Annotated in this window: 402 protein-coding genes, 3 tRNA genes, 3 rRNA genes, 14 pseudogenes and 1 riboswitch (2 of these 423 running past the window's edge); of the genes and pseudogenes, 212 read left to right on the forward strand and 210 right to left on the reverse strand. The window is 59.1% G+C overall.

Translation table 11 applies throughout. From position 1 onward, the window contains the following. The 7 genes from ACYZUD_RS25370 to ACYZUD_RS25400 all read left to right on the forward strand — a co-directional run. A protein-coding gene (locus tag ACYZUD_RS25370; RefSeq protein WP_462020666.1) for a glutamine synthetase family protein crosses the window boundary here: on the forward strand, positions 1-450 show its final stretch. The gene continues 909 nt to the left of window position 1, outside the view; only the last 450 of its 1,359 coding nucleotides appear in the window; its start codon lies off the left edge, out of view; its stop codon occupies positions 448-450. Positions 451-508: 58 nt separating this feature from the next. Further along, positions 509-1,873: an aspartate aminotransferase family protein gene (locus ACYZUD_RS25375; protein ID WP_462020667.1), complete on the forward strand. Its 1,365-nt coding sequence runs from the start codon at positions 509-511 to the stop codon at positions 1,871-1,873. A 182-nt stretch (positions 1,874-2,055) separates the two neighbouring features. Then, positions 2,056-3,153, forward strand: coding sequence for a polyamine ABC transporter substrate-binding protein (locus tag ACYZUD_RS25380; RefSeq protein WP_462025113.1), 1,098 nt, complete (start codon positions 2,056-2,058; stop codon positions 3,151-3,153). A gap of 188 nt (positions 3,154-3,341) precedes the next feature. Beyond that, positions 3,342-4,439: a polyamine ABC transporter substrate-binding protein gene (locus ACYZUD_RS25385; protein WP_462020668.1), complete on the forward strand. Its 1,098-nt coding sequence runs from the start codon at positions 3,342-3,344 to the stop codon at positions 4,437-4,439. A 70-nt stretch (positions 4,440-4,509) separates the two neighbouring features. Then, entirely contained in the window at positions 4,510-5,652 is a 1,143-nt protein-coding gene (locus ACYZUD_RS25390) for an ABC transporter ATP-binding protein (protein WP_462020669.1), read from the forward strand. A 35-nt stretch (positions 5,653-5,687) separates the two neighbouring features. Beyond that, positions 5,688-6,569, forward strand: a complete 882-nt coding sequence (locus ACYZUD_RS25395) for an ABC transporter permease subunit (protein ID WP_462025114.1) — start codon at positions 5,688-5,690, stop codon at positions 6,567-6,569. After that, positions 6,566-7,456 carry an ABC transporter permease subunit gene (locus ACYZUD_RS25400; RefSeq protein ID WP_462020670.1) on the forward strand — a complete coding sequence of 297 codons (891 nt, stop codon included), beginning with the start codon at positions 6,566-6,568 and terminating at the stop codon, positions 7,454-7,456. Before ACYZUD_RS25395 ends, ACYZUD_RS25400 begins: the two co-directional genes overlap by 4 nt. A gap of 141 nt (positions 7,457-7,597) precedes the next feature. Here ACYZUD_RS25400 and ACYZUD_RS25405 read toward each other — a convergent pair whose 3' ends face one another. Next, positions 7,598-8,239, reverse strand: coding sequence for an HD domain-containing protein (locus tag ACYZUD_RS25405; protein ID WP_462020671.1), 642 nt, complete (start codon positions 8,237-8,239; stop codon positions 7,598-7,600). A gap of 270 nt (positions 8,240-8,509) precedes the next feature. Here ACYZUD_RS25405 and ACYZUD_RS25410 point away from each other — a divergent pair, with 270 nt between their 5' ends. Further along, positions 8,510-9,475: a GlxA family transcriptional regulator gene (locus ACYZUD_RS25410; protein ID WP_462020672.1), complete on the forward strand. Its 966-nt coding sequence runs from the start codon at positions 8,510-8,512 to the stop codon at positions 9,473-9,475. 135 nt (positions 9,476-9,610) lie between these two features. On the opposite strand, the gene ACYZUD_RS25415 is transcribed toward ACYZUD_RS25410, so the two are convergent. Then, positions 9,611-12,022: a penicillin acylase family protein gene (locus tag ACYZUD_RS25415; RefSeq protein ID WP_462020673.1), complete on the reverse strand. Its 2,412-nt coding sequence runs from the start codon at positions 12,020-12,022 to the stop codon at positions 9,611-9,613. A gap of 111 nt (positions 12,023-12,133) precedes the next feature. Then, positions 12,134-12,715: a DUF6436 domain-containing protein gene (locus tag ACYZUD_RS25420; RefSeq protein WP_462020674.1), complete on the reverse strand. Its 582-nt coding sequence runs from the start codon at positions 12,713-12,715 to the stop codon at positions 12,134-12,136. Between the two features lie 97 nt (positions 12,716-12,812). Between ACYZUD_RS25420 and bipL the strand changes: the two genes are divergently transcribed. Continuing rightward, positions 12,813-13,760: a phospholipase BipL gene (gene bipL, locus ACYZUD_RS25425; RefSeq protein WP_462020675.1), complete on the forward strand. Its 948-nt coding sequence runs from the start codon at positions 12,813-12,815 to the stop codon at positions 13,758-13,760. 110 nt (positions 13,761-13,870) lie between these two features. Here bipL and ACYZUD_RS25430 read toward each other — a convergent pair whose 3' ends face one another. Beyond that, positions 13,871-14,623 (reverse strand): DUF2059 domain-containing protein, encoded by a 753-nt coding sequence (locus ACYZUD_RS25430; RefSeq protein WP_462020676.1) that lies wholly within the window; start codon positions 14,621-14,623, stop codon positions 13,871-13,873. Between the two features lie 108 nt (positions 14,624-14,731). On the opposite strand from ACYZUD_RS25430, the gene ACYZUD_RS25435 reads away from it, so the two are divergent. Together ACYZUD_RS25435 and ACYZUD_RS25440 are read left to right on the forward strand one after the other, a co-directional pair. After that, the gene (locus ACYZUD_RS25435; protein WP_462020677.1) at positions 14,732-15,364 is read left to right on the forward strand and encodes a 2OG-Fe(II) oxygenase; all 633 of its coding nucleotides are present in this window, start codon (positions 14,732-14,734) and stop codon (positions 15,362-15,364) included. A 2-nt stretch (positions 15,365-15,366) separates the two neighbouring features. Next, positions 15,367-15,852 carry a 2-thiouracil desulfurase family protein gene (locus ACYZUD_RS25440; RefSeq protein ID WP_462020678.1) on the forward strand — a complete coding sequence of 162 codons (486 nt, stop codon included), beginning with the start codon at positions 15,367-15,369 and terminating at the stop codon, positions 15,850-15,852. A 135-nt stretch (positions 15,853-15,987) separates the two neighbouring features. Here ACYZUD_RS25440 and ACYZUD_RS25445 read toward each other — a convergent pair whose 3' ends face one another. Further along, positions 15,988-16,575 (reverse strand): transporter substrate-binding domain-containing protein, encoded by a 588-nt coding sequence (locus ACYZUD_RS25445; protein ID WP_462020679.1) that lies wholly within the window; start codon positions 16,573-16,575, stop codon positions 15,988-15,990. 135 nt (positions 16,576-16,710) lie between these two features. On the opposite strand from ACYZUD_RS25445, the gene ACYZUD_RS25450 reads away from it, so the two are divergent. Continuing rightward, complete coding sequence (locus tag ACYZUD_RS25450) at positions 16,711-17,136, forward strand: DUF4399 domain-containing protein (protein ID WP_462020680.1); 426 nt, start codon at positions 16,711-16,713, stop codon at positions 17,134-17,136. 62 nt (positions 17,137-17,198) lie between these two features. On the opposite strand, the gene serA is transcribed toward ACYZUD_RS25450, so the two are convergent. After that, positions 17,199-18,428, reverse strand: coding sequence for a phosphoglycerate dehydrogenase (gene serA, locus ACYZUD_RS25455; RefSeq protein ID WP_462020681.1), 1,230 nt, complete (start codon positions 18,426-18,428; stop codon positions 17,199-17,201). A 203-nt stretch (positions 18,429-18,631) separates the two neighbouring features. Here serA and ACYZUD_RS25460 point away from each other — a divergent pair, with 203 nt between their 5' ends. The 4 genes from ACYZUD_RS25460 to ACYZUD_RS25475 all read left to right on the forward strand — a co-directional run bounded on the left by ACYZUD_RS25460 (position 18,632) and on the right by ACYZUD_RS25475 (position 22,896). Continuing rightward, a complete protein-coding gene (locus ACYZUD_RS25460; RefSeq protein WP_462020682.1) occupies positions 18,632-20,026 on the forward strand; it encodes an FAD-binding oxidoreductase in 1,395 nt (464 codons plus the stop codon). A gap of 23 nt (positions 20,027-20,049) precedes the next feature. Then, on the forward strand, positions 20,050-20,715 hold the full coding sequence (locus ACYZUD_RS25465) for a fumarylacetoacetate hydrolase family protein (protein ID WP_462020683.1): 666 nt from the start codon (positions 20,050-20,052) through the stop codon (positions 20,713-20,715). A 216-nt stretch (positions 20,716-20,931) separates the two neighbouring features. Then, positions 20,932-21,861, forward strand: coding sequence for an SdiA-regulated domain-containing protein (locus ACYZUD_RS25470; protein WP_462020684.1), 930 nt, complete (start codon positions 20,932-20,934; stop codon positions 21,859-21,861). A 117-nt stretch (positions 21,862-21,978) separates the two neighbouring features. Continuing rightward, entirely contained in the window at positions 21,979-22,896 is a 918-nt protein-coding gene (locus ACYZUD_RS25475) for an SdiA-regulated domain-containing protein (RefSeq protein WP_462020685.1), read from the forward strand. Between the two features lie 128 nt (positions 22,897-23,024). On the opposite strand, the gene rpiA is transcribed toward ACYZUD_RS25475, so the two are convergent. Then, a complete protein-coding gene (gene rpiA, locus ACYZUD_RS25480) occupies positions 23,025-23,699 on the reverse strand; it encodes a ribose-5-phosphate isomerase RpiA (protein ID WP_046053732.1) in 675 nt (224 codons plus the stop codon). A 302-nt stretch (positions 23,700-24,001) separates the two neighbouring features. On the opposite strand from rpiA, the gene ilvA reads away from it, so the two are divergent. Beyond that, positions 24,002-25,516, forward strand: coding sequence for a threonine ammonia-lyase, biosynthetic (ilvA, locus tag ACYZUD_RS25485; protein ID WP_462020686.1), 1,515 nt, complete (start codon positions 24,002-24,004; stop codon positions 25,514-25,516). Positions 25,517-25,555: 39 nt separating this feature from the next. Further along, on the forward strand, positions 25,556-25,981 hold the full coding sequence (locus tag ACYZUD_RS25490) for a DUF2269 domain-containing protein (protein WP_462020687.1): 426 nt from the start codon (positions 25,556-25,558) through the stop codon (positions 25,979-25,981). Between the two features lie 120 nt (positions 25,982-26,101). On the opposite strand, the gene ACYZUD_RS25495 is transcribed toward ACYZUD_RS25490, so the two are convergent. Then, entirely contained in the window at positions 26,102-26,758 is a 657-nt protein-coding gene (locus ACYZUD_RS25495; protein ID WP_462020688.1) for a histidinol-phosphatase, read from the reverse strand. Positions 26,759-26,901: 143 nt separating this feature from the next. On the opposite strand from ACYZUD_RS25495, the gene ACYZUD_RS25500 reads away from it, so the two are divergent. Next, a complete protein-coding gene (locus ACYZUD_RS25500; protein ID WP_007897732.1) occupies positions 26,902-27,381 on the forward strand; it encodes an RNA pyrophosphohydrolase in 480 nt (159 codons plus the stop codon). 22 nt (positions 27,382-27,403) lie between these two features. After that, positions 27,404-29,683, forward strand: a complete 2,280-nt coding sequence (ptsP, locus tag ACYZUD_RS25505; protein WP_462020689.1) for a phosphoenolpyruvate--protein phosphotransferase — start codon at positions 27,404-27,406, stop codon at positions 29,681-29,683. A gap of 114 nt (positions 29,684-29,797) precedes the next feature. Here the strand turns inward: ptsP and ACYZUD_RS25510 are convergent, their stop codons facing one another. Further along, positions 29,798-30,544 carry an NRDE family protein gene (locus tag ACYZUD_RS25510; RefSeq protein WP_462020690.1) on the reverse strand — a complete coding sequence of 249 codons (747 nt, stop codon included), beginning with the start codon at positions 30,542-30,544 and terminating at the stop codon, positions 29,798-29,800. 134 nt (positions 30,545-30,678) lie between these two features. Between ACYZUD_RS25510 and ACYZUD_RS25515 the strand changes: the two genes are divergently transcribed. The 3 genes from ACYZUD_RS25515 (at position 30,679) to ACYZUD_RS25525 (ending at position 33,380) form a co-directional block, all read left to right on the forward strand. Then, positions 30,679-31,461 (forward strand): sulfite exporter TauE/SafE family protein, encoded by a 783-nt coding sequence (locus tag ACYZUD_RS25515; protein WP_462020691.1) that lies wholly within the window; start codon positions 30,679-30,681, stop codon positions 31,459-31,461. 83 nt (positions 31,462-31,544) lie between these two features. Beyond that, entirely contained in the window at positions 31,545-32,360 is an 816-nt protein-coding gene (gene lgt / locus ACYZUD_RS25520) for a prolipoprotein diacylglyceryl transferase (RefSeq protein ID WP_462020692.1), read from the forward strand. 48 nt (positions 32,361-32,408) lie between these two features. Continuing rightward, positions 32,409-33,380 carry a thymidylate synthase gene (locus tag ACYZUD_RS25525; protein WP_462020693.1) on the forward strand — a complete coding sequence of 324 codons (972 nt, stop codon included), beginning with the start codon at positions 32,409-32,411 and terminating at the stop codon, positions 33,378-33,380. Between the two features lie 124 nt (positions 33,381-33,504). Here the strand turns inward: ACYZUD_RS25525 and cadR are convergent, their stop codons facing one another. Then, complete coding sequence (cadR, locus tag ACYZUD_RS25530; protein ID WP_462020694.1) at positions 33,505-33,954, reverse strand: Cd(II)/Pb(II)-responsive transcriptional regulator; 450 nt, start codon at positions 33,952-33,954, stop codon at positions 33,505-33,507. 85 nt (positions 33,955-34,039) lie between these two features. Between cadR and ACYZUD_RS25535 the strand changes: the two genes are divergently transcribed. Together ACYZUD_RS25535 and ACYZUD_RS25540 are read left to right on the forward strand one after the other, a co-directional pair. Next, positions 34,040-36,301, forward strand: coding sequence for a heavy metal translocating P-type ATPase (locus ACYZUD_RS25535; RefSeq protein ID WP_462020695.1), 2,262 nt, complete (start codon positions 34,040-34,042; stop codon positions 36,299-36,301). A 48-nt stretch (positions 36,302-36,349) separates the two neighbouring features. Next, positions 36,350-36,514: pseudogene (locus tag ACYZUD_RS25540) on the forward strand (phosphohydrolase); the annotation flags it as partial. Between the two features lie 131 nt (positions 36,515-36,645). On the opposite strand, the gene ACYZUD_RS25545 reads toward ACYZUD_RS25540, so the two are convergent. Further along, positions 36,646-38,022, reverse strand: a complete 1,377-nt coding sequence (locus ACYZUD_RS25545) for a GTPase/DUF3482 domain-containing protein (RefSeq protein ID WP_462020696.1) — start codon at positions 38,020-38,022, stop codon at positions 36,646-36,648. Continuing rightward, on the reverse strand, positions 38,015-39,385 hold the full coding sequence (locus tag ACYZUD_RS25550) for a DUF2868 domain-containing protein (RefSeq protein ID WP_462020697.1): 1,371 nt from the start codon (positions 39,383-39,385) through the stop codon (positions 38,015-38,017). The genes ACYZUD_RS25545 and ACYZUD_RS25550 overlap by 8 nt, the downstream gene beginning before the upstream one ends. 85 nt (positions 39,386-39,470) lie before the next feature. On the opposite strand from ACYZUD_RS25550, the gene ACYZUD_RS25555 reads away from it, so the two are divergent. Then, positions 39,471-39,983, forward strand: a complete 513-nt coding sequence (locus ACYZUD_RS25555) for a dihydrofolate reductase (protein WP_462020698.1) — start codon at positions 39,471-39,473, stop codon at positions 39,981-39,983. A gap of 112 nt (positions 39,984-40,095) precedes the next feature. Here the strand turns inward: ACYZUD_RS25555 and ACYZUD_RS25560 are convergent, their stop codons facing one another. After that, positions 40,096-41,487 (reverse strand): L-cystine transporter, encoded by a 1,392-nt coding sequence (locus tag ACYZUD_RS25560; RefSeq protein WP_462020699.1) that lies wholly within the window; start codon positions 41,485-41,487, stop codon positions 40,096-40,098. A 254-nt stretch (positions 41,488-41,741) separates the two neighbouring features. Here ACYZUD_RS25560 and ACYZUD_RS25565 point away from each other — a divergent pair, with 254 nt between their 5' ends. Further along, positions 41,742-42,809, forward strand: coding sequence for an HAD family hydrolase (locus tag ACYZUD_RS25565; RefSeq protein WP_462020700.1), 1,068 nt, complete (start codon positions 41,742-41,744; stop codon positions 42,807-42,809). Positions 42,810-42,998: 189 nt separating this feature from the next. Here the strand turns inward: ACYZUD_RS25565 and ilvD are convergent, their stop codons facing one another. Both ilvD and ACYZUD_RS25575 read right to left on the reverse strand, forming a co-directional pair. After that, entirely contained in the window at positions 42,999-44,840 is a 1,842-nt protein-coding gene (ilvD, locus tag ACYZUD_RS25570; protein ID WP_462020701.1) for a dihydroxy-acid dehydratase, read from the reverse strand. Between the two features lie 316 nt (positions 44,841-45,156). Beyond that, complete coding sequence (locus ACYZUD_RS25575; RefSeq protein ID WP_462020702.1) at positions 45,157-46,353, reverse strand: class I SAM-dependent rRNA methyltransferase; 1,197 nt, start codon at positions 46,351-46,353, stop codon at positions 45,157-45,159. Between the two features lie 327 nt (positions 46,354-46,680). Here ACYZUD_RS25575 and ACYZUD_RS25580 point away from each other — a divergent pair, with 327 nt between their 5' ends. From ACYZUD_RS25580 to ACYZUD_RS25590, 3 genes are read left to right on the forward strand one after another with little or no spacing between them, the layout of a single operon-like run. Continuing rightward, positions 46,681-47,496, forward strand: coding sequence for an HDOD domain-containing protein (locus tag ACYZUD_RS25580; RefSeq protein ID WP_462025115.1), 816 nt, complete (start codon positions 46,681-46,683; stop codon positions 47,494-47,496). Positions 47,497-47,524: 28 nt separating this feature from the next. Next, entirely contained in the window at positions 47,525-48,337 is an 813-nt protein-coding gene (mutM, locus tag ACYZUD_RS25585) for a bifunctional DNA-formamidopyrimidine glycosylase/DNA-(apurinic or apyrimidinic site) lyase (RefSeq protein ID WP_462020703.1), read from the forward strand. A gap of 51 nt (positions 48,338-48,388) precedes the next feature. Continuing rightward, complete coding sequence (locus ACYZUD_RS25590; protein WP_462020704.1) at positions 48,389-48,712, forward strand: multidrug transporter; 324 nt, start codon at positions 48,389-48,391, stop codon at positions 48,710-48,712. Positions 48,713-48,843: 131 nt separating this feature from the next. Here ACYZUD_RS25590 and ACYZUD_RS25595 read toward each other — a convergent pair whose 3' ends face one another. The 5 genes from ACYZUD_RS25595 to ACYZUD_RS25615 all read right to left on the reverse strand — a co-directional run bounded on the left by ACYZUD_RS25595 (position 48,844) and on the right by ACYZUD_RS25615 (position 53,598). Beyond that, entirely contained in the window at positions 48,844-49,095 is a 252-nt protein-coding gene (locus ACYZUD_RS25595; RefSeq protein ID WP_010466792.1) for a YfhL family 4Fe-4S dicluster ferredoxin, read from the reverse strand. Between the two features lie 179 nt (positions 49,096-49,274). After that, positions 49,275-49,754 carry a pantetheine-phosphate adenylyltransferase gene (gene coaD, locus ACYZUD_RS25600; protein WP_007945531.1) on the reverse strand — a complete coding sequence of 160 codons (480 nt, stop codon included), beginning with the start codon at positions 49,752-49,754 and terminating at the stop codon, positions 49,275-49,277. A 115-nt stretch (positions 49,755-49,869) separates the two neighbouring features. Then, on the reverse strand, positions 49,870-51,465 hold the full coding sequence (locus ACYZUD_RS25605) for a GMC family oxidoreductase (RefSeq protein ID WP_462020705.1): 1,596 nt from the start codon (positions 51,463-51,465) through the stop codon (positions 49,870-49,872). Positions 51,466-51,593: 128 nt separating this feature from the next. Further along, on the reverse strand, positions 51,594-52,139 hold the full coding sequence (locus tag ACYZUD_RS25610; RefSeq protein WP_462020706.1) for a twin-arginine translocation pathway signal protein: 546 nt from the start codon (positions 52,137-52,139) through the stop codon (positions 51,594-51,596). A 28-nt stretch (positions 52,140-52,167) separates the two neighbouring features. Further along, positions 52,168-53,598 carry a coniferyl aldehyde dehydrogenase gene (locus tag ACYZUD_RS25615; RefSeq protein ID WP_462020707.1) on the reverse strand — a complete coding sequence of 477 codons (1,431 nt, stop codon included), beginning with the start codon at positions 53,596-53,598 and terminating at the stop codon, positions 52,168-52,170. A gap of 146 nt (positions 53,599-53,744) precedes the next feature. Between ACYZUD_RS25615 and ACYZUD_RS25620 the strand changes: the two genes are divergently transcribed. Both ACYZUD_RS25620 and ACYZUD_RS25625 read left to right on the forward strand, forming a co-directional pair. Then, entirely contained in the window at positions 53,745-54,416 is a 672-nt protein-coding gene (locus tag ACYZUD_RS25620) for a TetR/AcrR family transcriptional regulator (protein WP_462020708.1), read from the forward strand. A 33-nt stretch (positions 54,417-54,449) separates the two neighbouring features. Next, positions 54,450-55,304 carry a sulfurtransferase gene (locus ACYZUD_RS25625; RefSeq protein WP_462020709.1) on the forward strand — a complete coding sequence of 285 codons (855 nt, stop codon included), beginning with the start codon at positions 54,450-54,452 and terminating at the stop codon, positions 55,302-55,304. A gap of 123 nt (positions 55,305-55,427) precedes the next feature. Here the strand turns inward: ACYZUD_RS25625 and ACYZUD_RS25630 are convergent, their stop codons facing one another. From ACYZUD_RS25630 to ACYZUD_RS25650, 5 genes are read right to left on the reverse strand one after another with little or no spacing between them, the layout of a single operon-like run. Next, positions 55,428-56,267, reverse strand: a complete 840-nt coding sequence (locus ACYZUD_RS25630; protein ID WP_462020710.1) for an AraC family transcriptional regulator — start codon at positions 56,265-56,267, stop codon at positions 55,428-55,430. Positions 56,268-56,271: 4 nt separating this feature from the next. Further along, entirely contained in the window at positions 56,272-57,270 is a 999-nt protein-coding gene (locus ACYZUD_RS25635; RefSeq protein ID WP_462020711.1) for a hydrolase, read from the reverse strand. A 55-nt stretch (positions 57,271-57,325) separates the two neighbouring features. Next, the gene (rsmD, locus tag ACYZUD_RS25640; protein ID WP_462020712.1) at positions 57,326-57,937 is read right to left on the reverse strand and encodes a 16S rRNA (guanine(966)-N(2))-methyltransferase RsmD; all 612 of its coding nucleotides are present in this window, start codon (positions 57,935-57,937) and stop codon (positions 57,326-57,328) included. Next, positions 57,937-59,427: a M16 family metallopeptidase gene (locus ACYZUD_RS25645; RefSeq protein ID WP_462020713.1), complete on the reverse strand. Its 1,491-nt coding sequence runs from the start codon at positions 59,425-59,427 to the stop codon at positions 57,937-57,939. Before ACYZUD_RS25645 ends, rsmD begins: the two co-directional genes overlap by 1 nt. Then, entirely contained in the window at positions 59,420-60,775 is a 1,356-nt protein-coding gene (locus tag ACYZUD_RS25650) for a M16 family metallopeptidase (RefSeq protein ID WP_462020714.1), read from the reverse strand. The genes ACYZUD_RS25645 and ACYZUD_RS25650 overlap by 8 nt, the downstream gene beginning before the upstream one ends. Positions 60,776-61,119: 344 nt before the next feature. On the opposite strand from ACYZUD_RS25650, the gene ftsY reads away from it, so the two are divergent. The 4 genes from ftsY to rpoH all read left to right on the forward strand — a co-directional run bounded on the left by ftsY (position 61,120) and on the right by rpoH (position 65,276). Continuing rightward, positions 61,120-62,622 carry a signal recognition particle-docking protein FtsY gene (gene ftsY / locus ACYZUD_RS25655; protein WP_462020715.1) on the forward strand — a complete coding sequence of 501 codons (1,503 nt, stop codon included), beginning with the start codon at positions 61,120-61,122 and terminating at the stop codon, positions 62,620-62,622. Beyond that, the gene (gene ftsE, locus ACYZUD_RS25660) at positions 62,619-63,290 is read left to right on the forward strand and encodes a cell division ATP-binding protein FtsE (RefSeq protein ID WP_283182044.1); all 672 of its coding nucleotides are present in this window, start codon (positions 62,619-62,621) and stop codon (positions 63,288-63,290) included. The genes ftsY and ftsE overlap by 4 nt, the downstream gene beginning before the upstream one ends. Continuing rightward, on the forward strand, positions 63,287-64,309 hold the full coding sequence (gene ftsX / locus ACYZUD_RS25665) for a permease-like cell division protein FtsX (protein WP_462020716.1): 1,023 nt from the start codon (positions 63,287-63,289) through the stop codon (positions 64,307-64,309). The genes ftsE and ftsX overlap by 4 nt, the downstream gene beginning before the upstream one ends. A gap of 112 nt (positions 64,310-64,421) precedes the next feature. After that, positions 64,422-65,276 (forward strand): RNA polymerase sigma factor RpoH, encoded by an 855-nt coding sequence (rpoH, locus tag ACYZUD_RS25670; protein WP_462020717.1) that lies wholly within the window; start codon positions 64,422-64,424, stop codon positions 65,274-65,276. A gap of 179 nt (positions 65,277-65,455) precedes the next feature. Here the strand turns inward: rpoH and mtgA are convergent, their stop codons facing one another. Next, entirely contained in the window at positions 65,456-66,178 is a 723-nt protein-coding gene (gene mtgA / locus ACYZUD_RS25675; RefSeq protein WP_462020718.1) for a monofunctional biosynthetic peptidoglycan transglycosylase, read from the reverse strand. Between the two features lie 74 nt (positions 66,179-66,252). Here mtgA and ACYZUD_RS25680 point away from each other — a divergent pair, with 74 nt between their 5' ends. The 4 genes from ACYZUD_RS25680 to trmB all read left to right on the forward strand — a co-directional run bounded on the left by ACYZUD_RS25680 (position 66,253) and on the right by trmB (position 68,508). Then, positions 66,253-66,624, forward strand: a complete 372-nt coding sequence (locus tag ACYZUD_RS25680; RefSeq protein ID WP_462020719.1) for a DUF423 domain-containing protein — start codon at positions 66,253-66,255, stop codon at positions 66,622-66,624. Between the two features lie 90 nt (positions 66,625-66,714). Next, complete coding sequence (gene thiS / locus ACYZUD_RS25685; protein ID WP_462020720.1) at positions 66,715-66,915, forward strand: sulfur carrier protein ThiS; 201 nt, start codon at positions 66,715-66,717, stop codon at positions 66,913-66,915. Between the two features lie 63 nt (positions 66,916-66,978). Next, complete coding sequence (locus tag ACYZUD_RS25690; protein ID WP_462020721.1) at positions 66,979-67,773, forward strand: thiazole synthase; 795 nt, start codon at positions 66,979-66,981, stop codon at positions 67,771-67,773. Between the two features lie 9 nt (positions 67,774-67,782). Then, the gene (trmB, locus tag ACYZUD_RS25695; protein ID WP_128873531.1) at positions 67,783-68,508 is read left to right on the forward strand and encodes a tRNA (guanosine(46)-N7)-methyltransferase TrmB; all 726 of its coding nucleotides are present in this window, start codon (positions 67,783-67,785) and stop codon (positions 68,506-68,508) included. Positions 68,509-68,637: 129 nt separating this feature from the next. On the opposite strand, the gene ACYZUD_RS25700 is transcribed toward trmB, so the two are convergent. From ACYZUD_RS25700 to ACYZUD_RS25745, 10 genes are all read right to left on the reverse strand, one after another. Further along, entirely contained in the window at positions 68,638-68,961 is a 324-nt protein-coding gene (locus tag ACYZUD_RS25700; protein WP_462020722.1) for a DUF3392 domain-containing protein, read from the reverse strand. Positions 68,962-68,983: 22 nt separating this feature from the next. Next, positions 68,984-70,189, reverse strand: coding sequence for a radical SAM family heme chaperone HemW (hemW, locus tag ACYZUD_RS25705; RefSeq protein ID WP_462020723.1), 1,206 nt, complete (start codon positions 70,187-70,189; stop codon positions 68,984-68,986). Then, positions 70,186-70,782: an RdgB/HAM1 family non-canonical purine NTP pyrophosphatase gene (gene rdgB / locus ACYZUD_RS25710; RefSeq protein ID WP_462020724.1), complete on the reverse strand. Its 597-nt coding sequence runs from the start codon at positions 70,780-70,782 to the stop codon at positions 70,186-70,188. The genes hemW and rdgB overlap by 4 nt, the downstream gene beginning before the upstream one ends. Continuing rightward, positions 70,779-71,213 carry a DUF4426 domain-containing protein gene (locus ACYZUD_RS25715; RefSeq protein WP_462020725.1) on the reverse strand — a complete coding sequence of 145 codons (435 nt, stop codon included), beginning with the start codon at positions 71,211-71,213 and terminating at the stop codon, positions 70,779-70,781. Before ACYZUD_RS25715 ends, rdgB begins: the two co-directional genes overlap by 4 nt. Positions 71,214-71,239: 26 nt before the next feature. After that, on the reverse strand, positions 71,240-71,860 hold the full coding sequence (metW, locus tag ACYZUD_RS25720; RefSeq protein WP_027926558.1) for a methionine biosynthesis protein MetW: 621 nt from the start codon (positions 71,858-71,860) through the stop codon (positions 71,240-71,242). A 7-nt stretch (positions 71,861-71,867) separates the two neighbouring features. After that, positions 71,868-73,007 carry a homoserine O-succinyltransferase MetX gene (metX, locus tag ACYZUD_RS25725; RefSeq protein WP_462020726.1) on the reverse strand — a complete coding sequence of 380 codons (1,140 nt, stop codon included), beginning with the start codon at positions 73,005-73,007 and terminating at the stop codon, positions 71,868-71,870. Between the two features lie 181 nt (positions 73,008-73,188). After that, positions 73,189-73,485: a DUF167 domain-containing protein gene (locus ACYZUD_RS25730; protein WP_462020727.1), complete on the reverse strand. Its 297-nt coding sequence runs from the start codon at positions 73,483-73,485 to the stop codon at positions 73,189-73,191. A gap of 4 nt (positions 73,486-73,489) precedes the next feature. Continuing rightward, positions 73,490-74,077 carry a YggT family protein gene (locus ACYZUD_RS25735; RefSeq protein ID WP_462020728.1) on the reverse strand — a complete coding sequence of 196 codons (588 nt, stop codon included), beginning with the start codon at positions 74,075-74,077 and terminating at the stop codon, positions 73,490-73,492. Between the two features lie 24 nt (positions 74,078-74,101). Continuing rightward, positions 74,102-74,920, reverse strand: coding sequence for a pyrroline-5-carboxylate reductase (gene proC / locus ACYZUD_RS25740; RefSeq protein ID WP_462020729.1), 819 nt, complete (start codon positions 74,918-74,920; stop codon positions 74,102-74,104). Between the two features lie 33 nt (positions 74,921-74,953). Continuing rightward, positions 74,954-75,640 (reverse strand): YggS family pyridoxal phosphate-dependent enzyme, encoded by a 687-nt coding sequence (locus tag ACYZUD_RS25745; RefSeq protein ID WP_462020730.1) that lies wholly within the window; start codon positions 75,638-75,640, stop codon positions 74,954-74,956. 57 nt (positions 75,641-75,697) lie between these two features. Here ACYZUD_RS25745 and ACYZUD_RS25750 point away from each other — a divergent pair, with 57 nt between their 5' ends. Next, positions 75,698-76,732, forward strand: a complete 1,035-nt coding sequence (locus ACYZUD_RS25750; protein ID WP_462020731.1) for a type IV pilus twitching motility protein PilT — start codon at positions 75,698-75,700, stop codon at positions 76,730-76,732. Between the two features lie 103 nt (positions 76,733-76,835). Here ACYZUD_RS25750 and ACYZUD_RS25755 read toward each other — a convergent pair whose 3' ends face one another. Then, the gene (locus tag ACYZUD_RS25755) at positions 76,836-77,453 is read right to left on the reverse strand and encodes a C40 family peptidase (RefSeq protein WP_462020732.1); all 618 of its coding nucleotides are present in this window, start codon (positions 77,451-77,453) and stop codon (positions 76,836-76,838) included. Between the two features lie 250 nt (positions 77,454-77,703). On the opposite strand from ACYZUD_RS25755, the gene ACYZUD_RS25760 reads away from it, so the two are divergent. Continuing rightward, a complete protein-coding gene (locus tag ACYZUD_RS25760; protein WP_462020733.1) occupies positions 77,704-78,135 on the forward strand; it encodes an NINE protein in 432 nt (143 codons plus the stop codon). 112 nt (positions 78,136-78,247) lie between these two features. On the opposite strand, the gene ACYZUD_RS25765 is transcribed toward ACYZUD_RS25760, so the two are convergent. From ACYZUD_RS25765 to gshB, 7 genes are all read right to left on the reverse strand, one after another. Next, complete coding sequence (locus tag ACYZUD_RS25765) at positions 78,248-79,519, reverse strand: dihydroorotase (protein WP_462020734.1); 1,272 nt, start codon at positions 79,517-79,519, stop codon at positions 78,248-78,250. Further along, positions 79,516-80,520 (reverse strand): aspartate carbamoyltransferase catalytic subunit, encoded by a 1,005-nt coding sequence (locus ACYZUD_RS25770; protein ID WP_007939362.1) that lies wholly within the window; start codon positions 80,518-80,520, stop codon positions 79,516-79,518. Before ACYZUD_RS25770 ends, ACYZUD_RS25765 begins: the two co-directional genes overlap by 4 nt. A 27-nt stretch (positions 80,521-80,547) precedes the next feature. Then, positions 80,548-81,051, reverse strand: a complete 504-nt coding sequence (gene pyrR / locus ACYZUD_RS25775; protein WP_462020735.1) for a bifunctional pyr operon transcriptional regulator/uracil phosphoribosyltransferase PyrR — start codon at positions 81,049-81,051, stop codon at positions 80,548-80,550. A gap of 82 nt (positions 81,052-81,133) precedes the next feature. Then, a complete protein-coding gene (ruvX, locus tag ACYZUD_RS25780; protein WP_133102430.1) occupies positions 81,134-81,571 on the reverse strand; it encodes a Holliday junction resolvase RuvX in 438 nt (145 codons plus the stop codon). After that, positions 81,571-82,143, reverse strand: a complete 573-nt coding sequence (locus tag ACYZUD_RS25785; RefSeq protein ID WP_462020736.1) for a YqgE/AlgH family protein — start codon at positions 82,141-82,143, stop codon at positions 81,571-81,573. Before ACYZUD_RS25785 ends, ruvX begins: the two co-directional genes overlap by 1 nt. A gap of 134 nt (positions 82,144-82,277) precedes the next feature. After that, the gene (locus ACYZUD_RS25790; protein WP_462020737.1) at positions 82,278-83,177 is read right to left on the reverse strand and encodes an energy transducer TonB; all 900 of its coding nucleotides are present in this window, start codon (positions 83,175-83,177) and stop codon (positions 82,278-82,280) included. Between the two features lie 77 nt (positions 83,178-83,254). Continuing rightward, positions 83,255-84,208, reverse strand: coding sequence for a glutathione synthase (gene gshB, locus ACYZUD_RS25795; protein ID WP_449645788.1), 954 nt, complete (start codon positions 84,206-84,208; stop codon positions 83,255-83,257). Positions 84,209-84,443: 235 nt separating this feature from the next. On the opposite strand from gshB, the gene pilG reads away from it, so the two are divergent. The 15 genes from pilG to madM all read left to right on the forward strand — a co-directional run bounded on the left by pilG (position 84,444) and on the right by madM (position 101,880). Beyond that, on the forward strand, positions 84,444-84,848 hold the full coding sequence (pilG, locus tag ACYZUD_RS25800) for a twitching motility response regulator PilG (RefSeq protein ID WP_008152601.1): 405 nt from the start codon (positions 84,444-84,446) through the stop codon (positions 84,846-84,848). A gap of 57 nt (positions 84,849-84,905) precedes the next feature. After that, positions 84,906-85,271: a twitching motility response regulator PilH gene (gene pilH / locus ACYZUD_RS25805; protein WP_008068134.1), complete on the forward strand. Its 366-nt coding sequence runs from the start codon at positions 84,906-84,908 to the stop codon at positions 85,269-85,271. A gap of 10 nt (positions 85,272-85,281) precedes the next feature. Next, positions 85,282-85,836 (forward strand): chemotaxis protein CheW, encoded by a 555-nt coding sequence (locus ACYZUD_RS25810; RefSeq protein ID WP_462020738.1) that lies wholly within the window; start codon positions 85,282-85,284, stop codon positions 85,834-85,836. A 139-nt stretch (positions 85,837-85,975) separates the two neighbouring features. Next, the gene (locus ACYZUD_RS25815) at positions 85,976-88,033 is read left to right on the forward strand and encodes a methyl-accepting chemotaxis protein (RefSeq protein WP_462020739.1); all 2,058 of its coding nucleotides are present in this window, start codon (positions 85,976-85,978) and stop codon (positions 88,031-88,033) included. A 51-nt stretch (positions 88,034-88,084) separates the two neighbouring features. Continuing rightward, entirely contained in the window at positions 88,085-93,985 is a 5,901-nt protein-coding gene (locus tag ACYZUD_RS25820; RefSeq protein WP_462020740.1) for an Hpt domain-containing protein, read from the forward strand. Then, positions 93,978-94,433, forward strand: a complete 456-nt coding sequence (locus tag ACYZUD_RS25825) for a chemotaxis protein CheW (RefSeq protein ID WP_462020741.1) — start codon at positions 93,978-93,980, stop codon at positions 94,431-94,433. The genes ACYZUD_RS25820 and ACYZUD_RS25825 overlap by 8 nt, the downstream gene beginning before the upstream one ends. A 198-nt stretch (positions 94,434-94,631) precedes the next feature. After that, the gene (gene mdcA / locus ACYZUD_RS25830; RefSeq protein WP_462020742.1) at positions 94,632-96,302 is read left to right on the forward strand and encodes a malonate decarboxylase subunit alpha; all 1,671 of its coding nucleotides are present in this window, start codon (positions 94,632-94,634) and stop codon (positions 96,300-96,302) included. Continuing rightward, positions 96,302-97,177 carry a triphosphoribosyl-dephospho-CoA synthase gene (locus tag ACYZUD_RS25835; protein ID WP_462020743.1) on the forward strand — a complete coding sequence of 292 codons (876 nt, stop codon included), beginning with the start codon at positions 96,302-96,304 and terminating at the stop codon, positions 97,175-97,177. The genes mdcA and ACYZUD_RS25835 overlap by 1 nt, the downstream gene beginning before the upstream one ends. After that, positions 97,177-97,476, forward strand: a complete 300-nt coding sequence (locus ACYZUD_RS25840; protein ID WP_392892224.1) for a malonate decarboxylase subunit delta — start codon at positions 97,177-97,179, stop codon at positions 97,474-97,476. Before ACYZUD_RS25835 ends, ACYZUD_RS25840 begins: the two co-directional genes overlap by 1 nt. Next, positions 97,469-98,320, forward strand: coding sequence for a biotin-independent malonate decarboxylase subunit beta (locus ACYZUD_RS25845; protein WP_462020744.1), 852 nt, complete (start codon positions 97,469-97,471; stop codon positions 98,318-98,320). The genes ACYZUD_RS25840 and ACYZUD_RS25845 overlap by 8 nt, the downstream gene beginning before the upstream one ends. Further along, positions 98,317-99,120: a biotin-independent malonate decarboxylase subunit gamma gene (gene mdcE, locus ACYZUD_RS25850; protein WP_462020745.1), complete on the forward strand. Its 804-nt coding sequence runs from the start codon at positions 98,317-98,319 to the stop codon at positions 99,118-99,120. The genes ACYZUD_RS25845 and mdcE overlap by 4 nt, the downstream gene beginning before the upstream one ends. Beyond that, on the forward strand, positions 99,114-99,725 hold the full coding sequence (locus tag ACYZUD_RS25855; protein ID WP_462020746.1) for a malonate decarboxylase holo-ACP synthase: 612 nt from the start codon (positions 99,114-99,116) through the stop codon (positions 99,723-99,725). Before mdcE ends, ACYZUD_RS25855 begins: the two co-directional genes overlap by 7 nt. Continuing rightward, positions 99,722-100,633 (forward strand): malonate decarboxylase subunit epsilon, encoded by a 912-nt coding sequence (gene mdcH, locus ACYZUD_RS25860; RefSeq protein WP_462020747.1) that lies wholly within the window; start codon positions 99,722-99,724, stop codon positions 100,631-100,633. The genes ACYZUD_RS25855 and mdcH overlap by 4 nt, the downstream gene beginning before the upstream one ends. A gap of 64 nt (positions 100,634-100,697) precedes the next feature. Continuing rightward, positions 100,698-101,114 (forward strand): malonate transporter subunit MadL, encoded by a 417-nt coding sequence (gene madL, locus ACYZUD_RS25865; protein ID WP_462020748.1) that lies wholly within the window; start codon positions 100,698-100,700, stop codon positions 101,112-101,114. Position 101,115: 1 nt separating this feature from the next. Continuing rightward, complete coding sequence (gene madM / locus ACYZUD_RS25870; protein ID WP_462020749.1) at positions 101,116-101,880, forward strand: malonate transporter subunit MadM; 765 nt, start codon at positions 101,116-101,118, stop codon at positions 101,878-101,880. A 111-nt stretch (positions 101,881-101,991) separates the two neighbouring features. Here madM and ACYZUD_RS25875 read toward each other — a convergent pair whose 3' ends face one another. Beyond that, positions 101,992-102,906, reverse strand: coding sequence for a LysR family transcriptional regulator (locus ACYZUD_RS25875; RefSeq protein ID WP_462020750.1), 915 nt, complete (start codon positions 102,904-102,906; stop codon positions 101,992-101,994). Positions 102,907-103,037: 131 nt separating this feature from the next. Between ACYZUD_RS25875 and trhA the strand changes: the two genes are divergently transcribed. Beyond that, complete coding sequence (gene trhA, locus ACYZUD_RS25880) at positions 103,038-103,655, forward strand: PAQR family membrane homeostasis protein TrhA (RefSeq protein WP_462020751.1); 618 nt, start codon at positions 103,038-103,040, stop codon at positions 103,653-103,655. A 93-nt stretch (positions 103,656-103,748) separates the two neighbouring features. Here trhA and ACYZUD_RS25885 read toward each other — a convergent pair whose 3' ends face one another. Further along, positions 103,749-104,468: a 16S rRNA (uracil(1498)-N(3))-methyltransferase gene (locus ACYZUD_RS25885; protein WP_462020752.1), complete on the reverse strand. Its 720-nt coding sequence runs from the start codon at positions 104,466-104,468 to the stop codon at positions 103,749-103,751. Between the two features lie 83 nt (positions 104,469-104,551). Next, entirely contained in the window at positions 104,552-105,958 is a 1,407-nt protein-coding gene (locus ACYZUD_RS25890) for an adenosylmethionine--8-amino-7-oxononanoate transaminase (protein ID WP_462020753.1), read from the reverse strand. A gap of 220 nt (positions 105,959-106,178) precedes the next feature. On the opposite strand from ACYZUD_RS25890, the gene ACYZUD_RS25895 reads away from it, so the two are divergent. The 3 genes from ACYZUD_RS25895 (at position 106,179) to ACYZUD_RS25905 (ending at position 109,469) form a co-directional block, all read left to right on the forward strand. Next, a complete protein-coding gene (locus tag ACYZUD_RS25895) occupies positions 106,179-107,942 on the forward strand; it encodes a flavin monoamine oxidase family protein (protein WP_462020754.1) in 1,764 nt (587 codons plus the stop codon). Positions 107,943-108,291: 349 nt separating this feature from the next. Continuing rightward, complete coding sequence (locus tag ACYZUD_RS25900) at positions 108,292-108,843, forward strand: cytochrome b (protein ID WP_462020755.1); 552 nt, start codon at positions 108,292-108,294, stop codon at positions 108,841-108,843. A gap of 32 nt (positions 108,844-108,875) precedes the next feature. After that, positions 108,876-109,469 carry a YceI family protein gene (locus ACYZUD_RS25905; protein WP_133835621.1) on the forward strand — a complete coding sequence of 198 codons (594 nt, stop codon included), beginning with the start codon at positions 108,876-108,878 and terminating at the stop codon, positions 109,467-109,469. 147 nt (positions 109,470-109,616) lie between these two features. Here ACYZUD_RS25905 and ACYZUD_RS25910 read toward each other — a convergent pair whose 3' ends face one another. Both ACYZUD_RS25910 and ACYZUD_RS25915 read right to left on the reverse strand, forming a co-directional pair. Beyond that, positions 109,617-111,497 (reverse strand): DEAD/DEAH box helicase, encoded by a 1,881-nt coding sequence (locus tag ACYZUD_RS25910; protein WP_462020756.1) that lies wholly within the window; start codon positions 111,495-111,497, stop codon positions 109,617-109,619. Positions 111,498-111,720: 223 nt separating this feature from the next. Then, positions 111,721-112,536, reverse strand: a complete 816-nt coding sequence (locus ACYZUD_RS25915) for a substrate-binding periplasmic protein (protein WP_462020757.1) — start codon at positions 112,534-112,536, stop codon at positions 111,721-111,723. A 240-nt stretch (positions 112,537-112,776) separates the two neighbouring features. Here ACYZUD_RS25915 and ACYZUD_RS25920 point away from each other — a divergent pair, with 240 nt between their 5' ends. Then, complete coding sequence (locus tag ACYZUD_RS25920) at positions 112,777-113,367, forward strand: hypothetical protein (RefSeq protein ID WP_462020758.1); 591 nt, start codon at positions 112,777-112,779, stop codon at positions 113,365-113,367. Positions 113,368-113,409: 42 nt separating this feature from the next. Here the strand turns inward: ACYZUD_RS25920 and ACYZUD_RS25925 are convergent, their stop codons facing one another. From ACYZUD_RS25925 to ltrA, 4 genes are all read right to left on the reverse strand, one after another. Next, positions 113,410-114,774, reverse strand: a complete 1,365-nt coding sequence (locus ACYZUD_RS25925; protein WP_462020759.1) for a pesticin C-terminus-like muramidase — start codon at positions 114,772-114,774, stop codon at positions 113,410-113,412. Positions 114,775-115,270: 496 nt separating this feature from the next. Beyond that, positions 115,271-116,116: a methylenetetrahydrofolate reductase [NAD(P)H] gene (gene metF, locus ACYZUD_RS25930; protein WP_207284866.1), complete on the reverse strand. Its 846-nt coding sequence runs from the start codon at positions 116,114-116,116 to the stop codon at positions 115,271-115,273. A 161-nt stretch (positions 116,117-116,277) separates the two neighbouring features. After that, the gene (gene ahcY, locus ACYZUD_RS25935; RefSeq protein ID WP_462020760.1) at positions 116,278-117,687 is read right to left on the reverse strand and encodes an adenosylhomocysteinase; all 1,410 of its coding nucleotides are present in this window, start codon (positions 117,685-117,687) and stop codon (positions 116,278-116,280) included. Positions 117,688-117,710: 23 nt separating this feature from the next. After that, a riboswitch (S-adenosyl-L-homocysteine riboswitch) is annotated at positions 117,711-117,813 on the reverse strand. Positions 117,814-117,943: 130 nt separating this feature from the next. After that, positions 117,944-119,632: a group II intron reverse transcriptase/maturase gene (ltrA, locus tag ACYZUD_RS25940; protein WP_462019414.1), complete on the reverse strand. Its 1,689-nt coding sequence runs from the start codon at positions 119,630-119,632 to the stop codon at positions 117,944-117,946. Positions 119,633-120,870: 1,238 nt separating this feature from the next. On the opposite strand from ltrA, the gene ACYZUD_RS25945 reads away from it, so the two are divergent. Beyond that, positions 120,871-121,275 (forward strand): acyl-CoA thioesterase, encoded by a 405-nt coding sequence (locus tag ACYZUD_RS25945; protein WP_462020761.1) that lies wholly within the window; start codon positions 120,871-120,873, stop codon positions 121,273-121,275. A gap of 72 nt (positions 121,276-121,347) precedes the next feature. Continuing rightward, positions 121,348-122,235, forward strand: coding sequence for a formate/nitrite transporter family protein (locus ACYZUD_RS25950; protein WP_462020762.1), 888 nt, complete (start codon positions 121,348-121,350; stop codon positions 122,233-122,235). 16 nt (positions 122,236-122,251) lie between these two features. Here the strand turns inward: ACYZUD_RS25950 and ACYZUD_RS25955 are convergent, their stop codons facing one another. Further along, positions 122,252-123,421, reverse strand: a complete 1,170-nt coding sequence (locus ACYZUD_RS25955; RefSeq protein ID WP_462020763.1) for an MFS transporter — start codon at positions 123,419-123,421, stop codon at positions 122,252-122,254. 298 nt (positions 123,422-123,719) lie between these two features. Here ACYZUD_RS25955 and ACYZUD_RS25960 point away from each other — a divergent pair, with 298 nt between their 5' ends. Both ACYZUD_RS25960 and ACYZUD_RS25965 read left to right on the forward strand, forming a co-directional pair. Then, entirely contained in the window at positions 123,720-124,553 is an 834-nt protein-coding gene (locus ACYZUD_RS25960) for an EamA family transporter (protein ID WP_462020765.1), read from the forward strand. A 51-nt stretch (positions 124,554-124,604) separates the two neighbouring features. After that, positions 124,605-124,991, forward strand: coding sequence for an MAPEG family protein (locus ACYZUD_RS25965; RefSeq protein ID WP_462020766.1), 387 nt, complete (start codon positions 124,605-124,607; stop codon positions 124,989-124,991). Between the two features lie 118 nt (positions 124,992-125,109). Here the strand turns inward: ACYZUD_RS25965 and mltA are convergent, their stop codons facing one another. Then, positions 125,110-126,282, reverse strand: coding sequence for a murein transglycosylase A (gene mltA / locus ACYZUD_RS25970; protein ID WP_462020767.1), 1,173 nt, complete (start codon positions 126,280-126,282; stop codon positions 125,110-125,112). A gap of 128 nt (positions 126,283-126,410) precedes the next feature. Between mltA and ACYZUD_RS25975 the strand changes: the two genes are divergently transcribed. Beyond that, a complete protein-coding gene (locus tag ACYZUD_RS25975; RefSeq protein WP_462020768.1) occupies positions 126,411-126,860 on the forward strand; it encodes a c-type cytochrome in 450 nt (149 codons plus the stop codon). Between the two features lie 112 nt (positions 126,861-126,972). Here ACYZUD_RS25975 and ACYZUD_RS25980 read toward each other — a convergent pair whose 3' ends face one another. The 4 genes from ACYZUD_RS25980 to ACYZUD_RS25995 all read right to left on the reverse strand — a co-directional run bounded on the left by ACYZUD_RS25980 (position 126,973) and on the right by ACYZUD_RS25995 (position 131,607). Further along, positions 126,973-127,368: a DUF1090 domain-containing protein gene (locus ACYZUD_RS25980; protein ID WP_462020769.1), complete on the reverse strand. Its 396-nt coding sequence runs from the start codon at positions 127,366-127,368 to the stop codon at positions 126,973-126,975. A 99-nt stretch (positions 127,369-127,467) separates the two neighbouring features. Beyond that, positions 127,468-129,147, reverse strand: coding sequence for an NAD-dependent DNA ligase LigB (gene ligB / locus ACYZUD_RS25985; protein ID WP_462020770.1), 1,680 nt, complete (start codon positions 129,145-129,147; stop codon positions 127,468-127,470). A gap of 255 nt (positions 129,148-129,402) precedes the next feature. Next, positions 129,403-130,593: a methionine adenosyltransferase gene (metK, locus tag ACYZUD_RS25990; RefSeq protein ID WP_462020771.1), complete on the reverse strand. Its 1,191-nt coding sequence runs from the start codon at positions 130,591-130,593 to the stop codon at positions 129,403-129,405. 18 nt (positions 130,594-130,611) lie between these two features. Next, the gene (locus tag ACYZUD_RS25995) at positions 130,612-131,607 is read right to left on the reverse strand and encodes an ArsR/SmtB family transcription factor (RefSeq protein ID WP_462020772.1); all 996 of its coding nucleotides are present in this window, start codon (positions 131,605-131,607) and stop codon (positions 130,612-130,614) included. 273 nt (positions 131,608-131,880) lie between these two features. Here ACYZUD_RS25995 and tkt point away from each other — a divergent pair, with 273 nt between their 5' ends. From tkt to fba, 6 genes are all read left to right on the forward strand, one after another. Beyond that, positions 131,881-133,878 (forward strand): transketolase, encoded by a 1,998-nt coding sequence (tkt, locus tag ACYZUD_RS26000; RefSeq protein WP_462020773.1) that lies wholly within the window; start codon positions 131,881-131,883, stop codon positions 133,876-133,878. A gap of 185 nt (positions 133,879-134,063) precedes the next feature. Further along, on the forward strand, positions 134,064-135,122 hold the full coding sequence (epd, locus tag ACYZUD_RS26005) for an erythrose-4-phosphate dehydrogenase (protein ID WP_462020774.1): 1,059 nt from the start codon (positions 134,064-134,066) through the stop codon (positions 135,120-135,122). Positions 135,123-135,148: 26 nt separating this feature from the next. Then, entirely contained in the window at positions 135,149-136,312 is a 1,164-nt protein-coding gene (locus tag ACYZUD_RS26010; protein ID WP_462020775.1) for a phosphoglycerate kinase, read from the forward strand. A 34-nt stretch (positions 136,313-136,346) separates the two neighbouring features. Continuing rightward, positions 136,347-136,568 (forward strand): hypothetical protein, encoded by a 222-nt coding sequence (locus ACYZUD_RS26015; RefSeq protein ID WP_462020776.1) that lies wholly within the window; start codon positions 136,347-136,349, stop codon positions 136,566-136,568. Positions 136,569-136,624: 56 nt separating this feature from the next. Then, the gene (locus tag ACYZUD_RS26020; protein ID WP_462020777.1) at positions 136,625-136,957 is read left to right on the forward strand and encodes an MliC family protein; all 333 of its coding nucleotides are present in this window, start codon (positions 136,625-136,627) and stop codon (positions 136,955-136,957) included. 249 nt (positions 136,958-137,206) lie between these two features. Then, a complete protein-coding gene (gene fba / locus ACYZUD_RS26025) occupies positions 137,207-138,271 on the forward strand; it encodes a class II fructose-bisphosphate aldolase (RefSeq protein WP_054044249.1) in 1,065 nt (354 codons plus the stop codon). Between the two features lie 154 nt (positions 138,272-138,425). Here fba and ACYZUD_RS26030 read toward each other — a convergent pair whose 3' ends face one another. After that, entirely contained in the window at positions 138,426-139,094 is a 669-nt protein-coding gene (locus ACYZUD_RS26030) for a polysaccharide lyase family 7 protein (RefSeq protein ID WP_462020778.1), read from the reverse strand. A 322-nt stretch (positions 139,095-139,416) separates the two neighbouring features. On the opposite strand from ACYZUD_RS26030, the gene ACYZUD_RS26035 reads away from it, so the two are divergent. From ACYZUD_RS26035 to ACYZUD_RS26045, 3 genes are all read left to right on the forward strand, one after another. Next, positions 139,417-141,540, forward strand: coding sequence for a putative bifunctional diguanylate cyclase/phosphodiesterase (locus ACYZUD_RS26035; RefSeq protein WP_462020779.1), 2,124 nt, complete (start codon positions 139,417-139,419; stop codon positions 141,538-141,540). Between the two features lie 45 nt (positions 141,541-141,585). After that, a complete protein-coding gene (locus ACYZUD_RS26040) occupies positions 141,586-142,074 on the forward strand; it encodes a M48 metallopeptidase family protein (protein WP_462020780.1) in 489 nt (162 codons plus the stop codon). Positions 142,075-142,175: 101 nt separating this feature from the next. Beyond that, on the forward strand, positions 142,176-142,472 hold the full coding sequence (locus ACYZUD_RS26045) for a winged helix-turn-helix domain-containing protein (protein WP_462020781.1): 297 nt from the start codon (positions 142,176-142,178) through the stop codon (positions 142,470-142,472). 107 nt (positions 142,473-142,579) lie between these two features. On the opposite strand, the gene ACYZUD_RS26050 is transcribed toward ACYZUD_RS26045, so the two are convergent. After that, positions 142,580-143,032 (reverse strand): GNAT family N-acetyltransferase, encoded by a 453-nt coding sequence (locus ACYZUD_RS26050; RefSeq protein WP_462020782.1) that lies wholly within the window; start codon positions 143,030-143,032, stop codon positions 142,580-142,582. Positions 143,033-143,288: 256 nt separating this feature from the next. On the opposite strand from ACYZUD_RS26050, the gene ACYZUD_RS26055 reads away from it, so the two are divergent. Then, a complete protein-coding gene (locus tag ACYZUD_RS26055) occupies positions 143,289-144,026 on the forward strand; it encodes a substrate-binding periplasmic protein (RefSeq protein WP_462020783.1) in 738 nt (245 codons plus the stop codon). A 136-nt stretch (positions 144,027-144,162) separates the two neighbouring features. On the opposite strand, the gene yccS is transcribed toward ACYZUD_RS26055, so the two are convergent. From yccS to betI, 13 genes are all read right to left on the reverse strand, one after another. Beyond that, positions 144,163-146,346 carry a YccS family putative transporter gene (gene yccS, locus ACYZUD_RS26060; protein ID WP_462020784.1) on the reverse strand — a complete coding sequence of 728 codons (2,184 nt, stop codon included), beginning with the start codon at positions 146,344-146,346 and terminating at the stop codon, positions 144,163-144,165. A 242-nt stretch (positions 146,347-146,588) separates the two neighbouring features. Further along, positions 146,589-147,767 carry a BaiN/RdsA family NAD(P)/FAD-dependent oxidoreductase gene (locus ACYZUD_RS26065; RefSeq protein ID WP_462020785.1) on the reverse strand — a complete coding sequence of 393 codons (1,179 nt, stop codon included), beginning with the start codon at positions 147,765-147,767 and terminating at the stop codon, positions 146,589-146,591. Between the two features lie 143 nt (positions 147,768-147,910). Further along, positions 147,911-149,248 (reverse strand): ATP-dependent RNA helicase DbpA, encoded by a 1,338-nt coding sequence (gene dbpA / locus ACYZUD_RS26070; RefSeq protein WP_462025116.1) that lies wholly within the window; start codon positions 149,246-149,248, stop codon positions 147,911-147,913. A gap of 230 nt (positions 149,249-149,478) precedes the next feature. Further along, positions 149,479-150,906 (reverse strand): multidrug transporter subunit MdtD, encoded by a 1,428-nt coding sequence (gene mdtD / locus ACYZUD_RS26075; protein WP_462020786.1) that lies wholly within the window; start codon positions 150,904-150,906, stop codon positions 149,479-149,481. A gap of 111 nt (positions 150,907-151,017) precedes the next feature. Beyond that, complete coding sequence (locus ACYZUD_RS26080; protein ID WP_462020787.1) at positions 151,018-152,355, reverse strand: TldD/PmbA family protein; 1,338 nt, start codon at positions 152,353-152,355, stop codon at positions 151,018-151,020. Continuing rightward, positions 152,355-153,797, reverse strand: coding sequence for a TldD/PmbA family protein (locus ACYZUD_RS26085; RefSeq protein WP_462020788.1), 1,443 nt, complete (start codon positions 153,795-153,797; stop codon positions 152,355-152,357). Before ACYZUD_RS26085 ends, ACYZUD_RS26080 begins: the two co-directional genes overlap by 1 nt. A 230-nt stretch (positions 153,798-154,027) precedes the next feature. Next, a complete protein-coding gene (locus ACYZUD_RS26090; RefSeq protein ID WP_462020789.1) occupies positions 154,028-154,372 on the reverse strand; it encodes an AzlD domain-containing protein in 345 nt (114 codons plus the stop codon). After that, complete coding sequence (locus tag ACYZUD_RS26095; protein WP_462025117.1) at positions 154,369-155,094, reverse strand: AzlC family ABC transporter permease; 726 nt, start codon at positions 155,092-155,094, stop codon at positions 154,369-154,371. Before ACYZUD_RS26095 ends, ACYZUD_RS26090 begins: the two co-directional genes overlap by 4 nt. Beyond that, positions 155,094-156,086 (reverse strand): hypothetical protein, encoded by a 993-nt coding sequence (locus ACYZUD_RS26100; RefSeq protein WP_462020790.1) that lies wholly within the window; start codon positions 156,084-156,086, stop codon positions 155,094-155,096. The genes ACYZUD_RS26095 and ACYZUD_RS26100 overlap by 1 nt, the downstream gene beginning before the upstream one ends. Before the next feature lie 239 nt (positions 156,087-156,325). Then, positions 156,326-157,585, reverse strand: a complete 1,260-nt coding sequence (locus tag ACYZUD_RS26105) for an IS256-like element ISPsy17 family transposase (protein ID WP_462020791.1) — start codon at positions 157,583-157,585, stop codon at positions 156,326-156,328. Between the two features lie 115 nt (positions 157,586-157,700). Further along, positions 157,701-159,404, reverse strand: coding sequence for a choline dehydrogenase (gene betA / locus ACYZUD_RS26110; RefSeq protein ID WP_462020792.1), 1,704 nt, complete (start codon positions 159,402-159,404; stop codon positions 157,701-157,703). A gap of 62 nt (positions 159,405-159,466) precedes the next feature. Next, the gene (gene betB / locus ACYZUD_RS26115; RefSeq protein WP_462020793.1) at positions 159,467-160,939 is read right to left on the reverse strand and encodes a betaine-aldehyde dehydrogenase; all 1,473 of its coding nucleotides are present in this window, start codon (positions 160,937-160,939) and stop codon (positions 159,467-159,469) included. A gap of 110 nt (positions 160,940-161,049) precedes the next feature. Next, positions 161,050-161,643 carry a transcriptional regulator BetI gene (betI, locus tag ACYZUD_RS26120; protein WP_462020794.1) on the reverse strand — a complete coding sequence of 198 codons (594 nt, stop codon included), beginning with the start codon at positions 161,641-161,643 and terminating at the stop codon, positions 161,050-161,052. A gap of 379 nt (positions 161,644-162,022) precedes the next feature. On the opposite strand from betI, the gene ACYZUD_RS26125 reads away from it, so the two are divergent. Further along, positions 162,023-163,972 (forward strand): BCCT family transporter, encoded by a 1,950-nt coding sequence (locus ACYZUD_RS26125; protein ID WP_462025118.1) that lies wholly within the window; start codon positions 162,023-162,025, stop codon positions 163,970-163,972. A gap of 198 nt (positions 163,973-164,170) precedes the next feature. Here the strand turns inward: ACYZUD_RS26125 and choV are convergent, their stop codons facing one another. The 3 genes from choV to ACYZUD_RS26140 form a co-directional block, all read right to left on the reverse strand. After that, the gene (gene choV, locus ACYZUD_RS26130) at positions 164,171-165,349 is read right to left on the reverse strand and encodes a choline ABC transporter ATP-binding protein (protein ID WP_462020795.1); all 1,179 of its coding nucleotides are present in this window, start codon (positions 165,347-165,349) and stop codon (positions 164,171-164,173) included. Then, positions 165,346-166,191, reverse strand: coding sequence for a choline ABC transporter permease subunit (gene choW, locus ACYZUD_RS26135; protein WP_462020796.1), 846 nt, complete (start codon positions 166,189-166,191; stop codon positions 165,346-165,348). Before choW ends, choV begins: the two co-directional genes overlap by 4 nt. Positions 166,192-166,268: 77 nt before the next feature. Beyond that, the gene (locus tag ACYZUD_RS26140; protein ID WP_462020797.1) at positions 166,269-167,219 is read right to left on the reverse strand and encodes a choline ABC transporter substrate-binding protein; all 951 of its coding nucleotides are present in this window, start codon (positions 167,217-167,219) and stop codon (positions 166,269-166,271) included. 435 nt (positions 167,220-167,654) lie between these two features. Here ACYZUD_RS26140 and ACYZUD_RS26145 point away from each other — a divergent pair, with 435 nt between their 5' ends. Then, entirely contained in the window at positions 167,655-169,031 is a 1,377-nt protein-coding gene (locus tag ACYZUD_RS26145; protein ID WP_462020798.1) for an L-serine ammonia-lyase, read from the forward strand. Positions 169,032-169,556: 525 nt separating this feature from the next. After that, complete coding sequence (gbdR, locus tag ACYZUD_RS26150; RefSeq protein ID WP_123368585.1) at positions 169,557-170,660, forward strand: choline metabolism transcriptional regulator GbdR; 1,104 nt, start codon at positions 169,557-169,559, stop codon at positions 170,658-170,660. 112 nt (positions 170,661-170,772) lie between these two features. Here gbdR and ACYZUD_RS26155 read toward each other — a convergent pair whose 3' ends face one another. From ACYZUD_RS26155 to ACYZUD_RS26180, 6 genes are all read right to left on the reverse strand, one after another. After that, positions 170,773-171,036, reverse strand: coding sequence for a hypothetical protein (locus ACYZUD_RS26155; protein WP_462020799.1), 264 nt, complete (start codon positions 171,034-171,036; stop codon positions 170,773-170,775). A 380-nt stretch (positions 171,037-171,416) separates the two neighbouring features. Continuing rightward, on the reverse strand, positions 171,417-172,580 hold the full coding sequence (locus ACYZUD_RS26160; RefSeq protein WP_462020800.1) for a gamma-butyrobetaine dioxygenase: 1,164 nt from the start codon (positions 172,578-172,580) through the stop codon (positions 171,417-171,419). Between the two features lie 24 nt (positions 172,581-172,604). Then, a complete protein-coding gene (locus tag ACYZUD_RS26165; RefSeq protein WP_462020801.1) occupies positions 172,605-173,081 on the reverse strand; it encodes a thioesterase family protein in 477 nt (158 codons plus the stop codon). Positions 173,082-173,223: 142 nt separating this feature from the next. Then, positions 173,224-174,189: an L-carnitine dehydrogenase gene (locus ACYZUD_RS26170; protein WP_429511716.1), complete on the reverse strand. Its 966-nt coding sequence runs from the start codon at positions 174,187-174,189 to the stop codon at positions 173,224-173,226. A gap of 141 nt (positions 174,190-174,330) precedes the next feature. After that, the gene (locus ACYZUD_RS26175) at positions 174,331-175,218 is read right to left on the reverse strand and encodes a 3-dehydrocarnitine:acetyl-CoA trimethylamine transferase CdhC (RefSeq protein ID WP_017341199.1); all 888 of its coding nucleotides are present in this window, start codon (positions 175,216-175,218) and stop codon (positions 174,331-174,333) included. Between the two features lie 73 nt (positions 175,219-175,291). Further along, the gene (locus ACYZUD_RS26180) at positions 175,292-176,236 is read right to left on the reverse strand and encodes a choline ABC transporter substrate-binding protein (RefSeq protein ID WP_462020802.1); all 945 of its coding nucleotides are present in this window, start codon (positions 176,234-176,236) and stop codon (positions 175,292-175,294) included. Positions 176,237-176,430: 194 nt separating this feature from the next. Between ACYZUD_RS26180 and ACYZUD_RS26185 the strand changes: the two genes are divergently transcribed. Next, on the forward strand, positions 176,431-177,375 hold the full coding sequence (locus ACYZUD_RS26185; protein ID WP_462025119.1) for a GlxA family transcriptional regulator: 945 nt from the start codon (positions 176,431-176,433) through the stop codon (positions 177,373-177,375). A gap of 161 nt (positions 177,376-177,536) precedes the next feature. On the opposite strand, the gene ACYZUD_RS26190 is transcribed toward ACYZUD_RS26185, so the two are convergent. Next, positions 177,537-177,953: a DUF3010 family protein gene (locus ACYZUD_RS26190; RefSeq protein ID WP_462020803.1), complete on the reverse strand. Its 417-nt coding sequence runs from the start codon at positions 177,951-177,953 to the stop codon at positions 177,537-177,539. 18 nt (positions 177,954-177,971) lie between these two features. After that, positions 177,972-178,133 (reverse strand): annotated as a pseudogene (locus ACYZUD_RS26195) (helix-turn-helix domain-containing protein); the annotation flags it as partial. Between the two features lie 588 nt (positions 178,134-178,721). Here ACYZUD_RS26195 and ACYZUD_RS26200 point away from each other — a divergent pair. The 8 genes from ACYZUD_RS26200 to ACYZUD_RS26235 all read left to right on the forward strand — a co-directional run bounded on the left by ACYZUD_RS26200 (position 178,722) and on the right by ACYZUD_RS26235 (position 188,974). Further along, positions 178,722-180,125: an ATP-grasp domain-containing protein gene (locus ACYZUD_RS26200; protein WP_462020804.1), complete on the forward strand. Its 1,404-nt coding sequence runs from the start codon at positions 178,722-178,724 to the stop codon at positions 180,123-180,125. Next, the gene (locus tag ACYZUD_RS26205; RefSeq protein ID WP_462020805.1) at positions 180,126-181,688 is read left to right on the forward strand and encodes an asparagine synthetase B family protein; all 1,563 of its coding nucleotides are present in this window, start codon (positions 180,126-180,128) and stop codon (positions 181,686-181,688) included. It abuts the gene before it with no gap. Positions 181,689-181,693: 5 nt separating this feature from the next. Next, entirely contained in the window at positions 181,694-182,806 is a 1,113-nt protein-coding gene (blsG, locus tag ACYZUD_RS26210; RefSeq protein WP_051414796.1) for an arginine 2,3-aminomutase, read from the forward strand. Positions 182,807-182,881: 75 nt separating this feature from the next. Continuing rightward, a complete protein-coding gene (locus tag ACYZUD_RS26215) occupies positions 182,882-183,721 on the forward strand; it encodes a hypothetical protein (protein ID WP_462020806.1) in 840 nt (279 codons plus the stop codon). Positions 183,722-183,839: 118 nt separating this feature from the next. Further along, positions 183,840-185,099 carry an MATE family efflux transporter gene (locus tag ACYZUD_RS26220; RefSeq protein WP_462020807.1) on the forward strand — a complete coding sequence of 420 codons (1,260 nt, stop codon included), beginning with the start codon at positions 183,840-183,842 and terminating at the stop codon, positions 185,097-185,099. Between the two features lie 128 nt (positions 185,100-185,227). Further along, positions 185,228-186,316, forward strand: a complete 1,089-nt coding sequence (locus ACYZUD_RS26225; RefSeq protein ID WP_462020808.1) for an aspartyl/asparaginyl beta-hydroxylase domain-containing protein — start codon at positions 185,228-185,230, stop codon at positions 186,314-186,316. Positions 186,317-186,334: 18 nt separating this feature from the next. Next, positions 186,335-187,462 carry a pyridoxal phosphate-dependent aminotransferase gene (locus tag ACYZUD_RS26230; RefSeq protein WP_462020809.1) on the forward strand — a complete coding sequence of 376 codons (1,128 nt, stop codon included), beginning with the start codon at positions 186,335-186,337 and terminating at the stop codon, positions 187,460-187,462. Positions 187,463-187,624: 162 nt separating this feature from the next. Beyond that, positions 187,625-188,974, forward strand: coding sequence for a KamA family radical SAM protein (locus ACYZUD_RS26235; RefSeq protein ID WP_462020810.1), 1,350 nt, complete (start codon positions 187,625-187,627; stop codon positions 188,972-188,974). Positions 188,975-189,415: 441 nt separating this feature from the next. Here the strand turns inward: ACYZUD_RS26235 and ACYZUD_RS26240 are convergent, their stop codons facing one another. Then, on the reverse strand, positions 189,416-190,444 hold the full coding sequence (locus ACYZUD_RS26240; RefSeq protein ID WP_448111180.1) for an IS110 family RNA-guided transposase: 1,029 nt from the start codon (positions 190,442-190,444) through the stop codon (positions 189,416-189,418). A gap of 230 nt (positions 190,445-190,674) precedes the next feature. On the opposite strand from ACYZUD_RS26240, the pseudogene ACYZUD_RS26245 reads away from it, so the two are divergent. Both ACYZUD_RS26245 and ACYZUD_RS26250 read left to right on the forward strand, forming a co-directional pair. After that, a pseudogene (locus ACYZUD_RS26245) lies at positions 190,675-190,791 on the forward strand (hypothetical protein); the annotation flags it as partial. A 27-nt stretch (positions 190,792-190,818) separates the two neighbouring features. Continuing rightward, positions 190,819-191,001 (forward strand): annotated as a pseudogene (locus ACYZUD_RS26250) (helix-turn-helix domain-containing protein); the annotation flags it as partial. A gap of 110 nt (positions 191,002-191,111) precedes the next feature. Here the strand turns inward: ACYZUD_RS26250 and ACYZUD_RS26255 are convergent. From ACYZUD_RS26255 to ACYZUD_RS26270, 4 genes and pseudogenes are all read right to left on the reverse strand, one after another. Then, a complete protein-coding gene (locus tag ACYZUD_RS26255; protein WP_462020811.1) occupies positions 191,112-191,528 on the reverse strand; it encodes a DUF3010 family protein in 417 nt (138 codons plus the stop codon). Positions 191,529-191,559: 31 nt separating this feature from the next. After that, on the reverse strand, positions 191,560-191,883 hold the full coding sequence (locus ACYZUD_RS26260) for a helix-turn-helix domain-containing protein (protein WP_462020812.1): 324 nt from the start codon (positions 191,881-191,883) through the stop codon (positions 191,560-191,562). Further along, positions 191,867-192,120 (reverse strand): annotated as a pseudogene (locus ACYZUD_RS26265) (type II toxin-antitoxin system RelE family toxin). The gene ACYZUD_RS26260 and the pseudogene ACYZUD_RS26265 overlap by 17 nt, the downstream one beginning before the upstream one ends. 210 nt (positions 192,121-192,330) lie before the next feature. Further along, entirely contained in the window at positions 192,331-192,732 is a 402-nt protein-coding gene (locus ACYZUD_RS26270) for a lysozyme inhibitor LprI family protein (RefSeq protein ID WP_462020813.1), read from the reverse strand. 220 nt (positions 192,733-192,952) lie between these two features. On the opposite strand from ACYZUD_RS26270, the gene ACYZUD_RS26275 reads away from it, so the two are divergent. The 8 genes from ACYZUD_RS26275 (at position 192,953) to ACYZUD_RS26310 (ending at position 202,024) form a co-directional block, all read left to right on the forward strand. Continuing rightward, the gene (locus ACYZUD_RS26275) at positions 192,953-193,930 is read left to right on the forward strand and encodes a dipeptidase (protein ID WP_008033250.1); all 978 of its coding nucleotides are present in this window, start codon (positions 192,953-192,955) and stop codon (positions 193,928-193,930) included. A gap of 78 nt (positions 193,931-194,008) precedes the next feature. Further along, positions 194,009-194,539, forward strand: a complete 531-nt coding sequence (locus ACYZUD_RS26280) for a DUF5943 domain-containing protein (protein ID WP_007947752.1) — start codon at positions 194,009-194,011, stop codon at positions 194,537-194,539. Positions 194,540-194,554: 15 nt separating this feature from the next. Beyond that, entirely contained in the window at positions 194,555-196,615 is a 2,061-nt protein-coding gene (gene dgcA / locus ACYZUD_RS26285; protein ID WP_462020814.1) for a dimethylglycine demethylation protein DgcA, read from the forward strand. 148 nt (positions 196,616-196,763) lie between these two features. Then, entirely contained in the window at positions 196,764-198,713 is a 1,950-nt protein-coding gene (gene dgcB / locus ACYZUD_RS26290) for a dimethylglycine demethylation protein DgcB (protein ID WP_462020815.1), read from the forward strand. After that, a complete protein-coding gene (gene etfA / locus ACYZUD_RS26295) occupies positions 198,713-199,933 on the forward strand; it encodes an electron transfer flavoprotein subunit alpha (RefSeq protein ID WP_462020816.1) in 1,221 nt (406 codons plus the stop codon). Before dgcB ends, etfA begins: the two co-directional genes overlap by 1 nt. A 15-nt stretch (positions 199,934-199,948) precedes the next feature. Further along, on the forward strand, positions 199,949-200,719 hold the full coding sequence (etfB, locus tag ACYZUD_RS26300; protein WP_462020817.1) for an electron transfer flavoprotein subunit beta: 771 nt from the start codon (positions 199,949-199,951) through the stop codon (positions 200,717-200,719). Positions 200,720-200,840: 121 nt separating this feature from the next. Continuing rightward, positions 200,841-201,407, forward strand: a complete 567-nt coding sequence (locus ACYZUD_RS26305; protein ID WP_462020818.1) for a GNAT family N-acetyltransferase — start codon at positions 200,841-200,843, stop codon at positions 201,405-201,407. Between the two features lie 164 nt (positions 201,408-201,571). Then, the gene (locus tag ACYZUD_RS26310; RefSeq protein WP_462020819.1) at positions 201,572-202,024 is read left to right on the forward strand and encodes a hypothetical protein; all 453 of its coding nucleotides are present in this window, start codon (positions 201,572-201,574) and stop codon (positions 202,022-202,024) included. Positions 202,025-202,857: 833 nt separating this feature from the next. Here the strand turns inward: ACYZUD_RS26310 and gbcA are convergent. Then, positions 202,858-204,153 (reverse strand): glycine-betaine demethylase subunit GbcA, encoded by a 1,296-nt coding sequence (gbcA, locus tag ACYZUD_RS26315; protein ID WP_462020820.1) that lies wholly within the window; start codon positions 204,151-204,153, stop codon positions 202,858-202,860. A gap of 286 nt (positions 204,154-204,439) precedes the next feature. On the opposite strand from gbcA, the gene gbcB reads away from it, so the two are divergent. Further along, positions 204,440-205,540 (forward strand): glycine-betaine demethylase subunit GbcB, encoded by a 1,101-nt coding sequence (gene gbcB / locus ACYZUD_RS26320; RefSeq protein WP_253433009.1) that lies wholly within the window; start codon positions 204,440-204,442, stop codon positions 205,538-205,540. A 177-nt stretch (positions 205,541-205,717) separates the two neighbouring features. Here gbcB and ACYZUD_RS26325 read toward each other — a convergent pair whose 3' ends face one another. The 3 genes from ACYZUD_RS26325 to ACYZUD_RS26335 all read right to left on the reverse strand — a co-directional run bounded on the left by ACYZUD_RS26325 (position 205,718) and on the right by ACYZUD_RS26335 (position 208,559). Then, a complete protein-coding gene (locus ACYZUD_RS26325) occupies positions 205,718-206,542 on the reverse strand; it encodes an SDR family oxidoreductase (RefSeq protein WP_462020821.1) in 825 nt (274 codons plus the stop codon). Positions 206,543-206,734: 192 nt separating this feature from the next. Next, complete coding sequence (locus ACYZUD_RS26330; protein ID WP_462020822.1) at positions 206,735-207,268, reverse strand: REP-associated tyrosine transposase; 534 nt, start codon at positions 207,266-207,268, stop codon at positions 206,735-206,737. 250 nt (positions 207,269-207,518) lie between these two features. Continuing rightward, positions 207,519-208,559, reverse strand: a complete 1,041-nt coding sequence (locus ACYZUD_RS26335) for a threonine aldolase family protein (protein WP_462020823.1) — start codon at positions 208,557-208,559, stop codon at positions 207,519-207,521. Between the two features lie 131 nt (positions 208,560-208,690). Between ACYZUD_RS26335 and ACYZUD_RS26340 the strand changes: the two genes are divergently transcribed. From ACYZUD_RS26340 to ACYZUD_RS26380, 9 genes are all read left to right on the forward strand, one after another. After that, positions 208,691-209,416 (forward strand): TraX family protein, encoded by a 726-nt coding sequence (locus tag ACYZUD_RS26340; RefSeq protein ID WP_462020824.1) that lies wholly within the window; start codon positions 208,691-208,693, stop codon positions 209,414-209,416. A gap of 248 nt (positions 209,417-209,664) precedes the next feature. Continuing rightward, positions 209,665-210,918 carry a serine hydroxymethyltransferase gene (glyA, locus tag ACYZUD_RS26345; protein WP_462020825.1) on the forward strand — a complete coding sequence of 418 codons (1,254 nt, stop codon included), beginning with the start codon at positions 209,665-209,667 and terminating at the stop codon, positions 210,916-210,918. Between the two features lie 23 nt (positions 210,919-210,941). After that, positions 210,942-212,192, forward strand: a complete 1,251-nt coding sequence (locus ACYZUD_RS26350; protein WP_007947735.1) for a sarcosine oxidase subunit beta — start codon at positions 210,942-210,944, stop codon at positions 212,190-212,192. 14 nt (positions 212,193-212,206) lie between these two features. Further along, positions 212,207-212,536 (forward strand): sarcosine oxidase subunit delta, encoded by a 330-nt coding sequence (locus tag ACYZUD_RS26355; protein ID WP_034147448.1) that lies wholly within the window; start codon positions 212,207-212,209, stop codon positions 212,534-212,536. After that, positions 212,533-215,550: a sarcosine oxidase subunit alpha gene (locus tag ACYZUD_RS26360; RefSeq protein ID WP_462020826.1), complete on the forward strand. Its 3,018-nt coding sequence runs from the start codon at positions 212,533-212,535 to the stop codon at positions 215,548-215,550. Before ACYZUD_RS26355 ends, ACYZUD_RS26360 begins: the two co-directional genes overlap by 4 nt. A 148-nt stretch (positions 215,551-215,698) precedes the next feature. Then, complete coding sequence (locus ACYZUD_RS26365; RefSeq protein ID WP_462020827.1) at positions 215,699-216,331, forward strand: sarcosine oxidase subunit gamma; 633 nt, start codon at positions 215,699-215,701, stop codon at positions 216,329-216,331. Positions 216,332-216,478: 147 nt separating this feature from the next. Beyond that, on the forward strand, positions 216,479-217,336 hold the full coding sequence (gene purU / locus ACYZUD_RS26370) for a formyltetrahydrofolate deformylase (RefSeq protein ID WP_462020828.1): 858 nt from the start codon (positions 216,479-216,481) through the stop codon (positions 217,334-217,336). Between the two features lie 167 nt (positions 217,337-217,503). Beyond that, the gene (gene fdhA / locus ACYZUD_RS26375) at positions 217,504-218,703 is read left to right on the forward strand and encodes a formaldehyde dehydrogenase, glutathione-independent (RefSeq protein ID WP_007947729.1); all 1,200 of its coding nucleotides are present in this window, start codon (positions 217,504-217,506) and stop codon (positions 218,701-218,703) included. A gap of 320 nt (positions 218,704-219,023) precedes the next feature. Beyond that, positions 219,024-219,572, forward strand: coding sequence for a DUF2780 domain-containing protein (locus tag ACYZUD_RS26380; protein ID WP_462020829.1), 549 nt, complete (start codon positions 219,024-219,026; stop codon positions 219,570-219,572). Between the two features lie 15 nt (positions 219,573-219,587). On the opposite strand, the gene ACYZUD_RS26385 is transcribed toward ACYZUD_RS26380, so the two are convergent. Beyond that, complete coding sequence (locus ACYZUD_RS26385; protein ID WP_462020830.1) at positions 219,588-220,475, reverse strand: acyltransferase; 888 nt, start codon at positions 220,473-220,475, stop codon at positions 219,588-219,590. Between the two features lie 259 nt (positions 220,476-220,734). Between ACYZUD_RS26385 and rloA2 the strand changes: the two genes are divergently transcribed. The 5 genes from rloA2 (at position 220,735) to ACYZUD_RS26410 (ending at position 227,887) form a co-directional block, all read left to right on the forward strand. Continuing rightward, entirely contained in the window at positions 220,735-221,241 is a 507-nt protein-coding gene (rloA2, locus tag ACYZUD_RS26390) for a retropepsin-like aspartic peptidase RloA2 (protein WP_460144318.1), read from the forward strand. A gap of 59 nt (positions 221,242-221,300) precedes the next feature. Next, a complete protein-coding gene (creB, locus tag ACYZUD_RS26395) occupies positions 221,301-221,981 on the forward strand; it encodes a two-component system response regulator CreB (protein ID WP_462020831.1) in 681 nt (226 codons plus the stop codon). Next, entirely contained in the window at positions 221,981-223,408 is a 1,428-nt protein-coding gene (creC, locus tag ACYZUD_RS26400) for a two-component system sensor histidine kinase CreC (protein WP_462020832.1), read from the forward strand. The genes creB and creC overlap by 1 nt, the downstream gene beginning before the upstream one ends. Positions 223,409-223,569: 161 nt before the next feature. Next, the gene (gene creD / locus ACYZUD_RS26405; protein ID WP_462020833.1) at positions 223,570-224,940 is read left to right on the forward strand and encodes a cell envelope integrity protein CreD; all 1,371 of its coding nucleotides are present in this window, start codon (positions 223,570-223,572) and stop codon (positions 224,938-224,940) included. 136 nt (positions 224,941-225,076) lie between these two features. Next, complete coding sequence (locus ACYZUD_RS26410; RefSeq protein ID WP_462020834.1) at positions 225,077-227,887, forward strand: RHS repeat domain-containing protein; 2,811 nt, start codon at positions 225,077-225,079, stop codon at positions 227,885-227,887. Between the two features lie 88 nt (positions 227,888-227,975). On the opposite strand, the gene ACYZUD_RS26415 is transcribed toward ACYZUD_RS26410, so the two are convergent. From ACYZUD_RS26415 to ACYZUD_RS26450, 8 genes are all read right to left on the reverse strand, one after another. Continuing rightward, positions 227,976-228,605, reverse strand: coding sequence for a glutathione S-transferase (locus ACYZUD_RS26415; protein ID WP_462020835.1), 630 nt, complete (start codon positions 228,603-228,605; stop codon positions 227,976-227,978). 183 nt (positions 228,606-228,788) lie between these two features. After that, on the reverse strand, positions 228,789-228,968 hold the full coding sequence (locus ACYZUD_RS26420; RefSeq protein ID WP_462020836.1) for a hypothetical protein: 180 nt from the start codon (positions 228,966-228,968) through the stop codon (positions 228,789-228,791). Further along, a complete protein-coding gene (locus tag ACYZUD_RS26425; protein ID WP_462020837.1) occupies positions 228,965-230,095 on the reverse strand; it encodes a PepSY-associated TM helix domain-containing protein in 1,131 nt (376 codons plus the stop codon). The genes ACYZUD_RS26420 and ACYZUD_RS26425 overlap by 4 nt, the downstream gene beginning before the upstream one ends. Positions 230,096-230,164: 69 nt before the next feature. Beyond that, complete coding sequence (locus ACYZUD_RS26430; protein WP_462020838.1) at positions 230,165-232,573, reverse strand: TonB-dependent siderophore receptor; 2,409 nt, start codon at positions 232,571-232,573, stop codon at positions 230,165-230,167. A gap of 231 nt (positions 232,574-232,804) precedes the next feature. Beyond that, positions 232,805-233,779 (reverse strand): FecR domain-containing protein, encoded by a 975-nt coding sequence (locus tag ACYZUD_RS26435; RefSeq protein WP_462020839.1) that lies wholly within the window; start codon positions 233,777-233,779, stop codon positions 232,805-232,807. Then, positions 233,776-234,294 (reverse strand): RNA polymerase sigma factor, encoded by a 519-nt coding sequence (locus ACYZUD_RS26440; protein ID WP_462020840.1) that lies wholly within the window; start codon positions 234,292-234,294, stop codon positions 233,776-233,778. Before ACYZUD_RS26440 ends, ACYZUD_RS26435 begins: the two co-directional genes overlap by 4 nt. A 206-nt stretch (positions 234,295-234,500) precedes the next feature. Further along, positions 234,501-235,208 carry a 3'-5' exonuclease gene (locus tag ACYZUD_RS26445; protein WP_462020841.1) on the reverse strand — a complete coding sequence of 236 codons (708 nt, stop codon included), beginning with the start codon at positions 235,206-235,208 and terminating at the stop codon, positions 234,501-234,503. Further along, positions 235,205-237,145: a putative nucleotidyltransferase substrate binding domain-containing protein gene (locus tag ACYZUD_RS26450; RefSeq protein WP_462025120.1), complete on the reverse strand. Its 1,941-nt coding sequence runs from the start codon at positions 237,143-237,145 to the stop codon at positions 235,205-235,207. Before ACYZUD_RS26450 ends, ACYZUD_RS26445 begins: the two co-directional genes overlap by 4 nt. A gap of 253 nt (positions 237,146-237,398) precedes the next feature. Here ACYZUD_RS26450 and ACYZUD_RS26455 point away from each other — a divergent pair, with 253 nt between their 5' ends. After that, the gene (locus tag ACYZUD_RS26455; protein WP_462020842.1) at positions 237,399-237,845 is read left to right on the forward strand and encodes a response regulator; all 447 of its coding nucleotides are present in this window, start codon (positions 237,399-237,401) and stop codon (positions 237,843-237,845) included. Positions 237,846-237,915: 70 nt separating this feature from the next. On the opposite strand, the gene ACYZUD_RS26460 is transcribed toward ACYZUD_RS26455, so the two are convergent. Continuing rightward, the gene (locus tag ACYZUD_RS26460; RefSeq protein ID WP_462020843.1) at positions 237,916-240,093 is read right to left on the reverse strand and encodes a malate synthase G; all 2,178 of its coding nucleotides are present in this window, start codon (positions 240,091-240,093) and stop codon (positions 237,916-237,918) included. 548 nt (positions 240,094-240,641) lie between these two features. Here ACYZUD_RS26460 and ACYZUD_RS26465 point away from each other — a divergent pair. After that, positions 240,642-241,160 (forward strand): glycine cleavage system transcriptional repressor, encoded by a 519-nt coding sequence (locus tag ACYZUD_RS26465; protein ID WP_007947710.1) that lies wholly within the window; start codon positions 240,642-240,644, stop codon positions 241,158-241,160. Between the two features lie 215 nt (positions 241,161-241,375). On the opposite strand, the gene rarD is transcribed toward ACYZUD_RS26465, so the two are convergent. The 5 genes from rarD to ACYZUD_RS26490 all read right to left on the reverse strand — a co-directional run bounded on the left by rarD (position 241,376) and on the right by ACYZUD_RS26490 (position 247,267). Beyond that, positions 241,376-242,263, reverse strand: coding sequence for an EamA family transporter RarD (rarD, locus tag ACYZUD_RS26470; RefSeq protein WP_462020844.1), 888 nt, complete (start codon positions 242,261-242,263; stop codon positions 241,376-241,378). 163 nt (positions 242,264-242,426) lie between these two features. Continuing rightward, entirely contained in the window at positions 242,427-243,401 is a 975-nt protein-coding gene (locus tag ACYZUD_RS26475) for a serine/threonine protein kinase (RefSeq protein ID WP_462020845.1), read from the reverse strand. A 207-nt stretch (positions 243,402-243,608) separates the two neighbouring features. After that, on the reverse strand, positions 243,609-245,510 hold the full coding sequence (locus tag ACYZUD_RS26480; RefSeq protein WP_462020846.1) for a PhoX family protein: 1,902 nt from the start codon (positions 245,508-245,510) through the stop codon (positions 243,609-243,611). Positions 245,511-245,578: 68 nt separating this feature from the next. Then, entirely contained in the window at positions 245,579-246,343 is a 765-nt protein-coding gene (locus ACYZUD_RS26485; RefSeq protein ID WP_462020847.1) for a TOBE domain-containing protein, read from the reverse strand. A 183-nt stretch (positions 246,344-246,526) separates the two neighbouring features. Beyond that, positions 246,527-247,267: a phosphoribosyltransferase family protein gene (locus ACYZUD_RS26490; protein WP_462020848.1), complete on the reverse strand. Its 741-nt coding sequence runs from the start codon at positions 247,265-247,267 to the stop codon at positions 246,527-246,529. A gap of 91 nt (positions 247,268-247,358) precedes the next feature. On the opposite strand from ACYZUD_RS26490, the gene bioB reads away from it, so the two are divergent. From bioB to ACYZUD_RS26545, 11 genes are all read left to right on the forward strand, one after another. Beyond that, complete coding sequence (bioB, locus tag ACYZUD_RS26495) at positions 247,359-248,414, forward strand: biotin synthase BioB (RefSeq protein WP_462020849.1); 1,056 nt, start codon at positions 247,359-247,361, stop codon at positions 248,412-248,414. 172 nt (positions 248,415-248,586) lie between these two features. Next, positions 248,587-249,765, forward strand: a complete 1,179-nt coding sequence (gene bioF, locus ACYZUD_RS26500) for an 8-amino-7-oxononanoate synthase (protein ID WP_462020850.1) — start codon at positions 248,587-248,589, stop codon at positions 249,763-249,765. Further along, entirely contained in the window at positions 249,758-250,489 is a 732-nt protein-coding gene (locus ACYZUD_RS26505; protein ID WP_462020851.1) for an alpha/beta fold hydrolase, read from the forward strand. The genes bioF and ACYZUD_RS26505 overlap by 8 nt, the downstream gene beginning before the upstream one ends. Further along, positions 250,482-251,294 carry a malonyl-ACP O-methyltransferase BioC gene (gene bioC, locus ACYZUD_RS26510; protein ID WP_462020852.1) on the forward strand — a complete coding sequence of 271 codons (813 nt, stop codon included), beginning with the start codon at positions 250,482-250,484 and terminating at the stop codon, positions 251,292-251,294. The genes ACYZUD_RS26505 and bioC overlap by 8 nt, the downstream gene beginning before the upstream one ends. Next, positions 251,291-251,971, forward strand: a complete 681-nt coding sequence (gene bioD, locus ACYZUD_RS26515) for a dethiobiotin synthase (RefSeq protein ID WP_462020853.1) — start codon at positions 251,291-251,293, stop codon at positions 251,969-251,971. Before bioC ends, bioD begins: the two co-directional genes overlap by 4 nt. Before the next feature lie 122 nt (positions 251,972-252,093). Further along, complete coding sequence (locus ACYZUD_RS26520) at positions 252,094-252,390, forward strand: pyrroloquinoline quinone biosynthesis protein PqqE (RefSeq protein ID WP_462020854.1); 297 nt, start codon at positions 252,094-252,096, stop codon at positions 252,388-252,390. 277 nt (positions 252,391-252,667) lie between these two features. After that, positions 252,668-254,473 carry a phenylacyl-CoA dehydrogenase gene (locus ACYZUD_RS26525; protein ID WP_462020855.1) on the forward strand — a complete coding sequence of 602 codons (1,806 nt, stop codon included), beginning with the start codon at positions 252,668-252,670 and terminating at the stop codon, positions 254,471-254,473. Positions 254,474-254,966: 493 nt separating this feature from the next. Continuing rightward, positions 254,967-257,108, forward strand: coding sequence for a cytochrome-c peroxidase (locus ACYZUD_RS26530; protein WP_462020857.1), 2,142 nt, complete (start codon positions 254,967-254,969; stop codon positions 257,106-257,108). 154 nt (positions 257,109-257,262) lie between these two features. Next, complete coding sequence (locus tag ACYZUD_RS26535; protein WP_462020859.1) at positions 257,263-258,549, forward strand: GGDEF domain-containing protein; 1,287 nt, start codon at positions 257,263-257,265, stop codon at positions 258,547-258,549. Between the two features lie 90 nt (positions 258,550-258,639). Then, positions 258,640-260,436, forward strand: coding sequence for an acyl-CoA dehydrogenase C-terminal domain-containing protein (locus ACYZUD_RS26540; protein WP_462020860.1), 1,797 nt, complete (start codon positions 258,640-258,642; stop codon positions 260,434-260,436). A 175-nt stretch (positions 260,437-260,611) separates the two neighbouring features. Beyond that, a complete protein-coding gene (locus ACYZUD_RS26545) occupies positions 260,612-262,396 on the forward strand; it encodes an acyl-CoA dehydrogenase C-terminal domain-containing protein (protein ID WP_462020861.1) in 1,785 nt (594 codons plus the stop codon). Positions 262,397-262,622: 226 nt separating this feature from the next. Here ACYZUD_RS26545 and ACYZUD_RS26550 read toward each other — a convergent pair whose 3' ends face one another. Continuing rightward, positions 262,623-263,552: a LysR family transcriptional regulator gene (locus ACYZUD_RS26550; protein ID WP_462020862.1), complete on the reverse strand. Its 930-nt coding sequence runs from the start codon at positions 263,550-263,552 to the stop codon at positions 262,623-262,625. Positions 263,553-263,721: 169 nt separating this feature from the next. Here ACYZUD_RS26550 and ACYZUD_RS26555 point away from each other — a divergent pair, with 169 nt between their 5' ends. Both ACYZUD_RS26555 and ACYZUD_RS26560 read left to right on the forward strand, forming a co-directional pair. Further along, positions 263,722-265,005, forward strand: coding sequence for an aspartate aminotransferase family protein (locus ACYZUD_RS26555; RefSeq protein WP_462020863.1), 1,284 nt, complete (start codon positions 263,722-263,724; stop codon positions 265,003-265,005). Positions 265,006-265,210: 205 nt separating this feature from the next. Next, positions 265,211-265,369, forward strand: a complete 159-nt coding sequence (locus tag ACYZUD_RS26560; RefSeq protein ID WP_007904205.1) for a YqaE/Pmp3 family membrane protein — start codon at positions 265,211-265,213, stop codon at positions 265,367-265,369. A gap of 141 nt (positions 265,370-265,510) precedes the next feature. Here ACYZUD_RS26560 and ACYZUD_RS26565 read toward each other — a convergent pair whose 3' ends face one another. From ACYZUD_RS26565 to ptaA, 11 genes are all read right to left on the reverse strand, one after another. Continuing rightward, positions 265,511-267,334 (reverse strand): S9 family peptidase, encoded by a 1,824-nt coding sequence (locus ACYZUD_RS26565; RefSeq protein WP_462020864.1) that lies wholly within the window; start codon positions 267,332-267,334, stop codon positions 265,511-265,513. Continuing rightward, a complete protein-coding gene (gene pqqE / locus ACYZUD_RS26570) occupies positions 267,300-268,454 on the reverse strand; it encodes a pyrroloquinoline quinone biosynthesis protein PqqE (protein ID WP_462020865.1) in 1,155 nt (384 codons plus the stop codon). The genes ACYZUD_RS26565 and pqqE overlap by 35 nt, the downstream gene beginning before the upstream one ends. After that, the gene (gene pqqD, locus ACYZUD_RS26575) at positions 268,447-268,722 is read right to left on the reverse strand and encodes a pyrroloquinoline quinone biosynthesis peptide chaperone PqqD (RefSeq protein ID WP_462020866.1); all 276 of its coding nucleotides are present in this window, start codon (positions 268,720-268,722) and stop codon (positions 268,447-268,449) included. Before pqqD ends, pqqE begins: the two co-directional genes overlap by 8 nt. Further along, positions 268,719-269,471 carry a pyrroloquinoline-quinone synthase PqqC gene (pqqC, locus tag ACYZUD_RS26580; protein ID WP_462020867.1) on the reverse strand — a complete coding sequence of 251 codons (753 nt, stop codon included), beginning with the start codon at positions 269,469-269,471 and terminating at the stop codon, positions 268,719-268,721. Before pqqC ends, pqqD begins: the two co-directional genes overlap by 4 nt. Before the next feature lie 147 nt (positions 269,472-269,618). Further along, complete coding sequence (gene pqqB, locus ACYZUD_RS26585) at positions 269,619-270,530, reverse strand: pyrroloquinoline quinone biosynthesis protein PqqB (RefSeq protein ID WP_462020868.1); 912 nt, start codon at positions 270,528-270,530, stop codon at positions 269,619-269,621. 87 nt (positions 270,531-270,617) lie between these two features. After that, positions 270,618-270,692 (reverse strand): pyrroloquinoline quinone precursor peptide PqqA, encoded by a 75-nt coding sequence (pqqA, locus tag ACYZUD_RS26590; RefSeq protein ID WP_009045898.1) that lies wholly within the window; start codon positions 270,690-270,692, stop codon positions 270,618-270,620. Between the two features lie 155 nt (positions 270,693-270,847). Further along, positions 270,848-273,274 carry a pyrroloquinoline quinone biosynthesis protein PqqF gene (gene pqqF / locus ACYZUD_RS26595; protein ID WP_462020869.1) on the reverse strand — a complete coding sequence of 809 codons (2,427 nt, stop codon included), beginning with the start codon at positions 273,272-273,274 and terminating at the stop codon, positions 270,848-270,850. Between the two features lie 48 nt (positions 273,275-273,322). After that, positions 273,323-274,117 (reverse strand): carbon-nitrogen hydrolase family protein, encoded by a 795-nt coding sequence (locus tag ACYZUD_RS26600; RefSeq protein WP_462020870.1) that lies wholly within the window; start codon positions 274,115-274,117, stop codon positions 273,323-273,325. A gap of 12 nt (positions 274,118-274,129) precedes the next feature. Continuing rightward, a complete protein-coding gene (locus ACYZUD_RS26605; RefSeq protein ID WP_462020871.1) occupies positions 274,130-275,812 on the reverse strand; it encodes a flavin monoamine oxidase family protein in 1,683 nt (560 codons plus the stop codon). 222 nt (positions 275,813-276,034) lie between these two features. Continuing rightward, positions 276,035-276,496 carry an Lrp/AsnC family transcriptional regulator gene (locus ACYZUD_RS26610; RefSeq protein ID WP_046029956.1) on the reverse strand — a complete coding sequence of 154 codons (462 nt, stop codon included), beginning with the start codon at positions 276,494-276,496 and terminating at the stop codon, positions 276,035-276,037. A 161-nt stretch (positions 276,497-276,657) separates the two neighbouring features. Further along, positions 276,658-277,755, reverse strand: coding sequence for a pyoverdine biosynthesis transaminase PtaA (gene ptaA / locus ACYZUD_RS26615; RefSeq protein ID WP_462020872.1), 1,098 nt, complete (start codon positions 277,753-277,755; stop codon positions 276,658-276,660). A gap of 169 nt (positions 277,756-277,924) precedes the next feature. On the opposite strand from ptaA, the gene ACYZUD_RS26620 reads away from it, so the two are divergent. Next, positions 277,925-278,596 (forward strand): peptidase M41, encoded by a 672-nt coding sequence (locus ACYZUD_RS26620; RefSeq protein WP_462025121.1) that lies wholly within the window; start codon positions 277,925-277,927, stop codon positions 278,594-278,596. A gap of 61 nt (positions 278,597-278,657) precedes the next feature. Here ACYZUD_RS26620 and ACYZUD_RS26625 read toward each other — a convergent pair. After that, positions 278,658-278,953: pseudogene (locus ACYZUD_RS26625) on the reverse strand (DUF3077 domain-containing protein). A 494-nt stretch (positions 278,954-279,447) separates the two neighbouring features. Here ACYZUD_RS26625 and ACYZUD_RS26630 point away from each other — a divergent pair. Next, a complete protein-coding gene (locus ACYZUD_RS26630) occupies positions 279,448-279,813 on the forward strand; it encodes a type II toxin-antitoxin system RelE/ParE family toxin (RefSeq protein WP_462020873.1) in 366 nt (121 codons plus the stop codon). Continuing rightward, complete coding sequence (locus ACYZUD_RS26635; protein ID WP_462020874.1) at positions 279,806-280,111, forward strand: helix-turn-helix domain-containing protein; 306 nt, start codon at positions 279,806-279,808, stop codon at positions 280,109-280,111. The genes ACYZUD_RS26630 and ACYZUD_RS26635 overlap by 8 nt, the downstream gene beginning before the upstream one ends. 82 nt (positions 280,112-280,193) lie before the next feature. On the opposite strand, the gene ACYZUD_RS26640 is transcribed toward ACYZUD_RS26635, so the two are convergent. From ACYZUD_RS26640 to rpsU, 5 genes are all read right to left on the reverse strand, one after another. Further along, positions 280,194-280,270: transfer RNA gene (locus tag ACYZUD_RS26640), tRNA-Ile, on the reverse strand. A gap of 15 nt (positions 280,271-280,285) precedes the next feature. After that, entirely contained in the window at positions 280,286-284,032 is a 3,747-nt protein-coding gene (locus ACYZUD_RS26645) for a bifunctional diguanylate cyclase/phosphodiesterase (RefSeq protein WP_462020875.1), read from the reverse strand. 123 nt (positions 284,033-284,155) lie between these two features. Then, positions 284,156-286,006 (reverse strand): RNA polymerase sigma factor RpoD, encoded by a 1,851-nt coding sequence (rpoD, locus tag ACYZUD_RS26650; RefSeq protein WP_462020876.1) that lies wholly within the window; start codon positions 286,004-286,006, stop codon positions 284,156-284,158. Between the two features lie 67 nt (positions 286,007-286,073). After that, positions 286,074-288,041, reverse strand: coding sequence for a DNA primase (gene dnaG / locus ACYZUD_RS26655; protein WP_462020877.1), 1,968 nt, complete (start codon positions 288,039-288,041; stop codon positions 286,074-286,076). 482 nt (positions 288,042-288,523) lie between these two features. Then, positions 288,524-288,739 (reverse strand): 30S ribosomal protein S21, encoded by a 216-nt coding sequence (gene rpsU / locus ACYZUD_RS26660; protein WP_002551877.1) that lies wholly within the window; start codon positions 288,737-288,739, stop codon positions 288,524-288,526. Between the two features lie 199 nt (positions 288,740-288,938). Between rpsU and tsaD the strand changes: the two genes are divergently transcribed. Further along, positions 288,939-289,964, forward strand: a complete 1,026-nt coding sequence (tsaD, locus tag ACYZUD_RS26665) for a tRNA (adenosine(37)-N6)-threonylcarbamoyltransferase complex transferase subunit TsaD (RefSeq protein ID WP_462020878.1) — start codon at positions 288,939-288,941, stop codon at positions 289,962-289,964. 23 nt (positions 289,965-289,987) lie between these two features. Here the strand turns inward: tsaD and plsY are convergent, their stop codons facing one another. Further along, positions 289,988-290,557: a glycerol-3-phosphate 1-O-acyltransferase PlsY gene (plsY, locus tag ACYZUD_RS26670; RefSeq protein ID WP_462020879.1), complete on the reverse strand. Its 570-nt coding sequence runs from the start codon at positions 290,555-290,557 to the stop codon at positions 289,988-289,990. A gap of 74 nt (positions 290,558-290,631) precedes the next feature. On the opposite strand from plsY, the gene folB reads away from it, so the two are divergent. After that, positions 290,632-290,988 (forward strand): dihydroneopterin aldolase, encoded by a 357-nt coding sequence (folB, locus tag ACYZUD_RS26675; protein WP_462020880.1) that lies wholly within the window; start codon positions 290,632-290,634, stop codon positions 290,986-290,988. Next, positions 290,979-291,497, forward strand: coding sequence for a 2-amino-4-hydroxy-6-hydroxymethyldihydropteridine diphosphokinase (folK, locus tag ACYZUD_RS26680; protein ID WP_462020881.1), 519 nt, complete (start codon positions 290,979-290,981; stop codon positions 291,495-291,497). The genes folB and folK overlap by 10 nt, the downstream gene beginning before the upstream one ends. A gap of 82 nt (positions 291,498-291,579) precedes the next feature. On the opposite strand, the gene ACYZUD_RS26685 is transcribed toward folK, so the two are convergent. The 11 genes from ACYZUD_RS26685 to ACYZUD_RS26735 all read right to left on the reverse strand — a co-directional run bounded on the left by ACYZUD_RS26685 (position 291,580) and on the right by ACYZUD_RS26735 (position 305,771). Further along, positions 291,580-292,809: a multifunctional CCA addition/repair protein gene (locus ACYZUD_RS26685; RefSeq protein ID WP_462020882.1), complete on the reverse strand. Its 1,230-nt coding sequence runs from the start codon at positions 292,807-292,809 to the stop codon at positions 291,580-291,582. A gap of 63 nt (positions 292,810-292,872) precedes the next feature. Continuing rightward, positions 292,873-294,435, reverse strand: a complete 1,563-nt coding sequence (locus ACYZUD_RS26690; RefSeq protein ID WP_462020883.1) for a SpoVR family protein — start codon at positions 294,433-294,435, stop codon at positions 292,873-292,875. Next, positions 294,432-295,703, reverse strand: a complete 1,272-nt coding sequence (locus tag ACYZUD_RS26695; protein ID WP_010467159.1) for a YeaH/YhbH family protein — start codon at positions 295,701-295,703, stop codon at positions 294,432-294,434. The genes ACYZUD_RS26690 and ACYZUD_RS26695 overlap by 4 nt, the downstream gene beginning before the upstream one ends. Positions 295,704-295,907: 204 nt before the next feature. Continuing rightward, a complete protein-coding gene (locus tag ACYZUD_RS26700; protein ID WP_462020884.1) occupies positions 295,908-297,830 on the reverse strand; it encodes a PrkA family serine protein kinase in 1,923 nt (640 codons plus the stop codon). A 296-nt stretch (positions 297,831-298,126) separates the two neighbouring features. Next, on the reverse strand, positions 298,127-298,456 hold the full coding sequence (glpE, locus tag ACYZUD_RS26705) for a thiosulfate sulfurtransferase GlpE (RefSeq protein ID WP_462020885.1): 330 nt from the start codon (positions 298,454-298,456) through the stop codon (positions 298,127-298,129). A 33-nt stretch (positions 298,457-298,489) separates the two neighbouring features. Then, positions 298,490-299,371: a symmetrical bis(5'-nucleosyl)-tetraphosphatase gene (locus ACYZUD_RS26710; protein WP_462020886.1), complete on the reverse strand. Its 882-nt coding sequence runs from the start codon at positions 299,369-299,371 to the stop codon at positions 298,490-298,492. After that, on the reverse strand, positions 299,371-299,751 hold the full coding sequence (apaG, locus tag ACYZUD_RS26715; RefSeq protein WP_462020887.1) for a Co2+/Mg2+ efflux protein ApaG: 381 nt from the start codon (positions 299,749-299,751) through the stop codon (positions 299,371-299,373). The genes ACYZUD_RS26710 and apaG overlap by 1 nt, the downstream gene beginning before the upstream one ends. Before the next feature lie 123 nt (positions 299,752-299,874). Further along, a complete protein-coding gene (gene rsmA / locus ACYZUD_RS26720) occupies positions 299,875-300,693 on the reverse strand; it encodes a 16S rRNA (adenine(1518)-N(6)/adenine(1519)-N(6))-dimethyltransferase RsmA (RefSeq protein WP_462020888.1) in 819 nt (272 codons plus the stop codon). Next, entirely contained in the window at positions 300,690-301,679 is a 990-nt protein-coding gene (gene pdxA, locus ACYZUD_RS26725; RefSeq protein ID WP_462020889.1) for a 4-hydroxythreonine-4-phosphate dehydrogenase PdxA, read from the reverse strand. The genes rsmA and pdxA overlap by 4 nt, the downstream gene beginning before the upstream one ends. Continuing rightward, the gene (gene surA / locus ACYZUD_RS26730; RefSeq protein ID WP_462020890.1) at positions 301,676-302,992 is read right to left on the reverse strand and encodes a peptidylprolyl isomerase SurA; all 1,317 of its coding nucleotides are present in this window, start codon (positions 302,990-302,992) and stop codon (positions 301,676-301,678) included. The genes pdxA and surA overlap by 4 nt, the downstream gene beginning before the upstream one ends. Continuing rightward, positions 302,973-305,771: an LPS-assembly protein LptD gene (locus tag ACYZUD_RS26735; RefSeq protein WP_462020891.1), complete on the reverse strand. Its 2,799-nt coding sequence runs from the start codon at positions 305,769-305,771 to the stop codon at positions 302,973-302,975. Before ACYZUD_RS26735 ends, surA begins: the two co-directional genes overlap by 20 nt. 130 nt (positions 305,772-305,901) lie before the next feature. Here ACYZUD_RS26735 and ACYZUD_RS26740 point away from each other — a divergent pair, with 130 nt between their 5' ends. From ACYZUD_RS26740 to ACYZUD_RS26750, 3 genes are read left to right on the forward strand one after another with little or no spacing between them, the layout of a single operon-like run. Then, a complete protein-coding gene (locus tag ACYZUD_RS26740) occupies positions 305,902-306,921 on the forward strand; it encodes an aminoglycoside phosphotransferase family protein (protein WP_462020892.1) in 1,020 nt (339 codons plus the stop codon). Further along, a complete protein-coding gene (gene murU / locus ACYZUD_RS26745; protein WP_462020893.1) occupies positions 306,918-307,589 on the forward strand; it encodes an N-acetylmuramate alpha-1-phosphate uridylyltransferase MurU in 672 nt (223 codons plus the stop codon). The genes ACYZUD_RS26740 and murU overlap by 4 nt, the downstream gene beginning before the upstream one ends. 1 nt (position 307,590) lies before the next feature. Then, entirely contained in the window at positions 307,591-308,358 is a 768-nt protein-coding gene (locus ACYZUD_RS26750; RefSeq protein WP_462020894.1) for a TerB family tellurite resistance protein, read from the forward strand. 113 nt (positions 308,359-308,471) lie between these two features. On the opposite strand, the gene ACYZUD_RS26755 is transcribed toward ACYZUD_RS26750, so the two are convergent. Beyond that, complete coding sequence (locus tag ACYZUD_RS26755; RefSeq protein ID WP_462020895.1) at positions 308,472-309,464, reverse strand: alpha/beta hydrolase family protein; 993 nt, start codon at positions 309,462-309,464, stop codon at positions 308,472-308,474. A gap of 73 nt (positions 309,465-309,537) precedes the next feature. On the opposite strand from ACYZUD_RS26755, the gene ACYZUD_RS26760 reads away from it, so the two are divergent. The 14 genes from ACYZUD_RS26760 to ACYZUD_RS26825 all read left to right on the forward strand — a co-directional run bounded on the left by ACYZUD_RS26760 (position 309,538) and on the right by ACYZUD_RS26825 (position 325,429). After that, positions 309,538-311,934: a PAS domain-containing sensor histidine kinase gene (locus ACYZUD_RS26760; protein WP_462020896.1), complete on the forward strand. Its 2,397-nt coding sequence runs from the start codon at positions 309,538-309,540 to the stop codon at positions 311,932-311,934. Between the two features lie 126 nt (positions 311,935-312,060). Further along, positions 312,061-312,690, forward strand: a complete 630-nt coding sequence (locus ACYZUD_RS26765) for a response regulator (protein ID WP_003210977.1) — start codon at positions 312,061-312,063, stop codon at positions 312,688-312,690. A 350-nt stretch (positions 312,691-313,040) separates the two neighbouring features. Then, a complete protein-coding gene (locus ACYZUD_RS26770; protein WP_462020897.1) occupies positions 313,041-314,165 on the forward strand; it encodes an ABC transporter ATP-binding protein in 1,125 nt (374 codons plus the stop codon). Positions 314,166-314,214: 49 nt separating this feature from the next. After that, positions 314,215-315,258, forward strand: coding sequence for an ABC transporter substrate-binding protein (locus tag ACYZUD_RS26775; protein ID WP_462020898.1), 1,044 nt, complete (start codon positions 314,215-314,217; stop codon positions 315,256-315,258). Positions 315,259-315,429: 171 nt separating this feature from the next. After that, on the forward strand, positions 315,430-316,677 hold the full coding sequence (locus ACYZUD_RS26780) for an ABC transporter permease (RefSeq protein ID WP_462020899.1): 1,248 nt from the start codon (positions 315,430-315,432) through the stop codon (positions 316,675-316,677). Positions 316,678-316,689: 12 nt separating this feature from the next. Then, the gene (locus ACYZUD_RS26785; protein WP_462020900.1) at positions 316,690-317,514 is read left to right on the forward strand and encodes an ABC transporter permease; all 825 of its coding nucleotides are present in this window, start codon (positions 316,690-316,692) and stop codon (positions 317,512-317,514) included. 202 nt (positions 317,515-317,716) lie between these two features. Then, the gene (locus tag ACYZUD_RS26790; protein WP_462020901.1) at positions 317,717-318,865 is read left to right on the forward strand and encodes an iron-containing alcohol dehydrogenase; all 1,149 of its coding nucleotides are present in this window, start codon (positions 317,717-317,719) and stop codon (positions 318,863-318,865) included. Between the two features lie 80 nt (positions 318,866-318,945). Further along, positions 318,946-319,620, forward strand: coding sequence for a ribulose-phosphate 3-epimerase (gene rpe / locus ACYZUD_RS26795; protein ID WP_462020902.1), 675 nt, complete (start codon positions 318,946-318,948; stop codon positions 319,618-319,620). Further along, a complete protein-coding gene (locus ACYZUD_RS26800) occupies positions 319,617-320,435 on the forward strand; it encodes a phosphoglycolate phosphatase (RefSeq protein ID WP_462020903.1) in 819 nt (272 codons plus the stop codon). The genes rpe and ACYZUD_RS26800 overlap by 4 nt, the downstream gene beginning before the upstream one ends. A 70-nt stretch (positions 320,436-320,505) precedes the next feature. Then, positions 320,506-321,987: an anthranilate synthase component I gene (trpE, locus tag ACYZUD_RS26805; RefSeq protein ID WP_462020904.1), complete on the forward strand. Its 1,482-nt coding sequence runs from the start codon at positions 320,506-320,508 to the stop codon at positions 321,985-321,987. A gap of 114 nt (positions 321,988-322,101) precedes the next feature. Beyond that, the gene (locus ACYZUD_RS26810) at positions 322,102-322,695 is read left to right on the forward strand and encodes an aminodeoxychorismate/anthranilate synthase component II (RefSeq protein ID WP_462020905.1); all 594 of its coding nucleotides are present in this window, start codon (positions 322,102-322,104) and stop codon (positions 322,693-322,695) included. Positions 322,696-322,704: 9 nt separating this feature from the next. Then, on the forward strand, positions 322,705-323,754 hold the full coding sequence (gene trpD, locus ACYZUD_RS26815) for an anthranilate phosphoribosyltransferase (RefSeq protein ID WP_462020906.1): 1,050 nt from the start codon (positions 322,705-322,707) through the stop codon (positions 323,752-323,754). Further along, on the forward strand, positions 323,751-324,587 hold the full coding sequence (trpC, locus tag ACYZUD_RS26820) for an indole-3-glycerol phosphate synthase TrpC (protein ID WP_462020907.1): 837 nt from the start codon (positions 323,751-323,753) through the stop codon (positions 324,585-324,587). Before trpD ends, trpC begins: the two co-directional genes overlap by 4 nt. Positions 324,588-324,730: 143 nt before the next feature. Beyond that, on the forward strand, positions 324,731-325,429 hold the full coding sequence (locus ACYZUD_RS26825) for a lipoate--protein ligase family protein (protein WP_462020908.1): 699 nt from the start codon (positions 324,731-324,733) through the stop codon (positions 325,427-325,429). Positions 325,430-325,439: 10 nt separating this feature from the next. Here ACYZUD_RS26825 and crp read toward each other — a convergent pair whose 3' ends face one another. Next, positions 325,440-326,084, reverse strand: a complete 645-nt coding sequence (crp, locus tag ACYZUD_RS26830) for a cAMP-activated global transcriptional regulator CRP (protein ID WP_462020909.1) — start codon at positions 326,082-326,084, stop codon at positions 325,440-325,442. Between the two features lie 230 nt (positions 326,085-326,314). On the opposite strand from crp, the gene ACYZUD_RS26835 reads away from it, so the two are divergent. Together ACYZUD_RS26835 and speD are read left to right on the forward strand one after the other, a co-directional pair. Then, positions 326,315-326,737 carry an OsmC family protein gene (locus ACYZUD_RS26835; protein WP_462020910.1) on the forward strand — a complete coding sequence of 141 codons (423 nt, stop codon included), beginning with the start codon at positions 326,315-326,317 and terminating at the stop codon, positions 326,735-326,737. Positions 326,738-326,977: 240 nt separating this feature from the next. Then, on the forward strand, positions 326,978-327,772 hold the full coding sequence (gene speD, locus ACYZUD_RS26840) for an adenosylmethionine decarboxylase (RefSeq protein WP_462020911.1): 795 nt from the start codon (positions 326,978-326,980) through the stop codon (positions 327,770-327,772). A 117-nt stretch (positions 327,773-327,889) separates the two neighbouring features. Here the strand turns inward: speD and coq7 are convergent, their stop codons facing one another. The 6 genes from coq7 to hemJ all read right to left on the reverse strand — a co-directional run bounded on the left by coq7 (position 327,890) and on the right by hemJ (position 332,460). Beyond that, a complete protein-coding gene (gene coq7, locus ACYZUD_RS26845) occupies positions 327,890-328,537 on the reverse strand; it encodes a 2-polyprenyl-3-methyl-6-methoxy-1,4-benzoquinone monooxygenase (RefSeq protein ID WP_462020912.1) in 648 nt (215 codons plus the stop codon). A gap of 158 nt (positions 328,538-328,695) precedes the next feature. Then, positions 328,696-329,034, reverse strand: a complete 339-nt coding sequence (locus ACYZUD_RS26850; protein ID WP_462020913.1) for a histidine triad nucleotide-binding protein — start codon at positions 329,032-329,034, stop codon at positions 328,696-328,698. Between the two features lie 81 nt (positions 329,035-329,115). After that, the gene (locus tag ACYZUD_RS26855; protein ID WP_462020914.1) at positions 329,116-329,904 is read right to left on the reverse strand and encodes an SDR family NAD(P)-dependent oxidoreductase; all 789 of its coding nucleotides are present in this window, start codon (positions 329,902-329,904) and stop codon (positions 329,116-329,118) included. 62 nt (positions 329,905-329,966) lie between these two features. Further along, the gene (locus tag ACYZUD_RS26860; RefSeq protein ID WP_462020915.1) at positions 329,967-330,941 is read right to left on the reverse strand and encodes a DUF805 domain-containing protein; all 975 of its coding nucleotides are present in this window, start codon (positions 330,939-330,941) and stop codon (positions 329,967-329,969) included. Between the two features lie 88 nt (positions 330,942-331,029). Then, positions 331,030-331,998, reverse strand: coding sequence for an NAD(P)H-dependent flavin oxidoreductase (locus tag ACYZUD_RS26865; protein ID WP_462020916.1), 969 nt, complete (start codon positions 331,996-331,998; stop codon positions 331,030-331,032). A gap of 33 nt (positions 331,999-332,031) precedes the next feature. Then, on the reverse strand, positions 332,032-332,460 hold the full coding sequence (gene hemJ / locus ACYZUD_RS26870) for a protoporphyrinogen oxidase HemJ (RefSeq protein WP_462020917.1): 429 nt from the start codon (positions 332,458-332,460) through the stop codon (positions 332,032-332,034). A gap of 135 nt (positions 332,461-332,595) precedes the next feature. On the opposite strand from hemJ, the gene argC reads away from it, so the two are divergent. Further along, on the forward strand, positions 332,596-333,630 hold the full coding sequence (argC, locus tag ACYZUD_RS26875; protein ID WP_017341086.1) for an N-acetyl-gamma-glutamyl-phosphate reductase: 1,035 nt from the start codon (positions 332,596-332,598) through the stop codon (positions 333,628-333,630). A gap of 171 nt (positions 333,631-333,801) precedes the next feature. Then, the gene (gene erpA / locus ACYZUD_RS26880; protein WP_007906865.1) at positions 333,802-334,152 is read left to right on the forward strand and encodes an iron-sulfur cluster insertion protein ErpA; all 351 of its coding nucleotides are present in this window, start codon (positions 333,802-333,804) and stop codon (positions 334,150-334,152) included. Between the two features lie 76 nt (positions 334,153-334,228). Here erpA and ACYZUD_RS26885 read toward each other — a convergent pair whose 3' ends face one another. Both ACYZUD_RS26885 and ACYZUD_RS26890 read right to left on the reverse strand, forming a co-directional pair. After that, on the reverse strand, positions 334,229-335,320 hold the full coding sequence (locus ACYZUD_RS26885; protein WP_462020918.1) for an anhydro-N-acetylmuramic acid kinase: 1,092 nt from the start codon (positions 335,318-335,320) through the stop codon (positions 334,229-334,231). A gap of 3 nt (positions 335,321-335,323) precedes the next feature. Continuing rightward, complete coding sequence (locus tag ACYZUD_RS26890; protein ID WP_462020919.1) at positions 335,324-336,742, reverse strand: peptidoglycan DD-metalloendopeptidase family protein; 1,419 nt, start codon at positions 336,740-336,742, stop codon at positions 335,324-335,326. Between the two features lie 211 nt (positions 336,743-336,953). On the opposite strand from ACYZUD_RS26890, the gene tyrS reads away from it, so the two are divergent. The 10 genes and pseudogenes from tyrS to ACYZUD_RS26940 all read left to right on the forward strand — a co-directional run. Beyond that, complete coding sequence (tyrS, locus tag ACYZUD_RS26895; protein WP_462020920.1) at positions 336,954-338,153, forward strand: tyrosine--tRNA ligase; 1,200 nt, start codon at positions 336,954-336,956, stop codon at positions 338,151-338,153. 552 nt (positions 338,154-338,705) lie between these two features. Then, positions 338,706-340,244 (forward strand): 16S ribosomal RNA (locus ACYZUD_RS26900). Positions 340,245-340,326: 82 nt separating this feature from the next. Further along, a tRNA-Ile gene (locus ACYZUD_RS26905) sits at positions 340,327-340,403 on the forward strand. Between the two features lie 28 nt (positions 340,404-340,431). After that, positions 340,432-340,507, forward strand: a tRNA-Ala gene (locus ACYZUD_RS26910). Positions 340,508-340,742: 235 nt separating this feature from the next. Beyond that, a 23S ribosomal RNA gene (locus ACYZUD_RS26915) occupies positions 340,743-343,634 on the forward strand. Positions 343,635-343,789: 155 nt separating this feature from the next. Beyond that, positions 343,790-343,905, forward strand: a 5S ribosomal RNA gene (rrf, locus tag ACYZUD_RS26920). Together the 16S, 23S and 5S rRNA genes with 2 tRNA genes alongside form the textbook arrangement of a ribosomal RNA operon. A gap of 156 nt (positions 343,906-344,061) precedes the next feature. Continuing rightward, complete coding sequence (recC, locus tag ACYZUD_RS26925) at positions 344,062-347,514, forward strand: exodeoxyribonuclease V subunit gamma (RefSeq protein ID WP_462020921.1); 3,453 nt, start codon at positions 344,062-344,064, stop codon at positions 347,512-347,514. Continuing rightward, positions 347,511-351,200, forward strand: a complete 3,690-nt coding sequence (recB, locus tag ACYZUD_RS26930; protein ID WP_462020922.1) for an exodeoxyribonuclease V subunit beta — start codon at positions 347,511-347,513, stop codon at positions 351,198-351,200. The genes recC and recB overlap by 4 nt, the downstream gene beginning before the upstream one ends. Next, the gene (recD, locus tag ACYZUD_RS26935) at positions 351,197-353,305 is read left to right on the forward strand and encodes an exodeoxyribonuclease V subunit alpha (RefSeq protein ID WP_462020923.1); all 2,109 of its coding nucleotides are present in this window, start codon (positions 351,197-351,199) and stop codon (positions 353,303-353,305) included. Before recB ends, recD begins: the two co-directional genes overlap by 4 nt. 6 nt (positions 353,306-353,311) lie before the next feature. Then, positions 353,312-353,428: pseudogene (locus ACYZUD_RS26940) on the forward strand (OmpA family protein); the annotation flags it as partial. Here ACYZUD_RS26940 and ACYZUD_RS26945 read toward each other — a convergent pair. Next, complete coding sequence (locus tag ACYZUD_RS26945; protein ID WP_462020924.1) at positions 353,425-354,372, reverse strand: LysR family transcriptional regulator; 948 nt, start codon at positions 354,370-354,372, stop codon at positions 353,425-353,427. The pseudogene ACYZUD_RS26940 and the gene ACYZUD_RS26945 sit on opposite strands and share 4 nt — an antisense overlap. Positions 354,373-354,535: 163 nt before the next feature. On the opposite strand from ACYZUD_RS26945, the gene ACYZUD_RS26950 reads away from it, so the two are divergent. Together ACYZUD_RS26950 and mmsB are read left to right on the forward strand one after the other, a co-directional pair. Next, a complete protein-coding gene (locus ACYZUD_RS26950; protein WP_462020925.1) occupies positions 354,536-356,062 on the forward strand; it encodes a CoA-acylating methylmalonate-semialdehyde dehydrogenase in 1,527 nt (508 codons plus the stop codon). Positions 356,063-356,072: 10 nt separating this feature from the next. Beyond that, on the forward strand, positions 356,073-356,960 hold the full coding sequence (gene mmsB, locus ACYZUD_RS26955; RefSeq protein ID WP_123365150.1) for a 3-hydroxyisobutyrate dehydrogenase: 888 nt from the start codon (positions 356,073-356,075) through the stop codon (positions 356,958-356,960). Between the two features lie 205 nt (positions 356,961-357,165). On the opposite strand, the gene ACYZUD_RS26960 is transcribed toward mmsB, so the two are convergent. From ACYZUD_RS26960 to ACYZUD_RS26975, 4 genes are all read right to left on the reverse strand, one after another. Then, positions 357,166-357,510: a cupin domain-containing protein gene (locus tag ACYZUD_RS26960; protein WP_007946320.1), complete on the reverse strand. Its 345-nt coding sequence runs from the start codon at positions 357,508-357,510 to the stop codon at positions 357,166-357,168. A gap of 108 nt (positions 357,511-357,618) precedes the next feature. Further along, the gene (locus ACYZUD_RS26965; protein WP_462020926.1) at positions 357,619-357,990 is read right to left on the reverse strand and encodes a MerR family transcriptional regulator; all 372 of its coding nucleotides are present in this window, start codon (positions 357,988-357,990) and stop codon (positions 357,619-357,621) included. Positions 357,991-358,039: 49 nt separating this feature from the next. After that, the gene (locus ACYZUD_RS26970; protein WP_462020927.1) at positions 358,040-358,615 is read right to left on the reverse strand and encodes an NAD(P)H-dependent oxidoreductase; all 576 of its coding nucleotides are present in this window, start codon (positions 358,613-358,615) and stop codon (positions 358,040-358,042) included. Between the two features lie 45 nt (positions 358,616-358,660). Beyond that, complete coding sequence (locus tag ACYZUD_RS26975) at positions 358,661-359,545, reverse strand: LysR substrate-binding domain-containing protein (RefSeq protein ID WP_462020928.1); 885 nt, start codon at positions 359,543-359,545, stop codon at positions 358,661-358,663. Between the two features lie 232 nt (positions 359,546-359,777). Here ACYZUD_RS26975 and ACYZUD_RS26980 point away from each other — a divergent pair, with 232 nt between their 5' ends. Continuing rightward, complete coding sequence (locus ACYZUD_RS26980; protein WP_462020929.1) at positions 359,778-360,542, forward strand: sulfite exporter TauE/SafE family protein; 765 nt, start codon at positions 359,778-359,780, stop codon at positions 360,540-360,542. Here the strand turns inward: ACYZUD_RS26980 and ACYZUD_RS26985 are convergent. Continuing rightward, positions 360,532-360,846: a putative quinol monooxygenase gene (locus ACYZUD_RS26985; protein ID WP_462020930.1), complete on the reverse strand. Its 315-nt coding sequence runs from the start codon at positions 360,844-360,846 to the stop codon at positions 360,532-360,534. The two genes, ACYZUD_RS26980 and ACYZUD_RS26985, sit on opposite strands and share 11 nt — an antisense overlap. Positions 360,847-361,007: 161 nt before the next feature. Between ACYZUD_RS26985 and ACYZUD_RS26990 the strand changes: the two genes are divergently transcribed. The 8 genes from ACYZUD_RS26990 to ACYZUD_RS27025 all read left to right on the forward strand — a co-directional run bounded on the left by ACYZUD_RS26990 (position 361,008) and on the right by ACYZUD_RS27025 (position 369,775). Beyond that, positions 361,008-361,598: an NAD(P)H-dependent oxidoreductase gene (locus tag ACYZUD_RS26990; RefSeq protein WP_462020931.1), complete on the forward strand. Its 591-nt coding sequence runs from the start codon at positions 361,008-361,010 to the stop codon at positions 361,596-361,598. 145 nt (positions 361,599-361,743) lie between these two features. Next, complete coding sequence (locus ACYZUD_RS26995) at positions 361,744-362,655, forward strand: LysR family transcriptional regulator (protein WP_462020932.1); 912 nt, start codon at positions 361,744-361,746, stop codon at positions 362,653-362,655. A 103-nt stretch (positions 362,656-362,758) separates the two neighbouring features. Further along, on the forward strand, positions 362,759-363,652 hold the full coding sequence (locus ACYZUD_RS27000; protein WP_462020933.1) for an NAD-dependent epimerase/dehydratase family protein: 894 nt from the start codon (positions 362,759-362,761) through the stop codon (positions 363,650-363,652). Positions 363,653-363,875: 223 nt separating this feature from the next. Beyond that, complete coding sequence (locus tag ACYZUD_RS27005; RefSeq protein WP_462020934.1) at positions 363,876-365,321, forward strand: SulP family inorganic anion transporter; 1,446 nt, start codon at positions 363,876-363,878, stop codon at positions 365,319-365,321. 280 nt (positions 365,322-365,601) lie between these two features. After that, positions 365,602-366,951 (forward strand): GntT/GntP/DsdX family permease, encoded by a 1,350-nt coding sequence (locus ACYZUD_RS27010; RefSeq protein WP_462020935.1) that lies wholly within the window; start codon positions 365,602-365,604, stop codon positions 366,949-366,951. Positions 366,952-366,966: 15 nt separating this feature from the next. Continuing rightward, a complete protein-coding gene (locus ACYZUD_RS27015; RefSeq protein WP_462020936.1) occupies positions 366,967-367,827 on the forward strand; it encodes a MurR/RpiR family transcriptional regulator in 861 nt (286 codons plus the stop codon). 1 nt (position 367,828) lies between these two features. Beyond that, complete coding sequence (locus ACYZUD_RS27020) at positions 367,829-369,286, forward strand: N-acyl-D-amino-acid deacylase family protein (RefSeq protein WP_462020937.1); 1,458 nt, start codon at positions 367,829-367,831, stop codon at positions 369,284-369,286. 120 nt (positions 369,287-369,406) lie between these two features. Further along, positions 369,407-369,775, forward strand: a complete 369-nt coding sequence (locus ACYZUD_RS27025) for a glyoxalase superfamily protein (RefSeq protein WP_462020938.1) — start codon at positions 369,407-369,409, stop codon at positions 369,773-369,775. A gap of 233 nt (positions 369,776-370,008) precedes the next feature. On the opposite strand, the gene ACYZUD_RS27030 is transcribed toward ACYZUD_RS27025, so the two are convergent. Together ACYZUD_RS27030 and ACYZUD_RS27035 are read right to left on the reverse strand one after the other, a co-directional pair. Continuing rightward, entirely contained in the window at positions 370,009-370,872 is an 864-nt protein-coding gene (locus ACYZUD_RS27030) for a methyl-accepting chemotaxis protein (protein WP_462025122.1), read from the reverse strand. A 42-nt stretch (positions 370,873-370,914) separates the two neighbouring features. Further along, positions 370,915-371,928, reverse strand: a pseudogene (locus tag ACYZUD_RS27035) (methyl-accepting chemotaxis protein); the annotation flags it as partial. 258 nt (positions 371,929-372,186) lie between these two features. Between ACYZUD_RS27035 and pmrG the strand changes: the two are divergent. Continuing rightward, positions 372,187-372,858, forward strand: a complete 672-nt coding sequence (gene pmrG, locus ACYZUD_RS27040) for a lipopolysaccharide core heptose(II)-phosphate phosphatase PmrG (RefSeq protein ID WP_462020939.1) — start codon at positions 372,187-372,189, stop codon at positions 372,856-372,858. A 26-nt stretch (positions 372,859-372,884) separates the two neighbouring features. After that, positions 372,885-373,665: pseudogene (locus tag ACYZUD_RS27045) on the forward strand (phosphatase PAP2 family protein); the annotation flags it as partial. A 117-nt stretch (positions 373,666-373,782) separates the two neighbouring features. Here ACYZUD_RS27045 and ACYZUD_RS27050 read toward each other — a convergent pair. The 4 genes from ACYZUD_RS27050 to ACYZUD_RS27065 all read right to left on the reverse strand — a co-directional run bounded on the left by ACYZUD_RS27050 (position 373,783) and on the right by ACYZUD_RS27065 (position 377,331). After that, positions 373,783-374,049, reverse strand: coding sequence for a DUF6124 family protein (locus ACYZUD_RS27050; protein ID WP_462020940.1), 267 nt, complete (start codon positions 374,047-374,049; stop codon positions 373,783-373,785). A gap of 357 nt (positions 374,050-374,406) precedes the next feature. Then, the gene (locus ACYZUD_RS27055) at positions 374,407-375,429 is read right to left on the reverse strand and encodes a sensor histidine kinase (RefSeq protein WP_462020941.1); all 1,023 of its coding nucleotides are present in this window, start codon (positions 375,427-375,429) and stop codon (positions 374,407-374,409) included. Positions 375,430-375,439: 10 nt separating this feature from the next. Continuing rightward, entirely contained in the window at positions 375,440-376,900 is a 1,461-nt protein-coding gene (locus ACYZUD_RS27060; RefSeq protein WP_462020942.1) for an ATPase domain-containing protein, read from the reverse strand. Continuing rightward, positions 376,897-377,331, reverse strand: a complete 435-nt coding sequence (locus tag ACYZUD_RS27065) for a hypothetical protein (RefSeq protein ID WP_462020943.1) — start codon at positions 377,329-377,331, stop codon at positions 376,897-376,899. The genes ACYZUD_RS27060 and ACYZUD_RS27065 overlap by 4 nt, the downstream gene beginning before the upstream one ends. Before the next feature lie 496 nt (positions 377,332-377,827). Between ACYZUD_RS27065 and ACYZUD_RS27070 the strand changes: the two genes are divergently transcribed. Continuing rightward, on the forward strand, positions 377,828-378,250 hold the full coding sequence (locus ACYZUD_RS27070) for an organic hydroperoxide resistance protein (RefSeq protein ID WP_462020944.1): 423 nt from the start codon (positions 377,828-377,830) through the stop codon (positions 378,248-378,250). Positions 378,251-378,401: 151 nt separating this feature from the next. On the opposite strand, the gene ACYZUD_RS27075 is transcribed toward ACYZUD_RS27070, so the two are convergent. The 8 genes from ACYZUD_RS27075 to ACYZUD_RS27110 form a co-directional block, all read right to left on the reverse strand. Further along, entirely contained in the window at positions 378,402-378,638 is a 237-nt protein-coding gene (locus ACYZUD_RS27075) for a hypothetical protein (RefSeq protein ID WP_462020945.1), read from the reverse strand. A 204-nt stretch (positions 378,639-378,842) separates the two neighbouring features. Beyond that, complete coding sequence (locus ACYZUD_RS27080; RefSeq protein ID WP_462020946.1) at positions 378,843-379,136, reverse strand: hypothetical protein; 294 nt, start codon at positions 379,134-379,136, stop codon at positions 378,843-378,845. A gap of 228 nt (positions 379,137-379,364) precedes the next feature. Then, the gene (locus ACYZUD_RS27085) at positions 379,365-379,553 is read right to left on the reverse strand and encodes a hypothetical protein (protein ID WP_462020947.1); all 189 of its coding nucleotides are present in this window, start codon (positions 379,551-379,553) and stop codon (positions 379,365-379,367) included. A 158-nt stretch (positions 379,554-379,711) separates the two neighbouring features. Next, positions 379,712-379,921: a hypothetical protein gene (locus ACYZUD_RS27090; RefSeq protein WP_462020948.1), complete on the reverse strand. Its 210-nt coding sequence runs from the start codon at positions 379,919-379,921 to the stop codon at positions 379,712-379,714. A gap of 721 nt (positions 379,922-380,642) precedes the next feature. Continuing rightward, a complete protein-coding gene (locus ACYZUD_RS27095) occupies positions 380,643-382,175 on the reverse strand; it encodes an ABC transporter substrate-binding protein (protein WP_462020949.1) in 1,533 nt (510 codons plus the stop codon). Next, positions 382,168-383,997: an ABC transporter ATP-binding protein gene (locus ACYZUD_RS27100; RefSeq protein WP_462020950.1), complete on the reverse strand. Its 1,830-nt coding sequence runs from the start codon at positions 383,995-383,997 to the stop codon at positions 382,168-382,170. The genes ACYZUD_RS27095 and ACYZUD_RS27100 overlap by 8 nt, the downstream gene beginning before the upstream one ends. Beyond that, positions 383,994-384,845: an ABC transporter permease gene (locus tag ACYZUD_RS27105; RefSeq protein ID WP_462020951.1), complete on the reverse strand. Its 852-nt coding sequence runs from the start codon at positions 384,843-384,845 to the stop codon at positions 383,994-383,996. Before ACYZUD_RS27105 ends, ACYZUD_RS27100 begins: the two co-directional genes overlap by 4 nt. Further along, positions 384,842-385,879, reverse strand: coding sequence for an ABC transporter permease (locus ACYZUD_RS27110; protein WP_462020952.1), 1,038 nt, complete (start codon positions 385,877-385,879; stop codon positions 384,842-384,844). The genes ACYZUD_RS27105 and ACYZUD_RS27110 overlap by 4 nt, the downstream gene beginning before the upstream one ends. Positions 385,880-386,222: 343 nt before the next feature. Here ACYZUD_RS27110 and ACYZUD_RS27115 point away from each other — a divergent pair, with 343 nt between their 5' ends. From ACYZUD_RS27115 to ACYZUD_RS27140, 6 genes are all read left to right on the forward strand, one after another. Further along, positions 386,223-387,002: an outer membrane protein OmpK gene (locus ACYZUD_RS27115; RefSeq protein ID WP_462020953.1), complete on the forward strand. Its 780-nt coding sequence runs from the start codon at positions 386,223-386,225 to the stop codon at positions 387,000-387,002. Positions 387,003-387,098: 96 nt separating this feature from the next. Then, positions 387,099-388,313: an MFS transporter gene (locus tag ACYZUD_RS27120; RefSeq protein ID WP_462020954.1), complete on the forward strand. Its 1,215-nt coding sequence runs from the start codon at positions 387,099-387,101 to the stop codon at positions 388,311-388,313. 37 nt (positions 388,314-388,350) lie between these two features. Then, the gene (locus ACYZUD_RS27125; protein WP_462020955.1) at positions 388,351-389,409 is read left to right on the forward strand and encodes an LLM class flavin-dependent oxidoreductase; all 1,059 of its coding nucleotides are present in this window, start codon (positions 388,351-388,353) and stop codon (positions 389,407-389,409) included. Further along, positions 389,406-390,047 (forward strand): cysteine hydrolase family protein, encoded by a 642-nt coding sequence (locus tag ACYZUD_RS27130; RefSeq protein ID WP_462020956.1) that lies wholly within the window; start codon positions 389,406-389,408, stop codon positions 390,045-390,047. Before ACYZUD_RS27125 ends, ACYZUD_RS27130 begins: the two co-directional genes overlap by 4 nt. Then, positions 390,040-391,389 (forward strand): zinc-binding metallopeptidase family protein, encoded by a 1,350-nt coding sequence (locus ACYZUD_RS27135; RefSeq protein ID WP_065836108.1) that lies wholly within the window; start codon positions 390,040-390,042, stop codon positions 391,387-391,389. Before ACYZUD_RS27130 ends, ACYZUD_RS27135 begins: the two co-directional genes overlap by 8 nt. After that, the gene (locus ACYZUD_RS27140) at positions 391,389-391,907 is read left to right on the forward strand and encodes a flavin reductase family protein (protein WP_462020957.1); all 519 of its coding nucleotides are present in this window, start codon (positions 391,389-391,391) and stop codon (positions 391,905-391,907) included. Before ACYZUD_RS27135 ends, ACYZUD_RS27140 begins: the two co-directional genes overlap by 1 nt. A gap of 39 nt (positions 391,908-391,946) precedes the next feature. Here ACYZUD_RS27140 and ACYZUD_RS27145 read toward each other — a convergent pair whose 3' ends face one another. Continuing rightward, complete coding sequence (locus ACYZUD_RS27145; RefSeq protein WP_065836107.1) at positions 391,947-392,906, reverse strand: AraC family transcriptional regulator; 960 nt, start codon at positions 392,904-392,906, stop codon at positions 391,947-391,949. 363 nt (positions 392,907-393,269) lie between these two features. On the opposite strand from ACYZUD_RS27145, the gene ACYZUD_RS27150 reads away from it, so the two are divergent. The 3 genes from ACYZUD_RS27150 (at position 393,270) to ACYZUD_RS27160 (ending at position 395,136) form a co-directional block, all read left to right on the forward strand. After that, complete coding sequence (locus tag ACYZUD_RS27150) at positions 393,270-393,512, forward strand: hypothetical protein (RefSeq protein ID WP_462020958.1); 243 nt, start codon at positions 393,270-393,272, stop codon at positions 393,510-393,512. Positions 393,513-393,531: 19 nt separating this feature from the next. Beyond that, entirely contained in the window at positions 393,532-393,879 is a 348-nt protein-coding gene (locus tag ACYZUD_RS27155; protein WP_462020959.1) for a LasR-specific antiactivator QslA, read from the forward strand. Between the two features lie 1,038 nt (positions 393,880-394,917). Next, entirely contained in the window at positions 394,918-395,136 is a 219-nt protein-coding gene (locus ACYZUD_RS27160; protein ID WP_462020960.1) for a hypothetical protein, read from the forward strand. A 301-nt stretch (positions 395,137-395,437) separates the two neighbouring features. On the opposite strand, the gene ACYZUD_RS27165 is transcribed toward ACYZUD_RS27160, so the two are convergent. Both ACYZUD_RS27165 and ACYZUD_RS27170 read right to left on the reverse strand, forming a co-directional pair. Then, positions 395,438-396,394, reverse strand: coding sequence for an OmpA/MotB family protein (locus tag ACYZUD_RS27165; RefSeq protein ID WP_462020961.1), 957 nt, complete (start codon positions 396,392-396,394; stop codon positions 395,438-395,440). Beyond that, positions 396,391-397,215 carry a motility protein A gene (locus ACYZUD_RS27170; RefSeq protein ID WP_462020962.1) on the reverse strand — a complete coding sequence of 275 codons (825 nt, stop codon included), beginning with the start codon at positions 397,213-397,215 and terminating at the stop codon, positions 396,391-396,393. The genes ACYZUD_RS27165 and ACYZUD_RS27170 overlap by 4 nt, the downstream gene beginning before the upstream one ends. Before the next feature lie 322 nt (positions 397,216-397,537). On the opposite strand from ACYZUD_RS27170, the gene ACYZUD_RS27175 reads away from it, so the two are divergent. Next, positions 397,538-398,590, forward strand: coding sequence for a FliC/FljB family flagellin (locus ACYZUD_RS27175; RefSeq protein ID WP_462020963.1), 1,053 nt, complete (start codon positions 397,538-397,540; stop codon positions 398,588-398,590). A 183-nt stretch (positions 398,591-398,773) separates the two neighbouring features. Further along, positions 398,774-402,208 carry an O-linked N-acetylglucosamine transferase, SPINDLY family protein gene (locus tag ACYZUD_RS27180; protein ID WP_462020964.1) on the forward strand — a complete coding sequence of 1,145 codons (3,435 nt, stop codon included), beginning with the start codon at positions 398,774-398,776 and terminating at the stop codon, positions 402,206-402,208. 56 nt (positions 402,209-402,264) lie between these two features. Here ACYZUD_RS27180 and ACYZUD_RS27185 read toward each other — a convergent pair whose 3' ends face one another. The 14 genes from ACYZUD_RS27185 to fliE form a co-directional block, all read right to left on the reverse strand. Beyond that, a complete protein-coding gene (locus ACYZUD_RS27185) occupies positions 402,265-403,587 on the reverse strand; it encodes a UDP-glucose dehydrogenase family protein (RefSeq protein WP_462020965.1) in 1,323 nt (440 codons plus the stop codon). A gap of 6 nt (positions 403,588-403,593) precedes the next feature. Further along, complete coding sequence (locus ACYZUD_RS27190; RefSeq protein ID WP_462020966.1) at positions 403,594-404,286, reverse strand: RNA polymerase sigma factor FliA; 693 nt, start codon at positions 404,284-404,286, stop codon at positions 403,594-403,596. A 176-nt stretch (positions 404,287-404,462) separates the two neighbouring features. Then, positions 404,463-404,975 carry a hypothetical protein gene (locus ACYZUD_RS27195; RefSeq protein WP_462020967.1) on the reverse strand — a complete coding sequence of 171 codons (513 nt, stop codon included), beginning with the start codon at positions 404,973-404,975 and terminating at the stop codon, positions 404,463-404,465. Continuing rightward, positions 404,972-407,269 (reverse strand): flagellar biosynthesis protein FlhF, encoded by a 2,298-nt coding sequence (gene flhF / locus ACYZUD_RS27200; RefSeq protein ID WP_462020968.1) that lies wholly within the window; start codon positions 407,267-407,269, stop codon positions 404,972-404,974. The genes ACYZUD_RS27195 and flhF overlap by 4 nt, the downstream gene beginning before the upstream one ends. Beyond that, positions 407,266-409,359, reverse strand: a complete 2,094-nt coding sequence (flhA, locus tag ACYZUD_RS27205; RefSeq protein ID WP_462020969.1) for a flagellar biosynthesis protein FlhA — start codon at positions 409,357-409,359, stop codon at positions 407,266-407,268. The genes flhF and flhA overlap by 4 nt, the downstream gene beginning before the upstream one ends. After that, on the reverse strand, positions 409,356-410,525 hold the full coding sequence (flhB, locus tag ACYZUD_RS27210; RefSeq protein ID WP_462020970.1) for a flagellar biosynthesis protein FlhB: 1,170 nt from the start codon (positions 410,523-410,525) through the stop codon (positions 409,356-409,358). Before flhB ends, flhA begins: the two co-directional genes overlap by 4 nt. Positions 410,526-410,629: 104 nt before the next feature. Then, positions 410,630-411,532: a flagellar motor protein MotB gene (gene motB / locus ACYZUD_RS27215; RefSeq protein WP_462020971.1), complete on the reverse strand. Its 903-nt coding sequence runs from the start codon at positions 411,530-411,532 to the stop codon at positions 410,630-410,632. Positions 411,533-411,534: 2 nt separating this feature from the next. Beyond that, positions 411,535-412,407 carry a flagellar motor stator protein MotA gene (gene motA, locus ACYZUD_RS27220; protein WP_462020972.1) on the reverse strand — a complete coding sequence of 291 codons (873 nt, stop codon included), beginning with the start codon at positions 412,405-412,407 and terminating at the stop codon, positions 411,535-411,537. Positions 412,408-412,598: 191 nt separating this feature from the next. After that, positions 412,599-413,165, reverse strand: a complete 567-nt coding sequence (gene flhC / locus ACYZUD_RS27225; RefSeq protein WP_462020973.1) for a flagellar transcriptional regulator FlhC — start codon at positions 413,163-413,165, stop codon at positions 412,599-412,601. 3 nt (positions 413,166-413,168) lie between these two features. Continuing rightward, positions 413,169-413,504, reverse strand: a complete 336-nt coding sequence (gene flhD / locus ACYZUD_RS27230; protein WP_462020974.1) for a flagellar transcriptional regulator FlhD — start codon at positions 413,502-413,504, stop codon at positions 413,169-413,171. 332 nt (positions 413,505-413,836) lie between these two features. Continuing rightward, positions 413,837-414,208 (reverse strand): flagellar protein FliT, encoded by a 372-nt coding sequence (locus tag ACYZUD_RS27235; protein ID WP_462020975.1) that lies wholly within the window; start codon positions 414,206-414,208, stop codon positions 413,837-413,839. A gap of 2 nt (positions 414,209-414,210) precedes the next feature. Then, positions 414,211-414,612, reverse strand: coding sequence for a flagellar export chaperone FliS (fliS, locus tag ACYZUD_RS27240; protein WP_462020976.1), 402 nt, complete (start codon positions 414,610-414,612; stop codon positions 414,211-414,213). 24 nt (positions 414,613-414,636) lie between these two features. After that, positions 414,637-416,043 (reverse strand): flagellar filament capping protein FliD, encoded by a 1,407-nt coding sequence (gene fliD / locus ACYZUD_RS27245; protein WP_462020977.1) that lies wholly within the window; start codon positions 416,041-416,043, stop codon positions 414,637-414,639. 192 nt (positions 416,044-416,235) lie between these two features. Next, the gene (fliE, locus tag ACYZUD_RS27250) at positions 416,236-416,556 is read right to left on the reverse strand and encodes a flagellar hook-basal body complex protein FliE (protein WP_462020978.1); all 321 of its coding nucleotides are present in this window, start codon (positions 416,554-416,556) and stop codon (positions 416,236-416,238) included. A gap of 260 nt (positions 416,557-416,816) precedes the next feature. Between fliE and fliF the strand changes: the two genes are divergently transcribed. The 13 genes from fliF (at position 416,817) to fliR (ending at position 427,961) form a co-directional block, all read left to right on the forward strand. Then, positions 416,817-418,556, forward strand: coding sequence for a flagellar basal-body MS-ring/collar protein FliF (gene fliF, locus ACYZUD_RS27255; RefSeq protein ID WP_462020979.1), 1,740 nt, complete (start codon positions 416,817-416,819; stop codon positions 418,554-418,556). Next, positions 418,549-419,547, forward strand: coding sequence for a flagellar motor switch protein FliG (fliG, locus tag ACYZUD_RS27260; protein WP_462020980.1), 999 nt, complete (start codon positions 418,549-418,551; stop codon positions 419,545-419,547). The genes fliF and fliG overlap by 8 nt, the downstream gene beginning before the upstream one ends. Beyond that, entirely contained in the window at positions 419,540-420,262 is a 723-nt protein-coding gene (locus ACYZUD_RS27265) for a flagellar assembly protein FliH (RefSeq protein ID WP_462020981.1), read from the forward strand. Before fliG ends, ACYZUD_RS27265 begins: the two co-directional genes overlap by 8 nt. Continuing rightward, entirely contained in the window at positions 420,259-421,650 is a 1,392-nt protein-coding gene (fliI, locus tag ACYZUD_RS27270) for a flagellar protein export ATPase FliI (protein ID WP_462020982.1), read from the forward strand. Before ACYZUD_RS27265 ends, fliI begins: the two co-directional genes overlap by 4 nt. 31 nt (positions 421,651-421,681) lie before the next feature. Continuing rightward, entirely contained in the window at positions 421,682-422,152 is a 471-nt protein-coding gene (fliJ, locus tag ACYZUD_RS27275) for a flagellar export protein FliJ (protein ID WP_462020983.1), read from the forward strand. An 8-nt stretch (positions 422,153-422,160) separates the two neighbouring features. After that, positions 422,161-423,564: a flagellar hook-length control protein FliK gene (locus ACYZUD_RS27280; RefSeq protein WP_462020984.1), complete on the forward strand. Its 1,404-nt coding sequence runs from the start codon at positions 422,161-422,163 to the stop codon at positions 423,562-423,564. A 123-nt stretch (positions 423,565-423,687) separates the two neighbouring features. Continuing rightward, entirely contained in the window at positions 423,688-424,161 is a 474-nt protein-coding gene (gene fliL / locus ACYZUD_RS27285) for a flagellar basal body-associated protein FliL (protein ID WP_462020985.1), read from the forward strand. Positions 424,162-424,164: 3 nt separating this feature from the next. Then, complete coding sequence (fliM, locus tag ACYZUD_RS27290; RefSeq protein WP_462020986.1) at positions 424,165-425,220, forward strand: flagellar motor switch protein FliM; 1,056 nt, start codon at positions 424,165-424,167, stop codon at positions 425,218-425,220. Next, positions 425,213-425,683: a flagellar motor switch protein FliN gene (gene fliN, locus ACYZUD_RS27295; RefSeq protein ID WP_462020987.1), complete on the forward strand. Its 471-nt coding sequence runs from the start codon at positions 425,213-425,215 to the stop codon at positions 425,681-425,683. The genes fliM and fliN overlap by 8 nt, the downstream gene beginning before the upstream one ends. Next, the gene (fliO, locus tag ACYZUD_RS27300; protein ID WP_462020988.1) at positions 425,680-426,105 is read left to right on the forward strand and encodes a flagellar biosynthetic protein FliO; all 426 of its coding nucleotides are present in this window, start codon (positions 425,680-425,682) and stop codon (positions 426,103-426,105) included. The genes fliN and fliO overlap by 4 nt, the downstream gene beginning before the upstream one ends. Positions 426,106-426,173: 68 nt before the next feature. Continuing rightward, positions 426,174-426,872, forward strand: a complete 699-nt coding sequence (gene fliP, locus ACYZUD_RS27305) for a flagellar type III secretion system pore protein FliP (RefSeq protein ID WP_462025123.1) — start codon at positions 426,174-426,176, stop codon at positions 426,870-426,872. Positions 426,873-426,897: 25 nt separating this feature from the next. Then, positions 426,898-427,167, forward strand: a complete 270-nt coding sequence (gene fliQ, locus ACYZUD_RS27310) for a flagellar biosynthesis protein FliQ (protein WP_462020989.1) — start codon at positions 426,898-426,900, stop codon at positions 427,165-427,167. 5 nt (positions 427,168-427,172) lie between these two features. Next, positions 427,173-427,961 carry a flagellar biosynthetic protein FliR gene (gene fliR / locus ACYZUD_RS27315; RefSeq protein ID WP_462020990.1) on the forward strand — a complete coding sequence of 263 codons (789 nt, stop codon included), beginning with the start codon at positions 427,173-427,175 and terminating at the stop codon, positions 427,959-427,961. 51 nt (positions 427,962-428,012) lie between these two features. On the opposite strand, the gene flgL is transcribed toward fliR, so the two are convergent. The 11 genes from flgL to flgB form a co-directional block, all read right to left on the reverse strand. Further along, entirely contained in the window at positions 428,013-429,209 is a 1,197-nt protein-coding gene (flgL, locus tag ACYZUD_RS27320; protein ID WP_462020991.1) for a flagellar hook-associated protein FlgL, read from the reverse strand. Between the two features lie 26 nt (positions 429,210-429,235). Next, positions 429,236-430,846, reverse strand: coding sequence for a flagellar hook-associated protein FlgK (gene flgK / locus ACYZUD_RS27325; RefSeq protein ID WP_462020992.1), 1,611 nt, complete (start codon positions 430,844-430,846; stop codon positions 429,236-429,238). 141 nt (positions 430,847-430,987) lie between these two features. Next, entirely contained in the window at positions 430,988-431,950 is a 963-nt protein-coding gene (flgJ, locus tag ACYZUD_RS27330; protein WP_462020993.1) for a flagellar assembly peptidoglycan hydrolase FlgJ, read from the reverse strand. Beyond that, the gene (locus ACYZUD_RS27335) at positions 431,950-433,104 is read right to left on the reverse strand and encodes a flagellar basal body P-ring protein FlgI (RefSeq protein WP_462020994.1); all 1,155 of its coding nucleotides are present in this window, start codon (positions 433,102-433,104) and stop codon (positions 431,950-431,952) included. Before ACYZUD_RS27335 ends, flgJ begins: the two co-directional genes overlap by 1 nt. 11 nt (positions 433,105-433,115) lie before the next feature. Continuing rightward, positions 433,116-433,766, reverse strand: a complete 651-nt coding sequence (locus ACYZUD_RS27340) for a flagellar basal body L-ring protein FlgH (RefSeq protein WP_462020995.1) — start codon at positions 433,764-433,766, stop codon at positions 433,116-433,118. 53 nt (positions 433,767-433,819) lie between these two features. Next, a complete protein-coding gene (gene flgG / locus ACYZUD_RS27345; RefSeq protein ID WP_462020996.1) occupies positions 433,820-434,602 on the reverse strand; it encodes a flagellar basal-body rod protein FlgG in 783 nt (260 codons plus the stop codon). 31 nt (positions 434,603-434,633) lie between these two features. Beyond that, positions 434,634-435,389 carry a flagellar basal body rod protein FlgF gene (locus ACYZUD_RS27350; RefSeq protein ID WP_462020997.1) on the reverse strand — a complete coding sequence of 252 codons (756 nt, stop codon included), beginning with the start codon at positions 435,387-435,389 and terminating at the stop codon, positions 434,634-434,636. Positions 435,390-435,392: 3 nt separating this feature from the next. Further along, positions 435,393-436,541, reverse strand: a complete 1,149-nt coding sequence (gene flgE, locus ACYZUD_RS27355; protein ID WP_462020998.1) for a flagellar hook protein FlgE — start codon at positions 436,539-436,541, stop codon at positions 435,393-435,395. An 87-nt stretch (positions 436,542-436,628) separates the two neighbouring features. Further along, a complete protein-coding gene (locus tag ACYZUD_RS27360; RefSeq protein ID WP_462020999.1) occupies positions 436,629-437,306 on the reverse strand; it encodes a flagellar hook assembly protein FlgD in 678 nt (225 codons plus the stop codon). A 3-nt stretch (positions 437,307-437,309) separates the two neighbouring features. Beyond that, the gene (gene flgC, locus ACYZUD_RS27365; protein WP_462021000.1) at positions 437,310-437,717 is read right to left on the reverse strand and encodes a flagellar basal body rod protein FlgC; all 408 of its coding nucleotides are present in this window, start codon (positions 437,715-437,717) and stop codon (positions 437,310-437,312) included. Positions 437,718-437,733: 16 nt separating this feature from the next. Continuing rightward, a complete protein-coding gene (flgB, locus tag ACYZUD_RS27370; protein ID WP_462021001.1) occupies positions 437,734-438,147 on the reverse strand; it encodes a flagellar basal body rod protein FlgB in 414 nt (137 codons plus the stop codon). A gap of 162 nt (positions 438,148-438,309) precedes the next feature. On the opposite strand from flgB, the gene flgA reads away from it, so the two are divergent. The 3 genes from flgA to ACYZUD_RS27385 are packed head-to-tail and all read left to right on the forward strand — an operon-like array spanning position 438,310 to position 439,859. Continuing rightward, complete coding sequence (flgA, locus tag ACYZUD_RS27375; protein WP_462021002.1) at positions 438,310-439,005, forward strand: flagellar basal body P-ring formation chaperone FlgA; 696 nt, start codon at positions 438,310-438,312, stop codon at positions 439,003-439,005. 5 nt (positions 439,006-439,010) lie between these two features. Next, positions 439,011-439,388, forward strand: a complete 378-nt coding sequence (locus ACYZUD_RS27380; RefSeq protein WP_462021003.1) for a flagellar biosynthesis anti-sigma factor FlgM — start codon at positions 439,011-439,013, stop codon at positions 439,386-439,388. Positions 439,389-439,427: 39 nt separating this feature from the next. After that, on the forward strand, positions 439,428-439,859 hold the full coding sequence (locus ACYZUD_RS27385; protein WP_462021004.1) for a flagella synthesis protein FlgN: 432 nt from the start codon (positions 439,428-439,430) through the stop codon (positions 439,857-439,859). 19 nt (positions 439,860-439,878) lie between these two features. Here the strand turns inward: ACYZUD_RS27385 and ACYZUD_RS27390 are convergent, their stop codons facing one another. Next, complete coding sequence (locus tag ACYZUD_RS27390) at positions 439,879-440,313, reverse strand: hypothetical protein (protein ID WP_462021005.1); 435 nt, start codon at positions 440,311-440,313, stop codon at positions 439,879-439,881. 335 nt (positions 440,314-440,648) lie between these two features. Between ACYZUD_RS27390 and ACYZUD_RS27395 the strand changes: the two are divergent. Next, positions 440,649-441,632 (forward strand): annotated as a pseudogene (locus ACYZUD_RS27395) (methyl-accepting chemotaxis protein); the annotation flags it as partial. Between the two features lie 201 nt (positions 441,633-441,833). Then, positions 441,834-442,416: pseudogene (locus tag ACYZUD_RS27400) on the forward strand (methyl-accepting chemotaxis protein); the annotation flags it as partial. 695 nt (positions 442,417-443,111) lie between these two features. Here the strand turns inward: ACYZUD_RS27400 and ACYZUD_RS27405 are convergent. The 8 genes and pseudogenes from ACYZUD_RS27405 to ACYZUD_RS27440 form a co-directional block, all read right to left on the reverse strand. Further along, positions 443,112-444,368 (reverse strand): annotated as a pseudogene (locus tag ACYZUD_RS27405) (integrase domain-containing protein). Positions 444,369-444,853: 485 nt separating this feature from the next. Continuing rightward, a complete protein-coding gene (locus tag ACYZUD_RS27410) occupies positions 444,854-446,008 on the reverse strand; it encodes a M20 family metallopeptidase (RefSeq protein ID WP_462021006.1) in 1,155 nt (384 codons plus the stop codon). Continuing rightward, positions 446,005-447,429, reverse strand: coding sequence for a M20 family metallopeptidase (locus tag ACYZUD_RS27415; protein ID WP_462021007.1), 1,425 nt, complete (start codon positions 447,427-447,429; stop codon positions 446,005-446,007). Before ACYZUD_RS27415 ends, ACYZUD_RS27410 begins: the two co-directional genes overlap by 4 nt. Beyond that, complete coding sequence (locus tag ACYZUD_RS27420) at positions 447,426-448,415, reverse strand: ABC transporter ATP-binding protein (protein WP_462021008.1); 990 nt, start codon at positions 448,413-448,415, stop codon at positions 447,426-447,428. The genes ACYZUD_RS27415 and ACYZUD_RS27420 overlap by 4 nt, the downstream gene beginning before the upstream one ends. Then, on the reverse strand, positions 448,412-449,428 hold the full coding sequence (locus tag ACYZUD_RS27425) for an ABC transporter ATP-binding protein (protein WP_462021009.1): 1,017 nt from the start codon (positions 449,426-449,428) through the stop codon (positions 448,412-448,414). The genes ACYZUD_RS27420 and ACYZUD_RS27425 overlap by 4 nt, the downstream gene beginning before the upstream one ends. A 16-nt stretch (positions 449,429-449,444) precedes the next feature. Further along, positions 449,445-450,347 carry an ABC transporter permease gene (locus ACYZUD_RS27430; RefSeq protein ID WP_462021010.1) on the reverse strand — a complete coding sequence of 301 codons (903 nt, stop codon included), beginning with the start codon at positions 450,345-450,347 and terminating at the stop codon, positions 449,445-449,447. Positions 450,348-450,356: 9 nt separating this feature from the next. Further along, positions 450,357-451,274 (reverse strand): ABC transporter permease, encoded by a 918-nt coding sequence (locus ACYZUD_RS27435; RefSeq protein ID WP_462021011.1) that lies wholly within the window; start codon positions 451,272-451,274, stop codon positions 450,357-450,359. A gap of 85 nt (positions 451,275-451,359) precedes the next feature. Beyond that, on the reverse strand, positions 451,360-452,880 hold the full coding sequence (locus ACYZUD_RS27440) for an ABC transporter substrate-binding protein (RefSeq protein ID WP_462021012.1): 1,521 nt from the start codon (positions 452,878-452,880) through the stop codon (positions 451,360-451,362). A 186-nt stretch (positions 452,881-453,066) separates the two neighbouring features. On the opposite strand from ACYZUD_RS27440, the gene ACYZUD_RS27445 reads away from it, so the two are divergent. Together ACYZUD_RS27445 and ACYZUD_RS27450 are read left to right on the forward strand one after the other, a co-directional pair. Continuing rightward, positions 453,067-453,984 carry a LysR substrate-binding domain-containing protein gene (locus ACYZUD_RS27445; protein WP_462025124.1) on the forward strand — a complete coding sequence of 306 codons (918 nt, stop codon included), beginning with the start codon at positions 453,067-453,069 and terminating at the stop codon, positions 453,982-453,984. Positions 453,985-454,508: 524 nt separating this feature from the next. Next, positions 454,509-454,688: pseudogene (locus ACYZUD_RS27450) on the forward strand (chromate efflux transporter); the annotation flags it as partial. A gap of 109 nt (positions 454,689-454,797) precedes the next feature. On the opposite strand, the gene ACYZUD_RS27455 reads toward ACYZUD_RS27450, so the two are convergent. Further along, the gene (locus tag ACYZUD_RS27455; protein ID WP_462021013.1) at positions 454,798-454,950 is read right to left on the reverse strand and encodes a YHYH domain-containing protein; all 153 of its coding nucleotides are present in this window, start codon (positions 454,948-454,950) and stop codon (positions 454,798-454,800) included. Between the two features lie 264 nt (positions 454,951-455,214). On the opposite strand from ACYZUD_RS27455, the pseudogene ACYZUD_RS27460 reads away from it, so the two are divergent. Then, positions 455,215-456,531, forward strand: a pseudogene (locus ACYZUD_RS27460) (MFS transporter). A 34-nt stretch (positions 456,532-456,565) separates the two neighbouring features. Here ACYZUD_RS27460 and ACYZUD_RS27465 read toward each other — a convergent pair. The 3 genes in view from ACYZUD_RS27465 to ACYZUD_RS27475 are tightly spaced (at most 12 nt apart) and all read right to left on the reverse strand, a layout consistent with a single transcriptional unit that may run on beyond the window. Further along, positions 456,566-457,309 (reverse strand): TraX family protein, encoded by a 744-nt coding sequence (locus tag ACYZUD_RS27465; protein WP_462021014.1) that lies wholly within the window; start codon positions 457,307-457,309, stop codon positions 456,566-456,568. Beyond that, positions 457,306-457,743: a YqaA family protein gene (locus ACYZUD_RS27470; RefSeq protein ID WP_462021015.1), complete on the reverse strand. Its 438-nt coding sequence runs from the start codon at positions 457,741-457,743 to the stop codon at positions 457,306-457,308. The genes ACYZUD_RS27465 and ACYZUD_RS27470 overlap by 4 nt, the downstream gene beginning before the upstream one ends. 12 nt (positions 457,744-457,755) lie before the next feature. After that, positions 457,756-458,447: the 3' portion of a nickel/cobalt efflux protein RcnA gene (locus tag ACYZUD_RS27475; protein ID WP_462021016.1), read on the reverse strand. The gene runs 445 nt beyond the window's last position; the window shows 692 of its 1,137 coding nt (coding positions 446-1,137); its start codon lies beyond the right edge, outside the window; its stop codon occupies positions 457,756-457,758.

A 458,447-nucleotide genomic window follows, 5' to 3' on the forward strand; every position in this document is an offset into this window, starting at 1 on the left:
CTGTTCGCGCCGAACGTGAACTCGTTCCGCCGCTTCCTGCCGGACACCTCGGCACCGGTGAACGTGGAGTGGGGCGAGGAGAACCGCACCGTGGGCCTGCGGGTTCCGGATGCCGGGCCGCAAAACCGTCGGGTGGAAAACCGCCTGCCGGGCGCCGACGCCAACCCGTACCTGGCGATTGCAGCGAGCCTGCTCTGCGGTTACATCGGCATGGTCGAAGGCCTGAACCCGAGTGCGCCGGTGGTGGGTCGTGGCTATGAGCGCCGCAACCTGCGCCTGCCACTGACCATCGAAGACGCGCTGGAACGCATGGAAAACAGCGCGACCATCGAGAAATACCTGGGCAAAAAATTCATCACTGGCTACGTCGCGGTCAAGCGGGCCGAGCATGAAAACTTCAAGCGCGTGATCAGTTCGTGGGAGCGGGAATTCCTGCTCTTCGCCGTCTGATACGCCGGGCGCGACTGCACTTGGTCGCGCCCTTCACCGAAATCTTAGGAGAATTCGCATGACCAGCAACAACCCGCAAACCCGTGAATGGCAAGCCCTGAGCAGCGATCACCACCTGGCCCCTTTTAGCGACTTCAAGCAGTTGAAAGAGAAAGGCCCGCGGATCATCACCAACGCCAAGGGCGTGTACCTGTGGGACAGCGAAGGCAACAAGATCCTCGACGGCATGGCCGGCCTGTGGTGTGTAGCGATCGGCTACGGTCGCGATGAACTGGCCGATGCCGCCAGCAAACAAATGCGCGAACTGCCTTACTACAACCTGTTCTTCCAGACGGCTCACCCGCCGGTGCTTGAGTTGGCCAAGGCCATCGCCGACATCGCGCCGGAAGGCATGAACCACGTGTTCTTCACCGGGTCCGGCTCCGAAGGCAACGACACCATGCTGCGTATGGTTCGTCACTACTGGGCGATCAAGGGGCAGCCGAAGAAGAAAGTCATCATCAGCCGCAAGAACGGTTATCACGGTTCCACCGTGGCCGGCGCGAGCCTGGGTGGCATGACGTACATGCACGAACAAGGCGACTTGCCGATCCCGGGCATCGTCCACATCGCCCAGCCTTACTGGTTCGGTGAAGGCGGTGACATGACGCCGGAAGAGTTCGGTATCTGGGCGGCCAATCAGCTGGAAGAGAAGATTCTGGAAGTCGGCGTCGACAACGTCGGTGCCTTTATTGCCGAGCCGATCCAGGGTGCCGGTGGCGTGATCATTCCGCCAGACACCTACTGGCCGCGCATCAAGGAAATCCTCGCCAAGTACGACATCTTGTTCGTGGCTGACGAAGTGATCTGTGGTTTCGGCCGTACCGGTGAGTGGTTCGGTACCGATTTCTACGGCCTCAAGCCCGACATGATGACCATCGCCAAAGGCCTGACCTCCGGCTACATCCCTATGGGTGGCCTGATCGTGCGTGACGAAGTGGTGGCGGTGCTCAACGAAGGTGGTGATTTCAACCACGGTTTCACCTACTCCGGGCACCCGGTGGCCGCTGCGGTGGCGCTGGAAAACATCCGCATCCTGCGCGAAGAAAAAATTATCGAGCGCGTTCATGCAGAAACGGCACCCTATTTGCAAAAGCGTCTGCGGGAACTGAACGATCACCCGTTGGTGGGGGAAGTGCGTGGGGTGGGTCTGTTGGGGGCCATCGAACTGGTTCAGGACAAGGCCACGCGCAAACGTTACGAAGGCAAGGGCGTCGGCATGATCTGCCGCACCTTCTGCTTCGAAAACGGCCTGATCATGCGCGCCGTAGGCGACACCATGATCATTGCTCCGCCACTGGTGATTACACCGGCTGAAATCGATGAGTTGGTAACAAAGGCACGCAAGTGTCTGGACCTGACTCTGAGTGCGTTGCGGGGCTAAGTGCTAGGCTCTGAGCGGGGTGTGTAGTTTGCATTTCGCTCAGCGCAAACAAAGGATGGGTCTTTCCTTGAAAGCCTGCCTTGGATCTTGCCAGACTACCGGTTGTTCGGAGTGCCCGGGAAAGGCCGCTGAGCACGTGGTTAAAAAGAAAAATTGGAGCATTACCCATGAAGGCATTAGGTATGAAGATAGCTGGCAAGACCCTCCTCGCCATGTCCCTGATGGGCGTGATGGCGGGCGCAGTTCAGGCGGATGACAAGGTTCTTCACGTGTACAACTGGTCCGATTACATCGCACCGGATACCGTCAAGAAGTTCGAAGCCGAGTCGGGGATCAAAGTCGTCTACGACGTATTCGACAGCAACGAAACCCTGGAAGCCAAGTTGTTGGCAGGCAAGTCTGGCTACGACATCGTCGTGCCATCGAACAACTTCCTGGCCAAGCAGATCAAGGCTGGCGTTTACCAGAAGCTCGACAAGTCCAAGCTGCCTAACTGGAAGAACCTGAACCCTGACCTGCTTAAAGCAGTATCGGTAAGTGACCCGGGCAACGAACACGCCTTCCCTTACATGTGGGGTTCGATCGGTATCGGCTTCAACGCCGAGAAGGTCAAGGCTGCACTGGGTGCCGACGCGCCAACCAATTCCTGGGACCTGCTGTTCAAACCTGAAAACGCCGCCAAGTTGAAGTCGTGCGGTATCAGTTTCCTGGATTCGCCAACTGAGATGATTCCGGTGGCGTTGCACTACCTGGGCTATCCAACCGACAGCCAGGATAAAAAACAATTGGCCGAAGCCGAAGCATTGTTCCTGAAGATTCGTCCTTCGGTGGGCTACTTCCACTCGTCCAAGTACATCTCTGACCTGGCCAACGGCAACATCTGCGTAGCCGTCGGTTACTCGGGTGACATCTACCAGGCCAAGTCCCGCGCAGCTGAAGCCGGTGACAAGGTGAAAGTCAGCTACAACATTCCGAAAGAAGGTGCCGGCACCTTCTACGACATGGTCGCCATCCCTAAAGATGCCGAAAACGTCGAAGGCGCCTACAAGTTCATGACCTTCCTGCAGAAGCCGGAAATCATGGCTGAAATCACCAACGCCGTGCGCTTCCCGAACGGTAACGCGGCCGCCACCGCATTGGTCGAAAAAGAAATCACCGACGATCCAGGCATCTACCCGCCAGCGGACGTGCTGGCCAAGCTGTACGCGATTGCCGACTTGCCGGCCGCGACCCAGCGGATCCTGACTCGCAGCTGGACCAAGATCAAATCCGGTAAGTAAGCCGGTTTGAGGCAACAACCTGTTGTCGTCGCCTGCGCGGTGACGGCAACAGGAATAATTAAATGACAGAAAGTTTTGCTGGAACGGTTTTTCGAGGGTAAGTTGCGCGCCGGTTTTGTTGCCAGGCAGCCATGGCTGTCATGTCACGCGGGGCAACTTGGGCCCAACTAATTTTAGAGGACCTCCACGTGCCTATTTTTTCTTTATTGCGCAATGCACTGCTGGTCGGTGCCGGACTGACGCTCGCCGTCAGTGTTCAGGCGGCCGGCACCGTGCATATTTATAACTGGTCGGACTACATTGGCTCGACCACCCTGGCAGACTTCCAGAAAGCGTCTGGTATCAAGCCGATTTATGACGTGTTCGACTCCAACGAAACCCTGGAAGGCAAGTTGCTGGCCGGGCGTACCGGTTATGACGTGGTCGTGCCGTCCAACCACTTTCTCGGCAAGCAGATCAAGGCCGGTGCTTTCCAGAAACTCGACAAGAAGCAACTGACCAACTATTCCAATCTCGACCCGGTGCTGCTCAAGCGCCTGGAACAGAACGATCCGGGTAACCAGTACGCCGTGCCGTATCTGTGGGGCACCAACGGCATCGGTTACAACGTCGACAAGGTCAAGGCTGTATTGGGCCTCGACAAGATTGATTCCTGGGATGTGGTGTTCGAGCCGGAGAACATCAAGAAGCTTCACAGTTGCGGCGTAGCGTTCCTCGATTCTGCCGATGAAATGATGCCCACCGTGCTCAATTACATGGGCCTCAATGCCAACAGCACCAACCCCGAAGACTACAAAAAGGCCGAAGCCAAGTTGCTGGCGGTGCGGCCTTACGTGACCTATTTCCACTCTTCCAAATACATCGCGGACCTGGCCAACGGCGACATCTGCGTCGCGATTGGCTTTTCCGGCGACATGTTCCAGGCCAAGGCCCGCGCGGCTGAAGCCGGCAAAGGGATGAACATCGCCTACTCGATTCCGAAAGAAGGTGGCGCGCTCTGGTTCGACATGCTGGCAATCCCCAAGGATGCGGCCAACGTCAAGGAAGCCCACGCCTTCATCAACTATTTGCTGAAACCTGAGGTGATCGCCCAGGTCAGTGATTACGTCGGCTACGCCAACCCTAACCCCGGGTCGGACAAACTGATGGAACAGTCCATTCGTACCGACGAGTCGGTTTATCCACCGCAAGCAGTCCTCGACAAGACGTACGTGTCCATCGAGTTACCACCAAACATTCAACGTTTGATGACCCGCAGCTGGACCAAGGTCAAGTCGGGTAAATAGCGACAAGGCTCAAACTATCCAAGGTTCGCTCGCCTCGGGCGAACTGCAAATTTTGTTGGGAGTTTCGTAAATGGCAGTTGCCTCCGGCGCCTATAAGAAAGCCCTCGAGGGCGACCAGTCACCTAAACAGGTGTTGGTCAAAATCGACCGGGTCACGAAGAAGTTCGACGAGACGATTGCCGTGGACGATGTGTCCCTGGAGATCAAGAAAGGCGAAATCTTCGCCCTGCTCGGCGGTTCGGGATCGGGCAAATCCACCTTGCTGCGCATGCTCGCAGGGTTCGAACGGCCCACGGAGGGGCGCATTTTCCTCGATGGAGTAGACATCACCGACATGCCGCCGTACGAGCGGCCGATCAACATGATGTTCCAGTCGTACGCCTTGTTCCCGCACATGACCGTGGCGCAGAACATCGCCTTCGGCCTCAAGCAGGACAAAATCCCCGCAGCAGAAGTCGATGCCCGTGTCGCGGACATGCTCAAGCTGGTTCAGATGACGCAATACGCCAAGCGCAAGCCGCATCAGTTGTCCGGTGGCCAGCGTCAGCGTGTGGCCCTGGCGCGTTCCCTGGCCAAGCGGCCGAAGCTGTTGCTGCTCGACGAACCGATGGGTGCTCTGGACAAGAAGCTGCGTTCGCAAATGCAACTGGAGTTGGTCGAGATCATCGAGCGCGTCGGCGTGACTTGCGTCATGGTGACCCATGACCAGGAAGAGGCCATGACCATGGCCGAGCGCATCGCGATCATGCACCTGGGCTGGATCGCCCAGATCGGCAGCCCGATCGACATCTACGAAACCCCGACCAGCCGTCTGGTCTGCGAATTCATCGGCAACGTCAACATCTTCGACGGTGAAGTGATCGACGACGCCGAAGGCCACGCGACCATCACCTGCAAGGACCTGGACCGCCAGATTTACGTGGGCCACGGCATCAGCACGTCGGTGCAGGACAAATCCGTAACCTACGCGATCCGTCCGGAAAAACTGCTGGTGACACCGACCATGCCGACCTGTGAATACAACTGGTCCAGCGGCAAGGTGCATGATATTGCCTATCTTGGCGGCCACTCGGTGTTCTACGTCGAACTGCCGAGCGGCAAGATCGTCCAGTCGTTCGTCGCCAACGCCGAGCGCCGCGGCCAGCGCCCAACCTGGGGCGACCAGGTTTACGTGTGGTGGGAAGACGACAGCGGCGTGGTACTTCGCTCATGAACATGCGCAAATTCAAACGCCGCCTTAATCGAATAATTCCCGGTGGCCGTCAGTTGGTCATCGGGGTTCCCTTCATCTGGCTGTTCCTGTTCTTCATGCTGCCGTTCTTCATCGTCCTGAAGATCAGCTTCGCCGAAGCCGACGTAGCCATTCCGCCGTACACCGAGATCTACAATTTCGTCGACCAGAAGCTGCAGGTGCTGCTCAACCTCGGCAACTACGCGATGCTCGCCGGTGACGAGTTGTACATCGCCGCTTACCTCGGTTCGTTGAAGATGGCGCTGATCAGCACCGTCCTCTGTTTGCTGATTGGCTACCCGATGGCCTACGCCATTGCCAGCGCCCGTAAAGAGATGCAAACGGTGCTGGTGTTGCTGATCATGATGCCGACCTGGACCGCGATCCTGATCCGCGTGTACGCGTGGATGGGCATCCTCAGCAACAATGGCCTGCTCAACGGTTTCCTGATGACCATGGGCTGGATCGACGAACCGCTGCAGATCCTCAATACCAACCTCGCCGTGTATATCGGTGTGGTGTATTCGTACCTGCCCTTCATGATTCTGCCGCTCTACGCCAACCTGGTGAAGCACGACAACAGTCTGCTGGAAGCCGCGTCCGACCTCGGTTCGAGCACCTTCAACAGCTTCTGGAAGATCACCATTCCGCTGTCCAAGAACGGCATCGTCGCCGGCTGCATGCTGGTGTTCATCCCGGTCGTGGGTGAGTTCGTGATCCCGGAACTGCTCGGCGGCCCGGAAACCCTGATGATCGGTAAAGTGCTCTGGCAGGAGTTCTTCAACAACCGTGACTGGCCGGTGGCATCTGCCCTGGCAGTGGTGATGCTGCTGATCCTGATTGTGCCGATCATCCTGTTCAACCGTAGTCAGGCCAAAGAAATGGAGGGCAAGGAATGAAACGCTTCCGTTTCTCAAGTTTCATGCTGGTAGCGGGTTTGCTGTTCATCTACGCGCCGATGCTGATCCTGGTGATCTACTCGTTCAACGCCTCCAAACTGGTAACGGTATGGGGCGGCTGGTCGATCAAGTGGTACATCGGTTTGATGGACAACACTCAACTGATGGGCTCGGTGGTGCGCTCGCTGGAAATTGCCTGCTACACGGCGGTTGCTGCGGTGGCGCTGGGTACGTTGGCAGCATTCGTGCTGACCCGTATCACCCATTTCAAGGGACGCACGCTGTTTGGTGGCCTGGTCACCGCGCCGTTGGTGATGCCTGAAGTGATCACCGGTCTGTCGCTGTTGCTGCTGTTCGTGGCCATGGCGCAGATGATCGGATGGCCGCAGGAGCGCGGCATCGTCACCATCTGGATCGCGCACACGACGTTCTGTGCGGCGTATGTGGCGGTGGTGGTCTCGGCGCGGCTGCGTGAGCTGGACCTGTCCATCGAAGAAGCGGCCATGGACCTGGGGGCGAAGCCTTGGAAGGTGTTCTTCCTGATCACCATTCCGATGATCGCGCCATCGCTGGGGGCGGGCGGCATGATGTCCTTCGCCCTGTCGCTGGACGACCTGGTGTTGGCCAGCTTCGTGTCGGGGCCGGGTTCGACCACCTTGCCGATGGAAGTGTTCTCGGCGGTGCGTCTGGGGGTGAAACCCGAGATCAACGCCGTGGCCAGTCTGATTCTGCTGGCGGTATCGCTGATGACGTTCCTGGTCTGGTTCTTCAGCCGCCGTGCCGAAGAAGCGCGCAAGCGTGCGATCCAGCAAGCGATCGAAGAAAGCGCTGCCGACTCCTGGAAACAACCGGACGTGCGTCGCGCGCAGGCGCCGGAAGCGGCTTGAGCCTGATGTCGGGTTGACCACAACAATGTGGTCAACCCAAATCCCATGTGGGAGCGAGCCTGCTCGCGAAGGGGGAGTGTCAGTTGACATCAATGTTGCCTGGCACACCGCTTTCGCGAGCAGGCTCGCTCCCACAGGTTTTTAGGAAACCCAGGGCGATTTGCGGATGATCTCGACGAAGTTCATCGGCTTGAACCCCGGCTCGCTGTCCACCAGCACATCCGCGTTCACGGTGCCAAACGTGGTCTCCGGCCGATGTTTGAAACCATTGGCGAACGCACACAGGATGCATTCCTTGAACCCTTCACCGCGTGGATGCGCATGCACCACCGCTTCGCGCTGCACGGTGGGAAACGCCGCGTAGTCGATACCCAACACATCCATTTCAACACCGGCGGTGACCAGCGCCACATTGGGCCGCAGGTGTTGCGGCACGCCCGGCGTGGTGTGCAGGGCAATCGACAACCACACCTGCTCGATATCGTCATCCGACAAACCGTAAGGCTTGAGGAACGCCTTGGCGGCGTTGGCGCTGTCGACTTCGAAACGTTCATCGTCAGTGCGATGTCCTTCCACCAGACCCAGGTCATGGAACATGGCGCCGACGTACAACAGCTCGGGATTGTAGGCCAGTTGCTTGCGTTCACCGCTCAAGGCACCGAACAGAAACACCCGGCGTGAGTGGTGGTAAAGCAGGTCTGATTCGACGTCGCGAATGTATTCCGTGGTGGCTTTGGCCAATGCGCTGTCGGGGATTTTGATACCGGCGATGGTGCTGCTCATGGTGCTGTCCTCGTGGGGAACGCCGTGGCGGCGCTGATGGAACAAGTCTGTTCCGGCCCCCCAAACCGGACAATCGATCCATGGCTGCGATCCTTGCCAATGAACATGCATATCGTGCCAACCTCGCTTGTTGGGCTTGGATTGGCTAGGGTTGGTGGTGGGCAGGCCGAAAAGATCGCAGCCTTCGGCAGCTCCTACAGAGGAACGCGATCCAATGTAGGAGCTGCCGAAGGCTGCGATCTTTTCCATATTCAAGGCGGAATTTGAACCATGCAAAAAACCGTTGCCATCGTGGTCTTCGCCGGCGTCCAGTCCCTGGATGTCACCGGTCCCATGGATGTGTTTTCCGAAGCCAATCGCTTTCTGGCACCGGAAGATCACTATCGGCTGGAGGTGATTGGTGTCGAGCGTGGAGTGATGGCGTGTTCCAACGGATTGTCACTCAATGCCCATCGGCATTTCAGCGAGGCGCTGGAGGCTTATGATTTGCTGCTGGTGGCCGGTGGGCCACAGTTGCCGTTCATGAATTTCGGCGCGGCATTCGATGCCTGGCTGCGCGATGCCAGTGCGTTGGCGCAGCGTTTTGGCTCGATCTGCAACGGCGCGTTCATGCTCGCCCGGGCCGGATTGCTCGAAGGGCGAACAGTGACCACCCACTGGGGCGATGCGGCGGCGCTGGCGGCGTTGAGCCCGTCCACTCGGGTCGAGGCTGATCGCCTGTACGTGCAGGACGGCGAGTTGTACACCTCGGCCGGGGTTACGGCGGGGATCGATTTATCGTTGTACCTACTGGGTCGGGACCACGGACCAGAAGTGGCCCTGAGCGTGGCCAAGCGGTTGGTGGTGTTCACGCAGCGCTCGGGCGGGCAATCGCAGTTCAGCCCGTTCCTCACGCCCCACGCCGAACCGACCTCGGCGGTGGCGATGGTCCAGCACTACGTGTTGGCCAACCTCACCGGCGACCTGACGATTGCCGACCTGGCCAATGCCGCCAACATGAGCGCCCGCAACTTTTCCCGGGTGTTTGCCAAAGAAGCAAAAATCACCCCGGCGGAATTTGTCGAGCGGGCGAGGGTGGACGCGGCGCGGGTGCTGCTTGAGAGCACACCGTCACCGCTCAAGACCGTGGCGTATCAGTGCGGGTTTCGGGATGCCCAGCACATGCGCAGCGTATTCAATCGACGGCTGGGGGTGACACCGCAGCAGTTCAGGTTGAATTTTGCGGCGGTGGTTTGAGCCAGCATTCTTGTTGCCTGTGAGGGCCTCTTCGCGAGCAGGCTCGCTCCCACCGTTAACCGAGTTGTTCAGACAGACACGGTCTAGTGTGGGAGCGAGCCTGCTCGCGATAGCGTCAGCCCGGCCAACAAAAATCTATTGCGCAGCCCGCGCCGGCAACAGCTTCAACGTACTGCGAGTGTTGGCCGTCACCTCTTCGTCGTTGAGGTGCGCCTGGTAGTAGACCCCTTCGATATAGGCCTCAGCCTGGTCGTCATAGTGGCTGTCGAACAGCACGCCACTCTGGCCGACCGGGTTGACGGTCAGGCTGTGGGCCGGGTCGGCGAAGTCGATCAGACGCCGGGTCGAGGGGCCATAAGTCACCGGCCACGGCGCCGGGCCGATCTTGGCCGAGAGGTTGTTCGGCACCTCGTGAGTGCCGGGCGCCGCGAACGGGCCGACGTTGAAAAGCCGGTCCAGCGGCTTTTGCTGGCCCAATGGATGGCCATGGGTCAGTGTGTGCGCCTTGCCCCACTGCCATTGCGCGAAATCCGCACCCAGCGTGGTCTTGAGGTGAGCGATGCTCGCTTGCCACGCCACCTTGACCGTGTCGGCCCGGGTTTCCTTGCCGAGGGTGTTGCGGTTGTCCCACCACGGCGAGTCGGCGGTCGTGGCCAGGCGCGGCAGCGCGGCGTCGATCACCCGGGTCGAGAGCAGCGTTTCGAAGAAGTCATTGCCCAGTTCATCGTGCATCGTCGCGTCAGCCAGGTTGAACAGGAACTGGTTGAACAGCGTCGCGCTCGTGGACTCCAGCGGATAGTCGCCTTTCCACTGGGCCAGTTGCTCCACCAGTTTGAGTTCGGCGGGATCGCTCACCACTTCACGCAGAACCGGTAACAATGGCGCCAGGAGTCGCGGACCATAGGCGGTGGTGGTGCCCAGTTGCAGCTTCTGACTGGCGTCCAGATCCCACTTGATGGTTTTGTCGCTGAGCTGGCGATTGAGCTGCTGACCGCGATCGGCCAGGTTGTAGTAACCGGGAATCTCCATACCGGTCGACGACACCGGCTGGAAATTGGCCGAGACGATGTAGCCCCGTGCCGGGTTCTCTTCCTGCGGGTTGGCGCTGAACGGGTAGAAGCCGTCCTTATCCGCCTCGGCGGTGCTGCCGTCGAGGATGAACCACGGCTTCACACCCGCCGGACGTTTCGGTAATTGCGCCGCCGCCCACCAGCCGATGTCACCCTTGGCATTGGCCCATACGATGTTCAGGCCAGGCGCCTGGACTTTTGCGGCAGCACTGCGCGCCTTGGCCAGGGTATCGGCGCGATTGAGCTGGTAGAAGCCTTCAAGGATCGGGTTCTGGCTTTCGAGAAAACCCCACCACATGGCGATCGGCGTTTTTCCGACGCCGGTGCCCAGCGCATCGTTGACGATCGGCCCGTGGGGCGACTGGCGCAGCAGCAACTTCACCGGTGGCTGGCCCTTGACCGCGATCTGTTGTTCGCTGGTCACCATGTCCACCCACTTGCCGCGATACCAGACCTGATTGGGGTTGTCCGGGTTGACCTTTTCGGCGATCAGATCCAGGTCGTCGTTCTGGAACATGGTGATGCTCCAGCCGAAGTCGCGGTTCATCCCCAGGGAGGCGAACGGCATCAAGGCCTGGTAGTGGCCGTAGAGTTCAAAACCCGGCGCCGAGAGCTGCGCTTCGTACCACACCGACGGCGCAGAAAAGCGGATATGCGGATCACCGGCCAACAGCGGCTTGCCACTTTTGGTGCGACTGCCGGCAACGACCCAGGCGTTACTGCCTTCGAACTGCGGCAAACCATTGTCGGCCAGTGCCTGTTCGCTCAGGCGGGCGAGGGCGTTGAGGTCTTTCCAGTCGGCGCTGGCGAGGGACGGCACGGCACCTCCGGGATTCTTCGCCAGCACGCCTTTGGGCTGCCAGTCGAGATCGAAGACGTTGAGGTAGTTGGTGCCCAACTGATCGCGCACGTAAGTCAGCAAGGGTTCGGTGCGAAACGCCGCGGCAAAACTGTAGGCCATGTAACCGGCAATGCTGATGGTGTCCTGGGCAGTGAACGGGCGTTTGGGAATCCCCAGTACATCGAACTCCACGGGTTTTGCATGGCTGTCCTGATACTGGTTGATGCCGTCCAGATAGGCTTGCATGGCGATAAAGGCCGGCGACTGTTTGCCCATATTCGCCAGGTAGGTTTCGGCACGTTCGCGAATGCGCAGGCTGCGCATCAGCTTGTCGGTATCAAGCAGTTTCGGGCCGAGCACTTCGGCCAGTTCACCGCGTGCGAGTCGGCGCAGGACTTCCATCTGAAACAGCCGATCCTGGGCGTGCACATAGCCAAGGGTGCGGTAAAGGTCGGTTTCGTTTTCAGCGCGGATGTGCGGGATGCCGCGCTCGTCATAGCGCACGGTCACCGAACCTTGCAGGTGTTGCAGCTCAACCAGGCCCTGGCGTGTCGGCTGCTTGCTGTAGACGTACCAGCCGGCGCCCGCAGCGAGTGCGACTATCAGCAGGGCGAGAACGGTCAGGCTACGTTTCATGGTGACTCCTTGTTGTTATGGGTGGCAGCAGTTCCCTGGCGCCACTGTTTAACACGGCTTGCCGCATTGGCCCATCGCCCTTAGGAGGGATTCGTATTGCCGGGTTTTTCCCTACTTCGTTGTATCGACAGGCCACGGGCAGTAACACCCCACCGCCAGTGTGTGCGTGGCATTCACCGCACGGCCTTCGTTTAACGCTTGCAGGATCGGCTCGATAAAACTGTTACTCGAATTGCAGGTCAGGCCTTCGCTGTAGGGGCCGAAGTACGCCAGTTTGCCGCTGCTATCCCAGATGGCCACAGCCGGGCTGGCCGGGATTTGTTCCGAACCAGGGAGGACGGTGATGGTTTTCAGGTTGCTCAACGTGCTCGGCAACTGGCCGTGGCTGCCGGGTTTTTGTACCGCATAAAACTCGACGCCCTGCGGTACATACTGCTCAACCAGTTCGGTCAGGTGTTGTTGATTACCGACGTTGCACGGGCAGGCCGGGTCCCAGAAATGCACGAGGCGGATGGCGCCGGGGCCGGCAAGGTCGTCGGGCAGGCGCAGCGGGTCGCCGGAAAACACTGCGGTGTGTGAGCTGAAAGCTCGCAAGTAACGTCCTTGAAACCAGTCGTAAGCGGCCCAAAGCACACCGGCACACACAAGGGCGAGCAAGCTGGCAAGCAGTGTGGTGCGGTAGGGCGAACGCATGGGTTTCAATCCTCGAAGGTCGCCCAGCTTGCCATGCTTGCCGCGACAGATGAATATCGCAGGCCCATAAAGTCCGTTTCGTGTTCTGGAATAACCCATGTCTGCCACTTTCGACCCCGATCATTTGCGTGCCAGCCTGCGGCCACTGGCCGAGTGGCAGCGGCTGTCGGTGCAAGCGCTGGCGTACCAGCGGTTCTACGGGCTGGATTTTCCGGGGCGTAACCTGCGCAGTGGCCTTGGGCGTTTCGAGGTCGATGGTTATGACGTGGTCAGTCAGGTCTGGTGGCCCGAGCGGGCGAAGGCGACGCTGTTTTTGTTCCATGGCTTTTACGATCACACCGGGCTCTACCGGCATGTGATCGAGTGGGCGCTGGACCAGGGTTTTGCGGTGATTGCCTGCGACTTGCCGGGGCATGGACTGTCCAGCGGTGAGCGCGCGAGCATCAAGGACTTCGACGAGTATCAGGACACGCTGCAAGGCTTGTTCACTGAGGCGAGATCCCTGGATTTGCCGCAGCCGTGGCACCTGTGCGGGCAAAGCACGGGCGGTGCGATCGTGATCGATCATGTGCTCAACGCAGGTGCGGGCAGTCCGGCCCAGGGGCAGGTGATCCTGCTGTCGCCGTTGGTTCGGCCACGGGCCTGGGGCTGGTCGCAGCTCAGTTATTACCTGCTCAAGCCTTTCGTCAAAGCCATCGCCCGACGTTTCAGCGAGAACTCCAACGACCCGGACTTTTTGCCGTTCCTGCAAGCCGACCCGTTACAGCCGCTACGTTTGCCGACGGCCTGGGTCGGTGCGCTTGCGCGGTGGATCAAGCGTATCGAAGCTGCGCCGGGCAGTCCGCGACGGCCACTGATTGTGCAGGGGCAGGCAGACATGACCGTGGATTGGGAGCACAACCTTGAGGTGCTGAAGGCCAAGTTCGATCGGCCTCAGGTCTTGATGTTGCCGCAGGCGCGGCATCATCTGGCGAATGAGACGCTGGCGTTGCGGCAGGAGTATTTCGGGTTTTTGACCAAGCGGATTAGCCGTCAGAATCGGTAGAGCAAGATCAAAAGATCGCAGCCTTCGGCAGCTCCTACATTGATCATGTGTACGACGATGCCTCTGTAGGAGCTGCCGAAGGCTGCGATCTTTTATGGCGCGACACTATTTCATTGACTCAGGTTCGAGGTACTTTGCCCCACCGCCAACCCCGCGCGAATCGCTGCCAGCGCCGCCTGATAGTAAGCCTTGCCCTCGGCCGACTCGGCAAACGTGGCGAACTCTTCCAGTTCGTTATCCGACAAGTCGCGATAGACATACAGCAACGTGTTGTTCAGGTCGCTGCCGATCTGGTCCATCAAGCGCTGACGCTGACCGTTCAACATACCTTGAGCCTGGCCCGAGCCGAGCAGGCCGGGGATCATCGAGCTCAGGCTGTCGGCCGCGACGCCGGCAATCGCCAGGCTGACTTCCGCACCGGCCTCGCGAGCGGGCAAGGCCTGGGCGAGGTGGCCGATGATCAGCATGCGGCTGTCACTGGCTTCCATCTTGGGCAGACCTTTGGCGTTCTTCGCCAACTGATCGCGACGGGTCGCCAGCAACTCGGCTGCAACGATCTTCTTGCCCAGAGGCGATTGGAAGAATGTCAGTGCAGGTTTCGGATCGGTGAGGGTTTTGCGTAATTGTGCTTCGGCGCGCTGGTCTACGGCTTGCGGGGCAAAGCGCTGATTACTGTTGTTCACCAGCGCCTGAAACACCGCTGGCGGCAAGCTGTTCTGGTAACGCTGTTGAGCGGCTGAAAGGGCATCGCTGAAATGCGCGCGTTGTTCTGGCCAGCCGGCGACCTTGTACAACTGGTCGTGGCCGTCTGCCCAGGCGGGCATAACGCAGAACATCAGCAGTGAGAAAAGCAAACGGCGCATAGGGACTCCTGTCAGCAGGCGACTATTCTCCGTGCGGCATACGGACTTGTCGAGAATTCGTATCAAGCCGCTGCACGGCTCTGTCGGATTTTCGGGCACAGGAATACTATGCCCGGCATGCAAATACCCTCTGATCACCCATTGCTGCTACGTATCGTCGACGAACTGGCTGAACGCGGCTGGTCGCAGCAGAATATTTTCCTGCCTCTGGGTCTGACCCGGGAACTGGCGGCTGAGTGCCATAAACGTGCAACCGAGGGTGAATTGGCCCCGGCCGCCGTGGGGCGCGGGCCGTCATCGGAAATTCGCGAGGGGATTCGCGGCGACCGTATCCAGTGGATCGAGCCGGGTCAGGCGTTGGCTTGCGACAGTTATCTGGAACTGATGGACTGCTTGCGCGAGGCGATGAATCGCGGTCTGTACCTGGGCCTGGAAGATTTCGAAAGCCATTTCGCCCTGTACCCGCCCGGTGCTTTCTACCTCAAGCATGTCGACCGCTTCCGCGATGATGACCGGCGCACGGTGTCGGCGGTGGTCTATCTCAATGACGCCTGGCTGCCCGAGCATGGCGGTCAGTTGCGCATGTACCTGGACGAAGGTGTCGAACACGATGTGGTGCCCACCGGCGGCTGCCTGGTGGTGTTCCTGTCGGGTGAAGTCCCCCACGAAGTCTTGCCCGCGACCCGGGATCGCCTGTCGTTGACCGGCTGGTTTCGGCGTCGTGGTAACGAGCCGTTCTGATCATGCAGAAAATTCTGGTAAGCCGCTGCCTGCTGGGCCACCGCGTGCGTTACGACGGCGGGGCCAGTGGGCCGTTCGATCAGCTCCAGTGGTGGCTCGACGAAGGTCGCGTGGTGCCGCTGTGTCCGGAGGTTGCCGGTGGGTTGCCGACGCCCAGGGCGGCGGCGGAAATTCCGGGCGGGCAGGGTGGTGAAGTGCTTGATGGCCAGGCTTCGGTGATCACCACCGAAGGGAAGGATGTCAGTGCGGAGTTTCTGAGCGGTGCGTACCAGGCGTTGGAACGGGTGCAAAAGCACGGCATCCGGATAGCCGTGCTCAAGGCCAACAGCCCGTCCTGCGGGAATCTGTTGACCTATGACGGGACGTTCAGCGGAGTGAAGGTCAGCGGTGAAGGCGTCACCGCTGCGTTGCTCAAACGCCATGGCGTTCAAGTGTTCAGTGAGCTGGAGTTGCCGCAAGCGGCTACGGCCCTGGCAACACTCGACTAACCATCAACACAAAACCACTGTGGGAGCGAGCCTGCTCGCGATTGAGGGCATCACATTCAACATCTTCGTTGACTGTCAGACCGCTATCGCCGGCAAGCCGGTCTCGCTCCCACAGGGTTACTCATTTACTTGAGATCAGGGTTTCGGCGCCACACTCGTATCCGCCCCAAACCACTTCTGCTCCAGCGCTTCCAGCCGCCCATCGGCCTTGATCCGCTGCAACGCGTTTTCCAGGCTGGCATGAAACGCCGGGTTACCTTTCTGAAACGGAATTGCCAGGCTCACAGCCGGGGCGTCTTTCGGCTTTTCTTCCGTCAGCGACTGCACCAACAGGATTGAGCGCGGTTGCTCGTCTTTCTGCGCGATCAAATGCGCATCGGTATGAATGTAAGGTTCGCTGAAGTCGAAACGATCTTTGAGATCCGGGGTCACTGCTATGTGGTTGATGGCGACGTCGTACTTGCCGCTTTCAACGCCGGTCAACAGGTCGCCGGAGTCGGTGATGACGAAGTCGGCCCGCACATCCAGTTCATTGGCCAGCAGTTGGCCGAGCTCGACTTCGAAGCCCGTTAGTTTGTCGTCGTCCTTGAAATTGAAGGGCGGTGTATTAGCCTCAAGGGCAATGCGCAATTCGCCACGGTCGTTTACATCGTCAATCAGTTCGGCATGAGCCAAAGGGCTCAAAAGGGGTAGCAGGCAGATCAGGCCAGGCAAAAAACGCATGGTCACTCCTTTGAATTCATTATCGCGACGCTCTGGTTCAGGCTCGCTTTGCTATGGTTGTCGAGTGCCTTCGACAACGAATGGCCGTGAAGTTGTCATGGCCGCGCGGATTTTACGAAAAAACTGGAGAAGAGAATGAAAACCTTTATGTCACGAGCTGCATTGGCTGGCCTGTTGATGGGGGCTTCGGTGCTGGCATCTGCTGCGACTCCGGCGCCCAAAGGCGCAGAAGCGTTCATTGTTTCCCCGGAAGACGGTGCTACGGTGCCACAGGAGTTCAAGGTTAAATTCGGCGTCAAGGACATCTCATTGGCCCCGGCAGGCGATGTCACCAAGAACACCGGTCACCACCATTTGCTGATCGACGTCAAAGAACTCCCCGCAGCAGGTGCACCGATTCCGACGGATGCCAACCACATGCATTTTGGTAAGGCGCAAACTGAGGCCACCATCAAACTGCCGCCAGGCAAGCACACTTTGCAGCTCGAACTGGGCGACAGCGGTCACATCCCGTTCGATCCGCCAATCGTTTCGAAGAAGATTACCGTCAACGTTAAATAGCGTTTCGCAGGCATGAAAAAAGGAGACCCGAAGGTCTCCTTTTTTTGTCGCTCAAGTCGCGATCAGAACAACACGCGGCTACGGATGGTGCCGTTGACGTGTTGCAGCTTCTCTTGCGCCAGTTCCGAGTATTCGGCGTCTACGTCGATAACCACGTAGCCGACTTTCTCGTTGGTCTGCAGGAACTGACCGGAAATGTTGATGCCGTTTTCGGCGAAGACCTTGTTGATCTCGCTCATCACACCCGGAATGTTCTCGTGGATGTGCAACAGGCGGTGCTTGCCAGGGTGAGCCGGCAAGGCCACTTCCGGGAAGTTCACGGACGATACCGACGTACCGTTGTCGCTGTACTTGACCAGCTTTTCCGCCACTTCCAGACCGATGTTGGCCTGTGCTTCAGCGGTGGAACCACCGATGTGCGGGGTCAGGATCACGTTGTCCAGGCCACGCAGCGGGCTTTCGAACTCTTCGTCGTTGGAGCGAGGCTCCACCGGGAATACGTCGATGGCCGCGCCGATCAGGTGCTTGTCCTTGATCGCGTCCGCCAGGGCGTCCAGCTCGACCACGGTGCCGCGAGCGGCGTTGATCAGGATGCCGCCCTTCTTGATGGCGCGGATTTCCTTCTCGCCGATCATCCACTGGGTCGCAGCGGTTTCCGGAACGTGCAGGGTAACGATGTCGGACATGCCCAGCAGTTCGGTCAGGCTGGCAACTTGCGTTGCGTTGCCCAATGGCAGCTTGGTCACGGTGTCGTAGAAGTACACCTGCATGCCCAGGCCTTCAGCCAGGACCGACAGTTGAGTACCGATCGAACCGTAACCGACGATGCCCAGCTTCTTGCCGCGGATTTCGAAGGAGTTGGCCGCGCTCTTGATCCAGCCGCCACGGTGGCAGGAAGCGTTCTTCTCCGGGATACCGCGCAGCAACAGGATCGCTTCGGCCAGTACCAGCTCGGCGACGGAGCGCGTGTTGGAGTACGGTGCGTTGAACACCGCGATGCCGCGTTCGCGAGCCGCGCTCAGGTCGACCTGGTTGGTGCCGATGCAGAAACAGCCAACAGCCACCAGTTTCTTCGCGTGATCGAAGATCTCTTCGGTCAGTTGAGTGCGGGAGCGAATGCCGATGAAGTGAGCATCAGCGATCTTTTCCTTCAGCTGGGCTTCCGGCAGAGAACCTGTGAGGTACTCGATGCTGGTGTAGCCCGCCGACTTGAGGACGTCGACAGCCGATTGGTGGACGCCTTCGAGAAGAAGGAACTTGATCTTGCTCTTATCGAGAGAAGTCTTGCTCATCTGCGTAAACCTGTATCCCGGAGAAAAATGGCAGGAAATAGCCAGCAGACGCTGACCCGGACGGCAAGAATGCCGTCACCGCAGAATGGCCGTTGGGCACTATGCTGCGGGGTCGGTATGCTAGCATATGCACCCCGCTAACACTCATTCCTGCGACGTGAAGCGTTCTCAGGATGACCATGAATTGTTCGAGAGTTCTGTCGATGACCAATCCTGCCCTGATTGATGAGCTGAAGACCCTGGTTGAGCCTGGCAAGGTGCTGACCGATGCCGACTCCCTGAATGCTTACGGCAAGGATTGGACCAAGCATTTTGCCCCCGCCCCGACGGCCATTGTGTTTCCCAAGACCACCGAGCAGGTCCAGGCCATTGTCCGTTGGGCCAATGAACACAAAGTGGCGCTGGTGCCGTCCGGCGGTCGCACCGGGCTGTCCGCCGCTGCCGTGGCAGCCAATGGCGAAGTGGTCGTGTCGTTCGACTACATGAACCAGATCCTCGATGTGAACATGACCGACCGCACTGCCGTTTGTCAGCCGGGCGTGGTCACCGAGCATCTGCAGAACGTTGCCGAAGAAAAAGGCCTGTACTACCCGGTGGACTTCGCCTCGGCAGGTTCCAGCCAGATTGGCGGCAACATCGGCACCAATGCCGGCGGGATCAAGGTCATTCGCTACGGTATGACCCGCAACTGGGTCGCCGGGATGAAAGTCGTCACCGGCAAGGGCGATCTGCTGGAGCTGAACAAGGACCTGATCAAGAACGCCACGGGCTACGACCTGCGCCAGCTGTTCATCGGCGCCGAAGGCACCCTCGGTTTTGTGGTTGAAGCGACCATGCGTCTGGATCGCGCACCGAAAAACCTCACCGCGATGGTCCTTGGTACTGCCGATTTCGACTCGATCATGCCGGTATTGCACGCGTTCCAGAGCAAACTTGATCTGACGGCGTTCGAATTTTTCTCCGACAAAGCGCTGGCCAAGGTCATGGCACGCGGTGACGTGCCGGCGCCGTTCGAGTCCGATTACCCGTTCTACGCGCTACTGGAATTCGAAGCGACCACCGAAGAAGTGGCTAACCACGCCCTGGAAACCTTCGAGCACTGCGTCGAGCAGGGCTGGGTGCTGGACGGTGTCATGAGCCAAAGCGAAACCCAGTTGCAGAACCTCTGGAAGCTGCGCGAATACATCTCCGAAACCATCTCCCACTGGACGCCGTACAAGAACGACATCTCCGTCACTGTCTCGAAAGTGCCGGCGTTCCTGAAGGAAATCGACGCGATCGTCGGCGAACACTACCCGGACTTCGAAATCGTCTGGTTCGGCCACATCGGCGACGGCAACCTGCACTTGAACATCCTCAAGCCGGATAACCTGAGCAAGGACGAGTTCTTCGCCAAGTGCGCGACGGTCAACAAGTGGGTGTTCGAAACGGTCGAGAAGTACAACGGTTCGATTTCCGCCGAACACGGCGTGGGCATGACCAAGCGGGACTACTTGACCTACAGCCGTTCCCCGGTTGAGATCGAGTACATGAAAGCCGTCAAAGCGGTGTTCGACCCGAACGGCATCATGAACCCGGGCAAGATTTTCGCTGTTTGAATCAACGAACCAGGAGTCGGTCAATGAGCTATCAGCACCAGTATGTCGACGGTACGCGTATTCACTTCCCGCTCGGGAAAGTGGTGTGCATCGGCCGCAATTACGCCGAACACGCCAAGGAACTGGACAACCCGGTGCCTACAGAACCCCTGCTGTTCATCAAGCCGGGCAGTTGCGTAGTGCCGCTGGAAGGCGGCTTCAGCATTCCGACCGAGCGCGGCTCGGTGCATTACGAAGCGGAAATCGCCGTGTTGATCGGCAAGCCTTTGTCGACCAAGCCGAGCCGTGAAGAAGTGCTCGACGCGATCTCCGGTTTCGCTCCGGCCCTGGACCTGACCCTGCGCGACAAGCAGGCCGAGCTGAAATCCAAGGGCTTGCCGTGGGAAATCGCCAAGTCTTTCGACGGTGCGGCGGTGATTGCTCCGTTCGTGGCCGGCAGCACTTTCGCCGACCTGACTGACATCGGCATCCGCCTGACCATCAACGGCGAAGTTCGTCAGGATGGCAACAGCAGCGCAATGCTCAACCCGATCGTGCCGATGATTCAGCACATGGCTGGCTGCTTCTCGCTGCAGGCCGGCGACGTGATCCTCACCGGCACGCCGGTTGGCGTCGGTCCGCTGAATGTGGGCGACGAATTGGTGCTTGAATTGCCGGGCACCAGCAGCTTCACCAGCAGCGTCCGCTAAAAAGGCAAAAGATCGCAGCCTTCGGCAGCTCCTACACCGATCTCTGTAGGAGCTGCCGAAGGCTGCGATCTTTTGATCTTGGCTCCCCACGCACGGTAATCCCGCCATTTGCCGTTTTTTTCACATATTGTCTGGATAATTCCGCGGAATCCGGCGTCTGAGCCGGTCCCAATTGTGCTATTACCCTTAGCCTGAATTTCTGGAACGCATCCCTCGATGGCCACCCAACCGCTGCCCAAGCTTGAAACTGCCCGCCGCTCGCGCTTTGTCATGCGCTGGTATTCCTGGCTTTTGCTGATGGCAGCCGCGGCGTATGGCCTTGCGTTTGCGATGCATTGGGATGATCGCGGTGTGCTCTGGGTGCTGGAGCGCTTCGAAAGCCCGGCCGAACGCCAGGAGAGTGTCTGGCTGCCGGATTACCGGGCCGTGATCGACGCCAAGTTGCTGCCGGGCATGGAAAAGGACGAATCGTCCGACCTGGCCTACGATCCACAAACCAAAACCCTGTTCTCGGTGATGGGCAAAAACCCGTTCCTGGTCGAGCTGTCATTGCAGGGCGACGTGCTGCGCAAAATACCGCTGGTGGGCTGGAGCAACCCGGAAGGGTTGACCGCGATGGGCAATGGTCTGCTGGCCATCGTCGATGAACGCGAGCACATGCTCTCCATCGTCAAGGTCGATGCCGATACCCGCGAGCTGAACATCGCCCATTTCCCGAAATACGATCTCGGTCCTTCGGCAGACCAGAATAAGGCGTTCGAATCCATTGCCTGGGATCCGCGTAATCGGCAACTGCTGCTGGGTGAAGAACGTCCTCCTGCGCTGTTCACGTGGAAAAGCGACGGCAGCCAGACCCTCACTGGTGAAAAGAAGAAACTGGCCAGTGATGAACTGGACATCCGCAACCTGTCGGCCCTGGCCATCGACCCGCGCACCGGCCACACACTGGCGTTGTCCGCCGATTCCCACCTGTTGCTGGAGCTGGACGAGAAGGGCGAGCAGGTCAGCTTCATGACCTTGCTGGGCGGTTTCAACGGTCTGAAGAAGACCATTCCTCGCGCCGAAGGTGTGACCATGGACGACGCTGGCACGCTGTACATGGTGAGCGAGCCGAACCTGTTCTACCGCTTCGAAAAGCAGCTCTAAGCCTTGGGTTCGTAGGAATTGCGGCGCTCAGTTGTAGGACTGGGCTAGTGGCCATTAAGCTTCAATTCAGACTGCCGTGGTATTTCATCCGCCTGTCCTGAATCCGAGCCCGCCCGAATGCGTCGACTTGCCCGTCCCAAACCCCTGATTCTGATCCTGTCAGTGATTGCCCTGAGCCTGCTGATTGCGGCCGGTCAGTACCTGCGTCTGTTCGAGCGTGCCTGGTTCAATCTGCATACGCTCTGGCAGCCGACGAACGCTCAGTCCATCGGCCTGGACCAGTACCAGGTCGTGCTGGAAGCGAGCGTCATTGAAGGCCTGGATGACGATGTCTCGGCGCTGACGTTCGATCCTGTGCGCAAAAGCCTGTTCACCGTCACCAACAAAAACGCCGAGCTGATCGAGTTATCCCTGGATGGCCGGATTGTTCGACGCGTCTCGCTGGTCGGTTTCGGCGATCCGGAAGCGGTGGAATTCATCAGCGCCGACACTTACGTGATCACGGACGAACGCGAGCAGCGGCTGATCAAAATTCATCTGGAGAAGGGCACGACGTTCCTCGACGCGGCGGATGCCGAGCAGATCACCCTCGGCGTGCACATGAGTGGCAACAAGGGTTTTGAAGGGTTGGCCTACGATTCAGTGGGCAAGCGGCTGTTTGTCGCCAAGGAGCGCGACCCGATGCTGATCTACGAAGTGCAGGGTTTTCCGCATTACAACCCGGAAAAATCCTACGCGGTGCATGTGGTCAACAACCCTAAGCGTGATGCCGGGATGTTCGTGCGAGACCTGTCGAGCCTGCAATACGACGAGCGCAGCGGCCACTTGCTGGCGCTGTCCGATGAGTCGCGATTGATTCTGGAGCTGGATGTGGATGGGCGGCCGCTGAGCACCATGTCCCTGAGCAAGGGCCGTCAGGGATTGCAGAAGACCGTGCCGCAAGCAGAAGGGATCGCCATGGATGACGACGGCACGATGTACCTGGTGAGCGAGCCGAACCTGTTCTACGTCTTCAAAAAACCAACACAAAACTAACAAACACCCCAAAACCAATGTGGGAGCGAGCCTGCTCGCGATGAGGCCGTGTCAGTCGATAGAGATGTTGACTGAAAGACCGCTATCGCGAGCAGGCTCGCTCCCACAGGTTTATCGGCGTGCCGGATTTACTCGGCGCGCAGGGTTTTCACGCCTTCGCTGGTGCCCAGCAACAGCAGGTCCGCCGGACGCGCCGCGAACAACCCATTGGTCACCACGCCGACGATCGCATTGATCTGCGTTTCCAGCTCCACCGGGTTGGTGATCTGCATGTTGAACACGTCGAGGATGATGTTGCCGTTGTCGGTCAGCACGCCTTCACGGTAAACCGGGTCGCCACCGAGCTTCACCAGTTCGCGGGCCACGTGGCTGCGGGCCATCGGGATCACTTCCACCGGCAGCGGGAACTCGCCGAGGACCGGCACCAGTTTGCTGGCGTCGGCGATGCAGATGAAGGTCTTGGCCACGGCCGCGACGATCTTCTCGCGGGTCAGGGCTGCGCCGCCGCCCTTGATCAGGTTCAGGTGCTCGTCGCTTTCGTCGGCGCCGTCGACGTAGAACTCCAGGTCGCTGACGGTGTTCAGCTCATACACCGGAATGCCATGGCCCTTGAGGCGGGCGGCGGTGGCTTCGGAGCTGGCAACCGCGCCGTCGAACGCACCTTTATGCTTGGCCAGGGCGTCGATGAAGCAATTGGCGGTGGAGCCGGTGCCGACCCCGACGATGCTCTTGTCGTCGAGTTTCGGGAGGATGAAGTCGACGGCGGCCTGGGCCACTGCCTGTTTGAGTTGATCCTGGGTCATGCGGGCTCCGAAGTGCCGAAGTAGGGAACGAAAGGCCGGCATTATAGGCTCCGCGATGGGACAGGGGGAAACACTCCTGTGGCGAGGGGGCTTGCCCCCGTTGGAGTGCGAAGCGCTCCCCTGCATTCCTTCAGTTACATCGCGTGCACTGGTTTTACGACTGCTTCGCAGCCGAACGGGGGCAAGCCCCCTCGCCACAGGTATTGCATGAGGGTGTAAAACCACCTGTTTAGTGTGGTCGCTCAGGCAAAAGCCGGGTTAGACTCCTTGGCCCTGCCCAACCCGCTCAGTGATGCTTTCCGATGCTCGAACAGTACGTCAAAAAGATCCTCACCTCGCGCGTTTATGACGTTGCCGTAGAAACCCCATTGCAGACGGCCCGCCAGCTCTCCGAGCGGCTGGGCAACAACATTTGGCTCAAGCGCGAAGACTTGCAGCCCGTGTTCTCGTTCAAGATTCGCGGCGCCTACAACAAGCTCACGCAGTTGTCCGATGAAGAGCGCGCTCGCGGTGTGGTCACCGCTTCGGCGGGTAACCACGCGCAAGGCCTGGCCCTGGCAGCCAAGGTGTTGGGCGTGAAAGCCACCATCGTGATGCCCAAGACCACCCCGGAGATCAAAGTCGAAGGCGTGCGTTCACGTGGCGGCAAAGTGGTGCTGCACGGCGATTCGTTCCCGGAAGCCCTGGCTTACTCGCTGAAACTGGTCGACGAAAAAGGCTACGTCTACATTCACCCGTACGACGATCCCCACACCATTGCCGGGCAGGGTACGGTGGCGATGGAGATTCTGCGCCAGCACCCTGGGCGTCTGGATGCGATTTTCGTTCCGGTGGGCGGCGGCGGGCTGATCGCCGGCATTGCGGCGTACGTGAAATACCTGCGCCCGGAAATCAAAATCATCGGCGTCGAACCGGACGATTCCAACTGCCTGCAAGCCGCCATGGCGGCGGGTGAGCGCGTGATTCTGCCGACCGTGGGCATCTTCGCCGACGGCGTCGCCGTGGCGCAGATCGGCCAGCACACCTTCGACATCTGCAAAGACTATGTCGATGAAGTGATCACCGTCAGCACCGACGAGATCTGCGCGGCGATCAAGGATATCTACGACGATACCCGCTCGATCACTGAACCTGCCGGCGCCCTGGGCGTGGCCGGGATCAAGAAGTACGTCGAGCAACGCGGCGTCACCGGGCATACCTTTGTGGCCATCGACTCCGGCGCCAACGTCAACTTCGACCGCCTGCGTCACGTTGCCGAGCGCGCCGAACTGGGCGAGGGCCGCGAGGCCATCATCGCCGTGACCATCCCCGAGAAGCCGGGCAGCTTCAAGGCGTTCTGCGAAGCCATCGGCAAGCGCCAGATCACCGAATTCAACTACCGCTACAACACCGGCAGCGAAGCGCACATCTTCGTTGGCGTGCAGACGCACCCGGATACCGACCCACGCAGTGCGCTGATCGCCAGCCTCAGCGATCAGGGCTTCCCGGTGATCGACCTGACCGACAACGAACTGGCCAAGTTGCACATCCGCCACATGGTGGGTGGCCGTGCGGCTCATGTGGTCGACGAAGTGATTCTGCGCTTCGAATTCCCGGAGCGCCCGGGTGCGCTGTTCAACTTCCTCAACAAGCTCGGTGGGCGCTGGAACATTTCGATGTTCCACTACCGCAACCACGGCGCGGCGGATGGCCGCGTGGTCGCCGGGCTGCAGGTGCCTCACGAAGAACGTCATCTGGTGCCTGCGGCACTGGAAGAAATCGGCTACCCGTACTGGGACGAAAGCGACAACCCGGCCTATCAGCTGTTTCTTGGCTGAACGGCTACGCTGATGGGCAGGCCATAAGGAAATCGAACAATGGAAACGTTAACCGCCCTGAAAGTGGCGCATATCGTGGCAACGGTGCTGCTGTTGATCAGCGCACTGGGACTGGTGATCTGGGTCTGGCGCACGCGGCGTAATGGTGATGCGACGGCTCACACCCGCACGTTGCAGCGGCCACAGGTGTTTATCTGGCTGGTGATGGGCCTGGCGCTGCTGAGCATGCCGTTTACCGGTTGGTGGATGGTGCATCTGGTGGGCTGGCCGTTGGGGCAGACCTGGTTGCTGGCTTCCAGCGTGCTTTACACGGTGGCGGCGTTGGGCTGGTTCTGGTTGCTGGTGCGGCTCAACAAGCTGCGCACTGCGCCGGGAGGCAACGGCAAGTTCACCTTTGCCCTCGCACTGTTCAGCTTTGTCTGTTTTATCGCGATTGCGGGGTTGATGGGCGCGAAGCCGGTTTAAGGCTTGGGACCGAGCTGGCCCCTTCGCGAGCAGGCTCGCTCCCACAGGGATTTGTGCAAGACGACAATTGTGTGACCAGCGCAAACCCTTGTGGGAGCGAGCCTGTTCGCGAAGGCGATATCAGTCGCGCAGCGTAATCACCGGCCAACCGCGCTTCTCGGCTTCGCTACGCAAATTCGCATCAGGATCGACTGCCACCGGATTCGACACCTGCTCCAGCAGCGGCAAATCATTCATCGAGTCGCTGTAGAAGTAACTGTCTTCCAGCGAATGCCCGGTCTCTTCCAACCATCGATTCAACCGTGTCACCTTGCCTTCCCGGAAGCACGGAACGTCGGTGCTGCGCCCGGTGTAGCGGCCGTCCTGCATTTCGCATTCGGTGGCGATCAGGGTTTCGACGCCCAGGCGCTGGGCAATCGGCCCGGTAACAAAACGGTTGGTGGCGGTGATGATCACCAGTTTGTCACCAGCCTCACGGTGTTTGGCCAGCAGTTCGATCGCCTTGGGCAGCACGATCGGTTCGATGCAGTCGCGCATGTAATCCAGGTGCCATTGATCCAGCGTGGCCATTTCGGTACGGCCGAGCACTTCCAGGCAAAAGTTCAGGTAGGCGTCGTTATCCAGCTTGCCGGCCAGGTAATCCTGATAGAACTCGTCGTTGCGTGCCTTGTAGGCGACGGCGTCGAGGAAGCCGCGTTCGCACAGGTAATCGCCCCAGGCGTGGTCACTGTCACCGCCCAGAAGCGTGTTGTCCAAGTCGAATAAAGCCAGCCGCATTGCAGTTACTCGCTGAAAAGTCTGTAGAAAGGCGTCCAGAATACGGACTTTTCACAAGAGTGCACATAAGGTAGGCCGGCTCGTTGCTGCTTTCACAACCTTTGTGGAACAATGCGGCGACATGCGTTTGCGAGGTTGTTGCCGTGATCGACCCCGATGGTTTCCGCCCTAATGTCGGGATCATTCTCACGAATGATGCCGGCCAGGTGCTATGGGCTCGCCGTATCAATCAAGATGCCTGGCAGTTTCCACAGGGAGGGATCAACCCCCAGGAGACGCCGGAAGACGCCTTGTACCGCGAGTTGAACGAAGAAGTGGGCCTGGAGCGCGAAGATGTTGAAATTCTCGCCTGCACCCGGGGCTGGTTGCGCTATCGTTTGCCGCAACGTCTGGTCAGGACCCACAGCCAACCGCTGTGCATTGGCCAGAAACAGAAATGGTTTCTCCTGCGCCTGATCTCCAACGAGCAGCGGGTGCGGATGGATTTGACCGGTAAACCGGAATTCGATGGCTGGCGCTGGGTCAGTTATTGGTATCCGTTGGGCCAGGTGGTGACATTCAAGCGCGAGGTTTATCGACGCGCTCTCAAAGAGCTTGCCCCGCGCCTTTTAGCGCGCGACTGACGACGGAGTTCGACCCCGAGCCATGCTCAATACGCTGCGCAAGATCGTCCAGGAAGTTAACTCCGCCAAGGATCTCAAGGCGGCGTTGGGGATTATTGTGTTGCGCGTCAAAGAGGCCATGGGCAGCCAGGTCTGCTCGGTCTACCTGCTTGACCCCGAGACCAACCGCTTCGTGCTGATGGCGACCGAGGGCTTGAACAAGCGCTCGATCGGCAAAGTCAGCATGGCACCCAACGAAGGTCTGGTCGGCCTGGTCGGCACGCGTGAAGAACCCCTGAACCTCGAAAACGCCGCGGATCACCCGCGCTACCGCTACTTCGCCGAGACCGGTGAAGAGCGCTATGCCTCATTCCTCGGGGCGCCGATCATTCACCACCGCCGCGTTGTCGGCGTGTTGGTCATTCAGCAAAAGGAACGCCGCCAGTTCGACGAAGGTGAAGAAGCCTTCCTCGTGACCATGAGCGCACAGCTTGCCGGCGTTATCGCCCACGCCGAGGCCACCGGTTCGATCCGTGGCCTGGGCCGTCAGGGCAAGGGCATTCAGGAAGCCAAGTTCGTCGGCGTACCGGGCTCTCCGGGTGCGGCGGTCGGTACCGCGGTGGTCATGCTGCCGCCGGCCGATCTGGACGTGGTGCCCGACAAGACCATCACCGACATCGACGCGGAGCTTGGGCTGTTCAAGACCGCCATCGAAGGCGTGCGCGCCGACATGCGCGCCTTGTCCGCCAAGCTGGCGAACCAGTTGCGCCCGGAAGAGCGCGCGCTGTTCGATGTTTACCTGATGATGCTCGACGATGCCTCGCTCGGCAGCGAAATCACCACCGTGATCAAGACCGGCCAGTGGGCCCAGGGCGCGCTGCGTCAGGTGGTCACCGAACACGTCAACCGTTTCGAATTGATGGACGACGCCTACCTGCGTGAGCGCGCCTCGGACGTCAAAGACCTTGGCCGGCGCTTGCTGGCTTACTTGCAGGAGGAGCGTCAGCAAACCCTGGTCTACCCCGACAACACCATCCTGATCAGCGAAGAACTGACGCCGGCAATGCTCGGCGAAGTGCCGGAAGGCAAGCTGGTGGGTCTGGTGTCGGTACTCGGTTCCGGCAACTCCCACGTGGCGATCCTGGCACGCGCCATGGGCATCCCGACGGTGATGGGCCTGGTCGACTTGCCGTATTCGAAAGTCGACGGCATCCAGATGATCGTCGACGGCTACCACGGCGAGGTCTACACCAACCCTAGCGAAGTGTTGCGCAAGCAGTTCGCCGAAGTGGTCGAGGAAGAGAAGCAACTGGCCCTCGGGCTGGATGCATTGCGGGACTTGCCGTGCGTGACCCTCGACGGCCACCGCATGCCGCTGTGGGTCAACACCGGCCTGCTGGCGGATGTGGCGCGGGCGCAGAAGCGCGGCGCTGAAGGTGTCGGTCTGTACCGCACCGAAGTGCCGTTCATGATCAACCAGCGCTTCCCGAGCGAAAAAGAGCAACTGGCGATCTATCGCGAGCAACTCGCCGCATTCCATCCGCAACCGGTGACCATGCGCAGCCTGGACATCGGCGGCGACAAGTCGCTGTCGTACTTCCCGATCAAGGAAGACAACCCGTTCCTTGGCTGGCGCGGCATTCGCGTGACCCTCGACCACCCGGAAATCTTCCTGGTGCAGACCCGCGCGATGCTCAAGGCCAGCGAAGGCCTGAACAATCTGCGGATTCTGTTGCCGATGATCTCCGGCACCCATGAACTGGAAGAAGCCCTGCACCTGATTCACCGGGCCTGGGGCGAAGTGCGCGATGAAGGCACCGACGTGCCGATGCCGCCGATTGGCGTGATGATCGAGATTCCGGCGGCGGTTTATCAGACCAAGGAACTGGCGCGGCAAGTGGACTTCCTGTCGGTCGGCTCCAACGACCTGACCCAGTACCTGCTGGCCGTGGACCGGAACAACCCACGGGTGGCCGATCTCTACGACTACTTGCACCCGGCGGTGCTTCAGGCCTTGCAGAACGTGGTGCGTGACGCCCATGCCGAAGGCAAGCCCGTGAGCATCTGCGGTGAAATGGCCGGTGACCCGGCGGCGGCGGTGTTGTTGATGGCGATGGGCTTCGACAGCCTGTCGATGAACGCCACCAACCTGCCGAAAGTGAAGTGGATGCTGCGTCAGATCAACCTGAGCAAGGCCAAGGAGTTGCTCGCGGAACTGATGACCATCGACAACCCGCAAGTTATCCACAGCTCGCTGCAACTGGCGCTGAAGAACCTTGGGTTGGCGCGGATGATCAATCCGGCTTCGGTCAAGACGCTCTAAAATGCTGATGGCCTCATCGCGAGCAGGCTCGCTCCCACAGGGGATTTGTGTCGATCGCAAATTCAATGTGGGAGCGAGCCTGCTCGCGATGAGGCCAGTCCAGACAACAACGATCTAAACCCTGATCTCCACCTCGCCCAAATGCCCCCCATACGGCCCGAAACTCCTTTCGAGCATATGCCGCGTCCCGTCCGCCTGAACAATCAGCGCCGTGCTCGCCCGCGTTCCATAAGTCGGGCTGGCAATAAACACACTCGACAATAACGTCTCGGTGGCCAGCCCCACTCCGGTATCCGGCAACTCGGCAAACGGCGCCGTCTGCGGATCATTCAGCAGCGCCAATAGCGCCTGAGGCTGCGGATCGTCCAGCACTTCCTCCAAGGCCGCCCGAGCCTTGAGCAGCTTCGGCCACGGCGTATCCAGCCCCGCGTTCGACAACCCATAAACCCCCGACGCCAACATCATCGCCTCAGTCTTTCGAGCATTGAAGTGCCACAGCTCGTTGGCATTGCCGACTAGCAGGTTGAATCCGGCATATTCGACCGAACGTCCGACAACGTCGCTCAAATAGTCATCAATCGGCATATCCCCGCTGAGAAACCGCGCCACCAGTTCACCTCGCGATTTTCGCGCGGGCGGTTGATGGGGATCGCGGATATTGGTCAGCGCGGCGAAGCGTCCATTGGCGCCGACCCCGAGCCAGGTGCCGCCGGCCTCCAGGTCGCGACCGGCATAGACTTGCGGCGTTTCGGGCCATTGCGCCAGGGGCAGGCTGGGGCGGGCATAGAATTCGTCGCGGTTGGCCGCTACGATCAGCGGCTGGGCGTGACCCGGTCGCCAGGCGAAAACAATCAGGCACATAAGGTGGTCCTTGTGTGTTTTTTGCCCACTCTACGCAGTCATCGCCTGTCGATCTATCGCCATCCGCAGTGGAGCCCAAGGCCGTGCATCCGTTACCATGCCGCTCCGGTTTTGGGTGAAGAGTGGGATGATCCATGGAATTTCTGCTCTATCTGGCGCTCGGCGCCTGCGCAGGCGTGCTGGCCGGGCTGTTCGGGGTCGGTGGCGGGATCATTATTGTCCCGGTGCTGGTGTTCAGTTTCACCTTGCAGGGCTTTGATGCGTCGATCCTGACCCACCTGGCGGTCGGCACGTCCCTGGCAACGATCATCTTTACCTCGGTCAACGCGGTGCGCGAGCATCACCGTCGCGGCGCCGTGCGTTGGCCGATTTTTGCCTGGATGACCCTCGGCATTCTGATCGGTGCCGGTTTCGGTGCGCTGACGGCTGAAGCGATCTCCGGGCCAAACCTGCAGAAAATCATCGGTGTATTCGCCCTGGTCATCGCCGCGCAACTGGCGCTGGACGTCAAACCCAAGGCCAGTCGAACGGTGCCGGGTAAAGTCGGTCTGACCGTGGCCGGTAGCGTAATTGGCTGGGCCTCGGCGATTTTCGGGATTGGCGGCGGTTCGCTGACCGTGCCGTTCCTGACCTGGCGCAGCGTGCCGATGCAGCAAGCGGTAGCGACGTCGTCTGCCTGTGGGCTGCCGATCGCACTGGCCAGTGCATTAAGTTTCATGATTCTGGGCTGGCACGATCCGTTGCTGCCGGCCCATAGTCTCGGTTTTATTTATTTGCCGGCGTTGCTGGGGATCGCCCTGACCAGCATGGTCTTCGCCCGCCTCGGTGCACGACTGGCCCACAGGCTATCGCCGAGGTTGCTGAAAAGACTGTTTGCCGCTTTGCTGTTCTGCGTGGGCCTGAATTTCCTGCTCTGACCCACAGCGCAATCCTGGCTTAATCCTGAGGTGGCAGCGTCGCCCGGGAATTTTGAAGGTTTCAACTCTAACGAGGAGTCGCAATGCTGCCTTACCCGCAGATCGACCCGGTGGCCCTGGCCATCGGTCCGCTGAAAATCCACTGGTACGGCCTGATGTACCTGATCGGCATCGGCGGTGCGTGGTGGCTGGCTTCGCGCCGGCTCAACCGCTTCGACCCGACCTGGACCAAGGAGAAGCTCTCCGACATGGTGTTCTGGATGTCGATGGGGGTGATCGTCGGCGGCCGCCTGGGTTATGTGTTGTTCTACGATCTGCACGCTTACCTCGCCAACCCGACGCTGATCTTCGAAGTGTGGAAGGGCGGCATGTCATTCCATGGCGGCTTCATCGGTGTGATGCTGGCGGCGTTGTGGTTTGGCAAAAAGAACGGCAAGTCGTTCTTCCAACTGATGGACTTCGTCGCACCGATGGTGCCGATCGGTCTGGGCGCCGGGCGTATCGGCAACTTCATCAACGCCGAGTTGTGGGGCAAGGCGACCGACGTCCCTTGGGCAATGATCTTCCCGCCGTTCAGCGATCCGGCGCAGCTGCCGCGTCACCCGTCGCAGCTGTATCAGTTCGCGCTGGAAGGCGTGGCGTTGTTCTTGATCCTCTGGTTGTTCTCGCGCAAGCCGCGGCCGACCATGGCGGTGTCCGGGATGTTCGCGCTGTTCTATGGCATCTTCCGTTTCATTGTGGAATTCGTCCGCGTGCCGGACGCGCAACTGGGCTATCTGGCCTGGAACTGGCTGACCATGGGTCAGGTGCTGTGCGTCCCGATGATCGTCGGCGGTCTGTTCCTGATCTGGCTGGCGTACCACCGCGCCCCGGCCGCTCCAGCTAACGCCGCGCTATAAATTCGAACCCCGGGGCGACGGTCCCGGGTTCAAGGACACAGGTAACTCATGAAGCAATATCTCGAACTGGTCGCCCACGTCATCAAGAACGGCACCAAGCAAGCCAACCGCACCGGCGTGAACACCATCAGTTTTCCAGGCGCGATGTTGCGTTATGACCTGAAGGAAGGTTTCCCGGCGATCACCACCCGCAAAATGGCGTTCAAATCGGCCATCGGCGAGATGTGTGGTTTCCTGCGCGGGGTGAACAACGCCGCCGAGTTTCGTGCTCTGGGCTGCAAGGTCTGGGACCAGAACGCCAACGAAAACGCCCAATGGCTGGCCAACCCGTTCCGTCAGGGCGAAGACGACCTCGGCGAGATCTACGGCGTGCAATGGCGCAAATGGCCGGCGTACAAGCAGATCCCGCTCAGCAATCAGGCGGCCATCGAGCAGACCCTGAAGCAAGGCTATCGCCAGATCGCTGAAGGCGAAGAAGACGGTCAGGCTTACGTGGTGCTGTACAAGGCGATCGACCAGATTCGTCAGTGCGTGGACACCATCATCAAGGATCCGGGCAGCCGTCGCATTCTGTTCCACGGCTGGAACGTCGCCCAGCTTGATGAGATGGCCCTGCCGCCGTGCCACTTGCTGTACCAGTTCCACCCGAATGTCGAGACCCAAGAGATTTCGTTGACCCTCTACATCCGGTCCAACGATTTGGGCCTGGGCACGCCGTTCAACCTCACCGAAGGCGCCGCGCTGTTGAGCCTGATCGGTCGCCTGACCGGCTACACGCCGCGCTGGTTCACCTATTTCATCGGTGACGCCCACGTCTACGAAAACCACCTGGACATGCTCAACGAACAGCTCAAGCGCGAGCCGTTCCCGATGCCGAAACTGGTGATTTCCGACCGTGTGCCGGAGTTTGCCAAGACGGGTGTGTACCAGCCGGAATGGCTGGAGCTGATCGAACCGAGCGATTTTTCGCTGGAAGGCTATGAGCACCATGCGCCGATGACCGCGCCGATGGCGGTCTAAGCTTTAGCGCACAACCCTGTGGGAGCGAGCCTGCTCGCGATGAGGCCGTCACATTCAGCATAAATGTTGACGGTCAGACCGCCATCGCGAGCAGGCTCGCTCCCACAGTTGATTTGTGGTGTTCTTAGTGGCCGTGGCTACGGCCAACATGGGAATGCTCAACCTCCGTTGCCACAACCCCGCCACTCACCTCCAGCCTCTGCAAAATCCCGCACTGATCGATATCCGGTCCTTCGCCACAGCGTTGGCGCAGGTCGATGAGTTGTGCCTGCAAGGCCAGCAAACCGTCGATCCGCGCCTTGACGTGATGGATGTGTTCATCGATCAGCGCATTCACGCTTTCACATTGATCCTGCGGGCTATCACGCAAGGCCAGCAGGCTGCGGATTTCCTCAAGCGTCATGTCGAGGGTGCGGCAGTTGCGGATGAAGGTCAGGCGCTCGGCGTGGGCCTGGGTGTAGACGCGGTAGTTGCCATCGCTGCGGGCCGGCTCCGGCAGCAGGCTTTCGCGTTCGTAGTAGCGGATGGTTTCCACGGCGCAGTCGGTGAGTTTCGCCAGTTCTCCGATCTTCATGACGGCAATCTCCAAAAGGGTGCTTGACCCTATAGTGGCTACAGGGTCTTTACTTGGCAACAGGCACTCTTACTGGACGCAACCGATGAGCGATTCCCTGCACACCCACAAACCCGACGCCGCAGACGATTGCTGCAGCAAACTGACGCCTGTGCCGCAGCATGTACATGGCGGTCCTGGTGATTCCTGCTGTTCGTCGAAAGCAGCAGCGCCTGCCCTGATCCAGTTGAGTGAGGCGCCGAGTGCCGATGCGCGGTTGAGCAGTTTCCGCATCGATGCCATGGACTGCCCGACCGAGCAGACGCTGATCCAGAACAAACTCGGCAAGCTCGCGGGCGTTCAGCAACTGGAATTCAATTTGATCAACCGGGTGCTCGGCGTTACCCATAACTTGGCAAGCACCTCGCCAATCATCGACGCCATCAAGTCCCTCGGCATGCAGGCCGAGCCAATGGAGCAGGGCGTTGAAGCGCCTGCTCCAGCGCCCGAGAAAAAGCCCTGGTGGCCGTTGGCGCTGTCCGGCGTTGGCGCGCTGGCCGCTGAAGTGATCCACTTCACCGACGCCGCGCCCAACTGGGTCGTGGCCATCATCGCGCTGATCTCGATCCTCAGCGGTGGCCTCGGCACTTATAAAAAGGGCTGGATTGCCCTGAAAAACCTCAACCTGAACATCAACGCACTGATGAGTATCGCGGTCACCGGCGCGATCCTGATCGGTCAATGGCCGGAAGCGGCGATGGTGATGTTCCTGTTTACCGTGGCCGAGTTGATCGAAGCCAAGTCGCTGGACCGGGCGCGCAACGCCATCGGCGGTCTGATGCAGATGACCCCGGAGCAGGCCACGGTGCAGCAGGCCGATGGCCGTTGGATTGCGCAGGACGTCAAAACCATCGAGTTGGGTACGCGGGTACGGGTGCGTCCCGGCGAGCGAATCGGCCTGGACGGCGAAGTGGTTTCGGGCAGTTCGACCATCGATCAAGCGCCTATTACCGGCGAAAGCCTGCCGGTTGAGAAGACTGTCGGCGACAAGGTGTTTGCGGGGACTATCAACCAGGCCGGTTCCCTGGAATACACCGTGACCGCTGCGGCCAACAATTCGACCCTGGCGCGAATCATCCATGCCGTCGAACAGGCCCAGGGGGCGCGGGCGCCGACCCAGCGTTTCGTCGACAGTTTCTCGAAAATCTACACGCCGGCCGTGTTCATCTTTGCCCTTGCTGTAGCGGTGATCCCGCCGCTGTTCATGGACGCGCTGTGGTTCGACTGGATCTACCGGGCGCTGGTGTTGCTGGTGGTCGCATGCCCCTGTGCATTGGTGATTTCTACGCCAGTGACCATCGTCAGCGGCCTCGCGGCAGCGGCGCGCAAAGGGATTCTGGTCAAGGGCGGTGTCTATCTGGAGGGCGGTTACAAGCTCGACTACTTGGCGTTGGACAAGACCGGCACGATCACTCACGGCAAACCGGTGCAGACGGATTATCTGTCCCTCGAGCCAACGGCTGGTGCCTTAGCGCCGTCTATAGCGGCAGCGCTGGCCGGTCGCTCGGATCACCCGGTGTCGCTGGCCATCGCCAATGCGGCGGTGGATAAACAATTGGCGCCGCTCGTTGTGGATAACTTCGAAGCGCTGGCCGGGCGCGGCGTACGCGGTGACATCAACGGTAAGACTTACCACTTGGGCAACCATCGTCTGGTGGAAGAGCTGAACCTGTGCTCGCCTGCGCTGGAGGAAACGCTGTTTGCGCTGGAGAAACAGGGCAAGTCGGTGGTGCTGCTGCTCGACCAGTCGGGTCCGCTGGCGCTGTTTGCCGTGGCCGACACCGTGAAAGAGTCCAGCCGCGAGGCCATCCAGCAACTGCACGAGCTGGGCATCAAAACCCTGATGCTCACCGGCGACAACGTCCACACCGCCCAGGCAATTGCCGCTCAAGTCGGTATCGATCAGGCGCAAGGCGATTTGCTGCCGACCGACAAGCTGCAAGCCATCGAAGCGCTTTATGCACAGGGGCATAACGTCGGCATGGTCGGCGACGGCATCAATGATGCTCCGGCACTGGCGCGGGCAGAAATCGGTTTCGCCATGGCCGCCGCTGGCACCGATACTGCCATCGAGACCGCGGATGTCGCCCTGATGGACGACGATCTGCGCAAAATCCCGACCTTCATCCGGCTGTCGCGGCAGACCTCAAGCATCCTCAAACAGAACATCGCGCTGGCATTGGTCATCAAGGCGATCTTTCTTGGGGTAACCTTCGCCGGGATCGCCACCATGTGGATGGCGGTGTTCGCCGACATGGGCGTGAGCCTGTTGGTGGTGTTCAACGGTTTGCGCCTGTTGCGCAAATAGACGATGAGGGACGGGTGTGCTGAGTGCCGAGCTGAAGGCGTTTTACATGGTGGGGTAATGTCCGCCGAAGAGGCTGAAGCCTTCGAGCAGGACCCGTTGTGTGCGGTGAGTCTGCGGATGCGTCAGTGGGATGAGCAGGCCAAGGAGATGTGGGTGCCGGTGATGGATCTGGCTGTCTTGAAGAAAAAGCCATTGCGCCTATTGGCTGCGTAAAGCCTCGTGTCCGAGTGGCTGCCATCGCGAGCAGGCTCGCTCCCACATTGGATCTGTGATCAATGCAAATCCCCCTGTGGGAGCGAGCCTGCTCGCGATGGGGCCGGCCCGAACACCACAATTACCAAGGTTCACAATTGCTGCGCCAACACCTCAACCTGCTCCTGCCGCTCTGCCTGATTCAACTTCGGATGCGGATTGAGCGACGACCACTGCGGATGCGCCCGGGCCTTGTTCAACACCTCGGGCAGTTTGCCTTCGCGCCAGGTTTTGTCCTGTGGCGTGGCGACCTGAATACTGTCCATCGCCGCGTGCCCACGCGCATTCAGCGCCTGCAGCAGTTGTCGCTGGCGCAACGCCAATAACCGCAGCACGCTGTCGTCGACGGTCAATTCCCGCTGGCCTTTGATTTTGCCCAGCAAACGACTGCCATAACTGCGCGCCGTTTGCAGGGCGCCGCCGGCAATTGCGCCGGCCAGTGCCGCTGCGCCGAGTGTCAGGCCACCCACCAGCAAGTCGACCCCGGCTCCCGCCGCTGCGCCGGCCGCGATGCCGCCACCGACCCGCACGCCCAACTGCTTGAGGGTTTCCGGGTTGAACAGGTCATCACCCCAACGGCCATCGAGTAGCGGCAGATCAGTGGCCGCCGCATCCTGCGGGCGGAAGGCGTAGAGCTTGAGCAAGGCTTCAACGCAGCGCTGTTCGCGCTGGCGAACGGCTTTGCGTAACTCGCTGATCGCCTGCTGTTCCTGATCGGCCTCGCTGACCACGCTGCGTCGGCACGCGGCACAGTCGATCAACAATTCGGCAATCAACTGTGTCGCGCTTTGTTGACGCGCCAGCCGCTGGGCCTGTTGATCGGCGATCAAGCGCTCCAGTTGTTCGCGGGAGTTTTCCAGCAGCAGTGCGAGGCTTTCATAGAGTCGACGTTCGCCATCCTCCGGCGGGGCGACGCTGTCGAAGCGCACCAAGGCATGCAAGCCCAGACGCGCCAACGCTTCACGCCAATCCGGCTCGCGATGGTTGGCGCTGCTGACGAAGTTCAGCACCGGCAGCAGCGGTTTGCCGCAGCTGGCCAACACTTCCAGTTCGTCGCGGTACTTGGCCAGCACTGGTTCGCGGGCGTCGATCACATACAGGCCCGCGTCGCAGGTCAGCAGTTGCCGCAGCACCTTGGCTTCCTGTTCGAAACGCTGCCGCGCTTCGCTGCCTTCCAGAAAACGTGCCAGTCGCGCCGGACCGTCGAGGCGTTCGCCGGGGCGCTCCAGACGTTCGAGGTAGTCGAGCAGGGCGATGGCATCTTCCAGGCCAGGGGTGTCGAACAGGTCGAGCAAGGGCTCGCCGTCCACCGAAAGCCGCGCCCCTTCGACGTGTCGCGTGGTGCTGGGGCGATGGGAGACTTCGCCGAAACCGACGTCCCGCGTCAGGGTGCGCAGCAACGAGGTTTTACCGACGTTGGTGTGGCCGACCACCGCGAGTTTCAACGGCAGTTTCCAAGGGTTAGTCATGACCGGTCTCCAGCCAGTTCAATGGCGCGCAATCGGCGAACGGCAGATTCAGTTGTTGCAATGCTACGTGCCAGTCGCCAAGGCGTTCGGCATCCAGCGCTTCGCCGGGCGGCGCTTGCAGCAGCCAGACGCGGGTGGCGCTGGCGCTACGGGCCAGTTCGGCGATCAGCGCCAGGCTGCCGCGATCCGGCGAGCGCCGTGGATCGCAAGCGATGGCCAAACGGGTCGGGGGGAAACGGCTCAGCTGTTCGAGGAGTTTGTTTCGCGATTCGCGGCTGTCGAGGATGCCGGCGTTGCTCACGGTTTTTGGCAGTTGCGGCGGCCATGGGCGTTGATCGTCCAGCTCGATGGCCACCAGCAACGCGCCATTGCTTTGCTGTTCAGTGACGCCGCTTTCCACACGATGAAGCTGCGCCGGTGCCGCATCGCTGATGCCCAGGCGTTCGCTGGTGGGCATCAGCCGTTCGCGCAGTTGAGCGTAGCCGGGCAGGTTCAAATCCAGACGCAATGTGGCCCGGCCGGTTTTCCAGCGCCACAGGCAGAACAGCGTCAGCAACAAGCGCGGTAAAACACCGTAGATCAGCAGCACACCCACCAGCCACGCCGCCCAGGCCTGGCGGGCGCTTTCGATGTTCAGCGCGGCATCGCCACTGGCGCGGATCATGTCCACGCTGGGCACGCTGAAACCAAGCAATGCCGGCAAGGCGCCGAGGGCTTGGGTCATGGCGACGAAGGTGTCGCCGCTGAGGAGGGTGGTTTCCCAGACGAAGCCATAACGCCGGGTCGCCATCAGCATCAGTACGATCACCAGCGCGCTGAGCAATGCCAGCAACCACAAGCCGTTGACCAGCACGCCGAGCGCCCAGCGATTGAGTTTCTGTCGTTGCAGCAACAACAGCAGGGCCGGAGGCAGTTGCGCGGCTTTGGTATCGCGGGCGAGTTTTTCGCTGAGCCACAACCATAAGCGTCCCAGTGTTGCGCCGTGTTCGCCGGCAAACACCAGGCCCAGCGCCCAGCTCAGCAACAGAATCAGGTTCAGCCCCAGCAGACTGCCCAAGGCCCAGAACACATTCACCGGCACTTGTCCGTCACCCAACGCGGCAAACGCCAGGCCGGCGCCGCTGACCACGGCCAGCACCGCCATGACGATCAGCGCCAGTTGCGCCCCTTGCAGCCAATGTTTGAGGGCCTCGGTCAAACCGTCGCGCTCGGCGAGCCAGAGGGCGCGGCGTTGAATGCGCGTCGGCAAATCACCGCCCGCGCTGCGGGCCAGTCGGTTGGCTTCCAGATCATCCAGGGGGCCGGCATGTTCTTCACGCAGGCGGATGGCTTCTGTCAGCCAGAGATTATTCAGTTCAGTCACGCGGCATCCCGTCGCTCAATTGAGTCGTGAGCATAACCGCTGTGGCGCTTATCGGGGTACGGGAGGCTCTGGTATCCTCGCCGACATGACTAAATCACTCCCCCTAAGCCTGATCGCAGCCCTCGGTGAAAACCGTGTGATCGGCGTCGACAACAGCATGCCCTGGCACTTGCCGGGGGACTTCAAATACTTCAAGGCCACCACCCTGGGCAAGCCGATCATCATGGGTCGCAAGACCTGGGATTCCCTCGGCCGCCCGCTACCGGGGCGATTGAACATCGTGGTCAGCCGCCAGGCGGATCTGCAGCTGGACGGCGCGCAGGTTTATCCGTCGCTGGAGGCGGCGGTGGTTCGCGCGCAGGAATGGGCGAACGAGCAGGGCGTCGATGAAGTGATGCTGATTGGCGGGGCGCAGTTGTACGCGCAGGGGTTGGCTCAGGCGGACAGGTTGTATTTGACGCGTGTGGCGTTGAGCCCGGAAGGGGATGCGTGGTTCCCAGAGTTTGATTTGAACCGGTGGAAACTGGTGTCGAATGTGCCGAATCCTGCCGAAGGGGATAAGCCGGCGTACAGCTTTGAGGTGTGGGAAAAGGCTTAAAAGCATCGCGAGCAGGCTCGCTCCCACATTGGTCCTGTGGTGAAACACACAACACCGATCCCTTGTGGGAGCGAGCCTGCTCGCGAAGAGGCCCGCTCAGTCGCTGAAGGACTTAAGCGTGAGCCAACTCCGAATGCTCATCCGCCTCCAGCAACGCTTTATCCGTCTGCTGCATGATCTGGCTGGTAATCGCGCCCGCCGTGATCGAACCACTGACGTTCAACGCGGTACGGCCCATGTCGATCAGCGGCTCCACCGAAATCAGCAACGCCACCAGTGACACCGGCAAACCCATGGCCGGCAAAACGATCAGCGCGGCAAACGTCGCGCCGCCGCCCACGCCCGCCACACCGACCGAACTCAGCGTCACAATCGCTACCAACGTCGCAATCCACAACGGGTCCAGCGGATTGATGCCCACGGTCGGCGCCACCATTACCGCCAACATCGCCGGGTACAGGCCGGCACAGCCATTCTGGCCAATGGTTGCGCCGAACGAGGCAGCGAAACTGGCGATCGACTGTGGAATACCCAAACGGCTGGTCTGCGCTTCGATGCTCAGCGGAATCGTTGCGGCGCTGGAGCGGCTGGTGAAGGCAAATGTCAGCACCGGCCAGATCTTGCGGAAGAACCGCAGCGGGTTGATCCCGGCTGCCGAGACCAGCACGCCATGCACCATAAACATCAGGCCCAGGCCGATGTAGGAAACCACCACGAAGCTGCCGAGCTTGATGATGTCCTGCAGGTTGGAGCCGGCGACCACTTTAGTCATCAGCGCCAATACGCCGTACGGGGTCAGCTTCATCACCAGACGCACCAGGCGCATCACCCAGGCTTGCAGGGTGTCGATGGCGTTGATCACTTTCTGACCTTTCTCGACGTCATCCTTCAGCAGTTGCAGCGCAGCAATACCGAGGAAAGCCGCGAAGATCACCACGCTGATGATCGAGGTCGGCTTCGCTCGCGCCAGGTCGGCGAACGGGTTTTGCGGAATGAACGACAGCAACAGCTGCGGCACATTCAGGTCCGCGACCTTGCCGGCGTAGTCGGTCTGGATGGTTTGCAGACGCGCCATTTCCTGAGTGCCCGCGACCAGCCCTTCAGCCGTCAGGCCGAACAGGTTGGTCAAACCGATACCGATCAGCGCCGCGATGGCGGTGGTGAACAGCAGCGTGCCAATGGTCAGGAAGCTGATCTTGCCCAGCGACGAAGCGTTATGCAGACGGGCCACGGCGCTCAGAATCGAAGCGAACACCAGCGGGATCACGATCATTTGCAGCAACTGCACGTAACCGTTGCCCACCAGATCGAACCAGCCGATCGAGGCTTTCAGCACTGGGTTGCCGGCACCGTAAATCGTGTGCAGCGCGACACCAAACACCACGCCCAGCACCAGCGCGAGCAGGACTTTTTTCGCCAGGCTCCAAGTGGTGTGACGGGTTTGTGCCAAGCCAAAAAGTAACGCGAGGAACACCAGCAGATTGAGAATCAGCGGCAGATTCATGAGGACTCCAAAAAAGACTTGTGCCAGCCACCTTCCGGGGCAGCTGCGAACCGGCAAGCCTAACAGTTTGATATCTAATGAATTAATATCAAAAAAGTCTGATTGCTGTCGTTTTTGGAATAAGCGGGTGTCGCTGTCGGGGATGCAGCTGACGCGAAAGGGACGTGAGCGGTCGCTGGCAGACGAGGACCGTCACACTAATTTGTTAGCGTCGATATCTTTGAATCAGGTCTTTCAATAAGGGAAGCATGCCGATGAAACTCGCACCGAAATTTCTGGCTGTTGCACTGGGATTGAGCTTGGGCCTTGGCCTCGCCGGCCAGGTATTCGCCACCGATCTGAAACACTGGCCAGCCGATCAGGCCAAGGCACTGGACGCAATGATTGCGGCCAATGCCAACAAAGGTAACTACGCGGTGTTCGACATGGACAACACCAGTTACCGCTACGACCTTGAAGAGTCGCTGCTGCCTTTCATGGAAAACAAAGGCCTGATCACCCGCGAGAAACTCGACCCCTCCCTGAAACTGATTCCGTTCAAGGACACCGCCGACCACAAGGAAAGCCTGTTCAGTTACTACTACCGCCTCTGCGAACTCGACGACATGGTGTGCTATCCATGGGTCGCCCAGGTGTTCTCCGGTTTCACGCTTAAAGAGCTCAAGGGTTATGTCGACGAGCTGATGGCCTCTGGCAAACCAGTACCGGCCACTTACTACGAAGGCGATGTGGTCAAGAACCTCGACGTCAATCCGCCGAAGATCTTCACCGGTCAGAAAGAGCTCTACAACAAGCTGATGGAGAACGGCATCGAGGTCTATGTAATGACCGCCGCCTCTGAAGAGCTGGTGCGCATGGTCGCTTCCGATCCGAAGTACGGCTACAACGTCAAACCGCAAAACGTCATCGGTGTGAGCCTGCTGCTCAAGGACACCCAGTCCGGCGAGCTGACCACGGCCCGCAAGCAAATCACCGCCGGCAAGTATGACGAGAAGGCCAACCTCGGCCTCGAATTGACCCCTTACCTGTGGACCCCGGCGACCTGGATGGCCGGCAAGCAGGCGGCGATCCTGACGTACATCGATGAGTGGAAAAAACCGGTTCTTGTTGGCGGCGATACACCGACCAGCGATGGTTTCATGCTGTTCCACAGCGTCGATGTGGCCAAGGGCGGCATCCACTTGTGGGTCAACCGCAAAGACAAATACATGACCCAGATTAACGGCATGATGGCCAAGCACGCTGCGGCTCAGGCCAAGGAAGGGTTGCCGGTGACGGCGGACAAGAACTGGGTGATTGTGACGCCGGCAGAGATTCAGTAAGACCGGGGCGCTGCTATCGCGAGCAGGCTCGCTCCCACAGGGGATTTATGAACGACGCAAATCCAGTGTGGGAGCGAGCCTGCTCGCGATGGGGCCAAAGTAGTCACCCATCAATTGATTGATAATCCGGCTTCGTGAGCAAAAAAATGCCCCGCACTTGGCGGGGCATTTTTTGTTCAACGGTAACGCTTACAGCCCGTCGAGCATCGCCTTGTTACGCACGGCACCCTTATCGGCGCTGGTCGCCAGCAGGGCATAGGCTTTCAGCGCGGTGGTCACTTTGCGTGGACGCTTTTCTACTGGCTTCCAGCCTTTCTGATCCTGTTCGGCACGGCGCCCGGCCATTTCTTCGTCGCTGATCAACAGGTTGATCGAGCGGTTCGGAATGTCGATCAACACCTTGTCGCCGTCCTGTACCAGGCCGATCGCACCGCCGGCAGCGGCTTCAGGCGAAGCGTGACCGATGGACAGGCCCGAGGTGCCGCCGGAGAAACGGCCGTCGGTGAGCAGGGCGCAGGCTTTGCCCAGGCCTTTGGACTTCAGGTACGACGTCGGGTACAGCATTTCCTGCATGCCCGGGCCGCCTTTCGGGCCTTCGTAACGAATGATCACGATGTCGCCAGCCTTCACCTCGTCGGCGAGGATGCCGCGTACGGCGCTGTCCTGGCTTTCGAAGATCTTCGCGTTGCCTTCGAAGACGTGGATCGACTCGTCGACGCCAGCGGTTTTCACCACGCAGCCATCCAGAGCAATGTTGCCGTACAGAACAGCCAGGCCGCCTTCTTTCGAGTAGGCGTGCTCGACACTGCGGATGCAGCCGTTTTCACGGTCGTCGTCCAGGGTTTCCCAACGGGTCGACTGGCTGAACGCGGTTTGCGTCGGGATACCCGCCGGGCCGGCCTTGAAGAAGTGATGCACGGCTTCGTCGTTGGTCTGGGTGATGTCCCACTTGGCGATACCTTCGGCCATGGTCTTGCTGTGCACGGTTGGCAGGTCGGTGTGCAGCAGGCCGCCACGGGCCAGCGAGCCGAGGATGCTGAAGATCCCGCCAGCACGGTGCACGTCTTCCATGTGGTACTTCTGGATGTTCGGCGCGACTTTGCACAGTTGTGGTACGTGGCGGGAGAGACGGTCGATGTCGCGCAGGTCGAAATCGATCTCGGCTTCCTGGGCCGCGGCCAGCAAGTGCAGGATGGTGTTGGTGGAACCGCCCATGGCGATGTCCAGGGTCATCGCGTTTTCGAATGCCTTGAAGTTGGCGATGTTGCGCGGCAACACCGACTCATCGTTCTCGCCGTAGTAACGCTTGCACAGTTCGACGATGGTGCGGCCGGCCTGCAGGAACAGCTGTTCGCGGTCGCTGTGGGTGGCCAGGGTCGAACCGTTACCCGGCAATGCCAGGCCGAGGGCTTCAACCAGGCAGTTCATCGAGTTGGCGGTGAACATGCCGGAACACGAACCGCATGTCGGGCAGGCGCTGCGCTCGTACTCAGCGACTTTCTCGTCAGAAGCGCTGGAGTCGGCGGCGATGACCATGGCGTCGACGAGGTCGAGACCGTGGCTGGCCAGTTTGGTCTTGCCGGCTTCCATCGGGCCGCCGGAAACGAAGATCACCGGGATATTCAGGCGCAGGGCGGCCATCAGCATGCCAGGGGTGATCTTGTCGCAGTTGGAAATGCAGACGATGGCGTCGGCGCAGTGGGCGTTGACCATGTACTCGACGGAGTCGGCGATGATCTCGCGGCTCGGCAGCGAATACAGCATGCCGTCGTGGCCCATGGCGATGCCGTCATCCACGGCGATGGTGTTGAATTCTTTGGCGACACCGCCAGCGCGTTCGATTTCGCGGGCGACCAGTTGGCCCAGGTCCTTGAGATGGACGTGGCCCGGTACGAACTGGGTGAACGAGTTGGCAATGGCGATGATCGGCTTTTTGAAGTCGTCATCTTTCATCCCCGTGGCGCGCCACAGTGCGCGGGCACCGGCCATGTTGCGGCCGTGGGTGGATGTTTTCGAGCGGTAATCAGGCATGAAGCACTCCGGGCGGCTAATCAGGTATCAAAAGGGAAGTGAGCTTCTATTGACGTCTGGAACACTCAGAAATGGCCGTGTGTCCGGAAGTTGCCGATAACTTTGCGGGATCGCCGCGCGCTTCAGCTTGAGCTCATAAACCCGCCGGGGGATGACTGGCGATGAATGTCGCGATTCTACACGGCTGGCGGCTGGAGGGAATGCCTGTAGGAGCGAGCTTGCTCGCGAAACCCCTGAGAGCGCAGCGGGGTGTCAGGCATCCAGCGTTATCGTTGGAGACCATCGCGAGCAAGCTCGCTCCTACAGTGTTTTGCGATTAGCTGTTTGGCAGCAACCGGCAAGTGATGCTCTTGATATAGCGCGTTTCAGCAATCGCCGGGTGAACCGGGTGATCCGGACCCTGACTGCCACGTTCCAGCATCTGGATGTTGCGGTCCAGGTGACGGGCACTGGTCAGCAGGATGTTCTGCAGGTCATCTTCCGGCAGGTGCATCGAGCACGAAGCGCTGATCAGAATGCCGTCCTTGCTGAGCAGGCGCATGGCTTGCTCGTTCAGGCGACGGTAAGCGCCTTCACCGTTTTTCATGTCTTTCTTGCGTTTGATGAACGCCGGCGGGTCGGCCACGATCACGTCGAAGCGTTCTTCGCTGGCTTTCAGCTCTTTCAGGGCTTCGAACACGTCGCCTTCAATGCAGGTCATTTTTTCAGCGAAACCATTCAGTGCGGCGTTGCGCTCGACGCCGTCGAGGGCGAAGGCCGAAGCATCAACGCAGAACACTTCACTGGCGCCGAACGCGGCCGCTTGCACGCCCCAGCCGCCAATGTAGCTGTACAGGTCCAGTACGCGTTTGCCTTTGGCATAAGGGGCCAGGCGTGCGCGGTTCATGCGGTGGTCGTAGAACCAGCCTGTTTTCTGGCCCTGGATGACCGGCGCTTCGAATTTCACGCCGTTCTCTTCCAGCGCAACCCACTCCGGCACCAGGCCGAACACGGTTTCGACGTAACGGTTGAGGCCTTCGGCATCACGGGCAGCGGAATCGTTCTTGAACAGAATGCCGCTTGGCTTGAGCACTTGGGTCAGCGCCGCGATCACGTCATCTTTATGGGCTTCCATGGTCGCCGAAGCGATCTGCACCACCAGGATGTCGCCAAAACGGTCGACCACCAAGCCTGGCAGCAGGTCGGAGTCGCCGTAGACCAGGCGATAGAACGGCTTGTCGAACAGGCGATCACGCAGGGACAGGGCCACGTTCAGGCGATGCACTAGCAGCGACTTGTCCAGCGGCAACTTGATGTCGCGCGACAGCAGGCGGGCGCAGATCAGGTTGTTCGGGCTCATGGCGACGATGCCCAGCGGCTTGCCGCCGGCGGCTTCGAGGATCGCCTGGTCGCCGGCCTTGAAGCCGTGCAACGGAGTGGCGGCTACATCGATTTCGTTGCTGTAGACCCACAGGTGGCCGTTTCGCAGGCGACGGTCGGCGTTGGCTTTGAGGCGCAGGCTAGGCAGGGACATGACGTCGCTCCGGAAAAAAGAGCGGGAGTATAGCGTGTTGAGTGTGGCGGAGGGCTGGGTGGGCGATGAAACGCTGATGGCCCCTTCGTCGGAACGCCGCCCGGAGCCGGCTCGTTCCCACATTTGAAATGCATTCCCTTGTGGGAGCGAGCCTGCTCGCGAAGGCGATTTCGAATGCTACGCCGACATGAAACTTTGGCCGATATGCCGGCCAAGGTGTCGGATCCAACTTTATAAAGGTTAGAATTGCCGCCTGACCCAGAGTGCCTACTTATGTCCCAAGAGCTGACTTCCGAACAGATTCAACAGTCCCTGCAAGGCATCAGCGTGCCGGCCCAGCCGCAGATCATGGTGGATTTGCAGATGGAGCAGTACATGCCCGATCCGGATCTGGAAGTGATCGCCAAGTTGATCTCCCAAGACCCGGGCCTCTCTGGCTCCTTGCTGAAAATCGTCAATTCTCCGTATTACGGCTTGAGTAACAAGATCGCCTCGATCCAGCGTGCGGTGAACCTCTTGGGCAGCCGTTCTATCATCAACCTGATCAACGCGCAGTCGATCAAGGGTGAGATGAACGACGACACCATCGTCACGTTGAACCGTTTCTGGGATACGGCTCAGGACGTGGCGATGACCTGCCTGACCCTGGCCAAGCGCATCGGTGTCCAGGCCGGCGATGAAGCGTACGCCCTCGGTCTGTTCCACGATTGCGGCGTGCCGCTGATGCTTCAGCGCTTCCCCGACTACATGACGACGCTGGAAGAGGCCTATGCCAGCGCCAGTGCCGAATGCCGGGTGGTGGACACCGAGAATCGGGTGTTCAATACCAACCACGCGGTGGTCGGTTATTACACGGCCAAATCCTGGCGCCTGCCGGAGCACGTGAGCACCGCGATCGCCAATCACCACAATGCGTTGGTGATCTTCAGCGATGAGTCGTCGCGCAACAGCCAGCTGAAAAACCTGCTGGCGATCCTGAAGATGGCCGAGCACATTTGTGCGTCCTTCCGGGTGCTGGGCAACCAGCACGAGGACCACGAGTGGAACAGCATCGCGCCGCTGGTGCTCGATTACGTCGGCCTCTCGGACTACGACTTCGAGACCCTCAAACAAACGATTCGCGACCTCGGCACTCATCGCTGAGTGTCGGACAGCCTGATTCGAGAGCACCATGCCTGAACTGCCAGAAGTCGAAACCACCCGCCGCGGGATTGCGCCGCACCTGGAAGGCCAGCGTGTCAGCCGGGTCATTGTGCGTGATCGTCGTCTGCGCTGGCCGATCCCTGAAGACCTGGATGTGCGGCTGTCCGGCCAGCGCATCGTGCTGGTGGAGCGGCGCGCCAAATACCTGTTGATCAATGCCGAAGTCGGCACGCTGATCAGCCATTTGGGCATGTCGGGGAATCTGCGCCTGGTGGAAGTCGGCCTGCCTGCCGCCAAGCATGAGCATGTGGACATCGAGCTGGAATCCGGCCTGGCCCTGCGTTACACCGACCCGCGACGGTTTGGCGCGATGCTCTGGAGCCTCGATCCGCTGAACCACGAGCTGCTGATTCGCCTGGGGCCGGAGCCGTTGACCGACCTGTTTGACGGCGACCGATTGTTTCAGCAGTCCCGCGGACGATCCATGGCGGTCAAGCCGTTCATCATGGACAACGCCGTGGTGGTTGGCGTCGGCAACATCTACGCAACCGAAGCGCTGTTTGCGGCGGGTATCGATCCGCGCCGGGAAGCCAAGAGCATTTCCCGGGCGCGTTATTTGAAGTTGGCCATCGAGATCAAGCGCATTCTGGCCGCTGCCATCGAACGCGGCGGTACCACGCTGCGCGACTTTATCGGTGGTGACGGACAGCCGGGTTATTTCCAGCAGGAATTGTTTGTTTACGGCCGCGGCAGCGAGCCGTGCAAGGTCTGCGGGACGGAGTTGCGGGACGTGAAACTCGGGCAACGCGCCAGCGTCTTTTGCCCACGCTGTCAGAGCTGATAGCCCTACGGTCTATAGTCAGTGCTCACTGCCTGTCTGAAGGACCGTGTCATGAAGCTGTTTCGAACCCTTGTCGTCGTGTTGTTGCTGAGCGTCGGCGCGCCCGCGCTGGCGGCCAACACCGGCAGCGGCGACCCGCGTTACACCATCCAGAATCCCCCGGCGTACGCCATGCTCGGCGATTTGCTGATCGCCCGACCCTTGCTGGTCGTGGCGACGGTGATCGGTGCGGGGGCGTTTGTGGTGTCGTTGCCGTTTACCGCGTTGGGCGGCGGCGTTGGCGATGCGGGGCAGGCGCTGGTGGTCGACCCGGCGAAAGCGGCGTTCGTGCGGTGTCTGGGGTGTGTCGGGGAGGGGTTTGAGCAGCGGGAGTGAGGTCAGTTACATCTTCGGCGTGGCTGATGGCCTCATCGCGAGCAGGCTCGCTCCCACAGGGGGACACACACCGAAGATCTACTGTGGGAGCGAGCCTGCTCGCGATGGCGTCTTAACAGTCGCCAACTGAATCAAGCCTTGCCGGTAATGATCCGGTACTTCGCCATCAACTGTTCTTCGGTCTCCGGATGCGCCTCATCCAGCGGAATGCAATCCACCGGGCAAACCTGCTGGCACTGAGGTTCGTCGTAGTGGCCGACACACTGTGTGCACAGGTTAGGGTCGATCACGTAGATCTCTTCGCCTTGGGAAATGGCGGCGTTCGGGCACTCGGGTTCGCAGACGTCGCAGTTGATGCAATCGTCGGTGATGATCAGGGACATGCTAACTCCAGCCGGGGCGGAAGGCCCGGGCGTAATAAACCAATGCGCACAATTGTGCCGCATTGGCGCTGTAGGAGCCAGCTTGCTGGCGATGGACGGGAGAGCGCCGGGTTCATCCAGGCAGCCCTCGTCATCGTTAACGTCTATCGCGAGCAAGCTCGCTCCTACAGTTGCGGGGCTTACTTCTTGAAGCGTTCGGTGAGGGCGTCCGCCACCGCAGGGTGGACGAACTTGGTGATATCGCCGCCCAGGGCTGCGATTTCACGGACCAGCGTCGAGGAAATGAACGAGTAACGCTCGGACGGTGTAAGAAACAGACTCTCCACATCCGGGGCCAGTTGGCGGTTCATGTTGGCCAGCTGGAATTCGTATTCGAAGTCCGACACCGCGCGCAATCCACGCAGGAACACGTTCGCATTTTTCTCTTTGGCGAAATGCGCCAGCAACGTCGAGAAGCCGACGACTTCAACGTTCGGCAGATGTTTAGTGACCTCGCGGGCCAGCTCCACACGCTGTTCCAGGGGAAACAACGGGTTTTTCTTCGGGCTGGCGGCGACGGCAATGATCACATGATCGAACAGGCGCGCGGCGCGTTCGACCAGATCGCCATGGCCCTTGGTAATAGGGTCGAAGGTACCTGGGTACAACACTCGGTTCATCGCGTCGTCCTGGCGGGAGTCCGTTGGGGAGTCGGATGGTATCGCAGCCTTCCCGGTCGGCCAAGTCGCCTTTTGGGTAAGAAAGCACTATAGACGATGGGAATATTCTCCATTTTCATGGGTTTTTCAAACGTTCGGCCAAAGAAGTTGCCAGTTGCGCCGTCAGCCCATAGACCGACAATTGCGGGTTTGCGCCAATGCTGGTGGGGAACAGCGAGCCATCGTGAATCGACAGATTACTGAGTTGGTGATGCCGGCCGAGGCTGTCGGTCACGGCGTTTTTCGGATCCTCTCCCATGGCACAACCGCCCATCACATGAGCACTGCCCAGGCGCGTGCGATACAGCTCAAGGCTCAAGCTGTCGATCAGCGTGCGCGCTTCGGCCAGGGTTTTCACATAGCGAGCGTCCGCATGCATCGGCATGACCGCGTTGGCGCCGCCAGCGAACTGAATCTCGGCCATGCTGTGGAACGCCCGGCGCAAACCGTCCCAGGCGTAGGGTGAAACCTGATAGTCGAGCACCGGCGTGTTGTCACCGCGCAGCTCGACGCTGCCGCCGGGGCTGTCCGGGTGAAAGCCATCCCGCAGCAAAGCCAGCATGGCGTGGGTATGGGGCAGGTTCTCCATGTGCCGGGCGTTTTCCTGGCCAAAGCCGCCGAGCAGGGTGACGGCCAGCGCCGGGTGCAGCGGCGGGACTTCCAGTTTGTAGGACATCTTGCCGGTGGTGCCGTCCTGCCATTGGAAATGGTCGGAATAGATCGACTGCGGTGCGCCGTAGAACGGATTGATCACCTCGTCGAACAGCCCGGCGGACATGTTCACCAGATGCAGGAACGTCCGTTTGCCGAGGCGTTTGTGTGGATCAGGCGTGTCGGAACGCAACAACAGCGCCGGGCTGTTGATCCCACCACCCGCCAGCACGTAGTGCCGCGCCTTGACCGTAATGGTCTTTCCCGTGGGGGCCACGCAGCGGTCGTCCATCGCTACGCATTGCAGCCCTGTGACCTTGTCGCCGCTGAACGACAGTTTTTCGGCGCGGGCCAGATAGAGCAACTCGCCACCTTTTTCCAGGGTCGCCGGAATGGTCGTGACCAGCATCGATTGCTTGGCGTTGGTCGGACAGCCCATGCCGCAATAGCCCAGGTTCCAGCAGCCGCGCACGTTGCGCGGGATCACGTGCCAGGTGTAGCCGAGCTTTTCGCAGCCTTTGCGGATCACGTCGTTGTTGGCGTTGGGCGGGACCCTCCAAGGGGCAACACCCAGGCGCTGTTCCATTTTCTCGAACCACGGCGCCATTTCGGCGGGCGTGTGGCCTTTGACGTCGTGTTCCCTGGCCCAGTGTTCGAGGGTCGGGTCCGGGGTGCGAAAGCTCGATGTCCAGTTGATCAGCGTGGTGCCGCCCACTGCGCGGCCCTGGAGGATGGTGATCGCACCGTCCTTGCTCATGCGGCCGATGCCTTCCTGATAGAGGCTGGTGTAGGCCTGGTCTTCGAGCAACTTGAAGTCGCTGCTGGTCTTGAGCGGGCCTTCTTCGATCAGCAGCACCTTGTAACCGGCGGCGCTGAGGATTTCGGCGGTGGTTCCGCCGCCAGCACCACTGCCGATGATCGCCACCTCCGCTTCGAGGGTCAGGTCCTGGGTCAGTTGTGAGCCGTTGAAGGTTTTCCAGCCACGGGCCAGGCCTTCGCGGAACGGATCGGGTACGGGCATCTTTGGGTTCTCTTATTATTTTGGGTTCGGTGGTGACGCGGCTGACGTCATCGCGAGCAGGCTCGCTCCCACATGGATCGCGAAACCCCTGTGGGAGCGAGCCTGCTCGCGATGGGGTCGCCTCGGTCTCAAACCGTAGGCGGCCCGGGATACCCACAATGCGCCCACGATTCCGCGCGGCTGTACCAAGCCATCATCACCAATTGCAGTAACGAGCTGTGCCCCATACGCAGCAGACTCAACGAGCTGTTTTCCCAGCGCTCGAGAAAGTGCCGGATGTCGTCGGCACTGGCGTTTTCCCAACTGCCCCAAATCCCGGTCAGCGGTCCGCGAGTCACAGCCATTCCCAGCACATCGAACAACTGTTGGGTCAGCTTGAGCATTTCCGGCGACAGGTGATCGAGGCCGTTATCCAGGCAATGCAGGGTCTGATCGACCGATGCCGGCATTTTCTCCATGGCCACGGCACCGTCGAGCATCACCGGAATCACAGCCCGCAGAAACAGCAAATCGCCGCTGCGCAGAATCGCAAAACCGCTGGCCGGGGTGCTCGACGAGCAGCCGCTGAGGCTCGCACCCAATCCGGCCGTGGCCAGAAACGCACTCGCGCCGAGGCTGAATTTAAGCAGGCCGCGCCGTGACAGCGCGGGTGTATCGGACAGGCTTGGGCTCATTATTGTTATTACCCGGCGGTGACGATCGTTAGCGGATAAACAGCTTCTGGATCAGTTTCTGAATGGCTTTGCCATACGGCGGGTAGATCAGTTTCGCCGCGTTGAACCGCTGTTTGATCAGCACGCCTTTGGCCTTGCTGAAGGTCAGGAAACCTTCGTGACCGTGGTAATGCCCCATACCCGAGGCGCCGATGCCGCCAAACGGCATGTCGTCCTGAGCGACGTGCAGCAGGGTGTCGTTCAGGCAGACGCCACCGGAATGGGTTTCGTTGAGTACGCGGTTTTGTTCACGCTTGTCGTAGCCGAAGTAATACAGCGCCAGCGGACGAGGTCGCTGGTTGATGTAGGCAAACGCTTCATCCAGATCCTTGTACGGAACGATCGGCAGCAACGGGCCGAAGATTTCGTCCTGCATGACCATCATGTCGTCAGTGACATTGAGCAGCAGGCTGTGACTCATGCGACGCCCCTGACCCTGGTCGAACAACGGAATCAGCAGCGCACCCTTGCTGGTGGCGTCACTGAGGTAGCCGTTGAGTCGGGCCAGTTGTCGGTCATTGATGATCGCGGTGTAGTCCGGGTTGTCCGCCAGGGTCGGATAAAACCCGCGAACGGCCTGGCGATAGGCTTCAACGAAAGCACCGACGCGGTCATCCGGCACCAGCACGTAGTCCGGGGCGACACAGGTTTGCCCAGCGTTGAGCGTCTTGCCGAACGCGATGCGTTCGGCGGCGTCCTTGAGCGGCACGTCGCGGGAGACGATGGCCGGGGACTTGCCGCCCAGTTCGAGGGTCACCGGCGTCAGGTTCTCGGCGGCCGCGCGCATCACGTGTTTACCGATGCTGGTGGCACCGGTGAACAACAAGTGATCGAAACGCAGTCTGGAAAACGCCACGCCGATATCGGCTTCGCCCAGCACCACGCCGACCAGATCCTGGGGAAATATCCGGCCCAGCAGTTCCTTGAGCAGCAAGCCGGTGGCGGGGGTCGATTCGCTGAGTTTGAGCATCACCCGATTACCCGCCGACAACGCGCCCACCAACGGCCCGATGGCCAGATACAGTGGGTAATTCCACGGCACGATCACCCCGACCACGCCCAAGGGTTGATAAACGACTTTGGCCGAGGCGGGTTGAAAGGCGACGCCAACCTTGCGCCGTGAGGGTTTCATCCAGCCATTGAGGTGCTGGCTGGCGTAGTGGATGCCGTGCAGGCTGGGCATCAGTTCGGCGAGCAGGGTTTCATCGGCGCTGCGGTGGCTGAAGTCCTGGCTGATGGCGTTGATCAGGGCCTGACGTTCATTGCTCAACAGATCGCGCAGGGCTTTGAGCCATTGATGGCGCTGAGCGGCAGGCGGCATCGGGTTGGCGGCATAGGCTGCACGTTGGGCGTCGAACAGGGTTTGGAGTTCTTCCAGCGGCTGCTGTAGGTTCTGCAGGTAGGCGATGTCAGCAGTCATGGTCGGCTCCGGATTTATTGTAATGAGGAGCTTTTTAGAGTCTAAGCTCTAAAAAGTCAAATGACTTCCTGGTGCACCTTAGTTTTATCCACTCCCGGATAGGTCGTAAGATGCCCGTCACCGCACTCTGAATTAAAGCTCAAGCCATGGCCCCACGGATCAAAACCAGCGAGCGCATCGTGCAGAACAGCCTGGAGCTGTTCAATCAGCAGGGCGAGCGCAGCATCAGCACCAACCACATTGCTGCCCACATGGAAATTTCCCCGGGCAACCTGTACTACCACTTCCCCAACAAGCAGGCGATCATCGCCGTGCTGTTCAGTGAGTACGAAAGCCTGGTGGACAGCTTCCTGCGCCCACCCCAGGGGCGCGCCGCGACGGTCGAAGACAAGCGCTTCTATCTTCAGGAGCTGCTGGCGGCGATGTGGCGCTACCGGTTTCTGCATCGTGACCTCGAACACTTGCTCGACAGCGATGCCGAGTTGGCCGACCGTTATCGTCGCTTTTCCCAGCGCTGCCTGATTCAAGGAACGGCCATTTACGAAGGGTTCGTCGAGGCCGGCATTCTGAAGATGGACCGGGTGCAGATCGAATCCCTGACGCTCAATGCCTGGATCATTCTTACGTCCTGGGTGCGTTTTCTGTGCACTACGCGGGAAAACTCCAATCACCTGAGCGAGCAGGCGATTAAACGTGGGGTGTATCAGGTGTTGGTGCTGGAGGCCGGGTTCGTCACGGATCAGTCCCGCGACGCGGTCAACGCGTTGTTCGAGGAGTTTTACGTGCCGCTGGCCCAGGCCCTTGAAGAAGTGCAGTAGGATTCAAAACCGACAACATCAGAGGAGCCCGTTATGCCCATTGCGCAACTGATCAGCCCGCAAGCACTGGACCTGAAAAAGGAGCAGCCGGGGCTGGTGATTCTGGATTGTCGTTTTGCCCTCGAAGACCCGGATTACGGGCAGCGCAGCTATGCCGAAGGGCATATTGCCGGGTCGAGCTTTGCCGATCTTGAGCGTGATTTGAGCGGGACTGTGGTCAAGGGGGTGACCGGGCGTCATCCGTTGCCTGAACCTGAAGACTTGATCGAGCGTCTGCAAGCCTGGGGTATCAACGCCGACAGCGAGGTGGTTTTGTACGACGACGGTCCGGGTGCCTACGCGGCGCGGGCCTGGTGGTTGCTGGCGTGGCTGGGCAAGCGTGACGGTGTGTTCATCCTCGACGGCGGGCTCAAGGCCTGGCACGCGGCGGGTTTGCCGCTGAGTCTCGATGCGCCCCACATCCAGCGTGGCACCTTTACCGGGACACCGGACAACGCGCTGATCCTGAGCGCCGAACAGCTTCAGCAACGTCTCGGCCAGCCAGCGCTGACCTTGCTCGATGCCCGCGCGTTGCCGCGCTTCAAGGGCGAAGTGGAACCGATCGATCCGATTGCCGGGCACATCCCCGGCGCGCAATGTGCGGCGTTCACCGACAACCTGGGCAGCGACGGGCGTTTCCTGTCGGCGGATCAGCTCAAACAGCGGTTTGCCGCGAAACTCGGTGATCGTTCGCCGACCGATCTGGTGGCGTATTGCGGTTCTGGCGTGACGGCTTGCCATAACCTGTTTGCCCTGTGCCTGGCGGGTTATCCGTTGGGGGCGTTGTATGCCGGGTCGTGGAGTGAGTGGATCAACGATCCTGCGCACGGAATCGCCATCGGCGAATAAACCCAAAATCAAAAAGGTGGGAGCGAGCCTGCTCGCGATAGCGGTGGATCAGTCAGCAGAGATGTTGAATGTGAAACCCTCATCGCGAGCAGGCTCGCTCCCACATTTGTATCTTCATCGTCATCAAGATCCCGGCACCTGTCGCGCACTGCGATACGCGCCCGGCCCAACCCCGTAAACCTGCTTGAACTGCCGACTCAGATGGCTCTGGTCGGCAAAACCCAATTGCGTGGCCACTTCCAGCGGCAAGCAACCACCCTGTAACAACGCCCGCGCCCGAGCGATGCGCTGCTGCATCAGCCAGGTGTGAGGCGGCATGCCGGTGGCGCGGCGGAACACTCGAGCGAAGTGAAAAGGTGAGAGGTTGACCGCTGCCGCGAGTTCTTCCAGCGAGGGTGGCGCCGCCAACTGCGCGTGCAGCAGGTCCTTGGCCAGGGTGACCGCCCGGTGTTCCTTGCCGGGTTTGCCGGCATCCGGAACGGCGGCGTGACGTTGCAGCAACGACAGCATCATTTCCCGCCAGGCTGTCTGCTGTTGCAGGGCCGTGGACGGACTTTCGAGCAGACGATGCAGTTGGCAGAACCCCTTCACCAGATCCGGATCGCGATACAGCGTGGCGCCAAACGCTGGCAGGTTGTCGGTCGGCAGTTCCAGTTCATCGAGCAGCGACAGGATTTGCCCACTGTCGGGATAAAACGCCCGGTACAGCCACCCGTCTTCCGTGCCTTTGTGGCCGGTGTGCAATTCGTCCGGATTGATCAGCACGAGCGTGCCGCTACCCGCCAGATGCTCGGCGCCGCGATAACGGTAACGCTGAGCACCGGCCATGATCATGCCGATCACGTAACCGTCATGCACGTGGGGCGCGAAACGGTGCTCGATGTAGCGCGCGGACAACAGCTCGACCCCGGCCAACGGCGCCGTTTGCCAAAAGCGTATCGACTCGCCCTGATCGGTATCCATCGGTTTACTCGCGACCCACGTTGGCCAGCCACTGCGGGATGCGCCGTTCCAGGTAGTAGCCCGGTTGCCGGAACGAGCCATCGACGAAGCCGACATGCCCGCCCTTGGCCTGCAGTTCGAATTGAGTGCTGGCGGACAGTTCCTCTGCTTGCGGCAGGCTGTGAGGAAATACAAAGGGATCGTCAGCCGCCTGAATGACCAGCGTCGGCGTGCGAATCTCCCCAAGGAAATAGCGGCTCGATGCGCGGCGATAGTAATCCTGCGCATCGGTGAAACCGTGCAGCGGCGCAGTCACCCGGCCATCGAAATCCCAAAACGTGCGCATGTTCTCCAACGAGCCAAGGGCCGCCAGTGCCGCCACGCCATCCTCGCGCCCGTCATGCTGGAACTGCCGCTGCTTGTTCTTGATGTAGGCGACCATTTCGCGCATGAAGTGCGCCTGATAGACCTTTGAGAAACCCTGGCCGATGCGATCGGCGCATTGATCCAGGCGAAATGGCACTGACACCGCCACTGCACCGAGCACGCCGCTGTCACTGCCGGTCTCGCCCAGGTGCTTGAGCAACACATTGCCGCCCAGGGAATAACCGACTGCATACAGCGGGGCGAGAGGCCGTTTGGCCCGCAGGTGCTTGATGGTTTCGGCTAGGTCCTCACTGGCGCCGGAGTGGTAGCTGCGCGGCAACAGATTGGGTTCGCCAGAACAGCCACGCCAGTTCAGCGCGACGCTGGCCCAACCCTGGGCACCCAGGGCCTTTTGCACCCCGGCCACATAAGGCGAGTTCGACGAGCCGGTCAGGCCGTGCAACACCAGCACCAACGGCGCATCGGCGCTGTGCGGGCCGTGCCAGTCCAGGTCGAGGAAATCACCATCTTCGAGCCACAAACGTTCGCGTTCGCGCTCGATGTGTGTGGTTTTGCGCCAAAGCGGTCCCCACAAGGTCTGCAAGTGCGGGTTGCCGAGGCCGAAGGCGGGAGTGAAGCGTTCTGACGGAAAGGACACGATTGTTCTCGATGCAGCGGTGCGCAACCTGTGCGCACCTTTTCAGGCCGGTCGATTAACCGGCGATCTCTGCCATACGTTGCCACAACGAGTAGTACACCCGCCCGGATTTCTGCTCGCGGTGCAGGCGCCAGTTGCCTGGCAAACCGAGCGTGGACGGTGCGGTTTCGCTTTCGGTGTACACCCAGGCATCGTCGGCCAGCCATTGGCGCTCTTCGAGCAGGGTGCAAACGGCGGGCAACAGGTTCTGGTTGAACGGCGGATCAAGGAACACCAGGTCGTAAGCCACCGCAGGCTGGGTTTCCAGATAACGCAGGGCATCGGCCGTCTGAATCTGGCCGGTGGTGCAGCGCAGGGTGCCCAGATGTTCCTTGATGCTTGCGACCGCGATGTTGCTGGCGTCCAGCGCCTGGCCTATCGCCGCGCCACGGGACAGCGCCTCAAGGAACAACGCGCCGCTGCCGGCGAACGGGTCAAACACCTTGGCCCCGGCCACATACGGCGCGAGCCAGTTAAACAAGGTTTCACGCACTCGGTCTGGCGTCGGGCGCAGGCCCGGTGCATCGGGGAAGCTCAGCTTACGGCTGCCCCATTCACCGCCGATAATGCGCAGTTGGTTCACGCCGTTGTGCACGTTGTGAACAGGTTTTTTTGGACGAGTGGCCATTAATGCTCCGGAACCCCGAGCGGCTGCTCGGCAGGTTTATCAGTAGGGGCCGGTAACGGCTTTTGCGGCACGGTCGGGCCAGCGCTGACGATGACCATTTTATCCGTGCTCAGGTGTTTGTTCAGTGCGGTTTTGACTTGCTCGACAGTCAGGCTCTGGGACTGCTGCATGAAGTCCTCCAGGTAGCTCAACGGCAGGTTGTAGAAACCCATGGCGCCGAGCTGGCCCACGATGTCGGCGTTGCTGGCGGTGGACAGCGGGAAGCTGCCGGCCAGTTCACGTTTGGCGTCGTCGAGTTCTTTTTCGGTCGGGCCGGTTTTAAGGTAGTCGGCGAGCACGTCCTGCACCAGTTTCAGCGTGCCTTCGCTCATCTCGGCACGGGTTTGCAGGTTGATCATGAACGGGCCGCGCGCCTGCATCGGGCTGAAACCCGAATACACGCCGTAGGCCAGGCCACGCTTCTCGCGCACTTCGCTCATCAGCCGCGTACCAAAACCACCGCCACCGAGTATTTGGTTGCCCATGGACAACGCTGCGTAGTCCGGATCGTCGCGGTCGATGCCCAGTTGCGCGAGCATCAGATTGGTCTGCTTGGACGGAAACTCGATGTGACCGATGCTAGCCTTCGGTTCGGCCGGTTGCTCGATTTTTGCCAGGGCAGGGCCTTTTGGCAGTGCAGTCGAAATCTGCGCGGCAATCGCCTCGGCTTCGGCGCGGGACAGGTCGCCCACCAGCGCAATCACCACGTTGCCGGCGGCGTAGGCTTTCTCATGGAAGGCTCGCAGCTGCGCCAGGGTAATGGCTGGAACGGTCTTCGCCGAGCCATCACTGGAATGCGCATACGGGTGATCGCCGTACAAGCGGTTCATCAGCTCCAGGCTGGCGAGTTTGCCCGGGTTCTGCTTCTGGTATTCGAACCCGGCGAGCATCTGGTTCTTGATGCGTGCGAAGGAATCGGCAGGGAAGGTCGGTTTGCCGATGACTTCGGAGAACAGCTTCAGGGCCGGCTCGCGTTTGTCCGAGGCGCTGAGGCTGCGCAGGGAGGCCAGTGCCATGTCTTTGAACGCGCCGTTACCGAAGTCTGCGCCCAGGCCTTCGAAGCCCTGAGCGATGGCGCCGACATCTTTGCCGGCCACACCTTCGTTGAGCATTGCGTTGGTCAGCAGGGCCAGACCCGGCGCATCGCCGTCCTGGCTGCTGCCGGCGGCGAAGATCAGACGCATATCGAACATCGGCAGCTCACGGGCTTCGACGAACAACACCTTGGCGCCTTCGGCGGTGTTCCAGGTCTGTACGTCGAGCGTGCGGTGGCTGGGTGCCTTGCCGTCGAGTTCGGCCAGCGATTGCAGCTTTTGGCTGGCCTTGGCTTTGTCGAGGGCTTCGCTGGCGCTGGATTCATCGGTCTTCGAAAAATAGAAGGCAGCAGACCCGATCAGTGCGACTGCGATCAGGCCAATCAGGGCCAGGCGTGGTTTTTTACGCTCACTCATGAGTCGTCTCCAGTGGCAGTACATGGGCGACGCTGAGACGTTCGCGGGTGAAATACAGCTTGGCGGCTTTCTGGATATCTTCCGGGGTCACGCTTTCGAGTTCGGCGAGTTCGGTGTCCATCAGTTTCCAGGACAGGCCGACGGTTTCCAGTTGACCGATGGCGGTGGCCTGGCTGGTGATCGAGTCACGCTCGTAGACCAGGCCGGCAATCACCTGAGCCCGCACGCGTTCCAGCTCTTCGTTGGACGGCGCGGTGGTTTTCAGCTGTTCGAGCAGCTTCCACAGACCGGCTTCGGCCTGGGCCATGGTTTTCTTTTTCTGCGTGTTAGGTGTGGCCGACAAGGTGAACAGGCTGTCGCCGCGGGTGTAGGCGTCGTAGCTCGACGAGCCGCCGGACACCAGCTCTTCGCCGCGTTCCAGTTGCGTCGGGATGCGCCCGCTGTAGCCGCCGTCGAGCAGGGCCGAGATCAGGCGCAAGGCGTTCACCGAGCGTTTGTCTTCAGCAGTGGCGATGCTCGGTACGTTGAAGCCCAGCATCAGGCTCGGCAATTGGGTTTGCACATGCAGCGTAATCTGCCGCTCGCCGGGTTCGGCCAGTTCCATCGGGACTTTCGCCGGTGGCACATCACGTTTGGCGATCGGGCCAAAGTAGCGCTGGGCCAAGGTTTTGACTTCGTCCGGGGTGACGTCGCCGACCACCACCAGCGTGGCGTTGTTCGGCACGTACCAGGATTGGTACCAATGGCGCAGTTCTTCGACTTTCATCCGCTCGAGGTCAGCCATCCAGCCGATGGTCGGCGTGTGGTAACCGCTGGCCGGGTAGGCCATGGCCTTGAAGCGTTCGTAGGCCTTGGACATTGGCTTGTCGTCGGTGCGCAGGCGGCGTTCTTCTTTAATGACCTCTATCTCGCGGGCGAACTCGTCGGCCGGCAGGCGCAGGCTGGCCATGCGGTCGGCTTCGAGCTCGAAGGCCACGCCCAGGCGGTCGCGGGCCAGCACTTGGTAATACGCGGTGAAGTCATCGCTGGTGAACGCGTTCTCTTCGGCGCCAAGATCGCGCAGGATCAGCGAGGCTTCGCCGGGGCCGACTTTCTCGCTGCCTTTGAACATCATGTGTTCCAGGGCGTGGGACAAACCGGTCTGACCCGGGGTTTCATAGCTGGAGCCGACCTTGTACCAAACCTGGGAAACCACCACCGGCGCACGATGGTCTTCGCGCACGACGACCTTCAGGCCGTTATCGAGGGTGAATTCGTGGGTGGGTTGTGGGTCGGCAGCCAGGGCTGAAAAGGGCAGGCAAACTGTGCTGAGCAGCAGGCCTGCAGCGCGGCGGGCTAGAGCATTCATTCGTTTTTTAAACCTTTGGGGCTGCCCGCTTGTTCTTAGCGTCAGCGGGCGAGAGGGTGCTAGGATACTGATCCGTTTTACTGGCGGCCACGCCTATCAAGCCTTGGTGTTTGATCAGGTTGTATGGGTTTGCGGCAGAAGGCCGAGATTTATCAACTAAACTCTGCTTTTTCGCCGATTTTGCCGCTTCAGTCCTTCGTGAAATCGTTTCTGTGAGGTGCCGTTTGCACCTCGACAAAATGTTGCGCGTGAACAAGCTGGGTCAACCGCAGTCTGTTCTGCATCGAATATTTATTTGCCGAGGCGCCCTTTGGCGCGTCGCTACCGTGAGATAGCCGTCCTCCATGTTTGGTTCCAACGACGACAAGAAGACCCCAGCTGCGGCTGGCGAGAAGAAAAGCCTGTTCGGATGGCTGCGCAAAAAGCCGCAGGAACCCGTCGTCGAACAGCCACAGCCCATTCCTGAGCCAACGCCTGCGCCGGTCATAGAAGAAGAGCCGGCGCCGATTGTCTTGCCGATCGCCGAGCCGGTGCTGCAACCGATGGCCGAGCCGGAGCCTGATGTTGTAGCCGAAGTCGTGGCCCAAGTGCCGCTGACACCCGTGACCGAGCCCTGGCTGACGTTGCCGGTGGCGGAAGAACCGGTGGCCTTGGTCGAAGATGAGTTGGCGCCACACGTTACGCCGCCGATTCCAGCCCCGGCGGCGTTTGCTCCTGAGCCGGTTCAGGTTCCGGTGGTTGAGCCGGTTGTCGCGCCAGCCGTGGTGACCGAGCCTGCTCCGGTTGTTCCGGAGCCAGCATTCGTCGAACCAGTTGTTCAAGCGTCAGAGCCTGCACCCGTCAACGCGTCGGTTGTCGCCGCGCCTGTCGCGCCCATCGAAACCCCGGCCGAGCCTGCGCGTACCGAAGAAACCAAAGCCGGTTTCTTCGCCCGCCTCAAGCACGGCCTGTCCAAAACCAGCGCCAGCATTGGCGAAGGCATGGCCAGCCTGTTTCTGGGCAAGAAAATCATCGATGACGAGCTGCTTGAAGACATCGAAACCCGCCTGCTGACCGCCGATGTAGGCGTCGAAGCGACGTCGGTCATCATTCAGCGTCTGACTCAAAAAGTCGCACGCAAAGAACTGGCCGATGCCGACGCGCTGTATAAATCCCTGCAAGCGGAACTGGCGGCGATGCTCAAGCCCGTCGAGCAACCGCTGAAAATCACCTCGCAGAACAAGCCGTTCGTGATTCTGGTCGTTGGCGTCAATGGCGCCGGCAAGACCACTACCATTGGCAAGCTGGCGAAGAAGCTGCAACTCGAAGGCAAGAAAGTCATGCTCGCGGCCGGTGATACCTTCCGTGCGGCGGCGGTCGAGCAGTTGCAGGTCTGGGGTGAGCGCAACAAGATCCCGGTGATCGCCCAGCACACTGGCGCCGACTCGGCTTCGGTGATCTTCGATGCCGTACAGGCTGCCAAGGCCCGAGGCATCGATGTGTTGATTGCCGACACCGCCGGTCGCCTGCACACCAAAGACAATTTGATGGAAGAGTTGAAGAAGGTTCGCCGGGTCATCAGCAAGCTCGATGCCGATGCGCCGCACGAAGTGCTGCTGGTGCTCGACGCCGGTACCGGTCAGAACGCCATCAGCCAGGCCAAGCAATTCAACCAGACTGTCGAACTGACCGGCCTGGCGCTGACCAAGCTCGACGGCACTGCCAAGGGTGGGGTGATTTTCGCCCTGGCCAAGCAGTTTGGCTTGCCGATTCGCTACATCGGCGTCGGTGAAGGCATCGATGATTTGCGTACTTTTGAAGCAGAACCCTTTGTCCAGGCACTGTTTGCCGAGCGGGAGCGTTCATGATTCGTTTCGAACAGGTCGGTAAACGCTACCCGAACGGTCACGTCGGCTTGCATGAGCTGAGCTTTCGAGTCCGTCGGGGCGAGTTCTTGTTTGTCACCGGCCATTCCGGTGCCGGTAAGAGCACCTTGTTGCGCCTGCTGCTGGCCATGGAGCGTCCGACCACCGGCAAATTGCTGCTGGCCGGGCAAGACCTGGGCACGATCAGCAATGCGCAGATTCCTTACCTGCGCCGGCAGATCGGTGTGGTGTTCCAGAATCACCAGCTGCTGTTCGATCGCACGGTGTTCAACAACATCGCACTGCCGTTGCAGATTCTTGGCCTGTCCAAGGCCGAGATCGCCAAACGTGTGGACTCGGCCCTTGAACGCGTGGCGCTCTCGGACAAAACCGATCTGTACCCGGGCGACCTGTCCACCGGTCAGCAGCAGCGCGTCGGCATCGCCCGCGCCATCGTTCACCGCCCGGCCTTGCTGCTGGCGGACGAACCCACCGGTAACCTTGACCCGCGCCTGGCCGCCGAAATCATGGGTGTGTTCGAAGACATCAACCGCTTGGGCACCAGTGTGCTGATCGCCAGTCACGACCTGGCACTGATCGCCCGCATGCGTCACCGCATGCTGACCCTGCAACGCGGCCGATTGATCGGCGACGGGGAGGCTGGCGTATGAGTGCGACACGCAGCCCCAAGGTTTCCGAGCGCGTGGCCCCGAAGGCCGCCGATCCGCAGCCGCAGAAGAAAAAACGCGACGATGACGATGGTCCGGATTTCGCCACGCTGTTTCGTGCCTGGGTCGAAAGCCATCGCGCCAGCCTGCTGGACAGCCTGCGTCGCTTGGGCAAACAGCCCATCGGTAGCTTCTTCACCTGCATGGTGATGGCGGTTGCCCTGAGCTTGCCCATGGGCCTGTCACTTTTGCTAAGTAACGTCGAACGTCTCGGCGGTTCCTGGCAGCGCGCGGCGCAGATTTCCCTGTACCTGCAACTTGAAGCCAGCCCGACCGAAGGCGAGGCGTTGCGCGAGCAGATCAAAGGTATGCCCGGCGTAGCGGACGCTGAATATGTCGGCCGGGATCAGGCGCTGGAAGAGTTCCAGCAACAGTCCGGTCTGGGCGAGGCGCTTAAGGAACTGCCGGAAAACCCGCTTCCGGGCGTGGTTCTGGTGACCCCGAACGAAGTCGACAAGCCTGCGCTTGAAGCATTACGACAAAAACTTTCCGAGTTGCCGAAGGTACAACAGGCGCAACTTGATCTAGTCTGGGTCGAGCGTTTGGCGGCCATCCTGAAGCTGGGCGACCGTTTTGTCTTCGGTCTGACCGTACTTTTGGTTTCTGCATTACTTTTGGTGATAGGCAATACCATTCGTCTTCATATTGAAAACCGCCGCACAGAGATAGAAGTGATTAAACTCGTGGGCGGCACTGACAGCTATGTGCGTAGGCCCTTTCTTTATATGGGCGCGCTTTATGGCTTCGGTGCGGGGATTCTTTCCTGGGGCGTATTGGCGTTTGGCCTGGACTGGCTGAACGATGCGGTAGTCGGGCTGGCCGGTTTGTATGGCAGTGATTTCGCGCTGGCCGGCGTGCCGGTTGCCGACGGTCTGTCACTCTTGCTTGGCGCGGTGCTGTTGGGGTATATCGGTGCATGGATTGCAGTCGCACGCCACCTGCGGGAGCTTGCGCCAAAGTAATATCATTTTGCTCGTATTGACCTTTCAGCGTTTATGGGAACTTGTCCTACGGTTTCCGGTCAATTTTCGCAGTGCTGAACTGCACGAGTTTGTAAGACGGAGGTTTTTTCGTATGACCAATTCTTTGCAACCTGCATATTCTCTGGTCCCAGGCGCGAACCTGGAGGCTTATGTGCACACGGTGAACAGCATTCCATTGCTGACGCCGGAGCAGGAGCGTGAACTGGCCGAGAGTCTCTATTATGAGCAGGATTTGGGGGCGGCTCGGCAGATGGTGCTCGCCCACCTGCGTTTTGTCGTACATATCGCCCGTAGCTATTCCGGCTACGGTCTGGCTCAGGCTGACCTGATCCAGGAAGGTAACGTCGGCCTGATGAAGGCTGTGAAGCGTTTCAATCCGGAAATGGGTGTGCGCCTGGTTTCGTTCGCTGTGCACTGGATCAAGGCGGAAATCCACGAGTTCATCCTGCGCAACTGGCGCATTGTGAAAGTCGCGACCACCAAGGCCCAGCGCAAGCTGTTCTTCAACCTGCGCAGCCAGAAGAAACGTCTGGCCTGGCTGAACAACGAGGAAGTCCACCGTGTGGCGGAAAGCCTCGGCGTAGAGCCGCGGGAAGTGCGCGAGATGGAAAGTCGCCTGACCGGCCATGACATGGCCTTCGACCCGGCCGCAGAAGCGGACGACGACAGTGCTTTCCAGTCGCCGGCCAACTATCTGGAAGACCACCGGTACGATCCGGCCCGTCAACTGGAAGATGCCGACTGGAGCGACAACTCGAACCACAACCTGCACGAAGCACTGGAAGTGCTGGACGACCGCAGCCGTGACATCCTCTACCAGCGCTGGCTGGCAGAAGAAAAAGCCACGCTGCACGACCTGGCGCAGAAGTACAACGTGTCGGCCGAGCGTATTCGTCAGCTCGAGAAGAGCGCGATGAACAAGCTCAAGTTGTCGATCGCGGCTTAACCGCAGCGTCGGCAATAAAAAACGCCCCGATCATTGATCGGGGCGTTTTTGTTGGTGCCCATTTTACCGCCTGGCACTGGCCCCTGTGGGAGCGCGCCTGCTCGCGATAGCGTCAGGTCAGTCGCCATGAATATTGAATGATCAACCGCTATCGCGAGCAGGCTCGCTCCCACAGGGGATTACTGAGCCCAAGGCGCCCGGCGCGAATCATTGAGCCCCGCCAAATAGCTGTCACCACCCAACTGACTCATCTGCTGCCGAATCCAGCCAGCCCGCCGTGCGACATAGCTAGTCGGATGGCTCGCACTCCACACCCGCGGGTTAGGCAGCACCGCCGCCAGTAAACTGGCCTGCTGCCGGGACAGTGACCGGGCACCAACGCCAAAGTGATGCCGGGCTGCCGCTTCGGCGCCAAACACCCCTTCATCCCACTCGACGCTGTTCAGATAAACCTCAAGAATCCGCTGCTTGGGCCAGAACACTTCGATCAACCCGGTAAACCACGCCTCCAGGCCTTTACGCAGCCAGCTACGACCAGACCACAGAAACAGGTTTTTCGAAACCTGTTGACTCAGGGTGCTGGCGCCGCGAATCGAGCCGCCGCGCTCGTTATGGGCAAACGCCGCTTGAATCGCGCCGATATCAAAGCCCCAGTGCTCGGAGAATTTCTGGTCCTCGCCGGCAATCACCGCGACTTTCAGGTCGTCGGAGATTTCATCCCAGGGTTTCCAGGTGCGTTGCAGGTCGATGGGTTCGCCGTCGAACCAGGATTCGACCTTGCGTTCGACCATTAAGGCCGTCCCCGGTGGCGGCACTACGCGAAACACCAACACCAGCAATACGCTGCCAACTGCGAACCACAGCAGGGCTTTCGTGAATCGTCGCAAAAATAAACGCAGCATAGAGATGGCTTGGCCGAACCCGTCGAGCGGGCCATTATACAGACCCTGTGGATCGAGACTGACTGGAGTTCTTCATGCTGCGTGGCTTTCTGATGCTGGCCGCTTTCTTCGGCTTCACCGGTGTCGCCCTGGGTGCCTTTGCCGCCCATGGCTTGAAAAACCGTCTGACGCCCGAGTATTTGGCAATCTTCCATACCGGCGTCACCTACCAACTGGTGCACACCCTGGCGTTGTTGGGCATAGCGCTGCTGGTCACGCAGATTCCGGGTCGCTTGATCACCTGGGCCGGCGCCTCGTTTGCCATCGGCATCCTGCTGTTTTCCGGCAGCCTGTACCTGCTGACGATGACCGGTGTCAGCAAGCTCGGGATCATCACCCCCTTCGGCGGCCTGGCATTCCTGGTCGGCTGGTTCTGCCTGGGGCTTGCCGCCTGGCGGTTGAGCTGACCGGACGGTCCATTTCATGACGAATGGCTTGGGTCGCCAAGACTGATCGGGCTAGAATGCCAGCCCCTAAAAATGATGGCGGCATTCGGTATGCGCATTCAGTTGAACGGCGAATCCCTTGAACTGCCCGACGGCGAAACCGTTGCGGCCCTGCTGACCCGTCTGGAACTGACCGGACGCCGGATAGCGGTCGAACTCAATCTGGATATCGTCCCGCGCAGCCAGCACGCCGAAACCACGCTGAACGACGGCGATTCGGTCGAAGTGGTGCACGCCATCGGCGGCGGCTAGCCGTCTGGCCCGAGCGGCCACAGAATTATTCTGCAAGAACCTCACCCCAACAGAGGATTTCCCATGAGCATCGTTCGTAGCGACAAGCCCTTCGTCCTGGCCGGTCGTACTTACCAGTCGCGTTTGCTGGTAGGCACCGGCAAGTACCGCGACATGGAAGAAACCCGCCTGGCCATCGAAGCGTCGGGTGCCGAGATCGTCACCTTCGCCGTGCGCCGGACCAACCTCGGCCAGAACCCGGGCGAACCGAACCTGCTCGAAGTCCTGTCGCCGGACCGCTACACCTTCCTGCCGAACACCGCCGGCTGCTACGACGCCATCGAAGCCGTGCGCACCTGTCGCCTGGCCCGTGAGCTGCTCGATGGCCACAACCTGGTGAAGCTGGAAGTGCTGGCGGATCAGAAAACCCTGTTCCCCAATGTGATCGAAACCCTCAAGGCCGCCGAAGTGCTGGTCAAGGAAGGCTTCGACGTGATGGTTTACACCAGCGATGACCCGATCATCGCCCGTCAATTGGCGGAAATCGGCTGTATTGCAGTGATGCCGCTGGCCGGTCTGATCGGCACGGGCCTGGGGATCTGCAACCCGTACAACCTGCAGATCATCCTCGAAGAAGCCAAGATCCCTGTGCTGGTGGACGCCGGTGTCGGTACCGCCTCCGACGCCACCATCGCCATGGAACTGGGTTGTGAAGCGGTGCTGATGAACTCGGCCATCGCCCATGCCCAGCAGCCGGTCATGATGGCTGAAGCCATGAAGCACGCCATCGTGGCAGGTCGCCTGGCCTACCTCGCGGGCCGCATGCCGAAAAAACTCTATGCCAGCGCCTCCTCGCCGCTGGATGGTCTGATCAAGTAAGAGCCATTGATGACTGAATCAAACGACACGCCTATCCAGACGGAAGAAGGCGACGAGCGCCAACACCGCCGTATCAAGAGTTTCGTGATGCGCGCCGGGCGCATGACCGAAGGCCAGCAACGCGGTCTGGACCAGGGCACGCCACTGTTCGTGCTGCCATTGGCCGATGCGCCGGTGGACTTCGACCAGGTGTTCGGCCGTTCGGCGCCGCGCTCCCTGGAAATCGGTTTCGGCATGGGGCATTCGCTGCTGGAAATGGCAGCGGCCTCGCCGGAACAGGATTTCATTGGCGTGGAAGTGCACCGCCCGGGTGTTGGTGCGCTGCTCAATGGCGTGCTGACTCAGGGTCTGACCAACTTGCGGGTTTACGATTGCGACGCGATCGAAGTGCTCAACCGTTGCGTGGCCGACAACAGCCTCGATCGCCTGATGCTGTTTTTCCCGGACCCGTGGCACAAGAGCCGTCACCATAAGCGCCGTATCGTTCAGGCGTCGTTCGCTGAACTGGTGCGCAGCAAGCTAAAGGTCGGCGGTGTGCTGCACATGGCCACCGACTGGGAACCGTATGCCGAGTACATGCTGGAAGTGATGAACGTTGCGCCGGGTTATCGCAACCTGGCCGAAGACGGCAAGTGCGTGCCGCGCCCAACCGAGCGCCCGATCACCAAGTTCGAACGCCGCGGCGAACGTCTTGGGCATGGCGTGTGGGACCTGAAGTTCGAAAAGCAGTCCTAAGCCCTACGCAATACCAACTGTGGGAGCGAGCCTGCTCGCGAAGCGGTCGATCATTCAACATTGATGTTGGCTGACACGACCCCTTCGCGAGCAGGCTCGCTCCCACATTGTTTTGTGTGTTATTCGGGATCAGCGGCGGTCTGCGACGACGCCGATCAACACCAGCACCACCAACAACACCGGCGCCAGGCTGTAGTTGTTGAACTGGCTCAAGCCGCGAATGATCCACGGCGTGGCGTAGATCAGCGCCACGCCGCTGCCGATCATGCACAGCAGGGCCATCAGCGGGATGCGCAAGGCGCCGGCGATGCTGCCCAGGCGTTGGTCGACCCAGCCTTTGATATCCGCGCCGAACAGCACCAGCAGGCAGCCCACCAGCGCCAGGGAGATTTCCGACAGGTTGCTGCGGCTCCAGCGGGACACGGTGGCGAGCAGGTCGAGTATCAAATCCATTCGTTTTCCCTTAAGGCTGAAATCAGCTCAGAAATTGTTGCAGCAAGTCATTGAGAAACAGTTGTCCGCGCTCAGTGGCCGCCAGACGTGACGGTTCGACCTGCAACAAACCACTTTGTTCGGCTTCGCGGCGGCCTTCGGCGAGGCTGTCCAGCGGCAGCCCGGTGCGTTCCGGATAGAGTCGCGATTCGACCCCTGCGGTCAGGCGCAAGGCGTTCATCAGAAACTCGAACGGCAGCTCTTCATTGGTCAGGGCTTTCTCGCCGGCCTGGAAGCTTTTGGCCGGGTTGAGGTAATCCTTCGGCAGACGCGTCTTCCAGGTGCGCACGATGCGCCCGTCCGGGTGACTGAGCTTGCCATGGGCCCCGGCGCCAATGCCAATGAAGTCACCGAAACTCCAGTAATTGAGGTTATGCCGCGCCGGACGACTAGGCTGGGCATAAGCCGAAACTTCGTATTGCGCGTAACCGTGTTCGGCCAGCAGCGCCTGACCGGCTTCCTGAATGTCCCACAATGTATCGTCTTCCGGCAGCGTCGGCGGCTGGTTCCAGAACACCGTGTTCGGCTCCAGGGTCAGCTGATACCAGGACAAGTGGGTCGGCTTCAGGGCGATGGCCTGGCGCAGGTCGCTCAGGGCGTCGTCCAGGGATTGATCGGGCAAGCCGTGCATCAGGTCCAGGTTGAAGTTGTCGAACCCGGCTTCACGGGCCATGCCGGCGGCACGAACCGCTTCATCGCCGTTATGAATCCGCCCGAGGGCTTTGAGTTTCTCTTCCTGAAAGCTCTGGATGCCGATCGACAGGCGATTGATGCCCAACGCCCGGTAGGCGACGAACTTCTCTTGCTCGAACGTCCCCGGATTGGCTTCCAGGGTGATTTCGATGTCGCTGGCAAACGGGATGCGTTGCTCGACACCTTTGAGCAAGCGGCCCAGCGCCTCGGCACTGAACAGGCTCGGCGTGCCGCCACCAAAGAAGATCGAACTCAGCTCGCGGCCGTAAACCGCATGCAGGTCCTGATCGAGATCGGCCAGCAAGGCGTCCACATACTCTTCTTCCGGCAGCACGGGGCTGGCGGTGTGGGAGTTGAAGTCGCAATAAGGGCATTTGCGCACACACCACGGGATGTGGATGTACAACGCCAGGGGCGGCAACACTGGCAGGGCCGCCCGAGGCGATTGCGCGGCGCCGCCGAAGATCAACGGCGACGCGGATGATTCATGGGTCATTTCAAGCCCAGACGCTGGCGCAGCAGATCCATTGCACGGGCGCGGTGGCTGATGAGGTTCTTTTCGCTCGGGCTCAGCTCGGCGCTGGAGCAATTGCGCTCAGGCACCCAGAACAGCGGATCGTAACCAAAGCCGTACTCACCGCTGGCTTGGGTGAGGATGCGCCCGTACCACAGGCCTTCGCAGAGAATCGGCAACGGATCGTCGGCATGACGCACCAGCGCCAGCACGCACACGAACTGCGCGCCGCGCTCGGCTTCAGGCACGTCTTTCAAGGCGTCGAGCAGTTTGGCGTTATTCGCCGCATCGCCTAGACCGTCGGCGTAACGAGCCGAGTAGATGCCAGGCGCACCGCCAAGGAAGTCCACCGCCAGCCCGGAATCGTCGGCCAATGCTGGCAAACCGGAGATGCGCGCCGCATTGCGAGCCTTGAGGATGGCGTTTTCGACGAACGACAGGCCGGTTTCTTCAGGCTCGACGCTGCTGAACTCGCCGATCGAGCGCAGTTGCACCGATTCGCCGAGCATGGCCTGGAGTTCCTTGAGTTTGCCGGCGTTATGGCTGGCCAGTACGAGTTGCGTGAAATTGATCATTCGCCGGGGAAAAGCTCTTGGTTGAAATTGATGGTGTTGATTTTGTCGCCAGTCTGCACCTTGATTTCAAAGGTGCGGATTTCCTGCTGCGGCACCGGATACTGGGCGATGTAGTAGACCGCGCCTGTTTCGGTGATCTGTCTGAACTCCAGTGGAACGCTTTGGCTGGTCAGGTCCTTGACCGTTCCGCTGACCTGAGCCGTTTGCGGTTTGCCATCCTTGATCACCGAGACGTTGATGACGCCCTGTTTCTTGCTGCGGGTCAGCTCGGCCGCTTTGGCGATGTCCGGCGTCAGGAACGTGGAGTTGAAGGTGTTGTAGTGCACCGTCACGTCGCCAAAGGTTTCCTGGCGCTCGCCTTTGATGACGTCGGCAGCCATGGCGGTGACGCTCAGGCAGGCAGTAAGTACGAACAGCGCTAGACGACCCATGATCGTTCTCCTCGAAGTGTCGTGTTTCAGACCGCGACCTTGTGGTCTTGCAGCCCTGGGCTGCTGACGCGGTAAATACCGATTTCACCTAACAGATTAGGCCATAGCTTACTGGCCCACCCGTGCCGATGCTGTTGATCCACGGCAAGCCGATCAATGACCTTCGCTTCACGTTCGCGACACAACGCTTCAAAGTCTTCGAAGGTACAGAAGTGGATGTTTGGTGTGTTGTACCAGGTGTACGGCAGAAACTCGGACACCGGCATCCGCCCCTTGCTCGCCAGGTACCAGCGGCAGCGCCAGTGACCGAAGTTGGGGAAGGTGATGATGCACTGGCGCCCGACGCGCAGCATTTCGTCGAGGATCTTGTCCGGGTAGTGCACCGCTTGCAGCGCCTGGGTCATGACCACGATGTCGAAGCTGTTGCTGGCAAAGTTGCCCAGGCCCTTGTCCAGGTCCTGCTCGATGACGTTGATGCCCTTGGCCACGCACTCGGCGATGTTGTCCGGGTCGTTTTCCAGGCCATAGCCGGTGACTTGCTTGTTGTCCCGCAGCCAGGTCAGCAACTCGCCGTCACCGCAGCCAAGGTCGAGTACGCGGCTGCCGGCGGGGATCCATTCCTGGATGATTTCCAGATCGGCTCTCATGTCTTCCTCAAAGCGAAATACGGTTCATGTAGTTGCTGAATGCCTGCAAGTAACGCGGGATCGGAATCAGGAAGGCGTCGTGGCCTTGCGGAGCGTCGATCTCCAGGTAGCAGACGTCTTTCTTGGCCGCCATCAGCGCGTCCACCAGTTCCCGCGAGCGGGCAGGGGAGAAGCGCCAGTCGGTGGTGAAGGACATCACGCAGAACTTGGCGGTGGCGCCGGCGAATGTTTTCGCCAGGTCATCGTCGAAGTTCGCCGCCGGGTCGAAGTAGTCCAGCGCCTTGGTCATCAGCAGATAGGTGTTGGCGTCGAAACGCCCGGAGAACTCTTCGCCCTGATAACGCAGGTAGCTTTCGACCTGGAACTCGACGCTGTGGAAGTCGTAGTTGAGCTTTTCGCTCTTCAGGCCGCGGCCGAATTTCTCGCCCATGGAGTCGTCGGACAGGTAGGTGATGTGCCCGACCATCCGCGCCAGCATCAACCCGCGCTTGGGGATCACGCCTGCTTCCTGGAACGAACCGCCGTGGAACTCGGGGTCGGTGAGGATCGCCTGACGGGCCACTTCGTTGAACGCGATGTTCTGCGCCGACAGCTTGGGTGCCGAGGCGATGGCCAGGCAGTGCCGCACGCGGTCCGGGTAAGTGATGGTCCACTGCAAGGCCTGCATGCCGCCGAGGCTGCCGCCAATCACGGCAGCCCATTGGCTGACGCCGAGCAAGTCAGACAGACGCGCCTGACTGTGCACCCAGTCTTCCACGGTCAGCACCGGGAAGTCGGCCCCGAACGGTTTGCCGGTCTCCGGGTTGACGCTGCTCGGGCCGGTGGAGCCGTTGCAACCGCCGAGGTTGTTCAAGCTGACCACGAAGAACTTGTTGGTGTCGATTGGCTTGCCGGGGCCGATGCAGCTGTCCCACCAACCGGGTTTGCGGTCGTCGGGGCTGTGGAAGCCGGCAGCGTGATGGTGACCGGACAAGGCGTGGCAGATCAGCACGGCGTTGCTCGCCGTGGCGTTCAGCGTGCCGTAGGTCTCGTAAATCAGGTCATACGCTGGGAGCGAACGGCCGCAGGCCAAGGCCAGGGGTTCGCTGAAGTGCGCCACTTGCGGCGTCACCAGACCAACAGAATCGGGGGGAAAGGCAGTTGGCATTGACCCTGCTCTCGTTGAAATGAGGCGTAAGTCTAAAGACCGGTGGGGTTAGCGGCAAGCAAAGGGCGGGCCTGATTTTATTCAGTGGGACCGAGGTGCAGCATTCGCGAGCAGGCTCGCTCCCACATTGGAATGCATTCACCTGTGGGAGCGAGCCTGCTCGCGAAGAACGATGACGCGGTTAGCCTGCTGGGCGCACCAGATTCGGCAAATCCGGCAGCTTCTTCGGCGAACAAATGCGCACCCGCTTCTGCCGATTCAACTCGCCGCTGATCAAGCTCACCTGGCTCTTGGAAACCCCGAACGCCTTGGCCAAAAACGCTATCAGGTACGCATTGGCCTTGCCTTCAACCGGCGGCGCTGTCAGGCGAATTTTCAGCCGATCACCGTGCAGCCCGCAGAAGTCATCGCTGCGGGCCGCCGGTTGCAGGTGACATTCCAGAATCAGGTCTTCACCGTCCCAGCGAAAGTAGCTCACCGGGTCAGATCAGCCCGAGCAGCCCGTTGGGCATGAGGGCGTAGTACGCAAGTCGCGGGATCAGCCAGCTTTGCAGCAACTGGATCACGATAAACGCGAAGATCGGCGAGATGTCCAGGCCGCCCAGGTTCGGAATGATCCGGCGGAACGGGGCGAGTACCGGTTCAGTAATCTGCGCGACCAGTTCGGCGCCCGGATTGTGGCTACCCGGTGCGACCCAGGACAGGATCACGCTGATGATCATCGCCCAGAAAATAATATTCAAGAACAGCGAGAAGAGCGCGATCAGTGCCCACGGCACCAAAAACAGCCAGTCGACCATGAAGCCTTTAAGCAGCAGGATGACCGCTATCAACAGCATCTGAATGATCAGCGCCAGTACCAGCGATGACATGTCTAGCCCGAACATGCTCGGGATCACCCGGCGCAGAGGCTTGAGCAGCGGTTGAGTGGCTTTGACAATGAACTGGCAGAGCGGGTTGTAGAAATTCGCCCTGACCAGTTGCAGGATGAACCGCATCAGCACGATCAGCAGGTACAGGCTGCCCAGGGTTTTAATTACAAAAATGGCAGCGTCATTGAGTCCAAGCATCATTGATTCCTTTGTAAGGGCTGATTAGCGGCCAAGTTGCTCAGCCATCTCGGCCGAGCGGTGCGCAGCGGCGCCGAGTGCTTTTTCTACCAGGGCTTCGAAACCACCGGCCTGGAACGATTTGATTGCAGCTTCAGTGGTGCCTGCAGGCGACGTCACGCGGCGACGCAGTTCGGCGGCGTCGACATCACTGGCGACTGCCATGTGCGCGGCACCCAGCGCGGTTTGCAGGGTCAGTTGTGCGGCGACATCTGCTGGCAGACCGAGCTTCACGCCAGCAGCGGTCATCGCTTCGATCAGCAAAAAGAAGTACGCCGGGCCGCTGCCGGAAACGGCGGTGACCGCGTCCAGTTGTTGTTCTTCGTTCAACCACAACGCGATGCCAACGGCTGACAGCAGTTCTTCAGCTTGCTGACGTTGCGCCGTGGTGACTTCGGCAGTGGCGAACAAACCGCTCACGCCCTGACGCAGCAGCGCCGGGGTGTTGGGCATGCAGCGCACGATCGGCTGGGCGCCGAGCCAGTTGTTCATGCTGGCGCACGTGATGCCGGCCGCGATCGATACCACCAGTTGATCGGGCTTGAGGCTCGGGCGAATCGCTTCGCAGACGGCTTTCATCGCCTGGGGTTTGACCGCCAGTACGACCACGTCGGCGCCTTGAATGGCGTCGGCGTTATCAGCAAACACTTCGATGCCGTGTTCAGCGTTCACACGGGCCCGGGTCTCAGCGCCCGGATCGCTGGCGCGGATTTGCGCGGCGTCCAGACCTTTGGCGCGCAGGCCACCGATCAGGCTGGCGGCCATGTTGCCGGCACCGATAAAGGCAATACGAGTCTTGCTCATGTCAGGTCCTTATAAAGAGAGAAGTCAGCCACGTTATGGCTGACCGTAGTCGCGAGCGCCGAACAGGGCCGTACCGATGCGGACCCAGGTGGCGCCCTGGGCGATGGCCGACTCGATGTCGTGGCTCATGCCCATGGAAAGTGTGTCGAGCGGCAGGTTCAGGCTGGCTTGCAGGTTCTGCACGGCAGCGAAAGCGGCATCCTGGGCGGCGCGATCTTCAGTCGGCTCGGGGATTGCCATCAACCCGCGCAGCTTGATGCGCGGCAGTTCGCTGATGGCGTTGGCCAGGGCCGGCAGGTCGGCCGGGGCGCAGCCGGATTTGCTGGCTTCACCGCTGACGTTGACCTGGATGCAGATATTCAGTGGCGGCAAATCGGCAGGACGTTGTTCCGACAGGCGTTGTGCGATTTTCAAACGATCCACGGAGTGCACCCAGGCGAAGTGCTCGGCGATAGCACGAGTCTTGTTCGATTGAATGGGGCCGATGAAGTGCCAGATCAAGGGCAGGTCGGCCAATTCGAGCTGTTTGCCCAACGCCTCCTGCAGGTAGTTCTCGCCAAAGTCACGGATCCCGGCGGCGTAGGCTTCGCGCAGGGCCTCGGCGGGCTTGGTCTTGCTGACGGCCAGCAGTTGGACACTGTGCTCGTCGCGTTTTGCGGCGACGGCAGCGGCATGGATGCGTGAACTAACCTGAGCAATGTTGTCTGCTATCGTGGACATTCAATGTGCGCCGGCGGGTCTGAGGTTGGCGGCATTCTACTGGAATTGAGGAGCGCTATGGATATCACTGAGCTGCTGTCCTTCAGCGCTAAACAGGGCGCGTCCGACCTGCACCTGTCTGCCGGCCTGCCGCCGATGATTCGCGTGGACGGCGATGTGCGGCGCATCAACCTGCCGGCCCTGGACCACAAGCAGGTTCAGGAGCTGATCTACGACATCATGAACGACACCCAACGGGTGGATTTCGAAAAACACCTGGAAACCGACTTCTCCTTTGAAGTGCCCGGTGTGGCGCGCTTTCGGGTCAACGCGTTCAACCAGAATCGCGGTGCGGGCGCGGTTTTCCGGACCATTCCGTCCAAGGTTCTGAGCATGGATGACCTGGATATGGGGGAAGTGTTTCGCAAGATTACCGAATCCCCTCGCGGGCTGGTGCTGGTGACCGGGCCGACCGGTTCTGGCAAGTCCACCACCCTGGCGGCGATGATCGACCACCTGAACAACCATCGTCATCACCACATTCTCACCATCGAAGACCCGATCGAGTTCGTCCACGAATCGCGCAAATGCCTGATCAACCAGCGCGAAGTCCACCGTGATACCCGCAGCTTCGCCACGGCCCTGCGCTCGGCGCTGCGTGAAGATCCGGATGTGATTCTGGTGGGGGAGATGCGCGATCTGGAGACCATCCGCCTGGCGCTGACCGCCGCCGAGACCGGACACCTGGTGTTCGGCACGCTGCACACCACATCGGCGGCGAAAACCATCGACCGGGTAGTGGACGTATTTCCGGGGGACGAGAAGTCGATGGTGCGCTCGATGCTTTCCGAGTCGTTGCTGGCGGTGGTTTCCCAGACGCTGGTGAAGAAGATCGGCGGCGGGCGGATGGCTGCCCACGAAATCATGCTGGGGACGTCGGCGATCCGAAACCTGATCCGCGAAGACAAGGTGGCGCAGATGTACTCGTCGATTCAGACCGGGGGGAACCTGGGGATGCAGACGCTGGATATGTGCTTGAAGGAGTTGGTGACCAAGGGCTTGATCAGTCGCGATCATGCGCGTGAAAAGGCGCGTTCGCCGGATAATTTTTGAGGTTCAAAAGCAAGAGATCGCAGCCTTCGGCAGCTCCTACAGGGAAATGCATAATCCCGCGTAGGAGCTGCCGAAGGCTGCGATCTCTTGATCTTGCTTCAAATCAGCGTTGAACAACCTGTATGGCGTTCTTCTCTTTGGGCAGAACCCGCTTGGCAACCACGTAGTGGCTTTCCCAGTACGGTTTCTTCAGAGTGTCGATGGTCACCGACTTGCCACGGCGTGGTGCGTGGATGAAGCGGTCGTTGCCCAGGTAGATGGCAACGTGATTGACGCGACGGCTCTTGATGTTGAAGAAAATCAGGTCGCCTGGCTTAAGATCCTTGCGATCGACTTTTTCGCCATGACCGCTGGCCATGGCGTTCGAGGTGCGCGGGAGGTCAAACGTGGCGTCGTTGAACGCGTATTTCACCAGGCCGCTGCAATCGAAGCCTTTGCTTGGGCTGCTGCCGCCCCAACGGTACGGAGTACCAAGGACATTCACGGCGCGGCTCAGCACGTTGCTGCTTTCCTTGGTCGCCATCGGCGGAACCAGGCCGCTTTTGCTGACCAGTTGAGGCGCACGGTTGGCAGATTTCTTGTTTTTGCTCGAAGGAGCAGAAACATGGGATTTTGGGGTGTAACCATTAACGTTAGGAAGACGTTGCTCACGATTGGTGGCGTGGGCGGCCAGTGGCATCAAAAGGCAAATGGTTAGCCATGTCTTGAAAAATGGACGCATTAGGCAAGGCTCATATGGGTTAGCGCGCAACTTTATAACAGCTTTTTTGGCTCTTCCGAGGCCGTTGGTCGATTCAACCTTGGGGTCAACGGAACCAAATACGCGGCAAATGGACGCAATTGTCGGACAGAAGTCAGGTGCTATAAGGGTTTGACGGGAGACACGGTAGCATTTGCCATACGTCGGCCACCTGTAAAAAAGTCACAAAGAATTCAAGAATATTTATCTATCGTGTGATTCGAGGTCTTTCATGAACACCTATCAACAGTCTGTTTCGCACCAGGATACGCACAGCAAAGTGATCGGTTACCTGCTGTGGATTTTCGGTTTTACCGGGGCTCACCGCTTCTATTACGGCAAGCCGGTGACCGGGACGATCTGGTTCTTCACCTTTGGCTTGTTGGGCATTGGCTGGCTGATCGATGTGTTTCTGATCCCGGCCATGGACCGTGAAGCGGACCTGCGGTTTACCGCCGGGCCTATCGAATACAACGTCGCGTGGATTCTGCTGACGTTTCTCGGGGTACTCGGCGTGCACCGGATGTATCAGGGGAAGTGGATCAGCGGATTGCTGTACCTGGTGACGGGTGGGTTGTTCTTTCTGGGGGTGCTGTATGACTTCTGGACGTTGAATGACCAGGTGTCGATTCGTAATGCGCAGAACAGAGGCGCCTTCCAGTAAGTCATCGCGAGCAGGCTCGCTCCCACAGGGTATTTGTGGTGAATCACAAACCCCTGCAAGACACTGAACTACTGTGGGAGCGAGCCTGCTCGCGAATGCAGGCGACGCAGTCTTAAGCCTGGTGGCTGATCCGCCCATCCACCAAGGTATAGCGCACCACGCCCGGCAGGCTGTGGCCAATGAACGGGCAGTTCTCACCTTTGGACAGCCAGTTTTCACCGGCCACGGTGGAGGCCGCCGGGTCGAACAGCACGATGTCCGCCGCACCACCCACCGCCAGTTTCCCCGCCGGCAAACGCAGCGCGTCCGCAGGCCCGGTACTCAGGCGTGCGAGCAGCGTTGGCAGGTCCAGCAAACCGTCTTCCACCAGCGTCATCGCCAGCGGCAGCAGCAGTTCAACGCTGCTGATGCCCGGTTCCGTCGCACCGAATGGCGCCAGTTTCGCATCCCGCTCGTGTGGCTGGTGATGGCTGGAGATAGCCGACACAACACCCGACTTCACCGCCTCACGCAGGCCCTCGCGGTCAGCGCGGGTGCGCAGCGGCGGCTGGACGTGATAGAGGCTGCTGAAGTCGATAAGCGCTTCGTCGGTCAGGATCAGCTGATACAACGCCACATCGGCGGTCACCGGCAATCCGCGTGCCTGGGCGTGAGCGATCAGGGCCACGCCGCGAGCACTGGTGAGCTGGCTGAAGTGCGCGCGTACGCCGCTTTGTTCGACCAGCAGCAGATCCCGGGCCAGGGCCACGGTCTCGGCGGTTTCCGGAATCCCCGGCAAGCCGAGGAAACTGGCGGTCGGGCCTTCATGCGCCAGGCCGCCTTCGGCCAGGTCATGGTCCTGGGAGTTGAAAATCACCGTCAGGTCGAATGTCGCCGCGTACTCCAGCGCCCGGCACAGGGTGCGGGTGTTGCGGAAGCTTTCCAGGCCATTGCCGAAAGCCACGCAGCCGGCATCGCGCAGGGCAACGAGCTCTGCAAGCTGTTCGCCGTCCAGGCCTTTGCTCAGGGCGCCGACCGGGAAGACTTTGGTGTTACCGGCTTCGCGGGCGCGGTCGAGGATCAGTTCGGCCACGGCCGAGGTGTCCAGCACCGGTTTGGTTTTTGGCGGGCAGCACAGGCTGGTGACACCGCCGGCCGCAGCAGCGCGGGTTTCGCTGACGATCGAGCCTTTACGGCTGTAACCCGGCTCGCGCAGGGCGACGTTCAGGTCAACCAGCCCAGGAGCGGCCACCAGGCCTTGGGCGTCGATCGTCTCGACAGCGACAAAACCGGCCGGCGCGGCGCCAAGGGCGACGATCTTGCAGGCTTCAACGTGGATATCAGTCACTTGATCCAGGCCACTGCTTGGATCGATAACACGGGCGCCGAGAATGCTGAGCTTCACTGGGCGTTCTCCTGCTCGAATTGGCGCTGGGCAGTTTGCCCGCTCATGGCCATGGACAACACAGCCATACGAATCGCGATGCCGTAGGTCACCTGGTTGAGAATCACCGAGTGCGGGCCGTCGGCCACCGCCGACTCAATTTCCACCCCACGGTTGATCGGTCCCGGGTGCATGACGATGGCATCCGGTTTGGCGCCGGCCAGGCGCGCGGTAGTCAGGCCGAACAGGCGGTAGAACTCGCCCTCGCTCGGCAGCAGGCCGCCGGTCATGCGCTCACGTTGCAGGCGCAGCATGATCACCACGTCGACGTCTTTGAGGCCTTCGGTCATGTCGGTGTAGACCTTCACGCCGTATTGCTCGATGCCGATCGGCAGCAGCGTCTTCGGCGCGATCACGCGGATGTCCGGGCAGCCGAGGGTTTTCAGCGCCAACATGTTCGAGCGCGCGACCCGCGAGTGCAGGATGTCGCCGACGATGGCTACGGAAAGATTTTCGAAGCCGCCCTTGTGTCGACGGATCGTCAGCATGTCGAGCATGCCTTGGGTCGGGTGCGCGTGACGGCCGTCGCCACCGTTGATGATCGCCACCTGTGGGCAAACATGTTCGGCAATGAAGTGCGCGGCACCGGAATCACCGTGGCGCACGACGAACATATCGGCGGCCATGGCTTCCAGGTTGCGCAGGGTGTCGAGCAGGGTTTCGCCCTTGCTCGCCGACGACGTGGAGACGTTCAGGGTGATCACGTCCGCCGACAGCCGCTGGGCCGCCAGTTCGAAGGTGGTGCGGGTGCGGGTGGAGTTCTCGAAGAACACGTTGCACACGGTCTTGCCGCGCAGCAGCGGGACTTTCTTCACCGCCCGGGCGCCGACTTCGAGGAACGAGTCGGCGGTGTCGAGGATTTCCGTCAGCAACTCGCGGCGCAAACCGTCGAGCGAGAGGAAGTGGCGCAGCTGGCCCTGATCATTGAGCTGCAGCGGGCGCTTGGTTTCTAGAGGCGTCATCGCGAGGGGGACTCTCAATAGGGCGAATTAAAGGGCGAGGTCTTGCAGTTCGAGCTTGAGTTCCGGGCCGGACAGTTTCACGCGCTCATGGGCTGCCAGCGACAGGGTCGCGCCAACCACATTCGGGCGGATCGGCAGCTCGCCGGCGTCCAGGTCCAGCAGGCACACCAGCGTCACGCTGGCCGGGCGACCGTAGTCGAAGAGTTCGTTGAGGGCGGCGCGGATGGTGCGGCCGCTCATCAGCACGTCGTCGATCAGTACCAGGTGCTGGCCTTCGATCTCGAACGGCAGCGCTGAAGGGCGCACTTGCGGGTGCAGGCCGTTCTGGCTGAAGTCGTCGCGGTAGAAGGAAACGTCCAGGGTGCCCAGGGGCGAGTCGCTGCCCAGCTCATCGAGCAACGCCTGGGCGACCCAGACGCCGCCGGTCCGAATGCCGATGTAACGCGGTTCGCTGATGCCACGGTGTTCCAGGTGGTCCTTGAGACGGATTGCCATCTGGCTGATCAGTTCGGCGGGATTGGGCAGGCTCATGGTTGCTCCTTCTTGGGCCCGAACCGGATGCGGCTTGAGTGTTGGCTCGGGTTGTAGCTAAGAGAGACGTTTTAACGGCTCATCAGGATTCGAACAGTGCGGTGTTTTCGTCGAGCCAGCCTTGCAGCAGCAGGGCGGCGGCGATGGCGTCGACCGGGTTGTCGCGGTAACTGCCTTTCTGGCCGCCACGGGCCAGGCGTTCGCCCTTGGCCTCGAACGTGGTCAATCGTTCATCGTGGGTATAGAAGGGTAGGTTGTAGCGGCCGTTCAGTCGGCGGGCGAATTTCTCGGCTCGCAGGCACATGTCGCTCGGGGTGCCGTCCATGTTCAGCGGCAGGCCGACCACCACGGCGTCGGGTTTCCACTCTTTGATCAGGGCTTCGACCTGATTCCAGTCGGGAATGCCGTTTTGTGCCTTCAAGGTGCACAGCTCGCGGGCCTGGCCGGTAATCACTTGGCCGACCGCAACGCCGATCTGTTTGGTGCCGTAGTCGAAACCCAAAATCAGGCGCAGGGCCATCAGGCGTGCCCCGCCTGGCTGGTGAGCAGGCTGAGATTGACCCCGAGGTGTTTGGCCGCTGCTTCCAGACGCAGTTCGCTGCTGGTGTTGAACAGAATATCGGCGTCGTAAGGGCAGGTCAGCCAGGCATTTTGCGCCAGTTCGGCTTCCAGTTGCCCGGCTTCCCAACCGGCGTAGCCGAGGGTGATCACACTTTTTGCCGGACCGACGCCGTCGGCGATGGCGAACAGCACGTCCTGGGAGGTCGACAAGGACAGCTCGCCTTCCAGATCAACGGTTGCCTGGAAAGTCTTCCCCGACGGGTGCAGGACAAAACCGCGATCGGTCTGCACCGGGCCGCCGATGAAGATCGGCACATGCTGGCAGAGCACCGGCGGTTCGATATCGGGGCGCAATTGCTCGAGGATATCGGCCAGGTTCAGGTCTTGCGGACGGTTGACCACCAGCCCCATGGCACCATTGGCCGTGTGCTCGACGATGTAGGTCAAGGTGTGCGCAAAGTTCGGGTCGGCCATGTGAGGCATGGCGATCAGGAAGTGATGCTTGAGGTAGCTGGGGCTGACGTTTTTCATGAGCGCTAGTGTGGCGTTGGAGGGGCGAACTGACAAGCTGAGCAAGTCAAAAGATCGCAGCCTTCGGCAGCTACTACATTGGAATGTGTACACCTGTAGGAGCTGCCGAAGGCTGCGATCTTTTGATCTTCCTGCTAATTACTGGACAACCGATCCCCACGGGCAAACTTCCACGTGCGAATAATTTCCAGGCGGTCGATATCCGACAAATCCCCGGTAAACGGTGAAAACGGCGCGGCCAGCCGCACGATGCGCTGGGCCGCTTGATCCAGCAGCGGTTGCCCGGAGGACTCCAGCACCAACACTTCAAACAGCGAACCGTCGCGGTTGATCGAAACCATCAGTCGCAAATTGCCGTAAATCTGCTTGCGCCGCGCTTCATCCGGGTAATTCAGGTTGCCGATCCGCTCGACTTTCTTGCGCCATTCGTCTTTGTACCAGGCGCCCTTGTCGCGCATGGTCGACGCGGCACTCAGGCGGTGGATGCGTGGACGCTTGGCGTACAGCTGTTGTTCATTGGCCAGCTCCGCTTCGAGGCTGGCGATGTCGCTGGACAGCTGTTCGCTGTCGAACGTCGGCGCGGCTACGGCGGGTTTGGTGACCGGCTTGGGTTCTTCGGTCTTGGCCGCGGCTTTTTTCGGCTTCGGCGCGACGGTCGTCACGGCTGCCTTGGGCGGGGCTTCCTGCACTTCAGGCTTGGCGGCCGGCGGTGGTGTGACTTTCTGCACCTTGTTGTCCTGGAACGGCGCGACCTCGGTGGTCTTGGGGATCGCCTTTTTATCCAGGGTGCCGCTGCCTTCCTGATTTTCCTGGGCGAGGAAATCGGCTTTTTCGGGCTTTTTTTCGCTTTTGAAGGTGGCGAGGGTGATTTCCAGGGTTTTGCTGATCTGCTTGGGTTCCACAACGGTGAACCCTATACCCAGCAGCAAGGCCAGGTGAACCAACGCTGCGAGAAACAGGGTAAATCCGAGGCGATCGGCCGGGCGCACGCCACGATGGGCGAGTTCAGCGGGCAGATCGGACGGAAGCGTCATGACAAGAAAACCAACATCGCGTTTTTCACAGGCCGCGCATGATAACGCAATGTTGGTTTCATCTTGGGTGTTCTATATCAACGAGCCTTGAGCTTCTGATCGATGGCATCCATCAGCAGGCCACCGATGTCAGTGCCGAACGCATTATCAATCTCGCGAATGCAGGTCGGGCTGGTGACGTTGATTTCCGTCAGATGCTCGCCAATCACGTCCAGACCGACAAACAACAGGCCTTTTTCACGCAGGGTCGGGCCGACTTGCGCGGCAATCCAGCGGTCTTTCTCGGTCAGCGGACGGGCTTCGCCACGGCCACCGGCGGCGAGGTTGCCACGGGTTTCACCGGCGGCAGGAATCCGCGCCAGGCAGTAATCCACCGGCTCACCGTCGATCATCAGGATGCGCTTGTCGCCATCGACGATCGCCGGCAGATAACCCTGGATCATGATCTGCTGTTTGCCATGCAGGGTCAGGGTTTCGAGGATCACCGACAGGTTCGGGTGGCCGGCGGTGTGGCGGAAGATCGATGAACCGCCCATGCCATCCAGCGGCTTGAGGATCACGTCGCCGTGGTGGTCGGCGAATTCACGCAGCACGTCCGGGCGACGGCTGACGATGGTCGGCGGCGTGCACTGCGGGAACAGCGTGGCAAAGAGCTTCTCGTTGCAGTCACGCAGGCTTTGCGGCTTGTTGACCACCAGCACGCCAGCGCGCTCGGCTTGCTCCAGCAGGTAGGTGGAGTACACGAACTCCATGTCGAACGGCGGATCCTTGCGCATCAGGATCACGTCCAGATCGCTCAGCAGCGCGTCGGTTTCGGCTTCCAGTTCGAACCATTTTTGCGGGTTGGCGAACACTTTCAGCGGCCGCATCCGCGCTCGCGCTTCACCTTCAGCCTGGTACAAATCGCTCTGTTCCATATAGAACAGTTCCCAGCCGCGCTTCTGTGCGGCCAGCAGCATGGCCAGCGAGCTATCCTTTTTATAGGAGATGCTGGCAATAGGATCCATGACAATCCCGACGCGAACGCTCATGGGTGTTTCCTCGAAATTTGGGTGGCCGGTACGGCGCGAAAAAGTGGCGTCAGATTGGCGCCCAGTGTGTTCCCGGTCAAGGAAAAACCACCACACCGGTCGGCCGATAGATTGGAGTTGGAGACTGTGCTAAAAAGGCTGCCATGTCGTGCTGGCCCTTGAGCATCAAGGGTTCCGAGCCACCGATTACCCGCAAACGGACAATTTGATTCGCAAAGGCGACGGTAGAGCATTTATGGAACAGCATTCCAGCGCCTTGAAGGTCATGGTGATCGACGATTCGAAGACGATTCGCCGCACCGCCGAAACGCTGTTGAAGAACGTGGGTTGTGAAGTCATTACGGCCATCGATGGTTTCGATGCCCTGGCCAAGATTGCCGATAATCACCCCGGCATCATCTTTGTCGACATCATGATGCCGCGCCTGGATGGCTATCAGACCTGCGCTTTAATCAAGAACAACAGTGCGTTCAAGTCCACGCCAGTGATTATGCTGTCGTCCAAGGACGGGCTGTTCGACAAGGCCAAGGGGCGCATCGTCGGCTCCGACCAGTTTTTGACCAAGCCTTTCAGCAAGGAAGAACTGCTGAACGCGATCCAGGCCCATGTACCGGGCTTCGCCGCTGTTTTGCCGCAGTAGGACACGCACAGTGACGCTCGGCCAGCGGGCCCGGCGTCGACAAGAATGGGGAAGACCATGGCACGTATTCTGATCGTCGATGATTCGCCGACTGAAATGTACAAACTGACCGGCATGCTGGAAAAGCACGGTCATGAAGTGTTGAAAGCCGAAAACGGCGCCGACGGCGTGGCGCTGGCCCGTCAGGAAAAACCCGACGCGGTGCTGATGGACATCGTCATGCCTGGCCTCAACGGTTTCCAGGCGACCCGTCAGCTGACCAAAGACCCGGAAACCGGGCACATTCCGGTGATCATCATCACCACCAAGGATCAGGAAACCGACAAGGTCTGGGGCACACGCCAGGGCGCCAAGGACTACCTGACCAAACCCGTCGACGAAGAGACCCTGATCAAGACCCTGAACAACGTGCTGGCCGGTTGATCGTCCGGCCATGACCGAGTCGCTGACTGCCTTCGAACTGCTGCTGCAGATCGACCAGCGCTGTCGTCTGCTGGCAGCGGACTTGCCGTCCCAGCCGACCCGACAGGACAGTTGGAGCGGCATCGGTTTTCGTCTTGGCGAGCACTGGTACGTCGCGCCCATGGGCGAAGTCAGCGAAGTGTTGCATGAGCCGCGGTTCACCCAACTGCCGGGAGTCAAACCCTGGGTCAAGGGGGTCGCCAACCTGCGCGGACGCTTGCTGCCGATCATGGATTTGTGCGGTTTCTTTTCAGGTAATGAGCCTGGTCATGAACTGTCGGCCCTGCGCAAGCAGCGGCGGGTGTTGGTGGTGGAGCATAACGATTTGTTTGCCGGGTTGATGGTCGATGAAGTCTTCGGCCTCCAGCACTTTGCCCAGGACAGCCTCGAACCGGTGCCGGCAGATGATTTGCACGGGTCGATTTCGACCTTCGTCAAAGGCCGGTTTCAGCGCGAGCAGACCTGGCAAGTGTTCAGCCCATTTGCGTTGGTGCAGTCACAAGGATTCATGAACGTCGCGCTGTAATCCATGTGGGAGCGAGCCTGCTCGCGATTGAACGATAACGCGGTGTTTCCTGATACACCACGGCGCCTGAATCGCGAGCAGGCTCGCTCCCACAGGTGTTCGGCAAGGTTCACAGGTGTTGGTTAACAGGCGAGGACCGATGATAAAAGCAAAAACAGGCAAGCCAGAAGGGTCGCGCAGCCGATCGCAGATCATCGCGCTGTTTATCGCGCTGATTGTCTTCATCATGCTGCTGTTCGCCAACTTCGCTTACCTCAACACCCAGACCACGTACGACAAACAGTACATCAGCCACGCCGGTGAGCTGCGCGTGCTGTCCCAGCGCATCGCCAAGAACGCCACTGAAGCCGCCGCCGGCAAGGCTGCGGCGTTCAAGTTGCTCAGCGATGCGCGCAACGATTTCGCCCAGCGTTGGGGCTACCTGAAAAAAGGCGACCCCTCCACCGGCCTGCCACCGGCACCGCCCGCTGTTCGCCCGGAAATGCGCGCCGTGCAGCTGGATTGGGAACGCCTGCTGAAAAACACCGACGCGATTCTTTCCAGCGAACAGACCGTGTTGTCCTTGCATCAGGTCGCCGCCACCTTGGCCGAGACGGTGCCGCAGTTGCAGGTCGAGTACGAAAAAGTCGTCGAGATCCTCCTGCAACGCGGTGCGCCGGCTGCCCAGGTGGCGATGGCCCAGCGTCAGACGCTGTTGGCCGAACGTATCCTCGGCGCGGTGAACACGGTGTTGTCCGGTGACGAAAGTTCGCAACAGGCTGCCGACGCATTTGGTCGCGACGCGGCGCGATTCGGCCAGGTGCTCACCGGCATGCTCCAGGGCAATCCGGCACTGAAAGTCAGCCAGGTCGAGGATCGCGATGCCCGCGCCCGATTGACCGAAATTTCCGAGCTGTTTGAATTCGTCTCCGGCTCGGTGGATGAGATCCTCGAAACGTCGCCAGAACTGTTCAAGGTTCGCGAATCGGCCACCAACATTTTCACCTTGTCACAAACCCTGCTGGACGAAGCCTCGCACCTGGCCGGCGGTTTCGAAAACCTCGCCGGCGGGCGTAACACCGACGAAATCGGTGGCTACGTGCTGGGCTTGCTGGCGCTGATGTCGATCATCCTCATCGGTCTGGTAATGGTTCGCGAAACCAACCGTCAGCTACGGGAAACCGCCGAGAAGAACGAGCGCAATCAGAACGCGATCATGCGACTGCTCGACGAGATCGAAGACCTGGCCGACGGCGACCTGACCGTGACGGCTTCGGTGACCGAAGATTTCACCGGGACCATCGCCGATTCGATCAACTATTCCGTGGACCAGCTGCGCGATCTGGTGGCAACCATCAACCTCACCGCCGGCCAGGTCGCTGCCGCCGTGCAGGAAACCCAAGCCACCGCCATGCACCTGGCCCAGGCCTCGGAGCATCAGGCCCAGCAGATTTCCGAAGCCTCCACCGCGATCAACGAGATGGCCCAGTCCATCGACCAGGTCTCGGCCAACGCTGCCGAATCCTCGGCGGTGGCGGAGCGTTCGGTGGAAATCGCCAACAAGGGCAACGAGGTGGTGCACAACACCATCCACGGCATGGACAATATTCGCGAGCAGATCCAGGACACCGCCAAGCGTATCAAGCGACTGGGCGAGTCTTCTCAGGAAATCGGCGACATTGTCAGCCTGATCGATGACATTGCCGATCAGACCAACATCCTCGCCCTCAACGCAGCGATCCAGGCCTCCATGGCCGGTGATGCCGGGCGCGGTTTTGCGGTGGTGGCCGACGAGGTGCAACGGCTGGCCGAGCGCTCGTCCGCCGCGACCCGGCAGATCGAAACCCTGGTGCGAGCGATCCAGGCCGACACCAATGAAGCCGTGATTTCCATGGAGCAGACCACCACTGAAGTGGTGCGCGGCGCGCGTCTGGCGCAGGATGCCGGGGTGGCCCTGGAAGAAATCGAAGGCGTGTCGAAGACCCTCGCGGCGCTGATCCAGAGCATTTCCAATGCCGCGCAGCAACAGACATCTTCGGCCGGCCAGATTTCCTTGACGATGAACGTGATCCAGCAGATCACCACGCAGACTTCCTCCGGCTCCACCGCCACTGCCGAGAGCATTGGCAACCTGGCGAAAATGGCCAGCCAGTTGCGGCGTTCGGTGTCCGGGTTCACCTTGCCGGCCGCCAAGGCGCAGACTGTGGATAAAGTGTGAAGCGCCTGCAGGCGTACGCTTTTTTTGACTGGAGCAGTGAACGGAGTGGTTATGGGTGATCGGCACGACTATGTGGCCCTCGAATGGGTCAAAGGCGAGATTGCCGAAACGCTGAAAGTGGCTCATCAGGCGATAGAAACCCTGCTTGATGATCCGCAGGCGACGCACGCCCTCAGTGAATGCCTGGCGTGCATCCATCAGGTTCACGGCAGTTTGCAGATGGTCGAATTCTACGGTGCGGCCCTGCTCGCCGAAGAGATGGAACAGCTGGCCAGCGCCTTGCTGCAGAACCGCGTCAACCATCGCGATGAGGCGATTCATCTGTTGATGCAGGCCCTCGGGCAGCTGCCGATTTACCTCGACCGGGTGCAAGGCGCCCGTCGTGACTTGCCGCTGGTGGTGTTGCCGCTGATCAACGATCTGCGCAGCGCCCGTGGCGACAACCTGTTGTCGGAAACCAGTCTGTTCAGCCCGCAATTGCCGGAGCTTGAGCCGTTGGATGAAGAGTCGCTGGCGCTGCTGGAACCGGCGGATTTACCGAACGTGCTGCGCAAGTTGCGGCAGATGTTGCAGATGGCCCTGGTCGGATTGCTGCGTGAGCAGGATGGCGACACCAACCTCGGTTACCTGACCAAGGTGTTTTCACGCCTCGAAGCGCTGTGCGGTAACGCGCCCCTGAGCCCGTTGTGGCAAGTCGCTTCGGCGCTGGTCGAAGGCATGCGCGGCGGTTCGATCGCCAACAGTCCGGCCTTGCGCAGCCTGTTCAAGGACGCTGACAAAGAACTCAAGCGCCTGCTCGAACAGGGCATGCCCGCCATCAATCAGCCGGCGCCGCCGGAGTTGCTCAAGAGTTTGCTGTTCTACATTGCCAAGGCCGAAAACCCCACCGGGCAGATGCTGACCATGAAAGATCGCTACGGACTGGACGATGCGCTGCCCGACAGTGCAATGGTTGATGAAGAACGCGCACGGTTGGCCGGCCCCGACCGCGACGCCATGCGCTCGGTGCTGGCGGCGCTGTGCGAAGAACTGGTGCGGGTCAAGGAACGCCTGGACCTGTTCGTGCGCAGCGACCGTCAGCACACCTCGGACCTCGAAAGCCTGTTGGCGCCCCTGCGGCAGATCGCCGATACCCTGGCGGTGCTCGGTTTCGGTCAGCCGCGCAAGGTCATCATCGATCAACTGGCGGTGGTGCTGAGCCTCGCCCAGGGCCAGCGTGAACCCAACGATGCGATCCTGATGGACGTCGCCGGGGCCTTGCTCTACGTCGAAGCGACGCTGGCCGGCATGGTCGGCACTGTCGAGCCGGAAAGCCAGGAAGAAAGCCGCTTGCCGACCACCGACCTGACGCAGATCCACCAGATTGTCATCAAGGAAGCGCGCATCTGTCTGCAACAGGCCAAGGACATGATCGTCGATTACATCGATGCCGATTGGGATCGCCAGCATTTGCAGGCATTGCCGGCCTTGCTGACCCAGGTCCGTGGTGCGCTGGCGATGATTCCGTTGAGCCGCGCGGCGAGCCTGATCGAAGCCTGCAACCACTTCATCCGCGAACATCTGCTGCTGGATCCGGGCCAACCCGGCTGGCAGGAACTCGACAGCCTGGCTGACGTTGTCACGAGCATCGAATATTACCTTGAGCGCCTCAGCGACGACCCCGAAGCCCCCGGCGAACAATTGCTCGACGTGGCTGAAAAGAGTCTGGCTTCACTTGGCTTTTTCCCCAGTGAACACAATGTGCCGGTGCTTGAGGATGTGCTCAGCCCCAGTGAGGCGCAGGTCATGCAGGATCTTCAGGCACTGGACGATCCCGAAGTCGTCCAGACCCTGGCCGATGTGCTGGCCAGTCCCGTGTCTGCCGTGAACCCGCCCGCCCTGACCATCCCCGGCAGCCTGTTGCCACCGCCGGCGGGTGAAGAACCGGTGGACGATGAGCTGCGGGAAGTCTTCCTCGAAGAAACCGACGAGGTCCTGGAAATCCTCCGGGAATACCTGCCGCGCTGGTCGGCCAATCCCGAGAGCGAATCGACCCTGAGCGAACTGCGCCGGGCGTTCCACACGCTCAAGGGCAGTGGCCGGATGGTGCGTGCGCTGGTGTTGGGCGAGTTGGCGTGGGCGGTGGAAAACCTGCTCAACCGCGTGCTGGAACACAGCGTTGCACCGGGCCCCTTGGTGCAGCAACTGTTGGGCGACGTGTTGAAGCTGCTACCGGAACTGGTGGCCGAATTCGCCGCCAATGCCCAGCGCCAGCGCAACGATGTCGACCAATTGGCTGCCCGTGCCCATGCCTTGGCCAAGGGCGATGAACCGGTGTCGGACGAGGATGCCCAAGATGTTGCGGCCCTCGACCCGTTGTTGCTGGAGATCTTTCGCAACGAAGCCGAAACCCATCTGGGCAGTCTCAACCGTTTCCTCGACCAGGCCGCCGAGCATGTGCCCTTGCAGGCCAGCGACGAGTTGCAGCGCGCCTTGCACACCCTCAAGGGCAGCGCCTCGATGGCCGGCGTTTTGCCGATTGCCGAGCTGGCGATGCCGCTGGATCAACTGGCGCGGGAGTACAAGGCGCACCTGATCGCCCTGGACCTGGACGAAGTCGAACTGTTGCTGGAGGCCGAAGGGTTGTTCCGCCTCGGGTTGCGGCAGCTCAAGACCGACCCGTTGGCCGACATTCCCGGGGCTCGCTCGTTGATCGAACGAACCCAGGCGTTGTTGTCCGGGCGTCTCGAAGCGCTCTTGAACGCACCGAACACCCGGCTTCGCACCAAGCGCGATCCGCAGCTGATCAACAACTTCCTCGCCCAGGGCATGGACATCCTGCTGGACGCCGAAAGTCTGTTGCAGCGTTGGCAGCAACACCCCGGCGAACGTCAGGAACTCAGTGCGCTGCTGGACGAATTGACCACCCTCGGCGAGGGCGCGCACCTGGCCGATCTGCACCCGGTGGATGAGCTCTGCGAAGCTTTGCTCGATCTCTACGGCGCGGTGGAAGAAAGCAGCCTGGCGGTCAGCGAGGCGTTTTTCCATGAGGCGCAAAGTGCTCACGAAGCACTGATCAACATGCTTGACGAACTGGCGGCGGGCCAGGAAGTCAGCCCGCAACCGGACCGCATTCGGGCATTGCGCGGCTTGCTCGATGAGAGTCTCGACCCGACGGCCATGGGCCTGATCCGCAGTGACGGCAGCCGCACCCTGAGCATTCGGGAGTTGGGCAGTGCGACTGCGGAGCTTGCACAAACCGCGACCCAGGTTGAACTGGACGATGAAATCGTTTCGATCTTCCTCGAAGAAGCGGTGGATATCCTCGAAAGCGCTGGCCAGGCTTTGCAGCGCTGGCTGAGCGACCCGGACAACGCCGCGCCGCTGTTGTCGTTGCAGCGTGATTTGCACACCCTCAAGGGCGGCGCGCGGATGGCTGAAGTCGAGCCGGTCGGTGACTTGGCCCATGAGCTGGAAAGCCTTTACGAAGGGTTTGTCGATCGTCGGTACAGCCACAGCGAATCGTTGGCGCAACTGCTGCAACAGAGCCATGACCGACTGGCCCAGCTGCTTGACCAGTTGCAGAACCAGAAGCCGCTGGGTGATCCGGGCGAGCTGATCGAGGCCATCCGCGAATTCCGCCAGGGCAATGCCAATGTGCCTGAAACCGTCGAGCCTCCACGGGCCGAGGATTCGCCGGGCCATGATCCGGAGTTGCTGGACATCTTCCTCGAAGAAGGTTTCGACATCATCGAAAACTCCGGTGCGGCGCTGGTGCGCTGGCAGGCCGAACCGTCGAGTCGTCAGGAAGTGGAAACCCTGCTGCGCGACCTGCACACCCTCAAGGGGGGCGCGCGGATGGTGGAAATCACCCCGATCGGCGACCTGGCCCATGAGCTGGAGTTTCTCTACGAAGGCTTGTCCGCGGGCGTGTTGAAGCCGACTGCCGCGTTGTTCGGGCTGTTGCAGAGCAGCCATGACCGACTGGCGCAGATGCTGGACGCGACCCGCGCGGGTCAACCTTTGCCACCGGCTGATCGACTGATCGACGCGATCAGGAATTTCAGCCATCCGGCAGTGCCCGAAGCACCGGTCGTGGTGCCCGCCGCGCCCAAAGTCGAGACGCCTGCACCGCAACCCGATGCCGGCGCCGACATGGTCAAGGTCTCGGCAGAACTGCTCGATGACCTGGTCAATCTGGCCGGCGAAACGTCGATCTTCCGTGGCCGGATCGAACAACAGGTCAACGATGCACGCGTGGCCCTGAGCGAAATGGAAACCACCATCGAGCGCATGCGCGACCAGTTGCGCCGCCTCGATACCGAAACCCAGGGGCGGATTCTCAGTCGTCAGCAGGTCGAAGCCGAACGCCTGGGCTACGAAGAATTCGATCCGCTGGAGATGGACCGTCACTCGCAGTTGCAGCAGTTGTCGCGGGCGTTGTTCGAATCCGCCTCCGACTTGCTCGACCTCAAGGAAACCCTCGACCGGCGCAATCAGGACGCGGAAAACCTGCTGCAACAGCAAGGTCGCATCAATACCGAATTGCAGGAAGGCCTGATGCGCACGCGCATGGTGCCGTTCGAGCGGATGTTGCCGCGCTTGAAGCGGATTGTCCGTCAGGTCTCCAGCGAGCTGGGCAAGGACGTGGAATTCATCGTCGGCAACGCCGAAGGCGAGATGGACCGCAACGTTCTCGAGCGTATGGCCGCACCGTTGGAGCACATGCTGCGCAACGCCGTCGACCATGGTCTGGAATCCGCAGAGGTGCGCATTGCGGCGGGTAAACCGGCTCAGGGGCGGATTACCCTCGACCTGTCCCGCGAGGGCGGCGACATCATTTTCGACATCCGCGACGACGGTGCCGGCGTGCCGCTGGATGCGGTGCGGAGCAAGGCAATCAAGCGCGGATTGCTGGCCCCGGACAGCGACATCAGCGATCGCGACGTGCAGCAATTCATCCTGCAACCGGGGTTCTCCACCGCCGAGAAAATCACCCAGATCTCCGGGCGCGGCGTCGGCATGGACGTGGTTCATGAAGAAGTCCGGCAGTTGGGCGGCACCATGAGCATCGACTCTGTGCCAGGGCAGGGTGTGCATTTCCGGATTCGCCTGCCATTCACCGTGTCGGTGAATCGGGCGCTGATGGTGCAGTGTGGGGAGGACCAATACGCGATCCCGCTGAACACCATCGACGGTATCGTTCGCGTGTTGCCCAACGAGCTCGAAGGGCATTACCGACTCGATCCGCCCACCTACAAATACGCCGGGCAACACTATGAGCTGTGCTACCTCGGCGAGCTGCTGAAAACCAGCACTCGTCCGAAACTGCTGGGCCAGAGCCTGCCGCTGCCGGTATTGCTGGTGCAATGCAACGAGCGGCACATCGCCGTGCAGGTTGACGCCATGGCTGGCACCCGGGAGATCGTGGTGAAAAGCCTCGGCCCGCAGTTTGCGGCGGTGCAGGGTTTGTCCGGGGCGACGATTCTCGGCGATGGCCGGGTGGTGCTGATTCTCGATTTGCTGGCACCGATCCGCGCCATGCAGGCGAAAATGCCGCAACGAACACAGGCTCACGATGCAGAGCCCGAACCGCACAAACCGCTGTTGGTGATGGTGGTCGACGATTCGGTCACCGTGCGTAAGGTCACCAGCCGGTTGCTCGAACGTCACGGCATGAACGTGCTGACCGCCAAGGACGGTGTCGACGCCATGCTGCTGCTCGAAGAACACAGGCCGGACCTGATGCTGCTGGACATCGAAATGCCGCGCATGGACGGCTTCGAAGTGGCGACTCAGGTGCGTGCCGACGAGCGCTTGCAGCACCTGCCGATCATCATGATCACCTCGCGCACCGGCCAGAAACACCGCGACCGCGCCATGGCCATCGGCGTCAACGATTACCTCGGCAAGCCGTACCAGGAATCGGTGCTGCTCGAAAGCATCGCCCTGTGGAGCAAACCCCATGCTTGAGCACCGCACCAGCAACCTCACCGGCCTGTTGCTGCCTCTGGCGGACCGCAACCTGATCCTGCCCAACGTCGCTGTCGCGGAGCTGATCGACTATCAGCCAGGCGCCTTCGACCTCGATACGCCGCCGTGGTACCTGGGGCGGGTGACGTGGCGCAACCGGCAGATTCCGTTGCTGAGTTTCGAGTCGGCGTGTGGCAACAAAATTGTCATCGGTGAGCGGGCACGGATCGTCATCCTCAATGCCCTTGGCGGGCGGCCTGAACTGAAATTCATCGCGTTGCTGGTGCAGGGGATTCCGCGGTCTTACAAGCTCGACAGTCAGTTGAGCTATGTGGATGTGCCGTTGTGTCCGCTGGAGCAGGCGGCGGTGCAGGTGGGTGATCAGGTGGCCAAGGTGCCGGATTTGTTGGCGTTGGAGGCGTTGCTTGTGAATACCGGGTTGATTTGACAGGCCCCATCGCGAGCAGACTCGCTCCCACAGGGTTTTGTATACGCCGCAAATCCATTGTGGGAGCGAGCCTGCTCGCGATGGCCGTCCGCTAGTCAACCATTACCCTGACCGTAACGATCCGTCTCTCTGCTTGATTGATGCCCCCACCCAACACTCCTAAGGTGACTCCCACGACAGCGAACCCGTGGAGTGGTCATGACAACAACAATATCCCCCGACTCGCGATGGACGCGGCGGCGCAGCGAAAAGCAGCGGCGTCTCGAGCTTGTGCGAGGTCTCGCCGACGGTGTGGTGCTGCCCACCGATAAAATCGTTGCGGCGCTGGAGGCTTTGATCCTGCCGGGCGATCGTGTGGTGCTGGAGGGCAACAACCAGAAGCAGGCGGATTTCCTCTCTCGCTCCCTGGCCAAGGCCGACCCTGGCAAGCTCCACGACCTGCACATGATCATGCCCAGCGTCGGTCGCTCCGAGCACCTGGACCTGTTCGAACGCGGTATTGCCCGCAAGCTCGACTTCTCCTTCGCAGGCACCCAGAGCCTGCGCATCAGCCAGTTGCTGGAAGACGGCCTGCTGGAAATCGGCGCGATCCACACCTACATCGAGCTCTATGCGCGACTGGTGGTCGACCTGATCCCCAACGTCGTGCTCTCGGCCGGTTTCATGGCCGACCGCGCCGGCAATATCTACACCGGTCCGAGCACCGAAGACACACCCGCATTGATCGAACCGGCTGCCTTCAGCGACGGCATCGTCATCGTCCAGGTCAATCAGTTGGTGGACGATGTCAGCGAACTGCCTCGCGTCGATATCCCCGCGTCCTGGGTCGATTTCGTGGTGGTGGCCGACAAACCGTTCTACATCGAACCGCTGTTCACTCGCGACCCACGGCACATCAAGCCTGTGCACGTGTTGATGGCGATGATGGCGATCCGTGGGATCTACGAAAAACACAACGTCCAGTCCCTGAACCACGGCATCGGCTTCAACACCGCCGCCATCGAACTGATCCTGCCGACCTACGGCGAATCCCTCGGCCTGAAGGGCAAGATCTGCCGCAACTGGACCCTCAATCCTCACCCCACCCTGATCCCGGCCATCGAAAGCGGTTGGGTCGAAAGCGTGCATTGCTTCGGCACTGAACTGGGGATGGAAAACTACATCGCGGCGCGGCCGGACGTGTTCTTCACCGGCCGTGACGGCTCCCTGCGCTCCAACCGGATGTTCTGCCAACTCGCCGGGCAATACGCGGTGGACTTGTTCATCGGCGCGACTCTGCAAGTCGATGGTGACGGTCATTCCTCCACCGTGACTCGCGGCCGCCTGGCCGGTTTCGGTGGTGCGCCGAACATGGGCCATGACCCTCGCGGTCGTCGCCACGGCACGCCAGCCTGGCTCGATATGCGCCACGACGATGCGCCGGAAGCCTTGCTCGAACGCGGCAAAAAACTCGTGGTGCAAATGGTCGAGACCTTCCAGGAGGGCGGCAAACCGACCTTCGTCGAAACCCTCGACGCGGTGGACGTGGCGAAGAAAAGCGGCATGCCGCTGGCGCCGATCATGATCTACGGCGACGACGTCACCCACCTGCTGACTGAAGAAGGCATCGCCTATCTGTACAAGGCCCGTTCCCTCGAAGAACGCCAGGCAATGATCGCCGCCGTAGCCGGGGTGACCGCCATCGGCCTGCGCCACAACCCGAAAGACACCGCGCGCATGCGCCGCGAAGGGTTGATTGCCTTGCCCGAAGACCTCGGCATTCGCCGCACCGACGCCACCCGCGAATTGCTCGCGGCCAAAAGCGTGGCCGATCTGGTGGAGTGGTCCGGTGGCCTCTATAACCCGCCCGCCAAGTTCAGGAGCTGGTAATGCACGCATTCAACCTGCAACTCAAACCTTTATCGCTGGCCGAGCGGCTGGCGGATATGGCCGTGGACGCGCTGATCGATGAAGCGGATCTGTCGCCGAAACCGGCGCTGGTGGACCGTCGCGGCAATGGCGCTCACACCGATTTGCACCTCGGATTGATGCACGCCTCGGCGCTGTCCCTGTGGCCGGCGTTCAAGGAAATGGCGGAAGCGGCCATCGCGATTGGTGAAATCGGTTTACCGCTGCGAGAAGCCATTGGCCTGATCGGTCGTGAAGGCGAGCAAGCGATGCTCGCCACCACCCATGGCGTGAACACCCATCGTGGGGCGATCTGGGCTTTGGGACTGTTGGTTACTGCTGCCGCGCTGGAACCTAAATCCAGTGCCGCAAGCTCGGTCACTTTGCGTGCTGCACGCCTGGCTTTGCTCGATGACCGCTACGCGCCACGTCCTTTGAGCCACGGCGCCCAAGTCGCCCAGCGTTACGGCGCACGCGGTGCCCGTGAAGAAGCGCAACTCGGTTTCCCTGCCGTCATTCAACGCGCGTTACCGCAACTCAAGCGCAGCCGCGCCTTGGGCCATGGTGAGCAGAACGCCCGGCTCGATGCCTTGCTGGCGATCATGACGGCGCTTGCCGACACCTGTGTGCTCTACCGCGCCGGCGAACAAGGCCTGCAAACCATGCAACTCGGCGCCCAAGCGGTACTCGACGCCGGCGGTAGCGCCAGCCTCGCCGGTCGCCGTCGGTTGCATGAGTTGGATGAGCAATTAATCGCATTGAATGCCTCGCCCGGCGGCGCTGCGGACTTGCTCGCCGCCAGCCTGTTCATCGACCGCATCGACTCGGGCGACGCCGTTATCCAGGGAGCTTTCTGATGGAAACCTTATCTTTTGAATTTCCCGCCGGGCAGCCGCCACGCGGTCGCACCCTGGTGGGCTGCGTCGGTTCGGGCGATCTGGAAGTGCTGATCGAACCGGGTCAGGCCGGCACGTTGACGATCAAGGTGCAGACCTCGGTCAACGGCAGCGAACAACGCTGGCAGCATCTGTTTGCGCGGATGTTCGACGGCCAGACACCGCCCGCGATGGCCATCGATATCCACGATTTCGGCGCCACGCCCGGTGTGGTGCGCTTGCGTCTGGAACAGGGCTTTGAGGAGATCGGCCATGACTGACAGCGCAGCGTTGCTCCACAAACACAGCTTCGTCGAACTCGGTGCCCGGCAACGGGCGAAAGCCTTGCTCGACGCCGGCACCTTCCGCGAATTGCTCGACCCGTTCCAACGCGTCATGTCGCCATGGCTGTCGCGCCAGGGCGTGGTGCCGCAAGCCGATGACGGCGTGGTGATCGCCAAGGGCAGCATCGGCGGATTGCCGGTGGTGATCGCCGCCATCGAAGGTGCATTCCAGGGTGGCAGCCTCGGTGAAGTCGGCGGGGCGAAGATTGCCGGCGCGCTGGAACTGGCCGCCGAAGACAACCGCAACGGCATTGCGACCCGTGCCGTGTTGCTGCTGGAAACCGGTGGCGTGCGTTTACAGGAAGCCAACCTTGGCCTGGCAGCGATTGCCGATATCCATGCGGCCATTGTCGACCTGCGCCAGTACCAACCCGTGGTCGGCGTGGTGGCCGGCAGCGTTGGCTGCTTTGGCGGGATGTCGATTGCTGCGGGGTTGTGCAGTTATTTGCTGGTGACCCAGGAAGCACGGCTCGGTCTGAACGGTCCGCAAGTGATCGAGCAGGAAGCCGGACTTGAGGAATACGACTCTCGCGACCGTCCTTTCATCTGGAGCCTGACCGGTGGTGAGCAACGTTTCGCCAGTGGTTTGGTGGACCGTTATGTCGCCGATGATGTGGCGCAGATTCAGCAGCAGGTCAGCGAATTGCTGCAACAGGGTTTGCCAGCGAAACAACGCAGCCGTCAGGCCGAGCTGTTCCTGCAGCGGCTGGCCCGCCTGGACGCCGAACCGCAAATCGAGCCGGCGACGGTTCGCGATCTGTATCAAGGAGAGCGCTCATGAGTTCGTATTCCCTGAGAGGCTTGAACTGGTTCAACGCCTTGAGTGCTGGCGCGAAAGCGGTTGAGGGTTTGCCTGCATCGTTGAAGGTTGCCGATGGTGTGCTGGGCGACCAACCGGTTCGGTTTATCGCTGTGGTGGCCGATCCCGACAACCGCTTCGTCCGCGCCCGCAATGGCGAGGTCGGTCTGCTGGAAGGTTGGGGGCTGGCCAAGGCTGTGGATGAAGTCATTACGGCGGACATCGATAAACCGCGGAAGCGCGCCTTGATCGCCATCGTCGATGTGCCCAGCCAGGCTTATGGTCGGCGCGAAGAGGCGCTCGGTATTCATCAGGCATTGGCCGGTGCGGCGGACAGTTATGCCCGCGCTCGCCTGGCCGGCCATGCAGTGATCGGTTTGCTGGTGGGCAAGGCCATGTCCGGGGCGTTTCTGGCCCATGGGTATCAGGCCAATCGACTGATCGCCCTGCGCGATCCGGGTGTGATGGTTCATGCGATGGGCAAGGCTTCGGCGGCGCGGGTGACCTTGCGCAGCGTCGAGGAACTCGAAGCCCTGGCCGCCAGCGTGCCGCCAATGGCCTATGACATCGACAGCTATGCCAGCCTCGGGCTGCTCTGGGAAACCTTGTCGGTGGAACAGATCGAGCAGCCGACGGCGACGGATCTGACACGGGTGACTGAATGCCTGAGTCTGGCAATGGGCGATGTCGCCGCCAAAGGTCGTGATCTGAGCAGCCGCCTGGGCGCGAGCAACCGTGCGGCATCGAGCCAGGTTCGCCAACTGCTGAGAGCGCAGTGGTGAAGACGTTTCTGGCCCACGATCTGCTTTGGGGGATGACCCCGGCGCAGTTGCCTGCGGACGCACCTTCGTGGGTCATCGAGTCGATCAGTGCGGGTCAGCCGGTGGTGGTTCGGCGTGCGTTGAGTGCGCCGGATCACATCGCGGTCGGGGTGCGTGGGCGTTTGCGTGAGCAGCGTTATGCGACGGTGATGTCGGTTGATGCGATTCAGCGTTGCGTAAGGCCGGAAGACCTGTGTCATGTCTCGATTGACCGGGATTTGCCGGCAGTGCACGCCCTCAATCAACTGCGGCCGATGCTCGATGGCTGCGGTTTTGTGTGGGGTGTCAGCGGTAGCGCCGGGTTTGAATTGGCCAGCGGTTTTCAGGCATTGCACGAAGGCAGTGATCTCGATCTGATTCTGCGCGCACCACAACCGCTGGATTGTTTGAAGGCGCAGGAACTGGTGAGAATTCTGGATGCCGCTGCATGCCTGGTGGACATGCAGTTGCAAACGCCTTTCGGCGCCGTTGCACTGCGGGAATGGGCGGGTCCTGCCCGCCGGGTATTGCTGAAAAACGCCAGCGAAGCTTGTCTGGTCATTGACCCATGGGAGCAAGCAGCGTGAGCAGTTTGCTGGTATTCCCGGGGCAAGGCGCGCAACAGCCGGGCATGCTCCAGCGTTTGCCCCGCGAGACGCTGATCGAGGCCAGTGAGGTGCTCGGCGAAGACGCGTTGCTGCTCGATTCTGCCGAAGCGCTCAAGTCGACGAGAGCTGTTCAGCTTTGCCTGTTGATTGCCGGTGTTGCGGCTGCACGCCAATTATCAATGACACCGGATTATGTCGCGGGGTTGTCCATCGGTGCCTATCCAGCGGCAGTGGTGGCAGGTGCTTTGAGCTTCGACGATGCGCTGCATCTGGTCAGCCTGCGCGGTGAGCTGATGCAACAGGCTTATCCACAGGGCTATGGCATGACCGCGATCATCGGTCTTGATTTATCCACAGTGGAAAACGTGCTGGCGCAGGTCCACGGCGTCGATATGCCGGTGTACCTGACCAACATCAACGCCGATAACCAAGTGGTCATCGCCGGTAGCGATGCTGCAATGAAAGCCGTCGCCGGGCTGGCGAAAGATCGTGGCGCCGGTTTGGCCAAACGTCTTGCAGTCAGCGTCCCGTCCCATTGCCCGCTGCTGGAGGCACCGGCGAAAATCCTGGCCGAAGCGTTCGCCAAGGTGCAACTGAAAGCGCCGACCCTGGGCTACCTGAGCGGCAGTCGTGCCCGCCCTGTCACCCGGATCGAGGCGTTGCGTGACGACCTGGCTTTCAACATGTGCCGTGTGGTGGATTGGCGCGGCACGGTACAAAGCGCCTACGAGCGCGGCGTCCGTCTACAGATCGAACTGCCGCCCGGTGCGGTGCTGACCGGGCTGGCGCGCCGGGTGTTCGAGCAGGGCACCGTGATTGCCTTCGACGGTGCACGGCTCGATACCTTGCAGGCGCTGTTGCGTGAGGAGGGAAGCCGCCAACCCTAGATCACCGACTCAGGCTTCGAACAACAAAAACAACATTCGACGATGCACTTTGAGGACTACAACAATGATTATTTACGGTGTGGCGCTGTTGGCGATCTGTACGCTGGCAGGGGTGATCATGGGTGACATGCTTGGCGTGTTGCTGGGCGTGAAATCAAATGTTGGCGGTGTCGGGATCGCGATGATCCTGCTGATTTGCGCGCGGTTGTGGATGCACAAACGCGGCGGCATGACCAAGGATTGCGAGATGGGCGTCGGCTTCTGGGGCGCCATGTACATTCCGGTGGTGGTCGCGATGGCCGCGCAACAGAACGTCGTGACGGCCCTTCACGGCGGTCCGGTGGCGGTGCTCGCGGCGATCGGTTCGGTAGTGCTTTGCGGCTGCACCATTGCCCTGATCAGCCGGACCCACAAAGGCGAACCGTTGCCCGATGAACCGGAAGACATAACGCCGGTTGGCGCACCGGCAGGAGGTCGCTGATATGTGGGATCTCATCGAGAAAGGTCTGGAACATAACGGTCTGGTCACGGCGTTCGCGTTCGTTGGCGTGATCATGTGGGTGTCGGTGGTGTTGTCCAAGCGCCTGACGTTCGGGCGGATTCACGGCTCGGCGATTGCCATTGTCATCGGGCTGGTGTTGGCGTGGGTCGGCGGCACCATGACCGGCGGGCAAAAAGGCCTGGCGGACCTGACGCTGTTTTCCGGCATCGGGTTGATGGGCGGTGCGATGTTGCGGGACTTCGCCATCGTTGCCACGGCGTTCGAAGTGCAGGCCACCGAAGCGAAAAAGGCCGGGCTGATCGGCGTCATCGCGCTGCTGCTGGGCACGATCCTGCCGTTCATTGTCGGCGCCAGCATCGCCTGGGCGTTCGGCTATCGCGATGCGGTGAGCATGACCACCATCGGCGCGGGCGCGGTGACGTACATCGTCGGGCCGGTGACTGGCGCAGCGATTGGCGCGAGTTCGGATGTGGTGGCGCTGTCGATTGCCACCGGGTTGATCAAGGCGATTCTGGTGATGGTCGGCACGCCGATGGCGGCGCGCTGGATGGGGCTGGATAACCCGCGCTCGGCCATGGTGTTTGGCGGGTTGGCGGGCACCGTGAGCGGAGTGACGGCCGGGCTGGCGGCGACGGATCGGCGGTTGGTGCCTTATGGCGCGCTGACGGCGACGTTCCACACCGGGCTGGGGTGCTTGCTTGGGCCTTCGTTGCTGTACTTCATTGTTCGCGGGATTGTCGGCTAAGCCTTCAGATCGTCTTTGACTGTATCGACGTCATCGCGAGCAGGCTCGCTCCCACATTGGAATGCATTCCAATGTGGGAGCGAGCCTGCTCGCGATGGGCGCGACGCGGTCTCAAGCCTGCCGATTGGCATACATCCGACACTCGGCCAGCAACGCCAGCAGATTCGGATCGCGCTCCTTGGCCTTCAAAAACACCACCCCGATGTGCTGCTGCAGTCGATACTTTTCCTGCAACGGAATCAGCTTCACCCGGTTTTCATACACCGCCGCAATCCGCCCCGGCAGCAACGCATAACCCACCCCGGAACTGACCATGCTCAGCAGGGTGAAGATGTCGTTGACCTGCATCGCCACCTTCGGCTCAAACCCCGCCTGCTGGAATACCCGTTTCCCGTCCTGATGCGTGGCGAAGCCTTGGGTCAGGGTAATGAAGGTTTCATCGCGGACCTCTGCGAGATCAACTTCGGTACGCAGGGCAAATTTCGAATCCGCCGGGGTAGCCAGAAAGATGTCATCGGAAAACAGCGGAATCTGTTCGCAGTCCGGGTCGTTGACACTGTCGTCCAGGGACACCAGGATCGCATCGACTTCCATGTTCTTGAGCTTGTACAACAGGTCGAAGTTCGAGCCGAGGATCAGGTCGATGTTGAGCTCGCTGCGGCGAATTTTCAGGCCCATGATCAGTTGCGGCACGGTCTTCACCGTCAGCGAATACAGCGAGCCCAGTTTGAAGCGTTCAGCGGAAAACCCGGCGGCCTCGCGGGTCAGGCGCACGGTTTCGAGCACGTCCTGAATCAGCTTCTGCGCCCGTTCTTCCAGCACAAAAGCGCTCTCCAGCGGCGTCAGGTTACGGCCTTCATGCTTGAACAGCGGGCAGCGCAGGGCGCTTTCCAGGGAGTGGATCGCCCGGTGCACGCTGACGTTGCTGGTCTGCAGTTCGGCGGCGGCCCGTGCCAGATTGCCGGTGCGCATGAAGGCCAGGAACACCTCGAGTTTTTTCAGGGTCAACTCTTCATCGATCAGCATGGGCCGGACTCTTTTTGGAATGACCTGATTGTGCACGCATGCGGGGGCGATTGTGTTCTGAAACATTGCGCTTTTACGCTTGAGGCCTGAGCCTTACGCGATGTTGCAACGAATTTTGAGGTGAGCAACACATGTATCACGGGGAAAGACTGAACGCCTGGACGCATCTGGTCGGGGCGGTGGCGGCGTGTGTCGGGGTGGTGTGGATGCTGGTGATCGCCGGCATGGACGGCAGCCCGTGGAAAATCGTCAGCGTCGCGATCTACGGGTTCACCTTGCTGGTGCTTTACTGCGCATCGACCGTTTACCACAGCGTGCGCGGGCGCAAGAAAGCGATCATGCAGAAGGTCGATCACTTTTCGATCTACCTGCTGATTGCCGGCAGTTACACGCCGTTTTGCCTGGTGACCCTGCGCGGGCCGTGGGGCTGGGCGTTGTTCGGGATTGTCTGGGGGCTGGCGCTGATCGGGATCCTGCAAGAGATCAAGCCGCGTTCGGAAGCGCGGATTCTGTCGATTGTGATCTATGCGGTGATGGGCTGGATTGTGCTGGTGGCGGTCAAACCGTTACTCGCGGCGCTGGGCAGTACCGGGTTTGCCTGGCTGGCGTCGGGCGGGGTGTTGTACACCGTGGGGATTGTCTTTTTTGCCCTTGATCATCGCCTGCGCCATGCGCATGGGATCTGGCATCTGTTCGTGATTGCCGGGAGTCTGCTGCATTTTGTGGCGATTATGTTTTATGTCTTGTGAAGCAGAAGATCAAAAGATTGCAGCCTGCGGCAGCTCCTACAGATGAAATGCGATCCCCTGTAGGAGCTGCCGCAGGCTGCGATCTTTCAAGATTTAGAAGTCACCCCAAAGCTGTTGGGCCACCGCCAATGCCACCACCGGTGCGGTCTCGGTCCGCAACACCCGCGGTCCAAGTCTCGCGGCGTGATAACCAGCAGACTGAGCCTGATCAACCTCAGCATCCGACAACCCACCCTCAGGCCCGATCAAGAACGCCAATGTCGCCGGTTTCGCATGACTCACCAACGGCTCGGCCACCGGATGCAGCACCAGCTTCAACTCCGCCTCGGTCTGCTTCAGCCAGTCCGTCAACAGCAGCGGCGGATGAATCACCGGCACTCGCGAACGCCCGCATTGCTCGCACGCGCTGATCGCCACCTGACGCCAGTGCATCAGGCGTTTGTCGGCGCGTTCGTCCTTGAGGCGGACTTCGCAGCGGTCGCTGAAAATCGGGGTGATTTGCGTGACGCCCAATTCGGTGGCTTTCTGAATCGCCCAGTCCATCCGCTCGCCACGGGACAGGCCCTGGCCGAGATGGATCTGCAGCGGCGACTCGACCTGCCCGGCGAAGCTTTCATCGATCTGCACCACGACGCGTTTCTTGCCGACCTCCACTAGCGTGGCGCGAAACTCATGGCCCGAGCCGTCGAACAGTTGCAACGCATCGCCCTCGGCCATGCGCAGCACGCGGCTGATGTAATGGGCCTGGGCTTCGGGCAACTCGTGTTCGCCAGTGCTCAAGGGGGCGTCGATAAAGAAGCGGGACAGTCTCATGCTGGGTCTCTAAAAAATTGGATCGGAGTCGCTTTATGTGGCGAGGGAGCAAGCTCCCTCGCCACAGGGTTTCCCAGTGACTTTTAGCCCGGATCGCGGAAGCCGGGATGGAAGTCTTTCGGCACCGACACGCTGACACCATCACGTGTCGCGATGTCGATCCCTTCGCTGGCCACTTCGGCCAGAAAGTCGATCTGCTCCGGGGTGATCACGTAAGGCGGCAGGAAATACACCACGCTGCCCAACGGACGAAGTAAAGCACCACGCTCCAACGCATGCTGGAACACCTTTAAACCTCGACGTTCCTGCCACGGGTAGGCTTCCTTGGTGGCCTTGTCCTTGACCATCTCGATGGCCAGCACCATGCCGGTCTGACGTACTTCGGAAACGTTCGGGTGATCGGCCAGGTGCGCGGTGGCGGAGGCCATGCGCCGGGCGAGCGCCTTGTTATTCTCGATGACGTTGTCTTCTTCGAAGATATCCAGCGTCGCCAATGCCGCCGCGCAGGCCAGGGGATTGCCCGTGTAGCTGTGGGAGTGCAGGAAGGCGCGCAGGGTCGGGTAGTCGTCGTAGAAGGCGCTGTAGACGTCTTCGGTGGTGACGCAGGCCGCCAGCGGCAGATAACCGCCGGTCAGGGCCTTGGACAAACAGAGAAAGTCCGGGCGGATGCCGGCCTGTTCGCAGGCGAACATCGTCCCGGTGCGGCCGAAGCCGACGGCGATTTCGTCGTGGATCAGGTGCACGCCGTAGCGGTCGCAGGCTTCACGCAGCAGTTTCAGGTACACCGGGTGGTACATGCGCATGCCGCCGGCGCCCTGGATCAGCGGTTCGACAATCACGGCGGCGACGGTGTCATGGTTCTCGGCCAGGGTCTGTTCCATGGCGGCAAACAGGTTGCGCGAGTGTTCTTCCCAGCTCATGCCCTCGGGGCGCAGATAGCAATCGGGGCTCGGCACCTTGATGGTGTCCAGCAGCAGCGCCTTGTAGGTTTCGGTGAACAGCGGCACGTCGCCCACCGACATCGCCGCCATGGTTTCGCCGTGGTAGCTGTTGGTCAGGGTGACGAAGCGCTTCTTGGCAGGCGCGCCGCGGTTGAGCCAGTAGTGAAAGCTCATTTTCAGCGCGACTTCGATGCAGGACGACCCGTTATCGGCGTAGAAACACCGGGTCAGGCCTTCCGGCGTCATCTTCACCAGGCGCTCGGACAACTCGATCACGGGTTGATGGCTGAAGCCGGCGAGGATCACGTGTTCCAGCTGATCGACCTGATCCTTGATGCGCTGGTTGATGCGCGGGTTGGCGTGGCCAAACACGTTGACCCACCAGGAGCTGACAGCGTCGAGGTAGCGTTTGCCTTCGAAGTCTTCAAGCCACACGCCTTCGCCGCGTTTGATCGGGATCAGCGGCAGCTGTTCGTGGTCTTTCATCTGGGTGCAGGGATGCCACAGCACCGCGAGATCGCGTTGCATCCACTGATTATTCAGGCCCATGTTCAGTCTCCTCGAGGCGGTCCGTGACAGGCACGGACATACAATCCGCAAGCCTATGCAATGCGTGGCATCGGGACAACCCATTGTGTCGAATGAGCTACTTTGTATAGGGCGATAGACGTCGCTGGCGGCCATTTGATGGCTGACGTATTCTTCGCGGTTCTTTGGGTCGCCTGACCCGTAAAACCGCTATTTCTCGTGTATTTCCGGAGTTCGCTGAATGTCTGCTGGTTGGCTGCGCGCCTGTGCGCTGGTGATGTTGGGGCTGTTCAGCGTGTCTACGCTGGCCAAGGATAAAACCGCGATCGTGATCGGCGGCGGGCTGTCGGGCCTCACCGCTGCTTATGAACTGCAGAACAAAGGCTGGCAGGTCACCCTGCTGGAAGCCAAGCCGAGCCTGGGCGGCCGTTCCGGGATGGCCACCAGCGAGTGGATCGGCAACGACAAGACCCAACCGGTTTTGAACAAGTACGTCTCGACCTTCAAGCTGAGCACCACACCGGCCCCTGAATTCGTTCGTACCCCGAGCTATCTGATCGACGGCGTGTATTACACCGCTGCCGATCTGGTCACCAAGGACCCGGCCACGGCTGAAGCGCTCAAGCGCTTCGAAAAGACTCTGGACGACTTGGCGCGCTCCATCGAAGATCCGCAGAACCCGGCAGCGAACAGCACGCTGCATGCCCTGGACCAGATCAACGTATCCAACTGGCTCGACCGTTTGACGCTGCCAGCCACGGCCCGTCAGTTGGTGAATCAGCAGATTCGTACCCGTTATGACGAACCTTCGCGCCTGTCGCTGCTGTACTTCGCACAACAGAGCCGGGTTTACCTTGGGGTTTCCGACCGTGACCTGCGCGCTTCACGTCTGCTCGGCGGCAGTCCGGTACTGGCCCAGGCCTTCGTCAAGCAACTGAAAACCATCAAGACCAGCTCACCGGTCTCGTCCATCACACAGGAAAAGGACGGCGTGACCGTCAAAGTCGGCAGCGTCGGTTATCAGGCTGATTACGTCGTCGTGGCTGTGCCGTTGCGCGCACTGAACAAGATCCAGATGATCCCGGCGCTGGATGCCCAGCACCTGGGCGCCATCAAAGGCACCAACTACGGTTGGCGCGACCAGATCATGCTGAAGTTCAAGACACCCGTGTGGGAAAGCAAGGCGCGCATGTCTGGCGAGATCTACAGCAACACCGGTCTTGGCATGTTGTGGGTTGAGCCGGCGCTGAAGGGGGGCGCCAATGTGGTGATCAACCTGTCCGGCGATAATGCGCGGGTGATGCAGGCCTTCGGCGACAAGCAGATGGTCGATCAGGTGCTGATTCGTCTGCACGCGTTTTATCCACAGGCGCGCGGTTCGTTCACCGGTTATGAAATTCGCCGCTACAGCACCGACCCGTCCATGGGCGGCGCTTACCTGGCCTTCGGTCCGGGCCAGATCAGCAAGTACTGGCGCCTGTGGGAACGTCCGATCCAGCGTGTAGCCTTTGCTGGCGAACACACCGACACCTTGTACCCGGGCACGCTGGAAGGCGCACTGCGCACCGGTCAGCGGGCGGCCAGCCAGGTGGAAGATCTGGCAGCGGGCAAGTCGTTTGAACCGGCGAAGGTAGTTCCGGCAGCGACCGCTGTAGCAGCCGGCGCGGTGGCGGCGAAGAAAGGTAACTTCTTCAGCAACCTGTTCGGTGGTTCTGACGACAAGCCGGAACCGGCCAAGGCGCCAGAGCCAGTGGCACCGGTGGCCCCGACACCGGCTCCAGCGCCAGCGCTAGCACCGGCCCCTGCGCCCGCGGCAGTTGAAGCACCGAAACCTGCTGCACCGGTGAAAGCCGAGCCGGCCAAAAAAGCTCCGGCCAAGGCACCGGTGAAAAAGCCTGCGGCGAAAACCGAGGCTAAAAAAGCTCCGGCAAAAGCCCCGGCGAAGAAGCCAGCCACCAAGCCTGCTGCGACGCCGCCGGCAGTGACGGTGACCAAGGCGCAGTAAGCCTTTGGCGTGAACTGAAGCGCGGCTCAAGGGCCGCGCTTTTTTTTTGCCTGATCGAACGCAATCGCGAGTAGGCTCGCTCCCACAGGGTTTTAAGGTTGGCCCCATGTATTGTGTTCAACACCGCTCCACGGTGGGAGCGAGCCTGCTCGCGATAGGGCCCGCACAGGCGTCCGCTTAAACTCCCGCCAGCCACTAACATTGCGCCACACTTTCTCCTTTAATCTTTCCTTAACTCATCCATTTCAGACTCTTGATCGTATTTCTCGATAGTTCAAAGCGAAATTTTCCGCTTTAAATCGATAGATAACTCGATAGTCTTGGTCGCAGTTCTCACAGGATTTGGGCAATGCAGCTACGTAACTCTTCTTCCCGCTACGGTTGGGTCAGCATCTTTATGCACTGGGGTGTGGCACTGGCAGTCTTCGGTTTGTTTGCGTTGGGCTTGTGGATGGTCGGTCTCGACTACTACAGCAGCTGGCGCAAAGACGCGCCGGACCTGCACAAGAGCATTGGTCTGGTCCTGCTGGCCATCATGGTTCTACGGGTTCTGTGGCGCTTTATCAGCCCACCGCCGCCAGTACTGGAAAGCTATAGCCGCATGACGCGCATTGGCGCCAAGTTCGGCCATTCGTTCCTGTATCTCAGTCTGTTCGCTGTGATGATTGCCGGTTACCTGATTTCCACCGCAGACGGTGTCGGGATTCCGGTGTTTGGCCTGTTTGAAATTCCTGCACTGATCTCCGGACTACCGGATCAGGCAGACACCGCGGGTGTGATTCATCTGTACCTGGCGTGGGCGCTGGTAATTTTTTCCGGTCTCCATGCGTTGGCAGCACTGAAGCACCACTTTATCGATCGTGATGCGACCCTGACTCGAATGCTGGGACGCAAAGCCTGATGTTCAACCTCGACTCCAAAGGAATAGAAAGCATGTTGAAAAAGACGCTCGCCGCTCTGGCAATCGGTTCTGCACTGCTGTCCGCTAATGTGATGGCCGCTGACTATGTTGTCGACAAGGAAGGCCAGCACGCCTTCGTTGACTTCAAGATCAGCCACCTGGGCTACAGCTTCATCACCGGTACCTTCAAGGATATCGACGGCAAGTTCAGCTTCGACGCTGCCAAGCCTGAAGCCAGCAAGATCGAGTTCAACGTGAATACCGCCAGCGTGTTCACCAACCATGCCGAGCGCGACAAGCACATCGCCAGCGGTGACTTCCTGAATGCGAGCAAATTCGCCAAAGCGACGTTTGTGTCCACCAGCGTCAAATCCACCGGCAAAAATGCCGCGGGCAAAGACACTGCTGACGTGACTGGCGACCTGACTCTGCTGGGCGTGACCAAGCCAGTCGTGGTCAAGGCCACTTTCCTGGGTGAAGGCAAGGACCCATGGGGCGGCTACCGTGCCGGCTTCGAAGGCACCACCAGCATCAAGCGTTCCGACTTCGGCAAGCAGAAAGACCTGGGCCCACAGTCCGATGCGGTCGAGCTGTACGTTTCGTTTGAAGGTGTGAAAGCGAAGTAATGCTGAGTCGTAGGAGCTGCCGCAGGCTGCGATCTTTTAAGATCAAAAGATCGCAGGCTTCGCCAGCTCCTACAAAAAGCAGCTTGTGATACACAAAAAAATGCCCCGGATCTCGCGATCCGGGGCATTTTTTATTGCAGCGATAAATCAGCGATTGCGGGTCAGCAACGCAGGTTTCTCACCACGCGGACGGCCTGGCAGTTGATCAAGTTGTTCAGGTGTCGGGAAACGATCGGTTTTCGACTCCTTGTGAATGATCTTCGGAGCCGGGCCGCGCGGGTTCTGCACGGCCGGTTCCGAACGCGGCTGATCGTCGCTGCGGGCTGGACGACGGTTGCGGGACTCTTCGCGACGGGCCTGGCCGTCACGTGGAGCGCCGTTACGTGGACCGCTGCGCTTGGCCGGTGGAGTGCCGGTGGTGGCGCCATCGCTGCTGCGCGGACCGCTCTGGCGACCTTGCGGCTTGCCGCCGCGCGGAGCACCAGCACCAGCACCGGCTGCTGTGCCTTGTGCCGGAGCACCCGGACGGCGGCCACGGCCTTGAGCAGGTTTGGCTTGAGGAACGTAGTCGACGCGGTTACCGAAGTTATCGATGTCGTCGTCCAGAAACTCGTCCGGAGCACGATCAGCGGCGGCGCGAGGTGCCGGGCGCTGCTGTTCGCGAGCTGGAGTGCCTTCGCGTGGTTTGTGTTCACGCGCCGGGCGATCACCACGGCCAGTGGCTGCAGGTTTTTCCTTGCCGCCCTTGTCCTTGCCTTTGTCTTTACGACCGCCGCCACCGCCGGTGCCGTTCGGACCATCGCCGCGCGGGCCACGTGGGTTGCGCGGGTTACGCACATCCGGACGCTCGCGGACTTCAGGCTTCTCGGCTTCAACGGCGCTGGAATCGAAGCCCATCAGGTCGCCGTCGGCGATTTTCTGCTTGGTCATGCGTTCGATGCTTTTCAGCAGTTTTTCTTCGTCCGGGGCCACCAGCGAGATCGCCTCGCCTGAACGACCGGCACGGCCGGTACGACCGATACGGTGCACGTAATCTTCGTCGACGTTCGGCAGTTCGAAGTTGACCACGTGTGGCAACTGGTCGATGTCGAGGCCGCGAGCGGCGATGTCGGTGGCAACCAGGATGCGCACTTCTCCGGCCTTGAAATCGGCCAGGGCTTTGGTGCGGGCGTTCTGGCTCTTGTTACCGTGGATCGCGACGGCGCTCAGGCCGTGTTTGTCCAGGTACTCGGCCAGGCGGTTGGCGCCGTGCTTGGTGCGGGTGAACACCAGAACCTGTTCCCAGGCGCCGGCGGTGATCAGGTGTGCCAGCAGCGAGCGCTTGTGGCTGGCGGCCAGGCGGAACACGCGTTGCTCGATACGCTCGACCGTGGTGTTCGGTGGCGTGACTTCGATGCGTTCCGGGTTGTGCAGCAGCTTGCCGGCGAGGTCGGTGATGTCTTTGGAGAAGGTCGCCGAGAACAGCAGGTTCTGACGTTTGCTCGGCAGACGAGCCAGGACCTTTTTCACGTCATGGACAAAGCCCATGTCGAGCATGCGGTCGGCTTCGTCCAGCACGAGGATTTCCACGTGTGACAAGTCGACGCTGCCTTGACCGGCGAGGTCGAGCAAGCGGCCAGGGCAGGCCACCAGCACGTCAACACCGCGGGACATGGCCTGAACCTGTGGGTTCATGCCGACGCCGCCGAAGATGCAGGCGCTGACGAACTTCAGGTCACGGGCATAGACCTTGAAGCTCTCGTGTACTTGAGCCGCGAGTTCGCGGGTAGGGGTCAGGACCAGTACGCGCGGTTGGCGCGGGCCGTGACGCTGGGATTTGTCCGGGTGACCGCCAGGGAACAACCGCTCCAGGATCGGAAGGGCGAAGCCGCCGGTTTTACCTGTACCTGTCTGTGCCGCGACCATCAGGTCGCGACCTTGCAACACGGCGGGAATAGCCCGCTGTTGCACCGGAGTAGGCTCGGTATAGCCCGCTGCCTCGATGGCGCGGACTAAAGCCTCGGAGAGACCGAGGGAAGCAAAGGACATGAGTAATCCTGTTTTAGTTAGGGCTTGGCCCAATGGGAGTCTTGCCTGGCGCGAATGGCGTTTAAGAAGAACGCAATCCCGTCCGGTCCTGCTGGGCCTCGAAGGCTCGTCTGGAGCGCTCGCGCGGGCTGAAAAGCTGCGCTGTAGCGGTATCGAGATGCCTTGAACGAGTCCGAGCGTCCGGGCGTGAGCCTGGCGGGAAGGCCGGAGTATAACAGAGCAATCACTGCGCGCCGCTTTCCTGCTGCTCAACGGTTTTTTCGGTCACCGCCGTGGCCCTTGCGGCCTTCACACCGGACGCCGGGTTGGCGCCATAACGGGCGCTCAGTTCAGCGTAGGCGGGCTCGCGCTTGAAGCGTTTGAGCTCGGCGCCGAAGCGCTGCACCAGCAAGTCCATGCCTGCATTGCGGCGTACCGCCAGGAATTGGCTTTGCTGGCTGATGACGGTCGGGTTTTCGGTGATCTTGTCGCGGATGTTCAATTCGTCGAGCAAATGCTGACCGACCCGGCGGTCGGTGATCAGCAGGTCGATCCGCCCGCGCACCAGTTTGCCGAAGTTGGCTTCATGGCTCGGTGCCGGTTCACGAAGGAACAGGGTCGATTCGCTGAAGTCCTTGCTGTACAGATAGCCCGGCGAGGTGCCGATGGTCAGGCCGTGCAACTCTTCCAGGGTGCGAAACGGATGAGGTCGCTCATTGGCGTAGAACATCACGAACTCGACTTCCGAGAGTGGTTCGCTGGGGTAGAGCAGGGTGGCGTCGCGTTCATCGCTGTGGAAAATATCCAGGGCGCCATCCGCCTGGCCCGTTTCGAGCATCGACAGGCAGCGTTTCCATGGCAGGAACTGCCACTCCACTTCGATGCCCAGGCGCTTGAAGACAATGGCCGTGGTTTCGTAGTCCAGCCCCAGGGATTTGCCATTTTCTTCATACACATACGGCGCCCACGGTTCGGTGACAATGCGCAGCTTCTCGCCCCGAGCGGCGAAGCTCAGGCAAGAGAAAAGAAACACGGTAAGTAGCTGTGCGATCAAAGGCATGGCTTGGAGATTACGACGAGAAACGCGAAAGAGCCAGAAACGGGATCGGGAAGCTCTATCTCAGGGTGCGGATGCACAATAAAGGGGCGCTGGACAGCAACGGATCGCAGCCTGCGGCAGGTCCTGCAGCTGTAGGGGATTTCTATTTTTTCTGTGGCAGTTTTCGTATCGGCAAAAATAAATCTAATCAAACACGACCAAGTTATGGATGAGTGCCTTGAATCCGCGCAATGATGCCAGATGCGATTTACTGAATTTGTCGTCGGCATAGACCATTTCTGTAAAAAGTCTTTAAATTATTGGATATTAAGAACGTTCAGGAAGGGTAGCAAAAAAGTTGGGCAAGGTGCTGTTGCAGTGAGCCATTATCGACAGGGAGTAAATATGGAAAATGTAACGAGGCTGCTGATCATTGGAGCGTTGGTGAGTATCAGCTTTGTGTCTGTGGCCGATAGCGCAGAGCCCGACAATGAGGATGCACTGGCCCTGAGTATTTTGAAAAATCTCGAAGTGAATACCTTTAGCAATTCGTTCAGGCCTGCGCATTATCCGGACGGTACTACGATTAGTCAGACCCCTTATCATGTTTACGATGAAGTTGCGGGCAGGAAGGGTGTTTACAGTGCAACGGATAAGGAAAGGAGTTGGATTTATAGTGTGAGAGTGATGAAGAAAAGCAATAAAGATGTCGCAATCTGTTTTATAGATCATAGCTTGCAGGGCAGCTATTTAACCGCATCCCCCTTGTTGGTCAGGGAAAATAGGGTAGGCCATTATGCGGTAATAAAAGAGTTATCAGCTACTCCTTTGTGCGGAATAACCAAGACTTGACACTTGCGCCATAATGTAAATTATGGCGCAGGCTTTTTATATTTACTTGAATAGGTCCCTGTCAATATCACCTTGAATCAGTTTTGCTTCTGATTTTCTACGAGTTGGATAAGCATCGCCAAAGTTATTTAACTCTTGAATCACTCCGCTCCAATCGCCACTGACAATCTTTCCCCAGGTTATTGGCGCTCTTGCCGCCAGATTGTCACCATATTGGAACGAAAGATCGATAATGGCGGTTCGGGTATTAAAAGGGATATTTCGAAATTTTCCAGCACCTGCAGTATTGTTGAAGCGTGTTTCTACAGCTGAAGAAATTACCCCAAAGTAAATGTTGGTCAACTCTTTTGCTTGGGCTTCAGAAATAGACAGCGGTTTTTGTTGCAGTTTATTCAGTGCTTGCTGGCCGCGAAGTCCACTGTATTCGCCCAAAATCGAAACCAGGCTTTGTGAGATACCATCATTGAGCAGTGAAGCGGGTGTTTTGCTGCCAAGGTCGACACCTGCTCCCAAGGTCGCGCCGGATTGGTCCGCCGGCACGCCATGATCCATCGGTACATAAGCGGTAGTTTGCACACCACCTTCTTTATCACTGAGATAAGCCATGTCAAACAAGGGTTGCTCGGCAAGGTTCTGTGCCTGTTGCTGAGCGTCAAGTTGTGCCATTTTCTTGGCTTGCTCGATTGCCTGCAGCAGGCTACGGCTATCCACCAAGTTGGCGTTTTCAACTACCAGTGCATCACGAATTGCCATGTTATTGGCTGCTTCGCAGGCGTCTTTAAAAGCCTGAAGCTCTTTATCAATTGCGGGTGGGGCGTCGTATTCGTTGATCTTTTTTAGGTCGGCGATGATTTCGCTAATAGTTCGTGAGAGGTAATCCTTGGCGGGGTAATGCATGATCTTGGCGATACTGGTCGCCAAAGTGTTCTCCCACTGAGAAAGTTTTTGCTGCACGTATTTAAGAGATTGATTAATAATATTGATACTGTTGTAGGATACGCCGGCCGCATCCAGCTCGGATTTTAGTGTGCTGAGTTGTTTATTTCGTACGTCGTCCATTTTACCCGCCATTTCCTGGCGTATCTCGAAAAGCTGAAGGGGGATGGTATCCCAAAAGTCCATACCCAAATCAGTATATGAGTCATAAGGTAGCCAGCCATTGCCTTCGCCAAGCGACTCTTCTAGTGCGGTTTGCATTAAGTAAAATGGAATTTGTGCTATCGCGTAGCCGCCACTGGTTGGAGCGCCGTTAATTAGCGTGGTTGTTGTCAAGCCTACGCTAGATCCCCAAGACATACCGGTAGCGGAGCTGAAATTTTTCCAGCCTGTACCAAAGTGTAAAAAGTTGGCAGGGGTACTGGTACCTGGCGGGATGCCACGGTTGACCAGGATGTTTTTTTCAGCCATGAAATCTATTCCTTGATTACATTGTTAAAAGATAAGTAAAAGCAGGCAAGATATTTCAGTAGTAATCATCGTTCCTGACCTAAATTATCAAGTCGATAAATTATTTGAAATTTAGTTGTTAACTTTCTTAACTGATAGGTTGTTTGTTTTTATTTGCGTTCGACAGAAAGAACAACCATGTCACCTGCGTCATAGAAGGCCATTGGAGGCGTCTACACTGTACAAATAAACAGTCGTGCATGCAGGCATAAATATGCGTTTACGCATAATTCGTGTGGTGGCGGTACGGGAAAGGTGCTGGGATAGATGTGCCGATTTAATAAGGCCGGGACGTTCTGGTGGGCGAACCTGCTTATTTCCAAGGAGGAAGTGCAGGGGCAGGTCGTTGAGGGTTTGCGCGATGATCAGCCGAGAACTATCGCTCCTGATGGAGCGATAGTCGAGTTGCAAGGAGTCGCCGAAGGCCGCGACCTCTTGATCTTGCTTTAACGGCTTTTTAGCGCGGCAACTTCAGGTTGTTCCACACCGCCAGGCTCGCTTCAGCCTGGTTCAGTGTGTAGAAGTGCAGCCCTGGAGCGCCACCTTGCAGCAGGCGTTCGCACATTTCGGTGATGACTTGCTCACCAAAGCCTTGAATGCTCTGGGTGTCGTCGCCGTAAGCTTCCAGCTGCTTGCGGATCCAGCGCGGGATTTCCGCACCGCAGGCATCGGAGAAGCGCGCGAGCTTGCTGTAGTTGGTGATCGGCATGATCCCCGGCACGATCGGGATGTTCACGCCCATCGCCCGTACCCGCTCGACGAAGTAGAAGTAGCTGTCGGCGTTGAAGAAGTACTGGGTGATCGCACTGTCGGCGCCAGCGTTGGCCTTGCGTACGAAGTTGGTCAGATCGTCTTCGAAATTGCGCGCTTGCGGATGCATCTCCGGATAAGCAGCGACTTCGATATGGAAATGATCGCCGGTCTCTTCACGAATGAATTCAACCAGATCGTTGGCGTGGCGCATCTCGCCGCTGGCCATGCCCATGCCGGACGGCAGGTCACCGCGCAGGGCAACAATACGCTTGATGCCGGCAGCCTTGTATTGAGCCAGCAGGCCGCGCAGGTCGTCCTTGCTGTCGCCAACGCAGGACAGATGCGGTGCGGCAGGGACTTTGACTTCACTTTCGAGCTGCAACACGGTGTTGAGGGTTCGATCACGGGTCGAACCGCCAGCCCCGTAGGTGCAGGAGAAGAAGTCGGGGTTGTAGGTGGCCAACTGACGAGCAGTGGCGAGCAGCTTTTCATGCCCAGCGTCGGTCTTCGTAGGGAAGAACTCGAAGCTGTAGCGACGGTCTTGGGACATGGTCATATCCTTGGAAACTCAAGAGCCTGCGTGGCTGTACTCGCCCATGTGGGAGCGAGCCTGCTCGCGAAAGCGGCGTAACAGCCAACGTAGATGTTGAACGTTATGGCCTCTTCGCGAGCAGGCTCGCTCCCACAGGGAGAGCGGACAATCCGCGCCTGTTAGTAGCGGTAAGCGTGCGGCTTGAACGGGCCTTCGACGGTCACGCCGATGTAGTCGGCCTGAGTCTTGGTCAGTTGAGTCACAACGCCACCGAAGCCACGAACCATTTCCAGGGCCACTTCTTCGTCGAGTTTCTTCGGCAGTACTTCAACGGTCAGGCGCTCGGCTTTCTGGGCTGGCGACAGGTCGGCGTACTTCTGGCCGAACAGGAAGATCTGCGCCAGAACCTGGTTGGCAAACGAACCGTCCATGATGCGGCTTGGGTGACCAGTAGCGTTACCCAGGTTAACCAGACGGCCTTCGGCCAGCAGGATCAGGTAGTCGTCGTTCTGGGCGTCGAACGCGCCAGGACCGGTACGGTGAATCTTGTGAACCTGTGGCTTCACTTCTTCCCATGCCCAGTTCTTGCGCATGAAAGCCGTGTCGATTTCGTTGTCGAAGTGGCCGATGTTGCAGACAACAGCGCGCTTCTTCAGGGCTTTGAGCATGTTCGCGTCGCAAACATTGACGTTGCCGGTGGTGGTCACGATCAGGTCGATCTTGCCCAGCAGGGCTTTGTCGATGCTGGCTTCGGTGCCGGTGTTGATACCGTCGATGAACGGCGAAACCAGTTCGTAACCGTCCATGCACGCTTGCATGGCGCAGATCGGGTCGACTTCGGAGACTTTAACGATCATGCCTTCCTGACGCAGGGACTGGGCCGAGCCCTTGCCCACGTCACCGTAACCGATGACCAGCGCTTGTTTGCCGGACAGCAGGTGGTCGGTGCCGCGCTTGATCGCGTCGTTCAGGCTGTGACGGCAGCCGTACTTGTTGTCGTTCTTGCTCTTGGTCACCGAGTCGTTGACGTTGATGGCCGGGATTTTCAGCTCGCCCTTGGCCAGCATGTCCAGCAGGCGGTGAACGCCAGTGGTGGTTTCTTCGGTCACGCCGTGGACGCGGTCCAGGATGGCCGGGTATTTCTTGTGCAGCAGCTCGGTCAGGTCGCCGCCGTCGTCGAGGATCATGTTGGCATCCCAAGGCGCGCCATCCTTGAGGATGGTTTGCTCCAGGCACCACTCGTACTCTTCTTCAGTCTCGCCTTTCCAGGCGAAAACCGGGATGCCGGCAGCAGCGATAGCGGCAGCGGCCTGGTCCTGAGTCGAGAAAATGTTGCAGGACGACCAGCGTACTTCGGCACCCAGGGCAACCAGGGTTTCGATCAGCACGGCAGTCTGAATGGTCATGTGGATGCAGCCGAGGATTTTCGCGCCTTTGAGCGGTTGCTCGGCGGAGTACTTGCGGCGCAGACCCATCAGGGCCGGCATTTCGGATTCGGCGATGATGGTTTCGCGACGGCCCCAGGCAGCCAGGGACATGTCGGCAACTTTGTAATCGTTAAAATCTGCAGGCGTGATAACAGCGCTCATGATGAGCCTCCATTCGTAATGTATGCGAATGGGCGCCGTTGTGCGTTTAGTGTCTGGCCGGTAACGGCCAAGCAACGCCCCATCCGAGCCTGACAGGTCGAACCTGCTGCAGCGCCCCTCGGACAGGTGGCGGGAAAACGGTATCAAGTAGACGTTACCGTTTTGAGTTGGGTAGCCCCATTCCATTGCTGGAATGAGGCCCCCCAAGAACCGTACGTGCGCCTTTCAGCGCATACGGCTCAAGTCTTGCAAAACCTCAATTAGAGGCCGGTTTGTTCACTGTCAAACCCAGCGCGTGGAGCCGCTGGTGACAAACAGGGTGCAATAGTACCCGATTGCCCAAAGAGTCGTCACCACCCTGAATGCGGTAGATGACGTGATGGTCGTGCCATCCAGTCTCTTTGGTTATCGATTGCCCACATAACGCACACTTTCCATTCTGGCTTCGGAACAAGCTGACAATCTGCTTCCGGTACTTCATCTTTTTCAGCATCCGGTCCATACGCAGTTTCTCGCTCATCCCCTCCATCGCAGGATCGAAGGGGTTGTATCCTCCGCTGACTTTTCGGTGTCGCTCAATGGGGGTCTCGGCTAACGAGTACAGCTTTAGGGTCACACGTTCTCCCTTTCCGTTTATCACCGACTCGGCGAATACCCAACATTTCTGCTCCTGTGCGGGAAAGTACTTCTCCTTTATCCAGACCGCATTCTTGTTGGGGTGTCGCCGTTTAGCCCAGCGCCAAAGCGCATAGTTAATCAAATGGTCCATGCGGCTGTACGTCTGCTTGGCGACCACTGGCTGGTGGTAGATCGCCCAACCTCGGAGTACGGGGTTCAGCAGTCGGATCAAGTCTTCCTGCCTAGCCGTTTTATTGGTACTGATGACTTCCTTTACCTTGCGATAGAACGCTTGCACGTTTTTCTTGCTCGGTTTGATCAGGAGCTTCCCTTTGTACTTGCGGAAATTCCATCCCAAAAAGTCGAAGCCTTCATCCATGTGGACGACATGGGTTTTCTCCGGTGAAAGCTGCAGTCCCCGTATTGAAAGGAACTGCTCCACCCAAGGTTTGATCTCGTTTTCCAGTATCTCTTTCGAGCTACCAGTGATCACAAAATCATCCGCATATCGCACCACATTGATCTTCAGCTTCTTGGCCCTTGTCACGCCCAGATGTTGCTTGAGCTGTGTTTCCAGACCATCCAGCACCATGTTTGCCAAGGTGGGCGAGATAATCCCGCCCTGCGGCGTACCGGCATTCGTTGCCTGTAGCTGGCCTTTGTGAATCACACCAGCTTTCAACCACTTCCGAAGGATCGTTTTGTCCGTAGGGACGTTGGCGATCAGCCAGTCGTGGTTGATATGGTCGAAGCAACCTTTGATGTCCGCCTCCAGTACCCATTGGGCCGAAACCTTTTGAGAAAGAGAGATGAACAGCTGCCCCATCGCATCCGCCGTCGAACGTTCAATCCTGAAGCCGTAGCTGTTCGGATCACCGGTGGTTTCTGCAATGGGCGCCAGCGCCAGCAGGTATAAAGCCTGCATGGCCCTATCAGTCATAGTCGGAATGCCCAAAGGACGTTCTTTCCCATTCGACTTCGGAATGAACACACGCCGTAAAGGCCGTGGTTGATATCCGTGGCGCTTCAACCCGTTTGCCGCTTTCCATTTCGCGTCGGGTGTATCCCAGAGCACGCGGTCGACTCCCGCCGTGCGCTTACCCTGGTTTTCAGTGACTCGCCGTACGGCCAAATACCTGGCCGTTCGAGAGTGGGTCAGCATCCGTTGCAAGGCTTTCACCCTGCGCCATTGGCCTTCCCGACAAGCCTTCGCAATCCGTACCTGCATTGCCCGAACATTCCGCTGAACACGACGCCAATCGATGTCGTGCCACTGCTGCGGAACGCCGGAGGGCGCAGACACGGCCTTTAGGCTGTGTTCTATCATGCTGCCTTCCTCTCAAGTTTCCCCGGACAGAAGACGTACGCATCCCCTGACGGGGATGGACGTTCCCGTCAGGGTTGGATTAATTGGAGACCACTGTTGCTGGCCTCTAAGATCATTGAGACAGGTTCAGTCAGAGTTCATGCGACGAAAGACCACGCAGAAGTCTGCCCGGTTTCCCGTGGAGTAATGTCTCAACCCCTATCCGAACCATTACAGCCCGGCGTTCGCTTTCTCTGCGATCCCATACCCGCACAGCCAACAGATCCCCTTGCGGTTCACCTGCCCGAAGGCAGCCATACGGGCTTACCACGTTCCCTGCCTGTCACACGACTGGGTTAGGGTCTGCCTTTCCACCGGTGGTCATACGGCGACGTATCTCTATCCGCTACAGCGATATCCGACCACATACCTTTTGGTTCGAGCCTGTCAGCAGTTTGGGCTCGTCAATCGTTACGGTGTTTATCAGCAGTTCACATGGGTTACCCATGCCAGCCAGCCTAGCGCCTCAACCCGGTACTGCTCCGAGCATCTGCGTCCTGCCTCGCGGCGAGGTCGCACCCGTTAGGGGGCACATTGTCAGAAAAACTTCACACCCCACCGTTACCAGTGACGCATGTCTTCGTAGGCTATCGTTGGTCGCACAACGAGTCCGCTGCCACCTTGCAGGCAAGGCAGATGGACAATGACAAACAGAGCTTGCGCTCATGTCTCCGAGAAATGACGAAAATGACAAAAGCAGGAACTGCCTAGTTAGGCGGCATGCTTGAAAGAAGTATTGCCTCTTATTTCTGAGGCAGGAGATAACCCCTACGGGGATTATTTCCCGCAGGGTTGTGCCCTGAGATAGGGCTGAGATGAGTGAGCACTCTCGAACCGGAAACTCCGGTTCTTAGGTCGATATATAGAGTGCGAATCGACCTGGCATTGCCATCCGCCGTAGCGGCAAGTCCTTGAAGGCATAGGACTTTGGAAAGGATTTTGGTTCTCAGGATTGGGTGCCTGAGCTTCGGTTCTACTGAGAAAGAACCCTTCAAGATGACCTTACACCTCGAAGTCGGAGACACGATCTACGTGTCGTACAACGGTGGCGATTATAGCGGGCTATGCTGATCTTCCAAAGCCTTTCTGCAGGTCAATGTCCGAACGGTAATCGAGACCATAGTCGATGCTTAATAGAGCTCTAGTCCGGGCTCTGCCATGATGGCCGGCATCAATCGGCAAGACGGTCAGGAGTGAATATGAATTTCCACACCCGCAAATGGGTAAAACCCGAAGACCTCAACCCCAACGGCACGCTGTTTGGCGGCAGTCTGTTGCGCTGGCTCGACGAAGAAGCGGCGATTTACGCTATCGTCCAGCTGGGCAATCAGCGTGTGGTCACCAAGTACATTTCGGAAATCAACTTCGTCAGCGCCTCGCGCCAGGGCGATATCATCGAACTGGGTATCACTGCCACCGAGTTTGGTCGCACCTCGATCACGCTCAAGTGCGAAGTACGGAACAAGATCACCCGCAAAAGCATCCTGACGGTGGACAAGATTGTCTTCGTCAATCTGGGTGAAGACGGCTTGCCCGCACCGCACGGCCGCACCGAGATCACGTATGTCAAAGACCAGTTCAAGGATGACATCGCTAGCGAGTAATGCGAGCCCTACAGAACGGACCCAGACCCCGCGTGTCGTACCTACATGACACGCCACCGGTTCCGGAGCTTTATGGACACGCAAAAAGACGGTAAGACCCCGAACCTTTCGCCTGAAGAACAACACGACGTCGACAAGAGCCAGCCGCCGCGTGCGGCCGTGCTGCACGAAATCATTCGAACCCAGGGCGATCAGGAGCTCGAGCGCAGCATCGCTGCCTTGTGGTGGTCGGCGCTGGCTGCCGGCCTGACCATGGGGCTGTCGCTGATGGCCATGGGGTTGCTCAATTCCCGTCTGCCGGATGGCGAAGGTTTCAAGGTAATTGCCAGTTTTGGTTACTGCGCGGGTTTTCTGGCGGTGATTCTTGCCCGTCAGCAATTGTTCACCGAGAACACCCTGACGGCTGTGTTGCCGGTCATGACCAAACCCACACTGAACAATTTCGGTCGTTTGCTACGCCTGTGGTCCGTGGTGCTCGTGGGCAACCTTTGCGGCACGTTGCTGGTGGCGTATGTGATGCTGCACCTGCCGATTTTCGACAGCAAGACCGACCTGGCCTTCCTCGATATCGGGCGCAAGATCATGGAGAACGACGCCAGCAAGATGTTCGCCAAAGGCATCGTGTCGGGCTGGATGATCGCGACCATGGTCTGGATGATTCCGTCCATGGAGAGCGCCAAGATGTGGATCATCATCCTAATCACCTACCTCATGGCGCTGGGGGATTTCACCCACATCGTGGTCGGGTCGGCCGAGGTCTCTTATCTGGTGTTTGCCGGTGAGTTGCCGTGGAAGGATTTCTGGCTGGTGTTCGCCGGGCCGACACTGGCGGGCAATATCATCGGCGGCAGCTTCATCTTCGCGCTGATCAGTCATGCGCAGATTCGCAGTGAAAGCGGCCCGCCGAAGAAGTCTGCGGATCAACGCCAGGAGCCCGATCCGCAGAAAACCAAGAAGTAATCGGTGATGCCGTTATTCAGCCGGACACATTGACCACAGCCGCACTGCGACGTTGCCGGTAAATGAAGAAAAGCGCCGCCAGTACCGTCAAGCCACTGACCAGCGCGCCGGTCCATGGCAAGTCCGCCAGATCCGCGCCGCTGGCCACCACCAATCCGCCAATCCACGCCCCGGCCGCATTGCCGAGATTGAAGGCGCTCTGGTTCAGCGTCGAACCCAGGTTCGGTGCTTCATGGGCCTGATCGATGATCAGCAGTTGCAGAATCGGGCACAGGGCAAACGCGAAGATCCCCCACAACACCAACGTAATCGCCGCCGGGATCATCGACTGGCTGGTCTGCGTGAACGCGGCCAGCACCACCACCACGGCCAGCGCCATGCCCACCAGTGAAGGCAGCAAACGACTGTCCGCCAGCCGGCCACCGAGCATGCTGCCCGCCGTCAAACCCACGCCGAACAACAGCAGCATGATGGTCACGCCGTGGGGGCTGACACCGGTGATGTCCTGCAGGATCGGCGCGATGTAAGTGAACACGCTGAACAAACTGGTCGACGCCAGTACGCTCATGCCCAGTGCGAGCAACACGTTGACCTTGCCCAGTACTTTGAGCTCACTGGCGAGGTTGGCCTTGTCCATGGGGATCTCTTTCGGCAACCAGACCCACTGCGCGATGGCGGCAATCACACCAATCACCGACACCGCCCAGAACGTCGAGCGCCAGCCAGCGTATTGTCCGAGCGCAGTACCCAACGGCACGCCGAGCACGTTGGCCAGTGTCAGGCCGGTAAACATCATGGCAATGGCCTGGGCCCGTTTGTTCGGTGCGACCAGTCCGGCGGCAACCACCGAGCCAATGCCGAAAAACGCCCCGTGGCACAGCGCCGTAATCACTCGCGCCGCCATCAGCGTGGCGTAGTTCGGCGCCAGGGCGCAGAGGATGTTGCCGAGGATGAACATCAGCGTCATGCCCAGCAGCGTGGCTTTGCGCGGCATGTTGGCGGTGCCGACTGCGAGGATCGGTGCGCCGAACACCACACCCAGGGCGTAGCCGGTGATCAGCAGGCCGGCGTGGGGAATGCTCACGGCGAGATCGCGGGCGACGTCGGGCAGCAGGCCCATGATGACGAATTCAGTGGTGCCGATGCCGAACGCGGCAACAGCGAGGGCAAGCAAGGCGAGTGGCATGCGCAAGGTCTCTGTCGGTAGTCTTGACGCTCTGATCAGGCATACGCAGGCCGATGACCGTTCTCGACGAGAGCGGGCAGGGGCAGAAATTATTGGAATTAGTCTGTGCGCAACTGAGTGCGGCGTGGTCGCTTGCAGTATAAACAGCTGCCGACATATGGCGAATCAATTCTCCACCCGGTCTCTGTAGGAGCCGCCGCAGGCTGCGATCTTTTGACGTTGATTTTTTAAGATCAAAAGATCGCAGCCTGCGGCAGCTCCTACTTGGGGAGGGTGGGGCAAAAACAAGGAGTGTGCCGTGCTTGCGACGGCTTTGGTGCTGGTGGCTGCGCTTTTGCACGCGGCGTGGAATACCCTGATCAAATTCAGCGCCGAACGGCTGCTGGTGGTGGCCTGCATGGACAGCGTGGCGATGCTCTTTGTCGCCCTGATGCTGTCGTTCGTGGCGTTGCCGCCGATTGAAATCTGGCCGTGGATTCTGGCGTCTGCAGCGTTCGAGTTGCTTTACCGCTATCTGTTGATTCAGGCGTACCGGGTTGGCGACCTTGGCCTGGTTTATCCGCTGATGCGTGGCTTGTCGCCTCTGGTAGTGCTGGCGCTGACGCTGATCTTTGCCGGGGAAGTGCTGACCCACCAGCAGATCTTCGGGATTCTGCTGATCCCGTTCGGCATGCTGTGCCTGCTCTGGCAGGGCGGTGGCGGGGCGCGTCTGCCGTGGTCGATGCTGCCGGTGGTGGCGTTGATCGGCCTGTGCATCGGTTGCTACACCTTCATCGATGGCCAGGCTTTACGGCGCTGGTCCCATCCGCTGGATTACCTGGTCTGGGTCACGTTGCTCAGTGCCTGGCCGTTCCCGTTGTTGGCGTTGGTGCGCAAGCGGATGGCATTCATGTTGTTCTGGAGAGAGCAGTGGCGGCTGGGGTTGACCGTCGGGTTTTGCGTGTTGTTCAGCTACGCTCTGGTGCTATGGGCGATGCAGCTGGGGTCGATTGCCGAAGCGGCGGCATTGCGTGAGATCAGCGTGATTTTGGTGGTGCTATTCGGCATGTGTTACTTGAAAGAACCTTTCGGCAGACCACGGCTCTTAGCCTGTGGGCTGGTGTTGATCGGCATGCTGGTGATGAAGTTTTGACCACCCCTTGATGGACCTCGACTCTCTACAACTTGAAGAAGGGACTGCTTTATGACGGTTGCTCTGTGGTGCATTTTGATCGCGATCTGCCTGCCGTACCTGTGCACGGGCGTCGCCAAATTCAGCAATGGCAAGTTCGGGTTGAAACAGAATCATGATCCGCGAGCGTTTCTGGATTCACTCGAAGGGGTGGCCAGGCGTGCTAATGCCGCCCAATTGAACGGCTTCGAAGTGACACCTGCGTTTGCGGCAGCGGTGATTGTTGCGCACCTCGCCGGCAACGCCGAGTTGGTGACGATCAATGTGCTGTCGGTGTTGTTCATCACCAGTCGGCTGCTGTACATCATTTGCTATCTGGCGGATTGGGCGGTTTTGCGGTCGGTGATGTGGGCGATTGGTATGGGGTTGATTGCTGCGTTCTTTTTTGTGTCGGTCTGAGATCAAGATCAAAAGATCGCAGGCTTCGCCAGCTCCTACATTGACCTGTGTCCGCCGCAATATCGCAGGTGAACATTGATCCCTGTAGGAGCTGGCGAAGCCTGCGATCTTTTGCTTTTTAAAGCGTGTCGGCCACCTGCGGCACTTGCGGCAGTGCCGCGCCTTTAGGCCAGAGCATCCAGATTTGCCCTTGCTGTTTCATGTCGCCGGCCAGTTGCCCTGCGGCCTCACCGGTGCCCCAGAACAGATCCGCCCGAACTTCGCCGGCAATCGCGCCGCCGGTGTCCTGAGCGGCCACCGGGCGAACCAGTGCCGTGCCGTCGGGCTTAGTGGTGGATAACCACAACAAGCTGCCCAACGGAATCACTTTACGGTCCACTGCGGCGCTATAGCCGGCGGTCAGCGGTACGTTCAACGAGCCGCGAGGTCCTTCGTTGCTGTCCGGATTACGGGTGAAAAATACATAGCTGGGGTTGCTGCCGAGCAGTTCCGGAATGCGCGACGGATTGGCCTTGGCCCAGGTGCTGATGGCGCCCATGGTCACGTCCTCCTTTTTCAGCTCGCCTTGCTCCACCAGCCAGCGGCCGATCGGTCGGTACGGGTGGCCGTTCTGGTCGGCGTAGGCAATACGCAACTGGCGGCCACTGTCGAGCTGGATGCGCCCCGAACCCTGGATTTGCAGGAATTGCAGGTTCATCGGATCGGTCAGCCAGGCCACCACCGGTGCCTTGACCCCTTTGGTCTCGATCGTTGCGGCATCGTCGTAAGGCTTGAGCACGCGACCTTCCAGGCGTCCGCGCAGGCGTTTGCCTTTGAGTTCCGGGTAGATGCTGTCCAGTGAGACGATGATCATGTCTTCCGGAACGCCGTACACCGGGATGTTTGCCGCTTCTGTCTGGGTCAGGCTGCCGGGGTAGACGGGTTCGTAATAGCCGGTGATCAGGCCGTTGGGGTTGTCATTGGCTGCGCGCAGGCCGTAGACATCAAGATTCTGTTTGAGGAAGCCGCGAATGTCGTTGGCGGTTTGCGGTACGTTGGCGGCAGCTGCGCATGTTGCGCCCCAGACCGGATCGGCCTTGAGTCGGGTACAGGCGCTGCGCCACGAGCCGAAGCCGGCGACGAGGTCGTTGTCGGACACGGTCGGAAGTGCTTCCCACGTGGCGCTGGAGTAGGTCGCCAGCGCATGGGTTTTCGGTTTGCTGGTCTCGCCGCCGGTGCAGCCCGCAAGCACGGCCACCATCGGAAGGGTCCAGGCCAGGCTGTGACGCCATGCCTTGAAACGGCTGTTCATGGAGTAATTCCTTTGCCGGTTGCCTGAGTGCTCCATGCGCTCATACAACCCGTATTGATAATAGGGGTATTGGTCTTTGCCGGTGACGCGAGGATACTGGCCGCCGTTTCCAGTGACCTGAAGCCACCATGACTCTTAAAAGACTTTCCGTTGTATTACTGGCCTGTCTGGCCGTGTCCGCCTGCGGAGGTGTCGACCCCAACTCGCCGTTGGGCCAGCGCAAGGCGATCTTCAAGCAGATGCTCAAGACCGGCGAAGACCTGGGCGGCATGTTGCGTGGCCGCATTCCGTTCGACGGTCCGAAATTCGCTGACGACGCAGTGAAGCTCGATGCGCTGTCCCGTGAGCCGTGGAAACATTTCCCGCAGGCACGCGAAGACGATCACACCAGCGCCAGGGACGATGTCTGGCAGAAGCAGGCACGCTTTCAGGAAATGGCCCGCACCCTTGAAGCCGCTACCGGTGACCTGGTAATTGCCAGCAAGGTTCAACCCTACAAGGCCAGCAACCTGGGGCCGGCAGTGCAGAAAGTCGAGGATGCTTGCAGTGCTTGCCATAAAGAATTTCGGGATCACTGATTTTTAAAGGATCGCAGCCTTCGGCAGCTCCTACATGTCATGCGTACTCCTTGTAGGAGCTGCCGAAGGTTCGGGCCGCGTTCGGACGATCTTTTGATTCTTAAATTAACGCTTACTTATCCAACTCATCGAGTGCGTCCTGCAATTCCTTGCGGGACTCGGCGAGTTTGTCTTTGCGCTTGTTGATCTTCTCGGCGTCGCCTTTTTTCATCGCCTTGTCGAGGTCGGCCTGACGCTTGCTGACGTCATGCTTGGCATCGAGCACCTTGTTTTCCCGTTCTTTCTTCAGGGAGGCGTCGGTGCAATGGGCGGTGACTTCGCTCAGTGCCGTTTCCAGACCAGCCTGCTGATCGGCATTGCCGTGGGCCTTGGCCAGTTCGATCTGATTGATGATGCCCTGCTTCTTGGCTGCGCAGCCGGTCAGACCAGGAGCTTCTTCGGCGGCCATCAGGGGAGCGGCCATCGCGCTGCAAAGGGTCAACAGGGCGAGTGGTGCAAGAAATTTCATAAAAGCTCCATGTGAAAAGGCAGTCGGGTCGATGTCGCGATGGACTTTTTGAGCCCGTCGGTAGCATTGGGTTCCCGGTTTGGCGGGCATCATCGACCGTTAAAAACCGTCAATCCCCGCCATTCGTAATGTTTCGCTCAAGGCCAGGACCTGCGGGTCGCGGAAAAATGCGCTCAATTGCGCCGCGCGTCCCGGGCCGATACCTGCTTCGGCCTGCCATTGTTCGGTATTTCGTTGCGCCAGTTCCTGCCATGAATCGGCGAGGCGTGCCTGGCCGGTCGGCGGTAAACCCAGGGCTTTGAGCCAATGAGCGAAGGGGCGTTGCCGGGCGATGCTGAAACTGTTCAAAAGACGAGCACTGCTGCGTTCGCCGAGGCCATCAATGTTAGCAAGCTCTTGCGCATCGAGGGTTAACCAATCCAGCAGGCCGTTCAGGTGGCCTGTTGCGAGAAGTTTCTCCCAAGTGCCGGGGCCGACATGGGGCAAGGCCAGCCCCTGCTTGCCACTGAGCCAGGTCAGGCGGCCCAGAAATTGACTTTCGCATCCCGGTGTCGGTTGCCAACAGCTCAAGTGATGAAAGTCCGCTGCCAGCGGCACCTTCAACTCGGATCGTTCGGTACTGCGCGACACGACGCCGTCGAGCCTGGGAATGGTCAGCCCCGCCAGGCTGATGGCCACCTGATCGCCGGGTCGGATGTCCAGCGCTTCCCAGCGTTGTAGGGAGTTGACACTGACGCGCTTGATCTGCCGGTCATCGAGCATCACCGGCGTCAGTTCCAGCACCGGGGTGATCCGCCCAGTCCGCCCAATCTTGAAGTGGACCTTGCGCACCTCAGCCAATGCCTGGGCAAAAGGATACTTCCAGGCGACGCTCCAATAAGGTGGTTTGGCCTGCCAGCGTTCGGAGGATGGGCGTTGATCCTGACGCAGGACGATGCCATCGCTGACAAAGGGCAGAGGGGAGCGATACCAGTGCTCGCGCCAGCGTTCAGCGTCGACGAACGCCTTGATCGGCTGGCTGTACGGCGCGGTGCCGGGAAAACCCAACTCATCCAGAACCGCCACGCGGGTGGACAAACTGGCCGGGCCTAGGGGCCAGTCCCAGACAAACAGGCCAATCCCGGCGGCTTGTTCGGTGTTCAATGCCTTGCGGGCCATCAAGCCGGCCACTGTGGCGCGAGCATTGAGGCTACCGGCCTGGGCTTGTACGTGGTCGGTCACGCGCCAATAGAGTTCACCTTGCAGCAGCAACTCCAGTGGTTGTGGCAGTTGTTGGGGGATGGCAGGGATCTGGCGTGCCGAAGCGGTCCAGTCCTGGCCGTTTACGCCGTCCCCGCGACTGATTGCCTGAGTCAGCAGGCCTTTGCGGTAGATCAGCGTCACCGCCACGCCATCGACCTTGGGCTGAACCCAGACATCGCTCCGGCCCTTTAACCAGGCTTCGACGGCCCGACCTTCGTGGAGCTTTTCCAGGCCAGTATGGGCGATGGGGTGGGGGATCGTGCCGCCTACGGTGCGCAAGGGGTCTGCGGACGGGCCTGAGTCGAAGCAGTTGCGCCATTCGGTCAGTCGGGCGCGGGACTGATCGTAGAGTTCATCGGCGACCAATGAGCGGCCTTGGCGATGATAGCTGTCGTCCCAGAGATCAATTTGATTTTGCAGTGCGGTGATTTCGTTCAGGGCACGCGTGGCTGGCCACTCGGGACACTCGCCAGCGTTGGCGGTCAGGCAAGCAAAGATCAGCAGGAAACCGAAAAACAGGCGCAGGTTGGGGAGCATCGTGAGCGTCCTTGCTCAGGGAGATACTTCAAGGCTAGTCAGTTTTCGGACATTGCGACCTTGGTTGTTTTTCTGCGTATTTCGAGGCGGGAAGATCAAAAGATCTTCCGAACGCGCCCCGAACCTTCGGCAGCTCCTACATAGGCTCGGCGCACACCAGTAGGAGCTGCCGAAGGCTGCGATCTTTTGATCTTGCCCCATGAAAAAGCCCCGCACGGCGAACCGTGCGGGGCTTTTGGTACCGCCGGGGAAGTCTTACAGGCCGGCAGCCGAACGCAGGTCGTCGGCGCGGTCGGTTTTTTCCCAGGTGAAGGTGGTGAAAGTATCGTCGCCCACAGTCTTGGTTGCCGGAGTGCGACCGAAGTGGCCGTACGCAGCGGTCTCCTGGTACATAGGGTGCAGCAGGTCGAGCATGGTGGTGATTGCGTATGGACGCAGGTCAAATATTTCGCGGACCAGTTTGACGATTTTGTCGTCGCTGATCTTGCCGGTGCCGAAGGTGTTCAGCGAGATCGACGTAGGCTGAGCAACACCAATGGCGTAGGAAACCTGGATCTCGCAACGCTCGGCCAGGCCGGCAGCCACGATGTTCTTGGCGACGTAACGACCGGCGTAGGCGGCCGAACGGTCAACCTTCGATGGATCTTTACCGGAGAACGCGCCGCCGCCGTGACGGGCCATGCCGCCATAGCTGTCGACGATGATCTTGCGACCGGTCAGGCCGCAGTCGCCCACCGGGCCGCCGATGATGAACTGGCCGGTCGGGTTGATGTGGAACTGGGTGTCCTTGGACAGCAGCTCGGCAGGCAATACATGCTTGACGATCAGTTCCATCACGCCTTCGCGCAGGTCTTTGTAGGACACGTCAGGGTTGTGCTGGGTCGACAGTACAACGGCGTCGATACCGACCACCTTGCCGCCTTCGTAACGGCAAGTCACTTGCGACTTGGCGTCTGGGCGCAGCCAAGGCAGCAGGCCGGATTTACGGGCTTCGGCCTGGCGTTGAACCAGTTGGTGCGAGAAGGTGATCGGTGCTGGCATCAGCACGTCGGTTTCGTTGCTGGCGTAGCCGAACATCAGGCCCTGGTCGCCGGCGCCCTGGTCTTCAGGTTTTGCACGGTCAACGCCCTGGTTGATGTCAGGGGACTGCTTGCCGATGATGTTCATCACGCCGCAAGTGGCACCGTCGAAGCCGACATCGGAGCTGTTGTAGCCGATGTCCAGAATGACGTTACGCACGATCTCTTCCAGGTCGACCCAGGCCGACGTGGTGACTTCACCCGCGATGATTGCCACGCCGGTTTTTACCAGCGTTTCGCACGCCACACGGGCGAACTTGTCTTCAGCAATGATGGCGTCCAGCACCGCATCGGAAATCTGGTCGGCGATTTTGTCCGGATGCCCTTCGGACACGGACTCGGAGGTGAAGAGGGAGTATTCGCTCATCTCGATTTTTTCCTGAATTTACCGATGGTGAGTGTCGCCAGCCGGTCGCTGAAAATGGCGGACCTGAATCTGGAAACCATTACGTAAGCCTACATAGAGGCTTTCCCCGGGCGCGAGTCCCGCAGCGGTGGCCCAACGGGCCAGATCATCCTGTTCAAACCCCAGCCAGAGATCACCGCAGGCCTCCCTGGCCCAACTCTGGTTGTGGCTACATAACTCTGTCACGAGCAGGCTACCGCCCGGTTGCAGCAAGTCGGCCATGTGCTTGAGCGCTTCGGCCGGCGCGGCAAAATGGTGCAGCACCATGTTCAGTACAACGCAATCGGCCTGAAGGCTTACACCATTCAATGCATCGGCCAGTTGCAGGCTGACGTTAGCCAGCGTTTCACGTTCGCAGACCTGGCGCGCCAGTTCGAGCATCGCCGGGCTGTTGTCCAGTGCCGTGACCTGGGTGAAGCGGCGCGCCAGTTCCGGGAGAAATTCACCGTCCCCGGGGCCGACTTCGATGGCTGTGGCGCCTTCGCTGAAACTCAGCTTGTCGAGCAGCGCGACGACGCTTTCGCGGTATTGCGGCAGGCCGGCGATCAAATCTTGCTGGGCGCGAAACTTCTCCGCGACCCGTGAGAAAAAGTCCTGACTGGCCGCCGCCCGTTGCCCATGGACTTGGCCGATCCGCGACTGCACGTCGGCAGGCAGAGTCAGGTTGTCCACTTCTTCCAGCAGCGCGGCATGCAACTTGCCGCCCGGCAGGTCGGTGTGGGGCAGGGCGCGACGGTAAAAAATCGCGTTGCCCTCACGGCGGGTCGCCACCAGATCGGCCTGGGCCAATACCTTGAGGTGATGACTCATGCCTGACTGGCCGATGCCGAAGATCTGCGCCAGTTCCAGCACGCCAAACGAATCGTTGGCCAGCGCGCGCAATACATTCAGACGCAGAGAATCGCCAGCGGCCTTGCAAAGGGCCGACAGCTCGTCGCAGTCGTCAGGTTGAATGGAAGGCGCACGTAAATTCATAAGGCCAGCAGTCTAGTGACGCTCAGAATGCATCGCAAGAGCAATATCAAAAAGTTTTGATATTGGTCGATAGATGGCACTTCTCGGCGTTAGGTTTAGTCAACAAACGAACAGCGGAAAGGTTTCATCAGTCGAATACGCTGTTATCCATTGGAAAAACTGCCTCAGATGACTATCTGTCATTGCCCCGAGGCGGGTGGGTGAGGGAAAATGCTCGCCTTTTTTCCGTTTCGTTTTATTCACTCTCGATTCAATATCCGCAGGAGAACAGCGATGCCCAGCCGTCGTGAGCGTGCCAACGCCATTCGTGCCCTCAGCATGGATGCCGTGCAAAAAGCCAACAGCGGCCATCCCGGTGCCCCTATGGGTATGGCGGATATCGCCGAAGTACTTTGGCGTGACTACCTGAAGCACAACCCGAGCAATCCATCGTTCGCCGACCGTGACCGCTTCGTGCTGTCCAACGGTCACGGCTCGATGCTGATCTACTCGCTGCTGCACCTGACCGGCTACGACCTGTCGATCGATGACCTGAAAAACTTCCGCCAGCTGCACAGCCGTACTCCCGGTCACCCGGAATTCGGCTACACCCCTGGCGTTGAAACCACCACCGGACCCCTGGGCCAGGGCCTGGCCAACGCCGTGGGCTTTGCCCTGGCAGAAAAAGTCCTGGCGGCGCAGTTCAACCGTCCCGGCCACAACGTGGTCGATCACCACACCTACGTGTTCCTCGGTGATGGCTGCATGATGGAAGGCATTTCCCACGAGGTCGGCTCCCTGGCCGGTACCTTGGGCTTGGGCAAACTGATCGCCTTCTACGATGACAACGGCATCTCCATCGACGGCGAAGTCGAAGGCTGGTTCACCGATGACACGCCGAAGCGTTTCGAAGCCTACAACTGGCAGGTGATCCGCAACGTCGATGGGCATGACCCGGAAGAGATCAAGATCGCGATCGAGACCGCGCGCAAAAGCGAGCAACCGACGCTGATCTGCTGCAAGACCACCATCGGCTTCGGTTCGCCGAACAAGCAAGGCAAGGAAGACTGCCACGGCGCCCCGCTGGGTGACGCGGAAATCGCCCTGACCCGCGCTGCGCTGAAATGGAACCACGGCCCGTTCGAAATCCCGGCCGACATCTATGCCGAGTGGGACGCCAAGGAAACCGGGCGCGCCACCGAAGCTGAATGGGATCAGCGTTTCGCGGCCTACTCCGCAGCCTTCCCGGAGCTGGCCAACGAGCTGATTCGTCGTCTGAGCGGCGAGCTGCCGGAAGACTTCGCGGAAAAAGCCTCGGCTTATATCGCGGAAGTGGCGGCCAGGGGCGAAACCATCGCCAGCCGTAAAGCCAGCCAGAACGCGCTGAACGCCTACGGCCCGTTGTTGCCGGAACTACTGGGCGGCTCCGCTGACCTGGCCGGTTCCAACCTGACCCTGTGGAAAGGTTGCAAAGGTGTCACCGCCGAAGACGCCAGCGGCAACTACATGTACTACGGCGTTCGCGAGTTCGGCATGAGCGCGATCATGAACGGCGTGGCGTTGCATGGCGGTCTGGTGCCGTACGGCGCGACCTTCCTGATGTTCATGGAGTACGCGCGCAACGCCGTGCGCATGGCGTCGCTGATGAAGCAGCGCGTGCTGTTCGTCTACACCCACGACTCCATCGGTCTGGGCGAAGACGGCCCGACGCACCAGCCGATCGAGCAACTGACCAGCCTGCGCAGCACGCCGAACCTCGACACCTGGCGTCCGGCTGATGCTGTTGAGTCGGCCGTGGCCTGGAAGTTCGCCCTGGAGCGTAACGACGGTCCTTCGGCCTTGATCTTCTCGCGACAGAACCTGCAGCACCAAACCCGCAACGCGATTCAGATCGAAGAGATCGCGCGTGGCGGTTACGTGCTGAAGGACTGCGCCGGCGAGCCGGAGCTGATCCTGATCTCCACCGGTTCCGAAGTCGGCCTGGCGGTTCAGGCCTACGACAAGCTGACCGAACAGGGTCGCAAGGTGCGTGTGGTGTCGATGCCTTGCACCAGCGTGTTCGATGCCCAGGATGCCGACTACAAACAAGCGGTTCTGCCGTTGCAGGTCAGCGCCCGGATCGCCATCGAAGCCGCTCACGCGGACTACTGGTACAAGTACGTGGGCCTGGAAGGCCGCGTCATCGGCATGACCACCTATGGCGAGTCGGCGCCTGCGCCAGCCTTGTTCGAAGAGTTCGGCTTCACCCTGGAAAACATCCTGGGTCAGGCTGAAGAGTTGCTGGAAGACTAAAGCACAACGCGGCGGCCCCCGGCTGCCGCGGTCCTTTGTAGGAGCTGTCGAGTGAAACGAGGCTGCGATCTTTTGATTTTTTAAGATCAAGATCAAAAGATCGCAGCCTCGTTTCACTCGACAGCTCCTACAGGGGAAGTGTGTTGTTAACGAGAATTCGTCTGCCTGCGTCTATCGAGAACCCCATGCCTCAACCGCGTCCCTACAAAGTTGCACTCAACGGCTACGGCCGGATTGGTCGTTGCGTCTTGCGTGCTTTGTTCGAGCGAGGGGCGAAGGCCGGGTTTGAAATTGTTGCGATCAACGATCTGGCTGACATGGCCAGCATCGAATACCTGACACGCTTTGACTCCACTCACGGGCGCTTTCCTGGCGAAGTGAGGGTCGATGGCGATTGTCTGCATATTAATGGCGACTGCGTGAAGGTCCTGCGCAGTGCCACCCCCGAAGGCATCGATTGGGCGTCGCTGGACGTCGATCTGGTGCTGGAGTGCTCCGGCGCTTATCACACCCGTGAAGACGGTCAGCGTTTCCTCGACGCCGGCGCACCACGGGTGCTGTTTTCCCAGCCGATGGCCAGCGAGGCGGATGTCGACGCCACTATCGTCTACGGCGTGAACCAGGATTGCCTGACCGGCGACGAGTTGCTGGTGTCCAACGCCTCCTGCACCACCAACTGCGGCGTGCCGCTGTTGCGCCTGCTGGATCAGGCCATTGGTCTGGAATACGTGTCGATTACCACCATTCACTCGGCGATGAACGACCAGCCGGTGATCGACGCCTATCACCACGAAGACCTGCGCCGCACCCGTTCGGCGTTCCAGTCGGTAATTCCGGTGTCCACTGGTCTGGCGCGAGGTATTGAACGCCTGTTGCCGGAACTTGCCGGTCGAATTCAGGCCAAAGCCGTGCGGGTGCCGACGGTTAACGTGTCTTGCCTCGACATTACGATGCAGACCGTGAGCGACACCGACGCCACCGAGGTCAATCGGATACTGCGCGAGGCCGCCACCACTGGCCCGCTCAAAGGCCTGCTGGCCTACACCGAGTTGCCTCACGCCAGTTGTGATTTCAACCATGACCCACATTCGGCCATCGTCGATGCCAGTCAGACTCGAGTTTCCGGCCCACGGCTGGTGAACATCCTGGCCTGGTTCGACAACGAATGGGGTTTTGCCAACCGAATGCTGGATGTTGCAGAACACTATCTGCAAACAGCGACTCCAACAAAACCTGCTCTCTAAGAACATCTATTCAGGAAATGCGACCCATGACCGTGTTGAAGATGACCGACCTCGATCTGCAAGGTAAGCGCGTACTGATCCGCGAAGACCTCAATGTCCCAGTCAAGGACGGTGTAGTCACCAGCGATGCGCGAATCCTGGCTTCGCTGCCGACCATCAAGCTGGCCCTGGAAAAAGGCGCGGCCGTGATGGTCTGCTCGCACCTTGGCCGTCCGACCGAAGGCGAGTTCTCGGCCGAGAACAGCCTCAAACCGGTCGCTGACTACCTGAGCAAGGCTCTGGGCCGAGAAGTGCCGCTGGTGTCCGATTACCTGAATGGCGTCGACGTGAAAGCCGGCGACATCGTGCTGTTCGAAAACGTGCGCTTCAACAAGGGCGAGAAAAAGAACGCTGACGAACTGGCCCAGCAATACGCCGCCCTGTGCGACGTGTTCGTGATGGACGCCTTCGGCACCGCTCACCGCGCCGAGGGTTCGACCCACGGCGTGGCCAAGTTCGCCAAAGTCGCTGCCGCAGGCCCGCTGCTGGCCGCCGAACTGGACGCACTGGGCAAGGCCCTCGGCGCCCCGGCTCAGCCAATGGCTGCCATCGTTGCCGGCTCCAAGGTTTCCACCAAACTCGACGTACTGAACAGCCTGAGCCAGATCTGCAACCAGCTGATCGTCGGCGGCGGCATTGCCAACACCTTCCTTGCAGCTGCCGGTCACCCGGTCGGCAAGTCCCTGTACGAACCGGACCTGCTGGACACCGCTCGCGAAATCGCCGCCAAGGTCAGCGTGCCGTTGCCGGTCGACGTTGTCGTTGCCAAGGAATTCGCTGAAAGCGCGACCGCCACCGTCAAGCTGATCGCCGATGTGGCGGCAGACGACATGATTCTGGACATCGGCCCGCAGACCGCGGCGAATTTCGCCGAGCTGCTGAAGTCGTCCAAGACCATTTTGTGGAACGGCCCGGTGGGCGTGTTCGAATTCGACCAGTTCGGTAACGGCACCAAAGTCCTGGCCCAGGCCATCGCGGAAAGCTCGGCGTTCTCCATCGCGGGCGGCGGCGACACCCTGGCGGCCATCGATAAATATGGCGTTGCTGATCAGATCTCCTACATTTCTACCGGCGGCGGCGCGTTCCTTGAATTCGTCGAAGGCAAGGTATTGCCGGCCGTTGAAGTCCTGGAAAGCCGGGCCAAGGCCTGAGGTCGCTGATTTGACCAGGCAAAGGAGTGTTCATATGGTCAGGACGCTAGCGTTGTTGATCGTTGCGAGTTCGCTGGCGGCTTGCGGGAGTAACCCGAAGGCCACGCCGGAGCCCGCGCCGCAATCGGTGGAAAAAGGCTGCTACCAGGCCGACTGGCAAGCCGAAACCAACCCGGTGATCAACAAGCGTTCCGGGCCTGATGGCCTGGACAAATACGAGACACAGACACCCGCCAAGGAACATGGCTGCCCTTGACGGGTCTGACTCTTTACTCAGGGCTGGCGGCGTGCGCTGTCAGTCGAGGAACACGGATGAAAGGTTTTATCGCCATTACGGCGCTGGCACTGCTGGCAGGTTGCTCGAATTTCAACCTGTTCAAGCCAGCCGAATCGACGGACAGTTGGACCACCTGGACCTGCGACAGCCAGGCCAAAGTGCTCTGGCGCTACATCGACGACAGCCGCAAGGAAGTCGACGTTCGCCTGGGCGGTGCCGATCAGGTCTATCGTTTAAAGCTTGAGCCAGGCGCTGAAGGTTCGCTGTACAGCAACGACATGCTGGCGTTTCACGTAAAAGGTGAGGAAGGCCTGGTGTACTGGGTCGCCACCAATGATTTGATCGGCCGCGGTTGTAAAGCGCAGTAATTGACACACCACGGACCTAATGTGGGAGCGAGCCTGCTCGCGAAAGCGGTCTGACAGTCACCGCACTGTTGACTGCAAAACCGCTTTCGCGAGCAGGCTCGCTCCCACAGGGACTGTGTAGTTCTTAAGATTTTTGTAAGACCGAATTCGCAGCCGGGACCAACCCCCGATCTGCAATAACTTGAATAGCCGCCGCCGCTACGGCAGGCTGGCACGATTAACGACCCTCAACCGGGAGAGACACACACAATGGCACTTATCAGCATGCGCCAGATGCTGGACCACGCAGCCGAGTTCGGCTACGGCGTTCCAGCCTTCAACGTCAACAACCTTGAGCAGATGCGCGCCATCATGGAAGCCGCTGACAAGACTGACTCCCCGGTGATCGTCCAGGCTTCGGCCGGTGCTCGCAAATACGCCGGCGCGCCGTTCCTGCGTCACCTTATCCTGGCGGCGATCGAAGAATTCCCGCACATCCCGGTGTGCATGCACCAGGACCACGGCACCAGCCCTGACGTCTGCCAGCGCTCCATTCAACTGGGCTTCAGCTCGGTGATGATGGACGGTTCCCTGGGCGAAGACGGCAAGACCCCGACCGACTATGACTACAACATCCGCGTAACCCAACAAACCGTGGCCATGGCTCACGCCTGCGGCGTATCGGTAGAAGGCGAGCTGGGCTGCCTGGGTTCGCTGGAAACCGGCATGGCCGGTGAAGAAGACGGCATCGGCGCCGAAGGCGTTCTGGATCACAGCCAAATGCTGACCGACCCGGAAGAAGCCGCTGACTTCGTCAAGCGCACTCAGGTCGACGCCCTGGCCATCGCCATCGGCACCAGCCACGGCGCGTACAAGTTCACCAAGCCGCCAACCGGCGACGTGCTGGCCATCGACCGCATCAAAGAGATCCACAAACGCATCCCGAACACTCACCTGGTGATGCACGGTTCGTCTTCGGTTCCACAAGACTGGCTGGCGATCATCAACCAGTACGGCGGCGACATCAAAGAAACCTACGGCGTACCGGTTGAGGAAATCGTCGAAGGCATCAAGCACGGCGTGCGCAAGGTCAACATCGACACCGACCTGCGCCTGGCATCCACCGGTGCGATGCGTCGCCTGATGGCCACCAACCCGAGCGAGTTTGATCCGCGTAAGTTCTTCGGCGCGACCGTGACTGCGATGCGTGACGTGTGTATCGCTCGTTACGAAGCCTTCGGTACTGCCGGCAACGCTTCGAAGATCAAGCCGATTTCGTTGGAAGCGATGTATCAGCGTTACCTGAAAGGTGAGTTGAACGCCAAGGTCAACTAAGCCTTCCGCGTTTGAGTTGCATAAAAAGACCCGCCGAGAGGCGGGTTTTTTGTGGATCAAAAGATCGCAGCCTTCGGCAGCTCCTACAGATGTACGCGATCCAATGTAGGAGCTGCCGCAGGCTGCGATCTTTTCTGCGGTTGACACGATTTGGTTACTTATCGTGATCAATATCCAGCTTGGTAAACGTCACTTTCCCGCCTTCGCTGGTGTACCCGGTGTGGTCCTGCACATACACCCCGGCCTTGAAGTACAACGGCTTGTCGCGCCAGGTCTTGCTGATGTCGGTATCCCACTGGTAACCGGCAGCGCTGATGCCCAACGCTCCGCCCGGGCTCAGGTGGATGAGGTAGGAAAACTCCCGGTCTAGCTTTACCCCGGTGGCGATGGTGATGACCCGGCCTTCGCCGTCATCGGGGCGCATGCGGACTTTGGCAACGATGTTGCCCGATTGCGTCGAGGTCTTGTATTGATACTCGAGCTTCACCATGGGCTTCTGGCTTTCATAGGCGTGGATCTGCCCGATGACGATCTTGCCCGAGCTCGGTACCTGGTTCACGGCCAGGGTGGCACGCAAGGAGTTGTCGGCATCCGGGTAGAGCCAGTTTTTCAACGTGCCGTTGCTGTAGGTTTCCCGCAGTTCGGTGCGGGGATATTTCGCGTTTTCAGTGCGGGTACCGGTCACGGGGGACCAGAAAAACAAGGTGCCGGTGTCGGAGTGGAAGTATTGATCCTTGAAGCCTTTCACCAGTTTTGGAGTGTCAACGGTGTACGGCGGATTGCCGACAGGAACACTGAGGTTCCAGGTTGCTAGATCGATCATAGGCAAAAGCTTCCACGGATTTTTGCAGCACGGACGTACCAGAAGCTCTAGCACGCGCCTTGTAGGGCAGTCTTTATAAGCGTAGAAGGCAACTTTGTTAACGTCTGTCTGACAGATGGATGACGTCAAAATCCTGTTAAAAGGCCATCTCTCCCGTTTTTAGCGGGCTGTAGAGGCGACCGTTAGTCGGCAAATGAACTCTTTGGTTAAATGATGGCGTACTGACACCTTCTGCTTTCACGGATCCAGGTCTAGAGTGAGGGCTTAGTATTTGTCCGGTTTTCACAAGAAACCGGCCTGACGCCCCGACAAGAGAAGCAGCATGGAATGCGCGCACCCCACGCCAGCCGAAGGCAGCTCGATCCTTTTAATCGTCGATGATTACCCTGAAAACCTGATCAGCATGCGCGCATTGTTGCAGCGCCAGGATTGGCAGGTCATGACCGCCGCCTCGGGCTTCGAGGCTCTGAGCCTGTTACTTGAGCATGATGTCGACCTGGTGCTGCTGGATGTGCAGATGCCGGGCATGGACGGTTTTGAAGTGGCGCGCCTGATGCGCGGCAGTCAGCGAACCCGCCTTACGCCCATTATTTTCCTCACCGCCAACGAGCAGTCCCAGGACGCCGTGATCAAAGGCTACGCCAGTGGTGCGGTGGATTACCTGTTCAAACCGTTCGACCCGCAAATCCTCAAACCCAAAGTCCAGGCACTGCTTGAACATCAGCGTAATCGCCGTGCGTTGCAGCGCCTGAGCCACGATCTGGAGGTTGCTCGCGCGTTCAACGCCTCGGTGCTGGACAACGCTGCCGAAGGCATCCTGGTGGTCAGTGAGGACGGTCTGATCCGCTTTGCCAACCCGGCGATGTCGCGACTGCTCAATGCCACGGTGCAGGACCTGCAAGGCAAAGAGTTTCTGGACTTCCTGCAAAAGCCGCATATCCCGATCTGGGCCGATTCCGAACTGCTGGCCGGTTACAAACGCGGCGAAACCCTGCGCCTGCACGATGCGTTGCTGCGCACGGCGCCCGGTCAGCAGGTGCCCGTGGCGCTGTCTTGCGCGCCTTTGCCCGCCGAGCAACATGCCATGGTGGTGACGGTGCTGGACATGTCGGTGGTGCGTCATCTGCATCAGCAATTGGAGTTTCAGGCGGTCACTGACCCGTTGACCGGGCTGCTCAACCGTCGCGGCTTCTACCAGACGGTGGAAAACCTGCTGCTGCGTGGCGAACGGTCCGACAGTGCCTGGGTGTTGTTGTACCTCGATCTCGACGGCTTCAAGCGGGTCAACGACTCCCTGGGCCATGATGCCGGCGACCGGGTGCTGCGGTGGGTGTCCGAGCAGTTGAAGGCCTGTCTGCGGCCGTTCGACATTCTGGCGCGCATGGGCGGCGACGAGTTCACAGCATTGCTGGACCTGGAATTTCCTGAGCAAGCGGCGAAAATTGCCGAGAAGTTGATTGAACGGGTGTCGATCTGTCAGCAAATCGACGGTCTGGATATCGCATTGGGCGCCAGCATCGGCATCGCCACATTCCCGGATTGCGGCTCCAATCTCGACGGTTTGCTGCGGGCGTCCGACATCGCCATGTACGAAGCCAAGCGCGCCGGCCGTCAGCAATATCGCTTCTACGATCACGAAATGAACGGCCGGGCACGCTCGCGGTTGATGCTCGAAGAAAGCGTGCGCGCCGCCATCGAGAACCGTGATTTCAATTTGGTGTATCAGCCTCAGGTGGCCATTGCCGGCGGGCAGATTCGCGGGTTCGAAGCGCTGTTGCGCTGGCAGCACCCGAGTGTCGGCGACGTACCGCCAGGGCTGTTTCTGCCATTGCTGGAAGAGGCACGGTTGATCAGTCGTCTGGGCAGCTGGATCTATCAACGCGGCGCGGGCCAGCGCAAAGCCTGGGAAACGTTGTTTGCCGATGACCTGGTGCTGGGCGTCAGTTTGAGCAGTACGCAGTTCGGGATGCCCAACCTGGTCACCGAGTTGCGCCAGGTGTTGGAGCGCCATGGCTTGCACGCACGTCATCTGGAGGTCGAGGTCACTGAAGAGGCCTTGATGCATAACCCCGAGGAAACCCGTAAACAGCTCCGCCTGCTACGCAATCTGGGGGTGCGGGTGGCCCTGGATGACTTCGGTTCCGGGCCGTGTTCGCTGTCTCATCTGCGGGATCTGGGGCTGGACACGCTGAAACTCGACCGGCATTTGATCGCCCGGTTGCCGGAGTCCGCACGGGATGCGGCGCTGGTGCGCAATGTGATCGACCTGTGCAAGCAGTACGGGATGCTGGTGATTGCCGAAGGGGTGGAAACCATTGCGCAATACGAGTGGCTGCAAGCCAATGGCTGCGAGTACGTGCAAGGTTTTCTGGTCGCAAGGCCGATGATGGCCGAGGACACCGGCCACTTTGTGCAGCCGTTCGACTGGAGCGCGCTGACCCGCTGAATTCGCTACACTGGCGACCTTTTCGTGACGTGTGTTGCCGCCCCGATGACGTTGAAATTCCTCCAGGCTTACCCCGCTGCGTTGCAGGACCAGGTGCGCTTGCTGATCACCGAAGGTCGGCTGGGCGAATACCTGAGCCAGCGTTACCCGCAAAAGCACGACGTGCAGAGTGACAAGGCGCTGTACGCCTACGCGCTGGACCTCAAGCAGGAATACCTGCGCAACGCCCCGGCCATCGACAAGGTCTTGTTCGATAACCGTCTGGACCTGACCCACCGCGCCCTCGGTCTGCACACCACGATCTCCCGGGTGCAGGGCGGCAAGTTCAAGGCCAAGAAAGAAATTCGTGTGGCGTCGTTGTTCAAGGACGCACCCTCCGAGTTTCTGAAAATGATCGTGGTGCATGAGCTGGCGCACTTCAAAGAGTCCGATCACAACAAAGCGTTCTACAAGCTGTGCGAACACATGTTGCCGGGGTATCACCAGGTGGAGTTCGATTTGCGGGTGTACCTGACGTGGCGGGATATGCACTGAAAGATCGCAGCCTTCGGCAGCTCCACATTGGAAGGTGCACTCCCTGTAGGAGCTGCCGAAGGCTGCGATCTTTTGATCTTCTAATTAATCGGAACACGTAGATGGACGTAAGCAAAACCAAGAGCAGCTTCTATCGCCGATTATACGTGGCCTACCTGATCGACAGCGGGATCGCCAGCAGCGTCCCGGCGCTGACCGAAGTGACCGGCATGCCTCGGCGCACAGCGCAGGACACCATCGCGGCGTTGGCGGATCTGGATATTGTTTGCGAGTTCGAGCAGGAAGAGGGCGCGCGAAATCATGCCGGGCGCTATCGGATTCGCGAGTGGGGGGCGATTGATCGGGGGTGGATCGAGCGCAATCTTCGGCAGATAAAAGCGGTGTTGGAATATCCCTGATTCCTGCGCTGACTGAGCTGACGCTATCGCGAGCAGGCTCGCTTCCACATTGATCGCAGGTGCGATGAAGATCCACTGTGGGAGCGAGCCTGCTCGCGATGGGGCCCTTAAGGACGCCGCATCCCGATATGCGGAATGTCATCCTCCAGATACTCCTCGCCCGCCACGACAAACCCGTACCGCCCGTAATACCCCTGCAAATGCGCCTGCGCCGAGAGATAGATCGGTACTTCAGGCCAGCGTTTTTCAGCCTGCTTCAGCGCCTGACTGATCAACTCATGACCCAGCCCCTTGCCGCGGGCCTCTGGTGCGGTAATCACCCGCCCAATGACCACATCGCCACCCTGTAGCTCCGGGTCGAGCAACCGCAGGTACGCCACCAGCCGATCCCCGTCCCAGGCCATCAAATGGCAGGTATCACCTTCCAGATCCTGGCCATCAACGTCCTGATAAACGCATTTCTGCTCGACAACGAACACCTCTGCGCGCAGCTGCAAAATAGCGTACAGCTGCTCTTTGCCCAGATCACTATGGTGTTTGCAGACCCAATCGATTGTCATCTTCACATTCCTTGAACAACGTCTGTCCGATACTAAGCGCCCTTGCGAAAGATGTCTTGATGGCAGAGAAAACTGTGACAAAGGCCAAAATGCCATCATTCATTTCGCGCGGCGTTGCCTTCTTTGTGTAATCTTCGATGACGCGCTATGCAGTGGCTTCAATGAGCTAAGGTTAGACCGGAGTTATGCCGGTACAAAGGGCCTTGAGTTTTGGCTGAAAACACGTCGGGCAGCCCGCCCGCTAAGGATTTCTGGCATGCCGCGATTGCATCGAGCCTTTGCCTTGATTGGATTGCTGTTGCTGACTCAGAGTGCGGCAGCGGAAAAGCTGCGGCTGGTCGCCGATGCCTGGCCTCCCTTTACCGACGCCACGCTGACTAATGGCGGGTTGGCCACGGACATCGTCAGCACCGCGCTGGCCCGGGCCGGTTATGCCAGCGATTTTGAACAGGTGCCCTGGGCGCGCGCCTTGATGGGAGTGGGCGAGGGGCGTTACGACGTGCTGGTGAACGCCTGGTACACCGACGAACGCACGAAACTCGGCCAGTTTTCCGGCGAGTACTTGCTCAACCGCGTGCGCTTTCTCAAGCGCAAGGACGCGCCGATCGAATTCAATAACCTGCAGCAATTGCACACTTACCCGATTGCGGTGGTGCGCGGTTATGCCTATTCGCCAGCGTTCGATGACGACGTATCGCTGCAGAAAGTCCCGGTGCACAGCTTCGCCATGGCCGTGCGCATGGTCGCCGCCGACCGGGTCAAGCTGACCCTGGAAGATGAATACGTCGCTCGCTACTACCTGGCCCGGGAATCCGCCAAGGTGCGCAATGCCGTGGAGTTCCTGCCCAAGCCGCTGAGCGAGAACAGCCTGCACATTCTGGTCAGCCTGAAAAATCCGCAGCATGAACAGATCGTGGCCAATTTCGACCGTGAGATTGCAGAGATGAAGGCTGACGGGAGTTATGAGCGGTTGATGAAGCAGCACGGGATGTAAGGCTGATCCTGAATCTTCAGGGGGGCTGACGTCCCCTTCGCGAGCAGGCTCGCTCCCACAGTGGATCTTCATCGCGCCTGCGATCAATGTGGGAGCGAGCCTGCTCGCGAAGAGGCCCGTCCAGCCACCACCGATCTCAGGTTTCGCTGGTGTCTTTGATCAGATGCGCCGCCAACGTGCGCAACGGCCCAAGCTGCCGGCAGATCAACGCCAACTGCGTCTGCACCAACCGCTGCCCTTCATCGATTTCATCGGGCATTTGCTCAAGCGTATTGGCCAGCGCCTCTTCCTCATCACTCTGAATCGCAATCGGCAGTTTGCTCGCCAGCCCCTGGGCGATTTCGTCGATGCTGGCGGCCAGTTTCACCCCGGCACCGTCGATCAAATGCTCGCGCACATCCGGTGGCAGCTGGGTTTCCCTATGCGCGCCCAGCCCTGACAAGTAACTGAGCAGCGTGTGCGACAGCACCAGGAACCGGAACCCGACATCCGCTTCCTTACGGAAATGCCCCGGTTCCATCAGCATGTTGGCCAGGGTTGTCGACAGCGCGGCATCGGCGTTGTGCGCATTGCGTCGGGCCAGGCGATACGCCAGGTCATCGCTTTTGCCGGCGGCGTATTGCTGCATGATCTGGCGCAGGTAAATGCTGTTGCAGGTCAGTGTGTTCGCCAGCACTTTGTTCAGGCGTCGGCCCTGCCAGTCCGGCAGGAAGAGGAACACCGCCAGCCCGGCGATCAGGCTGCCGAGCAAGGTATCGAACAACCGTGGCAGGAACAGCCCGTAACCATCGCCCACCTGGTTGAAGCAGAACAGCACCATCAGGGTGATCGCGGCGGTTGCCAGGGTGTAGCGAGTGGTGCGGTTGATAAAGAACACCACCCCGGCAGCGATCGCGAAGCACGACTGGACCAACGGGTTCGGAAACAGATCGAACAGCGCCCAGGCCACCGTCAGGCCGATCGCGGTGCCGATGATCCGCTGCCCGAGCTTGCGCCGTGTGGCGCCGTAGTTTGGCTGACAGACAAACAGCGTGGTGAGGATGATCCAGTAACCCTGAGACGGGTGGATCAAATGCACCATCCCGTAGCCGATGCTCAAGGCCAGGGGCAAACGCAGCGCGTGGCGGAACAGCAGCGAAGTCGGCGTCAGCTGCGTGCGCAAGCGTATCCACACATCCTTCAGGCTGCGTGGCGAACGGTCGAGCAGGCTGCTGTCGGTGGCGTCGGCCAGGGCGTCGGGGTTGCTGGCGTCGCTGAGCAAGCGGTCGAGGGTGCCGAGGTTGGCCGCCAGCGCTCGCAACGATCGCAACAGGCCGCGCCAGGCCGGGTTGCTCTGGATGCGCAGGTGCTCAAGGGAGGCATGCAGGTCGCTGAGGGCTTCGGCGAAACTCGCGTCATAGATGAACGGCTGGCGCATCTGGATCGATTCGGCCAGTGCCCGGCAGGCTTTACCTTGCTGGCGCAGCAGGCGCTGACAGCGGAACAGCACGTCGCTGTGGAAGAACGCGTCGGCCAGGGCGTTGTAAGGGTAGTGCGAGGAACTGGCGCGCTCGTGGATGTCCTGAGCGAGGAAGTACAACTTGAGATAGCGGCTGACCTTCGAACCGGGTCGACCGTTGCCGACCCGGTGCAGAATGATTTCCTTGGCCGCGTTCAGCGCCGCGACAACCCGACCATTCTGTTGGGCCAGTTCCAGGCGACGCGCTTCCACGTCCATTTGCCGGATCGGCTCGAACAGCGATGATTTCAGCTTCAGGTAAAAGCCCAGTTCACGAAACAACCGCGCCAGGCTCTGCTGCACCGGCTGGTTGGAAAACATCGCCTGCCACAACACCGAGAGCAAGCCGTACCAGGCTGCACCGGCCACCAGCAGCACCGGCTCGTGCCAGAAATCAGTCACCGCGCCGCCGCGCTGGTCTACCCCAATCATGGTGTAGACCGACAAAATCAACGTCGCCGAGGCAATTGCGCCATAGCGTTCGCCGAGGGCGCCGAGCATGGTCAGGCCGAAACTGGCCAGCGCCAGCGCGATGACAAAGAGGATAGGGTAGGGGAACAGCAGTTCGACAGAGAGGGCGGCGATACTGAAACACACCAGCGTCACGGCCAGTGAATTGAGGCGGCCCTGCCAACTGTCGTCGGTCTCGGCCAGGGCGCTGGCGATGATCCCGAGGAACAACGGGATCAGCAGCCCCATTTCATCCTGATACCAACACAGCGCCATGCTGCCGGTCAGGGCGATAAACACCCGCACGCTGTAGCTGAATTTATCCAGCGCCCAGAGGCGACGCAGAGACTGACTAAACGGGGTCGATGGCATGAAGTGCGAAGGCCTTCCGAGGCAATGACGCTAAATTGAGCCAGTAATGACGTCGACGCAATGGCGCCGATCACATCTGACAGCAAAATCTGTTCCTTCCCTGTGCAAACCACCCACTTTGAAATTCGATTCCTGTAGGCGCTGTCGAGTGAAACGAGGCTGCGATCTTTTGACTTTGCTTTTTAAGATCAAAAGATCGCAGCCTCGTTTCACTCGACAGCTCCTACAGGGGCGCGATGGGGTCAGACGTACTGCGCGGCGGCGTAGCCGGAGGCCCAGGCCCACTGGAAGTTGAAGCCGCCCAGATGCCCGGTCACGTCGAGTACTTCTCCGATGAAATACAGGCCAGGGCTTTTCAGCGATTCCATGGTCTTGGACGAAACCTCACGGGTATCAACACCGCCGAGGGTCACTTCAGCAGTGCGGTAGCCTTCGGTCCCGGCCGGCACGACGTTCCAGCTCGCCAGTTTTTCGGCGATCTCTGCAATTTCTGCGTGGGTATACTGCTTCATCGGTTTGGAAACAAACCAGTTGTCCGCCAGCAGGTTGGCCATCTTCTTGGTGAAGATCTCGCCAAGCAGGGTCTTCAGCTCGCTGTTCGGGCGTTCGACCTGCTGCTGTTGCAGCCAGCTCGGCACGTCGTGGTCCGGTAGCAGGTTGATCTCTACCGTATCGCCGGACTCCCAGAACGAGGAAATCTGCAAGATTGCCGGGCCGCTGAGGCCGCGGTGGGTGAACAGGATGTTCTCGCGGAAACTCTGATCGTTGCAGCTCACCAGGCAATCCACCGACGTACCGGACAGCTCGGTGCAAAGCTCCTTGAGCTGATCGGTGATGGTGAATGGCACTAAACCTGCGCGGGTCGGCAGTAAATCGTGACCGAACTGTCTGGCGACCTGATAGCCGAAACCGGTGGCGCCCAAAGTCGGAATCGACAGACCGCCCGTGGCGATCACCAACGATTCGCAGGTGATCTGGCCCAGCGTGGTGTCCAGCAGGTAACCGCTTTCGAGCTTCTCGATGGTCTGGATCGAGGTGTCCAGGTGCAGGCTGACGCCGACCTGATCGCATTCGTTAAGCAGCATCTCAAGGATGTCGCTGGATTTGTTATCGCAGAACAACTGGCCGAGTTTTTTCTCGTGGTACGGCACGCCATGTTTGGCGACCATGCCGATGAAGTCCCACTGGGTATAGCGTGCCAGTGCAGATTTGCAAAAGTGCTCGTTCTGCGAGAGGAAATTGCCTGGTTCGGTGTACATGTTGGTGAAATTGCAGCGGCCACCGCCCGACATCAGGATTTTCTTGCCGGCCTTGTTCGCATGGTCGAGCAACATCACCTTGCGCCCGCGCCCGGCGGCGGTCAGCGCACACATCAACCCTGCGGCGCCAGCGCCAATGATCACGACTTCGGTAGAGCGCAAAACGGTGTCCTCTTGATGTGTCACCACAAAACTAACTGTGGGAGCGAGCCTGCTCGCGATGAGGCCTGCACATTCAACATAGATGTTGTTTGACAGTCCGCCATCGCGAGCAGGCTCGCTCCCACAGGGGAAGTGCGTTGTTCTTACAGAATACGAACGCGCAACGAACGGCCTTTGATTTTGCCGTCGTTCAGGCGCTGCAAGGCTTGTTTGGCGATCCCGCGTTCTACAGCCACGTAAGCCTGGAAATCGAAGATCGCGATCTTGCCGACCTGGGCACCCGGAATGCCGGCATCGCCCGTCAGTGCGCCCAGAATGTCACCTGGACGAACCTTGTCTTTACGGCCGGCGCCGATGCACAGCGTGCTCATGACCGGCAGCAGCGGTGCGCCGCCCTGGGACTTGAGGTTGTCCAGCTGATCCCAGCTCAATGGCGACTTCTGCAGTTGCTCGATGGCTTGGGCGCGGTGCGCTTCAGACGGGGCGACCAGGCTGATCGCAATGCCTTTTTCACCGGCGCGCCCGGTACGGCCAACGCGGTGAATGTGGATTTCCGAATCACGGGCCAGCTCGACGTTGATCACCATGTCCAGCGCATCGATGTCCAGACCGCGAGCGGCGACGTCGGTGGCGACCAGTACCGAGGTACTGCGGTTGGCGAACATGGCCAAAACCTGGTCACGGTCGCGCTGTTCCAGATCGCCCTGCAGGCCGACGGCGGAGATGCCTTTGGAGGTCAGGTGGTCAACGGTTTCCTGAACCTGCTGTTTGGTGAAACAGAAGGCAACGCAGGACGCTGGACGGAAGTGCGCGAGGACTTTAACCACGGCGTCCATGCGCTCTTCCGGAGATATTTCGTAGAAGCGCTGCTCGATCTGCGTATCGTCGTGGAACGCCTCGGCCTTCACGATCTGAGGGGTGCGCATGAATTTCGACGCCAGTTGCTTGATGCCCACCGGATACGTGGCGGAGAACAGCAGGGTCTGGCGGCGCTCCGGGGTCTGGGCGATGATTTCTTCGATGGAATCATAGAAGCCCATGTCGAGCATGCGGTCGGCTTCGTCGAGGATCAGCGTATTCAGGCCGTGGAGCACCAGCGAACCCTTGCGCAGGTGCTGCTGGATGCGACCCGGGGTGCCGACGATGATGTGCGCGCCGTGCTCCAGCGAAGCGATCTGCGGGCCGAACGACACGCCGCCGCACAGGGTCAGGACCTTGATGTTGTCTTCGGAACGGGCCAGGCGACGGATTTCCTTGGCGACTTGGTCAGCCAACTCGCGAGTCGGGCAAATGACCAGCGCCTGGCAACCGAAGAAGCGCGGATTGATCGGGTTCAGCAGGCCGATACCGAAGGCGGCAGTCTTGCCGCTGCCGGTCTTGGCCTGCGCGATCAGGTCCATCCCCTTGAGGATCACCGGCAAGCTTTGCGCCTGGATCGGCGTCATCTGGGCATAACCGAGGGATTCGAGGTTAGCCAGCATGGCGGCGGACAGCGGCAAAGTATTAAAAGCGGTGGCGATGGTGGTCACGGGACTGGCCTGCAAAACAAAATGTCGCGCAGTGTATCAGTCCCGCGCGCTCTACCTGCAAATTCTGGACGAATAGCCGTAGCAGCTGCCGAGGCACGAGGCTGCGTTGCGTGTCCGCAGGACTGCCCGTGAGGGCCGCTTCGCAGCCCGACGCAGCCTCGTGCCTTGGCAGCTGCTACAGATCAGTGCTCTATATCGTGCTCGCGGCTGACCGTCCGTCGGCCATCGTTTGGTGAAAGCTGCGAGAAGATCGTTGCAGCGAGCATCGCCATGATTCCGACGGTCACAAAGGTCAGCTGGAACGCGCCCAGAACCGTGTCCACGCCGTCGTTGCCGACCTCTGCGGTGAAGCCGCCGAGCAATGCGCCGGCGCAGGCAACACCGAGGCTGAGCGACAATTGCGCAACCACTGACAACAGGCTGTTGCCGCTGCTGGCGCTGGCGTCGTCGAGGTCGATCAGGGTCACGGTGTTCATCGCGGTGAACTGCAAGGAGTTGATCGCACCGAGGATCGCCAGCATCCCCAGCAGCAGCCAGTACGGCGTCTGCTCGCTGACCAGCCCCATGCTCGCCAGCATCAGCCCCAGCGCCAACGTATTACCGGTGAGTACGATGCGATAGCCCAAACGTTCGATCAGCGGCCGCGCCACCGACTTGGCAACCATCGCGGCAGCGGCCAGCGGCAGCATGCTCATCCCGGCCTGGGAGGGCGAATAACCCAGCGCCACTTGCAGCAGCAACGGTACGAGGAACGGCAGGGCGCCGCTGCCCAGACGGGCGAACAGGTTGCCGAGGATGCCCACGGCGAACGTCCGGGTCTTGAACAGCGACGGTGCGAACAGCGGATTATCGATGTGCCCGGCCCGCAACCAGTACGCCGCCAGACACGCCATGCCGCCGAACAGCAGCAACATCACCCGCAAGTGCGGCAGATGCAGTTCACCCAGACCCTCCATGGCGATGGTGATCAGCACCATCGCGGCGCCAAACAGCAGAAAGCCCAGGCTGTCGAAACGCGTGCGTTCGCTGCCGCGCAGGTCGGGAATGAATTTCCACACGGCGTAGCAGCCGACGACGCCGACCGGCAGGTTGATCAGGAAGATCCAGTGCCAGGTCAGGTATTCCACCATCCAGCCGCCCATGGTCGGGCCGATCAACGGGCCGAGCAGGCCGGGAATGGTGATGAAGCCCATGATTCGCACCAGCTCCGAGCGCGGGTAGGCCCGCAGCACCACGAGTCGCCCGACCGGCAGCATCAACGCACCGCCCAGGCCCTGGATCACCCGGGCGCCGATCAGCATGCTCAGGCTGCTCGACAGGGCGCAGAGCAAAGAGCCGAAGCTGAACAGCAAGATCGCGCCGAAGAAGATTTTCTTGGTGCCGAAGCGGTCGGCAATCCAGCCCGAGGCGGGGATCAGCAAGGCGACGGTGAGCATGTAGGCGATGATGACGCCCTGCATGCGCAGCGGATCTTCTGCGAGGTCTCGGGCCATGGCCGGCAGGGCGGTGTTGAGGATTGTCCCGTCGAGGGACTGCATGAAGAAAGCAATGGCGACCACCCACGGCAACCAGCGGGCGGTGACAGCGTCGAGAGGTTGGCGGTTGGGCATGGGGCCTCTTGTCAGTGTGAATCAGGTAGTCCGTGGTGACTTCATCGCGAGCAGGCTCGCTCCCACAAGGGAAACGCCGAACCTGTGGGAGCGAGCCTGCTCGCGATGCTTTTACAGCGTCAACGTAAGTCGGCTGATCAGCGCGCCAGGCAACAATGCCGAAGCCGTCGCCCGCTGACTGTAGGTGCTGGCCGACAGCAGCAATTCCCGCTCCTCGGTCAGCGCTTCCAGCTGTGAGCCGAGCAAACTGTAAGCGCTGTCATCAAACCGCATGGTGCTCACTGGCGCCTGAATCTCGCCGTTTTCGACCCAGAAGGTCGCAAACCGCGTCATGCCGGTCAGCCGTGCCGCCGGTTGGTCCGAGTAGTTCAGGTACCACAGGTTGCTGATGTACAAACCCGTGCCCAGTTGCTTGAGAATCTCTGCATCAGGCAACGCACCCGCCGCCATGTTCAGCGCAGTCGGCGATTCACCGCCGCTGGCGCCGTTGGCAGTCAGGCCGTATTCGGCAGCGCTACGTGAGCCGACCAGTTGCGCACCGGCCTTACCCTCGACAATCAGCCCCAGGTCACTGCGCGGATAACCTTCGCCGGAAAACGCCGGGCTCAACGAACCACTGACTTTTTCATCCAGCGAGACCAGCGGGCTGAATGAGCTATCGCCCCCGTAAAGCTTCTGCAGCGGGCTGCTTTTACTGGCAATCGACTGCGCCGAAAAACCGCCCCAGCACAGCATGCCGATGATTTCTTCCAGGGCCGCAGGTGCCAGGTAAGCGCGGTATTGACCCGGCGCCAGCGTGCGCAGCGGCCGACCGAGAAACTCCAGTTGCTCACGAGCCTGCTGGAAGCGCCTGGCAAACCCTTCGCTGTTCCAGTCGTGCCCGGCGTAACTGGCCTTCACCGCCTGACCGTTTTCATGGAACAGGCTGAAATCAAAGTTGAAGCTGTTGGCCTGATGCCAGCCGAATGCGCCCGAGGAGCTGGCGAAACCGCGACTGATCGGGCCGGTGGCGTAGAAACCCACCAGATCCAGCCCTTCGGCGGCCTGGGTGATTTCGGCAACCACCTGTTCGGTGTCCGGTAGCGGATGGTCCTGCACGTTCTTGCTCTGCCAGCCATTGTGGTTAAGCAGCAGGTACGGGTCCTTAGGCAGCAACGGCAGCGTTTCGCGCAACTGTTGCAGACCTTCGGCCAGGCGCTGAACATCGGTTTCAGCATCGCCGGAAAGGGTAATGTTCAGGTCGGCATGGCGACCCTCGTTGATCAGTTTGAGCCCGACGCTTGCCTGCTGCACCTGCCCGGCCTGACGGACTTTGGCGTGATTGAAACGCACGAAGGCTGACGACTCGGCGGCGTAGCTGAGGGTGAATTGCTCCGGTTCGCTGATCGCCTCGCGCAACCCGTTGACCAATGCCTTGAACGACTCGACCTGACTTTTTGAAGTGCTCATCAGGCATCTCCCCCAAACACATCAACGTTGCTGAACACACAGGCCGGCGACGCATGGCCGACGCGGATCACCTGGTTCGGTTCGCCCTTGCCGCAGTTCGGCGTGCCCAGGACTTTGAACGTGTTGGCGTCGCCGACGGCGCTGAGGCTTTTCCAGAACTGTGCGGAAATCGCCCGGTAGTTGGGGTTTTTCACCACGCCTTTGAGCTCACCGTTTTCGATCAACTGAGCCCATTCGCAGCCGAACTGGAATTTATTGCGCGCATCGTCGATGGACCAGGAACGGTTGGTGCTCATCAAAATGCCGTGTTCGATGTTGCCGATCAGTTGCTCCAGCGGCTGATCGCCGGGCTCGATGTTCAGGTTGGCCATGCGGTCGATTGGCGGACGGTTCCAGCCGCAGGCGCGGCTGTTGGCCACGCCATCCATGCCGGCGCGAAATTGCGACAGCGCGCCGCCCAATGGGCGCAGCAACAAGCCTTCTTTGATCAGGAACTGTTTACTGGCGGCCGTGCCGTCGTCGTCATGGCCGTAGCTGGCGAGCTGCTCGGGGATGTCCGGATCGAAGGTCACGTTGAGCAGGTTTGAGCCGTATTGCAGGCTGCCGAAGTCTTTTGCCTTGACGAAACTGGTGCCGGCGTAATTGCGTTCGTCGCCGAGGATGCGGTCCAGTTCCAGCGGGTGACCGATGGATTCATGGATTTGCAGCATCATCTGGTCCGGCATCAGCAGCAGGTCGCGCGGGCCTTGCGGGGTATTCGGTGCCAGTAGCAATTGCAGCGCCTGATCAGCGATTTTCGGGCCGGCGCCCACCAGGCCGCAGCGGCTGATCACATCAAAACCACCCTGTTGGCCGAAGTTCTCGCGGCCCAGGGTGCGGGTCTGGCTGTCGCTGCCGTCATACGCGGTGACTTCCAGGCTTGGGTAGACAAAACGCTGGGCCTGACGCAGTTCGGCACCGGCGCTGCTGAGGTAGATTTGCTCGACGTTGGTGATGCCGATGCTGACCTGCCAGTTCACCAGTCGCTCGTCCTTGGGCACGGACGCGGATTCGGCACCGAGCAGTTGGTAACAGTCGCTCAGGGACGGGAAGGGCTGGTCCAGGGTCGGCGAAAAGTAATCGGCGCGATCGCTGGAGACGGTTTGTTCGCGCAGGTCGAGCAGGGCGTGGGGCTTGAGTCGGCGGGCCTGTTGTTCGGCGCGGTCGAGGGCGGTTTGCAAGCCTTGTTGCGACAGGTCGTTCGTCGCGGCGTACGCTTCCACGCCGTTGACGCGAACGGTCAGCATCGCGCCTTCGTCACGGCTCAGGCTCGGAGGTTCGGCGACGTTTTTGCGCACCGACAGGTACTGACCGGACTCGCGCACATAACGCAGGGAAAAGAATTCAGCGCCCGTGCGCAAGGCAGCGAAGCGCTGCTTGAGCTGGGGGTGGAAATCGAACATTCGTGAACCTCCTTGGTATGGAGTGGCGGTGTAGCGGTACTGCGAGGGGGGGTGAAACGGTTGCGCGGCACTAGATTAGGCCTGGGTGGGGGGGAGTTCAAGGATGGATCGGTATGTGGGGAGTTGCTAAATGTAGAGATCGCGTGACGGGTTGGCTGATGATTGATGTTCGCGAACATTCCATTGCGGCTTGCTCGCGATCAATCCCACTGTCCGTCAATGGATTGCTTTCAACCGCTTAGGTAGAAGAACGCAGCCACATAAATGAAGAGGCTTGCAAAGAAAGAAGGCAGGATCTTTTTTGTTTTGGCGACCGCGATGAAGGTGCCCACAAGCAAGAATAGCTTCAGTGCGTCCAGCGTTTGAAATTGCTTTATCAATGTCAGCGCATCCATCTTGTTGAACGCGGTATCGTAAATGATGACCCCCAACATGGCTTGCGCGCTGTAGCTGATAAATCGATAAAAGGAACCCTGTGTTTGTGTCAGTGCAGTGCTGTTTTTGAAGGCAAAAGGCAGGGCACGAAATGCAAAAGCGGTGAGGGCGGAAAATGTGATTAGAAGCCAGATTGTCATGAAGCTGCGCCGCCTCGTTTTTTATAATTGTTTTCAATCAGCACGATCAATCCGCCAATTATGAAAGGTGTGCAGAGCAAGCTGTAATCCTTGAATAAATAAACCAGTAGAGGCGCCCCGAGAAAACCCAGCCAGTAACCCGACACTTCCGCGTAATGAGGCCAGTGCTTGCCCGCCAAGGCGGTAAACTGTAGTGGTAACAGGAGTGTCATGGCTGCATAGATAACCGGTGAGGTCAGTTCTGCACCCGCGATGAAACCGATGTAGGTGCAGATGATCGATACGCCAAAAATGGGTAGACCAAGACCGATCAAGTAATGGAAGGGATGGTCGGTTCGTTGTTTGAATCGAGTGATGCACCCAGTGAATATTGATGGCGTGATCAAAATCAACGAAGCCATGATTGTCGGGGTTGAGGTACTTCTTATATAAGGCGCAAGCGTGGCAGAGAGTAGTACGAAGCGAGCGTTTAGTGCCATGATGATTGGCAGCAATATCCATCCCTCATTGTGACTTTGTATAAGCAAAAACTGCAGTGGAGTAGAAAATATAAAAGCCGTCGTTGCAAGAGCCTGGCTTAAAGATAAAGATTGCGTGGCGCTTAAAATACCAATAGATAAGTAAAGAAAGATGAAGGCGACGCCAAACGTGATTGCGTCGCGTGCACCTTCCATAAATATGCTGGCGCCCGAAGCTCGAGCGGGCGCGCCCGCGATACCCATCAACTGGCCGCTCGTGTATAAGTTGTTTCATTCATTGAAAAGTATTGCTTTCTAGGACCCTTGCTTCGGAACAATAGTCGAGGCGTTGTATTGAGCGTCGAGTGATGCGCTTGGTCGTGAGCTTTGTTGGTATCGATATTCAGCATCGGGCGTGCATGCAATATCTTGTGGTTCGCTATGATCAGGAACGTTCCGGTTTCAGCTGTTGAAACATGATTTTTTGCGTTGGGAAGGCCCGCCCGGATTTTGTCCAGCACGTGTTGACCTCCATTTGTCGCACGCATCCGTTCACCGCTTTGCAAATCAACGCGAAAATCTAGCGAAAATTGATAGCCGTAAATGTCGGAATACTCAACGACTGGACGAGCCCGTTTTTTTAAACCGCTGACATTTTTTCCTGAAATGAACGCGGCTTGCATCGTGAGCAATTCGCCTAACTCTTGGTCGTCCAATTCGATTAGTAAGTCGTTTGGGAAATAATAGGCGGTGGGGGTGTTTGTGATGTCGCGGCAAACGGTCAGGGCCAAGTAATCAACATTCAGGCTTTCGTATAAATCATCGGAGTGTGGTGTGATGCTGCCATGTCCGTTACCCCATTCCCGATATTGTTCAGCTGAAGGTTTTAGATACAATGCTTTGTGTTCTTCGTACTCGTATTTTATATCGGTAAGGTGAAACAGGTCGGCCAAAGCCTCGTGCGCTGTTAAGGCAAGTTTTGGTGAGTCCAGGCTAAAGATATTTTTTATACAGATGGCGGCGTAGCCATTTGCCAAGCCTACTTTGTCAAAGTGAGAGGTATCTTCGTCGCGCAGGTAAGTTAGGAAAAGATTGATCAGTTGTATTTTTAATATATGTGTATCTTGGTTGTTGTTCTTTTTCCACCAGGAGTCAATGGCGCCAGATAGATAGCTGAAGTCGAGAGTAGTTGTTTTTTCTTTTGATATTTTTTCTCTAAAAAAACTAACATCCTTGGTTGGGTCGATGTTATGCATGTCCTTGGTTTCCATGAAATTTGTTGGCGTTGGGCCGAGGCGGGGCGCGGATATTAATGGAGGTTTCTAGTTGTGTGTAAATACAAGTGTTACCAGTTTTGTTTGAGTTTAAATTAAGTTTTTGGTTACTTGGTGTGATGATTGTTGTTTGTGATGATGAGCTTGTGCTAGACGAAAAGGGAGTATCAGTTTTTTTGTGTTCGGGCTGGTTAGGGCCTGCCGCCAGGCAGGCCGTTGGTTTACCAGCTCGGTCTGGTAAATCGGTCTCCGTACAGGATCGCAAATTGATTCATTGCCACTTTCCAGTCGTGTGCCGCATGGCCCCAGTTGGCTGTGATGTTGCGCAACCCAAGCCATATCAGTTTCGTCGCGGCCTCATCGGTCGGGAAGTGCCCTCGAGTCTTGATGATCTTGCGTAACTGGGCATTGATGCTTTCGATGGCATTGGTTGTGTAGACCACTTTTCGGATACCCGCCGGGAAGACAAAAAAAGGTATAACCCGATCCCAGGCGCGACGCCATGCAGCAACTACAGTCGGATACTGCTTACCCCAAGGCCCCGCTTCAAAGGCGTTAAGCTCTTGCTCGGCCACATCGGCATTGATTGCCTGGTAGATCGGCTTGAGCGCTTTGGCCAGTGCCCGACGCTTATCCCAAGCGGCATAGTCCAAGCTGTTGCGGATCAGATGCACGATGCAGGTTTGCAGCGTCGTGGCAGGAAAAACCGCTCCCAAAGCCTCCGGTATTCCTTTGAGGCCATCTGTGACGGCGATCAAAACATCTTCTACCCCACGGGTTTTGAGGTCGTTGAAGACCTTCATCCAAAACTTGGCGCCCTCGGTGCTCTCGATCCAAATCCCCAGAATGTCGCGCGTGCCATCGGGTAATACGCCCAGCGCCAGATAAATAGCCTTGTTGCGCACTAACCCCTCGTCCCGGATTTTGACCCGTAGCGCATCAAAGAAGATGACCGGGTACATAGGCTCCAAGGGACGCTGCTGCCAAGAGCCTACTTCTTCCATGACTGCATCGGTGACTGAGCTGATGAAGTCATGGGACACGTCGGTTCCATACTGCTCAGACAGAAAAGCGCGGATCTCACGCACCGTCATGCCCCGGGCGTACATGGCAATTATCTTGTCGTCGAAGCCTGTAAAACGGCGTTCGTGCTTGGGGATCAGGATCGGGGCGAAGCTACCATCGCGGTCTCTGGGGATATCCAGACGAAGCGGGCCGTCGTCGGTCAGAACCGTTTTGCCACTCTTGCCATTGCGCTGATTGGTCGACTCCTCAGGGCGCTCCGCGCCCTGAGCATAACCAAGGTGGTGACCAAGCTCGGCGCCTAGCGCACGTTCGATCAGCGCCTTCTTGAACGCCATGGAGGCGTCTTGAATGGCTTCGGCGCTCATCGGGCCTTTAACAAACTGCTCGATCAGTTCTTGGGGGATCGAGGGTAACTCCCTCGCTGCTGCATTGGCGGGCTTCTTTTTTGTCGGCATACATGCACCTCTAGCTACATGTTATGCCCGAACACAAAATTTCTGACAGTCTCGACGAAAAAAAACCGCCAATCCATTGAGGTTGACGGTTTTGGTTGAAGCGAGTGCGCTTACATTACTGAGCAGTCAGGCTCACATCCCGCAACGGCTTGCCACGCACCGGTGCATCGCCCGCCACGTAGTAATCGGCGGTGCTGCGCGGCAATGGCTTGCGACCACGAATCTTGTCGGCGATTTTCTCGGCGATCATGATCGTTGGCGCGTTCAGGTTGCCGGTGGTGATGATCGGCATGATCGAGGCATCGACCACACGCAGGGCTTGCATGCCATGCACGCGACCTTCGGCATCAACCACGGCCATCTCGTCGGTGCCCATCTTGCAGGAGCAGGACGGGTGGAACGCGGTTTCGGCGTGTTCACGGATGAACTGGTCGAGCTGCTCGTCGGTTTGCACGTCGATGCCCGGGCTGATTTCGCGGCCACGGAAAGCGTCCAGTGCAGGTTGCTGCATGATTTCCCGGGTCAGGCGGATGCCGTCGCGGAATTCCTGCCAGTCCTGCTCGGTGGCCATGTAGTTGAACAGGATGCTCGGGTACTCGCGCGGGTCCTTGGACTTGGCCTGGATGCGACCGCGGCTTGGCGAACGCATGGAACCCATGTGCGCCTGGAAGCCGTGCTCTTTCACCCCGTTGCTGCCGTTGTAGTTAATCGCGACCGGCAGGAAGTGGTACTGGATGTTCGGCCAATCGAATTCCGGACGGGTACGGATGAAACCGCCGGCTTCGAACTGGTTGCTGGCGCCGATGCCGGTGCCGTTGAACAGCCACTCGGCACCAATGGCCGGCTGGTTGTACCAGAGCAGCGACGGGTACAGCGAGACCGGTTGAGTGCAGGCGTATTGCAGGTACAGCTCAAGGTGATCCTGCAGGTTTTCGCCAACGCCCGGCAGGTCGTGGACCACCGGAATGTCGAGCTTGTTCAGCAGTTCGGCCGGGCCGACACCGGAGCGTTGCAGGATCTGCGGTGAAGCGATGGCGCCGGAGCACAGCAGCACTTCTTTGCGGGCACGGACTTCAACGCGCTCTTCAGCGGCGCCGATCAGGTAACGCACGCCGACCGCACGCTTGCCTTCGAACAGGATCTTGTCGGTCAGGGCGTGGGTGACGATGGTCAGGGTCGAGCGCTTCTTGGCGACGTCCAGGTAACCGCGAGCGGTACTGGCGCGACGGCCATTCGGCGTCACATTACGGTCCATCGGGCCGAAGCCTTCTTGCTGGTAACCGTTGAGGTCTTCGGTACGTGGGTAGCCGGCTTGCACGCCTGCTTCAACCATCGCGTGGAACAGCGGGTTGTTGCCGGCTTTCGGCGTGGTCACGCTGACCGGACCGTCGCCACCGTGGTAGTCGTTCGGGCCGATGTCACGGGTTTCAGCCTTGCGGAAATACGGTAGGCAATCGAGATACGTCCAGTCTTCCAGACCCGGCAGTTTCGACCAGTTGTCGTAGTCCATGGCGTTGCCGCGGATGTAGCACATGCCGTTGATCAGCGAAGAACCACCCAGGCCCTTGCCGCGACCGCATTCCATTCGGCGACCGTCCATGTGGGGTTCCGGATCGGTTTCGTAGGCCCAGTTGTAGCGACGGCCTTGCAGCGGGAACGCCAGGGCTGCCGGCATTTGCGTGCGGAAATCGAGACGGTAATCCGGGCCGCCGGCTTCGAGCAGCAGGACGGTGACGCCTTCGTCTTCAGTCAGACGGGTCGCCAGGGTGTTACCGGCGGAGCCGGCACCGATGATGATGTAATCGAATTCTTGGGACATTGAATGCACCCTCTTTGAAGTTGGTCAGGTCAGGCGAGTGCGCAGGCGAAGCAAAATCCGCCTTAGAAAACCGAGGCGTAATCGCCCAGTTCGACCTGTACCGATTTGATGCGTGTGAAGTTGTTCAGCGAGCTGATGCCGTTCTCACGGCCCACGCCCGACTGCTTGTAGCCGCCGACCGGCATCTTGGCGTCGGACTCGCCCCAGGCGTTGATCCAGCAGATACCGGCTTCCAGTTGATGAATCACGCGGTGAGCGCGGTTCAGGTCCTTGGTCACGACGCCAGCGGCCAGGCCGAAGTCGGTGTCGTTGGCGCGACGGATCACTTCTTCTTCGGTTTCGTAGCTGAGGATGCTCATCACCGGGCCGAAGATTTCTTCGCGAACGATGGTCATCTCGTCGGTGCAGTCTGTGAACACGGTCGGTGCCACGAACGCGCCTTTGGCGAATTCGCCGTCGGTCAGACGACCGCCGCCGCACAGCAGGCGAGCGCCTTCTTCCTTGCCCTTGGCGATGTAACCCAGCACGCTTTCCATGTGGGCGAAGCTGACCAGCGGGCCGAAGTTGGTGTTTTCGTCTTCCGGGTTGCCAACGCGGATGCGCGCAACGCGTTCAACGATCTTGGCTTCGAATGCAGCTTTCAGGTGGCTCGGTACGAACACGCGAGTGCCGTTGGTGCAGACCTGGCCGGAGCTGTAGAAGTTGGCCATCATCGCGGTGTCGGCGGCGCGATCGAGGTCGGCGTCGTCGAAAATGATCAGCGGGGATTTGCCGCCCAGTTCCATGGTCACGTCTTTGAGCGAAGAGCCCGAAGCGCTGGCCATGACCTTCTTGCCGGTGTCGGTGCCGCCGGTGAAGGAGATTTTTTCAATGCGCGGGTGCTCGGTCAACCAGGTGCCGACTTCACGGCCGCTGCCGGTCAGGACGTTGAACACGCCTGCCGGAACGCCAGCTTCGGTGTAGATCTCGGCCAGTTTCAGCGTGGTCAGAGAGGTGACTTCGCTTGGCTTGAAGATCATCGCGTTACCGGCTGCCAGGGCAGGGGCGGACTTCCAGAGGGCGATCTGGATCGGGTAGTTCCACGCGCCGATACCGGCCACGACGCCCAGCGGCTCGCGACGGGTGTAGACAAACGATGTGGTGCGCAGCGGGATCTGCTCGCCTTCAATGGCCGGGACCAGACCTGCGTAGTATTCCAGCACGTCAGCGCCGGTGACGATGTCGACGTAGCGGGTTTCGGAGTACGACTTGCCGGTGTCCAGGGTTTCCAGGGCGGCCAGTTCATCGTTGCGCTCGCGCAGGATGTCCACGGCACGACGCAGGATGCGCGAACGCTCCATGGCCGTCATCGCGGCCCAGATTTTCTGGCCCTTTTCGGCGCTGACCACAGCACGCTCGACGTCTTCCTTGGTCGCCCGCTGTACTTTTGCGAGGACTTCACCGTTAGCCGGGTTGATGGCTTCGAAGGTGGCGTCGCTGCTGGCGTCACTGAAGCCGCCATCGATGTAGAGTTTTTGCAGTTCGAAACGGGCCATAAAGTCCTCGCAAGTGCATAAGTTGGTTGGCGTTAACCACTGGGGCGTGCCGTGTAGCGTTGGCGGCGCTGGTCAGTGGCGGTTCAGGGGCTGAGCGTTTTCTGTGTGCTCTAACTCACCTGCTTGGCCAGTTGGAAATCCATGTATTCGTAAGCGATCCGGTGCGCCTGCGCGGTGTCGAAAGCATCTCCCGACAGCGCGCCGCGCAACCACAAACCGTCAATGAGGGCTGCCAGGCCGCGGGCTGCACTGCGCGCGTCATCGAGCGGCAATACACGGCGGAACTGGCAGCACAGGTTGGAATACAGACGGTGATCGTTGATCCGCTGCAACCTGTGCAAAGACGGGTGGTGCATGCTGGTGGCCCAGAAGGCCAGCCAGGTTTTCATTGCCGGGCCATTGACCTGGCTGGCGTCGAAGTTGCCTTCGATAATCACCTGAAGGTGGGCCCGTGGGCTGTTGTCCTCCAGCGCCTGACGGCGCGCGGTGACGTTCTCGCTGAGGACACTCATCAGGTACTGCGCCGTGGCAGCGATCAGGCCGTTCTTGTCCTGAAAGTAATGACTGATGATGCCATTCGAGACACCGGCCAAACGGGCGATCAGCGCAATGCTGGCGTCCCCCATCCCGACCTGATCGACAGCCTGCAATGTGGCTTCGATCAATTGCTGGCGGCGGATGGGTTGCATACCGACCTTGGGCATCTTGCATATCTCCTTAGGCCTTCCGGCGGACGTAAAACGTCTATCGGATTGAAGGCCAGTCTATTTTGTTTTGATTGAACGTTCAATCAACAAAGAATAAGATCTGCGACAAATCGTCGCTGCTTACAGATTTTTCCTACGTGTAAATGGCGATAAAGCGACATCCAAAACTGCTCGAAACCTATACGCACTGGCGTTCCTGGGGATCGGGCTTTTTTTGGGGTGTCTTTATATCACCCGCCGGTCGGCTGCCAACTAACCGATTGGTCGGGTACCGCGTTGCCTTGTGTTCTTCTCTCGCACTGCCTGGAGCATCTGTGCCATGAGTTCTGCCTCTCTTATAAAGACCCCACCCAAGAAGGTGACGGTCAACGGTTGGGTGTTCTACACCTCTACCGCGCTGATTCTGTTGTTGACCACCATTCTGATCATCGCCCCTCAAGAGGCCGGCAGAATGCTCGGAGTGGCTCAGGCCTGGTTGTCCCGCAGCTTTGGTTGGTACTACATGGTGGTGATCGCCGCTTACCTCGTTTTCGTGGTCGGCCTGGCGTTTTCGTCCTACGGCAAACTCAAACTGGGCAGCAAGGACGATACCCCGGACTTCAGCTACGGCGCCTGGGCGGGGATGCTGTTCTCGTCGGGTATCGGCATCTCGCTGTTGTACTTCGGTGCTTCCGAGCCGCTGGACCATTACTTCAATCCGCCGGAAGGCGTGGCCGGCAGCAATCTCGCTGCACGTCAGGCGGTTCAGCTGACGTTCCTGCACTGGGGGTTGCATGGCTGGGCGATTTACGCGCTGGTCGGTTTGGCCGTTGCCTACTTTGCTTACCGGCATAACCAGCCGCTGGCGTTGCGTTCGGCGTTGTATCCGCTGGTCGGCGAGCGTTGGGTCAAAGGCGCGGCCGGTCATGCGGTGGACGGCTTTGGCATGTTCGTGACCCTGCTGGGTCTGGTGACGAACCTGGGGATTGGTTCGCTGCAAGTGTCGTCCGGGCTGGAAAACCTGTTCGGCATGGAACACAGCAACACTAACCTGTTGATCGTGATCATCGTGATGAGCACCGTGGCGACCATCGCTGCCGTGTCCGGCGTGGAAAACGGCATTCGTCGCCTGTCCAACCTGAACATTGTGCTGTTCAGCGGCTTGCTGATTTTCGTTCTGCTGTTCGGCCCGACGTTGCACCTGCTCAACGGCTTCGTGCAGAACATCGGTGACTACCTGAACGGCGTGGTGCTGAAGACGTTCGATCTCTACGTTTACGAAGGCGACACTGAGAAGTCCGACCGCTGGTTGGGCCTGTGGACCCTGTTCTACTGGGCCTGGTGGATTTCTTGGGCCCCATTCGTGGGCATGTTCATCGCGCGTATTTCCCGTGGTCGCACGGTGCGTGAACTGGTGGCCGGCGTGCTGCTGATTCCGCTGGGCTTTACCCTGGCGTGGCTGTCGATTTTCGGTAACTCGGCCCTGGACCTGGTGATGAACCATGGGGCGGTGGAACTCGGGAAGACGGCGCTGGAACAGCCGTCGATGGCAATCTACCAGTTGCTGGAGCATTACCCGGCGTCGAAGGTGGTGATCGGTGTGTCGATCTTCGTCGGTTTCGTGCTGTTCCTGACCCCGGCGGATTCCGGCGCGGTGATGATGGCCAACCTTTCGTGCAAGGGTGGCAACGTTGACGAAGATGCCCCGCACTGGCTGCGGATCTTCTGGTCGGTGGTGATCACGCTGGTGACCATCGGCCTGCTGTTCGCCGGTAACTTCGAAGCCATGCAAACCATGGTGGTGCTGGCCGGTCTGCCGTTCTCGGTGGTGCTGGTGTTCTTCATGTTCGGCTTGCACAAGGCCATGCGCCAGGACGTGCAGATCGAACAGGAGCAAGCGGAACTCGCAGCGCGCGGTCGTCGTGGTTTCAGCGAGCGTTTGACTCAGTTGGACCTGCAACCGAACCAGTCGATCGTTCAGCGCTTCATGGACAAGCAAGTCAGCCCGGCGCTGGAAGAGGCCGTGGTTCAGTTGCGTGGTAAAGGGCTGGACGTGCAAACGCTGCTGGGCAAGGCCAAGCGCTGCATGGGCCTGCGGATCGAGATGGAAGAAGGCAACCCTTTTGTCTACGAAGTGAGCCTGGATGGTTATCTGGCGGCGGCGAGCGACACGGTGTCTGCTGAGAGTGCTGATGAACCGCGCGCACGTTACTACCGCGCCGAGGTGTACCTGCACAACGGCAGCCAGGACTACGACCTGATGGGCTTCACTCAGGATCAGATCACCCGTGACGTGCTCGATCAGTTTGAAAGCCATCGGCAGCTCCTTGGCCGTGTCTATAGCTGAGTGTTGAACAAGCGTGGTGTTTCTGACTGAAGCACCGCGTCGCCTTCTTCGCGAGCAGGCTCGCTCCCACATTGGAATGCATACCCCTGTGGGAGCGAGCCTGCTCGCGAAGGGGCCATCAGCCGCAATACTGTTTGACCCGATATCCCGTAAACAAAAACGCCGCGATCCTCTCGCGGCGTTTTTGTGTCTGCTGCCTTAGCCCAGGTTCTTGCCGAGCAGCGCGTGATACAGCTCGCTGTCGCCGAGAATCCCGACCACTTTGTTGTTGTCGTGCAGCACCAGCTTGTTGCCGGTCTGATAACGAATCTGCAGCGCATCGCGCATGCCGATGTTGGAGTCCACCAGTGTCGGCCGCCGGCCCAGGCCTTCAACCGCCTGCCCGGGGATCCAGTTTTGCAGGTCCAGGCTTGCGCCGTTCTGGCGTGCGCCCTTGATGGTGTTGCCTTCTGCCAGGTCCAGCCACGAATCGCCGCCCGGATCGAGGCATACCGAACCGTTGATGCGTTTGCAGTTGTCCAGGGTGCGCATCAGGCTGCGACCGCACAGAACGTTCAGCGGGTTGGTATGCGCGACGAAGGTCCGCACGTAATCGTCCGCCGGGTTCAACACGATTTCTTCGGGTTTGCTGTACTGAATGATCCGACCGTCTTTCATGATCGCGATACGGCTGCCGAGCTTCAGGGCTTCATCGAGGTCGTGGCTCACGAAAACGATGGTTTTGCTGAGCTTGCGTTGCAGTTCCAGCAGTTCGTCCTGCAGGCCTTGGCGGATCAGCGGGTCGAGGGCCGAGAACGGTTCGTCCATCAGCAGAATGTCGGCGTCCATCGCCAGGGCGCGGGCCAGGCCCACGCGTTGTTGCATACCACCGGAGAGCTCGTCGGGCTTCTTGTTGCGCCACTGGGTCAGGCCCACCAGCTCAAGCTTTTCGTCCACCAGTTTGCGGCGTTCTTTCTCGGGTCGGCCCTGCATTTCCAGGCCGAAGCTGATGTTCTCGCGCACCGTCAGCCAAGGCATCAGGGCGAACTTCTGGAACACCATCGCGATGCGCTTGGTGCGCATCATTTTCAGTTCCGCCGGGGTACAGGAAGCGATGTCGATCTGCTTGCCGTCGTGCTCGACGAACAACTTGCCGCGGCTGACGGTGTTGAGGCCGTTGATGCAGCGCAGCAGGCTGGATTTACCGGAGCCGGACAGGCCCATCAGTACGCAGATTTCACCTTTTTCAACGTCCAGGCTGGCTTTTTCAACGCCGACAATTTGCCCGGTCTTTTTCAGGATCTGGTCGCGGGTCATGCCCTGGTCGAGAAGCTTGAGCGCCTCGCGCGGGTCTTTTGAAAAGATTACGTCGACGTCTTCGAACCGAATAATGCTCATGCGTCACCCCCTACTTTGGCGTCGGGTTGTTTGCAGATACGGTCGAGCATGATCGCCAGCAGTACGATCGCCAGGCCGGCTTCGAAGCCCAGGGCGATATCAGCAGTGTTCAGTGCGTTGACCACGGGTTTGCCCAGGCCGTCGGCGCCCACCAGTGCCGCGATCACCACCATCGACAACGACAGCATGATGCACTGGGTGATACCGGCCGCGATGCTTGGCATGGCGTGGGGCAATTCAATCCGTGAAAGCAGTTGACGACGCGAGCAGCCGAAGGCTTTGCCGGCGTCCATCAGTTCCTGGGGAACATCGCGAATGCCCAGGTAGGTCAGGCGGATAGGCGCGGCAATCGCGAACACTACCGTGGAGATCAGACCCGGGACCACACCCAGACCGAAGAGGGTCAGGGTAGGAATGAGGTAAACGAAGGTCGGTACGGTCTGCATCAGATCGAGCACCGGACGCATCAGTGTGTAGAACATCGGTTTGTGCGCGGCAACGATGCCGAGCGGCACGCCGATGACCACGCAGACCAGGGTAGCGAATAGCACCTGGGCGAGGGTTTCCATGGTTTCCTGCCAGTACCCCAGGTTGAGGATCAGCAGGAAGGAGGCAATGACGAAAACGGTCAGGCCCCATTTGCGTTGAATGAAGTGTGCCAGTAGCGCGATGAGGCCGATCAATGCCAGCGGGTTGAACCAGGTCAGCGCAAAAGTCACGCCGTGGATCATCGTTTCCAGTGACACGGCGATTGCGTCGAACGTGTTGGCGCCGTGTTGCGTCAACCATTCAACGAAGCCCGCGATGTACTGGCCTAAAGGGATTTTCTGATCAATCAGCATGGTAGTGAACGTCCGCATGCAAGGAAATAAACAGCCCGGGCGAGCTGGCTCGCCCGGCGTAAGCGATGCTTCCTAATTCAAGGCTGCGCGAGCTTGGCTTTCACGGCCTCCAGGCCTGGTTTACCGTCAATGGTGGTCACGCCAGCGAGCCAGGTATCGAGCACCTGTGGATTCTTTTTCAGCCAGGCCTTGGCGGCCGCGTCAGGCTTCATTTTGTCGTCCAGGACGTTGCCCATCAGCGTGCTTTCCATGTCGAGGGTGAACACCAGGTTTTTCAGCAACTGTCCTACGTTGCTGCATTCCTGTGCGTAGCCCTTGCGGGTGTTGGTGTAGATGGTCGCCTGGCCGAAGTTCGGGCCGAAATACTCGTCGCCGCCGGTCAGGTACTTCATCTTGAAACGCGTGTTCATCGGGTGTGGTTCCCAGCCCAGGAACACCACGGCGGTGTTGCGGCGCTGGGCGCGATCGACTTGCGAGAGCATGCCTGCCTCGCTGGACTCGACTACCTTGAAGCCGGCTGCTTTCAAGCCGAAGGCGTCCTTGTCGATCATGCTCTGGATCAGACGGTTGCCGTCGTTACCCGGTTCGATGCCGTAGATCTTGCCGTCGAGTTCTTTCTTGAACTTGGCGATGTCGGCGAAATCCTTCAGACCCTTGTTATACAACTCTTCGGGGACGGCGAGTGTGTATTTTGCGTTTTCCAGGTTGGCGCGCAGGGTGTCCACGGTGCCGGCTTCGCGGTAGGCCTTGATGTCGTTTTCCATGGTCGGCATCCAGTTACCCAGGAATACGTCCATGTTCTTGCCGTCGGCCAGGGATTTGTAGGTCACTGGAACGGAAATCATCGTGGTCTTGGTTTTGTAGCCCAGGGCATCGAGGACGACACTGGTGGTGGCGGTGGTGACGGTAATGTCAGTCCAGCCGACATCGGAGAAGTTTACGGTGCTGCATTGAGCCGGTTCTGCGGCTTGCGCCAGAACCGGCAGACTTAGCATGGCGGCCAACAACAACGACGGGGAACCTTTCATGGATGGACTCCTTGGTGTTTTTTTTGGCAGTGTTCCGACTGGACCACCGCACTTATAGGTTGCGGTTGGATGGCGTTCTGGAGACAGCTTTACCACGGCGCCTTGCAATCGAGTCGATACGATCATGTACCAGTGAAAATCTGACGCCTACAGGGTGCGTCGTAACCAGTACAGGGATGGTCGCATCCAGTGTCGGTGACGTCGTTTACAGCTTTTTTCAGGCCCGTTTACTCCTCTGAACCGCAAAAAAACGGCGAAAACGCAGCGTCAAAGGCTCGCGGCGTTGGTGGGCATGAGTGCGTCGGTGTGAGACGTCGAACGACACGGTAAAAGCCTGATGATGCGGCCATCCCGACGGATTGCAGCTTGAGCGTAGCAGCTCCGTCACTGGGCGCTTTTGCGTCTGGAGTTGGCACATCCAGGAGTTCGGCAGTAATGGCTATCAGCGTTTTCGACCTGTTCAAAATCGGCATTGGCCCTTCCAGTTCACACACCGTGGGGCCCATGCGCGCCGCGGTGCTGTTCGTGCAAGGTTTGCGTGAGCAGGGTCTTTTGGAGCAAGTACGACGCGTCGAAGTTCAGCTTTATGGTTCTCTGTCGGCCACCGGCATCGGTCACGGCAGTGATAACGCCGTGATCATGGGCCTGATGGGCGAGTGGCCGGACGCGATCGATCCGTCGCAAATCGGCATCCGTATCAACACCTTGCGCGAAACCCACACGCTGTTGCTCGACGGTCGTTTGTCGGTCCCGTTCATCTGGGCCCGGGACATGCGCCTGATCGACGAGAACCTGCCGTTCCATCCCAACGCCATGACGCTGATCGCCGAGGGCGATGACGCTGAGCTGCATCGCGATACTTACTATTCCATCGGCGGCGGTTTTGTCGTCGATGAAGCACAAGCCTCCAGCGGCGTGGTGGATCTGGATCGCACGGTGTTGCCGTATGACTTCTCCAGCGCCGTCGAACTGCTCAGCCTGTGCCAGACGCACAACCTGCGCGTGGCCGAATTGATGATGGCCAACGAGAAGGTCTGGCGCAGCGAAGAGGAAATCCGTGCCGGCCTGATGAAACTCTGGCGCGCCATGCAAGATTGCGTCGAACAAGGCCTCAAGCATGAAGGCATCCTGCCCGGTGGCCTGAACGTACGCCGTCGAGCAGCCAGGTTGCATCGCAGCCTGCAAGAGCTGAACAAGCCCAACGTGATCGGCTCGACGCTGAGCGCGATGGAATGGGTCAACCTGTTCGCGCTGGCGGTCAACGAAGAAAACGCCGCGGGCGGGCGCATGGTCACGGCGCCGACCAATGGCGCGGCGGGGATCATTCCGGCGGTGCTGCACTACTTCATGAAGTTCAGCGAATCGGTAACCGACGCTAACGTCGTCGACTATTTCCTCAGCGCGGCAGCGGTGGGGATTCTGTGCAAGAAAAACGCTTCGATCTCCGGCGCGGAAGTCGGTTGTCAGGGTGAAGTCGGTTCGGCCTGTGCGATGGCGGCGGCCGGGTTGGCGGAAATCCTCGGCGCCACGCCGGAGCAGTTGTGCAATGCGGCGGAAATAGGCCTGGAACACAACCTGGGCCTGACCTGCGACCCGGTGGGCGGGCTGGTTCAGGTGCCGTGCATCGAGCGCAATGCGATTGCCGCAGTGAAAGCGATCAACGCGGCGCAGATGGCGCTGCGGGGCGATGGCCAGCACTTTATCTCGCTGGATCGGGTGATCCGCACCATGCGTGATACCGGTGCCGATATGCATGACAAATATAAAGAAACATCGCGGGGTGGGTTGGCGGTTAGTGCAGTTGAGTGCTGAGACCGGGTTGACCCCTTTCGCGAGCAGGCTCGCTCCCACATTGGATTTGTGATCGACGCGGATCAAGTGTGGGAGCGAGCCTGCTCGCGATAGCGCCAGACCAGTCAAAACTGCGCGCTAAATGAACACCCGATTCAAGACGCGCCACGTTTTGGCGCGTCGCTTACAGATAAGCCGCAGACCCGAGGGAAAGGATCCAAACCAGCCCCGACCGTCCATCACCTGTGCTTGCGGTGACACTCTCCCTCAGTCCGCCGCAGCCCTGTTCCCACAAGTGCTACCGATTTGCTCACACGCAACGGGGCAGAGCGCTTGCTGCCATTGATGGCACTTAAATCCCACACTCTGCGCGTGTCATATCTAGACACATCACGACGTCGTTTTCAGGAGTTATTGAACGCGCATTCAATTTTAGGCATGGCAATTGCTCTGTCATTACAAAGCCCGTCTCCCACGCGAGAACGATGGCAATAACAAGAGCCTCCGCCTGAGGCCATCACCCGCTTTGTGTGAGGAGATACCGCGATGACGACGTTCAACTCCGGGGCTCAACCCCAGAACCGTGCGCCTCAATCCATCGGCTTTTTGCTGCTGGACAATTTCACGCTTATTTCTCTGGCCTCCGCAGTGGAACCCCTGCGCATGGCCAACCAATTGTCCGGCCGCGAGCTGTATCGCTGGACCACGCTCACCGTCGATGGCGGTCAGGTCTGGGCCAGTGATGGCCTGCAGATCACCCCCGACGCCTCCATGCACAAAGCGCCCCCGATGGACACCATCATTGTCTGCGGCGGTATCGGCATCCAGCGCACCGTCACCCGTGAGCACGTGTCATGGCTGCAAAGCCAGGCGCGTCAGTCCAAGCGCCTCGGCGCAGTCTGCACCGGCAGTTGGGCCCTGGCCTGCGCCGGTCTGCTGGATGGGTTCGACTGCAGCGTGCATTGGGAATGCCTGGCCGCGATGCAGGAAGCCTTCCCGCGTGTGGCCATGAGCACCCGCTTGTTCACCCTCGACCGTAACCGTTTCACCAGCTCCGGCGGCACCGCGCCACTGGACATGATGCTGCACCTGATCAGTCGCGATCACGGTCGCGAATTGTCGGCCGCAATCTCGGAAATGTTTGTCTACGAGCGCATCCGCAACGAGCAGGATCACCAGCGCGTGCCGCTCAAGCACATGCTTGGCACCAACCAGCCGAAATTGCAGGAAATCGTGGCGCTGATGGAAGCCAACCTGGAAGAGCCGATCGACCTCGATGAACTGGCGGTGTATGTCGCTGTGTCGCGTCGTCAGCTGGAGCGGTTGTTCCAGAAGTACCTGCACTGCTCGCCGTCGCGTTACTACCTGAAACTGCGCTTGATCCGCGCCCGGCAGTTGCTCAAGCAAACGCCGATGTCGATCATCGAAGTGGCGTCGGTGTGTGGCTTCGTATCCACGCCGCACTTCTCCAAATGCTACCGCGAATACTTCGGCATTCCGCCGCGTGACGAGCGCGTAGGCTCCAACACCACGCAGCAAGTGGCGATGATGCCGCTGCCGCAAGCACTGGTGCTGTCGCCGTTGTCCGGGCCGTTGTCGGCGCTGAGTCAGGCGCGCAATGAATCGACTTTCGCCAGCGTAAGGCTTTAAACCGAGGCGCCTTCATCGCGAGCAGGCTCGCTCCCACAGGTTCTGTGTCAATGCACCAATTGTGTAAACGCAAAACCACTGTGGGAGCGAGCCTGCTCGCGAAGGGGACCTATCAGGCGCTACGGCTCTGGATGAATGGCACCAGCGCCGGCAACAATTGCTGGTCGATCGCCTTGCGCACATCCGGAAGAATGGTCGCACTGCTGGTGTACATCTGCTCGACCATACCCTTCAGGGCCTTGGCCCTTTCCTGACTCAAACCGCGCACCGCGCATTCACAGGCCTGCTCGGGCGTGGCGCCGCTGGCCACCTCAAAACCCAGGGCCCGCAACTGGTTCAGCAGGTCTTCCTGGTCAATCAAATCGGCGTGCATCATGACGCAATCCTTCTTCAGGGAACGGTGTCGTGGCTCGATTCTGGTAGGGGCGGGAGGTGGCGGCAAGGGCGATTTGTCGCAATGGCCGCAATACCTATGAACAGGTCGTTTTCGGCTAACTTGCCTACGGGCGGAGTGGGCACACTGGATTCAGCTGGCTTCACGAAGGTTTGGTCACCCTCGCGCAACGGCTCCTCAACAGTACCCACCTCTGCCCCGATCCTGTCACGGCTTGATCGGGTTTTTTTTGCCTGTGAATCCGGGAAATGTGTGTTGCTTGGGCGGACGCATTCGCGAGCAGGCTCGCTCCCACATTTGATCTGCATCGTGCACAAATCCACTGTGGGAGCGAGCCTGCTCGCGAAGAACGATGACGCGGTTTAACGTTGCAACACGAGGATCCGCGACAGCAATTCATCACGGTCGACATAGCAACCCTGGAAATGCCGGGCGCCAGTGGCCGGATCAAACGCATTGCGCGCGTGGAGGGTGCGGCGGTTATCGAAGCACCACAACTCGCCGGGATTGAGCCTTTGCATCAGCCTGAACCGCGCCTCGCGGGTCATCGCAATAAAGCGGCGGTAAGCGCGATACAGCTTGGGCATTTGTTCCACCGACGCATCGAACGGCCCCCGCAGAAAGTTCGCCATGCGAATCTCCGACACCTGCCCCAACGCATCCAGGGCGATGATCGGCGCGAGGCAGCGGTAGTCGCTGTGACGGTCTTTATTGCGAAACTCCACGGGGATTTCGCAGAGGCTTTTGAATGACTCGGGATCTTCCTGACGCAAGGCTTCGGCAATGGCAAAGCCATCAACGAAAATACTCTCGCCCCCGTCCGCGTCATTGACCAGGCAATGCAGGAATTGCAGCCCCGGTTGCAGCTCCCGGGTCGGCAGGTCGCTGTGCAACGGCAGATTGAAGGCGGTGTAGGCATTGCTGTCGGCATCGGCCTTGGATTGCACGTTGAACAGCACACCGAAATTGCTCTCGCGGATGAAGGAAATCCGCTGGGCGATCAGCTTCAGCGAACCGGGTTCGGTGGGCACGCCACGCACCTGGGTCAGGCCGATATCCCGTACAGCTAAAAGCCACTGCAACAACGCGTCGTTGTCGTTCATCAACGCCTGGTATTCGAACACCGGCAACGACAAGTCGCTGCTCCAGAGCCTGGATTTTGGCTTGCCGGCCCTGCGTTCGGCGCGGGACTCGTCGTCGTAGGCGTGGGCCCGTAACCAGCCCGGGTCGAAGCGGCTGAAGTGACCGTCCTGCCACTGAACGCAGAGACAACCTTCAACATCGACGCTTGTCTCTGCGGGCATCAGGTTTTCTGCAACATCGACGATTTCCAGCACTTGCTCGCGGGTCACCGTGTAGACGCACAGCGGGCACGGGCAGTTGTCCCGCAGCCACTGATGATGGAAGGGACTGACACGGTCATCGGCCCACTCCACCAGAACACGATCCGCCAAGGCCTGCACGCCCATCAGCGCGCTGATCAATGGATACGTACGGAAGTCGGCAAAAGCAGCGGCGGTGTTCATAGCGATCTCCTTATTCTGGGGTGACTACTTTGCTGGGGGTAAAGCGATCACGCGACCAATGTAGGCGGGGGCGGGCAGATCGGCTTGTTCGGTGACGATGGCTTGCAGTTTGCTCAAGGTGTCTTCGCTGAACGGTGCCGACCGCGGGCCGGCGAGGTCGACGTGGAGCAGCATTTGCTCATTGCCCGCCAGCTCTTTGTCATCGCCCGCCAGATGCAGGCTGTGATACAGGTGCAGGCGTTTACTGTCGTGGTCGATGACCTGGGTATGCACTTCAACTTCGGCGTCCAGCTTCACTTCGTGCAGGTAATTGAGGTGCAGTTCGAGGGTGAACAGCGAGTTGCCGCTGGCTTCGCGGTTGTTGCTGTCCATCCCCAGGCGATCCATCAATGCGTCGGTGGCGTAGCTGAAAATCAGCAGGTAGAAGGCGTCGCGCAGGTGGCCGTTGTAGTCGACCCAGTCGGGGATGATTCTGGTTTGGTAGGTGGTTAGAGCGGGCATGATGAAGGATCCAGAATGTGTGGTGACTGGACTGCCGCTATCGCGAGCAGGCTCGCTCCCACAGGTGACCGGGTTGTATCAGACACCTGCAATCAAATGTGGGAGCGAGCCTGCTCGCGATGGGGCCGGTCCTGTTGGTGCATTACTCGCTGAAGGCCATCCCATGCTTCTCTTTGGTGGTTTTCACCGCTTCCAGCACCGCCAGCAGGCAATCATCACGATAGCGCTCCAGCGCCGAAATGCTGTGCTTGCCCAACTGATCACTGGTGCCATCCACCACGTCATCGATCAACTTGTCGGTCAGCTCCGGCGCCGGCAGGTACGTCCACGGCAACTGCAGCGCCGGACCGAATTGCGCCATGAAGTGACGCATGCCCGCATCGCCACCCGCCAGGGTGTAGGTCAGGAAGGTGCCCATGAACGACCAGCGCAGACCCGCGCCAAAGCGAATCGCATCGTCGATTTCACCGGTCGTCGCCACACCGTCGTTCACCAGGTGCAGCGCCTCACGCCACAGCGCTTCGAGCAAACGGTCGGCGATAAAGCCTGGCACTTCCTTGCGCACGTGCAGCGGACGCATGCCCAGGGATTCGTAGACTTTCATAGCGGCTTGAACGGCTTCCGGAGCGGTGTTCTTGCCGCCGACCACTTCCACTAATGGCAGCAGGTAAACCGGGTTGAACGGGTGCCCGACCACGCAGCGTTCCGGGTGCGTCGAGCTCTCGTAAAATTCGCTCGGCAACAACCCCGAAGTGCTGGAACCGATCAATGCATTGGGTTTGGCCGCCGCACTGATTTTGCTGTGCAGTTCCAGTTTGAGATCGAGGCGTTCCGGGGCGCTTTCCTGAATGAAATCCGCATCGCGAACACATTCTTCAATCGTCGCGACAAAGCGCAACCGATCCTGCGAGGCGCCGGGTGCCAGACCTTGTTTCTCCAGTGCGCCCCAGGCATTGGCGACGCGTTTGCGCAAGGCCGCTTCGGCGCCGGGCGCCGGGTCCCAGGCCACTACATCGAGGCCATGGGCGAGGGCGCGGGACACCCAGCCGCTGCCGATGACACCGCTGCCCAGGGCGGCGAAGGTTTTGATTTCGGTGATAAAGCTCATGGCGACTTCCTGAATTAGGCTCAAAAAAACGGTGGGAGCGAGCTTGCTCGCGATGACGCCGGGACATCCATGCATCATCTGCGGCAGGAAAACCGCCATCGCGAGCAGGCTCGCTCCCACAAGGGGAAAGGGTGATTCGGTTTAGCCGCGCTTGGTCAGGCCCATTTTTGCCCGGCCTTCCGCCGGCGTCAGGACGCGAGCGCCAAGGCGGCTGAGGATTTCCGAGGCGCGTTCGACCAATTGGCCGTTGGTCGCCAGTACGCCTTTGTCCAGCCAGATGTTGTCTTCCAGACCGACTCGCACGTTGCCGCCGAGCAGCACTGCCTGCGCGGCCATCGGCATCTGCATGCGCCCGATGCCGAACCCGGCCCAGACCGCATTGGCGGGCAGGTTGTCGACCATGGCTTTCATGGTGGTGGTGTCGGCCGGCGCGCCCCATGGGATGCCCAGGCAGAGCTGGAACAGCGGGTCGTCAAGCAGGCCTTCCTTGATCAACTGTTTGGCGAACCACAGGTGACCAGTGTCGAAAATTTCCAGCTCGGCTTTCACGCCCAGCTCTTGAATGCGTTTGGCACCAGCACGCAGCTGGGCCGGGGTGGACACGTAAATGGTGTCGCCGTCGCCGAAGTTCAGGGTGCCGCAATCGAGGGTGCAGATTTCCGGCAAGAGTTCTTCGACGTGGGCCAGGCGGGTCAGCGGGCCGACCAGATCGGTGTTCGGGCCGAACTCCATCGGGTTCTCGCCAGCGCCGATTTCCAGGTCGCCGCCCATGCCGGCGGTGAGGTTGACGATGATGTCGACGTCGGCCTCGCGGATGCGCTCCATCACTTCGCGGTACAGCGCCACGTCACGGCTGAACTTGCCGGTTTCCGGGTTGCGAACGTGGCAGTGGACCACGGTGGCGCCTGCCTTGGCGGCTTCCACGGCGGCTGCGGCGATTTGTTTCGGGGTGACCGGCACGTGTGGGCTCTTGCTGGTCGTGTCGCCAGCACCGGTGAGTGCGCAGGTGATGATGACGTCGTGGTTCATGAGGCGGTTCCTTACAGGCGTGATGATTCCGTTCGCAGCCCGGTCGGGCTGCGAGTCGGTGGTTCAATCGGGTTTATTTACTGGTTAGTTGCAGGTTTTCAGCGGCCGGTTTGCCGTCGAAGGTGGTCACCCCTTCAAGCCAGCGTTGCTGGTCTTGCGGGTGATCCTTGAGCCATTGCTTGGCCGATTCGAAGGCGTCCTTGTGATCCAGCAGCGGCTGCATCATCCGGCTCTCGTCTTCGGCGGTGTAGGTGAGGTTGCTCAGCAAACGACCGATGTTCGGGCATTGTTGCGCGTAGTTCGGCGAGGTGACGGTCCAGACCGTGGCCATGCCTTCATTCGGGCCCAGGGCGTCTTCGCTGCCGGTGAGGTAGGTCATCTTCACGTTGACGTTCATCGGGTGCGGAGCCCAGCCGAAGAACACAATGGCTTCATTGCGTTTGGTGGCGCGGGTCACCGCCGAGAGCATCCCGGCTTCACTGGACTCGACCAACTGGAACTTGCCGAGACCAAACTGGTTCTTGGCGATCATTTCCTTGATCTGGGTATTGGCGCCCGAGCCTGGCTCGATGCCGTAGATCTTGCCGCCCAGTTCTTTCTCGAACTTGGCGATGTCGGCGAAGGTTTTCAGGCCCTTGTCGGCGAGGTAAGTCGGTACGGCGAGTGTGGCGCGGGCGTCCTTGAGGCTTGGCGCTTCAAGCACTTTGACCTGCTTGGCATCGACGAACGGGGTGATGGTCTGGGTCATCAGCGGGTTCCAGTAGCCCAGGAACACGTCCAGGCGCTGGTCGCGGATCCCGGCGAAGATGATTTGCTGGGAAGCGCTGGTTTGTTTGGTGTTGTAGCCGAGGCCGTCGAGCAGTACCTGGGTCATGGCGCTGGTGGCGATTACGTCGGTCCAGTTCACTACGCCCATGCGCACGTTCTGGCACGACGCGGGTTCGGCGGCCATGACACTGGCGCTCAAGAAAGCGGTACCGCTGAGTGCAAGAACACAGCTGCTGATCAGTCGTTTCATGTCGGGTTCCTCGGCAGGTCATTATTGTGGGGCCCGGCATCTTCGTGCGCCGGTGATGCCAAGTTACGCAGCTAAGCCCCCGTGAAAGCGCACAGCGGCGACCAGCTCTTGCACTGCAGCGACCTGACCTCTTGAATGCTATCGACAACTGGCGTATCAACGTCTCCACGCTACCCGCCAACCGAGTGCGCTCCATGTCCCAGGATTTCTACTTCTTGTTGATGCCGGGTTTCTCGGCCATCGGTTTCATCTCGGCAATCGAGCCGCTGCGGGTCGCCAATCGCTTTCGCGGCGAACTGTATCGCTGGCATGTGTTGAGTGCCGATGGCGGCGCGGTCTTGGCCAGCAACGGCATGTCGGTCAACGCCGACGCGGCGCTGGAACCGCTGAAAAAAGGCGCGACGTTGTTGGTGGTCGCCGGATTCGAACCGCTGAAATTTGCAACCCCGGCACTCGAACATTGGCTGCGCCGGCTGGACAACGAAGGCGTCACCCTCGGCGCCATCGACACCGGCAGCTTCGTCCTCGCCGAAGCCGGCCTGCTCGACGGCCATCGCCTGACCCTGCACTGGGAAGCCATCGACGCCTTCAAGGAGTCCTATCCACAGCTCAGCGTCACTCAAGAGCTGTTCGAGATCGACCGGCGGCGCATCACTTCTGCGGGCGGCACCGCGTCCATCGACCTGATGCTCGACCTCATCAGCCAGGCCCACGGCCCGGAACTGGCGATCCAGGTCAGCGAACAATTTGTACTCGGCCGCATCCGCCCGCGCAAAGACCACCAGCGCATGGAAGTCGCCACGCGGTATGGCATCAGCAACAAGAAGCTCGTTCATGTGATCGGGGAGATGGAGCAGCACAGTGAGCCGCCGTTGAGCACGCTGGAACTGGCGGAATCGATCAAAGTGACGCGACGGCAGCTAGAGCGACTATTTCGCCTGCACCTGAACGACACGCCGAGCAATTTCTACCTTCGGTTAAGGCTGGAGAAGGCGCGGCAATTGTTGCGTCAGACGGACATGAGTGTGCTGGAAGTGAGCATCGCCTGCGGCTTTGAATCGCCGTCGTATTTCACCCGCAGTTATCGGGCACGGTTTGCGCGGTGTCCGCGGGAGGATCGGCGTACCGTCCAGGCATGATCGAGAGCTTGCCTGAATACAGATTCGACAACGCCGAGTAACCCTGTGGGAGCGGGCTTGCCCGCGATGGGGCCCTGTCAGTCAAACCTGCATTGCCTGACCCACCGCTATCGCGGGCAAGCCCGCTCCCACATTGTTTCTTCGTCGTCTGTAATGATGGGTTACTTCTTCAGTAGAGCTGAACAGGCAGCCTTGTAAGCCTCATGCTGATACTTGTTCAGCGTCGTCGGCAGTTCAAAATCAAACTTCTTGTTCTGTGCATTGATGGTCTGCGGCGACAGCAGCATCACCTCGCAATTCTCCAGCAACTGAAAAACTCCTTCGATCTTGAACGTGGTCGGCCCACCAGCGAATTCGCCTTTCTTGCTGCGCTTTTTGATCGCGATCCGGTCAATGGAGTTCTCGCGCACAAACGACGCCACCTGAGCGGCAAAGACTTTGACGTTCGCAGCTTCCTCATCATCGTCGAGGGCAATTTTCTTGGTGGTTAGCGCAACGTGATTCAACGCCTGACCGTCGAGGGCGGCCACGGCGATGATCGCTTCGCTGCCTTTGATTTCGATGCCGCAGAATTTCATGTCGATCCCTTTCACAGCCTAAAGCTCAAGTTGATTAGCGGTAATACCAAACGCCGCTGCTATTTTTTCGCGAGTGGCCTTCCGAGGCTTTGAGACGGTCTCTTGCTGGGCAAATGCCGGCTGAGAGACACCCATCCGTTTGGCCACTTCATCCTGTGTAAGGTTCAAGTGCTTGCGCCATGGAGCGCTGTCCGAGGGAAGATCAACGGACTGTGAAAGCTTGATTGAAATTGTCTTGCGCCTTATCGAGCAGAAATTTCTGTAGGATTTTTAGTGTCCATTACTACGAAGTTTCCTTTTCCTTCCTGTGACTGTGAATTCGGCGGTACGAATTACTTAGTTTGTGCCGCATCATTCATGGATACCCCTTCACAGTTAAGGAGTCTGTAAATGAATGCTCCCCTCTCCCCTTTGTACACCAATGAAGCCTCCCCTGATTTTCTTCGCAGCCAAGAAGATTACCTTTTCTCGCAGTAACTTGAAGGTGCGAACAAAGACGTCTTGAGGGTTATTGAGCAACAACAGGCTTACGCCAACGCTCATCCGCCCACAGCTATCTACCGTGTGGCAACTGCGGGCAGCCAGCCTCGTAATGGCAGGAGGATTCAGCGTGCAACTTCGTCGTGGGAGTTTACATAGGATAACGGCCAACAATTACGTGGTGCGCAGAAAGTTATGCCATTCCCAAAAGATCTCCACTGATCATGCGTGTGTGACAAACAGTGCATACAATGCTCGCTATCTCATTTTACAACAACGAAAATGATCATGGACCTATATATGAAGCCGGAAATATTAATTTTCATAGATAACGACTATCTATCAACCTCACTATATTTGTATAGAAAATTGCACTTTCAAGCCGCAGCAAAAGAAGGTATCAGATGCTTAACAATAATCGCAAAAGATAGCAAAAATATTAGGGAGGCTAGCGATGAAAGTGATGAAGTTGTCTTGGTAGATAGTATTGAAACTGGCGAAGTACTCTGCGCAGTAGAACGTTTAAGCCGAACATATAGTGTGAAAGGACTGTTTTGCTACCCAGCGCATGTCACACCGCGTGGGGACGCTAACCATGTAGTTGAAGATATCGCTAGGCAATGCGGGCTTAAATATTACAGCGCCGAGCCGCTAGAGAATTGTAACAATAAGTACTTAATGCGTTCGCAACTTAGCAATATAAAGGGTGTTAGGTCGGTAAATTTCAGGCTCTTCAATGGAGATTTCGAAACTATAAATGATCTTATATTTCCCGTAGTGATGAAGCCGGTATACGGGGGCGGCTCGGCGTTTGTCTCGATATGTGATGACCGAAAGAGTCTTGAAAAAGCATATAATCACTTCAGACAAAGATTTCCTGACGTGCCTGGAGCCTATTCTTTCTCGGGAGCTGAAAAATGGCTTAGTTCTCCAGAAGCAGGCCCTGTGCTATATACGCCGGGCGTTTCCGTGTTAATTGAAGAATTCATTGAGGGGCCTGAAGGTTCTTTAGAATGCTTGGTTATCGACGGGAGCATTCACCCGATGTTGATATTTGAAAAGATGATAACAAGCAACACCTCCAGTACGGTTTTAGAAAAGGTCATAGTTACTCCACCGCAAAGCTTTTCTAACGACCAGATATCGGTGATCGTATCAACTATTAGCAATTCTATAAAAGCACTGAAGGTAAAGAACGGATTTTTACACGTTGAGTTCAAATTATCCAAAAACGGCCCCCAAGTGATTGAGGTAAACCCGAGGCTGGGCGGGTTCTTCGTGGACGAAGCACTTAAGGATCTGTGCTCATGTGATGCGTATGCCTTAAACGTCAATTTCATAACAAATAAGCCAGTAACCATAGGGCACCATTTGGCGGATGACCTTCCGATATTGCCGGAGGACGCCGTCTACGCGATGCTTCTATTCTATCCAACTCGCTCAGGCTACATCAAAGCTATAAAGCTTCCAGAAATTGATTCTGCGTGTGAGATTTTATCGCAGGTACTGCCTACTACTAACGGCCACAAAGATGGATTCTTCGATGTAGAGAACGAAGAAGCTTATATCGCAAAAATGTGGGTGAGGGCAACGTCTATAGACGAGATACTTCACGTCCATAAAGAGTATGAGAGAAACATTAAAGTCGAAACATCTGAATATCGCGAAGACAAAATACTGGAGCAGTGCTAGATGTGCGGGATAGCTGCGATATTTGAGACTTCTACCCGCTCTAATGAAAAGCGCGACTTTGAGGCTACTTTATTAAAAATGTTGGGGAGAATCTCCCATAGAGGCGCTGCTGAAAGCTTTGGAGAGCGTTTTATATTTTCTCATGCTGCTATTGGTACCAATCGCTTGCCTATCGTGGAGAGAGAAGACAACAATCAGCCGTTCATAGATAACATTTCTGGTCGCGCAATTATATTTAATGGTGAAATTTACAACTTGAATGAGTTGCAATTAATTTTATTATCACACGGAGTAAAGTTTTTAGGCTGTTCAGATACCGAGCTAGTTCTTAGGGCATATGCTCACTGGGGGGAATCTTGTCTGACCCGACTCAATGGTATATTCGCGTTTATTATCTACTCACCGGGAGACAACACTGTTTTCGCTGCGAGGGATCGGCTGGGCGTAAAGCCTCTATACTTGACTCAAGAAGGAACTGTCCTCTATTTCGCATCGGAACTGAAAGCACTAATTGGGTTGACCAACAAGACACAAGAAATCCTCCCTGGACATTATTGGGTGGACGGTCGACAGAACGCATATTATTTAATTAGCGAAAGCATAGGGCCGCGACTAGATTACAAGTCTACGGTAAATAAATGCAATGAGCTACTGCACCTCTCGGTAAAGCGTCAAGTCAATACTGATCTTCCGATAGGCGTAGTTTTCTCTGGCGGGCTAGATAGCGCAATAATTCTTTATCTTGCTAACCTATACCATAAGAACGTCACCGCCTACACGGTCGGAGTGACTGGCTCAGCTGACGTAGTATTCGCGCAGAGATTATGCAAAGAACTTGGCATTAAGATAGTTATTTCTGATGTTGATCGTGTAGATCTGATGCAGTCTATTAGAACCAGCATATATGTATCTGAACAATTTGAACCCGTAGATATAACTGATGCATTAACTATACATTCTGCTTTCTCCCGAATGAAAGAAGACGGGATTCGTATAGCTCTATCTGGAGATGGAAGTGATGAGCTATTCGCTGGTTACGACTTTTTTCAAGGGGCAAGTGACCGTCGTGCGCTTCAGCTACATAAAGTTAAGAACTTGTATCGAACTGATCTACAGCGTGTGGATAGAATGAGCATGTTCAATACAGTGGAATGCCGTGTACCGTTTCTCGACAAAGATCTTTTCGATTTTATAATATCGGCACCGATGGAGTTCCATGTAAGAGATGATTTTACAAAAGTTCTACTGAGGGACGCTTTTTCCCTCGAATTACCAGATTATATCACTTGGCGACCAAAAATGAGGATGTCTGAAGGGTCAGGTATAGGCGGACTGATCTTTGACGTACTTCAATCAATAAATGAGAGCCTGGATAGCAAGCCTTTTCCATTAGAAGATAATGCAATTAATAATGCTGCTTTGATATTCCAAGAGTTCGGCTTTGAGCTTCCAGACAATCGATATAAGGTACAAGGTCTCGACTATCATAGCGGCGGATGGACGACCTCGACAACTAAAGACATTGATAAAAACCTCGTCAGTTCCCCTACCAGCGAAGGATAATAAAAATGATTATTGCAAAGGATACTTTGAGTAAACAGGATTTACTGTCTTCCGACCAATGGGGCGACCACAAATTTCAAATGAAGAATGCCATTCGCACCAAGGCTCAGCTGGAAGCCTGGGTAACTCTCAGTGATACAGAATTGAAGGGCATTGAGCAAACAGAGAGCCAGTATAAGTGGATGATTACTCCATATTATGCATCACTGATGGACGAGACCAATGAGAATTGTCCGATTCGGCTGCAAAGCATACCCCACCCAAAAGAAGTTGATGAGAGTAATCAGCAGGAGGATGTAGACCCGGTGGGTGATATGGTTTATATGAAAACCAGACGCGTCGTACATAAGTATCCAAACCGAGTCATATTCCTAGTGTCGGATACTTGCCCAGTTTATTGCAGACACTGCACTAGAAAGTTTCACACAACTGATAAGTCAGGCAGTTATTACAACAAAGAGCTTCCCGACTCATATGATCAAGACATAGAGTACATCGCAAACAACAAAAACATCAGCGACGTATTACTTACTGGAGGCGACCCGCTAATTCTTTCCGATAAGCTTTTGCATAGCATTATCTCTAGGCTCAATGCGATCCCCCACGTAGATTTTGTACGCATTGGCTCACGGTACCCGGTTTTTCTTCCGCAGCGGATAACAGATGATTTTTGTAAGATGTTGTCCGAATTCAAATCAATCTGGTTTAGCACCCATTTCAATCATCCCGTGGAAGTGACTCCTGAGGCCTTAAGCGCGATAGATAAACTTCTTTCCCACGGTATACCGGTGCAAAACCAGACAGTGCTGTTGCGTGGTGTGAACGACGACGTCGAAACACTTAGAACGTTGAACCGGATGCTGGTGAAAGGCAGGGTAAGGCCTTATTACCTATACCACGCGGACAATGTTCAAGGCGTGTCGCACTTTAGGACGTCGATAGAAAAGGGCCTTGAGATTATGGAGCAGCTGCACGGTTATGAAACTGGTTTCAGCGTCCCACAGTATGTTTACACCACTAAACTTGGGAAGATCCCTTTGAATAACCAGTACTTCTATAAACTTGGCTCTAAGAATTTTGTGCTTGGCTATGATCATAAAACGCTTGAAATCCCTTGAGGTCAACTGACTCGCGAGTGGGTCACTACCTGGTGGCTTTGAAACTAAATAATTTACCATTTCTTCGGTACAGATATGATATTTACTAAATTAGACTACTCAATGTTAAGCCCGGAATCTATTGTCGCTCAATTTAAAGAGGACTTTAGTTTTTCATCTGACGTCACAATATTAGACCTTCCTAAAGCCAATCAACAGCGACCGACGCCGAAACATTGGAGAGACGACTGCCATTCAAACTACGATGATTTATTTCTTCAGCTTTCAAGGCATGTTGGTGATGTCTTCGGTTATAGCGACCTGCAGAACGGTAAGCTTGTTCAAGAAATATTCCCAATCTTCCAAGATAGAAATAAGCAGTTGGGAAGTGGTTCTGTGCATTTAGAACTGCATACTGAAGACCCCGCTTTACCTTATAGGGCAGATGTACTAGGTTTTTTATGCGTAAGAAACGACGATAAAGTCCCCAACTTGCTGTCTTGCCCAGATTTTTCAGCTGTTGATGCAACACTCAAGCACAGGTTAACTGAGAGCCGTTATACCATTCTTTCCGACCGACCTTCTACGATCGAATATAAGCCAACAGCTCTAGAGACGGCGGTGTTGCAAGAATCACCTACCGAGGGCTACAGCTTCATTTATGATCCTGTCTACGTTGACTACAGCAAAATGTCTCACTACGAAGAACTAGATTTTAAGGATTTTATCAAGCTGGTTGAGTCAGCAACCTTTGACTTATCAATGAACGAAGCACAGGTTTTGTTTATCAACAACTATAAGTGCGCTCATGGCAGGCCACAATTTACGCCAAAGTACGATGGAACGGATCGATGGCTGAAAAGAGTACAGATTTCCAAGGATGTGTCTAAGCACCTAGACCGGGAGTACAGTCTTGACATCATCACTTATATATAACCGTGTCGCGAGGCTTTCCCGTAGATATACATCCGAGATGCGCGAGAGTTCCCGGCTCTCGCTAGCCTTTGTATCTGGCAATATCGCGCATGTGATTATTGCGACTACGGACGTAATAATGGCTGGATGGATTAGTACCGAGGCGTTAGCTGCGTCGACTTTGGCACAGGGCCTCTACTATCTTCTGTTTTTATTATTTTCCGGGCTACTCATCTCTACCATCCCGTTTATTACTGATGCATTGGGATCTAAGGCAAAAGAAGAACAATATGCATCTGTATCGACCAGCTGCATTCAGCTCATAGTAGCTGCGTTTTTAATATGCTTAGCAATGCTCTATTTTACGAAAGAAATATTAGTTTTTTTTGGCCAGGATCCGCTTTTGTCTCTCGAAGCTCAGAGATACATGAATAGCCTGATGTGGAGCATCGGCCCAGCGATTTTATTTGTACACCTCAGAAATGTTTTATCAATAATGGGATCAGCGCGATATACAGTTATCGCAATTATTATAGCAGCGATCTTTAACTTCGTTGCTAACCTGATTCTAATATTTGGCTTTTTGTGGATACCCCCCTTGGGTTTGTTCGGTGCAGGTATCGCCACGACGCTAACAAACATTTTGCTTTGTATATTGCTGGTCATATTAGGTTTAATGAATCCGCAGTTCGGGGAGCGGCAGCACTGTATAAAATTGACAGTAGTGAGAGGGTGGTTGATGCTGCCTATTTTAAGAAACGGTATTCCGGTCTCTTTAACGCAGGCAAATGACACTCTATTTTTCTTCATCCTCACAATCATAGTGGGTAAGTTTGGAATCGTTGCGTTGGCTGCTCATGGTATCGCAATGCAAGTTCTTCAAGTCGTATTTACAATACCTAATGGCATTTCTCAAGCTTCTACTACGAGAATAAGCCTCTGCTCTCCTTTGGGTGTGTATTCGCGGCGGACGAGTGACGCCGGATGGAGTGCTTTATGGCTCGGCTGGATAGTACTCACTGTAATATCTTCTATCCTGATTATTTTTCCCCATGATATTGTTCAGCTATTTGTTGCTCGCGGTGAAGGTGGAGATGACGAGCTTATCAAGCTATCTAGCCTTTTTGTCTGCATTTTAGGAATCTTCCATTTCTTTGATGGAAGTCAAATGGTACTGCTCGGTATATTTAGGGGCTTGAAACAGACCGTCTTTCCGATGTTGCTTTCGATTATTTGTTTTTGGCTAGTGGGACTACCGCTCGCTCTCTTCTTGGCATTTTATACTGACCTAGGAGCGGCGGGTGTATGGTGTGGCGTAGGGCTTGGACTTATAGCGCTGTTCTCCCTACTTCTATTTAGATGGATCCGATACAAGGCTCCGGCGCAGGTTGCGGCATGAGAAATCTATACGGCATTCGAGGTATAAATTACATACTGAAACACAGTATATTCGTGATAGCTTACTTAGTATTACTATCTATATTACTTATTCTGGCGGTACCGAAGGGTTTTTTGTCGATATATTCAGTGTCTTACTACTGCTTGTTATTTTTTCTTCTCTATTCCATCAGCGCTTGGCCGATTATTCGCTCCCAATTTGATATGCTCAATATCGTCGTACCTTATTCCACCGTGCGACGTTTTAGTAGCTACACCTGTTGGCTCGTTCCGCTCTCCATTTTTACGTTGGTGGCGGGACTCTACAGCAGAACTGAATTAGTCGGATTTGGACTTTTACTATCAAGCCAGTTATTACTACTTTGCCTCCTAATCTGGTTATATGCGACGGTTGTGATTACCTGCAGGTCTGCTCTAAAGTGGCGGGAACCTGTGCTCACATTATGGTACGAGGCATTAGATGAGCTTGGCGATATTGATGATAAAACTCGCGAGTGTATCCTCGATCTAATTGAGTCGGAATTTCATGGAAGAAAGTTATCACGCCCTAGCCGCCTATCCAACGGTTTGCTTAAGCCTGTCATGCCTATACCTTATGCTACGAATATAAATATCAACGGATTTAAGTCGTCATTCGGACTCAGAAAGCCTCTTTGGTCTAAAGACGATTTCTGCTTCCTCTCAGGCATTGATACGCTTCTTGCCGAGATGACGCAGGAACTAATCCAGCTCTATGAAAAACACAAGAACACCCAGGAAAAATATCCCTTTCATGGCGATCCTTTGTGGAAATCAGTTCCACTTTATAAAGGAGGTCAAAAAGTTGCTGTATACGCTGACCTTGTTCCAAATACGATTCGCTTTGTCGAGGATGTTGTGCCAGGCGCTACTATCAGAGAGGTTGTGCTTTCAAGTCTAGAACCGGGCGGTCACATCGAGCCGCATTTGGATTATGTTTATCCTATGCTGACGTTACATCTTCCTATCCTTTGCGCTGACGATGGGTTATCTGGACTGAGAATCGGGGAAGAGATCGTTAGTTGGAGAACGGGTGAAATAGCAATCATTGACACGACTTTTCAGCATGAGTCTTGGAACCATAGTGAATGTACTCGTGTAAATCTGATGTTTGATTTCTGGCCCGGGGACCTGAGCCCGTCGGCGAAAGCTTTTTTCACTGAAGTTTACTCGCGGCAGATGCTGCGACACTTAAAATAATTACAGTTGGTGAAAATCATGTCAAACCCGAGCCAGCAGTTATCGAAGGTCTTGAGTGAAGGTCCTAAAATACGTGACTTAATTCAGATGCACGACGGTGAGCTCAACCTTGAAGTCCCGCAGGAAGTTTCTCGCGCGACGATTGACGCCTTAATAAATGGGCATACTGGCTATTGTAATCTTACTGGCATAGATGTTTTAAAAAACGCGTTGATCGAGAGATGCTTTCAACAACATAGTAAGTTGTGCGACCCAGCCGAAATTTTAGTTTCTAATGGTTCAAGCCAAGCTTTGTTCATGTTGATGAAATGCATATTATCCAACGCGGACGAGGTTCTGATTCCGAATCCATGCTGGCCCGCCTATAGATCTTACATAGAACTTAACGGGGGTATTGCTGTCGATTACGAAATGGGAAATAAGGGTCTCGACATAGTTGAAATTCGCAAGTTGGTGACTCTCAAAACCAAGGCGTTGATTATTAACTCACCTCACAACCCCACTGGCTTGATTCTCAGTCGACAAGATATTCTAGTATTGGTGGCGTTATCTCAAGAGTATGGCTTTCTACTCATTTCCGATGAAGCCTACGAAGGCATCATTTTCGGTAGCGGTGAATATGTTAGCCCTCTGGATCTTATGGTGGACTCTAGCCTGCTGGTGGTTACACGTACGTTCTCAAAACTGTTCTCTATGTCTGGTTTTAGAATAGGCTATATGTACGCGGATAGAAAAATCATCGACCGATGCTCCACGCTTCAGGGCGTCATGACGGACAATGCGTGTACATTTGCGCAGCACGGTGCCTTGGCAGCTATAGCGTTGCCTAAGAGCATTCTTAAAAAACGTGTTGATGAGTTGCAACACCGAGCCTATTACTGCCATCAATTATTAAGCACTACGTTTGACATTGTACGGCCGCAGGGTGGTTTCTTTCTATTTCCTGACATTTCCCGAGTATTGGGTGCTACTTGGAATTCGGATACCCAATTTGTAGACGATCTCCTCAATGTAAAATCCGTTTCGACCACGCCAGGGTCTTCTTACGGTATGAAGGACCATATCCGCATCTCTATTGCTTCCGTAAATGAAGCTGAAATTAAAGAAGCATGCGGGAGAATTATTGATCTTGTCCACCATCGCTGATTTTCATACGACAGGTGTTACTAGTGTGGAAACCGTTGTCGCTTGGAGGCTCCATGGTTTCATCAGATATTATTGTTGGTCCCGACATTTATTTTAGGTCAAGACAGCTCCATGTTTTATAGTCAGCAATGTTCTGCCCTAAAATTTTATTGGTCACTAATTATGCATACTATTGAAAATATAGCGGTAAGTGTTGAAAGCCTCACAGAAAAATTCGAGGTTGAACGTTTCAAGGTTTATACCTTGAATCAAATTGACCAGATTCCTCAGCTTGCTAAATTAGACCGCCGGACTATTTGGGCGATGAAGGTGGTGGCAAGCGTTCTTCCATTTCGAGTCAATGAATATGTTATCAAAGAATTGATCGACTGGAGCAATATTCCCAACGATCCTATATACCAGCTTACCTTTCCCCAGAAAGATATGCTGGATAACGAGTCTTTTGATCTAATAGCATCTTTATTTTTAAGGAATTCCGACCGCTCATCCTGTGAGGTCGCGATAAAAGCGGTTAGAGCTAGACTCAATCCCCATCCAGCAGGACAGCTGGAGCGTAATATTCCTTCACTGTCTGGCGTGACAGTAACGGGTGTCCAGCACAAATATCGTGAGACTGTGCTGTTTTTTCCAAGCGCTGGTCAGATTTGCCATAGCTACTGTACTTTTTGTTTCCGTTGGGCCCAATTCACGGGTGACCAATCTCTCAAGATTGCTGCTAAGGAAAACGCCCAGCTATTGGATTACCTTCGGGCCAACCCTAAAGTGACTGATGTTTTAATTACTGGCGGAGATCCGCTAGTTATGAAGACAAGCAATCTACGTGCTTACCTAGAACCTCTTTTGACGCCTGAATTCGAGCACATCCACACTATCCGAATTGGTACAAAGGCGCTTTCTTTCTGGCCTCAGCGGTTTGTGACTGACAGCGACGCAGGTGAACTTCTTGATCTATTTAGGAAGATCATCAACAGCGGTAAACACTTAGCGTTAATGGCTCATTATAATCATTGGGCGGAACTTGAGCCTGCCATTGCTCGAGAGGCTATTCTTCGTGTTCGACAAACAGGCGCTCAAATACGTAGCCAGGGCCCGTTGCTGGCTCATATCAATGACTCTGCTGACGTCTGGGTGCGACTCTGGCAGACGCAAATTCAACTAGGCATTATTCCTTACTATATGTTTATCGAGCGTGATACCGGGGCCCGCCGATATTTTGAAGTCCCTCTTGTATGTGCGTGGGAAATTTACCGGGACGCGGTCAAACAAGTTTCAGGTATTGCCAGGACTGCCCGAGGACCTTCGATGAGCGCAGATCCGGGGAAAGTTGAGGTCTGCGGTGTAGCTGAAATTCGAGGAGAAAAGGTGTTTGTTTTACGTTTTATCCAAGCACGAAACCCGGATTGGGTGCAGAGGCCATTCTTCGCACGATTTGATCCCGATGCTACGTGGTTCGATCAACTAAAACCGGCTTTTGGGGAGACTGCGTTCTTTTTCGAGAGGGAAGTTTCTTAACCCGTTTTTGCCAGCGTTGCCGCTGATGATCAAACTGCCAGCCTGGGACAATGTGCTCCCACTCAATACTCTGTGCGCGGTTTTCATGGATCCGCGTTTCATAACCGCAGGACGCGAGATCAACTGGTCGCGGTAGGAATGGCAGCCACCTGCCACCCCCGCACATACATGGACGCCCCCGGGTTGCCAAGCTTTCAATCTGTGACGGCTCAATGGTAGAGATTGCACTCATACATCCGGACTTTCGGTGCGGCGTTGCCGCTGTCCCTGATGGAATCCGCTGGCCGAGTTCTCAATAGATCCGTGTGCTCATGGCACGCTGTGCGGGTCAGATTTTCTTGGCCACGGTCTTACCAGTTTTGCCATCAATTCATGATCACCTGAGCAATCAATAGAGTTGGTCCGCTACGGGGTTAAGTTGACGTCTTCAAGCCGCTTCGATTACGCGACGACGGTCATGTAATCGGAGCGGAACTCGCGGTCACCGGCCAACAAGGCCCATATAATTCGGGCGTTTTTATTAGCCAGTGCAACGGCTGCCACATTGGCGTTACGCCGCTTAAGTAGCCGGCCAAGCCAGCTGTCAGAGATCTCTTTTCGCTGTGCTGCGTAGATCATCGACCGTGCACCCTGGATCAGTAGCGTCCGTAAATAGGAGTCCCCACGCTTACTCATCCCCAACAACACCGTCTTACCGCCAGTGGAGTTCTGCTTCGGCACCAGCCCAAGCCAAGCACTCACCTGTCGGCCATTCTTGAAACTCTTGGCATCGCCAAGAGAGGCTACCATCGCACTGGCCGTGATCGGCCCGATGCCTGGCATTTTGGCCAGCTTGCGGCTGTTTTCGTTCGCGCGATGCCAAGCGACAATTTGATTCTCGATCTCATGAACCTGATGATCGAACCCCTTCAATTGTTCCAGTAGACGCTGCACAAGCATACGAAACGAGCCCGGCAACTCGTTGCGCTCATCCTCAATAAACTCCGGTACGCGCTTGGCGATATGTGCGATGCCCTGTGGGATTACAAGACCAAATTCGGCTAGCAGCCCACGGATCTGATTAGCTTGCGCTGTCCGCGCCTTCACGAATCCTTGACGAACCCGATGCAGCGACAGCACGGCCTGTTGCTCAATGTCCTTGATCGGCACAAAACGCATGTTTGGCCGACCCACCGCTTCGCAGATCGCCTCAGCATCAGCTACATCGTTTTTGTTCGTTTTCACGTATGGCTTTACGAATTGCGGGGCCATCAGCCTCACATCGTGACCCAAACTGCGCAACTTGCGAGCCCAATGGTGGGCGCTTCCACAGGCCTCCATACCGATCAGACATTGCGGCATGATGGCAAAAAAGGTGGCGACCTGGTCGCGCTTGAGTTGCTTCCTCAGAACGGTCTTGCCATGTTCATTAACACCGTGCACCTGAAATACATTTTTCGCCAAGTCGATACCAACGGTCATAATTTTCATACCGGACGCTCCTCTTGGTTTGTGGTTTCTGAAGTCTTTCCACTATGGCATGTTGAGACCTCTGGTTTGTGGATGGGGGCGTCCATACCAATAGATCCGTACGTGCGGAATTACCGCATACGGCTCCTGCCTTGGGTTTTGAGTAAGCGCTCCACACCCCACCGACTTCAATGTGAGCAGCCCGCTCAACTATTCGCGCGTTCTTTGACACCATCGATCACGAGTGGATGATGTGCTTTCTGCAACACCGAATCGCGGATCGACGGGTGTTAGCGTTTATAGTCCGATGGCTGCGTACAGTTGTTCTTGAAAACGGAAAGCGAACTCCTGCGAAGCAGGGCACACCACAAGGTGCGCCTATTTCACCGCTTTTAGCCAATATCTATCTGCGCTTGCGGCTGGAAAAAGCGCGGCAGTTGCTGCGACAGACGGACATGAGTGTGCTGGAGGTCAGCATCGCGTGCGGGTTTGAATCACCGTCGTATTTCACCCGCAGTTATCGGGCACGGTTTGAGTGTTGTCCCCGGGAAGACCGCCGACAAACCCAGAAAGCTTGACGCTGATTCCAGTAGGAGCCGGCTTGCCGGCGATGGGCGCGACGCGGTGTTCCTGCCAAACCGAGTTGCCCCCATCGCCGGCAAGCCGGCTCCTACAGGATGTGTGTCAGTTATTTCTTCACTAATGCCGAGCACGCAGCTTTGTAAGCCTCATGCTGATACTTGTTCAACGTCGCCGGCAGCGCAAAATCAAACTTCTTGTTCTGCGCATTGATCGTCTGCGGCGACAGCAGCGTCACCTCGCAACTCTCCAGCAACTGAAAAACCCCCTCGATCTTGAACGTAGTCGGCCCGCCGGCAAATTCGCCTTTCTTGCTGCGCTTCTTGATCGCGATCCGGTCAATGGAATTCTCCCGCACAAACGAAGCCACATGAGCAGCAAAGATTTTAACGTTGGCGGCCTCGTCGTCATCGTCGAGGGCAATCTTCTTGGTGGCCAGCGCCACGTGGCTCAACACCTGACCATCGAGGGACGCCACGGCGATGATCGCTTCGCTGCCTTTGATTTCGATACCGCAGATTTTCATTTCGATCCCTTTCACAATGGTTGTGTGCAGCCTACAGTTCAAGCTGATTGGCCGTGATACCAAACGCCGTGGCAATTTTCTCGCGAGTTGCCCTGCGCGGCTTCGCGACGGTCTCTTGCTGGGCAAAAGCCGGTTGAGAGATGCCCATGCGTTTGGCCACTTCATCCTGTGTAAGGTTCAAGTGTTCGCGCCAGGCGCGGATCGGCGTTGCGCCATCAACGATTCGACTGACCACCTCATGAGGGATCAGGTCGGGCTCAGTTTTTTGTGCCACGTATTGCGCGTAAGGAATGACCACGAACGCGGGGTTTCCGTCTGCGTCATTGATGATTTGAACGTCAGTAGGTGCGTTCATCGCGTTTTTTGACCTCTTGAATACTGACCACTTTGATTGCGCCATCCCAGTCGAAAATGACTCGATAGTTACCCACACGAAGTCGATAGGCGTAGTCATGACCGACCAGTGCTTTGACATTGCCTATATCAGGCATGCTGGCCAGCGTCGAAACGGCATCACGAACCTGACTCTGGTGAGCGGTATGCAATTTCAGAAGCTGTTTAACGGCCTTCGAGTCCAGTGAATGCTGTTTATGGAGGATATAAGTCTTTTATAAGATTTGCGAATCTTTACTTATATTTTTATGTCGGCCAATTAACGAAGCATGTCGGGATGTTGCTCGACCAACAGGGTCTGCTCGGGGAGTAGGGAGCGCTGTAGGCCAGGTCAGCCAAGTCTGTGGGAAAGGTCATTTTTGGTTGTCGAAAGCTGGCACCCTTGCCAGCGATCAACACACGAATAACTTCACTCCTGCCCAATCGACTCCAAAAACTCCGACCGCTCATCACTCATCCGTGCCACGCAATCATTTTGCGCAATGGTGAACGCCTTGCTGCCGCTGGTCGCCGGGAACGCTTCCACCGCGCAATCCGCATCCCGGGTCTTCAGCCACTGCTGCTGAGCGGCCTTGAGCTTGGCGGTGATGTCAGCCAGTTGCGTCGGGTTCTTGCCGTAGGCCGTTTGCAAGCGTTCGGTCAGACCCTGGTAGTTATCTTTGAGCAGGTCTTCAGCGGTGGTTTTGCTGTAGACCGAGCATTCCAGGGTCTGGACGTCGTTTTCGACCGCATCGCAGGGGTTGTTGTCGGACTCTTCTGCCGCCTGTACGCCGGTCGCTATCAGTGCCAAAGCCAGGAAGATCGATTTCATTGCGTCGCCCTAAATCCATTGATGCGGCGAATTCTGGCCCAAGCGGACGGCGTTGAACAGGTAGGTGATGAGGCCTGTTGACGACCCTTTGTCGCGGATTGACGCTTTCGGCAAACCCCCTGTCGTTTTTGCACCCGGCTGCCCCGTCCCTCAGGCATATGCTGGCCCCAAAGCGCCGGCACACGATTCGGCGCATGAATCGCTAATAGGGGACAGCCTGATGAGCCCAGCCGAATTGCACGCCGACAGCATCGTTATCGACGGGCTGATTATTGCCAAGTGGAACCGCGAGCTGTTTGAAGACATGCGCAAGGGCGGTCTGACCGCGGCCAACTGCACCGTGTCGGTGTGGGAGGGCTTCCAGGCCACCGTCAACAATATCGCCGCCAGCCAGAAGCTGATTCGCGAGAACAGCGACCTGGTGATTCCGGTGCGCACCACCGCCGACATCCGCAAGGCCAAGGAGCAGGGCAAGACCGGCATCCTCTTCGGCTTCCAGAATGCCCACGCCTTTGAAGACCAGATCGGTTACGTCGAGGTGTTCAAGCAGTTGGGCGTCGGTATCGTGCAGATGTGCTACAACACCCAGAACCTGGTCGGTACCGGCTGCTACGAGCGCGATGGCGGCCTGTCGGGTTTCGGTCGTGAAATCGTCGCCGAGATGAACCGTGTCGGTGTCATGTGCGACCTGTCCCACGTGGGTTCGAAAACCTCCGAAGAAGTCATCCTCGAATCGAAGAAGCCGGTGTGCTACTCGCACTGCCTGCCGTCGGGTCTGAAAATTCACCCGCGCAACAAGTCCGATGAAGAACTGAAATTCATTGCCGACCACGGCGGTTTCGTCGGTGTGACCATGTTCGCGCCGTTCCTGGCCAAGGGCATCGATTCGACCATCGACGATTACGCCGAAGCGATCGAATACACCATGAACATCGTTGGCGAAGACGCCATCGGCATCGGCACCGACTTCACCCAGGGCCATGGCCAGGACTTCTTCGAGTACCTGACCCATGACAAGGGCTACGCCCGCCGCCTGACCAGCTTCGGCAAGATCATCAACCCGCTGGGCATCCGCACCGTCGGCGAGTTCCCGAACCTGACCGAAACCCTGCTCAAGCGCGGCCATTCCGAGCGCGTGGTCCGCAAGATCATGGGCGAGAACTGGGTCAACGTCCTCAAGGACGTCTGGGGCGAATAAGCCACCGCACCTCTGAATCCTTTCCCCCGACCGTCCGTGCCGGGGGCAACACCACGAATTTTCTGGAGTTAAGTTTCCATGGCCAAGATCGCCCCGCAATTGCCAATCGAAGTCGACAGCGAAACCGGTGTCTGGACCTCCGACGCCCTGCCGATGCTGTACGTGCCGCGTCACTTCTTCGTCAACAACCACATGGGCATCGAGGAAGTGCTGGGCGCCGAAGCCTACGCCGAGATCCTCTACAAGGCCGGCTACAAATCCGCCTGGCACTGGTGTGAAAAAGAAGCCGAATGCCACGGCCTGGAAGGCGTCGCGGTGTTCGAGCACTACATGAAGCGCCTGTCGCAACGCGGCTGGGGCCTGTTCAAGATCCAGGACATTGACCTCGACAAAGGCACTGCCAGCGTCAAGCTTGAACACTCGGCGTTCGTCTACGTGTACGGCAAGGTCGGGCGCAAGGTCGACTACATGTTCACGGGCTGGTTCGCCGGTGCCATGGACCAGATTCTGCAAGCCCGCGGCAGCAAGATTCGCACCGTTGCCGAACAAGTCTACGGTGGCTCCGAAGAAGGCCACGACGACGGTTTGTTCACCGTCAAGCCGTTGTAAGTCGAGGACCCCGCCATGGCTTTCGAAGCAATGTTCCAGCCGATCCAGATCGGCAAGCTGACCATCCGTAACCGCGTGCTCAGCACCGCGCACGCCGAGGTCTATGCCACCGACGGCGGCATGACCACCGACCGGTACGTCAAGTATTACGAAGAGAAAGCCAAGGGCGGGATCGGCCTGGCGATTTGCGGCGGTTCCTCCAGTGTGGCCATCGACAGCCCGCAAGGCTGGTGGAAGTCGGTCAACCTGGCTGACGACCGGATCATTCCGCACTTCCAGAACCTGGCCGACGCCATGCACAAGCATGGCGCCAAGATCATGATCCAGATTACCCACATGGGACGACGTTCGCGTTGGGACGGCGAGCATTGGCCAACCCTGCTGTCGCCATCGGGTATCCGTGAACCGGTGCACCGCGCGACCTGCAAAACCATCGAGCCGGAAGAAATCTGGCGGGTGATCGGCAACTACGCCAGCGCTGCCGCGCGCGCCAAGGCTGGTGGCCTCGATGGCGTCGAATTGTCTGCTGTGCACCAGCACATGATCGACCAGTTCTGGAGCCCGCGGGTCAACAAACGTACCGACGAATGGGGTGGCAGCTTCGAAAACCGCATGCGTTTCGGCCTGGAAGTGCTGAAGGCTGTGCGGGCTGAAGTCGGCCCGGATTTCTGCGTCGGCATTCGCCTGTGCGGTGACGAATTCCACCCGGACGGCTTGTCCCACGAGGACATGAAGCAGATCGCCAAGTACTACGACGACACCGGCATGATCGACTTCATCGGCGTCGTGGGTTCGGGTTGCGACACCCACAACACCCTGGCCAACGTTATTCCGAACATGAGTTATCCACCGGAGCCGTTCCTGCACCTGGCGGCCGGTATCAAGGAAGTGGTCAAGGCCCCAGTGCTGCACGCGCAGAACATCAAGGACCCGAACCAGGCGACCCGTATTCTGGAAGGTGGCTACGTGGACATGGTCGGCATGACCCGCGCCCACATCGCCGACCCGCACCTGATCGCCAAGATCAAGATGGGCCAGGTCGACCAGATCAAACAATGCGTCGGCGCCAACTACTGCATCGACCGTCAGTACCAGGGTCTGGACGTCTTGTGCATCCAGAACGCCGCCACCTCCCGTGAGTACATGGGCGTGCCGCACATCATCGAGAAGTCGACCGGTGTGAAGCGCAAAGTCGTGGTGGTCGGTGCCGGTCCTGCCGGGATGGAAGCGGCTCGCGTATCGGCTGAACGTGGCCACGACGTGACCCTGTTCGAGAAGAAAGAATTCATCGGCGGGCAGATCACCACCGCCTCGAAAGCCCCCCAACGGGACCAGATTGCCGGTATCACGCGCTGGTTCCAGTTAGAGCTGGCGCGTCTGAAAGTTGACCTGCGCCTGGGCGTGGCGGCTGATGCCGCAACCATTCTCGACCTGCGCCCGGACGTGGTGGTGCTCGCCGTCGGCGGCCATCCATTCCTGGAGCAGAACGAACACTGGGGCGCGGCTGAAGGCCTGGTGGTCAGCAGCTGGGACATCCTCGACGGCAAGGTCGCGCCGGGCAAGAACGTGCTGGTCTACGACACCATCTGCGAGTTCACCGGGATGTCGACCGCCGACTTCCTTGCCGACAAGGGTAGCCAGGTCGAGATCGTCACCGACGACATCAAGCCGGGCGTGGCGATTGGCGGTACGTCGTTCCCGACGTACTACCGCAGCATGTACCCGAAAGAAGTGATCATGACCGGCGACATGATGCTGGAGAAGGTCTACCGCGAAGGCGACAAGCTGGTGGCGGTACTGGAGAACGAATACACCGGCGCCAAAGAGGAGCGGGTGGTGGACCAGGTGGTCGTCGAAAACGGTGTCCGTCCGGACGAAGAAATCTACTACGCCCTGAAGGAAGGCTCGCGCAACAAAGGCCAGATGGACATCGAAGCTTTGTTCGCGATCAAGCCACAACCTTCGCTGAGCCAGGCGGGCGACGGTTACTTGCTGTTCCGCATCGGCGACTGCGTGGCCCAGCGCAACACCCACGCGGCGATCTACGACGCGCTGCGGTTGTGCAAGGATTTCTAAGTCGCTGACGCACCCCCTGTAGGAGCTGCCGAAGGCTGCGATCTTTTGATCTTTGTATGTCGCGCCTCATGAAGATCAAAAGATCGCAGCCTGCGGTAGCTCCTACGCCGACCGCGTTTCTCCAAGATGTACTGGTGGGAGCTTCACCATGTTGAACACCCTTCTTCCAATCCTGTTGTTCGCTGCCCTGGGCCTTGCGGTTCTGGGCGCGTTGCGGCGGGTGGCTATGTGGCGCCGGGGTCGAGCCTCCAAGGTCGATTTGATCGGCGGCCTGTTCGCCATGCCCAAGCGCTACATGGTCGATTTGCACCATGTTGTCGCGCGTGACAAATACATCGCCAACACCCACGTCGCCACGGCCGGTGGTGCGGTGGCGTCCATTGTGCTGGCGATTCTGGTGCACGGTTTTGGCCTGCATAACCGCATCCTCGGCTATGCACTGCTGTTGATGACGGTGGTGATGTTCGTCGGCGCGATCTTCGTTTACCTGCGTCGGCGCAACCCGCCGGCCCGCCTGTCCAAAGGGCCGTGGATGCGCTTGCCGAAAAGCCTGCTGGCGTTCTCTGCGAGCTTCTTCCTGTTGACCCTGCCGGTCGCCGGCATCCTTCCGCAAGACTTCGGTGGCTGGGTGGTGGCAGCGATCCTCGGCGTCGGTGTGCTGTGGGGTGTCAGCGAGCTGTTCTTCGGCATGACCTGGGGCGGGCCGATGAAGCACGCCTTCGCCGGTGCCCTGCACCTGGCCTGGCACCGTCGCGCCGAACGTTTTGGTGGCGGTCGTTCCACCGGTTTGAAACCGCTGGACCTCAACGATCCCACCGCGCCGCTGGGCGTGGAAAAACCCAAGGATTTCACCTGGAACCAACTGCTGGGCTTCGACGCCTGCGTGCAGTGCGGTAAATGCGAAGCCGCGTGCCCGGCGTTCGCCGCCGGCCAACCGCTGAACCCGAAAAAACTGATTCAGGACATGGTCGTCGGCCTTGCCGGTGGCACCGATGCCAAATTCGCTGGCAGCCCGTATCCGGGCAAGGCGATCGGCGAGCACGCCGGTAACCCGCATCAACCGATCGTCAACGGTCTGGTGGACGCCGAAACCCTGTGGTCCTGCACCACGTGCAGGGCCTGCGTCGAGGAATGCCCGATGATGATCGAGCACGTCGATGCCATCGTCGACATGCGCCGCCATCTGACCCTGGAAAAAGGCGCGACCCCGAACAAGGGTGCCGAAGTCCTGGAAAACCTGATCGCCACCGACAACCCTGGCGGCTTCGCCCCGGGCGGGCGGATGAACTGGGCGGCGGATTTGAACCTCAATCTGATGAGCGAGAAGAAGTCTGTCGACGTGCTGTTCTGGGTCGGCGACGGTGCCTTCGACATGCGCAACCAGCGCACTCTGCGCGCCTTCGTTAAAGTGCTGAAAGCGGCCAAGGTCGACTTCGCGGTGCTGGGCCTGGAAGAACGCGACAGTGGTGACGTGGCCCGGCGTCTGGGGGACGAAGCGACCTTCCAGCTGTTGGCCAAACGCAACATCCAGACCCTGGCCAAGTACAGCTTCAACCGCATCGTCACCTGCGACCCGCATAGCTTCCACGTGCTGAAAAACGAGTATGGCGCCTTCGACGGCAACTATCTCGTGCAGCACCACAGCACCTACATGGCGGAAATCATCGGCGCTGGCGCGTTGAACCTCGGCCAGCACAAAGGCACCAGCGTGACGTATCACGACCCGTGCTACCTCGGCCGCTACAACGGCGAATACGAGGCGCCGCGGGAAGTGCTGCGTGCCCTGGGCATCGAGATCAAGGAAATGCAACGCTCCGGTTTCCGTTCTCGCTGCTGTGGCGGCGGTGGCGGCGCGCCGATCACTGACATTCCGGGCAAACAACGGATCCCCGACATGCGCATGGAAGACATCCGCGAAACCGGCGCAGAACTGGTGGCCGTGGGTTGTCCACAATGCACCGCGATGCTCGAAGGCGTGGTCGAACCGCGGCCGCTGATCAAGGACATCGCCGAACTGGTGGCGGACGCGTTGCTCGAAGACGCTGCGCCGAGTAAGCCGACCACACCGGCCCAACGTGAACCTGCGGAGGCCCACTGATGAGCGACATTATCCGCCGCGACCCACGCGCCGAATGGATTGCCCGCAACCGTCTGCACCCGCTGCACGCGGCCATGCAACCGGCGCAGCACAGCTGGATGGGCCCGAACGGCGTCATCCGCAAGAATCTGCATGGCATCGGTTTTATCGGCCCCAACGGCATCAAACGGATCGACCGCAGCGGCGCTCAACAGGGCGGGGCGACCAAACGCTCGGCCGTGGTTGAAGTGCTGTTGCCGCTGCATCAAGTGCCTGCACCTGCGTTTTACATCAGCGTCGTGCCGGACATGGTCGGTGGCCGCTTGAGCAGCCACGACCGCGATTTGTTGGGCCTGGCGCATCAATTGGCCGGCAAGGACGGCGCGGTGTTGGCCGTCGTTTTCGGTGAACACAAGGAAAACGCCTTCGCCACCGCTGGCGTCGATCGCTTGCTGGTACTGGAAGGCGACGAATTCAGCGGTTATGCACCGGAGCAACGGGTTCAGGGCCTGCGGGCTGTGGATAACCAGTTCAGCCCTCGCCATTGGTTGCTGCCTGACAGCCGCAGCGGTGGCGGCGAACTCGGCCGGCGCTTTGCTGCTGCGCTGGGCGAACGCCCGGCCACGCGGGTCTGGCAGGTCAAGGATCAGGAGTGTATCGGCCGCGCCGGCGCTGGGTTACAGGACCTTGCGCGTCCAGTCGCACGCTTGATTCTGGCCGCTGCCGAATGCGCCGAACCGGTCAGCGAAACCCGTCACGAAGCGTTGCCGGTGGAGTTATCCACAGCCGTGGCTCGCAGTCTGTCGCGCATCGAAGATTTGGGCGCGGTGGCTGTGGACCCGGCGGCGATCCCTATGGCCGAAGCCGAGTTCATTTTCTCCGGCGGCAACGGGGTCAAGGACTGGGGACTTTTCCACAGGACCGCCGAAGCCCTGGGCGCGACCGAAGGTGCGTCCCGCGTGGCAGTGGACGACGGGTTCATGGCGCGCGATCGTCAGGTCGGTGCGTCCGGCACCTGGGTCACTGCGCGGGTCTATGTGGCCGTGGGGATTTCCGGGGCGATCCAGCACCTGCAAGGCATTGGTGCCTGCGACAAGGTGGTGGCGATCAACCTCGATCCGGGTTGCGACATGATCAAACGGGCCGACCTGTCGGTGATCGGCGAGAGTGCCGAGATTCTTCAAGCCTTGATCGATGCGGTAGAGGCTTACCGCAACGAAGCCAAGCGCGATGCGGCTTAAGGAAAGGAAAGGGTTATGAGCACGAAAATCATCAGCCTGGTGTCCATCGGCGCCCACCCGACCTCCGGCCGGCCACGTCGTGCGGAGCAGGATGCGCGGGCGGTGGAGTTGGGCCTGCAACTGGCTGGGGATAACCTGCAAGTGCTGCATGCCGGAGACGTCGCAGAACCGGCGTTGCGCGCGTATCTGGGCATGGGCCTGGAACAGCTGCACGTGCTGGAACAACCGAAAGGCGCCGATGCGCTACCGGCGCTGACCGCGTATTTGCGCGACGCCGGGGCGCAGGTCGTACTGACCGGCAGCCAGGCGGAAACGGGTGAAGGCTCGGGCATGCTGCCATTCCTGCTCGCGGAAAGCCTCGGCTGGCCGCTGGTGGTGGGGTTGGCTCAGGTCGAGTCCATCGACGGCAGTTCGGCGTTGGTGCTGCAAGCCTTGCCACGCGGTCAGCGCCGCCGTTTGAAAGTGCGTCTGCCGTTTCTCGCGACGGTGGATAACGCTGCGCCAAAACCCCGGCAGAGCGCCTACGGCCCGGCCCGGCGCGGGGTGTTGCAGGCGGATGAAGTCGAAGTGATCGACGATGAACTGTTGGCAGTTGCCACGCTGCAACCGGCCAAGCCACGGCCTAAACGCTTGAAAGTGATCAAGGCCAAGAGCGGCGCGGACCGGATGAAAGCGGCGACGGCCAAGGCCAGCGGTGGCGGCGGGCAGGTGCTCAAAGGCGTGACGGCGCAAGCGGGTGCCGAGGCGATTCTCAAGTTGCTGATCGAAGAAGGCGTAGTTCGCTAACCGATAGTCAGCGCACATCCAATGTGGGAGCGAGCCTGCTCGCGAATGCAGCCTGTCAGTCACATTGATGTTGGATATAACGACTTCTTCGCGAGCAGGCTCGCTCCCACAGGGAAAAATAATGGCAGTTGAGTTTCGTTCGGCGGTGCGAGCGGATGCGCGGGATATTGCTCGTTTGTTTCAGATTTCATCAGAGGGCGCTTCGGATTACATCTGGAGCCAACTGGCGCAGCCCGGCCAGGATCTGTTGGATGTAGGCGCCAGTCGTTATGCCCGTGATGACGTGGATTTTTCCTGGCAGAACTGCCTGATTGCAGAGTCGGGCGGCCAAGTCATCGGGATGATGCACAGTTACGTGATGCGTCACGATCCGCAGGCGGAGTCGACAACCGATCCCGTGCTGGCGCCGTACGCCACGCTGGAAATCCCCGACACCCTCTATATTTCCAGCCTGGCGTTGCACGAGGGCTGGCGAAATCAGGGCCTGGGCAAGCAATTCCTCGCCTACGCCTATGACCGTGCCAATCAGCTCGGGCTCAACGGCTTGAGCCTGATCGACTACGCCGCGAACACCGGCGCTCGGCGGTTTTACGAACGACACGGCTTTCGTATCGTCGACACCTGCCAGATCACGCCCCACCCGATGATTCGGGTCACGGGTGAAGCCTATCTGATGTATCGACCGTAGGGCCGGATCCTGCCCCAAGGGGCTGTCCAGGACGGTCCCTGTTCCCCTCGAATCACCTGTTCGCCCCACGCCATACAGCCCGGTGAGCTACAGTTTTTCTATGCGCTGTTAAAAGGGTGTAATGCGAAAGGGTGTTGGACGCCAGGAAGAATCTGAGTTGTTCAGTGTCCGTTTTTACCCGAATGCTGGAAGACAAAGCCGCAAACCAGCTTCCCGACTACTATTTGGCAATCAAGCGGCGCCACGCCCAGGCAATAGAGAACAGTCCGGAACTCAAGGTGATGTTTTCCATGTTCGGCAGCGAATCACTGTCGATCCTGCGAACGACCGCCGATTTTTCTGTGAAAAGAACCAAGCGCCACGAAGTGCTCACGCTTCATCCTTACGCCAACGACTTTCATGGTGCTGAACAGGTACTCCCACTGGTAACCCCCCCGTTAGCGCCGTCGATGGGCAGCGCTATCAAACCTTTAAAGGTGTGTTGGGGTTGCCCGGCCAATCCATGGCGATCAGCTACAAGTACTACCCGGCTTATACGATTCCTCCTTCTTGGCTGGCCGGGCGCTATGTGCCTTCGATATTGCTCGGGTGGCGGGCATTCAATGACTTTGAATTGAGTCTGGATGTCGAGTCAGGTCGGTCGTGCCTCAACACAATCTGATTTACCCACAATCCCTGTTGGCGATTCTGTGGATAACATGTTCGCCCCTCGCTACATCCCATGAAAATCAAGCCCTCCAAGCCTTCGTACAAAAAACAACCAGCCTAACTCATGGTTTTTACACGCTTTTTACGGTGGATAAAGTTTTGCGCAATCCAATACTTGCCCCCAATCTCTGTTGGCGCTTCTGTGGATAAGATGTTCGCTGTCCGCTACAGGCCATACAAACAGGGCCTATCAGAGATCTGGTTAAAAAACGATCAAGTCAACGGTTTACACCCATAAGTCCCGCGCAAACCTTGAATATTCGCGGCTTTCAACGGTTTTCCACAGATCCAGAGAAGTTGCCCCCAAAGTCTGTTGGCGCTTCTGTGGATAAGGTGTTCGCCATCCTCTGCAAGCCACGTATAACGTGCCTTTCCGGCTTTCGGTCAAAAAACAACCAATCGCTACCGAAAACCCTCCTTCTGGATAAGTCACGGATTTTCTTCAGTTTCTGTGGAGAAAGTTTTCTGTAAATCCACACTTGTCCCCATTAGCTGTGGGTGGAGGTGTGGATAACTTGTTCGCTAAAGGCTGGGAGCCACGGTACGTATAGGTCTGAACGAAGTAGATCATATTTCGTACAGTTCTAAGATGAGAAAGGTGTTTTGCGGGAAAAGATGCAGTGAGTGGGAGGGGGCCATCGCGAGCAGGCTCGCTCCCACATTGATTGATATTTGTCCGCAAAATTTGTGAACACCACCAATCCCATTGTGGGAGCGAGCCTGCTCGCGATGCTTTTTGCTATCAACCCTGGACCGGAACCCCTTTGAGGTAAGCCGCTGGCTCGGCACCGAGGTTGTTCAGCAGACGCTCGCTGTACCAATCCACAAAGTTCACCACGCCAAACTCATAGGTCTTGGAGTAAGGCCCTGGCTGATACGCCGTGGAGTTGATGCCGCGCTGGTTCTCTTCGGCCAGGCGACGGTCCTGGTCGTTGGTGGCGTCCCAGACCTGGCGCATGCGCTCCACGTCGTAGTCCACGCCTTCGACCGCGTCCTTGTGGACGATCCACTTGGTGGTGACCATGGTTTCCTGAGCGCTGATCGGCCACACGGTGAACACGATAATGTGGTCGCCCATGCAGTGGTTCCAGGAGTGCGGCAGGTGCAGGATGCGCATCGAGCCCAGGTCCGGGTTCTTGATGCGACCCATGAGTTTGGCGCAGCCCTGTTTGCCGTCCAGGGTCATCGACACGGTGCCCTTGAGCAGCGGCATGCGCACGATGCGGTTACGCAGGCCGAAGCTGGCGTGGGCGTAAGGAATCTTCTCGGCTTCCCAGGCGGCGGCGGAGGCGGCGACATGGTCCTTGAAGGCCTGGTCGGCCCGCGGGTCGGTGACGTCGTCCCATTCCAGCAGGGTTTTCAGCAATTCCGGGTGCGACGCGTTGCAGTGGTAGCACTCGCGGTTGTTTTCCAGCACCAGTTTCCAGTTGGCTTTTTCCATCAAGGTGGTTTGCACCGCCACCTTGGTGTTCTCCATGTCGTACGGTTCCATGTAATGGGTGAGCGTCGACAGGAAGTCATCAATGGCCGGCGGGTTCTCCGACAGGCTGATGAAGATGTAGCCGCCGGCGGTCTTCACGTTCACTGGTTTGAGGCCGTACTGCTTCATGTCGAAGTCGGCGCCCATTTCGGTGCCGGCGAACAGCAGGCGACCGTCCAGTTCGTACGTCCACTGGTGGTAGTGGCAAACCAGCTTGGCGACCTTGCCCTTGTCACTGGTGCACAGGCGCGAACCGCGGTGACGGCAGACGTTGTGGAACGCATGCACCACGCCTTCGGCGCCGCGAATCACGATGATCGGGTTTTTGCCGACCTGCAGGGTCAGGTAGTTGCCCTTGGTCGGGATCTCGCAAGTCATGCCGGCGATCAACCACTCTTTCTGGAAGATTTCCTGCATGTCGATATCAAACAACCGCTCGTCAGAGTAAAACGGCTGCGGCAGCGAGAAAGTGCGCTCGCGTTCTTGCAGCATCTGCGCGGTGGCCTTGCGTGCGGGTTCCAGCGGATCGCCCAGGCTGATTTTTGCGGTGACGTCCATCGATTTGATCCTCATGGCCATTCTGTGTGGCCGGCGAAATAGTGGCTGATACGGTTTGCTACGCAAGGGTGTAAAGAATGTGTCTTGGTATGGGGCGAGTGTGGGGCCGGCGCTGGCCAGAACCTTATCCATGGGCGACATGGCCCAATCTGTTCCCGACGCGCAACCCCCGGTAGATGCGGGCTGGTCGCGATAAGTATGTGAATGTCGCAGATAGGTAAATGGGTGGTCTGCGCTATACGCAGAATCGCCAACATAAGGCCGACCATCGGCGGTGGAGAACAGCATGTCCAACAGCTTCCTGAATCCGGTAACTACCCAGACCTGGGCCAATGGTCGACACATCGTCCGTTGCGTCAAAGTCATCCAGGAAACCTGGGACGTGCGCACCTTCTGCTTTATGGCTGACCAGCCGATCCTGTTCTTCTTTAAGCCGGGCCAGTTCGTCACCCTGGAGCTGGAAATCGAAGGCGTGCCGATCATGCGCTCCTACACCATTTCCAGCTCGCCATCGGTGCCGTACAGCTTTTCGGTGACCATCAAGCGTGTGCCGGGCGGCAAGGTGTCCAACTGGCTGCACGACACCCTGCACGAAGGCCAGGAGCTGGCGGTGCATGGCCCGGTCGGGCTGTTCAACGCCATGGACTTCACCGCGCCGAAGGTGCTGTACCTCAGCGGTGGCGTCGGCATCACGCCGGTCATGTCCATGACGCGTTGGTTCTACGACACCAACGGCAACGTCGACATGGTGTTTATCCACAGCGCCCGTTCGCCCAAAGACATCATTTATCACCGCGAGCTGGAACACATGGCCTCGCGGATCGATAACTTCAGCCTGCACCTGATCTGCGAGAAGCATGGTCTGGGCGAGCCGTGGGCCGGTTATCGCGGTTACCTGAACCACAAGATGCTCGAACTGATGGCGCCGGACTTCCTTGAGCGTGAGGTTTTCTGCTGTGGCCCGACGCCGTACATGAATGCGGTGAAACGCATGCTCGAGACCGCCGGTTTCGACATGTCGCGTTATCACGAGGAGTCCTTCGGTGCTACGCCTCCGGAAGCCCGTGCCGATGCGGTGGAGCAAGCCGAGATAGCAGCAGACGCACCGGACATTGACGTCGCGGATCTGCACCAGGTTGAATTCACCGCGTCCGGCAAGAGCATTCGTGTTGCGCCGGGGGAGACCGTCCACGCAGCAGCAGCCAAGTTGGGGCTGTTGATTCCAAAGGCTTGCGGGATGGGGATCTGCGGAACGTGCAAGGTGATGAAACTGGGTGGCGAGGTCGAAATGGACCACAACGGTGGGATCACCGAGGAAGACGAAGCCGAAGGGTTCATCCTGTCGTGCTGCAGCGTGCCGAAGGGTGACGTTCGTATCGAGTTTTGATGGTTACACAGTAACCCTGTGATCACCCTGTAGGAGCTGTCGAGTGAAACGAGGCTGCGATCTTTTGATCTTGTTTTTAAAAATCAAAATCAAAAGATCGCAGCCTCGTTTCACTCGACAGCTCCTACACAGCTCCTACACAGCTCCTACACAGCTCCTACAAGGGTTGTGGATATCTCAATCGATAAACAGATCCGGCATCAGCTTGTCGCGGGTGCCGGGGGCGAACCGATAGTGTTCGAACTCGGTTATGCCGCTCTCCCGAAGTATTTCCTCATCAATCAGCAAACGACCGGTAATGCTGCGACCACGGCTGTCCAGGATGACGTGGGCGGCATCCGCCATGATCGCGGGCGTACGCGCATGCTTGAAAGACTCGCGTGATCCGAGCTGAAACTCGATGGCGGCGGTGGCGATCATCGTCTGCGGCCACAACGAGTTGACGCTGATACCGTAGTTTTTGAATTCCTCGCTCATGCCCAGGGTCAGCATGCTCATGCCGTATTTGGTCACGGTGTAGGGGCCGTACTGGGCGAACCATTTGGTTGCCAGGTTCAGCGGCGGTGACAGGTTGAGGATGTGACCGCTGGTTTTTTTCAGGTAGGGCAGGGCGGCCTGGCTGCACAGCAGCACGGCGCGGGTGTTGATCTGGTGCATCAGGTCGAAGCGCTTGAGTTCGACGTGTTGAACGCCGGTGAGCTTGATCGCTCCGGCATTGTTGACCAGCGCATCGATGCCGCCGAAATGCTCGTTGGCCTGGGCCAACGCTTCGCGCACTGCGACCTCATCGCGCACGTCCACCTGCAACGCCAACGCTTTACCGCCAGCCGCTTCGACTTCCTTCGCCACGCTGAAAATCGTGCCGGGCAACTTGGGGTGTGGTTCGGCGCTTTTCGCGGCAATCACGATGTTGGCCCCATCCCGCGCAGCCCGCAGCGCGATCTCACGACCAATCCCGCGGCTGGCGCCGGTAATGAACAGGGTCTTGCCTTGTAGTGACATGCGTACGCTCCTGATTGTTATTGTCTGAGCGGATCAAAGCGGCTCGCCAGTCAATGTAGACCAAGTCGCCGCACCTGATCGTTCCCACGCTCTGCGTGGGAATGCCTCTCGGGACGCTCCGCGTTCCAGCTTCAGCGCCTGCGTGGAGACGAACACCGTTGTGACGCAGAGCGTGGGAACGATCAGGAGGTCTTAATACCACCGTTGAATCTCGATCAACCCCTCCATCCCCGCATAGTTCCTCGCACTGGAATAGCGCCAGTGCTCCGGCAAATCCACGTACCCACGTTTAACCGGGTTGTAATGAATGTAATCCAGCTTCTGGCGCATCACCGTCTCGCTGTACACCATTTCCGAGTGCGAACCTTCCTGCCACAGCTGATAAACCCGGTCCTGCTTGTGTGCGCGTTTACTGAAGCGCAGGCGCCGCAGCGCGCGATCGGCGCCTTTGCTTTGTAGGTCGTCGATGATTTGTCGGGCAGTGAAGGATTTGAACTGGCTGAGGCATTTGCTCAGGTCTGGAGCCTCGGCAACGAAGTGGAGATGGTTCTCCAGGACCACATAGCCGTACAGCTTTAGATCACGATGGGTTTGCTGATAGCGCCAGCAATTGAGCAGGTGATCGACGATGTAGGGACGGATGAACAGCGGGAGCCATTCCATGAGTGTGCAGGTGAGGAAATGCGGTTTGTCGGGTTCAGTGATGGTGTAACGGCTTCGGCCCATGGGTGCATTCCTTTGCGAGGGAATGACTAGGGTGAGCGGGGTTACGAGGTAGTGCTAGCGGACAGCGACGCGGAGCGAGTGGGAAATTGCGACACGCCCGTAATGATCGTTCCCACGCTCTGCGTGGGAATGCATCCAGGGACGCTCCGCGTTCCAGCTTCAGCGCCTATGCAGCGGCGGACACCGTTGTGACGCAGAGCGTCACGGGCTGCATTCCCACGCGGAGCGTGGGAACGATCAGTGGCAGGGCTTAGCGGGACATGACTTCCCGAATGTCCGCCGCCAGTTCCCGCACGCGTTCTTTTTCGGTATCCCACGAGCACATGAACCGTGCGCCGCCGTTGCCGATGAAGGTGTAGAAGCGCCAGCCCTTGGCGGTCAGTGCGGCGATGGCCGGCTCCGAGAGTTGCAGGAACACGCCGTTGGCCTGCACCGGGAACATCAGGTCCACGCCAGGAATATCGCTCACCAATTCCGCCAGCAGCTGTGCGCAGTGGTTGGCATGGCGGGCGTATTTGAGCCAGGCGTCGTTTTCCAGAATCCCGACCCATGGGGCCGAGAGGAAGCGCATCTTGGAGGCCAGCTGCCCGGCCTGTTTGCAGCGGTAGTCGAAGTCTTCGGCCAGTTTGTGGTTGAAGAACAGAATCGCCTCACCCACCGCCATGCCGTTTTTCGTACCGCCGAAGCACAACACGTCGACGCCGGCTTTCCAGGTCAGGTCCGCTGGTGAGCAACCGAGGAAGGCGCAGGCATTGGAGAAGCGTGCGCCGTCCATGTGCAGGTTCAGGCCCAGTTCTTTGCAGGTGGCGCTGATGGCGCGGATTTCTTCGGGGGTGTAGATGCTGCCGACTTCGGTGGCCTGGGTCAGGGTCACGACGCGCGGTTTCGGATAGTGGATATCCTGGCGCTTGAGGGCGATTTCGCGGATTGATTCCGGGGTCAGCTTGCCGTTTTCAGTACGGGCGATGAGTAGCTTGGAACCGTTGGAGAAGAACTCCGGGGCGCCGCATTCGTCGGTTTCGACGTGGGCGGTTTCCGAGCAGATCACGCTGTGGTAACTCTGGCACAGCGACGACAGGGCCAGGGAGTTGGCGGCGGTGCCGTTGAAGGCGAAGAACACTTCGCAGTCGGTTTCGAACAGTTTGCGGAATTGATCGGACGCGCGTGCGGTCCACTCATCGTCGCCATAGGCGCGTTGGTGGCCGTGGTTGGCCTGTTCCATGGCGGCCCAGGCTTCAGGGCAGATACCGGAATAGTTGTCGCTGGCGAATTGTTGGCTCTTGTCGGTCATGGCCGGCTTCCGTGGTCGAGGCTCTTATGGTGAAGGGCTTCGTGGTCAATGATGGTGCGCACTTTACCGAAGATCGTCCGGGGAGCACACGGGATGTCACTGTCAGAACATTACAAGGACACCGGGCAATTATGCACATGACTCAACGCGACGGTGCACTCGATCTGCTCAAGTGGCTGGCGCTATTGAGCATGGTGCTCGATCACCTGCGATATGTCGGTTATTCCGTCGATATTCTGTATGTACCGGGGAGGTTGGCGTTCCCGTGGTTCTGCCTGGCGATCGCGGCCAATCTGTCGCGCACCGGTGCAGCGACGACCGATGGCCAGTGGCGTTATCTGGGTTGGTTGCTGCTGTTCAGCGCCATCAGTGAAATTCCCTACCGGATGTACATTCCTGATCCCGACACCCTGAACGTGTTGCCCACGCTGGCGCTCGGGATGTTGGCAGCGCGCGGCTGGCGGCACGAAACGCTGCACTCGCGACTGCTCGCGGTGGGTGCTCTAACCCTGGCAGCACTGTTCCCGGAACGACTGATGTTCGGTTTCTTCGGTGTCCTGCTGCCGCTGACCATGTTGCTGGTGATCAAGCGGCCCTGGTGCTTCAGCCTGTTGCCCGGACTGGTCTGCCTGGCCGCCAATCAATGGGAGGTGCTGTATTACTCCGCCCGCTTCGGCAACAGTGCAGCCATCCTCGGCATTGCCACTTGTCTGATTGCGCCATTGCTGGGGCTGCTCTTGTTGCGACATGCCCGACGCTTCAAACCACCACCGATGCGGCGTTGGGCGTATGCGCTCTATCCCGCGCATTTCCTCGTGCTTCTTGTGTTACGTCAAGTTGTCGCAGCAACCCTGTAGGAGCTGCCGCAGGCTGCGATCTATTGATCTTCCAAACAGCAAAATCAAAAGATCGCAGCCTGCGGCAGCTCCTACATGAGCGTGCCAAACGGTGTGAAAGCGGTCTATGTCGTAAACGCACCTTTGCGTGGCGTCCGTAGGCATTTGACCTGTCTGCGCCGGTCATACCATCGCATCCAAAGGGCACTGCCGAAAGGTACGTGCCTCACCGAGACGAATGGCGCACCGCCGCCGCTGGGAGAGACGCGATGTTCAGCAAGCAAGACCAGATCCAGGGTTACGACGATGCACTGCTGGCGGCGATGAATGCCGAGGAGCAACGTCAGGAAGATCACATCGAGCTGATCGCGTCAGAGAACTACACCAGCAAGCGCGTCATGGAAGCGCAAGGCAGCGGCCTGACCAACAAATACGCCGAAGGCTATCCGGGCAAGCGCTACTACGGTGGCTGCGAGCACGTCGACAAGGTTGAAGTCCTGGCCATCGAGCGCGCCAAGCAACTGTTCGGTGCCGACTACGCCAACGTGCAGCCGCACTCCGGCTCCTCGGCCAACAGCGCCGTTTACTTGGCCCTGCTGCAAGCCGGCGACACCATTCTCGGCATGAGCCTGGCCCATGGCGGCCACCTGACGCACGGCGCCAAGGTGTCGTCCTCGGGCAAGCTGTACAACGCCGTGCAGTACGGCATCGACACCAAAACCGGGTTGATCGACTACGACGAAGTCGAGCGTCTGGCCGTCGAATGCAAGCCGAAGATGATCGTTGCCGGCTTCTCGGCCTATTCCAAGACCCTCGACTTCCCACGCTTCCGTCAGATCGCCGACAAGGTCGGTGCGCTGCTGTTCGTCGACATGGCTCACGTCGCCGGTCTGGTCGCTGCCGGCCTGTATCCGAACCCGCTGCCGTACGCTGACGTGGTGACTACCACCACCCACAAGACCCTGCGCGGTCCGCGTGGCGGCCTGATCCTGGCCAAGGCCAACGAAGAAATCGAGAAGAAGCTCAACGCGGCAGTTTTCCCGGGTGCCCAGGGCGGCCCGCTGATGCACGTGATCGCTGGTAAAGCGGTGTGCTTCAAGGAAGCGCTGGAGCCTGGCTTCAAGGTTTACCAACAACAAGTGATCGACAACGCCCAGGCCATGGCCGGCGTGTTTATCAAACGCGGTTACGATGTAGTGTCCGGCGGCACCGATAACCACCTGTTCCTGGTCAGCCTGATCCGTCAGGGCCTCACCGGCAAAGAGGCGGATGCAGCACTCGGTCGTGCCCATATCACCGTGAACAAGAACGCTGTCCCGAACGATCCACAGTCGCCGTTCGTGACCTCCGGCCTGCGTATCGGCACCCCGGCGGTGACCACTCGCGGCTTCAAGGTTACCCAGTGCGTCACGTTGGCCGGCTGGATCTGCGACATCCTCGACAACCTCGGCGACGCCGATGTCGAGGCCAATGTCGCCCAGCAAGTTTCGGCACTGTGCGCGGACTTCCCGGTTTATCGCTGAGCGCGGTTTTGGAGTAAATGACTATGCAACGCTACTCGGGCTTCGGCCTCTTCAAACACTCCCTCAGCCATCACGAAAACTGGCAGAAAATGTGGCGCACGCCGACCCCTAAAAAGGTCTATGACGTGGTCATCGTCGGCGGTGGCGGGCATGGTCTGGCGACCGCCTACTACCTGGCCAAGGAACACGGCATCACCAACGTGGCCGTGGTCGAGAAAGGCTGGCTGGGCGGCGGTAACACCGCGCGCAACACCACCATCGTTCGCTCCAACTACCTGTGGGACGAGTCGGCGCACCTGTACGAACACGCGATGAAACTGTGGGAAGGCCTGTCCCAGGACTTGAACTACAACGTGATGTTCTCCCAGCGCGGCGTCTACAACCTGTGCCACACCCTGCAGGACATTCGTGATTCCGAGCGTCGGGTCAGCGCCAACCGCCTCAACGGCGTGGACGGCGAACTGCTCGATGCCAAGCAAGTGGCCGACGAGATCCCGTACCTCGACTGCTCGAAGAACACGCGCTACCCGGTGATGGGCGCTACCGTCCAGCGTCGCGGCGGCGTGGCCCGTCACGATGCCGTGGCCTGGGGCTTTGCCCGCGCCGCCGACGCCTTGGGCGTGGATTTGATCCAGCAGACCGAAGTGATCGGTTTCCGCAAGGAAAACGGCGTGTGCATCGGCGTTGAAACTAACAAGGGCTTCATCGGCGCCAAGCGCGTCGGTGTGGTCACCGCCGGTAACTCCGGGCACATGGCCAAGCTCGCCGGTTTCCGTCTGCCGATCGAATCCCACCCGCTGCAAGCGCTGGTGTCCGAGCCGATCAAACCGATTATCGACAGCGTGATCATGTCCAACGCCGTGCACGGTTACATCAGCCAGTCCGACAAGGGCGACCTGGTGATCGGCGCCGGTATCGACGGCTACAACGGCTACGGCCAGCGTGGTTCGTACCCGGTGATCGAGCACACCATCCAGGCCATCGTCGAGATGTTCCCGGTGCTATCCCGCGTACGCATGAACCGTCAGTGGGGCGGCATCGTCGACACCACGCCGGATGCCTGCCCGATCATCTCCAAAACTCCGGTCCCGAACATGTTCTTCAACTGCGGTTGGGGCACCGGCGGCTTCAAGGCAACTCCTGGCTCGGGTAACGTGTTTGCCGCGAGTCTGGCCAAGGGTGAAATGCACCCATTGGCTGCACCTTTCTCCATCGACCGTTTCCACAACGGTGCGTTGATCGACGAACACGGCGCTGCTGCGGTTGCCCACTAACAGGAGAAATCCCCATGTTGCATATCTTCTGTCCTCACTGCGGCGAGCTGCGCTCCGAAGAGGAATTCCACGCATCCGGCCAGGCGCACATCCCGCGTCCACTGGATCCGAACAGCTGCACCGACGAGGAGTGGGGCGACTACATGTTCTTCCGCGATAACCCTCGCGGTCTGCACCACGAGCTGTGGATTCACGCCGCCGGTTGCCGTCAGTACTTCAACGCCACCCGCGACACCGTGACCTACGAGATTCTCGAAACCTACAAGATCGGCACCAAGCCACAATTCACCGACAAGACCGATAGCCCGAAAGCGGCCACCACGGCTCTGGGAGAGAAGGTATGAGCCAGATCAATCGCCTGTCCAACGGCGGACGGATCGACCGCAACAAAGTGCTGAGCTTTACCTTCAACGGCCAGAGCTACAAAGGCTTTGAAGGCGACTCCCTGGCCGCTGCCCTGCTGGCCAACGGCGTCGACATCATCGGTCGCAGCTTCAAATACTCCCGCCCGCGCGGCATCTTTGCCGCCGGTGCCGAAGAGCCGAACGCCGTGCTGCAGATCGGCGCGACCGAAGCCACGCAAATCCCCAACGTACGTGCCACGCAACAAGCGCTGTACCAAGGCCTGGTCGCCACCAGCACCAACGGCTGGCCGAGCGTGAACAACGACATGATGGGGATTCTCGGCAAGGTCGGCGGCAAGCTGATGCCGCCGGGTTTCTACTACAAAACGTTCATGTACCCGCAATCGTTCTGGATGACTTACGAGAAGTACATCCGTAAGGCTGCCGGTCTTGGCCGCTCGCCGACCGAGAACGATCCGGACACCTACGACTACATGAACCAGCACTGCGACGTGCTGATCGTCGGCGGCGGCCCCGCTGGCCTGGCCGCTGCACTGGCGGCTGCGCGCAGCGGTGCCCGAGTGATCCTCGCCGATGAGCAGGAAGAGTTCGGCGGCAGCCTGCTCGACTCCCGTGAAAGCCTCGACGGCAAGCCTGCCACCGAGTGGGTCGCCAGTGTCATCGCCGAACTGAAAGACACCCCTGACGTGCTGCTGTTGCCGCGCGCCACGGTCAACGGTTACCACGACCATAACTTCCTGACCATTCACGAGCGCCTGACCGATCACCTCGGCGACCGCGCCCCGATTGGCCAGGTCCGTCAGCGCATCCACCGTGTTCGCGCCAAGCGTGTCGTGCTGGCGACCGGTGCTCACGAGCGTCCACTGGTTTACGGCAACAACGACGTGCCGGGCAACATGCTCGCCGGCGCTGTCTCGACTTACGTTCGTCGTTACGGCGTGGCACCGGGTAAAAAACTGGTGCTGTCGACCAACAACGATCATGCCTACCGCGTTGCTCTGGATTGGCTCGACGCCAGCCTGCAAGTGGTGGCCATCGCCGATGCCCGCAGCAACCCGCGTGGTGCGCTGGTGGAAGAAGCGCGCGCCAAAGGCATCCGCATCCTGACCGGCAGCGCCGTGATCGAGGCCCGTGGCAGCAAGCACGTTACGGCTGCTCGCGTTGCCGCAATCGATGTCAAAGCGCACGCCGTGACCAGTCCTGGCGAATGGCTTGAATGCGATCTGGTCGCCAGTTCCGGCGGTTACAGCCCGGTGGTTCACCTGGCTTCGCACCTGGGCGGCAAGCCGATCTGGCGTGAAGACATCCTCGGTTTCGTACCGGGCGAAGCACCGCAGAAACGCGTGTGCGTGGGTGGCATCAACGGCGTCTACGGCCTCGGCGATTCCCTGGCCGATGGTTTTGAAGGCGGCGCCCGCGCGGCCAGCGAAGCCGGTTTCAGCGTGGTCGAAGGGACCTTGCCGAAAGCCCTGAGTCGTCTGGAAGAGCCGACGCTGGCGCTGTTCCAGGTGCCGCACGAAAAAGCCACCGCACGTGCGCCGAAGCAATTCGTCGACCTGCAAAACGACGTCACCGCTGCCGCCATCGAACTGGCGACCCGCGAAGGCTTCGAGTCGGTCGAGCACGTCAAGCGCTACACCGCACTGGGCTTCGGCACCGACCAGGGCAAGCTCGGTAACGTCAACGGTCTGGCCATTGCCGCCCGTTCGCTGAATGTGACCATCCCGCAGATGGGCACCACCATGTTCCGCCCGAACTACACGCCGGTGACGTTCGGCGCCGTGGCCGGTCGTCACTGTGGGCACATCTTCGAGCCAGTGCGTTTCACCGCGCTGCATCACTGGCACGTGAAGAACGGCGCCGAGTTCGAAGACGTCGGTCAGTGGAAACGTCCTTGGTACTTCCCGAAAAACGGTGAAGACCTGCACGCCGCCGTGAAGCGCGAATGCAAAGCCGTGCGCGACAGCGTCGGCCTGCTGGACGCTTCGACCCTGGGCAAGATCGACATCCAGGGCCCGGATGCCCGTGAGTTCCTGAACCGCATCTACACCAACGCCTGGACCAAGCTCGACGTGGGCAAGGCGCGCTACGGTCTGATGTGCAAAGAAGACGGCATGGTCTTCGACGACGGCGTAACCGCCTGCCTCGCCGACAACCACTTCGTGATGACCACCACCACCGGCGGCGCTGCACGCGTGCTGCAATGGCTGGAAATCTACCAACAGACTGAATGGCCAGACCTGAAGGTGTACTTCACGTCCGTGACGGATCACTGGGCAACCATGACCCTGTCCGGGCCGAACAGCCGCAAGCTGCTCAGTGAAGTCACCGATATCGACCTGAGCAACGAAGCCTTCCCATTCATGACCTGGAAAGAAGGCCTGGTCGGCGGTGTGCCGGCGCGGGTATTCCGGATTTCGTTTACCGGTGAGTTGTCGTACGAAGTCAACGTTCAAGCCGACTACGCCATGGGTGTGCTCGAGAAGATCGTCGACGCCGGGAAGAAGTACAACCTGACCCCGTACGGCACCGAAACCATGCACGTGCTGCGGGCCGAGAAGGGCTTCATCATCGTTGGGCAGGACACTGACGGGTCGATGACTCCGGATGACCTGAACATGGGCTGGTGTGTCGGTCGCACCAAACCGTTCTCGTGGATCGGCTGGCGTGGCATGAACCGCGAAGATTGCGTACGTGATCAACGTAAACAGTTGGTGGGCCTGAAGCCGATCGATCCAACCAAATGGTTGCCGGAAGGTGCGCAACTGGTGTTCAACACCAAGCAAGCGATCCCGATGACCATGGTCGGCCACGTGACTTCCAGCTACGCCCACAACTCCCTCGGCTATTCGTTTGCCATGGGCGTGGTCAAGGGCGGTTTGAATCGCATGGGTGAGCGTGTGTTCGCCCCGCTGGCCGACGGCAGCGTGATCGAGGCGGAAATCGTTTCTTCGGTGTTCTTCGATCCGAAAGGTGATCGCCAGAACATTTAATGGCCTCGGGTCCTGTGGGGTGCCTGCTACCGCTTTCGCGAGCAGGCCCGCTCCCACAGGGGAACGCGGTCAAATGTGGGAGCGAGCCTGCTCGCGAAGGCGGCAGAACAGCCTCCACAGGACCAACAGAATTCAGGAAAGGTGCTTTATGACCGCAGCCAATGTTTACCAACAACGCCCAACCACCGGGGCCAAGGCCGAGTCGTCGCTGCATCACGCCGACCTCGCCAGCCTGGTGGGCAAGGGTCGCAAAAACGCCGGCGTGATCGTGCGTGAGAAAAAACTCCTCGGCCACCTGACCCTCCGTGGCGACGGCCACGATGCGGCGTTCAGCGCTGGCGTGCACAAGGCTCTTGGCATCGAATTGCCAGGCGCGCTGACCGTCATCGTCAAGGGTGAAACCAGCCTGCAATGGATGGGGCCGGATGAATGGTTGCTGATCGTCCCGACCGGTGAAGAGTTCGCCGCCGAGCAAAAGCTGCGTGAAGCGCTGGGCGACCTGCACATCCAGATCGTCAACGTCAGCGGTGGCCAGCAGATCCTCGAACTGAGCGGCCCGAACGTGCGTCAGGTGCTGATGAAATCCACCAGCTACGACGTGCACCCCAACAGCTTCCCGGTGGGCAAGGCTGTGGGCACCGTGTTCGCCAAGTCGCAACTGGTGATCCGCCACACCGCCGAAGACACCTGGGAACTGCTGATTCGTCGCAGCTTCTCGGATTACTGGTGGTTGTGGTTGCAGGATGCCGCCGCTGAGTACGGACTTAGCGTTCAGGCCTGATTAACTGTAGGAGCGAGCTTGCTCGCGAAGGACTTGAGGGCGACGCGTTAATCCAGAAAGTACGCGTTATCGTTGACGTCCATCGCGAGCAGGCTCGCTCCCACAGGAGGCAGCTTCGTCTACCGATCTCTAAGGAGTCACCGCACTATGAGCCGCGCCCCAGACACATGGATTCTGACCGCCGACTGCCCAAGCGTTCTCGGCACCGTGGACGCGGTGACCCGCTTTCTGTTCGAGCAGGGCTGCTACGTCACCGAGCACCATTCTTTTGATGACCGGCTCTCGGGCCGTTTCTTCATTCGCGTGGAGTTCCGCCAGCCCGACGGTTTTGACGAACAAGTGTTTCGCGCAGGCCTTGAAGAACGTGGTCAAGCCTTCGGCATGATCTTCGAGCTGACCGCGCCGAACTACCGGCCGAAAGTGGTGATCATGGTTTCCAAGGCCGATCATTGCCTCAACGACTTGCTCTACCGCCAGCGCATCGGCCAATTGTCCATGGACGTGGCCGCCGTGGTGTCCAACCACCCGGACCTCAAGCCCCTGGCGGACTGGCATCAGATTCCGTACTACCACTTCCCGCTGGACCCGAACGACAAGCCGTCGCAAGAGCGTCAGGTCTGGCAGGTGATCGAAGAGTCAGGTGCCGAACTGGTGATCCTTGCCCGTTACATGCAGGTTCTGTCGCCGGAGCTGTGCCGCAAACTCGACGGCAAGGCGATCAACATCCATCACTCCCTGCTGCCGGGTTTCAAGGGTGCCAAGCCGTATCACCAAGCCTACAACAAGGGCGTGAAACTGGTCGGTGCCACGGCGCACTACATTAACAACGACCTGGACGAAGGCCCGATCATCGCCCAGGGCGTCGAGGCCGTGGACCACAGTCATTACCCGGAAGATCTGATCGCCAAGGGGCGGGATATTGAAGGGCTGACATTGGCGCGGGCGGTTGGGTATCACATTGAAAGACGAGTTTTTTTGAACGCGAACAGAACGGTGGTTTTGTAGCGTTCTGAAGACCGCTAAAAGATCGCAGCCTTCGGCAGCTCCTACAGGGGGATGCGGTCAATGTAGGAGCTGCCGAAGGCTGCGATCTTTTGATTTACCGAGCAATCAACGCGCCGCCGCTATCTGGCGACGCGACCGCTACATAAAAACAACAGCGAGGTGAAAGCATGTCTGGCAATCGTGGTGTGGTGTATCTCGGCAATGGCAAGGTCGAAATACAGAAAATCGACTATCCGAAAATGCAGGACCCGCGCGGCAGGAAGATTAATCACGCTGTCATCCTGCGCGTAGTCTCCACCAACATCTGTGGTTCCGATCAGCACATGGTGCGCGGCCGTACCACCGCTCAAACCGGCCTGGTACTGGGTCACGAAATCACCGGTGAAGTGATCGAGAAGGGCAGCGACGTCGAAAACCTGCAAATCGGCGATCTAGTGTCCGTCCCGTTCAACGTCGCTTGTGGGCGCTGCCGTTCCTGCAAGGAAATGCACACCGGCGTTTGCCTGAGCGTTAACCCGGCCCGTCCGGGCGGTGCTTACGGTTACGTCGACATGGGCGATTGGACCGGTGGCCAGGCTGAATACGCGATGGTGCCGTACGCTGACTTCAACCTGCTGAAACTGCCTGATCGCGATCGTGCGATGGAAAAAATCCGCGACCTGACCTGCCTCTCCGACATCCTGCCGACCGGTTACCACGGCGCAGTGACGGCCGGTGTGGGCCCTGGCAGCACCGTGTACATCGCGGGTGCCGGCCCGGTCGGTCTGGCGGCTGCCGCTTCCGCTCGCCTGCTGGGCGCGGCCGTGGTGATTATCGGTGACGTCAACACTGTCCGTCTGGCGCACGCCAAGGCTCAGGGTTTCGAAATCGCCGACCTGTCCCTGGACACGCCGCTGCACGAGCAGATCGCTGCGCTGCTGGGCGAGCCGGAAGTGGATTGTGCGGTCGACGCCGTAGGCTTCGAAGCGCGCGGCCATGGCCATGACGGCGTGAAACACGAAGCGCCGGCCACCGTGCTCAACTCGTTGATGGGCGTGGTGCGTGTGGCTGGCAAGATCGGTATCCCTGGCCTCTACGTGACTGAAGATCCAGGTGCGGTGGATGCCGCCGCGAAAATGGGCAGCCTGAGCATTCGTTTCGGTCTGGGCTGGGCGAAATCCCACAGCTTCCACACCGGTCAGACGCCAGTGATGAAGTACAACCGCCAGCTGATGCAGGCGATCATGTGGGACCGCATCCATATTGCTGACATCGTCGGTGTCGAGGTCATCAGCCTGGATGATGCACCACGTGGTTATGGCGAGTTCGACGCGGGCGTACCGAAGAAGTTTGTGATCGACCCGCACAAGCTGTTCAGCGCGGCGTAAGGCTTCACGCAACGCAAAACGGCGACCCTCGGGTCGCCGTTTTTTTGGATCAAAAGATCGTCCGAACACGGCCCGAACCTTCGGCAGCTCCTACGCCGAGCACATATCCCTGTAGGAGCTGCCGGAGGCTGCGATCTTTTGATTTTATGCTTTCAAAGGGCGGCCAATGCCCCTTGATACAACACCGGCCCTGACCCACCGCTATCGCAAGCTGTCCCGCTCCCACAGGGCTCAGGAACAATCCCCCGGACTGCCAGTCCAACGGACAGTTTTTCGCCGCCCATTGCCGGGCGGTGTTCATGGCACAAGAGGATGTCTGGATGAAGTTTTCACGCGGTTTTGCACTGGCATCGCTCATGACCCTGGCGGCCAGCCCGGCCTTTGCTCAATTCAGTCTGAGCGATGCGGCCAATGCCATCTCTGGCATGAAGGGCGAAAACACCGCTGCGGCTGCGGCGCCGACTTCGGAGACGGCCGGCCTGCTGAGTGCGCTCAGCCAGTTGAACGTGACGCCGCAACAGGCCGTTGGCGGTACCGGGGCGATGCTCGGGCTGGCCAAGAATCAATTGAGTTCCACCGACTACTCGGAATTGGCCAAAAGCGTGCCTGGAATCGACATGCTGTCGGGCGGCGGGGAACTGGGCGCCCTCAGCGGCTTGCTCGGTTCGTCCGGCAAGGCGGCAGGTCTGGATAACGCCTTGGGCAACGTCAAGGACACCAATGACCTGAACAGTGCGTTCAGTGCCTTGGGCATGGACAGCGGCATGATCGGCCAGTTTGCCCCGGTGATCCTGCAATACCTCGGTCAGCAGGGCGTAGGCGGTTCGCTGCTGCAAAGCCTGGGCGGGATCTGGGGCGCAGGCAGCTGACCGAGCGCCGGCTGATTAACGGCGTTCGGCGCGCAACGCGTCGATACGCTGATCCTTATCGATCCAGAGCTGGTTGACCCAGTTCTGGATGGTTTCGCGAAACTGCGGATCGTTCTCGTAATCGCCCTGCCACAGCGCAGGGTCGAGCTCGCGGGTCTTGATGTCGATGATGACCCTCGGCACGTTGCCGCTGATCAAGTCCCAGAACCCCGGAATCTTTGGCTGCGGATACACCACCGTCACGTCGAGAACGGCGTCGAGCTGTTCGCCCATCGCCGCCAGCACAAAGGCCACACCGCCGGCCTTGGGTTTGAGCAGGTGTGTGAACGGTGACTGCTGCTGTGCGCTTTTCGCCGTAGTGAACCGTGTGCCTTCGAGGTAGTTGACCACGGTCACCGGCTGGCGCTTGTACAGCTCGCACGCGGCTTTGGTGATCTCCAGATCCTTGCCGGCCAGCTGCGGGTTCTTCGCGAGAAACGCCTTGGTGTAGCGCTTCATGAACGGATAATCCAGCGCCCACCACGCCAGGCCCAGGAATGGCACCCAGATCAGCTCTTTCTTGAGGAAGAACTTGAAGAATGGCGTACGTCGGTTGAGTGTCTGGATCAGTGCCGGGATATCGACCCAGGATTGATGGTTGCTGATCACCAGATACGACGTATCGACTCGCAGGTCACTGCCACCACGGATGTCCCATTGGGTCGGGATGCACAGGCGGAAGATCAGCTTGTCGATTTCGGCCCAGGTCTCCGCAATCCACATCACCGCCCATGAGGCGTAGTCGCGAAAGCGGCCGGGCAGAACCAGTTTGAACAAGGCAAACACCATCAGCGGGCCGAACAGGACCAGGGTGTTGAGCAACAGCAGCAGGGTAACGAAACAGCCGGTGAGCAGGCGGCGCATAAGTAACTCTTGAAAGCGTTTGGGCGCGCCATGATAAGCAGCTTGGAGCGGCAGGCCAAATCGGTGACGACGAATGTTTCACCTTTGCAGCGGTATGCTGGGCCTGTGGTGATCATTGCGGCCCCTTCGCGAGCAGGCTCGTTCCCACAAGTTCTACACGGTACCTGTGGGAGCGAGCCTGCTCGCGAAAGATCTCACGAACGAATTGCTCAGCGACGGTCTAAAATTCCGCTGCCCACTTTCCAAGGAAGCCCATTACGTGAAATCCCTCCTTGCACTGCTTTCCCTCGTGGCCCTGCCGGTCCTGGCCGCTGAGCCGACCCTGTACGGGCGCTACGAATACATCGCGCTGCCGGAAATCGGCGGCGAAGTCCTCAAGGCCAAAATGGACACCGGCGCCCTGACCGCGTCGCTGTCGGCCAAGGACATCGAAACCTTTACCCGCGACGGCGACGAGTGGGTGCGGTTCCGCCTCGCCACCAAAGGCGCGAGCAACAAGGTCTACGAACACAAGGTCGCGCGGATCAGCAAGATCAAGACCCGATCCGAAGAAGACGAGGATGACAAGGAAGCGATCGAACCCACCAAGCGCCCGGTGGTCGATCTGGAGCTGTGCCTGGGCAACGTCAAGCGCACGGTCGAGGTCAACCTCACCGACCGCAGCAGCTTCAATTACCCGCTGCTGATCGGCGCCAAAGCCCTGCGTGAGTTCGGTGCGGCCGTGAACCCGGCGCGGCGCTTCACCGCCGACAAACCCGACTGCTGATTGACGGCGAATCAGCCTTGGGGCACCGTTCGACCACTTAATTGCCGGGCTCGGACGCCATGCCTCATATCCTGATTGTCGAAGACGAAGCGGCGATTGCCGACACCCTGATTTTCGCCTTGCAGGGCGAAGGGTTCACCACCACCTGGCTGAGCCTCGGCGCGGCGGCGCTTGAACATCAACGCCAGACGCCGGCCGACCTGATCATTCTCGACATCGGCCTGCCGGATATCAGCGGTTTTGAAACCTGCAAACAACTGCGGCGTTTCAGCGACGTTCCGGTGATCTTCCTCAGTGCCCGGGATGCCGAAATCGACCGGGTGGTGGGGCTGGAGATTGGTGCCGACGATTACGTGGTCAAACCCTTCAGCCCCCGTGAAGTGGCGGCGCGGGTCCGGGCGATTCTCAAACGCATGGCGCCGCGAGCGGTGGCCGAGGGGTCATCGACACTGTTCCGCATCGACAGCGAACGGGTGCAGATCAGCTATCGCAATCAGCCCTTGAGCCTGACCCGCCACGAGTTCCGCCTGCTGCAATGCCTGCTGGAACAACCCGAACGCGTCTTCAGTCGCGAGCAATTACTCGATGCGCTGGGCGTGGCCGCGGATGCCGGGTACGAGCGCAGCATCGACAGCCACATCAAGAGCGTGCGCGCCAAATTGCGTCTGGTGAAGGCCGATGCGGAGCCGATCCAGACCCATCGCGGCCTCGGCTACAGCTACAGCCCGGGGCACAGCTGATGCCGCTGGGGATCCGGATTTTCCTGGTCTACGTGCTGTTCATCGGCCTGACCGGCTACTTCGTGCTCAACACCGTGATGGAAGAAATCCGTCCCGGCGTGCGCCAGTCCACTGAAGAAACCCTGGTCGACACCGCCAACCTGATGGCCGAAATCCTGCGCGATGACTTCAAGGCCGGCACCCTCAACCAGAACCGCTGGCCCGAACTGCTCAGGGCCTACGGCGAGCGACAACCGAAGGCGAACATCTGGGGATTGCCAAAGAACCAGGTCAATCACCGTATCTACGTCACCGATGCCAAGGGCATCGTGGTGCTGGATTCCAGCGGCGCTGCGGTGGGCGAGGATTACTCACGGTGGAACGACGTCTACCTGACCCTGCGTGGGGAATACGGCGCCCGCTCCAGTCGCAGCGATCCGAACGATGCGAACTCTTCGGTGATGCACGTTGGCGCACCCATCCGCGACAACGGCCAGATCATTGGTGTGGTCACCGTGGCCAAGCCCAACAGTTCGTTGCAGCCTTACGTGGATCGCACTGAACGTCGATTGCTGACCTATGGCGCCGGGCTGATCGGTCTCGGTCTGCTGTTTGGCGCGTTGTTGTCGTGGTGGCTGAGCGCGGCGCTGCGGCGGTTGACCGCTTATGCACAGGCGGTCAGTGAAGGCCGACGGGTCGAGGTTCCGCATTATCGCGGCGGCGAACTGGAGCAACTGGCGACGGCGGTGGAACAGATGCGCACCCAGCTCGAAGGCAAAGCCTACGTCGAGCGTTACGTGCACACCTTGACGCATGAATTGAAGAGCCCGCTGGCGGCGATTCGTGGTGCGGCGGAATTACTGCAAGGCGAGATGCCGTTGGCCCAGCAGCAGCGTTTCGTCAGCAATATCGACAGCGAAAGCGTGCGGATGCAACAGTTGATCGAACGTCTGCTGAACCTGGCACAGGTCGAGCAACGACAAGGGCTGGAGGAGCGGGTAGCGGTGCCATTGGCCGGGCTGGTGGATGAATTGCTGAATGCTCAGGCTGCACGAATCGAAGGCAAAAAGTTGTGCGTGGAACAGACGATTCCAGAGAATCTGACGGTGACCGGTGAGCCGTTCCTGTTGCGTCAGGCGCTGGGCAATTTGCTGGAGAATGCGTTGGATTTCACCCCTGCAACGGGCGTGCTGCGATTCAGCGCCGAGCAGGTTGGCGAGCAGATTGAGTTCCGGCTATTCAACCAGGCCGAAGCGATTCCCGACTATGCGTTGCCGAGATTGAGCGAGCGCTTCTACTCGCTTCCGCGTCCGGACAGTGGGCGAAAAAGCACGGGCTTGGGGCTTAACTTCGTTGAAGAAGTGGTCAAGCTGCATGGCGGTACGATGAGTATCGGTAATGTCGGTGGAGGCGTTCAAGTGAGTTTGCATTTGCCTTCAGACCGTTAAAGATCGCAGCCTTCGGCAGCTCCTATAGGTGTACGCCGATCTATGTAGGAGCTGCCGAAGGCTGCGATCTTTTTCTCAACTCCACAGATTCTCCATATTTCCCCCATAAATCTCCCACACACCGATCCCAGACTCTCCCCCATCCAAACAGGGAGAGTCCCATGAACCGTAGCCTGACCTTGAAACTCGGGGCAATTGCCCTTCTGATCCTCTTGTTGCTGATCCCGTTATTGATGATCAACGGCGTCATCCAGGACCGCCAGCAACTGCGCGACGGTGTGCTCGAAGACATCGCCCGCAGTTCCAGCTACAGCCAGCGACTGAGCGGGCCGCTGATGGTGGTGCCGTATCGCAAGGTCGTGCGCACCTGGAAAGTCAATGAAAAAACCAACGAGCGCTACCAGGAAATCGGTGAAGAACGCGGTCGCCTGTACTTCCTGCCGGAGCGTTTCGAACTCGACGGCCAGGTTCAGACCGAACTGCGTTCCCGTGGCATCTACGAAGCGCGGCTGTTCCACGCCGACAACCGCATCAGCGGGCACTTCTCGGTCCCGGCGCAACTGGGCATCAAGGAAGACTTCGTCGATTACCAGTTCGACCAGCCGTTTCTCGCGGTCGGGATCAGCGACATTCGCGGCATCGAAAACGCGCTGAAACTCGAATTCAATGGCCAGAGCCTGGACTTTATCCCCGGCAGTCAGGTGGGCTGGTTGGGCGAGGGTGTACATGTCACGCTACCGGCGCTGGACGCAAAACAGGCCACGGAACTGGCCTTCGGTTTCGACCTGCGTCTGCAAGGCACCGGCCAGTTGCAGATCCTGCCGGTGGGCAAGACCAGCAAGGTGTCGCTGGCCGCCAACTGGCCGCATCCAAGCTTCATCGGCAACTACCTGCCGACCCAGCGCGAAGTGACCGATCAAGGCTTCACCGCCAATTGGCAAACCACATTTTTCTCCACCAACCTGCAAGAAGCGTTGAGCAGTTGCGTGTCCGGTGGTGACTGTGAAGCGTTCAGTGGCCGCAGCTTCGGTGTGAGTTTCATCGACCCCGTGGATCAGTACCTGAAAAGCGATCGGGCGATCAAATACGCACTGCTGTTCATCGTCCTGACCTTCGCCGGTTTCTTCCTCTTCGAAGTCCTGAAAAGCCTGGCGGTGCACCCGGTGCAATACGCTCTGGTGGGCGTGGCCCTGGCGTTCTTCTATCTGTTGCTGCTGTCACTGTCCGAGCACATCGGTTTTGCCCTGGCGTATCTGTTATCGGCGGGCGGTTGTGTGTTGTTGATCGGTTTTTATGTCTGCCACGTACTGCGCAGCGTGCGGCACGGTTTGAGTTTCTCGGCGGGGTTGGCGGCGTTGTATGGCTTGCTCTATGGCTTGTTGAGTGCCGAGGATTACGCACTGTTGATGGGCTCGTTGCTGCTGTTCGGATTGTTGGGTGTGTTCATGGTGTTGACCCGCAAACTGGACTGGTACGGGATCGGGCAGAAAACGGCCAAGCCGTTGGAATTCGATATTGGAGCTGTGGAATGAGCCGGTCGTTGGGGTTACGCGAGGATCAGCGGGTAGGGGCCGACTTGGCAGCGCGAATTGCAGGATTGTTCCAGGCGTCAGGCGAGCTGCGGGAGGTTGGTCTAACCTTGAATGATTGCGCATTGAGAGTCTGGACATGGAATCCGTCCACGCCTTGCATCGAAATACACCAAAGCTGGCAGTGGTCGACCCTCGCGGGTTGGCCATCGCCGCCGTTGAGTACTATCGCAAGTCCAGCGCAGAGGTGCAGCCCGAGCCGCGAGTGACGTGTGAGACGTTCGATGTGGCGGGGCGATCGGTGGCGAATTGGGATCCTCGTTTGGGATCGGGCAATACGCCGATCCCGTCGCTCACCATCATTCCCGGTTTGTCCGGCATGTCGTTGTTGACTGTCAGTGTCGACGCAGGTTGGCGGCTGGCCTTGCAGGACGAAGCCGGACAGGTCCGCCAGAACTGGGATGGCATAGGCAACACAACGTACTTTGACTACGACTTGCTGGGCAGGCCGTCGAGCGTCGAGCAAGCGTCTGCCAATGCTGCCCCGCAGTGCGTGGAACGCTTGTACTACGCCGGGGCAATCGCAGAGGTCGGTCTTCGAAATCAGTGTGGACGGTTGATACGTCATGCCGATACCGCCGGCGTGCGTGAGCTCCCTGACTACAGCCTGCAAGGGACGCCGTTGACGGAGTCGAGGCGCTTTCTGACGGAACTTGATCATCCGGGCTGGCCGGTTGCCCAGAGCCAACAAAATGCTTTGCTCGAACAGGGCGAAGATAAAACCTACCGCACCCATTGGCACTACGACGCATCGGGCGCAATGCTTGGGCAGATCGACGCGGCCGGGCATACCCGGCGGTTTGCCTACACCGTCCATGGGCAGTTGCAGAGCACTTGGCTGACGGTTGTGGGCAAGTCGGAACAGTTATTGGCCTGCGACATTACCCGCAATGCCTTCGGGCAGGTTGAACGCGAAAGGGCGGGCAATGGTGTCATCAGTTCCAGCGTTTATGATCCCGTTGATGGCCGACTGCGGCAGTTGCTCGCGATCAAAGGTGGTCGCTGTCTGCAGGATTTACGCTATGACTATGACCCGGTGGGCAACATCCTCTGTATGACGGATGAATCGCGACCTGTCAGTTGGTTTGCCAATCAGCGTGTCGACCTGACCAGCTGTTATGGCTATGACACGCTGTATCAACTGATCAGCGCCACGGGGCGCGAAATAGCGTCATCCAACAATGGCCCGGCGCTGCCAGAACTGATCTCACCGCCAGATCCTTCTCGACTGCAGAGCTACAGTCAGAGTTGGTGTTACGACGCCGGTGGCAATCTGCTTGAACAGCGTCACCGCGATAAGCCAACCCATTTCATGGACATCGACACCGTCAGCAATCGAGGACTGAAGCGAGTGCCAGGGCAGGTCCCCGACTTTGATGCGAATTTCGATCGCAACGGCAATCTCAGGTTTTTGGCGCCGGGACAGCCGCTGCACTGGACGGTTCGCAATCAACTTGACGAAGCGGTGTTGGTGACGCGGGCCGATGGTCGAAACGACATCGAGCGCTATGTCTACGACGCCACAGGGATGCGTGTGCGAAAAGTGAGAGTTGCGCAAGCTTTAAGCACTGTTCGCAGCGCTGAGGTTCGCTACTTACCGGGGCTGGAGATTCGCACCGAAGGGGCGGACAGCTCTGACGAAGTCTTGCACGTGGTGAACGTGCAAGCGGGACGCAGCATTGTCCGGCTTTTGCATTGGGTGCTCGGCCAGCCGGATGAAATCGAAGAAGATCAGTTGCGTTACAGCCTTGATGATTATTTGGGGAGTGGGACGATCGAATTGGATCACGATGGCAATCTTATCAGTTACGAGGGTTACTTTGCTTATGGCGGCACGGCTTGGTGGATGGGCCGTTCTCAGATTGAGGCCAAGTACAAGTTCGTGCGTTATTCCGGTAAAGAGTGCAATGCAGTCGGGCTGTATTGCTACGGTGTCAGGTATTACGCGTCCTGGTTATTACGCTGGATAAATCCGGACCCGGCCGGCATCGTTGACGGGTTTAACTTGTTTTGTTTCGTGAAGGGCAATCCGATTGTCTATCTGGATAAGTTTGGGTTGTACGCCGGCAAAGGGGATGAAGTAGAAAAACAGACTGAACAAAAATTTGAAATTGTTATGCGTGGTAGGTCGGAAGCGGAGGAGCATCATTTGGAAATACTTGATCGTGTAATTAAAGCTTCCGGAGAAGTATTAGATGCGGTACTGATTGCTTTGACTTATGAAGATCAGAGCGGTCGTAGTCACAGGATATTACGTAATGTGTATAAGGGTTTGCCGGTTCATGTAGATGAGCTTGTAGGTAAGTTTAAGGTAATGAGTGATGCTGTTGCCCTTTATTCAAAGAGTGGTTCGCGGAGCGATCAAATCGTTTTCGTAAATCCTAAGGATGAAAAAAATCGTGCGATAGCTCGCGTAGTAATAGGTGATCCGGAAAAAAGAATTTTCATGACTCCAATGTTTTTCCAGGGAAATTTAACACAGATGGTTAAAGCATTTATTCATGAGGTTTCACATTTGGAGCTTGAGGCTGTAGATTTTTTTTATTACCACAGCTCTCTTGGTACTTCGGATTTTTTATCAGGTAGCTATAACGCGAGGCAATTCAATAAAGAGGTAGCAGAGAAAATAGCTGTTTTTCCTGGGGAGGATGTTTTCCTCGATATCGCTGACGAGGTGGATGCGGGAATGTTTGGGGCTGGCTCACTAAAAACTATTTTTGGCACAAGTAATCGGTGGGCGATAGGTAAGAACATTGAAGCCGGTGGTGAGTACAGAGGAAATATTCTTTCAGGAAACGCAGATACATTGGCGTTGAGCGCCATTTTTATAGGTCAGCATGCTTTGCACAAACACTTTACGCCGAAGAGGGCTAGCGGTTCGAGTAATTGATTCCACACAGTCGCCTCATGGTTCGTGCTTTTGCTTGAAGTCATGAGGCGTCAATGAAGTTATGACAAATATCTCGAGATTTAATGTTTCAAGCCTTCGGCATCGTCGCCACCATAGAAGCCCGCTGACTCACCTCAAAATACCACGCCGCCAACTGCGGATTCACCTCGCGCCATTCCAGATCCGGATGGCGCAAATCCAGGTAACCCAACGCACACGCCACACTGATCGCCGCCACATCGAAATGACTGGTCAGCTCGGCAATCGCGTCCGCTTCGAGCACCGCAAGACCCCGGCGAATCTTGTCGCGCTGACCATCGAGCCACTCGTCCCAGTGTTTTTCCGGGGCGCGCAGGGCGACTTCATAACGAATCAGCACCGCAGCGTCCATGATGCCGTCGGCCAGGGAGGCCAGGGTCAGTCGACGCCAGCGGGCCGAGCCGTCGCGGGGGATCAGCGGGTTGCCGACGTGTTGGTGGTCGAGGTAATCGAGGATCACCCGGCTGTCATGGATGACGTTGCCATCGGCCAGGCGCAGGGCCGGGATTTTACCCAGCGGGTTGTCTTCGTTGAGGATCAGGTCCGGGCTGACCGGTGTGAGCACGCTGGCTTGCAGCGCCACACGGTCCTGTTGACCGGTTTCATGCAGCAGCACCATGACTTTGCGAACGAAGGGCGACAGAGGGTTGTGGAACAGGGTCATGCTCGGGGTGGACATGGTAGCGACTCGGTCTGTGGCGGTGTCCGGCAGCATAGCGCGTTGGTGCACGAGCTCAAACGCAAGTTGAGGGCAGAGCACCGATCCAGTGTGGGAGCGAGCCTGCTCGCGATAGCGGTGTATCAGTTGGCATTGATGTCGCCTGACACTCCGCTATCGCGAGCAGGCTCGCTCCCACAAGGGTCAGCGGCGTTGCAGGAGCCCGCGCAGCGCGAGGACCGCGGGAACGCCCAGCCCCAGCCAGCTCAAGGCATCCCCCACGCCATCCCCCAGCAATGCGGCAAACAACCCCGCCGCACTCAGCAGGGCGATGACGCCAGGCGTAGCGAAGACCTTCCAGAAGTTCGACTGCCTCGGCTTCATGCTTGCGCCTCGGTTTGTTCAAGCACCGGTTTGGCTGCCTTGCGCCGTACCACCCACAGGTACACCCCGCTACCGAGCACGATGATGGTCAGCACATCCAGGGTCGCCCAGAGGATTTTCATCGGCATGCCGCCGTAATCACCGAAGTGCAACGGCTGCGACATGCCCATGGCGTCCATGTACCACGGTCGCTCCGCCACCGCCGTCACTTTGAGGGTGCTGGCGTCGATCAGCACCGGTGTCAGCAGGTGGGAGGTCAGGTGCGTGCTGCCTTTCATGAACACCGCGTAGTGGTGTTCGCTGGAGAAACGCGTGCCGGGGAAGGCAATGAAGTCCGGCTTCATACCCGGGGCGACTTCCCTGGCGATGTCGAGCAAACGGGTGGCGGGCGCCAGTTGCGTCAGCGGCGGCGCGTCGCGGTACGGCGCGATCATCGCGCTCAGGCTGTCGTTGCGCCACGCCGCGATCAGCAGATCGGCACAGGCACTGATGACGCCAGTGACGCCGACCACCAGCGCCCAGGTCAACGTCACCACACCGATCAGGTTATGCAGGTCGAGCCAGCGCAGGCGAGTGGATTTGTCCTGGCGCACGGTGGCGAATTTCAATCGACGCATGAACGGCAGATAAAGCACCGTTCCAGACACGATCGCCACCACAAACAGAATCCCCATGAACGCCAGCAGCAACTTGCCCGGCAGGCCGGCAAACATGTCCACGTGCAGGCGCAGCATGACCATCATGAAGCCACCGTTGGCCGACGGCATCTCCAGGGCTTCGCCGGTGCGGGCGTCGAGCATGAAGGTATGAGATTCGTTGGGTCCGGTGCCGGCGGTCGGCGCCATGATCGCGATCGCACCGTTGGGGTCTTCCTCGTCGTAGCCAAAATACTGCACGACTTCGCCGGGACGGTGTTTTTCAGCCGCCTGCACCAACCGCTGCAAATTCAGCTGCGGGGTGTCCGCCGGCATTTGCTTCAGCTCGGCGGCATTGCCCAGGAGGTGATCGATCTCGTGGTGGAAGATCAACGGCAGGCCGGTGAGCGCCAGCATCAGCAGGAATACTGTGCAGATCAGGCTGGTCCAGGTGTGGACGAAGGACCAGCGGCGGATGGTTTTGCTTTTCATGATTCATCCAAATGCAAAAGGGTCACGGCTGCACCGTGACCCTTATGTGGCTGCAATCCGCTCAGCGGTTTACCACTTGTAGTTCACCGCCGCCACGACATTGCGTTCGTCGCCGTAGTAGCACCAGGTGCCATCGCAGGTCGACAGGTAGTCCTTGTTGAAAAGGTTCTTCGCGGTCACGTCAACGGAGATGCCGGCCAGCGCAGGGTTCATGCGGCTCAGGTCGTAATGCACGGCGGCGTCGTACACGGTGTACGAACCCACGTGACCGTTGTCGGTGTTGGAGGTGTTGCCGTAGGTGTCGCCGACGTAACGCACGCCCGCACCCATGCCAAAACCGTCGAGCACACCCGCGTGCCAAGTGTAGTCGGACCACAGCGAAGCCTGGTTGCGCGGAACCAGTTTCATCCGGTTGCCCTTGTCGACGCCCTTGAGGATCTCGGTATCGGTGTAGGTGTAGGAACCCACCAGTTTCAGGTTGTCGGTGACTTCGGACGTGGCTTCGAGCTCAATGCCGCGCACTTTCAGTTCACCGATCTGGCTAGTGACGTTGTTCTGCGATACCGACACGTTTTGCTGACGAAGATCGAACGCAGCGGCGGTCAACAAGGTGCGGCTGCCCGGTGGCTGGTACTTCACGCCGACTTCGGTCTGCTTGCCTTCGGTTGGCTTGAACGACTGTGTGGAGCTGGCGTCGGCGCCCATCGAAGGCTGGAACGACTCGGTGTAGGAGATGTACGGCGTAATACCGGAGTCGAACACGTAGCTCAGCCCGGCGTTACCGCTGAAGGCCTTGTCGCGCTGGGTGTTGGTGGCATCGGCCAGGTTGTGGAACTGCGTCGAGGTGTGAATCCAGTCTTCACGACCACCCAAGGTCAGGCGCCACTTGTCCAGGGAGATCTGGTCCTGGGCATAGAGACCGGTCTGGTTGGTCTTCTGGTTGTAGTCGTAGAAGGTGTTGTACGCGACGTTGGAGAAATCCACACCGCGGATCGGATTGATCACGTTGCTGTCCGGCGCGTTGCCTTCCAGCCATTTGTAGTTGGTGTTGGTGCGCTGGTGATCCAGGCCCAGCAACACAACATGGTTCAGTGCACCGGTCTGGAAGTCGGCCTGGAAGTTGTTGTCCACGGCGAATTGGCTGATGTCTTCGTCGACCTGATCGACCAGGCGGCGAAGGGTGCCATCCGGCGCGACGACATCGCCAAAGGACGCGTAAGCCTGCTGGAACGACAGATCGCTTTTGGTGTAACGCAGGTTTTGCTTGAACTGCCAGACATCGTTCAGGCGATGGTCGAAGGCGTAGCCCAGCGCGTAATAGGTGCGGTCGTAGAAATCGGAATCCGGATCGCCAAGGTTCTTGTGGTGGGAAATCTTCGCCCCTGCCGGCGAGGCCAGTTTGGTGCCTTGCAGTGGCAGGAACTGACCGCTGACCCCGGTATCGTCGCGGGTGAACTGCGAGAGGAAGGTCAGGTGGGTATCGTCGTCGATGTTCCAGGTCAGGCTCGGCGCGAGGTTGTAGCGCTTGTCGTCGGTGTGATCGATCGGCATGCCGCTGTCACGCACCACACCGTCGACGCGGTACAGGAACTGACCTTCATCGTCGATTTTACCGGTGCTGTCGAAGCTGATCTGCTTGCGATTGTTGCTGCCGACTTCGGCGCGTACTTCGTGGCTGGCAATGGCATTGGGACGGCGGCTGACCATGTCGAGCATGCCGCCCGGTGGCGTCTGGCCGTACACCGACGAGGCCGGGCCGCGCAGGAGCGTGATGCGTTCCAGGTTCCAGGTTTCAGCCTTCGGGTTGGCGTAGGAGCCTTTTGGCAGCGGCAGGCCATCGAGGAACTGGGTCGGCTCGAAGCCGCGGACGCGCAGCCAGTCGGCACGAGAGTCGCTGCCATAGCTGCTGGCGATCACGCCGGGCATGTAACGCACGGCGTCATCGAGGTTTTGTACGCCGCGATCTTCCATTTGAGCACGGGTGATCACCGACATCGAGCGTGGCGCTTCGACGATCGGCGTATCGGTCTTGGTGCCTGCAGCGGTGCGGGTGGCAACGTAACCGTCAACCGGGCCCCAGGCGCTTTCAGCGTTTTCCATGCCGATCACGCTGGTTGTCGGCAGCGCCATCGCGCCCTCGGGTACAGCCACGAGGCTGAAGGTGCCCGCGCTGCTCTGTTCCAGTTGCAGACCGGTGCCGCGCAAGGCTTCGCGCAGGGCGCCGGCAGCGTCGAACTGACCTTTGACCGGTGCCGACGTCTTGCCCGCCGCCAGCGAAGGATTCAGCGACAGCGCCAGGCCAGCCTGGCTGGCGATCTGGTTCAAGGTGCTGGCCAACGGCGCGGCCGGCAAGTTGTAGGCGCGAACGCTGGACGCCTGCTCAGCGGCGATCAGCTGACTGCTGGCCAGAGGGGCACAAAGGGCAATGGCGACCGCCAGCAAACTGGGGCGCAACAAGGTGTCTAGCGAACGGGACATACAGCGGCTCCTAAAGGGGAATACTTCTCAATTGCCTAGGTGCCGAACGAAAATTCAAAAGTGATAGGGCTGGATGAAAATAATTTCTATTCAGTTAACAAGTGGTAGCGAATAACCGGATTTTGGTGAAGCTGATGGCCCCTTCGCGAGCAGGCTCGCTCCCACATTTGACCGCGATCCCCTGTGGGAGCGAGCCTGCTCGCGAAGGCGATCAACCTGTCAAAACAAAACTCAGGGCTTGGCTTCGGTTTTCGCTGCCACTGTCACCCACCATTGCGTGTGCTGTTCGATCTGCACCGGCAGGGTCGGGAGCAGGGCGTTCAGGGCCAGGTTGGTGTCGTGCAACGGGAAGCTGCCGGTGATTCTCAGGTCGGCGATCTCGGGTGCCACGCCAAGGTGTCCGCGGCGATAGCGGCCGAGTTCTTGGACCAGGTCTTCCAGACGGGTGTTGTCCACCACCAACATGCCGCGGGTCCAGGCATCGGCACCGAGGTTGAGCGCGACGATTGGCCCCAGGCCGTTGCTGCGCATCAGCACTTGCTGGCCTTCGCGCAGAATCTGTTCCTCAGGGCTCGACTCGGGATGGGCAGCCACCGCTGACTGCAAAACGCTCAGGCGCGTGCCTTCTTCTTCGCGCTTGACCAGGAACCGGGTGCCCAGTGCGCGCATGCTGCCTTCGCGGGTTTCGACGATAAATGGCCGGGCATCGCCATGACCGGTTTCGACGAGGATTTCCCCTTCCTGAAGAATGATCCGACGCTGCTTCTCATCGAAACGCACATCCACGGCACTGTGGGTGTTGAGGTTGATCAGTGTGCCGTCGCTCAGGCGCAAGGTGCGTTGCTCGCCGGTCGCCGTGCGCTGATCGGCCAGCCAATAGTCGACCGGCAGATACCGCTCACCGGCGAACAGCGCCAGGCCGATCACCGCCACGATGCTCGCCACGCCGCTGCCCAGTTTGCGCACCCGCCGGCGAATGCTTTCCCGCGATTGCAGCAATGCGGTGCGAGCGGGGCCATTCGCCACGCGGAAACGTTGATCGAGCATGCCCAACTGGCGCCAGGCGCGGGCGTGTTCTTCGTGGGCGGCGTGCCATTTGGCGAACTCTTCGCGCTCCACCGGATTGCCGGAATCCAGGGACAATTGCCAGGCAATGGCGGCATCCAGCACTTGCGCCGAGACCGGTTTGGAGCTGACCGGGCTCATACCGGCTCACCGTACAACGCGATGTAGCACTGCCGAATGCCTTGAGACAGGTACTGACGCACCCGCGGCACCGACACCCCCAGGCGCTGGGCGATTTCCGCATGGCCGAGGCCGTCGAGGCGGTTATAGAGAAACGCCGCCCGGGCCTTGCTCGATAGCTTGCCGAGCAGGCGGTCGATGTTTTTCAGGTCTTCGAGGATCAGTTGCTGTTCTTCCACCGAGGGTTGTTCACCCTCGGGGATCAGCATCAATTCGGTGAGGTAGGCCTGTTCCAGCGCGGCACGGCGGAAGTAGTCGAACAGCAAGCCCTTGGCGATCGCCACCAGAAACGCCCGCGGCTCGCGAGGTTCCTTCAGTTCATCACGGCCCAGCAACCGCACAAAGGTGTCCTGACTCAGGTCTTCAGCCCGTTGCGGGCAAGCCACGTTGCGCCGAAGCCAGGCCAATAGCCAACCGCGATGGTCGCGATATAACGCACCGACAAGCTCACTTTGAGGGCTTTGGACTGACGACACGCAGCATCACCGATTGGGAAGTGTTAACTAACGAGAATTGTTCGCGATTGTGGCAGAGGAGGGGGAGGTAAGCAATTGGCGCTGGTCGGGTGGGTAGTTGGCGCAGAACCCTGTAGGAGCTGCCGAAGGCTGCGATCTTTTGACTTTGATTTTTTAAGATCAAAAGATCGCAGCCTTCGGCAGCTCCTACAAGGGGGTGATGGATGTCAGAAAGAAGGCGCCTGCTGCCGCCGTTTCCACTGATTCAGCCGCTGTTGCAGATTCAACGGGCTATGAATCTGCTGCTGCCGGGCCCGGCTGAACAGAATCAGCGCCAGTTCGGCAGTGGCCAGCGCATCGGCACTGGCATTGTGGCGCTCGAAGACTTCGAGCTTGAACCAGTCGATCCACTCATCCAGCCCCGCCTCGCGAATGTGCGCCTGCGGACACAGCAGTGGCGCGATGTCCGCCACATCGAGGAATGGGTGCTGCAACTTGTAGCCCAGATGATCTTTCAACGCGCGCCCGAGCATGTGCTGATCGAACGGCGCATGAAAGGCCAGTACGGGACTGTCGCCAACAAACTCCATGAAATCGAGCAAGGCCAGAGCGGGGTCGCTGCCAGCGGCGATGGCGCTCGGGCCCAGACCGTGAATCAGCACGCTGGGGCCGAGTTTGAGTTCGGAGCATTGCAAGGTGCGTTCGAACTGCTGACTGAAGTCGATCGCCCCGTCCTCGATCACCACCGCACCGATGGACAGCACCCGATCCTTGTTCAGGTTCAGCCCGGTGGTTTCCAGGTCGAGCACCACCCAACGTTGTTCACGCAGGCTGCATTCGCTCAGCGCGATAGCTGTCGGCAGCCGTTGCAGGCGCAATTGCAGTTCGCCGGAGAGGCTCGGACCTGCCGGGCGCAGCCATGAAAACAGACTCATAGCTGATACCGCAGGGTCAGGCTGCTTTGCAGGCGTTGCGCCTGACGCAGGGATTCACGCAGGATCCGTCGGTCCAGATGATTAAGGCTGTCCGGATCGACCCGGTTGGAGTAGGGCAAATTCTCCCGGGTCTGTAGCTGATGTTGCTGCATGCGGGTTTGCTGGATGAAGTGATACGCCTCTTCGTACGCCGCCCCGTCCAGCCGTTCGATGACTTCTTTGTCCACCAGTTGGCGAAAGCGCTCCAGGGTATTGTTCGCCTCGATCCCGTGGGCCAACGCCAACAATCGGGCACCGTCGACAAACGGGGTCAGGCCTTGGACTTTCAGGTCCAGGGTGGCTTTTTCACCATTCTTGCGCGCCAGCACGAACTCACGGAAACGTCCTACGGGCGGACGATTGCGCAGGGCATTTTCAGCCATCATTCGCTGGAACAGCCGGTTGTCATTCACTTGATCGAGAATTCCCTGACGCAGCTGCTCGCAGCCTTGCTCGTCGCCCCAAACCACGCGCAAGTCGAAATAAATGCTCGAACCCAGCAGGTTCTCCGGCGTCGCTTCGCGGATAAATGCCGCAAAACGCCGCGCCCATTCGGCCCTGGACAAACACAGCTCGGGGTTGCCCGCCATGATGTTGCCCTTGCACAGGGTGAAGCCGCAGAGCGCCAGGCTCTGGTTGATCTGCTGGGCGATGGGCAGCAACTTGCCGCGAATCTCGGCGGCATGGGCCGCGTCCCGGGCCTCGAACAGAATGCCGTTGTCCTGATCAGTGTGCAGTGTTTGTTCGCGGCGGCCTTCGCTGCCAAAACACAGCCAACTGAATGGAATGCCGGGGTCACCTTTCTCGGCCAGGGTCAGTTCGATCACCCGACACACAGTGTGGTCGTTGAGCAGGGTGATGATGTGCGTGATCTGTGTCGAAGACGCACCGTGGGCCAGCATGCGCTCCACCAGTTGGCCGATCTCGCCGCGCATCGCCACCAGGTTTTCCACGCGCTGGGCGCTGCGGATGGTTCGTGCCAGATGCACCAGGTCCACCCGCTGCAGGGAAAACAGGTCACGTTCGGAAACCACACCGCACAGGCGATGGTCCTTGACCAGGCAGACGTGGGCGATATGCCGCTCGGTCATGGCAATCGCCGCATCGAAGGCGCTGTGGTCCGGCGTTAGAAAAAACGGCGCGTGGGTCATGTGCCGTTCGATGGCTTCGTTGAAGTCATTGGTGCCGTCGGCCACCACATGGCGCAGGTCCCGCAGGGTGAAAATCCCCAGCGGTGCTTTATGGTCATCGACCACCACAATGCTGCCAACCTGCTGCTCGTGCATCAGGGTCACGGCTTCGCGCAAAGGCGTTGCGGGGCCGCACGTCACTGGATGGCGCATGGCCAACTCACCCAGCCGGGTATTGAGCGAGTACTGGGTGCCGAGGGTTTCCACGGCTTTTTGCTGGACTTGCTGGTTGACCTGATCCAGCAGGCTGCTGACACCGCGTAGGGAAAAATCGCGAAACGCGTTGGACAGTGCGAACAGTTTGATGAATGCCAGCTTGTTCAGCTGTAGGCAAAAGGTGTCTTCGGCTGCCAGGTGTTCGGTGCGGGTCGCACGTTCCCCCAGCAGCGCAGCGAGGGGGAAACACTCGCCGGTGGTGATTTCGAACGTGGTTTCGGTACCACCTTTGGCCGTGTGGGGACGTTCACCCACAACCCGGCCTTGTTTGACGATATAGAAATGCTCGACCGGCCCGTCGGCGGGTTTGATGATGCTCTCGCCAGGGGCGTAAAAACGCAGCTGACATTGTTCCACCAGGTACGCCAGGTGAGCGTGTTCCATTTGATTGAAGGGCGGGAAGCGCTGGAGGAATTGCAAGGTGCCCTGAATATTCTGCAACACCGCGGTTTTCCCTGCCTGTGTGAAGGCGTCCGCTTTACTCATAACCATTACCGCAGTCTTTTTTGATTTGTTGTTGTCGGATGACTCAGCCATGGTCGGCCCCTGCGCGCAGGGTGCCCATTGGACGTAAGTCTAGGTAGGCAGTTCAGGTGTCGGAAGTTAGGAAATGTCTGACGCAAATGCGAGAAAAACCTCCTACATTGGCTATAGGAAAACTTTCCGACGAAGTGCACATTGAAGGTCTACTTAGCGATGTCTGACGAAGGTGCTAGGGGATTGAATTGAAAACGTAGAGTAAGCCATGTCCGACCACGATATTTTGAGTGATGCCGAGCGCGAGGCGCTGAGTGCCGTCATGCTGGAACCCGATTTGCCGCCGCAGCGGGTGCTGATCGTTGATGACGATAAAGATTCGCGTGAGCTGCTGTCGGAGATTCTTGGTCTGGACGGTATTCGCTGCATGACCGCAGCCAGCGGTGAAACTGCACTCAAGATGCTGGACGAGAAGCCATCGATCGGCTTGGTGATTACCGATCTGCGGATGCGCAATGTCGATGGCCTGGACATGATTCGTCAGGTGCGTGAGTCGGTACGGGCGGCAATGCCGATCATCATCGTTTCCGGTGACGCCGACGTGCAAGATGCGATCACCGCCATGCATTTGAGCGTGGTCGACTTCCTGCTCAAGCCTGTCGATACCGGCAAGCTGTTGGCGCTGGTCAAGCATGAGTTGGGAATGGATGTGTAGTCCTCGAATTGAAATAAAAAAGCCCTGATCTTTCGATCAGGGCTTTTTTATGTCCGGCGTCAGCGCTTAGTTACAGGCCATTGGCAGCCTTGAACTCGCGACGACGACGGTGCAGGACCGGCTCGGTGTAGCCGTTCGGCTGCTTGGTGCCTTCGACCACCAGTTCGACCGCCGCCTGGAAGGCGATGTTGCTGTCGAAGTTTGGCGCCAATGGACGGTACAACGCGTCATTGGCGTTCTGACGGTCAACCACCGGCGCCATGCGCTTGAGGCTTTCCATGACCTGATCTTCGGTGACGATGCCATGACGCAGCCAGTTGGCGATGTGCTGGCTGGAAATACGCAGCGTCGCACGGTCTTCCATCAGGCCGACGTCGTTGATGTCCGGCACCTTCGAGCAACCTACGCCCTGGTCGATCCAGCGCACCACGTAACCGAGAATGCCCTGGGCGTTGTTGTCCAGTTCGTTCTTGATCTGCTCCGCGGTCCAGCTCGGGTTGACGGCCAGCGGGATGGTCAGGATGTCATCCACCGAAGCGCGCGCACGTTTGGCCAGCTCGGCCTGACGGGCGAACACGTCGACCTTGTGGTAATGCAGCGCGTGCAGCGCAGCGGCGGTCGGCGATGGAACCCAAGCCGTGTTGGCGCCGGCCATCGGGTGAGCGATTTTCTGCTCCAGCATCGCCGCCATCAGGTCGGGCATGGCCCACATGCCTTTACCGATCTGGGCGCGACCTTGCAGGCCGGTGCTCAAGCCGATATCGACGTTCCAGTTTTCGTAGGCGCTGATCCACTTCTCAGCCTTCATGTCCGCCTTGCGCACCATGGCGCCTGCTTCCATGGAGGTATGGATTTCGTCGCCCGTGCGGTCGAGGAAACCGGTGTTGATGAACACCACGCGCTCGCTGGCAGCCTTGATGCAGGCCTTGAGGTTGACCGTGGTACGGCGCTCCTCGTCCATGATCCCGACTTTGAGCGTGTTGCGCGGCAGGCCCAGCACGTCTTCGACACGGCCGAACAGCTCGTTGGTGAACGCGGCTTCTTCCGGGCCGTGCATCTTCGGCTTCACGATGTAGACCGAGCCGGTACGGCTGTTCTTGCGCGAGTTGTTGCCGTTGAGGCTGTGGATCGCTGCCAGGCTGGTCAGCAGGCCATCGAGGATGCCTTCCGGCACTTCGTTGCCGTCTTTATCGAGGATCGCGTCGATGGTCATCAGGTGACCGACGTTACGCACGAACAACAGTGAACGACCGTGCAGGCTCAGTTCCTTGCCGTCGACGCCGGTGTAGGTGCGATCGGCGTTCATGGTGCGGGTAAAGGTCTGACCGCCCTTGGAGACTTCTTCCGACAGGTCGCCCTTCATCAGGCCGAGCCAGTTGCGGTAGATCACCACTTTGTCATCGGCATCGACGGCGGCGACGGAGTCTTCGCAGTCCATGATGGTGGTCAGCGCGGCTTCCATCAGGATGTCTTTGACGCCGGCAGCGTCGGTCTGGCCGACCGGGGTGCTGGCGTCGATCTGGATTTCGAAATGCAGACCGTTGTTTTTCAGCAGGATCGCGGTCGGTGCCGCTGCATCGCCATGGAAGCCGATCAGTTGGGCATCGTTGCGCAGACCGGTGTTGCTGCCGCCTTTGAGGGCGACCACCAATTTGCCGTCAACAATCTTGTAGCCGGTGGAGTCGACGTGGGAGCCAGCGGCCAATGGCGCGCCTTCGTCGAGGAACGCGCGGGCGAAGGCGATGACCTTGTCGCCACGAACCTTGTTGTAGCCTTTGCCTTTTTCCGCGCCGTCAGCGTCGCTGATGGCGTCGGTGCCGTAGAGCGCGTCATACAGCGAACCCCAACGGGCGTTCGAGGCATTGAGCGCGAAACGGGCATTCATCACCGGCACCACGAGCTGTGGACCAGCCATGCGGGCGATTTCGTCATCGACGTTTTGAGTCGTTGCCTGGAAATCGGCCGCTTCTGGCAGCAGATAACCGATGTCTTGCAAGAAGGCTTTATAAGCCACGGCGTCGTGCGCCTGACCGGCACGGGATTGGTGCCAGCCATCGATACGAGCCTGGAAATCATCGCGTTTGGCGAGTAGGGCTTTGTTCTTCGGTGCCAGGTCATGAATGACCTTGTCGGCACCGGCCCAGAACTTATCGGCGGTGAGGCCGGTTCCGGGAATGGCTTCGTTGTTCACGAAGTCGAACAGGACTTTGGCGACCTGCAGGCCACCGACTTGAACGTGTTCAGTCATTGCTTGCCTCACTCTGCTCAGCTATTTCGCTTTTCAGCTCTTCAATTTGACAATGAAGCCTCTGGCTATTTAAACCACAAACCCCTGCTACCAGTACATGCCATTTCGGGCGGCTGGGATGGAACCGATCAACGGCGTTGAGGCCTTGCTGATAGGGCTTTCAGGGCTGCGACTGCGCCTGCGGCAGACATCGATCCAACGTTATGTAGTGCGCGCTGCGGCATACTACATGATGAATTGCGGTTGTGAAAATTAGACTAATTACGTCGTTCTGCGACCCCATGACGCATTGCAGTCATGTCGGGGTACAGGATGTTCTCAAAAAACTATTGGATTGTTCCAGTTAAATATAAAAATTTGTACACGATTTGTTTTCGTCAGGTTCATCGGCGGTGACGCCATCGCGAGCAGGCTCTCTCCCACAAAGGCCTGCGCGATCCTTTGTGGGAGCGAGCCTGCTCGCGATGGCGTCAGACGAATCAGCGCCGGCCTCGCCCTTGCCTATACTTGGTTTTCTATAACAAAAGTCATGACTAGAGGGCTGCGCCATGGACCACCTCGTACTCACTGTTTTCGCTCCGGACAAGCCTGGGCAGGTCGAGCGCATCGCCCAGTGCATTGCCGAGCACGGCGGCAACTGGCTTGAGAGCCGCATGTCGCGCATGGCCGGGCAGTTTGCCGGGATTCTTCGTGTGGGCGTGCCGGCTGAAGCCTACGATGAGTTGGTCGATGCCCTACAGGCGTTGTCCGCTCACGGGATTCGTGTGTTGATCGCCGAAAGCGGCATCGAGCAATCCTGCACCTGGAAACCGATTGCGATGGAATTGGTGGGCAATGACCGCCCTGGCATCGTCCGCGACATCACCCGTCTGCTGAGTGAGCAGGGGGTGAATCTGGAACGGCTGGTGACTGAAGTGCGTCCGGCGCCGATGAGCAGCGAGCCGTTGTTCCACGCTGAAGCGATTCTCGCTGTGCCACTGACGCTGTCCCTGGACGTGCTGCAATCCCGACTGGAAACCCTGGCCGACGACTTGATGGTCGAATTAGTGCTGCGCAGTGAGCCTTGAAAAGGTTATCCAAGTTATACGTGCACCTGCCTGTGGATAACCTGTAGAGACCGCCCGCCAGGCCACGTCGGCCGGGGCTTTTCAGGATCTGATCAAAAAACCAGCAGTTTCAGGGACTTGCGCACAAACGCCGGGGATCACGCTGTGGATAACCTTGGGAAGGAACGATGCAGGCCACGGGAGACGTGGCCTGCAGAGATTTGTGTGTTTTTTGATCAGTTGCGGCGGCGCAAACTTATCCACGCATCGACGCTGTAAACCGCCAGACCGGCCCAGATGAAGATGAAGGCTAGCAACGTGCTGGACGACAGATGTTCATCAAACAGCAGGACGGCTTGCAGCAGCACCAACGTCGGCGCCAGGTACTGGAGAAAACCCAACGTGGTGTAGGGCAAATGCCGTGCAGCGGCGTTGAAACACACCAGCGGCACCAGCGTTACCGGACCGGCAGCCACCAGCCACCAGGCTTCGGAGGTGGTCCAGAATTCGGCCTGGGCGCTGCTCGCGCCCGGATTGAACAGCAACCAGGCAACGGCAATCGGCACCAACATCCAGGTTTCCACCACCAATCCTGGCAGCGCCTTGACGGGCGCCTGCTTGCGGATCAGCCCGTAGAAACCGAACGTCAGGGCCAGCACCAGCGACACCCATGGCAGACTGCCGACTTGCCACACCTGTTGCGCCACGCCGACTGCCGCCAGACCCACCGCGATCCATTGCATGCGCCGCAGCCGCTCGCCGAGGATCAGCATGCCCAGCAGCACGTTCACCAACGGGTTGATGTAGTAACCGAGGCTGGCTTCAAGCATGCGTCCGTTGTTCACCGACCAGACGTAAGTCAGCCAGTTAGCCGCGATCAGCGTGCCACTCAGCGCCAGGATCGCCAGCCGTTTCGGGTTGTCACGCAATTCACGCCACCAACCCGGATGCTTCCATACCATCAGCAACAGGGCGCCGAACAGCGCGGACCAGAGCACGCGATGGATGATGATCTCTACGGCGGGCACGCTGGCGATGGCTTTGAAGTAGAGCGGGAAAAGTCCCCAGATGATGTAGGCACTCAGGCCCAGGATGTACCCGCGACGCGGGTTGGCGGCTTGCATGCAGAATCCTTGCTTAGGCAGCTAACAAAGTGGGGATTGTAGGGCGGTTGTACCGATGTGTCGCTTCTGAAAAGCAAAAGATCGCAGCCTTCGGCAGCTCCTACAGGGGGTACGCGATTCCTCTGTAGGAGCTGCCGAAGGCTGCGATCTTGTGATCTTGAATTTAAAAAAGCTTCAGTGGTTCTTCATTGAGCGCAGCTAGTTGTTCACGCAACGCCAACACCTGATCCCCCCAATACCGCTCGGTACCGAACCACGGAAAACTGTGCGGGAAGGCCGGGTCGTCCCAGCGACGGGCGAGCCAGGCACTGTAGTGCATCAACCGCAATGCACGCAGTGGTTCGATCAGTGCCAATTCCCTCGGGTCGAAGTCGTGAAACTCGTTGTAGCCGTCCATCAATTCCGACAACTGACCGAGACATTCCTGACGATCACCCGCCAGCATCATCCAGATGTCCTGCACCGCCGGGCCCATGCGGCAGTCGTCGAGGTCGACGATGTGGAACATCTCGTCGCGGCACATCATGTTGCCGGGGTGGCAATCGCCGTGCATGCGGATGTTCTGGTGCGGCGTGGCCTTGTAGACCTCTTCCACCCGCTTGAGCAGGTCACGGGCAACGGACTCGTAGGCCGGCAGCAAACTCTTGGGTACGAAATTGCCTTCGAGTAGCGTCGTCAGCGAGTCATGACCGAAGTTCTTCACGCCCAGCGCTTCGCGGTGTTCGAACGGTTTTGTCGCGCCGACCGCGTGCAGACGACCGAGCAGTTGCCCCAGGCGATACAGCTGATCGAGATTGCCCGGCTCCGGCGCACGGCCGCCACGGCGGGGGAACAGGGTGAAACGGAAGCCGTTGTGTTCGTGCAGGCTGGCACCGTTGTGAATCATCGGTGCGACCACCGGTACGTCGCACTCGGCAAGTTCGAAGGTGAACTGGTGCTCTTCGAGAATCGCTTCGTTGGTCCAGCGCTGCGGGCGGTAGAACTTGGCGATCAGCGGCTCGGAGTCTTCGATACCGACCTGATAGACACGGTTCTCGTAGCTGTTGAGCGCCAGAATGCGTGCGTCGCTGAGAAAGCCGATGCTTTCGACGGCATCGAGCACGAGGTCTGGGGTGAGCGTTGCAAACGGGTGGGCCATGCTGACTCCTGCGCGCAGCAGGCTGCCGCGTCCGGCCAAGCATGGTAGCGCAGACGGGCCGTCTTGAGTGTTAAGGCTTGAGATGAGTGTTGCCTGGGCTGACGCTATCGCGAGCAGGCTCGCTCCCACGGTGATCTCTAGTGTGTGACAAATGGTGTGCACACCGTGGAACCCTGTGGGAGCGAGCCTGCTCGCGATGGGGACCGATCAGGCGCCGACAACCTCGCCATCTTCACGCGTGATAGCCATCACCGACGACCGCGGCTTGCCATTGGGCAGGTGCTCGGGGAACGTCGACCCACCGTTCTCCCCCGGATGCTGAATCCCGACAAACAAGGTCTTCTGATCCGGTGAGAAACTGATCCCCGTGACCTCGCAGCCCACCGGCCCGACCATGAACCGACGGATCTCCCCGGTCACCGGGTCGGCACACAGCATCTGGTTGTTACCCATGCCTGCGAAGTCACCGGCGTTACTCGAATCGCCATCGGTGAGAATCCACAACCGCCCAGCCTTGTCGAAGCCCAGGCCATCGGGGCTGTTGAACATGTTCTGCGGTGTGATGTTTGACGAGCCACCCTTCGGCGTGCCGGCGTGGATGCCCGGGTTGCCGGCGACCACAAACAGATCCCAGGCAAAGCTTTTCGAACCGTGATCGTCCCGGTCGGTGCGCCAGCGCAGGATCTGCCCGTAGACGTTTTTCTCACGCGGATTCGGTCCGCCCACCGGTTGACCGTCTTCGCCGCGTTTGGCGTTGTTGGTCAGCGTGCAATAGACCTGGCCATCCTTGGGGCTGACGACGATCCACTCCGGGCGGTCCATGCGCGTGGCCTTCACCACGCTGGCCGCGAGGCGCGCGTGAATCAACACTTCGGCCTGATCGGCAAAACCGCTGCTGGCATCGATGCCGTTTTTGCCGTGGGTCAGTTCGATCCACTCGCCCTGGCCTTTGGGGTGATCGGCATTGCCGTCTCCCGCGTCGAAACGCGCCACGTACAAGGTGCCGTGGTCCAGCAGGTCGCGGTTGGCCTTGGGATTTTTGTGGTTGATCTTGTCGCGGCTGACGAACTTGTAAATGAATTCGCCGCGTTCGTCGTCGCCCATGTACACCACGGCGTGGCCGTCACTGGTTTCGGCCAGGGCGGCGTTTTCATGTTTGAAGCGGCCCAGGGCCGTGCGCTTGACCGGGGTCGACTGTGGATCGAACGGGTCGATTTCCACCACCCAGCCGTGACGGTTGAGCTCATTGGGATTCTTTGCCACGTCGAAACGCTCGTCGTGTTGATGCCAGTTGATCTCTTTACTGGCGGCCACCACGCCGTAGCGTTTCTGCGCGGCGTCGAATTTCAGCTCGGCATTGTTGCTGCCGAAGCAGTCGGTGAAGTTCTCCTCGCAGGTCAGGTACGTGCCCCAGGGCGTCTTGCCATTGGCGCAGTTCTGGAAGGTGCCGAGGACGGTCTTGCCGTGCGGGTCGGCGCTGGTTTTCACCAGTTCGTGGCCGGCGGCGGGGCCGCTCAGGCTGATCGGCGCGTTACCGTGAATGCGCCGGTTGTAGCGCGAGCCCTGGACGAATTGCCACTGGCCGTTCTTGCGCTGCACTTCGATCACCGACACGCCTTCGCAGGCCAGTGCCTTGTGCACGTCGTCGGCCGACTGCGGCATGCCGCCGTGGGGGTAGAGGTAGCGATAGTTGGTGTACTCGTTGTTGATCGCCATCAACGCCCGATCTTTTTCGCCGGGAAACTCGAACAGGCTCATGCCGTCGTTGTTGTCACCGAACTGGACTTCCTGTTGTGCAGCTGTGCCGTTGCCGCTCGGGTCGAATGCCGGACCGTCCTTTTGCAACGGCTGGCCCCAGCTGATCAACACCGACGATTTGTAGCCTGGCGGCAGGGTGATGGCGTCGCTGGTGGCGGCGGGAATGCTGTCAAAACCCAGCAGTTTGCTGGTGCCTGCGCTGACGCTGGCGGCCAGCACGCTGCGGCTCAGCAGGTTGCCGCCGAGGAACATCGCTGCACCGCACAGGGCGCCGGCGCTGATGAAGGCACGACGGCTGAGGCCGACCATCTTCTCGAGGTCGGTGGATTGGTTGTCTTCTAATAGGCTCACATCAGGCTCCCTGCGGGTTTTTGCAGTCACCTTAATGATGGTCGATGAAGGTTTTGTTGCAGCCGGGTTTAAAGCGGTGTGCCCAGCAGGATATTGGACGGGGCGAACTGCACCCGTACCGGTTTGTCAGTGGTCAGTCCCAGGGTTCTCAAGTGCAGCTGTTCGGCCAACGCGCACAGTGTCTGGCCATTGGGCAGGCTGATGCGCACTTCACTGGGGCCGTCTTCGGCGTCGAGAATTTCTTCGACGATGCCCTTCAGGCAATTGTTGCCGGGGGCCGCTACTTGCTCGATGCCCAGTAACTCCAGCCATCCAGCCTTGATCAGGGCGACCACTTCGGTGCCGGTTTCCAGCTCCAGACGCAGGGTGCTGTCGTGGGTGATCTGGGCATCGATGGTCAGGCCTTCGGCCAGTTCAAGACGGATTCGGTCGTTGCGTCCCTGAGCGTCGATGGCCACGACCTTGCCGTGCAACTGATTGCGCGCGCTGGTCCTGAGCATGAGGCGGCCGAGCAGGTCCAGGTCGCTGGCGTCTTCGGCGGCTTCCAGTACCTGAGCCTGCAACGCTTGCAGTTTTTGATACAGGCGCAATACGCGTTCGCCTTCGCTGGACAGTGTGGCGCCACCGCCGCCCTTGCCGCCGACGCTGCGTTCCACCAGCGGTTTCTGCGCGAGGTTGTTCAGCTCGTCGATGGCGTCCCACGCCGCTTTGTAACTCAGGCCCGCACTTTTCGCGGCGCGGGTGATCGAGCCCTGTTCGGCGATGTGTTGCAGCAAGGCGATGCGCTGCGGGCGACGGACAATGTGCTGGGACAACAACGTAGGCAAGGACATGGCAAGGCGCTTTGGGCTGTGACGATGATGAGGACGTTGGCGGCTTGGGGGCCGGGAGTCAAGTCAGGTCATATCCTTGTGGGAGCGAGCCTGCTCGCGATGACGTTGCACAAGTCGCATCGATGTTGAGTTTGATGTCCTCTTCGCGAGCAGGCTCACTCCCACAGGGTTTGTGTTCTTAGGTCAAACCGCATCACCGGGTTTGGGCGTGCGGGCCAGGCAGTAGACGTCGACCCGTGCAGCGCCGGCCTCCATCAACAAGCGAGCCAGGGCCTGGGCCGTGGCGCCGGTGGTCAGCACGTCGTCCACCAGTGCCACGTGACGTCCCTTGACGGACGCTTCGGGCGCAAGGGTGAAAGCGTTGCGCAGATTCTTTTTCCGGGCTTCGGCGTTCAGATCCTGTTGCGCGCTGGTGTCCTGGGTTCTCAGCAACAACCTTTCATCGCACGGAATGTCGAGGCTGGCGCTGAGCCAGCGGGCAAGCATCGCGGCCTGGTTGAAGCCCCGTTGGCGCAGCCGTTTGGCAGCCAGCGGCACCGGGACCAATGCATCAGGCCTTTCCAGGTTTTCATCAAAGCGATGTTGCAGGGATTGAGCGAGAAGTTCGGCAAGCAGGCGGCCAAACGGCCACTTCGCACTGTGCTTGAAACGGGTAATCAGGCTGTCGATCGGAAAGCTGTAGAGCCAGGGCGCGGCGACCCGTTCAAAGGCCGGTGGTTGCATCAGGCATTGGCCGCAGGTCAGGCCCGACTCGGACAAGGGCAGGGCGCAGGTCTGGCAGTGATCGCCCAGCCAGGGCAACTCGCTTTCGCAGGCCGTGCAGATTGGCGTGGTGCCGTCGGCGGGCTCTGCGCAGAGTAAACAGGTCTGCTTGTTTTTTAACCAGATGTAAACCTGGCCTTTGTGTTGTGGTTGACAGCGCATCGCTCTTCCTTAAATATGCCGAACATCCGTGTCGCGTCTGTGGGTATTCCATTCCCCAGTCGCTTGCCAAGCATAAATCAAGGAAACGCCCATGAGCGCCAGCACCACTGCAACCCTGCGTCATGACTGGTCTTTGGCCGAAGTCAAAGCACTCTTCGTTCAGCCATTCAATGACCTGTTGTTCCAGGCGCAGACGGTGCACCGCGCGCATTTCGACGCCAACCGCGTCCAGGTTTCCACACTGTTGTCGATCAAGACCGGCGCCTGCCCGGAAGATTGCAAATATTGTCCGCAGTCCGGTCACTACAACACCGGCCTGGAAAAAGAAAAACTGATGGAAGTGCAGAAGGTCCTCGAAGAGGCCGCTCGCGCCAAGGCCATCGGTTCGACCCGTTTCTGCATGGGTGCGGCGTGGAAACACCCGTCGGCTAAAGACATGCCTTACGTGCTGGAAATGGTCAAAGGCGTGAAAGCCATGGGCCTGGAAACCTGCATGACCCTGGGTCGCCTGGATCAGGATCAGACCGAAGCGCTGGCTCAGGCCGGTCTCGATTACTACAACCACAACCTCGATACCTCTCCGGAGTTCTACGGCAGCATCATCACCACCCGTACTTACAGCGAGCGCCTGCAAACCCTGGCCTACGTGCGTGATTCGGGGATGAAAATCTGCTCCGGCGGCATCCTCGGCATGGGCGAGTCCCTCGACGACCGTGCCAATCTGTTGATCCAGCTGGCCAACCTGCCTGAGCATCCAGAGTCGGTGCCGATCAACATGCTGGTGAAAGTCGCCGGTACGCCGCTGGAAAATGCCGACGATATCGACCCGTTTGACTTCATCCGCATGCTTGCCGTTGCACGTATCCTGATGCCGCAATCCCACGTGCGCCTGTCCGCCGGCCGCGAAGCCATGAACGAGCAGATGCAGGCCCTGGCCTTCTTCGCCGGTGCCAACTCGATTTTCTACGGCGACAAACTGCTGACCACCGCCAACCCGCAGGCCGACAAGGACATGCAACTGTTCTCGCGCCTGGGCATCCTGCCGGAAGCACGCGAAGAGCACGCCGACGAAGTGCATCAGGCGGCTATCGAGCAGGCGCTGGTTGAGCAGAAAAGCAGCGAGCAGTTCTATAACGCCGCTGTTTAACGCTCCACTGATCCTTCTGAAGGAATGCAAAACCCTGTGGGAGCGAGCCTGCTCGCGAAAGCAATTTAACAGTCGACATTTATGTTGAATGTGAAGGCCTCTTCGTCGGAACGCCGCCCGGAGCAGGCTCGCTCCCACAGTGGTCATGTGTCATTTGATAGTCGAGGCCTGCATGTCTTTCGATCTCGCCGCACGCCTTGCTGCCCGTCGTGCCGAAAACCTTTATCGCCAGCGCCCATTGCTCGAAAGCCCACAGGGCCCGGAAGTGGTGGTTGATGGTCAGCCGTTGCTGGCGTTCTGCAACAACGACTACCTGGGCCTGGCCAATCACCCGCAAGTGATCGAAGCCTGGCGTGCCGGAGCGACCCGTTGGGGCGTCGGTGGCGGCGCTTCGCATTTGGTCATTGGCCACAGCAGTCCGCATCACGCACTGGAAGAGGCTCTGGCCGATCTGACCGGGCGCCCGCGTGCGTTGCTGTTCACCACCGGTTACATGGCCAACCTTGGTGCGGTCACTGCGTTGGTGGGGCAGGGCGATACGGTGCTTGAGGACCGCCTCAACCACGCGTCACTGCTGGATGCCGGTTTGTTGTCCGGTGCGCGCTTCAATCGCTATCTGCACAACGACGCGGCGAGCCTGGCCAGTCGCCTGGAAAAGGCCATTGGCAGCACGTTGGTGGTCACCGACGGCGTGTTCAGCATGGACGGCGACATCGCCGATCTGCCGGCACTGGCCCGGGAAGCCAAAGCCAAAGGCGCGTGGCTGATGGTCGATGACGCTCACGGTTTTGGTCCGCTGGGCGCCAATGGCGGCGGGATCGTCGAGCATTTCGGCCTGAGCCAGGAAGACGTGCCGGTACTGGTCGGCACCCTCGGCAAGGCGTTCGGTACGGCTGGTGCGTTTGTGGCCGGCAGCGAAGAGCTGATCGAGAGCCTGATCCAGTTCGCTCGTCCCTACATCTACACCACCAGCCAACCGCCGGCCCTGGCCTGCGCAACGCTCAAAAGCCTCGAGTTGCTGCGCAGCGAACACTGGCGGCGTGAACATCTGAAGACGCTGATCCGCCAGTTCCGCCAAGGCGCCGAGCAGATCGGCCTGGCGTTGATGGACAGCTTCACGCCGATTCAGCCGATCATGATCGGCGACGCCGGGCGTGCGGTTCGCTTGTCGATGATGCTGCGCGAGCGCGGGCTGATGGTGACCGCGATCCGTCCGCCGACCGTGCCTGCCGGCAGTGCTCGTCTGCGCGTGACCCTGACCGCCGCCCACAGCGAGGCACAGGTGCAGCTATTGTTAGATGGACTGGCCGACTGTGTTCAACAACTGGGACCGGAGCCAAGCCATGCGTAATCGTCTGATTCTGCTGCCCGGCTGGGGCCTCGGGATTTCACCGCTGGAGCCATTGGCGGCTGCCTTGCAGGGGCTGGATGAACACCTGCGGGTCGAGGTCGAGCCGTTGCCTGAACTCGAATCGAGCGATCTGGAAGAATGGCTCGACGAACTCGATACCACGTTGCCTCAGGACGCCTGGCTCGGTGGTTGGTCGCTCGGCGGCATGCTCGCCTCCGAGTTGGCCGCCCGACGTGGCGATCGCTGCTGCGGTTTGCTGACCCTGGCGAGCAATCCTTCTTTTGTCGCCCATGAGCAATGGCCGAGCGCGATGCCCGGCGAGACTTTCGATGCGTTTCTGGCTGGATGCAACGCTGATCCACGCATGACGCTCAAACGCTTTTCGCTGCTGTGTGCTCAAGGTTCGCAAGACCCGCGCGGGTTGTCGCGGCTGTTGCTCGGTGGCGCCCCGAATGCATCGGCAGCGGTGCTGATGAGCGGGTTGGGACTGCTTGCGCAACTCGATACCCGTCAGGCTTTGCAAGCCTTCCGCGGGCCTCAATTACATTTGTTCGCCGGCCTCGACGGGCTGGTTCCAGCCGAGGCGGCGGGCGATCTGCTGGCGTTGCTGCCGGATGTCGAAATCGGCCTGATCGAGCAGGCCAGTCACGCGTTTCTTCTGGAGGATCCCCACGGTGTGGCGGGGGCGATCCAGGCCTTTTTGCATGAGTTCGGCGATGACTGATTTATCCCTCCCCAACCTGCCCGGCGTCTTGCCTGACAAACGCCAGGTGGCGGCATCTTTTTCACGCGCGGCGGCGAGCTACGACAGCGTGGCCGAATTGCAGCGTGACGTTGGTAGCCAATTATTGAGTCGTTTGCCGGATGATTTTGTACCCGGTCGCTGGCTGGATCTGGGCTGCGGCACCGGGCATTTCAGTCGTGTGCTGGGTGAGCGTTTTCCTTCCGGGCATGGCGTGGCACTGGACATCGCCGAAGGCATGCTTAATCACGCGCGACCATTGGGTGGCGCCACGGATTTTATCGCCGGTGATGCGGAGCGGCTGCCATTACAGGATTCGACCTGCGATTTGATCTTCTCCAGCCTGGCGGTGCAGTGGTGCGCGGATTTCGCCTCGGTGCTCGGCGAGGCTCATCGGGTACTGAAACCCGGCGGCATTTTTGCGTTTGCTAGTCTGTGCGTGGGCACATTGGTTGAACTGCGTGACAGCTGGCGTCAGGTGGACGGCATGGTGCACGTCAATCGCTTCCGCGAGTTCGGGACTTATCAGCACCTGTGCGCGGCCAGCGGTTTGAAGGTCGCGAGTTTGCAAACCTGTCCTCATGTGTTGCATTACCCGGATGTGCGCAGCCTGACCCATGAACTCAAGGCGCTGGGTGCGCACAACTTGAACCCCGGTCGGCCGGACGGTTTGACCGGCAGGGCGCGGATCCTCGGCTTGATCGAGGCTTATGAGCAGTTTCGTCAGGCCCAAGGCCTGCCGGCGACTTATCAAGTGGTGTACGCCGTTTTGGAGAAACCCTTATGAGCGCAGCCTATTTCATCACCGGTACGGACACTGATGTTGGCAAGACCACGGTGGCCGCAGGTTTGCTGCATGCCGCGCGGTCGGCGGGATTGAGCACGGCGGCGGGCAAACCGGTCGCCTCCGGTTGCGATGTGACACCCAAGGGCTTGCGCAACGCCGATGCGCTGGCGTTGTTGGCAGAGTGCTCGGTGCCGCTGACGTATGCACAGGTCAACCCGGTGGCATGCGAACCCGCGATCGCACCGCATCTGGCCGCGCGGGAAGCCGGCATGGCATTGACCGTGCAATCACTGCTGGCACCGATGCGGCAGATACTCGATATGCAGGCGGATTTCACCTTGATCGAAGGTGCCGGTGGCTGGCGTGTGCCGTTGGCGGATCAGGACAACCTGTCGGACCTCGCGATGGCGCTGGATCTGCCGGTGATTCTGGTCGTAGGCGTGCGTCTGGGGTGTATCAATCATGCGCTGCTGACTGCCGAGGCGATTGCTCAGGATGGTTTGCAACTGGCGGGTTGGGTGGCCAACATCATTGATCCGAAGACTTCGCGCCTGGAGGAGAACCTCGCGACGCTGGCCGAGCGGATCCCCGCACCCTGCCTGGGGCGAGTGCCTAAACTGAAGTCAGTCACCGCCGAGGCGGTGGCGGAACACCTTCAACTGGATCTGCTGGACTGACGTTTTCAGGCTATGGTTTTAACTATGACAAGGCACTGTGCCATTAGTGTTTTTGTCGGGCCTTTTGTCGGCGGGTCTGGTTCAATGGCCGCTGTTGATCCTTTGTAAGGACGAGTTCTCCCATGGAAATCTCAGGAAACACCGCTTTTTATGCCGGTCTGAGCACTATTCAGACAGGGCAGAACCGTGTCGATCAAGCCTCCGGCCAGATCGCCAACAATACGATCGAGCGTTCGGTGACCAGCCAGTCTTCCGAGGTTCAGGTTGATCGTCTGCGTTCGGTCGATCGCAGTCAGCAGTCGGACCTGGCCAGCAGCGTGGTCGAGCTGGCGCAGGGCAAGTTTCAGGTGGAGGCCGGCGTCAAAGTCGCCAAGGCATCCGATGAAGTGCTCGGTACGTTGATTGATACCTTCGCCTGATTCCTCGCTCGATCCGCTATTCCAACGCCGCGACTTTTCGCGGCGTTTTTCTGCGTAAGTCCTTCTCCCTCAACTAATCTTTCCTGCATGACGTGTTGCTCGGTCAACGGCGTTGCGTCGCTGTGTGTCCGGCATTTGCGTGGCCTGATGACGAACGGCAAAAGATCGGCGCTTGACAAGATTTGGGCGTAAACGTATGTTTCAAACAACTGTTTGACCGTCACAACAAATCAACACGGTCGTTCATTCCCGGTTACATCAGCAGAGGTTTATCGCTATGCCTGACTACAAGGCCCCCTTGCGTGATATTCGCTTCGTTCGTGACGAACTGCTCGGCTACGAAGTGCACTATCAGAGCCTTCCGGCTTGCGCAGACGCAACTCCGGACATGGTTGACGCCATTCTCGAAGAAGGCGCCAAGTTTTGTGAGCAGGTGCTGGCTCCGCTGAACCGCGTGGGTGACACCGAAGGCTGCACCTGGAGCGAGTCCGGCGTTAAGACCCCGACTGGCTTCAAAGAAGCCTACAAGCAATTCGTTGAAGGCGGCTGGCCAAGCCTGGCTCACGACGTGGAGCATGGCGGCCAAGGCCTGCCGGAGTCTTTGGGTCTGGCGGTCAGCGAAATGGTTGGCGAGGCCAACTGGTCGTGGGGCATGTACCCAGGCCTGTCCCATGGCGCGATGAACACCATCTCCGAGCACGGCACGCCTGAGCAGCAAGAGGCTTACCTGACCAAACTGGTTTCCGGCGAATGGACCGGCACCATGTGCCTGACCGAACCGCACTGCGGCACCGACCTGGGCATGCTGCGCACCAAGGCTGAACCTCAAGCCGATGGTTCCTACAAGGTATCCGGCACCAAGATCTTCATCTCGGCCGGTGAACACGACATGGCCGACAACATCGTCCACATCGTGCTGGCACGTCTGCCGGATGCACCGGCCGGCACCAAGGGCATCTCCCTGTTTATCGTTCCGAAATTCATGCCGAACGCTGATGGCTCGATCGGCGCTCGCAACGCCGTGACCTGTGGTTCCCTGGAACACAAGATGGGCATCCACGGTAACGCCACCTGCGTAATGAACTTCGACGCGGCCACCGGTTTCCTGATCGGCCCGGCGAACAAAGGCCTGAACTGCATGTTCACCTTTATGAACACCGCACGTCTGGGTACCGCGCTGCAAGGTCTGGCTCACGCCGAGATCGGCTTCCAGGGCGGCCTGAAATACGCTCGCGATCGTCTGCAAATGCGCTCCCTGACTGGCCCGAAAGCGCCGGAAAAAGCCGCTGACCCGATCATCGTGCACCCGGACGTACGTCGCATGCTGTTGACCATGAAGGCGTTCGCCGAAGGCAACCGCGCGATGGTTTACTTCACGGCCAAGCAAGTCGACATCGTCAAGTACGGCGTGGACGAAGAAGAGAAGAAGAAAGCTGACGCACTGCTGGCGTTCATGACGCCGATCGCCAAGGCCTTTATGACTGAAGTCGGTTTCGAGTCCGCCAACCACGGCGTGCAAATCTATGGCGGCCACGGCTTCATCGCCGAGTGGGGCATGGAGCAGAACGTTCGCGACAGCCGCATTTCGATGCTGTACGAAGGCACCACCGGTATCCAGGCCCTCGACCTGCTGGGCCGTAAAGTGCTGATGACTCAAGGCGAGGCTCTGAAAGGCTTCACCAAGATCGTCCACAAGTTCTGCCAGACCAACGAAGGCAACGAAGCCGTCAAAGAGTTCGTCGAGCCATTGGCTGCGCTGAACAAAGAGTGGGGCGAGCTGACTATGAAGGTCGGTATGGCTGCCATGAAGGACCGCGAAGAAGTCGGCGCGGCGTCGGTGGACTACCTGATGTATTCCGGTTATGCGTGCCTGGCCTACTTCTGGGCTGACATGGCGCGTCTGGCTGCCGAGAAACTGGCTGCCGGTACCTCGGAAGAGGCGTTCTACACCGCCAAGCTGCAGACTGCGCGCTTCTACTTCCAGCGCATTCTGCCGCGTACCCGCACTCACGTTGTAACCATGCTGTCGGGTGCCAACAACCTGATGGACATGAAAGAAGAGAACTTCGCGCTGGGTTACTAAGCCTTAACGCAGGCCTTCAAAAAAACCGCTGCTCCTTCGGGAGTGGCGGTTTTTTTTTGCGTTTTAGAAATATAAAGCGATCGCCCACAAGTTAACTATGAACACTGCGCAGAGTGAACTAATGATTGGGTATTATTTTGATGGTTGACTCTATATAAAATCGGGTAACAACTTGTTTGCAATTACGGCGCCACATCGACGGATGTGTTGTAAGTGCTTGGCTTGCTGATGTTTGACGCGAGTGTGGCCCCGCTGAGGCTGGGGAATTGCGCCCGATAGTGGGGGATTCACACCGAAGTTGAGGGGTGTATAGCGGTATAAAATTTATTTGTATTTCTGCTGTTGAAATCTTTTGTTACGACTACAGTTCAATCAAGTGCCTGTCACGGCGCGAACCAATAGCGTTTCAACTTATCCCCAAACAAAGCGAATGCTTTGCCAGTTGAACTACGCCCCATGCCCGGCAACTCCATTCTGATTCAGGAGTGTCATCATGTTGAACTTGAGCATCCTTATTCGAGCTCTCCGCTTGGCCTGTGCGGTCGCGGGTGGCGTGGTAGCAATCAGTCTGCCGTTCAACAGTGCGCTCGCCGCGACGGCGCCAGAGGTTGATGTACCCGCGCCGGAAGTGCCCGCGCTGCAATCACTGCGTGGCATGACACCGCCCGACCCCTCGGGAACCGAAGGCGGACGCAAAGTCGATCTGATGACCGACTACGTACTCAATCGCAGCGCGGCAATCCTTCTGGGCAAAGCCCTTTTCTGGGACATGGAAGTCGGCAGCGATAGCGCCACCGCCTGCGCGTCTTGCCACTTTCACGCCGGCGTCGATCACCGGATCACCAATCAGATCAACCCCGGCCAGGCGCACACCAATGCCAACGTCGCGTCGATCTTCAACAAGCCTTTTGCAGCCTCCGATATCCCCGGCGACGTGGCCTCCTACGCGACCCTGTCCGCAGGCAAGGGCGGCCCGAACTACATGCTCAAGAAAACCGACTTCCCGACCCACGTGCTGGTTGATTCGCTTGATCGCAATTCGCCGATCCGTTATTCGACCGACGATGTGATCGGCTCACAAGGCGTGTTCGACGCCAATTTCGTCAAGCCCAATCAACCGCGTTTCGACAAGTGCACGCAGCAGCCGGACGGTATCTTCCAGGTCGGTGGCATCAACGTTCGTCGCAGTACCGGGCGTAACGCACCGTCGGTGATCAATGCTGCCTTCAACGTGCGCAATTTCTGGGATGGGCGGGCGAACAACGTCTTCAATGGTTTCTCGCCGTTCGGTAACCGCGATCCCGATGCCGGGATTTTCGTGACCAGCGATCGCAGCGGGGTGGCGACGAAAATATGGCTGGCACTCAACGATGCTTCCGCCGCCTCGCAAGCCGTGGGGCCACCGGGCAGCGCGGTTGAAATGTCTTGCGGCGGGCGCACCTTCGCCGATATCGGTCGACGCATGCTCGATACGCTGATGCTCAAACAGCAGCGGATTTCATCGAACGATTCGGTATTGGGCCCCGTTTCCGGTGCCCGCCGCCCCACCTATCGTGAACTGATCAAGGCCGCCTTCCAACCTCGGCTGTGGAACGCGACGCAGCAGGTTTCGCTGGGCGGCGCGCCGTATACCCAGATGGAGGCCAACTTCCCGCTGTTCTTCGGGCTTGCGATCCAGATGTATGAATCGACCCTGATTTCGGACCAGGCGCCGCTGGACGCCTACTTGCAGGGTGATCATCAGGCATTGAATGCCCAGCAAGTCGAGGGGATGAATCTTTTCCTCGGCAAGGGCAAGTGCGTCAGTTGCCATGGCGGGGCGGAATTGACCAACGCGGGCAGCCGCTTGCTGTTCCATCCTCGTGAGCGCATTGAACGTATGGTGATGGCGGACAACCTGACCACACTGTACGACAACGGTTTCTACAACACCGGTGTGCGCCCGACGTCGGAAGACCTTGGGCTCGGTGGGTCGGACGCATGGGGCAACCCGCTGGCGTTCACTCGTGAGTACAACACGCAGATCCAGGGCGGCAAGGTGCCTGACCCGCTGGACGTCGATGTGTGCACCTTTGAAGCGCCATTGAGCGCGGCATTACCCTGCGACGCTACGCTCAAACCCAATGTCGGTTTCCGCGATGCGGTCGATGGTGCTTTCAAGACGCCGACGCTCCGTAACATCGCGTTGACCGGGCCGTATTTCCACAACGGCAGCCGGGCGACGCTCAAACAGGTCATGGAGTTCTACAACCGAGGCGGCGACCGTCGTGGCTCGGAGGCGAACAACACCAGCGGCTTCGATCATTCCAGTGTGAACCAGCACAACACATCAAACCTCGATCCGGACATGACGTCCCTGAACCTGACCTCCGATGAAGTGGATGCCATGGTCAAGTTCATGGAGGTCGGGTTGACCGATCCGCGAGTCGCGTGGGAGCAGGCCCCGTTCGATCATCCGTCGTTGGTCATTCCACAAGGCCACGTGGGTGACGAAAACGCCGTGACGGTTCGGCCAGTCAGTCCAAAGGTTACGACACGGCAGGCGTTGGACGCGCTGGTGACGCTCAAACCCGTTGGGGCAGAAGGTCGAAAAATCGAAGAGGGGCCTTTGCAACCGTTCTACAACGATCTTTGAAGAGGTTAATCCGTGGGTTACTGGCTGCCCTGATTGCAGCCAGTCATGCGGCTTCAAAAAAACCTTAGTAAATCGCTCAGAAAGTCAGGGTTTCTGCCGTTAAAGTGGGTGGGCACAATGCCATCTGCTGATATGACGGGTCGGAGCTTTACCCTTGCAACGTTCTTCCGCTGTACGTTTCAGTCATTTCCTACCGTCACTTCTGCTTTTGATTGCGGGGCTAGCGGCTGCCTACGTCAAGGATCTGAACGTCTTCTTCACGTCGCTGTTCAACGTGCTGCCTACCTTGGTGCTGTTGCTCGGCGGCGCGTACTGCGCGGTTTACCGACGTCAGCGTGAACTGTTTCTGATGGTCACGGTGTACATCGCCTACTACCTGCTCGACACCCAGACCGACTATTACCGCGACAACGGCAAGGTGCGTGAAGACGCCGCCGTGGTCTTTCATTTGTGCTGTCTGTTGCTGCCACTGTTGTTTGGCGTGTTCGCTGCGTGGCAGGAGCGCACCCATCTGTTTCAAGACATGGTGGCGCGTTTCGCCGTGTTACTGGCCGTTGGCAGCGTGGCGTTGGGGCTGGAGCAAAGTTACCCACAGGCGCTGTTGATGTGGCTATCGGAAATTCGCTGGCCAGCCCTGCATGGCGCGTGGATGAGCCTGATCCAGCTGTCTTACCCCGTGTTTATCGCCTCGTTCCTGCTGCTGAGCTGGCAATACTGGCGTAACCCGAGACCCTTGCACGCCGCACAACTGGTGGGTTTGCTCGGGTTGTTCTGGGCGTTGCCGAAGACCTTCATCCTGCCGTTCACCCTGAACATCATGTGCAGCCAGGTGATGTTGATGATTGCGGCGGCGGTTGCCCATGAAGCCTATCAAATGGCCTTCCGCGACGAACTCACCGGTCTGCCCGGCCGCCGCGCCTTGAATGAGCGCATGCAGCGTCTGGGGCGCAATTACGTGCTGGCCATGAGCGACGTCGACCACTTCAAGAAATTCAACGACACCCACGGCCACGACGTCGGCGATCAGGTGCTGCGACTGGTCGCCAGCAAGCTGTCGAAAATCGGCGGTGGCGGTAGGGCGTATCGCTACGGCGGTGAGGAATTTGCACTGGTGTTCGCGGGCAAGACGCTTGAAGAGTGCATGCCGCACCTGGAAGTCATCCGCGAATCCATCGCGACCTACAACATTCAGTTGCGTAACCCGGACAGCCGTCCTCAGGACGACCAGCAAGGTCGTCAGCGTCGCGCCGGATCAGGGGCCACGAGTGTTTCGGTCACCGTCAGCATCGGCGTCGCCGAGCGCGTCGAGCAACGCAACCCCGAACAAGTGCTCAAGTCCGCGGACGAGGCGCTCTACGCCGCCAAAGGTGCCGGGCGAAACTGCGTGGTGGCCTACGGTCAGAACCGTCGTGGTGCGGTGCGCGCGGCCGCTGCGGGTTGAGTGATGATGGCGCATTCAGCGTCTGGACTGTGATTGTGAGGCGTGGCCGGCGGCAGTAGGTTTGAGGGATCTGCTGCCGGAGAAATGACCATGCCCGAGTACAAAGCTCCCCTGCGCGACATGCGCTTTCTGATCGATCACGTCTTCGACTTTCACAGCAACTACGCCGCGCTGGGCGCCACGGATGCCAGCCCGGACATGGTCAACGCGATCCTCGAAGAAGGCGCAAAATTCTGTGAGAACGTTCTCGCACCGCTCAATCGCAGCGGCGACGAAGAAGGCTGCCATTTCGACAACGGCGTGGTGACAACGCCTACAGGTTTCAAGCAGGCATTCGCACAATACGTCGAAGGTGGCTGGCACGGTCTGGCAGCCGATCCGGCTTACGGCGGCCAGGGTTTGCCGAGTTCTCTGGGCCTGGTCATCAGCGAGATGGTCGGCTCCAGCAACACGTCCTGGGGCATGTACCCCGGCTTGACCCACGGTGCGATGTCGGCCATCCACGCCCACGGCACCGACGCGCAAAAGCAGACCTATCTGAGCAAACTCACCGCGGGCCAATGGACCGGCACCATGTGCCTGACCGAAGCCCATTGCGGCACCGACCTGGGCATCATCAAGACCCGCGCCGTGCCACAGGCCGATGGCAGTTACGCGATTTCCGGCAGCAAGATTTTCATCTCCGCCGGCGAGCACGACATGAGCGACAACATCATTCACCTGGTGTTGGCGAAACTGCCGGACGCTCCTGCAGGAACCAAGGGCATTTCGCTGTTCATCGTTCCAAAATTCCTACCCAATGCCGAAGGCGAAGCGGGTGAGCGCAATGGCGTTTCCTGCGGTTCCATCGAACACAAAATGGGCATCAAGGCGTCGGCTACTTGCGTGCTGAACTTCGACGAGGCCAAGGGCTTCCTGATCGGTGAGCCGAACAAGGGCCTGAACTGCATGTTCACCATGATGAACCATGCCCGCCTCGGCACCGGGATGCAGGGGCTGTGCCTGGGGGAGGCCAGTTTTCAGGGCGCGATCAAATACGCCAACGACCGTTTGCAGATGCGCTCGCTGACCGGCCCGAAAGCGCCGGAAAAAGCCGCCGACCCGATCATCGTTCATCCCGACGTGCGCCGGATGTTGCTGACCATGAAGGCCTTCAACGAAGGTAACCGGGCGCTGACCTATTTCACTGCGCAATTGCTGGACGTCGCCCATATGAGCGCGGATGAGACGGCGCGTCAGGACGCTGAAGACCTGCTGGCGTTCCTCACGCCGATCTGCAAAGCCTTCATGACCGATACCGGGCTGGAAGTGACCAACCATGGTATGCAGGTGTTTGGTGGTCACGGTTTCATCCGTGAGTGGGGCATGGAGCAGTTGGTTCGCGATTGCCGGATCGCGCCGATCTATGAAGGCACCAACGGCATTCAGGCGCTGGATTTGCTCGGGCGTAAAGTGCTCGGCAGCCAGGGCAAACTGCTGCGAGGCTTTACTAAAATCGTCCATAAGTTCTGTGCCGCCAACGCCGAGCATCCGCAACTTGCCAGCTATGTGGCGCAGCTCGACGGGCTGAATCAGCAATGGGGCGAGTTGACCACCAGGGTCGGCATGGCGGCGATGAAGAATCTGGATGAAGTGGGGGCCGCGTCGGTCGACTATCTGATGTACAGCGGTTACATCATCCTTGGTTATTTGTGGCTGCGCATGGCGCTGGTCGCTCAGGCGCAACTCGATGCGGGCAGTGGCGATGCCGATTACTGCAGAGGCAAACTGGTCACCAGCGAGTTTTACTTCAAGCGATTGTTGCCGCGCACCGCCGCTCATCGCGCGGCCATCGAGGCGGGCAGTGATTGTCTGATGAAGCTACCAGCGGAGTTGTTCACGCTTTAGTCTTTCAGCCCAGCAACTTAAGAGCCCGCCTTGCGCGGGCCTTTTTGTTAATGACTAAAAATTACAAAATGGTCACTAGCTGACCCTATGTGTCGCAAAAGTTGTTGGGTTACACTCGAACCCAACGAAAGCACTATTCCTACGAATCACCTGTATAGATCTTGCGAGGTTTGCCATGGCTGACTACAAAGCGCCCCTGCGCGATATGCGCTTCGTCCTCAATGAAGTATTCGAGGTCGCCAAACTCTGGGCCGAATTGCCTGCGCTGGCCGATACCGTTGATGCGGAAACGGTCGAAGCCATTCTCGAGGAAGCCGGCAAGGTCACCAGCAAAAGCATCGCGCCCCTGAGCCGTGCGGCTGACGAAGAAGGTTGCCATTGGGCGGACGGTGCCGTCACCACGCCGGCAGGTTTCCCACAGGCTTATCAGACTTATGCTGAAGGTGGTTGGGTCGGTGTCGGTGGCGATCCGGCCTACGGCGGCATGGGCATGCCCAAAGCCGTTTCGGCGCAAGTCGAAGAAATGGTCAACTCCGCCAGCCTGTCGTTCGGCCTGTACCCGATGCTGACCGCCGGTGCCTGCCTGTCGATCAACGCCCACGCCAGCGAAGAACTGAAAGCCGCCTACCTGCCGAACATGTACGCCGGTGTCTGGGCCGGTTCCATGTGCCTGACCGAGCCGCATGCCGGTACAGACCTGGGGATCATCCGCACCAAGGTGGAACCTCAGGCCGACGGTTCCTACAAAGTCAGCGGCACCAAGATCTTCATCACCGGTGGCGAACACGACCTGACCGAAAACATCATCCATCTGGTACTGGCCAAACTGCCGGATGCGCCGGCCGGTCCGAAAGGCATTTCGTTGTTCCTCGTGCCCAAGTTCATGGTCAATGCCGATGGCAGCCTCGGTGCGCGTAACCCGGCAAACTGCGGTTCGATCGAACACAAGATGGGCATCCAGGCGTCCGCGACCTGCGTGATGAACTTCGACGAAGCCGTGGGTTACCTGGTTGGTGAGCCGAACAAGGGCCTGGCGGCGATGTTCACCATGATGAACTACGAACGCCTGGGTGTCGGTATTCAGGGCCTGGCCACGGGCGAGCGCTCGTACCAGAACGCCGTTGAATACGCCCGCGACCGTCTGCAAAGCCGTTCGCCGACGGGGGCGCAGAACAAGGACAAAGTGGCTGACCCGATCATCGTCCACCCGGACGTGCGTCGCATGTTGCTGACCATGAAAGCCTCGAACGAAGGGGGTCGTGCGTTCTCGACCTACGTGGCCATGCAACTGGACACCGCCAAGTTCAGCGAAGACGCCACCACCCGCAAACGCGCGGAAGACCTTGTGGCCTTGCTGACCCCGGTGGCCAAGGCGTTCCTCACCGACCTCGGGCTGGAAACCACGGTTCACGGCCAGCAGGTTTTCGGCGGTCACGGTTACATCCGTGAGTGGGGCCAGGAACAACTGGTACGCGACGTGCGCATCACCCAGATCTACGAAGGCACCAACGGGATTCAGGCCCTGGACCTTGTAGGACGCAAGATCGTCGGCAGCGGCGGGGCGTTCTACAACCTGTTTGCTGACGAGATCCGTCACTTCACCGCGACCGCGACCGCCAGCGCTGATCTGGCAGAGTTCACCAAGCCGCTGAACGATGCCGTGACCACCCTCGACGAGCTGACCGCGTGGTTGCTCGACCGTGCGAAAAATAACCCGAATGAAATCGGCGCCGCGTCGGTTGAGTATCTGCAAACCTTTGGTTACGTCGCTTACGCCTACATGTGGGCACTGATGGCCAAGGCAGCCTTCGGAAAAGAAGCGCAGGACGATTTCTACGCGAGCAAGTTAGGTACGGCGCGGTTCTATTTCGCACGCCTGCTGCCGCGAATTCATTCGTTGAGCGCGTCGGTGAAGGCCGGTAGCGAGTCGCTGTTCCTGCTGGACGCAGCCCAGTTCTGACCCTGTCACGTCATGTAAGCATTCTCTTACATGACGTGCTGCTCTTCTCCCATAGATGCAGATTGGATCCACAGCTAATCTACTTACATGGACGTCGCGCAGGAAGCGCAAAGCAACAACACGGACACGTAGGATTCTGCCAGGATGGTGGAGTGAAATGGATGTCAGGGAAACAGTCTGCAAAGCCCCGCTTCGGCGGGGTTTTCTTTTGTCCGCAGAAAAGCATTCAGCTCAGCCCATCGAGGGTTGTCGGGCTGTTCAGGCGGTCATCCGGTCCGTTCATCACTTCTTCCAGCAAGGTCCGCAACAAGGCCAGCGAGGCCTGTTGCCGTTGCACATCCCGACACACCAGTCCGACTTTCAGCGGCACCCGCGGCTCGGTCAGCGGTTTCCACAGCAGCTCGTTATTGTCGAGCGCCTTTTGCGACCGCCCGGGCAGGACAGTCGCCAGCCGGGTGTGGGGCAGGCTGTCGAGAATCCCCACCATATTGTTCAGTTCGGCCTGCACCTGCGGGCGTCGCCCCAGGCTCGCCAGTTGTGTCTGCCAGATCTGCCGCACCTGAAACTCCTCACCCAGCAGCAACATCGGCAGCTCGGCGGCCTGACTCATTGAGACTTTCTTGAAGTCCCGCAACGGATGGTCCGCCGGGATGACCAGTGTAAGTTCATCTTCGTACAGCATCACGCCGTGAAGTCCCGGCTGGCGGGGCGGCAAGTAACTGATGCCGATATCCAGCGAACCGTTGAGCAACCGCCGCTCGATCTCCAGGCCCGTCAGTTCATAGATCTGCACCACCAGATGCGGCTGCGCCTTGCGCACGCGCTCGAGCATCTGCGGCACCAGGCTGGTGTGGACAGTCTGCAAGACACCAATGGCCAGAGTGCGCAGCGCCTGTCCCTTGAAATTGCCCAAGGCTTCGCGCGCCCGTTGCAGGCCATCGAGCAAGGGCAGGGCGTGGTTGTACAGCGTGTGGGCGGCCAGGGTGGGCAACAGACGTTTACTGCTGCGTTCGAACAGGCTCACATCGAGGTTTTGTTCGAGGTGACGAATCTGCTGGGACAGCGCCGGTTGGGAGATTGAAAGTCGTTCGGCAGCCCGGCCCACATGGCCTTCTTCGTAGACCGCGACGAAATAACGCAGTTGCTTGAAATCCATAAGTAATACTTATCGAAAATGCTGTGAAATCGAAATGGCTCAACGCCGTGCCTGAGCCTAGTCTAACCGCATTCACAAGGCTTACAGGGCCATAGAACACGATGAATACCGTTTATGCCGATGGTGTTTGCATAGGTAAGGCAAAAAACCTCAAACGAGGTTTTATCAGATGAACTTGTTCAACTTGCGACGCAATCCACCGACCCTTGATGACCTGGTCGTGGACAATTTCCTTTCCTCTAAAGGCGATAACCTTTCCAGTGAGTGCCTGATGCCCAGTGTCGAACGGCCGAAACAGATTTTCGTGCGCGGCCAAGGCTCCTGGTTATGGGACAGTGATGACCGCGCTTATCTGGATTTCTCACAAGGTGGCGGGGCCAACAGCCTTGGACACAGCCCTTCGGTACTGGTGAATGCCATCGCGGCGCAGGCCCAGTCGCTGATCAACCCCGGTTTCGGCCTGCATAACCGCGGCATGCTCAACCTCGCCGAGCGACTGTGTGCCAGCACCGGCAGTGACCAGGCATACCTGCTCAACAGCGGCAGCGAAGCCTGCGAAGCGGCGATCAAACTGGCGCGCAAATGGGGTCAGCGGCATCGCGGCGGTGCTTCGCGGATCATCGTCGCCAACAAGGGGTGCCATGGTCGTAGTCTCGGGACGATTTCGGCGTCGGACAGTTCGAACCTGATCAACCGCTTCGAGCCGCAGCTACCCGGCTTCAGCCACGTCCCGTTCAATGACCTTCCGGCGTTGCATGCCGCCGTGGATGCACAGACCGTGGCGATCATGCTCGAACCGATCCAGAGCGAAGCCGGGGTGATTCCGGCCACCGAGCATTACCTCAAGGGTGTCGAGCGCCTGTGCCGTGAGCTTGGCATCCTGTTGATATTCGACGAAGTGCAGACTGGTCTCGGTCGCTGCGGCACCCTGCTTGCGGAACAGTCCTACGGTGTACGGGCAGATATCGTCGTCCTCGGCAAAGGACTGGGGGGTGGCGTGCCATTGGCGGCATTGCTGGCGCGGGAGAAGGCCTGCTGTTTCGACGTCGGCGAGCTGTCCGGTACCCATCATGGCAATGCGCTGATGACCGCTGCCGGCCTTGCGGTACTCGATAGCGTGCAGGACAAGGGGTTTCTCGACCATGTCAGGGAAACCGGTCAGTACCTGCGCGAAGGCCTGGAGCGTTTGTCCCATCGCTACGGTCACGGCGAGTTGCGCGGGCAAGGGCTGCTCTGGGGTCTTACCCTGTCTGATGATTCGGCTGACGCAGTCGTCAAAGCGGCGTTGTACGAAGGCTTGCTGCTCAACGCCCCGCAACCTGATTGCCTGCGTTTCACTCCGGCGCTCACCGTCAGCAAGGCCAATATCGACAAAATGCTCCTGCGCCTGGCGCGTGCCTTTTCCCGTGTGCGCACCGCACAACTGCAATGCCGCAAAGGGATTGCCGTCTGATCAGACCCGCCCTACACGAATTCCCGAACCGTCTCGCGGTATAACGCATCGCCCCACGTTTGATTCTTTTGACGTGGGGCGTTTTTTTGCGTGGGAATTCATTTGGGTACCAGCATTCGGCCAAGACTCGCACTGAACCCTGACGAACACCGCAGGTCGATTAGCTGTAGGCTCACAGAGCCAACTTTAATCAGGAGCTGACCCCATGGACTTTATTCGAATCATCATTGCCATTCTGTTGCCGCCACTGGGTGTGTTTCTGCAAGTCGGTTTTGCCGGCGCGTTCTGGCTGAATATTCTGCTGACGTTGTGCGGTTACATCCCGGGGATCGTGCATGCGGTTTACATCATCGCCAAGCGCTGAGTTTGGCCGCGTCGGGTAGATCGCTTTCGCGAGCAGGCTCGCTCCCACATTTGACCGAGCGCTCTCAGAGAAACTCGATTGAATGTGGGAGCGAGCCTGCTCGCGAATGAGGCGCCGCAACTTTTGATCCGAGCGCAAACTTCAGTCCGCGAGTTCCATCACCCTTCGATAAAACAACCACTCCTGCTCCAGCGCATGGGCTTGATTGCCGGCCTTTCGAAAGCCGTGACGTTCGTCCGCGTAATAATGCGCTTCAACCAGAATGCCGTTTTTCTGCAGCGCCTCGACCATGTCGCGAGTTTGTTGCGGCACCACCACGGCATCCAGTTCGCCCTGAAAGAAAATCACCGGAACACTGATATTGCTCGCATGCAGCAGCGGCGTCCGCGCGGCGTAGCGCTCAGCATCCTGTAGCGGATCACCGATCAGCCAATCCAGATAATCACCTTCGAACTTGTGGGTCGCACGACCCAACGCTACAGGGTCGCTGACGCCATACAGGCTGGCGCCGGCGCGGAAGACGTTGTGGAAGGCTAACGCGCAAAGGGTGGTGTAGCCGCCGGCACTGCCACCGCGAATAAACGCCTTGTCGCCGTCGATCAATCCGCGTTCGGCGAGATGAGCGACGACCGCGCAGGCATCCTCCACATCCACTTCCCCCCAGCTCAAATGCAATGCCTGGCGATAATCCCGGCCATAGCCGCTGCTGCCGCGGTAGTTGAGGTCGGCCACGGCAAAACCGCGTTGCGCCCAGTACTGGATACGTGGGTCGAGCATCGGGTAGCAGGCCGAAGTCGGGCCGCCGTGGATGAACACCACCAGCGGCGGTTTCGCGTCCCCGGTCATCGCCGGATAAAAGAAACCATGGGCCTCTCCCGAACCGCTGGGGTAGCGCAGGGTTTGTGGGACGCTGATCTGTTCGGCAGGCAGCGGCGCCACACCACCGGCCAGCACCTTGACCTGCCGGGTGTTGCGGTCGATGGCAATCACCGCCGGAGGACTGACCGGCGATGCGGCGATGCAGTAAATGAACTGCTCATCCAGTGCGAGATGACGGAAACGGCTGTAGCCGCCGGTGAAGTCTTCACTGGCGCCACCGCCAAGACCCAAGCGGCCAAAGCCGCCTTCGGTCCAGCTTGCCAGGTAAGTGTCTTCGTTCAGGGGTAACCAGGTGCATCCGCCCAACTGCCACGGCGCCGGTCCATGGTCGGCGGCGGTACTTGGCAGAGGGCGCAGGCCGTCTGCCGATTCCACCCATGGCTGCCAATAACCACCACGATCTGTCAGGCAAAGCAGACGATCGCCGTCATCGAACCGAGGTTGTTGCAACGACTCCTGAACGTCATTACCGGCCACGCAACGCGCCTGGCCATAACTGCCATTGCCCTGGCGTTCGGCAACCATCAGGCGGGTGGCTGTCCATGGCTGATCTGGCCGGCTCCATTCGATCCAGGCCAGGCGACGGGCATCCGGGCTCAGTGTCGGCGCCGCGTAAAAGTCCGCCCCCTCGGCCAGCAGATGGCGCGCGCCATCAACCAGATCAATCGCCACAAGACGATGTCGATCACGGTTCTCTTCAACCGCCAAAACCTGCCCATTGGCGTACTGCAGATCGCCGTAACGGCACTCACTTGAAGTCAGCACCTCGGGCTCGCCAGTGAGCGGCTGCCGATACAGCTGTTGGTCCGCTTCGTTGACGAAAACAATCCCGTCATCCGTCAGACAGAACGCGCCACCGCCATATTCGTACACCCGACTACGCACACTGAAACCCGCTGGCGTCAGACAATGGGCCTGGCCGTCGCGCCAATGCCAGATCCGGCAGGCGGCATCCTCGGGGCGGTACTCGTTCCAGAACAAGCCATGCCGGCCGACCTGCAGTTCGGCGAAGTCGACACCGGCAGCGACGGCTTTGGCGGCGCTGAAGGGTTCAGCTTTTAGCGATGAGGCGTGAATTTCGTTCATTGCGAAAGGCCAGTTGTTCGATGGTCTGGGTCGCGTGTTCGGCTTCTTCGCGGGCCTTGAGAATCACGCCGTGATGTTCCGACTTACTGCACACCGGGTCGGCATTGCTCGCGTCACCCGTGAGCATGAACGCCTGGCAACGGCAGCCGCCGAAGTCTTTTTCTTTCTCGTCGCAGGAGCGGCACGGCTCGGGCATCCAGTCGTAACCGCGAAAGCGGTTGAAGCCGAACGAGTCGTACCAGATGTGTTGCATGCTGTGGTCGCGTACGTTGGGAAACTGCACCGGCATCTGTCGGGCACCGTGACAGGGGAGCGCGGTACCGTCCGGCGTGACCGTCAGAAAAATACTGCCCCAGCCATTCATGCAGGCTTTCGGGCGTTCTTCGTAATAGTCCGGCGTGACGAAAATCAGCTTGCACGGATGCCCTTCGGCTTCCAGTTTGGCGCGGTACTCGTTGGTGATGCGTTCGGCGCGAACCAGTTGTTCCTTGGTCGGCAACAGACCGACCCGATTGAGCTGTGCCCAACCGTAAAACTGGCAGGTGGCGAGCTCGACGAAGTCTGCTTCAAGGGCGATGCACAGTTCGATGATCCGGTCGATCTTGTCGATGTTGTGCCGATGGGTCACGAAGTTCAGCACCATCGGATAGCCGTGGGCCTTCACCGCACGGGCCATTTCCAGCTTCTGCGCGAAGGCCTTTTTCGAGCCGGCCAGCAAGTTGTTCACCTGCTCGTCGCTGGCCTGAAAGCTGATCTGGATATGGTCGAGGCCGGCCTTCTTGAAGTCGCTGATTTTCTGCTCGGTCAGGCCGATGCCCGAGGTGATCAGGTTGGTGTAGAAGCCCAGTTTGCGCGCCTCAAAAATCAGCTCGGCAAGGTCCTGGCGCACCAGCGGTTCACCGCCGGAAAAACCCAACTGCGCCGCGCCCATCTCCCGCGCTTCGCGGAACACCTTGATCCACTGTTCGGTGCTCAGCTCTTTGCCTTGTTCGGCGAAATCCAGTGGATTGGAGCAGTACGGGCATTGCAGCGGGCAACGATAGGTCAACTCGGCCAGCAGCCAAAGCGGCAGGCCGATTTCAGGTTTGGGCGGTAACTTGTCTGACGCGGAATCAGGCAAGTTCGATCCAGTGCTGAGCACGGGCGACCTCCATGAATTGCTCGATATCGTCACCGAGCTCGGGCACGCCGGGGAACTGCGCGTCCAGTTCGGCAATGATCGCCTTAACGTCGCGTTCGCCGTCGATCAAACCGCCGATCAGCGCGGCGCTTTCGTTGAGTTTGATCATGCCTTCCGGGTAGAGCAACACATGGCCTTTCTGCGCCGGTTCGTACTGGAAGCGGTAGCCGGGACGCCAGGTGGGGGTCTTGCTGCGATCGAAACTCATAAGGTGATTCCTTTATGCCAGACCCGTTGTTCGGTCACGCTGTGATACGGCGGGCGATTCAGTTCGTAGGCCATGCTCATGGCATCGAGCATGCTCCAAAGAATGTCCAGTTTGAACTGGAGAATTTCCAGCATGCGCTCCTGGCCTTCCCGCGTCGTGTAGTGCTGCAAGGTGATCGCCAGACCATGCTCGACATCCCGTCGCGCCTGGCCCAGGCGTGTGCGGAAATATTCGTAGCCGGTCGGGTCGATCCACGGGTAATGCTGCGGCCAACTGTCCAGACGCGACTGGTGGATCTGCGGTGCGAACAGTTCGGTCAGCGAGCTGCTGGCGGCTTCCTGCCAACGGGCTCGACGGGCGAAGTTGACGTAGGCATCTACGGCAAAACGTACGCCGGGAAGCACCAGTTCCTGGGAACGCAGCTGATCCGGGTCGAGGCCGACGGCCTGGCCCAGGCGTAACCAGGCTTCGATGCCGCCGTCTTCGCCGGGGGCGCCGTCATGGTCCAGCAAACGCTGAATCCATTCGCGCCGGATCTCGCGGTCCGGGCAGTTGGCGAGGATCGCGGCGTCCTTGAGCGGGATGTTCACCTGATAGTAGAAGCGGTTGGCGACCCAGCCCTGGATCTGCTCGCGGGTTGCCCGGCCTTCATACATCGCCACGTGATAGGGGTGGTAGATGTGGTAGTAAGCGCCTTTGGCGCGCAGGGCGGCTTCGAATTCGGCGGGGGACATTGGGGTGTCAGTCATTTCGGTTCTCCGGGAACAACCGTAGATGTGTAGTGCTTGTACCGGCCTCATCGCGAGCAGGCTCGCTCCCACATTGGATTGGGTTATCACGCAGAACCCTGTGGGAGCGAGCCTGCTCGCGATAGACCGCGCAGCGGTCTCGGCTTCTTACAACACGATACTCATGCCGTCATAAGCCACTTCAACATTGCGCCGAGCCAGCTCCGCACGCTCCGGCGACTCCTCATCGAGAATCGGGTTGGTGTTGTTGATGTGGATTAGCACCTTGCGCTGTTTGGGCAGTTGCTCCAGCACTTCGAGCATGCCGCCGGGGCCGTTCTGCGCCAGGTGGCCCATTTCCCGGCCGGTGCGAGTGCCGACGCCACGGCGCTGCATTTCGTCGTCGTCCCACATCGTGCCGTCCACCAGCAGGCAGTCGCTGCCGGCCATGATTTCCAGCAGCGGCGCATCGACCTTACCCAGGCCCGGCGCGTAGAACAGTTTGCCGCCGGTGTTCAGGTCTTCGACGATCAGCCCGATGTTGTCGCCCGGGTGCGGGTCGAAGCGGTGCGGCGAATAGGGGGGCGCAGCGCTGCGCAGCGGCAGCGGAGTGAAGCGCAAACTCGGGCAGGCCGGGATGGTGAAGCTGCGCTCGAGATCGATACGGTTCCAGATCAGCCCGCCGTTCCAGTGGGTCAGCATGGTGAACAGCGGGAAACCGGTGCTCAGGTCTTCGTGGACCATGTCGGTGCACCAGACCTGATGCGGGCAACCTTCGCGCAGGCTGAGCAAGCCGGTGGTGTGGTCGATTTGGCTGTCCATCAGGATGATCGCGCTGATACCGGTATCGCGCAGGGCGCGGCCCGGTTGCATCGGGGTAAAGCTCTGGAGCTGGGCGCGGATGTCCGGCGAGGCGTTGCACAGCACCCAGTTCACGCCGTCATCGGATACCGCGATGGACGACTGGGTCCGCGCCTTGGCCCGCAGGCTGCCGTTGCGAAAGCCTGCGCAGTTCACGCAGTTGCAGTTCCACTGGGGGAAACCGCCGCCGGCGGCGGAACCTAGAATCTGGACAAACATGGGCGCTCCATCATTTCAACGCTGAAAATAAAAACGCCCCGGTAAACCGAGGCGTTGCACATCGCTTTCTATCTACAACGGCAGACCTTAGCGGCTTGCGAAGTACATGGTGACTTCAAAGCCGATACGCAGGTCGGTGTAAGCAGGTTTGGACCAGGACATGGGAGCGCTCCTTCAGGTGATGGGACGGTTGAGATCTATACATATAGTCCACCTCCAGCCGGAGATGTTCAGATAGTTAGGTGGCTATGTTACTCAAAATTACAGAGTGGTTGCCCGGCATTCTCGGAAAAAGCTAATTGCAGTATCGGCAATGATCATTTTGCCACTTGCCAAGGTGCCCCCGGACAAGCATCGCTGGCCAGGCAACGCCAGCCACCTTCCGCCCGATTCAGGCGTTGCACCGCGGCGACAAGCACCTCGCGATCAATCATCAGAATCGCCTGGGGCAGTTGCACCAGATAATCCGACGACCGGCCAGCCAGTTTGCCCTGCCAGAGCAGTTCGGTGGCCTGGACATTGAGCAGTGCGGTGCTGTCGAACTGATCGGCCAGGGCCTGGCGCTGGGCGATGAAGTTTGGCTCATCGATGTCATCGATCAGGCTTGGCAATCCGCTCAGGAACGTCTCGATGTGTTCCAGCAGGACCAGAGGCGCGACGCTCGGCGACTGCACGCCGAACAGCAGCCCGGTCTGGCCATGAATCTGGCGCAGGGCACTGAACACGGCGTAACCCAGTTGCAACTCCACCCGCAGGCGCTGGTAGAACGGCGTCTGGCACACGTGTGCGAGCAGGCGCCAGGCGGCTTCGTCGGCGATGTCCTGTGTTGCGGTCGGGCAGAAAAGCAGCAGCGCATGTTCGCTGGAGTCGGTGTCGACGGTGCTCCAGAGATGTTGCGAGCGGATCGATGGAGGCGGCGTCAGTTGAGGGTCCGCAGTGCCGGGCACACGACTCAAGCCGAGGCCCATCGCCGCTTGTGTCCGGGTGGACAGGCCCACTGCCAGACCATCCCAGCGTGCACTCGACCTGAGTGGCTGCAAGTCGTCCGAGTCGGCGGTGCGCTCCAGGCAGCGTTCGGGCAGGGCCTTGAGCAGCTGTCGAATCGGAATCAGTGGGGCGCTTGTCGGTTCTGCTTGTGAGAAACCGACATCAGGATTTGTCAGCTCTTTCAGCGCATGTTCGAGGACGGTCGGCATCGGCTCCTGCAGTCCGGTCATTTTCAGCAGCCATTCGTTTCCTGATGCGCTGAAGGAAAAGTCGACACCCGCCTGACGGGCATCTTCACGCAGGGGTTGCAGGCGGTTTTCCAGACTCTGCTGAAGGCGGGTATGAGGTTTGGACTCGAGACGCCAGCGCAGATAAATCGCACCTTCATCGGTGTTATCCGGTAATGCCTGACTGAACTGCATCGGGGAATTTTCGCGACGGTTGCGCGAACGGTCCTGGGCAAACGTTCGCAGGCCGCGGTGTTTGCTGGTTTGCCCGCGAATCAGTCCGGCACTTTGCGGGGGCGCCTCGGCGCGCAAGAACGGATTGGGTGCCGGCAGTTGCCATTTGCCGCTGAAGTTATCCACAGCACCGAGTTGCTTCAGCATGTGTTTAAGCGCCAAAACGCCTTGTTCAGATAACTCGGTTTCAAGCTGCTCGCTGTCCCGTCGGGCCAGTTCCAAGGCGCCGCTGACTTGCTGCTGACGCTGAAGCAGGGCGGCGTACTCGTCGCGCAGGTCGGTCCAATCCTGATGCGAGGCAAAAAAGCCCAGCCAATCCAATAGCCTTTCGCGGATCGGGGCTCCTGGTTGAGCACCGGTGAATTCGATGTGCAGCAAGGCTTGCCCGGCGAACTGATACAGCGGCGCGGCTTTCAGGCTGTCCGCCATCCCGGTCTCCCGCAACACGGCCAGCAGACCACCGGGTTTTGCGGCATTCAGCCAGTGACACAGAAACGCCAGTGCATCGGGCGATGAGTCAGGCAACGCTTCGAAGGCAAACAACAAGTTTAGCCGACGCTCGCCAGCCTGTTGATAACTCGTTTCCAAAGCATCCATCAGCGGCACAGGTGCTTGTTGCGGGATTTTTCCGCCTGCGGGAATAGCCGCGCCAAAGCTCTGCGCCAACACTTTCAACTCTTCGAGACTCTGCGGACCGGTCAGGCTCAATGTCATCTGCCCAGTCTGATAAAACCGCTGATAAAAACCCTTCAAGGCTTGCTGGAACTCAGTCTGCGGCAGCGGCAGGCTGTAGCGGTTTCCGGCATGAAACGCCCGTAGGGGATGTGCCGCAGAAAGCCCATCGAACAGCGCAAATTGCTGCTGGGCCGTTGCATCACGGGACCAGGCAACGAATTCCGCATGCAGCACTTCCCGTTCCCGCCGCTGATCCTCCAGATTCATACACGGATGAGCGAGCATGTCTGACAGACGCTCTAGCCCACCAGCAAAAGCCTGAAGCGGCAATTCGAAAAAGAAATCCGTGGTGCGCTCACTGGTCCGCGCATTCACCTGCCCGCCGTGACTCTGGACGTAGGCCATGAGCCCGTGTCCCGCAGGAAAACGCTCGGTACCGAGAAACAGCAGATGCTCAAGAAAATGCGCCAGCCCGGGCCATGTCAGCGGTACATCATGACTGCCCGCAGCGACCCGCAACGCAGCCGCACAGCGCTTCAAATTCGGGGCATGACGCAGCGTCACCCGCAGGCCGTTGGCCAGGGTTTCAGTGTGGGGGCGAGGGTGATTCAGCGCAGGCATGAGCACTTCCAGAACAGAGAAGCGCTAATGCTAGCGGATAACGATGGATCAGCGCTTGTTCAGCTCGCCGTAAAGCTCCGGGCGGCGATCGAGGAAGTAGCGATTGGCGGCGCGGGAATCGACCATCAACTGGCGATCCAGCTCACCGACAATCAGCGCTTCATCGAGGCCAGCCTGGGCGATGCGGCTGCCATCCGGCGCGGCGATGCTGCTCTGGCCGCAATACTGGATGTCGCCTTCGTGCCCGCAGTAGTTGGCGTAAGCCACATAACACTGGTTTTCGAAGGCCCGGGCTCGGACGGTGACGTCGGCGATGAAGTCGTAGGGCATCATGTTCGCCGTCGGCACCAGGATCAGTTCGGCGCCGGCCAGGGCCAGGCGCCGCGCATTTTCCGGGAACTCCATGTCGTAGCAGATCAGGAAACCGAGTTTCCAGCCATTGAGCTCCACGAGCGGAAAATCATCCCCGCCGGCGCTGAACATCGAGTGATCGAGGTCGCCGAACAGGTGAGTCTTGCGGTAGTTGCACAACCGCTCGCCATTGGCATCGATCAACTGCACAGCGTTGTAGATCTGCCCGTCTTCGGTGCGCTCGGGGTAGCCATACAAAATGGCGATCCCTGTCGTTTTGGCAATGCGCGCAATTTGCTGTGCCGATTCACCGTTGTACACCTCCGCCAGCACGCTGACCGCATCGAGGCCAATGTTGTAGCCGGTCAGGAACATCTCCGGCAGCACCAACAGGTCGGCGCCCTTGGCCTCCAGCGCGAGTTGATGCAGACGTTGCAGATTGCCAGCAACGTCCAGGGGCAGCGGTGGGCATTGGTAAAGGGCTACGCGCATTTCGGATTCCTCTTACTCGGGCAGGGCGATCGGACCGATCTCGTTGAACACATCACCTGGACCCGGGTTCTCGGCGTGAGTTTCACCGCCGAAGTGTTTCATGATGCCCCACACCGCGTTGAGCGAGGTCTGCACCGCGCCTTCGACCCACGCCGGCGTCCACGAAACGTCGTCGCCAGCGATGAAGATCCCGCGCTGCTCGGCGGGCATGTCGTCTTGCATGAAGTGCGCGTACATGCGCTGGTTGTAGCGGTAGTGGCCGGGCAGGGCGCCTTTGAAAGCACCGAGAAAATGCGGGTCGGCTTCCCAGGACACGGTGATCGGGTCGCCAATGATTCGCGCGGCAATGTCGACTTTCGGGTAGATCTTTTTCAACGCATCCAGCGCCAGTTTCACGCGCTTTTCCACCGGGTGCGGGAGCATTTTCAGTGCGTCGCTCATCCACGAGTACGACAGGCAAATCACCCCGGGTTTGTCGTCGCCGTTATCAAACAGATACGTGCCACGGGTCAGGCGATCGGTAAGGGTCATGCTCATCACGTCGCGGCCGGTTTCCGGATCCTTGTCCTTCCAGAACGGGCGGTCGACCATCACGAAGGTTTTCGACGATTGCATGTAGCGGGTGCGGTCCAGGGCCATCCACATCTTTTGCGAGAACAGGGTTTCATCGCATTCGATCTGGGTGGTCAGCAGCCAGCTCTGGCAGGTGGTCAGCACCGCTGCGTATTCACGGGTATCGCCGTAGTTGTCGGTGACCGTAAAACGGCCGTTCGGTGCGTGGGCGATTTTTTTCACGCCGGATCGCGGCGCGCCACTGTGCAGCGAACTGAGACTGGTGCCTTGCGGCCAGTGCACGCAACGTTCCGGGACATGGCGCCAGATGCCGAGTGGCACTTGTTCCACACCGCCGACCACCAAATGCTGGTGATCGTCGCAGTTGGTCATCACCACGCGGAAGATTTCCAGCATCGAGTTGGGGAAGTCAGAGTCCCAGCCGCCGGTACCGAAACCGACCTGACCGAACACTTCACGGTGATGGAACGAGAGCTTGGCGAAGGCTTTTGAGGTGGCGACGAAGTCGTAGAACGTGCGGTCGTCCCACAGCGGAACCAGGGTGTTCCACAACTCTTTGAGACGCGGTACGTCACGGTCGCGGATCGCTTGCTGGATATCGGAGAACTGCGAGCCGGCTTCCAGTGCATCCGCCCACGCGTCAGCCACTTCCTGGAACAGTGCAGGAAGATCCGCCAGTTTTTGTGCGTAATGGGTTTTGCCTTCCAGATCGATGACAGTGCTGCCGGAAGCAGGGGTCAGCGGGTTCGGGAAAGGTTTGGTTTCGAGGCCGAGCTTGTCTACGTAGTGATAAAACGCGGTGGAGGACACCGGGAAACGCATCCCGCCGAGTTCCGCGATGATGCCTTCGGCGCCATTGAACGCCTGGGAGCGCAGACGGCCGCCCATCTTCGAGGCTTCGTAGACGACGGGCTTGAGGCCCAGCTTCATCAGCTCGTAAGCCGCCACGAGGCCGGCGATGCCTGCACCGACAATCGCCACTTCGGCGCCGTGGTTATGTGCAGGAATGCTGCCCAGACCGGCCGGGTGTTCGATCCAGTCGTCGAAGGCGAAAGGAAAGTCCGGGCCGAAAATGGTGACTGGTTTTTTACCGTCTGCAGGATGGCGATTGTTCTTGTTCATGGCTGACCTTGCTGGCGACCGGACGCGGGATGCGCGTCTGAGTATAGGAAAAGATGGCAGCCATTCTAGAGAGCGTAGAACACGTTAATAAGACGCAATGTGTCGTCGTTTTGATAATCGATCGAACAATATGACGACATGCTGATGCACACTGTTCAATGTGGGAGCGAGCCTGCTCGCGATAGCGTCAGCTCAGACACCCGTGCAACCAAGGCTGGAAACTCAAACCGGCTGCCCCCGATCAATCTTGCTACTCAAAATGATCGACGTCGTCGTCTTCTCCACCCCATCCACACTGCCGATCTGATCCAGCAACTGATCCAACTGTTCCGGCGAGTCAGTGCGCAGCCACGCCACATAATCAAATTCGCCACTCACTGCACACAGTTGCTGGACCTGAGCCATCGCACTGAGGCGTCGCAACACTTCCTTGCCGGACCGCGGCTGTACCGTAATCCCGACATACGCCTGCAAACCGCCATCCACCACACGTTGACCCAAACGCACCCCGTAACCGGTGATCACTTTGGCCTTTTCCAGCCGCGCCAACCGTGACGTAACCGTGGTGCGGGCGATGCCCAGTTGCCGGGCGAGCATGGCCACGCTTTCGCGGGCATTGATTTGCAGGGCCGCGATCAATTGGCGGTCGATTTCGTCAAGAACGGGCGGGCGGATGTCGGGCAAGGGGCGTCTCCAGCGGTGCAGATCAATGGGGCAACATGTTACAGGGACATCCTGCACAGTGGATGCTTGATCCAAGCCTCAGTACCCGTTCATGCAGATATGAAAAAGCCACGCAGTTGCGCGGCTTTTTTTGTTCGAGCGGATTGCGCTCCGATCCGGCTTCAGCCTTGGCTCACCTGGGCAAACACCTCGCAAAATCGCTTCATCTCGGCATCCGTCCCCACGCTGACCCGAACCCAGGTCGGCCAGTTTTGCCACACGCGTCCAACCCGGACACCGCTATCCGCGAGAGCCTTAACGACATCTTCTGCCGGGCGCCTCACGTCGATCATGAAGCAGTTGGCCTGCGACCGGGTGCAGCGCAAGCCGCGTGCTTCCAGCCAGGCGATGGTCTCGTCACGCAACCGGGCGTTGGTTTGCTTTCTCTGCGGCAGCAATTCGCTGTCTTCAAGGCTGGCAATCCCGCCCAGCAGCGTCGGGATGGCTGGCACGTTGTAACCGCCAAACACTTCCAGTTGCTCAAGCAATGTCGGGTGGCCTACCGCAATGCCCAGACGTGCGCCGGCCATGCCATAGATCTTGGAAAAGGTGCGCAATACCAGCAGGTCCGGATGATCCTTGACCAGCGGAATGCAGGTTGGCGCATCCGAAAAATCGATGTAGGCCTCATCCACCAGCAGGATCGAACCCTTGGGCTTGTCGGCCAGCGCCCGTTCGATATCACGGCGCGGGGTGACGGTGCCTGTAGGATTATTCGGATTGCACACATAGATCAGTCCGGCATGCGCGTCGGCCGCAAGCATTCCGCGAATATCGTGGGCATGGTCGGCGTTTAGCGGTACTTCATGCACCGGGACTTTTCGCCCGCGCGCGGCTTCAGCGGGGTCTTCATAAGAGGGGGCGGCCATCACCAGGCTACCGTTTTGTGTGAAGGCGTGCACCGCGTGTTGCAACACCGCTTTGGAGCCGCAGTAACTCTGCACGTAGTCTTCCGGCACGCCTTGCTGGCGAGCGAACAGCGCATTGAGTTTGTATTGGGTTTTGTAGGGGTAGCGCCCGCACCGGGCGATCCCTTGCTGCATCGCTTGCCTGGCGGATTGCGCCGGCCCCCACGGACTTTCGTTGAAGTTGATCAGCACTTCGTCGGACGGAACCGGTGCAGTGACGGTCGGGCTTTGCGCACGGACCCACGGGGTGTGCGCCAGAAACGGCAGCGCGGCAGCAAAACCCATGATCGAGCGGCGAGTGACATCAACCATAAAAATTCCCTTTATCGAATCATCAGATGCGCCACGGCTTTGGTTTGCCTGACACTGATGTAACGAAACGGTTAATGGCTGATTTAGGCGAGGGGGCGTCGGTCGACAGGATGGACACCACCAGTCAGTCATAGTCGAATGCGAAATAGAGGGATGCGAGGCGATGAAAATGACGAGCAAGATGCCCCCCGCTATACGGGATCATGCGTTGCAGATTGCCAGTCACGAAATGGGGCACTACGTCATGGCCCGGGCCTTGGGGTTTGCAACGGGCGGCGTGACCCTGACAGTCTCCATGGACTTGAGGCATCACGGGGGGGCTTCCATTACCTTGGCGCGGTCAATTTCGTCGATAGAAGCCATGAAGGAGCATTTGGAGGCCCGGATGATGGTCCTCTTGGCTGGCGTAATGGCGCAGACGTTACCTTCAAAACATTCGCCCAAAAAACGCGTCGATAAGTCGAAAGCGTCAGCCATCCTGAAAGGAGAACTGGGGGCGGAACAGGACTACGCAAAGATAAGAGAACTACGACACTTGCTGCGCAATATCGCCTACCCCGATACGGATCCAGCGTCGTCTGACCGCATAACGGCTGAGCTGAAAGTGATTACTGATCGCGTGTGGTTGCGGGCTCAAAAAATCGTCGAGGATCTGGCTGATGCAATCACCGAATTGGCATGGGTGCTGGTAGACGGCATGGTTATCGTGGAGCAGTGGGGTAGGGCGGCGGATACGTATGAGGTCGTTTTTACGTGTGAGATGCTTGAGCGGTTGCGGCCAGTGCAGGCCATTCCAGCGTTACGTGTTGATTCTCAAGCCGAGGGCGATCTGCGCGTATGAGTTTCGAAAGCCCCGACAGCTCGGGGCTCATCCCGCGGCTTGATTCGCCACTACTTTCGGACTAAGTCGCCGTCCGAGCCGGCTCTCGCGTCAGCACCTTTATCACATCATCAATCACCGCCTTACTCATGGTTGTCAGATAGTGCGCGACCCAAGCGTGGCGGTTGGTTTCCTTGGCGTAGGCAGCATCTTCCGTCAGCTCCTTGGCAAGGAACAGAAAATCAGACGCCATTGCTAATGCATCGCCGAGCGGAACGCCGCGGCTGACGTGGAATAGCGGTTGGTTTGAGCAGTAGATGAAGGGGGGAAGCCGATGGTTTTCAGTTCTGACGGTTCGGGCGAATTAGTTTTTGTCATGGTTTTACTCCACGGTTCAAGGAGCCGCCACATTCGTTTCCAAGCGAATGGGTGGCAGCTATGCGCAGGTTGGAAAACCGGGAACCATGGAACCGGCACGCCCGAAGACGTCCCACGCACAGCCGCCATTACTCAAGATCGCAGTCGTAAAAAACTTCTGCAGTCGTAGCTGGAGCGCTGTTGCGTTACGGTTCGACGGGTTTCCAAGCCCGATCGCTGAATGGTCAGCGACGTCCGGAGAGTATCCCGTCGAAGAAAAGCGCAACAAGGCATCAAAGTGCCCAAACGCGAGATTCGGAGTTTGCCTACAAGGTCTGCGGGCGTCATCCGATATTGCGACACCTTAAGTAAACACAACTAAACGCCACACGCCGAACACCCGGATCCCACCAGAAACCACCGTTAACAATTTCATTAGCAACCAAGGTGGTCGCACAGCCGCTGAAGCCTAGAGTTATTCCCTTGAGATCATATTCCTTGGGTGGCATATTGGTATGGGTTGGGAGATTGAATACACCGATGAATTTGGAGGCTGGTGGGAAGGGCTGGATGCAAAGGAGCAAGCCTCGGTGTCAGCCAGCGTCGATCTGCTGGGATTGTTCGGGCCGGGTCTGCGTTACCCGCATAGCAGCGACATTAAAGGCTCACGACTGGGCAATCTCCGAGAGTTGCGGGTTCAGCATGCGGGTCGGCCTTATCGTGTGCTCTATGCGTTTGATCCTCGCCGATGCGCATTACTGTTAATCGGAGGGGACAAAACCGGTCAAAACCGTTGGTATGACGAGCATGTCCCACTGGCGGAAAAATTGTATGACGACCATTTGGAAACATTGCGTAAAGAGGGCCGCAACGATGGCTAAAAAATTTGCTGAACTTCAAGCTCGCATGACGCCGGAGTCTCGCGCTAACGCAGAGCGGTTGTACCGGCAGCACCTGAAAGAAATGCCACTGCATGAACTTCGCAAGGCCCAAGAGCTGAGCCAGGAAACGCTGGCCAAGACGTTGCACGTCAACCAGGCAGCGATCTCCAGAATGGAGCGGCGTACAGACATGTACATCAGCACCTTGCGAAACTACATCCGCGCCATGGGCGGCGAACTGGAAATTATTGCGACCTTTCCTGAAGGTCAGGTCAGGATCGAGAATTTTGCCAACTGAGTGATGTTCGGCAAGGTATTACTCGCGATTGAGTTATTTCACCAGACACGAAAAAGCCGCGCATTTGCGCGGCTTTCTTGTTTGGTGGGCCCACACGGACTTGAACCGTGGACCAAAGGATTATGAGTCCTCTGCTCTAACCAACTGAGCTATAGGCCCTCAGTAGGCCGCGGATTATAGCGACGGTTTCTCGGCTGTGCTATCCGAAAAATCCAATACGGCTGTACGAAGAAACGTCGCGGCGAATTCGTCCGGTGGCAGAGGCAGGCTGACGATGTAACCCTGAATCTGCTCACAACCTTCCGCAGTGAGGAATTGCTGCTGTGCCAGGGTCTCGACGCCTTCGGCAATCACGGTGAATTGCATGCTGCGACCCAAGGCGATGATGGCGCGAACGATGGCTGCATCATGGGGGTCATCCGGCAGGCCGCGGACGAAAGACTGATCGATCTTGAGGATGTCCAGCGGCAGACGTTTGAGATAGCTCAGGGATGAATAGCCGGTGCCGAAGTCGTCGATCGCCAGTTGCACGCCCAGGTGTTTGAGCTGATGCAGCACCGCCAGCGCCTCCTCTGCCTGGCTCATGATGAAGTTTTCGGTGATCTCCAGTTGCAGCAATCCTGGCAGAAGCCCGTTGTCCTTGAGCAGTTGTTCGATGCGGCCGAGCAGGTTCGGCTGGCGCAGTTGCGCGCCAGCGAGGTTGACCGACAGTGAACCGAGGCCTTCGTAGACCTGACCCCATTCGTACATCTGCCGGCAGGCGGTTTCGAGGACCCAATCGCCGATTTGCAGGATCATGCCGTTTTCTTCGGCCAAAGGAATGAAGTGCTCCGGCGGCACTGCGCCAAAGGTCGGATGATTCCAGCGGATCAGCGCTTCTGCGCCGACCAGGCGATGGTCGTCCAGGCTGATTTTTGGTTGGTAATACAGGCACAGCTCATTGCGCTCGATGGCGCGTCGCAGCTCGTGCTCCAGTGCCACTCGTTCGCTGGCCTGAGCGGTCAGATCGCGGGTATAGCTTTCGACCCGGTTGCGGCCCTTGGCCTTGGAGCGGTACATCGCCGCGTCGGCGTTTTTGACCAGTGTGGCGACGTCACAGCCGTCCTTGGGATAGAGGCTGGTGCCAATGCTGGCGCTGATGAAAAACTCGTGTTCGCCTGCCTGGAACGGTGCGGCGAAGCAATTGAGCAGCTTGGTGGCAATGTGGTCGGCATCGCTGGGCTGTTGCAGGCCGGGGAGCAGGATGATGAATTCGTCGCCACCCAGGCGCGCCACGGTGTCGATGTCGCGCAACTGGTCTTTGAGACGCACGGCGATGCCCTTGAGCAGCAGGTCGCCGACCGGGTGACCCAGGCTGTCGTTGATATGTTTGAAACGGTCCAGATCGAGGAACAGCACCGCGCCCTGGCCACCGTTTTCCTGCTGGTTGTCGAGCGCTGTCAGCAGTCGGCTCTCGAACAGCGTACGGTTTGGCAGACCGGTCAGCGGGTCGTGGTGCGCCTGGTAGTCGAGTTTGGCCTGTGCGTGCTTGAGGCTGGAAATATCTGCAAACACTGCCACAAAGTGGGTGATGAACTTATCGCGGTTGCGCACCGCGCTGATGGTCAGCCAGCTCGGGTAAAGCTCGCCATTCTTGCGCCGGTTGGAAATCTCGCCTTGCCAATGACCCTCGGCCGTCAGTTGATGCCACATGGCCGCATAGAACGCGCTGTCGTGCAGGCCCGAGGCGAGCAGGCGCGGGGTGTGGCCCAGCGCTTCGCTCTCGCTGTAACCGGTGATTTCGGTAAACGCGCGATTGACCGCGCTGATGTGCTGTTGAGTGTCGGTGATCAACACGCCCTCGGCGGTGCTCTCGAACACGGTAGCGGCCTGTTGTAGTTTTTCCTGCATCAGATGCCGCTCGGTGATGTCCCGGGCGATGGTCAGCATGCAATCCTCATCGCCGATCGGCAGTGGTCTGCTGGACACCTCGCAGAGGCGGATCTGCCCGTCGCTGCGGCGAATATGGCAACTGAAGTCACGGACGAAACCATCCCGGTGCAGCAGGTCGAGCATTTGTTTGCGTTCGTTGAGATTGACCCAGATTCCGAGCTCCAGGGCCGAGCGATCCACGGACATCGCGCTGTTGAAGCCGGTGATACGGCTAAAGCCCTCGTTGACCTCCAGCAACAAGCCGTCGCTTTGCCGGGACAGTAGCAAGCCGTCGGGGGAGGCATGGAAGGCCTTGGCAAATTTCTCTTCGGACGTCTGAAGCTGTTGCTGGGTTTCCTTGAGCTGACTGATGTCCCGCACAACCACCACCAGTGCGGGGGTCGTATCGAGGTCGAACGGTTCAGCAGAGATCAGGCCGGTAAACACCTGGCCGTTGTTGCGGCGAAAGGGCATCTCCAGGTTACGAATGCTGCCGGCTTGCAACCTTTGCAACAAACCTGGTCCCACGCCGGGGATGCCCCAGATGTTCAGGTCGGTGGCGGTCTGGCCGATGACATCTTCAGCCTTGAGGCCAATCTGTTCTTCGAAGGCTTCGTTGACCTCCAGCAAACAGCCGTCGGAGAGCCGTGCGATGACCAGTATGTCCGGGCATTGCTGGAACACCGAGGCAAACTTCTGTTCCGACAGGCGCAGCGCCTCTTCGGTGCGCTTGGCTTCGCTGATGTCGATCATCAACCCGCGCATCACCGGTTCATGGCCGTGTTCGATCAGGCTGACGATATCGCGCACCCACAGGCAGCGCCCGTCGGCGGTGATCACCCGGTAATCGAGGCTGTGATCGCGTCCGGCCAGGACTTCGTGGTCGCAGAAGGTCTGGGCGCGGGTCAGGTCGGCGGGGTGGATGATGTTGCGCCAGAAGCCCGGAATCAGCCAATGGGACAAGGGATAACCGAGCAATTCCTCGGCGTGGGGCGACACATAGCTGTAGGTAAAATCGGTGATCCGCGCTTCCCAGGCAATGGCCGAAAGGCTCTCCACCAGTCCGCGGTAATGGTATTCGCTACTGCGCAGTTCCTGTTCCAGATCGACGCGGCGGGCGATTTCCGAACTCAGTCGGCGGTTGATCCGGATCACCACCGCCAGCACGGTGATCAGCAACAGCAGGCCCGGCAGGCCGTACACCAACAGATCGGACCAGAAAGTTCGATGATCAAGGACGTTGCCGACCCAATGCTCCTGAATGGCACTGATTTCAGCCGGGGTCATGTCTGCCAGGACTTTGTCCAGGATGCCAACCAGCACCTTGTTGTCCCGGGGTACACCCATGGCCAGTTGATAGCGATAGGGCGTTTCACCGCTGACATAGAGCCCGTCGAGCTTGAGCTGGCGCAGGCTCCAGACGCTGGAGGCGAGATCGCCGACCACCGCGTCCACTTCATCGGTGGCCAGCGCCTGCAAGGCTGAACTGACGTTGGGCATTGCCACCAGATTCAGGTCGGGATGGTGGGTGCGCAGCAGTTCATGGGGCGCGTAGTTTTCCACCACGGCGATTTTCAAGCCGTACAGGTCTTCAAGTTTGCGCGGCTGGGGACCGCCGACATGAGCAAGAATGACAATCGGAAAGTCCAGGTAGGGACGGGTAAACGACAGGTAATTCTGACGTTCCGGGGTCGACATGATGCCCGGCAACAGGTCCAGCTTGGCTTGTTTGGCCTGCTCCAGAACGACAGTCCAACTGACAGGCTCAATGGGTGTGAGCTTGATGGCCAGGCGCTGACGAATCAGGTCGATATAGTCTGCCGCAAGGCCCTGATAGCGGCCCTGGTCGTCGCGAAACTCGAAGGGTGGCCAGGACGCATCGACACCCAGGCGCAAGTCCGGGTGAGCCGCCAGCCAGCTACGTTCTTCGTCGGTCAGAGTCAGCGCGCCAGCCGTTGCGGTCCAGGTCATCAGCGACAGCAAAAAAAGCACGGTCGGCAGTCTGGGCATAACGGTCTCGTTATGGCTCGGGGGAATGTTTCGAGTGTAGACGGGCAATACGGCGGGAGTGAAGCGCGGGGCATTTAATCTGTATAAAGCAAAACCCCCCGGCCTGAGCCGGGGGTTTTGTGATCACTCGTCGAGGAAGGAGCGCAGATGCTCGCTTCTCGTCGGGTGGCGCAGCTTGCGCAGCGCCTTGGCTTCGATCTGACGAATCCGTTCACGGGTCACGTCGAACTGCTTACCAACCTCCTCGAGGGTGTGGTCGGTATTCATGTCGATACCGAAGCGCATGCGCAGAACCTTGGCTTCACGGGCAGTGAGGCCGGACAGAACTTCGCGTGTCGCTTCTTTAAGGCTCTCAACGGTAGCAACATCGATTGGCGACTGCATGGTCGAGTCTTCGATGAAGTCACCCAGATGGGAGTCTTCGTCATCACCGATCGGGGTTTCCATGGAGATCGGCTCTTTAGCGATCTTCAATACCTTGCGGATCTTGTCCTCAGGCATTTCCATGCGTTCGCCCAGCTCTTCCGGGGTCGGTTCGCGACCCATTTCCTGCAGCATCTGGCGGGAAATACGGTTGAGCTTGTTGATCGTCTCGATCATGTGCACCGGAATACGGATGGTGCGGGCCTGGTCGGCGATCGAGCGAGTGATCGCCTGACGGATCCACCAGGTGGCATAAGTCGAGAATTTGTAGCCGCGGCGGTATTCGAACTTGTCTACCGCTTTCATCAAACCGATGTTGCCTTCCTGGATCAGATCGAGGAATTGCAGGCCACGGTTGGTGTACTTCTTGGCGATGGAGATCACCAGACGCAAGTTCGCTTCGACCATCTCTTTCTTCGCGCGGCGGGCCTTGGCCTCACCGATCGACATGCGACGGTTGATGTCCTTGATCTCGGCGATCGTCAAACCGGTTTCGGTTTCCAGCGCGGTCAGCTTCTGCTGGCAACGAATGATGTCCGGTTGCAGGCGACCAATGGCTTCAGCGTATTTGCTTTTGCCTTTGGCCAGTGCATCGGTCCAGCTTTCGTCGACTTCGTTGCCCGGGAACTGGCGCAGGAAGTCGGCACGCGGCATGCGGGCATCACGAACGCAAAGTTGCATGATCGCGCGCTCTTGCTGACGCAGACGATCCAGGGCACTGCGAACACGCTCGACCAGGCCTTCGAATTGCTTCGGAACCAGTTTGATCGGCATGAACAGCTCAGCCAGCAGCACCAGCTCGGCAATTGCCAGCTTGTTGCCACGACCGTGCTTTTTCAGCGCCTTGCGGGTGATTTCCATCTGGTCGGAGACAGCGCCAAAACGCTGTGCAGCGATGACCGGATCAGGACCGCTTTCGGCTTCTTCTTCGTCATCAGTCGTTGCTTCGGCGTCATCGTCGTCGGTGTCGTCGTCCGCTTTCACGGCTTTCGGATCGACAGGCGGTGGCACTTCGGCTGCAGGCGGCGCAATGCCGTCGTCCGGGTCGATATAACCGCTCAGGACGTCGGACAGGCGGCCACCTTCGGTGGTGACGCGAGTGTACTCGGAGAGAATATGGTCAACCGTGCCAGGGAAGTGCGCGATTGCGCCCATCACTTCGCGGATGCCCTCTTCAATACGTTTGGCGATTTCGATTTCGCCTTCACGTGTGAGGAGCTCTACCGTACCCATTTCACGCATGTACATGCGCACTGGGTCGGTGGTGCGACCAATGTCGGTCTCGACCGCTGCCAACGCTGCTGCTGCCTCTTCGGCCGCGGCTTCGTCGGTATCGGCGTCGGCCAGCATAAGGGAATCCTTATCTGGCGCAACCTCGAATACGTTGATCCCCATGTCATTGATCATGCGGATGATGTCTTCCACCTGTTCCGGATCTGAAATATCCTCCGGCAGGTGGTCGTTGACCTCCGCGTAAGTCAGGTAGCCCTGCTCACGACCAAGTGTGATCAACTCTTTGATACGAGACTGCTGTTGCGCTTTTCCGGACATAACACCCTATCCACTGAAGGTCTTGGCGGGCAAAAAACAAGCCGAGGATTATACCTGAGCTATGACCTCACGCGCCAGTTGAGGTCGGGTTTGATGCGGAAACATTGCGACTTAAAAGGTCGCGCAGTTGATTTTTCTCTTCGGCACTCAATTCGCTTTGCCGCGCTTTTCTGAGAAGTTGTTCCAGGTTTCGCTCGCGTTGGCGGGCGGACAAACTAGTAATGGTGTCGAAAAACTGTTGTTCAAGGTTATCTCCGTCAATCAGCCATTCCTTTTCCGCCAGCGCCTTGAGCAAACGTCCCTGCTCCGTACCGTGCCAGCGTGCAATCAACTGAAATGAGTTTAGCTTGGGATTCTTCTGTACGGCTTCGAGCAGTGCCACCAGCAATTGCGTATTAGTGTGGTCCTCGGCAGCGAAGTGCCCGGCATCCTCGACTTTTTCGGCCAATTGCGGGTGATGAAGCAGTGTGCGCAAGGCAGCCAGGGTCGGTGGTTCTACAGCGGCCGGCACCCGTGGTGCACGGGGTTGGTCACGATCACCACCGCGTTTGCCATTCTTGTCCCACGGTTTCTTGTCCCATTTCTTGCCGCCGGCGCCGGGTTTCTTCGGCGTCCATTCCTGCTGCGGCACGTACATCTCTTGTGCCTGCGGCTGATGGTAGTCGCTGTAATCCGGCATGGCGTCGTAATCGATGCCCGGATCGTAGGCTGGCGGCGCTTCCTGGGGAGCGCTTTGCACCAGTTGGCTCACGGCTTCACCGCTAAGCCCGGTAATTTCGGTCAGGCGCTGGCGCATCAGGATGCGCAGGTTGGCGCCCGGGACCTTGTCGATCAGCGGCGCGGCGAGGGTGGCCATGTGGGCCTTGCCTTCGAGCGAGCGCGGGTCCGATTCCTCGGTCAGTTGCTGAAAGAAATAATCTGCCAGCGGCTGTGCGTGCTGGTTGATTCGTGCGCGGAAGGCGTCTGTGCCTTCGGAGCGGACCAGCGTATCCGGGTCCTCGCCCTCAGGCAGGAACAGGAAGCGCGCCCGACGCCCGTCTTGCAGGCAGGGCAGAGTGGCTTCCAGCGCTCGCCACGCGGCGTTACGGCCAGCCTGGTCACCGTCGAAGCAGAACAGCACGTTGGGGACAACGCGAAACAGCCGCTTCAAGTGCTCTTCGCTGGTGGCGGTGCCTAGCGTGGCGACGGCATTGCGCAGCCCTTGTTGGGCGAGGGCGATGACGTCCATGTAGCCTTCGACGACGATGATTTCGTCGAGATTGCGGTTGTTCTTGCGCGCTTCATAAAGGCCGTAGAGTTCCTGGCCCTTATGGAATACCGGGGTTTCCGGTGAGTTCAGGTATTTCGGTTTGTCATCGCCCAATACCCGGCCGCCGAAAGCGATGATGCGCCCACGGCTGTCACGGATCGGGAACATCACGCGATCGCGAAAGCGGTCGTAGCGTTTTCCGGTTTCGGCGTTCTCGATCAGCAGGCCGGCATCGACCATAGCCTTTTGTTGCAGGGTGTCGCTGCTCAGGTGCTTGAACAGATTGTCCCAGCCGGGCGGGGCGAAACCGAGGCCGAAGTCCCGGGCGATTTCACCGGTTAGTCCGCGACCTTTCAAGTAATCCACAGCGGCTTTGCGCGATGGATGGCTTTTCAGTGCCTGGCGGTAAAAGTCGGCGGCGGCGGTGAGCAACGGGTACAACGGCGAATCGGTTGGCTGTCGCGGTTTGTGCGGCCGGCCGCTTTCTTCGCGAGGGATTTCCATGCCGGCGGCTTTGGCCAGTTCTTCGACAGCCTGGATGAAGTCCAGGTTGTCGTGGTCCATCATGAAGCCGAGGGCATTCCCGCCAGCGCCGCAGCCGAAGCAGTAATAGAACTGCTTGTCGGGACTGACGCTGAACGAGGGGGTTTTCTCTTTGTGAAACGGGCAGCAGGCGGTGTAGTTCTTGCCGGCCTTTTTCAGTTGCAGGCGCGAGCTGACCACATCGACGATGTCGGTGCGGTTCAGAAGGTCGTCAATGAAGCTCTGGGGAATTAGCCCGGCCATGGCGTTCTCGTCATCTGCGCTGAAATGGACCCGAAACGAAGGGCGGGCGAACGCGGGTCGTTGTTTGAGGCGCGCAAAATGTGCGGCTCGACCGGTGTCGTCTGCGTAATCGCTGTCGGGAAGTGTATCTGCCGATAATCCACTGACGTTAATAACAATCAGTATTCGACTATTTGAAAGTGTTTCGCTGAATCCGCTGCGGCCTGTCGATGGCCTCGGATAGCTCAATAAGCGGGCACGCAAGGAGGCGCCTTGGGCTGATCGTCGTGAGAGGAATCAGTGGGTGTGCTCGTCAGTAGCCTTGGAAGGCTCGTCAGAAAAGACGTGCACCGCTGGCAAAAGAGCCAGGTCTGACGCTGTGAAGCAGGTTTGTCTCGGTCGCGTCTGCGGCTTTGACGGTGAAGCATCAAGCGTTGTCCGCAAATGCCATTAGCCCGGCTGAGGGCCGGGCTTGGCAGAAGCTTGCTACGAACGTCTGTGTATTAGTACAGACGAACGGCGCGGCGCTGTTCGCGCTGAACTTTCTTGGCGTGACGTTTAACAGCGGCTGCTGCTTTACGCTTACGCTCAGAAGTTGGCTTCTCGTAAAATTCGCGGCTACGAACTTCAGCCAGTACACCGGCTTTTTCGCAGGAGCGCTTGAAACGACGCAGAGCTACGTCGAAGGGTTCGTTCTCTTTTACTTTGACGGCTGGCATCCAGAGCTACCTTCATTCATTACCGGGGTCAACATCCTCGCGGCAAAAGAGCACTTGAAGACGTCGGTTTTTAAGGGTTGCGGATGTTAACCCCTCATCGCCCGGAATGCAAAGCCTCTGATCGAAAACCGCTAGTCGGGGCATCACATGGCGACTATTATGCGCGCCTTCGAATTCAGCCTAAACAAGGCGCAAACCCATGCTAGTACTGGGATTAGAAACCTCCTGCGACGAAACCGGTGTCGCATTATATGACAGTGAACGCGGCCTGCTGGCTGACGCGCTGTTCAGCCAGATCGACCTGCACCGGGCCTATGGCGGTGTGGTGCCGGAGCTGGCCTCGCGCGATCACGTCAAGCGCATGCTGCCCTTGATTCGTCAGGTGTTGGCCGAGGCCGACTGCGTGCCGACCGAGATCGACGCCATCGCTTATACCGCGGGGCCCGGCCTGGTTGGCGCTCTGCTGGTGGGGGCTTCCTGCGCTCAGGCGCTGGCCTTTGCCTGGGGTATTCCGGCTCTCGGTGTGCACCACATGGAAGGCCACTTGCTGGCACCTATGCTGGAGTCGCAACCGCCTGAATTCCCGTTCGTCGCTTTGTTGGTGTCCGGCGGCCATACGCAACTGGTTCAGGTCGACGGGATCGGTCAATACACGCTCCTGGGCGAGACCCTCGACGATGCTGCCGGTGAAGCTTTCGACAAGACGGCCAAGATGATGGGCCTCAATTACCCGGGCGGTCCGGAAATCGCTCGCCTGGCAGAGCAGGGCGTTGCAGGACGTTTCACTTTCCCGCGTCCGATGTGCGACCGCCCTGGGCTGGCCTTCAGCTTCAGTGGCCTGAAAACCTTCGCCCTGAACACCTGGCAGCAGAGCGTCAGCGCCGGGGACGACAGCGAGCAAGCCCGTTGCGACATCTCGCTGGCGTTCCAGCAGGCCGTGGTGGAGACTTTGACCATCAAGTGCAAGCGCGCCCTGAAACAGGCGGGCATGAAGCGTCTGGTGATCGCTGGCGGCGTCAGCGCCAACAAGGCGTTGCGCACTTCTTTGGAGAAAATGCTCGGCGACCTGAAGGGTGATGTGTTTTACGCCCGTCCGGAGTTCTGCACCGATAACGGCGCGATGATCGCGTTTGCCGGCTGTCAGCGCTTGCAGGCCGGTCAGCACGAAAGTCTGGCGATCAGCGTTCAGGCACGCTGGCCGATGGAGCAATTGTCGGCACTGTGATGAGCGGCGCTCATGTCCGGTATTTAAAAATGCCGTTCGCGCCCGGCAAAGAGGTCGCGTAGATTGCCGCGATGGCGCCAGACGATCAGCCCCGTGAGTGCGCTCATGGGTAGCAGCGCCGCCGGTTCTTGCCAGGCCAGTAGCGGCAGGGTCAGCGGTGTGGCGATCAATGCGGCGAGTGAGCTGGTGCGGGTCAGGTAGAACGTCAGCAGCCATGCGCAGACCGCCAGCAGTGCAGCGGGCGGGTACAGGCCCAGCAGCATTCCGGCAGCGGTGGCGACACCCTTGCCGCCGCGAAAGCGGAAATACAGCGGGAACAGGTGACCGATGACGGCACAGACGCCGATCCAGGCCTGCTCCTGAAGCGAAAGGCCCGCAACACCGGCGATCAGCACGGGCAGAAGGCCTTTGCAGAGGTCGCCGAGCAAGGTCAGGACGGCGAGCTTCTTGCCGGCCAGACGCAACATGTTGGTGGCGCCGGCATTGCCCGAGCCACTCATTCGCGGATCGGGATTACCGGTCAGGCGGCTGAGCAAAATGGCGAAGGACAGAGAGCCGAGCAGGTAGGCGAGAGTCGCCAATAACCAAAACATGCTAACTATTCCGGGCGAGGACGCCCTGATTCTAACGGCGCATTGCGCCCTTGTCGTGCAGCGGAGAAGAGTGCTTGGACAGAGTGTTTATCGAGGGCCTGGAAGTCGACACCGTAATCGGTGCCTACGACTGGGAGCGAGGCATCCGACAGTGCTTGCGTCTTGATCTGAGCTTCGCCTGGGATAATCGCCCGGCGGCTGCCGGCGATGACCTGACCCTGGCGCTCGATTACGCGAGCGTATCGTCGCGTATCCAGGCCTTTGCCGAGCAGGCGCAGTTCCAGCTGGTCGAGACCTTTGCCGAGCGTCTGGCTGAAGTCCTGATGAGCGAATTCAATATCACCTGGATGCGCCTCAAGCTGACCAAGCCGGGTGCCATCGCGGCTGCTACGGGTGGTGTGGGTGTGGAGATCGAGCGCGGATGTCGCTGACTCAGGTGTATCTCGGGCTCGGCAGCAATATCGAGCGCGAATCCCATTTACAGGCCGGCCTGGAAGCCCTGGCGGGTTTTCTGGTGGATATACGCTGCTCGGCGGTCTTTGAAAGTCAGCCGGTGGGGATCAAGAGCGGGCCGTTTTTCAATTTTGTGGTATCGGCTTACACCGATCTACCGCTGATGGAGTTGGACCGCCGTCTGAAATTCATCGAAGCGGACAACGGTCGTTATGCACCGGACCGCAAGGGTTTGCCGCTGGATATCGACGTTTTGCTGTTCGGCGATCTGGTGGGCAACTTCGATGGCTTGATTCTGCCGCGGGCCGAGATTCTGAAAAATGCCTTCGTGCTGTGGCCGTTGTCGCTGATTGCGCCGGATTGTGTGCATCCCGGCGTAGGCAAAAGCTTTGCGACGCTGTGGGCCGAAGCCCGGATTGATCAGGTGTTGGCGCCAGTGGCGTTCGAGTGGCGCGGGGAGCAACTGACCCCTTCGAATTTGTTGTGAGGCCGATGACGTCTTCGCGAGCAGGCTCGCTCCCACAGGGCTTACGCTAACTCTGTGGGAGCGAGTCTGCTCGCGAAACTCTTCAAACAGACGCCGCCTCTTTGTAAGCCTTCAAAGCCTTGAGTCGCTCACGCTTGATCGCTTCGCCCAACTCCAGCCCTTTGAATCCTTTCTCCAGCAGCGGCTGAACCGCCACGCTGCGGGCCACAGTCGCTGCCCCGCGCAAATAATCCGCCTGTGGATAATTTCTCTGCTCCAGGCCTTTGCGCCCGCGCGCGTCCATTTCGCATGCCGCGATAAACTCCTCGAACCGCTGCGGTCGGCGGTACACGTCAAAGCTCTGCAGCAGTTCCAGCAAGGTCGAGGGCTTCAGCTCCAGGGCGCGGTGGCCGTGGGTGTGATACTGGCCAACCAGCAGCGCCAGTTCCTGACAGTCTTTCGGTGCCTTGAAGCGTTCGTTGACCGCTTTGATCAACTTCAGGCCTTTGTGCTCGTGGGCGATGTGCCGGGGCCATTCGTCCTCCGGCGTCAATCCTTTGCCCAGATCATGCAACAGGCAGGCCCAGCGCACGGTCAACGGTTGTTTATGCAGCGCTGCTTGCTCCAGCACGCTTAGCGTATGTACGCCCGTGTCGATTTCCGGATGATGAGCTTCAGGCTGCGGGACGCCGAACAGTGCGTCGACTTCCGGCATCAGCACTTTTAGCGCGCCGCACTCGCGCAGTACCTCAATGAACGCCTGGGGCTGGTCTTCCATCAGTGCACGGGAAATTTCCTTCCAGCTCCGTTCCGCAGTCAACGCTTCCAGTTCACCTGATTCACTGAGTTGGCGCATCAGTGTCATTGTTTCAGGAGCGACAGTAAAACCCAGTCCGGCATAACGAGCCGCGAAGCGGGCAACACGCAGGACACGGAGCGGATCTTCGGCGAACGCGGGGGAAACGTGACGAAGCAGGCGTGCCTCGAGATCCCGCTGGCCCTGGTAAGGATCGGTCAGGTTCTGCTGATCGTCTTCGGCCATGGCATTGATCGTCAGATCGCGGCGGATCAGGTCTTCTTCCAGGGTCACTTCGGGGCTGGCATGAAAGACAAAGCCGCCGTACCCGCGTCCGCTTTTGCGTTCGGTCCGGGCGAGGGCGTATTCCTCACCGCTTTTGGGGTGAAGAAACACCGGGAAGTCCGCGCCCACCGGGCGAAAGCCCTTGGCGAGCATTTCTTCGGTGGTGGCGCCGACCACGACCCAATCGATATCGGTGACAGGTTTGCCCAGCAGGCGATCGCGAACCGCGCCGCCGACTTTATAAATCTGCATAAAAAACCTCCGTTAGCTCGACAGAATAACCTTTGCGTCGAACTTCCGGAGGCAGAAACAGGTTCAAAGATGTATGACGGCCAGATCCAGCCGGCCGTAATCGCCTTCGCTGTGCTCGCTTCGGGGTGGAACATGGTGGGTTTTCATCACCTGGTCCCCTTGCAGGGTTTCCAGATGAATATCGAAGCCCCAGAGCCGGTGGAGGTGCTTGAGCACTTCCTCAGTGGATTCTCCAAGCGGTTTGCGGTCGTGCTGCTGATGCCGCAAGGTCAGTGAGCGGTCGCCGCGCCGGTCGATGCTGTAGATCTGCACGTTGGGTTCGCGATTACCCAGGTTGTACTGCGCGGCCAGGGTTTCACGAATGATCTTGTAGCCCGGTTCGTCATGAATGGCCGGGACCAGCAGATCGTCCTTCTGATCGTCATCGAGAATGCTGAACAGCTTCAGGTCGCGGATCACCTTGGGTGACAGGTACTGCAGGATGAAGCTCTCATCCTTGAAGCTGCTCATGGCGAACTTGATGCTGGACAGCCAGTCGGTACCGGCAACTTCCGGGAACCAGCGGTAGTCCTCTTCGGTAGGGTTTTCACACATGCGCCGGATGTCCCGGTACATGGCAAAGCCCAAAGTATAGGGGTTGATACCGTTGTAATAGGGGCTGTCGAAGCCCGGCTGATACACCACGCTGGTATGGGACGTCAGGAACTCCATCATGAAGCCATCGGTCACCAGGCCTTCGTCATACAAGTCGTTCATCAGGGTGTAATGCCAGAACGTGGCCCAACCCTCGTTCATCACCTGAGTCTGGCGTTGCGGGTAGAAATACTGGGCAATCTTGCGCACGATCCGCACGATTTCCCGCTGCCACGGTTCCAGCAGTGGCGCGTGTTTTTCGATGAAATAGAGGATGTTTTCCTGAGGTTCGGCGGGGAAGCGTGCATTGTCCCTGTCGCTGTACTTGTCCGCGCCTTTTGGAATGGTCCGCCACAGATCGTTGATCTGCTTCTGCAAATGCTCTTCCCGATCCTTTTGCCGGCGACGTTCTTCCTCCGCGGATATCGGGTACGGACGTTTGTATCGATCGACCCCGTAATTCATCAGCGCATGGCAGGAATCGAGCAAATCCTCGACTGCGTCGATACCGTGGCGCTCTTCGCATTGCATGATGTACTGCTTGGCAAACACCAGGTAATCGATGATCGAGCTGGCGTCGGTCCAGGTGCGGAACAGGTAATTACCCTTGAAGAAGCTGTTATGGCCATAGCAGGCGTGAGCGACCACCAAGGCTTGCATGCAGATGGTGTTTTCTTCCATCAGGTACGCGATGCAGGGATCCGAGTTGATCACGATTTCGTACGCCAGCCCCATCTGTCCACGGCTGTAGGACTTCTCGGTGCTGAGGAAGTGTTTGCCGTAGGACCAATGGTGATAACCCAGCGGCATGCCGACGGAGGCGTAGGCGTCCATCATTTGCTCGGCGGTGATTACTTCGATCTGGTTGGGGTAGGTATCCAGGGCATAACGAGCCGCCAGGCGACTGATTTCTTTGTCGTAGGCCTGGATCAGCTCGAACGTCCATTCGGAGCCGGTGGAAATGGGTTGGCGCTTCTGCTCTTTGGCGGTCATGTCACTAACCTGCGCTGGAAGAGTTCACGGAAGACCGGATAAATATCCCCGGCCGATACCAGTTGCTGTTGGGCAAATGTGTCAGAGAAGGCTTCGGCGATGCGTTCGTACTCGAACCACAGGGCCTGATGTTCGCGCGGGGTTATCTCAACGTAAGTGTAGTACTGCACGAACGGCATGATCTGGTTGATCAGAATGTCGCGGCAGATCGGCGAGTCGTCGTTCCAGTTGTCGCCATCGGAAGCCTGGGCGGCGTAGATGTTCCATTCGTTGCTCGGATAGCGTTCGGCCATGATCTCCTGCATCAGTTTCAGGGCGCTGGAAACGATGGTGCCGCCGGTTTCGCGGGAGTAGAAAAACTCCTCCTCATCCACTTCACGGGCGCTGGTGTGGTGGCGGATGAACACGACATCGATCTTGTCATAGTTACGCTTGAGGAACAGGTACAGCAGGATAAAGAACCGCTTGGCGATGTCCTTGGTGGCCTGGGTCATGGAGCCGGATACGTCCATCAGGCAGAACATCACGGCCTTGGAACTTGGATTCGGCTGCTTGATGAGCAGGTTGTACTTGAGGTCGAAGGTGTCGAGGAACGGCACGCGATGAATACGCGCACTGAGTTTTTCTATTTCTGCTTCGATTTCCTGGATATCACCGAAGTTGTCGGGTTCATCCCGCTTGAGTCGCAGCAGTTCCTCTTTGGCTTCACGCAATTTTGCCCGGCTGCTGCCGGACAGGGCGATTCGCCGTGCGTGGGCCGAACGCAAGGTGCGGATGATGTTGATTCGTGACGGGTTGCCCTCGTTGCTGATACCCGCGCGTACGGTTTTGAAGGTGTCGGTGCCGGTCAGGTTGCGCTTGACCAGGTTTGGCAGCTCGAGGTCTTCGAACATGAACTCGAGGAATTCTTCCTGAGTGATCTGGAATACGAACTCGTCCATCCCTTCACCCGAGTTGCCGGCCTTGCCGGGACCTCTGCCGCCGCCACCTCCGGGTGGGCGGGCAATGTGTTCGCCGCTGGTGAATTCCTTGTTGCCGGGATGCACGACGGTCTGCTTGCCACCGCGACCGTGGTGAAGCACCGGCTCGTCGATGTCGCGACCGGGAATGCTGATCTGTTCACCGTGTTCCATATCGGTAATGGAACGCCGGCTGACCGCCTCTTCGACAGCCTTCTTGATGTGATCACGGTAACGCCGCAGAAACCGCTGACGGTTTACCGTGCTCTTGTTCTTGCCATTGAGACGTCGGTCGATCACATAGCTCATGACTGCTCCTTAGAAGCTGTCCTGAAAGGGGCGAGCGGTGATGCAGCATCGAACCGAGTGCCAAGGGATATTTAACGCTCCCCCAAGCGCTTTGGATGCTGCCTGAACTCGCTACCGACTTTCGAACACCTTCCAGAGGCCTGTGTAACAGAAAAAGCGCACACAGGTCTCTGGCTGACGACAACCGGTCTGACCGGCAGCGGGTTACTGTGATTTTCTGACCCGCAGGTACCACTCGGACAGCAGTCGTACCTGTTTGTCGGTGTAGCCGCGCTCGACCATCCGTGTGACGAAGTCGTTGTGCTTCTGTTGGTCCTCTTTGCTGGCCTTGGCGTTGAAGCTGATGACCGGCAGCAGGTCCTCGGTGTTGGAGAACATTTTCTTCTCGATGACCACCCGCAGTTTTTCGTAACTGAGCCAGGTCGGGTTCTTGCCATTGTTGTTGGCCCGGGCGCGCAGTACGAAGTTGACGATTTCGTTGCGGAAATCCTTCGGATTGCTGATGCCTGCGGGTTTTTCGATTTTCTCCAGTTCTTCGTTCAGCGCTACGCGGTTGAGGATTTCGCCTGTTTCCGGGTCGCGATATTCCTGGTCCTGGATCCAGAAGTCGGCGTACAGCACGTAGCGATCGAAAATGTTCTGGCCATACTCGCTGTAAGACTCGAGGTAGGCTGTCTGGATCTCCTTGCCGATGAATTCGATATAACGCGGTGCCAGGTACTCCTTGAGGAAGCGCAGATAACGTTCGCGGGTCTCGGCCTGGAACTGTTCCTGTTCGATCTGTTGTTCCAGCACGTAGAGTAAATGCACCGGGTTGGCGGCGATTTCGTGCGGATCGAAGTTGAACACCTTCGACAGGATTTTGAACGCAAACCGGGTCGACAGGCCGTTCATGCCTTCGTCGACACCGGCGTTATCGCGGTATTCCTGGATCGACTTGGCCTTCGGATCGGTGTCCTTGAGGTTTTCGCCGTCATACACGCGCATCTTGGAGTAGATGTTGGAGTTTTCCGGCTCCTTGAGGCGCGAGAGCACGGTGAACTGCGCGAGCATCTTCAAGGTGTCGGGCGCGCAGTGAGCCTTGGCCAGGGAACTGTTGAACAAGAGCTTGTCGTAGATCTTCACTTCGTCGCTGACCCGCAGGCAGTACGGCACTTTGACGATGTAGATCCGGTCGATGAAGGCTTCGTTGTTCTTGTTGTTGCGGAAGGTGTGCCATTCCGATTCGTTGGAGTGGGCCAGCAGGATCCCGGTAAACGGAATCGCCCCCAGGCCTTCGGTACTGTTGTAGTTGCCTTCCTGGGTGGCAGTCAGCAATGGGTGCAGCACCTTGATCGGTGCCTTGAACATTTCGACGAATTCCATCAGACCCTGGTTGGCCCGGCACAGAGCGCCCGAGTAGCTGTAGGCGTCCGCGTCGTTTTGCGGGAATTCTTCCAGTTTGCGGATATCGACCTTGCCCACCAGTGCCGAGATGTCCTGGTTGTTTTCATCTCCCGGCTCGGTTTTGGCCACGGCGATCTGGTTAAGGATCGACGGATAGAGTTTCACCACGCGGAACTGGCTGATATCACCGCCGAATTCGGCCAGGCGTTTGGTGGCCCACGGCGACATGATGGTGTTGAGGTAGCGCCGCGGAATGCCGAAATCTTCCTCAAGGATCGCGCCATCTTCAGTGGCGTTGAACAGACCCAGGGGCGATTCGAATACCGGCGAACCCTTGATCGCGTAGAAGGGTACTTTCTCGATCAGCTGTTTGAGCTTTTCGGCCAGGGACGATTTACCGCCACCGACGGGGCCGAGCAGATAGAGGATTTGTTTCTTCTCTTCCAGGCCCTGAGCAGCGTGGCGGAAATACGACACGATCTGGTCGATGCATTCTTCCATCCCGTGGAAGTCTTCAAAGGCCGGATAGCGGCGGATCACCTTGTTGGAAAAGATTCGCGACAGCCTCGAGTTGGTCGAGGTGTCGAGCAGCTCCGGTTCGCCGATGGCCAGTAACAGACGCTCGGCGGCGGAGGCGTAGGCGCTACGGTCCTTTTTGCACAGCTCCAGGTACTCTTGCAGCGAGAGTTCTTCCTGGCGTGTGGACTCGAAGCGTTGTTGGAAGTGGCTAAAGATACTCATGACGTCACCTCGCTCGATACGTGGAGCCGACGCCGGATCACTCAGTCGATGCTGGCAGCAACCGGATATGCAGTTGCTGTTTACCCCCCAGAACCCTTCCGGAGCTGACTACCCCGAAAGCTACTCCCGATGACCCGCGCGCCGGTGTACCGGCTCTCCCCTGTTTTGGATGGCCTGCGCTTAAGGATAGTTGCTTATTTGGGAGGTAAAGGCGAGATACGTAATTAGTTGTGGCAGACCGTTCGTCTGCCACCGCGCGAGCCCGCGGGAGCCGGGGCCTGCGCGTTACAAAAAAATTATTCGGAAGTGCCTTGCGCCGTTTCCGAAGGATAAGTCGTACGCCACAGCTCAAAACCGCCATCCATGCTGTAGACGTCGGAGAAGCCCTGGCTGATCAGGTAAGCGGCAGCGCCCTGGCTGGAATTGCCGTGATAGCAAACCACCACGGTCGGTGCGTCGAGGTCGGCGGCCCGAATGAAATCCGAGATGGAATGGTTATCCACATGCTTCGATCCGCTGATGTGCAGGGCGGCGAAGGTTGCAGGGTCGCGGACATCGACCACCACCGCGCCTTGTTCACGCAGGGCCTGGGCCTGTTCTGGGGGGATACGTTTGAATTCGCTCATGGCGGGCTCCTGTGGCTCGGCTGAAAGCGCAGTCTAGCGCCGGGCGCTGGCTGACGATTGTTCGGGAATAGACGGAGCGACTGGCGGTTGGCTGTGGCCTTGGGCGTCGCACTTGCATTGCAGGCGCTCAAAGGTGTCGACGTTCATCAGGGTCATCGCGCCGCCCCAGACGCAACCGGTGTCGAGGGCGTAGATGCCTGGCTCGTTACAGTTGCCTTCAAGTGCGGCCCAGTGACCGAAGATGATCTTCAGGCCCTTGGTCTTGCGCTCCTTGTACTGGAACCAGGGTTTGTAACCCGCCGGTGCAGTATCGAGACCTTCCTTGCTCTTGAGGTCAAGCTTGCCTTCGGCAGTGCAGAAGCGCATCCGGGTGAAATAGTTGGTGATCACTCGCAGGCGGGTCACGCCCTTGAGGTCGCTGTCCCATTTCAGCGGTTCGTTGCCATACATGCCGTCGAGGTACGGTGCGAAACGGTTGTCGTCGCGCAGGGCTTCTTCGACTTCGGCAGCGCACTTCAAGGCTTTACGCAGCGACCATTGTGGCGGTATGCCGGCATGGACCAGGGCGATGTTGCGCTGTTCGTCGTAATGCATGAGTTTTTGCTGGCGCACCCACTCCAGCAGTTCTGCGCTATCTGGCGCTTCGAGAATCTCGCGCAGGGTGTCGGCTTTCTTCAGGCGTTCGATGTTATGCCCGGCGGCCAGCAAGTGCAGGTCATGGTTGCCGAGCACGCACACCAGCGATTCGCGGATGCTATAGAGGAAGCGCAAGGTTGCCAGCGACTGCGGGCCACGGTTGACCAGATCGCCCACCAGCCACAGTTTGTCGCGGGCAGGGTCGAAGGCAACTTGTTTGAGCAGGCATTGCAGGGGTTCGAGGCAACCTTGCAGGTCACCGACGGCATACGTCGCCATCAGTGCAGGGCTCCGGGCACCGCCAGGCGGAATGGGGCGATGATGGCGTCGAAGTGTTTACCGTCATCGGCGATCATCTGATAGGTACCCTGCATGGTGCCGACCTTGGTGGTCATCACGGTGCCACTGCTGTAGGTATGGATTTCGCCGGCCGGGATCAAGGGTTGCAAGCCCACGACGCCGGCACCACGCACCTCCTCGACATGCCCGTCGCCATCGGTGATCACCCAGTGCCGCGACAGCAGCTTGGCCGGTAGCTCGCCAGTGTTGTGCACGGTAATGGTGTAGGCGAAGGCAAAGCGGTTGTGCTCGGGTTGCGATTGTTCTGCCAGATAGCGGGTGACGACGCTGACGTCGACCTGATAACGAGGATCGGACATGCAAGAGGCCTTAAAAACGAAGCGGGGCGCGGGGCGTAGCTGATTGAATTCAGTTTAGGCCAAGTATCGGATAGTAAACCAGACATGACGGCCGGTGTCCTACCCGATAACGCGTCGGGGCTGTCAGATGTCCGCAGGCTTCTGTAGGACTTGTTCGCTGAGCTTGTCGGCCAGACGCACGAAGGCGGCCAGATCGAGTTGCTCGGGACGCAGGCTGCCATCAACACCAGCGGCTTCGATCTCGTCGTTGCTCAGCAGTAGTTTGAGCGTATTGCGCAGGGTCTTGCGGCGCTGGTTGAAGGCTTCGCGCACGACGCGCTCCAGCAAGCGGTGATCCTTGGCCGGGTGCGGCAGTACGGCGTGAGGCACCAGACGCACGATGGCCGAATCGACTTTTGGCGGCGGATTGAACGCGCCCGGGCCAACGTTGAACAGATGCTCAACCCGGCAATGGTACTGAACCATGATCGACAAACGGCCCCAGTCACCACCGCCAGGACCTGCCGCCAGACGCTCGACCACTTCCTTTTGCAGCATGAAGTGCATGTCGCGGATCAGGCTGGCGTTATGCAGCAGGTGAAAAATCAACGGCGTAGAGATGTTGTACGGCAGGTTGCCGACCACTCGCAGGCTGTTCGGCGCGGCATTCAGGCTGGTGAAGTCGAACTTCAGCGCATCGCCCTGATGCAGATTGAAATTGCTCTTGCTGGCGAACTGCTGGTTGAGGATCGGGATCAGGTCCTTGTCCAGTTCCACTACATCCAGCTGGGCACCGCTGTTGAGCAAGCCTTGGGTCAACGCGCCCTGGCCCGGACCAATTTCCAGCAGGCGGTCTTCGGGTTTGGCATGGATGGCGCGCAGGATGCGGTCGATGACGCCAGCATCGTGCAGGAAGTTCTGGCCGAAACGCTTGCGCGCCCGGTGTTGGTAATGCTCGGTCATAAACGGGTCTCGGCCATCTGGTAGGCGGTTTCCAGGGCGACTTGCAGGCTGCCGGTGTCGATTTTGCCGCTGCCGGCCAGGTCCAGGGCGGTGCCGTGGTCGACCGATGTGCGGATGATTGGCAAGCCGAGGGTCACGTTGACTGCTGCGCCGAAGCCTTTGTACTTCAGCACGGGCAAGCCCTGGTCGTGGTACATCGCCAGCACCGCGTCGCAGTGCTCCAGATATTTGGGGGTAAACAGAGTGTCGGCGGGCAGGGGGCCGCGAAGGTCCATGCCCTCGCCGCGCAGGCGCTCTAATGTGGGTTCGATGATGTCGATTTCTTCATGGCCCAGGTGGCCGCCTTCACCGGCATGGGGGTTGAGCCCACACACCAGGATCCGTGGCTGGGCGATGCCGAATTTTTCTTGCAGGTCGGCGTGCAGAATTCGCGTGACCCGCTCCAGACGCTCCGGAGTGATTGCATCGGCAATCTCCCGAAGGGGCAGGTGGGTGGTGACCAGCGCCACGCGCAATCCGCGAGTGGCGAGCATCATCACCACTTGCGCGGTATGGGTCAGGTCGGCGAGAAATTCCGTATGCCCGGAAAAGGCGATCCCGGATTCATTGATCACGCCCTTGTGTACCGGGGCGGTGATCATGCCGGCGAAATGCCCGTCCAGGCAGCCCTGGCCAGCGCGGGTCAGGGTTTCCAGGACGAAAGCGGCGTTGGCCTTGTCCAGCTGCCCGGCGGTGACCTTGGCGTTGAGCGGTGTATCCCAGACATACAGGCTGTTGGCTGGCGCGGGTACGTCCGGCCAGCTGTCCGGCGTGACCGGCAGCAGATCGACAACCACACCCAGCTGCGCGGCCCGCTCAAGGAGCAGGTCGCGGCTGGTAATGGCAATCAGGGGGTGTGGCTGGGCTTGCGAGGCGAGCAGCAGGCACAGGTCGGGACCTATGCCGGCCGGTTCGCCGGGTGTCAGCGCGAAACGTTTGGGTTTCACTGCGCTGCCTGGTCTGCACCAGGGAGTTTGATCTCTACGTACGCTTCGTCACGGATCTGACGCAGCCAGGTTTGCAGCTCTTCATCGTATTTGCGGTTACGCAGTACGGTCATGGCTTGCTGCTCACGAGCCTGGGTGGTGCTGTCGGTGGCGCGACGGCCAAGGACTTCCAGGACGTGCCAGCCATATTGGGTCTGGAATGGCTTGGACAGCTGACCTTGCGGGGTCTTGGCCATCACTTCGCGGAACTCGGGAACCAGTGCATTCGGGTCGATCCAGTTCAGGTCTCCACCGTTGAGGGCGGAACCCGGATCTTCCGAGAAGCTTTTCGCCAGTTCGCCGAAATCTTCGCCCGCTTCGATTCGGGTGTAGAGCGACTGAGCCAGGGCCTTGGTTTTTGCTTCGTCGCGGATCGGACTCGGTTTGACCAGGATATGCCGCACGTGCACTTCGTCGCGTGTCTGGGTCTCACCGCCACGCTTGTCGAGGATCTTCAGGATGATGAAGCCGCCCGGCGTGCGCATTGGCTGGGTGATGTCGCCGACTGCCATGGTGCTGAGCATGCGATCGAACGGTGGTGGCAGTTGAGCTGCTTTACGCCAGCCCATGTCGCCTCCTTCCAGTGCAGTTTCGCTGGCGGATTTGGCGATTGCCAACTGACCGAAGTCAGCGCCTTGCTTGAGCTGCTGGTAAACCGCGTCCGCTTGTTTGGCAGCACTCTGAATGGCGTCGGAGTTGGCGCTTTCCGGCGTAGGAATCAGGATGTTGGCCAGACGAAACTCTTCGGACAGCTGCATTTTGCCAAGGTCGGAAGCGAGGAAGTTCTTCACTTCCTGCTCGGAAACCTGGATGCGTTCGGCCACACGACGCTGACGCACACGGCTGATGATCATTTCACGACGAATCTGCTCACGGGCGTCCTCGTAGGACAGGCCGTCGCGAGTCAGGGCAGCGCGGAACTGTTCAATCGACATGTTGTTGCGCTGGGCAATGGTGCCGACAGCCTGGTTCAGTTCTTCATCGGTAATGCGGATGCCGGAGCGTTCGCCGATCTGCAGTTGCAGGTTCTCGACGATCAGGCGCTCAAGCACCTGCTGATCCAGCACGCCGGCCGGCGGCGCGGCAGCACCGCGTTTGGCAATGGTTTGCTGAACTTCATGAACACGCTGGTCCAGTTGGCTCTGCATGACCACGTCGTTGTCGACAATGGCCACCACTTTATCGATGGACTGTACCGCGGCGTTGGCCGCAGTACCCAGGAACAGCGCGCCCAGCATCAGCGGGCGCAGACAATCAGAAAGCTTGGTCTTCACGTTCACGATAACCTTGGATGCCTTTGTCGAGGAAGCTCTCTACTTTCTGGCCAACAACGCCACCGAGACCTTTCAGAACGATTTGGAGGAAAATGCCATGGTCGCCTTTTTCGTTTTCCGGAGCGTTCTGACTGAACTCGTCATATGACACCCAGTAACGGTTGATCAGGCGCAGTTTCCAGCAGCAGTTGTCGTATTCGAAACCACCGAAGGCTTCCAGAGTACGGTTGCGGTTGTAGTCATACTGCCAGCGGCTGATGGCGTTCCATTGCGGCACGATCGGCCAGATCACCGAGAAGTCGTGCTGCTGGATCTTGTAATAGTCCTTCACGTAGCCCGGAGTGCCAGGCGTGCCGTAGTCACCACCGCCCACCGACCATCGACCGGTGTTCTGGTCATAACGGACCTGGTCATTACGATAGCGATAGCCGGCGTTGATGACCTTGTTCGGGTTGTCTTCAGGCTGGTAGTGGAACATCGCGCTGCCCGAGCGAGGGCTGTGGCTGTCCGGATCCCAGTTGTAATCGGCGGTCGTGCGCCAATCGCGGTTCCAGCGATATTCGTATTCCAGCGCATAAGGCGAAACGTTGGCCTGCGCATCTTCGCGGGTTTTTGCATCGATACCCGGCAACTGGACTTCGCGGTCCTTGAAGTACAAGGCCTGGCCGACGCTGATGCGTTGACGCTCGAAGCCGTCTTCTTCGATCCAGCGGTTGGTCACGCCCAGCGACAGTTTGTTCTCGTCGCCGACGCGGTCGGAGCCCGAGAAACGGTTTTCGCGGAACAACGATGCGTAGTTAAAGGAGTACTCACCGGTGTCGAACACGGGAATGTCTTTCTGGTCTTCCTCAGGTACATAGAGGTAGAACAGACGTGGTTCCAGGGTTTGGCGATAGTTCTTGCCGAACCAGGTGGTGTTGCGATCGAAATACAGACCGCTGTCGATACTGGCGATCGGGACTCCACGGTTTTGCGAGCTGCTGAACGATTCGCCGAGTGCCGACGCGTTATTGCGGTTCGTCAGGATATCGTTCTTGCCGGTGCTATCAAGATCAAGGTCGTACTGAGTGTATTGATACTTGAGCGATGGCTTGATGAAGCCATACGTCCAGTCCAGCGGCAGGCTCACGCCTGGCTTGAGGTTCAGACGATTACCGTTGGCACGAGCCAGTCCCGCCACGTTGGTGTCCAGACGAGGCGACAGAATGCCGTCTTCATCGGAAAACTGCCCTGTTTCCAGGTCGCGCTCAAATCGCACGATTTCTGTTTCGTAGTCGAAATTCAGGCCGTTCGGGTGAGTCGGCAGTTGACCGTTGAAGGTGATCTGCGGCAAGCGGTCGTACGGCGTGATGTTCGAAACGGTCGCGAGCTGATAAGCCTGGGCGTTCAAGCGAGCGGTATAGCTGTCGCCACGGTAGGTGACGGAGCCCTGCTGATTGACGTAATCGGCGCTTTTTACACCAATCTGATCGGTCTGCAGATCCTGGAAGTAATACGGATCGCTGATCTTGGTGTAATCGACTTGAGTCAGAACGCGCGAATCGAGACCACCCTTGTGCTGCCAGTTGTACATGTAGCGGGTTTTTTCGTAGTCGGTCTGCTGGCTGCGTTCGGTATCGTCATCGTTGAGGTACGCAGCGCCGAACTGGCCTTCGCTGGACTTGGTCAGGTAACGGAACTCGCCTTCCACCAGCATGCCGCGCTTGCTCATGTAGCGCGGGTACAACGTGGCATCGTAGTTCGGTGCCAGGTTGAAGTAGTACGGGGTCACCAGCAGGAAGCCGGTATCGCTGCCGGTGCCGATGGTCGGCGGCAGGAAGCCGGACTGACGACGGTCATCAATCGGGAAATAGATGTACGGCGTGTACAGAACCGGAATGTCCTTGACCCGCAGCGTCACGTTGGTCGCGGTACCGAAACCGGTGGCCGGGTTCAAGGTGATGTTGTTGCCCTTGAGCTGCCAGGCGTTGCTGTTCGGCTCGCACGTGGTGTACGTACCATCCTTGAGGCGGATGATCGCGTTCTCGGCACGTTTGGCGTACAGCGCGCTGCCGCGGATACGGGATTTGTGCAGCACGTATTCGGCGTTGTCGACCTTGGCTTCACCGGTGTCGAGCTGCACGTCGGCGTGGTCGCCCACGATCAGTGCGCCGTTGTCGCGAACACGGACGTTGCCGTCCAGTTCGCCACGGCTCTCGGCCTGGTAGAGGTTCGCTTCGTCGGCTTCGACCTGCATGCTGCCCTGGCGCATGACCACGTCACCGGCCAGGGTAGCGACCTGCTCATCCTGCTTATAGCGAGAGGCCTTGGCGCCGATAAAGGTCGGAGCGTCACTTTTATTCGTCTTGTCATTCATGCCAGGACGAATCGGTTCGATATAGGAACCAGAGCAGTAAGGACCGGTTTCGGCCAGTTGCGCTGCAGTGAGCTTCTCGCGTGGAACCCAGTCGAGGTGACTGTAGTCTTCGCTACGGGACTTCAGCGCGCGGCCTTTGGCCTCGGTAACCAGCACAGGCTTGGCGCCAGTGTCTTCGCTGGTACCGCTCTCGGCCGGGGTCTCGCCGGTCGCGGAGACTGCGCTGCCGTCATGGACGGGACGCGGTGGCAATGCAGCCGCCGGCGTCTTTGGCGCACAGTTCCAGGCACCCGAAGCAGAGACTGAGCAGTCATACTGTTCCGCGGCGACCACGAACGAAGTGGCTAGAGGTTGCAGGGCCAGCAGACTGCCGGTCACCAACAACGGAAATTTTTTACGAAACGCGGGGGATTTCAATGCCATCTTATTAGTCCGGGCTTCCTGCGTGCCATCTGCCCGCGGTGTGGGCCGCACGCCTCTCGATGGTCTGAAAAAGATGCTGGATAATAAAGCATGACCCGCTTGACGGCTAGCGCCGTCGGAGACCCTTGCAATGCCTGACCAAGACGTACGTTTGCAACACCTGAAAGTTTGGCTCGATGAACAGTTGGCGACCCTATTTGCAGAGCAGGGCTGGGGCGCCGTACCCCCGGCCACGTTGACCGCGGCTAGCAGTGACGCGAGTTTTCGGCGCTATTTCCGCTGGGAGGGCGAGGGCAAAAGTTTCGTCGTAATGGACGCTCCACCGCCACAGGAAAACTGCAAACCCTTCGTGGATATCGCTTTTTTGCTGGCGAAATCCGGAATAAATGTGCCGAAAATTTATGCCGAAGACCTCGAACGCGGTTTTCTTTTACTCAATGACCTGGGCAACAAGACTTACCTGGACGTGATCGACAGCGAAAATGCCGACGATTTGTTCAAGGATGCCCTGCAAGCGCTGTTGGCTTTTCAGCAGTTGCCGATGGTTGCACCACTGCCGAGTTATGACGTGGCGTTGTTGCGGCGCGAGCTGGAACTGTTCCCCGAGTGGTACGTGAAACGTGAACTCGGCATCGAGTTCGATTCTGCGCAGCAACTGCTCTGGCAACAGGTCACCGATCTGCTGATCGACAGTGCCCTGGCCCAGCCCAAAGTGCTGGTGCATCGTGACTACATGCCGCGCAACCTGATGCTCAGCGAGCCGAATCCCGGTGTGCTGGATTTTCAGGATGCGGTCTATGGCCCTGTGACCTACGACGTGACATGCCTGTTCAAGGACGCCTTCCTCAGTTGGCCTGAAGAGCGTGTGCATGGCTGGCTGGAAAGTTACTGGCAACAAGCCGGTGCCCTCGGCATTCCGGTTCAGCCAGATTTCGAAGACTTCCTGCGCGCCAGCGACCTCATGGGCGTGCAGCGTCACCTGAAAGTCATTGGTATCTTTGCCCGCATCTGTCACCGCGACGGCAAGCCGCGATACCTGGGCGATGTGCCGCGCTTCTTTGCTTATATAGACGCCGTGATCGCCCGCCGTCCTGAACTGGCTGAGCTGGATGTGTTGCTGCTCAGTCTGCGTGCCGGAGCGAATGCATGAAGGCGATGATTCTGGCGGCAGGCAAAGGCGAGCGCATGCGCCCGCTGACCCTGACCACGCCAAAACCGTTGGTTCGCGCAGGCGGCGTGCCGCTGATCGAGTATCACCTGCGTGCGCTGGCCGCCGCCGGGTTTACCGACATCGTGATCAACCATGCCTGGCTCGGTCAGCAGATCGAAGACTATCTGGGCGACGGCTCGCGATATGGCGTGAGCATTCAGTACTCGCCGGAAGGTGAGCCGCTGGAAACCGGCGGCGGCATCTTCCGCGCGTTGCCGTTGTTGGGTGATGAAGCCTTTGTGGTGGTCAACGGTGACATCTGGACCGACTACGACTTCAGCGTCTTGCATCAGCCCATCGCCGGTTTGGCTCATTTGGTGCTGGCGGACAACCCGGCCCATCACCCGGCCGGGGATTTCAGTCTGATCGATGCACAGGTACGCGACGGTCAGCCCGACACTGCCACCCTGACTTACAGCGGCATCGCGGTGCTGCATCCGCAGCTGTTCGACGGTTGTTCCGCCGGGGCCTTCAAGCTTGCGCCGCTGCTGCGCACAGCCATGGCCGATGGGCAGGTGACCGGCGAGCGCCTGAACGGGCATTGGGTGGATGTCGGCACTCACGAGCGCCTGGCTGAAGTTGAAACCCTGATAGAAGCGAGTCGCTGACATGCTGTGGCCAGGGACTCTGATTGGAGCCGGAGCTGGTTTTGTCATTGCCAGCATTCCGGGGGCCATGCTCGGCGCTTTGTTGGGGCAGGCGCTGGATCGGCGTTTGCAACTGCAGAGCTGGGGGCATTTGCGTGAAAAACTCGGCGGCCGTCCGATGCTGCGCAACGATGAACTGCTGTTCGTGTTGCTGGGGCGATTGGCCAAGTGCGACGGGCGGGTGGTGGATGGCCACATCCAGCAAGCACGTCAGGAAATGCGTTCGCTGGAGATGACCGAGTCGGCCCAGCGCCGGGCGATTGCTGCGTTCAATCGTGGCAAATCGGGCCATGACCGGTTGCGCGGTTACCTGCGACGCTTGAGTGCCCAGCCTCATGCGGCCGAAGGTGTGTTGCGCGCCTGTTGGCGGATGGTCTGGGCCGATGGTCGCGCCGGTAGCAGTGAGCGCGAGCTGATTGCCTTGTGGGGTAAATGGCTGGGCTGGACGCCGCTACAGGTGCAGGCACTGGCGACTGACTATGAGCCGCATAAACGTCCACAGGTCAGCAACACCGTGACCTATCAGGACGCCTTGCGACTCTTGGGTGTGTCCGCCACCAGCGAGCCGGCGCAGATCAAGCGCGCCTATCGACGTCTGCTCAGCCGTCATCATCCGGACAAGATTGCGGGCAGTGGGGCGACGGCGTTGCAGGTTCGCGAGGCCACCGACAGAACTCGAGAGCTGCATACCGCTTACACATTGATTCGTGAGCGGCGGGATTTTCGGTAGAACTACAGATTTGCAGTGTTTGTAAGGCCCCCATCGCGAGCAGGCTCGCTCCCACAGGTTAGGTAATCCCTTGTGGGAGCGAGCCTGCTCGCGATGGGGGATGACGCGGTCTGTCAGTCTGCCGCTGATTGCGGGCTCAACCAGCCCCGCACCCGGCGAAACAATTGCTCTTGCTCAGCCTTGGAATTACCCGGCAACGCCTTGAGCGACACCTGGCTGAATGCCGAACTCTTCAAGCGTTTGCTGGCCTGCAAGCGTTCCAGCGCCGCATTGCGATCCAGCGACTTATCTTTATAGAAGATGTCGACGGTGGGCAACTTCAACGTCGGCGTCAGTTCCGCCAGCTCGGGTTTGACTGCAGCGGGCACCTGAGCGGCGACCATCACGAACCTCTCGACTTGCGATGGCTGCTTCTCGCTCAGGTAGCGCGCGGCCCAGTAAGCGCCGGTGCCATGACCGAGCACGACAATGCTGCGAGCGCTTTGTTGTTCAGCGTAGGCAACGGCCGCGTCGATGCGTGCGAAGATTCGCTCGGCGTCGGCTTTGGCCTGCTCCTCGGAGGTTTCGGCGATTGCCTTGTCGGCCACATCCGCTTCACCCCCTGCCGCCTGTTCGATGGGCGCGGCGGTGGTCGAGTCTTTGCTGCCGACATCAGGGGCTTTCGGCGTGGGCGCAACTTCTACAATGCGTGGCGCAATGGCTTCGCTTTGCAGGTCTGGCAAGGTGATACTCAAGCTGCTCCACTCGGCGTCCGGCAATTTGCGCCGCAATGGACCGATTGCTTGCGGCCAGTCAACGGTTTCGCCGGCGCCCGGGATGATAATCACCGCGCCTTTGGGGGCGGCGGTATTGGCCGGTTTCCACAAGGCCAGAAACGTGTCGATACCGGCTTGCAGTTGTTGCTGTTCCTGGGCAGGGATTTTTCGCTCAAGTGCTGCGGCTTCTTCCTGGCTACGCTCAGGCAGCGGCTGACGCTCGACCGGTTTTGCTTCGGCGGGTTTTTCCTCGGTGGCAGGTGCCGGGGCGGCCGCCTCAACGGAAAAGGCACAAGGCAGGATCAACGACAGGCACAATGCTGGCAGCGCCAGGCGGTAGACAGGGGGCATCGGATATTCCAGGCCAGAAGTTATTCCGGCAGCCTAATGGGTTGGTCAGTATTTGTCAGTGTGTGAGATTTCGATGATGCGTTTTCGCTGCCTGTGGGTTATCGGCTGTTTGTGGTTTCCCTTGATGGGCTGGGCGGCGCCTGCGCCACCGGCACAGGTTGCGCAATTGTCCGCGGGCCAGCAGCAATGGCTGGCTCAGCATGGTGAATTGCGCGTCGGGCTGGTGCTGCAAGTGCCCTATGCCCAATACGATCGCCGCTTGCAGCGTTTGTCGGGGGTTAACGTCGAGCTGATGACGTGGCTGGCCAAGTCACTCAAGGTCGAGCTGAGCTGGCGTAATTTTCCCGATCTTGCGCAACTGGAAGCCGCCGCGCGCGAAGGGGAAATCGACATTGCTCCGGGGTTGACCCAGACCCCTGCGGGCCTGCGGCTCTGGCAGTTTTCCGATCCGTATATGCGAGTGCCGCAACTGGTGGTCAGCGACCAGAAAGGCTCTGAAGTGGTGGAGCTGGAGAAACTCGACAGCCAGACCCGCGTCGCCGTGCGCATGCCCAGTGCCACCGCCGATTACCTGCGCAGCAACTATCCCCACCTGAACCTGCAGGGCGTACCCATCGAGCGTCAGGCCCTGCAACTGTTGTTGAGTCAGCAGGCCAGTTACGCCGTAGTCGACGAAGCTCAGCTGGGGCGCCTGTCCGCCGAACCGGAGTTCGCCGGACTGGTGGTGGTCGGCGACATTGGCTTGCCGCAACTGCTGCGGGTGGCCACGCGGCGGGACTGGCCGGAGCTGGCGGGTATCGTCGAAAGCGCGCTGCGGGCGATCCCGGCCAAGGATCTGGAGCAACTGCACAATCAATGGCTGCAACCCAAGTACCCGCGTCTGACCGAGTCCCCGGGTTTCTGGCAAAACCTCTGTCTACTGTTGGCGGTGTTGATGCTGAGCAGCATGGCCATTGTGTTCTGGCAGCGTCGGCAGCAGCACAGTCTGGAGCAACGTCTATTGGCGGCCCGGGAAGACATCGCCTTGCGTGCCGCCAGTGAAGAAGCGTTGCGCCTTACGCAGTTCTCCATCGACCAGAGCACCGTCGGTATCCTCTGGGTCAACTGGGACAGCCATGTGCGCTACGCCAACCGCGCAGCCGAAACCATGCTGGGCTATCCGGCAGGCGGAATCATCGATCGGCCGCTGATCGACTTCGAACCCGGCCTGCACATGGACCGCTGGTTGAACCTGTGGAAACGCGCCCGCGCCAGCGACGACACCCCGCAAAGTTTTGAAACCAATTGCCTGCGCGCCGATGGCAGCATCCTGCCGGCGGATGTTTCGTTGAGCTTCCTGCGGTTTCGCGACGGTGAGTACCTGGTGGTTTACCTCAACGATGTGACCGAGCGCCGTCGCGCGCTGGCGGCATTGCAGGAAAGCGAGGCGCGGCTGCAGGGGATCGCCGCCAACGTTCCCGGACTGGTCTTTCGTCTGGAACGGGCGCCGGTGACAGGGCAGATCGATTTTGCCTACATCAGTGAAGGCAGCGAGAGCCTGTCGGGTTACTCACCGGCGACGCTGGCCCATCGGGATAAAGGCCTGCGCAGTCTGGTGCATCCGGACGACAAGGCCAGTTATCACCAGACGCAGAATCATGCGCTGGATACCGACAGCGACTGGTCATGGCAAGGGCGAATCCTGACGCGTCAGGGCGAGCAGCGCTGGGCCGAGATCAAGGCGATTACCCGTCGACTTGAAGACGGCGCGTATGTCTGGGACGGGATTGTCTGGGACATCAGCGAGAGCAAGCGCGTCGAGCTGGAGCTGGCCAGTTCCCGCGAACAATTGCGAGAGTTGTCTGCTCACCTGGAGAGCGTGCGGGAAGAGGAAAAAGCCCGCATTGCCCGTGAAGTTCACGACGAGCTGGGTCAGATGTTGACGGTGTTGAAGCTGGAAACCTCCATGTGCGAACTGGCTTACGCCCAACTCGATCCAGGTCTGAACGAGCGCTTGAACAGCATGAAGCGCTTGATCGCTCAGCTGTTTCAATTGGTGCGCGATGTTGCGACGGCATTACGACCGCCGATTCTCGATGCCGGGATCGCGTCGGCCATCGAGTGGCAGGCCCGTCGTTTCGAAGCGCGTACGCAGATTCCGTGTCTGGTACAGGTGCCGGACAACTTGCCGGTGCTCAGTGATGCCAAGGCCATTGGCTTGTTCCGGATCCTTCAGGAAGCGCTGACCAATGTCATGCGTCATGCCCAGGCGCATACTGTTGAACTGACACTGACCCTTGAGGGCGACGAGTTGTGTCTGACCGTCAGTGATGATGGCGTAGGATTCGTCGCCAGCACAGGTAGGCCAACATCCTTTGGGGTGGTCGGCATGCGCGAGCGGGTGCTGATCATGGGTGGCCAGTTGTCGCTTGAAAGTGAACCGGGGGAGGGTACGACCCTGAGTGTGCGAGTGCCGCTGGATGAGGCCTGAGGGATTCATTTCGTTTGAACTGCCGCCATCGCGAGCAGGCTCGCTCCCACAGGGGATTGTGTGAACACCACAAAACCAATGTGGGGGCGAGCCTGCTCGCGATAGATCTTGAATCTGGAGAAGTCTGTGATCCGTGTACTGGTAGCCGAAGACCACACCATTGTCCGCGAAGGCATCAAGCAATTGATTGGCCTGGCCAAGGATTTACTGGTGGTGGGGGAAGCGAGCAATGGCGAGCAGTTGCTCGAGACGCTGCGCCATGTTCCCTGCGAAGTGGTGTTGCTGGATATCTCCATGCCGGGGGTCAATGGTCTGGAGGCGATTCCGCGGATTCGCGCGTTGAACAATCCGCCGGCGATCCTGGTGTTGTCGATGCACGATGAAGCGCAAATGGCCGCCCGGGCGTTGAAGGTCGGTGCCGCTGGCTACGCGACCAAGGACAGCGATCCGGCGTTGCTGCTGACAGCGATCCGCAAGGTCGCGGCAGGCGGGCGTTACATCGACCCGGACCTGGCCGACCGCATGGTCTTCGAAGTCGGGTTGACCGATTCGCGACCGTTGCATTCATTGCTTTCGGAGCGTGAATTCTCGGTGTTCGAACGCCTGGCCCAGGGCGCCAATGTCAACGACATCGCCCAGCAACTGGCCTTGAGCAGCAAGACCATCAGTACTCACAAGGCGCGGCTGATGCAGAAACTCAACATCACCTCCCTGGCCGAACTGGTGAAGTACGCCATGGAGCACAAACTGCTCTGAATCTGAACGCAATCCCCCTGTAGGAGCTGCCGAAGGCTGCGATCTTTTGATCTTGGCACAGGCAAGAAGGATCAAAAGATCGCAGCCTTCGGCAGCTCCTACGCTGGGCCGTGTCTGCGTATCTATTTACGACACCTCCACAAAATCGGTTTTGCCTGTCCGTGCGGCTTACAGCTCACCGCCTGTCGTTAACGCTCATCGACATGCCCAATCCCGCCAACCTTGTAGGGCAATCCCTACCCCCAACCTTCCATCCGGCTGAGGCGATTCTCTCCTGCGCCCCGATTTGCGTGGTCAGCAGCGTCCACTAGGCTTAGTCCACAGCAGTCATCAACAACAAAGGTGTGGGTATGAGCCAGGTCGATTCAAACGCAGGGGCCAGTGACATTCTGGTCAGCTTTCGTGGAGTGCAGAAGAGCTACGACGGCGAGAACCTGATCGTCAAAGACCTCAACCTGGACATTCGCAAAGGCGAATTCCTCACCTTGCTCGGGCCGTCCGGCTCCGGCAAGACCACCAGCCTCATGATGCTCGCCGGTTTCGAAACCCCGACCGCAGGCGAAATCCTGCTGGCCGGGCGCGCCATCAATAACGTGCCGCCGCACAAGCGCGACATCGGCATGGTGTTCCAGAACTACGCGCTGTTCCCGCACATGACCGTCGCCGAGAACCTGGCGTTCCCGCTGACCGTGCGCGGCTTGAACAAGAGCGATGTCAGTGACCGGGTCAAGCGTGTCCTGAGCATGGTTCAGCTCGACACCTTCGCTCAACGGTATCCGGCACAACTGTCCGGCGGTCAGCAACAGCGCGTGGCCCTGGCCCGTGCATTGGTGTTCGAACCGCAACTGGTGCTGATGGACGAACCCCTCGGCGCACTGGACAAACAACTGCGCGAACACATGCAGATGGAGATCAAGCATCTGCACCAGCGTCTGGGCGTGACCGTGGTCTACGTGACCCACGACCAGGGCGAAGCCCTGACCATGTCCGACCGTGTGGCGGTGTTCCACCAAGGCGAAATCCAGCAGATCGCTCCGCCGCGCACCCTCTATGAGGAGCCGAAAAATACCTTCGTCGCCAACTTCATTGGCGAGAACAACCGCCTCAATGGCCGTTTGCACAGCCACACCGGCGACCGCTGCGTGGTCGAGCTGGGTCGCGGTGAAAAGGTTGAAGCCCTGGCGGTCAACGTCGGCAAGACCGGCGAACCGGTCACGCTGTCGATTCGGCCCGAGCGCATCAGCCTCAATGGTGCAAGCGATCAATGCGACAACCGCTTCTCAGGGAGGGTGGCGGAATTCATCTATCTGGGCGACCACGTCCGGGTTCGCCTGGAAGTCTGCGGCAAGACCGACTTCTTCGTGAAACAACCGATTGCCGAGCTCGATCCCGCTCTGGCCGTCGGCGACGTGGTACCGCTTGGCTGGCAGGTCGAACACGTTCGCGCGCTCGACCCACTTCTAGAGGCGAACTGATCGCCCCCTGCTACACCAACACCAACCCTGCAAGTGGAGAGAACAATAAATGTTGAGATCCCTGAAATTCACCGCCCTGGTCATGGGCATGATGGGTGCGGCACACGCAATGGCGGCGGGCCCGGACCTGACCGTGGTGTCCTTTGGCGGGGCGAACAAGGCGGCTCAGGTCAAAGCCTTCTACGCACCGTGGGAAGCGGCAGGCAACGGCAAGATCGTTGCGGGCGAGTACAACGGCGAGATGGCCAAGGTCAAAGCCATGGTCGACACCAAGAGCGTGTCCTGGGACCTGGTAGAAGTTGAATCGCCAGAACTGTCCCGTGGTTGCGACGAAGACATGTTCGAGCAGCTCGACCCTGCGTTGTTCGGCAAGTCCGAAGACTACGTCAAAGGTGCTATCCAGCCTTGCGGCGTGGGCTTCTTCGTGTGGTCGACCGTGTTGGCCTACAACGCCGACAAACTGGCATCCGCTCCGACCAGCTGGGTCGATTTCTGGGACACCAAGAAATTCCCGGGCAAACGCGGCCTGCGTAAAGGCGCCAAGTACACCCTGGAATTCGCTCTGATGGCCGACGGCGTTGCGCCGAAAGACGTCTACAAGGTACTGGCCGGCAAGGATGGTCAGGATCGCGCGTTCAAGAAGCTCGATGAGCTCAAGCCAAGCATTCAGTGGTGGGAGGCCGGCGCACAACCGCCGCAATACCTCGCTTCCGGTGACGTGGTCATGAGCTCGGCCTACAACGGCCGGATCGCTGCGGTACAGAAAGAAAGCAACCTGAAAGTCGTGTGGAACGGCGGTATCTACGACTTCGACGCATGGGCAATTCCGAAAGGCCTGGATAAAACCCGTGCGGAAGCGGCGAAGAAATTCATCGCGTTCTCGGTACAGCCGCAGCAACAGAAGATCTACTCGGAAAACATCGCTTACGGCCCGGCCAACATCCAGGCCGTACCGTTGCTGGCCAAGGATGTCCTCAAAGACATGCCGACCACCCCGGAAAACATCGCCAATCAGGTGCAGATCGACGTGAGCTTCTGGGCTGACAACGGCGAGCAACTGGAGCAGCGCTTCAATTCCTGGGCTGCCAAGTAACCACAATCCTTGTGGGAGCGAGCCTGCTCGCGAAGAGGGCATCACATTCAACATCTATGTTGATTGACCCACCACTTTCGTGAGCAGGCTCGCTCCCACAGGTTGCGGCGTTTCAATACAACAGAGGCGGTGCGCCGCCTCTGTAACGATCAAAGATTTCCGGAGTACGCCATGGCTATCGCCGTTCCCCTGAACGCGGGCACTGACCCCACCTTGAAGCAGCGGCTCAAGCACGCCGAGCGGATCAACCGCTGGAAAGCACAAGCCTTGATCGCGCCATTGGTGCTGTTTCTGTTGCTGGTGTTTCTGGTGCCGATCGTGGCGCTGCTCTACAAAAGCGTCGGTAACCCGGAAGTGGTCGGCGGCATGCCGCGCACCGTGGCCGCCATCGCCAGTTGGGACGGCCGTGGCCTGCCCGCTGAACCGGTTTATAAAGCGGCGAGCGAAGACCTCGCCGAAGTCCGCAAGAATCAGACCCTGGGCGACCTGTCCAAGCGCTTGAACATGGAGTTGGCCGGCTACCGCAGCCTGCTGACCAAAACCGCCCGGGCCCTGCCGTTTGCCACCGAACCGGCCTCTTATAAAGAAGCGCTGGAAGCGCTCGACGAGCGTTGGGGCGACCCGGCCTATTGGCAAACCGTGCGCCGCAACACCAGCAGCATTACCCCGTACTACCTGTTGGCGGCGGTGGATCACCGGATCGACGACCTCGGCGAAATCGCCCCGGCCACTCCCGATCAAGCGATCTACCTCGACATCTTCGCCCGGACCTTCTGGATGGGCCTGATCATCACCGTGATTTGCCTGGTACTGGCCTATCCGTTGGCGTACCTGCTGGCGAACCTGCCGTCGCGCCAAAGCAACCTGCTGATGATTCTGGTGCTGCTGCCGTTCTGGACGTCGATCCTGGTGCGGGTCGCCGCGTGGATCGTGTTGCTGCAATCGGGTGGCCTGATCAACAGCGGCCTGATGGCCATGGGCATCATCGATAAACCGCTGGAGCTGGTATTCAACCGCACCGGGGTCTACATCTCGATGGTGCACATTCTGTTGCCGTTCATGATTCTGCCGATCTATAGCGTGATGAAAGGCATTTCGCCGACCTACATGCGCGCCGCGATTTCCCTCGGCTGCCACCCGTTCGCCAGTTTCTGGCGGGTGTACTTCCCACAGACCTATGCCGGTGTCGGCGCCGGTTGCCTGTTGGTGTTCATCCTCGCCATCGGCTACTACATCACCCCGGCCTTGCTGGGCAGTCCGAACGATCAGATGGTCAGTTACTTCGTCGCCTTCTACACCAACACCAGCATCAACTGGGGCATGGCGACCGCACTCGGTGGGCTGCTGCTGTTGGCGACCGTGGTGCTTTATCTGATTTACAGCTGGCTGGTGGGCGCCAGTCGCCTGCGCCTGAGCTAAGGGGAGAACGAAATGCTGAGTCCTTATATGTCGCCCATTGAGCGGGTGTGGTTCTACAGTTTGCGGATTCTCTGCGGCTTGATTTTGTTGTTCCTGATTCTGCCGGTGCTGGTGATCATTCCGCTGTCGTTCAACTCCGGCAGTTTCCTGGTCTATCCGCTGCAAGGTTTTTCGTTGCAGTGGTACCACGACTTCTTCGCCTCGGCGGAATGGATGCGCGCCCTGAAGAACAGCATCATCGTCGCCCCGGCGGCGACTGTGCTGGCCATGATCTTCGGCACGCTGGCGGCGATTGGCCTGACTCGGGGCGACTTCCGGGGCAAGGCACTGGTAATGGCGCTGGTGATTTCGCCGATGGTGGTGCCGGTGGTGATTATTGGTGTGGCCAGCTACCTGTTCTTTGCGCCGCTGGGGCTGGGCAACAGCTTCTTCTCGCTGATCGTGGTGCATGCGGTGCTGGGCGTACCGTTTGTCATCATCACTGTGTCGGCGACCTTGCAGGGGTTTAACTACAATTTGGTGCGAGCTGCTGCGAGCCTCGGTGCTTCGCCACTGACCGCGTTCCGTCGGGTGACCTTGCCGCTGATTGCGCCGGGTGTGATTTCGGGGGCGTTGTTTGCCTTCGCGACATCGTTTGATGAAGTGGTAGTGACGCTGTTCCTCGCCGGTCCCGAGCAAGCAACCCTGCCACGGCAGATGTTCAGCGGTATCCGCGAAAACCTCAGCCCGACCATCGCCGCCGCCGCAACGCTGCTGATCGCCTTCTCGGTGATTCTGCTGCTGACCCTGGAATGGCTGCGCGGGCGCAGCGAGAAACTGCGTACCGCTCAGGTCTAACGCGGTCCCTGTAGGAGCTGCCGCAGGCTGCGATCTTTTGACTTTGATTTTTAAGATCAAAAGATCGCAGCCTGCGGCAGCTCCTACAGGTTGTTTTGTGTGGTTTTCGGGATCGTCGGTCATTCATGGCCTGAATAGCAGACAAACCCCAAACCCCAGCTACTATTGTGCCCAGCTCCCCTATCTATAAGAGGCTGCGCACATGAGTCTTTCCTCTTTCAAAATCGCTCACAAACTGATCACCGGCGCAGGTGCCATCGAGCAACTGGCCGCTGAACTGACACGCCTGGATATCGACAATCCGCTAATCGTCACCGACGCCGCCCTGGTCAAGTCCGGCACGGTCGAGCTGGCGCTGGCGCAGTTGGGCGATCGGACCTACGAGATTTTCGACCGTGTGCTGCCGGACCCGGAAATCGCCATCGTCGAGGACTGCATGCGTGTTTACCGCGAAGGCGGGCATGACGGGTTGATCGGTCTGGGCGGCGGCAGTGCGATCGACATTGCCAAGAGCGTCGCGGCGTATGCCGGCTATCACGGAGAGCTGGAGGATCTGTTCGGCGTCGATCAGGTGCCGCGCAAAGGACCGCCGCTGATCGCCATCCCGACCACCGCCGGCACCGGTTCGGAAGTCACCAACGTGGCCATCCTCTCCGACAAGGTCGCACAACTGAAGAAAGGCATCGTCAGCGACTATCTGTTGCCGGACGTGGCGCTGATCAGCCCACAAATGACCCTGACGTGCCCGCGCAGTGTCACCGCCGCCAGCGGCGTTGATGCGCTGGTGCATGCCATCGAATCCTATCTCTCGCTCAATGCTTCGCCGATCACTGATGCCCTGGCCATTGGCGCTATCAAATTGATAGCCAAGGCTTTGCCCAAGGCCTACGCCAACCCGTCCAACCTGCAAGCCCGTGAAGACATGGCCACCGCCAGCCTGATGGCCGGCATGGCGTTCGGCAATGCCGGGGTGGGCGCGGTGCATGCGCTGGCGTATCCGCTGGGCGGGCGGTTCAACATCGCCCACGGCGTCAGCAACGCCTTGCTGCTGCCGTATGTCATGACCTGGAACAAAATGGCCTGCGTGGAGCGCATGCAAGATATTGCGGAGGCCATGGGGGTGCAGACCGCTCATCTGAGCGCCAATGAAGCGGCGGATAAAGCCGTGGAGGCCATGACCGAGTTGTGCGCCGCAGTGGAAATCCCGCCAGGCCTGCACAGTTTCGGCGTTCCCGAGGATGCAATCCCGGCCATGGCCGTGGAAGCCGCGGGAATCGAGCGCCTGATGCGCAACAATCCGCGCAAATTGAGCGCCGTCGATATCGAGAAGATCTACCGAGCGGCCTACTGATCATCGCGGCCACGTCGCGCGCGCCAAAGCATGAGGTATACAATGCGCGCCATCGTGATTCTGCTCAAAAAAGGTGCGTCATGCAGCCCTTCGTAATTGCTCCGTCGATTCTCTCCGCCGACTTCGCCCGCCTGGGTGAAGAAGTGGACAACGTCCTGGCCGCCGGCGCCGACTTCGTGCACTTCGATGTCATGGACAACCACTACGTGCCGAACCTGACCATCGGCCCGATGGTTTGCGCCGCGCTGCGCAAGTACGGCGTGACCGCGCCGATCGACGCGCACCTGATGGTCAGCCCGGTGGACCGCATCGTCGGTGACTTCATCGAAGCCGGTGCGACCTACATCACCTTCCACCCGGAAGCCACGCAGCACGTCGACCGTTCCCTGCAACTGATCCGCGAAGGTGGCTGCAAGTCCGGCCTGGTGTTCAACCCGGCGACCCCGTTGGACGTGCTCAAGTACGTGATGGACAAGGTCGACATGATCCTGCTGATGAGCGTCAACCCGGGCTTCGGCGGGCAGAAGTTCATCCCCGGCACCCTCGACAAGCTGCGTGAAGCACGCGCGCTGATCGATGCCTCCGGCCGTGACATCCGCCTGGAAATCGACGGCGGCGTGAACGTGAACAACATTCGTGAAATCGCCGCCGCTGGCGCCGACACCTTCGTCGCCGGCTCGGCGATCTTCAATGCACCGAACTACCACGATGTGATTGAAAAGATGCGTTCCGAACTGGCGCTGGCCCGCCCATGAGTGGCTTTGAGCAGCTGTTCCCGGGGTCTCTGCCACGGCTGGTGATGTTCGATCTGGATGGCACGCTGATCGATTCGGTCCCCGACCTCGCGGCGGCTGTGGATAACATGCTGCTCAAGCTGGGCCGCGAACCGGCCGGCATCGAATCGGTACGGGAGTGGGTCGGCAACGGCGCGCCGGTGCTGGTTCGTCGCGCGCTCGCCGGTGGTATCGACCATTCGATGGTCGATGACGGTGAAGCCGAAGGCGCGCTGGAAATTTTCATGGACGCCTACGCGCAAAGCCATGACCTGACGGTGGTTTACCCTGGCGTGCGCGACACCCTGAAATGGCTGCACAAGCAGGGTGTCGAGATGGCGCTGATCACTAACAAGCCGGAGCGCTTCGTCGCTCCGTTGCTCGATCAGATGAAGATCGGGCGTTATTTCCGCCTGATCATCGGCGGCGATACCCTGCCACAGAAGAAACCGGACCCGGCTGCGTTGTTTTTCGTGATGAAAATGACCAACATCCCGGCGTCGCAATCCTTGTTCGTCGGCGATTCGCGCAGCGATGTGCTGGCGGCGAAAGCGGCGGGGGTCAAATGCGTGGCCCTCAGTTATGGCTATAACCACGGCCGGCCGATTGCCGAAGAGTCGCCGGCGCTGGTGATCGACGATCTGCGCAAGCTAATTCCCGGTTGCCTGGATCCGGCCGCTGAGATAACGTTGGCCGACGCTGTTCAATCCCCTCCTGGAAACTCCATCGTGGTGGTCACTCGCAAACTCTGGATGAAAGTCATCAAGGCCCTGGCCCGCTGGCGTTGGCGCGCCTGACTTGTTCCTGGCCGGCGTACCGGCGCGTTTGCATACCTGACTGTTAGACCCTCAAGCCACGAGGCACCACATGATCCGCGAAGAATTCCTGCGTTTGGCCGCTGCCGGCTACAACCGCATCCCGCTTGCCTGCGAAACCCTGGCCGACTTCGACACGCCGCTGTCGATCTACCTGAAACTGGCTGACGAACCCAACTCCTACCTGCTCGAATCGGTGCAGGGCGGGGAGAAGTGGGGTCGTTACTCGATCATCGGCCTGCCGTGCCGCACCGTGTTGCGGGTTCATGACCATCACGTCAGCGTGACCCATGACGGCGTCGAGATCGAAAGCCATGAGGCTGAAGATCCGCTGGCGTTCGTCGAAGCCTTCAAAGCCCGTTACAACGTACCGACCATCCCCGGCCTGCCGCGATTCAACGGCGGACTGGTGGGTTACTTCGGTTATGACTGCGTACGCTATGTGGAGAAGCGTCTGGGCAAATGCCCGAACCCGGATCCGCTGGGTGTGCCGGACATTCTGCTGATGGTCTCCGACGCGGTGGTGGTGTTCGACAACCTCGCCGGCAAGATGCACGCGATTGTCCTGGCCGACCCGTCGCAGGAAAATGCTTTCGAACAAGGTCAGGCACGCCTGGAAGAATTGCTGGAAAAACTCCGTCAACCGATCACCCCGCGCCGGGGCCTGGATTTCAGTAAGCAGCAGTCCGCCGATCCGGTGTTCCGCTCGAGTTTCACCCAGGACGATTACGAAAAAGCCGTCGACACCATCAAGGAATACATCCTGGCCGGTGACTGCATGCAGGTCGTGCCGTCCCAGCGCATGTCGATCGACTTCAAGGCTGCACCGATCGATCTGTACCGGGCGCTGCGTTGTTTCAACCCGACGCCTTATATGTACTTCTTCAACTTCGGCGATTTCCATGTCGTTGGCAGTTCGCCGGAAGTGCTGGTGCGGGTCGAAGACAACCTGATCACCGTGCGCCCGATCGCCGGTACCCGTCCGCGGGGCGCCAACGAAGAGGCTGATCTGGCGCTGGAAAAAGACCTGCTGTCCGACGACAAGGAAATCGCCGAGCACTTGATGCTGATCGACCTGGGTCGTAACGACACCGGTCGCGTATCGGAAATCGGTTCGGTGAAGCTCACCGAGAAGATGGTCATCGAGCGCTACTCCAACGTCATGCACATCGTCTCCAACGTCACCGGGCAATTGAAGGCCGGGCTGACGGCGATGGACGCACTGCGGGCGATCCTGCCGGCGGGCACCTTGTCCGGCGCGCCGAAGATCCGCGCGATGGAAATCATCGACGAACTGGAACCGGTCAAGCGTGGCGTCTACGGCGGTGCGGTCGGTTACTTTGCCTGGAACGGCAACATGGACACCGCGATTGCAATCCGCACCGCAGTGATCAAGAACGGCGAACTGCATGTGCAGGCCGGTGGCGGCATCGTTGCCGACTCGGTGCCGGCGCTGGAATGGGAAGAAACCCTGAACAAGCGTCGCGCGATGTTCCGTGCGGTCGCCCTGGCTGAACAAACTCCGCAAAGCTGACCGATGAGCGTTGCCCGTATGCCATGTCGCTTTGACTGACAAAGCGCTGGACGCTGCGGGCCATTCATTCGAAGGCTGTATTAGTAGTCAGTGAATTCAAGAGGTTCTTACGCCATGTTGCTGATGATCGATAACTACGACTCTTTTACCTACAACGTTGTGCAATACCTTGGTGAGCTCGGCTCCCAGGTCAAAGTCGTGCGCAACGATGAACTGACCATCGCTGAAATCGAAGCCCTCAACCCGGAGCGGATCGTCGTTTCGCCCGGCCCTTGCACGCCGAATGAAGCGGGCGTCTCGATTGATGTGATCAAGCATTTTGGCGGAAAATTGCCGATTCTGGGCGTGTGCCTGGGCCATCAGTCCATCGGCCAGGCCTTTGGTGGTGATGTGGTCCGCGCCCGTCAGGTCATGCACGGCAAGACCAGTGCGGTGTACCACGAGGACAAAGGCGTATTCGAAGGCCTGAAGCATCCGCTGACGGTTACCCGTTATCACTCGCTGGTCGTCAAGCGCGAAACCCTGCCCGACTGCCTGGAGCTGACCGCCTGGACCCAGTTCGAGGACGGCTCGGTCGACGAAATCATGGGCCTGCGCCACAAGACCCTGAACATCGAAGGTGTGCAATTCCACCCTGAGTCTATCCTGACTGAACAGGGTCACGAGCTGCTCGCCAACTTCCTCAAACAAACCGGCGGCACGCGCTAAGGACTTTCCATGAATATCAAGACAGCCCTGAGCCGTATCGTCGACCAGCTCGACCTCAGCACCGATGAGATGCGCGATGTCATGCGCGAAATCATGACCGGGCAATGCACCGACGCGCAGATCGGTGCGTTCATGATGGCGATGCGCATGAAGAGCGAAAGCATCGACGAGATCGTCGGCGCCGTGTCGGTCATGCGCGAGTTGGCGGACAAGGTCGAACTCAAGACCCTCGACGGCGTGGTCGATGTGGTGGGCACCGGCGGTGACGGTGCGAACATTTTCAACGTGTCGACCGCTTCCTCCTTCGTGGTTGCAGCGGCCGGCTGCACCGTGGCCAAGCACGGTAACCGTGCGGTGTCGGGTAAAAGCGGCAGCGCCGACCTGCTGGAGGCGGCGGGTATCTACCTGAACCTGACCCCGGTCCAGGTGGCGCGCTGCATCGACAACGTCGGCATCGGTTTCATGTTTGCCCAGACTCATCACAGTGCCATGAAGCACGCTGCCGGCCCGCGCCGGGAGTTGGGCTTGCGCACCTTGTTCAACATGCTTGGCCCGCTTACGAATCCGGCCGGCGTGAAGCATCAGGTGGTGGGCGTGTTCAGCCAGGCGTTGTGCCGGCCGTTGGCCGAAGTCTTGCAACGTTTGGGCAGCAAGCATGTGCTGGTGGTGCACTCGAAGGACGGCCTGGACGAATTCAGTCTGGCAGCACCGACCTTTGTGGCGGAATTGAAGAATGACCAGATCACCGAGTATTGGGTCGAGCCCGAAGACCTGGGCATGAAAAGCCAGAGTCTGCATGGCTTGGCCGTGGAAAGCCCGGCGGCGTCCCTCGAGCTGATTCGCGATGCCCTGGGCAAGCGCAAGACCGAGAGCGGTCAAAAAGCCGCCGAGATGATCATGCTCAATGCCGGTGCCGCGCTGTATGCCGCCGATCATGCCAGCAGTTTGAAAGAAGGCGTTGCCCTGGCGCATGACGCGCTGCACACAGGCCTCGCTCGGGAAAAACTTGAGGAGTTGGGTGCATTTACCGCGGTATTCAAAGTGGAGAATGAGGGATGAGTGTACCGACGGTTCTGGAAAATATTCTGGCGCGCAAAGTCGAAGAGGTTGCCGAACGCAGTGCTCGTGTAAGCCTTGCCGAGCTGGAAAGTCTGGCCAAGGCGGCCGATGCACCCCGTGGATTTGCCCAGGCACTGATTGCTCAGGCCAAGCTCAAGCAGCCGGCGGTCATTGCTGAAATCAAGAAGGCTTCACCGAGCAAAGGCGTGATTCGCGAGAACTTCGTTCCCGCCGACATCGCTAAAAGCTACGAGAAGGGCGGCGCGACCTGCCTGTCGGTGCTTACCGATATCGATTACTTCCAGGGCGCCGATGCATATCTGCAACAGGCGCGGGCGGCGTGCAAACTGCCGGTGATCCGCAAGGATTTCATGATCGATCCGTACCAGATCGTTGAAGCCCGAGCCCTGGGCGCTGACTGCGTGCTGTTGATCGTTTCCGCCCTGGACGACGTGAAAATGGCTGAACTGGCTGCCGTGGCCAAAAGCGTCGGCCTCGATGTGCTGGTGGAAGTCCACGATGGCGACGAGCTGGAGCGGGCCCTGAAAACCCTCGACACTCCGCTGGTGGGCGTCAACAACCGCAACCTGCACACCTTTGACGTCAATCTGGAAACCACCCTCGATCTGTTGCCGCGTATCCCGCGTGATCGTTTGGTGATTACCGAAAGTGGCATCCTTAATCGGGCCGACGTTGAACTGATGGAAATCAGCGATGTGTACGCGTTCCTGGTCGGCGAGGCGTTCATGCGCGCCGAAAGCCCGGGCACCGAGTTGCAGCGTCTGTTCTTCCCAGAGCGTGGGATCGCGGTGAGCGGTTCCACGCTCGACTGAAACAGCTTCGCGAGCAGGCTCGCTCCCACAGGACCCAGAGCTGATCACAATATGTGCGGCAGCCTGGATCAAATGTGGGAGCGAGCCTGCTCGCGAAGGCGGCATAAGATTCATCACAGACTGATCGTCTTACGGATTTCCTTATGACCCCGACCTCTCTGCCCGTCGAAGCAGGCCTGCTCGCCGAACAGGACCTGTTGGCCCATGTCTGCACCGGCGATTCGGAGTTTGGCCTGTTGTTCTGGCAACCCAGTGATCGAGCGCTGGTCATGCCGCGGCGATTGAATCGTCTACCCGGCTTCGAGGCGGCGTGCGAGGTATCGGCTGCGGCCGGTTGGCCGGTGCTGTTGCGTGAAACCGGCGGTGAGCCGGTGCCGCAATCGTCGGCAACGATCAACATCGCGCTGGTCTACGCACCACCGCGCAGCGAAGGTGATCAGAACCGGATCGAAACCGCTTATCGGCGACTCTGTGACCCGATTTGTCAGCTGCTTGATGAGCTGGGAGGCGTTTCATCCCTGGGCGAGATCGATGGCGCGTTCTGCGACGGCCGTTTCAACGTCAACCTCGACGGTCGTAAGATGGTCGGCACCGCTCAGCGCTGGCGCCAGAGCAAGGGCGGTTCGCGTCCGGTAGGGTTGGTGCACGGTGCTTTGTTGCTGGATAACGAGCGCGAGTCGATGGTTGCGGCGGTCAATCGCTTCAATGAGGCGTGTGGCCTGGAGCAGCGGGTTCGCGCCGAAAGCCACATCGCCTTGCATGAGAAGTATGCCGCGCCCGATGCACTCGGGCGACTCGATGCACTGTATCGCCAGTTGTTGGCACAGATGCTCGGGGCTTGAATCTTCGACCTCAGCGCGTGCCGAAGACCACCATGGTCTTGCCCTTGACGTCCACCAGGTTGCGTTCTTCCAGATCCTTGAGCACGCGGCCGACCATCTCGCGGGAACAACCGACAATCCGCCCGATTTCCTGACGGGTCACCTTGATCTGCATGCCGTCGGGGTGGGTCATCGCGTCGGGCTGCTTGCACAGCTCCAGCAGGCAGCGGGCGACACGACCGGTCACGTCGAAAAACGCCAGGTCGCCGACCTTGCGGGTGGTGTTGCGCAGGCGCTGTGCGATTTGTCCGCTGAGCACGTAAAGAATGTCTGGGTCTTGCTGGGACAGCTCGCGGAATTTCGCGTAGCTGATTTCCGCGACTTCGCATTCGATCTTGGCGCGCACCCAGGCGCTGCGCTCCTGTTCCTGGCCGGCTTGTTCAAACAGACCCAATTCACCGAAAAAGTCCCCGGAGTTCAGGTAGGCGATGATCATTTCACGGCCATCGTCATCCTCGATGAGGATGGTGACCGAGCCTTTGATGATGAAGAACAGTGTGTCCGAGCGGTCGCCGGCGCAAATGATGTTGCTCTTGGCCGCATAACGACGGCGCTGGCAATGCATCAACAGCTTGTCGAGGTTCTTGATTTTGGGTGTGGGGGCAATAGCAACCATGGTTGTATCCCGAAAAGACTGCACGGTGTGTTTGATTTTTTTATGAGCGAGTGAGGTTGCTACGAGGCTGGCTATGCGCCAGCGAATTGGCGCCAGCTTAACAGACACTTCCTGCAATATTCGAGAATTTACCTACGAAGCAGGTGGTTGCGTCCTAGGAAGGTGGACGCTGTCAATCAAGGGCCCTGTGCTAAGCTGGCGACCCTTTTTTATACAGTGGAGTCTTGGCGATGAAGGCACGCATCCAATGGGCTGGCGAAGCCATGTTCCTCGGCGAATCCGGTAGCGGTCATGTCGTGGTCATGGACGGTCCGCCTGATGCCGGTGGTCGTAACCTGGGTGTCCGGCCGATGGAAATGCTCCTGCTGGGTGTTGGCGGTTGCAGCAATTTCGACGTGGTCAGCATTCTCAAGAAGTCCCGTCAGGCCGTCGAAAGCTGCGAAGCCTTCCTCGAAGCCGAGCGCGCGACTGAGGATCCGAAGGTCTTCACCAAGATTCATATGCACTTTGTGGTCAAGGGCCGGGGGCTCAAAGAAGCCCAGGTCAAACGCGCCATCGAGCTGTCTGCCGAGAAGTATTGCTCGGCGTCGATCATGCTCGGCGCGGCCGGTATTGCGATTACCCACGACTACGAGATCATCGAACTCGGTTGAATCGACATTCAACTATCATAAAGGCAGTGCAGACTCTGGTGATCCCAAACTGGACGTCTGCATCATGCGCCACTTTTTTCAGGGTAGTGGCCCGTCAGCCGACAGGCCGCATACTCGAACAGATAATCAAAATCGCCATCGCGAAGAGGTGTTAACCGTCCTACGCAGGTGCGTCGTTCGCATTTGACGGGCATGCTTGATCACGCGGCCCGGGCCGCAATGCATAGAGAGTCTTCAACGGTGAAAAACAAACTCAAGCTCCACGGGTTCAATAACCTGACAAAGACCTTGAGCTTCAACATCTATGACATCTGCTACGCGGAAACTCTGCAAGACCAGCAGGCTTACGTCGAGTACATCAATAAAGAGTACAACGCGAAACGTCTGACGCAGATCCTCACAGAAGTGGTCGATATCATCGGCGCCAACATCCTGAACATCGCCAGCCAGGACTATGAGCCGCAGGGCGCCAGTGTCACGATTCTGATCTCTGAAGAGCCGGTGACCCCGACCGACAGCCAGCTCGAAGAGTCTCCGGGCCCACTGCCAGAGATCATCCTGGCCCACCTCGACAAGAGCCACATCACGGTGCACACCTACCCGGAAATCCATCCGGTGGACGGCATTGCGACATTCCGTGTGGATATTGACGTGTCGACCTGTGGCGTCATTTCACCGCTCAAGGCGCTCAACTTCCTGATTCACCAGTTCGATTCGGACATCGTGACCGTGGATTATCGTGTGCGCGGTTTCACTCGTGACGTCGAAGGCAAGAAGCACTTCATCGACCATGAGATCAACTCGATCCAGAACTACCTGTCCGCAGACACCCGAGACGCGTACCAGATGACCGACGTGAACGTGTACCAGGAAAACCTGTTCCACACCAAAATGCTGCTGAAGAGCTTCGAACTGGATAACTACCTGTTTGGGGACGCCACCAGCAACCTGTCTTCTGAGCAGCGTGCTCAGGTGACTGACCGTGTGAAACACGAAATGCTCGAAATCTTCTATGCGCGCAACATGCCGGGCTAGGATTTTCGGGTACAAAAAAGACGACTACTTTGCGGTAGTCGCCTTTTTTATGGCTGACGCAGAGCCATTGTGGGAGCGAGCCTGCTCGCGAAGAGACCCGATCTGACAACGTAATCGTCAGATCCGATAAGTACTCTTGGTCATCACCTTGGCCATCAAACTCATCCCGAATTTCACCGGTGCCGGAAAACGGAACCCGCCAGCCTCCAATGCGCTTTCGGCGTGCTGCTCTTCATCAATGCGCATCTGCTCAAGAATTGCCCGGGACTTTTCGTCCTCGGCCGGCAGTTGTTCAAGGTGTTCGTTCAAGTGCTTGCACACCTGATCTTCCGTCGCAGCAACGAAACCCAGGCTGACTTTGTCGCTGATCAAACCGGCCACTGCACCAATTCCGAACGACATGCCGTAGAACAGCGGATTGAGAATGCTGGTGTGACTGCCCAACTGCTTTATGCGTTGCTCGCACCAGACCAGATGGTCGATTTCTTCTTCGGCGGCATGTTCCATGGCGGCACGTACTTGCGGCAGCTTGGCGGTCAAGGCCTGACCCTGATACAGCGCCTGGGCGCAGACTTCACCGGTATGGTTGATGCGCATCAGGCCAGCAACGTGCCGGGTGTCTTCGTCGCTCATTTTCGCATCCGGCTGCACGATGGCGGGCGACGGACGGTACGGCTGACCACTGAAGGGCAGCAAGGTACGCATCGCGGCATCGGCTTGCAGCAGAAGACGGTCAATCGGCGAGTAGTGACGTTGGGTAGTCATGCTGACCTCCGGGAAGAATCTCGGCGGCCAGTTTAACCCAATCGGCCGGCGAAGGTTTGCGCTGGGTCAAAAGCAAAAAAGATCGCAGCCTGCGGCAGCGCCTACACTGATCTCTGTAGGCGCTGCCGCAGGCTGCGATCTTTTCGGGGGTTGGCGAATCAACCCGGCGGCCAATGCATCTGGCGCTGACCCAATACGTGCATATGAATGTGATAGACGGTCTGTCCACCCAGTGGATTGCAGTTCATGACCACACGGAAACCGTCTTCACAGCCCAGTTCCAGGGCCAGACGCTGGGCGGTGAACAGAATATGCCCGGCCAATGCCTTGTCGTCCTCGGTGAGGTCGTTCAGGGTGCGTACCGGTTTCTTCGGGATCACCAGAAAATGCACCGGTGCCTGTGGGGCGATATCGTGGAAGGCCAGTACCTGGTCGTCCTCGTAAATGATCTTCGCCGGGATTTCCCGGTTGATAATCTTGGTGAACAGAGTATCCACAGCTGTTTTCTCCGTTGTTTGGGCTGGCCTGAGTGTACTCATGGGTTATCCCCGAGCCCAGCTTTTTGCCTTGAAGGTTGATCAGCGCGGGCAGTAGGCCTTGTTGACCATGCCGGCGATTGTCCGGGTCAGCCAGCGTGAGCCCAGCCGCGGCAGGAAAGCGCGCCAGCGGTTCGCTCGACCCGGAATGATGATTGCGCGATTTTTCTCCAGGGCCCGCACGGTATAGAGTGCGACCTCCTCGGGGCTCATCAGTTGTTTGCTGTCGATCAATTTGTCAGCGTTCAAATGTGCGGTGCGGAAAAACGCCGTCCGGGTTGGACCGGGGCAGAGTACCGATACCTTGACCGCGCATTTCTTCAGCTCGACGCGCAACCCTTCGGAGAAGTGCAGCACGTAGGCCTTGCTGGCGTAATAGGTGCTCATCCACGGGCCCGGGTGAAAGGCCGCGACCGAAGCGACGTTCAGAATCTGCCCGCCACCCTGCAAGGCCATGCTGTTTCCGATGGCGTGACACAGGCGGGTCAGGGCCAGAATGTTCACTTCGATCAAGTCTTGCTCGGTCATCCAGTCCTGAGCCAGGAATGGACCGCAGGTGCCGATGCCGGCGCAATTGACCAGCAGATCGATCTGCCGGTCACCTTCCTCCAGTTCCAGCAGAAACCCGGACAGCCGCAATGGCTCGCCCAGGTCACACGCGCGGAACAACACTTCCACTCCAAACCGTTGAGTCAGTTCAATCGCAATACTTTCCAGCTGATCACGTTGTCGGGCCACCAGAATCAGGCTGCGGCCGCGCCGTGCCAGCGCTTCGGCCATCGCCAGGCCGATGCCGCTGGAAGCGCCAGTGATCAGAGCGTAACGGGTCATGCAGTTCTCCATCGCAACAGCTCCGCGCCGGCGACGCAGGTGTCACGGGCGGGGAGCGCTGTTCATTCTTTCGCAGAGTCTACAGGGGGCTGGGCTGCTTCGGCTGAATCGTCAGCTGAATTCGGCGCTGGTTCTGCTTCCGCAGCGCTCTGGTCTTCGATCTCTTCGGTGGTGACGGAGTCACTTTCATAACTGCTCTGGGCGGCATCTTCGTATTCACTCTGGATTGCAGTGAGGCCACCGGTCAGCCCGCCGATGAACAGGATCGCGATAAACACCAGCCACAGCGCAGACAGTACTTTGACGGCAGTGGTGTTGGGCGGTGGTGGTGCACCGTAACGATTGGCGGTGTCGTTACCCGGCACAACCATCATCACGAACGGAAAGAAACTGCCCACGAACGGTACGAGCGTCAGCAGCCAAAGCCAGCCGGACCAGCCGATATCGTGCAGGCGCTGGACGCTGAACTGGATGCTGACGAACGCGAGTGCCACGATAAGAATAAAGGCCACCAGCCCACCGAGAATCAGGCCGGCGCTTGAGTCCGTACTGATGAGGGCAAGGCCGAAAACACCGAGCACGGCGCCAACGCCGAGGGTTACCAGGGTCAAGGCCATCGTCCAGGCCAGATAACGCAAGCGGCCGATACGGCCTTCGAAACTGAACGCCTTGAGTGGGGCGAACGCCGGCAGTGCCTCTCCGACAGGGGCGCGCGGCGGTGCATAGGGTGATTCCGGATCTGTCGTTAGTGGTGCGCTGGACGGCGTGTGATCGTGAACATCGGACAGGTTCAGCTCAATCGAGGGTTCGGTCTCGATTCGGGCATCAATGCCGGTTTTCGTCAGTGCCTTAAGATAGGTCTGAGCGTCTGTCTGTGACAGGTCGCGCTTGAGGGTAACCGTCTGACCACTGAACAGCCGTTCGACGGCAGCGACTTCGCTTTTGTACAGCGCAGCCAGGTTGAGTTTGGCGGTGGTGACGTCAACACCTGGCAGCAGAGCGCCGTCGAATACGATCTTGAAACGGTTATCGCTCATTGCGAGGCATCCTTGTCGCGAGTGTTTGAGTTAGGTGTACAAGCGTCGAGTGTAAGGCCAGCCGGGAGAGGCTGGCCAAGTTTTCACTTCAGCGTGGCCAGCGCTTTGGCAGCTCGGCCGCCAGTTCCAGTGCCTTGCGGTACTCCGCGTCGAGGCGCGCCACCAGTTGATCCACGCTCGGTAAATCATCGATCTCCCCGACACCCTGACCAGCAGACCACACGGTTTTCCAGGCTTTGGCCTCATCGCTCAGCGGCTTGAGCTTCGAGCCGAAGTTGACCTCGCCCTTGCCTTGCAGCGCCGCCATGTCGAAACCGGCAGCTTCCAGGCTTTGCCGCATGAAACTCGCCGGGACACCCGACACCGCTGGAGTATGGACGATGTCTGCCGCTCTGGAAGTCAGCAGCATCTCCTTGTAGGCGTCAGGCGCATGACTTTCTGTGGTACCGATAAATCGCGTACCGAAGTAGGCCAGATCCGCACCGAGCAATTGCGCGGCCAGAATCTCGTGGCCGTGGTTCAGGCAGCCGGCCAGCAGTAGCGTCTTGTCGAAGAACTGGCGAATCTCGGCAATCAGTGAGAACGGGCTCCAGGTGCCGGCATGTCCACCGGCGCCCGCAGCGACGGCGATCAGACCGTCAACGCCGGCCTCGGCGGCTTTTTCAGCATGACGACGGGTCGTCACGTCATGGAACACCAGGCCGCCATAGCTGTGGACCGCGTCGACCAGCTCCTTCACGGCGCCGAGGCTGGTGATCACGATCGGCACTTTGTGCTCGATGCAGATCTCCAGATCCGCTTGCAGCCGCGGGTTGCTGTTGTGGACGATCAGGTTCACCGCATAAGGCGCAGGGTTTTCCAGTGTCGCCAAGCCGGCTTCGATCTCTTCCAGCCAGGCCTTGAAGCCGCTGCTCTCGCGCTGATTCAGCGCGGGAAAGCTGCCCACCACGCCATTACGGCAGCAGGCGAGCACCAGTTGCGGGTTGGATATCAGGAACATCGGCGCTGCCACCACGGGCAGACGCAAACGTTGTTCGAGCAAAGCGGGCAGCGACATTGGAGGTACCCCGGTGAGTTGTGCTGATTGAAGTTAGAACGGCCGAACGACGACCAGAATTACGATAGCCAGCAATATCAGAACAGGCACTTCATTGAACCAGCGATAAAAGACATGGCTGCGGGTGTTCTCGCCACGGGCAAAACGTTTTACCTGAGCGCCGCACATGTGGTGATAGCCGATCAGGATCACCACCAGCGTCAACTTCGCGTGAATCCAGGCACCCTGGCTAAATATGCTGGGGTTCAAGCCGATCAGCGCAATACCGAAAATCAGGGTAGCGATCATCGCCGGGCCCATGATGCCGCGGTACAGCTTGCGCTCCATGACGCTGAAGCGTTCTTTGCTGACGGTGTCTTCGCTTTGGGCGTGATAGACGAACAGGCGCGGCAGGTAGAACAGGCCGGCAAACCAGCAGACCATGCTGACGATGTGAAGCGCTTTGAGCCACAGATAAAGCATTTTTAGTTATTCCCAGGTTCACGGTAGCGAAGATAGTAGAGGGTAGAGCGTCCACACGTCACCTTGACGGTTGTCGCAGCGCCGCGCGGCCCCTATTATCGACGGCTTTCCAGTGGGTTCGTTGAGGGCAGGTTTATGGTCAAGGTCGGTATCGTCGGCGGCACGGGTTACACCGGTGTCGAACTGCTGCGTTTGTTGGCACAGCATCCGCAAGCTGAAGTGGTAGTGATCACTTCCCGATCCGAGGCCGGTCTGGCCGTGGCTGATATGTACCCGAACCTGCGCGGTCATTACGACGGCCTGGCCTTCAGCGTTCCGGACATCAAGACCTTGGGCGCTTGCGACGTGGTGTTCTTCGCCACGCCTCACGGCGTCGCCCATGCTTTGGCCGGTGAACTGCTGGCGGCCGGAACCAAGGTCATCGACCTGTCGGCGGACTTCCGTCTGCAAGATGCCGATGAGTGGGCCAAATGGTACGGTCAGCCGCACGGTGCGCCGCAGTTGCTGGAAGAAGCGGTATATGGCCTGCCGGAAGTCAATCGCGAGCAGATCAAGCAGGCTCGTCTGATCGCCGTACCGGGTTGCTACCCGACCGCTACGCAATTGGGCTTCCTGCCATTGCTCGAAGCCGGTCTGGCCGATACCACCCGCCTGATCGCTGACTGCAAATCCGGCGTCAGCGGTGCCGGTCGTGGTGCTTCTGTAGGTTCGCTGTACTCCGAGACGTCGGAAAGCATGAAGGCTTACGCCGTCAAAGGGCACCGTCACTTGCCGGAAATCCGCCAGGGTCTGCGTCGCGCAGCGGGCAAGGACGTCGGCCTGACCTTCGTTCCACACCTGACGCCGATGATTCGCGGCATTCATTCGACGCTCTATGCGACTGTCGTGGACCGCTCGGTGGATCTGCAGGCATTGTTTGAAAAGCGTTATGCCAACGAACCGTTCGTCGATGTGATGCCGGCGGGCAGCCACCCGGAAACCCGCAGCGTACGCGGTGCCAACGTTTGCCGTATCGCCGTGCATCGTCCACAGGACGGTGATCTGGTGGTGGTGTTGTCGGTGATCGACAACCTGGTCAAGGGGGCGTCGGGTCAGGCCGTGCAGAACCTGAACATCCTGTTCGGGCTGGATGAGCGTCTGGGTCTGTCCCACGCGGGCATGCTGCCGTAAACGGCTTTTATCTCGCTCAGCAAAAAGGCCCGTTTAACGGGCCTTTTTACGTTTCGCGCCGGCAATCGGGTTTATTGATATACCGTAACAATAGTTGACCGATTTTCTAGGAGAAGCGGATAATGCGCGTCATCACGCATTATGGCGGCGTAACGCCGGGAGATAGTCAGCATGAGCGTCGAATCCTTCACCCCCACGGCTTTGCAATTCACCCACGGTGCCGCGCACAAGGTGAAGAGTCTGGTCGATGAAGAGGGGAATGATCGCTTGAAGCTGCGCGTATTCGTTACGGGCGGCGGTTGTTCAGGTTTTCAGTACGGCTTCACCTTCGATGAAGAAGTGGCCGATGACGACACCATCGTCGAGCGCGAAGGTGTGAGTCTGGTCGTCGATCCGATGAGCTTCCAGTACCTGGCCGGTGCCGAAGTGGATTATCAGGAAGGTCTGGAAGGTTCGCGTTTTGTCATCAAGAACCCGAACGCCACTACCACGTGTGGCTGTGGCTCTTCGTTCTCGATCTGATCGCACGTCAGCATGACCAGGCGCCGCATGGCCTCAGGGCTCTGCGGCGTTTTGCTGTCCGTGATTCAGTAGGGGATCATGCGGGGTAGATGGCGCCGAGTACTCGCAAACCGCGGGCGCCGGTGACGCTTGGGCGATTGGCTGCGATGCCTTCCAGGCAGCAATGGGCCAGCCAGGCGAAGGCCATGGCTTCAACCCAGTCCGGGTCTACGCCGTAAGCGGCAGTGCTGCTGACTTTTGCGTTAGGCAGCAGGCTGGCCAGGCGATTCATTAGCGTAGCGTTATGCGCGCCACCACCGCAGACCAGAAGTTCCTGGGTATCCGATTGCGCGCTTTGCAGTGACTCGATGATAGTCAGTGCGCTCAGCTCAAGCAGCGTTGCCTGCACATCCTCGGCGGTGAACGTCGGTAATTGCGAAAGATGCTGTGTCAGCCATGGCAGGTTGAACACCTCGCGACCGGTGCTTTTCGGGCCCTTGGTCACGAAGAATGGATCGCTGAGCAGCGCTTTCAGCAGTGTGGGTTCGACCTTTCCGCTGGCGGCCCATTGGCCGTCACGATCAAAGTTGTCACCCCGTTGTTGGTGAATCCACGCGTCCAGCAGCACATTCCCCGGACCGCAGTCGAAACCGGCAACAGGCTTGCCAGGCTCGATCAGGCTGAGGTTGCTGAAGCCGCCAACGTTCAATACCGCGCGATTGCCAGCGCGTTCGTCAAACAACGCTTCGTGGAAGGCCGGAACCAGTGGTGCGCCTTGCCCACCAGCGGCAACGTCGCGACTGCGGAAGTCGCTGACCACCGTGATGCCGGTTAGCTCGGTCAGCAGGGCGGGGTTGCCGATCTGCACCGTAAACCCGCGTGCCGGCTCGTGGCGAATGGTCTGGCCGTGGCTGCCGATCGCACGAATGTCTTCAGGCTTCAGGTGTTGTTGGTCAAGAAGTGCCCGAATGCCTTGTGCGGCCAGTTTCACCCAGTTCTGCTGGGCAATGGCGGAGCGGGCAATTTCGTCCGGGCCGCTGGCGCACAAGCCAAGCAGCTCGGCGCGCAGGGAAACAGGCATGGGGATGTAGTGCGTGGCGATCAGCTTGATCGCCGGGGCCAGTTCGACCAGCGCAATGTCCAGGCCATCGAGGCTGGTCCCGGACATCACACCTATATAGAGCGTCATGGCTTAGCGCTTGCTCGAAGCCAGCAGGGTGGCTTTCTCTTGATCCATTTGCGCCATCAGCGGTTGGCTCTGTGCCAGGAAGCGTGCGCGTTCAGCTTTGGAGATAGGATCGGCCATCGCTACCTTCTGGCCCAGTGGATCGACGTGCACGCCATTGACCTGGAACTCGTAATGCAAGTGCGGCCCGGTGGAAAGTCCGGTGGTGCCGATGTAGCCGATCACCTGGCCTTGTTTGACGTTGCTGCCAGTCTGGACGCCCTTGGCGAAACCCTGCATGTGGCCATACAGCGTGCGGTAGGTGTTGCCGTGCTGAATGATCACGGTATTGCCATAGCCGCCGCGGCGACCGGCCAGCAATACTTTGCCGTCGCCGGCAGCCTTGATCGGTGTGCCGCGTGGCGCTGCGTAGTCGACACCTTTGTGGGCGCGGATCTTGTTCAGGATCGGGTGCTTGCGGCCCATGGAGAATTTCGAGCTGATGCGGGCGAAGTCGACCGGAGTTCGGATGAACGCCTTGCGCATGCTGTTGCCGTCAGCCGTGTAGTAACTGCTATTGCCTTGTTTGTTGGTGTAACGCACGGCGGTGTAGGTCTTGCCGCGGTTGGTGAAACGCGCGGAAAGGATCGGTCCGTTGCCGACAGCTTTGCCGTTGACCACTTTCTGCTCATAGATCACATCGAACTCGTCACCCTGGCGAATGTCCTGGGCGAAGTCGACGTCATAGCCAAACACGCTGGCCATGTCCATGGTCAGGCTGTGGGACAGGCCCGCGCGAGCGGCAGACTGCGACAGCGAGCTGTTGATCACGCCGTGAACGTAGGCAGAGCGCACGGTAGGTTTGGCGGTAATACGGTTGAACACATAACCCTTGTCATTCTTGGTCAGGGTAATGCTTTCGAGGTCGCTGACTTTGCTGTGCAGATTGGTCAGCTGACCGTCGGGGCTCAGTTCGAATTCGAGTTTTTGGCCGTGTTTGAGTTGGCTGAACTGCTTGGCCTGCTTGTCGCTCGCAAGTACTTCATGCACCGAAGCGGCTGGAAGGCCGACTTTCTCGAACAGGGTGGAGAGCGTATCGCCTTTGGCGACGATCACTTCCCTGTGATTTGGAGACTTCTTTTCTTCGATGACTGGCGCGGGTGCGGCCTGGGCGGTTTCCTGGGTGTCTTCGGCGCTGTTGTCGATCTGCGCAAAAGGGGAAGTTGCCGGCTCATTTGTGGCTTGAGCCGCGTCAGCAGCGTCTTGATCTTGTGTCAGTTGTTCAGCAGGGCTTTCCAGTTCAAGACTCAGGGTCGTCTTTTTGGCTTCAACATCACTGGAAGGGAATACCAGAAGCGCCAGGCTCAGAAGGGCGGCGATGCCGCTTGCTGCGAGCAGGTGGGTCTTCGGGTAAAGCGGTGGCGCTTTAGACGATTCTTTGGTCATAGGTAGTTTTGACTTTGAAAAAGATGAATTGGAAAAGATGAATGACATGATGAAGATGAAATAACTGTATAAAATATAACCAAATCATCTCTGAAGCAAGTCCGCGGTCACTCTGCCAGCGGATTGGCGTCATTGCGCCGGCCAAACTTTGTATTTGGCGCGTGATCTTGTATGGTTGGTTCCCTTTGAATTCGAGCCTTGCGGGTCTGTTATGAAGTCGGTTGAAGAGCAGCTAGCGCTGATCAAACGTGGTGCGGAAGAACTGTTGGTCGAGTCCGAGCTGATCGAAAAGCTCAAGCGTGGCCAGCCGCTACGTATTAAGGCAGGCTTCGATCCGACCGCGCCGGATTTGCACCTGGGTCACACCGTGCTTATTAATAAGCTGCGTCAGTTCCAGGATCTGGGCCATCAGGTGATCTTCCTTATAGGTGACTTCACCGGGATGATCGGTGATCCGAGTGGCAAGAGCGCGACGCGTCCTCCTCTTACCCGTGAGCAGGTGCTTGAAAACGCCGAGACCTACAAGACTCAGGTCTTCAAGATTCTTGATCCGGCCAAAACCGAGGTGGCATTCAACTCCACCTGGATGGACCAGATGGGGCCGGCTGACTTTATCCGCCTGACTTCGCAGTACACCGTTGCTCGCATGCTTGAGCGCGATGATTTCGACAAGCGCTACACGACCAATCAGCCTATCGCCATTCACGAGTTCCTCTATCCGCTGGTCCAGGGCTATGACTCGGTCGCCTTGCGTGCGGATATCGAGTTGGGTGGCACTGATCAGAAGTTCAACCTGTTGATGGGGCGTGAGCTGCAGCGTGGTTATGGTCAGGAGCCTCAGTGCATTCTGACCATGCCGTTGCTCGAGGGCCTGGATGGCGTGAAGAAGATGTCCAAGTCCTTGGGCAACTACGTCGGCATTCAAGAAGCGCCGGGCGTCATGTACAGCAAGTTGGTTTCCATTCCGGATGTGCTGATGTGGCGCTACTTCGAATTACTCAGCTTCCGGTCCATGGATGAGATCAATGCATTCCGGGCTGACGTCGAGGCGGGCGCCAATCCGCGCGACATCAAGATCAAGCTGGCTGAAGAGATCGTTGCGCGTTTCCATGGTGAAGAGGCTGCGGCCAATGCTCACCGTGCGGCGGGCAATCGTATGAAGGGGGGTGAGCTGCCGGATGATCTGCCGGAGATCGAGCTGACCGCTGCCGAAGATATGCCGATCGCTGCTGTCCTTAATAAGGCGGGTCTGGTGAAGAACTCTGCTGTGGCGCGCGATCTTCTGGGTTCCGGTGGTGTGCGTATAGATGGTGAGGTTGTCGATCGCACCTTTATATACGTACTGGGCGCGACTCACGTTTGCCAGGCTGGGAAGAAGGCGTTTGCCCGTATTACGCTTAAATCCGAATAAAGCTGAAATTAAGTGTTGACGGCAGATTCTGGAAGTCTATAATTCGCCCCACTTCCGGCGCAGTCTAAACGGAAAACTCCTTGGTAAACAAAGAGTTACGCAGTTTTCGACAGTGGCTTGCTTCAGTTCATCGAAGCCTGGAAGGAGTTGGTAAGGCCGTGTGTTTTCGCCTTATTGACGATTCGATCTTCTCGGTCGAAAGCGGTGAAAAAGAGGTGTTGACAGCAGCGAGTAACGCTGTAGAATTCGCCTCCCGCTAACGAGAGATCGGAAGCGCAAGTGGTTGAAGTTGCAGAGGAAACTTTGAAAACTTCTGAAAATAACCGCTTGACAGATACAGAGGACGCTGTAGAATGCGCGCCTCGGTTGAGACGAAAGATCTTAACCACCCGCTCTTTAACAACTGAATCAAGCAATTCGTGTGGGTGCTTGTGGAGTCAGACTGATAGTCAACAAGATTATCAGCATCACAAGTTACTCCGCGAGAAATCAAAGATGTAACCAACGATTGCTGAGCCAAGTTTAGGGTTTCTTAAAAACCCAAAGATGTTTGAACTGAAGAGTTTGATCATGGCTCAGATTGAACGCTGGCGGCAGGCCTAACACATGCAAGTCGAGCGGCAGCACGGGTACTTGTACCTGGTGGCGAGCGGCGGACGGGTGAGTAATGCCTAGGAATCTGCCTGGTAGTGGGGGATAACGCTCGGAAACGGACGCTAATACCGCATACGTCCTACGGGAGAAAGCAGGGGACCTTCGGGCCTTGCGCTATCAGATGAGCCTAGGTCGGATTAGCTAGTTGGTGAGGTAATGGCTCACCAAGGCGACGATCCGTAACTGGTCTGAGAGGATGATCAGTCACACTGGAACTGAGACACGGTCCAGACTCCTACGGGAGGCAGCAGTGGGGAATATTGGACAATGGGCGAAAGCCTGATCCAGCCATGCCGCGTGTGTGAAGAAGGTCTTCGGATTGTAAAGCACTTTAAGTTGGGAGGAAGGGCAGTTACCTAATACGTAATTGTTTTGACGTTACCGACAGAATAAGCACCGGCTAACTCTGTGCCAGCAGCCGCGGTAATACAGAGGGTGCAAGCGTTAATCGGAATTACTGGGCGTAAAGCGCGCGTAGGTGGTTCGTTAAGTTGGATGTGAAATCCCCGGGCTCAACCTGGGAACTGCATTCAAAACTGTCGAGCTAGAGTATGGTAGAGGGTGGTGGAATTTCCTGTGTAGCGGTGAAATGCGTAGATATAGGAAGGAACACCAGTGGCGAAGGCGACCACCTGGACTGATACTGACACTGAGGTGCGAAAGCGTGGGGAGCAAACAGGATTAGATACCCTGGTAGTCCACGCCGTAAACGATGTCAACTAGCCGTTGGGAGCCTTGAGCTCTTAGTGGCGCAGCTAACGCATTAAGTTGACCGCCTGGGGAGTACGGCCGCAAGGTTAAAACTCAAATGAATTGACGGGGGCCCGCACAAGCGGTGGAGCATGTGGTTTAATTCGAAGCAACGCGAAGAACCTTACCAGGCCTTGACATCCAATGAACTTTCCAGAGATGGATTGGTGCCTTCGGGAACATTGAGACAGGTGCTGCATGGCTGTCGTCAGCTCGTGTCGTGAGATGTTGGGTTAAGTCCCGTAACGAGCGCAACCCTTGTCCTTAGTTACCAGCACGTAATGGTGGGCACTCTAAGGAGACTGCCGGTGACAAACCGGAGGAAGGTGGGGATGACGTCAAGTCATCATGGCCCTTACGGCCTGGGCTACACACGTGCTACAATGGTCGGTACAGAGGGTTGCCAAACCGCGAGGTGGAGCTAATCCCACAAAACCGATCGTAGTCCGGATCGCAGTCTGCAACTCGACTGCGTGAAGTCGGAATCGCTAGTAATCGCGAATCAGAATGTCGCGGTGAATACGTTCCCGGGCCTTGTACACACCGCCCGTCACACCATGGGAGTGGGTTGCACCAGAAGTAGCTAGTCTAACCTTCGGGAGGACGGTTACCACGGTGTGATTCATGACTGGGGTGAAGTCGTAACAAGGTAGCCGTAGGGGAACCTGCGGCTGGATCACCTCCTTAATCGACGACATCAGCTGCTCCATAAGTTCCCACACGAATTGCTTGATTCATTGAAGAAGACGATAAGAAGCAGCCCGAAATTGGGTCTGTAGCTCAGTTGGTTAGAGCGCACCCCTGATAAGGGTGAGGTCGGCAGTTCGAATCTGCCCAGACCCACCAATTTTTGTGTGGGATCCTGTAGCAATACGGGGCCATAGCTCAGCTGGGAGAGCGCCTGCCTTGCACGCAGGAGGTCAACGGTTCGATCCCGTTTGGCTCCACCACTACTGCTTCTGATTGTGTAAAGCTTAGAAATGAGCATTCCATCGCGAGATGGTGAATGTTGATTTCTAGTCTTTGGCTAGATCGTTCTTTAAAAATTTGGGTATGTGATAGAAAGATAGACTGAACGTTACTTTCACTGGTAACGGCTCAGGCTAAGGTAAAATTTGTGAGTTTAATCGCGAATTTTCGGCGAATGTCGTCTTCACAGTATAACCAGATTGCTTGGGGTTATATGGTCAAGTGAAGAAGCGCATACGGTGGATGCCTTGGCAGTCAGAGGCGATGAAAGACGTGGTAGCCTGCGAAAAGCTTCGGGGAGTCGGCAAACAGACTTTGATCCGGAGATGTCTGAATGGGGGAACCCACCTAACATAAGTTAGGTATCTTAAGCTGAATACATAGGCTTAAGAAGCGAACCAGGGGAACTGAAACATCTAAGTACCCTGAGGAAAAGAAATCAACCGAGATTCCCTTAGTAGTGGCGAGCGAACGGGGACTAGCCCTTAAGTGGCTTTGAGATTAGCGGAACGCTCTGGAAAGTGCGGCCATAGTGGGTGATAGCCCTGTACGCGAAAATCTCTTGGTCATGAAATCGAGTAGGACGGAGCACGAGAAACTTTGTCTGAATATGGGGGGACCATCCTCCAAGGCTAAATACTACTGACTGACCGATAGTGAACTAGTACCGTGAGGGAAAGGCGAAAAGAACCCCGGAGAGGGGAGTGAAATAGATCCTGAAACCGTATGCGTACAAGCAGTGGGAGCCCACTTTGTTGGGTGACTGCGTACCTTTTGTATAATGGGTCAGCGACTTATTTTCAGTGGCGAGCTTAACCGAATAGGGGAGGCGTAGCGAAAGCGAGTCTTAATAGGGCGTCTAGTCGCTGGGAATAGACCCGAAACCGGGCGATCTATCCATGGGCAGGTTGAAGGTTGGGTAACACTAACTGGAGGACCGAACCGACTACCGTTGAAAAGTTAGCGGATGACCTGTGGATCGGAGTGAAAGGCTAATCAAGCTCGGAGATAGCTGGTTCTCCTCGAAAGCTATTTAGGTAGCGCCTCATGTATCACTGTAGGGGGTAGAGCACTGTTTCGGCTAGGGGGTCATCCCGACTTACCAAACCGATGCAAACTCCGAATACCTACAAGTGCCGAGCATGGGAGACACACGGCGGGTGCTAACGTCCGTCGTGAAAAGGGAAACAACCCAGACCGTCAGCTAAGGTCCCAAAGTTATGGTTAAGTGGGAAACGATGTGGGAAGGCTTAGACAGCTAGGAGGTTGGCTTAGAAGCAGCCACCCTTTAAAGAAAGCGTAATAGCTCACTAGTCGAGTCGGCCTGCGCGGAAGATGTAACGGGGCTCAAACCATACACCGAAGCTACGGGTATCACTTAGGTGATGCGGTAGAGGAGCGTTCTGTAAGCCTGTGAAGGTGAGTTGAGAAGCTTGCTGGAGGTATCAGAAGTGCGAATGCTGACATGAGTAACGACAATGGGTGTGAAAAACACCCACGCCGAAAGACCAAGGTTTCCTGCGCAACGTTAATCGACGCAGGGTTAGTCGGTCCCTAAGGCGAGGCTGAAAAGCGTAGTCGATGGAAAACAGGTTAATATTCCTGTACTTCTGGTTATTGCGATGGAGGGACGGAGAAGGCTAGGCCAGCTTGGCGTTGGTTGTCCAAGTTTAAGGTGGTAGGCTGGAATCTTAGGTAAATCCGGGATTCTAAGGCCGAGAGCTGATGACGAGTGTTCTTTTAGAACACGAAGTGGTTGATGCCATGCTTCCAAGAAAAGCTTCTAAGCTTCAGGTAACCAGGAACCGTACCCCAAACCGACACAGGTGGTTGGGTAGAGAATACCAAGGCGCTTGAGAGAACTCGGGTGAAGGAACTAGGCAAAATGGCACCGTAACTTCGGGAGAAGGTGCGCCGGTGAGGGTGAAGCATTTACTGCGTAAGCCCATGCCGGTCGAAGATACCAGGCCGCTGCGACTGTTTATTAAAAACACAGCACTCTGCAAACACGAAAGTGGACGTATAGGGTGTGACGCCTGCCCGGTGCCGGAAGGTTAATTGATGGGGTTAGCTAACGCGAAGCTCTTGATCGAAGCCCCGGTAAACGGCGGCCGTAACTATAACGGTCCTAAGGTAGCGAAATTCCTTGTCGGGTAAGTTCCGACCTGCACGAATGGCGTAACGATGGCGGCGCTGTCTCCACCCGAGACTCAGTGAAATTGAAATCGCTGTGAAGATGCAGTGTATCCGCGGCTAGACGGAAAGACCCCGTGAACCTTTACTATAGCTTTGCACTGGACTTTGAATTTGCTTGTGTAGGATAGGTGGGAGGCTTTGAAGCGTGGACGCCAGTTCGCGTGGAGCCAACCTTGAAATACCACCCTGGCAACTTTGAGGTTCTAACTCAGGTCCGTTATCCGGATCGAGGACAGTGTATGGTGGGTAGTTTGACTGGGGCGGTCTCCTCCTAAAGAGTAACGGAGGAGTACGAAGGTGCGCTCAGACCGGTCGGAAATCGGTCGTAGAGTATAAAGGCAAAAGCGCGCTTGACTGCGAGACAGACACGTCGAGCAGGTACGAAAGTAGGTCTTAGTGATCCGGTGGTTCTGTATGGAAGGGCCATCGCTCAACGGATAAAAGGTACTCCGGGGATAACAGGCTGATACCGCCCAAGAGTTCATATCGACGGCGGTGTTTGGCACCTCGATGTCGGCTCATCACATCCTGGGGCTGAAGCCGGTCCCAAGGGTATGGCTGTTCGCCATTTAAAGTGGTACGCGAGCTGGGTTTAGAACGTCGTGAGACAGTTCGGTCCCTATCTGCCGTGGACGTTTGAGATTTGAGAGGGGCTGCTCCTAGTACGAGAGGACCGGAGTGGACGAACCTCTGGTGTTCCGGTTGTCACGCCAGTGGCATTGCCGGGTAGCTATGTTCGGAATAGATAACCGCTGAAAGCATCTAAGCGGGAAACTAGCCTCAAGATGAGATCTCACTGGGACCTTGAGTCCCCTGAAGGGCCGTCGAAGACTACGACGTTGATAGGTTGGGTGTGTAAGCGCTGTGAGGCGTTGAGCTAACCAATACTAATTGCCCGTGAGGCTTGACCATATAACACCCAAGCAATTTGTGAACTCGAAAGAGGCCAGATTGCGGTGTGTGAAGACGAAACGAACCGAAAGTTCGAGTACAAACACACAAATCTATCGCATACCCATTCGCTGGCGCGTGATCTCGCAAGAGAACACGAACTGGCTACCGAATTTCTTGACGACCATAGAGCATTGGAACCACCTGATCCCATCCCGAACTCAGCAGTGAAACGATGCATCGCCGATGGTAGTGTGGGGTTTCCCCATGTGAGAGTAGGTCATCGTCAAGATTAAATTCCGAAACCCCTATCTGCGTATGCAGGTAGGGGTTTTGTTTTGTCCGCAGGAAAGTTCGTACAGCAACACCGGACAGCTCCCGGCTGTCACAGTCTCCCGACAATGCTAAGGTTCGGCCCTAGCTTTTGTATTTTCCCAAGGAAGCCTTTATGCCGGACGCGACGTCCCTCAGTGCTGGTTTTATGGTGGTTCACGGCAACCGCCTGGACGAGTTGCGCGGCCTGGTGGTCAGCTGGATGCGGCGCTACCCGCTGGCTCCCTTGGAAAATGAAATCGCCCTGGTGCAGAGCAACGGTATTGCTCAATGGTTGAAGCTGGCACTGGCCGAAGACCCTGAAGATGACGATATGGGCGGCTGCGGAATCGCTGCAGCCATCGACGTGCAGTTGCCAGGCAGCTTCATGTGGCAGCTCTATCGCATGGTGCTGGGACGTGACGAAATCCCGGTCAAGTCCCTGCTGGATAAGGCTCCATTGACCTGGCGTCTGATGCGTCTGCTTCCTCAGTTGATCAATGAACCGCACTTCGAACCCCTGCAACGCTTCCTTACCAATGACACCGACTTACGCAAACGCTACCAGTTGGCAGAGCGGCTGGCTGATTTGTTCGACCAATATCAGGTATATCGGGCTGACTGGCTGGAAGACTGGGCAGAGGGGCGTCATCAACTACGAAATGGTAGAGGCGAAGCGAAACCCCTGACCCCGGCCAACTGCTGGCAGGCGGAGTTATGGCGTTCTCTGTTGCTGGATGTGGGGGCACAAGGCATGGCGCAAAGCCGTGCCGGCGTCCACCAGCGGTTTATCGAACGCATCAACAGCCTCGACGAGGCACCCGGAGAATTACCTTCGCGGGTGATCGTTTTCGGGATTTCTTCTCTGCCCGCTCAAGCCTTGGAAGCCCTTGCCGGGCTGGCCCGATTCAGCCAGGTTTTACTTTGCGTACACAACCCATGTCGTCACCATTGGGCGGACATCGTCGCCGATAAAGACCTGTTACGGCATCAGTACAAGCGTCAGGCTCGCAAGAGCGGTATGCCCGTGGTGCTTGACCCGCAAACCCTTCATCAGCACGCCCACCCTCTATTGGCGGCATGGGGCAAGCAGGGACGGGACTACATCAATCTGCTCGACAGCTACGACGATCCCAATAGCTATCGCTCGGCATTCCGTGACGGGCGCATCGACCTGTTCAGCGATAGCCAGCCCCAGAACATGCTCAACCAGCTTCAGGACGACATTCTTGAACTACGTCCCCTGAGCGAGACTCGCGAGCGCTGGCCTGCGGTCGATCTGGAGAGGGACGAGTCGATCCGTTTTCACATCGCCCATAGTGCCCAGCGAGAAGTGGAGATCCTCCACGACCAGTTGCTCGCACGCTTCAGTGCCGATCCACACTTAAGGCCTCGCGACGTGATCGTGATGGTTCCGGACATCGACAGCTATGCGCCGCATATTCGTGCGGTATTCGGTCAGCTTGATCGCCACGACCCGCGTTTCATTCCTTTCACGCTTGCAGATCAAGGCCAACGAGGCCGTGACCCGCTACTCATTGCTGTCGAGCATCTGCTCAAACTGCCTGACAGTCGTTTCCCTGTCAGTGAGATCCTCGATCTGCTGGACGTTCCTGCGCTACGCACCCGCTTCGGTGTAGAGGAACGTGATCTGCCGACCCTGCATCGCTGGATCGAAGGTGCAGGTATCCGCTGGGGCATGAATGCCGGGCAGCGCGCGGGTCTCGGTTTGCCGGAGGAACTTGAGCAGAACAGTTGGCGTTTCGGTCTGCGGCGGATGTTGCTCGGTTATGCCGTGGGCAGCGCCAGTGCCTTCGAGGGTATCGAGCCCTACGACGAGATCGGTGGTCTGGATGCCGCGCTGATAGGTCCTTTGGTCGCACTGCTGGACTCACTGGAAATAGCCCACCAGGAGCTTTCTCGACCGGCGCCACCCAAGCAATGGGGAATGCGACTGCAAGCGCTGGTGCAGTTGTTCTTTCAGGCCAGTAACGAACATGACGACTACTTGCTGGCTCAGCTCGAAGAGTTGCGTGAAACCTGGCTGGAAACCTGCGAATCAGTCGGCTTGCAGGACGAATTACCGTTGACCGTAGTCCGTGAGGCCTGGCTGGCGGGTCTGGATCAGGGGCGTTTGTCCCAGCGCTTTCTGGCCGGTGCGGTTAACTTCTGCACCTTGATGCCCATGCGCGCGATCCCGTTCAAACTGGTTTGCCTGCTCGGTATGAATGACGGCGATTATCCGCGTGCGCAACCGCCACTGGACTTCGACCTCATGGGCAGTGACTACCGTCCTGGCGATCGCTCCCGCCGTGAAGATGACCGATACCTGTTGTTGGAAGCTCTGTTGTCGGCACGAGACCAACTGTATATCAGCTGGGTCGGGCACAGCATTCGCGATAACAGCGAACGCCCTGCCTCGGTACTGATCGGTCAGTTGCGTGATCATCTGGCCAGCGGCTGGCGACTGCACAATGTCGACGAAAATCTGCTTGAGGCCTTGACTCAGGAACACCCGCTTCAACCTTTCAGCGCCCGCTACTTCCATGAAGGCGATGACCTGTTCAGCTACGCCAACGAGTGGCAGGTGCTTCATCAAACCGCTGGGCAAGCGGCTGATAGCGAGGCCCTTGTTGCCTACGTTCAGGACGAGCCGCTGAGTCTCGGTCAGCTGCAGGATTTTCTGCGCAATCCTGTGCGACATTTCTTCAGTCAGCGGCTGAAGGTGTTCTTTGAAGCTGCTGAAGCGCCCTTGGCCGATGAAGAGCCATTCGTACTCGATGCGTTGCAACGCTACAGCCTCAGCGACAGTTTGCTCGGCGCCGCGCTGGGAAATCTGGACCACACAGATCACGCACTGGAAGCGCAGGCAAAACGTCTGCAAAACAGCGGACTACTACCGATGGCCGGATTCGGCGAATGCCTGCAGCGAGAGTTGATAGAACCGTTGCCGGATCTGCTGCAGCGCTATCAACAGCTCCTGGCGTTATGGCCAACACCGCTCACCAGCGCTTTGCCGGTGAATCTTGAACTGAAAGGCCTGCACCTGGAAGGTTGGCTCGGCGGCCTGCATCAACGCGCGGACGGTGGATTGCTTTCGATCACCACGATTCCAAACAGCATCGGTTCGATCAAGACCCGCAAATGGCATCGCCTGACGCGACCCTGGATCAATCATCTGGTTGCCTGCGCCAGCGGCATGGCGATGACCACGGCGTTGGTCGCCAGTGACGACAGTCTGCTGCTCGGTCCCATGGCGCAGGATGTCGCATTGCAGTCTCTTGGCGATCTGTTGATGGCCTGGCAAGCGGGCATGCGCCAGCCTTTGCCAATTGCAGTAAAAACAGCGTTTGCCTGGCTTGCTCAGACGGACCCGGCCAAAGCCGACGTCGCTGCCCGCAAAGCCTATGAAGGCGATGGCCTGACCACTGACGGCGAGCGCCGTGAAAGTCCGGCGCTTGCCCGGCAGTTCGCCGACTACGATGCACTGATTGCCGACGAAACCTTCCCCGATTGGTGCGACGCTTTGTACAAGCCGATGCTTGAAGCCCCTTGGCGTTCATTGACCAGTGAGGAGGCGCGCTCATGACCACGAAAACACCGCTGGCCCTGGCATTCCCCCTGCGCGGCAGTCAACTGATCGAAGCCAGCGCAGGGACCGGCAAGACCTTCACCATTTCCGCACTTTATCTGCGTCTGGTCCTTGGCCACGGTGGGGAGGCGAGCGGTTTCGGGCGTGAACTGTTACCACCGCAAATCCTCGTTGTGACGTTCACTGATGCCGCGACCAAAGAGCTGCGTGAACGAATTCGAACGCGTCTTGCAGAAGCTGCACGGTTTTTTCGCGATGAGACGCCGGCACCGGATAGCCTTATTGCAGAGCTTCGGGAGGAATACCTTCCCGAGCAATGGTCCGGGTGTGCAAACCGCCTGGACATCGCCGCACAGTGGATGGACGAAGCGGCAGTCTCGACTATCCACAGTTGGTGTCAGCGCATGTTGCGTGAGCACGCCTTCGACAGTGGCAGCCTGTTCACCCAGACCCTGGAAACCGATCACAGCGATTTGCTGGGTGAAGTCCTGCGCGATTACTGGCGGCTGTTCTGCTACCCGATGCAAGGCGATGCGCTTAATTGGGTTCGCAATAATTGGGGCGGCCCGGCAGCATTGTTGCCGCGAGTACGTGGTTTGTTCGCCAGCGAGCGGGACAGCGTTGAAGGTAAAGAGCCTGCCGAGCTGATCGCCGAATGCCTGCTGGAGCGTCGGGCTTCCTTGCTCGAACTCAAGATGCCCTGGCGCCAGTGGGCGGACGAGTTGCTTGCCATCTGCCACCAGGGTGTCGCGAGCAAAAGCGTCGACGGTCGCAAGATGCAGGCGCGCTATTTCGAGCCCTGGTTCGAAAAGATAAAAGCCTGGGCCGAGGATGAATCCCTCGAGCAACTGGATATCGGAACCGGCTTTACTCGCCTGACTCCCGATGGCATGGCCGAAGCCTGGAAGGGCGAAGTACCCAATCATCCGGGACTGGATGCCATGCCCGGCCTCAAGGCCAGTCTCGATGGATTGCCGACGCCCGATGCTGCGGTGCTGCAACACGCCGCTCAGTGGGTGGGTACACGGTTCGAGGAAGAAAAACGCCGCCGCGCGGAGATGGGCTTCGATGACATGCTGCTGCGCCTCGACGCGGCGTTGCAGTCTGATGGCGGCGAGCGTCTGGCAACCTTGATTCGTGAACAGTTCCCGGTGGCGTTGATCGACGAGTTCCAGGACACCGACCCGGTGCAGTACCGGATCTTCGAAAGCATCTATCGCATTGAAGACAACAATCCGGAGTGCGGCCTGTTCCTGATCGGCGATCCAAAGCAGGCGATCTATGCCTTCCGCGGTGCCGATATCTATACCTACCTGCGTGCCCGTCAGGCTACCGCTGGGCGACTGCATACCCTGGGTACCAACTTCCGCTCGAGTCATGGCATGGTCAGCGCGGTGAACCATGTGTTCGAGCGTGCCGAGTGCCGCGAATCCGGGCGCGGCGCATTCCTGTTTCGCGAGAAGAATGGAGAGAACCCGGTACCTTTCCTGCCCGTCGAGTCCCAGGGACGCAAAGAGGTTCTGCACATAGAAGGGCAGACTGTGCCCGCCCTGAATGTCTGGCAACTGTCTGCCGGGCAGCCACTGTCCGGCGCGGTGTACCGACAACAATTGGCTGCCGCCTGCGCCAGTGAAATCACCGCATTGCTCAATGGTGGGCAACAAGGCCGGGCGGGTTTCATACAGGACGGCAAGGACTTCAGAGGTCTTCTGCCTGCGGATATCGCGATCCTGGTACGTGATGGCAAAGAGGCTCAGGCCGTGCGCGCCGAACTTGCAGCCCGTGGCGTGCGCAGTGTCTATCTGTCGGACAAGGACTCGGTGTTCGCCGCCCAGGAAGCCCACGATCTGCTCTCCTGGCTCAAGGCTTGCGCCGAGCCGGATGTCGAGCGTCCGCTGCGAGCCGCGCTAGCCAGCATCACGCTGAACCTGTCGCTGGCTGAACTGGACCGGCTGAATCAGGACGAGCTGGCTTGGGAAGCACGAGTCATGCAGTTCCGCAGTTATCGCGAGCTCTGGCGTAAGCAGGGCGTGTTGCCGATGCTGCGGCGCTTGCTGCATGACTTCCAGCTTCCCCAAGCCTTGATCGCACGCAGCGATGGCGAGCGGGTGTTGACCAACCTGCTGCACTTGTCCGAATTGCTGCAACAAGCCGCCGCCGAACTCGATGGCGAGCAAGCACTGATTCGGCATCTGTCCGAGCATCTGGCGTTGTCAGGGCAGGCTGGCGAAGAACAGATCCTGCGTCTGGAGAGCGACGAACAACTGGTCAAGGTCGTGACCATTCACAAGTCCAAGGGGCTTGAGTATCCCTTGGTGTTCCTGCCGTTCATTTGCTCGGCGAAGCCGGTGGATGGCAGCCGTCTGCCGTTGCATTACCACGACGCCACGGGCAAGGCACAGGTGAGTTTGACGCCGACGGCCGAGTTGATCGCACAGGCTGATGACGAGCGTCTGGCCGAGGACCTGCGCTTGCTCTATGTGGCCCTGACCCGGGCGCAACATGCTTGCTGGCTCGGGGTAACCGATCTCAAGCGCGGCAATAACAACAGCTCCGTGCTGCACCTTTCGGCATTGGGTTATCTGCTGGGCGGTGGTGCGCCATTGGCCGAGTCGGCAGGCTTGACGCGTTGGCTGGAAGACCTGCAGCAAGACTGTCCCGCGCTGACTTACGGTGAGATGCCCGAAGCGACCGCCGAGCATTACCATCCGCCGCACAACGAAGCGGCGTTGCTCGTTCCGTTGATCCCCAAGCGCAAGGCCAGCGAAAACTGGTGGATCGCCTCTTACAGCGCTTTGCGTATTGGTGACAGCCTGAGTGTGGGCAGTGACGAAGCGCCGGAGAATCCACAAGCGCAAAAACTCTTCGACGACGAACGCCTTGATCCGCAAGCGCCACGAGAAGTGGTTGCCGGCGGCGCGGATATCCATCGATTCCCTCGTGGCCCGAGCCCCGGCACTTTCCTCCATGGCTTGCTGGAATGGGCCGGTGACGAAGGTTTTGCCGCTACCCCGCAAGCAGTGGAAGACGCCATCGCTCGTCGCTGCAATCGTCGTGGATGGGAAGGCTGGATCACCGCGTTGAGCGACTGGCTCCAGCACCTGCTCAAATCTGCGCTGCACATTGGTGCCGGACAGGCCCCCGTGATCTTTGAGCAACTGACCCAATACCGAGTCGAGATGGAGTTCTGGTTTGCCAGTCATAAAGTCGATGTGCTCAAGCTTGATGAGCTCGTGTGCCAATACACCCACAACGGTGTGGCCCGGGTGGCGGCCGAACCGGTGTTGCTCAATGGCATGTTCAAGGGTTTCATCGACCTGACATTCGAGCACGACGGCCGCTACTACGTAGCCGACTACAAATCCAATTGGCTGGGCGTCGATGACGCGGCCTATACCCCGCAGGCCATGGAGCAGTCGATTCTCGACAATCGTTACGACTTGCAATACGTGCTGTACCTGCTGGCCCTGCATCGTCAGCTCAAGGCGCGACTGGCCGATTACGATTACGACCGGCATGTCGGTGGTGCGTTGTACCTGTTCCTGCGTGGTACGCGCGCGGCCAGCCAGGGCGTGTACTTCGCCCGTCCACCAAGAGCGTTGATCGAGCGTCTGGACCGACTGTTCCAGGGCAAGCCAGAACCCAAGGCCGAACCCGCCTGGGAACAGGGAGTACTGCTATGAGTCGTACCTTCGCCGATTTACTGCCCACGCCATTGGCAGCCGAAAGCCTGGCGGATCTGGCGCCGCTGAGTCGCGCCGATGACCTGCTGCTGTTACTCACGCGTTGGGTCGAGCGCGGCTGGTTGCGGGCGTTGGACAAAGCCTTTGTTGCCTTCCTCCACGAGCTTGCCCCCGACGATGATCCGCTGGTGCTGTTGGCTGCGGCGTTGACCAGTCATCAACTGGGTCACGGTCATGTCTGCCTGGACCTGTTCGAAACACTGAAGGCGCCGGACTTCGCGCTGTCGCTGCCACCGGAAGGCGACGTGCAAAGTGGCGCGATGTTGTTGCCATCGCAATTGCTTGAGGCCCTGGACGGCGCCCATTGGTGCAAGACACTGGCCGCAAGCAGTCTGGTCGCACTGGCGGCCGATGGTCGTGAGGCGGCGCAGCACCGGCCATTGGTGTTATCGGGCAAGCGCCTGTACCTGCGTCGTTACTGGGCGTACGAACGACGTATCGACAACGCGCTGCGCCAACGCCTGGCGGATCACGAAACAACACCGAGTGATTTGTCCCAACGTCTCACCGGTTTGTTCGGGCCGGCCAAGCCTGGCGAAGTGATCGACTGGCAGAAACTCGCCTGTGCCCTGGCGACCCGTAGCGCGTTCAGCATCGTCACTGGCGGTCCGGGAACCGGCAAGACCACTACGGTCGTGCGGTTGCTGGCATTACTGCAGGCGCCAGCGGTGGAGGCTGGCAAGCCGCTGCGCATCCGTCTCGCGGCACCCACCGGCAAAGCCGCGGCTCGGCTGACGGAGTCCATCAGCCAGCAAGTGCGGACCCTGACAGTCGCAGAAACCGTACGAGACAAAATCCCGTCGGACGTCACCACTGTGCACCGTCTGCTCGGAAGCCGGCCCGGTACTCGACATTTCCGTCATCACGCCGGTAATCGCTTGCCGCTGGATGTGCTGGTGGTGGACGAAGCCTCGATGATCGACCTGGAGATGATGGCCAACCTGCTCGACGCCATGCCGGCTCACGCGCGACTGGTGCTGCTGGGTGACAAAGACCAGCTGGCATCGGTGGAGGCCGGCGCCGTACTGGGTGATCTGTGCCGCGACGCCGAGGGCGGTTGGTACAGTCCGCAAACCCGTCAGTGGCTGGAGACGGTCAGTGGTGAAAGTCTGGTGGCCAGCGGTTTGCAGGAAGACACCAACGGAACTCATCCCCTGGCCCAGCAAGTTGTAATGCTGCGCCACTCCCGCCGTTTCGGCGAGGGAAGCGGTATTGGCCAACTGGCCCGCTGGGTTAACCAGCAACAACCTGAGGAAGCTCGCAAGTTGCTGGCGGCCCGAAACCATGACGACGTGTTTTCCCTGCCCCTCAAGGGTGAGCAGGACCGGGCGCTGGAGCGCTTGTTGCTCGAAGGTCATGGTGAGGGACCGCAAGGCTATCGGCATTACCTGAGTCTGCTGCGACGCCTGCGTCCATCGCTCGACAGCACACTCGATGATCCCGTCTGGACCGATTGGGCTCGTCAGGTGTTGCAAGCCTTCGACGCTTTCCAATTGTTGTGCGCGGTACGCAAGGGCCCATGGGGCGTGGAGGGTTTGAATCAACGAGTGACCGATGCGTTGCTCAAGGCCCGATTGATCGACAATGACCAGCAGTGGTACGAAGGTCGCCCGGTGTTGATGACCCGCAACGACTATGGCCTGGGTTTGATGAACGGCGACATTGGCATTGCCCTCAAACTGCCGGAACGTGACGGCCCTGAGGCAGGACGACTGGTGCTGCGTGTGGCTTTTCCGCGTAATGACGGTCAGGGCGGTGTGCGCTTTGTTCTGCCGAGCCGGCTCAATGACGTCGAGACGGTGTACGCCATGACGGTGCATAAATCTCAGGGCTCGGAGTTTGCCCATACGGCGTTGATTCTGCCGGATGCCCTCAACCCCGTGCTCACCAAAGAGCTGATTTACACTGGAATTACCCGGGCCAAGGATTGGTTCACATTGATCGAGCCTCGCAGTGGCGTGTTCGAAGAAGCGGTGCGGCGCAAGGTCAAGCGCTTGAGCGGGTTGATGCTGGAGTTGGAGGAAGGTGCCGGGACGAGTGATTGAACGGGGCGGCGGGAAAACATCCAGTTGCGCGGCCTCGGCAGCAGTGAGCCTGTTGCCTCCAACGACACCGCGGCCGGCCGTACCGAGAACCGCCGGGTGTCGATCGTGGTCAGCGCGGACTAATCGGCAAACAACATCTCCCGACTTTCCCCCATCAACAAACCCTGATTCTGTTCAGTGACCGCACGGATGTAATCCCACAACAGGGTAATCCGCTTGAGCTTGCGCAGATCCTCCCGGCAGTACATCCAGAACTGCCGGATGATGTTGATCTCCTCCGGCAACACCGGCAGCAACCGCGGGTCCTGAGCCGCCAGGAAGCACGGCAGAATCGCCAGCGACCGTCCTTGCTGGGCCGCCACGAATTGCGCGATCACACTGGTACTGCGCAGATTGGCGCTGGCACCCGGCAACACATTGGCCAGGTACAACAGCTCCGAGCTGAACGCCAGATCGTCGACATAACTGATGAATGAGTGTTTACCCAAGTCTGCCGGGCGGCGGATCGGCGGGTGTTTATCCAGATAGTCCTGGGTTGCGTACAGCTGCAATCGGTAGTCGCACAGTTTGCAGCAGACGTACGGACCATGCTCCGGACGCTCCAGGGCGATGACGATGTCCGCCTCGCGCTTGGACAGGCTGATGAAGTGCGGCAGCGGCAGGATGTCCACCGAAATCGCCGGGTAGGCGTCGACGAAGTGGCTCAGTTGCGGGGTGATGAAAAAGCTGCCAAAACCTTCGGTGCAGCCCATCCGCACGTGCCCGGACAACGCCACTCCGGAACCTGAAACCTGTTCACAGGCCATGTGCAGCGTGCTTTCGATCGACTCGGCATAACCCAGCAATCGCTGGCCTTCGGCGGTCAGGACGAAACCGCTGGTCCGGGACTTCTCGAACAACAACGTGCCCAATGCCGCTTCCAGCGAACTGATGCGCCGCGACACGGTGGTGTAGTCGACCGCCAGGCGCTTGGCCGCCGTGCTGGCCTTGCGGGTGCGGGCGACCTCGAGGAAAAACTTGAGGTCATCCCAGTTCAACGAGCCTAGTGACGTGATGTTTTTTTGCATGATGGACCGGCTTTTATGTGCGTTCTTATTAGAAGTTTGCACATCTATACTCCAAAAACAGTCCGACAACCAATTCGCGACCCAAGCCTCATCTCAAGGCGACTTTCTCGCCTTGGCTCCCAAGATAGCTCTCTTAATAAGAACAACGTCCAGGAGACCAAACATGAACGCATCGCTCACGCCAAACGAAACCACCGTGCAGAAGGTCAAGTTGTTGATCGACGGCGAATGGGTCGAGTCCCAGACCACCGAGTGGCACGACATCGTCAATCCGGCGACCCAGCAAGTGCTGGCCAAGGTTCCGTTTGCCACGGCCGCCGAAGTCGATGCCGCCATCAGCGCCGCCCATCGCGCCTTCCAGACCTGGAAGCTGACCCCGATCGGCGCGCGGATGCGCATCATGCTCAAGCTCCAGGCGTTGATTCGCGAACACTCCAAACGCATCGCCGTGGTGCTCAGCAACGAGCAGGGCAAAACCATCGCCGACGCTGAAGGCGATATCTTCCGCGGCCTGGAAGTCGTCGAGCACGCCTGTTCCATCGGCAGCCTGCAAATGGGCGAATTCGCCGAAAACGTCGCCAGCGGTGTCGATACTTACACCCTGCGTCAGCCGATCGGCGTGTGCGCCGGCATCACCCCGTTCAACTTCCCCGCGATGATTCCGCTGTGGATGTTCCCGATGGCCATCGCCTGCGGCAACACCTTCGTGCTCAAGCCGTCCGAACAGGACCCGATGTCGACCATGCTGCTGGTGGAACTGGCGATCGAAGCCGGCGTTCCGGCGGGCGTGCTCAACGTCGTTCACGGCGGCAAGGACGTGGTGGACGCGCTCTGCACTCATAAAGACATCAAGGCTGTTTCCTTCGTCGGTTCGACCGCCGTCGGTACTCACGTCTACGACCTGGCCGGCAAACACGGCAAGCGTGTGCAATCGATGATGGGCGCGAAGAACCACGCCGTGGTGCTGCCGGATGCCAATCGCGAACAAGCGCTGAATGCGCTGGTCGGCGCCGGTTTCGGTGCCGCCGGTCAACGTTGCATGGCCACGTCCGTGGTGGTGCTGGTGGGGGCGGCCAAGCAATGGCTGCCGGACCTGAAAGCGCTGGCGCAGAAACTCAAAGTGAATGCTGGCAGCGAGCCAGGCACTGACGTCGGTCCGGTGATTTCCAAACGGGCCAAGGCACGGATTCTCGATCTGATCGAAAGCGGCATCAAGGAAGGCGCCAAGCTTGAGCTGGATGGTCGCGATATCATCGTTCCTGGCTACGAGAAGGGCAACTTTGTCGGCCCGACCCTGTTCTCCGGCGTGACGCCCGAGATGCAGATCTACACCCAGGAAATCTTCGGTCCGGTGTTGGTGGTGCTGGAAGTGAATACGCTCGACGAGGCCATCGCACTGGTCAACGCCAACCCGTTCGGCAACGGCACCGGCCTGTTCACCCAGAGCGGTGCAGCGGCGCGTAAATTCCAGAACGAAATCGACGTCGGCCAGGTCGGCATCAACATCCCTATTCCGGTGCCGGTCCCGTTCTTCAGCTTCACCGGTTCGCGCGGTTCCAAACTCGGCGACCTCGGTCCGTATGGCAAGCAAGTGGTGCAGTTCTACACTCAGACCAAGACGGTCACCAGTCGCTGGTTCGATGACGACAGCGTCAATGACGGTGTGAACACCACCATCAACTTGCGTTAAGGAGCCGGACATGAAAATCGCTTTTATCGGTCTCGGTAACATGGGCGCCCCGATGGCGCGCAACCTGATCAAGGCCGGCCATTCGCTACGACTGGTTGATCTGAACAAAACCGTTTTGGCAGAACTGGAGCAACTGGGCGGCAGCATCAGCGCTTCGGCACGTGAAGCGGCGCAAGGTGCAGAGCTGGTGATCACCATGTTGCCAGCCGCTGTGCATGTGCGCAGCGTCTGGCTGGGTGAAGATGGTGTGCTGGCGGGAATCGCCAAAGGTGTGCCCGCAGTGGATTGCAGCACCATCGATCCGCAGACGGCGCGTGATGTTGCCGCGGCTGCCGCCAAACAGGGCGTGGCCATGGCCGATGCACCGGTCTCTGGTGGTACCGGCGGTGCAGCGGCCGGGACGCTGACCTTCATGGTCGGCGCCACGCCTGAACTGTTCGCCACCCTGCAACCGGTGCTGGCGCAGATGGGCCGCAACATCGTCCATTGCGGCGAAGTCGGCACCGGGCAAATTGCCAAGATCTGCAACAACCTGCTGCTGGCGATCTCCATGGTCGGCGTCAGCGAAGCCATGGCGCTGGGCGACGCCCTCGGGATCGACACAACGGTGCTGGCGGGGATCATCAACAGTTCCACCGGGCGTTGCTGGAGTTCGGAGATGTACAACCCGTGGCCGGGCATCGTCGAAACGGCGCCGGCCTCGCGCGGCTACACCGGCGGTTTCGGTGCCGAACTGATGCTCAAGGATCTGGGGCTGGCCACTGAAGCGGCACGTCAGGCGCACCAACCGGTGGTGCTCGGCGCGGTGGCGCAGCAGTTGTATCAGGCGATGAGTCAGCGTGGGGAAGGTGGCAAGGACTTCTCGGCGATCATCAACAGCTATCGCAAGCCCCAATAAGGGGTATTTCCGGGAGTGTGGCGAGGGGGCTTGCCCCCGTTGGAGTGCGTAGCACTCCCCTACATTCCTTTAACCGTACCGGGCCGACAGGTTTACGACGGCTTCGCCGCCGAACGAGGGCAAGCCCCCTCGCCACAAAGTCTTCGCTCTAAGTAATGCGTATTTACCGGGAGATCACGTCGGGTGATCTCCCGGTTTTTTTTCATCAGGCAAACACGAAATACTTGCGCACGGTCTCAACCACTTCCCACGTGCCTTTCATCCCCGGCTCGATGACAAAAATATCACCGGCGCGCAGATGGATCGGCTCCTTTCCCTCCGGGGTGATGATGCAGTACCCCTCGCGGAAATCGCAGTATTCCCACTTCACGTATTCCACATACCACTTGCCCGGCGTGCAGATCCAGGTGCCCATGATCTTGCTGCCATCTTCGCTGGTGTAGGCGTTGAGGTTGACGGTGTGCGGGTCGCCTTCGAGTTTTTCCCATTTGCAGGCGTCGAGCACCGGCAGCGGATGAGTGTCGCGAAGAACGGTGATAGGTGCGGTCATGTGGACTCCGGGCAGTGGGACTAAGAACTGAAGTCGCACCCTATAGCGCCCGTTCTCCGGTCAGTTGTCTGTGCTCGACATCGACCTGTCCAGAAACGCGCATTGCCCTCAAAGACTTTCCAGCGGGCAATCGACTCTGGCCTGTTCGAGGCTGGCTTCGAACCCGATCAGTTGAGCGTGCTGCTGCGACAGTACGGCGATCCGTTCGCTGATTTCCTGTTTCTTGGCGGCGATGGCCTGATGCGCCTGCTCCCACGGCATCGCCTGGCCTTGATGTCCGGCAAAGATCGCCTGCAACTCTTTGAGTCTGAAACCCAGCTGCTGAGCGCACTTGATGAAGATCAGCAAGTCGACGCTTTGCTGGTCATAGACGCGGTACTTGCCCTGGCGCTGAGCGGCAGGCAACAGACCGATCGATTCGTAATGGCGAATGCTCTTGATCGTGGTCCCGGAGCGCTCCGCGGCTTGGCCGATGTACATGAAAAGTCCCTTTTTTGCCGTGGTACAACCCGACGCATTATCGGCAGACTTAGCGGCTGGCGATAGCCTGGGTTTGCAACAACCAGGTTTCCCGCTGGCCGGCGCTGGAGCCGAGAATCGGGCCGAACATTAGCGTTCGCGTGGGTTCGATGCCGCAGAACGCCAGGGTGGTTTTGCGTATCTGGTGCAGCCCCGGCATGCGATAGACCCAGCGGTAATACCAGGGAGGCGTGTCCATGGTCACCAGCACATGCGCGCTGCGACCGTGCAGGAGTTTGTCGGGAAAGGCTTTGCCTTCGCGGTACTTGAAGGCGAAACCGGGCAGGAACACCCGATCGAAAAAGCCCTTGAGCAAGGCCGGAATGCCGCCCCACCAGATCGGATAAACCAGGGTCAGGTGCTCTGCCCACAGAATGTCCGTCTGCGCCTGGCGCAAATCGGCTTCCAGCGGCTGGACCGATTGATAGCCTTCACGCAGCACCGGGTCGAAATCCATTCTGCCCAGAAACAACTGGCGCACCTCATGTCCAGCGCGCAATGCCGACTGCGCATATCGCTCGGCAAGTGCGCCACAGAAACTGTCGTTCGACGGATGACCGAGAATCACCAGAATTCGTTTGCCCATCGTCTCTGTCCTTGAAGAGGAAAGCTCAAGGGTAAAGTCTGCCCCTCAGGGGAGAGTCAAGGCGTGCAGCAGTGCCCTGGCATAACCGGGCAGTGCGGTGAAGTCCCGAGTGCAGAGCAGGAGTTTGCGTTGAGCCCAGGGTTCTTGCAGGGCGAGGCTCTTGAAGGGTTTTTCACCGGACCATCGCTCGACCGCCGCCAGGGGCACAATTGACAGCCCCGCACCTCGAGCGACCATGCGCATCACGCCATCGAACCCGTCGGCACGGATGCGGATCTGCAGGCGTCCGCCTGCGTGCAGCGCCTGTTCTTCCAGATACACCGCCAAGGCGCTGTTGGCATTCAGGCCAACGTAGTCGTGGTGCAAGGTGTCGCTGAAACTCACTGATCCGGCGTCGGCCAAGACGTGATCGCGGGGCATGATCAGCACCAGCGGATCGTCGCGAAACGGGCGGGTCTGCAGGTCATCGGTGTCCACGGCGTCGGACACGATACCGAGGTCCGCCGCACCCTGGCGCAAGGCGTGGGTGATGCGTGCGCTGGGCAGTTCTTGAAGGTTGATGTCGAGATTTGGATGGCCGCGCAGGAAGTCGGCGAGCAGCTCTGGCAGGTACTCGGTGATCGCGGTGGTGTTGCACAACAGTCGCACTTGGCCTTTGACGCCGTTGGCGTACTCGGCGAGATCCTGTTGCATGCGTTCAGCCTGTTGCAGAAGGACTCGGGCGTGTTGCGCCAGCGCTTTGCCGGCGGGTGTCGGTGTGACCCCGCGACGGCCGCGTTCCAGAAACCCGATACCCAGCGAGGCCTCCATGGCGCGGATTCGCGCACTGGCCGCCGCCAGGGACAAATGACTGCGCGCGGCGCCGGCGGTGATGTTGCCGGTGTCGAGGATGTTCAGGTAGAGGCGCAGGTCGGTGAGGTCGAAGTGCATCGAGGCTACCTCTGGAAATTTGTTATCTGGGCTGACGCCTTCGCGAGCAGGCTCGCTCCCACACTGGATCTCGGAGGATCTGAATTTTGCGGAAAACAGAGATCCCTGTGGGAGCGAGCCTGCTCGCGAAGGCGTCAGTCGCCACCCCAACATTACAGCCTCTGTCAATTCAAGAGGCTGCCTCAGTATATGGCAGATTTCCAAGCCGCCCATCCAGGCTCACCATAGCCCCATGAATACACTCGCCGCGTTCTACCAAAACCTCGGGCTGACCCTTTCCTTGCTGGTCATCGCCACCTTTCTGCTGGCCGGCATGATCAAGGGCGTGATCGGGCTCGGCCTGCCGACGATTGCCATGGGTTTGCTCGGTCTGGCTATGGCCCCGTTACAGGCTGCGGCGTTGTTGATCATCCCCGCGACCCTGACCAACGTCTGGCAACTGGCATTCGGCGGGCATTTGCAGGGGCTGGTCAAGCGCCTGTGGCCGATGCTGCTGGCGATTTTTATCGGCACCGGCGCCGGCACGTTGTGGATCGGCATGGCGGGTGGTCACTGGGTGGTGCGGGGATTGGGGGCTGCGTTGTTGCTCTACGCGTTGAGCGGTCTGCTCCTGCCGACCTTGCGTGTCGGTGGTTGCACCGAGCGCTGGCTCGGTCCGCTGTGCGGTGTGCTGACCGGCGTCATCACGTCGGCCACTGGCGTCTTTGTGATTCCGGCAGTGCCGTATCTGCAAGCGCTGGGGTTGAGCAAGGATGAACTGGTGCAGGCGCTGGGCCTGTCGTTTACCGTCTCGACCCTCGCCTTGGCTGCCGGGCTGTTGTGGCGCGGCGCCCTCGGCGGTGGCGAGTTGAGCGCGTCGCTGCTGGCGCTGATCCCGGCGGTGCTGGGCATGTTACTGGGCCAGTGGCTGCGTCAATGCATCAGCGCCGTGTTGTTCAAGCGCGTGTTCTTCATCGGCCTCGGCGTGCTCGGCGGCCACTTGTTGATCAGCGGGTAGCGGACGACGGGCTGAGCATGTCGATGGCGCGAATATCGAAATCCCGTTCCAGATACTCCATGCGCATGTCGCGGAACTGCTGCATGTGCGGCAGGTTCGAGTGCACATCGAGGTGGGCCTGGGACTGCCAGATCTCATAGAAGATAAACAGCGTCGGGTCCTGTTTGTCTCGCAGCATGTGGTACTCGATGCAACCGGGCTCGGCGCGACTCGCTTGCACATAGCCGCTGAAAAACGCTTCGAAGGCGTCGGATTTTTCCGGGCGGGTCTTGGCGTGCAGGATGAAGCCTTGCAATTCGCTCATCAGAACATCTCCTCAAGTTCGGAATCGGCGCAAGTGTATGGCAACAATCGCTCATCGATTCGTGCGTATTGGTCAAATTAATTTTGCCCAATGGGCGCTTATTCCGCGCGAGTCGGACCGATAACCTGCCGCCATCAGATTTCTAACCTTTCGAGACTCACATGAAAAAAGTCCTGTTGCTCAATGGCGGCAAAAAGTTTGCTCACTCCGATGGCCGCTACAACGCCACCCTGCATGAAGCCGCGCTGAGCGTGCTGGATCGCGGTGGTGTGGATGTGCAAGCCACTTTCATCGACGAGGGTTACGACGTCGCTGAAGAGGTCGCCAAATTCCTCTGGGCCGACGTGATCATTTATCAAATGCCCGGCTGGTGGATGGGGGCGCCATGGACCGTCAAGAAGTACATCGATGAAGTCTTCACCGAAGGTCACGGTAGCCTCTACGCCAGTGACGGCCGTACCCGTTCCGACGCCTCGCAAAAGTACGGCAGCGGCGGTCTGGTGCAGGGCAAGCAATACATGTTGTCTCTGACCTGGAACGCGCCGCAGCAAGCTTTCGACGACCCGACCGACTTCTTTGAAGCCAAGGGTGTGGACGCGGTGTACTTCCCGTTCCACAAGGCCAACGAGTTCCTCGGCATGACCGGTTTGCCGACTTTTCTGTGCGTTGACGTGATGAAGCGCCCGAACATCGAAGCCGATGTGGCGCGTTACGAGCAGCATTTGACCGAGGTGTTTGGCCTGCCGGCGTAAGCGTTTCGGGCTACTATCCGTCGCAACGGCTAAAAAGATCGCAGCCTGCAGCAGCTCCTACAGGGTTTTGCATACACCTGTAGGAGCTGCCGAAGGCTGCGATCTTGGCGGTTCTTCCCACGCCGATTCGCGAAAGAGGACACACGTGAAAGCCAGATCCGATGAGTTGCAGATTTTCGTCTGTGTAATTGAATGCGGGTCGATTTCCGCTGCGGCCGAGCAGGTCGGGCAAACGCCTTCGGCGGTCAGCCGCACGCTGTCGCGGCTGGAGGCGAAACTGGATACCACGCTGATCAACCGCACCACGCGGCGCATGGACCTGACCGAGGAGGGCAAGTACTTCTTCGAGCATGCCAAGCTGATTCTCGACCAGATGGACGAGCTCGAAGAGCGCCTGAACTCGCGCCAACAAACGCCTTCCGGGCGCCTGCGGATCAACGCCGCATCGCCCTTCATGCTGCACGCCATCGTGCCGTATATCGATGAGTTCCGCGGGCTCTATCCGGATATCCAACTGGAACTCAACAGCAACGACCTGATTATCGACCTGCTTGAACAAAGCACCGACATCGCCATCCGTATCGGCACGCTGGCCGACTCGACGTTGCATGCCCGCTCCCTGGGATGCAGCCCGCTGCACATCGTCGCCAGCCCGGCCTACCTTGAGCAACACGGCACACCGAAAGTGGTCGAGGATCTGACCGGGCACACGCTGCTGGGCTTTACCCAGAACGAAGGCCTCAACCAATGGCCGCTGCGCTATGTTCATGGCGATCGCTGGCCGATCCAGGCGTCGATCAGCGCGTCCAGCGGCGAGACGATCAGGCACCTGGCGTTGGCAGGTCAGGGCATTGCCAGTCTGTCGCATTTCATGACCATCGAGGACATCCGCGCGGGGCGTTTGAAAGTGCTGCTGGCGGAATTCAACAGCGGCTATCGTCAGCCGATCAACGCGGTGTACTACCGTAACTCGCAACTTGCCCTACGGATTCAATGCTTCCTGGACTTCATCCAGGGCAAATTGGCGGCTTACGCGAATGCGGACTTCAAGGGCTGATTCGTGATCCCTGCGCAAGAGTGAATTGGGTCAACGGGGATTTTTCGTCAGTGATGACTCCTTGATACTCGTTGCATCACTTATTAACGCAGGGAGTTTCTCCATGAACGTATTCGTCACCGGCGCCGCCGGTTTTATCGGCGGTTCCATCGCCACCGGCCTGGTCCGGGCGGGGCACAAGGTCACCGGTCTGGTGCGCAGCGCCGAACAAGCCAATGAACTGAGCGCACTGGGTATCACCCCGGTGATCGGCACGCTTGACGACAGCGCACTACTGGCCGAACAGGCCCGAGCTGCGGATGGCGTGATCAACGCCGCCAGCAGCGACCATCGCGGCGCAGTGGAATCCTTGCTCAATGCACTGCGCGGTTCCAACAAAGTGTTTCTGCACACCAGCGGTTCGAGCATCGTTGGCGATGCGTCGGGCGGCAAGTCCAGCGACGTGATCTATTACGAAGACAGCCTGCCGGAGCCGACCGTCGACAAGGCTGCCCGCGTGGCCATCGATAACCTGGTCCTCGCTGCGGCGAAGGACGGGGTGAGCTCGGCGGTGATCTGCAACACCCTGATTTACGGCCACAGCCTGGGCGTCAAGCGTGACAGCGTGCAACTGCCGCGCTTGCTGAAACAGGCGCGTAAAAGCGGCGTGGTTCGGCATGTTGGCACCGGTCAGAACATTTGGTCCAACGTGCACATCGAAGACGTGGTTTCCCTGTACCTGTTGGCGCTGACCAAGAACATTCCGGGCACGTTCTACTTTGTGGAAAGCGGTGAAGCGTCGTTCATTGAGATGACCACTGCGATTGCCTACGCGTTGAAGCTGGGTGAGCCACAAGACTGGCCGCTGAAAGAGGCCGAAGCCGAGTGGGGTTATGAAATGGCCAACTATGGTTTGGGTTCCAACAGTCGGGTTCGCGGCAAGCATGCGCGTGAATTGCTGGGGTGGGTGCCGAAGCGGACTTCGGTGGTTGAATGGATTCGGGACGAGATGGTTTGAGTTCGCTTTAGACCGCGTCATCGTTCATCGCGAGCAGGCTCGCTCCCACATTTTGATCTTCACAGAACACAGATTTTTTTTGCGACGAAGATCCACTGTGGGAGCGAGCCTGCTCGCGATTGCATTCCAGAAGTCCCAACAACTGGCCGGGCCGTCTTCAATTCCGTAACATCCGCTCCCTCTTTTCCGGCCATTTCCTGCGGCCCGTATTGTTGGGTAAACCATGAAACCACAACGTCTGCGCGCCGATGTCCTGGCCGGACTCACCACGTCTTTCGCCCTGCTGCCCGAATGCATCGCCTTCGCGCTGGTGGCCCATCTCAATCCATTGATGGGGCTTTACGGCGCTTTCATCATTTGCACCCTGACTGCGCTCTTCGGCGGGCGGCCGGGCATGGTGTCCGGCGCCGCCGGATCGATGGCCGTGGTAATTGTCGCGCTGGTGGTGCAGCACGGCGTGCAGTACTTGCTCGCCACCGTGTTGCTGGGTGGGTTGATCATGCTGGCGTTCGGGTTGCTGAGGCTGGGCAAGCTGGTGCGCATGGTGCCGTACCCGGTGATGCTCGGCTTCGTCAACGGCCTGGCGATCATCATTGCCCTGGCTCAGTTGGAGCATTTCAAGAGCGGTGACGCCTGGCTGAGTGGCCCGTCGTTGTACGTGATGACGGGGCTGGTGGCCGTGACCATGGCCATTGTTTATCTGCTGCCGCGCCTGACCCGCGCCGTGCCCCCGGCGTTGGTGGCGATTCTGGGCGTTGGCCTGGCGGTGTATCTGCTCGGCCTGCCGACCCGCACCCTCGGTGACATGGCGCACATTGCCGGAGGCTTGCCGACCTTTGCGTTGCCAGACCTGCCCTGGAGCCTGGAAACCCTGCGCATCATCGCCCCTTACGCGATATTGATGGCGCTGGTCGGTCTGCTGGAGACCCTGCTGACCCTGAACCTGACCGACGAGATCACCGAGAGCCGTGGCTATCCGGATCGCGAGTGTGTGGCGCTGGGCGCGGCCAACATGGTCTCTGGTGTGTTCGGCGGCATGGGCGGTTGCGCCATGATCGGCCAGACGGTGATCAACCTCAGTTCCGGTGGTCGCGGTCGATTGTCCGGCGTGGTGGCCGGTGTGCTGATTCTGCTTTTCATATTGTTTTTGTCGCCGTTGATCGAGCGCATCCCGCTGGCCGCGCTGGTGGGGGTGATGTTCGTGGTGTCGCAACAGACTTTCGCCTGGGCCTCGCTGCGGGTGCTGAACAAGGTGCCGCTGAACGATGTGCTGGTGATCATCGCCGTGACGGTGATTACGGTGTTCACCGACCTGGCCACGGCCGTGCTGTGCGGGATCATCATTGCGGCGCTCAACTTCGCCTGGCAGCAGGCTCGCGAACTCTATGCCGACAGTCACCTCGAAGCCGACGGCAGTAAGCTTTACCTCCTGCATGGCACGCTGTTCTTCGCCTCGACTACGCCTTTTCTCAACCAGTTCGATCCCGCCAACGACCCTTCGGTGGTCACGATCGACTGTCGCCACTTGAGCTTCGTGGACTACTCGGCCATCGCCGCGCTCAAGACCCTGCGTGAGCGCTACGACAAGGCCGGCAAGCACCTGCGGGTGCTGCACTTGTCGGAACGCTGCAAAAAACTACTCAAACGTGCCCACATGACCCACGACTGACGCCCTAATCCTGTGGGAGCGAGCCTGCTCGCGATAGCGGTGTATCAGCCACATCACTGTTGACTGACACTCCCTTATCGCCGGCAAGCCGGTCTCGCTCCCACAGGGAAGTGGATGAAAATCCGCCTGCCTGATTTTCATATTGACCGACCTCGCATACCTCTCAGCGACATCCCTTACCTCTGTACGAAAATTACTTTCACCTCGTTTGAAAATCACGCCTCGAAATGATTTATGAGTTTCACAACCCATTCGACGTGACCCTTTCGAGGAGTACCGCATGACCCTGTCTTTCGGCTATTGGCTGCTGGTGTACGCCGCCATTGCCATCATCGCGCTGATCGTTCTGATCGCCCGTTACCGACTCAATCCGTTCATTGTGATCACCCTGGTGTCCATCGGCCTGGCGCTGCTGGCGGGGATGCCGCCGTCCGGCGTGGTCGGCGCGTACGAAGCGGGGGTCGGCAAAACCCTGGGGCACATTGCGCTGGTGGTGGCGCTGGGGACGATGCTCGGCAAGATGATGGCCGAGTCCGGCGGCGCCGAGCAGGTGGCGCGCACCTTGATTGACCGCTTCGGCGAGAAAAACGCGCACTGGGCGATGGTCTGCATCGCGTTTCTGGTCGGGCTGCCGCTGTTCTTCGAGGTCGGTTTTGTGTTGCTGGTGCCGATCGCGTTTACCGTGGCGCGACGCGTGGGGGTGTCGATCCTGATGGTCGGCTTGCCGATGGTCGCCGGGCTCTCGGTGGTGCATGCGCTGGTGCCGCCGCACCCGGCGGCGATGCTGGCGGTGCAGGTGTATCAGGCGTCGGTCGGGCAGACTTTGCTCTACGCGATTCTGATCGGCATTCCGACCGCGATCATCGCCGGCCCGCTGTACGCCAAGTTCATCGTGCCGCGCATTCAACTGCCGGCGGATAACCCGCTGGAGCATCAGTTCCTCGACCGCGAACCGCGCGACAGCCTGCCGGGTTTTGGCATCACCATGGCGACCATTTTGCTGCCGGTGGTGCTGATGCTGATCGGCGGCTGGGCCAACCTGATTTCCACGCCGGGCAGCGGTTTCAACCAGTTTTTGCTGTTCATCGGCAACTCGGTGATCGCCTTGCTGCTGGCGACCTTGTTGAGCTTCTGGACCCTCGGCATCGCCCAGGGTTTCAGCCGCGAATCGATCCTGAAATTCACCAACGAATGCCTGGCGCCGACCGCCAGCATCACCTTGCTGGTGGGCGCCGGTGGCGGTTTGAACCGGATTCTGGTGGACGCCGGCGTGACCAACCAGATCGTCAGCCTGGCCGACGAATTTCACCTGTCGCCGCTGATCATGGGCTGGCTGTTCGCCGCGTTGATGCGCATCGCCACCGGGTCCGCGACCGTGGCCATGACCACCGCGTCGGGCATCGTCGCGCCGGTGGCCATTGGTCTGGGTTATCCGCACCCGGAGTTGTTGGTGCTGGCGACGGGCGCGGGGTCGGTTATCTTTTCCCACGTCAACGACGGCGGCTTCTGGTTGATCAAGGAATACTTCAACATGACCGTCGCCCAGACCTTCAAGACCTGGACCGTGCTCGAAACCATCATCTCGGTGGTCGCCTTCGGTCTGACTGTTGGCCTTTCTTACCTGATTTAGCCGGAGCCGCCTGCCATGGATATCCTCTACCAGATCCGCGCCCGTCAGGATTCCTTCAGCGCCGGTGAAGGACGCATCGCTCGCCTGATGCTCGACGACGTAGGATTTGCCTCTGCCGCCAGCCTCGACGAACTGGCGCAGCGGGCCGAAGTCAGTACCGCCACGCTCTCGCGTTTTGCCCGCACCGTTGGCTGCCGGGATTTGCGCGACCTGCGCCTGCAACTGGCCCAGGCCAGCGGCGTCGGCAGCCGTTTTCTCGACCCGGCGGGCACACCCGACCAATCGGCGTTTTATGGGCAGATCGTTGGCGATATCGAAACGACCTTGCGTCAGCATCTCTCGGCGTTCGACGAGTCGCGCTTTGCCGATGCGGTGAAGCTGCTGGGCAAGGCGCGGATGATTCACGCCTTCGGCATGGGCGGTTGCTCGACGTTGTGCAGCGATGAACTGCAAGTGCGCCTGGTGCGGCTCGGCTACCCGATTGCGGTGTGCCACGACCCGGTGATGATGCGCGTCACCGCCGCCAGCCTCGGCGCCGAACACGCGGTCATCGCCTGCTCGCTGACCGGCATCACCCCCGAATTACTGGAAGCCGTGGAACTGGCCCGCAGCTATGGCACCCGGATTCTCGCCATCACTCGGGCCGACTCGCCGCTGGCGCAATTGGCCGATGTGCTGCTGCCGCTGCAAATCGCCGAGACCTCGTTCATCTACAAACCGACGGCGGCTCGCTACGGCATGTTGCTGGCCATCGATGTGCTCGCCACCGAGCTGGCGCTGGCCAATCCTGAAGACAATCAAGAGCGTCTGCGGCGGATCAAACTCGCCCTGGACGATTACCGCGGCGGCGACGATCACTTGCCGCTGGGAGACTGACATGATGTACGACACGCTGATTCGCAACGCCCTGATCATCGATGGCAGCAACCGCCCTGGCTACCCCGCCGACGTGGCAATTCTGAACGGTCGCATCGAGCGCATCGGTGACTTGCACGATGCTCGCGCCAGTGAAGAAATCGATGGCGCTGGCCGGGTACTGGCGCCGGGTTTCATCGACGTGCACACCCACGACGACACCGTGGTGATCCGCCAGCCGCAGATGCTGCCCAAGCTCAGCCAGGGCGTGACCACGGTGATCGTCGGCAACTGCGGGATCAGTGCTTCGCCAGTGAGTTTGCGCGGCGATCCGCCGGACCCGATGAACCTGCTCGGCACGGCTGCCGCGTTCGTGTATCCGCGTTTCAGCGATTACCGCGCAGCCGTTGAAGCGGCGAACACCACATTGAACGTGGCGGCGCTGGTGGGGCACACCGCGCTGCGCAGCAACCACCTCGACGACCTGTTTCGTACTGCGACTGATGATGAAATCCGCGCGATGCGCGAGCAACTGCGCGAAAGTCTTGAAGCCGGTGCATTGGGTTTATCGACCGGTCTGGCCTATGCCAGTGCGTTCTCGGCTTCCACCGATGAAGTGATGCAACTGACCGAAGAGCTGAGTGCCTTCGGCGCGGTCTACACCACCCATTTGCGCAGTGAATTCGAACCGGTGCTGGAGGCCATGGACGAGGCGTTCCAGATCGGCCGTCACGCAAAATCACCGGTGATCATTTCCCACCTCAAATGCGCCGGCGCCGGTAACTGGGGGCGTAGTCCACAACTGCTGGCGTCCCTCGAACATGCAGCGAAAACCCATCCGGTGGGCTGCGATTGCTATCCCTACGCCGCGAGTTCTTCGACCCTGGACCTCAAACAAGTCACCGATGCCCATCGCATCACCATTACCTGGTCCACGCCGCACCCGGAACTAGGTGGTCGCGACCTGATGGACATTGCCGCCGAGTGGGGCGTGCCTTTGCTGGATGCCGCCCGCCGACTGCAACCGGCGGGTGCGGTGTATTACGGAATGGACGAAGCGGATGTACGAAGAATCCTCGCGCACCCGTTGTCGATGGTCGGCTCTGACGGATTGCCGGAAGACCCGTTTCCGCATCCGCGCCTGTGGGGTGCATTCCCACGTGTGCTCGGACATTTCAGTCGCGACGTCGGACTGTTTCCACTGCACACCGCCGTGCACAAAATGACCGGGCTATCGGCGGCGCGATTTGGCTTGAAGGGACGTGGCGAAATCCGCGAAGGGCATTGGGCGGACCTGGTGTTGTTCGATCCTGCAACGATACGCGACGTGGCGGACTTCAATGATCCGCAACGGGCGGCGGAAGGGATTGATGGGGTTTGGGTCAACGGTGTCTTGAGTTACAGCGAAGGGCAGGCAAACGGAAGAAGGGAGGGGCGCTTTCTGGCGCGGGAAGGGAATTTGCGTGACGGGTTTGAGTAAGTATTCCGAGTGCTGCGTCACAGTAGTGGCACATTGCGATTAAAGAAAGCCACCACCAAGCCGAAGTGCTGACATCCGGCCCGGCTACACTCTGGGCCTTCTCTGTCTGGGAGCAACGCGATGAGCTTCGGTAAAACCACCCCGATCCTGCGGATTTTCGATGAAATCAAGGCAGTGGAGTTCTACGTCGACTTCCTGGGATTCAAGATCGACTGGCAGCATCGTTTCGAACCCAACTTTCCGCTGTACCTGCAAGTCTCGCGCGGCGAATGCGTGCTGCACCTGTCCGAACACCACGGCGACAGCACACCGGGTTCGGCGCTGCGAATCGAGACCGATGAGCTGGAGGCCTTCCAGCAGCAGTTGCTGGCCAAGGAATATCCTTTCGCGCATCCACAGATTCAGGCGATGCCGTGGGGCAGTCAGGACATGACCGTGGCCGATCCGTTCGGGAACCGGTTGGTGTTTACCAATGCGATTAGTGTGTAAGGCGCCAGGAAGCCGGACAAATGGCAGCTCAGAGCTGGATCTGCGACATCGCCAGGGTCAGCAATCAATGCGAGGCCAGGGCTGATCCGAAATATCAGTTGTTTGTTAGATAGCATCGCGGGCAAGCCCGCTCCCGCAGGGTTCTGTGAGTGCCAAAGAATGTTGGCACGACACATATTCTGTGGGAGCGGGCTTGCCCGCGATGGGATCTGTCATTTACCGCAAAGTGAATATCAAACCCTGAAGTGACTCACCATCATCTGCAACTGATTGCCCAACCGCGCCAGCTCAACGCTGGACTTGGCGGTTTCGTCGCTGGCGGCGGCAGTCTGTTCGGACACGTCGCGCACGTTGATGATGCTGCGGCTGATCTCTTCGGCCACGGCGCTTTGTTGCTCGGCGGCGGCGGCGATCTGCTGGTTCATCGACTGGATGTTGGACACCGTGCGGGTGATGTTCTCCAGTGACACACCCGCTTTGCGGGTCAGCGCGACGCTGCTGTCGGTGAGGGTGCGGCTGTTGTTCATCACCGCCGACACTTGTTGGGTGCCGTTTTGCAGACCAGCCACCAGGCCTTCGATTTCTTCGGTGGATTTCTGAGTTCGCTGGGCCAGGCCACGGACTTCGTCGGCCACCACGGCAAAACCACGACCGGCTTCACCGGCACGGGCCGCTTCAATCGCTGCGTTGAGTGCCAACAGATTGGTCTGTTCGGCCACTGCCTTGATCACGTCCATCACGCTGCCGATCTTGTCGCTTTCCTGTTGCAGCACACTCATGGCTTCGGTGGAACGTGCCACTTCGGTGGCCAGTCGTTCGATCTGGGCGATGGCTTCGTTGACCACCTTGTCGCCTTCGCGAGCTTCGCCGTCAGCGGCGGCTGCCGCCTGGGAAGCTTGTTCGGCGTTGCGCGCAACTTCCTGCACGGTGGCAGTCATCTCGTGCATGGCGGTGGCCACCTGATCGGTCTCGATCTTCTGGCTATTAACGCCTGCGCTGGTTTGCTCGGTCACGGCCGACAGTTCTTCGGCGGCGCTGGCGATCTGGGTGACGCCATCGCGGATGCCGCTGATCAAGTCGCGCAAGGTCACGCCCATGCGCGCGATGCCTTGTTGCAATACGCCGAGTTCGTCGCGGCGAGTCACTTTGACGTCCTGGGACAGGTCGCCGCTGGCGATGCGTTCGACCACCGCCAGTGTATCGCGCAGCGGGCCGGTGATCTGACGGGTGATGATGACGGCAGCAATGATGCCCACCAACAATGCCAGCAAGGTGCTGATCAGTTGCAGGGTGCGGGCTTGTGCGCTTTCGGCGTCGCGGCGATCGAGCTGGATCTGATACAGCTGATCGCTGAGGGTCACGATGGTGGTGCCCTGGTCGGTCATTTCCTTGCGCGACTGAACGGTATCGTTGGTGGCGGCTTTAAAGGCCTGCAAGGCACTGCGGTAATTGGTCAGTGCTGTTTCAAGTTGAAGCAGCGCGTCCTGCTGGGTGTCGGCGAAATAGGTATGAAGTTGCTTCAGACCGCTGATGGCCGCGTCCAGTTGAGTGACGGCTTTTTGCTCGGTGTCGGCATTGGCGCTGGCGGTGTAGCCACGCACTTCGTAACGGGCCAGCAAGAAGGCTTCCTTGGTGGCTGTGATGGCCTGGAACTGTTCCGCACGTTGATCGCTCAGCGGCATTTGTTTCACGCTGGTACTGATCGCGTCGATCAGCTTGCTCGCGGTCTCGGCGTTGCTGCCCATGGCGTCACGGGCACTGTTACCCGTGCGGTACGCGCTGCGCATTTTGTTCAGGGATGTCTTGTAGGCCTCAATGACGGCGCCTTGCTCTTTGAGCAGCTTGAGGTTTTCCGGGCTCTTGAACTTCACCAGCAGCGCTTGTTGCTGGGCAGAGAACGCGTCAAGGGTGGTCTGTACGTTCTGTGCGGCGGTTTCGTCGCCGTTGGTCAGCATGTACTGCAGGCGAACCACGCGCAGCTTGGTCAGGCCGGCGTTGAGCTGGGTGATATCGCTCATCCAGTTGCTGCGGTCAATCAACCCGCCCAGGCTCGTCCAGCCGGTCAGGGCCAGGACGCAGGTCAGTGCCAGGACCAGGCCAAATCCCAGGCCCAGTTTCAGGTTCACGCTGATGTTGCCGAACCAGCTATTCATCAAATTCCTCCAGGAACGTTGCGCATTTCATCGTTGGTTGGCTGGAAGATTGTTGTTCTTGGGAGCCAGCAGATATGTAGAAGGTATGTATCGGCAGCGATCCCGAGAGCTGAAAGGTTTTTGCAGGACTGATCTGTAACAAGGTTTTTGGGCAGGCCTTAAGCTTTTTTTCACACGGGTTTCACCGGCAGGCGACGCGCGCCTCTCTACCCTCGCGGCATCGAATGAAAGTGATGCATGCCGGCGAGGCGGCCTGATGTGGAATTGAGACTGAGCCTGTTCGGGATAAAACGCTCGATTGATCTGAGCCGTTGGACCCGATATCGAAATACGGCGGTGGTGCTGGCCTCGGCGTTGCTGGTGGTCCCTTTGACGGCGTTTCTGTTGCGCCCCGCCGCCGTGCCGGACCTGGCCCACGGCAATGTGCCTGGTGCCCGGGCGTTGGCGGCGGGTTGGGCGAGGGGCGACATGATCGTGCTGGTTCGCCATGTCGAGCGTTGCGATCACTCCACCGCCGCGTGCCTGAGTGGCAACGATGGCATCACGGATCGTTCCCGCAGTGTCGCGGTCGGGGTTGGTGCGCAGTTCGAACGGCTGGGCCTGGACAAGGCCGATATCTACAACAGCCCGGTCATCCGTACCGCGCAGACCGCCGGCTATATGTTCAACAGGGTCGGTGCGGGTGAGGACTGGTTGATCAACTGCAGGGGCACCATGCTGCGCGATGCGCTGGTGCACAAGGTGGCCGGGCACAACCTGATTCTGGTGACCCACAGCGAATGCATGTCGCAACTTGAAAAAGACCTCAAGTTGCCGGCTTCCACGTTGGGGTATGGCGCGTCCTTGTTCATTTCAACCGAAACGCCTCAGGCACCGCGCATGCTCGGTTTCATCGAAGCCTCGGACTGGCGCTCGGTGAGTACCCAATGAATTCACTCTCTGGATCCGGACGCACGATGCTGACTTCTTCCTGCTACCGTTTTTACTGGCTGAACTTCGGTATTCCATTGGCCTGCGCGGTCGTGGTTTTCCTGCTGTTCGACCTGACCAGAATCGATATCGCGTTCAGCGATCTTTTTTATGACCCGGTCACCCGGGTATTTCCGCTTGAGCATGTGCACCTGTTTGAAAAGATCACCCATAAGTGGGCTCGGATCATTCCGAACTGGACCGGCGAAGTGGCGATCATCGGTGCGTTATTGTCGTTTCTCTGGCCACGTCTGAAGGCTGAAAAACATTCGAAAATCGTCGCGTTCCTGGAAAAAATCAAAGTCGCCCCGGTACTGCGGTTTGCCAGCAAGCACCGTCGTGATTTCCTTTATGTGGTGTTCGCGTTTTCCATCAGTACCGGCGTCATCCACTACCTCAAGGGTCACACCAGCGTGTATTGCCCGGTTGAAACGATCCAGTACGCCGGGAAAATCGAACACAAGGAGTGGTACCAGAATTTCGATCTGCTGAAGGTCGCGGGGGACGGTCGCTGCTGGCCGGGCGGGCATGCCTCGGGTGGCTTTACCCTGCTGGCGTTGTACTTCGTGGCGCGCCGCTACCGCTGGCGCTATTCCAGAGCGGTCATGTACGGCTCGCTGCTGCTTGGTTTCGTCTATGGCACGACGCGGGTTCTGCAGGGCTGGCATTACATGTCCCACACGTTCTGGGCCGGGATCTTCGTGTGGCTGGCGTGTTTGCTGACGGCGCTGGCGTTTTATGGGCGAGCGCGGCTGGAGATGCCGGTGGGGCAGATGACATCACCAGAGGCTGGTCGGCCGTCATCGCGAACAAGCTCCCACAAGGACGCCACTGTACCTGTGGGAGCGAGCCTGCTCGCGATGAACGATGACGCGGAGTGCCTGCCTATCCCTGCGGATCGATGTTATCCAGCGCGCGGTTCACTGCCAGCTCCGCCAGCATGATGATCTGCGCAATGGCCAGGGCCGTGTTGCGCTGGGGGCCTGTCAGGCAGGTGGCGAAATCACTGGTCATGACGTTGGCTGACGCCAGTGACTCGCAGGCGTGGGCGAGGAGGGTTTCAGTGTCCATGTCCGGGACGATCATGAACAGGGTGCTGGGGCTATAGGGTTTGGTGGTGTTGGAGGGGGGATCGGGGATTAATTTATCCACTTGAAGGTCCTTTTGTAATTGGAGCCATCAGTTGCCGATCTCACACGGCGAGAGGTGGCAGCTATGTGCGGAGTGAGATCACCGGCAAAAGGAACCCGGCCAGACCGAAGTCTGCCCGCACACAGCCGCCATAAAGTGTTGCGGACAGCGAATAATCTGGCGGCAATTATGGGGGGGCTAGCGCTAGTTTCCAATTGCTCATCCGGGGATCTCACGCCCGATCACTGAGTTTTCAGCGACAGCCAGAGGTTATTGAGCGGACTTCCGACCGACAACCCTAAAGACCTGTGGGATTTTTCTTCGCGTTTCCAACGAAGGTAGGACGTGTCTTGCGAATCGCAAGGCCTGCGGAAAAACTCAAACCGCCAGCGGCAAGGTTACGATAAAGGTACTGCCCTTGCCGTCGCCGTCGCTCATGCCGATCACCGTGCCGCCATGGGCTTCGACCAGCTCACGCACCACCGTCAGGCCAATGCCCAGACCTGCGCCGTTGAAGCCAACGGCGTGAACGTCCTGCACGAATGGCTCGAAGATGAAGGGCAGCGCCTTGGCGGAAATACCGATGCCGTCATCGCAAATGCTCATCTGCAGCAGATCGGCTTTGGTGGTCACCGAAAGCGTGACCGTGCCGCCCGCCGGTGTGTACTTGTTCGCATTGCCCAGCAGGTTGCCGAGAATCTGCGTGAGTCGTACCGGATCGCCATTCACCGCCAGTGCGCACTCGGGCAACTCAGCCGTGAAGTGCAGATGTTGAGCAGCCATCAGCGGGCTGCACACGGTGATGGCCTCCTGAATGATTTGCGCCATGTCGACGATCCGGCAATCCAGACGCAGCTTGCCGGTGCTGGCGCGGGAAACGTCGAGCAAGTCGTCCACCAGGCGCGACATGTGCTGCACCTGGCCTTCGATCAGTGCCTGCATTCGCGGCAGCTCTTCACTCGGCACCCGCACCAGTCGGCCGGCGAGCATGCTGATGGGCGTCAGCGGGTTGCGCAGTTCGTGAGCCACCAGGGTGAGGATGTTGCGTTGCTGTGCCAGGCTGTGCTTGGCCGAGGCCTGCAAGTGTTGCGCACTGAGGACGGCCAGCACCAATTGCTCGTTGGCTTCGCGCATCTCCAGGTAACGCTGTTGCTCTTTGACTGTGCGCAGGGGTTTTTCCGCATCCGACTGCGCCAATAGAATCGCCAGGACCAATTGTTGATTGGCCTCGATCAGTTGCTCGATCTGCTGGCTGTCAGCGAGCTGGGTGTTGGCGTCGCTCAGCTCCTTGTTCAGCGCCGCCAGCACCGCGCGTGCCTCGACGGTTTTCTGGCCGAGCAGAAACAGTTCGCGAGCGGCCGTGGTCACCGCTTGCTCGTTCTTGCCATTGGCCTCATTCATGATTATTTGCTCATCCGTCGTCTTTGCCCAACCGATGCCGGGTAGGCCGGCCCCCGAGCAAACCTTCCTGGTCCGGCAACATTTCGCCGATCTGCAAACCGTTGTTGTCGATGCGGTACAGGCGCAGTTCATCGGAGTGGGCGCTGGCCCGCACCTTGACCACGGCCATGATCCGCAGCAAGCGACTCTGCACTTCGATGTAGCGCTGGACGATGATTGCGTCGGTAAGGAACGCCGTACCGTAAGGGCTGAAGCGCAGGTCGGTGTAGCGGTCTTCCAGTTCCGAGGTCAGTAACACACTGACACCGATGATGGTCAGCGCGGTGACCATGCGCGACAGCGACTCGCGGAAGTCTTCGCGGAAGGTCGGCGCCAGCGCCAGTTCGAAACCCGACAGCGAATCGATGACCACGCGGGTCGCTTTCAGTCGGTTTATCTCGCTCAACAACAGTTGCACGACTTCGTCGATGGAGAGGTCCGGGGCGCGGCTGTCCACCAGACCCACCTGGCCGCTCTGGATCAGGCCAGAGAGAGTGGCGTTCTGGGAGTGATTGGGCCGTTGTTCGAACACCGCGATCACGCCGGTTTCGCCGCTGCGCGCGCCCTCGGCCAGGAAGCTCGCCGCCAGGATGCTTTTGCCCGAGCCCGACGGCCCGGCCACCAGCAAGGAGTAGCCACGGGGCAAACCGCCGCCGAGCATTTCGTCGAGCTGCGCAACGCCCATCTTCAGGCGCTTGATCGGGAACTCCAGCGGCGCTTCAACCGGGTTGCTGGCGGCTGGGGCAAAGACCTTGATCCCCGAGGTGGCGATGCGGAAGGTGTGCAGGCCTGGCAGCGTCGGTTGGCCGCGCATCTTCATGATTTCCATCTTGCGCACCATGGAATTGCGCTGAACGCTCTGACGCAGCCAGATCAGGCCATCGGCCACGGTGAAAATCGGGTTGGTGTCGGTTTCGGTGAAATATTCGCCAATCAGGAAGGTCGTCGCCTGCCAGGTGGTCATCAACATGCCCAGTTGCTGTACGAACTGCGGCAAGTTGTTGTTCGGGTTGTCTTCGGTCTGGCTGGCCAGCACCACCGAACGGAACGAGTCGACGAACACCAGCGCCGGGGAGTGCGCCTCGACCTCGCTGACGATGCGCCGCAGCACTTCGTCCAGATTCCCGGCCAGGGTGTCGTCGGCCAGGTTGATGTAGCGGATCGACTGGTTGATCGCTTCGCTGTCGAAAAAGTCGAATTGCTGCTGATAACGCAGCATCTTCAGCGGCGGCTCGCCCAGCACGGTAAAGAACAGCGCCGGACGCTCGGGTGTCGCCAGGGCGAACATCATCTGATGTGCCAGGGTGGTTTTGCCGCAGCCAGGCGGGCCGGCGATCAGGTTGAACGAAAATTCCGGCAATCCGCCGCCCAGCACTTCGTCCAGTCCTGGCACGCCGGTGGCCAGGCGGTTGATAGTCACTTTGGTGCTCATGGCGAAGTTTCCTGCGAAGGGGTGTCGCTCAAAGAAGGTTCCCACACGCCACGAAGCAAACGTGCGGTGAGCGAGGGCCCGATCAGCGTGGTCAGCAGCTCGTAAAAAGTGGTCAGCAACACTTCACCGAAAAACAATGCATCGGCTTCGCTTTGCTCGACGAGTACGGACTTGAGGGCAGTCAGATCCAAGGAGGCCTGCACACTGTCATAGATGCCGGCCAGACGCGGATGGTTGGCGGCGCACAGACGAAGGCTGCGGCGATAAAGCGCGGCAACCCCTTGCTGGCCAATGATGGGCGTGAGGGCTGCGTCCATATCCCGCAATATCGAGGTGATCGCTTGTGCGACTTTTGCAATGTCAGCGTTGGGGCCAACGCGGTGCGTCAGAGAAGCTACGATCTGACGGCTCTCTTCGCTTAGCGTGGACATGGCTAACTGATATCCGATTGACAGACTTTGATGGTACACCCTATGGCGGTGTTGGGAGTGATTTGCGTCAGAGTATCGTGAACGGCCTGGAAAACCGGGCTGTGGCCAGAATTGCACGAGATGCGCGGCATTCGGAACGTCATGGCGTCCAGTATTGGTATCGTTTACGACGCCCGTAGAGACTGCTTGGGGCCATTGAACGCTTTAGCGAGATCGGGCTTTTTTTTGGGCTGGTTTGGTCCGACTGACGTCACTTGAAAGCCGATGCTGCGCTGCTAGGCTTGAACAGTCGGAGCTGTCGACACACTGCGACCTGTTACGGCCTCCCTCTTGATCCAGGATCGCTCACGATCGATCAAGCCGTCCTCCGCCCTCACATTCTGTCGCTTCCAGGCGACATCTACGACGTGCCAGATCTCTTGGCGCACGACACCGACACCTTGGGCGAGCCGTCGAATGACCCGCGACTTTTCAATCCTTATCAGGAGTCACTGTCATGAGTACTGCACTGGAAACCGTTCTATACACCGCAAAAACACACACCATCGGCGGCCGCACGGGTAGCGGAAAATCCAGCGATGGTGAGGTCGACGTAAAACTCAGCTCTCCGGGCTCGGGCAAACCGGGCACCAACCCTGAGCAACTGTTCGCTGTCGGCTATTCGGCCTGTTTCATCGGCGCGATGCAGGTGGCTGCCGGCAAGCTGAAGGTCAAGTTGCCGGAGGACACCTCTGTGGATGCTGAGGTGGATTTGGGCAAGATCAGTGATGGGAACTTTCAATTGGCGGTGAGGTTGAACATCAACCTTCCTGGATTGGAGGGCGATGTGAAACGGCAACTGGCCGAGGCCGCTCACGAGATCTGCCCTTATTCGCGTATGACGCGTGGGCACGTTTCAGTGGATTTGAAGGTGGTTTGATTCCCGGTCATTCACCTGGCTGCTTCAGTGGGAGCGAGCCTGCTCGCGATAACGATTGGTCATTCAACATTGATGTCGACTGGCACGCCGCAATCGCGAGCAGGCTCGCTCCCACAGCGCCCGATGCTGGGCTGCATTCATTGGGCAGGAGTCAGTCTTCTGGATCTTCCTCTTCTTCTGGCCTCCACCTGGCCATCAGGTCAGCCATCAACTCAGCAATGGCGTCAGTGTTGCCTTCCAGTACCTGCAGATGCGCGTTGATTCGGCTGGATGTTTCCGAAGAGCCACGTTGGTCGATCCAGATGCCAATTTCCTCGATAGCAGATCCAAGAGCCATGACGTTCTGGTTGATACGGTAGAGCAGAGCGGGGGTAGGATCATCAGGCATAGCGCTTCCTCCATAGAGAAGGAAAGCGTAGTCCAGGAGAGAGGTTGGCGAGCCGCAGTAAATTGCAGGCAAAGAAAAGCCCGCGATGGGGATTAGCGGGCTTAAGGTCTTGCAAGGAGCAGAATCGACATTACGCGCCAGAATGTGAAGAAAGCGTGAACGGACGGAAAGAACAGCATGGCGTAGAACGGACGTCGGTGACGCCTAGCTTCCGGAGCCGCTACCGCCTTGTTTGTTTTCCTCATTTGTCGAACTGTCCGAGGAGCCTGAGTCTTTCTCCAGGGTTTGCGAATCGGCGCCGGAGTTCGAGCCCGAAGATTCCTCTCCCTTTTTGTTGGCCTTGTCCTCATTGGATTCAGAGCCCTGAGCCTGGTTGAGCCCGGGAAGAGCAGCGGGCGGAACGGCAGATCCTGCAGTCGTCTTCTCGGCAGCAAGCGCATAGAGCGAGCAGGTCGACAGGAGGCCTGCAAGCGTAAGAGCCACGATCTGTTTGTTCATTTTCTACGTCTTCCGTTCGGGGGGTGTACTGCATTGGAAGACAGAGGAGAGGAGGCGTGCTGGGCGTCTGACGAGCGGCAGGAATGAAAAAGCCCGGCACTGGGCCGGGCTGAAGTAAGGCGAAGATTCAGACTGATGCCGGTAGGCCAATAAGCTCTATCAAGTCGTCCCGAGAATGCTTCTTCGGTCGATCGGTTGAAGCCACCTTCACCTCATCAGCGTAAGCAGTCAGCCTGCTATTGCAATTCTCAGCGCTACCGCAGCCTCAAGCAGCTTGTGCGCCTGGATCGAGACGGCGGCAGCCAAGTCATCATTCCCATCGTCTCTAAGCGTTGCGGCCAGATCGAGCAGTTTTCCTACCTCGATCTCAACGACTCGAACGGATTCAGTAATCTGGTATTGAAGTGAGTGAGCCATGTCATCAACCCTCGATCCAGATCAGTCAGGGACTCCCTAGTGTCAGGTGGTCCGCTGCGCCTTTAATGGTTGTCGCGACAACTGTTAACCGGGTTAACCCTTAATCAGGTGCGTCCTACAAATCTGTGACTTGCTCCGCACAATCCTTCCTGCGGTCTTCAATGAAGAGTCACAACCCTGCGACTTTCGCCAATCCTGATCCGGTCCAGCGCCCGGTTCAGAGCATCCAAGGCATCCAGGAGGGCTTTCGCCTCGGTCTCTCGACCATCTCCCCAAAGGCGTTCAGCCATCTTATTCAGGGCCTGGATAGAGCGCTCAATTTCAACGGCAGTTGCTGCTTCTTTACTTTCCGGCTGTTTCTTCTGCATTCAGTAACCCTTCTGCAGGGCATTGCTCTGTCGTTCTATTGTTAGCACGAATACATCGCCCACCAAAACACATGACCCAAGATCAAAATCTGTTGCTCCTGGATCTCGACAAAGGTAGCCCATTCTTCTTGGTGCCGATCTCAAGCTTGGACATGTTCAGACGCTGGGTTTGCGTGACTTTCCAGGCCGAAACTCAGCCGTGGATTCTCCCCCCGTGTCTAGCTGCTCTGATGCTGTCATCAACGCTGACATAACCGAGCAAAAACCACCCATTCAGGCACAAAAAAGGCACTTGCGATAATCGCTAAGTGCCTTATTTGTAACGTTTATTTGGTGGTCGGGGTAATCTGAACCCGATATGTATCATCTTGATTTATAAGATTAATGCGGTTTTTTATTTTTGGTTGGAATACCAACTGGAATACCTTTGCGAAATCGCACTGCAGTTGACCGCCCATTTGCATTCGATCTGACAATCGATTGCGTCGAAGCTGGTCAGCTCGGTGTCGAGGCGCGTGATCGAGCGCAGTCGGGTGAGCTCCGCCTTCAAAGCTTCACCAAGGTAGCCTTGCTCTACCAGGTGGAACTCCTCATCTTCCCCACCGACCGAGACGATCCGCGCTTTAACAAATCCTCAACCTGTACCTCTCCCGTATCGTCCGGAATGCCATGGGTTTTTCGTCGAGGTCTGCGCGTAGAGGTATCGTGATACGTGAGTGTTCTAGTCGTGGCACCAGCCCAGCGCGGTGGGAAACAACAGCCCGCTCGGATGGGCAGTAAAGTGCAGGTCGTCGCGATAGACGAAGGTCGCGGGGCTTTGGAAAAGCGGGATGGAGTAGCCCTGTTCTACCTGCCAGCGATCAAAGTTTCTGAACCCGGCAAAACGGATTTCATCGTTAGGCTCAGCCATCAGCGGGTCCAGGCGTGAGGCTATATCGTCGCTCTTGAACAGGGCGAAGCTCATCGCCGGGTGCATTAGAAAACCCGAGTAGGTGGCCGGGTCGCCGGCGGCAGGATTCCAGCCACGCAGCACCGGTCCGTCCAGGCGGCCCTGGTTCTGGTAGGCAATCAGCAGACTGGGTGACAGGATCTTGAGGTGTACCTCAATGCCGATGGCTTGCCACATGTATTGGACTGCCTGGGCCATTTCCAGATCTGCGGGCAGGGCGCCCTTGGTGGTGTAGAGATTGAGCTGCAGGGGCCGTTGCGGGCCATGACCTGCGCTGGCGAGTAGTTGCCGTGCGCGCTCGGGATCGTGGTCGATGCGAAAACCTTCGACGTGGCCTGGCATGTCGGGGCCGGAGGGTACCCAGATAGGCACCGCGCAACCACCGAACAGCCCCGAGGAAATCGCCGGCTTGTCCAGAGCATGGTGCAGCGCCAGTCGTACATCGCGATTGCGCAAGGCTCCCTGGTTGACCATTTGCAGCAGCACGATGGCCGTGCTGGGGCGAATGCTTTGGGCAAGCCCCGGCAGGTTGCCCAAGCGTCGGGTTTCCCGGACCGACAGGTTCATCGTCAGCCCGGCCTTGCCAGCCTGGAGCGTGGCGGCGCGGGCAATCGCATCGCGGCTGATTAGAAAGACCAGTCGGCGTATCGGCGGCGGGCCGCGCCAGTAGTCGAGGTTGGCCGCCAGGACGATCCGCTCGCCCTGCCGGTACTCGACCAGGCGATAGGGACCAGAACCCACCGGGGCCTTGGCGAATCCGTTACTGCCCACGGTCTGATAATAGTCGGCGGGAACCAGGTATGACGGTACATCGGCGAGCATTGCCGGGGCGAAAGCCATGGGATAGCGCAGGTGGAAAATCGCTTTTTGCTCGCTGAGGATTTCTATTTCCTCGATACCGCTCCAGACACCGGCCAGCAACGATCCCGGTGCCAGGCGTGCGCGATCGACGAAGGAGAAACGCAGATCCCGAGTGGTCAATCGGTCGCCGTTATGGAAGCGGATTCCGTCACGCAGGCACAGCTCCAGCGTGCGGCAGTGGGCATCCAGCCAGCGGTGGGACGTGACCACGCTGGGACCGTAGCGCAACTGGTCGTCGACCGTCAGCGGCTGGTCGAACAGGCACTTGATCAGAGCCGATTGCAGCGGGTTGACCCCGAGCGGATCCCAGCTGTTGATATCGGTCGGGTAGGCGATGCTCAGTTCATCGGGCGTGCCTCTGCTTTCGGCGAGTACGGCCCTGGGCAGTGCGGCCAGGGCCAGGCCCTGCAGGGTCCCGCGAAGCAGGGCGCGGCGTTCAAGCATGGTCGGTCTCGCTATCGGCGGCGCGTAGCAGCGCCTGGGTCACGGGATGCCGGGGCTGGTCGAACACTCGAGCAGTTTCGCCGCTTTCAACGATGCGTCCCTGGTCCATGACCAATACACGGCTGCACAGGTAGCGCACTACGGCCAAGTCGTGGGAGATCAGCAACAGGGCGATCTTGTGTTCGCGGCGCAGCTCCAGCAGCAGGTTGAGGATTTGAGCCTGTACCGACGCGTCCAGTCCGGAAACGATTTCATCGGCAATCAGCAGTTGTGGCAGTACGCACAATGCTCGGCCGATGTTGACACGCTGGCGCTGGCCGCCGGAAAGCTGGTCGGCCAGGCGCTTGAGCATGCCTGAGGGCAGGCCGACCGCTTGCTGCAGGGCCAGTGCTCGACGGGCGCGCTCCGAGCGCAGCACGGAGCGATGGTCCAGCGGCTGGGTCAGCAGATCGCCCAGGGTACGACGCGGATTGAGGGCGGCTGTCGGGTTTTGGAACACTAGCTGTAGCGCCTGGCGCCGCCGCTCCCAGGAATGACGATCCTGCTTGAGCGGATGCTCGTTGAGCAAGATGCGTCCGGCGCTGGGCACCTGCAAGCCCATCAACAGTCGTGCGAGGCTGGTTTTCCCACTGCCGCTGGCACCGATCAGACCGACGAATTCGCCGGGCGCGATAGTCAGGTCGATATCTTCCAGTATCTGGACCTGCCGGCCATAGGGCCAACGCCCATGACGAAGCTGCTGGGCCAGCCCTTCGACCCGCAGAAAGGGTGTCTCGCTACCCAGCAGGCCCAAGGCGTAATGTTCGTTCAGCCGGTTGACGTCGTGCCGTGCCGGCTCATGGCCGACCCCTCCATTGCAGCGCAGGCGACGCCCGTCGGCTTCATGTTGCAGTGCGATCGGCCCCTGGGAGCAATGATCGGAAGCCTGGGCACAGCGCGGTGCAAAGCGACAACCCGACAGTCCAGCCAGACCCTCGAGCCCTGGCATCTGGCCCACCAGTGGCTGTAGCGCCTGCCAAGGGCCGCGCAACGAGGGCCGCGCGCGCAACAGGGCGCGGGTATAGGGATGACGAGGGTTATCGAGCAGTTGTCGGGCGCTGCCGTACTCGACTGTGGTTCCTGCATAGAGCACCAGCAGGTCGTCGCAGAGCTGCGAGGCCAGGTCCAGGTCGTGGGTGATAAAAAGCACGGCGGTGCCGTGCAGGCGCTGCAGGTCGCGTAGCAGGCTGACGATATGCTGCCGGCTCGGAGGGTCCAGCGCGGTGGTGGCTTCATCGCAAATCACTAGGTCGGGCCCACTGGCGAAGGCCATGGCAATCAGTACCCGCTGGCACATGCCCCCCGATAGTTGATGCGGATACTGCTGCAGTACTCGCTGCGGCTCGGCGATGCGTACGCTGTTCAGCGCCCCGAGGCTTAGCGCGGCACGACTTGTTGCGCAATGGCCCAGGCGCTGGAAGTGCTCATCGAGTTGCTGGCCGATACGCAGTACCGGGTCGAGCGCCTGAACCGGATCCTGGGGCACGAAACAGATATGCTTGCCCAGTCGTTGCCGGTGTTCGGCTGGCGGGTCACCCAGTAGGTCGCCGCCGGCGAAACGCACATCGCCCTCGACCACCCGCAGACCCTGGGGCAGGGCACGGGCCAGGACCTTGCCAAGCAGGCTCTTGCCCGCGCCGGACTCGCCGACCAGCCCCAGAATCCGGCCTTTGGGCAGGCGGAAGCTGATGTCCTGCAGGGCCAGACTGACCGGGCCGCGAACACTTAGCCGCCGTACTTCAAGAAGAACTTCGGCAGGCAGGGAAAAAGGCGCGGTCGTCATGGCGCGGTTACTCCGCCGGAGGCTGCCGGACCGCGGCTTGCATAGCGTAAACCAGTGCCGAGCATGATGCTGGCAAGAATTGCGCTGACGGTCGCGAGCAGCGGCGGCAACAATTGCCACGGCGCGCTAAGGGCGTTGTCCAGGCCCTGGGCGATCATTGTGCCCCAGGAGGGCACGCCGGGGTCCACTGACATACCGACGAAGGCGAGGATGCTTTCGGTGACAATCGCACTGCCCATGGACAGGCTGGTCATGACGATCAACGTAGGCATCACCCCCGGCAGCAAATCGCGACCGATCACCGCCAGCGGTGACGCCCCGGTGATCCGGGCGGCCAATACATAGTCACGAGTCGCCAGTTGCCGTGTCTCGCTGCGGATCACTCGGCAGAACCGGGTCCAGTCGACCAGGATGATCGCAAGTATCACATTGGCGAAGCCCGGCTCCAGGGCGACCATCAGCAGCATCGCCAGAACCACGGCGGGAAACGCCATCCAGGTATCCATCAACAGGGCGATCAGCCGTCCCGGCCAGCCTTTGATATAGCCGGCCAGCAGCCCCAGCGTGGTCCCGATCAGCGCACTGCCGAGGGCAGCAAGCAGTGCCACGACAAACACCACGCGGCTGCCGAAGATCAGGCGCGATAGCAGGCAACGGCCGAGGGAGTCGCTGCCCAGCGGCAGATCCCAGTCGCCGCCGGGCAGCCAGGCTGGCGGTAACAATGGCCGGTCGAGATCCTGCAATTGTGGCGGGTGCGGGACGATATCCGGTGCCAGCCAGGCGATCAGCCCTAGGGTCAGCCAATAGCCCAAAGCCAGCCAGACCCGCCATCCAGGTGCCGTCCTCATTCCGTTCTCAGGCGTGGGTCGAGGCGGATCAGCCACAGTTCCATCAGCGTATTGCTCAGCAGTACCGCCAGTGCATAGACCAGGCTTACGCCTTGGATCAGCGGTAGGTCCTGGCTGGTGATGGCGTCAATCATGAGGCTACCGAGCCCCGGCAGTCCGAAGATAACCTCGACCAGCAAGGTGCCGCCGATGAGTAATCCGCCTTGGACGCCCATTAGCGTGACTACCGGCAGCCAGGCATTGCCCAGCGCATGGCGCAGCAGAAGGCGGCTTTCCGAGAGGCCGCGTAGCCGGCCGTTGTTGATGTACTCCTGTGCATAGGCTTGATCCAGGCTTGAATAGAGAATTCGCATCAATGGCGGGGCGATGCCCATGGCCAGAGCCGTTGCGGGCAGGAGAAGATGGGCGAGGGCGCTACCCAGCGCCGCTCCGTTGCCCGCCAGCAGGGTATCGAGCAGTAGAAATCCGCTGCGTCGGGGCACTATCAACAGCGGATCGATCTGACCGAAGAAGGGCAACCAACGCAGGGCGATACCGAATAGGAGCATCAATAGAATGGCCCAGAGGTATTCCGGGATGGCCAGAGTCAGGCTGTTACACAGATCCAGTGCGCCGCGCAGCGGTGTTTGCCGGTAATGAAAGGCCACCAGCCCGCTGGCGATGCCCAGGCCGATCCCCAGGACCAGGCTGCAGAACACCAGTTGCAGAGTCACGGGCAAGGTGCGCAGGATCAGTGTTGCGACACTTTCACCAAACTGGATCGACTGCCCCAGGTCACCGCTGACGGACTGCCGACACCAGAACAGAAACTGCACTGCTATCGGGCGGTCGAGCCCGAGCCCCTGCCTTAAATGAGTGCTCTGTTCGGGCGTGGCATTGGGCGGCAACAGCATGGCAACCGGATCCAGCGGTAGCAGGCGCAGCAGCACGAAAATCATCGCAGCGACCGAGAACAGGATCAGCGGGAGTCTGGCCAACGGCGCCAGCCAGCGACTCGATACACCGATCGTGCGATGCAAGCGTGTGATCAACATCCATCATCCTCAATAGAAACTTTCCAGCGTGTTGCCACCAAAGCACACCTTTATGCCTCAAAAGTGCAAGAACCGAGCCGTGACGGGTAGGCGCGCGATCACGAGGGGAATAGGGATAACACCCTTTACGTGGTCTAGACAGTGCAAATCGTGATGCGGATTTGGACAAGTTTTCCTCTGCACGTCTGGCTAATATTAAATGGCAGGACGCAGAGTAATTTCGATATGTATTAGAATAATAAGCCACTGTCGATAAACCAAGGATCCGAACATCAAGAACGCCTGCCGTTGAATGATCCTAATGCTCCATAAGTGGAGTGTTTGTAACTTTGTGGGTGAGCCAATGAATAATATGATTAGAGCCCGAAAAGCGGCGATGGCAATGGCGTGCACGGCGTTGGTCGGCTCGTATCAGGCTCAGGCGGGAGATTTCGTCAATTTCCAGATGTTCGATGCCAGCCTGTATGCCCAGGCGGGCAATGAAATCGATCCAGAGAAAACTATCTCGCCGATTTTCGAAGCCTTTGGCGACTACAGCATCGGCGATATGTATGTTTATAGCATCTGGCAGAACGCCATGGAGCCGAACCAGCAAGGCACATCGAGCACCTATTACTACAAGTTCGTACCACGTCTGAGTTTTGGCAAAATTCTCGGCAAAGACCTGTCCTTCGGGCCTTTGAAGGATATCAGCTTCGCCCAGTGGATCTCCCGAACCAAGGGCTATCACCATGAATACATGCCAGGTCTCGGGCTGGACTGGGATGTTCCCGGCTTTAGCTGGCTGCGCACTATGTACTATTTCGAGCACAACAAGGAGCTGGGTTGGAACGATCGGCGCATCCATATCGACTACGGCTATCCGTTCAGTACTCGCTATGGCGATTTCCGCGTGGTAGGGACCTTCGATCATACGTTCGGCGGTCGTGGTCAGGCCAAGGTGACCGACTTCAAGCCAGAACTTCACTACGACTTGGGTAAGGCATTCGGGCAGGCGCCGGGGCACTTGTGGACGGGTATTGTTTTGAACCCTATCAAGAATAAATACAAGATCGAAGATAGTGATGACTTTTCAACTAATCAGGTCAGTTATGGCGCCCTGATTCGTTACAGTTTTTTTTGAATTAAAGTCTGCACCCATTATCGGTGTCGGAGGGGGTTATATATGAATACGCAACACAGGCCTTACTCTAAAATATATCAGTGGAGCATATTGCTGTTGTTCAGCCTGTTGTTCTTTTTGATTACCGCATCCACTTTTACTTCGCTGGGCGTGGTGCTGCCCAGCATGATCATGGAGCTGCAGTGGAGCTGGGCCGATGCGGGTTTGGGCTTCACCCTGCTGGGGCTGGCCTGCGGGCTGTCAAGCTACTTGCCTGCGCTGCTCATTCGTAAAGTCGGGGTCCGGGCCACGCTGTTTCTGGGCACGCTGATTCTGCTGGCCGGCTTTGGCAGCTTGTACACGGCTCACGGTATCGGCGCCTACTTCGCGGGGACGACCCTGCTCGGCATCGGCTTCAGCTTTGTCGCGACCGTGCCGGGCACCCACGTGATTGGTCGGTTATTCGAGAAGCAATCGCTGGCCTTTGGTGTCTATTTCACCCTGGGCGGGCTGGGCGGCGTGGTGGGACCGTGGATCTACTTTCTGGCGGTCGAGGTCTGGGGGAGCTGGCGCATGCACTGGGGACTGTGCGGTGGTCTGCTTGCCGGCGCCGGGTTGCTGACCTGCCTGGTCCTGCAGGAAGGTGAGCGCGAGAAGGCCCACGCGGATGCTATCAGCCAGCGAAGTCAGGTCGGCTACCGCGGCTCGATTTATCGCACTGTCCAGGTCTGGAGCGCGAGCCAAGCACTGCGTACATGGCAGTTCTATGTGATTGCGGCGGCTTACACCTCGTTTCTACTCTGCGGCATCACCGTCAACAGCTTCGCCGTGGCGCACCTGACTGACCGCGGTTTCAGCGCCGAGATAGCCGCCAGCCTGCTTAGCGCCCAGGCCCTGATCAATGCCTTCTCGCGGGTCAGCGGTGGAGTGGTCGGCGAGTTCTTCGAGCCGAAGAAGCTGTTGGCCGGCAGCTTGGCGCTGATGATCATCGGCGTGCTGGCCCTGAGCTCCGGCGGTTCTTGGCCCAGCCTGATTCTGTTTACGGCCGGCATTGGCATTGGCTACGGCATGACCTTTCTGGCAACCAGCATTCTGTTGTCGAACTACTTCGGTCGCGGTCCGTACCTGGAACTGTTCTCGGTAATGAACCTGATTTCCACTCTGGCCTGCTTCTCGCCCTTTTTGGCGGGTGCTATCAAGGACGGCACCGGCAGCTTCAGCCTGGCATTCCTGATTATCGCCATTGTGCCGGCGCTGGTCCTGTTGGCTACGCTGGCGATGCGTCCGCCGCGCCTGGCTCAGGCGTCTTCGGCCCAAGCGGCGTTTTCCTGACACTGCCTACGGGCACTTTTGCAACGGGGTAAAAACCATGAACCAATCAACCAAAGAATTCGGCGTCTTCCTGCCTATCGCCAAGGGAGGCTGGATCATTTCCACCACCACGCCCCCCTTGGATGCGTCCTATAGGCAGAACCGCGAAGCGGCAATACTGGCCGATGAAATCGGCATGGACTTCATTATGTCGATGGCCAAGTGGCGCGGCTTTGGCGGTGAAACCGGCCACTGGGGCACGTCGCTGGAGTCGGTGACCATGATGGCTGGTATCGCCGAGGTCACCCGGAACGCGAAGATCATTGCCACCATGCATGCCGGCCTGCACAACCCGGCGGTCACCGCGAAAATGATCGCCACCCTGGACCAGATCAGCAATGGCCGCGCCGGGCTGAATATAGTCTCCGGTTCGTTCAAGGAAGAGTTCAGCCAGATGGGCGAGTGGGACGCATCGCTGTCTCACGACCAGCGTTACGCCATGACTCAGGAATGGACGCGAATGATCAAGCGCCTGTGGAGTGAGGAGCATGTCAGCGAGCAGGGCGAATTTTTCACCCTCGACGACTGTACCCTGCTGCCCAGACCGGTCTCGAGTCCGCGTCCCTATCTGGTATGTGCTGGCCAGTCCGAGCGTGGTCTGCGCTTTAGCGTGCAGCATACCGATGTGTGCTTTATCGGCGGCAAGGATGATGCCCAGACCCGCGAGATCAGCCTGCTCGCCAAGCGCTTGGCGGCCGAGTACGGAACCAGTATCAAGACCTTCTGCATGTCCACCATTGTCTGCGCGTCGACCGATGAAGAGGCCCAGGAACTTGCTGAGCATTATCGTGCGGGCCTCGATGTCGAGGCCGTGCGCGGCATGATGCGCAGCTTTGGCATAGAGGCAGACGGCCAAAACGCCATGGTGGAACGAGCCAGCAATGCCTTCATGACCCATACCGCCATCGGCAGTCCGGAAACCTGCCGCCGGCAATTGTCCGAGCTGCTGCGAGATGCCGAACTGGACGGCGTGATGCTGATCTTCCCTGATTACGTCGAGGGTCTGACGGTGTTCGGCGAGCAGATCCTGCCGCAACTGCGCGCGGAGTTTGCGTGAACCTCCACAGCCTGCAGGAATGGCTGGCACCAGCCCGCACGGCCTTGTGCATCATCGATCCACAAGTCGACTTCATCGCTCCTCATGGTCTTTTGGCCAACCTGGGTGTCGATGTCGCGCCTCTGGCCGCCCCTCTGGGCAGAATCCAGCGGTTGCTGGAGCAGGCCCGGGCCAGCGGGGTGGCGGTGTACTTCATCGGGCTGGCCCAGTCGGTGGAGGGCTGCCCACCTAGCTGGCAGCAATGGCTGCTGCGTAGCGACAAGGATCTGCAGGTTGCCAACAGCCTGTGCGTAGAGCTCTCGCCCGGCGCCGAGTTCTTCGGCGTGCAGCCGCACGAGGGTGAGCAGGTGGTGTGGAAGCATCGCTACAGCGCCTTCCACGGTACCGATCTGGCAACTCGATTGCGCGCGACGGGGATCGATACCCTGGCTGTTTGCGGTTTCACCACCGAATGCTGCGTGGACTCTACTGTGCGCGATGCCTTCCATCAGGACTTCGCGGTGTTCGTGGTCAGTGATGCCTGTGCAGCCTACGACCCACAGATCCATCGGCACAGTCTGGCGGTGCTGGCCGAAAGTTTTGCGATAAATCTTGAAACGGATGCGCTTATCCAGGCCTGGAGCCATGACCATGCATAACCTGAACAGTGCTGACCAACCGATTGTCGAAACCGGTTGCCCGGCGCCCTATAACGTTAGCGAGCAGGAATTGGCGGCCATCGAGGCAGCCATTGATATGGACGAACTGACCGAGCTGGCACTGACGCTGGGTAATATCCCCAGCCGCTCCGGCGAGGAGTTGCAGGCAGCCGAATTCGTTCGCGACTGGTTGCAGGCCGAGGGGTTCGCCACGCGCGCGGTCGGTATCAATCCGCAGCGGCCGAATATTATCGGTGAGTACGGCGGTCGCGGAGTGGGCGCGAATCTACTGTTTACCGCGCACCTAGACACCGAAAGCCCGACCTTCGACCCTGATCTGGACCGTTACAAGTACCGTGACGCCAGTGTCCTGCGCCCCGAGTGGACCCGTTGCTGGCTCGAGGATAATCGCTTGCATGGCTACCCGATCAGCAATGATCGCGGGCCAATGAGCTGTTTTCTGATTGCGGCCAAGGCCTTGCGCAAGGCCGGCATTGAGCTGGCCGGGCGTCTCTATCTGACCGCTTGCCCGGGCGAGATCGGCCCTGAACCCATCGAGGAGCATCGCGGGGTGGATAACCTGGGCAAGGACATTGGTGCTCATTATCTGTTCCACCACGGCGGTGTCGCAGCGGACTACGCCATTGCCGCCGAGGGCACTGATTTTGGCGTGACCTGGCAGGGTTGCGGGTATGCACTGCTGCGTATCGATCTGCTCGGTGACGGCGCCTTTACTCCGGCCCTGGAGCATCCACAGGATCTGCTGGCGCATCCCAACCCGATCTATCGCAGTGGCCGTCTGATCGAAGCACTGCATGCCTGGGGGATCGAGTACGAGCGCGAACACCGTTATGAGTCCGCGGGCGGTATCTCGGTGCCCAAGGTGCAGATCGACGCGGTGCGCGCCGGGATGCCACATACCTTTGGCGCCGGCAGCGAGGTGTTTTCGCTTTATCTGGAAATAGGCCTGACGCCGCGCCAGACCCTGGCGCCCGTCATGCGCGATATCGAAGCTCTGTTGCGCGGCCTGAACCTGGGCGAATTCGCGGTGCTGCCGCAAGTCTTGCGACATGGCTTCGAGGCCGATCAGCGCGCCGTAGAGCCGCTGGTAGCGGCGCTTCAGGGGGCGACGCAACGTGTATGCGGAGAGCCGTTACGGCGCGCCCATCCGGTGTATTCGAGCATGTGGCGTGACCACAATGTATTCAACATGCAGCGTATTCCTGCGGTGACATGCGGCATGCCGAGAGTCCTGCCGACGCCGGAAGATCTGGTAAAAAGCGCGCGTATCTATGCATTGACGGCCCTGGCCATTTGCGGTCGGGCAGGAGGACGGGACTAATGACGCAAACCACAATCCACAAGGGCCCAGCCAGGGTTTACCAGGATGAAGAACAGGCGCTGGATGAGTGGAAACGCAGCATGGGCCAGTTCGCCGCGGGTGTTACGGTGATTACCGCGCTCGATGCCATGGGGCGGACGGTGGGCACCACGGTGAGTGCCTTTTCCAGTCTGTCCCTGCGGCCCCGATTGCTGCTTGTCTGCCTGGATCGGCACAGCCGCACGCTCGAAGCTATTCGTCATGGCGGATGTTTCGCGGTCAATATGCTGGCGGCTGGTGAGGGCGAACTGGCCCTCAACTTCGGACGCAAGGGCGAGGATCAGTTCGCCGGTATCGCCCATACCCGGGGCGTCCTCGGATGCCCGCTGCTCGATCGGGTCTGCGCACGGATCGAGTGCCGTCTGGAGACAATCCATGACGGCGGCGATCACGATATTCTGATTGGCAGTCCGGTGCGGGTCGAGGTTATGCCCGAGAGCGCCCCACTGGTCTATTACGCGGGGCGCTTCGTGCCCTGATCCCTCCGCCGGGACGGTGCCCCGCCGTCCCGGGCCTTTTCACGCCGGGTCCTGCTGTCCCAGTTGGCGGGCGCGATACGCCCTCGGACCCATGCCATATTCGGCAGTGAACGAGCGGCTGAAGTACGCCAGATCGTTGAAGCCCCAGCGCAGGCAGATTTCGGTGATCGACAGGCCACCATTGAGCTGGCTCGACATATCCCGCTTGCAGCGTTCCAGACGTCGGCGGCGCAGGTACTGATTGAAACCGAGCCCGGCCTCCTTGAATATTTTCTGGATATAGCGCGCCGATGCATGGCAATACCCGGCGATCATTGCGAGATTGAGCTGTGGATCGCCCAGGTGCAGCTCGATGCAGTGGCAGATTTCCTGAAAATGTTTGGCATGGCCCGGAATCCGGAACGTATTGATCGACGTCTGCTCTGTTAGGGCATGAATCAACAATTCGGTCAGTGCCAATTCCACCGGGTGGAACGCCACCGCATCGAGGCTGCCCAGCTCCTGGGCCACGCCGCTCAACAGACTCGCCAGGAGACGGCTGACCCCTGACTCGCAGGCCAGGGTCCCGGCGCGAATCGACAGTGGATTGAGCAAGCGCTTGTAGAACAGCGCATGTGGAATTTCCAGGGTCAGCACCAGGAAGTCGCTACGTAGATCGAGCGCAACCCGTTCCCCGCCCGTAGCGCCATAAAGGATTTCCCCGGCCTGTAGCCGCGTAATCTGTTCGCCGATCTGCACGTGGGCCTCGCCGGCGATGACCAGCGCGAGCCAGAGACTCTCCGGCTGTAGCGGGCAGTCGCCGACCAGCCGCTGGGCCGAGCCGGACAGAGTGACGAATTCGATCCCTTGGGGTGAGATGTTGTAGGTTACTTCGCCCAGCAATGCCCCATCGCGGGGCCAGTGGGAAACCGACAGATATATCTGTTGCAGGGCCTGCTGCCAGATGTCCTCGCGCTGTTCGGCCGGGTGCTGCGCAGTGCAGACCTTCCAGTTGTTCATGATCGGACTTCCGCAAATGCGACGGGCAGATGCCCGAGGAGTGGAACGGCTATTGTAACAAGCAATATCCAGGCCATTACGGTTGTTGGTGGAGGATAAAAAAGACGTCCTTGGACGTCTTCAAATATTGAGTGGTAGCCTGGGTGTCGCAACCTGAATCGAATCCAAGGCGCGGTATATGCTATATCGCACAGTCAGCACTTCAGTGTTAGCTGGTGCTTTTCTATGGTGCACCGTGCAGGGTAGGCTTCGGCCCGGCCGGGTTCCTTGATTTTCGGGTTGCGACCTTACGGTGTGCCACCCATTTGTACCGCAACGGTGGATGGCATTCCTTATTCAAACCAAGGAGATAAAGAAAATAGCATGCGCCCCTTTCTTAGCTCGTGCGCAACCCTGGCGATTGGGTTCAAGCTGCAAACTATCTTGGAGGATTTCGTGATGTTTCATCTTTCGTTTCTAATCGACCTTCCCAAGCCCGATACCATCGATACTGCATCGCTCACCCCTGAAGATGCCGCGGTTAAACTACGGCAGGCTGCCACTCTTCGGCTTAATGGAACACAGGGCATGCTGCTTAATTTTCGAAGAACGTTGAGCTGGCTGTAGAGCTGCTGATGATGCCGCAGTGTTGTTCGACAAGGCATTCCGATATCTGCCCGGTATCCCAGCTCAACGTGTCCATCAACAGATCGGTGAGTACTACTCAGTCACGTCCGCTGGAGGCTGTCCCCGTACCCGAACGCCTTGGGGCAATGAATTCCGCTCGGTGATTGAGGACGGCGTTCGTTGTGCGCAGACTTGGCTTGATGGTTCATCACTACCGCTATGGTGGGCACTGGCGCAGAGCCGAAAGCGTCATCGCCCAGGTGATTATCTGGAGGCGTTCGAGGCCGGTTTTCTGCTGCGCTTGCAGCAGACGCTGATCATGCGGCGTGAAGCCGCAACCTCCCAATCAACCAGCTTTGATGTTTGAGGCTGTACTTGACGTTTGAGAGTTGCTTTTCCCGCCAAACGCTCCGATCAAGCGATCTTTGATCGCGCCGATCGGAGGGTTCACCCGCTCTTTCTCGACGCCACCTCGTCCCATCTTCCCATTTCAAATTGATTAGCATCACGCCGTCTTTTGCCCGTCAAAAATTACTCATGATTGTTATCAAGTACAACTCCAATGTCGGAGCGGATCTTGTCGTCGGGCGTGACTAGAGAAGTGGCGACACCGGCGACAACCCACATCGGAGGTGGCCTGGCAGGTGGCGACAAAAGTGGCGACAGTCGCCACTTATTGTCCATTGTCCCCGGAGCGCTTGACCGTCTTTTCGAGCGGGTATAACAATTGGCCCACGGATCGCTGTCGTTGACAGCACCAGCCCAGGTAGCCAGAACCTTCAAGGCTACGCCACTTGCGTGGTGGTTCTCCCGAAGTGCGATTAGCGTCCGGCGGCTCGCACGGTCACTCCCCAAGAGTGATGGATGCCTACTCGACTGATCTGCCCACTGCGGCAGACGATGGACCTTCCTCGCTGCGCTGCAGCAACTTCACCTTTCGGCACATTTCGCTGCGCCAGTCCGCGCCCGTCTCTTTCTTCTGGAAAGAGACGGGCGCTCGTATCACTGCTGCAAGCCACGTCTTACAGGGCATTGCCGCAACTCTCCTCGTGACAATCGGCCTGACAAATCCGATTCGTCGCCATCCGTAACGACACAGGCATCGGTGGATGGGCATTCCGAGTTACACCACCGACGCTTGCGCTTATGCGCGACGTGATGCCGAGTGCTTCGAAGGCCTATGTCATCACTGACGAACTTGCCGGCTTGGTTGACGCTGCTGTTGCCAGACTGTGCAAGCGCGAACAACAGATGGGCGACATGATCTGGCTTTACTACGGAGCCAAGCAGCCAGCGGTTCGCGTGGGCAAGCAGTGGGGCGTCGGCGAAAGGGAGGAACCCGAGATGCCCAGCATGCCCGACAAATCAGATACCTGGCTGCTCGTCGTTGCGTGGCTGAGCCCGCATGCGCCGACGATCTATGCCGGTGCACTGTCAATTCGTGGTTGGTGCTTTGCGGATCATCTACGGTGGCGGCACACGGCGCCAGGCGGTGCTTGGCGTGTGCGAGATGGTGCTCCAACAGGTTCTGGCGGAAGTTCAGCACGTCGGTGCCGATGGTCCCTGCTGTTGCCCGAAAATCGTGACCGGTCATTTCGTCGTTGCTGATGCTCATGCACCATAAGGCACTGAGTACAGCATTGTCGGACAGCGAGCGATTACCACCACTAGCACAGGGGGAAGACATAACGTCTTTGTTTGGCCAGTCAGCGGATGCAGGTCGCGCAAGATGTCCAAGGCTGATGACTGAGCGGGACGAGGCGATCATGCTGGGCTATCGTCAGCCCCTTCATCTCGTGCCCAGGAAATCCAGCTGCCGCTGCTGAAGTTGACCTCGCCCCATTCCTGGCGTCGTAGATCAGTGGGGGGCTATTAACTCTAACAAACACTCGGCTGCATTTTTTTATCCACAGTTAACTCAAGTTTCAGCGCTCCAGAATCAATTCCACCCGGCGGTTGCTCGCGCGCCCTTCGGCTGTTGTGTTATCGCCCAAGGGGTGGGTGTCTGCGTAGCCGACGGCGGTGAGGCGATCACTCTTGATGCCGTTGCTTTGAAGGTAACGCACGACGCTGCCGGCGCGAGCGCCGGAGAGTTCCCAGTTGGAGGGGAAGCGGGAGCTGCGAATGTCCTGTGTGTCGGTGTGGCCGGCGACGATGACTTTGTGCGGGACGCTGTCGAGTACCGGTATCAGGTGTTGCAGGACTCTCAGGCCGCCCAGGTTGAGGTCGGATTGGCCGGAGGGGAAGAGGATTTCACTGTTGATCCGGAAGCTGACGGTGCTTTCGCTGGTGACGACTTCAATATCACTGCCCAGTTTGTCCAGCGGCAGTTCTTTGAGCAGGTTATCAACACTTGGCTTAGCGGTGGCGGGGGGCGTGGGTTGGTTTGCAATGGCGGGTTCGGGCGCTGGAGCCTCAGTCGTTGCGGCGACTGAGGCGGCTGCGGCCAGTGATGCAATTTCAGTTGAGGTGATCGGCTCAGGTGTCGGTTCTGGTTCGATCGGTGTTTTGGCCTGTGGCACGAGCAATAACTTTCCTGGCGGATCCAGTTGGGCCAGGTTTTTGCCACTGAAGATCGGGTTCAGGTTGAGGTCGGCCTTGCGGGTGTGGTCATGGCCCTTGCCAGCCATGGCCAGCATTGCCATGGTGACCACTAGCAACAGCGTCATCATGTCCAGATAGGTCATCATCCATGCTTCGCCCCCGGCGTCGTCCACTGGGGGGGCGCCGGCAACCGCCGCCGCTGTTGCGGTTTTCCGTTTCAGGCCGCGATGATTCTGGCGAGCCTGCATGAGCTCGATTTCAAGGGCAGGCTGACGGGCCAGCCAGTGCTGATGGTCGGCTAGAACGTCCACTGAGGCGGCGCTGTTGGACGCCCTCATACTCGCGGGTTCCACTTGAGGGGCATCAATTTACGGCTTAGGCGAACGGGTTCGTCACGCAATTCGTTCTGATGCTCGGCGACGAAGGATTTCAGCGTTTCACGCATCAGGCCCGGGCTGCGTTTGTTGGACATCATGGAAATGCCTTGCAGGATCATGTTCATCACCACCACCCGCTGTTCAGTGCGGCGCTCCAGTTTGACCGCGACGGGTTTGAACACCAGGTTGGCGAACAGCACGCCGTAAAGGGTGGTCATGAGGCCTACGGCCATTTGCCTGCCAATGGTCACCATGTCGCCATCGCCGAGCACGAACATAAGGTTCACCAACCCCACCAGCGTGCCCAGCATGCCGAAGGCCGGGGCATAGCTGGCCATGACCCGAAACAGCTGTGCTTCGGCGTGTTCTTTGGCGCGCAGTCGGGAAATTCGCCATTGCAGCAGCTCGAGGATGTCGTCTTCAGGTGTCTTGTCGATCACCAATTGCACACCGGAGCGCAGGAAGGGATTTTTTGCTTGATCCAGTGCCTCCTCAACCGCTCGCAAGTCGCCGTCAACCCACAGACGCGACAGGCTGACCAATTCATTGATGTCCTCCTGGGTGTACTCGCGCTCGTTGCGAATGACGGTCTTGATCAGGCTGAAGATGCGCAGCACTTCGCTCAGCGGATAGCTGATGAAGGTCGCGGCAAAAGTGCCGACGACCACAATGCCCAGGCTCGGCAGATCAATGAACAATCCGGGTTGTTGCGCGGAGAACACCAGTAGAACCGCCAGCAGTAAAAGGCTGGCGAGCATACCGATCAGGGTCGAGGGGTTCATGCAGCACTCCTTGAAACAGCACTCGGCACCCACGCCGAGGGCGTTGGTGCGATTGAGATAAAGGGAGGCTTTATAACCTGGCGGGGGTCGATTCAAATCCGTTAATACAGCCACATTCCCTGGCGAAATCAGCACTACGGGAAATGGCTGTCGGATCGGTGGGCAGCAGAAAAGCGTGTGTGAAAATTTTTTAAGGGCTGGCTAAAGGTGGGTGATCGGGTCGCCGATGTTCGCAATGTCTGTACGGCAACGGCGCTGAAAGTAACGGGCACCGGACTCTGAATTTGTCATAAGCACCTCACCCACGAGAAGGAACTGAAAAATGTCAGTTATCAATACCAACATCACCTCGATGATTGCTCAACAAAACCTGAACTCCTCGGAGAGCAGCCTGAGTACCTCGATCGAACGCCTGTCGTCCGGTCTGAAAATCAACAGCGCCTCGGATGACGCCGCCGGTCAGGCGATCGCCAACCGTATGAGCTCGCAGATCACCGGTCTGGAACAAGCGAGCAGCAACGCCAGCGACGGTATCTCCCTGGCGCAGACCACTGAAGGCGCCCTGGACCAGGTGAACGACAACCTGCAGCGTATTCGTGAGCTGGCCGTTCAAGCCTCGAACGGCACCAACTCCCAGTCCGACTTGCAATCGATCCAGGACGAGATCACCCAGCGTCTGGACGAGATCGATCGTATCTCCGAGCAAACCGCGTTCAACGGCGTGGATGTACTGGCGTCCGACCAGACCATCACCATCCAGGTCGGTGCGAACGATGGCGAGACCATCGACATCAAACTGAGCGAAATCAACGCCGACACGCTCGGCCTGGGTGACTTCAACGTCAACGGCTACGACACCACGCTGACCGCGACAACCCTGTCGGACGATTCGGGTACCGCAATCACCTCGACCAACACCAGCTATGTCGATAAGTCCGGTACTGCCATCAGTGGCGGCACCTATTCCACAGACGCTGACGGTAACGCCTTCCTGACTGTAGGCGGTAAAACCTATGCGGCCGAAGTCACCCTGACGACCAGTGGCACCACCACCACGGCCAGCATCAGCATCGACACGGATAATGCCGTCACCAAAAAGTCGACAAACACCCTGACCACCCTCGACAGTGCCTTGAACACCGTCGATTCGATGCGCTCGGACCTGGGTGCGGTGCAGAACCGCTTCGACTCGGCGATCACCAACATCTCGACCACCACCACCAACCTGACCTCTGCCCGTTCGGGTATTCAGGACGTGGACTACGCCACTGAAGTGTCGGCGATGACCAGTGCCCAGATCCTTCAACAGGCGGGTACGTCGGTACTGGCACAAGCGAACTCCATGCCTCAGCAAATGCTGTCGCTGCTGCAGTAATCGCTACTCAACCGTAGCACGCGACACGAAGGGGCCAGCACACGCTGAGCCCCTTTTTTTGTTGGGTGCTCGACGCGCAATACCCTCTAATCCCACAGCTGCGGTGGGCTTATCCGGGCTTTGCCGCTGTAGGTGCCGCGATAGCATTCAGGGCAGACCCTTCCTTCACAAGGCTGCCTTTCCATGCCCAAACCCCAGCGCCCCAGATCGCACCAGAAACCCCTCACCCCGGCGTCGAGCCGCGCCGCTGACGCTCGCGGGCTCACCCAGGCGCGACGGCTCAGCCAACAGCGTCCGCGCGACCCGCAAGTGTGGATAGACCTTGGTAATCTGGAGCTCAAAGCCGAGCCTGAACGCGCACTGGCCAGTTTCGAGCGAGCGCTGAGCCTATTGCCCGACGACCCACAAGCGTTGGAGCTGGTGGCCAAGGCGGCGCAAAAACTCGGTCAGGCAGATCGTGCCCGGGAGCTTGCCCTCAAGGCCTTGGGCATAAACCCTGATTTCCCTCCGGCCCATCATCGTCTGGCCACGCTCTACTTTGAGAAAGGCCAGTTCGCCCCCGCCCTGCAGCACATTCAGCAGGCGCTGGACAGTGTCCCTGATGACTGCCGTATGCTCTCCAGGAAAGGCTTGATCCTCAACCGGCTGGAGCGCCACGGCGACGCCATCGGGGTGTTCGACAAGCTGATCGAACGAGAGCCGGGGGATTACAGTCACTGGAACAACGCGGCCAACTTGTACAAGGACATCGGCCAGTTAGCCAAGGCCGACAAGTACTATCAAAAGGCAGTGTCGCTGGCCAGGCGCAAGGATGTGCTGCCGTACTCCAATCGCCTGACGTCGCTGCACTATGATCCTGACCGCAGCCGCGACTATATCTTCGAGGTCTGCAAGGAGTGGCAGTCACGCTTCGGTCCGAAATCCGTTCCCGCACGACCAGACGTGCAGGACCGTGCATTGAACCGCTGCCTGCGCATCGGTCTGGTGTCCGACGGTTTGCGCCAGCATCCGGTGGGCAACATGATTGTGGGTGTGCTGGAAAAATTGCCGCGTCATCAGTTTGAATTGTTCGCCTACAGCACCAGCCAGGTCAGCGATCATCTGACCCGGCGCATTCAAGCAACGGTTCATCAGTGGCTCGCGATCAAACACATGGACGAGCACACGCTGGCCCAGCGCATTCGTGATGACCGGATCGATATCCTGATCGACCTGTGCGGCCATAACGCCGGTAACCGCATGGGCGCCATGGCGCTGCAACCGGCACCGTTGCTGGTGAAGTGGGTGGGCGGGCTGATCAATACGACGGGGCTGGACGCGATCGATTATTTGCTCAGCGACAGTATCGAGTCGCCTGAAGGCGAGGATGCGTTCTACACCGAAAAACTCATCCGTCTGCCCGACGACTACATCTGTTACGACCCGCCGCCCTACACACCGGACATCAAGCCATTGCCGGCGCTGGAGAATGGCTTCATCACCTATGGGTGCTTCAATAACCCGACCAAGGTCAACGATGTCCTGCTGGTCCAGTGGGCCGAATTGATGCGGGCTACGCCGGATTCGCGCTTGCTGCTCAAGGGTGGGGCGTTCGGCAACAGTGAACTGCGCGAACATGTGCAGGCCGTAATGGCTGCCCAGGGAGTTGCGCCTGAACGTGTGCTGGTCGAAGGGCCGGTCGGCCACAAATCCTTGCTCGAGACCTACAACCGCGTCGATATCGCGCTTGACCCCTGGCCCTATTCCGGCGGACTGACGACCTGCGAGGCGTTGTTGATGGGCGTGCCGGTGGTCACGTTGCCCGGCCCGACATTCGCCGGGCGTCACTCGGCCACGCACTTGGTCAATGCCGGGCTGCCAGAGCTGGTGGTTAACAGTTGGGATGAATACCGTCAGCGCGTCATCGGCCTGACGGGGGACCTGAACAGTCTCTCCCGCATTCGCGGCCACCTGCGCGATGTGCTGATGCGTTCGCCGGTCTGCGACAGTCAGCGCTTTGCGAGCCATTTCAGCACGGCCATGCGGGCTATCTGGCAGCGCTATTGCGAGGGCAAACCTACTGCCGCATTGACGCTGAGCAAGGATGGGGGCGCCCGGTTCCAGGACGAAGCGGAGGCCGTGGACATCCAGCACCCGGTTGAGCCAGTCAAGGAGGAGGGCTTTAGTTTCAAGTTTCAGGGCAAGATCGTCACACTCGATCATGGCGCGACGCTGGTGGCTTCGGCGCAGTTTGTCGCGCTACAAAAGCTGGGCGCCTTCTCGACGATAGCGTTCGACCCGGCCAGTCGCATCGATAATGCCAGGCAATTGGCACAACTCGGCGAGCTGCATTATTACCCGCATGCGGCGCTGGGCAATGGCCAGGCGACTACCCTCTACGCGTGCCTCGATCCGACGATGACGGCGACGTTGGAGCCTCTAACCGCGCAACATCCGGGGACCGGTTCGAGCGTGCTGGCCAGGCTTGCGTTGCCAACCCTGAAGCTGGACGCGATCAACGGGTTGCAGTCCGTTGACTGGCTGGTGCTGGACAATCTGAACGACAGCCTGGCCGTTATTGAACACGGGCAACGTACGCTGACCGATACGCTGTTGGTGCAGGCGCGTGTCAATTTCGCGCCGACCCATCGCCAGCAGCCCGATGTGGGCCTGATCAGTCAAAGCCTTGCTCGCCTGGGTTTCAGCTTTTATCGGTTGAATAAGCTTCAACACGTCAGCCATCGGCCGCAGGGTGAGAGCCCTGATCAACTTCGGGCCTCGCCTCTGGTCTGTGCCGATGCCTTGTTTCTACCCGACTCGGCGCGCTTGGCGGCACTGTCGGACAACCAGCGGCTGAAGCTGGCGTTCATCCTGCACACGGTTTACGGCGCTCACGACGTCGCAACGCAACTCCTCAGTGAACTAAACAGCGGTTTGGCCGAGCAGTACCTCAAGCATTGTCAGAGCACGTCATCGGCCTCGAAACCCGGGTCAAACCAGGCCGAAACGCTTGCCGCTCGACAAGATGAAGACCTGCGGGCGCCGATGCAGGAACCCCAGGTGACATTCCCGGAAGAAGTCGCCGTTTACCTGAAGACGATCTATGCAGAGGCCTCGGTGATTCTGGAGTACGGCAGCGGTGGGTCGACAATCATTGCCGCCAGAATGCCGGACAAGTCGGTGATTTCGGTCGAGAACGACGCCCGCTGGGCCAAGGACATGCAGGCCTGGATTGCCAGCGCTTCGCTGCCATCGCCGCCGGTGATTTACCCGATCGATGTCGGCGAGACCGGTCAATGGGCGCGTCCGAAAAATGCCCGGGCCTGGAAAAAATTCCACACCTACCCGCTGAAGGTTTGGGATGAACCGTTCTTTGAACAACCGGATGTGATCCTGATCGACGGGCGTTTTCGGATTGCTTGCTTCGTGACTGCCTACCTGCGGGCGGCCAAACCGATGATCGTGCTGTTCGACGACTACCTCGACCGTCCTCACTATCACGTGGTCGAGCGGTTATTGGCACCGACCGAGTTCGTCGGTCGAATGGCGCGATTCGACCTGCGTCCTCTCGCCGAAATCCCCCGGTCAGAACTGACCTGGCTGGTCGCCAGTTATAACGAGGTGGCTTACGCCGAGTGAGAATCAGGCGCTGATGAGCTGAGCCGTGCGCGTCGGCGGGTAGGGACGCGCAGGGCTCAGGACCTGCCGATGGCCAAATAGGTCAAACCGGCTTGCGCCAATGCCTTCGGCTCGTACAGATTGCGCCCATCGATCACCACGGCCAACTTGAGTTGCTGTTTGAGCCAGGTGAAGTCGACGCTGCGAAAGGCTTTCCATTCCGTGCAGATGACCAGCGCATCGGCCCCCTTGACTGCCTGGATGCGATCCCCGGCCAGCAACAAGTCGTCTCGCTCACCGTAAAGGCGCCGACACTCCTGCATTGCTTCCGGGTCGTAGGCCTGCACTCTGGCGCCGGCCTTCCACAGGGATTCCATCAGGTCTCTGCTGGGGGCTGCGCGCATATCATCGGTATTGGGTTTGAACGCCAGTCCCCAGACGGCAATGGTTTTGTCCGCCAGCTGACCGTCCAGCGCCCGTTCAAGCTTTTTGAACAGGGTGGTTTTCTGTCGCTGGTTCACCGCTTCGACCGCCCTCAGCAGTTGCGGGTCGTAGCCCACTTCCTGGGCGGTGCGGTTCAGGGCTTGAATGTCCTTGGGGAAACACGAGCCGCCATAGCCGCAACCGGGGTAGATGAAGTCATAACCGATCCGTGGATCGCTGCCGATGCCATGACGGACTTCTTCGATATCCACGTCGAGGTATTCGGCGAGGTTGGCCATTTCATTCATGAAGCTGATTTTTGTCGCCAGCATGGCATTGGCGGCGTACTTGGTCAGTTCGGCGGCACGCAGGCTCATGAACATCAGCTTGTCGTGATTACGGTTGTAGGGCGCGTAGCACTCGCGCATGAGGGTTTTGACCTGCTCCGATGCGGTACCGATGATGATGCGCGCGCCACGGGTGAAGTCTTCGATGGCGGCGCCTTCCTTCATAAACTCCGGATTGGAGCAGACATCGAACGACAGCTGTACACCGCGATCGGCCAGTACCTTGCGAATGGTCTCCTGGACTTTTTCCCCGGTGCCCACCGGGACAGTCGATTTATCGACGACCACTTTGTAGCCCTGCATGTGCTGGCCGATGGTGTGTGCGACGGCCAGGACGTATTGCAGGTCGGCACTGCCGTCTTCGTCGGCCGGGGTACCCACGGCAATGAACAGCAGGTCGGCGAAGGTGACGGCTTGCGCGGCATCGGTGGAGAAGAGCAGGCGCCCGGCCTGAATGGTGGTGTGGATCAGCGTGCTCAGGCCGGGCTCGTGAATCGGTATTTCACCGCCCTGCAGCCGTTCGATGCGTTGCGGGTCGATGTCCATGCACATCACTTGATGGCCGACATCGGCCAGGCACGCGCTTGCCACAAGACCCACATAACCGGAACCGAACACACTGATTTTCATGTGTCGTTATTCCGTCATGCTGGCGCGCAGCCGGGCAATGGCCTGGCTGTGCAACTGACAGGCGCGCGACTCGCTGACTTCCAGCACCAGGCCAATCTCGCGCAGGTTGAGTTTTTCGTGATGACACAGCGCGAGCAGCAGTCGTTCCCGTGCAGGAAGGGCGTCAATGGCGCGCATGAGTTGGGCGCGGTTGCGATCATTAACCAGTTCGGCAAAGGGGGTGAGGTGCCGGGAACTGATCGCATCGATATGCTCTTCGCCGACATCGTCGATGGGCAGCATTTGACTGCCATTGGTGTCATTGAGCACCTGATGGTATTCAGCCAGCGTCAGGCCCATCGCGGAAGCGACTTCGCGTTCTTTGGCCGGTCGCCCCAGGCTTTGTTCCACGCGGTGCATGGCATCCTCCAGCGCACGTGCATTGCGCCGCACGCTGCGGGGTACCCAGTCACGGGTGCGCAGTTCATCGATCATCGCGCCACGGATACGTTGCGAGGCGAAGGTGCCGAACGTCGCCCCGACACTAAAGTCATATCGGGTCATGGCATCGAGCAAGCCGATGCTGCCGGCCTGAATCAAATCGTCCAGCTCGATATTGGCTGGCAGCCGGGTTTTCAGACCTAGTGCTTGCCGCCGGACCAAGGGTAGGTACTGCTGGAGCACTTCCTGCTGGTTCATCTTGCCCTGTGCCGTATACATCGTGCGCGCCTGCGAAAGACAAAAAATGGCAATGAGGCATCCGCACAGTTGGAAGCCGCGTGACGCCTGGAGTCGTATGGTGAGGATTATTACTGCTCCCCCGAGCCCCTTAAGCGCGGAACAGCCATGCGCTACACGACATGTTCCCCGCTTAGCGGCGGCGAATGACGAATGGCTCAGTCACTGATTTCATCAATGAGCAACAACCGAACGCCGAGATAACGGTGGGCGGCCTCTCGCAAGTTGTTGAGCAGGCCCTGCCGGGAAAAACCGGCGTGCAGCGCCAGCACGTGGTCGGGACCGCCTTGTTCGCTGAGTTGGCGCAAGGTCTGGAAGGCTCGGCGGAAGGCGTCAAGGTCGCTGTCGATCCACAGCCCCCAGCGCGGTTGTTGGCGAGTCAGGGTTTGCAGGTCGCGATGATTGTTATCCACAGGGCACACACGCCAGCGGGCGGGGTGGCCGATCCATTGATGGCCTTGCTGATGCCAGCGCTCCAGAGTTTTATGCGCCGGGCCTGCCGCCTGCATTGGGCCGAACAGGATCAGTGTGCGATCCGGCGCGGGCGGCGATAACGGGGCGACTTCGTGGGCGGTGGCGGTGGGATAAGTCTTGTTTTGTTCGGCCCAGCGGCGCAGGCCGGCAGCCTGATCCAGTGTGTCCACCGCCGGCCGCGTACCCGAGTCGTTCATGTGAAGGTGCTGTTCTGAGTGCTGCCCATGCGTGTAAAGGCATCGCTGACGGTCAGCAGATGCAGCAAACCTTCAAGAATGCCCGAAGCATGACCGGCCCGCTTTTCAGGCAACAGCCCCAGCAGTTGTGCGCGAGCCTGGAAGGCCCAGTCATCGCTGGCATTGGTCAGTCGCACGGCGGTCGCGGCCAGTCCGCTCGCCAGGTATAAGCGCAGTTCGGCATGCAGGTGCGGCTGAATGTCGACCAATAGCGCCCAGCCACGCCCGGTGAGCTTTGCCAGTTCGTCGTGTTTCAGCTGCAGGATGAGGTCGGCCACCTGATCCTTCAACGCGCCTTGTGTGTTTTCCCCTGCCAGCCACGTGCGTTGCCCCAGGCACTGGCCGCTATGGCTGTCATGCAGCGTACCGAACCAGGCACGCAGGGGGGCTTGAGTCGAGCCCTTGAGCGTGACCGGTAGATGACTCAGGTTCAGACGCACGTTACGGTTGCGGTAGCGCAGTTCACGAACGCCGAAGTCTTCGCCGTGTGGGGTCAGTGTGCCGAGGCGCTGATGTTCGCCTTGATACATGACGCGCTGGCTGCCCTTGACTGCGCTCTGCCACGACTGGCCGTTGTTATGCAGCGCATCGAGGGTGGCGCCGCTCGGGCAGGTTGCCCACACATGACGGTGCGTCGGCCAGCGAGGCTGACACCAACTCAGGCGTGGCTGCGGGCCAATCGGCATGCGATGCGTCAGCCAGGGGCGGGCCTTCAATTGACCGGCGTTGTCCGCCGTCAACAAGGGCATGCGCCATGAGGCTCCGGCCGCCGGGTGCGGCGCTCCCCACAACAGCAGACCGTTCGGGCTGGCCGGCACCCAACGCTCCTGCACGCTCAGGAACGCAGCCCAGCGCTGGTGTTGCACCGCTTGGGGCATGCCCACCAAGGGCCAGACATCGAGCAACTGCTCAAAGCCCTCGATCCGATGGATCAGGCTGTCGCGCAAGGTCGAGACCGTCCGGCTCTGACCCAGTAAACCGCGTACCAGCGCATCCAGTCGCTGGGCCGTCGAGGCACTCGGTTTTGCGGCAAACAGGGAAGGGCGCGAGACATCCAGTGCCTGTTGCAGGAAGGTCGAGGCCGCGGGGAGTTGCAAGTCTTCAGGGACTTGCTGGCCGACGGACAGGTAGTTCAGCCGCAGACCGTGACGAATCACGGTATCCAGTGCCGGGCCCAGCCGTGCGGCTTCATCGCATTTGCTGATGATGCAGTCATCCAGTGGGCAGCCGGCCGCCTGCGCGGCATCACGATAGGTGTGCACCACTTCTTCGAGGGTATCGCCATGGCTGGCCGCGTTGATTACCAGCATCAGGCGCAACGCTCGGCCGCTGGAACCCAGTTGATTGATTTGCGTCAGCAGGCGTTGGTCACGCTGGCTCATGCCCACGGTGTCGATGATCACCAGTCGCTTGTCAGCCAGTTTGGCCAGCAACGGGCCGAGCGCCGCCGCAGGCCCCAGGGTGTGCAGGTCGACACCCAGCAGTTGGGCATAGATTTTCAGCTGTTCGTGGGCGCCGATACGGAAACTGTCGGTGGTGACCAGGGCGACCTGGCTGGCGCCATGACGCATGACATAACGCGCCGCCAGTTTGGCGGTCGTGGTGGTTTTGCCGACCCCGGTCGGCCCCACCAGGGCAATGATGCTCGCGTGGTCGAACAACTCGGCCTCATCGCCAAGCTGGTTCAATTGACTGTCCAGTTTTTGCGTCAGCCAGGCGTGCAACCTTGCGGATGTGGCGTCGGGCCCGTGGAGTTGCGGCGGTGTCGTGCCGAGCAACTCCTCGCTCAGACGTGCGCTGAAACCTGCATCGAGCAGCCATTGGATTAGTTGAGGTCGGCCACTCTGGTCGCTGACTGCCCGTTCTGCCTGGCGATCGATAAGCTGGCGCATGTCCTGGATTTCGTTCAGCAGACGTTCACTTAGCGCGGTGAAATCCAGGGCGGTTGCGGGCGTCGGGGGCGCCGCAACCGGTGTATCGACAGGCTCGGGGCGTGTCGAAAATGGGCTGATCTGGTGGGCGTAAGCGGCCGCGGCGTGGTGAAGGCTGACTGGCACTGGGCCGTCGTCTGATTCCGTCGGGGTGGCAAGGTGCGGCGCGACAGCTTGCGCGGGTGCGTCTTCGGCCAGCGCCATGATCTCGACGCCTTCGTCAGTCATGCGACTCGACAGGATCAGGGCCTCTTCACCCAGGACGAGACGCACCTGATTCATGGCCTCGCGACTGTTGGCACCGATAAATCGTTGAGCACTCACTTAGGTGTTCCTCCGATCACGTTAATCATTCGAAGTGTGCGGTCATCTGGTACTTCGCTCAGTGAGATCACCGTCAACTGACGCAGGCGTCGGCGCAAGAAACGCGACAGCACCGGGCGCAGCTTGTTCGGCACCACCAACACGGGCGGCTCGGTGCTGACTTCCTGGCGTTTGAGGGCCAGTGAGGTTTGTTGCATCAGGTTGTCCGCCAGACTGGGTTCCAGTGACCCGCCATTGCCGACGGCCTGCATCAGCACCTGTTCAAGGTTGAAGTCCAGCCCGATGACTTTCAGTTCGGATTTGTTGGCAAACAACTGATTGACGATCGAGCGACCCAAGGCGATGCGCACGACGGCCGTCAGCTCCTGAACATCGGGTGGTTGTTGCACACCGCCATGTTCGGCCAGGGCATCGAGAATGGTGCGCATGTCACGGATCGAGACGTTTTCTTCCAGCAGGTTCTGCAGCACCCGTTGCAATACCGTCAGCGACACCAGCTTGGGCACGACTTCGTCGATCAGGCCTTTGCTGTCGGGACCGAGCTTGTCCAGAAGCTTCTGGACTTCACCGCGCCCCAGCATGTCTTTGGCGTGCTGATGCAACAGATGGTTGAGGTGGGTGGCTGTCACGGTGCTGGCGTCGACCACGGTGTAGCCATAAATCTGCCCGTGCTCGCGCAGGTTCGGATCGATCCAGATGGCCGGTAAACCAAACGCCGGGTCCACCGCTTCCGTGCCTTCAAGTTCGTTGGTGACCTTGCCGGGATTGATCGCCAGCCACTTGCCGGGAAAGACTTCGCCACGGCCGATCTCGACGCCTTTGAGGCTGATGATGTAGGTGTTGGGAGACAACTCCAGCTTGTCGCGCACATGCACCACGGGCGGCAGAAACCCCACGTCCTGGGCGAACTTTTTGCGCAGGCTTTTGATGCGGGTGATCAGCTCGCCTTGTTGGCGCGCATCCACCAATTGAATCAGCCGGTGGCCGACGCGCAAGCTCAGCGTGTCCACCAGTTGCACATCATCCCAGGAGGCTTCGGAGCTTTGTGATGCCGATTTGGGCAGCAGGGTCTGGGTGGCACTTTCTTGCGGCAGCTCCTCTTGTCGGGAGAACCACCAGCCCAGCCCGCCCAACAGGCCGGTGAGAATCAGAAACACCAGGTTCGGCATGCCCGGTACCAGCCCGAGCAATCCCATCACGCCCGCCGTCATCATCAGCACCTTGGGCCGACTGAACAGCTGGCCCATCATCTGCTGGCCAACGTCTTGTTCGGTATTGACCCGCGACACCGTGACACCGGCGGCAATCGAGATCACCAGGCCAGGAATCTGCGCCACCAGACCGTCGCCGATGGTCAGCATGGTGTACGTGTGGGCGGCGTCGGCGAAGGCCATGTCGTGTTGCAGGATGCCGATGGCCAGGCCGCCAATGATGCAGACGCCCATGATGACCAAACCGGCCACGGCGTCGCCTCGCACGAACTTGCTGGCACCGTCCATGGAACCGAAGAAATCGGCTTCCTGGGCGACTTCCTTGCGGCGTTGACGGGCTTGCGGTTCGCCGATCAGGCCGGCGTTCAGGTCGGCATCGATCGCCATCTGCTTGCCGGGCATCGAGTCCAGCGTAAAGCGCGCGCCGACTTCGGCGATTCGTCCGGCACCCTTGGTGATCACCATGAAGTTGATGGTCACCAGAATCAGGAACAGCGCCAGACCCACGGCAAAGTTGCCGCCCACCAGAAACTCGCCGAAGGCCTCAATGACCTTCCCGGCGGCGTCGGTGCCGGTGTGGCCCTCCATCAGAATCACCCGCGTCGAGGCCACGTTGAGTGACAGGCGCAGCAACGTGGTGAACAGCAGCACGGAGGGAAACGCCGAGAAATCCAGTGGTTTCTCCGTGAGCATGCTGACCATCAACACCATGATCGCCAGCGCGATGTTGAAGGTGAACAGCAAGTCCAGAATAAACGTCGGCAGCGGCAGGATCATCATCGACAGGATGAGAACGATCAGCACGGGCCCGGTCATGATCTTCAGGTCGGTTCTGGCCAGCCAGGAGTCAGGGCCGAGTAAATCGGTCATTCCTTTCATTCGTTCTGTTCATCCTCAGGTTTAGCGTTACGCGGGCCACGCTGGTCCATACCCGGCGGCACGGACAGGTTCACCGGGGTCGGTGGCACGTCACCGCCATGCTCACTGACGCGCTTGAGGCGTATGGCCCAGGCCACGACTTCCGCGACAACGGTGTACAGCTCAATGGGAATTTCACGGTCGAGATCGACGTGGAAGTAAAGGGCACGGGCCAGTGGCGGAGCTTCGAGCACGGGCAAGTGATGTTCCCGTGCAATGTCGCGAATACGCAGCGCCACATCATCCGCCCCTTTGGCGACCACTCGGGGAGCGCCGTTCCGATCCTTCTGATAAGACAGGGCAACGGCAAAATGGCTGGGGTTGGTGACGATGACGTCGGCCTTGGGCACCTTGCTCATCATGCGTCGCCGGGCGCGAGCCTGTTGCAGCTGACGAATCCGCGCCTTGATATGCGGGTCGCCATCAGCGTTTTTGTGTTCCTGGCGCTGCTCTTCCTTGGACATGCGCAGGTTCTTCGCGTAAGTCCACAACTGATAAGGCGCGTCCATGCCAACCACGATAATCAAGGCGGCCACGCACATTGCGCAGGATTTGGCGGTTAACCCCATGACCGCTGTCAGGGCTTGCTGCACCGGCATTTGCGGCAAGGCCAGCAGCTGGCCGATGTGCGCTTTGAGGAAGAAATAGACCACCGTACCGATTAGCGTTGCCTTGGCGATGGCTTTCGCCAACTCAACCAGCACCTGCACGGAAAAAAGCCGCGCCAGCCCGCTGATCGGGTTAACCCGTGAAAACTGCGGACGCACCGCCGCCAGGGTAATCACCAATCCGCCCAGCAGCGCCGGGGCGGCCAGGGCTGCGAGGGTCATCAGGGCGAAGAATGGGATCAAGGCGAACAGCGCGATCTGGCTCAATGACCAGAGTCCACTGAGCATGCGTGCCGTGTCGAACAGTTGGGCCCGGTCGAACAGCAACGCCTGCTCCATGACCTGTCCCAGGCTGTCATACAGCTTGCCCCCCATGATCCACAGCCCGCCGATGCCGGCCAGCAACATGACGAAGGTGTTCATTTCACGAGACCGGGCGACCTGACCCTGTTCACGGGCCTTCTCTATTCGTCGCGGCGTCGCCGCTTCGGTCTTGTCCTCTCTGCTGGTCTCGGCCATGGCTCTCCGGGCGCCTGCGGCGACCCCGCGCGACATGTCAAAGGTCGTTATTGTGCGCAGCAGCCAAGAGTACTGATCGTGGAAACACCACGCACAATCGAGCGCTAATGTCGGGTTTGTTCCGCCGGTTTGCTTGTGGAGGGCTCGGGAGTTGTCGGCTCCGGCACTTCCAATGGGCCGTATTCGTCCTGAGACAGAATCTTCTGCGCAACTCGGCTGTCCAGAACGATGATTTCGATCCTGCGGTTGGCGGCGTCATAGGGGCCGGCGCCGTGGAAGCGAATGCGATCGGACATGCCTGAGACACGCAATAGCTTGTCCGAGTCCAGGCCGCCGGCGACCAGTTCCTGGCGAGAGGCTTTGGCGCGGTCGGCGGACAAGTCCCAGTTGTTGTAGCCGGCCTCACCGCCTGGATATGGGTGACTGTCGGTATGTCCGCTGATTTGAATACGGTTGGGCAGTTCGTTGAGCACCGGCGCGAAGGTCCTCAGAAGTTTGCGTAAATACGGCGCGACATTGGCGCTGCCCAGTTCAAACATCGGGCGTTTGTCGGTGTCGAGCAATTGCACGCGCAAACCTTCCGGGCTCAGCTCAATAGAGATCTGTTGCTTGAGCTCCCTCAGTTGTGGATCGCGTTCCACCGCGCTTTCCAGCCGATGCTTGAGTGACTCCAGATGACGACGCTCCTCGCTGGACAGGCGTTGTGGGCGTTGATCCCTCCGGGCTCGCTCGCCTTCAGAGAAGCGTTGGTCGGGGCCTCCGCCGGGAATGGCGCTGGTGCTTGCCGAGTTTCGATCCCCTTTGCTCATGGCGACCAGCAACGGCGTACTGAAGTATTCGGCAATCGCTTCCTTATCGCTTTTGCTGGCGTTGGACAGTACCCACAACACCAGGAACAGCGCCATGAGGGCGGTCATGAAGTCGGCGAAGGCAATTTTCCAGGCGCCGCCATGGTGCCCGTGAGCGGCCTTTTTCTTGCGTCGTATGATGATCGGTTGATCATTCATACTCATTCGAGCCCAGGCTGGCTGTTACCGCCACGCACATAGCTTTCCAGCTCCAGTGCGCCGGGTCTTTCGCTGGTGTGCAGGGCCTTGCGACCGAACTCCACCGCTAATTGTGGAGGCATGCCTTGCACGCTCGCCAACAGCGTGACGCGGATACACTGCAACATCTTGGCGGATTCGGCGGCCTGTCGATCGATACGACTGGCCAATGGCGCAACCAGGCCGTAGGCCAGGTAAATCCCGAGGAAGGTTCCGACCAGGGCATGAGCAATCATCTGCCCCATCAAATCCGGACCGACGTCGACTGCACTCAGGGCTTTGACCACCCCCATGACGGCCGCGACGATACCGAAGGCCGGCAAGGCATCGCTGACTTTGTACAGGGCGTCGGCGGGCAAATGGGCTTCGTGTTCGAACTCTTCGATTTCGTGCAGCATCAGTTCGTCGAGTTCATGGGCCTGCATCGCACTACTGACCAACAGGCGCAGGTAATCGGTAATGAAATGGATGATCATCGGGTCGGAGACCAGCCGTGGATACTGGGCAAAAATCGGGCTCTGATCGGGCTCGTCGATATCCCGTTCCAGGGACAGCATGCCTTCACGTCGTGCTTTGCTCAGCAAGGCGTACATCATTGCCATCAGTTCCAAATACAATGTTTTGTCGTACTTGGCGCTGCGCTTAAATCGCGAGACCGCGTTGAGCGTGGCCCTGATCGCCTTGCCGTTATTCGCGGCGATGAATGCACCGATACCGGCCCCTCCAATCATCAGCAGCTCGGTCGGTTGATACAGTGGGCCGAGGCTGCCACCGGACAGGACGAAGCCACCGAACACCGACAAAAGTACAACGATAAGCCCTAATGCGATGAGCACGTGGTCGTTCCTTAAATTTAAGAAATAGATGACCCGCTGGATATCGGCAGAGGTATCGAAAACTTGAAATTATTTCTTTCGGGGCGAGCGATGGGGAGGGGGCGAGGTGAAAAGGGGTAAGCCCGATCCGTCGGATTTACCCGCTCTTTTGGCGTGAGGTGAGGGCGTTGGTGCGCAACGCTGTGATCGTTTTACGCCTTGCGTACGGGCGGCAGACTGTCGAGTAGCTGGGCGTCGAGGTCTCGACGTTTCAGGGTTTTGCCGGCGCGCGAAGGCGGTTGGCAAATGCCGCAGACGTAGTGTTGCGTTGGCGCATGAGAATGGGCGACGAACTCGCCAGAGCAGCACGAGCAACGGATCAGCTCAAGCATGTCGCTTTCAAAAAAACGCACGAGGGTCCAGGCCCGGGTAAGGCCGAGTACCAGTTCCCCTTCTTGATCACCCACCTGCTCCAGATACAGGCGATAGGCTTTGACGAAGGCATCGATCCGGTATCCGCCGATTTCGATCATGCTGCGATACATGCCGTAGAACAGGGACGAGTGGATGTTCGGTAACCATGTCACGAACCAGTCGGTGGAGAAGGGCAGCATGCCCTTGGGGGGGGAGGCTCCTCGAACTTCTTTATACAGGCGGATCAGTCGACCCCGGCTGAGCGAGGTCTCGGTTTCCAGCACCTGCAGTCGCGCACCCAGTTCAATCAGTTCGATTGCCAGTTGCACCTGCTGCATTTCGGTAACCAGGCTTTTTTCTGACATGGATCAGCCTTCCCCGATTCGCATATCGCCTGAGCGATCGGCGGCGGCCATCAGCAGTGCAGAATGAATTTCCACCATGCCCAGTTCGCGAGAGTTGCCCAGGACCTTGGACAAACGGTCTGTCTCTTCGAAAACGGGGCGACAAATCAATTGATTGACCCGGGCTAGCTGGGTCATTTGCTTGCTGCTCAGTTTGGTTAGCAGGTCCGCCATTTTTTCGCTGAGTTTCAGGCGGAAAATGGCGATCTCCCGATCTTTACGCAACAGGTTTTGGGCCAGTAATAAATAGGAAAGATTCAGGTCCTGGATGTCTTCAAGCTCAGTGTTGGTATTTGGCAACTTCTACCCTCCCGATGGGTACTACAGTTCGGCGCGCCTTGGCGGCGTGACCTCTGGCAGACAGGTGCCGCAAATCGACAAGTACGTAAAACAGGGTGCTGTTGCTTTGCAGGCAAGCACCCTGTCGCATCTTTTTTATTCGGTTATTCACACGCTCGACCATCCGCTCGCAGGTCGTGAATACCGGTTTTTAATTTTTTCTAAAGTATCAATTGAAACGTACGATAACCGACTGAGGCAGACTATTTGTTATCTTTTGTCAGGGTTCTTTCGCACCTAAAAGATAATTTCACATCAATGTGTCGTGACTTGATGCGGCTTGTACGTGCCTGTTATTTTTTTCGATACAAATAGCGGCTGATTGGTATCACGCTGTTGGTTGATACCCGGTAAGCCGTGTTCAGATCGCTCTTTCGACGATTGATCTGCATGAGCTCACCCAAGTCATTCTGGCGGGCATGCAAGAACGAATTGACCTGTTCTTCCAGCATCAGGATTTGGCTGATGAGTTCAAACTTGTGTTGCTGGCCGGCATCGTCAAGGTCGACTTGATCTTCGGCACGACGCAAGTAGGCCGCATCGATCAGCCCTTGGGATTTTAAGGCGAAGATGCCATCCCAGTCGGATTTTTCTGCACATTCGAGTATGCGTTGTGATTGTTCGAGCAGGTGTTCATAAGCGGCGATCAATTGTGCTTGCATCATGTCTACCGCTCTTCCTCGATGTGCGAACCAATGGCTAGCCAGGCTGCGGCGACACTCTCCAGCAACTCGGCGGCAGTGGTGAGCGCTGTTTCGTCATTGTTGAGATTTGCCCGAAGCAACACACGAACAACGTAGTCGTAGAGCTGATCAAGTTGCACGGCAATGTCGCCTCCTTTTTCGAGATCCAGCGAGGCGCGCAACCCCTTACTGACAATATTGATTGCCTTGGTAATGGCCTTGCCTTTTTCGGCGATGTTGCCGGCCTGCAGATGCAGGCGTGCGACACGAATCGACGTCTGGTAGCTGTCGAACAGCATCACGATCCGTTGGTGGGGAGAGGCCGCCAAAATGCCGCTTTCTACGCCCACCTTGGCGTAAGCATTCGCGTCTCGAATGGAACTCATCTAATTTGCTCCGCAGTAGGGTCGTCAATCATCGCTGTTAAGTGCATCAAACTGGGTCGTCAGATAATCAGCAGTTGAGTTCAATGACGATATCAAGGTATCGAGTTGGGTGAACTCTTCTGTCCAGCGAGCCATTTCGGAGTCGATGAGCGCCTGTTTCTCTTCATAACGCTCCTCAAGTTCCTCCAGTTTGGATTCCAGGCTGTCGGTTTTGGCGACGATCAGGCCGTCATCTTCGTCCAGATAGTTGTCCAGATCGGTCGACATCTGGGTAATAAAGCCTGTGGTGTCATCGGTGCCGATAAAGAACTCCGAGACAGCATCAATGTCGTCTTCGAGCGCAGTCGTAAGGGCGTCTTCATCAATCAGCAAGGTGCCATCGACTTCCAGGGAAATACCCAGCTGCGACAGGTAGCTGTAAGTCCCGCTCCCGATAGCGCTGTAGAGATCGCTACTCAATTCACTGCTGATTCGCCGGGTGGTCGAGTCTCCCAGCAGTTCACCTGCCGTATCCGCATCCGCGTCATAGGAGGTCAACTCATCCACGGTCGTGATGTAATCGTTGTAGGCATCGACGAAAGCGGTAATGGCATCGAGTATCGCGTCGGTGTCCTGGGCAATCGTCAGGGTTTGCGAGCTGCCGACGGCGGACAGGTTCAGGGTGACCCCCTGCAAGGCATCTTCGACGGTATTGCTTTGGCTGCTGATGGCGATGCCGTTGATCGTGAGTTCAGCGTCCAGGGCTTCGGCCGTCTCGGTCATGTTGCCGGTGGTGCCGTCGTAGCCAAGCAGGCTCGACGCTTCGTCGGTGCTGTCCGTGCCGGTGTAGGTCACGGTCATTGCTGATTCGGTTCCGGTGCTGTCGGATGTCAGCACCAGGCGGTACGGGGTGTCGCTGCCGTCATTGACGATCGAGGCAGTCACGCCGGCATCGGCCGCGTTGATTGCGTCGCGGATACCTTCCAGTGTGTTGTTACTGCTGTCGAGGGTGATCGATACCGCATCTTCCGTACCCACTTGCAGGGTCAGTGTGCCGGTGCCCAGAGCGGTGGTCTTGTCCGCGATGCCATCGGTGGTGAGGCTTTGTGCCTGGGCCAGTTGTGTCACTTCCAGCGTATAGGTGCCGGCCTCGGCTTCGCTGGTGGTTGCCGCCGTCACACCGCTGCCGGACAGGGTCGTAGTCAATGACTCGTAAAGGCTCTCATCGGCCAGGGCTTCAACCGCTGATTGCAGGGTGGTCAGGGCACTCGTCAAGGTACCGTAGGCCGATATTTCGGCCTCCACCGAGTCCTCTTGTGCGGTGATCGGGTCCAGCAGGCTGGTCTCTTTCGAGTCTTCCAGGCTTTCCAGAATGCTGTCCAGATCCAGCCCGGAGCCGACGCCCAGGGAGGTGATGGTTGCGGTCGAACTGGTGGAGGTGGTCGTTGCCATGTGCGTGCCTGTCCTGGTTTGTGCCTGGCCTTGCTCGTTGAGCAAGGTGCTGTGTTCACACTCAAAGGGGTGCGTTTGAACGCAACATCGGCAACCGGCAAACCCGACTTTAGGGCTTGCTCGCCGTTTTCAACGATCTCATCAACAAGGCTGCCGAGCGCCGTGCCACGAAACCCGCCAGGCACCGCGGCTTCAGACCTGCATGGCCATCACGTCTTTGTAGGCGGTGAGCAGGCGATTGCGCACTTGCACACCCATCTGAAAGGCCACGCTGGCTTTCTGCGAGTCCGCCATCACGTCACTGAGCGACACCGCTGCACTGCCCGTCTGGAAGGCGTTGGATTGGCTGCTGGCGGTTTGTTGCAGTTGGTTGATGCGCTGCAGCGAAGCCTGCAGTTCACCGGCGAAACCACTGGCGGGCCCGCTGCTGAAGCTATGTGTGTTCGCGCCTTCGGCCTGCTCGGCGAGGAGCGTCAGTTGCTGCAAGGCGTTGGTAAGGGCGGACGAATTCATGGCGCGAGACCCGTATGTTGCGATTAGGCCAGCAGATTACCAAGCCTGCCGGCCTGCACATTCGCTCAATTGACCACAAAACCGACGGCTTTTCCGGCCTTTAGCTTCCGCCCTTTTCGCCAGAATGAAGTCCTGCCGGCCGTCCCGATTCGCTGCGGTACCCCTGGGTGCCGCCTGAAACAGGAGGCTGATCGACTACTACTGCTACCGGACTCTGCAATGTCTTTCGTACAGGCCCTATCCTCGCTATCGAGGTGTTCGTGAGTACCGCAGTCCTGGCCAAAGGCGCGCAAAAAAACCTTCCGACCCGTGCTCCGGCCAGGCCGTTGGAGGCGTTGTCGACGCTGTTTCGCAGTCAGCCCCTGTTGCCCTTGCTGTTGGCGGGCGCGGTGGTCATTGCGATCGTCGTGGCACTGCTGCTGTGGGCGCGCGAACCGGAGTATCGCGTGCTGTTTTCCGGTCTCAGTGAAGCGGACGGCGGGCAAATCATCGGTGAGCTGGACAAGCGCGCCATTCCTTATCGGCTGGGCGAGGGTGGCAACACCATCATGGTGCCCAGCGACAAGATGAACGCGTTACGCCTGCAACTCGCCGAGCAAGGGTTACCCAAGGGGGGCAGCATTGGTTTCGAGTTGCTGGACAAGCAGGCCTTCGGTGTCAGTCAGTTTGCCGAGCATTTGAATTATCAGCGCGGCCTTGAAGGCGAGTTGTCTCGCACCATCGAGTCCTTGGGACCGGTGGCCAAGGCGCGTGTTCATCTGGTCATGGCCAAGCAGTCGGTGTTTGTTCGCGACCGCGAAGCGGCGCGCGCGTCTGTCGTGTTGACCCTGCAACCCGGTCGAGAGCTGGGGCAGAGTCAGGCCAACGCGATTGTGCATCTGGTGACCTCCAGCGTGCCGGAGCTGAACGTCGATGCCGTCACCGTGGTGGATCAGAACGGTCGCCTGTTGTCGCAGACCCGCGGTGACAACCCGGGCCTGGATGGCTCGCAGCTCAGTTATGTGCGTGAGGTCGAGCGCTCCTACCAGCGGCGCATCGAAGACATCCTGACGCCGCTGCTGGGCAATCAGAACGTTCATGCGCAGGTGGTCGCGCAGATCGATTTTTCCAGCCGCGAAAGTACCGCCGAACGTTACGCCCCCAATCAGGACCCCAATGAGGCGGCGGTGCGCAGCAAGCAGACGTCCGAGCATGTGCTGGAGGGCGACGACGCCGGTCGAGGCGTTCCCGGGGCGCTGACCAACTCGCCACCCAACACCCCCGCGCCGACGCGCGCCACCGCACCAACGCCCGCTGCCAACGCCACGAACACGACAGCCGCCAACGCGGCCAACGCAGCCGACACCAAGGGCGGCAAGAACGAAAAGTCGCTGCAGAGCGAGCGGATGATCAACTACGAAGTCGACCGCAATGTCGAGCACGTCAAATCGAGCCTGGGCAACATCCAGCGCCTGACGACGGCGGTGGTGGTCAACTATCGCACGGTGCTCAAGGACGGCACGCCGACCCCTGAGCCCCTGAGCAAGGACGAACTGGAGAACATCAACAACCTGGTTCGCCAGGCCATGGGCTTCACGGAAAGTCGGGGCGATGCGCTGCAAGTGATCAACAGCCCGTTTGTTGAAACAGACGTCGCCGTGGTCGAGCCGGCGTGGTGGAAAACCCCCGAGGCGTACAACCTGCTGATGAGCGCCATGCGCTATCTGTTGGTCGGCTTTGCCGCGCTGACGCTGTGGTGGCTGGTGCTCAGACCGATGCAACGGCGCAATGGCGACATGAACCGGTCGGCGCTGGCGAGCGTGTCTGAGCCGGGGACGGCACTGGTCCCGACGGCCATGGGCACCGCTGTCATGGTCGCCGGCCAGGACCCTGCGCCGCACGCCCTGCCACGCAAGTCGGCCGTGTATGAGCAGAACATGCAGAGCTTGCAGCAGATCGCTGCCGAAGACCCGAGACTGGTCGCCATGATCGTGCGCGGATGGATGAAGAAAAATGACTAACAAAATGAGCGGGTCTCGCCGTAGCGCCATCCTGCTGCTGTCGCTCGATGCCGACAGCGCGGCCGAAGTGTTCAAATTCCTGCCGAGCACGGATGTCGAAGCCATCAGCATGGAGATGGCGCGTCTGAGCCAGGTGTCCCATGAGGAAATGCGCCAGGTCCTTGAAGAGTTCATGGACGAGACCGATCAATATGCGGCCATCAATATCCAGACCAGTGATCATATTCGCGCGGTCTTGACCAAGGCCCTGGGCAGCGAACGCGCGGCCAGTCTGATCGACGATATTCTGGAGAGCACCAACACCGGTTCCGGCATCGACAAGCTGAACCTGATGGAAGCGTCGATGGTGGCCGAGATGATTCGTGACGAGCATCCACAGATCATCGCGACCATCCTCGTGCATCTGGAGCGCCATCAGGCTTCCGACATTCTCCAGTTGCTGCCTGACCGTCTGCGCAACGACATCATTCTGCGGATCGCGACCTTCAGTGGCGTGCAGCCGGTGGCGTTGCAGGAACTGACGGAAGTGCTGGGCGTCATGCTCGATGGCCAAAGCCTCAAACGCAGCAAAATGGGCGGCGTCAGAACGGCGGCGGAAATCCTCAACCTGATGAGTTCCACGCACGAAGAGTTGGCCATCGAAACCGTGCGCCAGCACAACGAAGACCTGGCGCAGAAGATCCTCGACGAGATGTTCCTGTTCGAAAACCTCATCGAGGTGGACGATCGCGGCATTCAGACGCTGCTTCAGCAGGTCGAACACAACTCGCTGGCGATTGCCCTCAAAGGCGCACCGCCGGCCTTGCTCGAGCGCTTCCTCAACAACATGTCGCAACGCGCCGCGCAATTGTTCCGTGAGGACATGGAGGCGCGCGGACCGATCCGCATGTCGCAGATCGAGTCTGAACAGAAGGCCATTCTGCAGGTGGTTCGACGCTTGTCCGACAGCGGTGAAATCGTGACAGCACGCGGTAATGACGCTTATGTCTGAGTCCTCTCGCGCACCGGACAGCGACCGTTGGCAACCCTGGCAAATGGACCCGTTGGGCAGCAATGAATTGCCTGCCCATGATCCGGACCTGAGCCATCGGGAACGGCTGCGCAAGCAAGCCTTTCAGCACCGGCTGGAAATGCAGGTGCTGCGCGAAAAGACCCTCAGCGAGGCGCAGCAGGTCGGCCATGCGCAAGGGGTGGAACAGGGGTATGCCCAAGGCCTGAGCGAAGGTCGCCAGGCCGCCGCCGTGGAGTTGCAGCAGCAGGTTGTACAGACATTGCAACCGCTACTGGAGCTGTGCCGGAACTTCGATCAGGCGCTCAAGCAAATGGATGGGCATATTGCCCGCCAACTGACCCGGATCGCGCTTGACGCCGCGCAGCAATTGGCAGGAGAAGCCCTGACCGCCCAACCGGAGCAGGTGATCACCATTGTGCAGAAAATGCTCAACAGCGACCCCGAGCTGACCGGCAAGCCGCGCCTGTGGCTGAACCCCGATGACTTGCAGTTGGTTCAAAGCAGCCTTGGCGAGCAGATTGATGCGGCGGGTTGGGCCTTGCATGCCGATCCGACGATGTTGTCTGGCGGCTGTCGAGTGGTCAGCGCCAGCGGCGAGTTGGACGCCACGCGCCAGTCACGCCTGGGGATGCTGAATCGCAGCACCGCGCGGGTGCTGGAGGATGCCGTGGCGATCCTCGGCGAGCAGCCATGATCCCGGGCAACCTGCATGTCGAGCGCTGGAGCGGCGTGCTGGACACGTTTCAGGGTGAGCCGCTGAGGGTGGCGGACTACCTGCGCAGCGGGCGCATCACCCGCGCCACCGGCATGGTGCTGGAGGCGGTGGGCCTGCGCCTGCCGTTGGGCGGTGCCTGCCGCATCGAGCTGGCGACGCACAGTCACGCACGCCCGACCCCCGCTTATGCCGAGGCCGAGGTGGTCGGTTTTGCGGGAGAAATCCTGTACCTGATGCCACTGGAAGAAATCCAGGGCCTGCAACCGGGTGCGCGGGTCTTTGCCTCGGACGACGGCCTGACGGGCGCGGCCGGCGGTCGTTATTTTCCGCTGGGCCTGTCGCTGCTCGGCCGGGTGCTGGACAGCAGCGGGCAGCCGCTGGACGGCAGGGGACCGTTGTTGGGTGCCCATCACGCCAGTTTGCACACGCAGCCGCTCAACCCCCTCAAGCGTGCCCCGATCGATCGTCAGATCGATGTCGGCATCCGCGCCATCAATGCTTTGCTGTGTGTCGGTCGTGGCCAGCGCCTGGGGCTGTTTGCCGGTTCCGGCGTCGGCAAATCGGTGCTGCTCGGCATGATGGCCCGCTACACCCGGGCCGACGTCATCGTGGTCGGATTGATCGGCGAGCGGGGTAGGGAAGTGCAGGATTTCATCGACAACATCCTGGGTGAAGAAGGCTTGCGCCGTTCTGTGGTCGTTGCGGCGCCGGCCGATACGTCGCCGCTGCAACGTTTGCAGGGCGCGGCGTACGCGACGCGCCTGGCCGAGGATTTTCGCGATCAGGGCAAGGACGTTCTGCTGATCATGGATTCGTTGACCCGCTACGCCATGGCTCAGCGCGAAATCGCGTTGGCCGTGGGTGAGCCGCCAGCGACCAAGGGCTATCCGCCATCCGTGTTTGCCAAGCTGCCCAAGCTCGTCGAGCGTACCGGCAATGGTCCGCCCGGCGGCGGGTCGATCACGGCGTTTTATACGGTGCTCAGCGAGGGCGACGATCAGCAGGATCCGATCGCCGATGCGGCGCGGGCGATCCTGGATGGGCACATTGTCCTGTCGCGTCATCTGGCCGAAAGCGGGCATTACCCGGCCATTGATATCGAAGCCTCGATCAGCCGGGCGATGACCGCCATCGTCAGTGAATCGCAGCAGCGCAAGGCGCAACAGCTCAAGCAGACCTTGTCCCGTTACCAGCGCAATCGCGACCTGATCAGTGTCGGTGCCTACGCGCCGGGACACGATGCCCAGCTCGACCGCGCCGTCGGTTTGTACCCGCACATCGAGCGGTTTCTGCAACAACGCATCAATGATCGCGCCAGCGTGGAAGAGACCCTGTCCGGGCTCAACCTCTTGTTCCCTGGCAAATAACTTTTTTCTTGTCCCTGGCGAGTAATCACCGATGGCTAATCAATCGCTTGACCTGCTGATCGAGCTGACCGGCAAAGCGCGGGACGTCGCGGCACGCGCTTTAGCGCAGAGCCGTCGCGCCGAACAGCAGGTAGTCAATCAGCTGTGCACGCTGGACCAGTATCAACAGGAGTACCGCCAGAACCTGCAGCAGGAGTTGCTCAAGGACGGCATGAGCCCTTCTGCGCTCACGAACTATCGTGGCTTTCTCCATTCACTGGAAGAAGCCGTCGATCGCGCGCAAAAAAGCCTGGAGCGCCACCGCAAACAGGTGGCCCTGCACCAACAGACCTGGCTGGAGCAATGGCACAAGGTCAATGCCATAGAAGCGTTGTTGAGTCGTCGGGCCCAACAGGAGCGGCTGCAGGCCGGGCGTGTCGAGCAGCGCCAAACCGATGAAATGGCCAGCCAGTTACGTCGGCGGCCCGGCCATTTTTCGTCCTCCATCGATAGCCGCCACTAAGGGACGCCATGGATATCATCGCTTCGTTTGCCCCATCGTCCGCTGCATCGACTCAGGCCAGCGCTTCCAGCCAGAAGCCAGGCACGACGAGCGAGTCGTTTTCGTCTGTGCTGAGTCAGGTGAGCGAGGCGCCAGCGAGCAAGGACTCGGCTAGCCCGACCGCTGCGATGGGGAGCGCCAAGGCTCAAGCGGAGGCGGTAGAACCGAGCGCCGAGCCACCGACGCCAACCTCTGCACCGTCGATTGTCGGCAGTACGGCGCAGACCGCAACCCGTGACCCGGTTGATGACGCCGACCTCGCGCCGACGTTGCCGTCCTCCGAAATGGCAAGTGTCGTCCCCGAACCGGTCGAACTGCCGGCTCCAGCCGTTTCGACATCAGTCATACCATCCCTGAACTCGCCACTGGCTGCCACCTCCGCCGAGCCGGATGCCTCGCTCACGGACGATGACCTTGGCCTGGACCTCTACGCCACGGCAGACGATCTCGTGACCGATGCCGATCTGAAGGCCTCGGACGGTTCGAGTGCTGTCGACAGCTCGTTGGAGGACATTCGTCAGCGCATGGCGCTGATCGAGAGCGCTGGCCAACTCGATATTTATTCGCTGGTCGTTGCGCCGGCGGTTCCTTTACCCGTCGCGATCCCCAATCAGGGTGTTGTGCCCGCGACCCCCGATACGTTGATCAGCGCCAACAACAACCTGCCGGCCCCGAACCTGACGTCGGCAGACACAGGCGTTGATGCCGATCAGGACACTTCTGATCCGCTCGACAGACAGGACGCGGCGCAGGCGCTGACCGGGCCAGTTACCGATGCGCTGCAAAACCTGCGCGCGCAAACCGACAACACACCTGTCGACAGCCAGGCCGATGGCTTCGTCAGTAGCGATACCCAGAGCGGCTTTAGCCTGGCGCCGCTCACCTTGAACACGGTCGGCCTGAGCGGCAACGATAAAGTCGCCAGCAATGGTCTGGTGCTCGCGACCGCTGTTGGCACGGCCCAATGGCAGGACGGCCTTGGCCAGCAGGTCATCGACATGATCACGCGCGGCGAGCAGCAGGTCGACTTGCAACTGAACCCCGTCGAGCTCGGCCCGCTGTCGATCAGCCTCAATCTCAATGACGGCAACACCCAGGCGCAGTTCCAGTCGGCGCATGCGTCGGTGCGTGCCGCGGTGGAACAGGCATTGCCGCAGTTGCGCGAGGCCCTCGCGTCCCAGGGTATTTCCCTTGGGCAGGCCTCGGTCAGCGATGAGTCTGCGCGCCAGGCCTCTGGCGATCAGGCGCGGCGCGATTCGCCAGGCAACCGCGCAGACGCCCCGATGAGCAGCGCCGATGCCGTGCCGGACGTTGATCAGGCGTCGGTGCAGAGCATCGTTGTGCGCAGTTCGGGTGTCGACCTGTACGTCTGAATAGCAAATCAAAACAGCGAGATACCGCCGTTACCCTGGTCTTATCGCCCCATGGGAAGATCAGGGTGCTGGTCATACTGGAGCCCTGCCTAACCGTTCTCCTTCATTGCATGGTTCCAGCCAATGACCACCACCCGCAAATTTCCCTGGCTCCTGATTCTGTTGATGGCGCTGGTCGCCGCGGCGGCCAGTTCCGGCGGCATGTACCTCTACATGAGCAAAAACACAGCGCATGCAGACGCGGCGGTGAACGTTGAAACCGTCGAGAACAAACCCCAGGCCCCACGGCTGGTCACGATTGCGCCGATGACGGTCAATCTTCAAAACGAACGCGATGAGCAAAGCCTGCTGTATGTGGGGTTTGCGCTGGAAGTCGGAAACGATGCGACGCAGAAGCTCTTGCAGCAGTACATGCCGCAGATTCGCAGTCAGCTTCTGACACTGCTGAGCGGGCAAGACAGCACACAGCTGGTCAACCCTCAGGGCAAGGAAATCCTGGCGGCGAAAATTCTCGGAACACTCAAACAGTCCCTGGCGGCACAGCAGCCTGAACTCTCGGTGCTGAACGTTCTTTACACCGACTTTATCGTGCAGTAACCCATGGCCATTGACGATTTGCTCTCCCAGGACGAGATCGACATGTTGCTCCGTGGGGGCGACGACGGCGATGCTCCGGATGACGATGTCGGGATGCTCAAGGATGCCCTGGTCCGTCCGTACGACCCGGCGACACAGCACCGGGTGATCCACGAGCGCTTGCACGCGCTGGATATCATCAACGAGCGTTTCGCGCGCTACTTCCGCATGAGCTTGTTCAACTTGATCAGGCGCAGCATCGACATCACCGTCAAAAGCGTGCGCTATCAAAGTTACAGCGACTTTTCCCTGCACATGCCGATGCCCACCAACATCAACCTGTTGGCGATGAAGCCGCTGCGAGGCACCGCGTTGGTGGTGTTTCCGCCGAGCGTGGTGTTCATGGTGGTGGACAATTTGTTTGGCGGTGACGGCCGCTTTGTGACCAAGTCCGAAGGGAGGGAATTTACGCATACCGAGCAGCGCATCATCCAGCGTTTGTTGGGGTTGTCGGTGGACGCTTACAAAGATGCCTGGAAGTCCGTTTACCCGCTGGAAATCGAATATTTGCGTTCGGAGATGCAGGCCAAGTTCGCCAATATCACCAGTTCGCCCAATGAAATCGTGGTGAATGCGACCTTCCATCTGGAGGTCGGCAACCTGTCCAGCGACTTCAATATCGTGATTCCCTACCTGATGATCGAGCCGATGCGTCAGCTGCTCAACGGCCCGCTGACCGATACCAATCTTGAAGAGGAGCGGCATTGGAACAAGCGCATGGCCGGCGAGATTACCCATTCCCAGATTGAGCTGATCGCTGACTTTGTCGAAATGGATGCCCGGGTAGGGCAGGTCATGGCGCTGAAAGTTGGTGATGTTTTACCCATCGAACTGCCCGACATCGTCTGTGCGCGTGTCGACGGCGTGCCTGTCATGAGTTGCGAATATGGCAGCCAGAACGGGATGCGTGCGTTGCTCGTCAAGGAACTGGTCGATCACTCCCTGAGCCTTTCCTCCTCTTCTACCAGCCGATTCGTGAAGGGCCACGTGTCCACTGCCAAGGAATCCGACCATGACTGATTCAAACACTACCGAGCCGCAAGAGGCCGATGACTGGGCTGACGCGCTGGCCGAGCAGGGCGCCGGGACTGATGCCGATGATCCCTGGGCCATGGCCCTGGCCGAACAGGGCGAAGCCGAGTCGACGCCCGACAGCCAGGCACCGAGCGTCGGCACCAGCCTGTTCAAGCCGTTGACGGCGCCGCAGCCCACGGCCGCCGCACGCGAGCTGGAAATGATCATGGATATTCCGGTCAAGCTGAGTGTAGAGCTGGGCCGCACGCGAATTACGATCAAGCAGTTGCTGGAACTGGCCCAGGGTTCGGTGCTGGCGCTCGATGGCCTGGCGGGGGAGCCGATGGACATCTTGATCAACAGCTACCTGATAGCCCAAGGCGAGGTGGTGGTCGTGGATGACAAGTACGGTATCCGAATCACGGAAATCATTACGCCTTCCGAACGCGTTCAAAAGATCAACCGATGAGCCTCGTCAGTCAGACTCCGCCGCCCGTGGCCCTCGGCGTCCCTTCGGACAGCCTGATGAACCTGGCGTTGCTCGGCAAGACGGCGTTGGCGCTGGCGTTGGTGGTTGTCTGTGTTTTGCTCTGTGGCTGGGTTGTGCGGCGTGTCGGTGCGCGTCCGCTGTCCCCCGGGAAAGTGATGCGTGTCGTCAGCAGCACAAGCCTGGGCCAGCGCGAGAAAGTGGTGATCATCGAAGTGCAAGGCCAGTGGCTGGTGCTTGGCGTGACCGCACAACAGGTCAGTGCGCTGGCGCAGATGGACGCTCCGCCAACCGAACCCACCATCGCCACTGCCGTTACCGGCGACAGTTTTACCGAGCGCTTGGCCAGTGCTCTGAAGCGCAATATTCAGCGCGCGGACAAAGGATCGGGGAGCCCGTCATGAGCGTCCTGGTGTGTGTTCGCCACGGGTTGAAACGGGCGACGCTGTCGGCCGTGTTGCTGCTCGCGTCGATGGCCGATGCTCAGGCAGAACCGGCGATGCAAGGGCTGGCCGCCTTCACCGGGCAGGCGGGAGGCCAGCAATGGTCGCTGAGCCTGCAAACCCTGTTGCTGCTCAGTGCCATGGCATTCCTGCCGGCGGTGTTGCTGATGATGACCGGGTTTACCCGCATCATTATTGTCCTGGGCTTGCTGCGCACGGCCATTGGCACGACGTCGGCGCCACCGAATCAAGTGTTGTTGGGACTGTCGCTGTTCCTGACGTTTTTCGTCATGTCCCCGACCCTCGATCAGGCTTACGAAAAAGCCTGGTTACCGTTCTCCAAAGACGAGATCACGGTCGAGCAGTTTCTCGACCAGGCGAGTCAACCATTTCGCACGTTCATGCTGACCCAGACGCGGCAGGGCGACCTCGCCCTGTTTGCGCGTCTGGCGCAGATCGAGGACTTGCAGGGGCCTGAAGATGTGCCGATGCGGGTGTTGCTTCCGGCCTTCGTCACCAGCGAGTTGAAGACCGCGTTTCAGGCCGGCTTCACCATCTTCATTCCGTTTTTGATCATCGACCTGGTGGTGGCGAGCGTGTTGATGGCGCTGGGCATGATGATGGTGCCGCCGTCCACGATCTCGCTGCCGTTCAAGCTGATGCTGTTTGTGCTGGTCGATGGCTGGCAGCTGCTGCTCGGTTCGCTGGCGCAAAGTTTTTACACCTGATGATGTGGTTTCGAGGACGTAGACAATGACGCCGGAAATGGTCATGGACCTGGCTTACAAAGGCATGCGCATGAGCATGATCGTGGCCGCGCCCGTGCTGCTCGTGACGCTGTTTATCGGGTTGTTGGTGAGCCTGTTTCAGGCCGCGACGCAGATCAACGAATCGACCCTGTCGTTCATCCCCAAAATTGTCGGGGTGTGCGTGGTGCTGGTGCTGGCGGGGCCGCTGATCATGGAGATGCTGGTGGACTACACGCGTGCGTTGTTCAGCAGCTTGCCCATGCTGATCGGCTGACGCCCGTGATCGAAGTCAGTTCGGCACAGTTGCAACTCTGGGTGACTAGCTTCTTCTGGCCGTTTTGCCGAGTGCTGGCGTATCTGATGAGCGACCCGATTCTCGGTCATAAAAACGTTTCGAGTCAGGTGAAGGTGGGCTTGGCGATGCTCCTTGCCTTCCTGCTCGCACCCAATCTGCCGCCCTTGCCGAATGTCACCCTGTTCTCGTGGGCGGGGCTTGGGGTGATTGTGGAACAGGTGTTGATCGGGATGTCCCTGGGCATGGTCATGCGTATCACGCTGGCGGTGGTCGAGATGACCGGCGACATTTGCGGCATGCAAATGGGCCTGGCGTTCGCCACCTTTTTTTCCGCCGATACCAGCACTAACAGCATGGTGCTGTCGCGCTTTCTGAGCATGATCACGATCCTGATGTTTCTCGCGCTGAACGGTCACCTGATGGTGCTTGAGCTGCTGGCGACCACCTTCAAAACCTTGCCGATCGGCAACCTGCATTTCGACCCCAATGCCTGGAACCTGATTGCCCGCTATGGCAGCACGATCTTCCTCACTGGCCTTCTATTGGCACTGCCAATGGTCGGCACGCTGCTGATCATCAACCTGGCCATGGGCATCCTGAACCGCGTCTCGCCGCAGTTGACGGTGTTCTCCGTGGGGTTCCCGGCGACGTTGTGCGTGGGGTTGGTGTTGCTGATGGTGGTGATGGGCGATCTGGGGCAGTTTCTCGAAAGATTGATGACCAACACACTGCAATTCATGCAGTACCTGATCGATAACATGGCACGACCCTAAAACGGTTCAGGCGCCACCAGGTTTTTCCCGGGCGGCACCTGGAACGCGGCTTCAGATGTACTCGAACAACGACATCTTCTGAATGCTGACGAAGGTTTGCTGGGCGGCCTGTAGCGCCACTTGCAGTGCGGTGTATTCAGTGACTGACTCGGTGTAGTCGGCATCGACCAGGCCGGACAGGCGTTCGGTGTAGCTGAGCGCCAGGTCATCGCCAATGGTGTCGAGCACTTCCAGCTGATTCAGCCGTGAACCAACCGACGTCTGCACGGTGAGCACCGTGTCCTGGGCATTACTCAATTCGCGGCTGGCCGTGGACAGGGTGTTACTCAGGTTGGCTTGATCGGCCTCGGTATCCACCGGTGTCTGCAACACCGAGATCAGGTTTTTCAACGTTGCGAACAGGTCTGGGTCGGCATCGGCGGCGGCACTGACCGTGATGGTGTCGCCGTCGGCCGGGGTACCGCTGAGGGTCAGGGACAGGCCGTTGACTTCAAGGGTGTCGCCCGAGGAATAGGCGACCGGATCGGCGCCATCAATGCTGTATTGGGCTGTGCCGTCGGTGGCGGTGCTGAAGGTCACGGTAAAGCCTGTTCCGTAATTCGCATCCTGTGTGTCAGTGATGTCAGGGCCGTCGTAGGTCACGCTGCCGGTGTTGTCGCCGGCTTCGGCAATGAAACCTGCGGAGCTGCTGACCGACAGGAAGATCGTTGCGCCGGTATCGCCGCTGGCCATGGTCTGGGTGGAGCTGACCTGCTGCGTGACAACGTTGTCGTCGCCCTGATAGACCAGCTCGCCATCGGCATTTTCGGCAAACGCCGGACTCTGGCTCTGATAGCCGGCAAACAGGTAGTTGCCGTTACTGTCGGTGGCGTTGGCCAATGTCGTCAGGGTGTCGTAGACGCCCTGCAACGAGGTGGCGATCGACTCGCGGTCGGCGTCGCTCAAGGTGCCGTTGTTGGCCTGAACGAGCAGGGCCATGGCGCTGCTGATAGCATCGTTGATGCTGTCGAGCGTGCTTTCTTCCTGGGACAGCGAGGTCGAGATCGTGCTGCGCGAGTCGGCGTATTGCTCGTTGGCCGAGATTGCCTGCCGGACGTTAACGGCCTGGGCGGCGGCCAGCGAGTCGTCGGAAGGATTGACCACTCGGGTGCCACTGGCGACTTCCTGGGCCGCGTCCTGATAGGCGCTTTCCTGAGCGAGCATAGAGTTCAAGCTTTGGTTGTAAATCGTCGCACTGCTGAGGCGCATGGCGTGACGCTCCTTTCAGACGTTTATCAGCTGATGTCGAGAATGGTGTCGAGCAGGGTGGTGCCCACTTCGACGACCTTCGCGCAGGCCTGGTAATACTGTTGATAGACAATCAGGTTGGCCGCCTCTTCATCCAGATTGACCCCCGATTCCGATTGCTGCAGCGTGGTCAGTTGCTCGGTCAGGCTCGATTGGGTTTCCAGTTGGCCGGCGACTTTACTGGCGGTGCTGCCCACGTCACTGACCAGTGCCGAGTACGTCTGGCTGAGGGTCGAAGTGCCGCCCACGAGGCTGTCGGTTTGCAGGTCGAGCATCGCCAGGGCGTTGGTGTTATCGCTGCTGCCGGTCGAGGTGCCCGCGGCGATCAGGCTCCCGTCACTGGTCAGGGTACTGAAACTGCTGGCGGCGTTGCGCGTCGGCAACACCAGAAAGCTGTCGCCGTCATCGGCGGTGCCACTGATGGCCACGCTCATCCCAGCGAACGTCAGGGTGTCGCTGTCGCTGTCGTAGGTTGAGTCCACACTGGCGCCGGTGTCGTTGCGGGTCACGGTGTAGCCGTCGGTGGCGGAGTAACTGACGGTGTAGTCGCTGGCACTCAGCGCGCTCACATCGTCGGTGAAGGTCGCGGTCAATGTCGCGTCGCCGGTGTTGTTGGTATTGCCGTAAATGCTGGGGTCGTCGACCGAGAAAAAGTCGGTGCCCGTGTCGCCATTCAGGTCAATACCGGATGCCTGCAGGGTGTTGAAGGCTTGTGTCAACGTGACCGCCAGGATCCCCAGCTGGTTTTGCGTTTCGGTCAGCGTGGTGTCGCGAAAGTCCATCAGCCCGCCCAGGGAGCCGCCTTCGAACGTTGAATCGTCAAGCACGGTGGTGTTGCCGGCGGCGTCCACGTAGGCGACCACCGTTTGGGTTGGATCGCTGGCCGAGACGCTGGTTTGCAGTTCGAAACTGTCATTGCCGGACACCAGCGCAAGGCCGTTGCTCAGGGACACGCTGTAACTGCCGTTGTCCTGCGTGGTGACATCGACATCCACCAATTCGCTGAGCTGACTGACCAGCAGATCCCGTTGATCGAGCAGGTCGTTGGAGGTTGTGCCCAGTGCGTCGGACAGGCTGATTTTTTTGTTGAGATCGGCAATTTGCTCGGTGAGGTCGTTGACCTGCGTGACCTGATCGTCGATCTGGCTGTTCACATCGTCCGCCATTTCGTCCAGGTAGCTGCCCAACTGGGTGAACTGCGACGCCAGGGTTTCAGCCGCGCCAACGACTTCTTCCCGCGCGGCGGTGTCGCTGGCGTCGGAGGTCAGCGTCTGGATGGCTGAAAAGAAGCTTTGCAGCAGGGTATCGAGGCTGGCATCGCCATCGGCCAACAGGCTGTCGATCTGATCGACTTCGGTCTGGTAGGTCGACAGCGCGCTTTCGGCGCTGATCGAACTGTTGAGCTGGGTGGTGACGAACTGGTTGTACTGACGGTCGACACTGGAGATCTGCACACCGCTGCCCGAAGTGGATTCGGAGAAGGTGGCAACCTGCAGGGTATAGCCATCCGTATAGGCGTTGGTGGTGTTGTTACTGCTGGTACTGAGGGCGATCTGTGCGGCGGACAGGCCGCTGACACCAATGGAAATAATGCTCATCGAGAAGCTCCTACGCTACATAGTGCGCACTATCGGCTCCGCGAAAGTGCAACTTGACCTGTGACCCCGATTCTTTTCAACAACCTTTTGCTGACAGATCCATGACCGGCGCGTTCGGGGCCCTCGGCATTGGGTTGTCCGTCAATTTTCCAGCTGCGCAATGGGCGGGACAGGTCGTAGCGGGCCGATGGTGGCCATGACTGAAATCAGTTTTTGCGCGTATCGCGGATCGGTGGCGTAACCCCTCTGTTGCAGCGCGATGGCCGCCTGTGGCGCATCGGTGGCGTTGCGCACGGCGGCATAACCGGGGCGGGTGCGAATCAATCGGGCGTAATCGTTGAAGGCCGCCTCATCGGTCGGGTAAACGCGGAAGCGCTCCACCTGTTTTTGCGCCTCACCTTCAGCGTATTCAGTGGTCATGACCTGCGTCGTCGCGCCTTGCCATTGGCTGCCGGCCTTGATCCCGAACAGGTTGTGGCTGTCGGCACCATTCGGGGTGGTGATCTGGCGTCGTCCCCAATCGGTTTCCAGTGCCGCCTGGGCAAGGATCAGCTCGGCTGGCACGCCACTGCTGAGCGCGGCTTTTTGCGCCGGTTCGTTCAAGCGTGAAACGAACGCCAGCACATGCTCGGGTCGTTCGTTTTGCGCACCGCTGACCTCGCGGCGTTTCCAGGCTTCAAATGCCTGAGTCTGGTAAGCCGTGTTTGCAAAGGGTGATGCAGTGCCGGCCGGGCGTGAGGGCGGCAGATCAAGGAACAAGGCCGCTGCCGCATCAATGCCGGTGTTGGCATCGCCGTGTTTGGCGGAGTAGCCGCTGAGCTGTCGGGTCAGTTGCTCGGCCAGGCCGAGGCCTTTTCCCGACAGGCTCTGCGCCCACTGCTGATCGAGCATCTCGGTGTACATCTCGGTCTGCGAGTCGCTGGACATTTCCGATTTCGGAATCGCGCCCCGCATGCTTTTGAGCATCATCTGCAGGAACAGAGCTTCAAACTGTTTGCTGGCCTCTTTCAGCCCCGCCCCGGCGTCCTGGTGCGAGCGCCGCTTGAGTTGCTCCAGACCCTGGACATCAAGGGCAAAGCCATCAGTGCTGCCAGCCCTGTTCATCAGATGATCTCCAGCTCTGCACGCAGGGAACCGGCGGCCTTGAGGGCCTGCAGAATGACCATCAGGTCTTGCGGCGTAGCCCCCAGAGCGTTCAATCCCTTGACCACGTCCATCAAATTCGCCGTGCCTTCAAGCAAGTGCAGCGAACCACCCTGGGATTCGATGGAAATGTTGCTTTGGGAGGTCACGGCCGTCTGGCCGCCACTGAGTGCGCCGGGTTGGCTGACGGTGTTGGTGGTGTCGATGATGACCGAGAGATTGCCGTGAGCGACTGCGGCGCGATACAGCTTCACCGAGCTGTTGAGCACGATAGAGCCAGTGCGCGAATCAAGAATCACCTTGGGACGGCTCTGGATCGGCAAGACCTCGATGCCCTCGATGCGGGCCATGAAGTTGACCCGCTCGTTGGGTGACAGCGGCCCCTGAATCTGGATCATCCCGCCATCCATGGCCGACGCCACCGTACGGCGCATTTCGGAATTGATGGCGTAGACGACACGCTGGGCCGTGGCGGAGTCAGGCTCATGCATGTAGAGGCTGAGCAAGCCGTTGTCGCTGCTCAGGTGCAGCGGAACAGCGCGTTCGACGATGGCGCCGCGACTGATACGCCCACCGGCCAGCTGGTTGACCTGCACGCTGCTGCCGTTCGCCGAAGCACCGGCTCCGCCGACCAGCAGGTTGCCTTGAGCCACGGCATAAACCTCTCCATCGGCGCCTTTCATCGGCGTCATCAACAAGGTGCCGCCGCGCAGGCTGCGCGCGTTACCGATCGACGACACGACCACGTCAATCTGCTGCCCCGGGCGCGAGAGTGCCGGCAGGTTGGTAGTGACGATGACTGCCGCGATATTGCGCATCTGCATGTTGGCGTTCGCAGGCAGGGTGACCCCCAACTGCGACAGCATGTTGGTCAGGCCTTGTTCGGTGAAGGGACTCTGGGTGGTCTGGTCGCCGCTGCCATCCAGGCCGACCACCAGGCCATAGCCCACCAGGTTGTTGGGGCGTATTCCGGCAAAATCGGCAATGTCGCGTATCTGCTCGCCCTGTGCCGCGCCACCGAGCAACAACGTGCCGGCGCACAACAGGGTACAGAACGCTTGAACGGCGGATTTGGCTGCGCGCAAAAGAGGTTGAATGAATACCGAGTCAGCCATGGTTCCCGTACTCAGAAAGGAGACACGTTAAGGAGGATGCGATGGAGCCAGCCCATGCGCTGCGCTTCGTTGATGTAGCCATCACCGACGTACTCGATCCGGGCCTGTGAGACCTGGATCGATGACACCGTGTTTTCGCCGGTGATGGTTCGAGGATTAACCACGCCGGAGAAACGGATGAATTCGGTGCCCTGGTTGATTGCAATCTGCTTGTCACCGCGCACCCGCAGGTTGCCATTGGGCATCACCTGCATGACCGTCACGGAAATCGTGCCAGTGAAAGAGTTTTTGGCCTGAGAGCCGCCGCCACCACTGAAGTCGTGGGTCGTCGAGGCATCCAGCCCAAAGTCGGCGACCTGGGACGCACGACTGGAGGTGGTCGCCAGGCTCAACCCCATGGAGCCGGCACGGTTGGCATTGGAGGAAGAGGTCTTGCTGGCGCTGACCTGTTCTTCCAGTTCGATGGTCAGCGTGTCGCCGACCATCCGTGGACGCCGATCCTCGAACAGGGGCTGCGATCCGCGGCTGCTCTGATAGATCGAGCCGTTCGCCAGGCGAGCCGGTAAGGCCGGCACCTGCATTTCTTCGTCAGGCACGACGGGCTTGTGGGGCAGTTGATCGCAGCCTGCGGTCGCCAGCATGCCGGCCAATACCACGGACATCGGCCATACCGATGAGGGCTTATGAGCCATTTTGTGTGTCTCGAACATAGCGGTCAGAGCTGAGTCAGACGCTGTAGCATTTCGTCCGAACTCTCGACGGCCTTACTGTTGATTTCGTAAGCGCGCTGGGTCTGGATCATGCTTACCATTTCCTCCACAACGTTGACGTTGGAGGTTTCGACGTAACCCTGGGACAGCGTTCCAGCGCCGTTGAGACCCGGTGTGGTTTCGGTCGGTGAGCCCGAGGCGTCGGTCTCCAGATAGAGGTTCTGCCCGATGCTCTGTAAGCCCGCCGGGTTGATGAACAATGCCAGGTTTAGCTGGCCGACCTGGGTCGAGGTGGAGCTGCTGGGCTGGGTCACGGAAACGATGCCGTCGGTACTGATTGAGATGGCCGTGGCGTTGGCGGGAATAGTGACCCCTGCCGAGAGCTTGTAACCGTTAGAGGTGACCATCTCACCGTTCGAGTCGAGCTGGAAGCTGCCGTCACGGGTGTAGGCTGTGGTGCCGTCCGGCATATCCACTTGGAAAAAACCGAGGCCATTGATCGCCAGATCCTTGGAGTTGCTGGTCTCTTCCAGATTGCCTTGGGTATGCAGGCGTTCGGTGGCGACTTCACGCACCCCTGTGCCGACCTGCAAGCCGGATGGCAGGCGGGTATCGGTGCTGCTTTGCGCGCCCGGCTGGCGCACGTTCTGGTAAACCAGGTCTTCAAATACTGCCCGCGACCGTTTGAAGCCATTGGTGCTGACGTTGGCCAGGTTGTTGGCAATCACGTCCATTTGGCCCTGCTGGGCTTCCAGGCCGGTTTTGGCCGTCCACAGTGATCTGATCATCGATCGGTTCCTTATTCATTCAACCGTGAGGTCAGCCCTGCAGGGAGAGCAGGCTATTGGCGGTCTTGGCGTTTTCGTCGGCGGTACTGATGGCTTTCATCTGCATGTCGTAGCGCCGCGAGTTGTCGATCATCGCGACCATGGCGTTGGTCGGGCTGACGTTGCTGCCCTCCAGTGCACCGGGCGTCACGCGCATGGTTTCGTCGGCAGGCAGTGGCTGCACGGTGCCATTGGCATTGGGCTGTGGCCGGAATAACCCGTCGGTGCCGGCCTGCAGCGTGCCGGGCAAGGCCGATACCAGCTTCAGCCGACCGACCGGGCTCAGGCCCCGGGGCTCCATGCCGAGCTCACGGACGCTGATCGTGCCGTCGCTGCCCAACGTGACTTCGCTACCCAGTGGCACGGTGACCGGACCGCCGTCACCGATGACCGGACGGCCACCGACGGTCATTGCACCGGTGCCGTCGACCTGCAAATCACCGCGGCGGGTGTAGGCCTCTTTGCCGTCCGCGGTCTGCACCGCCAGCATGCCGTTTTCGCCGAGCGCGACATCCAGCGCCCGGTCGGTATGGGTGATCGGTCCTTCGGTCCAGTCGACACCCACGCCGTTGGCGGCGACCGAAACCCGTGTGGGCAAGCCCTCGCCCGCGACAGGCGAGGACTGCATTTCGACCAACTGCGAACGAAAGCCCGGTGTCACGATGTTGGCCAGGTTGTTGGCTACAACGGCCTGCTGTTCGAGCGCCTGATTGGCCCCGCTCATCGCCGTGAAAAGCATGCGATCCATGGGTTAAGAACCGATGTTGACGGCTTGCTGGAGCACTTCGCTTTGCGCCGTCACCGACTTGGCATTCGCCTGGAAGTTGCGCTGGGCAATGATCAGGTTCACCAGTTCGGTGGTCAGGTCGACGTTGGAGTCCTCGGTCGTGCCACTCAGGATCGAGCCCAGAGAACCGCTGCTGGCAACACCCAGCAAGGCCTGGCCGGATGCGGAGGTGGCCAGCCAGGTGTTGTCACCGTTGGATTGCAGGCCGTTTTCATTGCTGAACGTCGCCAGTTGAATCTGGTCGATGCTTTGCGTCTGGTCGTTGGAGTAGGTGGCAATGACCGTTCCGGTATCGTCGATGGTGAAACTCACCAGGCTGCCGGAGGTGTAGCCATCCTGAGAAATGTCGGACACCTCGGAGTCGTTGCCGAACTGCGTCGTGCCGGTCAGGTCCAGCGTGATGCTCATGTCCGCGGCACCGTTGTCCGGGTCATAGGTGTAAGTGCCGGTCTCTCCGCTGGTGATCAGGCCGCTGGAGCTGAACGCCACGGTTTGTGTCTCGGTCAGCAGGTTGCCATCGATCGCGGTGTGGACTTCCCAGGTGTTCTCGGCGGTTTTGCTGAAATACAGCGTGCTGGTGTGGCTGTTGCCCAGGGAGTCGTAGAGGGTCGCGGTCGTTGAGTAGGAGTACGTCGACGAGTCCGTCTGGTCGAAGGTATCGGTGATGATGTCTTCACTGGAGTCCAGGTTCAGCTCGGCATCCAGTTCGGTAGTGGCGCTGGCTTGCATACCCGTCGTCGGAATCTGGATGACGCCATTGACCCCCAGCAACTGGTCGCCCGCGGCGTTTTCCAGATAGCCATCGGCGGTCAGGGTCAATTGGCCGTTGCGCGAATACACGGTCTGTGTGCCGTCGGTGAAGGTGAAGAAACCCTCACCGCTGATCGCCAGGTCCAGCTCGTTATCGGTCGTGGTCAGGCTGCCGGATGCAAAGTTCTGAACCACACCTGAAACCGAGGTCCCCAACCCGACGTCCGCGCCGGCATACACGTCGGCGAACTGCGTCGTCGAGCTTTTGAAGCCTACAGTCTGGGAGTTGGAAATATTGTTGCTGACGACGTTGAGGTCGGTGGAAGCAGCAGCCAGACCACTAAGCGCTTGGGAAAAAGCCATGGTATTTCTCCTGGAATGCGAACGATGACTGAGCAGTCTTGGCAACTGCGAAGGATTGCTGGGCGTGAGTGGAAGCTGCGTTTGCGGTCAAAGCACCAGGCTGATATCGCTTAGCCCGACGTTTTCGTTGACCCCCCCCAGATCCAGCGCGACTTCGTTGCTGCTGTCGGTGGTCACGCCGGTTACCAGTGCGTATTTCAGCGCTGTGGTTGTGACGGCTACGTCCTCGGCGGTGGCGGCCACAGAGAAGGTGTAAGCGCCATCGGCTGCGGTCGTGCCGTCGTCCTGTAAACCGTCCCAGGACAAGGCTTGGGTCCCGGCGCTCATGTCGCCTTCATCCAGGGTGCGAACCACCGTGCCGCTGCTGTCTTTGATGGTGACGGTGACGCTGTCTGCATCACTGGCCAGGGTGACGCCAAAGGTGGTGGCTACGCCGCTGGCGACTTGGATGGTGCTGCCGTCGACCAATACGCCGTTGCCAACCAGCGCCGAGGCTTGCAGGGTCTCGCTGGCGCTGATCTGGCTGGAGATGCCCTCCAGCGTGGTGGTCACATCCTCGATGCTGCTGATCGTGCTGATCTGTGCCAGCTGCGTGACCATTTCGCTGTTGTCCATCGGATCGGTCGGATCCTGGTTCTGCAGTTGGGTCGTCAGCAGCGTCAGAAACTGATCTTGCAGTTCTTCTGACGCCGAAGCGGTGCTTTCAGAGGTGGTACTGCTGCTGTTGACGCTCGAAAGGACCGAGCTGGAAATCGTGCTAGTCATGGTTTACGCCTCACCTAGAGTCAAAGTTTTCAGCATCATTTCTTTGCTGGTGGACATGACTTCGACGTTGGCCTGGTAGGAGCGCGAAGCGGAGATCATGTTGACCATTTCGCCCACGGGCTCGACGTTGGGCATGGTCACGTAGCCCTCCTCGTTGGCCAGCGGGTCGCCGGGACGGTATTCCTGACGCATGGGGGAGTCGTCTTCGATCACTTGGCTGACCCGTACCCCCCCAATGCGGCTGCCGCTCGGGTATTGCGACTCGAACACCACCTGGCGTGCGCGATAGGCCTCGTTATCCGGGCCGCTGGTGGTATCGGCGTTGGCCAGGTTGCTGGCGGTTACGTTCATGCGCTGGGACTGAGCGCTGAGCGCGGAGCCGGCGATATCGAAAATGCTGAACATTGACATAGTGTTTTTCCCTGCGTTATTCGGACTGCATGGCGGTCTTGAGCGACTGCAACCGGCTGCTCAGAAACGTCAGACTCGCCTGATACCGGACGGCGTTATCGGTGAACTGCGCGCGCTCGCGATCCATGTCCACGGTGTTGCCATCGAGGCTCGGCTGGTCCGGGACCCGATAGAGCAGGGCACGGTTCGACAGGCTGTCGGAGGCGGCGTGAAGATGGCGATCCGAGGTGGTCGCCAGCGTCATGCCTCGCTCGTTGGTGCGCCCGTTCTGCAGGGAGCTGGCCAGTTCGGTGGAGAAGTCAAAGTCACGTGCCCGGAAGTTGGGGGTGTCGGCGTTGGCAATGTTGTTGGCCAATACCTGCTGGCGCTCAGCCCGCAAACTCATTGCGTCCTGCTGGAAGCGCAGCTCGTTGTCGAGCTTGTCGATCATGTCTGCGGACCTGTGCATCAAATAATTGAACGGCTCGCAGATTAGTCCCAAGGTCGTCGAGGCAAAGGCCGAAACAGGCCGCTATTTGGCGACCAGTTCTGGCCTTGCCTCGTCGCCGGGGAGCCTAAAATTCTCCACTGGCTATCTCAGAGGATTGGCTCGATGACAGGGTTTTTCCGGCATCATCCGCGGTTCGGCGGATGGGCTTTGATGTGCTTGCTGCAAAGCGGCATCGCCGTGGCTCAACCGGATGTGCTGCAAGATAAGGTGCGTCATTTGATTGCGCTGCGATTGCCGCCTCGCATCCAACAGCTGCAGATCGACATTGGTCAGCCAGCCGCACGGATATCGGCGTGCGAAAGTCCTCAGCCGTATCTGGTGCGTCCTGAGCAGAACGCGTTCGGCCGCGTGGCGGTAGGCGTGCGTTGTGAGGGTGAGGAGGGGGTGGCCGGCTATCTGCAAGTCAGCGTGGGTGTTGTCGGTGATTATGTAGTCAGTCGTCAGAGGATTGCGGCGGGTGACGTCATCAAAGCCAACATGCTAGAAATCAAGCGCGGCCCATTGGAGCGTTTGCCCAAAAGCAGCGTGCTGAAGCCGGAGCAAGTCATTGGCCGTCAGGCCAGTCGCAGTTTCAGCCGGGGCGCCGCCTTGGCACTGAACAATTTCCGCGAGCGTTGGCTGGTGGAGCGCAATCAGCGGGTCATGCTACAGGCTCAAGGTGAGGGTTTCACGATCAGTCGCGATGGCAAGGCGCTGGACAATGGCAGCCTGGGGAGCAGTGTCCGGGTGTTGAGCAGTGACGGCAAGTTGCTGAACGCGCAAGTCGTTGGCCAGAATGAATTGTTACTGCGTTATTAATTTTTTTGTCGATTCCCGATCGCTGGTCAAAGTTTGCCTTTTCGATTGCCGATAGTGACCCAACAACAGCCAATGAAGCCTCTAACGTGAAAATCATAAGCGCTAACCTGACCAATACCCTTCCGCCAACTGACAGCAAAGTGGCCGGCACCAGTTCGCAGCGAACCGAGCTGCAGACGCTGGAAGCGACGTTCGATGATGAGGCGCCGGTCTCAAGCATCAGCGCCATTGCGGATGTTGAAAGTGCATCGGATGTTGATATGGAAAAAGTCGCCGCCTTGCGTCAGGCCATCGATAGCGGCACCTTTCAGATCAGCTCGGAATCAATCTATGAAGGCTTGGTGTCGAGTGTCAGAGAAACCCTCGGCAGCGACCCGGAATGAGCGATACGAAAGGCCGAAACCGATGAGCTTCAGATACCTATGAGTCTGACTAAACATTTGGAGTTGCAGCAGCAGGCCATCGTGCAGTTGGTCGAACTCTTGGAGCAAGAACGTCGGGCCCTGGCTCAGGCCAGGGTTGATGGCGAAAAACTGAGAGAGCTGACGGCGTGCAAACAGGCGGCGTTGCAGAAGCTGGAGCAGTTGGAGGCGATCCGTTACGGAGCGCAGTTGAAGCTCGGCTATGGCCCTGGTCGCAAAGGGGCGCTCAAAGCGGCTCAAGACGCCGATTGCCTGGCGGCCTGGCGGCAATTGCGGGCGTTGGCGCTGCGGGCCAGGGAGATCAATACCTCGAACGGTGGGGTGCTCAGTCTGCGCATGGCGTGTAACCAGCGCATCGTCAGCTTTCTCAATAGTGTCGTCGGCAACAAATTGTACGGCCCGGACGGTCGGACTCAGCGCAACGACGCTTAAACCGTCGCGCACGTTCTTCTCACGCAGACAGGACGTTGGCAATCGGGTTATTCATGCGCTCGACCATTGCCCGCAATGCCATGGGAGACAACGGCTTGGGCAAAAAACCCAACAGCGGTATGTGTTTAAAATCGGGTTTATGCAGCGGCCGCATAGGCTCCTGATGCGGGGAGCCCGTCAGCATGATCAGATTGGCCACCTTGTTTTTGGCGCACACCCGTTGCGCCAGCTCCTGATCGCTTAAATCGAATGCGCCGCTGGTGCACAGCGCCAGGTCGAAGGCCTCTTTGCAATCGTTCAGCGTCGTGTCGAGGTCTTCAAGACCCATCACTGGGAGGACGCGATAACACCCCATCTCGAAGAATACATTCTGCACATCAAACAGCTGAAAAGCGTGGGGCTCGACGACAAGCACGCGCAGTTGATGGGCGCTGAAATAATCAAAGTTCGTCAAGAGGCTATCTCTGCGTTAAGACCGCGTCGCATGACATCTGCGCAGCCAATGTTTAACGAGAGTAATCCGCATCGTCAGCCTTGAAACTGAGGAGTAGCCCTCTTAGATGGCAGCAAATCGACGGTTTGCCTGGGCCGAGCATTAGGTGCGTGTTGTTCAACGATTTTGCTCAGGTGAATCTTCATTTCTTGTCAAGTTTGAAGGTCGCCGGGTCGATAGTCATCTGCCGCAGGTTGCGGTTCGACAAAAAATAAATCTTCAGCTTTTTCATCGCGTATAAAAAGACAGGTCAAGGGGATTTTATGAATAGCCGTTTTTCGAATATCAGCGTTAACATGAAGTTGGCTTTGGGATTCGGGATTGTTCTGATTTTCACGGCGTTGCTGGCGCTTGTCGGTTGGACCAGTCTCGACAAACTGATTTATCGCACGGACAGAATTGGCGACATCGTCCAACTGGGCAACAAGTTAACAGCGCTGCGGGTGGCACGCCTGCAATACATGCTCGCCGACGGTGATGATGCAGTCGCACAAAGCGTTCAAAGCAATCTGGACAGTTTCAAACAGCACCAGCAGTTCCTGCTTGCGACCTTCACTAGCCCGATCAACCTGAAACCGCTAGGGCATTTGACTGACGTCATCAGGGACTACGAACAGTCACTGAACAAGATGCGTAGCGCTTATGTGAACCGCGCAAAATTGCGCGCTGAAATGGGCGTCAATGCTGGTAGGGCGGCCGAGATGATCACGGCGATCGCTGACACCATGATAAAGCTAGAGCCTTCTGATCCTGCTCGTTTCGACCAAGCCCAGCTCATTGCCAATGCCCGGATGGATCTCCAGCTGGTTCGCTACGAAGTGCGCGGTTATACCGGAAATCTTACCGACAAGGCCGAGCAGGCAGCGTTTCATCAGTTGGACATAGCCATCAGCGGTGTAGATAAACTCAAGTCCGCTCTCAGTCCTATTCATAGCGACAAGGTTGCACAGTTAGATGCGGCCCTGCGCAAATATCAGGTTTCGCTACAGGCGTTGAAGATGGCGAAGGAAGCCATTAATGACGCGCGCAAGGACATGAAAGCACAGGGCGCAGAGATCCTGAAAGTGGGGGATGAGCTCTATAGCATTCAACTGCATCTGGGCGAAGCTGACACCTCACAGGCTCGTACCTTGCAGATCGGTTGTACGTTGCTCGCTCTGCTGCTGGGTATCGTGGCGGCGATACTCATTACGCGTCAGATCACTCGTCCATTGCAGCAGACACTGGAAGTCGTCAACCAAATTGCTTCGGGGGATCTGACCCACACCATTGCTATTATTCGTCGGGATGAATTGGGCATGCTGCAACAGGGTATCCAGCGTATGGGTGTGACTCTGCGCGACCTGATCACTGGGATTCGCGATGGCGTGGCCCAGATTGCCGGCGCCGCCGAAGAGCTCTGCACAGTGACAGAACAGACTAGCGTCGGGGTCAACAGTCAGAAAGTTGAGACCGATCAGGTGGCCACTGCGATGCAGGAGATGTCAGCTACGGTGCACGAAGTGGCACGTAATGCCGAACAAGCATCGGTTGCAGCCTCCACTGCCGACGAAGAAGCCCGCTCCGGTGACAAAGTCGTGGGCGAAGCTATCCACCAGATTGAAAAGCTCGCCGCTGAAGTCATACGCTCAACAGATGCCATGACCGTGCTGGAGCAGGAGAGCAGCAAGATCGGCAAGGTCATGGATGTGATTAAGACCGTGGCCGAGCAGACCAATCTGTTGGCGTTGAACGCCGCCATTGAAGCGGCGCGGGCGGGCGATGCGGGCCGTGGATTCGCGGTGGTTGCCGACGAAGTTCGCGGGTTGGCACAACGTACCCAGCAATCGACTGAAGAGATCCAATACTTGGTTGCTGCTCTGCAAAACGGTACACGACAGGTCTCCGACATCATGCTCGGCAGCCGCAATCTGACCGATAGCAGCGTCGCCTTGACACGTAAGGCTGGTACCTCACTGGAAAACATCACCCGCACGGTCTCTAACATTCAGGCAATGAACCAGCAGATCGCTGCTGCAGCCGAGCAACAAAGCTCGGTCGCTGACGAGATCAGTCGCAGCATCCTGAACGTCCGGGATGTATCCGAGCAAACGGCTGAAGCCAGTAACGAAACCGCAGCTTCCAGTGTGGCGCTGGCGCGACTGGGTAATCAATTGCAGATGATGGTGAGCCACTTCCGGCTTTAAACACATAGGCTCTGCACGGAAACTGGCTGCGCGTCGATCAGGTAGCGTTAAGAACAGGCTCGAAACACTCATCACTCCGGGGTGAAGCTGCCCCAGGGCAAAGGTTCTAATAGGCGTCGATCACTCTGGCGAGTAACCGTGCGAGCTTCCGGACGCGAATCGCACTTGGGAGGAACACCAAGGGAGTGGCGTGACGTTTAAGATCCCGGTCACCTAGCTGGTAGCGTTTTGAGGCTTCTTTCTATCGCCCGCATATGGCGGGTCAATCGAGTTGGGCGCAGTTGTTTGCGCCAGTCACAAGGGCTGAAAGGTGGTGGTCGTGGGTGGCGTTCGATAGCCGGATGGCCGTTCGTCGCTTTTAAATGTGAGCCCCTACGCATGGGAATGCGGAGCCTTCCCATGCGTAGGGGCTTGGCCATAGGAGCACAGGCATGCAGGAGATTTGGCGACAGTCGCCACTTCTGTCGCCATGCTGCACACCACGGATTGCGCGGGTTGTCGCCGGTGTCGCCAGAAGAACTGTCACCGCATTAGGGGCTTCTTTTGGGGCTACCGGCGCTATCCGGTGAGCGCTCAGCGTATCGGCACGACCTTCCGGTCCTTGCTTTGATTGATCGCAGACGCCAGCAAACTGCCCGTGGCAGCTTTCTGGATATGCTCACTCCACCAAGCCATCATCGGACGCCGACGTTCGATGTAGTCCGCTCGGTTGTCGGCGCTTCGGACTTCGTCCTTGTCGACATGCGCCAGCGCGACCTCAATCAGTTCCGGATCCCAGCCATGCTCGTTCAGGATAGTGCTGGCCATGGAGCGCATGCCATGGCTGACCAAACGGTCCTGGAAGCCCATGCGTTTCAACGCCATGTTGGCGGTCTGGCTGTTGGCGTGGGTGCTCGGGTTTCTATCTGCGGGGAACACGTATTCCCTATGGCCGCTGTAGGGCTTGAGCGTCTCCAGTAACGCGAGTGCCTGTTCGATCAGCGGGATGCTGTGCGGACGACGTTTTTTCATGCGCTCCGGCGGGATGGTCCAAATGCGTTTGTCGAATTCGATGTTTGCCCACCGGGTGGTGGCCGCCTCGGCAGGACGTGTCATGGTATGAAGCTGCCATTCGATCAGGCAGCGGGTCGTCCGCTTGATGCTGGCGTTCGCGATTTCCATCATGAGCTCGGACAGCTCATCGGGTCGTAGCGCCGCCATATTCTGTTTTTTGGGTTTCTTGAACACCGCCCGAATGCCATTCAGAGGGTTCGCGAAAATCAGCCCGGAGTTGACCCCTTAGGTCATGATCTCGTTGAGCCGTTGGCTCAATCGCTTCACTGTCTCGGGGCTGCCTTTTGCCTCGATGGGGCGAAGGAGCTTGATGACCATTGGCGCGCTGATTTTTGAGAGCGGCGTTGTTTTCAGGTCTGGAAATACATGCAGCGTGAGCGAGCGCCAGATGTCTTCGGCGTACGCCGGCGTGACGGAATCTTTCTTCAGTTCGAACCAGGCGGTGGCCACGTTTTCAAACGTGTGTTCCGTCTCTGCTCGTTTGGCTTCAACAAGCGTATTGCGCTGCGCTTTGGGGTCGATGCCTTGAGCCAGCAATTCGCGTGCTTCAACTGCTCTCTTCCTGGCGTTCGCTAGCGAGAGTTCAGGATATGGGCCCAGCCCCATATTGATACGGTTTTTTGTTACCGGCTCTCGGTAATTGAAGTTCCACAGCATCGAGCCATTACTCCTGACCCGGAGCTGAAGGCCGTCACCATCGCTGAGTACGTAATCCTTGTCTTTTGCCTTGACTGCCTTGAGCTGGCGGTCAGAGAGGCGAAGGGCTGGAGCAGGCATGAGAGCTACCTCTGACACCGTTTTGGCATTCCAAAAAATAGCATCGGTGATGCTTGGAATACCATTTGGAATACCCAAACGACCGGAACTCAAAAAATGTTTGAGGAACCCCGTAGCGCTGAAACCCTTGATTTCACTGGATTTCAGGCACAAAAAAAGACGTCCGTGGACGTCTTTAGATGTTGAAGTGGTGGGCCGTCCACCAATTCCGGACAGTAGCGTTGGACTCTTGGAATTGTCATGACCATGCTCTCTCACAGTCGGATGCTCGAATGTCATCTCGTCGGTAAACACTGGATATTGTCGCTTGTCCGGGGTTGTTGAGTCCGCATTATGGCGCTGGGTTAATCAGCTCCTGCACGTTCATGTTGGCGCGCGATCTCATCTCGTCGGTGGTATGCCATCAGGTGATGACGTCAACCTTCAACGCCGGGGCGTGACTGCATGAACACCCTATCCCCGGCGATTCGTAGAGATCCATTAGCTCAACTGCTCTCGCCGACAGCCAGAATAGTCGCCACCAAGGCCAGAGCGCGAGGCACCAGCGTGTCCAGTTCCAGATATTCACGATCTGTGTGGACCTTGCCACCAACCGGCCCGAGGCCACACAGGGTTGGAATGCCCAGGCTAGCGGTGAATCCGGAGTCGGCGCAACCGCCGGTGAATTCGCCTTCGACGCTGAAACCCAGCGCCAGCGCTTTTTGTTGGTAGATGTTCAGCAGCCGTTCGCTGTGATGTGCTTCCATCGGTAGAAAGGTCGTCGCTTCCTTGAGGATAGCGCTGGTACCGATCAGTTCTTCTTCTGCGACGATGGCCTGGATTGCGGTAAAGATCTGATCCCAGTGCTTGAGTTCGATGAAGCGCACGTCCAGCCGGGCGCAGGCGCTAGGCGCGACGGTGTTGCTGGACGTGCCACCGGATATCAGGCCAACGTTAGTGGTGATGCCTGCCGGGTAGTCGGTCAAGGCATGGAGCTTGACGATCTTGCGTGCCAGGGCCTCGATGGCGCTGGCTCCGTCGGCATGGTTGACCCCGGCATGCGCCGCGCGGCCGCTGACTTCGATGATCAGCGTGGCACCGCCTTTGCGTGCGCTGACCACGTTACCGCTGGCCCGGCCGGGTTCGGTATTGAGCACGGCGCAGGCGGCTCGGGCTGCGCTTTCGATATGGGTTCTGGCGCTGCCGGAGCCGATTTCTTCGTCACCGGTGTACAGAACCTGCACCGGATAGGGCAGTTGACCGGCGCGCTTGAGTGCCTTGAGGGCGAAGCAATTGAGCACCAAGCCGCCTTTCATGTCAGCGACGCCGGGGCCATAGGCGAGGTTGGCGTCGCGGCTGTAGCCGCGAGTCGTGGTGGTGCCTTTGGGGAACACCGTGTCGCGATGGCCCAGCAACAGCACCGGCTTTCCAGATGCGCCAGGCACTTCGGCGAGTATCACGTCGCCAAAACCATCGACCGGCATGCGCTTGAGCAGGATGCCGTCGGCTTCCAGTTCAGCCGCGAGCAGCGCGCCCACAGCGTCGACGCCCGCCTTGTCATAGCTGTTGGAGTCGGTGTCGACGATACGCTGTAGCAGCGCTTCCATGGCTTGGCGCTGGTCAGCAAGCCAGTCCAGCGCCTGTTGTGGAGTGGCGCTCATTGCGCCTGCTCCCGTAACTGATGTTCCTGAGTCAGGCGTGCCGCGTCGTTGCCCAGGTCCCAGAATAGCCCGGCCATGATTTGCAGGCTTTCCTTGACCACCGGCGCCAGCAAGTGCTCGTTCGGCGCATGTTGTGAGCATGCCGGGTACGAGTGCGGCACCCACAATGTTGGCAGGCCGAGCACGTCCGCGAACACGTCGTTGGGCAGCGAGCCACCGAGGTTTGGCAGCAGCGCAGGTTTTTTGCCGGTGGTCTGTGCCAAGGAGCTGAGCGCCCAATTGACCCATGGGCTTTGCGGGTCTAGCCGAGTGGCATGCATCACATCGATGCGGCTTTGCTTGACCTCGACATTGCTGAAACCATGAGCATCCAGGTGGGTGCGCACAGCCGGGATAAAGGTCGTGTAGTCGCTGTTCACCACGAAGCGGATATGGCAGTGGGCGTTGGCCTTGCCGGGGATCGCATGCACGGGGGCGTCCGGGTTGCCGGTCTTGAAGGCAATGACGTCGAGGGTGTTCCAGCCGAACACCTTTTCGCTCAGCGAGAGCTCCGGATTACCCCAGTTGGCGTCGATTTCCGGATCTTCCGGCCCTCCACCGACGTCAATATCGGCCAGTGCCTGTCGAACTGGATCGGGTATTGTCTCAGGCATCAGGCCTGCAACTTTCACCCGACCGTGTTCATCGACCATGCTCGCGATGGCATTGGCCAGAATAATGCCGGGGTTGGCCAGCAACCCGCCCCAGTTGCCTGAGTGATGAGCACCTTCGCGTAAATAGACCGCCAGTTCGAAGTTGAACACCCCGCGTGAGCCGAGAAAAATCGTCGGTCGTGATGCCGCCAGGCGCGGGCCGTCCGAGGCGATGAAAATATCCGCCGCGAGCTCTTTACTGTGCGCGGCACAGAATGCATTCAAGCCCGGCGAGCCTTCTTCTTCGCCCATTTCCAGCAGCAGTTTGACGTTGAAACCCAGCTTGCCATCGCGAGCCTTGAGCGTTTGCTCCAGCGCGGTCAGGTTGATCAGGTGCTGGCCTTTGTTATCTGCCGTGCCACGACCGTACCAGCGATCGCCTTCGACAGTGACTTGCCACGGCGACAGGCCTTCACGCCATTGCGCTTCATAGCCACGCACCACATCACCGTGGCCGTAACTGAGAACGGTCGGCAGTTCTGGATGTTCAATGCGTGTGGCGATCATGAAGGGACCGCGCTCTGCCACCGGGTTGTCATAGATCTTGACGCTGAAGCCCATCGCCTCGACATGCGGGGTGATGAAGTCATTGAGGTAGCGGTACAACTCAGGCTGGCTGTCCGTTGCCTGGCTTTCGGTGTGCAAGGCGACGCTACGTTCGAGCAGATTGAAAAATGCGCCGTTGTCAAATTGCTCTGTGGTGTTGCTGATGGCCAGTGAACGACTCATGAGTGGACAAGCTCCAGTGGTTGGGCAGGATTGTCGTGAAGGTGGCAACGCACGTTGCCCCCGATAATCGAATCATTGGCCGGGTAGACCGTTTTGCACGGTGCGAAACAACTCGGGCAGCGGGGGTGGAAAGCGCAACCGGGCGGCGGTGACATCGGATTGGGAAAGGTCCCGTGCAGGCCGATATCGGGAATGCCCAGACGCGGATCGGGGGTGAGCACCGAGTCCAGCAAGGCCTGGGTATAAGGGTGACCGGGTGCGGCGAACAATGACTCACGAGTGCGCTCTTCAACGATACGGCCCAGGTACATCACCGCTACCCGATCAGCAAGGTGTTCGATGACCGCTAGGTTGTGGCTGATCAGAAGATAGGTCAGGCTGAATTCGCGCTTGAGGTCTTGCAGCAGGTTGAGAATCTGCGACTGCACCGAAACGTCCAGCGCCGAGGTGGGTTCGTCGCAGATCAACACGTCAGGGCGCATGATCAACGCACGGGCAATTGCCACCCGTTGCCGCTGGCCGCCGGACAGTTGGCTCGGATAGCTGTCGATGACCCGTTTGGGCAGGCCGACCACCTCAAGCATCTCTTCGGTCTTCTTGCGCCGCTCGGCGGTGCTGCCGATGTCATGCACGATCAACGGCAGGGTAACGATTTCGCGCAGTGTCTTGCGTGGGTTCAGCGAGGAATACGGGTCCTGGAATATCGGCTGAATGTGCCGGGACATTTCCTTACGATCAGTCGCCGCCAGATGTTTGCCATTGACCAGCACATCGCCGCTGGTAGGCGGCAACAGACCGAGCAGCATCTTTGCCAGGGTACTTTTTCCACAACCGGACTCGCCTACCAGACCGAGGGTCTCGCCACGCATCAGACGCAGGGAAACGCCGTCGACAGCCTTCAGGGTGGCGGCGGGTTTGAAAAAGCCCTTGTTGATCCGAAACTCGCGACGGATGTCACACAGCTCCAAAGTGATGTCTTTTTTCATGACCTTACACTCTCCTGAAGACGAATCGGTGCCGGGTCTGGTGCGGCGAACAGGCAGCGCGCCATGTGTCCGTCCTGTTCGACTTCGGGGATGTTTTGCGCGCAGGCTGGTATCGCCTGTCCGCAACGATTGCGGAACGCACAACCTTGCTGTTCGCCTACCAGACTCGGCACCAGGCCTGGAATCGAACCCAGCGCTTCACCCGGTTTGCTCCGGCCAGGGATTGGAATACTGGCCAACAGACCACGGGTGTACGGATGCTGCGGGTTCTCGAACAGTTGCAGGGCAGGAGCGGTTTCGACGATTTCCCCGGCATACATCACTGCGACCCGATCGGCGATCCGTGCTACCAGCCCAAGGTCGTGGGTGATGAAGATCACCGCCAGGCCGAGTTCTTTCTGAATGTCGCGGATCAAGCGTAGGATCTGCGCTTGAATGGTCACGTCCAGTGCCGTGGTTGGCTCATCAGCGATGATCAGGTCCGGTTCGCACATCAACGCCATGGCGATGATCACCCTCTGACGCAAACCGCCAGAAAGTTGATGCGGATACTGACGCAAGCGCTCGGTGGCATTGCTGATACCGACTTTCTCCAGCATCTGCGCGGCGCGAGCCAGGGCATCCTTGCGTGACACCTTGCGATGCTGAGTCAGCACTTCGCTGAGCTGATCGCCAATGCTGTAGGCCGGATTCAGCGAGGTCATCGGTTCTTGAAAAATCATGGCCAGGCGGTTACCCCGCAGGTCGCACATGCGCCGTTCGCTCTGGCCGAGCATGTCGATACCGTCCAGAGTCAGCCGGGACGCGGTGCGTTTAGCTTTGCGTGGCAACAGGTCCATCAGCGCCAGGGAGGTCAGGGATTTACCGCAGCCGGATTCGCCGACGATACACAGCATTTCGCCGTGTTCGACTTCAAAGTTCAGGCCGCGCACAGCGTGCAGCATGTTCTCCGGTGTCGGGCTGTTGCCCATGGGGATGTCCACGCGCAGGTTTTCAACATGGAGTAGTGCCATGTTCGGTACTCCTCTATCAGTTGCGGCCATCGTGCAGGATCAGATCGCGCAGGCCGTCGCCGACCAGGTTGATACCTAGCACCAGAATCATCAGGGCAACACCGGGAATGGCGATGACCCACGGGGAAAAGAACATGTAGGGTTTGCCTTCGGCGATCATCAAGCCCCAGGATGGTGTCGGCGGTTGCACGCCAACCCCGAGGAACGACAGCGCCGACTCCAGCAGGATCGCGTGGGCCATTTCCAGGGTGGCGACCACGATCAACGCGCCGATCAAGTTGGGCAGGATTTCACTGGCCAGGATGCGCAACGTCGAGCAACCCAGGGCTTGGGCCGAGGCGACGTATTCGGCATCGCGAATCTGTTGCACCGAGGCCCTGACCACCACCGCGAAGCGATCCCATAACAGGCAACCGAGCAGCACGATTACCACTTTCAGTGAGCCGCCCATCAGCGAGGCTGAGGCCAGCGCGACCATCACGACCGGCATCGCCAGCCGGGTAGTGATCAAGTAACTGATGAATGCATCCACCTTGCCGCCGTAGTAACCGGCCAGCAGTCCCATCACTGTGCCGATAAAACCGGAAATCAGCGCCGCGGCAATGCCGATGAACAGCGAAATACGTGCGCCGTAGAGCAGTCGCGACAGGTAATCTCGGCCCAGTTTGTCAGTGCCCAGCACGTATTCCCAGGTGCCGTTGGCCATCCACACTGGCGGCTTCATACGCAGCATCACGTCTTGAGCGTAAGGGTCATAAGGTGCCACCCACGGGGCGAACAGTGCGCCGGCCATGATTAACAGCAACAGCACCGCACCAATGGCAAAACCACGGTGGTGAAAGCTCTTGCCCAGTACTCGGCTTAGGCTGCTCGGTGGTGGCAGGTAGTCATTGATCGCGAGGGTAGTGGGGGTGCTCATGTAAGCCTCCTAGCGCACGCGAATGCGCGGGTCGAGCAGTGCGTTGAGCACATCGGCCAGCAAGGTGAGGATGATGTAGATCGCCGCAATCAGCAGGACCACGGCCTGTACCACCGGAAAGTCGTCACGGGCGATGGCGTCCCAGGCGAGTTGTCCGATGCCTTGCAGGGAGAACACGGTTTCGATCACCACCGAACCGCCGAGCATGAAGCCGAACTCCACCGCCGCCAACGCGACTACCGGAATCAAGGCGTTGCGCAGTGCATGCTTGAACAACACGCGGGCAGGACGCAGGCCCTTGGCGCGGGCGGTGCGGATGTAATCGGAACTGAGCACATCAAGCATGCCTGCGCGGGTCAGGCGCATGATTGCCGGGGTCGCGTAGTAGCCCAGGGCAATGGCCGGCATGACAAAGTGCAGCATGGTCGAGTTGCCGGACACCGGCAGCCACTTGAGCGTCACCGCGAACACCACGATCAACATCAGCGCAAACCAGAAACTTGGCATTGCCTGACCCAGTACGGCAATGCTCAACGCCAGGCGGTCAATCCAGGTGTCGTGTTTGACTGCGGCCAGCACCCCAAGCGGAATCGCCACCAGCAGAGCAATGCCCAACGCCATCGCCCCCAGGCCGAGGGTGATTGGCAGGCGGTTGGCGATCAGGTTGTAGACCGATTCCTGAAAGAAAAAAGAGTTGCCCAGGTCCAGCCGCAGTAAATCGCCCAGCCAGTTGAAGTACTGGGTTGGCAGCGGTTTGTCCAAACCGTACTGCACGCGGATCTGTTCGATTTGTTCGCTGCTGGCTTCCGGCCCGCCAATGGCAGTGGCCAGGTCGCCGGACAGATGCAAAAGAGAGAAACTGATCACCGACACGGTAATCGCAACGCAAAGTGCGATACCCAGACGGCGCAGAAGGAATCCAAGCATGGCAAGTTTCCTCGTATCCATTGGCTGATATATGTGGGGGGCTTGCCGTAGCGCGTTTAAAACTGCGCGTCACGGCACCTGTCGATTACTTCCAACTGGACAGAGCGAAACGCGGTAGCTCATCCGGGTAGGGCGTGAACGCCAGGTCGGAGGTATAGGCGTAGTTCATCGAGTAATTGAACAGCGGCGCCCAATAGGCCTGCTCGCTGATGCGCTGCAACGCCTTGTGGTAGTTGTTCTTGCGCACTTGCGGGTCGAGGGCGTTGTCGGCAGTCTGCAACCAGCCCTGGACTTGCGGATCCTTGATGTTGTCGTCCGGGTTGCCTTTGAACCAGGTCCCAGCCGACGCCGAGGTGTCGAGAATCGAGAACGAACCCCAGGCCTGAAACGACATTGGCACCTTGCCGCCACGTTGCTGATCGCGCAGGGCGGCATACTTCAAGTAACGCAGCTTGGCGTTGATGCCCACAGCGCGCAGGTTGCCGATGATGGCTTCGACGTAATCACGGTCGCGATAAGCGAAGATTTCTGTCTCGAAGCCATTTGGGTAACCGGCTTCGGCGAGCAGCGCCTTGGCCTTGGCCGGGTCATAGTTGTAGACCGTGGCCGCGGTAGTATCGCAGCCGAACTGGCCTGGATAACAGGCAACCTGCAAGGGTTTGGCTTCGCCACCCACCAATTGCGTGGCCAGCGCATTGCGGTTGATCGCGTGGTTGATGGCCTGACGCACCTTGAGGTTCTTCATCGGCGAGTTTTCAGTGGAGGTGCCCCGAGCATCAAGAATCAGGAAGCCGATGCGCATGGTTTCGCCGCTGGACACGGTCAAGTTCGGCATACCTTTGAGGTCGACTGCCTGGTCCGAGGTCACACGCCAGGTCCAGTCGACACCATCGGTCATCAACTCGGCCAGGCGGGTTTCTGCATCCGGGATCACCCGGAACGTGAGGTGGCCGATATGTGGCTTGCCTTGTGGGCTGTCCGGGAAGTAGTCCTTGTTGATCTCCATGGTCACGCCTTCGCCAGCCACCACCGACACAGCTTTATACGGCCCGGTGCCAATTGGCTTGCGACTGAATTCGGCCAGGCCGACCTTCTCGAAGTACTGCTTGGGGAACATCGGAACGGCGTTGGACAGGTATTCCAGTGCCGGAGGGAAAGGCTTCTTCAAATACAGGCGGACGCTGTAGTCACCGGTTTTTTCGGCGCTCTTGATCCAGTCTATGTTTTGCACGGTAACGACTTTCGCTTCGGGCGACACCACGTAGTTGAGGGTGAACACCACGTCGTCGGCGGTGAAGGCGTCGCCGTTGTGAAATTTGACGCCTTTGCGCAGCTCAAAGTCGATGGTGGTGTCGTCGACCTGTTTCCAGCTGGTGGCCAGCATGGGTTTGTATTCGCCGCTTATGGGATCGCGGTAGATCAGGTTGTCCCAGATCAGCCGGCCGAGAATCACCCCTTCGCGTAAATCGTTGTGATAGGGGCTGATGTTTTCAGGCTCGCTGTCGGAAGCGTAAACCAGGGTGTCGTTGGCTTTACCGGCATGAGCCGGAAAACTGCTGATGAGGCCCATCAGCGCAATACTGCAGGCGAAACCTTTGATGCCCATGCCGTCGTCTCCGTTGGCGAGAGTGGTTGAATCAAAGGGCAGCGAATCGCAAATGCGCAAAGGAGGATGAAGCGGTCAGGCAATGTTTTTTTTGGTCTGGACACGAATGTAGGGAAAGGGTATCAATGCCGCAAGCTCAATATTTCGATACTTCCTTTGCCGAAAAGGCAACTCTTGGGGGCTTCTATGCAGCTGCATGGCGTGCAGTCCACGGCACTGCGCTATTTTCTTGAAGTAGCGCGATGCGGATCGATCAGCGAAGCCTCAATGCGGCTGAATGTCGCGGCGTCAGCGGTAAGCCGACAAATTTCCAAGCTTGAGTTGGCCCTGGATGCCAGCCTGTTTGAGCGTCGTGCCCGAGGCATGGTGCTCAGCGAGGCGGGGGCGCGATTGGCGGCTTATGCGCGCAAGTCGCAGCTTGAGGCCGAGCAGGTGGTGCTGGAAATTACCGAGCTGCACGGCTTGCAACGGGGACATGTGCATGTCGCCTGCTCGGAAGGTTTTGCACTGGAATACATGCCCAGGAGCATTAGCGCGTTCAGGCGTGAGTATCAGGGCATTCATTTCACGTTGGAGGTCTGTGCGCCTGCTGAGGCGACTGAGAAGGTTCGTTCCGGGGAAGCCGATCTGGCGATGACCTTCAGTCTGACGCCGCAAAAGGAAGTCAAGGTCGAACATTTCCTAAGCGGGGCTATTTTTGCTGTGGTCTCCAATTCCCATCCCTTGGCCGGGCGTGAAGCGGTCAGCCTCGCCGAGTTGCAACCCTGGCCCATAGCGTTACCGAAGGCCGATACCACGATACGGCAACTGTTCGACATCTGTTGCGGTGTACAGGGGTTGTTGTTCGACCCAGTCTTGACCACTAATTACGTTGCCGCACTCTATAGCTTCGTCCGCGAAGAAGGTGTGATTAGCCTGGCCAGCGAAATGACCTTGCACAAACAGGTAGCGGACAAGCAGCTGCAATGCTTGCCGATCCTGGATGAAGGCATGCAGGCGCGGCGCATCGAACTGCAAAGCATGGCTGGACGCAATTTACCGGCGGCGGTTTCTGCATTCAGGGATTTTCTGATCGCTGAGCTGGCAAAAGCGAAGCGTCGTTGAAAAGACGAGGTTACTTGATGCGTCCGCCTTGTGGTCGCTCTAGCGCCAAAATCAAACTCTACGAGTGGCTGCGAGTAACTGTGGGCTTAACCATTCGATGCAACAGCCGCAACCATTGTTCCAAAGTAAAATCGACGACGTGCAAGAAGAACCCAGGGAGTACCACGAGGAAGGCGCAACTCGTGGTTGTCTGATAGACCTTTTAAGCGTGAGCCCCTGAGTATGGGAATGCGAAGCCTTCCCATACTCAGGGGCTTGGCTGAAGAAGCGCAGGCATGCGAGAGATTCAGCGACAGTCGTCATTTCTGTCTCCATGCTCCACGACACGGATGGCATGGATTGTCGCCGGTGATGCTCAGCGTATCGGCACCACGTTCCGAACCTTCGGGCACGAGGTCACGCTGGGCGATCATCCAGGCATACAGCATATCCATCACTGGTACCGCTTTTTCTTGCCGTACGTCCACGGACGTCTTTTTTTGTGCCTGAAATCCAGTAAATACGGGGGTTTCAGGGCTATTGGGGGCTTTCGAGTTTTTTGGAGTTCCAGGCGATTTGGTATTCCCAATGGTATTCCCAGCTACTGGCCCTCTGCGATAATCGCCGTTGCGGCCGCGATCGCTTTGTTCCGCTTCAAGCGAGGTGTGATCCAGGTGCTAATGGCCAGCGCACTTGTAGGTTTAGCGGTGCACCTACTGCGCTGACTGCGCTGACTGCGCAACTTATTAGCAGTTCTTTGCTGAGAACTGGCCTCCCCTAAAGTAAAAAGACCAGCCCGCACTAAAGCCCAGCCTAGCGCTGGGCTTTTGCTGTTTAGTGGCAGTGGTAGTCGTTCGTTTTATGGTTGCGATGGCAACCTTTTGAATCAGTACCGCCGCTATGCGCGAAGGCAGCGACGGAGGTGATCGACAGTAAAGCGGCGATCAAAAGGGCAGACAGTTTCATCAGGGCTTGCTCCATGCTCATGTTTTTATATCCGTGAGACCTCTCACGCTTCGCAGCGTATGGCTAATTGCCTCTATTGGGCAAGCGACTTCCTGACTGTCTCCCCGACATTCGATGAAAGGCTGAGCGCCTACTTCTTGAGCTACCACTGGCTCTAGTTTAGGATGGCTAGTTATCCCCCTAGGGGGGATATAAGATCATCTATAAACGGATAGTGTGTCGCTCTCTTTCTACTAGAAAACTCGACATCCTGACGGTTGCACGCCTCTCCATGTGAGATTTCCTATGCTGAAAATCCTGGCCAATCGAACCTACCGTCACCTCTTTCTGGCCCAAGTGATTGCGCTCGTAGGAACAGGTCTTGCCACTGTCGCGCTGGGACTACTGGCGTTTGATCTTGCAGGAGCACAAGCAGGTGCCGTTCTAGGGACAGCGTTGGCGATCAAAATGACGGCCTACATCGGCGTTGCACCGATTGCGGCGGCTTTTGCAGAGCGTCTGCCCCGTCGAGCAATGTTGGTCTCGCTGGATTTGGTGCGAGCATTGGTCGCGCTTGCTCTGCCGTTTGTGACGGAGGTTTGGCAGATCTATGTGCTGATTTTCGTCCTGCAATCGGCCTCAGCGGCGTTCACCCCGACATTTCAAGCGACGATTCCAGACATCCTGCCAGATGAGGACGATTACACGCGCGCCTTGTCTCTATCACGTCTGGCCTATGATCTTGAAAGTGTCGTCAGCCCGATGTTCGCCGCCGCGTTGCTGACCGTGATCAGTTTCCACAACCTGTTTGCAGGCACTGTCATTGGATTTCTCGCTTCAGCGGCGCTGGTCACCACGGTGCTACTGCCGAAAGCGAAGTAGACGCCTCGGCGCAGCATCTACGAACGAACCACCCGAGGCATGCGCATATTCCTGGCCACACCCCGCTTGAGGGGGCTTCTCGTGCTCAATCTGACGGTAGCCGCCGCCAGTGCCATGGTGATCGTCAACACGGTGGTACTGGTGCAGTCGCGCTTCGCCCTGCCTCAGAGTTCTACTGCATTGGCGTTGGCAGCGTTTGGTAGCGGCTCTATGGTGGCCGCCCTGGTGTTGCCAAGGCTGTTGAAAAACATCAAAGACCGTACAGCGATGCTGTTTGGTGGGGGAATACTGGTCGCTGGTTTGGCTCTTGGTATCAACCTGACCACTTACGACTTCCTGCTGCCTCTGTGGATGGTGCTCGGCGTGGGGTACTCGTTAGCCCAGACCCCCAGTGGTCGACTTCTACGTCGCTCGGCACATGCAGAAGATCGACCGGTTTTGTTTGCGGCCCAGTTCGCTCTATCCCATGCCTGTTGGTTGATTACGTATCCATTGGCCGGGTGGCTTGGGGCCCACATCAGCCTTACCGCATCGTTCGTTGGGCTCGCTGTTGTAGCAGGTAGCGCACTGGTGATCAGCATTGTGATCTGGCGTCCTGCTCACGATCAAGAGTCGATCAGACACACCCATGAGAGCCTGCTAGACGATCACACTCACCTTGATGGCCAAGACAGTGTGGAGCACGAACACCCCTATGTAATAGATGATCAGCATCGCCGGTGGCCCAATGACCGACGTTAAGCGATGGGGACTTGCAAAGCCGGTCGGTCAACCTTCAGCTCAGAAGCCGTAGCGCTTGCAGTACGGCGAGATGGCCCGGATAGAACCAGTAGCCCCATTGTTGCACGGGCCAGACTTTTAAGGTGAAGGTCTGTCGCAGAAGCCAGAGTCCGATCAAGGGAGCCGCGAACGCGGCACTCAAGGCCAGCACTGAATAGATCTCCATGTCCAATGCCCTGGTCACGATGCTGCTAGGGGTATTACTCAACAGGCATAGAGCCGCTGGCAGTAGCCAAAGAACACCGGGCCTCTTGATCGCTAGCAGGATCGCTGACGGAACGAGTGCTCCGTAGACGCCATACATCAATGGATCGTCCAGTACATAGGCAATTGCCGTGGCGATCACTGCCACCGCACCGCTCAACAAGGTACGATGCTGCCATCCCCAAGCGATCACCAACCCTAGCACTAGGGTGACCAGCACGTTGAATGAGCCTGAAGTGCTGATGTAGCGGTAAGGCACCTCTGAAATGACAGCGAACAACAGCATCAGCGCAAGGTACCGACCGTTCGCGGCAGTCAATAACTCACCCGGTTTCGAGCGCGCCACGTTGGCCGCAATGGCGACACAGAACAGCGGAAAAGACAGCCGTCCGGGAATGAACAGATAGGTCATTTCCGGCCACACCAATCGCAAATGGTCGATGACCATGGTCAGCATCGCCAGCCACTTGATCAGATCCAGGCTGCTGCTTCGGCTTTTGAGCGAGGAGTGCTGGGCAGCATGAGCAGCCGTCATGCCCACCCCAGCGTGACGGTGGTCAGCACGAGATAACGAACTCCCTTAGCCAGGGTAACGATCAGCAGGAAACTCCAGAACGGCTCACGCATGACTCCAGCAACCACCGTCAGTGGATCGCCAATGATGGGCACCCAACTCAGCAAAAGCGACCAGCGCCCGAATCGTAGATAAGATTGCTGGGCCTTTTCGAGTTTGCTGTCGCTCACTGGGAACCAGCGCTTGTGGCGCAATCGTTCAATGGAGCGACCCAATAACCAATTCAGCGTAGAGCCGAGAACGTTGCCGAAGGTGGCGACCGCCAGAAGCGTAGACGCGACGTATCGGTCGGAGAGCAACATCCCAACCAGCACGGCTTCAGATTGCATTGGCAACAATGTGGCGGCACCAAATGCTGCCAAGAACAATCCCACGTAACTGGTGAGTTCAAACAATCGGAAGTCGCCTTATGCTGTCAGGCCGATCCAGCCATGGAAGCCTACGTACAGACCAACACCGATGATCAACACGCTGGACAGGTAAGGAGCACGACGAGCCACTGTGCCCAACCAAGGCCAGCGATTGGACGCCTGTTTGGTACCAATGGCAGCGGCTGCTCCCACCGTCACCAGGGTAAGTGCCAAACCGATGCTGAAGCACAGGACGAGCATGCCTCCTAATGCGACCTCTTTGACCTGAAGGCATAGCAACAATACGGTGATGGCGGCAGGGCAAGGGATCAAACCACCCGTCAAACCAAACACAACGATCTGGCCTGTGGTGACCTCTCGGTTAGTGAAGCGCTTACGAATATCATTGGCATGTGCACGTTCGTGCGCATCCTGATAGCCGTCAATCGACAACTCCAGACCTTCCAGTTCGGAATGCGCGTGCCCGTGATCATGTTCCTGGTACGCCAGATCGTAATCATGGGAGTGGCCCGCATGCCCAAGACTCAAGCGAGCACTGAATTCATGAGGCTCCGGGATATCGACCGCCGAAGCCAGGAAGCCTTTGCGCTCAACGAAAGAGAACGTTTGAGTGCTGCCGTCAGGACGGGTAGTGACCAGGCGAACGTCTGAGGCCGCCCAGGCGTGTCCGGCCAATGTCTTCAAACGCCAATGCGGTGGCATGCCTTCTTCGAAGATCGACAATTCGA

The organism is Pseudomonas sp. XS1P51 (genome assembly GCF_054897845.1).

Excerpts from the sequence above, each read along its gene's own strand:
- ACYZUD_RS27005 (WP_462020934.1), top strand. The coding sequence starts at position 363,876 with ATGAAACCACAACGTCTGCGCGCCGATGTCCTGGCCGGACTCACCACG.
- ACYZUD_RS26855 (WP_462020914.1), bottom strand. The coding sequence starts at position 329,904 with ATGACCCGTTACGCTCTGATCACTGGCGCTTCCAGCGGCATCGGCCTG.
- ACYZUD_RS26965 (WP_462020926.1), bottom strand. The coding sequence starts at position 357,990 with ATGTACATCGGCCAAGCCGCGGAGCGCTCCGGGACCACGATCAAGAGC.
- ACYZUD_RS26505 (WP_462020851.1), top strand. The coding sequence starts at position 249,758 with ATGCGTAATCGTCTGATTCTGCTGCCCGGCTGGGGCCTCGGGATTTCA.
- ACYZUD_RS27105 (WP_462020951.1), bottom strand. The coding sequence starts at position 384,845 with ATGAGGACGGCACCTGGATGGCGGGTCTGGCTGGCTTTGGGCTATTGG.
- ACYZUD_RS25845 (WP_462020744.1), top strand. The coding sequence starts at position 97,469 with ATGACTGACAGCGCAGCGTTGCTCCACAAACACAGCTTCGTCGAACTC.
- ACYZUD_RS26520 (WP_462020854.1), top strand. The coding sequence starts at position 252,094 with ATGGAAATCTCAGGAAACACCGCTTTTTATGCCGGTCTGAGCACTATT.
- recC (WP_462020921.1), top strand. The coding sequence starts at position 344,062 with ATGCCGGACGCGACGTCCCTCAGTGCTGGTTTTATGGTGGTTCACGGC.
- ACYZUD_RS25890 (WP_462020753.1), bottom strand. The coding sequence starts at position 105,958 with ATGGGCCTGAATAATCAGTGGATGCAACGCGATCTCGCGGTGCTGTGG.
- rpiA (WP_046053732.1), bottom strand. The coding sequence starts at position 23,699 with ATGACCCAGGATCAACTCAAACAGGCAGTGGCCCAGGCCGCCGTCGAC.
- flgA (WP_462021002.1), top strand. The coding sequence starts at position 438,310 with ATGACAGGGTTTTTCCGGCATCATCCGCGGTTCGGCGGATGGGCTTTG.
- ACYZUD_RS25420 (WP_462020674.1), bottom strand. The coding sequence starts at position 12,715 with ATGCGTTCGCCCTACCGCACCACACTGCTTGCCAGCTTGCTCGCCCTT.
- ACYZUD_RS25955 (WP_462020763.1), bottom strand. The coding sequence starts at position 123,421 with ATGCCACTCGCCTTGCTTGCCCTCGCTGTTGCCGCGTTCGGCATCGGC.
- ruvX (WP_133102430.1), bottom strand. The coding sequence starts at position 81,571 with ATGGCCCTGCGCCTGATTTTGGGTTTCGACTACGGCACCAAACAGATC.
- ACYZUD_RS26560 (WP_007904205.1), top strand. The coding sequence starts at position 265,211 with ATGGACTTTATTCGAATCATCATTGCCATTCTGTTGCCGCCACTGGGT.
- ACYZUD_RS25835 (WP_462020743.1), top strand. The coding sequence starts at position 96,302 with ATGCACGCATTCAACCTGCAACTCAAACCTTTATCGCTGGCCGAGCGG.
- ACYZUD_RS26010 (WP_462020775.1), top strand. The coding sequence starts at position 135,149 with ATGACCGTGTTGAAGATGACCGACCTCGATCTGCAAGGTAAGCGCGTA.
- ACYZUD_RS25900 (WP_462020755.1), top strand. The coding sequence starts at position 108,292 with ATGCAGCTACGTAACTCTTCTTCCCGCTACGGTTGGGTCAGCATCTTT.
- ACYZUD_RS26740 (WP_462020892.1), top strand. The coding sequence starts at position 305,902 with ATGCCTGACCAAGACGTACGTTTGCAACACCTGAAAGTTTGGCTCGAT.
- ACYZUD_RS25595 (WP_010466792.1), bottom strand. The coding sequence starts at position 49,095 with ATGTCCCTGATCATCACCGACGATTGCATCAACTGCGACGTCTGCGAA.
- ACYZUD_RS25995 (WP_462020772.1), bottom strand. The coding sequence starts at position 131,607 with ATGAATTTACGTGCGCCTTCCATTCAACCTGACGACTGCGACGAGCTG.
- choV (WP_462020795.1), bottom strand. The coding sequence starts at position 165,349 with ATGAGCATTATTCGGTTCGAAGACGTCGACGTAATCTTTTCAAAAGAC.
- ACYZUD_RS26200 (WP_462020804.1), top strand. The coding sequence starts at position 178,722 with ATGGACCTATATATGAAGCCGGAAATATTAATTTTCATAGATAACGAC.
- tyrS (WP_462020920.1), top strand. The coding sequence starts at position 336,954 with ATGAAGTCGGTTGAAGAGCAGCTAGCGCTGATCAAACGTGGTGCGGAA.
- ACYZUD_RS26165 (WP_462020801.1), bottom strand. The coding sequence starts at position 173,081 with ATGCCCGCTCTAACCACCTACCAAACCAGAATCATCCCCGACTGGGTC.
- mdcA (WP_462020742.1), top strand. The coding sequence starts at position 94,632 with ATGACAACAACAATATCCCCCGACTCGCGATGGACGCGGCGGCGCAGC.
- ptsP (WP_462020689.1), top strand. The coding sequence starts at position 27,404 with ATGCTCAATACGCTGCGCAAGATCGTCCAGGAAGTTAACTCCGCCAAG.
- ACYZUD_RS25630 (WP_462020710.1), bottom strand. The coding sequence starts at position 56,267 with ATGGATACCGATCAGGGCGAGTCGATACGCTTTTGGCAAACGGCGCCG.
- flgB (WP_462021001.1), bottom strand. The coding sequence starts at position 438,147 with ATGATCGACAAGCTCGACAACGAGCTGCGCTTCCAGCAGGACGCAATG.
- fliE (WP_462020978.1), bottom strand. The coding sequence starts at position 416,556 with ATGAATTCGTCCGCCCTTACCAACGCCTTGCAGCAACTGACGCTCCTC.
- ilvA (WP_462020686.1), top strand. The coding sequence starts at position 24,002 with ATGCTCGAACAGTACGTCAAAAAGATCCTCACCTCGCGCGTTTATGAC.
- ACYZUD_RS25820 (WP_462020740.1), top strand. The coding sequence starts at position 88,085 with ATGGGTGATCGGCACGACTATGTGGCCCTCGAATGGGTCAAAGGCGAG.
- ACYZUD_RS26325 (WP_462020821.1), bottom strand. The coding sequence starts at position 206,542 with ATGTCACTACAAGGCAAGACCCTGTTCATTACCGGCGCCAGCCGCGGG.
- ACYZUD_RS25920 (WP_462020758.1), top strand. The coding sequence starts at position 112,777 with ATGCGATTTACTGAATTTGTCGTCGGCATAGACCATTTCTGTAAAAAG.
- ACYZUD_RS27465 (WP_462021014.1), bottom strand. The coding sequence starts at position 457,309 with ATGACGGCTGCTCATGCTGCCCAGCACTCCTCGCTCAAAAGCCGAAGC.
- ACYZUD_RS25925 (WP_462020759.1), bottom strand. The coding sequence starts at position 114,774 with ATGGCTGAAAAAAACATCCTGGTCAACCGTGGCATCCCGCCAGGTACC.
- madM (WP_462020749.1), top strand. The coding sequence starts at position 101,116 with ATGTGGGATCTCATCGAGAAAGGTCTGGAACATAACGGTCTGGTCACG.
- ACYZUD_RS25440 (WP_462020678.1), top strand. The coding sequence starts at position 15,367 with ATGCAGAAAATTCTGGTAAGCCGCTGCCTGCTGGGCCACCGCGTGCGT.
- ACYZUD_RS26185 (WP_462025119.1), top strand. The coding sequence starts at position 176,431 with ATGTCCCAGGATTTCTACTTCTTGTTGATGCCGGGTTTCTCGGCCATC.
- pqqF (WP_462020869.1), bottom strand. The coding sequence starts at position 273,274 with ATGCCTGCGCTGAATCACCCTCGCCCCCACACTGAAACCCTGGCCAAC.
- madL (WP_462020748.1), top strand. The coding sequence starts at position 100,698 with ATGATTATTTACGGTGTGGCGCTGTTGGCGATCTGTACGCTGGCAGGG.
- choW (WP_462020796.1), bottom strand. The coding sequence starts at position 166,191 with ATGCTGATTGATCAGAAAATCCCTTTAGGCCAGTACATCGCGGGCTTC.
- ACYZUD_RS26035 (WP_462020779.1), top strand. The coding sequence starts at position 139,417 with ATGGAATGCGCGCACCCCACGCCAGCCGAAGGCAGCTCGATCCTTTTA.
- ACYZUD_RS26695 (WP_010467159.1), bottom strand. The coding sequence starts at position 295,703 with ATGAGCTATGTGATCGACCGACGTCTCAATGGCAAGAACAAGAGCACG.
- fliI (WP_462020982.1), top strand. The coding sequence starts at position 420,259 with ATGATCCCGGGCAACCTGCATGTCGAGCGCTGGAGCGGCGTGCTGGAC.
- ACYZUD_RS25700 (WP_462020722.1), bottom strand. The coding sequence starts at position 68,961 with ATGGATTTGATACTCGACCTGCTCGCCACCGTGTCCCGCTGGAGCCGC.
- ACYZUD_RS26985 (WP_462020930.1), bottom strand. The coding sequence starts at position 360,846 with ATGAGCGAATTGCAAGGCTTCATCCTGCACGCCAAGACCCGCCCGGAA.
- mtgA (WP_462020718.1), bottom strand. The coding sequence starts at position 66,178 with ATGCTGCGTTTATTTTTGCGACGATTCACGAAAGCCCTGCTGTGGTTC.
- flhA (WP_462020969.1), bottom strand. The coding sequence starts at position 409,359 with ATGAAAGGAATGACCGATTTACTCGGCCCTGACTCCTGGCTGGCCAGA.
- ACYZUD_RS26525 (WP_462020855.1), top strand. The coding sequence starts at position 252,668 with ATGCCTGACTACAAGGCCCCCTTGCGTGATATTCGCTTCGTTCGTGAC.
- ACYZUD_RS26015 (WP_462020776.1), top strand. The coding sequence starts at position 136,347 with ATGGTCAGGACGCTAGCGTTGTTGATCGTTGCGAGTTCGCTGGCGGCT.
- ACYZUD_RS27125 (WP_462020955.1), top strand. The coding sequence starts at position 388,351 with ATGAACCAATCAACCAAAGAATTCGGCGTCTTCCTGCCTATCGCCAAG.
- bipL (WP_462020675.1), top strand. The coding sequence starts at position 12,813 with ATGTCTGCCACTTTCGACCCCGATCATTTGCGTGCCAGCCTGCGGCCA.
- ACYZUD_RS25760 (WP_462020733.1), top strand. The coding sequence starts at position 77,704 with ATGAACACCTATCAACAGTCTGTTTCGCACCAGGATACGCACAGCAAA.
- ACYZUD_RS25875 (WP_462020750.1), bottom strand. The coding sequence starts at position 102,906 with ATGCTGATCGATGAAGAGTTGACCCTGAAAAAACTCGAGGTGTTCCTG.
- ACYZUD_RS26430 (WP_462020838.1), bottom strand. The coding sequence starts at position 232,573 with ATGTCCCGTTCGCTAGACACCTTGTTGCGCCCCAGTTTGCTGGCGGTC.
- betI (WP_462020794.1), bottom strand. The coding sequence starts at position 161,643 with ATGCCCAAGGTCGGTATGCAACCCATCCGCCGCCAGCAATTGATCGAA.
- metX (WP_462020726.1), bottom strand. The coding sequence starts at position 73,007 with ATGCCAACTGCCTTTCCCCCCGATTCTGTTGGTCTGGTGACGCCGCAA.
- murU (WP_462020893.1), top strand. The coding sequence starts at position 306,918 with ATGAAGGCGATGATTCTGGCGGCAGGCAAAGGCGAGCGCATGCGCCCG.
- ACYZUD_RS25620 (WP_462020708.1), top strand. The coding sequence starts at position 53,745 with ATGGCCCCACGGATCAAAACCAGCGAGCGCATCGTGCAGAACAGCCTG.
- ACYZUD_RS27065 (WP_462020943.1), bottom strand. The coding sequence starts at position 377,331 with ATGTCCACGCTAAGCGAAGAGAGCCGTCAGATCGTAGCTTCTCTGACG.
- ACYZUD_RS26050 (WP_462020782.1), bottom strand. The coding sequence starts at position 143,032 with ATGACAATCGATTGGGTCTGCAAACACCATAGTGATCTGGGCAAAGAG.
- ACYZUD_RS25905 (WP_133835621.1), top strand. The coding sequence starts at position 108,876 with ATGTTGAAAAAGACGCTCGCCGCTCTGGCAATCGGTTCTGCACTGCTG.
- ACYZUD_RS26085 (WP_462020788.1), bottom strand. The coding sequence starts at position 153,797 with ATGTTCGATTTCCACCCCCAGCTCAAGCAGCGCTTCGCTGCCTTGCGC.
- ACYZUD_RS25745 (WP_462020730.1), bottom strand. The coding sequence starts at position 75,640 with ATGTCCACGATAGCAGACAACATTGCTCAGGTTAGTTCACGCATCCAT.
- ACYZUD_RS26215 (WP_462020806.1), top strand. The coding sequence starts at position 182,882 with ATGATATTTACTAAATTAGACTACTCAATGTTAAGCCCGGAATCTATT.
- ACYZUD_RS26990 (WP_462020931.1), top strand. The coding sequence starts at position 361,008 with ATGAAAAAAGTCCTGTTGCTCAATGGCGGCAAAAAGTTTGCTCACTCC.
- betA (WP_462020792.1), bottom strand. The coding sequence starts at position 159,404 with ATGTCCCAAGAATTCGATTACATCATCATCGGTGCCGGCTCCGCCGGT.
- ACYZUD_RS25825 (WP_462020741.1), top strand. The coding sequence starts at position 93,978 with ATGCTTGAGCACCGCACCAGCAACCTCACCGGCCTGTTGCTGCCTCTG.
- ACYZUD_RS26170 (WP_429511716.1), bottom strand. The coding sequence starts at position 174,189 with ATGAGCTTTATCACCGAAATCAAAACCTTCGCCGCCCTGGGCAGCGGT.
- ACYZUD_RS25555 (WP_462020698.1), top strand. The coding sequence starts at position 39,471 with ATGACTAAATCACTCCCCCTAAGCCTGATCGCAGCCCTCGGTGAAAAC.
- ACYZUD_RS26455 (WP_462020842.1), top strand. The coding sequence starts at position 237,399 with ATGTCCGACCACGATATTTTGAGTGATGCCGAGCGCGAGGCGCTGAGT.
- mutM (WP_462020703.1), top strand. The coding sequence starts at position 47,525 with ATGCCTGAACTGCCAGAAGTCGAAACCACCCGCCGCGGGATTGCGCCG.
- fliL (WP_462020985.1), top strand. The coding sequence starts at position 423,688 with ATGACCACCACCCGCAAATTTCCCTGGCTCCTGATTCTGTTGATGGCG.
- ACYZUD_RS26485 (WP_462020847.1), bottom strand. The coding sequence starts at position 246,343 with ATGTCCTTGCCTACGTTGTTGTCCCAGCACATTGTCCGTCGCCCGCAG.
- ACYZUD_RS26435 (WP_462020839.1), bottom strand. The coding sequence starts at position 233,779 with ATGAGCCCGGTCAGCTCCAAACCGGTCTCGGCGCAAGTGCTGGATGCC.
- ACYZUD_RS26450 (WP_462025120.1), bottom strand. The coding sequence starts at position 237,145 with ATGGTTATGAGTAAAGCGGACGCCTTCACACAGGCAGGGAAAACCGCG.
- fliM (WP_462020986.1), top strand. The coding sequence starts at position 424,165 with ATGGCCATTGACGATTTGCTCTCCCAGGACGAGATCGACATGTTGCTC.
- ACYZUD_RS26950 (WP_462020925.1), top strand. The coding sequence starts at position 354,536 with ATGAACGCATCGCTCACGCCAAACGAAACCACCGTGCAGAAGGTCAAG.
- recB (WP_462020922.1), top strand. The coding sequence starts at position 347,511 with ATGACCACGAAAACACCGCTGGCCCTGGCATTCCCCCTGCGCGGCAGT.
- flgG (WP_462020996.1), bottom strand. The coding sequence starts at position 434,602 with ATGATCAGATCACTGTGGACGGCCAAAACCGGCCTGGAAGCCCAGCAG.
- ACYZUD_RS27075 (WP_462020945.1), bottom strand. The coding sequence starts at position 378,638 with ATGCCTGATGATCCTACCCCCGCTCTGCTCTACCGTATCAACCAGAAC.
- ACYZUD_RS25645 (WP_462020713.1), bottom strand. The coding sequence starts at position 59,427 with ATGAGTGAGCGTAAAAAACCACGCCTGGCCCTGATTGGCCTGATCGCA.
- ACYZUD_RS26960 (WP_007946320.1), bottom strand. The coding sequence starts at position 357,510 with ATGACCGCACCTATCACCGTTCTTCGCGACACTCATCCGCTGCCGGTG.
- ACYZUD_RS27025 (WP_462020938.1), top strand. The coding sequence starts at position 369,407 with ATGAGCTTCGGTAAAACCACCCCGATCCTGCGGATTTTCGATGAAATC.
- glpE (WP_462020885.1), bottom strand. The coding sequence starts at position 298,456 with ATGAGCGAATTCAAACGTATCCCCCCAGAACAGGCCCAGGCCCTGCGT.
- ACYZUD_RS27280 (WP_462020984.1), top strand. The coding sequence starts at position 422,161 with ATGGATATCATCGCTTCGTTTGCCCCATCGTCCGCTGCATCGACTCAG.
- ACYZUD_RS26565 (WP_462020864.1), bottom strand. The coding sequence starts at position 267,334 with ATGAACGAAATTCACGCCTCATCGCTAAAAGCTGAACCCTTCAGCGCC.
- ACYZUD_RS27115 (WP_462020953.1), top strand. The coding sequence starts at position 386,223 with ATGAATAATATGATTAGAGCCCGAAAAGCGGCGATGGCAATGGCGTGC.
- thiS (WP_462020720.1), top strand. The coding sequence starts at position 66,715 with ATGCGCATTCAGTTGAACGGCGAATCCCTTGAACTGCCCGACGGCGAA.
- glyA (WP_462020825.1), top strand. The coding sequence starts at position 209,665 with ATGTTCAGCAAGCAAGACCAGATCCAGGGTTACGACGATGCACTGCTG.
- ACYZUD_RS25715 (WP_462020725.1), bottom strand. The coding sequence starts at position 71,213 with ATGGGTCGTCTAGCGCTGTTCGTACTTACTGCCTGCCTGAGCGTCACC.
- ACYZUD_RS25490 (WP_462020687.1), top strand. The coding sequence starts at position 25,556 with ATGGAAACGTTAACCGCCCTGAAAGTGGCGCATATCGTGGCAACGGTG.
- ACYZUD_RS26275 (WP_008033250.1), top strand. The coding sequence starts at position 192,953 with ATGAGCCCAGCCGAATTGCACGCCGACAGCATCGTTATCGACGGGCTG.
- ACYZUD_RS27430 (WP_462021010.1), bottom strand. The coding sequence starts at position 450,347 with ATGAGCACCCCCACTACCCTCGCGATCAATGACTACCTGCCACCACCG.
- ACYZUD_RS25470 (WP_462020684.1), top strand. The coding sequence starts at position 20,932 with ATGGCCACCCAACCGCTGCCCAAGCTTGAAACTGCCCGCCGCTCGCGC.
- ACYZUD_RS25625 (WP_462020709.1), top strand. The coding sequence starts at position 54,450 with ATGCCCATTGCGCAACTGATCAGCCCGCAAGCACTGGACCTGAAAAAG.
- ACYZUD_RS26090 (WP_462020789.1), bottom strand. The coding sequence starts at position 154,372 with ATGACAATCTGGCTTCTAATCACATTTTCCGCCCTCACCGCTTTTGCA.
- ACYZUD_RS26540 (WP_462020860.1), top strand. The coding sequence starts at position 258,640 with ATGCCCGAGTACAAAGCTCCCCTGCGCGACATGCGCTTTCTGATCGAT.
- ACYZUD_RS25680 (WP_462020719.1), top strand. The coding sequence starts at position 66,253 with ATGCTGCGTGGCTTTCTGATGCTGGCCGCTTTCTTCGGCTTCACCGGT.
- ACYZUD_RS25380 (WP_462025113.1), top strand. The coding sequence starts at position 2,056 with ATGAAGATAGCTGGCAAGACCCTCCTCGCCATGTCCCTGATGGGCGTG.
- ACYZUD_RS27000 (WP_462020933.1), top strand. The coding sequence starts at position 362,759 with ATGAACGTATTCGTCACCGGCGCCGCCGGTTTTATCGGCGGTTCCATC.
- ACYZUD_RS26620 (WP_462025121.1), top strand. The coding sequence starts at position 277,925 with ATGACGAGCAAGATGCCCCCCGCTATACGGGATCATGCGTTGCAGATT.
- ACYZUD_RS27080 (WP_462020946.1), bottom strand. The coding sequence starts at position 379,136 with ATGAACAAACAGATCGTGGCTCTTACGCTTGCAGGCCTCCTGTCGACC.
- ACYZUD_RS26230 (WP_462020809.1), top strand. The coding sequence starts at position 186,335 with ATGTCAAACCCGAGCCAGCAGTTATCGAAGGTCTTGAGTGAAGGTCCT.
- ACYZUD_RS26240 (WP_448111180.1), bottom strand. The coding sequence starts at position 190,444 with ATGAAAATTATGACCGTTGGTATCGACTTGGCGAAAAATGTATTTCAG.
- cadR (WP_462020694.1), bottom strand. The coding sequence starts at position 33,954 with ATGAAGATCGGAGAACTGGCGAAACTCACCGACTGCGCCGTGGAAACC.
- rarD (WP_462020844.1), bottom strand. The coding sequence starts at position 242,263 with ATGCAAGCCGCCAACCCGCGTCGCGGGTACATCCTGGGCCTGAGTGCC.
- ACYZUD_RS27425 (WP_462021009.1), bottom strand. The coding sequence starts at position 449,428 with ATGGCACTACTCCATGTTGAAAACCTGCGCGTGGACATCCCCATGGGC.
- bioF (WP_462020850.1), top strand. The coding sequence starts at position 248,587 with ATGTCTTTCGATCTCGCCGCACGCCTTGCTGCCCGTCGTGCCGAAAAC.
- ACYZUD_RS26030 (WP_462020778.1), bottom strand. The coding sequence starts at position 139,094 with ATGATCGATCTAGCAACCTGGAACCTCAGTGTTCCTGTCGGCAATCCG.
- ACYZUD_RS26445 (WP_462020841.1), bottom strand. The coding sequence starts at position 235,208 with ATGAGTCTGTTTTCATGGCTGCGCCCGGCAGGTCCGAGCCTCTCCGGC.
- mdcE (WP_462020745.1), top strand. The coding sequence starts at position 98,317 with ATGAGTTCGTATTCCCTGAGAGGCTTGAACTGGTTCAACGCCTTGAGT.
- ACYZUD_RS26735 (WP_462020891.1), bottom strand. The coding sequence starts at position 305,771 with ATGGCATTGAAATCCCCCGCGTTTCGTAAAAAATTTCCGTTGTTGGTG.
- ACYZUD_RS26155 (WP_462020799.1), bottom strand. The coding sequence starts at position 171,036 with ATGATGCACGCCGATTTGATTGACCAGGAAGACCTGCTGAACCAGTTG.
- ACYZUD_RS27165 (WP_462020961.1), bottom strand. The coding sequence starts at position 396,394 with ATGAGGGCGTCCAACAGCGCCGCCTCAGTGGACGTTCTAGCCGACCAT.
- ACYZUD_RS26460 (WP_462020843.1), bottom strand. The coding sequence starts at position 240,093 with ATGACTGAACACGTTCAAGTCGGTGGCCTGCAGGTCGCCAAAGTCCTG.
- fliJ (WP_462020983.1), top strand. The coding sequence starts at position 421,682 with ATGGCTAATCAATCGCTTGACCTGCTGATCGAGCTGACCGGCAAAGCG.
- ACYZUD_RS25755 (WP_462020732.1), bottom strand. The coding sequence starts at position 77,453 with ATGCGTCCATTTTTCAAGACATGGCTAACCATTTGCCTTTTGATGCCA.
- hemW (WP_462020723.1), bottom strand. The coding sequence starts at position 70,189 with ATGACCCATGAATCATCCGCGTCGCCGTTGATCTTCGGCGGCGCCGCG.
- bioD (WP_462020853.1), top strand. The coding sequence starts at position 251,291 with ATGAGCGCAGCCTATTTCATCACCGGTACGGACACTGATGTTGGCAAG.
- ACYZUD_RS27150 (WP_462020958.1), top strand. The coding sequence starts at position 393,270 with ATGCGCCCCTTTCTTAGCTCGTGCGCAACCCTGGCGATTGGGTTCAAG.
- ACYZUD_RS26175 (WP_017341199.1), bottom strand. The coding sequence starts at position 175,218 with ATGAACCACGACGTCATCATCACCTGCGCACTCACCGGTGCTGGCGAC.
- dnaG (WP_462020877.1), bottom strand. The coding sequence starts at position 288,041 with ATGGCCGGGCTAATTCCCCAGAGCTTCATTGACGACCTTCTGAACCGC.
- coaD (WP_007945531.1), bottom strand. The coding sequence starts at position 49,754 with ATGAACCGAGTGTTGTACCCAGGTACCTTCGACCCTATTACCAAGGGC.
- ACYZUD_RS26490 (WP_462020848.1), bottom strand. The coding sequence starts at position 247,267 with ATGCGCTGTCAACCACAACACAAAGGCCAGGTTTACATCTGGTTAAAA.
- trhA (WP_462020751.1), top strand. The coding sequence starts at position 103,038 with ATGTATCACGGGGAAAGACTGAACGCCTGGACGCATCTGGTCGGGGCG.
- ACYZUD_RS27060 (WP_462020942.1), bottom strand. The coding sequence starts at position 376,900 with ATGAGCACCAAAGTGACTATCAACCGCCTGGCCACCGGCGTGCCAGGA.
- ACYZUD_RS26945 (WP_462020924.1), bottom strand. The coding sequence starts at position 354,372 with ATGCAAAAAAACATCACGTCACTAGGCTCGTTGAACTGGGATGACCTC.
- rpoD (WP_462020876.1), bottom strand. The coding sequence starts at position 286,006 with ATGTCCGGAAAAGCGCAACAGCAGTCTCGTATCAAAGAGTTGATCACA.
- ACYZUD_RS25605 (WP_462020705.1), bottom strand. The coding sequence starts at position 51,465 with ATGCCCGTACCCGATCCGTTCCGCGAAGGCCTGGCCCGTGGCTGGAAA.
- fba (WP_054044249.1), top strand. The coding sequence starts at position 137,207 with ATGGCACTTATCAGCATGCGCCAGATGCTGGACCACGCAGCCGAGTTC.
- ACYZUD_RS26045 (WP_462020781.1), top strand. The coding sequence starts at position 142,176 with ATGGACGTAAGCAAAACCAAGAGCAGCTTCTATCGCCGATTATACGTG.
- dbpA (WP_462025116.1), bottom strand. The coding sequence starts at position 149,248 with ATGCTGGCTAACCTCGAATCCCTCGGTTATGCCCAGATGACGCCGATC.
- creB (WP_462020831.1), top strand. The coding sequence starts at position 221,301 with ATGCCTCATATCCTGATTGTCGAAGACGAAGCGGCGATTGCCGACACC.
- ACYZUD_RS26140 (WP_462020797.1), bottom strand. The coding sequence starts at position 167,219 with ATGAAAGGTTCCCCGTCGTTGTTGTTGGCCGCCATGCTAAGTCTGCCG.
- pilG (WP_008152601.1), top strand. The coding sequence starts at position 84,444 with ATGGAACAGCATTCCAGCGCCTTGAAGGTCATGGTGATCGACGATTCG.
- fliS (WP_462020976.1), bottom strand. The coding sequence starts at position 414,612 with ATGAGTTCCATTCGAGACGCGAATGCTTACGCCAAGGTGGGCGTAGAA.
- ACYZUD_RS26865 (WP_462020916.1), bottom strand. The coding sequence starts at position 331,998 with ATGTCGCTGCCCGCTTTGCTCGAACAACGTTTGCGTCTGCCCGTGGTG.
- ACYZUD_RS25885 (WP_462020752.1), bottom strand. The coding sequence starts at position 104,468 with ATGAGACTGTCCCGCTTCTTTATCGACGCCCCCTTGAGCACTGGCGAA.
- ACYZUD_RS25515 (WP_462020691.1), top strand. The coding sequence starts at position 30,679 with ATGGAATTTCTGCTCTATCTGGCGCTCGGCGCCTGCGCAGGCGTGCTG.
- ACYZUD_RS27140 (WP_462020957.1), top strand. The coding sequence starts at position 391,389 with ATGACGCAAACCACAATCCACAAGGGCCCAGCCAGGGTTTACCAGGAT.
- ACYZUD_RS25975 (WP_462020768.1), top strand. The coding sequence starts at position 126,411 with ATGACTCTTAAAAGACTTTCCGTTGTATTACTGGCCTGTCTGGCCGTG.
- ACYZUD_RS26415 (WP_462020835.1), bottom strand. The coding sequence starts at position 228,605 with ATGTCCACCCCGAGCATGACCCTGTTCCACAACCCTCTGTCGCCCTTC.
- rsmA (WP_462020888.1), bottom strand. The coding sequence starts at position 300,693 with ATGACCGAGCATTACCAACACCGGGCGCGCAAGCGTTTCGGCCAGAAC.
- ACYZUD_RS26890 (WP_462020919.1), bottom strand. The coding sequence starts at position 336,742 with ATGACCAAAGAATCGTCTAAAGCGCCACCGCTTTACCCGAAGACCCAC.
- ACYZUD_RS26555 (WP_462020863.1), top strand. The coding sequence starts at position 263,722 with ATGAACTTGTTCAACTTGCGACGCAATCCACCGACCCTTGATGACCTG.
- ACYZUD_RS25790 (WP_462020737.1), bottom strand. The coding sequence starts at position 83,177 with ATGACGCTTCCGTCCGATCTGCCCGCTGAACTCGCCCATCGTGGCGTG.
- ACYZUD_RS25510 (WP_462020690.1), bottom strand. The coding sequence starts at position 30,544 with ATGTGCCTGATTGTTTTCGCCTGGCGACCGGGTCACGCCCAGCCGCTG.
- yccS (WP_462020784.1), bottom strand. The coding sequence starts at position 146,346 with ATGCCATCGACCCCGTTTAGTCAGTCTCTGCGTCGCCTCTGGGCGCTG.
- bioC (WP_462020852.1), top strand. The coding sequence starts at position 250,482 with ATGACTGATTTATCCCTCCCCAACCTGCCCGGCGTCTTGCCTGACAAA.
- ACYZUD_RS27160 (WP_462020960.1), top strand. The coding sequence starts at position 394,918 with ATGCGCCGACGATCTATGCCGGTGCACTGTCAATTCGTGGTTGGTGCT.
- ACYZUD_RS27030 (WP_462025122.1), bottom strand. The coding sequence starts at position 370,872 with ATGGGCGTGACCTTGCGCGACTTGATCAGCGGCATCCGCGATGGCGTC.
- ACYZUD_RS27455 (WP_462021013.1), bottom strand. The coding sequence starts at position 454,950 with ATGAGCATGGAGCAAGCCCTGATGAAACTGTCTGCCCTTTTGATCGCC.
- coq7 (WP_462020912.1), bottom strand. The coding sequence starts at position 328,537 with ATGACTACCCAACGTCACTACTCGCCGATTGACCGTCTTCTGCTGCAA.
- flgL (WP_462020991.1), bottom strand. The coding sequence starts at position 429,209 with ATGCGCCTCAGCAGTGCGACGATTTACAACCAAAGCTTGAACTCTATG.
- ACYZUD_RS27095 (WP_462020949.1), bottom strand. The coding sequence starts at position 382,175 with ATGCTTGAACGCCGCGCCCTGCTTCGCGGGACCCTGCAGGGCCTGGCC.
- ACYZUD_RS26685 (WP_462020882.1), bottom strand. The coding sequence starts at position 292,809 with ATGCAGATTTATAAAGTCGGCGGCGCGGTTCGCGATCGCCTGCTGGGC.
- ACYZUD_RS25565 (WP_462020700.1), top strand. The coding sequence starts at position 41,742 with ATGAAACTCGCACCGAAATTTCTGGCTGTTGCACTGGGATTGAGCTTG.
- ACYZUD_RS26100 (WP_462020790.1), bottom strand. The coding sequence starts at position 156,086 with ATGCATAACATCGACCCAACCAAGGATGTTAGTTTTTTTAGAGAAAAA.
- gbcA (WP_462020820.1), bottom strand. The coding sequence starts at position 204,153 with ATGGACGTCACCGCAAAAATCAGCCTGGGCGATCCGCTGGAACCCGCA.
- recD (WP_462020923.1), top strand. The coding sequence starts at position 351,197 with ATGAGTCGTACCTTCGCCGATTTACTGCCCACGCCATTGGCAGCCGAA.
- purU (WP_462020828.1), top strand. The coding sequence starts at position 216,479 with ATGAGCCGCGCCCCAGACACATGGATTCTGACCGCCGACTGCCCAAGC.
- apaG (WP_462020887.1), bottom strand. The coding sequence starts at position 299,751 with ATGTCCGATCCTCGTTATCAGGTCGACGTCAGCGTCGTCACCCGCTAT.
- ACYZUD_RS25590 (WP_462020704.1), top strand. The coding sequence starts at position 48,389 with ATGAAGCTGTTTCGAACCCTTGTCGTCGTGTTGTTGCTGAGCGTCGGC.
- ACYZUD_RS25910 (WP_462020756.1), bottom strand. The coding sequence starts at position 111,497 with ATGTCCTTTGCTTCCCTCGGTCTCTCCGAGGCTTTAGTCCGCGCCATC.
- ACYZUD_RS26055 (WP_462020783.1), top strand. The coding sequence starts at position 143,289 with ATGCCGCGATTGCATCGAGCCTTTGCCTTGATTGGATTGCTGTTGCTG.
- ACYZUD_RS25810 (WP_462020738.1), top strand. The coding sequence starts at position 85,282 with ATGACCGAGTCGCTGACTGCCTTCGAACTGCTGCTGCAGATCGACCAG.
- etfB (WP_462020817.1), top strand. The coding sequence starts at position 199,949 with ATGAGCACGAAAATCATCAGCCTGGTGTCCATCGGCGCCCACCCGACC.
- tsaD (WP_462020878.1), top strand. The coding sequence starts at position 288,939 with ATGCTAGTACTGGGATTAGAAACCTCCTGCGACGAAACCGGTGTCGCA.
- ACYZUD_RS25750 (WP_462020731.1), top strand. The coding sequence starts at position 75,698 with ATGGATATCACTGAGCTGCTGTCCTTCAGCGCTAAACAGGGCGCGTCC.
- pqqC (WP_462020867.1), bottom strand. The coding sequence starts at position 269,471 with ATGACTGACACCCCAATGTCCCCCGCCGAATTCGAAGCCGCCCTGCGC.
- ACYZUD_RS26145 (WP_462020798.1), top strand. The coding sequence starts at position 167,655 with ATGGCTATCAGCGTTTTCGACCTGTTCAAAATCGGCATTGGCCCTTCC.
- rpsU (WP_002551877.1), bottom strand. The coding sequence starts at position 288,739 with ATGCCAGCCGTCAAAGTAAAAGAGAACGAACCCTTCGACGTAGCTCTG.
- ACYZUD_RS26980 (WP_462020929.1), top strand. The coding sequence starts at position 359,778 with ATGAATACACTCGCCGCGTTCTACCAAAACCTCGGGCTGACCCTTTCC.
- flgC (WP_462021000.1), bottom strand. The coding sequence starts at position 437,717 with ATGTCAATGTTCAGCATTTTCGATATCGCCGGCTCCGCGCTCAGCGCT.
- ACYZUD_RS26785 (WP_462020900.1), top strand. The coding sequence starts at position 316,690 with ATGCTGAGTCCTTATATGTCGCCCATTGAGCGGGTGTGGTTCTACAGT.
- ACYZUD_RS27185 (WP_462020965.1), bottom strand. The coding sequence starts at position 403,587 with ATGAAAATCAGTGTGTTCGGTTCCGGTTATGTGGGTCTTGTGGCAAGC.
- epd (WP_462020774.1), top strand. The coding sequence starts at position 134,064 with ATGCCTCAACCGCGTCCCTACAAAGTTGCACTCAACGGCTACGGCCGG.
- ACYZUD_RS26465 (WP_007947710.1), top strand. The coding sequence starts at position 240,642 with ATGGACCACCTCGTACTCACTGTTTTCGCTCCGGACAAGCCTGGGCAG.
- ACYZUD_RS26970 (WP_462020927.1), bottom strand. The coding sequence starts at position 358,615 with ATGGGCAAACGAATTCTGGTGATTCTCGGTCATCCGTCGAACGACAGT.
- ACYZUD_RS25575 (WP_462020702.1), bottom strand. The coding sequence starts at position 46,353 with ATGTCCCTGCCTAGCCTGCGCCTCAAAGCCAACGCCGACCGTCGCCTG.
- ACYZUD_RS27235 (WP_462020975.1), bottom strand. The coding sequence starts at position 414,208 with ATGATGCAAGCACAATTGATCGCCGCTTATGAACACCTGCTCGAACAA.
- ACYZUD_RS26710 (WP_462020886.1), bottom strand. The coding sequence starts at position 299,371 with ATGGCGACGTATGCCGTCGGTGACCTGCAAGGTTGCCTCGAACCCCTG.
- ACYZUD_RS27385 (WP_462021004.1), top strand. The coding sequence starts at position 439,428 with ATGAGTCTGACTAAACATTTGGAGTTGCAGCAGCAGGCCATCGTGCAG.
- mdtD (WP_462020786.1), bottom strand. The coding sequence starts at position 150,906 with ATGCCCAACCGCCAACCTCTCGACGCTGTCACCGCCCGCTGGTTGCCG.
- ACYZUD_RS27100 (WP_462020950.1), bottom strand. The coding sequence starts at position 383,997 with ATGACGACCGCGCCTTTTTCCCTGCCTGCCGAAGTTCTTCTTGAAGTA.
- ACYZUD_RS25785 (WP_462020736.1), bottom strand. The coding sequence starts at position 82,143 with ATGAAAAACGTCAGCCCCAGCTACCTCAAGCATCACTTCCTGATCGCC.
- ACYZUD_RS26350 (WP_007947735.1), top strand. The coding sequence starts at position 210,942 with ATGCAACGCTACTCGGGCTTCGGCCTCTTCAAACACTCCCTCAGCCAT.
- fliN (WP_462020987.1), top strand. The coding sequence starts at position 425,213 with ATGACTGATTCAAACACTACCGAGCCGCAAGAGGCCGATGACTGGGCT.
- ACYZUD_RS25405 (WP_462020671.1), bottom strand. The coding sequence starts at position 8,239 with ATGAGCAGCACCATCGCCGGTATCAAAATCCCCGACAGCGCATTGGCC.
- ACYZUD_RS25560 (WP_462020699.1), bottom strand. The coding sequence starts at position 41,487 with ATGAATCTGCCGCTGATTCTCAATCTGCTGGTGTTCCTCGCGTTACTT.
- ACYZUD_RS26825 (WP_462020908.1), top strand. The coding sequence starts at position 324,731 with ATGACCCCGACCTCTCTGCCCGTCGAAGCAGGCCTGCTCGCCGAACAG.
- ACYZUD_RS26255 (WP_462020811.1), bottom strand. The coding sequence starts at position 191,528 with ATGAAAATCTGCGGTATCGAAATCAAAGGCAGCGAAGCGATCATCGCC.
- ACYZUD_RS27440 (WP_462021012.1), bottom strand. The coding sequence starts at position 452,880 with ATGGGCATCAAAGGTTTCGCCTGCAGTATTGCGCTGATGGGCCTCATC.
- ACYZUD_RS25840 (WP_392892224.1), top strand. The coding sequence starts at position 97,177 with ATGGAAACCTTATCTTTTGAATTTCCCGCCGGGCAGCCGCCACGCGGT.
- ACYZUD_RS26770 (WP_462020897.1), top strand. The coding sequence starts at position 313,041 with ATGAGCCAGGTCGATTCAAACGCAGGGGCCAGTGACATTCTGGTCAGC.
- ACYZUD_RS25815 (WP_462020739.1), top strand. The coding sequence starts at position 85,976 with ATGATAAAAGCAAAAACAGGCAAGCCAGAAGGGTCGCGCAGCCGATCG.
- ACYZUD_RS25410 (WP_462020672.1), top strand. The coding sequence starts at position 8,510 with ATGCAAAAAACCGTTGCCATCGTGGTCTTCGCCGGCGTCCAGTCCCTG.
- ACYZUD_RS25430 (WP_462020676.1), bottom strand. The coding sequence starts at position 14,623 with ATGCGCCGTTTGCTTTTCTCACTGCTGATGTTCTGCGTTATGCCCGCC.
- ACYZUD_RS26220 (WP_462020807.1), top strand. The coding sequence starts at position 183,840 with ATGGCTGGATGGATTAGTACCGAGGCGTTAGCTGCGTCGACTTTGGCA.
- serA (WP_462020681.1), bottom strand. The coding sequence starts at position 18,428 with ATGAGCAAGACTTCTCTCGATAAGAGCAAGATCAAGTTCCTTCTTCTC.
- ahcY (WP_462020760.1), bottom strand. The coding sequence starts at position 117,687 with ATGAGCGCTGTTATCACGCCTGCAGATTTTAACGATTACAAAGTTGCC.
- bioB (WP_462020849.1), top strand. The coding sequence starts at position 247,359 with ATGAGCGCCAGCACCACTGCAACCCTGCGTCATGACTGGTCTTTGGCC.
- ACYZUD_RS27085 (WP_462020947.1), bottom strand. The coding sequence starts at position 379,553 with ATGGCTCACTCACTTCAATACCAGATTACTGAATCCGTTCGAGTCGTT.
- ACYZUD_RS27350 (WP_462020997.1), bottom strand. The coding sequence starts at position 435,389 with ATGGATCGCATGCTTTTCACGGCGATGAGCGGGGCCAATCAGGCGCTC.
- ACYZUD_RS26600 (WP_462020870.1), bottom strand. The coding sequence starts at position 274,117 with ATGCGCGTAGCCCTTTACCAATGCCCACCGCTGCCCCTGGACGTTGCT.
- rsmD (WP_462020712.1), bottom strand. The coding sequence starts at position 57,937 with ATGGCCACTCGTCCAAAAAAACCTGTTCACAACGTGCACAACGGCGTG.
- ACYZUD_RS26790 (WP_462020901.1), top strand. The coding sequence starts at position 317,717 with ATGAGTCTTTCCTCTTTCAAAATCGCTCACAAACTGATCACCGGCGCA.
- rpoH (WP_462020717.1), top strand. The coding sequence starts at position 64,422 with ATGACCAATTCTTTGCAACCTGCATATTCTCTGGTCCCAGGCGCGAAC.
- creC (WP_462020832.1), top strand. The coding sequence starts at position 221,981 with ATGCCGCTGGGGATCCGGATTTTCCTGGTCTACGTGCTGTTCATCGGC.
- folK (WP_462020881.1), top strand. The coding sequence starts at position 290,979 with ATGTCGCTGACTCAGGTGTATCTCGGGCTCGGCAGCAATATCGAGCGC.
- erpA (WP_007906865.1), top strand. The coding sequence starts at position 333,802 with ATGAGCGTCGAATCCTTCACCCCCACGGCTTTGCAATTCACCCACGGT.
- ACYZUD_RS26020 (WP_462020777.1), top strand. The coding sequence starts at position 136,625 with ATGAAAGGTTTTATCGCCATTACGGCGCTGGCACTGCTGGCAGGTTGC.
- ACYZUD_RS26105 (WP_462020791.1), bottom strand. The coding sequence starts at position 157,585 with ATGCCGACAAAAAAGAAGCCCGCCAATGCAGCAGCGAGGGAGTTACCC.
- ACYZUD_RS25965 (WP_462020766.1), top strand. The coding sequence starts at position 124,605 with ATGACGGTTGCTCTGTGGTGCATTTTGATCGCGATCTGCCTGCCGTAC.
- metF (WP_207284866.1), bottom strand. The coding sequence starts at position 116,116 with ATGTCCCAAGACCGTCGCTACAGCTTCGAGTTCTTCCCTACGAAGACC.
- ACYZUD_RS25690 (WP_462020721.1), top strand. The coding sequence starts at position 66,979 with ATGAGCATCGTTCGTAGCGACAAGCCCTTCGTCCTGGCCGGTCGTACT.
- ACYZUD_RS26605 (WP_462020871.1), bottom strand. The coding sequence starts at position 275,812 with ATGAACAAGAACAATCGCCATCCTGCAGACGGTAAAAAACCAGTCACC.
- ACYZUD_RS26410 (WP_462020834.1), top strand. The coding sequence starts at position 225,077 with ATGGAATCCGTCCACGCCTTGCATCGAAATACACCAAAGCTGGCAGTG.
- ACYZUD_RS26645 (WP_462020875.1), bottom strand. The coding sequence starts at position 284,032 with ATGCCCAGACTGCCGACCGTGCTTTTTTTGCTGTCGCTGATGACCTGG.
- ACYZUD_RS26700 (WP_462020884.1), bottom strand. The coding sequence starts at position 297,830 with ATGAGTATCTTTAGCCACTTCCAACAACGCTTCGAGTCCACACGCCAG.
- ACYZUD_RS26530 (WP_462020857.1), top strand. The coding sequence starts at position 254,967 with ATGTTGAACTTGAGCATCCTTATTCGAGCTCTCCGCTTGGCCTGTGCG.
- ACYZUD_RS26550 (WP_462020862.1), bottom strand. The coding sequence starts at position 263,552 with ATGGATTTCAAGCAACTGCGTTATTTCGTCGCGGTCTACGAAGAAGGC.
- ACYZUD_RS25650 (WP_462020714.1), bottom strand. The coding sequence starts at position 60,775 with ATGAATGCTCTAGCCCGCCGCGCTGCAGGCCTGCTGCTCAGCACAGTT.
- ACYZUD_RS25415 (WP_462020673.1), bottom strand. The coding sequence starts at position 12,022 with ATGAAACGTAGCCTGACCGTTCTCGCCCTGCTGATAGTCGCACTCGCT.
- ACYZUD_RS25495 (WP_462020688.1), bottom strand. The coding sequence starts at position 26,758 with ATGCGGCTGGCTTTATTCGACTTGGACAACACGCTTCTGGGCGGTGAC.
- flgE (WP_462020998.1), bottom strand. The coding sequence starts at position 436,541 with ATGGCTTTTTCCCAAGCGCTTAGTGGTCTGGCTGCTGCTTCCACCGAC.
- betB (WP_462020793.1), bottom strand. The coding sequence starts at position 160,939 with ATGGCCCGTTTCGAACTGCAAAAACTCTACATCGATGGCGGCTTCAGT.
- ftsX (WP_462020716.1), top strand. The coding sequence starts at position 63,287 with ATGAGTGCGACACGCAGCCCCAAGGTTTCCGAGCGCGTGGCCCCGAAG.
- ACYZUD_RS26755 (WP_462020895.1), bottom strand. The coding sequence starts at position 309,464 with ATGCCCCCTGTCTACCGCCTGGCGCTGCCAGCATTGTGCCTGTCGTTG.
- ptaA (WP_462020872.1), bottom strand. The coding sequence starts at position 277,755 with ATGGTTGATGTCACTCGCCGCTCGATCATGGGTTTTGCTGCCGCGCTG.
- ACYZUD_RS26780 (WP_462020899.1), top strand. The coding sequence starts at position 315,430 with ATGGCTATCGCCGTTCCCCTGAACGCGGGCACTGACCCCACCTTGAAG.
- ACYZUD_RS27015 (WP_462020936.1), top strand. The coding sequence starts at position 366,967 with ATGGATATCCTCTACCAGATCCGCGCCCGTCAGGATTCCTTCAGCGCC.
- ACYZUD_RS27195 (WP_462020967.1), bottom strand. The coding sequence starts at position 404,975 with ATGAACGACTCGGGTACGCGGCCGGCGGTGGACACACTGGATCAGGCT.
- ACYZUD_RS27190 (WP_462020966.1), bottom strand. The coding sequence starts at position 404,286 with ATGTATACGGCACAGGGCAAGATGAACCAGCAGGAAGTGCTCCAGCAG.
- ACYZUD_RS26810 (WP_462020905.1), top strand. The coding sequence starts at position 322,102 with ATGTTGCTGATGATCGATAACTACGACTCTTTTACCTACAACGTTGTG.
- motB (WP_462020971.1), bottom strand. The coding sequence starts at position 411,532 with ATGAATGATCAACCGATCATCATACGACGCAAGAAAAAGGCCGCTCAC.
- plsY (WP_462020879.1), bottom strand. The coding sequence starts at position 290,557 with ATGTTTTGGTTATTGGCGACTCTCGCCTACCTGCTCGGCTCTCTGTCC.
- ACYZUD_RS27445 (WP_462025124.1), top strand. The coding sequence starts at position 453,067 with ATGCAGCTGCATGGCGTGCAGTCCACGGCACTGCGCTATTTTCTTGAA.
- ACYZUD_RS25460 (WP_462020682.1), top strand. The coding sequence starts at position 18,632 with ATGACCAATCCTGCCCTGATTGATGAGCTGAAGACCCTGGTTGAGCCT.
- etfA (WP_462020816.1), top strand. The coding sequence starts at position 198,713 with ATGAGCGACATTATCCGCCGCGACCCACGCGCCGAATGGATTGCCCGC.
- ACYZUD_RS25465 (WP_462020683.1), top strand. The coding sequence starts at position 20,050 with ATGAGCTATCAGCACCAGTATGTCGACGGTACGCGTATTCACTTCCCG.
- ACYZUD_RS26380 (WP_462020829.1), top strand. The coding sequence starts at position 219,024 with ATGAAGTTTTCACGCGGTTTTGCACTGGCATCGCTCATGACCCTGGCG.
- fdhA (WP_007947729.1), top strand. The coding sequence starts at position 217,504 with ATGTCTGGCAATCGTGGTGTGGTGTATCTCGGCAATGGCAAGGTCGAA.
- tkt (WP_462020773.1), top strand. The coding sequence starts at position 131,881 with ATGCCCAGCCGTCGTGAGCGTGCCAACGCCATTCGTGCCCTCAGCATG.
- ACYZUD_RS27055 (WP_462020941.1), bottom strand. The coding sequence starts at position 375,429 with ATGAATGAGGCCAATGGCAAGAACGAGCAAGCGGTGACCACGGCCGCT.
- hemJ (WP_462020917.1), bottom strand. The coding sequence starts at position 332,460 with ATGCTTTATCTGTGGCTCAAAGCGCTTCACATCGTCAGCATGGTCTGC.
- ACYZUD_RS26080 (WP_462020787.1), bottom strand. The coding sequence starts at position 152,355 with ATGAGCACTTCAAAAAGTCAGGTCGAGTCGTTCAAGGCATTGGTCAAC.
- ACYZUD_RS26885 (WP_462020918.1), bottom strand. The coding sequence starts at position 335,320 with ATGACGCTCTATATAGGTGTGATGTCCGGGACCAGCCTCGATGGCCTG.
- ACYZUD_RS27145 (WP_065836107.1), bottom strand. The coding sequence starts at position 392,906 with ATGAACAACTGGAAGGTCTGCACTGCGCAGCACCCGGCCGAACAGCGC.
- ACYZUD_RS26340 (WP_462020824.1), top strand. The coding sequence starts at position 208,691 with ATGCACATGACTCAACGCGACGGTGCACTCGATCTGCTCAAGTGGCTG.
- ACYZUD_RS25375 (WP_462020667.1), top strand. The coding sequence starts at position 509 with ATGACCAGCAACAACCCGCAAACCCGTGAATGGCAAGCCCTGAGCAGC.
- gshB (WP_449645788.1), bottom strand. The coding sequence starts at position 84,208 with ATGAGCGTTCGCGTCGGGATTGTCATGGATCCTATTGCCAGCATCTCC.
- ACYZUD_RS25535 (WP_462020695.1), top strand. The coding sequence starts at position 34,040 with ATGAGCGATTCCCTGCACACCCACAAACCCGACGCCGCAGACGATTGC.
- ACYZUD_RS26205 (WP_462020805.1), top strand. The coding sequence starts at position 180,126 with ATGTGCGGGATAGCTGCGATATTTGAGACTTCTACCCGCTCTAATGAA.
- ACYZUD_RS27175 (WP_462020963.1), top strand. The coding sequence starts at position 397,538 with ATGTCAGTTATCAATACCAACATCACCTCGATGATTGCTCAACAAAAC.
- trpC (WP_462020907.1), top strand. The coding sequence starts at position 323,751 with ATGAGTGTACCGACGGTTCTGGAAAATATTCTGGCGCGCAAAGTCGAA.
- ACYZUD_RS27410 (WP_462021006.1), bottom strand. The coding sequence starts at position 446,008 with ATGAGCGCCACTCCACAACAGGCGCTGGACTGGCTTGCTGACCAGCGC.
- ACYZUD_RS26835 (WP_462020910.1), top strand. The coding sequence starts at position 326,315 with ATGAAGGCACGCATCCAATGGGCTGGCGAAGCCATGTTCCTCGGCGAA.
- ACYZUD_RS27135 (WP_065836108.1), top strand. The coding sequence starts at position 390,040 with ATGCATAACCTGAACAGTGCTGACCAACCGATTGTCGAAACCGGTTGC.
- ACYZUD_RS26545 (WP_462020861.1), top strand. The coding sequence starts at position 260,612 with ATGGCTGACTACAAAGCGCCCCTGCGCGATATGCGCTTCGTCCTCAAT.
- ACYZUD_RS27265 (WP_462020981.1), top strand. The coding sequence starts at position 419,540 with ATGTCTGAGTCCTCTCGCGCACCGGACAGCGACCGTTGGCAACCCTGG.
- pqqD (WP_462020866.1), bottom strand. The coding sequence starts at position 268,722 with ATGAGTTTCGATCGCAGCAAGACCCCCACCTGGCGTCCCGGCTACCGC.
- ACYZUD_RS27435 (WP_462021011.1), bottom strand. The coding sequence starts at position 451,274 with ATGCTTGGATTCCTTCTGCGCCGTCTGGGTATCGCACTTTGCGTTGCG.
- flhC (WP_462020973.1), bottom strand. The coding sequence starts at position 413,165 with ATGTCAGAAAAAAGCCTGGTTACCGAAATGCAGCAGGTGCAACTGGCA.
- fliP (WP_462025123.1), top strand. The coding sequence starts at position 426,174 with ATGGCCGATGCTCAGGCAGAACCGGCGATGCAAGGGCTGGCCGCCTTC.
- ACYZUD_RS26750 (WP_462020894.1), top strand. The coding sequence starts at position 307,591 with ATGCTGTGGCCAGGGACTCTGATTGGAGCCGGAGCTGGTTTTGTCATT.
- ACYZUD_RS26425 (WP_462020837.1), bottom strand. The coding sequence starts at position 230,095 with ATGAAAAGCAAAACCATCCGCCGCTGGTCCTTCGTCCACACCTGGACC.
- ACYZUD_RS26365 (WP_462020827.1), top strand. The coding sequence starts at position 215,699 with ATGACCGCAGCCAATGTTTACCAACAACGCCCAACCACCGGGGCCAAG.
- gbdR (WP_123368585.1), top strand. The coding sequence starts at position 169,557 with ATGACGACGTTCAACTCCGGGGCTCAACCCCAGAACCGTGCGCCTCAA.
- ACYZUD_RS27170 (WP_462020962.1), bottom strand. The coding sequence starts at position 397,215 with ATGAACCCCTCGACCCTGATCGGTATGCTCGCCAGCCTTTTACTGCTG.
- ACYZUD_RS26335 (WP_462020823.1), bottom strand. The coding sequence starts at position 208,559 with ATGACCGACAAGAGCCAACAATTCGCCAGCGACAACTATTCCGGTATC.
- ACYZUD_RS26760 (WP_462020896.1), top strand. The coding sequence starts at position 309,538 with ATGATGCGTTTTCGCTGCCTGTGGGTTATCGGCTGTTTGTGGTTTCCC.
- fliD (WP_462020977.1), bottom strand. The coding sequence starts at position 416,043 with ATGGCAACGACCACCTCCACCAGTTCGACCGCAACCATCACCTCCCTG.
- rpe (WP_462020902.1), top strand. The coding sequence starts at position 318,946 with ATGCAGCCCTTCGTAATTGCTCCGTCGATTCTCTCCGCCGACTTCGCC.
- ACYZUD_RS26635 (WP_462020874.1), top strand. The coding sequence starts at position 279,806 with ATGGCTAAAAAATTTGCTGAACTTCAAGCTCGCATGACGCCGGAGTCT.
- ACYZUD_RS25615 (WP_462020707.1), bottom strand. The coding sequence starts at position 53,598 with ATGACTGCTGACATCGCCTACCTGCAGAACCTACAGCAGCCGCTGGAA.
- ACYZUD_RS27420 (WP_462021008.1), bottom strand. The coding sequence starts at position 448,415 with ATGAAAAAAGACATCACTTTGGAGCTGTGTGACATCCGTCGCGAGTTT.
- ACYZUD_RS26270 (WP_462020813.1), bottom strand. The coding sequence starts at position 192,732 with ATGAAATCGATCTTCCTGGCTTTGGCACTGATAGCGACCGGCGTACAG.
- ACYZUD_RS26630 (WP_462020873.1), top strand. The coding sequence starts at position 279,448 with ATGGGTTGGGAGATTGAATACACCGATGAATTTGGAGGCTGGTGGGAA.
- ACYZUD_RS26095 (WP_462025117.1), bottom strand. The coding sequence starts at position 155,094 with ATGGGTATCGCGGGCGCGCCCGCTCGAGCTTCGGGCGCCAGCATATTT.
- ACYZUD_RS25450 (WP_462020680.1), top strand. The coding sequence starts at position 16,711 with ATGAAAACCTTTATGTCACGAGCTGCATTGGCTGGCCTGTTGATGGGG.
- ACYZUD_RS26975 (WP_462020928.1), bottom strand. The coding sequence starts at position 359,545 with ATGCACTTCGACCTCACCGACCTGCGCCTCTACCTGAACATCCTCGAC.
- ligB (WP_462020770.1), bottom strand. The coding sequence starts at position 129,147 with ATGCTCCCCAACCTGCGCCTGTTTTTCGGTTTCCTGCTGATCTTTGCT.
- ACYZUD_RS27180 (WP_462020964.1), top strand. The coding sequence starts at position 398,774 with ATGCCCAAACCCCAGCGCCCCAGATCGCACCAGAAACCCCTCACCCCG.
- ACYZUD_RS27415 (WP_462021007.1), bottom strand. The coding sequence starts at position 447,429 with ATGAGTCGTTCACTGGCCATCAGCAACACCACAGAGCAATTTGACAAC.
- metW (WP_027926558.1), bottom strand. The coding sequence starts at position 71,860 with ATGAGAGCCGATCTGGAAATCATCCAGGAATGGATCCCCGCCGGCAGC.
- ACYZUD_RS26305 (WP_462020818.1), top strand. The coding sequence starts at position 200,841 with ATGGCAGTTGAGTTTCGTTCGGCGGTGCGAGCGGATGCGCGGGATATT.
- ACYZUD_RS26160 (WP_462020800.1), bottom strand. The coding sequence starts at position 172,580 with ATGAACACCGCCGCTGCTTTTGCCGACTTCCGTACGTATCCATTGATC.
- mltA (WP_462020767.1), bottom strand. The coding sequence starts at position 126,282 with ATGAACAGCCGTTTCAAGGCATGGCGTCACAGCCTGGCCTGGACCCTT.
- ACYZUD_RS27110 (WP_462020952.1), bottom strand. The coding sequence starts at position 385,879 with ATGTTGATCACACGCTTGCATCGCACGATCGGTGTATCGAGTCGCTGG.
- ACYZUD_RS26180 (WP_462020802.1), bottom strand. The coding sequence starts at position 176,236 with ATGAAACGACTGATCAGCAGCTGTGTTCTTGCACTCAGCGGTACCGCT.
- dgcB (WP_462020815.1), top strand. The coding sequence starts at position 196,764 with ATGTTGAACACCCTTCTTCCAATCCTGTTGTTCGCTGCCCTGGGCCTT.
- pqqB (WP_462020868.1), bottom strand. The coding sequence starts at position 270,530 with ATGTTTGTCCAGATTCTAGGTTCCGCCGCCGGCGGCGGTTTCCCCCAG.
- flhB (WP_462020970.1), bottom strand. The coding sequence starts at position 410,525 with ATGGCCGAGACCAGCAGAGAGGACAAGACCGAAGCGGCGACGCCGCGA.
- ACYZUD_RS26260 (WP_462020812.1), bottom strand. The coding sequence starts at position 191,883 with ATGAACGCACCTACTGACGTTCAAATCATCAATGACGCAGACGGAAAC.
- ACYZUD_RS25475 (WP_462020685.1), top strand. The coding sequence starts at position 21,979 with ATGCGTCGACTTGCCCGTCCCAAACCCCTGATTCTGATCCTGTCAGTG.
- dgcA (WP_462020814.1), top strand. The coding sequence starts at position 194,555 with ATGGCTTTCGAAGCAATGTTCCAGCCGATCCAGATCGGCAAGCTGACC.
- creD (WP_462020833.1), top strand. The coding sequence starts at position 223,570 with ATGAACCGTAGCCTGACCTTGAAACTCGGGGCAATTGCCCTTCTGATC.
- ACYZUD_RS25435 (WP_462020677.1), top strand. The coding sequence starts at position 14,732 with ATGCCCGGCATGCAAATACCCTCTGATCACCCATTGCTGCTACGTATC.
- ACYZUD_RS25390 (WP_462020669.1), top strand. The coding sequence starts at position 4,510 with ATGGCAGTTGCCTCCGGCGCCTATAAGAAAGCCCTCGAGGGCGACCAG.
- fliG (WP_462020980.1), top strand. The coding sequence starts at position 418,549 with ATGACTAACAAAATGAGCGGGTCTCGCCGTAGCGCCATCCTGCTGCTG.
- ACYZUD_RS26475 (WP_462020845.1), bottom strand. The coding sequence starts at position 243,401 with ATGGCCCACCCGTTTGCAACGCTCACCCCAGACCTCGTGCTCGATGCC.
- ACYZUD_RS26420 (WP_462020836.1), bottom strand. The coding sequence starts at position 228,968 with ATGAAGCCGAGGCAGTCGAACTTCTGGAAGGTCTTCGCTACGCCTGGC.
- ACYZUD_RS25770 (WP_007939362.1), bottom strand. The coding sequence starts at position 80,520 with ATGACGCCTCTAGAAACCAAGCGCCCGCTGCAGCTCAATGATCAGGGC.
- ACYZUD_RS25610 (WP_462020706.1), bottom strand. The coding sequence starts at position 52,139 with ATGAGCCCAAGCCTGTCCGATACACCCGCGCTGTCACGGCGCGGCCTG.
- ltrA (WP_462019414.1), bottom strand. The coding sequence starts at position 119,632 with ATGATAGAACACAGCCTAAAGGCCGTGTCTGCGCCCTCCGGCGTTCCG.
- flgJ (WP_462020993.1), bottom strand. The coding sequence starts at position 431,950 with ATGAACAGGGCTGGCAGCACTGATGGCTTTGCCCTTGATGTCCAGGGT.
- ACYZUD_RS26355 (WP_034147448.1), top strand. The coding sequence starts at position 212,207 with ATGTTGCATATCTTCTGTCCTCACTGCGGCGAGCTGCGCTCCGAAGAG.
- ACYZUD_RS25545 (WP_462020696.1), bottom strand. The coding sequence starts at position 38,022 with ATGACTAACCCTTGGAAACTGCCGTTGAAACTCGCGGTGGTCGGCCAC.
- ACYZUD_RS26190 (WP_462020803.1), bottom strand. The coding sequence starts at position 177,953 with ATGAAATTCTGCGGCATCGAAATCAAAGGCAGCGAAGCGATCATCGCC.
- ACYZUD_RS25915 (WP_462020757.1), bottom strand. The coding sequence starts at position 112,536 with ATGCCTTTGATCGCACAGCTACTTACCGTGTTTCTTTTCTCTTGCCTG.
- trpE (WP_462020904.1), top strand. The coding sequence starts at position 320,506 with ATGATCCGCGAAGAATTCCTGCGTTTGGCCGCTGCCGGCTACAACCGC.
- pilH (WP_008068134.1), top strand. The coding sequence starts at position 84,906 with ATGGCACGTATTCTGATCGTCGATGATTCGCCGACTGAAATGTACAAA.
- ACYZUD_RS26040 (WP_462020780.1), top strand. The coding sequence starts at position 141,586 with ATGACGTTGAAATTCCTCCAGGCTTACCCCGCTGCGTTGCAGGACCAG.
- ACYZUD_RS27090 (WP_462020948.1), bottom strand. The coding sequence starts at position 379,921 with ATGCAGAAGAAACAGCCGGAAAGTAAAGAAGCAGCAACTGCCGTTGAA.
- pyrR (WP_462020735.1), bottom strand. The coding sequence starts at position 81,051 with ATGAGCCTGCCCAATCCCGCCGAACTGATCAGCCAGATGGCAATCCGT.
- ACYZUD_RS27360 (WP_462020999.1), bottom strand. The coding sequence starts at position 437,306 with ATGACTAGCACGATTTCCAGCTCGGTCCTTTCGAGCGTCAACAGCAGC.
- ftsE (WP_283182044.1), top strand. The coding sequence starts at position 62,619 with ATGATTCGTTTCGAACAGGTCGGTAAACGCTACCCGAACGGTCACGTC.
- ACYZUD_RS26235 (WP_462020810.1), top strand. The coding sequence starts at position 187,625 with ATGCATACTATTGAAAATATAGCGGTAAGTGTTGAAAGCCTCACAGAA.
- ACYZUD_RS25950 (WP_462020762.1), top strand. The coding sequence starts at position 121,348 with ATGGACACGCAAAAAGACGGTAAGACCCCGAACCTTTCGCCTGAAGAA.
- gbcB (WP_253433009.1), top strand. The coding sequence starts at position 204,440 with ATGTCCAACAGCTTCCTGAATCCGGTAACTACCCAGACCTGGGCCAAT.
- ACYZUD_RS25895 (WP_462020754.1), top strand. The coding sequence starts at position 106,179 with ATGTCTGCTGGTTGGCTGCGCGCCTGTGCGCTGGTGATGTTGGGGCTG.
- ACYZUD_RS27020 (WP_462020937.1), top strand. The coding sequence starts at position 367,829 with ATGATGTACGACACGCTGATTCGCAACGCCCTGATCATCGATGGCAGC.
- ACYZUD_RS25945 (WP_462020761.1), top strand. The coding sequence starts at position 120,871 with ATGAATTTCCACACCCGCAAATGGGTAAAACCCGAAGACCTCAACCCC.
- ACYZUD_RS26385 (WP_462020830.1), bottom strand. The coding sequence starts at position 220,475 with ATGCGCCGCCTGCTCACCGGCTGTTTCGTTACCCTGCTGCTGTTGCTC.
- ACYZUD_RS26775 (WP_462020898.1), top strand. The coding sequence starts at position 314,215 with ATGTTGAGATCCCTGAAATTCACCGCCCTGGTCATGGGCATGATGGGT.
- lgt (WP_462020692.1), top strand. The coding sequence starts at position 31,545 with ATGCTGCCTTACCCGCAGATCGACCCGGTGGCCCTGGCCATCGGTCCG.
- argC (WP_017341086.1), top strand. The coding sequence starts at position 332,596 with ATGGTCAAGGTCGGTATCGTCGGCGGCACGGGTTACACCGGTGTCGAA.
- ACYZUD_RS26280 (WP_007947752.1), top strand. The coding sequence starts at position 194,009 with ATGGCCAAGATCGCCCCGCAATTGCCAATCGAAGTCGACAGCGAAACC.
- rdgB (WP_462020724.1), bottom strand. The coding sequence starts at position 70,782 with ATGATCAATTTCACGCAACTCGTACTGGCCAGCCATAACGCCGGCAAA.
- ftsY (WP_462020715.1), top strand. The coding sequence starts at position 61,120 with ATGTTTGGTTCCAACGACGACAAGAAGACCCCAGCTGCGGCTGGCGAG.
- mmsB (WP_123365150.1), top strand. The coding sequence starts at position 356,073 with ATGAAAATCGCTTTTATCGGTCTCGGTAACATGGGCGCCCCGATGGCG.
- ACYZUD_RS25735 (WP_462020728.1), bottom strand. The coding sequence starts at position 74,077 with ATGCTTGGACTCAATGACGCTGCCATTTTTGTAATTAAAACCCTGGGC.
- ACYZUD_RS26360 (WP_462020826.1), top strand. The coding sequence starts at position 212,533 with ATGAGCCAGATCAATCGCCTGTCCAACGGCGGACGGATCGACCGCAAC.
- fliO (WP_462020988.1), top strand. The coding sequence starts at position 425,680 with ATGAGCCTCGTCAGTCAGACTCCGCCGCCCGTGGCCCTCGGCGTCCCT.
- ACYZUD_RS27070 (WP_462020944.1), top strand. The coding sequence starts at position 377,828 with ATGAGTACTGCACTGGAAACCGTTCTATACACCGCAAAAACACACACC.
- ilvD (WP_462020701.1), bottom strand. The coding sequence starts at position 44,840 with ATGCCTGATTACCGCTCGAAAACATCCACCCACGGCCGCAACATGGCC.
- ACYZUD_RS26800 (WP_462020903.1), top strand. The coding sequence starts at position 319,617 with ATGAGTGGCTTTGAGCAGCTGTTCCCGGGGTCTCTGCCACGGCTGGTG.
- proC (WP_462020729.1), bottom strand. The coding sequence starts at position 74,920 with ATGAGCAAGACTCGTATTGCCTTTATCGGTGCCGGCAACATGGCCGCC.
- flgK (WP_462020992.1), bottom strand. The coding sequence starts at position 430,846 with ATGAGCATTATTTCCATTGGTGTCAGCGGCCTGTCCGCCGCACAGATC.
- blsG (WP_051414796.1), top strand. The coding sequence starts at position 181,694 with ATGATTATTGCAAAGGATACTTTGAGTAAACAGGATTTACTGTCTTCC.
- ACYZUD_RS25525 (WP_462020693.1), top strand. The coding sequence starts at position 32,409 with ATGAAGCAATATCTCGAACTGGTCGCCCACGTCATCAAGAACGGCACC.
- ACYZUD_RS25400 (WP_462020670.1), top strand. The coding sequence starts at position 6,566 with ATGAAACGCTTCCGTTTCTCAAGTTTCATGCTGGTAGCGGGTTTGCTG.
- ACYZUD_RS26690 (WP_462020883.1), bottom strand. The coding sequence starts at position 294,435 with ATGACCGCCAAAGAGCAGAAGCGCCAACCCATTTCCACCGGCTCCGAA.
- trmB (WP_128873531.1), top strand. The coding sequence starts at position 67,783 with ATGACTGAATCAAACGACACGCCTATCCAGACGGAAGAAGGCGACGAG.
- crp (WP_462020909.1), bottom strand. The coding sequence starts at position 326,084 with ATGGTTGCTATTGCCCCCACACCCAAAATCAAGAACCTCGACAAGCTG.
- ACYZUD_RS27340 (WP_462020995.1), bottom strand. The coding sequence starts at position 433,766 with ATGTCCGTGGTATTGGCCGGCATGCTGGCGACCGCAGGCTGCGATCAA.
- ACYZUD_RS27010 (WP_462020935.1), top strand. The coding sequence starts at position 365,602 with ATGACCCTGTCTTTCGGCTATTGGCTGCTGGTGTACGCCGCCATTGCC.
- ACYZUD_RS25445 (WP_462020679.1), bottom strand. The coding sequence starts at position 16,575 with ATGCGTTTTTTGCCTGGCCTGATCTGCCTGCTACCCCTTTTGAGCCCT.
- ACYZUD_RS26330 (WP_462020822.1), bottom strand. The coding sequence starts at position 207,268 with ATGGGCCGAAGCCGTTACACCATCACTGAACCCGACAAACCGCATTTC.
- trpD (WP_462020906.1), top strand. The coding sequence starts at position 322,705 with ATGAATATCAAGACAGCCCTGAGCCGTATCGTCGACCAGCTCGACCTC.
- fliQ (WP_462020989.1), top strand. The coding sequence starts at position 426,898 with ATGACGCCGGAAATGGTCATGGACCTGGCTTACAAAGGCATGCGCATG.
- ACYZUD_RS25980 (WP_462020769.1), bottom strand. The coding sequence starts at position 127,368 with ATGAAATTTCTTGCACCACTCGCCCTGTTGACCCTTTGCAGCGCGATG.
- ACYZUD_RS27335 (WP_462020994.1), bottom strand. The coding sequence starts at position 433,104 with ATGGCTGACTCGGTATTCATTCAACCTCTTTTGCGCGCAGCCAAATCC.
- ACYZUD_RS26860 (WP_462020915.1), bottom strand. The coding sequence starts at position 330,941 with ATGAGCGATAACCGTTTCAAGATCGTATTCGACGGCGCTCTGCTGCCA.
- metK (WP_462020771.1), bottom strand. The coding sequence starts at position 130,593 with ATGAGCGAATACTCCCTCTTCACCTCCGAGTCCGTGTCCGAAGGGCAT.